This window comes from Variovorax sp. YR266 (genome assembly GCF_900107295.1).
Classification (GTDB): Bacteria; Pseudomonadota; Gammaproteobacteria; order Burkholderiales; family Burkholderiaceae_C; genus Variovorax.
Genome location: NZ_FNPM01000004.1, coordinates 55420 through 509461, shown reverse-complemented (window position 1 = coordinate 509461; position 454042 = coordinate 55420). Strand labels below are relative to the sequence as shown.

Sequence of the window (454042 nt, the reverse complement as noted above, 5' to 3'; positions counted from 1 at the left end):
TGACTTCGGTCTTCAATTCGTCCAGTCTTCTGCGGTCGGCATTTTTTTCGTTGAGCAGATTCAGTACGGAGGCCTTCAGCTCTTCCCGGCGTGGCGACAGGCCGAACAAATACTGGGTTCGGTCCGTCAGCTGGAAAAAGGACTCGACCTTCTTGTCCCAATTCATCCCGATGGAGGGAATGTTCAGGCTGTAGGCGACGATGTTTGCGTGCAGCCGGTGCGCCGCAATGCACGAGCAGGCGCTGATCAGCGCAACAAGATCGTCGGGGCGCTTCGGAACGACGAACGAGCAGCCCGGTGCGGCTGCCCGCGAAGAAGAAATCTCGGCAAGGATCTTGTTGTCCTCCGCCGCGCCGTTCGTGAAATACAGCACCCGCGCGCCTTCCGCCTGCAATGCTTCGGCCAGGCCCGAGAAGAATTCTGCGGACCCGCTGGTGCGCGTGTCGCCATATTCGGAATTCATCACCAGCGCATCGAGGCTGCTGACGCAGATTCCCACGTCCCACTTCTTGTCCGGGGAGAGCTCTTCCGAAAAGGCGCTCGCGCAAACCAGCGCGGGGTCGGGAACGACCTTGATCTCGCTGCGCGGGATGTCGAAGAACGCGTGCAGGTTGTTCGCCGAGTCCACATCGCGCGTCGCGTAGAAAACGGGGGCGGCGTTCCTGAGGAATTTCTTGACCAGAAATTTCCCCCAGAACGACCATTTGGCCGTGACGCCAACCGAGACCACCGCGACCTTCTTGCCGCGAAGCAACCTGCTCAGCAGAAACAGCTTGGCGGGAAAGTTCAGCGCCACGTCGCAGAACAGCTGGCCACCGCCGATGAGGACCAGATCCGCATCGTTGACCGCGACGCTCCATTGCCTGCGCCAGCCCAGGAGGTAGTTCTTGAGGCAATACGCGAAAACGATTGCCGATCGCAGCAGGGCCGGCATCTTCTGGAAGATTTCGAACGCGCCTCCGCCACGCAGATTCGATTCGTCGAACGCGACGCGGCCGGCGATGTCGAGGAACTCCACCTTCGCCTCCGGATATTTCATGCCGGCGATGTGAGCCAGCGACGCCGCGATGACCCCGTCACCCAGGTTGTCGCTGTACGGCACCGCACAAATCAGGATTTTTTTCATCTGGAGACTGCTTTGTTCTCGGAAACTTTGATGGCAATGAGGTAGAGCATTACGGAGGTCAAATGCCTGGTGAAGCTGCCGAGATCTGGTTCGAATATCAATTGCACAAGAATGTGCGCTATGAAGAGGCTGCCGAAAAACCTCGGCTCGAATCGATCCGGGTCGCGCTTGGATTTTCGCCGGGCTCTGTACAAAATGATCAGCATGGCTGCGATCATCAATTGCATGAACGCGTCGCTTGCAGTCTGAAAATAAAGAACCGGCGTGATCAGCACCGTCGCGGCATAGACGTAATTGACCAGGAATCCGGGGCCACTCGCGGGAGACGCAATATTGGTAAAAGCCGTTCTGTTGTCGCTGCCGATCTGTTCCGCGTAGGCATTCGATGTATCTCGCGGCGATTGAAGCGTCTGCAAAATGCTGGAAGGTGCCGCCATGATCGCTCCGACGACCACGATGGCGGCCAGAATGTGATATTTAAGAGGGCGCCGCCACAGGTAATAGACCATGAAAAACACACCGACAATCAGCAAATAATATTGCCGTACGAAGACCCCGTAGATTGCGTAAAGAAAAAGAAAGGCGCCGACGGTAAATACTTTCGACGTTCGAAAATAGATGGTCGAAACGGTGATGAACATGGTCATGATGAGCACGACCGTCTCCTTGGACGGCGCAAACATGTTCAGCATGATGCAAGGCGCAATCAGCAGCAGCCTGGCGAAAAAGTCGCCGGTCTTGCGAACGTCGTGGGTCGCGAAAAGCAAAAATATTATGCTCACGCCGCAGGTGAAAACATCCAGGTTGTCGACCCCGATAACGGCGAACAGCGCGGCGGTGACAGCGAACGAGTTGTCCATGTCGCCCGTGCCGCCGTAATTGAGAATCTCGATGATCTTTGCCGAGTCCACGCTCCATTTCTCGGGAAGCATTTCCCTGAAATACGCGTAGATGATCGTGTACACGAGCACGATCAGTATTCCGGCAATCGAGAATTGATTGAAGCGGCGCGTGCTTCTTCTTCTCACCGCCGGTCCCGGAATGGCGTGGCTCATCCGCATGTGGATTCCAATCCAATCATTTCGAAAGCGAAGGAAAATCTGTCCGGCCGGCCCGGCCGGAGCCGATCATCCGGGACCGATGAAATTCATCGGGACCCGTGACCGGCAGCAACCACCCAGATGGTTCTGAAGAAGATGTCCACGTCCTTCCCGACGGAAAGGGTCTCGACATACCTCACGTCCAACGCAACGCGTGCGTTGTAGGTCAGCTGATTGCGACCGCTGACCTGCCACAGGCCCGTGATCCCCGGGCGGACAGCGCAGTAGTGCGACCAGTTCTGGCCGTAGAGCTCCTTCTGCTCGAGCATGCAGGGGCGGGGGCCGATGAGGCTCATGTCGCCCGTCAGCACGTTCCAGAATTGCGGCAGTTCGTCCAGGCTGGTCTTGCGGATGAATTTGCCGAAACGCGTGATCCGTGGATCGTCGTCCAGCTTTTGGTATTCATCCCATTGGCGGCGTGCCTCCGGATTGCTTTTCAGATGTTCCTCGAGCACCTGGGCCGAGTTGGCGATCATCGAGCGGAACTTGTAGAACCTGAATATTCGCCCGTCTTTTCCGTAGCGCGACTGGTAATACAGGACCGGAGATCCGGAGCTGATCAGCACGAAGAGGCCGATCAGCACGAAGAGCCAGCCGAATGCCGCAAAAAAGAACAGCGCGGCGGCAATGTCTACCGACCTTTTCCCGATCCGCAGTACGGCCGGATGATGAATTCCGGTTTGCGAGCCGCCTCGGGACATTTCGCCGCTTGCGTCCGAAATATTCCAGCCTTGCGGTACCAGCGATTCTTCAGGGTGGAGATTTCCCATGGGATTTCCCCGCCCGGATTTGAAGCGCGACAAGATTTCTCGTCGAAATGATTTCATTTTTGACGCACCTTTCCTCACGCAGGCAAAAGCCTGCATGTCCTCTGTTATGGCCTTGGTTTTTTGGCCGAGACGACCCGCACAAATGCCTCGTAGGATCTGCAATGCAGAAACTATTGCGCGGCCAAATGACTCGATGAAGGCAATACGAATGGACTAATTGCCATTTGTAGTGCCTTATTACTCCGAATACTAATTGAGTATTTAATCAATGAGTCAGGGCAAAATCCCGGCTCATGATTTTGAATTTAACTCCAATTTTCACGGTCTAGGTGGAATCCCTGTTGGTATTGTATGTATATTGTAAATGCTTGTAAGCGCCATATTTGTAACTCCCGCTGCCAGCGTGGCGGCGGGTTAGATCAATAGCATTCAGAATTACGCCATTTACCGTGCGACCTGCATGCGCAAGTCTTCTGACGCTCTCATTCAATTCGCCGAGCTGGGTCTTTTCGGCGCGTGCAACGAGTAGCAAAGTGCTCGCAAGCGGGGCGACCGATGCGGTATCCGCGGCAACGAGAACCGGGGCCGTGTCGATGATGACGAGGTCGTATAGCGGAGATAACTTTTCCAGTACCTGGGCAAAGGAATCGCTCGTCAGCAGCTCGGCCGGATTGGGCGGAAGCACACCCGTGGTAATGATGTCCAGATTCGGCAGGGCCGACGGGCGAATCGCTTTCTCGAGGTCGAGCGTGCCGGCGATCAATTCGGACAGGCCGGAAGACCGCTGGATCGAGAGGAATTGATTCACGCGGCCCTTGCGCAAGTCCGCGTCGATCAGCAGAACCTTCTTGCCGGTTGCCGCGGTGATCGCCGCGAAGTTGACCGAGATGAAGGTCTTGCCCACGCCAGGCGTCGCGCCGGAGATGAGAAGGCGGTTGTTGGTCGCTTCCAGCATGGCGAACTGCAGCGCGGTGCGAAGGCTGCGCAGGCTTTCCACCGCGGGGTCTTCGGGGAACAGGTGCGCCAGGACATGCTTGCCGACGACCTTGTTCTCGATGTTCCTCTCGACCGTGCGCTGGGCGGCGCTCAGCGGAATGCTGCTGTAGACGTTCAGCCCGGTGTGGCTTTCGATTTCTCCCGGATTGCGGATGCCGCCGAAGAACGAGTTCCTTGCAATCGCGGCGCCGATGCCGGCAGCCAGCCCCAGGATCACAGCCAGCGCGATGACCAGGGGCCGCTTGGGCCACACCGGTTCTTCCGGAACGATGGCGTCGTCCAGCAGGCGCACGTTGCCCACCTTGCCTTCCTTGGCCAGCCGCATCTGCAGCGAGCTGTTGAGAAGCGATACGTACAGGTCGGTGTTCACCTTGATGTCGCGCTGCATGCGAACGGTGTTCTGCTGCAGCTCCGGCATCTTGCGGATGCGTGCATCGACGGTTGCGAGCGCGCTCTTCCATGCGGCGACCTGGGTGTCCAGCGTCTGGACGGCGGGATGCTCGCTCGTGAAGCGCGCCGTGAGCTCGCGCCGCTTCTGTTCGGCCTCGAGCAGCTTGGACTGCAGGTCGATGGTCTGGGTCAGCGCGTTCTTTGCCTCGTCGTCGAGACTGACCGTGCCGTTCTGGTTTCTGTAGCGGTTGTAGATGTCTTCGGACTGCTCCAGCTGCTTCTTGAACTGGGGCAGCGCGCCGTCCAGGAAGCCCAGCGTCTTCTCGGCCTCGGCCGCCTTGCGCTCCATGTTCTGGCGAACGTAGAGGCGACCGATTTCGTTGAGCAGCTGCGTCAGCTTTTCTGCGTCGCCGCTTCTCCAGCTGACATCGAGCACGCCCGACTGCTTGCCCTTTTCCACGACCTTCAGGTTGTCCTGCAGCGCCAGGAGCGTCAGCTGCGTCGAAGACCGCACGAGCTGGAACTGCGCGCCCGGCTTCGCGTTGATGCTGCTGACCAGCAGGCTCACGCTTCCGTTCGGAACGCCGGGAACGTTCGCCACCAGCAAGGTGCCGATGGAGCCCTTCATCGGCGTGTCGATGTCGGGGTTGCTCAGTTCGTACTGGCCATCGGCCCCGAGGGTCAGCGTGAACGGCTTTTCCTCGAAATCCGCGGGAACGTCGAACCTCGGAACGAGGATGCTCTCGGTGCCCGTCACGTAGCCCGAAAGCCCCATGAAGCCAGGGTCCGACAGCTCGGTGGCGCGGCGAGCGAGCCAGCTGCCCACGATGGGTGCATACCGCGGCCGCGCGCTGATGTAGAGCTTGGTGTTCTCCACGGCCTTGCCGAGGATGGCGCGCGAGCGAAGGATTTCGATCTCGCCCGCGGCCGGAGTCTTCACGCTCAGCAGCGAGGAGGCGGCATCGCCCAGGAAGCTGCCTGCGGAGTTGCCGGAGTCTTCCACCTGCACCGCGACGTTGGCTTCGTAGAGGGGCTTGCCGAGGAAGGCATAGGCCGCGCCCAGGAGCACGGTCACGGCAACGATGGCCGCGACGAGCCAGCGGTGGTCGATCAGGATGTCCAGGTACTCGGCCAGGTTGATGCCGTCGCCATCCTCTTCCAGCGCTTGCATCGGCATCGGCGCGGCTTGCGGGGGTGCGTTCATGTAGGTTGCTGCTCGGGTTTTGTGATTTTCAGAATGCGGTCGATCCATGTCCGGACGCCGGCATCGATCAGGGCCAGGGCGTGCTCGAACGCCGCCTCGTCTTTTCCATACGGGTCGGGCACGTCCTGCGCGACCGAGAACTCGGCAATGCGGAAGACCTTGCCGCGCACGAAGGGGTAGGTCGATTCGAGATGGCGGCGCTGCTCCCGGTCCATCACCAGGATCAGGTCGGCCTGCCGGCACAGCATCTGGCTCACCTGCTGCGCGACGTGGTCCGAGATGTCGATGCCGCGCTTTCGCATGAGCACCTGCGCCATCGGGTCGGCCGGCTTGCCGACGAGCGCGCCGGTGCCCGCGGAGAACACGCGCAGATGCGGCAATCCCGCGGCAAGCAGGCCTTCCGCCATCGGGCTTCGGCAGATGTTGCCGATGCAGACTGTCAGTACGGATCTCATCGGTGGTTCATGTAGACCTGGTCGCTGTAGTAGAGCGCCTGGGTCGCCGGCAGGATCAGGCTGGCCACCCGGCTCCAGGTGGCCAGCGGCACCGAGTCGATGTAGACCACGTCGCGCGGCTGCAGCGGAAAGCGCTCGGCCAGCGCCAGCGCGGCGGGGTTCTTCGCATTCAGGTGGAAGACCGACGGCGAGCCCTTCGTGTTGTTGGCGTTGTTGCGCACGACGTAGATCTGCCCCGTGTTCGCCGTGCCCAGGCTTGCGCTGCCGGCCTCGCCCAGCGCCTCGTTGAGGGTGAGCCTGCCGTTGTGCATGGTCAGCGCCGAGGGCTTGGCGACTTCGCCCATCACGAACACCTTGCTCTCGTCGCGGTTGCGCACCTGCACCACGTCGCCGTTCTGCAGCGGGATCTTGCTGGCGTTGCTGCCCAGGTCCTGCAGCTTGGGCAGGTCGATGAGCGTGGTCTTGTCGCCGCGTGTCAGCGTGATGAACGAACGGTCGCCGCTGGACGTGATGCCGCCGGCCCGGTTGAGCGCTTCGGACAGCGTCATCGGAACGTCGGTGAAGAGCTGCAGCCCCGGCGTGCGCACTTCGCCTTCCACGAATGCACGGCGGCTTCTGAAGGACTGGATGCGCACCGTCACCTGCGGGTCCTTGATGTAGCGCGCGATGCGCTTGGCGATCACGTCGGACGCCTCGATCTCGGTCAGGCCCTGCATCTGGACCCGGCCGATGTACGGAAAACTGATCTGCCCGTTGGCGCCGACGATGAAGCCCGGCGCCACGCTGATGCCCGTGGGGTCCGTCTGCTGGGAAATCACGGCGCCGGCGTTGGGCAGCAGCTCGGGGTGGTCGTAGACGATGACGCCCACGACGTCGCCCGGGCCGATCGTGTAGACCGGGGCTTCGCCGAACAGGGCCTTCACGTCGGGCGGAATCGCCGCCGGCTGCGCCTCGGCCATCGCGCGGATGAGGCTCGGCGAGATGGGGACGAGCGCCTCCTGCGGCGTGCCGTCGGCAGCAAGAGATGGCGCCGGACTCTGATCGGGCTCGTAAGCCACCACGGAGCCAAAGCCCGGTGCGCAGCCCTGAAGCATCAACGCGCCGGCCAAGGCGGCACTCCACCCCATCAGGTACAGGTAGCGTGTCAAATGGAACTCCATTGCGAACTTGGTTTTTTCAACAACTGCGATTCATATGCAAAGCCCGAGCCCGATTTGCGCCGGTAATTCTTTTTATTACCAAGACGCTTTTCCGGCTTGACCGGAGATTTATCGGGAGAGCAATGAAAAAGAAATTGTCGCTGCCTTCGCAGCAGCCCTATTTCGTGGAGTAGACGCAAAAGGCGTGTCCATTCGTGGTGCGACCACGCCGGGGGCAGGGTTATCCCTTGCTTCCCCTTCCGGAGGCCCTTTTTCATTGGGAAGCGAGGGGGCAAACGGCTGGTCAGGATGCCGTCAGCCGAAATGGAAAATGCAACTTATTAATTACCCCATTGATACGGGAAATCGTGGCTCTCGAACCACAGAGGCCACCCGCATAGGGTTTTTGACATTGCGTTCTACTTTGTAAGCAATTGTCAGCTGAGTAGGACGTAGCCGACAAATCGTGGGCTATGAGCTTCAGTTCGTCCAGTTTTAGCGTCGAGCAATGACGCGGGAGGGTACCTAGTCGGCCGCTGCCCAAGGTGAACTGGCGGTAGGATTTTTGAATTACTTTCGAATTCCTTGCCCTCCGCCGGGGCCAGGAGCACCAAGACCGTGCGAAATCTGCCCAGGAAATCGATGAATGATTTCAGGCTAATTGCCGATTCAATTCGGAGGAAATGCGATTTGCGACAGCCTGATTGACACTTTTGTAGTGTTTTTTATTTGCATCATTCGGGCGCCGAAGGATGTTTCAGATTTCAATCAATGAAACTGTGCCTGGCTCATCACGAGCCGGACAAATCAGAAAAAAGAATTCAGATCCGGCCGTGCCGACGCCGTGGCAGGTGAGACCGAAAAAACAAATTGCACCAATTCCCTGCCAAATTGAATGCGAATGTGTCAGGCGAAAAGGCTCAGGGCCTATTGCTCACGGTCGTCGCCGGGGTGACCGAGTTGGTTCTTGGCCGAGCGCACGCCCCGCAAGACAAGGTACAGAGCGCCGCCGCCAACCAGCAGAAAGCCGGCCACAGCCAGGCCGCCCATGCCGAAGGCCCACCACCAGAACAGGCCGCTGATGGGCAGCAGCACCAAGGCCACCAGAAGTTCGATGAAGATCAAGCGCATCTATCTGTCTCCCCCTTCGCTCAAGCACGCATATAGCCTTGTTGGTGTGTAAGAAATCGCTACGTGCATTCGAATGGCGAGAGGATAGCCCAAGAAGAAAAAAGGGTGTACAGGGTTCTGCAGACGCTGCATTTGCAGTCTGCGGACCGAACCTGTGCGCCGCCTGACCTTGGATCCCGGTGCGCTGCGCCGGCGCTCAGTAAAGCCCGAGTTGCCGCGTTCTCAGGCGTGCCAGCCCCAGCAGCGCATCGGTGAACGGCGTTGCCACCGCCGTCAGCTCGCCCAGTTCGCGCACCACCGTTACAAGCGCATCGAGCTCCACCGAACGCCCGGCTTCCACGTCCTGCAGCATCGAGGTCTTGAACGCCCCGAGCTTCATGGTGATGGCGTGCCGGTCTTCCGGGCTCTGCGTGATCTCGATGCCGATGCGCCGCCCGATCTCCTTGGCCTCCAGCATCACCGCCGAGATGAAGCCGCGCACGTAGTCGTCGCCCATGATCAGGTCGGTGGTGCAGCCGGTGAGCGCGCTGATCGGGTTCACCGTCATGTTGCCCCACAGCTTGAACCACACGTCCTTCTGGATCTGCGGCGACAGCGTGGTGTCGATGCCGGTGCTCTTCAGCAGCTCGACCAGCTTCTGCACGCGCGGCGTGGCCTCGCCCGAAGGCTCGCCAACGATCAGCCCGTTGCCGAAGTGATGCCGCACCACGCCCGGCCCGTCGAGCGAGCAGCTCGCGTGCACCACGCAGCCGATCACGTTGCGCGACGGAATGGCCTTGGCAATGGCACCGTCGGGGTCCACCGCCGCGAGCCGGTGGCCCGTGATCTCGCCGCCGAAGCCGCCTTCGAGGAACCACCACGGCACGCCGTTCATCGCGACCAGCACGATGGTGTCGGCGCCGATCAGCGGCCCGATGCGTTCGGCAACGGCGGCCAGGGCCGGCGCCTTCACGGCGATGACCACCAGGGCCTGCACGCCGAGCGCCTCGGGGTCGGCCACGGCGTTGACGGGCACGCGCGTGCGCACCTCTCCACCCGCGCTGCCGCGCATGAGCGACAGGCCGTCGCGCTGCAATGCCTCGAGCGTGGCGCCGCGTGCCACCACGTTCAGGCGCTGGCCCGCTTGCGCGAGGCCGACGCCGATCCATCCGCCGATCGCGCCGGCGCCGTAAATACAGATCTTCATGGGTTCAGTCGCTTCGGTTCAGTTGCGGTACGAGGGGTCGATGCGGTCCACCTGGCGGACGAGCGCATTGAACACATCCTGCCCGGCGCCATGCTCGGGGCTGAACTGCAGCGCGTCGCGCGTGCAGCGCTGCGCGATCTCCTCGCTCACCGGAATCGCCTGGCCCATCGAGAAGGTTGCCATCTGGATTTCGCAGGCGCGCTGCAGCGTCCACAAAATCGCAAAAGTCTGCGGCAGCGTCTGCCCCCAGGCCAGCAGGCCGTGGTTACGCAGGATCACCGCGTTGCGGTCGCCGATGCTCTTGAGCAGGCGCGGGCCTTCGTCGGCATGGATCGTGATGCCCTCGAAGTCGTGGTACGCCACCATGCCGTGCAGCTGGGCGGTATAGAAATTGGTCTGCTGCAGCCCGCCCTGCAGGCAGGCCACGGCCACGCCTGCGGTCGTGTGCGTATGCATCACACAGTGCGCGCCGGGCAGGCCGTCGTGAATGGCCGCGTGCACCGTGAAGCCGGCCGGGTTCACCGGGTAGGTCGAGCCGTCGAGCACCTTGCCGTGCAGGTCGATCTTCACCAGGTTGCTGGCCGTGACCTCGCTGTAGTGCAGGCCGAAGGGGTTGATGAGGAACTGCTTCTCGCCACCCGTCACGCTGTCGGGCAGCCGCACCGTGATGTGGTTGTAGATCATCTCGACCCAGCCCAGCATCGCGAACACGCGATAGCAGGCCGCAAGCTCTTCGCGCGCGGCGCGCTCGTCGGGGTGGATCGAGGGATGGACCAGCGCCGAGGGTGCTGGAGTGGCGAGTGTGTTCATGGCAGTTCCTTCATGTGTTTCAACCTTCCGCGGTGAAGCCGACTTCCTTGACGATCGGCGCCCACTTGGCGGTGTCTTTCTTGAGCAGTTCGGTCAGCTCGGCCGGCGTGGAAGACATCGCTTCCAGTCCGAAGGTGCCGAGGCCGTCGATCACGTCCTTCTGCGCCAGCGCGTTCTTCATGGCCGTGTTCAGCTTCGCCACCAGTTCGGGCGAGGCCTTGGCCGGCAGGAAGAAGGCGAACCATTCGCTGTGGGCCATGTCCTTGATGCCCTGCTCGCCGAAGGTCGGCACGTCTGGCGCGAAGCGGCTGCGCTTGGAGCCCGACACGCCCAGGATGCGCACCTTGCCCGACAGCAGATGCTGCGTGATGTCGCCGATGGGCCCCGACACCGCCGAGATGTTGCTGCCCAGCAGGTCGAGCATGGCCGGCTGCGTGCCGCGGTAGGCCGCGTGCTTCAGTTCGACGCCGCCCTTCTGGCCCAGCAGCGCACCGATGAAGTGCGGGGTGGAGCCGGCAGCGGGCGAGCCGAAGTTGGCGCCGGCCGGGTTGGCCTTGGCCCAGGCCAGGAACTCGGGCACGCTCTTCACGCTGGCCGGCACGGCCGGGCCCACGGCAAAGCCGAAGTCGAAGATGCAGGCCAGGCTCACCGGCGTGATGTCGACCATCGGGTCGTACGGCAGCTTCTTGTAGATGTGCGGGTAGATCGTGAGGATCGAGGTCGGCGTCTGCAGGATGGTGCTGCCGTCGGCCGGGCGGCTCTTCACGTAGCTCACGGCAATCTGGCCGCCCGCGCCGGTGCGGTTCTCGACCACCACGGTCTTCGCGTAGTCCGGGCTGAGCCTCGTCGCCAGGCGCCGGCAGGTGGTGTCCGACGTGCCGCCGGCCGCGAAGCCGGTGACGATGGTTGCGGTCTCGATGTTCATCGCTTGCGCGAAAACGTTCTGGCCAAGGCTGGCCATCAAGGCCGAGGCGCTGGTGGTCTGCAGGATCTGGCGGCGCGTGAAGCTCATGGTGTCTCTCTCCGGACGTTGGTTATGGAGGGTCAAGACTCGTCGCGCAGCCAGGTGACCGCGCCCGAGTGGGTCACGGCGCCCTGGTGGGCAGGGCGCACGGTGAGCGCGTATTTTTCCAGCAAGCCACCTCGGGCGACCCCCACGTTTACCTCACGTCCGGCGAGCCGCGCCGTGATTTCTTCAGCCGTGAGTTCGACCGTGATCGAGCGTGCGTCAGCCCGCGCGTCGATGGCGATCACGTCGCCGTCGCGCAGCGCCGCAATCGGGCCGCCGTCCGCGGCTTCAGGCCCCGCGTAGCCAATGCACAGGCCGCGCGTCGCGCCCGAGAAGCGCCCGTCGGTCAGCAGCGCCACCTTGTCGCCCATGCCCTGGCCGTAGAGCAGGGCGGTGATGCCCAGCATCTCGCGCATGCCGGGGCTGCCCCTGGGGCCTTCGTTGCGGATCACGATCACGTCGCCGGCCTCGTACAGCCGGTTCTGCACAGCGGTCTGCGCTTCTTCCTCGGAATTGAAGACGCGCGCCGGGCCGCGAAACACCAGGCCCTTGAGCCCCGCCGTCTTGAGCAGGGCGCCGTCGGGGCAGAGGTTGCCCTTGAGCACCGCCAGCCCGCCGTCGCGCGTGATCGGGTTGCCGGCCTCGCGCACCACGCGGCCGTCGGGCGCCAGCGCACCAGCCAGTTCCTCGGCCATCGTGCGGCCGGTGAAGGTGAGCGCGTCGCCATGCAGGAAGCCCTGCTCCAGCAGCGTGCGCAGGATGACGCCCGCGCCGCCGATGTAGAACACGTCGCGCGCCAGGTACTGGCCGCCCGGACGCAGGTCGGCGATGAGCGGCGTGCGCGCGAAAACCTCGGCCACGTCGTCGAGGTGGAACTTGATGCCCGCCTCGTGCGCAATCGCCGGCAGGTGCAGCGCCGCGTTGGTCGAGCCGCCAGTGGCCGACACCACGGCGCAGGCGTTTTCCAGCGCCTTGCGTGTGACGATGTCGCGCGGCAGCGGGTTGTCACCCATCACCGCCTTCATCAGCGTCTTTGCGGCGCGGCGCATCAGCGGCGCGCGTTCGCTGAACACGGCTGGCACCATGCTGGAGCCGATGGGCGCCAGGCCCAGCGCTTCCGACACCATGCCCATCGTGTTGGCCGTGAACTGCCCCGCGCAGGCGCCGGCCGTGGGCAGGCAGGCGCGGCTCATTGCGTCGAGTTCGTCGTGCGTGGCGGTGCCGGCCAGCACCTTGCCGATGGTCTCGTAGGTGTCGACCACGTTCAGGTCGCGGCCCCGTACTTCTGGATGTGGCCCCGGCATCTGGCCCGGCAATGCCGAGCCGCCGTGCACGAACACGCTCGGCACGTTGCAGCGGACCATGCCCATCATCAGCCCCGGCAGGTTCTTGTCGCACGCGCCGATGGCGAAGATGCCGTCCCACTGGTGGCCGCGCGTGGAGGCTTCCACGCTGTCGGCGATCAGCTCGCGCGAGATCAGCGAGAAGCGCATGCCCGAATGCGCCATCGTCAGCCCGTCGCTGATCGACACCACGGGGCATTCGTGCGGTGTGCCGCCGCCGGCGTAGATGCCGGTCTTGGCATGCTGCGCCTGGTCGCGCAGGTTGAGGTTGCACGGGCTCATCTCGCCGCCCGTATGGAACACGCCGATGTGCGGGCGCGCGATGTCCTCGTCGTCCTGGCCCAGCGCATGGAGAAAGCTGCGCGTGGTCGCGCGGATCGTGCCCTCGCGAATGGTGGCGGAGCGAAAGCGCTTGGTGGGGTCGGTGGGCGTGGTCATCAGGCTGGCGTTGGCTGCTGGCTGGATTGCGGACGGGTCAGAACATGCCGTTCTTGTTCGCGGCGGTCTCGGGCACGGGCTGCACCACGTCCCAGTGCTCGACGATCTTTCCGTTCTCCAGCTTGAAGATGTCGACGATGGCGCTGCCGCGCGTGCCGGGCTCGCGCACTGCGTTCACATGCAGGATCACGTAGTCGCCGTCGACGAAGCTGCGCTTGATCTCGCTCTTCGAGTTCGGAAACTTCTCGCGCAGGAACCCGATGAACTTGCGAAAGCCCTCGGGGCCGTCGGCCGCCGTGGGGTTGTGCTGCACGTAGCGGTTGCCCACGTACTGCAGGGCCGCGTCGGCATCCTTCTGGTTCAGGCCCTTCTCGTAGAAGGCGAGCACGGTCTGGCGGTTGGCTTCCTGCTGGGCGGTGGGGCCTTGCTTGCCGGCGCCCATGGGTGCACAGGCGGCGAGGAACAAGGTGGCTGTCGCGGCCATGGCCGCCAAAGTCATGCGTTGCATCAAGGGTGCTCCGGTGTGAAGGAAATCAGTAGCCGTTGGGCGAGGCCACGCCCGGTGCGGCCTTGTACTTTGCGAGCAGCTGCTTTGCCGCCGCCGCCAGCACGATGGTGTCCACGCCCACCGCCACGAACAGCGCGCCGGCCGCAAGCCACTTGCGCGCCTGCTCCTCGGTGGTCGACAGGATGCCCGGCGCCTTGCCGGCCTTGCGGATGCGCGCGATGGCGTCGGCGATCACGGCCTGCACCTCGGGGTGGTTGGGTTGGCCCACGAAGCCCATCGAGGCCGACAGGTCGGCCGGCCCGATGAATACGCCGTCCACGCCCGGCGTGGCCGCGATGGCGTCGAGGTTCTTCATCGCCTCCACCGTTTCGGCCTGCACCAGCAGGCAGGTCTGCGCGTTGGCTTCGTGCAGGTAGTTCGGGTAGGCCTGCCAGCGCGAGGCACGCGCCAGCGCGCTGCCCATGCCGCGGATGCCTTCGGGTGGGTAGCGCATGCCCTGCACCAGCCGCGCGGCCTGCTCGGCCGTGTCGACCATCGGCACCAGCAGCGTCTGCGCGCCGATGTCGAGGTACTGCTTGATCAGCGTGGTGTCGCCGACCGGAATGCGCACGATGGGGTGCGAGCGCTCCGACTCGGCCTGCGCAGACCACGCGCTGGAGATGCCCTGCAGTTGGGCGAGCACCGAGCGCACGTCGTTGGGTGCGTGCTCTCCGTCTACCAGCAGCCAGTCGTAGCCGGTGCCGGCGAGGATCTCGGCCACGTAGCCGTCGGCCAGTCCGACCCAGAGGCCGATCTGGGGCTTGCCCGCTTGAAGGGCCTGCTTGAAGGTATTGATGGGTGTTTGCATGGCGTCTTTCTTCTTTCAGACAAGGCGGAACGAAATGGCGCCGAGCGGGCCGTAGTCGGCGTGGAAGGTGTCGCCCGGCACGGCAGTGGTGGGCCGCGTGAACGAGCCGGCCAGCACCACTTCGCCGGCCTCCAGGCATTCTTCCCACGGCGCCAGCTTGTTCGCGAGCCAAGCCACGCCGGTGGCCGGATGGTTGAGCACGGCCGCGGCCACGCCCGATTCCTCGATCACGCCGTTCTTGTAGAGCAGCGCGCTCACCCAGCGCAGGTCCACTGCATCGGGCTTCACCGGCCGGCCGCCCATCACGATGCCGGCATTGGCCGCGTTGTCGGAGATGGTGTCGAACACCTTGCGCGGCGCCTTGGTGTGGCGGTCGAACTGCTCGATGCGCGCGTCGATGATCTCGATGGCGGGCACCACGTAGTCGGTGGCGGCCAGCACGTCGAAGATGGTCACGTTCGGCCCCTGCAGCTTCTTGCCGAGGATGAAGGCCAGCTCCACCTCGATGCGCGGCGCGATGAAGCGCTTGAACGGAATGTCGCCGCCCTGCTCGAAGAACATGTCGTCGAGTAGCGTGCCGTAGTCGGGCTCGTCGATCTGGCTGGACTGCTGCATGGCGCGCGAGGTGAGGCCGATCTTGTGGCCGCGCGCGACGCGCCCTTCGGCGATCTTGTTCCTTACCCATTCGCGCGAGATGGCGTAGCCGTCCTCGATGGTCATCTCTGGAAAGCGCTTGGAGAAGTGCTCGACCTGCACGCGCGACTTCTCGCTTTCGTGCAGTTCGGCGGCCAGTTGGGCGATGGTGGCTTGGGAGAGCATGGACTGGCTTCGTTCAGGTCTTGTTGAACAGGGGATGCAGGTTGCTGTGCTTGCCGTCGTACACCTGCCCCGGGCTTTCGTCGATCTGCAGCGTGATGCCGATGTGGCGCTTCTCGAAGATCGGCGCGAAATGCGCGCGCACGTCGGCCAACAGTTCGTCGCCGGCTTTCTTCTTCACCGCCTCCGAGCGCCCCGCGGCCATGCGGATGTTGAGGTACACGAAGGCGTAGTCGGCCTTGCCGTCGGCCACCGCGTAGTGCGCGGCAGGGTAGGCCAGCACGCGCGTGCCGCCGATGGGGAACACCGGCTTGTCGGCCTCGTCGCGCTGCTTCAGCATGGTGTCGGCCAGCGTGCGGCACAGCGCCGACATGTCGGTCTCGGTTTCGATGTTGGGCGTGTAGAGGATCACGAGATGGGGCATGGGTGCTCTCCGTTCATTCCACCGACATCGTCGCGGCAGTGCATGTCACCGCGAAGATCGGGATGGCCTTCATGTGAAGAATCTCGCCCTTGCCGCGCGCTGCCGCGGCCACGCTGATGAAGGTGCGGATCTCGAAGCCGCCCTGGCCCGCTTCGCGGTAGGTGGCCTCGTCGCCGTAGTCGTCCTGCGAGAGCAGGCCCTCGCGGTCGTTGGCGCACCAGCGCTTCATGAACTCGGCGTCCCACGCGGCATTGACCTTGCCCGAATCGGGCGTGGCGGGCCAGTGCGAGATGCCGCCCGTTCCCACCAGCGCGATGCGCTCGGGCGCCTTGTCGCAGGCGCGGCGCAGCGCCTCGCCGAAAGCCCAGGCGCGGTACAGCGGCGTGAGCGGCGGGCCCTGGCAGTTGATGTTGACGGGGATGACCTTGGTGTCGAACTCCGGCGTGAGGAAGTTCAGCGGCACCATGATGCCGTGGTCGAACTTCCACTCCTCCGCGTAGGCCACGTCCACCGTCTGCATCACCTCGCGGATCAGGCGCTGCGACAGCGCGGCATCGCCAGGGATCCTGTGCTTCTCGATGCCCAGCCACTTCGGGTCTTCGATCGGGCCCTCGTAGCTGTCGGCCATGCCGATCGCATAGGCCGGCATGTTGTTCATGAAGAAGTTCGCGAAGTGCTCGGCGGCGATCACGATCACCGCGTCGGGTTTCGTTGCACGCATCGCTTCGCCGAAGCGGTGGAACTGCGCGTGGAACTCGTCCTTCACCGCCGGGTCGGCGAGATGTGCGCGGCCGGTGATGCCGGGGGCGTGGCTGCACACGCCTGCGAATACGAGGCTCATACGCCTGCCACCTTCTCGTCGGTTCCGGTTGTCATGGCGTAGATGCCGGCGCGCACCGGGCCGTACTTGCGCACGCCTTCGCGCATGGCTTCGAGGTAGTCGGCCCATGGAATGCCGAGCAGCGGTGCGAAGTGCATCAGCAGCTGGCCATTGCAGCCGAGCACGTAGAGCTTGCCGATGTCGCCGGTGTCGATGGCCTCGCGCTCTTCATCGGTGAAGTCATAGGCGCTCAGCAAGGCCGCGCGCGTCTCGCCACCTTCGGCATAGCGCCGCTGCACTTCCTGCTCGCGATTCAGCGCGAACAAAAATTTCTGCATCGCATAGAGGCTCATCGTTCAGCCCTCCACCTGGATGTTGGCCCTGCGGATCACGTCGCCATACTTCGCAATCTCGCTCTGTATGAAAGCCGCAAAGCGCTCCGGCGTGCCCGACAGCGACGCGATGCCTCCCTTGTGGAAGGCCTCCGTCACCACCGGCCCCGCCAGCGCGCGGTTCACTTCGGCGTTCATGCGCTGCACCACGGCGTCGGGCGTGCCCGCGGGCGCCAGCAAGCCGTTCCACGAATTGGACTCGATGGACACACCCTGTTCCGCCAGTGTGGGTATGGCCGGTGCGTACTGCGAGCGCTGCGCCGTCGCCATGCCAAGCGCGACGAGCCTGCCGTTCTGGATGTGGCTGCGGAACTCGGGCCAGTTGCCGAACATCATCGTCACCTGTCCGCCGAGCAGGTCGGTCAGCGCCGGGCCCTGGCCCTTGTAGGGCACGTGCACGATGTCCAGGCCCATCTGCAGCTTGAGCATTTCGCCCGACAGATGGGCCGAGGTGCCGTTGCCGAAGGAGGCAAAGCTCAGCGTGCCGGGCTTCGCCTTGGCTGCGTTGCGCAAGTCGGCGAGCGTCTTCAGGTCGCTGGCCGGATGCGTGGCGAGCACGTGTTCCGACATGCCCATGAGAGCGACGGGGCGCAGGTCTTTCTGCGTGTCGTAGGGCAGCTTGCGGATCAGCGTCTGGTTGGCCGTGAAGCTGTTGGCCACGCAGACGAGGGTGTAGCCGTCGGGCGCGGCCTTGGCCGCTGCATCGACGCCGATCACCGTGCCTGCGCCGGGCTTGTTGTCGACGATGACGGGTTGGCCCAGCGTCTTCGACAGCTCGACGCCGACGAGGCGCGCCACGAAGTCGGTGGTGCCGCCGGGCGTGAAGGGCACGATCACGCGGATCGGCTTGTTGGGCCATGTGCCCTGTGCACGCGCCAGCAAGGGCAGGGCCGCGAATGCGGCCGCGCCTTGCAGCAGCGTGCGGCGGCGTGTGCTCACGCCACGCCCCAGTGCGGAATGTGATGCGAGCCCAGCGACACCGCCACGTTCTTCGGCTCGCAGAACACCTCGTAGCTCCAGGTGCCGCCTTCACGTCCCGTGCCCGAGGCCTTGGTGCCGCCGAAGGGCTGGCGCAGGTCCCGTACGTTCTGGCTGTTGACGAAGCACATGCCGGCTTCCACTGCGGCGGCCACGCGGTGCGCCTTGCCGATGTTCTCGGTCCACACGTAGCTGCTCAGGCCGTACTGGATGTCGTTGGCCAGGCGAATCGCATCTGCCTCGTCCTTGAACGGAATCAGGCAGGCCACGGGGCCGAAGATCTCGTCCTGCGCGATCTTCATGCGGTTGTCGACGTCGGCGAACACGGTGGGCACCACGTAGTTGCCCTTCTTCACGCGACCGGGCAAGTTGCTCGGCGCTTCGAGGCCGCCGCACAGCAGCGTCGCGCCTTCCTTCGGACCCAGCTCGATGTAGCTGCGCACCTTGGCCAGGTGGGCCTGCGAGATCATCGGGCCGACGATGGTCTTCTCGTCGAGCGGGTCGCCCACGGTGATGCGCTTGGCGCGCTCGGCGAACTTCGCCGCGAAGTCGGCGTAGATCGACTGCTGCACCAGGATGCGCGAACCGGCCGTGCAGCGTTCGCCGTTGTTGCTGAAGATCATGAACACGGCCGCGTCGAGCGCGCGGTCGAGGTCGGCGTCGTCGAAGATCACGAAGGGGCTCTTGCCGCCCAGTTCCATGCTGAACTTCTTCAGGCCCGCGCTCTTCACGATGCGGTTGCCCGTGGCGGTGGAGCCGGTGAACGAAATGGCACGCACGTCGGGGTGCGCCACCAGCGGTTCGCCCGCTTCCTTGCCATAGCCGTGCACCAGGTTCAGCACGCCGGGCGGAATGCCGGCTTCGAGCGCCAGCTCGCCCAGGCGCGCGGCCGTCAGCGGCGAGAGCTCGCTCATCTTCAGCACGGCCGTGTTGCCGAAGGCCAGGCAGGGCGCGACCTTCCACGTGGCCGTCATGAAGGGCACGTTCCACGGGCTGATGAGCGCGCACACGCCCACCGGATGGAACAGCGTGTAGTTCAGGTGCGTGGGCGTGGGGTAGGTGTGGCCGTCCACGCGCGTGCACATCTCGGCGAAGTAGTAGAAGTTGTCGGCCGCGCGTGGAATGAGCTGCTTGCCGGTCTGCGCGATCACCTGGCCGCAGTCGTTGGTTTCGGTCTGCGCGATCTCGGGCACGTGCTTGGCGATCAGGTCGCCGAGCTTGCGGATCAGCTTCGCGCGCTCGGGCGCGGGCATGCCGGCCCACTTCGGAAAGGCTTCCTTCGCGGCAGCCACGGCCGCATTCACTTCGGCTTCGCCGCCCGAGGCGACCTCGGCCAGTACTTCCTGCGTGGCGGGGTTGACGGTTTCGAAGTAGTCCGTGCCGGCCACGCTCTTGCCGGCGATCAGGTGATCGACTCTCATGCTTTTCCTTGAATGGTGTTCTGAAGCGCGCCGATGCGCTCGATCTCGGTGACGACGACGTCGCCCGGCTGGCAATCGACCACGCCGTCAGGTGTGCCGGTGAGGATCAGGTCGCCCGGCGACAGCGTCATGAAGCGGCTGAAGTACTCGATGAGGAAGGGCGCGTCGAAGATCATGTCGCGCGTGCTGCCTTGCTGCGTGACGGTGCCGTTGACGGTGGTGCGCAGCGCGAGCGCCATGGGGTCGGGCACGTCGGCGGCGTCGACGAACCACGGGCCCAGTGGCGTGCAGGTGTCGCGATTCTTCACGCGCAGGTTGGGGCGATACCAGTTCTCGAGGTAGTCGCGGATGGCATAGTCGTTGGCCACCGTGTAGCCGCCGATGAAGTCGTAGGCATCGTCGCGCTTCACGTTCTTCGCGGTCTTGCCGACGACGATGGCGAGCTCGCATTCGTAGTGCATGAACTTCACGTCGGCCGGGCGGTGCGTGTGCTGGCGGTGGCCGATGAGCGTGCTCTGGCCCTTGACGAACACCAGCGGTTCCTCGGGTGCCTTGAATTCGAGTTCCTTCGCGTGGTCGGCGTAGTTGAGGCCGAGCGCGAGGATGGTGCGGGGGCGTGCAGTTGGCGCGAGCGGGGGCAGCCAGGTGAGCTGGTCCTGCGGCACGATGCGGCCGTCGCCCAGGCGCACGGCAGCGTCTTGCTGGCCGTTGAATTCGTGGCTCGTGCCGGTGTGCTCGCGGCCTTCGAAGATGACGCGTGCGTGCTTCACGCGGCTTCCTTCACCAGCGTGTTGCTCAATGTCTCGAACCCCGGCGCGGAGATGTCGATGCGATCGCCGGCGCGGGCCAGCGGGCGGCCGTGACCGCAGCCGAGCATCAGCACGTCGCCGTGAGCGAGCGTCATGAAGTCGCCGACGTCGGCGAGCAACTGCTGCGCCGGCCGCACGAGCTGCGAGAAGTCGATGGACTGCTTCAGATCGCCGTTGATGCGCACCTCGACGCGGAAGCTCGCGGGGTCGGCAATCTCTTGCGCGTCGCGCAGCACGGGGCCGATGCCCAGGAAGCCGTCGACGCACTTGAACTTCACCGGTGGGCGGAAGAAGCTCGCATGCGGTATCGACAGGTCGTTCATCAGCACGAAGCCTTCGACGTCGCCCTCTGCGCCGATCACCATGCCGATGCTCGCGCCGATTTCCACCTCGGGCACCGCAGCCGGCACTGTGATGGCGCTGCCGTGCGGGCTCCAGGTGTTGGCCGTCTTCACATAGAGCACGGGTGCCTTCGGCGGCGCCTTGTAGGGCGCCTGCGTCATCTGCGGCGCGAGCGCGTCCACTTCGGCGCGGAAGTTCAGCAAGGTGCCGTACACCGTGCCTGTGGGCAGGAAATGGCTCATGGCGAGGGTTGCTCCAGTGCGATCAGTTCGTCGAGCAGCTCGTAGAGCTGCGTGAGCTTGGCCTTGCCGAGCGACTTCTCCATCCACTCGTAGTGCGACTCGATGCTGGTCGACAGCCGCTTCACGAGCTTCATGCCGTGCGGCGTGGCCTCGACCACGGTGCGGCGCTGGTCGGCCGGATCGCGGGCGCGGGTGATGAGGTTGTCGCGCTCCATGCGCGCGAGCACGCCGGTAAGGCTGGGGCCGAGGATGAAGGCCTCTCGCGCGACCCGGCCGGTATCGACCGCGCCGTGTTCGCCCAGCACGCGCAGCACGCGCCATTGCTGATCGGACAGCGCGTGCTCGCGCAGGCTGGGCCGGGTGTGGGCCATCACGGCTTCGCGGGCCTGCAGCAGCAGGCGCGGCAAATTGCGGTGCGTGAATGTCGTGCTCAAGGCTTGTCTCTTCCGAAATTACTTAACATGTTAAATGATTGGCCGTTTCTTTCCAAGGCACCGGGCATCAGGGTTTGTGCGGACACCTAAACTCGCCGCATGGCCAAGGACAAAACACTTTTCGTCTGCAGCGAATGCGGCGGCACCAGCCCCAAGTGGCTCGGCAAATGCCCGAGCTGCGGCGCCTGGAACACACTCATCGAGCAGGTCGCGGGCGCGGGCAACGGGCCAGCCAACAACCGTTTCGGCACGCAGTTCGCGTCACTCGCGGGCGCGTCGGAGCTCGCGACCCTTTCCGAAATCGAGGCGACCGACATCGCGCGTACCCCCACCGGCATCGACGAGCTCGATCGCGTGCTGGGCGGCGGCATCGTCTCGGGCGGCGTCACGCTGATCGGCGGCGACCCGGGCATCGGCAAGTCGACGCTGCTGCTGCAGGCGGTCGATGCGTTGCAGCGCGCGGGGCAGAACGCGCTGTACGTGACGGGCGAGGAAAGCGGCTCGCAGGTGGCGCTGCGCTCCAGGCGGCTCGGCCTCGATCACTCGCAGGTGCAGGTGCTGGCCGAGATCCAGCTCGAGAAAATCATCGCCACGCTCGACGCCACGCGCCCGGCCATCGCGGTGATCGACTCGATCCAGACGGTTTATTCAGACCAGCTCACCTCGGCCCCCGGCTCGGTGGCGCAGGTGCGCGAATGCGCGGCGCACCTCACGCGCTTTGCCAAGACCAGCGGCACGGCCGTGGTGCTGGTGGGGCATGTGACTAAAGAGGGCGCGCTTGCCGGCCCGCGCGTGCTCGAGCACATGGTCGACACGGTGCTGTACTTCGAGGGCGACACGCATTCGAGCTTTCGCCTCGTGCGCGCCATCAAGAACCGTTTTGGCGCAGTCAATGAGATCGGCGTGTTCGCCATGACCGAGCGCGGCCTGAAGGGCGTGACCAATCCGAGCGCGATCTTCCTGAGCCAGCACCCCGAGCCGGTGCCCGGCAGCGTGGTGCTGGTCACGCTCGAAGGCACGCGGCCGATGCTGGTGGAGATCCAGGCGCTGGTCGACAACGGCGGGCCCAGCCCGCGCCGCCTGTCGGTGGGCCTGGACCGCGACCGCCTCGCCATGCTGCTGGCCGTGTTGCACCGCCACGCGGGCGTGGCCTGCATGGACCAGGACGTGTTCGTCAACGCGGTGGGCGGCGTGCGCATCAGCGAACCTGCGGCCGACCTGGCCGTGATGCTCGCCATTACGTCGAGCCTGCGCGGCAAGCCGCTGCCCAAGGGCTTCATCGCTTTCGGCGAAGTGGGGCTGGCCGGCGAGGTGCGACCCGCGCCGCGCGGGCAGGAGCGTTTGCGTGAAGCGGCCAAGCTCGGTTTCAGCGTGGCCGTGGTGCCCAAGGCGAATGCGCCGCGCAAGGGTACGAAAGAGATCGAAGGTTTGACGATCCACGCCGTCGAACGCATCGAAGAGGCGATGGACGTGGTCCGCCGCCTCGATTGACCGTCGGGAAAAAATGCCCGGCGCGCCTGTGACGCGCCGGGCTACCCTCCCTATCCCCCGATGTGTGTCGTGAACGCCGGTCCGCTGCTGGGTACGCATTGGCCGCTGCCCAACGTGGCCGGGTTCATCGTGTACTGGCATCCCGGGTCGCCGCTGCGGCTGCCGGTGGCGTTCGCCATGCCGGTGCCTTGCGAGCCTGCGACCCGGGTTGCCTCTCCCTGAAACTGTTCGCGGCCGTCCATGCTGCTGATCGCCGTGCCGACGAGGGTGAGACGAACGAAGGTGACGGAACGCGGGATGGTCATACGCTTTTCGGTGGCCCGGGCTTGCTGTGCCCGTGAAGCGAAATGTGCCGCGTGGCGCTCGCGTGCCATGCGCTTTTCGAGGTGAGTACCGTCCAGCGCGCCCAGGGGTAGTCAGGGCCGCTACTTCGGCGCCCGCCCCGGGGCGGCGACAATGCGCGCCATGGATTTCAAGAAACTTCTGGTGCCCGTGGGTGCCATCCTTCTCCTGGGGCTGGCCTGGCGCAGCGGCGGTTGGGGCGGTGTTGCCCTGGCCGGCGGCGCGATCGTGATGTTCTTGCTGCTGCACTTCAACCGCGCGATGCAGGTGCTCAAGCGCGCGGCCGAACGGCCGGTGGGCTATGTGGCCAGCGCCGTGATGCTCAATGCCAAGCTCAAGCCGGGCGTGACGCTGATGCACGTGATCGCGATGACGCGCGCCCTCGGCGAGCTGCGCTCGCCCAAGGACGAGCAGCCCGAGCACTACCGCTGGACCGATGGCGGCGGCTCGTATGTCGATACCGTGTTCAACGGCGGCAAGCTGCAGAGCTGGACGATGACGCGGCCCGAAACGGCGCCCGAAGACGACAGCACGCAGACCCCCGCGGCCTGATCAGCCCGCGCCCGCCTTGCGCCTTGGCTGCCGCCAAGGCGGATTCGCTTTCGCATGGTGGCGCGCCTCCTTCACGAATTCGGTGCACACGTGCGTCATGAGGTCGGCCGAGCGGTAGACCAGGAACACGTCGAAGTCCGGCAGCGCATCGGTGATCGACAGCTTTTCCAGCAGGCCGGGCTGCAGCCGCAGCGGCCCCGCGCCGTGGAAGACGAAATCCGACCACATGCTGACCAGGTCGGTCTGCGTGGCCAGCTGCAGGCCCAGCAGGTTCGAGGCGCTGTGCACCATGCGCCTGGGCATCTCCAGGCCGTGCAGGCGCATCGTGCTCACCAGCGGGCTGCCGGCGTCGTCGACGGGGTCGAGCACCAGCCAGTCGGCGTCGAGCAGCGGCTGCAGCTTGCGCACGCGCCGCAGCGGATGGCCGGCGCGCACCGATAAATGCATCGCCACTGAGAAAAGCGGCTCCCACTGGAGGGCGCTGGTGCCCGGCCCGTTGCAGGTGGAGACCAATCCCAGGTCGAGCCGGCCCTCGCGCAGGCCTTCGAAGATCTGCTGCGGCCGCAGCTCGAAGCCGCGCATCGCCACGTTGGGAAAGCGCTGGCGGAACGAAGCCATCGCATCGGGCAGCGGCCCGCTCGATGCCACCGCGGTAAAGCCGATGTTGAGCTGCGCCTCGTCGTGCCCGCGGATCGCTTCGATGTCTTCGAGCGCATGCCGCAGTTCCTGCTCGACAAGGCTCGCGCGCTTGACCAGCGCCACGCCGTAGGGGGTGAGGCTCACGCCGCGCGTGGAACGCGACATCAGCGTCACGCCGAGTTCGCGCTCCAGTTCCGAAATGGTCTTCGACAGCGCGGGCTGCGTGGTGTGCAGGCTGCGCGACGCCTCATGGATGCTGCCGTGCTGTGCCACCGCCAGCAGAACGCGCAACTGTTGCAGCTTCATCGTGGTGCCGATCTCCCGAAATAAGGCGTCCTGAGGGTTGTCCCGATGGCTTCCGGTGCCTGTTTATGACGGGGATGCCGTTTGGTTATCAGCATGAAAATATGTGATTCTTTGCCGCAGCGCTTTGCCTGAATACTCCGCCGCCAGAGGCCGATCCGGCCCCCCGCAACCTGTTCGTGGAGTGACATTAGATGAGCGAAGCCGCATTGCCCGCAAGCCCGATCCGGGGCCCTTCACCAGCCGCCGCTACTGCCGTGCAAGGCAAGGGAAGGCAGAGCCAGTTCCGTTTGATCGCCGCCTGCTCGCTGGGCAATGCGCTGGAGATGTACGACTTCACCGTCTACAGCTTCTTCGCGCTGCTGATCGGCAAGCTGTTCTTCCCCTCCGACAGCCCGTACGGCTCGCTGCTGCTGGCCGTGGCCACCTTCGGCATCGGCTTCGTGATGCGGCCGCTGGGCGGCGTGATCATCGGCAACTACGCCGACCGCAAGGGCCGCAAGGCCGCGATGACGCTGACCATCGGCCTCATGGTGCTCGGCACGCTGTGCATCGCGTTCGCGCCCAGCTATGCGTCGGCCGGCGTGTTCGGCTCGCTGATGATCGTCGCGGGCCGGCTGCTGCAGGGCTTCTCGCTGGGCGGCGAGGTGGGTGCGGCCACCTCGATGCTGATGGAGGCCGGAGGCATCAAGGGCCGGGGCTTCCGCGTGAGCTGGCAGTTGGCGAGCCAGGGTGTGTCGGCGCTGCTGGGCGCGCTCACGGGCGCCGCGCTGTACGCCGCATTGCCGCAGGCGTCGCTCGAAAGCTGGGGCTGGCGCCTGCCGTTCCTGCTCGGCCTGCTGATCGCGCCGGTGGGCCTGTACATCCGCTCGCAACTGGAGGAAACGCACGTTGCCGAAAGCCACGAGTCCAGCCCCATCGGGCGGCTGATGCGCAACCACGGCGGCCTGGTGCTCAAGGGCATCCTCGCCACCACGGCGGGCACGGCGACGATGTACCTCGTGGTGTTCTTCATGCCCACCTACATGATCCGCGTGCTGCACATGCCGCCGTCGCTGTCGCTGCTGTCGGGCTGCGTCACGGGCATCACGCTGTTCGTGGTGTCGCTGGTGGCGGGGCGATTGGCTGACAGGCTGCCGAACCGCAAGCCGCTGGTGATCGGCTCGCTGCTGTTCAGCGTTGTCGCCGTCTACCCGGTGTTCTGGATCATCAGCCATTACCCGAGCGTGCCGCTGGTGCTGGCGCTGTCGGCACTGCTGACAGCGAGCGTGAACATCGGCACCACGCCGATGTTCCTGATGCTGCTCGAGATGCTGCCGGCCGGCGTGCGCGCCAGCGGCATCTCGGTGATTTACAGCGTGGGCGTGACGGTGTTCGGCGGCTCCTCGCAGTTCATCGTGACCTGGCTGCTCGCGAAGACGGACAACCCGATGTCGCCGGCCTTCTACATGATGGTCTGCGGCGTGCTGAGCCTGTGCGCGCTGCTGAGCCTGCGCGAACGCAAGGCCGATTGATCGAAGAACTTCACCGAGAGCGAACCCTTTCACATGACCCGCGAACTCAGCCCCCAGACCACGAAGCTCCTGTCGCGCCTGCTCCCCCAGGCCGACGTCGACACGAAGGCCTTCGTCGACATCCGCCGCCAGATCCACGCCAACCCGGAGCTCGGCTTCGAGGTGAGCGCCACCAGCGAACTCGTTGCGAACCTGCTGCGCAGCTGGGGCTACGAGGTGCACACCGGCATCGGCAAGACCGGCATCGTGGCGCAGCTCAAGCTCGGCAGCGGCACGCGCCGCCTCGGCATCCGCGCCGACATGGACGCGCTGCCCATCATCGAGGCCACCGGCCTGCCGTATGCGAGCCGAAACCCGGGCCGCATGCATGCCTGCGGGCACGACGGCCACACGGCGATTCTGCTGGCCGCGGCCAAGGCGCTGGCGACGGCGCGCAACTTCGACGGCACGCTGAACCTGATCTTCCAGCCCGATGAAGAAAACCTCTGCGGCGCGCGCGCGATGATCGCGGACGGCCTGTTCGAGCGCTTCCCCTGCGATGCGGTGTACGCGCTGCACAACGCGCCGGGCGTGCCGGTGGGCACCGTGCTGGCGGTCGAAGGCCCGGTCACGCTGTCGTCCGACGTGGCCGACGTCACGATCAAGGGCGTGGGTGGACACGGTGCCATGCCGCACCGCGCGCGCGATCCCGTCGCGGCAGCTGCGGCGGTGGTGACGGCGCTGCAGACCGTGGTGGCGCGCAACGTGGCGCCTGACGACACGGCGGTGGTGTCGGTCGGCTTCATCCGTGGCGGCGCCACGCACAACGTGATTCCGCAGTCGGTGTCGCTGGGGCTGAACGTGCGCGCGGCGCAGCCCGAGACGCGCGCGCTGGTCGAGCAGCGCATCCGCGAGATCGTGAGCCTCACCGCGCAGGCGCACGGCGTGGAGGCCGAGATCGACTACCGCCAGCTGGTGCCGCCGGTGGTCAACACCGCGGCCGAGACGCAGCTGATGGCGCAGGTCTGCACCGAGCTGGTGGGCGAGGAGAACGTCATCACGAAAGTGCCCCGGGGCTTCGCGGGCAGCGAGGACTTCGCGTGGATGCTCGATGCGTTGCCGGGCTGCTATCTGCTGCTCGGCAACGGGGAGGGCGAGTTCGGGGGCTGCATGGTGCACAACCCCGGGTATGACTTCAACGACCAGGTGCTGCCGCTTGGAGCCGCATGCTGGGTGCGGCTGGCGCAGACCTACCTGGTCGCCTGAGCCATTGCGGCCTTAGAACGGCGCGTCTTCTTCCTCGGGCGCATCGGCAGGCACGGTCGTCGTCGGTGCGGCTGCCACAGCGGGCTTCTGCGCTTCGTCGGGCAATGCCGCCGAGAACGCTGCCTCGCCGCCCAGAGCATCGAGCAGCGCCGGCACCAGCTGACCCAGCTCGCCCGTGGCAATCGCCACATCTGCGTCGAAGTTGTCTTCCTTCTTGCCGCCCGCGGCGCCGTCGCCCGTGCCTTCGAGGAAGGTGATCTTGCGGATCAGCATGCCGTGCGTCAGCTCGAAGGACACGCGGTCGTCCCACGTCAGCGCGAGCCGCGTCGGGCGCTTGCCGTCGGTGATGTGCTGCTTCACCTCGTCGATGTCCAGCGGGTGCTTGGCGTAGCGCACCACGGCCTTGGAGTCGTCGGAGGCCTTGAGCTCGCATTCGCGGTCGATGGTGAAGCCGGCCGGCGGCTCCTGCGTCAGCAGCCAGTTGGCCATGGCGGCTGCGGGCTCGATCTGCGTGTTGATGAGGGCCACGGCAAAGCCGTCGAGCGACTTCACGAGGCTGGTGACCACTTCGTCGGCGCGTGCGGCGTTGCCGCTGTTGATCACGAGGCGGTTCTCGGCCTTGTCGATCCACACCGCCACGCGTGCACTGCGCGTGAAGGCCATGGGCAGCAGCTCCAGGGTGATGTCTTCCTTGAGCTCCTTCTTTTCCTTCTTGCCGGGCTTGCGGCCGGTGGTGGCTTCGATCTGCGCGCAGCGCTCGTCGAGCTTGCGGCGCACCACGGAGCCGGGCACGGTCTTGCTCTCGATCATGTATTCGACCAGCCACTGGCCGTCGATGGATTCGACCAACGGGCCGTTGGCTTCGCCGCGGGGCTCGACCCAGCCGGCGGACTTTTCCTGCGAGGGGCCGCAGGGCTCGAAGCGCTGCTTGCCGAGCCCTTCTTCCGCCTCGGCCAGTGTTTGGGACCAGGCAGGTTCGATGCGATAGACGATGACGTTCTTGAATACGGACACGGAAACCCTTTTTCCACTGGTTTGCACAACCGGCCATTGTCGGGCACCCCGTTCCGGCCCCGGCCGTAAAATCGAAAGCTTTTGCGACTTCCCCCGTCGCACCCCACCCCCACACCGCTTCCCAAACAAAGGAATCAGGAAATGAGCTCGATCCCCCCCTCGCTGGACGACCGTGACGGCAAGATCTGGATGGACGGCGAACTCGTGGACTGGCGCGACGCCAAGATCCACGTGCTGAGCCACACGCTGCACTACGGTTGCGGCGCCTTCGAGGGCGTGCGCGCCTACAAGACGGCGGACGGCGGCACGTCGATCTTCCGCCTGGCAGAGCACACCGAGCGCCTGTTCAACAGCGCCAAGATCCTGCGCATGAAGATCCCGTTCACGCCCGAACAGCTCAACGAGGCCCAGAAACAGGTGGTGCGCGAGAACAAGCTCGAAAGCTGCTACCTGCGCCCGCTGATCTGGATCGGCTCCGAAAAGCTCGGCGTGAGCCCCAAGGGCAACAAGATCCACGCCATGGTCGCGGCCTGGTCCTGGGGCGCCTACCTGGGCGAAGAGGGCATGAAGCGCGGCATCCGCGTGAAAACCTCGAGCTACACCCGCCACCACGTCAACATCACGATGACGCAGGCCAAGACGGTGAGCAACTACACCAACTCGATCCTGGCCAACATGGAAGCGCTGGACGACGGCTACGACGAGGCGCTGCTGCTCGACGCGAGCGGCTTCGTGTCGGAAGGCGCGGGCGAGAACATCTTCGTGGTCAAGGGCGGCGTGGTGTACACGCCCGACCTTTCGGCCGGCGCGCTCAACGGCATCACGCGCAACACCATCCTGCACGTGTGCAAGGACCTGGGCCTGGAACTGGTGCAAAAGCGCATCACGCGCGACGAGGTCTACATCGCCGACGAGGCCTTCTTCACCGGCACCGCTGCTGAAGTGACGCCCATCCGCGAACTCGACCGCGTCGAGATCGGCAACCGCGGCGACGGCGGTGCCCGTGGCCCGATCACCGAGAAAATCCAGTCTGCCTTCTTCGACATCGTGAACGGCAAGAACCCCAAGTACGCCCACTGGCTCACGAAAGTCTGAGAGAACCCATGTCCACCAATGCAGTCGTCGAACTCCTGGCCAAGGAGCTCAACCATCAGGGCGGCGTTTTCTGCCCCAGCCCCAAGGCCGACATGAAGCTCTGGAACAGCCACCCGAAGGTGTACCTCGACGTGGCGCGCACCGGCGAGGCCAAGTGCCCGTATTGCGGCACGGTGTACCGGCTGAAGGCCGGCGAGACGGTGTCGGCGCGGCACTGAGCCGAGCCGACGCAACCGCCCCTTTACTGCAGTTCAGGCAGCAGCCTGGGGGGCGGTTTCTTTCTTGCGCCAACGCGACGGCAGCAGGTCGCGCCACGGATCCGGGTCTTGCTTCTCCTGCGCCAGCCGCAGGTAGACCATCGCGATGAACAGCAGTGCCAGGCCGATCTGCGCGTCGCGCATGGCCGAATTCACGCTCGACGCGATCAGCGCGATCAACGTAGCTGCCAGCGCATAACGGCCCGCCATATCGGGCCGTTTCCACGCCTGCCAGACGGCGGCGACCATGATGACCAGCAGGCTCAGCAAGGCCGGCAGCCCGCCCTGCGCGCCGACCCACAGGAAGTCGTTGTGCGGCATGTTCGAGTCGGCGAACAGCGCCGGGCCGCGCTTGTGCCACTGCTCGGTCCAGCCGCCGATGCCCCAGCCGGTGAGCGGCCGGTCGGCGATCATGAGGCCCGTGTCCTTGTACATGTAGTAGCGGATCACCCAGCTGCCCTTGAAGATGGCGCCGGCCTGCGCCTCTTCGATTTCCTGCACGCCGGTCTCGACCTTGTGCTGGAGCTGCGGCAACTGGTACAGCCCGGCCCCCAGCACCACGGCCCCCAGCACCAGCGCGCTCACCAGCATCTTCAGGTGATTGCGCCACTGGTGGATGCACACCACCGGAATCACCAGCAGCAACGCGAGCACCGAGGTACGCGAAGTCAGCGGCAGCGCCACCACCACGCCCAGCCCGAGCAGCAGCACGAAGGCCGGAATAGCACGCAGCGGCTTGTGCGCGGCGATCTGCGCAATGCCCCACACGGCGGCGGTGGACGCCACCACGCTGAACAGCAGCGCGTTGCTGATCGACTTGTTGCCCACCTCCATGACCACCGCGCGCAGCGGCGACCAGACCGGAAAGCCGATGGCGTAATAGGCCACGATCAGCAGGATATTCAGCGCCGCGATCAGCAGGAAGCCGCGCAGCGCCCATATCGCTTCTTCGCGCGTGAGCGCCATCGCCATCAATATCGTGAGGCCGATGCGCACCCCGTGGAACAGGTTGGAGCCGGTTTCGGGGTAGTGCCGCCCGAAGGCCAGCACGAGGAAGGTCCAGGCCAGGTACGCCACCACCGGCCACCACAGCGGGTTGGCGCGCAGCCGCGCGTAGCGCTCGCGCAAGCCGCCGGCCACCAGCATGGTGAGCAGCAGCAAGATGGCCGAAAGGTAGGTGACGCCGACCGGCATGAACACCACCAGCCCCCAGAACATGGCCGCGGGCCGAACGATGTGCGATCTCTGCATAGGGGCGGGATTTTAGGTTGGCATCTGGGAGCCAACCTGACCACGGCCCCGTGCGGGCGAGGGTGGCGCGGTCAGTGCCCGCGCGCTACGGCCGGCAACCGGATCACGAAGCTGGCGCCGCCGCCCGGGCGGTCTTCGCAGCGCACCGTGCCGCCGTGCCGTTCGGCGATCGACTTCACCAGCGCCAGCCCCAGGCCCACGCCGCCGTTGCGCTCGCTGGCGCCCGGCAGGCGGTAGAAGGGTTCGAAGATGCGTTCGCGCAGGGCCGTGGGCACGCCGGGGCCGCGGTCGTTGACGCGCACGGTGGCATAGCCGTTGGCGCTGCCCAGCTCCACCGCGATTTCGCCGGCGCCGTATCGGCGGGCGTTTTCCAGCAGGTTGCGGATCGCACGGCGCAGCAGGCGCGACACGCCCGGCACGGTGAGCGTGGCGTTGTCGGTGCCTTCGGCCAGGTCGAGCTCGGCGTTCACCTGCGAGCACTCTTCGGCCGCCAGGCCGGTCAGGTCCACGGCCTCGATGGTGCCCATGTCTGCCTCGCTGGCGTCGAGCCGGCTGGCCAGCAGGATTTCGTCGATGAGCTGGTCGAGCTCGCCGATGTTGCGCGAAATTTCCTCGCGAGCGGCCGGGCTCGGGCGCTCGCCCATCAGCTCCAGGCCCATGCGGATGCGTGTGAGCGGTGAACGCAGCTCGTGCGAGGCGTTGGCCAGCAGCGATTTGTGCGAGCGCACCAGTTGCTCGATGCGTTCTGCCGACGCGTTGAATCGTTTTGAGAGATCAGCCACTTCGTCCTGCCCTTCTTCGGTCACCCGCACCGAGAGATCGCCCTCGCCCCATCGCTGCACGCCGCGCTGCAGGGATTCCAGCCGCTGCGTGATGCGCCGCACGATCGGGTACACGCCCAATGCCACCGCCACGCCCACCAACGCGATCATCCAGCCCAGCCCGAAGGGCGTGCGCCACGGCGCGAAGCCGCCGGAGCCGGTGGGCCGCTCGCGTGGCGCCACGCGCAGCGTGATGGCCTTGCCGTCGCTGAGCGTCACGTCGAACTCCAGGCCCTGGCCCGGTACGCGCAGGGCGGTGCCCGCGCCGATCGGCTTGTCCTGTGCGTCCAGCACGACCACGTTGCGCGGCACCGGTGCCAGGCGCTCGCGCTCGGCCTCCGCCGCTTCGCGCACGATCCAGTTGGCCATCAGCGTGAGGATGACGACGCCGCCCACCACCGCGAGCCAGATGCGGACGTAGAGGTGGCGTGAGTAGAGGCTGCGCAGCATCGGCAGCCGCTCAGTCTTGCTGTTTCGCGAACACGTAGCCCACGCCGCGCACCGTGAGGATGCGCTTGGGGTTCTTCGCGTCGACTTCTATGGCCGCGCGGATGCGGCCCATGTGCACGTCGATGGAACGGTCGAAGGCTTCGAGTTCGCGGCCGCGCACGGCCTCCATGATCTGGTCGCGCGTGAGCACGCGGCCCGCGCGCTCGGCCATCGCCACCAGCAGGTCGAACTGGTAGGAGGTCAGGTCGGCCAGCGCGCCGGCCACCGACACGGTGCGTGCATTGCGGTCGATTTCCAGCGTGCCGAAGCGCATCACCGTGGAGGCTTCGGCCTCGGTGGCGTTCTCGCTGCGGCGGCGCAGCACGGCGCGGATGCGCGCCAGCAGCTCGCGCGGCTCGAAGGGCTTGGGCAGGTAGTCGTCGGCGCCGATTTCGAGGCCGATGATGCGGTCCATCGGGTCGCCCTTGGCCGTCAGCATCAGCACCGACACCTTCGACAGCGGGCCGGGCAGCGCGCGGATGCGGCGGCAGACTTCGAGCCCGTCGGTGTCGGGCAGCATCAGGTCGAGGATCACCAGGTCGGGCGCGTGCTGCTGCAGCTGCTCGAGCCCGGCGGCGCCGTCGCCGGCATGGTTGAACGCGAAGCCCGACTGCGTCAGGTATTCGCCCACCATCTGCGCCAGGCGGGCGTCGTCTTCGATCATCAGGAGTTGGGGGGTGCTCATGCGCTTCATGGTCGTCCACAGGGAGCAAGCAGGCTTGAACGCTCCGTAAAGTTGGGTAAACCTCGAATATCCCTGTCAACCGGCGATGCTGCGAAAAGCATAGCGCCGGGGGCAGGGGGCACGGTACTCAGCCCCGGCTGTGCGGCCTCAGCTGCAGCCGCAGCGACAGCGTGGGAGACAGCGGCAGGTCGATGGGGGCCGAACCGTTGCCATTGTCGATGTGCGCCAGCGATTCGAACAGCGGCAACGCCTGCGCCATGGGGTTGATTTCGGCGAGCGACTTCGCGGCCTCCGAGTGCGGCGGCGTGGCGTTGTCGTTGTTCTCGGTGCCGGCCAGCGACCAGTCGAGCGCCGCCACGGTCCGTTCGGTCGGTTCGCTGGCGATCACCAGCGCCAGCGCCAGCAGGCCGCGGCTGTCGGTCACGGAGGTCAGCGCACCCACCGTGGGTGCGTCGTAGCCCACCAGCAGCACCGGCTCCTGGTCGCAGGCGCATTGCACCGCAGCTTCGAGCAGGCCCGAGGCAAAGCTGTGCTCGTAGGCCGACACGGCGTTGCTGGCCGCCATGCAGCCGGTGCCGATGGTCCAGTAGCCCACGGCCGCGTTGTGCACCGAGTTGTGGAACTTGGTGGGCGACAGCATCTTCGGGTCGCTCGCGAGCGTGCTGCACATGTAGTCGTTGATCGACAGGTCGCCGTGCGCCGAGGTGAACACGCAGGGCACGTCGGCAGCGTTGCGGCCCGAGCCGGCCAGGGCGGCGGCCGCCACTTCGAGCGCCAGCGCCACGGTATCGGGCGCGCGGCGGCGCTCGGCCGGGGCCAGCACCTGTGGCGACGGGCGCTTGGCGGGCGGGTCGGCCAGCGTGCCTTCGCCGCGGAAAGCGGCGCGCGCGGCCTCCCAGCCGGGCAGCGTGGGTGTCCAGAAGGCGGGGCCTTCGATGTAGAGGGTCGGGGGCGTGGGGGCTTGGTTCATGTCGCTCATGCCGCCTTGCCGAACACCAGCGAGCAGTTGTTGCCGCCGAAGCCGAATGAATTGGTCAGCGCATAGCGCACCTCGCCGCGCGCCGGTTCGAGCCTGATCTGCGGGCCGAAGCCTTCGTCCAGCGTGTGGGTGTTGACGGTGCCCGGCATCACGCCGCGCTCGATGGCCAGCAGGCTGATGACGGCCTCGACGATGCCCGCCGCGCCCAGCGTGTGGCCCATGAAGCCCTTGGTCGAGCTGGCGTGCGTGCGCGCCGGGAAGCGGCGCGCCACCAGCGCGCCCTCGACCTCGTCGTTCTTCTGGCTCGCGGTGCCGTGCATGTTGATGTAGTCGATGGCCTCGGGCGCGAGGCCGGCGCGCGCCAGCGCCTCGTCGAGCGCGCGTTCGGCGCCCAGGCCCTCGGGGTGCGGCGTCGACATGTGGTGCGCGTCGCTGGCCTCGCCGTAGCCCAGCAGGTGCAGCGGCGCGGCGTCGGCGCCGGTCTGCACGCGCTCGACCAGCGCGAAGCCCGCGGCCTCGCCGAGGCTGATGCCCTTGCGTGTGGCGTCGAAGGGCCGGCACGGCTCGCTCGACACCAGTTCGAGCGAGTTGAAGCCGAACAGCACGCTGCCGCACAGCGTGTCGGCCCCGCCGACCACGGCCGCGTCGGCCAGGCCCAGGCGGATCAGCCGCTCGGCCGAGGCGAACACCTTGGCGCTCGACGAGCAGGCGGTGGAAATGGTTTCGCTCGGGCCGCTGATGCCCAGCACCTGCTGCGTGAACATGGCCAGCGAATGCGGCGTGTGCACTGCGGCACGGCGCTGGTTGGGTGGGAACATGCCCTGTTCGTCGAGCTGGGTGTAGGCCAGCTCGGTCTCGCCGATGCTGGCGGTCGAGGTGCCCAGGATCAGCGCGATGCGTGAGGCCCCGTACTTCTCGCGCGCGGCGGCCACGGCCTCGATGAAGCCGTCGGCATGCAGGCCCAGCCAGGCGAGCCGGTTGTTGCGGCAGTCCCAATGGGCGAGCGATTCGGGCAGGCGGATCTCCTCGAGCCCGTCGACGCGGCCGATCCAGGTGGGCAGAGGGGCGTCGCCGAAGTCATTGGCGCGCAGTCCGCTGCGCGACTGCGCGAGCGCGTCGGCCAGCACGTCCTTGCCGACACCGACGGCGGAGGTCGCCGTGTAGGCGCTGATTTGGAGAGGAGAAATTCGGGACGGCACGATCTTGTAGGGGCTTGCAGGCAGGCTCGCGGACGATGGGCGCGCAGGAAGAGGGCGCGAGGGGGAAAGGAGAATGAAAGAAACGAATGTATACCGGCACAGCCTACCAGTTGCGCGGCGCGCGCAGCGTCGGCTGTTTCCTATAGGGCCCAGGCCCTATTGACGGTCGGCGGGCCTTGTGATGGCCGTCATCCGCGAGGCCAGCGCCACCAGCACCAGCACCGGCACGCCCAAGAGCGCGGTGGCGACGAAGAAGGTGCTGTAGCCGTAGGCGTCGACGAAGACGCCCGAATAGCCGGCGATGAACTTCGGCAGCAGCAGCATCAGCGAGCTGAACAGGGCGTACTGCGTGGCCGAATAGCTGATGTTCGTGAGGCTCGACAGGTAGGCGATGAAGGCCGCCGAAGCGATGCCGCCGGCCAGGTTGTCGGCCGAGACCACGGCGATCAGCGCCGTCAGGTCGTGCCCGCGCGAGGCCAGCCAGGCAAACAGCAGGTTGCTGGCCGCGCTGAGCACCGCGCCCAGCATCAGCACCCGCATCACGCCCAGGCGCATCGACAGCACGCCGCCGACGAAGGCACCCACCAGCGTCATGATCACGCCGTAGATCTTGCTGACCGAGGCCACCTCGTCCTTGGTGAAGCCCATGTCCACGTAGAAGGGGTTGGCCATGATGCCCATCACCACGTCGCTGATGCGGTAGATGGCGATCAGCGAGAGGATCAGCACCGCCTGCCACTTGTAGCGGCGGATGAAGTCGGCGAAGGGCTCTACCAGCACGCTCTGCAGCCATTCGGCGGCATTCTTCGCCTTGGGCAGCACGCGCGGCACCGGTTCGGGCGACAGCAGCACCGTGATCACGCCCACCGCCATCGAGGCCGCCATCACCAGGTAAGCCGTCTTCCACGCCCCGTTCTGGTAGGCCGCCGCGCCCGTGACCGCGGCCGCCGGTGCCACCTCGGCCCAGGCCGCGACCCACAGCACGCCCGCGCCAGCCCAGATCATCGCGAGCCGGTAGCCGGTCTGGTAGGCGGCCGCCAGCGCGGCCTGCTTGCGCGTTTCGGCCGATTCGATGCGGAAGGCGTCGAGGGCGATGTCTTGGGTGGCCGAGCCGAAGGCCACCAGCAGCGCGCACCAGATCAGCGGCGTGAGGCCCAGCCGGGGGTCGTTCAACGCCATGCCGATCAGCCCGGCGATCACCACGCACTGCGCCAGCAGCAGCCAGCCGCGTCGGCGTCCCAGCAGCGTGGTCAGCGGCGGCAGGGGTAGCCGGTCGACCAGCGGCGCCCAGACCCATTTGAAGCCGTAGGCCAGGCCGACCCAGCTCAGGTAGCCGATGGTGGTGCGGTCGATGCCCGCTTCGCGCAGTCGGAAGCTCAGCGTGCCGAGCACCAGCAGCAGTGGGAGCCCGGCGGAGAAACCCAGCGCCAGCATGCGCAGGGTGGCGGGTTCCAGGTAGACCTTCAGCGCGTCGCGCCAGGGCGGTGAGGGGGTGGTGGGGGTTTCTGCGGGCGAGGCGGACATGAACCCCGGATTGTCCATGAGCGGAGGGGGACATCGGCCAGGGCCTTTGTCTTCATTTGTTCCTATGATCCGCCTCCTATGTGCACACGCTGCGATCGCCCTGTTTCCGCCATTTCTGCCGCTTCTGGGTGGAATCCCCGGCGGGCCTTTCTCCTGGCCGCCGCCGGCGCGGCCCTCGGTGCGCCGGCGCTGGCGCAGGTCGATGTCGGCAACGCCTCGGTGGCGCGCAACCTCGTACCGGCCGACAGGATCGAGGCTGCCGGCGTGTAGCAATACGGCCAGTTGCTCGAACAGGCGCGCGCCAAGAATGCGCTCGCGGGCGACAGCAACCCGCAACTGCAGCGCCTGCGCGCCATCGCCAAGCGCCTCATTCCTTTCGCCACGCCGTGGAACTCGCGCGCCCGCGACTGGAAATGGGAGGTCAACCTGATCGGCAGCAAGCAGATCAACGCCTTCTGCATGCCCGGCGGCAAGATCGCCTTCTTCACCGGCATCCTCGAACAGCTCAAGCTCACTGACGACGAGGTCGCGATGGTCATGGGCCACGAAATGGCCCACGCGCTGCGCGAGCATGCGCGCGCCCGCATGGCCAAGAGCGCGGGCACGGGCGCGGCGCTCTCCATCGGTGCGCAACTGCTCGGCTGGGGCCAGGTGGGCGACCTGGCGGCGCGCGCCGGCACGCAACTCCTCACGCTCAAGTTCAGCCGCAGCGACGAGACCGAGGCCGATCTCGTGGGGCTCGAACTCGCGGCGCGCGCGGGCTATGACCCGAAGGCTTCGGTGTCGCTGTGGAAGAAGATGGCCGCGGCGTCGAAGAACCAGGGCAGCCTGAACTTTCTCTCGACGCACCCGAGTGGGCCGGATCGCATCACGAAGCTTGAAGCGAACCTGCCGAAGGTCGAGCAGCTCTACCGCGACGCGAAGAAGAGCTGACCTGCATGACGCTCTTTCCCCTTGGGGAGAGGGCGGCGGTCTCTGGATAAGAGCCGCGCCTCATCGTCTGCACCTGCCCTCACCCCAACCCTCTCCCCGAGGGGAGGGGGAGCCAATCCCGACACGTTTCCGATCCGCGCCACACCGCGTTTCCGCTGGCACGCCGCTTGCATCTCAACTTGTACACATGTTTGGATGCCTAATGATGGTGCATGAAGAAAACGGAGAAAGCGGATCGCCCGCCGCCGCCTGGATCGCGAAATTCGCGGCCCCCGTGGCGGACGCAGCGGCTGGCAAGGCCCTGGGCTTTGCCCTGCCGCTCGCCGGACTGAGTTTCGCGGTCAAGGACAACATCGACGTCGCCGGCGCGCCCACCACGGCCGCCTGCCCGGCCTTCGACCGCCTCCCCACGGTCCACGCAGCCGTGGTGCAGCGCCTGCTCGAAGCCGGTGCATCCCTGGCTGGCAAGACCAACCTCGACCAGTTCGCCTGCGGCCTGAACGGCACGCGCTCGCCATACGGCGAGGTACCCAACGCCTTCGACGCGCGCTATGTCTCGGGCGGCTCCAGTTCGGGCTCGGCCTATGTGGTGGCGGCCGGCGAGGTCGACTTCGCGCTGGGCACCGACACCGCCGGCTCGGGTCGCGTGCCGGCCGGGCTCAACAACATCGTCGGACTCAAGCCTTCGCGCGGCCTGCTGAGCACCTTCGGCGTGGTGCCCGCGGCGCAGAGCGCCGACTGCGTCTCGATCTTCGCGCGCACCGTCGCCACCGCGGTCGACGTGCTGCTCGCCGCAGTCGGCCACGACGCGCGCGACCCGTACTCGCGCGACCTGACCCTGAGCCGCAAGCCGCTGCCCGCGCACTTTCGCTTCGGCGTACCCGACAAGCTGAGCTTCTTCGGCGACACCGCCGCCGAACGGGCGTTCAACGACGCGACCGCGCGCCTGCTGGCCATGGGCGGCTCACCAGTCACCATTTCCTACGCCCCGCTCGCCGAGGCCGCCGCGCTGCTCTATGAAAGCGCACTGGTCGCCGAACGCTACGCCGCGGTGCGCGAGTTCTTCGATGCGCACGGCGACGACGTGATCGAGCCCGTGCGCGGCATCCTTGCGAGTGGCCGCAACTACAGCGCCGCCGACGTGTTCGAGGCCCAGACGCGGTTGCGCGCCATTGCGCAGCAGGTCGAGCCGATGTGGCGCGACATCGACGTGCTGCTCGTGCCCACTGCGCCCACGCACTACACCCGCGAGCAGATGCGCGCCGACCCGGTGGTGCTCAACCGCAACCTCGGCGCGTACACCAACTTCGTCAACCTGCTCGACTACGCCGCGCTCTCCGTGCCCAGCAGCCTGCGCGCGGACGGCCTGCCCTTCGGCATCACGCTGATCGGCCCCTGCGGCAGCGACCTCGCGCTGGCCGACCTGGGCCAGCGTTACCACCACGCCACCGGGCTCGCGCAAGGCGCGACCGGCGTGCCGTTGCCCGAGCCGCGTGCCATTCCCGGCCTCGCCGCGCCGGACGCCGGCACCCTGCCCATCGCCGTGGTAGGTGCACATCTCTCGGGCATGCCGCTCAACAGCCAGCTCACCGAGCGTGGGGCGACGCTGCTGCGCGCCACCACCACCTCGCCCTTCTACCGCCTCTACGCGCTGCCGGGCACCGTGCCGCCCAAGCCCGGCCTGCAGCGTGTGGTCGAGGGCAATGAAGGTGCCGCCATCGCGCTCGAAGTGTGGGCCGTGCCCCTGGCACAGGTCGGCAGCTTTCTCGCCCTCATTCCACCGCCCCTGGGCCTCGGCAGCGTCGAACTGGCCGACGGCAGCTGGGTGAAAGGCTTCATCTGCGAGGGCCACGCGCTGGCCGGTGCGCAGGACGTGACCCTCCATGGCGGCTGGCGCGCATACGTCGCGAGCCGCGCCACCCCGAGTTCCAACTGATCAGGAGTTCCGATGAGCACCCAAGACAAACCTCCCGCATCGCGTCGCCGAAAGCTGCTGCAGGCCGGCGCCGCGGGCCTGGCCGTGCTGGCCGCGCCCGCCATCGTGCGTGCGCAGGGCGCCGCCAAGCTGCGCATCGGCTTCTGGCCCGTGGCCGCCGGCCTGCCGTTCTTCGCGGCGGTCGACAAGGGCTACTTCAAGGAAGCCGGCCTCGACGTCGAGCCGCTCAAGTTCGCCGGCGCGCAGCAGGTGATGGAAGGCATGCTCGCCGGCCGCTGCGACGGCAGCGCCAACGGCACCGGCTCGGCCAACCTCGCCATCGGCGAGATCGCTCAGCCGGGCCTCTTCAAGATCTTCTGCACCAACCCGAGCAACGCGAAATACGTGCTCGACGAATTCATCGTCGCCAAGGACAGTCCCATCAAGACCATGGCCGAGCTGGCCGGCAAGAAGGTCGCCTCGGGCCCCGGCATCCAGAACGTCACGCTGTGCAAGACCATGCTGGAGCGCGCGGGCGCCAAGGGCGCGACCGTGAGCGAACTGCCCATCGGCCAGCACGTGGCCGCACTGGTCGCGGGCCAGGTCGACGCCTGCTACACGCTGGAGCCCACCGGCACTGTCGGCCGCATGAACGGCACCACGCGCGTCATCGAGGCCGGCGTGGTCGCCAAGTACATCCTCGGCGACCCGATGGCGCCCTGGCACGGCGGGGCGGCCAGCCTCACCACCGAGTTCATCAAGAAGAACCCAGAGATCGCCAAGAAGTACATCGCCGCCTACGCGCGCGGCGTGGAGCTGGTGCGCACCAAGCCCGACGAGGCGCGCCAGTTCATGAAGGGCTACACCGCCATCGAAGGCAAGCTCACAGCCGAAGTGCCGCTCGCGTCGTACATGCTCTACAACGAGTTCAAGCCCAGCGACGTCGCGTACTTCCAGAAGTTCTACGACCTGTTCACCGACAAGGGCATCTTCGAGAAGAAGGTCGTGGTGGACACGCTCCTCTACAAGGCCTGACGACCATGGCCGAAGCAAGCTCGACCACGGCCGCGCCGTGGACCCCGCCGGCCAGCACGGCCACTGCCGCGCCCAAGCCGCCGCTGCGCGACCGCATGCTGCCCTTCATAGGCCCGGTGGTGCTGTTCATCGTGTGGGACCTGGTGGTGCGGCTCGGCTTCATCAAGCCGATATTGCTGCCCACGCCCGCCGACACCATCGCCGCGCTCATCACCGGCCTGGCCGGCGGCCCGCTGCTCACCGACTTCGCCATGACCGTGTGGCGCACCGTGCAGGCCTTCGTCATCGCGGCGGCCATCGGCGTGCCGCTGGGAGTGCTGCTCGGCAGCAACGAGAAGGCGTACCGCAGCGTGGAGTTCCTGATCGACTTCTTCCGCTCCACGCCGTCGTCCGCGCTCATTCCGCTGTTCCTGCTGATCTTCGGCGTGAGCGACGTCAACAAGGTAGCCATCGCGGCCTTCGGCGCGCTGCTCATCGTGGTGTTCAACAGCGCCTACGGCGTCATCAACGCACGCAAGCAGCGCGTGATGGCGGCGCGCGTCATGGGCGCCTCGCGCTGGCAGGTCTTCAAGGACGTGCTGATCTGGGAAAGCCTGCAGCCCAGCTTCGTCGGCCTGCGTTCGGCGGTGTCGATGGCGCTGGTGATCGTCATCGTGGCCGAGATGTTCATCGGCTCCGACACGGGGCTCGGTCACCGCATCATCGATGCGCAGCAGGTGCTCAACGTGAAGAGCATGTACGCGGCGATTCTTGCGGCCGGTGCGCTGGGCTATGCGCTGAACATCCTCTTCCTCATTGCCGAACGCCGCATCGTGCACTGGAGCGGAAGATGAAAGTCACGCAAGACATCGTCCTCAACGGCCCGGTGTACGCCGACGTGCCCAGGCCGGCCTTCAAGCCGGGCCCGGCAGGCACGCACATCACCATCCGCGGCCTCACCAAGTATTTCGCGGGCTGGCCGCTGTACGAGAACTTCGACCTCGACATTCCCAAGCACGCCATCGTCTCGGTGTTCGGGCCGAACGGCTGCGGCAAGTCCACGCTCATCAACATGATCGCGGGGCTCATTCCCATCGATTCGGGCGAGATCCTGTTCGACGGCAAGCAGCGCAAGGACACCAAGATCGGCTACGTGTTCCAGAACTACCGCGAGGCGATGTTCCCGTGGATGCGCACCATCGACAACATCGCCTACCCGCTGAAGCTCGAAGGGCGCAGCAAGGCCGAGGTCGACCGCCGCATGGAAGAGCTGGTGGCGTCCTTCGACGTGAAGTTCGACCTGAAGCGCTTTCCGTACGAACTCTCGGGCGGCCAGCAGCAGACCGCGTCGATCATGCGTGCGCTCGCGCCCAACCCCGAGGTGCTGTTTCTCGACGAGCCCTTCTCGGCGCTCGACTTCGAGATGACGCTGTTCATCCGCGAGAAGCTGCAGGAGGTGTTCATGCAGACCGGCACCACCATGCTGCTGGTGTCGCACGACCTCGAAGAGGCGGTGTACCTCGCCGACGAAGTGCTGCTGCTGACCAAGCGGCCCACCAAGGTCGCCGAGATACTGCGCTATGGCGACGCACGCCCGCGCACCGTCGAGACGCTGAGCACCGAGAGCTTCGTCGCCATGAAGAAGCTCAGCCTCGACATCTTCCAGCGGGAGGTTCGCCGGTGACTCCCGAGATCAATATCCCCGATGTGCTCGCTGAAGTGAGCGCTGTGTTCGCGCGCTACGAGGCGGCACTGGTCGGCAACGACCGCGCGGTGCTCGACGAGCTCTTCTGGAACAGCCCGCACACGCTGCGCTACGGCTTCTCCGAAAACCACTACGGCCACGCCGACATCAGCGCATTCCGCGCATCGCTGCCCCAGCAGAGCCCGCCGCGCGAACTGCTGCGCACCGTCATCACCACCTACGGCCGCGACTTCGCGACCGCCAACGTCGAGTTCCGCCGCGAAGGCAGCCGCCAGACCGGCCGCCAGAGCCAGACCTGGTTGCGCACGGCCGATGGCTGGCGCGTAGTCGCCGCCCACGTGAGCCTGCTCGGCTGACCCGCGGGCACATTCTTTGCACCCACCTCAAATCCAAGACCGGAGTACGTCATGACCAGCCAATTCAATCGCCGCGATTCCCTCAAGACCCTGGCCGCACTTGGCGCGGCAGGCAGCCTCGGAAGCTGGAGCGCCCTTGCCAGCGCACAGGCCAAGCCCAAGCCGCTCACCGTGGGCGTGATCTACGTCGGCGCACGCGACGACTACGGCTACAACCAGGCGCACGCCATGGCTGCCGCCGAGATCAAGAAGCTGCCCGGCATCAAGGTGGTCGAGGAAGAGAACGTACCCGAGACCGCCGCCGTGCAGAAGACCATGGCCGGCATGATTTCGCAGGACGGCGCCAAGCTGCTGTTTCCCACTTCGTTCGGCTACTTCGATCCGCACATCCTCGCGGTCGCGCCCAAGAACCCCGACGTGCGCTTCTCGCACTGCGGCGGCCTCTGGACTGAAGGCAAGCACCCGAAGAACGTCGGCAGCTTCTTCGGCTACATCGATGAGTGCCAGTTCCTGAACGGCGTGATTGCCGCGCACATGACGAAGAGCAACAAGATCGCCTTCGTCGCCGCCAAGCCCATTCCGCAGGTGCTGCGCAACATCAACGCCTTCACGCTCGGCGCGCGCTCGGTCAAGCCGAACATCACCTGCAGCGTGATCTTCACGGGCGACTGGTCGATGGCGGTGAAAGAAGCCGAAGCCACCAACAGCCTGGCCGACCAGGGCTGCGATGTGTTCACCATGCACGTCGACGGCCCCAAGGTGGTGGTCGAGACGGCAGCCAAGCGCGGCAAGATGGTCTGCGGCTACCACGCGAGCCAGGCCAAGCTGGCACCCAATGCATACCTCACCGGCGCCGAGTGGAACTGGCTCACTGCCTACAAGACCGCCATCGAAGCCGCGCAAACCGGCAAGCCGCATCCCAACTTCCTGCGCGGCGGTTTGAAGGAGGGCTACGTGAAGATGTCGGCCTACGGTCCCATGGTGCCGGACGCCGCGAAGAAGCAGGCCGACGACATCAAGGCGAAGATGATCGCGGGCACTTTCGACATCTTCAAGGACGGCATCAAGGACAACAAGGGTGCGGTCGTGGTGCCGGCCGGCAAGGTGCTCAAGCAGACCGACCTGGAACTCGAGAAGATGAACTACCTCGTCGAAGGCGTCGTCGGCCAGGTCTGAGCCGCGCGGCAACAAGCATCGCCATGCGCCACGCGCTCAAGGAATTCGCACTGCCGGTGTTCGCCATTGCGGCGGCACTGCTGGTGTTCGGCCTGCTGGTGGCCTTCGCGGGCGTCGATCCGGTGGAGGTCTGGGCCACGCTGTTCAAGGGCGCGTTCGGCGACTGGTTCTCGTGGCAGAACACGCTGCAGCGCGCTGCGCCGCTGATGCTCACCGCGCTGTGCGTGGCGCTGCCCGCGCGCGCGGGGCTCATCATCATCGGTGGCGAGGGCGCGCTGGTGTTGGGTGGGCTGGCCTGCGCAGCGCTGGCGCATGCGGTGCCGCTACCCGGCAATGTCATCGGCACGGTGATCGTGTGCATCGCAGGCGCCATCGCTGGTGCGGTGTGGATCGTTCTCGCGGGCTGGCTGCGGCAGTTTCGCGGCATCAACGAAACCATCAGCAGCCTGCTGCTGGCCTACATCGCCATCGGCATCTTCAAGCACCTGGTCGAAGGGCCGCTGCGCGACCCGGCGAGCCTGAACAAGCCTTCGACCTATGCATTGAACGACGGGATGCTGATAGGCGGCATCGGTGGTTCCGACGTGCACTGGGGCCTGGTGATCGGTGTCGTGGCCTGCCTGGGGCTCGGCTGGTGGCTGCGCGCCACGGCTTCGGGCTTCTCGGTGCGCGTGGTCGGTGGCAATCCGCGCACTGCGCAGCTTGTGGGGCTGCCGGCCACGCGGCTCATTCTTTCGGCCTGCGGCCTCGGCGGCGCGTGCGCGGGGCTGGCGGGTGCGGTCGAGGTGGCGGCGGTGCACACCAATGCCAACGCCTCGCTGATCGCGGGGTATGGCTACGCGGGCATCCTCGTGTCCTTCATCGCGCGGCACAACCCGGTGGCCATCGTGCCGGTGGCGATCCTGTTCGGCGGCTTCGGCGCGGCGGGCAGCTTGCTGCAGCGGCGACTCGGCCTGCCCGATGCGTCGGTGCTGGTGCTGCAGGGTATCGCCTTCGTGCTGATCCTCGCGAGCGAGGGCCTGCGCACGGTCAACTGGAAGAAGTTCGGCGACCGCATGCTGCCCGAGGCAAGGAGCTACACATGACGGCCGACCAATGGATCGCGCTGGTTGCCGGCATCGTCGGCGGCGCGCTGCGCGTCGGTGCTCCATTCCTTTTCGTGAGCCTGGGCGAATGCCTCACCGAGAAATCGGGGCGCATCAACCTCGGGCTCGAAGGCGTGCTGGTGCTGTCGGCCATGGCGGCCTTCGGCGGTGCCTACCTCACCGACTCCGCATGGCTCGGCGTGCTGATCGGCGCGGTGGCCGGTGCGGCGCTCGCGCTGCTGCACGGCCTGCTGTGCTCGCTCGACCGCGTGAACGACGTGGCGACCGGCATCGCTCTGATGCTGCTCGGCACGGGGCTCGCGTTCTATCTGGGCAAGCCGCTCATCCAGCCGCAGGCGCCGCAGATTCCCGCGATCCCGCTGGGCTTCTGGAGCGACAACACTGTCGTGCGCTCGGCGCTGCAGCTCAATGCGCTGGTGCCCATTGGCGTCGCGCTCGCAGTGCTGCTGTGGTGGGGCTTCGCGCGCACGCGTGCCGGGCTGCTGGTGCGCATGGCCGGTGACTCGGCGCAGGCCACGCGCGCGCTCGGCTACTCGGTCTCGGGCCTGCGCATCGCGGCGACCACGGCGGGCGGCTTCATCGCCGGGCTCGGCGGTGCGTCGCTCACGCTGTTCTACCCGGGCAGCTGGAACGAAGGCATCTCCAGCGGCCAGGGCCTGATTGCGGTGGCGCTCGTGATCTTCGCGCGCTGGAGCCCGCTGCGCTGCGTGGGTGCGGCGCTGCTCTTCGGCGGCGCGGGCGCCATTGGCCCGGCTCTGCAATCCATCGGCATCGGCTGGGGCTACCACCTCTTCAACACCGTGCCGTATGTGCTCACGCTGGTGATTCTGGTGTTCACCTGCAAGCCGGGTAGCGCGGCCGTCGGCAGCCCCGGCGAACTCTCGTCGACAAGGAGTTGAACGTCATGAGCGGTCTCGGAGGCCTCAACAAATCGGCGCATGGTGTCGTCGTCGGTCTGGTGCAGTTGCAGCTGCCGAGCGTGAAGACGCCGGCCGACCTCGCCGCGCAGGCGCAGCGCATCTGCGAGATGGTGGGCAAGGCCCGCCGCAACCAGTCGACCATGGACCTCGTGGTGTTCCCGGAGTACGCGCTGCACGGACTCTCGATGGACACCAACCCCGAGATCATGTGCACGCTCGACGGCCCCGAGGTAACGGCCTTCAAACAGGCCTGCATCGAACACCGCATCTGGGGCTGCTTCTCCATCATGGAAGCGAACCCCGGCGGCAATCCCTACAACAGTGGCCTGATCATCGACGACCACGGCGAGATCAGGCTCTACTACCGCAAGCTGCACCCGTGGGTGCCGGTCGAGCCGTGGGAGCCCGGCAACCTGGGCATTCCGGTGTGCGACGGACCCAACGGCAGCAAGCTGTCGCTCATCATCTGCCACGACGGCATGTTCCCCGAGATGGCGCGCGAGGCCGCATACAAGGGCGCAGACATCATCCTGCGTACGGCCGGCTACACCGCGCCCATCCGCCATGCGTGGAAGATCACCAACCAGTCCAACGCTTTCTGCAACCTCGCCTACACCGCGAGCGTGTGCCTGTGCGGCAGCGATGGCAGCTTCGACTCGATGGGCGAGGGCATGTTCTGCAACTTCGACGGCACGGTGCTGGTCGAGGGCGGCGGCCGCGTGGACGAGATCATCACCGCCGAACTGCGCCCCGACCTCGTGCGCGAGGCCCGCACCAGCTGGGGCGTGGAGAACAACATCTACCAGCTCTATCACCGAGGGTATGTCGCGGTGAAGGGCGGCGCACAGGACTGCCCCTACACCTACATGCACGACATGGCCGCCGGCACCTACAGGCTGCCGTGGAGCGCCGAGGTGAAGGTGACCGACGGCACGAGTTGCGGCTTCGCGCCGCCGCAGCGCAACTACGCAGGATGACGACCATGACCACCACCATCGCCAACACCACCGAACGCCACGTGGCCGCCGAGCCCTATGCCTGGCCCTACAACGGCGCGCTGCGGCCCGACAACACCGCGCTCATCGTCATCGACATGCAGACCGACTTCTGCGGCAAGGGCGGGTACGTCGACGTGATGGGCTACGACCTGTCGCTGGTGCAGGCGCCGATCAAGCCGATCGCGCGTACGCTGGCGGTGCTGCGGCCGCTGGGCTATCACATCATCCACACGCGCGAAGGGCATCGGCCCGACCTCGGCGACCTGCCGGCCAACAAGCGATGGCGGTCGCGGCAGATCGGTGCGAATGGCGTGGGCATCGGCGACGACGGGCCGTGCGGGCGCATCCTGGTGCGCGGCGAGCCGGGCTGGGAAATCATTCCCGAGCTTGCGCCGCTGCCGGGCGAGATCGTGATCGACAAGCCGGGCAAGGGGTCGTTCTACGCGACGGACCTCGAACTGATCCTGCGTACGCGTGGTATCGAGAACATTATCCTTGCGGGCATTACGACCGATGTTTGTGTGCACACCACGATGCGCGACGCGAACGATCGGGGCTTCGAGTGCCTGTTGTTGTCGGACTGCACGGCTGCGACGGACTACGGCAACCATCTCGCTGCGCTGAAGATGATCACCATGCAGGGCGGCGTGTTCGGGGCGCATGCCACCTCGCAGGCCTTGCTGGCGGTTGTATGACGCTGCTTTGTTCGGGGCACGATCACGCCGACGGGGTACCTTGCTCCGCGAATGTCCCCCGGCCTTCGGCCTCCTCCTTTATTTCGCTGCGCAAGGCACCCCATCGACGTGATCGGTCAGAGCGGTTGTTGATAGGCGGCACCCCGAACACGCACCGAAGGGATGGCAAACGAACATGAGCGCCACATCACCCCACGCCATCGGCGGCCTTCCCTCAGGCACTGGCGCACTCGCGCTCGACACCTACGAGCTCACCAAACGCTTCGGCGCCTTCACTGCCATGGACCGCGTGACGATGCGCGTCGAGCCCGGCACCGTGCATGCGCTGCTTGGCGAGAACGGCGCGGGCAAGAGCACGCTGGTGAAGTGCGTGGCGGGCTTCCAGCGTGCGGAGGAGGGCAGCATCCTGATCGACGGGCGCGAGCAGGACATCGCCAACCCCATCGTGGCGCGCGCGCTGGGCATCGGTATGGTCTACCAGCATTTCACGCTGGCGCCCGGCATGACGGTGGCGGAGAACCTGCTGCTCGCAGGCGGCAAGACGCCGGCGCTGATCGACTGGAAGACGAAGCGCGCGGAACTGAAAGACTTTCTTGCGACCACGCCGTTCAGCCTCGACCTGGACGTGCGCCCTTCGGAGCTCGCGGCCGGCGAGAAGCAGAAGCTCGAACTGCTCAAGCAGCTGTACCTGAAGCCGCGCCTGCTGATCCTGGACGAGCCCACCTCGGTGCTTACGCCACAGGAGGCCGACGAGGTGCTGGGTCATGTGCGCGAGTTCGCGCGCAGCGGGCTGTGCACGGTGCTCATCATCACGCACAAGTTCCGCGAGGTGATGGCGTATGCCGACAGCGTGACGGTGCTGCGGAGGGGCAAGGCGGTGCATCACTGCCGAGTTGTGGACACCAGCCCGGCGCAACTGGCGCAGGCCGTGATGGGCGGCGAGCAGGCAACGACATCGACGCCTGTCGCCAGGAAGCCCGTGCTTGCCAATGCGCCAGTTGCATTGAGGGTCGAAGGACTCAAGGCGCAAGGCGATCGCGGCACGCTCGCGCTGCATGACCTGAGCCTGTCCGTGCGCGCAGGAGAAATCCTCGGCGTGGCCGGTGTCTCTGGCAACGGGCAGCGCGAACTGGTCGAGGCGCTCGTCGGTCAGCGTCCGCGCCTTGCAGGCAAGGTCACGGTGATGGGGCAGCCCTACGGTGCGCACCGCGCCGAGAACCGCAAGCTCAAGGTCCGCAGCCTTCCCGAAGAGCCGCTGCGCAACGCCTGTGTCGGCGACCTCAGCGTCGCGGAAAACATGGCGCTGCGTGATTTCGATCAACCGCCTTTGTCGCGTGGCGGTGTGCTGAGCTTTCCGTATTGGCGCAGCAGGGCGCGCGAATGGATCGCGGAGTACGGCGTGAAGACGCAGGGCGAAGGCGCGCCGATCCGCAGCCTCTCCGGCGGGAACGTACAGCGCGCGGTGCTGGCACGGGAGCTGGCCGGCGACATCAACGTGCTGATCGCCGCGAACCCGGTGTTCGGCTTGGACTTCGCGGCCGTCGCCGAAATCCACTCACGCATCGTGCAGGTGCGCGAGAAGGGCGGGGCGGTGCTGCTGATCAGCGAAGACCTGGACGAACTGCTCGAACTGGCAGACCGCATCGTCGTGATGAGCGAAGGCCAGATCGTGTTCGAGACTCCGGCTGCCGGAGCCGAGCGGCATGTGATCGGAGCCCACATGGGCGGCGGTCATCACGAGCCGTTGAAGGCGGCGGCATGAGTGCTCTGTTTTCTTTCGAGATGCAGCGGTGCATCCACGGCGATGGGCGGTATGCCTCCGGTCGGCCGTTGAGGCACCGCCGAGCAGCGCAGCGACAGGCGGATCAGGGCTCGCCCTTGTTTGAGCGAAGCGAGTTTGGGCGAGACCCCGCCTGTCGTGAGCAGCGCAGGGAAGCCCGAAGGGCCGGTGACGTCGGCCGGTCGGAGGCATACCGCCCATCGCCGCACCCCCGCCAACGGAATCAGCGAGAACGAGCATGCGCATAAACGAAGCCAATCCCTTCCCCTACGAGTTCGACGTAGCAAAGACCGCGCTGGTCCTCATCGACATGCAGCGCGACTTCATCGAGCCCGGTGGCTTCGGCGAAACTTTGGGCAACGATGTCTCGCTGCTCGAAGCCATCGTCCCTGCAACGAAAGAAGCACTGCGGGCGTGGAGACAAGCCGGCGGCCTCGTAGTGCACACAAGGGAAGCGCACGCCGCCGACCTTTCCGACTGTCCTCCAGCCAAGCGCAACCGCGGCAACCCCACGCTGCGCATCGGCGACGAAGGCCCCATGGGCCGCATCCTTGTGGCTGGCGAGCCTGGCAACCAGATCATCGAAGCGCTCGCCCCCATCGACGGCGAGATCGTCATCGACAAGCCCGGCAAAGGCGCGTTCTATGCCACCGGCCTGCACGAACTGCTGCAGCAGCGGGGCATCACCCACCTGCTGTTCGGCGGCGTCACGACCGAGGTCTGCGTGCAGACCAGCATGCGCGAAGCCAACGACCGCGGCTACGACAGCCTGCTGCTCGAGGACTGCACCGAAAGCTATTTCCCGGCATTCAAGGCGGCGACGCTCGACATGGTCCGTGCACAGGGTGCCATCGTTGGCTGGACCGCGCCGAGCGCCGCACTGCTCGAGGCGTTGAACAGCAGCCCTTCTTCTTGACGCCGACGCCAGCGACTACCATTCCACACGTGTCTACCGTTCGAACCCGCCCCGAATCTCCCGTTACTGCCACCGATACGGCCGTTTTCCGCACGCGGGCCGACGAGGTCTACGCGCAGCTCAAGCGCGACGTGGCCGACTTCATCCTCGTGCCCGGAGACCGCTTTACCGAGAGCGAGATCAGCGACCGGCTCGGCGTGTCGCGCACGCCGGTGCGGCAGGCGCTGTTCCGGCTGCAGCAGGAAGGCTTCGTCGAAGTGCTGTTCCGCAGCGGCTGGCGCGTGCTGCCCTTCGACTTCGACCAGTTCGAGCAGCTCTACGACCTGCGCATGGTGCTGGAGACCACCGCCGTGCACCGGCTGTGCGAGACCGACCGCCACATCGATCGCGGCCTGCTCGACACGCTGGCCGGCATCTGGCTGGTGCCCGCGGCGCAGCGCAGCAGCGACATGGCGCAGGTGGCGCAGTGGGACGAGGCCTTTCATTGTTCGCTCGTGGCGGCCGCCGGCAACGCCGAGATGGCGCGCGTGCACGGCGACGTGACCGACCGCATTCGCATCATCCGCCGACTCGACTTCACCAAGCAGCCGCGCATCGACGCCACCTACGACGAGCACGCGAAGATCCTGAAGGCCGTGCGAGCCAATCGCGGCGACCAGGCCGCGATGCTGCTGCGCGCGCACATCGAGACCAGCCAGGCCGAGGTGCGCAAGATCACGCTGCATCAGGTGCATCTGGCGCGGCACGCGGGGAAGGCCTCGGCGCCGCGCTGAACTAGCCTGCTGCTGCCTCAGTCAGCGGTGATGTTGCCGCGCTTGACGACTGCGGCCCAGCGGTCCGCATCCTTCTTCATCAGCGTGCCGAATTCGGCCGGCGTCGAGCTTGCCGGCACCATGCCCTGCGACTCGAACGACTTCGCTACCTCGGGCTGCTTCAGCACTGCCGCGATCTCCTTGTTGAGTCGCGCCACCACGTCAGGCGGCGTGCCCTTGGGCGCGAGCACGCCGTACCACATGTCCACGTTGTCGGCGGTCACGCCGGCCTCGGCCAGCGTCGGCACGTCGGGCAGTTGCGGCAGGCGCTTGCCGCTGCCGGTGGCAATGGCCTTGAGCTTGCCCACCTGGATGTGCTGCAGCGCCACGTGCACCGGCAGGAACATGTAGTCGATGCGCCCGCCCAGCAGGTCGGTCACCGCGCCGGCCGTGCCCTTGTACGGCACATGCAGCATCTCGGTGCCCGTGCCCTGCATGAACAGCGCCATCGACAGGTGATGCGGCGTGCCGACGCCCGGCGTTGCATACGTCAGCTTGCCGGGGGCCGCCTTGGCAGCGCTCACCATCTGCGACACCGTCGTCGCCTTCTGCACGTTCGGGTTCGTCACCAGCAGCAGCGTGCCCCATGAGGTGAGCGACACAGGCGCGAAGTCGGCCACCGGGTCGTAGCTCAGCGAGCGGTAGAGGCTGCGGTTCATGACCAGCGTGTTGACCTGCACCATCAGCGTGTAGCCGTCAGGCTTGGCGCGCGCCACGCGTTCGCTGCCGATGTTGCCGCTGGCGCCGGCCACGTTCTCCACGATCACCGGCTGGCCCAGCAGGGCGGGCAGGCGGGCCGAGAGCTGGCGCGCCACCAGGTCGATGCCGGTGCCGGGCGTGTAGGGCACCACCAGCGTGATCGGCTGGTCGGGCCAGGCACAGGCAGCGGTGGCGCCCGTCGCGAGAAGCAGGGCGGCGAGGGTCTTCTTGGTTTTCTCGATCAGCGAACGCATAGTCGTGTCTCCGTGTTCTTTTCAGTGATGCTCAAAGGTAGGAGGCGCGCGCCTTCAGCGCCACCGGGTCGTAGCCGGCCACGCGCTTGTAGTTGTCCGAGATGGCCTGCAGCTCGGCGACGGGCACGACGTCTTCGATGTTCTGGAAGCGCTTGCCGCCCGAGCGCTCGAACACTTCGCGCAGGATCGCGTCGGGCGGGTTGCTGCGGTTGGTCAGCACCACGTTCGTGGTGGCCTTGACGCGCACGCGGTCGTAGTCCTCCAGCGCGGCGGTGCCTACGCCCAGGTCCTTCAGCGCACCGGCCAGGAAGCGCGCATCGATGATCGCCTGCCCGGCGCCATTGGAGCCGCGCGGCACCATGGGATGCGCCGCGTCGCCCAGCAGCGTGAGGCGGCCGTGCGTCCAGCGCGGCAGCGGGTCCTGGTCGACCATCGGGTACTCGAGGATGGTGTCCGACGCGAGGATCAGCGCGGGCACGTCGAGCCAGTCGAAGTGCCAGTCGGCAAACGCAGGCAGGAAGTCTTCGAGCCGGCCCGCGCGGCTCCAGTCGCGCAGGGCGGGCTGTGGCGCGTGGATCTCGGCGACCCAGTTCACGAGCTGATTGCCGTCGGCGTCGATGTCGTTGCGGATCGGGTAGATCACCATCTTGCCGACCGCGAGCCAGCCCGCGCGCACCATGCTGCCGCCCGAGAGAAAGGGCTTCCAGCGCGCGGTGCCGCGCCACATGTTCACGCCCGAATAGCGCGGTGCGCCTTCATCCGGGTACAGCTGCTTGCGCAGCGCCGAGTGGATGCCGTCGCAGCCGACCGCGATTGCGCCGCGCACCGAAGGCGCATCGGCAAAGTGCACGGTGACGCCCCCGGCGTCCTGTGTCACGCCCGTGCAGCGGCGGTTGCACACCACGCTGTCGGGGCCGAGGCGCTTCAGCGTCTCTTCGTACAGCACCGCCTGCAGGTCGCCGCGGTGAATGGAGAACTGGGGCCAGTCGTAGCCCGCGTGCTGGCCTGCAGCCTCGCGGAAGATCAGCTGGCCGTGCTCGGTGAAGAACACGGCCTCCTGCGTGCGCACGCCCACCTTGTCGAGGGCGTCCAGCAGCCCTAGTTCGGTGAGTTCGCGCACCGCGTGCGGCAGCAGGTTGATGCCTACGCCCAGCGGCTTCAGCTCGGGCACGGCCTCGTAAACGCGGCAGGGAATGCCGGCCTGGTGCAGGCTCAGCGCCAGGGTCAGGCCGCCGATGCCGGCGCCCAGGATGATGACTTCGTTGCTCATGGATGGTCGGTCGTTGCGTTCGGTTTTGTCTCGGGCCGCATTAGGAACGCAAGCTGGTCATTTGGGAAATTTAGATGTGATATGGATTTATCATGAATCCTTATGAACCTCTCGACCCGCCAGATGCGCGCATTCCTGCAGGTCGCGCGCATGGGCAACTTCACGCGCGCGGCCGAGCAGGCGCACATCACGCAGGCGGGGCTCAGCATCCTGATCCGCGAGATGGAAAAGCAGCTGGGCTGCCGGCTGTTCGACCGCACCACGCGCGTGGTGAGCCTCACGCCGGCAGGGCGGCGCCTGCTGCCAGTGGTTGAACGACTGGTGACCGACCTCGACGACGTGGCGGCCGAGCTGGGTGCCGAGGGCGACGCCGCGCGCCAGACGCTGCGCATTGCGGCCACGCCGCTGGTGTCCTCGCACCTGCTGCCGCGGGTGTTCACCACCTTCCGCGCCGCGCATCCGCAGGTGAGCCTGCGCCTGTTCGACGCCGACCTGCGCGACGTGGAGGCGATGGTGGCGGCCGGCGATGCCGATGTGGGCCTGGGCTTTTTCTTCAAGGCCGCGGCGGGGCTGGAGCGCACGCCGGTAGGGCGCTTTCACCTGATGCGGGTGGCGCCTTGCGATGGTGATGGCGAAGAGCCGCCTGCCATCGGCACCGCGCCATGGTCCGTATTGCGCAGCGCCGAACTCCTCGGCCTGCCGCCCGGCAACCCGATCCAGAAGGTGATCGACCAGCATCTGGCCACCATCGGCCGTGCCGACGCGCAGCGGCCCGCGTTCAACTTCTTCGGCACGCTGATCTCGATGGTGGAGGCCGGCTTTGGCACTGCCGTGATGCCGACCTTTGCGCTGGCCGCTTGCCGCCGGCACCGCGTGCGCACTGACGTGCTGACCAAGCCGAAGGTGGGGCTCGACTTCTTCCGCATCACCAAGCGCGGCGCGCACGAGACCGAGGCAATGCAAGCCTTCGTGGGTACGCTGGGGAAGGCGTTGCCTGCGCTGTCGCGCTAGCGGGCGTCCGCGGCCTGCGCCCCGGTGAGCCGCTTGCGCAGGAACTCCGCGAAGGCATAGGCGATCACCGGCAACTGCCGGCCGCGCAGGCTGGCCAGTACCAGTTCGCCACGCGGAAAGCCGCGGTCCTCGATGTCCCGCGCCACGATGTCGGGGGCTTCGGCCGCGGCGCCGATGGCCATCTGGAACGAGATCGAGCGCCCGTCGTAGAGGCAGCCGCGCAGGAACTCGAAGCTGTTGCTCTCCACCATGGCCCTTATCCGCGTGGAGCTGCGGGCGAGAAAGCGCTCCAGCATCTGGCGTCCGCCGGTGTCGCGGTTCGGCAGCACCACAGGGTAGTCGGCGCAATCGCTCAGGCGCAGGGTCTTGGACTTCGCCAGCGGATGGCGCTTGTGCATGATGGCCATGAGCTTCTGCTCGACCGCGCACACGCGCTCGATGTCGGACTCCGGCGCCAGGTTGAACACCAGCGCGAGGTCGCTCTCGAAGCTGCGCAGCGCGTCGGCGGCCTGCACGTGGTCGCCGATGCGCGCATCGAAAGCCACCAGCGGGTGCTCCGCAGCGAAGTCATTCACGGCCGCCGGCAGGAAGCGCGGCGCGAGCGCCTGGCTGGCGACCAGCCGGACGGCGCCTCGGCGCAGGCCCTGCAGGTCTTCTATTTCGGAGCGCACCCGCTCCAGCTCCGAAGAGCGGCCGCGGATGTAGCGCACGAACAGTTCGCCCGCGGCGGTCAGGCGCATGCCGCGCGGCAAACGCTCGAAGAGCGGTGTGCCCAGTTCGTCCTCCAGGTCCTGGATGCGGCGGTTGACGGCGGAGGGCGCGACATGGAGCCGCTCGGCCGCCTGGCGGATCGAGCCGGCCCGGGCGACCTCGTCTGCATAGCGCAGGAAGCGAAGGTGGTTCATGCCCGTGGCGATTGCACGAAGCGCGCCAGGAGTGCCGCTTTTACCGTTGCCGCAACGGCAACGGGCAGTACGTGAATCGGTATGGATTCGGAGCACCTTCTGGCACGGCGACTGCGTGCCGATCTCGCATGACACGCCGATCTGTACCCTCGCGCACCAATGCGGCGCAACCGCCCGTCCGTTTCGGTCCGGCGCCCCACAACGCCTGGACACTCGCCGGCGGCCGGGTCAGCCTCGTGCGCTCCCCGAAGCGGCCACGGCCCGTGCAGATGCCCGCCGAGCCGCAGCCGATCGAGTTCGACCTGGCGCGCAGCGCGCTCGTCGTGGTCGACATGCAGAACGACTTCTGCCATCCCGAGGGCTGGTTCGCGCAGAAGGGCATCGGCATTCGCGCGGCGCGCAAGCCCATTCCGACCATCGCGCGGCTCCTGCCGGCATGGCGCGCGGCTGGCGGCGGCGTGGTGTGGCTCAACTGGGGTATTCGCGCGGACCGCCTCAACCTGTCGCCCACGGTGCAATTCAAGGGCAAGCGCAGCGCAGACGGCGTGGGCTATGCGGAGCATTCGCCCATCGACCACGGCCCGTCGCTCGTGCAGGGCGAGTGGGGTGCGCAGGTGATCGACGAGCTGGCTGTAGCGCCCGGCGACATCACGGTGCACAAGCACCGCCTCAGCGGCTTCTGGGACAACGAGCTCGACAGCGTCCTGCGCCAGCAGGGCATCACGACGCTGCTGTTCGCGGGCATCAACACCGACCGCTGCGTGTTCTCGACGCTGCAGGACGCGAACTTCTTCGGCTACGACTGCGTGTTGCTGAAGGACGCGTGCGGCACCCCGTCGCCGGCCTACGTGACGCGCGGCATTCATTTCATCGTGCAGCAGCTGCACGGTTTCGTTGCAACCGCCGAGTCGCTGCTCGCTTCGATTTCCTCACTCTCCAAGAAACGCTAGGAGTCCTCCGCATGCCGCTGTCCTTCTTCGCCAACTCGCGCCTCGTGCGTTCGCTCGCTTCGCTGGGCGCTGCCGCCGGCCTGGCCCTGGCGGCCGTTTCCGCCGCCGCGCAGGTGCCCGTCAAGCTCGTGCTCAACTGGAAGTACGAAGGCCCGCAAGCCTGGTTCTTCGTCGCCCAGGACAAGGGCTACTTCAAGGCCGAGGGCCTCGACGTCGAGATCGACCAGGGCGAGGGCTCCGCGGCCTCGATCCCGAAGGTGGCGGCGGGCGCCTACCAGGCCGGCTTCGGCGATCTCAACGCACTGGTCGACCTGGCATCGAAACGCCCGGCCGATGCGCCGGTGGCGGTCTACATGCTCTACAACACGCCGCCCTTCACGCTGGTGGTGAAGGAGGGCAGCCCCATCAAGACGCCCAAGGACCTCGAAGGCAAGACCATCGGCGGCCCCGCCAACGACGGCGCGCTGAAGCTGTTCCCGGCCTTCGCCAGGATCGCGAAGGTCGATGCGTCGAAGGTAAGCATCACCAACATGGCGCCCAACCTGCGCGAGCAGATGCTCACGCGCGGGCAGATCGACGCCGCCTTCGGCTACGTCACCACCGTGAGCTTCAGCGCGAAGGCGATGGGGCTCGATCCGGCGAAGGACCTGCGCTTCATCCGCTACGGCGACCACGGCATGGACCTGTATTCGAACGCCGTGTTCTTCTCGCGCGTCTTCGCCCGGGACAACCCCAAGGCGGTGCAAGGCTTCGTGAAGGCGCTGAACCGCGCGGTGAAGGAAGTCATTGCCGACCCGGACATGGGCATTGACTACGTCATGAAGCGCGAGCCGCTGCTCAAGCGCGAGGTCGAGAAGGAAAAGCTGCTCGCCACGCTGCGCAACGACATGAGCCACCCGGAGGTGGCCCGCATCGGCCTGGGCGACGTGGACGACGCGCGATTGAAGAAATCCATCGACATCGTGGTGGACGCCAACCAGCTGCCGCGCACACCGGCGCCTGCCGAAGTGTTCGACCGCAGCTTCCTGCCCGCGCGCGCCGAGCGCCCCTCCAAGACTTTGAACTGAAAGCGAGAAACGACATGGAACTGCAACTGAGAGACAAGGTGGCGCTCATCACCGGCCCGGCCAAGGGCATGGGGCGCGCCGTGACGCTGGCCTTTGCACGGGAAGGCGCGAAGCTGGTGCTGGCCGGGCGCGACATCGGCGCCATCGAGCCTGTGGCCGAAGAGGCGCGCGCGCTCGGCGTCGATGCGGTCGTCGTGCCCTGCGACTTGACCGTGGGCGTGCAGACCGAGGCACTGGCCGCGCATGCGCTGGAGGCCTTCGGCCGCATCGACGTGCTGGTCAACGTGGCTGGCGGCTCGGGCCCGATCGGCAAGACCGGCTGGGAAACCACGAGCGAGGAATTCGACGAGATCGTGCAGCTCAACATGACAGGCTGCTTCAACACAATGCGCGCCGTGCTGCCCTCGATGATCGAGCGCAGGAGCGGCAAGGTGGTGAACGTCGGCGGCACCTTCGGCATGCGCGGACGCGCCGGCCGCCTGGCCTACTCGGCCTCGAAGTGGGGCCTGCGCGGCATCACCAAGAGCTTTGCGCTGGAGGCCGGCCCGTACGGCATCAACGTGAATTGCGTGGCGCCCGGCATGGTCGACGGGCCGCGCTTTCGCGAGAAGGTGTGCGCCAACATGGCCGACAAGCTCGGCATCACGCTGGAAGAAGCGATGACGCGGCACGCGGCCGACTATGCGCTGCGCCGTGTCTCCACCGATGCCGACGTTGCCAACGCCTGCCTCTTCATGGCGAGCGATGTGTCCCGACAGATCACCGGCGTCGACCTGCCCGTCGACGGCGGCTGGGCCATGCTCTGAGGAGACCGGCATGAAAGAAGTCGACCTCGTCATTCGCGGCGCGCGCGTCGTGTCCGCAGACCAGATCATCGAAGCCAGCGTGGCCATCGCAGGCGAGCACATCGTGGCCGTCGGCCATGACGACACCATGCCGCCGGCGTGCGAGGAGATGCGCGCCGACGGGCTGTTCCTGCTGCCGGGCGCCATCGACAGCCACGTGCATTTCCGCGACCCGGGCTACCCGAACAAGGAAACCTGGAAGACCGGCTCGGCCGCCGCCGCGATGGGCGGCGTGACCACCGTGTTCGAGATGCCCAACACCAATCCGGCGACGGGCACCGTCGAGGCCCTGCGCCTGAAGCAGAAGGCAGCCGAGTCGTCGTATTGCGACTTCGGCATCCACGGCCTGTTGGGCGACGATACGGTCGAGCGGCTCGAAGAACTTCTCGACGCCGGCGTCACCAGCTTCAAGGCCTTTGTCGGCAACACCTTCGGCAACCTGCCCGCGCCCACCGATGGTGCGTTGCTCGAGGGTTTCGAGAAGCTCGCCCCGTTGGGTATCCGCACCGTGGTGCATGCGGAGAACTCGTCAATCCTGCAGCGCCGCCAGCAGAAGATGAAGGCCGCCGGCCGCATCGACGCGATGGCGCACCTGGCCGCGCGCCCGGCGGTGGCCGAGATCGAAGCCATTGGCCGCGTGCTCACCTTGGCCGAGTGGACCGGCGCGCGCGTGCACATCGCGCACCACAGCGCGGCCGATTCGCTCTTCCTGCTGCGCGAAGCCAAGCGCCGCGGCGTCGACGTGACGGCCGAGAGCTGCCCGCAGTACCTGCTGCTGAACACCAGCCACATGCTGAAGCTCGGCGGCGTGATGCGGCTCAACCCGCCGATCCGCGAGGCGCGCCACAACCAGCCGCTGTGGGACGCGCTGCTCGACGGCACGCTCGACATGATCGCTACCGACCACGCGCCGCACACCCCCGAAGAGAAGACCCGCGAGAGCATCTGGGACTGCGACTGCGGTTTTCCAGGCGTGGAGACGCAGATGCCGCTGATGCTGACCGAGGTGAACCGCGAGCGCGCCACGCTGATGGACTACGTGCGCTGGAGCGCGGTAAACCCGGCCAGGGCCTGGGGCCTGTATGGCACCAAGGGCGTGATCGCGCCGGGTGCGCACGCCGACATCGCGATCGTCGACATGCAGCGCGCCGGCACGCTGTCGCAGAACCGGCTGCAGAGCATCAGCAAGATATCGCCGTGGAACGGCCGCGCGGTGAAGGGCTATCCGCTGCACACGCTGCTGCGCGGGCGCTTCGTGATGCGCGAAGGCAAGCTGGTGAGCGATGCGGTCGGCTGGGGGCGCACGGTGAAGGGTGTGCAGAAGATGCCCACTCCGAAGCCGCGCAACACCGAGCACTACAGCAGCGCGATCCTGCAGACGCCGGCCGGCGTGCCTGCGACGGCCGTGCCGGTGGGTGCGGTGGATTGGAGCGCCGCATGAACGCGGGCCGCGTGCAGCAGGTGCAGGTATGGCGCATTCCGTGCAGCGGGCCGGGCGACCTGAGCGGCGCCAGGGCGCTGATCGATGCGGGCGAGATCGTCGCGGCCGACATCGTGGCCGTGATGGGAAAGACCGAAGGCAACGGCTGCGTCAACGACTTCACGCGCGAGTACGCATCCAGTGCCTGGTGCCATCTGCTGGCGCCCGCGCTGGGTTGCACGCCCGACGCGGTGCATGCCCGCGTGGCGCTGGTGATGTCGGGCGGCACCGAGGGCGTGCTGTCGCCGCACTTCACGGTGTTCACGCGGCGCTGGGTGGCCGAAGCGCCGGCTGGCCTGGGCAAGCGCCTCGTGGTCGGCGTCGCGCACACGCGCGCCTTCCTGCCGGAGGAATTGGGCCGCACCGCACAGGTCGACGCCACGGCCGAAGCCGTGACCGAGGCCATGCGCGATGCGGGCATCGAGAGCGCGGACGACGTGCACTTCGTGCAGGTCAAGTGCCCGTTGCTTACCGCGGCCAAGGTCTCCGCCGCGCTGGCACGCGGCGCCGCACCCGTGACCCACGACAGCTATGAGTCGATGGGCTATTCGCGCGGCGCATCGGCGCTCGGTGTGGCGGTCGCGCTTGGCGAAGTCGCGCGCGAAGAGGTCTGCGATGCCAGCGTGATGAGCGATTGGCGGCTGTTCTCCGCGCGCGCATCGGCCTCGGCCGGCATCGAGCTGGAAGACAACGTCGTCATCGTGCTCGGCGAGGCGCAAGGCAGCGCGTCGGCGTTCCGCATCGCCCATGCGGTGATGCGCGATGCGATCGACGCCGCGAGCGTGCGCGCCTTGCTGCGCGATGCCTTCGGGCTCGACCCGGAGCGCGATGCGCAGGCCTTGTCGGCGCGGCTCGTGAACCTGCTCGCGAAGGCCGAGGCCAGCCCCGACGGCCGCGTGCGCGACACGCGCCACACCATGCTCAACGACTCCGACATTCACTCGACGCGCCATGCGCGTGCCGTGGTGGGCGGTGTGCTGGCCTCGGTGGCCGGCCATCCGGCGCTGTACGTGTCGGGCGGCGCCGAGCACCAGGGGCCCGCGGGCGGCGGCCCGGTGGCCGCGATCCTGCGGGTGGATGACACGGACTCCACATTTTCCTGAAGGACCTCATGGGCAACGCATTCATCCAACTGTCCGACGTGATGCTGCGCTATGGCGGCGGCACCATCGCGCTGGACCATACGACGCTGGACATCGAGAAGGGCGACTTCGTTGCCCTGGTGGGCCCGAGCGGCTGCGGCAAGTCGACCATCCTGAAGCTGGTGGCCGGCCTGCTGAGGCCGAGTGCGGGCGCGGTGATTGCCGGCGGGCGCGAGGTGGGCGCGGCCGGCACGCTGGCCCCGGCGGGTACGCATGCGTCGGCGGCGCCGCGCCTTCGCATCGGCCTCGCCTTCCAGAACCCGACCATGCTGCCGTGGCTCACGATCCGCGAGAACGTGATGATCCCGCTGAAGATCGTCGAGCCCTTCCGGCAGCACTACCGCAGCAAGAAGCGCGGCGAATACGCCGAGCGCGCCGATGCGCTGCTGGCGCAGGTGGGGCTCAAGGGCTTCGGCGACAAGCGGCCGTGGCAGCTGTCGGGCGGCATGCTGCAGCGCGCCTCGCTGTGCCGCGCGCTGGTGCACGAGCCCGAGCTGCTGCTGCTCGACGAGCCCTTCGGCGCGCTCGACCAGTTCACGCGCGAGGAGCTGTGGGACATCATGCAGACGCTGTGGATCGCCAAGCGCCCGACCGTGCTGCTGGTGACGCACGACCTGCGCGAGTCGGCCTACCTGGCCAACCGCATCTGCGTGATGAGCGCGCGGCCGGGGCGCATTCTCGAAACGCGCGACGTGGGCTTCGCGCGGCCGCGCACGCTGGAGAGCAGCTATGCGCCCGAGTTCGCGGCGCTGGTGCAGCAGCTGCGCATGCGCATCGCGCAGGCGCGCCGCGAAAGCGATGCGGTGCCAGTACCGATGCCGGTGCCGCCCGGGAATGTGCTCGAAGAGGTGGCCGCATGATCGCGCCGCTCGCACGGCAGCGCCTGCTTTCCGCGGGCGCGCTCGTCGGCTTCTTCGTGCTCTGGGAGGTGGTGTGCCTGGCCTTCGGCGTGTCCGACCTGATCCTGCCGCGCCCGAGCCAGATCGCGGCGGTGTTGATCCAGAAGATGCCGCTGCTGTGGCCGCACACCGTGCAGACGCTCTACACCACGCTCGCCGGCTTCGTGCTGGGCGTGGGAGCGGGCATCGTCATCGGCGTGATGATCGGCTCTTCGAAGCTGGCCTACGACGTGACCTATCCGCTGCTGGTGGGGTTCTCCAGCATTCCGAAGGTGGCGGTGGTGCCGCTGTTCGTGGTGTGGTTCGGCGCGGGCACGGTGCCGGCGATCCTGACCTCGATGGTGATCAGCATCTTTCCGGTGGTGGTCAACGTGGCCACCGGCCTCGCGAGCACCGAGCCCGAGCTGGAGGACGTGCTGCGCGTGCTCGGCGCGAGGAAGTGTGACATTCTCTGGAACGTGGGCCTGCCGCGTGCGCTGCCCTACCTGTTCGCCTCGCTCAAGATCGCGATCACGCTGGCCTTCGTGGGCACCGTGCTGAGCGAGACGGTCGCGTCCAACCAGGGCATCGGCACGGTGATGATGATCGCCAGCGGCAACTTCGATGTGCCGATGGTGTTCGCCGGGCTCTTCCTGCTTGCGGCGATGGGGGTGGCGCTGTATGCCGTCTCGTCGCTGGTCGAGCGGCGCATGACGGGCTGGGCCCAGCGCAAGACCGACATGGCAATGGCATGAACGACATGAGCGATCTCGTCCGTATCACCGCCGGCGGCCTGCGCTTCGTGGCGCAGACGCACCCCGACGCGCCGCTCACCGTCGCGGCTTTCCGCCGCCTGCTGCCTTACCGGCAGAAGCTCATTCACGTGCGCTGGAGCGGCGAAGGCTGCTGGGTGCCGCTGGGCGACTTCCAGCTGGGCGTGGGCTTCGAGAACCACACCAGCCATCCGTCGGTGGGCGACATCCTGTTCTACCCCGGCGGCTACAGCGAGACCGAGATCATCCTGGCCTACGGCGCCTGCAGCTTCGCCAGCAAGATGGGCACGCTTGCGGGCAACCACTTCCTCACCATCGTCGAAGGGCGGGAGCAGTTGCGCACGCTCGGCACCAGGGTGCTGTGGGAAGGCGCGCAGGACGTTCTCTTCGAAGCCATCTGATTCAACCCACGGGAGCCTCGCATGTCCTTTCCAGTATCCCGCCGCGCAGCGGTCGTCGCGGTGTCCGCCGCGTTGGGCGCATCGCTCACGGCGCTTCCGGTGCGCGAAGCACGCGCCCAGCAGCTCACACCCATCAAGTTCGTCCTCGACTGGAAGTTGCAGGGCATCCATGCCTGGTACTACCTCGCCGAAGACCGGGGCTACTTCGCCGCGGAAAAGCTCGCGGTGACGATCGACCAGGGCGACGGCTCGGCGGCGGCCGTGACCAAGGTGATGGCCGGGGCCTACGACGCGGGCTTCGGTGACGTGAATGCGGTCATCCAGAACGCGGCCGCCAAGCCCGGTGCCGCGCCCGTGATGGTCTACATGGTCTACAACCGCGCGCCGTTCGCGCTCATCGTGAAGGCGGGCAGCCCCATCAGGACCCTCAAGGACCTTGAGGGCCGCACGCTGGGCACGCCGGCCGGTGGTGCCGCGCAGCGCATGTTCCCACTGATGGCGGCCCGCAACGGCGTGGACGCGGGCAAGGTCAAGTGGACCAGCATGGCACCCAACCTGCAGGAGCAGATGCTGCTGAAGGACCACGTCGAGGGCTCGGCCGTGTTCTCGGTGACCAGCTACATGAACCTGGTGGCGCAGGGCGTGGACCCGGACAAGGACATCCGCTGGTTCCACTACGGAGACCACGGCGTCGACCTGTACGGCAACGGCGTGCTGGTGTCCCGCCAGTTGCTCAGGGACAAGCCGCAGGCCGTGGCCGGGCTGGTGCGTGCCGTCAACAAGGCGGTGCGCGACACCGTGGCCGACCCCGACGCGGCCATTGCCGCGTTGATGAAGCGTGAGCAGCTGCTCAACCAGGCGCTGGAGAAGCGGCGCCTGCTCTACACGCTTCGCACCGTGATGCTGACGCCCGAGGTTGGCACCGGCGGCATCGGTGACGTGAACGACGCGCGCATGACGCGTGCCATCGGGCAGGTGAAGGAAGCGTTCGAACTGGCGAATGCACCGACCGCAGGCGAGGTCTTCGACCGGCGCTTCCTGCCGCCGCTTGCGGAGCGCAAGATCGCTGCGCCCTGAACGCCCACCCGACTACGAAGGAAATGCCATGTCCGCTCGCATGCACGAAGGCCCGCTCGACTGCGCCTGGCTGCTGGCCGATCCCGGCGCGCAGCCTGCGCAGTCGGATGTGCGCATCGAGCTGGAGGACGGCTGCATCCGGTCGATCGCGCCGCTGGCGGAAGAGGCCGTCGCCGGCACGGGCACGCCGCGCCTGCTCGCGCTGCCGGCGCTGACCAACGCGCACGATCATGCGCGCACCTTCCGCAGCGCCACGCTGGGCGCCTTCGGCCAGCCGCTCGAAGGCTGGCTGCCGTTCCTGGGCGTGGTGCCGGGCATGGACCCGTACCTTTGCGCCGCGACCTCGTTCGCGCGTTCGGTGCGGCATGGCGTGGCGAACCTGATGGTCCACTACACGCGCGTGCAGGGCGGCATGGCCTATGTCGACGAGGCTAGGGCGGTGGCGCGCGCGGCGTGCGACGTCGGCGTGCGCATCGGCTTCGCCATTGCCATGCGCGACCGCCACGGCATTGCCTACTGCGACGACGCGAGCGTTCTGGCGGCGCTGCGCCCCGGCATCCGCCATGCAGTGGCCGAACGGCTGGCGGTGAAGCCGGTGGCGCCCGCGCAGCAGCTTGCGCTGGTCGACGAGGTCGCGCGCATGGTGGAAGAGGACGGCCATGGCGGCCACGCGACCGTCCAGTACGGCCCGACGGCGGTGCAGTGGTGCAGCACGCCGCTGCTCGAGGCAATTGCGCAGGCATCGGCCGACACGGGCCGGCCCGTTCACATGCACCTGCTCGAAACGCGCTATCAGCGCGACTGGGCCGATGCCAACCACCCCGGCGGCATCGTCCGTTTTCTCGACGACATCGGGCTGCTGGGCCCGCGCCTCACGCTCGCGCACTGCGCCTGGGCGCGGCCCGAGGAACTGGCGCTGATTGCCGAGCGCGGCGCGACGATCGCGGTCAACACCAGCTCCAACCTGGGGCTCAAGTCGGGCATTGCGCCGGTGCCTGAGATGCTGCGGCACGGATGCCGCGTGGCCATGGGCCTGGACGGCATGGCCTTCGACGAAGACGACGACGCGCTGCGCGAGATGCGGCTGGCGTACTCGCTGCACCGCGGCTGGGGCTACGACACCACGATGACGCGCGACCAGCTCTGGGCCTTTGCCGCGCGCAACGGTCCGCGCAGCGTGCGCGGCGGGCCGGCTGGCGGCGGCAGCATCGTGCCCGGCGCCGCGGCCGACTTGGTGTTGCTGGACTGGGATGCGCTCGACGACGACGCGCTCTTCGCCGAGACGGATCCGCTCGACCTGCTGTTGGCGCGCGGCAACGGCAGCCACATCGCCAAGGTGCTGGTCGGCGGGCGCGTGGTGGTCGATGCGGGCCGTGTGCAGGGCATCGACGAGCCCGCGCTGCGCGCCGAACTGCTGGCACGCATGCGCGGCGCACTGGCGGCGGATGCTGCTGGCGCCCTGTCGTGGCGCGGGATCGTCAAGGCGCTGGCCGAGGACCTCGGGCCGTTCTACCGGCGCGGGCGGATGGGTGGCTGCTGCGGCTAGGCCGCGCCTTACAGCTTGAAGTCGTAGTCCACCGTGATCGGCGCGTGATCGCTGAACTTCACGGTCTTGTAGATCTGCTCGGTACGCGCCAGCGCCGCGGTCTTCGGCGTGGCCAGGTGGTAGTCGAGCCGCCACCCCACGTTGTTCGCATAGGCCTGGCCGCGGTTGCTCCACCAGGTGTAGGCATCGCCGGTGGTGTCGGGCTTGAGCATGCGGTACACGTCGACCAGGCCGGCGCCCTCGGCACCGGCGTCGAGCAGCTTCGTCATCCAGGCGCGTTCTTCGGGCAGGAAGCCGCTGTTCTTCTGGTTGCCGCGCCAGTTCTTCAGGTCGATCTCCTTGTGGGCGATGTTGATGTCGCCGCACAGCACGAACTCGCGCTCCTTCTTCAGTGCCACCAGGTGCGGGAAGAAGCCTTTCAGGAAGCGGAACTTGGCCTCCTGCCGCTCCTCGCCCGAACTGCCGCTCGGGAAGTAGCAGCTGATGACCGAGAACTTGCGCTTGGGCGTGTCGAAGCGCAGTTCGAGGTAGCGGCCCTCGGCGTCGAACTCGGCGTCGCCCCAGCCCACCACGACCTGGCTTGGCTTGTGCTTGGTGTAGATGGCGGTGCCGGCGTAGCCTTTTTTCTCGGCGAAGTGGAAATGGCCCTTGAGGCCGGCCATTTCCTCGAACCGGCCTTCGATGTCGCTGGCCTGGACGCGGATCTCCTGCATGCAAATACAATCCGGCGCAAGTTCGGCCACCCAGTCGGCCACGCCTTTGGTAGCGGCCGAACGCAGGCCATTGAGATTGAGACTGGTCAGTTTGAACACAAGGAATTCCCGATGGCTGTAGATGGTGAGAAAAGCAGCGCGGTCGCACAGGACTTCGTCCAGTTTGCGTTGGATGCCGGCGTGCTGCGCTTTGGCGAATTCAAGACCAAGGCCGGTCGGATGAGCCCCTATTTCTTCAATTCGGGGCTCTTCGACGACGGCGGCAAGATCGCCCGGCTCGCCGGATTCTATGCAGACCGGCTGATCGAAAGCGGGCTCGAATTCGACATGATCTTCGGCCCCGCCTACAAGGGCATTCCGCTGGGCGCCACGGTGGCCGCCGAGCTTGCCCGGCGCGGGCGCAACTACCCCTTTGCCTACAACCGCAAGGAAGCCAAGGCGCACGGCGAAGGCGGCAACCTGGTGGGCGCGCCCCTGAAGGGCCGTGTGCTGATCGTCGACGACGTGATGTCGGCCGGCACCGCGGTGCGCGAGTCGATCGCGGCGATCCAGGCAGCGGGCGCCACGCCGCATGCAGTGGCCATCGCGCTCGACCGGCAGGAAAAGGCTACCGAGAACGGCGTCGACGTAAACCACAGCGCCGTGCAGTACGTGCGCAACCAGCTCGGCCTTTCGGTGATTGCCATCGCCACGCTGGACGACCTGCTGAGCTACCTCTCGGGCAACGCCGCTGCCGACCTGGGCGCGCACCGCGAGCGCGTGCTGGCCTACCGCACGCGCTACGGCGCCACCAGCTGAGGCAAGGGCGCCCATGCACGACGCACGCGACGATCACGGCAAGCCGATCCGCCTGCTGGCGTCGGCTTCTTTCTTCCTGGCGGTTTCTTCGTTCTGCGGCGCCTTGCAAGCGCAACCGCAGAAAGTGGAAGGCGCCTCCCCCGGCATCTACACCTGCACCGACGCCCGCGGCCGCACGCTGACGGCCGACCGGCCGATTGCCGAGTGCACCGACCGCGAGCAGCGCGAACTGAACCCGAGCGGCTCGGTGCGCCGCAAAGTCGAGCCCACCTACACCGCGCGCGAGCTGCAGGAGCGCGAAGACCGCGCCCGCGAAGCCGCCATCCAGACCGCGCGCCTGACCGACGAGCGGCGCCGCGAACGTGCGCTGCTGGTGCGCTACCCGAACCTCGCCACACACGACCGCGAGCGCAGCGAGGCGCTGGCGCAGATCGATGCGGTGACCCAGGCGGCGCGCAAGCGCATTGCCGAGCTGAGCGAAGACCGCAAGAAGATCGACGAGGAGATGGAGTTCTACAAGCAGGACACCAGCAAGGCGCCGGGCGCGGTGCGCCGCAAGCTCGAAGACAACACGCAGAGCGTGGCGGTGCAGAACCGCTTCATTGCGGAGCAGGAAGAAGAGAAGAAGCGGGTGAATGCGCGCTTCGACGAAGAGCGCACGCGTCTGAAGACGCTCTGGTCGCCGCAGAACGGCGGCAACCCCCGCTGATGAACCTGCCGGGGCCTTGCACCAAGGCCCCGGTTTCCTGCCATCAGCCCAGCTTGGCTTTCAGCAGCTCGGTGACCTGCGCCGGATTGGCCTTGCCGTCGCTGGCCTTCATGACCTGACCCACGAGGGCGTTGAGCGCCTTCTCCTTGCCGCCGCGGTATTCCTCGACGTTCTTGGCGTTCTTCGCGATCACTTCGTCGAGGATCTTGTCGAGCGCGCCGGTGTCGTTCATCGGCTTCAGGTCTTTGGCCTCGATGATCGCGTCGACATCGCTGCCCTCGCCGGTCCACAGGGCTTCGAACACCTGGCGCGCGGCGTTGTTCGGCAGCGTGCCGTCTGCGATGCGCTTCACCAGCTGGGCCAGTTGCTGTGCCTTCACCGGTGCGGCTTCGATGCCGATCTCGGCGGCGTTCAGGCGGCGCGCCATCTCGCCGGTGATCCAGTTGCTCGCGAGCTTGGGCGTGGCGCCCGCGTTCACGGCTTCGTCGAAGTAGGCGGCGAGCGCAGCGCTCTGCGTGAGCTGCGCCGCGTCGTATTCCGACAGGCCGTGGTCGCGCACGTAGCGCTCGGCCATCGCGCGGGGCAGCTCGGGCATGGTGGCTTTCACGCGCTCGATCCAGTCGGCGGCGATGACCAGCGGGGGCAGGTCGGGGTCAGGGAAGTAGCGGTAGTCGGCCGAGTCTTCCTTGGCACGCATCGCGCGCGTCTCGCCTGTGTCGGGGTCGAACAGCACGGTGGCCTGCTCGATCTCGCGGCCGTCCTCGATCTCTTCGATCTGCCAGCGGATTTCGTAGTCGATCGCCTGCTGCATGAACTTGAAGCTGTTCAGGTTCTTGATCTCGCGGCGCGTGCCGAGCTTGTCGCCGGGCTTGCGCACCGACACGTTGGCGTCGCAGCGGAAGCTGCCTTCCTGCATGTTGCCGTCGCAGATGCCGATCCACGTGACGATCTTGTGCAGCTCCTTCGCGTAGGCCACGGCCTCGGCGGTGGAGCGCATGTCGGGCTCGGTCACGATTTCAAGCAGCGGCGTGCCGGCGCGGTTCAGGTCGATGCCGCTCTGGCCGATGAAGTCCTCGTGCAGCGACTTGCCCGCGTCTTCTTCGAGGTGGGCGCGCACGAGGCGCACGGTCTTCTGTTCTTCGCCGAGGAAGAACGAAACCGAGCCGCCCTGGACGACCGGGATCTCGAACTGGCTGATCTGGTAGCCCTTGGGCAGGTCGGGGTAGAAGTAGTTCTTGCGCGCGAACACGCTGCGCGGCGCGATGTGCGAGCCCAGCGCGAAGCCGAGCTTGATGGCGCGCTCGACGGCGCCCTTGTTCATCACGGGCAGCGTGCCGGGCAGTGCCAGGTCGACCGCACAGGCCTGCGTGTTGGGCTCGGCGCCGAAGGCGGTGGAGGCGCGGCTGAAGATCTTGCTCGCGGTCGACAGCTGCGCGTGCGTCTCGAAGCCGATGATGACTTCATAGCCGCGCACCAGCGGGCCGGTCGGGCGGCCCTGTTGTTGTGCTTCGAATGTGTTCACGGTCTCGCTCATCTCAAAAGCCCTCCGGCGTGCGTGCGTGCCAGTCGGTGGCCTGCTGGAAGCGGTGCGCTGCGTTCAGCAGCTTCGCTTCGCCGAAGTAGTTGCCGATCAGCTGCAGGCCCACGGGCATGCCGCCGTCGAAGCCCGCGGGCACGCTCATGCCGGGCAGGCCGGCCAGCGAGGCGGGCAGCGTGAAGATGTCGGCGAGGTAGTCGGCCACGGGGTCGTCGCCGTGTTCGCCGAGCTTCCATGCGGTGGTGGGCGCAGCGGGGCCGGCGATCACGTCGCACTGCTTGAAGGCCTGCTGGAAGTCGTCGGCGATCATGCGGCGCACCTTCTGCGCCTGCAGGTAGTAGGCGTCGTAGTAGCCGTGCGAGAGCACGTAGGTGCCGATCATGATGCGGCGCTTGACTTCATCGCCGAAGCCTTCGGCGCGCGTGCGCTCGTACATGTCGGACAGGTCTTTGTACTGCTTGGCGCGGTGCCCGAACTTCACGCCGTCGAAGCGGCTCAGGTTGCTCGAGGCCTCGGCCGCGGCAATGATGTAGTACACGGGAATCGACAGCTCGGTGCGCGGCAGCGTCACCTCGACGCGCTTGGCGCCGAGCTTTTCGTACTGCGCGAGTGCGGCGTCGATGGCTGCGCGTACGCCGGGCGCCACGCCTTCGCCGAAGAACTCCTTCGGCACGCCGATGCGCAGGCCTTCGAGCGAGTCGTTCAGCGAGCGGCCGAAGTTCTCGGCGGGCTTGTCGAGCGAGGTCGAATCGCGGTCGAGGTCAGGGCCGCAGAAGGCCGACAGCAGCAGCGCGCAGTCTTCGGCCGAGCGGGCCATCGGGCCGGCCTGGTCGAGGCTCGACGCAAAGGCCACCATGCCGTAGCGCGAGGCGCGGCCGTAGGTGGGCTTGATGCCGGTCACGCCGCAGAACGACGCGGGCTGGCGGATCGAGCCGCCGGTGTCGGTGCCGGTGGCTGCGGGAGCCAGGCGTGCCGCGACTGCAGCCGCGCTGGCGCCGGATGAGCCGCCCGGAATGCGCTCGCGGTTCCAGGGGTTCTGCACGGGCACGGCCTTGTCGTGGCCCACGGCGGGCACGGCGATGTTCTCGTTGGCCGAGCCCATGGCGAACTCGTCGCAGCTCAGCTTGCCGAGCGTGACCGCCCCGGCTTCGGCCAGGCGCCTGACCACGGTGGCGTCGAAGGGCGAGCGGTAGCCCGCGAGCATCTTCGAGCCGGCGGTGGTGGCGAAATCGGCGGTGACGAAGATGTCCTTGTGCGCGATCGGCACGCCGGCCAGCGTCGGTGCGTTGCCGGTGGCAATCAGTGCGTCGGCGGCGCGGGCCTGGGCCAGCGTGACTTCTTCATTGACGTCGACGAAGGTGCCGAGCGACTCGTGCGCCTTCATGCGGCCGAGAAAAACCTGCGAGGCCTCGACGGCCGAGACCTTGCGCTCGGCCAGCGCCTTGGCCAGCGCGACCACGCTCATCTGGTGCAATTCACCGCTGCTCATTATTCGATCACCTTCGGCACGAGAAACAGGCCGGCTTCGACGGCCGGGGCGCTCTTCTGGTTGGCTTCGCGGTTATTGGGTTCGCTCACCACGTCGTCGCGCAGGCGCAGCGTGATGTCTTCGAGCGCGGCCACCGGATGGGCCAGCGGTTCGACGCCCGTGGTGTCCACGGAACGCATACGTTCGACTAAATCGAAAAAGCCGTTGATCTGGCTGAGCATGCGCTCGCTTTCATCGGAGGCAAGCTGCAGCCTCGCCAGAGAGGCAATGCGCTCGATATCGGAAGCGGAGAGTGACATAGGTCGGAACGGCCCAAAAAAGCGAAGGTAATCGCACGCCGAGGCGGGTGCTAATACAGGAATCAGAGGGGATTCGGGTATTATCCCGCCTTTGCCGCAACCCCCGCGAACGCGCCGGCTTTTGCGCCAAAAACGATCAATTCACCCCGTCAAACGACCCAAAAAATAGAGTGACGACCTGCCGATGCGCAGGCCGTACTCAGAGGAATTCCGCACATGTTTGGAGCTTTCCGTCGGTACTTTTCCACCGACCTTGCGATCGACCTCGGCACCGCCAACACCCTGATATTTGCCCGTAACAAGGGCATCGTGCTGGACGAACCCTCGGTTGTCGCCATTCGCCACGAAGGTGGCCCCCACGGCAAGAAGGTGATCCAGGCCGTCGGCCGCGAGGCCAAGGCCATGCTGGGCAAGGTGCCCGGCAACATCGAGGCGATCCGCCCGATGAAGGACGGCGTCATTGCCGACTTCGTGATCACCGAGCAGATGATCAAGCAGTTCATCAAGATGGTCCACCCGCGCACGCTGCTCACGCCGAGCCCGCGCATCATCATCTGCGTGCCCTGCGGCTCCACCCAGGTCGAGCGCCGCGCCATCAAGGACGCGGCCGAAGCAGCCGGCGCCACCTCCGTCTACCTCATCGAAGAACCCATGGCCGCGGCCATCGGCGCGGGCCTGCCCGTCAGCGAAGCCTCGGGCTCGATGGTGGTGGACATCGGCGGCGGCACCACCGAAGTGGGCGTCATCAGCCTGGGCGGCATGGTCTACAAGGGCTCGGTGCGCGTCGGCGGCGACCGCTTCGACGAAGCCATCATCAACTACATCCGCCGCAACTACGGCATGCTGATCGGCGAGCCGACGGCCGAAGTCATCAAGAAGAACATCGGCTCGGCCTTCCCGGGCTCCGAAGTCAAGGAAATGGAAGTCAAGGGCCGCAACCTTTCCGAAGGCGTGCCGCGCAGCTTCACCATCAGCAGCAACGAAGTGCTGGAAGCCCTGACCGATCCGCTCAACAACATCGTCTCGGCCGTGAAGAACGCGCTGGAACAGACGCCGCCCGAGCTGGGCGCCGACATCGCCGAGCGCGGCATGATGCTGACCGGCGGCGGCGCGCTGCTGCGCGACCTCGACCGCCTGCTGGCCGAGGAAACCGGCCTGCCGGTGCTGGTGGCCGAAGACCCGCTGACCTGCGTGGTGCGCGGCTGCGGCATTGCGCTGGAGCGCATGGACCGTCTCGGCAGCATCTTCACGAGCGAGTAAAAGGCGAAAGCCATCATCGGCCGGCCTCTGCTTGCGCAGGCCGGCTTTTTGTTATTTGATTCCGCACCACCGCCGGGTCTGAATTCATGCCTCTGGGCACGCTCGATCGCACAGCGCCACCCCTGTTCAACCAGGGGCAGTCGGCGCTCAGCAAGCTGATCTTCTTCGGCGCGCTGTCCCTGTTCCTCATGGTGGCCGATGCGCGCTTTCACATCGTGCAGCCGATCCGCGCGGCCATCGGCGCGGTGCTCTACCCGGTGCAATGGGTGGCGCTGAAGCCGGTGCAGGCCGTGCTGGGGGGCGGGCGCTACCTCGAAGACCTGAAGACCGCGCAGCGCAACGAGGAAGACGCCCGCAAGGCGCTGATGATGCAGGCCGAACGCGCCGCCCAGGCCGACACGCTGCTGCAGGACAACGCCCGCCTGCGCGAGCTGCTCGAACTGCGCCAGACCACGGCCACGCCGGGCCGCGCGGCCGAGGTGCTCTACGACGCGGCCGACCCCTACACCCGCAAGATCGTCATCGACCAGGGCCTGACCCAGGGCGTGGCGCCCGGCTCGCCGGTGATCGACGCGCGCGGCGTGCTCGGCCAGGTCACGCAGGTGCTGCCCTTCACGAGCGAGGTCACGCTGGTGATCGACCGCGATCTTTCCATTCCCGTGCAGAACACCCGCACCGGCGTGCGCAGCGTGGCCTTCGGCGACGCCTCGGCCCACGGCGGCGGACTGGAGCTGCGCTTCATGGCCGCCAATGCCGACCTGCAGGAGGGCGACCTGCTCTCCACCAGCGGCGTCGACGGCATCTACCCCGCCGGCCTGCCGGTGGCGAAGATCGAGCGCATCGAGCGGCGTGCCGACTCGGCCTTCGCCCGCATCTACTGCGTGCCGCTGGCCCATGTGACGGCTGCGCGCTATGTGCTGGTGCTCGAGCCCACCGGCACGCCGGCCGCGCCGCCGCCTGCCGCGCCCGCCGCCGCCCAGCGCAAGCGGCCTGAAGGCAAGCCCGGCGCGGGCAAGAACGAAAAGAAGCCTGCGGGAGCACGCCCATGATCAAGCGTCCAGGCCAGCAGCAGCTCCTGCTGCCCGTCAGCCCGCTCTTCATGTGGAGCAGCCTCGTGGTGGCGCTGCTCATCAACATGATCCCCATCGGCCGCGCGGTCTGGATGCCCGACCTGCTGGCGCTGGTGATCGTGTTCTGGGGCGTGCACCAGCCCGCGCGCGTGGGCATCGGCGCGGCCTTCGTGTTCGGCTTGTGCATGGACGTGCACCAGTCGTCGATGCTGGGCCAGCATGCGCTGTCCTACACCACGCTGGGCTTCTTCGCGATCACCATCCACCGGCGCCTGCTCTGGTATCCGGTGCTGTCGCAGGCGCTGCAGGTGCTGCCGCTCTTTGCGCTGTCGCAGCTGATCGAGGTCGTCACGCGGATGATCGGCGGCGGCGTGTTCCCGGGGTGGTCTGTGCTGATCTCGCCCGCCATCGAGGCTGCGCTGTGGCCGCTGGTCACGGCGTTGTTGCTCGCGCCCCAGCGCCGCACCCCGGAACCGGACGAGAACCGCCCCCTCTAAGCCCTGCCTGCCGCATTTGCCAAAAGCGACTGCACGCGCCTAAGCTCCCACCGCCATGACCGAAATCCGCAACGTCGCCGCCGACCTCGCGCGCTTCAAGCGCCGCGTGATCGTCATTGGCCTGGCGGTGCTCTTCGCGTTCAGCCTGCTGTGCGCGCGGCTGGTGTACCTGCAGGTCACGCGCCACGAAGACCTGGCCGAGCAGGCCGAGAGCAATCGCACGGCCGTGGTGCCGGTGGTGCCCAACCGGGGTCTGATCCTCGACCGCAACGGCATCGTGCTGGCCTCGAACTATTCGGCCTACACGCTGGAGATCACGCCCTCGAAGGTGAACGACGTCGAGGAAACCATCGACAGCCTGACCCAGGTGCTCGAAGTCTCGCCGCGCGACCGCCGCCGCTTCAAGCGCCTGCGCGAAGACTCGCGCAGCTTCGACTCCATTCCGATCCGCACCCGCCTGAGCGACGAAGAGGTGGCGCGCTTCGCGGCCCAGCGCTACCGCTTCCCGGGCGTGGAAATCAAGGCGCGCCTGTTCCGCAACTACCCGCAGGGCGAGCTGGCCTCGCACGTGCTCGGCTACATCGGCCGCATCAACCAGCGCGAGAAGACCGCGATGGAGGACTGGGACGAAGAAGACCAGGCCAACTACAAGGGCACCGACTACATCGGCAAGCTCGGCATCGAGCAGAGCTACGAGAAGACGCTGCACGGCCAGACCGGCGTCGAGCAGATGGAAACCTCCGCGGGCGGCCGCGCCGTGCGTCGCCTGGCCAGCCACCCGGCCACGCCCGGCAACACCGTGATGCTGTCGCTCGACATCAAGCTGCAGAAGCTGGTGGAAGACATGTACGGCGACCGGCGCGGCGCGCTGGTGGCCATCGACCCCAAGACCGGCGAGGTGCTGGCCTTCGTGAGCAAGCCCACCTTCGACCCCAACCTGTTCGTCGAAGGCATCGACAACGAAAGCTGGGCGGCGCTGACCGAGTCCCTCGACAAGCCGCTCCTGAACCGCGCCCTGCGCGGCACCTACCCGCCCGGCTCCACCTACAAGCCCTTCATGGCAATGGCGGCCTTGCAAACCGGCAAGCGCGGACCCAACGTGGTGGTGAACGACCCCGGCTATTTCAACTTCGGCGGCCACCGCTTCGGCAGCCCCGAAGGCAACCTGGGCGGCGTCGACATGCGCCGCTCGATCCAGCTGTCGAGCAACATCTACTACTACTCGCTGGCCAACGAGATGGGCGTGGACCTGATCCACGACTTCATGAAGCCATTGGGCTTCGGCCAGATCACCGGCATCGACCTGGGTGGCGAGGTGCGCGGCGTGCTGCCCAGCACCGAGTGGAAGCGCAACACCTACAAGCGTCCCGAGCAAAAGAAGTGGTACGCGGGCGAGACCATCTCGCTGGGCATCGGACAGGGCTACAACGCCTTCACGATGCTGCAGCTGGCACAGGCCACGGCCATCGTGGCCGACGGTGGCCTCAAGCACAAGCCGCACCTCGTGCTGGCCACGCGCAATACCGTCAGCGGGCAGGTGGTGCCGCTGCCACAGCCGCCGGCGGAAAACCTCGGCTTCTCGGCCGCCAACGTCGCGGTGGTCCGCGACGGCCTGACCAGCGTGGTCACTGCCGGCACGGCGCGCGGCGTGTTTGCGGGCGCAGCCTACCAGGCAGCCGGCAAGACGGGCACGGCGCAGGCGGTAACGCAGGCGCAGAACACCAAGTACAACGCGCGCGCCCTCGAAGAACACCAGCGCGACCACGCCCTTTTCATGGCCTTCGCGCCCGTGAACGACCCGAAGATCGCCGTGGCCGTGATCGTGGAAAACGCCGGCTGGGGCGCGGGCGCCGCGGCCCCCATCGCGCGCCGGGTGTTCGACTACTGGCTTGCGAACCAGTACCCGAGCGAGGCCGACCTGGCGGCCATCAAGACCGGCAAGGCGACCGCGCCGATCGGCAAGCCGCGCGTGGCAAGTGAAGTGGCGTGGCCGGCGCCCGTGGCGACGCCCACCACCGCGCCCTGATACCCCTTCAGACCACCGTTCCGCTGACTTCGCCGAGGCCGATGCGCACGGCGCCCGCGCGCTCGCAGTAACCGCGAATGATCAGCGTGTCCCCGTCTTCCAGGAACGTGCGCTTCTCGCCATTCGGCAGCGTGATCGGCTGCTTGCCGCCCAGCGTCAGTTCCATCATCGAGCCGGCCTCGTCGGGCTTCGGGCCCGACAGCGTGCCCGAGCCCAGCAGGTCGCCCGGCTGCAGGTTGCAGCCGTTCACCGTGTGATGAGCGATGAGCTGCGCGGCCGTCCAGTAGGCGGCCTCGGTGGTGTTGCCGCGCGTGAGCAGCGCCGGTGCAACGCCTTCGGCGCGCATCTTCGCGGTCTGCAGCAGCACTTCGAGCGTGATGTCGAGCGCGCCGCTCTCGCGGTTCGATGCCGAGTCGAGATACGGCAGCGGCTGCGGGTCTTCCGCGGGCCGCTCGAACTTCGCACGGAACGGCGCCAGCGCCTCCATCGTCACGATCCACGGCGACAGCGAGCTCGCGAAATTCTTCGAGAGGAAGGGGCCGAGCGGCTGGTACTCCCAGGCTTGCACGTCGCGCGCCGACCAGTCGTTGAGCAGCGTCACACCGAACAGGTGGTCTTCGGCTTCGCCGATGGCAATGGGTTCGCCCTGCGCGTTGCCGCGGCCTACCAGGAAGCCCAGCTCCAGCTCGTAATCGAGCCGCTTCGAGGGGCCGAAGCTCGGCTCGGTCGCATCCGGCGCCTTGGTCTGGCCCTGCGGGCGCTTGAAGCTCTGGCCGCTCACGACAATGGACGAAGCGCGGCCGTGATACCCGATGGGCACCCACTTGTAGTTGGGTAGCAGCGGCTGGTCGGGGCGGAACAGCTTGCCGACGGTGGTCGCGTGATGGATGCCCGTGTAGAAGTCGGTGTAGTCGCCGATGCGGCAGGGCACCGTCATCTCGGCCTTGGCCTGCGCCAGCAGCGCCTTCGACCACGCGGCCTGCTTGTCGCTGCCTTCGGCGAGGCCAGCGGAGATCGCAGCGCGCAGGGCCTGGCGGTCCTTGATGCTGGCGTTCATCAGCACGTTCATGTCGTCGGTGTCGACGAGGCCCGCTGCGCGCAGGTCGAGTACCTGGTCGCCGATGGCGACGCCGATGCGGAAAGCCTCGCTGCTGCCGGCCGTGCGGAAGCGGCCGAGGGGCAGGTTCTGGATCGGGAAGTCGGTGCCGGCTTCATTGGCCGAGGCGACCCAACTGCGCAGCTTCGGGTCATGGGTGGCGTTCAGTGCGGTCATGGATGTCTTTCTGTGAATCGGTTCAGTCTGCGGTCATGCCGGCCCTTTTGGCCACATCGCCCAGGCGCTTGTATTCGGTCTCGGTCAGCGTGGTCAGCTCCTGCGCGGTCGAGCCGCGCGGCGAGAAGCCGGCCTGCGCCAGCTTGGCCTTCACGTCAGGCATGGCAAGCGCTTCGACGAAGGCCTCGTTCAGCGCCTTGACGATCGGCGCCGGCAGCTTCGCCGGGCCGTACACGCCGAACCATGGCTCCAGCGCGTAGCCCTTGAGCCCGGCTTCGGCCATCGTCGGCACGTCGGGCAGCGAAGGCGAGCGCGTGGGGCCCGCCACTGCCAGCGCGCGCAGCTTGCCGGCCTGTATGTGCGGCAGCGAGGCCGGCAGGTTGTCGAACATCACGCCGATGTTGTTGCCCAGCATGTCGGTGATGGCCGGGCCGCTGCCCTTGTAGGCGACGTGCACGAGCTCGGTGCCGGTCATCTGCGCGAACATCACGCCGGCCAGGTTCATCGACGTGCCGGCACCCGCGGTGGCGTAGGGCAGGCCGGGGTTCTTCTTCGCGGCGGCAACGAGGTCGGGCACGGTCTTGATGGCCGAGGCCGCCGGCACTTCGAGCACGATGGTCGAGGTGCCCAGCAGGCTGATGGCCGTGAAATCCTTGCGTGGATCGAAGGCCATCGATTTGTAGATGTGCGGGTTCAGCGCGTTGGTCGAGATGGCGCCGAAGCCGATGGTGTAGCCGTCGGGCGCGGCCTTGGCCACCGCGTCCATGCCGATGTTGCCGCCCGCGCCGCCGCGGTTGTCGATCAGCACCGGCTGGCCCAGCTTCTCCGACACCTTCTGGCCCACGGTGCGCGCCACCAGGTCGGTGGTGCCGCCCGGCGTGTAGGGCACGATGAAGCGGATGGGCTTGGACGGAAAGTCGGCGGCCTGTGCGATGTGCACGAGGAAGGGCGCCGCCAGCAGCGCCACGGCCGCCGCCCGGCGGGTGAGGGTGAATGCGTTCTTCATGCCTTGAACTGGTCCTTCAGTCCCGCCCAGCAGTCCGCGTAGTCGGTGTCCAGCGCAGGGCTCTTCAGCGCGAAGTTCGTCGGAATGAAGCGGTAGCGGCTCTCGAACATGAAGGCCAGCGTGTTGTCCAGCTTGTGCGGCTTCAGGTCGGCGTGCGTGGCCTTGTCGAAGGCTTCCTCGTCGGGGCCGTGCGGCACCATGCAGTTGTGCAGGCTCGCGCCGCCGGGCTTGAAGCCGCCCGGCTTGGCGTCGTACTCGCCCAGCACCAGGCCCATGAACTCGCTCATGAGGTTGCGGTGGAACCATGGCGGGCGGAATGTGTTTTCCATCACCATCCAGCGCGGCGGGAAGATCACGAAGTCGCAATTGGCCGTGCCGGGCGTGTCGCTGGGCGAAGTCAGCACGGTGAAGATCGACGGATCGGGATGGTCGAAGCTGATCGAGCCGATCACCATGAAATGCGCCGTGTCGTACTTCACCGGCGACAGGTTGCCGTGCCAGGCGACCACGTTGAAGGGCGACTGCTTCATCGGCGCCTGCCAGAAGCGGCCACCGAATTTCTTGACGATTTCGTAGGCGCCTTCTTCCGATTCGAAAGCCGCCACGGGCGCCTGGAAGTCGCGCGCGTTGGCCAGGCCGTTCGAGCCGATCGGGCCGAGCTCGGGCAGGCGGAAGTGCGCGCCGTAGTTCTCGCACACGTAGCCGCGCGAGAGCCCGTCGGGCAACGCCACCTTGAAGGCCATGCCGCGCGGCAGCACCGCGATTTCGCCGGGCTTCACGTCGAGCACGCCCAGTTCGGTCGTGATGACGAGGCGGCCCTGCTGCGGCACCAGCAACATCTCGCCGTCGGCGTTGACGAAGGCGCGGCGCTCCATCGAGCGGCCCGCGAGATACATCAGCGAGCCGATGCCGACCTGCGACTCGGCATCGCCGTTGGCCGCGATGGTGCGCATGCCGTCGACGAAGTCGAGGTCGGCCGCGCCGTCCAGCGGCTGCGGATGCCAGCGCAGGGGCTCGGGCGGCAGGGGGATCTCGCGGTCGGCGCCGGTCGTCCAGTGCGCCTGCGCGTAGGGCTGGTAGCGGCCCGAGACCACCGAGGGCTGGCGACGGTACAGCCAGGTGCGGCGGTTCTCGTGGCGCGGCGCGGTGAAGGCGGTGCCGGAGATCAGTTCGGTGTACAGGTCGAAGGGCCCGCGCTGCGGGTTGTTGCGGCCCTGGGGCAGGGCGCCGGGCACCGCCTCGGAGGCGTATTCGTTGCCGAAGCCGCTCTGGTAGCGCCGTTCGGAGGCTGGGGTTGCTGGGGTCATGGGCTTCTCTTTCGAAAGTCGCAATGAGGAGGTCGGGATGCGTGCAGCCTAGCCGGCACGCGCCGCCTCGAAGGCTTCGCGCAGCACCGCGAGCGAGCCGACGTGGTTGGCCAGCACGAGCACGAGGCGCGCATTGAAGGCATGGCTTTCTTCGGTGGAAAGCCCTTGATGCGCCTCGATGAGCGCTTCGTAGAAGTCGTCGGGCGCTTCGAGGTTCGGTGCGGTGGTCAGGTGCTGTTGCTGCTGCATGGTGTTCACGCCTTTGCCAGTGCGCGGCCGATGGCTGCGCGGATGTTTGCCGCCGTGGGTCGCCTCCAGCGCGCGCAAACGTGCTGGTCGGGCCGCAGCAGGTAGACGGTGCCGGGCTGCGCGTCGTAGCGCTGGGTGGTGAGTGCGACGTCGGCGCCGCCGCCTTCCACGTGCACCACGTGCAGCGGAAAGTCGCTCGCCTTCAGCGCCTGCAGGCTCCGCTCGGCCGTCTCACCCTGGCCGAACACGAGTGCGGTGAACTGCGAGACATGGCACTCGCGCAGCAGCCAGCCGGTGCTGCCATCGGCGCGCACGACAGGCGCATCGGCCGCCGCGGCGCCCGGCACCATCACGCCGGCGAAGGCGTCGGCATCGGCCGTGTTGAGCGGCGAATCGCGCAGCACCGTGGCCACCGACAGCCGCCCGCTGTTGACCAGCGTGCGCGCAAAGGCGTGGCGCTTGGTCAGCTCCAGCACCGCGTCGCGGAAGAGGCGGCTCACCTCGCTCTTGGGCGTGATGAAGTCGGTGGCGCGTGTGGAATTGCGGATGTTCTCGTCGGCCGCGAACTCGCGCTCGCTGGCGTAGCTGTCGAGCAGCGCATCGGGCGCGTCGCCCCGCACCACCGCCGCGAGTTTCCATGCGAGGTTGTCCGCGTCCTGCACACCCGAGTTGGCGCCGCGCGCGCCGAAGGGCGACACGCCGTGCGCCGAGTCGCCCGCGAACAGCACGCGGCCGTGGCGGAAGTGCTCCATGCGCTGGCAGGCGAAGGTGTAGACGCTGGCCCAACCGATCTGGAACTGCACGCCTTCGAAGCCGATGCTGTCGAGCAGCGCACGCACGCGCGGCGTGATGTTCTCGGGCTTGCGTTCCTCCACCGGGTCGGCGTCCCAGCCGAGCTGGAAGTCCACGCGCCACATGCCGTCGGCCTGCTTGTGCAGCAGCACGCTCTGGCCGGGGTGGAACGAAGGGTCGAACCAGAAGCGCCGCTCGGTGGGCAGGTGTGCGTCCATCGTGATGTCGGCGATCAGGAAGCGGTCGCGAAACACGCGGCCTTTTGCTTCCTGGCCCAGCAGCTGGCGCAGGTTGGAGCGCGAGCCGTCGCAGGCGGCAACGTAGTCCGCGTGCAGCCGGTAGTCGCCCTCGGGCGTCTCCACGGTCAGCACCGCGCCGTCGTCGCGTTGCTCGATGCCCGTGACCTTGCTGTTCCAGCGCAGGTCGATCAGCGGCAGCGTGGCCGCGCGCTCGACGAGGTAGCCCTCGACGTAGTACTGCTGCAGGTTGATGAAGGCCGGGCGCTCGTGGCCGGGCTCGGGCAGCAGGTCGAAGCGGTAGACCTGCTCGTCGTGGAAGAACACCTTGCCGACGTTCCACGACACGCCCTTGTCGACCATGCGGTCGCCGCAGCCGAGGCGGTCGAAGATCTCCAGCGTGCGCTTGGCGAAGCAGATCGCGCGCGAACCGCTTGAGAGGGTGTTGTCGTTGTCGAGCAGCACCACGGGCACCTGCCGCAGCGCAAGGTCGATGGCCAGCGCGAGGCCGACCGGGCCGGCGCCGACGATCACCACCGGGTGGCGGGCGGGCGTGGCCGAGTCCTGGTCAGCGTGGCGGCGATAGTCGAAGCGCAGGCTCTGATAGTCGATCACGTGTTGTCTCCGTGTCTTCTTCTGTCGTCTCGCGCAATCAGCCTTCCAGTGCCTTCCACATCTCGATGTCGCGCTCGGCCGTCCACACGCGCGGGTCGGCATGGCCCGAGGCCTCGTCGTAGGCGCGGCTCACGTCGAAGGGCATGCAGTGGTCGAAGATCACCCACTGGCTGTACTTGGGCTTGAGCTTCTCGTAGGTGTCCTTGTAGACCGCGTTCAGGTCGCGCCCGGCCTTCACGCCCTCTTGCACGCTGGCGTACACGTCGGAGATGAAGTTGCGCGTGCCGGTCAGGCCCTCGGCCACTTCGGCCGGCGTGGTCAGCGCGGCGCCGCGGCCCGGTACCAGCGCGGCGGGCTTCAGGGCGGCGATGTTGTCCAGCGTCTGCGGCCAGTCCTTGAAGTAGGCGTCGCCGGCATACGGCGTGGCGCCGAACTCGACCAGGTCGCCCGACAGCAGCGTCTTCTCGCCCGGCAGCCAGACGACGGTGTCGCCCTTGGTGTGGCCGCGGCCAAGCTGGATCAGCTGCACTTCCAGCTTGCCGAGCCACAGCGTCATCTTGCCGGTGAAGGTCATGGTGGGCCAGGTCAGGCCGGGCGGCACCGTCTCGACGTTCTGGAACAGGCGCGGGAAGCGGCCGATTTCGCTGGCCTTGTCCTGCTCGCCGCGCTCGACGATCAGGTCGCGCGTGTCCTGGCTGGCCAGGATGTGTTCGGCACCGTAGCCCGCCGCGCCCAGCACGCGCACCGCGTGGTAGTGCGTGAGCACCACGTACTTGATGGGCTTGTCGGTCACTTCGCGGATGCGGCGCACCACGTCGGCCGCCATGGCGGGGGTGGCCTGGGTGTCGGCGACCAGCACGCAGTCGTCGCCGATGACGATGCCGGTGTTGGGGTCGCCCTCGGCGGTGTAGGCCCAGGCATGTTCGGAGATCTGGCTGAAGGTGATCTTCTTTTCTTCCATGTCGGCCTGGCTGGCGAATTTCTTGGCTTGGCTCATCGGTTGTCTCCGTCTGTGGGGTGGGGGTGGGTGAGTTTCGGGATTTGGAATTCGTCTAATCTGAACGAATTCGCGGTGAACGAATTTCCGCAGTGTAAGCCGCTGATCAGTTAATGTCTAATCCCTTCTTCATGAACGAACGACCAGAAGGCGAGGCCGGCCATGGCAGCCAGTGACACCGACCGCGCCCAGCGCGGCATCCAGAGCATCGAAGTCGGCGGCCAGCTGCTGCGCGCGCTGGTGCACCACGGCCGGCCCATGGCGCTGAAAGACCTGGCGCGGGAAGCCGACATGACGGCCGCCAAGGCGCACCCGTACATGGTCAGCTTCGGGCGCCTGGGCCTGATCGAGCAGGACCGCGCCAGCGGCCACTATCTGCTCGGCCCGCTCGCCTTGCAACTGGGGCTCATCAGCCTGCAGCAGGCCGACCCGGTGCACATCGCCACCCCGCTGATCGCCCAGCTGGCCCAGCAGACCGGGCACACCGTGGCGCTGGCCGTGTGGGGCGCGCGCGGCGCGACCATCGTGCGCACGGCCGAATCGCCCTCGCCGGTGCACGTGAACATGCGGCACGGCACGGTGTTCTCGCTGACCAACACGGCCTCGGGCCGTGTATTCGCAGCCTTCCTCGATGCCGACGCGGTGCGCCAGCTGCTCGAGGACGAGCGCCAGCGCCAGAAGCAGCGCAAAGGCACCGAGCCCGCTCCGGCCGCCGGCATGCCGCCGGTGCAGCCGCTGCCCTCGTGGAGCGACTTCGAGCGCCAACTGCAGGAAGTGCGCGCGCACGGCATCAGCCGCTCCGACGGCGAGGTCATCGAAGGCGTGAGCGCCATGGCGGCGCCCGTCTTCGACCACACTGGCGCCATCGTGTTGGCCGTGACCGCCATCGGCCCGGCCGGCATCTTCAATACCGCGTGGGACGGCGAGATTTCCCGCGCGCTCAAGGCCTGCGCGGACACCGTGTCGCAGCGCCTGGGCGCCACCGCCAACCCGCCTGCCGCGAATCCCCCCAGACCAGAGCGATGACGCCAGTCACACCAGACATCTCTTCTTCTCTTCGCGCAGCCATTGAGCTGCTGAACAATGCCCGGCGCATCGTCGTCTTCTCCGGCGCCGGCCTGTCGCGCGCCTCGGGCATCCCGACCTACCGCGACGCCGACGGCCTGTGGAAGAACCAGAACGCACTGCAGTTCTCGCATGCCGAAGACCTTCAGCGCGACCCTTCGGGCTTCACGAAATTCTGGGCGCAGCGCCTGTCGCTGATCGAGTCGGCGCAGCCCAACCCGGGCCACACTGCGCTGGCGCTGCTGCAAAGGCTGCGTCCCGCCACCCGGCTGGTCACGCAGAACGTCGACGGCTTGCTGACCCAGGCAGGCGGGCTAGACGTGCTCGAACTCCACGGCTCATTGCGCCGCTGGCGCTGCGACCGCTGTGGCAACCGCAGCGGCCCATGGCCTTTTCACCGCTGCCTGCGCTGCGGCTCGCACGCGCGGCCCGACGTGGTGATGTTCGGCGAGATGCTGAACGAAGGCGTGCTGCTCGATGCGCAGGTGGCCGCTCAGGAGTGCGATCTGTTCATGGTGGTCGGCAGCACGACCATCGTCTACCCGGCGGCCGAGCTGCCGCAGACCGCGCTGGCGCATGGCGCGCGGCTCATCGCGCTCAACCTGGAGCCGCTGCCGCACCTGGACGAGGCCGCGACCGTGGTGCTGCGCGGCGCCTCTGAAGACCTGCTGCCACAGCTGCTGGCAGCCTTGCCAGGCCTCAGGGGCTGAGGGCGATCAGCCCTTCTTGCCGCCCAGCAGCACCAGCGCTCCGCCCACCACGATCACGGCCACGCTGGCCCAGGTGGGGAAGTTGACAGTCTGCTTCTCCTTCATCGAGAACTCCAGCGGGCCGAGCTTGGCTTCGTGGGTTTCCTTGGTGAAGCTGAAGCTGCCGAGGCCCAGGGCGGCGATGCCGGCCACGATCAGCAGGATGCCGACGATGCGTGTTGCGTTCATGGGGTCGATCCTCCGTCCGTTGAATGGCTGCTATTGCCGGGGTTGCTGCGGCGTTTGCTGCTGCAACTGGTCCACCCATTGCACCACCTCGGCCATCGCGGCATCGCTGGCCGAGATCAGCGCCTTCACGCCGCCGGGGGCGTCGGCGCTGGAAGCAGGGCGGCGCACGGTGAAAGTGCGCTGGCCAAGCACGCGGTCACCGGCGGGCGCGCTGCGGACCAGCGTGGCGCGCAGGCGCACCAGGCCCACGCTGGCGCTGGCCGAATCGAAGTAGTGGCTGAACTCGTCGAGCGAGATGCGCAGCGTGTCGGGCGTCTCGCCCCGGCTGCGCGAGATGGTGGCGCTTTCTTCGGGGCCGAGCACGGTGCGGCGCTCCGACAGCGTGTCGCGCAGCCGTTGGCGCAGCAGCTGCGCGGGCGGCAGGCTCCAGCGCGACTGGCCGTAGGGGCGCAGCTCGTTGGCGTCGGCGTACCCCAGCCGGTAGAGGATCTGCGTGCCGTCCAGGCGGGAGTTGCTGTCGAACTCGGCGAGCGCCAGCGTGGGAAGGGTGGCCGCGGCAGGCGCAGCGGCAGCAGCAGGCGCCGTCAGGCCGGGGCCGAAGTCGTACAGCGTGGTGCGTGCGGGCTTGTCCGGCAGCGCACCGCAGCCTGCGACCAGCAGCGCGGCGCCGAGCGCGATGGCGGCCGGGTTCATCAAGGAGCGAATGGCGTTCTTCATGGTGGATGGTCCTCCCTGGATGCTGCTCAGGGCCGCGTCGCAGCGGGCGCGCTGAACCCCGGCTCGCCCGGGCCCGCGACTGCGCCGCCGTTGCCGAACAGCAGCGATTGCGGGTTGTCGTTGATGTTGTCCGCCGCGCGGCCCAGCCGGCGCACGGCGTGCGAGGTGTCGTCAGCCACGCGGTTCACACGCGGCAGCGTCGCCGCGTTGAACGAATCGACCGCCTGCGCCAGCGCCTTGGTGCCGTCGCTCAGCCGCTCGACCGGGCCGTCGGGCGCGTTCAGCCGGCCCACGGTGGTGTTGAAGTTGGTGGCTACGCGCGAGACGTCGCCGGCCGCCTTCTTCACCGAGGCCAGCGTGTCGGGCAGCTTCGTCAGTGCGGGGTTCAGTCCGGTCTTCACCGTGTTGTCGAGCGTCTTGAGCAGCGTGTTGGCGCTGGACGAGGCGGCCGCGATGTTCTCCAGCGCTTCGGCCGCGCGCTTCTGGTTGGGGTCGCTCAGCAGTTGGTTGGCGCGCTTCGTCACTTCCTCGACCTGGTTGATGATGGCCTCGCCGCGGTCCTGCAGCTGCGCCAGCATCGAGGGCTTGAGCGGAATGCGCGGCGGGTTGTCGTCGTCCGGCTTCAGCGACACCGTCGACTCGCCCTTGTCGTCCAGCGCGATGAAGGCCAGGCCGGTCACGCCCTGGTAGCTCAGCGTGGCAAAGCTGGAGGTGGTGAGCGGTACGCGCTCGTCGACCGTGATGCGCACGCGCACATTGCCTTTCACCTTGGGGTCGAAGTCGATCGACGCCACCTTGCCCACCGCGATGCCGCGGTAGCGCACCATGGCCTGCGGCTGCAGGCCGCTGACGGCGTCGCGTGTGGACAGCTCGTAGATGTTGCGCACGGTGTTGTCGCGCGTGAACCAGATCACCAGCCCGACGAGCGCGGCGATCAGGCCGAGCACGAAGGCGCCGGCGGCGAGGGCGTGGGCCTTGTTTTCCATGGTGGCTACCTACCTTTCAGCGACCCGCCTCGGCGGCGGGCTGCGACGGAGATTGTTCGGCGGGCTTGTCGTGCAGAGCCTCCAGGGCGCGCTGGCCGCGCCCGCCGAGAAAGTATTCGTGGATGAAGGGATGCGGGTACGCGATGACTTCGCGTGCCGCGCCGGTGACGATCACCTTCTGGTCGGCCAGCACCGCGATGCGGGTGCTCAGGTCGAACAGCGTGTCCAGGTCGTGCGTGACCATCACCACCGTGAGGCCCAGCTCGCGGTGCAGGCCGCGCAGCAGGTCGCAGAAACTGTCGGATGCCTCGGGGTCGAGGCCGGCCGTGGGCTCGTCGAGCAGCAGCAGCGGCGGGTCCATGATGAGCGCGCGCGCCAGCGCCACGCGCTTGATCATGCCGCCCGAGAGGTCTGATGGGCTCTTGTTCGCATGCTGCGGGCCCAGGCCCACCATCTGCAGCTTCACCAGCGCCGCGTGGCGGATCAGCTCGTCGGGCAGCAGCTTCAGCTCGCGCAGCGGAAAGGCGATGTTCTCCAGCACGCTGAACGCCGAGAACAACGCGCCGTGCTGGAACAGCATGCCCACGTTGGCCGCGCCCGATGCGCTGAGCTCGCCGGGCTCCTGGCCCAGCACCTCGACGTGGCCGCGCGTGGGTTTCTCGAGCCCGAGGATCTGGCGCAGCAGCACCGTCTTGCCGGTGCCCGAGCCGCCGACCAGCGACAGCACCTCGCCACGGTCGATGTGCAGCTGCAGGTCGCGGTGCACCACCTGCTCGCCGTCGGGGCTCTGGAACACCGTCCACAGGCCGCGGATGTCCACCACGGTGGTGTAGGTGTCGGAGCGTACGGGCATGCTCATGGTGTCAGGCCCTGAATCCGATGCCCTTGAAGAGCACTGCGAAGAGCGCGTCTACAAGGATCACCGCGGTGATCGACGTGACGACCGACTGCGTGGTGCCGCGCCCGAGGCTCTCGGTGTTGGGCTTGACCTTCATGCCGAAGTAGCAGCCGATCAGCGCAATCAGAATGCCGAACACCGCCGACTTGGCCAGCGCCAGCCAGAGGTTTGAAATCGGCACCGCGCGCGGCAGCGCCGAAAGAAAGTAGGCGGGCGAAATATTGAGCGCCGCATCGGCCGCCAGCATGCCGCCCGCGAGCGCCGCCATCGAAGTCCAGAGGCTGATCAGCGGCATTGCGATGGCCAGCGCCAGCACGCGCGGCATCACGAGGCGAAAGCCGTGCGGGATGCCCATCACGCGCATTGCGTCGAGTTCTTCCGTTACCCGCATCACGCCGATCTGCGCAGTGATGGCCGAGCCCGATCGCCCGGCGATCAGCACGGCTGCCAGCACCGGCCCCAGTTCGCGGATCAGCGAGAGCCCGAGGATGTTCACCACGAAAGTCTCGGCGCCGTACTGCCGCAATTGCTGCGAGATCAGGTAGGCCAGCACCACGCCGATCAGCAGCCCGACCAGCGCCGTGATGTGCAGCGCCGTGGCGCCGAACTGATACAGGTGCCCCGAGAAATCGCGCCACGGCCCGCGGTGCGGCGCGCGAATCAGCCGGCCCACGTCGAGCGCCAGCTGGCCGATCAGGCTCGTGAAGTCGCGCACCACGTACATCGCGCGCGGCCCGTTGTGCGAGAACGCGCGGATGCGGTCGCTCAGCGAGGGCGGGGGCTCGTCCGGCGTGGCGACGGTGTACTGCGCCACCTGGTCGAGCACGGCCTTGTGCTGCGGCAACATTTCGAGCGTGGCCGGCCACTGGTGGCGCCAGTGCTCCCACAGCAACTGCGCACCGATGTGGTCGAGCTGCCCGATGGGGCGCAGGTCCCAGGCGCGGTCGTCGGCGGGCGGGGCGGTTTCCAGGCTTTTGGCCAGCGCCTGCCAGGCCGGCTTGGACGACATCGCCAGCGTGGTCCAGCAGCCGCTGGCCACCGTCCACTGGCGGCCTTCCTGCTCCCGCTGCTCGACGCGAGGCCACGCGCTGTCGGCGGCGGAGGCGTCGGCAGTCGATGTGGCAGGGGACATAGGGCGGGTGAGCGGGAAAGTTAACAAAGGCGGGGGTGGAAGCGCGCATCGTAACCGGGTGCATCCTGTGTGAAGGTGCTCCAGACCCCTCGTTTGCGTAGGGCACAACGCCGTTTCTTCGGGTTTTCTTCAGGGCAGGTGCGATCACGCTGAAAAGCCCTCGGACAGGGCTTCACGTAACCACCCCACAAAGGCCGTCACAGCCTGCGGGACATGCGTGGCGTAGGGCCGTATTGCATACAGCCGCTCGCCGAAAGCACCCACCGAGCGCCACTGCGGCAGCACCTGTTGCAGCTTGCCCGACTGCAGCGCCGCCTGCGCGCTGAAATCGGGCACCAGCGCAATGCCCAGCCCGCTCAGGGCCGCATCGCGCAGCGCCTCGCTGTTGTTCGCGACCAGCGGCCCCGAGACCGGCACCGTGATGCGCGGCGCCGAGGCCTTTGCCTCGAAGTGCCAGGTCGGCGTTTCCTGCGCGCGCGGGTAGTGCAGGCAGTCGTGCTCCGCCAGCGCCTGCGGCTCGCGCGGCGTGCCGCGGCGGCGCAGGTAGGCGCGGCTGGCCACCAGCACCGAACGGGTTTCGCACAGCGTCCAGGCCACGTGCGTGTCGGGCGGCGCGGCCGTGTGGCGGATGGCCAGGTCGAAGCCCTCCATCGCCAGCGAGCTGAGTCGGTCCGACAGATCGAGCTCGAGGCGCACCTCCGGCTGCGCGCGCAGGAAGTCGGCCAGCCGCGGCACCAGCTGCTGGCGCGCGAAGGCCACCGGCGCCGTTACCCGCACCAACCCGCGCGGCACCCCCGCGAGATCGCGCACGCCCGCGAAGCTGTGGGCAATCTGCTCGAAGGGCCCGCGCATGTCTTCCACCAGCCGCTGGCCGGCCTCGGTGAGCCGCACGCTGCGCGTGGTGCGCTGCACCAATGGCGCGCCGGCCGCGCGCTCCAGTTCGGCAATGCGCTGGCTCATGGCTGCCTTGCTCACACCCAGGCGCAGCGCCGCCGCCGTGAAGCTGCCCTGCTGCGCCAGCACCGTGAGCCAGTGAAGGTGCGTCCAGAGCGACTCGATATTTTGGGGTTTCATGGTTCTATTGTTCGCTATTCTGAACAATAAGTTCAGTCTTCGTGACTAGGCGCGGAACAAGGTGCTGCCTAAACTGATTGCACTCCTCCGCCAGCAAAGCCTTCTCAAAGCCCTCCCCATGCCCACCTCCATCGACCACTTCATCGCCGGCAAGCCTGCCGCCAACACCTCCGGCCGCACGCAAGACGTGACCAACCCCGCCACCGGTGCCGTCACCGGCAAGGTCGGCCTGGCCGACACCGCGCAGGTCGCGGCCGCCGTCGCCGCCGCGCAGGCCGCCTTCCCGGCCTGGGCCGACACCCCGCCCATCCGCCGCGCGCGCGTCATGTTCAAGTTCCTGCAGCTGCTCAACGAGCACAAGGACGAGCTGGCCCACCTCATCACCGCCGAGCACGGCAAGGTCTTCACCGATGCGCAGGGCGAAGTCAGCCGCGGCATCGACATCGTCGAGTTCGCCTGCGGCATTCCGCAACTGCTCAAGGGCGACTTCACCGACCAGGTAAGCACCGGTATCGACAACTGGACGCTGCGCCAGCCGCTCGGCGTGGTTGCCGGCATCACGCCCTTCAACTTCCCGGTGATGGTGCCGATGTGGATGTTCCCGGTGGCCATTGCCGCGGGCAACACCTTCGTGCTCAAGCCCAGCCCGACCGACCCGAGCGCCTCGCTGCGCATGGCCGAACTGCTGACGGAAGCCGGCCTGCCCGACGGCGTGTTCAACGTCGTGCAGGGCGACAAGGCCGCCGTCGACGCGCTGCTCGAGCATCCGGACGTCAAGGCCATCAGCTTCGTCGGCTCCACGCCCATCGCCAACTACATCTACGAAACCGGCGCCCGTCACGGCAAGCGCGTGCAGGCCCTGGGCGGCGCGAAGAACCACATGGTGGTGCTGCCCGACGCAGACATCGACCAGACGGTCGACGCGCTGATCGGCGCGGGCTACGGCTCTGCCGGCGAGCGCTGCATGGCCATCAGCGTGGCGGTGTTGGTCGGCGACGTGGCCGACAAGATCATTCCCAAGCTCATCGAACGCACGAAGACGCTGAAGGTGCTCAACGGCACCAATCTCGCCGCCGAGATGGGCCCGATCGTCACGCGCGCCGCGCACGAGCGCATCACCGGCTACATCGACCTGGGCGAGAAGGAAGGCGCGAAGCTGCTGGTCGACGGCCGCAACTTCAATGGCAGCACCGCTGGCGAAGGCTGCGGCGACGGTTTCTGGATGGGCGGCACGCTGTTCGACAACGTCACGCCCGAGATGCGCATCTACAAGGAAGAAATCTTCGGTCCGGTGCTCAGCTGCGTGCGCGTGGCCAACTTCAAGGACGCAGTCGACCTCGTCAACGCGCATGAGTTCGGCAACGGCGTGAGCTGCTTCACCCGCGACGGCAACGTGGCGCGCGAATTCAGCCGCCGCATCCAGGTCGGCATGGTCGGCATCAACGTGCCGATCCCGGTGCCCATGGCCTGGCACGGCTTCGGCGGCTGGAAGCGCTCGCTGTTCGGCGACATGCATGCCTACGGCGAAGAGGGCGTGCGCTTCTATACCAAGCAGAAGTCGGTGATGCAGCGCTGGCCCGAGAGCATCGGCAAGGGCGCCGAGTTCGTGATGCCGACTGCCAAGTAAAAGCAGGCCCCCCGGCCACCGTCGCCGGGGTCTCTCCGATCCTTCGGGTTCTGAAACGTTTCTTCCGTAGAGTTCGCCATGACCGCCTAGAAACCCGGACGCATCCCGCGTCCAGCATCAGAAGACCAGAGAGGACCGAGGAGACATGGCTGCGAACAACAACACGAGGACTTTCCGAAACCCGGCTTCGGCCGGCGGCGCGCTCTGGCGGCTGCTGGCCCTGGCCGTGGCGCTCGTCGCGGCGCCGACGCTGCACGCTGCCGGCGTGCTCAGCGTGAGCCCGCAAGGCGAAGCGCGCGACGTGCGGCAGGTGTCGATCCGCTTCGACGCCGACATGGTGCCGCTGGGCCAGAGCGAAGGCGCCGAGCCCGCGAGCGTGCAGTGCTCGCCGCAGACGCCAGCAGGGCGCGCGCGCTGGATCGGTCCGCGCGCCTGGGCCTTCGAGTTCGAGAAAGATGTGCGTGGTGGGACGCGATGCAATGTCGTGTTCAAGGCTGGGCTCAAGACGCTGGCGGGCGAGGCGGTGACCACGCCGCCGGCCGCGAGCTTTGTGGCCGGCCCCCATGGTTTCTCTACTTCCTTTCCAGCCGAGGGCTCGCAGGTTGCGCCCGACCAGGTCTTCCTGCTGCGCCATTACGACCCCCAGCCCGTGGGTGATCCGCAGACGCTGGCGGCCGGCTTCACCTGCGAGCTGCGCGACGGCGACAAGGTGCAGAGCCAGCCGGCAGAGCTGGTCACCGGGGCCGCCCTGGCCTCGGCGCTGCGCGCAGCCCAGTCGGGTACCTATGCCTTGGCACTGCGCTGTGCGCAGCCGCTGCCCGAAGGCGTGCAATTGCGCTTGCGCCAGGCGCCCGTGGGCGGTGCCGAGCCGAAGCTCTTCAACTACACCACTCGTCCGCGCTTCACCGCGCGTGTCGAGTGCACGGTGCTCGACTACCCCCAGGGACAGAAGGCCTGCGACCCGCGACGGCCGGTCGAACTGACTTTCTCCGCCGGCATCGGCCTCATGAGGTCCGGCGGCATTCGCCTGACCGACGCGTCGGGCGCCGACCTGTCTTTCGATGCCGTCGACACATGGCGTCGTGACGAGGTTCGGCAGTTGCGCGTGATGCCGCCCAAGGGCAGCTTCGGCGAGGGAACCCGCTTCACTGCGCGCCTGCCCGAAGACTTCCGCGACGTGCTCGGCCGGCCGCTGGTCAACGCGTCGGAGTTTCCCAAGACAGTCGAATTCGCTCGCCTGCCGCCATATCTGGGTGTGGCCAACTCTCTCGCCGTCATGCCGTGGCAAGCCGGCAAGTCCGACGCAGTGGCGGCCTTTGCCGTGCGCCGCGTCGAGAAGTCGGTGCCGCTGCGGCAATGGCGGCTCGGCGGCGAGATGGGCGTGGGCATCGAGGCCTACGCCATCGAACTGCTGCAGAGCCAGCAGGCCGGCCAGTGGCCCACCGAAGAGCTGAACGCCAAGGCAGGGGCACCGCGTACATCGACGCTGGCCACGCAGGGCGATGCAATGGAATTCGTCGGCGTGCCGCTCGCCGCGCCCGGCTTGCACGTGGTGCGCGCCGACAGCGCCGCCTTCACGCAATACATCGACACACGCCCGCTTGGTCCGAACGAAACCCGGGATACCTCGCCACGCCAGCGCTATGCGGTGGTGCAGGCCACCAACCTCAACCCCGGCGCGAGCTTCGGCAATGCAGGTGCTTCGGTGATCTGGGTCACCGCGTTCGACAGCGCCAAGCCGGTGGCGGGCGCCGACGTGGCCGTGTACTCGTGCAACCGCGAACTGCTTTGGCGCGGCAAGACCGACGCGCAGGGCCTGGCCCGGCCGGACGAGGCCTTGCGTGGCAAGCTGGCGTGCAGCAACAACACCCGCGCCGTGACGCCACGCTACGGTGGCGGCGGCAACAACAGCCCTTGGGTGGTGGTGCGCGCCGGCGACGACATGGCGCTGATGCAGGTCTTCGCAGGGTGGAACGGCTTTCCCGTAGGCCGCGATGCGCAGAACTTTCGCGCCCACACCGTGCTCGACCGCACGCTGTTCAAGGCAGGCGAGACCGTCAGCATGCAGCACGTCGTGCGGCTGCTTGAAAGCCGCGGCTTCGCGCTGCCGCCGGCAGGCACGCTCGATATCGAGATCCGCTACAGCTGGAGCGACAAGGTGAGCACGTCCAGTGTGCCGCTCGGCCCCGACGGGAGCGCCACCAGCCAATGGACGATCCCGTTCGACGCCAAGCTCGGCAACTACACCGTGTTGGTGTTGCAGGGCGGCCGGCAGCTGGCCAGTGCGCAGTTCCAGGTCGAGGAGTTCCGCACGCCGGTGTTCGACAGCGAACTGCGCACCAAGGCGCTGTGGGAGCGCGACGCTCAACTCGCGGTGGTCGATGCGCGGCTGAGCTACTTCGCCGGCGGCGCCGCGGCCGGGCTGCCGGTGACCGTGCAGCAGGGCTGGGCGCGCCAGGTGCAAGGTCCGCAGCCCGGCTACGCGTTCTACGACGAAACGCTCGATGCCGTGCCTGCCATGCCGCCGTCCATTCCACCGCAGGCCACGAAGCTCGATGCCGCCGGCAGGACGCAACTGCGGCTCAAGACGCCATCGCTGGAACGGCCGATGCTGCTGCAGACCGAGCTGAAGTTCCAGGACCCCAACGGCGAAACCCAGACCGTCGGCGCCAGCACCATGCTGTGGCCCGACCGCATGAAGCTCGGCCTGCGCGTGCGGGCGAAAGACCGGGATCGGCCGCAGGCCATCGAAGGCATTGCACTCGACGACCAGAACCGGCCGGTGGCCGACGAACCCGTGAGCGTGCGTGTCAAGCCGGTGCAGCGGAACTGGAACAACGGACAGACGCGAATCACCGACCTCGGCCCCGAGGTGGATGTGTGCAGCACCCGCACCGACGCGCAAGGGCGGTGGGCCTGCGAGTGGCAGTTACCCGCTGCGGTGTCGGGCCAGCAGGTGCCCGAGCAATGGCTGTTCAGCGCGAGCGCCAGCAGCCTGAAGCACAGCCGCGCCGTCGTGCGCACCGACATGCTGCAGTACCGCTGGACACTGGGCTGGCAGGAGGCGCTGGCCCGTTCAGCGCTGCAGCTGGAGAACGGACCGGCCTTCGGCCCTGGCGAGACCGCCATCGTGATCGCGCGTCCCGAGCGTCTGCCGGCGAACCTGCTGCTCACCGTGGAACGCGAAGGTGTGATGGCAGCCAGCGTGCATGCGATCACCGCGATGGCGCAGCGCATCGAACTGCCGCTGACTGCGCAACATGCGCCCAACGTGCATCTGGCGGCGCGCTATGTGTATCCGCTGCAGGACGCAGGCAAGGACGCACCGCTGGCGAGCGTGCAGCGCGCGGAGGTGCCGGTGCGTCCCGATGCGTGGACGCTTTCCGTCGGTTTGCGTCCCGAGGCTGCAACGGCGCGGCCGCGTACGCAGCTGCCGATGGAGGTGGCGGTGCGCGATGTCGCCGGCCAGCCCGTGGGGGGCGCGCGCGTCACACTGGTCGCGGTGGACCAGGCCCTGCTGGCGCTCAAGCCCAATGGCACCTGGGCGCTGGCCCGGGCGATGTTCGCGGCGCGCGGCAACTCGGTCACCAGCACGGCGCTCGATGCCCGCCTGTTGCGCCGGGTCGAGCTCGGTCTGCAGCCGCAGCACCGGCCGGACGACGAGGCCGCGCGCGGCTTGTTCGGCGCCGTACCGGGCGCTCCGGCCCCGGTCGCGGCCGCCGCGATGCGCGCCTCGAAGCCGGACGCGCCGGACGAGCCGCCCCCGCGCACTGACCTCTCCTCGCTCATCCTCTGGCGCACCGACCTGCGCACCGACGCCCAAGGCATCGCCCGCGCCACCGTCCCGCTCAACGACGCACTCACCCAGTTCCGCATCGTCGCCATCGCCAGTGCGGGCGAGGCGCAGTTCGGCCAGGGCGAAACCACCATCACCAGCACGCAGCCGCTGCAGATCTTCAGCGGCCTGCCAGAGCTGCTGCGCGCGGACGATGCCATCGTGCAGAAGCTCAGCCTGCGCAACACGGGCGCGTCGCCGCTTGCCGTGGTGCTCAAGGCTGAGGCCGTCGTCGAGCCCAATGGCGAATGGTCCGGCGCACGCGATGTGGTGCCCGCCGATGCATTGGCCGCGCGCGGCCTGAAGATCGAGCGCCGCGTGCAGCTTGCGGCCGGCCAGACGCAGGAAGTGCTGTGGCCTGTGGCCGTGCCCGGTGGTGCCAGTACGCTGCGCTGGCGCATCAGCGCGCAGGGCGGCGAAGAGCGCGACGCGCTGGAGATCACGCAGCGCGTGGTGCCAGCACTGACCGCCACGGTGCGCCAGTCGACGCTGCTGTCGGTGGCCGACGCGGGCGCGGTGCCCGTCGTGCAACCGCGCGATGCCGTGCCGCTCACAGGCGGCGTGCGCGTGGCGCTGCAGTCCAGCCTCGTGGATGCGGCGCTGGCCGAATCCACGCGCTGGATGGCGCAGTACCCGTACAGCTGCCTCGAGCAGCAGAGCTCGCGCTACGTGTCGCTCGACGACCGCGCGAGCTGGGACAAGCTGATGGCCCAGCTGCCCAAGTACATCGACGGCAAGGGGCTGGCACGCTACTTCCCCGAATCCTCGCTGTCCGGCAGCGAGATGCTCACCGTGCAGCTGCTCGACCTCGCCCACGCCAAGAGCTGGCCTGTGCCCGAAGCCCCGCGCCGCCAGATGCTCGATGCGCTCGATGCCCTGCTTCAAGGCCGCCTGGCCGCGCAAGACTGGGCGCCGCGCAATTACCTGGAGCCGCAGCAGCTCGCCGCGCAGGCCACGCTGGTGGAGCATGGCCGCGCGAAGATCGTGGTCAAGCCCAAGGCGCTCGACGCGCTTTCGGCCCAGTCGCTGGTCGACTGGTCGCGCGCGCTCATGGCGATGCCCGCCGATGCCGAGCGCGATGCTGCGCTGAAGGAAGCCGGCGCGCAGCTGCGCAGCCGCTTCGACGTGCAGGGCACGCGCCTGCGCTGGCGCGATGAATCGTCGCTGCACTGGTGGTGGTTCATGTGGAGCGGCGACAGCACCGCCGCGCGCATGGCCCTGCTCGCGCAGCAATGGGCCGAGACCGACGCAAGCTGGAAGGCCGATGCGCCGCTCATCACGCAAGGGCTGGTCGGCCGCCAGAGCGCCGGCCGCTGGAGCACCACCACCGGCAATGCCTGGAGCACGGTCGCGCTGCGCCGCTTCCAGCAGCAGTTCGAAGCCGGCCCGGTCGATGGCGTGACGCGTGCCACGCTGGGCCGCGCCACGCGCGATGCGGCGTGGACCGATGCCAAGGCTCCGAGTGTGCTGCTGCCCTGGCCAGCCCAAGGCGCGCAAGGCACGCTGCAGCTGCGCCACGAAGGCAGCGGCAAGCCCTGGGCCACCATCAGCACGCTGGCAGCAGTGCGCAACACGCAGCCCGTCGCCAACGGCCTGGTGGTGCGCCGCAGCGTCACGCCGGTCGAGCAGAAGCGCAAGGGCCAGTGGTCGGTGGGCGACGTCTACCGCGTGCGGCTGGACCTCGAATCGACCGCCGAGCAGACCTGGGTGGTGGTGCGCGACGCCGTGCCCTCGGGCGCGAGCCAGCTCGGCCGCGGCCTGGGCCGCGAGAGCAATCTCGCGCAGCGCGGCGAGACCAGCGAGGGCTGGGCCTGGCCCAGCTACATCGAACGCGCCACCGACAGTTACCGTGCGTACTTCCGCTACGTGCCGCGCGGCAACTGGCGCGTGGAATACACCGTGCGGCTGAACAACGCGGGCGACTTCAAGCTGCCCCCGGCGCGCGTGGAGGCCATGTACGCGCCCGAAGTTTTCGGCGAGGGCACCGCCCAGACCATGACCGTGAAACCCTGAGAAAAAAGATGAGAGACAACGACAACACCTTCGACTACATCATCATCGGCGCGGGCACCGCCGGCTCGCTTATGGCGAACCGGCTCAGTGCCGACAAGAGCAAGCGCGTGCTGCTCATCGAAGCGGGCCGCAAGGACGACTACCACTGGATCCACATTCCGGTGGGCTACCTGTACTGCATCGGCAATCCGCGTACCGACTGGCTCTACAGCACCGAGCCCGACGCCGGCCTCAACGGCCGCGTGCTGCGCTACCCGCGCGGCAAGACGCTGGGTGGCTGCTCCAGCATCAACGGCATGATCTACATGCGCGGCCAGTCGCGCGACTATGAGCACTGGGCCGATCTCACCGGCGACGAAGGCTGGCGTTGGCAGAACGTGCTGCCGGCCTTCAAGAAGCACGAAGACTTCTACCTGGGCGCCGACGAAATGCATGGTGCCGGCGGCGAGTGGCGCATCGAGAAACAACGCCTGCGCTGGGACATCCTCGACGCCTTTGCCGAAGCCGCTTCGCAGGCCGGCGTGCCGCACACCGCCGACTTCAACCGCGGCAACAACGAAGGCGTGGGCTACTTCCAGGTCAACCAGAAGAACGGCTGGCGCTGGAACACCGCCAAGGCCTTCCTGCGCCCGACCTGCTATGGCAGGCCCAACTTCGAGCTCTGGACCGGCGCGCAGGTGTCGCGCCTGCTGTTCGAGACGCTGCCCGACGGCACGCGCCGCTGCACCGGCGCCGAGGTGTGGAACGGCAGCGAGATGACCACCGCGCACGCCACGCGCGAAGTGATCCTGAGCGCGGGCGCCATCGGCTCGCCGCAGATCCTGCAGCTCTCGGGCATCGGCCCGGCCGATCTGCTGCGCCAGCACGGCATCGACGTGGTGCTCGACGCGCCAGGTGTCGGCGCCAACCTGCAAGACCATCTGCAGATCCGCGCGGTCTACAAGATCGAGGGAGCGCCCACGCTCAACGTGATGGCTTCGTCGATGGTCGGCAAGGCGAAGATCGGCCTCGAATATCTGCTCAAGCGCAGTGGCCCGATGAGCATGGCGCCGTCGCAGCTCGGCGCCTTCACGCGCAGCTCGCCTGATCGCGAATGGCCCAATCTGCAGTACCATGTGCAGCCGCTGTCGCTCGACGCCTTCGGCGATCCGCTGCACAGCTTTCCGGCCTTCACCGCGAGCGTGTGCAACCTCAACCCCACGAGCCGGGGCTCGGTGCGCATCAAGAGCAAGCGATTCGAAGACGCGCCGGCCATCGCGCCCAACTACCTGAGTACCGACGAAGACCGCAAGGTGGCGGCCGATTCGCTGCGCGTCACGCGCCGAATCGCCGAGCAGCCTGCGCTCGCGAAGTACAAGCCGCAGGAGTGGAAGCCCGGCGTGCAGTACCAGACCGACGAAGACCTGGCGCGCCTGGCCGGCGACATCGCCACGACCATCTTTCATCCGGTGGGCACCACGAAGATGGGTGCCGGGAGCGACCCGATGGCCGTGCTCGATTCGCAACTGCGGGTGCGTGGGATTCAGGGCCTGCGCGTGGTGGATGCGGGCGCGATGCCGACCATCACCAGCGGCAACACCAACAGCCCTACGCTGATGATGGCGGAGAAGGCCGCCGGCTGGATTCTCGGCGGGGCCGGGGGCTAGCCTCGGCGGCCTGGCCCTTGCCCGCGAGGCGCGCCTTCGCGCCTTCGAGCATCAGGTCCACGCCGATCTCGAACAGCGCGTCGGGCCCGGCCCGGCGGTAGTGGGCGAATGCCTCGGCCAGCAGCGGACGCGAGGCCGCGGCGGCATCGAGCACCTGCTGGCGCATCTCCGCGTCGGGCGGCGCTGCCTGTTCTTCCAGCACGCAGCCCACGGTGTAGCGGCCCAGCGCGATCAGCAGCGTCATCGCCTGCGTCGCCGGCACGCCCAGGTTGACCACGGCTGCAAGCTGCGCTTCGACCATGTCGAGGTCGCCCGGGTCGGGCTCGGAGCCGGCATGCAGCCGCGCGCCGTCTCGCCGCGCCAGCAGCGCGCGGCGGAAGCTGTGCGCGTTCTCGCGCAGGAACCCGTCCCAGGTCTCGCCAGGCAACGGCAGCTTGCGCTCGTGGGCGCGGTGCAGGATCTCGCTGTTCATCGCGTCGAGCAGAGCCCGCTTGTTCTTGAAATGCCAGTACAGCGCGGGCTGCTGCACGCCGAGCCGCTCAGCCAGCAGCCGGGTGCTGAGCTTGTCCATGCCGACCTCGTCGAGCAGCGCGAGCGCTGCCTCGAGGATCACTTCGCGGTCCAGTTTCATGTCGATGTCGATGCCAGTTCGTGCGGGTACTTCACAGCCTGGAATTTATCGCTGATAATCCCTTATCAGTGATAAATTCCAACAGTTCTTCAACTTCTTTCGCGACGAACGGCCGCCACGCGCAGTTCGTGATCCTCGCGATCGTCACGCTCGACGCCATCGGCATCAGCCTGGTCATGCCGATCGTGCCGAGCCTGCTGCGCGAGGTCGGCCACACCGGCGACCTCGGCTGGCACTTCGGCGCCTTTCTCTCGCTTTATGCGCTGATGCAGTTCCTCTGTGCGCCCGTGCTCGGTGCACTGAGCGACCGCTTCGGCCGCCGGCCGGTGCTGCTGGCTTCTGTGCTGGGCGCGGCTGTCGACGCGCTCTTCATGGCCTTCGCGCCCTCGCTGTGGATGCTGTTCGTGGGCCGCGCGATCGCGGGCATGACGGGCGCGAGCACCGCCGTGGCCTCCGCCGCCATCGCCGACCTCACGCCCGAGCACCAGCGCGCGCGCTGGTTCGGCCGCATGGGCGCCTGCTTCGGCCTGGGCTTCATCGCCGGGCCGGCGATCGGCGGCGTGCTCGGCGACCACGGCGTGCGGCTGCCGTTCATCGCGGCCGCACTGCTCAATGGCGTGACCTTTCTCGTGGGTCTGCTGGTGTTGCGCGAGTCGCGCCCGCCGGCACTCGCGTCGCAGCCCTTCGACCGCGGCGTGCTGCATCCGCTCGCGCCGCTGCGCTGGGCCGAGAGCTTTCCCGCGCTGCTGCCCTTGCTCGGCGTGTTCCTGCTGCTCGTGCTCGTGGGCGAAGTCGCCGGCACGACCTGGGTGCTCTACGGCCAGGACCGCTACGCCTGGAACGGCACCATGGTCGGCCTCTCGCTCGCGGTCTTCGGCCTGCTCCATGCGCTGGTGCAGGGCTTCGTGGCGGGTCCGCTGGTCGAGCGCTGGGGCGAACGCGCAGCCATCGCCGTCGGCACCATCGCCGACGGCACGGGCTATGCGCTGATCGCCTTCGCCACGCAGGGCTGGATGGTGATCGCACTGCTGCCGCTGCTGTGCATGGGCGGCGTCTGCGCACCCGCGCTGCAGGCGACGCTTTCGGCGCGCGTGGGCGAGGCGCAGCAGGGGCGGCTGCAGGGCGTGCTCGCGAGCATCACCAGCCTGGCGGCGGTGTTCGGCCCGCTGCTCATCAGCCCGCTCTACTTCGCGTTCCGCACGCGCTTTCCGGGCATCGTGTGGCTTGCGGGGGCGTCGCTCTACCTGCTGTGCCTGCCGGTGCTGCTGCGCAGGACCGGGAAAGCCACTGCGCAGGGCTGACGAATCACTTCTCGATCGTCTTGTTCCAGCGGGCGTTCCACGCCGGGCGATTGGCGTTGATGCTTTCCCAGTCGATGGTGACGGCCGTCTTCATCCACTTGTTGATGTCCGCCACCTGCGCCGCGCCTTCGCCCACGGCCGGGGCCTTGGGGTTGGTCGGGATCTGCGCGCCGTACTGCAGCACGTTGGCCTGCGCCAACGGGCTCAGCAGGAACTCGGCGAGCTTCTGCGACAGCTCGGGCTCGCTGTTGTTGGCGATCACGCACTGGCCGACCATGAGCACCACCGCGCCTTCCTTGGGCGGCGCGTACTCGACCGGAATGCCCTTGGTCTTGAGTGCGGCCACGGCCGTGGGCGTCAGCGGGAAGATCGCCGCCTCGCCGGTCTGAACCATCTCAGAGAGCTTGGCCGAACTGGGGATGTACTCCAGCACGTTCGGGCCGACGGTGGTGGGCCACGCCTTGAAGCCCGGTTCCACGTTCTTGTCGTTGCCGCCCTGGATGCGGTTGAACATCAGGAAGCCGTGCAGCCCGAAGGTCGATGACGACATCGACTGGAACACCACCTTGCCCTTGTACTTGGGGTCGGCCAGGTCCATCCACGAGGTGGGCGCGGTCCAGCCCTTTTCCTTGAACATCTTGGCGTTGTAGGCAAGGCCCGTCATGCCCAGGCTCACGCCGCTGGCCATGTCGTCCTTGAAGCGCGCGGCCGGGTAGATCTCGCTGAGCGACTGGCTGGGCTTCTGCTTCTGGCACAGGCCCATGCCGATGGCGCGCACCATCACGCCGTCGTCCAGGAACATCACGTGCATCTGCGGCTTGTCCTTGTTGGCCTGCGCCTTCGCGAGGATGTCGGACGAGGTGCCGGGCACCACCACCACCTTGGCACCGTAGGCCTTCTCGAAGGCCGGGAAGACGTACTGCGTGTACGCCTTCTCCATGGTGCCGCCGTTCATGCCGATGTAGATGGTCTTGGTCTGCGCGCTGGCGCTGCCGGCGGCTGCGAGCAACGCGGCAAGGAGGAGAAAGCGGGGGGACTTGGCGATGCGGTACATGGCGATGCTCTCCAATCAGGTTCAGGTTCAGGTGGGGGAAACGGTAAGGGGTTGTTCGTCGAAGCGCTCGATGGCGAAGGCGTCGATGGGCGTTTCTGTGCGCCCGTCGCGAGCCAGCTCGGCCAGCACTTCGCCGGCGGCCGGGCCGATCTGGAAGCCAGCGCCCGAGAAGCCGAAGCCGTGGAACAGGCCGGGCGTGGTGCGGCTGGGCCCGAGCACCGGTTCGCGGTCGGGCAGGTAGCCTTCGGTGCCGCCCCAGGTGCGGATGATGTGCGCATGGCGCAGCACGGGCAACAGCTCCACGGCCTGCATCGCGAGCGTGGCGATGGCATCGCGCTCGGCGCGCGCGCGTTCGGCATCGAGCGTGATGCCCGTGCCGCCGCCGAGCACGAGATTGCCGCGCGCCACCTGCCGGCAGTAGATGCCGCCGCCTTCCACGCCAAGGCTCCATTGCATGAAGTGCGGCACCGGCTCGGTCACCGCCATCACGGGGCTGCGCGCGCGCAGCGGCGGCGTCTCGCCGAACTGGCTGGCGATGGCGCCGGCCCAGGCGCCCGCGCAGTTGAGCAGCACGGGCGCCTGCACCTCGAGCGCGTTGCCGCTGCGCACCATGAACATGGCTCCGTCATGCGCGACCTCGTCGACCTTGTGGCGCTCGAAGATCTGCGCGCCCGCGCGCTGCGCCGCGAGCGCGAAGGCCGGCGACACGAGGCGCGGATTGGCCTGCCCGTCTTCCGCGCACAGCGAGCCGCCCACAGCGCGCGCGCCGAGCCAGGGGCACTGCTCGCGCAGGCGCGCGCCGGAGATCAGCTCGAGGCCCAGGTCGAAGTCGCTGCTCAGCGCGCGGTAGCGTTCGAGCGAGGCCATGTCCGATTCGCTGCGCGCGATCTTGAAATGGCCCGAGCGGATGTATTCGCCGTCGGTGCCCAGCAGTTCGGGCAGTTGGCCCCAGATGCGGTGCGCGCGCTGCGTCAGCGGCAGCTGGCTCAATGACCGGCCCTGCCGGCGCACGCCGCCGAAGTTCACGCCGCTGGAGCGCGAGCCGCAAAGATCGCGCTCCAGCAGCACCACGCCCAGGCCCATGCGGCGCAAGGCCAGCGCGGCCGAAGAGCCGACGATGCCGCCGCCGACGATGGCGACGTCGGTCCGCAGCTTCTTGATCGTGCTCATGCGCCGGCTCCCTCGGCGGGCACGAGCATGATCGGAATCGGCTTGATCGGCGCCTGCCCGCGCAGCCTGCCGACCTGCTGCAGTGGCTGGCCCGTGGCATGCGCGAGGATCTCCGCCGCCGCCACGCCGCACATGCGCCCCTGGCAGCGGCCCATGCCGACGCGCGACAGCGCCTTCAGGCGGTTCATCTCGTCGGCGCCGTTGGTGGCGACAGTCTGGCGCAGCGTGCCGGCCGTGATGTTTTCGCAGCGGCAGATCACGAGGTCGTCGCTCGCGTGCGCGGCCCAGTCCTGCGGCACGGGGAAGGCGCGTTCGAGGCCCTGGCGGAATCCGGCGAGCTTGCCGAGCTTGCGTTCGAGTTCGGCGGCGCGTGCTGTGTCGACCGCTACGCCGCTGTCGGCCAGCAGCGCCAGTGCCGCGCGTTCGCCTGCCCACTCGGCCGCGTCCGCGCCCATGATGCCGGCGCCGTCGCCCGCGAGATACACGCCCTCGACGCTGGAGCGCCCGGCCGCATCGCGCACCGGCAGGTGGGCGCGGTGCATCGGCGCGTAGTCGAATCGGCAGCCGAGCAGGTCGGCGAGCTGCGTTTCGGAGCGCAGCGCGTAGCCGAAGCCGATGGCATCGCAGGCCAGTGTGCGTTCTTCGTTGCCGTCTTGCCATGCCACGCCGGTGACGCGGCCCTGCGCCTCGTCGCCGAGCACGCGCAGCGGCCGCACGCCGCTGTGCAGCGCCACGCCGTGGGCGCGCAGCCAGCCCACGTAGTACACGCCCTTCGCGAACACGGCGGGCTGCGTCAGCATCGCGGGCGTGGCGGCGATCTGGTCGGCCAGGCGCGCGGTGTCGAGCACCGCAGCCACTTCCACGCCGGCCTTCGCGTACTGGTACGCCACCAGATACAGCAGCGGCCCGGTGCCCATGAACACAACGCGGCGCCCGATGGCGCAGCCCTGGAACTTGAGCGCGACCTGCGCGCCGCCGAGCGTGTAGACGCCGGGCAGCGTCCAGCCCGGCACCGGCAGCACGCGGTCGGTGGCGCCGGTCGCAACGATGAGGTGGCTGTAGGGCACGCGACGGGTGCTGCACGTGGGGTTGTGCATCACGTCGAGCTTGTGGTCCTGTGCGTTCCACACGAGGCTGTCGGGGTGGTGGTCGATGCGGCCCCGCAGTGCGTCGAAGGCCGAGTGCACGGCATCGGCGCGCTTCGACTCGAAGCCGTAGAGCGTTCGCGCGGTGCGTTGCGAGAGGCTGGCGGGCGGACGGCGATAGATCTGCCCGCCGGCGCGCGACGCCTCGTCGATCACCACAGGCCGCAGGCCATGCGCCACCAGCGTCTGCGCCGCGCGCACGCCGGCCGGGCCGGCGCCGACGATCGCGGGGCGGATTTCGATTGCCGTCGTCATGCGCCACTCCTTCCCGTGACCAGCGCCATGCCGGGCGAGATGAAGGTCGAGCAGGCGCGCAGCCGTTCGCCTTCGCCGGTGGAGATCCAGCAGTCCTGGCAGGCGCCCATCATGCAGAAGCCCGCGCGCGGCAGGTTGCTGAATTCGTTGCGGCGCAGCTGGCCGCATTGCGTGAGCACGGCCGTGAGCACGGTGTCGCCGGCCAGCGCGCTGGCGGGTGCGCCGTCGAGGGTGAAGGGCACGGCATCGCGGCCGTTGGTCTCGGCCACGCGGTGCAGCAGTGCGCTCGAAGTTGTCGTTGTCGTCATTGCTTATCTGCGCCCCACCAGCACGCGGTCGAGTCCGTAGACACGGTCGAGCAGCACCATCGCGAAGGCCGTGATCGCCACCATCAGCGCCGACACCGCCGCCATCAGCGGATCGATCGACTCGGTCGCATACATGTACATGCGCACCGGCAGCGTCACCGTGCTCGGCGCGGTGACGAAGATCGACATCGTCACTTCGTCGAAGCTGTTGATGAACGACAGCATCCAGCCGCCCGTCACGCCCGGAAGGATCATCGGCAGCGTGATGCGGCGGAACACCGTGGCCTGGCTCGCGCCCAGCGACAGCGCAGCCTGCTCGGCACTGCGGTCGAAGCCCACCAGCGCCGCCACCACCAGCCGAAGCGTGTAGGGCGTGACGATGAGCGCGTGTGCCATCACCAGCCAGCCGAAGCTGCCCGTGCCGCCGACCAGCGCGAACAGCCGTAGCAGCGCCACGCCCAGCACCAGGTGCGGCACGATCAGCGGCGACAGGAACAGGCCGTTGAGGAAGTTGCGCCCCGGAAACTCATAGCGCGTGATCGCCATGCCGGCTGGCACCGCGAGCAGCGTCGCGATGGTGGCCGAGCTCAGCGCGAGCCACAGGCTGTTCCAGAACGACTGCATGAAGTCGGGGTGCGCGAACACTGCCTTGAACCAGCGCAGCGAGAAGTGCGTGGTCGGAATGGTCAACGTGTTCTCGGGCGTGAACGCCACGATGCACACCACCACCAGCGGCGCCAGCATGAAGACGATGACGAGCGCGTTGAACGCGAGGGCGATGGGGCCGTTCTTGTTCATCGCTTCAGCCCAGCGCTTTCTTGTAGCGGCCTTCGACGAGGCGGTTGTAGCTGAGCATCACGACGAGATTGGCCACCAGCAGAACCAGCGCTACGGCTGCGCCGAGCGGCCAGTTGAGCTCGCTGAGGTATTCGTCATAGACGATGGTCGCCACCATCTTGAGGCGCCGCCCGCCCAGCAGCCCCGGAATGGCGAACGAACTCGCGGCCAGGCCGAACACGATCAGGCTGCCCGAGAGAATGCCCGGCATCACCTGCGGCAGCACGATGCGCCGCAGCGTGGTGAAGGGCGTGGCGTTGAGCGAGAGCGCTGCGTTCTCGACACCCGGGTCGAGCTTCTGCAGTGATGTCCACACCGGGATCACCATGAAGGGCAGCATCACGTGCACCAGCGCGATGACCACGGCCGTGCTGGTGTAGAGGATCTTCACCGGGCCGATGCCGAGCAGGCCCAGCAGCCCGTTCACCGCGCCCTCGGGGCCCAGCAGCATGCTCCAGCCGAAGGCACGCACCACCACAGACACCAGCAGCGGCGCCAGCACCACCAGCAGCAGCACCGAGCGCCACGGGTTGCGCATGCGGCTCAGCACATAGGCCTCGGGCGCACCGACCAGCACGCAGATCAGCGTGACAAGGGCCGAGACCCAGAAGGTGCGCCAGAAGATGCCGAGGTAGTACGAGTCGGAGAACACCAGCGCGTAGTGCGCGAGCGTGAACTCGCCGGACTTGGGGCCGGTGGCCGGGTCGTACACGTTGAACGACAGCACAGCCGTGAGCGCGAGCGGCACCAGCAGCAGCGCTGTGAACAGCAGCAGCGCCGGGCCGGAGAGCCACCAGGGCGTGGCCTTGCTCTTCAATACGCTGCTCATGCCGCGACAGCCTTTTCTTCCGCTGGCAGCAGCCGCATGCAGTGCGCCGGCCAGTCGAGGCCCGTGCGGCTGCCTTCTTCGAGCGCTTCGCGCCCGTCGTTGGGGCTCAGCACCGTGAGATCACCGACGGACGTGGCCACGCGGTAGAGCCACTGGCTGCCGAGGAAGAAGCGCTCCTGCACTTCGCCGTCGAGGCGGCCTTGGCCCGGCGGCACCAGCTGCAGTTTTTCGGGCCGCACGCTCAGCAGCGCGGCGGCGTCGACGCTGAAACCCGTGTCGTCCACGTCGAGCGAGAGCGCACCGACCTCGACGCAGGTGCGCGTGGCGCCGCTGTTCGACACGCGGCAGTCCAGCAGGTTGGCCTTGCCCACGAAGGTGGAAATGAAGCGCGTGCTCGGGTGTTCGTACACGCGCTGCGGATGGTCGATCTGCGTGGCGCAGCCGCCTTCCATCACCACCACGCGGTCGCTGATCGACATGGCCTCGCTCTGGTCGTGCGTGACCATCACCGTGGTGGTGCCGACCTTTCGCTGGATCTGGCGTAGCTCGAACTGCATTTCCTCGCGCAGCTTGGCGTCGAGGTTGGACAGCGGCTCGTCAAGCAGCAGCACCGGCGGCTCGATCACCAGCGCGCGCGCAAGCGCCACGCGCTGGCGCTGGCCGCCCGACAGTTCACGCGGGTAGCGCGCGGCATGCGCTTCGAGGTGCACCAGCGCCAGTGCCTGCTTCACGCGCTCGATGCGCTCGGCCTTGGGCATCTTGCGCATCTCGAGGCCGAAGCTCACGTTGTCGGCCACCGTCATGTGCGGGAACAGGGCGTAGGTCTGGAACACGATGCCCAGCCCGCGCGTGTTGGCCTTGGCATGCGTGATGTCCTTGCCCGCGAGCTCGATGCGGCCGCTGCTCACGGCCTCGAAGCCCGCAATCATCTGCAGCGTGGTGGTCTTGCCGCAGCCCGAGGGGCCGAGCAGCGAGACGAACTCGCCCTTTTCCACAGTGAGGCTCATGGCCGACACCGCGCGGGTGGCGCCATAGAACTTGGTCACGTCGGTAAGCCGGAGGAATGACATGGAACGGGCCTTTCTTCGGGGCGAAAAGATGGCTTCAGGCACCTTGTTTCACCTTGGTGCGGGCCATGGACAGCTTGCTGCTCTTAATTCACTCTATTGCAACGATTGCGCCAGATCGCCTCGGGTATTCCATTAATCAGAATTTTTCTTCAATTTATTCCGATCAATGGAATATGATGGCCGCGATTGATACATCGGATTCCACAGGAGCAAGGTATGGAGACCTCTTCGGCGTCGCCGGCGGCCAGCGGCGGCGTGCCGCGCGTCTTTTCGGTGATCCGCGCGCTCGGCGCGGTGCAGGCCGAAGGCGGCCGCGTGACCCAGATCGCACGTTCCGTGGGCCTCACGCAGGCCACCACGCACCGTTTGCTGCAATCGCTCATGGCCGAAGGCATGGTCGAGCAGGACGAGCGCAGCAAGCTCTACCGGCTGAGCATCGACTTCTTCGCGTTGGCAGCGAGCGCTGGCAACCCGGGCGACCTGCGCTCCATTTGCCGGCCGGTGCTCTTGCGGTTGTGCGCGAGCCTGGGCGACAGCATCTTTCTATTGGCGCGCAGCGGCTTCGACGCGGTGTGCCTTGACCGCAGCGAAGGGCCGTTCCCGATTCGCTCGTTCACCGGCGACATCGGCGGGCGCATCGCGCTGGGCGTGGGGCAGGGCGCGCTGGCGATCCTGGCCTTCCTGCCCGAGGCCGAGCGTGAAGAGGTGATCCGCTTCAACCTCTCACGCGTGCGCGAGTACGGCGTGTACGACGAGGTGTACCTGCGCACCGAGATCGAGCGCGTGCGGCAGGCGGGCTATGCGGGGCGCAACACGGGCCTGCTCGAAGGCATGGCGGGCGTGGCCGTGCCGATCCTCGACCGCGAGGGGCGTGCCGTGGCGGCACTGAGCGTGGGCACGATTGCCGACCGGCTCAATGCAGACCGCATGCCGACGGTGGTCGAACTGCTCAAGCGCGAGGCCGCGGCCATCGGGCCGAAGATCAATCCGTTCGATGCGACGTTGAGGAGGCCGGCGCAGAGCTTGGCGGGGTCGCCGGCGAGCCAGAAGATTTCGTTGCCCGAGGCGCCCGGGCCGGGCTGAGCGATTCGCTTCAATCGCTTGCGGATGCGTATTCCATCTCGATCTTCAGGCCCGGAAATCGGGAGTGCAGATCGTGCAGGGCACGGCGCAATGCGTCTTCGCCGGGCCGGTTGTCCGGAAGTATTGACGGATCGAGCACGAAATGCAGCCGCGTTTCGTCGGCTTCCTGGGTGGCCGAAATCGGGGCCTCTTCCTGCGACTCTCCTTGCTCGAAGCGCAGCCGCAATTGCTTTCCACCGTCCCTGATCTCCGCCGTGAGTTCGCTGCAGACAGCGTTCAGTACCGCGATCCCAATCCGGCAGAACTCCGAACCCACCTCCAGATGATGTTTGCGCGAATGGCAGGCGGCATGGATCGTGAGAAATATCTGCGCCACCGTCCAGTTCGGATGCTGCGCGTCGGGCTCGAGAGGCATGCCGCTGTCGTAGCGCACGTCGATTTCCGCGCCGTCGATCTTCAGAAAAATCTGTGTGCATCGACCGTCGATCGCATCGTCGATGGCATGGCAGAGGGCCTGCAGGGCAAGCGTCGCAGCGACATCGCGATCATGGACATCGAAGTACATGCCGGTGCGGCGGCGCACCACTTCGGCCCCCGTCAGGATCACGATTTCTTGTTCGAATTCCGAGTGCATGCCTGATGTTGCCTGATTCGGCAGCGGCGGATCCATGTCCGCCCTTGCAATTTCGACTACGCCTTCAGTCGCCGAACAGGCCAGTTCGACTCTTCCGCCTGACACGACAATGCGCGCGAGGAGCCCCATCCATGAACAACCCCTCGATCCTCTACCCCGTATTCGCCCTCGCCGGCCTCACCGGCCTGGTGCTGCTGCTCATCCCCATCGTGCGCATCCGCGCCGTGCGGCGCCGCGAGGTCCGGGGCATCGATTTCAAGCTGGGCGAATCGGCGGCCGTGCCCGACGCCGTGCGCATCCCGAATCGCAACTACATGAACCTGCTGGAGCTGCCGGTGCTGTTCTATGTGGTGTGCCTGCTCTTCTATGTAGCGGTGCTGCCCACGCCCACGGCGATCTGGCTGGCCTGGGCGTACGTCGGCCTGCGCGCGCTGCACAGCGTGGTGCACCTGACCTACAACCATGTGATCCACCGGCTGGTGCTGTTCGCCGCGAGCAACGGCGTGCTGGTGGTGCTGTGGGTGATGGCGGCCACCTGGTTGGTGCGCTAGGCGCACATGAATCGTGCGAGTTCATTCCTGAAACGCATCAGGTCCTTCCATATTTTCACTAGGCAAGCGCGCGGGATTCGCAGATATTGACCGGGTCCTCCTTTCTCCTCCTTCCCGGAGCGCGTCCATGTCCGAAGCCAACACCTCCCCCTCCGTCGCCACCGAAGTCGAGCAGCTGCTGCAGCGCCTGGGCGTGCCCCCCGAGGCCCACACCGGCGGCGAGCTGACGGTGCGTTCGCCCGTCAGCGGCGAGGTGATTGCGCAGGTGCCGCAGACCTCGCCGGCCGAGGCCACCGCTGCCATCGGCCGTGCGCACGAGGCTTTCAAGGCCTGGCGCAACGTGCCGGCGCCGCGCCGCGGCGAGCTGGTGCGGCTGCTGGGCGAAGAACTGCGCGCCGCCAAGCGCGACCTGGGCCTGCTCGTCACGCTGGAGGCCGGCAAGGTCCCGTCCGAGGGAGCGGGCGAGGTGCAGGAAATGATCGACATCTGCGACTTCGCGGTCGGCCTCTCGCGCCAGCTCTACGGCCTCACGCTGGCCACCGAGCGCGCCGAGCACCGCATGATGGAAACCTGGCACCCGCTGGGTGTGTGCGGCGTGATCTCGGCCTTCAACTTTCCGGTGGCCGTATGGTCGTGGAACGCGGCGCTGGCGCTGGTGTGCGGCGACTCGGTGGTCTGGAAGCCGTCTGAAAAAACGCCGCTGACCGCGCTGGCCGTGCACGCCATCGCGCAGCGCGCCATCGAACGCTTCGGCGATGCGCCCGAAGGCCTGCTCGGCCTGCTGCTGGGCCAGCGCGACGTCGGCGAAGTGCTGGTCGACGACCACCGTGTGCCGATTCTCTCGGCCACCGGCTCGACCGCCATGGGCCGGCAAGTGGGGCCGAAGCTGGCCGCACGCTTTGCCCGCGCCATTCTCGAACTCGGCGGCAACAACGCTGCCATCGTCACGCCCTCGGCCGACCTCGACCTCGCACTGCGCGGCATCGCCTTCGCGGCCATGGGCACGGCCGGCCAGCGCTGCACCACGCTGCGTCGCCTGTTCGTGCACGAGAGCGTGTACGACCAGCTGGTGCCCAAGCTCGCCAAGGTCTACGGCAACGTGCAGGTGGGCGACCCGCGCGAGGCCGGCACGCTGGTCGGTCCGCTGATCGACCGCGCGGCCTTCGACGGCATGCAAAAGGCGCTCGGTGAATGCCGCGAGATCGGCGCCAAGGTGCACGGCGGCCAGCGCGTCGAAGGCATCGGCACGAAGGACGCGTACTACGTGCGCCCCGCACTGGTCGAGCTGAAGTCGCATGAGGGCCCCGTGTTGCGCGAGACCTTCGCGCCCATCCTGTACGTGGTGCGCTACAGCACGCTCGACGAAGCCATCGAGCTGCACAACGCAGTGGGCGCGGGCCTGTCGTCGTCGATCTTCACGCTGAACATGCGCGAGGCCGAGCGCTTCATGTCGAGCGCGGGTTCGGACTGCGGCATCGCCAACGTCAATATCGGTCCGAGCGGCGCGGAGATCGGCGGCGCCTTCGGCGGCGAGAAGGAAACAGGCGGCGGGCGCGAAGCCGGCTCCGACAGCTGGAAGGCGTACATGCGCCGTGCCACCAACACCATCAACTACTCCACCGCCTTGCCGCTCGCGCAAGGCGTGACCTTCGACATCGGCGACTGATCGCCTCCCGGTTCGTTCGAGCTTGCCGCGCAGCGCCTTGCTGCGGCGGCAGGTGGGCGGCCGCATGCATTCACCAAAAACCATAACCAGGAGACAGAGAACATGAGCATTCCCTTCAAGAGAATCGCGGCCGCCACGCTGCTTGCATTCGTATTCGGTGCCAGCGCGCAGACCCCGGCCACCGGCACCCTCGACAAGATCAAGACCAGCGGCAAGGTGGTGCTCGGCGTGCGCGAAGCCTCGCCGCCCATGGCCTACATGCTCGGCGCGGGCGACAAGTACGTGGGCTATCACGTCGAGCTGTGCGAGCGCGTGCTGAAGGACATCGCACCGCAGGCCAAGCTCGAATACATGGCCGTGACCGCGCAGAACACCATCCCGCTGGTGCAGAACGGCACGCTCGACATCGGCTGCGGCCCCACCACCAACAACACCGCGCGCCAGCAGCAAGTGGCCTTCGCACTCACCACCTATGTGAGCGAAGTGCGCATGGCCACCAAGGTCGATTCGGGCATCACCACGCTCGACCAGCTCGCGGGCCGCAACGTCTCGGCATCGACCGGCACCACTGCGGTGCAGCTGCTGCGCAAGCGCGAGCGCGCGCAGAACGTCTCGTACAACACCATGCTCGGCAAGGACCACCTCGAAAGCTTCCTGCTGATGGAGTCGGGCCGCGCCGATGCCTTCGTGCTCGACGACAACCTGCTGGCCGGGATCATCGCGAACTCGAAGAACCCCGCGGCCTATCGCATCGTGGGCGACGCGCTGGGCTCGGAGCCGATCGCGCTGCTGTTCCGCAAGGACGACCCGGCCTTCAAGACCGCGGTGGACGATTCGCTGCGCCGAATGATGAAGAGCGGCGACCTCGAGAAGATCTACACCAAGTGGTTCGTGGCCGCCATTCCGCCGAAGAACACGAGCCTGAACCTGCCGATGAGCGCGGCGCTGAAGCAGCTGATGCTCGAACCCAACGACAAGCCACTGGAGGCCTACGCCAAGTGACAGCAGATACCGTTGCCTCCCTCGCTTTTCAGCCGGCGCAGCGCGTGCGCGCCATCGGCGTCTCGGAGATCCTGCGCATCACCGACAACGCGAACGCGCTCAAGCGCGCGGGTCGTCCGGTGATCGTGCTGGGCGCGGGCGAGCCTGACTTCGACACGCCGCAGAACGTGCGCGAGGCTGCGGTGCGCGCCATAGGGCGCGGCGACACGCGCTACACGGTGCTCGACGGCAGCCCGGCGATGAAGGCGGCGGTGCAGCTCAAGTTCAAGCGCGACAACGCGCTCGACTTCGCCCTCGACGAAATCAGCGTGAGCGCAGGCGCCAAGCAGGTGATCTTCAACGCACTGATGGCCAGCCTGAACCCCGGCGACGAGGTGATCCTGCCCGCGCCGTACTGGACCTCGTACGCCGACATCGTGCAGATCTGCGGCGGCGTGCCGGTGCCGGTGGCGTGTACCGGGGAGAACGGTTTCCGGCTCGATGCCGCGCAGCTCGAAGCGGCCATCACACCGCGCACGCGCTGGCTGTTCATCAATTCGCCGTCGAACCCGACCGGCGCGGCCTACAGCGCAGCGCAGCTGAAGCCGCTGTGCGAGGTGCTTCTGCGCCATCCGCAAGTCTGGGTGCTGGCGGACGACATCTATGAACACATCCTCTACGACGGGCTGGCGTTTGCCACGCCGGTGGCCGTGGAGCCGCGCCTGCGCGAACGTACGCTGACCATCAACGGCGTGTCGAAGGCCTACGCGATGACCGGCTGGCGCGTGGGCTACGGCGCCGGGCCGCGCGCGCTGATCGCGGCCATGGCCGTGGTGCAGAGCCAGACGACCTCGTGTCCCTCGTCGATCAGCCAGGCCGCTGCCATCGAGGCGCTGACCGGGCCGCAGGGCATCGTGGCCGAGCGCTGCGCCGACTTCCAGGCGCGGCGCGACTTCGTGGTCGCCGCGCTGAACCGCGCGCCGGGGCTGCATTGCCGCGTGCCGGAAGGCGCGTTCTATACCTTCGCGAGCTGCGCCGGCGTGCTCGGCAAGCGCACCCGCGGCGGCGCGCTCTTGCAGACCGACAGCGACTTCTGCCGCTACCTGCTGCAGGATTTCGAGGTGGCGGTGGTGCCGGGCAGCGTGTTCGGGCTGGCGCCGTACTTCCGCATTTCGTATGCGACGTCGATGGCGCAGCTGGAAGAGGCGTGCGCGCGCATCATCGCTGCCTGCGCCGCGCTCGAATGACCTCCTTCATTTCATTGGAAACCGCATGACCTCACCCCGCACCGGCGGCCAGATCCTGGTCGACCAGCTCATCACCCACGGCGTCAAGCAGCTGTTCTGCGTGCCCGGCGAAAGCTTTCTCGCCGTGCTCGATGCGCTGCATGACGCATCCATCGACGTGACCGTGTGCCGCCAGGAAGGCGGCGCGACGATGATGGCCGAGGCGCAGGGCAAGCTCACCGGCAAGCCGGGCGTGTGCTTCGTCACGCGCGGACCGGGCGCCACCAACGCGGCGGCCGGCGTGCACATCGCGCACCAGGATTCGACGCCGCTGCTGCTGTTCGTCGGCCAGGTCGCGCGCGATGCGCTGGGCCGCGAAGCCTTCCAGGAGCTGGACTACGGCGCGGTGTTCGGCACCATGGCCAAGTGGGTGGTGCAGATCGACGATCCGGCGCGGGTGCCTGAGCTGGTGTCGCGTGCCTTCCATGTCGCAACCTCGGGCCGGCCTGGGCCGGTGGTGATCGCGCTGCCCGAAGACATGCTGACCGAGGCCGCGACGGTGGCCGACGCGCAGCCTTACGCGGTGACCGAAACCCATCCCGGTGCAGCGCAACTCGCAGAGCTGCAGCAGCGACTGTCGCAGGCGCAGCGCCCGGTGGTCATCCTGGGCGGCAGCCGCTGGTCGGAGAAGGCCGCGCAGCAGTTCGCGGATTTCGCGGCCGCGTTCTCGCTGCCCGTGTACTGCTCGTTCCGTCGCCAGATGCTGATGTCGGCCGAGCACCCCTGCTATGCGGGCGACCTGGGCCTTGGCGCCAATCCGCGCATGCTGGAGCGCATCCGCAACGCCGACCTCGTGCTGCTGGTCGGCGGGCGCTTGTCCGAAGTACCGTCGCAGGGCTACGAGCTGCTGGCGATTCCGCAGCCGAAGCAGGCGCTGGTGCATGTGCACGCCGACGCCGACGAGCTCGGCAAGCTCTATCGTCCGGCGCAGGGCATCCACGCCACGCCGCAGGCTTTCGCGGAAGCCGTGTCCACGCTGCGCCCCGCGCAAACGCCGGCCTGGCAGGCAGAAACGAAGACCGCCCGCGAAGACTTCCTGCGCTGGAGCGACCCGGCTCCCATCCGCATTCCCGGCCCGCTGCAGATGGGCGAGGTCATGCAGCACCTGCGCGAAGTGCTGCCGGCCGACACCATCTTCTGCAACGGTGCGGGCAACTTCGCCACCTGGGTGCACCGCTTCTGGCCGTTCCGCTCCTACGCGAGCCAGCTTGCGCCCACCAGCGGCTCGATGGGCTACGGCCTGCCGGCCGGCGTCGGCGCCAAGCGGCTGTGGCCGCAGCGCGAAGTGGTCGTGTTCGCGGGCGATGGCGACTTCATGATGCACGGCCAGGAATTCGCGACGGCCGTGCAGTACGGCCTGCCGATCATCGTGGTGCTGCTCGACAACGCCATGTACGGCACGATCCGCATGCACCAGGAAAAGCACTACCCCGGCCGCATCAGCGCCACGCAGTTGAAGAACCCGGACTTTCGCGGCTATGCCGAGGTGTTCGGCGGCCACGGCGAACGCGTGACCAGCACCGAAGAATTCGGCCCCGCGCTGGCGCGCGCGAGAGAGAGCGGCAAGCCGGCCATCCTGCATTGCCTGCTGGACCCGGAAGCGATCACCCCGGGAAGCACGCTGCAGTCGATTCGCAAGGCAGCGCTGGCTGCAAGCTGAGCACCCGGTGTCATTCGCACGCACCCCGAAAAGACTCAGCGCAACCCACCCACATAGCGAGGCGGCGGAGTAGGCGGCGTCCCATCGGGCTGCCGCGCCGCCAGCCGCGCAGCGCGAGCCAGCGGCTCCATCGCCTGCTCCAGCCGTGTCGCCAACTGGTAAAGCTCCTCGTCCTTGGTGTCAGCAGCGTGCGCGCGCGTCATGCGCACGATCTCGGCCGCGTACTCGGCATTGGTCGCCATCCACTCGGTGTCGGTCACGCGCCCATGCTTTCGCCGCAGCGCCACGTGAAGGCGGGCAGCAAGGGCGATGCGTTCGCTTTCGGACATGGATGGCATGGTTCCTCCGTCGGTGGGTCAACTACTCCCGAGATGTTCTCTGTGCTGTGCAAGATCGAGGCCCAGCACCTCGCTGTCGGCATCGACGCGCAACCCGACCATGATGTGCACCAGAAACAGCACCACCGCCGTCCCCGTTGCGCTGTAGATAGCCACGCTGCCGACGGCGATCGCCTGCGTCAGCACGTCCCCCGTGGCGCCCGAGATGCGCGCATCGGCGAACACGCCCGTCAGCAGCGCGCCCACGATGCCACCGATGCCGTGCACGCCGAACACGTCGAGTGAGTCGTCCGCGCCAAGCAGGTGCTTGAGCCCGGTGGCGCCCCAGTAGCAGGCCAGCCCCGCGATGGCGCCGATGGCCAGCGCGGACAGCGGCGTGACGAAGCCGGCTGCCGGCGTGATGGCCACCAGCCCCGCCACCAGGCCCGAGCACAGGCCCAGCAGCGAAGGCCTGCGCCGCACGATCCATTCGCCGAGCATCCAGCTCATGGCGCCGGCCGCCGCCGCGATGTGCGTCACCAGCATCGCCAGGCCCGCGCGCCCGTCGGCCGCCACCGCCGAGCCCGCATTGAAGCCGAACCAGCCTACCCACAGCAGGCCCGCGCCCGTCATCGTCATCGCCAGGCTGTAGGGCTCGAAGGCCTCGCGCCCGTAGCCCTTGCGCGGCCCGAGCGCATAGGCGCACACCAGCCCCGCGATGCCCGCGTTGACGTGCACCACCGAGCCGCCGGCGAAGTCGAGCGCTCCCATCTGCGCGAGCCAGCCGCCCGGCTCCCACACCCAGTGCGCGACAGGTGCGTACACCAGCACGCTCCAGAGCAGCGCGAACCACAGGATCGCCGAGAAGCGCATGCGCTCGACAAAAGCGCCAAGCACCAGTGCGGTGGTGATGATCGCGAAGGTCAGCTGGAACATCGCGTAGACCGACTCGGGCACGTTGGGCGCGACGTGGCTCACCGCCACCTGCCCGGCCTCCTTCAGGTACTCGAAGCCCGAGAACCAGAAGCGCCCGGTGCCGCCCAGCCAGGGCCAGCCCTCGGTAAAGGCCAGCGAATAGCCCACCGCGAACCAGGTCAGCGAGACCGCCGCGGCTATCGCCACCACCCCCGCCATGGTGGCCAGCACGTTCTTGCGGCGCACCATGCCCGCATAGAAGAGTGCGATGCCGGGCAGCGTCATCAGCAGCACCAGCGCGGTCGAAGTCATCATCCATGCGGTGTCTGCCGCGTTGATGGAGGCGTGCGGAGCCAGGGCCATGACCGTTTCTTCTTCTTGAAGTGATGGACCTTGGTGCTGCGTGCACAAGTCGTGCCACATCGTTAACTATCAGAAACACTTTGGTTCGCAAATCGGGCTTTCTCGGTAAGGCAAAGCGGGTAATTCCCAATGCACTGAGGCGGTGCGCACCCTAAAGTCTGCCCACTCGCGAACGGGCCCTGCTCGTGCTGCCGAGGGTCCGAGGAGACAATCCCCAAGCAACAATAAAAATGCTTCAAAGGCTCCGTACGAGATGCCGTGTTTGACTTTGAAAGGCGCCGCTGGTCGGCGCCTTTTTTATGCCTGCATGACTTGATACACCTGCATCTTCAGCTCCTTTTTTGATAGCGCCACGGGTGAGGTAGTCCTCCCCCTATGGAAATGCTGGTGGTAACGGGCGCCTCGCTGTTCGCCGTGTTTCCGGGCGCATCGCCGGCGACCCTGCCGGGCACCAACAAGAGCGCGTCTATTTGGGGCACCCCGAGCAAAGGCCCCAAATGAAAAAAGCCCCCGGAGCGGGGGCTTCTTGCAGGGACCGGAGCGCTCACTCCTCGACGAAGGCTTCCTCGCGCTTGGCCTTGATTGCGGGCAGCAGCACGATGCCCAGCAGCAGCGCAGCCGCCACCAACAGCCCCGCCGACAGCGGCCGGGTGACGAATACGCTCCACGCACCGCGCGACAGCAGCAGCGCGCGCCGCAGGTTCTCTTCCATCATCGGCCCGAGGATGAAGCCCAGCAGCAGCGGCGCAGGCTCCGTGCGCAGCTTGATGAACAGGTAGCCGATGAAGCCGAAGGCCGCCACCATCCACACGTCGAAGGTGTTGTTGTTGGTCGAGTACACGCCGATCGCGCAGAACAGCACGATGGCGGGGAACAGGAACTTGTAGGGCACCGTCAGCAGCTTGATCCACATGCCGATCAGCGGCAGGTTCAGGATGATCAGCATCGCGTTGCCGATCCACATCGAGGCGATCAGGCCCCAGAACAGCTCGGGGTTGCTGGTCATGACCTGCGGGCCGGGCTGGATGTTGTGGATCGTCATTGCGCCCACCATCAGCGCCATCACCGCGTTGGGCGGAATGCCCAGCGTCAGCAGCGGGATGAAGGAAGTTTGCGCACCGGCGTTGTTGGCCGACTCGGGCGATGCCACGCCGCGGATGTTGCCCTTGCCGAAGGGCACTTCGCCGGGGCGCATGCGGATCTTCTTCTCCAGCGCATACGAGGCGAACGAGGCCAGCAGCGCGCCGCCCCCAGGCAGGATGCCCAGTGCAGAACCCAGGGCCGTGCCGCGCAGCACCGCGGGCAGCATGCGCTTGAAGTCGTCCTTGGTGGGCCACAGGCCCTTGACCTTGTGCGTGAACACTTCGCGCTCGTCGTCGGGCTGCGAGAGGTTGCCGATGATTTCGCCGTAACCGAACACGCCCATGGCGATCACCACGAAGCCGATGCCGTCGGTGAGTTCGGGAATGTCGAAGCTGTAGCGCGCGACACCCGAGTTGACGTCGGTGCCCACGATGCCCAGCAGCAGGCCGAGCACGATCATCGCCACTGCCTTCAGCAGCGAGCCCGAAGCCAGCACCACGGCGCCGATCAGGCCCAGCGTCATCAGCGAGAAGTACTCGGCCGGACCGAACTTGAAAGCCAGCTCGGTCAGCGGCGGCGCGAAGGCGGCCAGGATCAGCGTGCCGACGCAACCCGCGAAGAACGAGCCGAGGCCGGCCGCGGCGAGCGCCGGGCCTGCGCGGCCCTGCCTTGCCATCTGGTAGCCGTCGATACAGGTGACCACCGAGGACGACTCCCCGGGCAGGTTAACCAGGATGGCGGTGGTCGAGCCGCCGTACTGCGCGCCGTAGTAGATGCCGGCCAGCATGATCAGCGCCGACACGGGCGGCAATGCGTACGTGGCGGGCAGCAGCATCGCGATGGTTGCGACCGGGCCGATGCCCGGGAGCACGCCGATCAGCGTGCCCAGGATGCAACCCAGCAGGCAGTACAGCAGGTTGGTGAAGGTGAAGGCAACGCCGAAACCGATGGAAAGGTTGTGGATCAGGTCCATGGTGTGCGCTCCTCAGCCCGAAATGAAAGTGGGCCAGACCTGGATCTGGAGCTTCAGTGCCCAGATGAAGGCCACGTAGCTGCCAGCCGCCAGGATGGTCGAGAGGATCAGCACGTCGCGCAGCTTGAAGTGCTCGCCCGCCATGCTCGAGATGATCGTGAGCGCGTAGATCGCGATGATCATCCCCATGGCCGGCAGCCCGATGCTGGGCAGGCCCCCCAGCAGCACGCCGAAGGCCAGGTTGGCGCCGAGCACGAAGGCCAGCGGCTTCCAGGCCCATTTGCCGATCGGGTGGCCGTCGGTGGTTTCGACCACCAGTGCCTGGAACATGATGACGGCCCCGAGGATGGCCAGCAGGATGCCCAGCATGAGCGGGAAGTAGCCCGGCCCCATGCGGGCGCCGTCGCCGATGGTGTAGGTGGTCGCGCCTATCGCAAAGGCGCCCCCCACGGTGGTGAACATGACTCCTGAAAAGAAGTCAGCCTGACTCTTGATGCGCATGTCGTCTCGCCCCTCTTGTATGGAAGGGTGAGGGTCGTTCTGCGGGCCTGACCGTTGGCTGACCTGCCCGGTACGGACAAATGCTTACCGCAGGGCTAGGGTTCTCCCTCGACGCTCCCTGCGCCACAGAGGGCCACAAACGAAAAAAGCTCCCGAAGGAGCTTTTCATTCAGAAGCCCGAAGGCTCTGGAGGGAAGGGCTTAGTAGCCGCCGCGACCACCGCCGCCGCCGCCGTAACCGCCGCCACCACCGCTGCGGCCACCGCCGCCGCCGCCGTAACCGCCGCCGCCGCCACCACCACCGTAGCCGCCACCACCACCGCCGCCGTAGCCGCCGCCACCACCGGTACGGGGGGGACGAGCTTCCATCGGACGGGCTTCATTCACCGTCAGGGCGCGGCCCTGCAGCGAGTGGCCGTTCATGGCTTCGATGGCTGCGAGTGCTTCAGCATCCGAACCCATTTCGACAAAGCCGAAGCCCTTCGAACGGCCGGTGTCACGTTCCATCATGACCTTGGCGCTGACGATTGCGCCGAACTCGCCAAAGGCTTGTTCCAGGTCGTTGTCACGCACGGAGTAGGCGAGGTTGCCTACGTAGAGTTTCTTGCCCATTGAGGGACTCCTAATTCAAACCAACAAGACAAAGCGATGGAGTCCCAGAATCACAACAAACAAAATGCGCTGTGGCGCGAAACTGACCGATCACCGAATTACGTGCACGGGAGACAAAGCTCACAGACACGTAGGCCGGATTATCCAGCCCTAATTGCAAAAAACGTGGCGAAATCGTGTGTTATTGAGAAACATCCCGGCGCGACGGGCGGTTTCGCAACGGTTTCAGCAGGTCCGAGAGCCCGTTGTGGTCTATTTCATGCATCAAATGGAGTAGCCGGCCTATTTCTCCCGAGGGAAAACCCTCGCGTGCAAACCACGTCAGGTAATTTCCGGGCAAATCGGCAATCAGCGTGCCTTTGTGCTTGCCAAAAGGCATTTCGAGCGTCACCAGCCGCTGCAGGTCTTCGGGTTTCATCGCGTGCTCAGCCTCCCGCCCGCTTGACCGTGTGGCCCTGCTTCACGAGTGCGGCGATCACCGTTTCGCGGTGGTCGCCTTGGATTTCGATCACGCCGTCCTTTACCGTGCCGCCCGAGCCGCAGGCCGTTTTCAGCTGCTTGCCGAGTGCCGTGAGCGCCGCCGCATCGAGCGCGACGCCCTTGACCACCGTCACGCCCTTGCCTTTGCGCCCCTTGGTCTCGTGCGATACACGCACAATGCCGTCGGTGGCCGGTACGCGCGCCTTGAGTTCCTTGCAGCGGCACTGGGCCACCGGCTCCCCGCAGTCGGGGCACATGCGCCCGCCCGCCTCGGTGGAGTACACCAGGGCGCTGCCGGACTGATTGCGCTGCTGTTTCATCGTCGACATTCGATTCGTCTCTTCTCTCTCTGTCTGCTTACATGCCATTCGACTCACTGGGCCTGATCCCCGCGCTCGTGCAGGCTGCCGCCCAAAGCGGCTACGCCGCGCCGACCGCCATCCAGGCCGCGGCCATCCCCGCGATTCTGCAAGGTCGCGACGTGCGGGGCTCGGCGCAGACCGGCTCCGGCAAGACCGCCGCATTTTCCCTGCCCCTGCTGCAGCGCCTGGGCGCTGAACGCGCGCAGGGCTCGTCGCGCCGCGTGCGTGCCCTGGTGCTCGTGCCCACCCGCGAACTCGCGGCCCAGGTCGGCGAAACCATGCGCAGCCTGGCGCAGCACCTGCCCGAGCGCCTGAAGATCGTCGTCGCATTCGGCGGCGTGTCGATCAACCCGCAGATGATGGGCCTGCGCGGCGGCGCCGACATCGTCGTTGCCACTCCCGGCCGTCTGCTCGACCTGGTCGAGCACAACGCGCTGAAGCTCGATGCCGTGTCGATGCTCGTGCTCGACGAGGCCGACCGCCTGTTCGACCTCGGCTTTGCCGAAGAACTCGGCCGCATCCTCGCGCTGCTGCCCAAGCAGCGCCAGAACCTGCTGTTCTCCGCCACCTTCCCGAGCGCCATCCAGGCATTGGCAGATGGCATGCTGCACGACCCGGCCGTCGTCGACGTGCAGGGCGAGCCCGGCACCGAGCCGAACATCGTGCAGCGCGTGATCGAGGTCGACGCCGCCCGTCGCACGCAGCTGCTGCGCCATCTGCTGAAGCAGCACGAGAACGAATGGGACCGCGTGCTTGTCTTCGTCGCCACGCAGCACGCGGCACAGATCGTGGCCGAGAAGCTCTACAAGAACGGCATCTACGCAGTGCCCTTCCACGGCGACATCGCGCAGGGCACGCGCACCGACATCCTTTCGCAGTTCAAGCAGAGCCGCTGGGACGTGGTGATCGCCACCGACCTCGCGGCGCGCGGCATCGACATCGCACAGCTGCCCGTGGTCATCAACTACGACCTGCCGCGCTCGCCGACCGACTACATCCACCGCATCGGCAGAACCGGCCGCGCGGGAGAGAGCGGCCTGGCGATCAGCTTCGTGAGCGCGTCGACCGAGGCGCACTTCCGGCTGATCGAAAAGCGCCAGGGGCTGAGCCTGCCGCGTGAGCGCGTCGAAGGCTTCGAGCCGACGGAAGTGGCGGTGCCGGTGGTCGATGCGTCGGGCACCGGGGGCATCAAGGGCAAGCGGCCGAGCAAGAAAGACAAGCTGCGTGCGGCTGCTGCGCTTGCCGCGTCCCGGGGGGATGCTCCCGAGAAGAACGACTGACCAGCGCCGATCAGTCGGGCGCGTAATCGACCTGGTGCCGCGCGACGCGAAGGTCGCCCAGCTCTTCGCGAATGCGCAGGTGCGCTGGATGCGTGGCGTAGCCGTCGAGCGAGGCCTGGCTGTCGAACTCGCTGTAGAGCACCACGTCGCAGGCATAACTTGCGCGGCTCGAATCAACGCCCACTTCGATGTGCAGCAGGCCCGGGATCTGGCCGCGCAGCGATTCGAACTTGTGCTTGAGCAGTTGGCGGGCCTGCGTCTTTTCTTCCGGCGTGTCGCCACGCAGGTCCCACATCACGATGTGCTTGAACATGCGCACGATGGTAAGCAGGCGCCTCGCGAAAGGCCATGCGTTGCAGGCCTTCGCGCGTGAAGAACAGTTTTCCGCTTCCGCGCGTTGCGTGCCGCTATGCGTGCTGCTTGCCGAGGAAGCTCGAGATCAGATCCATCGGCAACGGGAACACGATGGTCGTGTTCTTGTCGGCACCGATCACCGTGAGCGTTTCCAGGTAGCGCAGCTGAATGGCCTGCGGCTCCTGCGCCAGCACGCGCGCGGCCTGGAACAGTTTCTCGGAAGCCTGCAGTTCGCCCTCCGCGTGGATCACCTTGGCGCGCCGTTCGCGTTCCGCCTCGGCCTGCCGCGCGATGGCGCGCACCATCGATTCGGTGAGGTCGATCTGCTTGATCTCCACGTTCGACACCTTGATGCCCCATGAAGCCGTCTGCACGTCCAGCGACTCGCGCACGTCGAGGTTGAGCTTCTCGCGCTCGGCCAGCATGTCGTCGAGCTGGTGCTTGCCGAGCACCGAGCGCAGGGTGGTCTGGGCCAGCTGGCTGGTGGCGTTGAAGAAGTCCTTCACCTGGATGATGGCCTTCTCGGCATCGACGATGCGGAAGTAGACGACCGCGCTGACCTTCACCGACACGTTGTCGCGCGAGATCACGTCCTGCGTCGGCACTTCGAGCACCACGGTGCGCAGGTCGACGCGCACCACCTGCTGGATGGCCGGTATCACGAGCACCAGACCCGGCCCCGAAACCTTCGAGAAGCGCCCGAGGGTGAACACGATGCCGCGTTCGTACTCCCGGAAGATCCATACCGCTGAAAACAGCAGCACCGCCAGCAGAACAATGATGACGGCGCCGATGCCGGAGGTGAGAGAGAGCATGTCGGTCTCCTGCGACCCAGCGAAAGCGCTGGATGGTTGGACACCCGGCGCTTGGCGGCGTTCCGCCCCGGCCCAAAGAAAGGTGACTACCAGCCCATCTGCTTCGCTGCCAGTTCTTTCATGATCTCTTCGGCCCCGCCGCCGATCATCATCACCTTCACCTCGCGGTAGATGCGCTCGCTCACCGTGCCGCGCATGAAGCCCATGCCGCCGAGGATCTGCACCGCCTGGTCGGCGCAGAACTGCATGGTCTGCGTCGCGTGGTTCTTGAGCATGCAGATCTGCGCGACCCATTCGGGTGCGTTGAAGCGCCCGGCTGCTTCGAGCGTGTCGCCCTCGGCCGACACCGCCTCGATCCAGGCCTCGGTGGAGGCGATGCGCATCTGCATGTCGACCAGCTTGTGGCGCACCGCCTGGTGTTGGATGAGCGCAGCGCCGAAGGTCTTGCGCTCGCGCGCCCAGGCCAGCGCCTCGTCGAGGCAGGCTTGCGAGAAACCCAGCGTGCCCGCCGCGATGCCGATGCGTTCGCCGTTGAAGTTGCCCATGACCATGCGGAAGCCTTCGCCCTCGTTCCCGAGAAGGTAGCGCGCAGGCACGCGCACGTTGTCGAAGTGCAGCGTCGCGGTGTCGGAGCACAGCCAGCCCATCTTCGACAGGCGCGTGCGCGAAAGACCCGGCGTGTCGCCCGGCACCAGCAGCATCGAGATGCCGCCCGCGCCGCGCCCTTCGCCAGTGCGCACGGCCACGGTGATCCAGTCGGCGCGCATGCCCGAGGTGATGAAGGTCTTCTCGCCGTTGACTACGTAGTGGTCGCCGTCGCCGTCTGTTTCTCGCCTTGCAGTAGTGCGCAGCGCGGCCACGTCGGAGCCGCCACCGGGCTCGGTGATGGCAAGCGCTGCGATCTTCTCGCCGCGCAGCACCGGCGGCACGACCTCTTGGCGCACCGCGTCGCTTGCATGCAGCACCACGGGCGGCAGGCCGATGTTGTGCGAGAACAGGCTCGCAAGCACGCCGCCGCTCTTGCCATGGCGCGCGAGCGCGACCCATGCAGGCAGCTTGAGCGAATACGAGGCGGGCGTGCCGCCGAGTTCTTCCGGATAGCCCAGGCCCAGCAGGCCAAGTTCGGCGGCACGCGCGTAGAGCGCGCGCGGAAACTCACCCGCGTCGTCCCACGCCTGCACATGCGGCGCGATCTCGCTTTCGGCAAAGCGCCGCACCGTATCGGCGAGCGCGACTCGGTCGGCTTGCAGTTCGGCGTCCATGCCGTGTTCAACCGCGCGGCGGCCGCTTGGCGATGCCCATGGTCTTCGCAAGGATGCCGAGCATCACCTCGTCGGCGCCGCCGCCGATGGAGCCCAGCCGGCCGTCGCGGTACAGCCGCGACACGCGGTTTTCCAGCGTGAAGCCCATGCCGCCCCAGAACTGCAGGCAGGTATCGGACACCTGCCGCGTGAGGCGACCGGTCTTGAGCTTGGCCATCGATGCGAGTTCGAGCACGTCTTCGCCCTGCACATGCAGGTCGCAGGCGCGATACGTGAGCGCGCGCAGCGCCTCCACCTCGGTCTTCAGCTCGGCCAGCTTGAACTGCACCCACTGCTGGTCGGCCAGCGTGGCGCCGAACATCTGCCGCTGCTGCGCCCATTCGATGGTCTGCGCGATGCAGTCTTCCATCGGTTCGAGCGAGCTTGCAGCGGCCCACAGGCGCTCTTCCTGGAACTGCTGCATCTGGTAGACGAAGCCCTGGCCTTCCTCGCCGACGCGGTAGCGCTGCGGCACGCGCACGTTGTCGAAGTAGATGAGCCCGGTGTCGCTCGAATTCATGCCGATCTTGCGGATCTTCTTCGCCTTCTCGATGCCGGGGCTGTCCATCGGCACCATCACGAGCGACTTGTTGCGGTGCACGGGGCCGTCGCTGGTGTTGACCAGCATGCACATCCAGTCGGCCTGCAGGCTGTTGGTGATCCACATCTTCTGGCCGCTGATGAGGTAGTCGTCGCCGTCCTTGCGCGCATGGCTCTTCAGGCCCGCCACGTCGCTGCCCGCGCCGGGCTCGCTCACGCCGATGCAGCCGACCATGTCGCCGGCGATCGCGGGGGCCAGGAACTCGCGGCGCAGTTCGTCGCTGCCGAAGCGCGCGAGCGCCGGCGTGCACATGTCGGTCTGCACGCCAATCGCCATCGGCACGCCGCCGCAGCTGATGTGGCCCAGCGCCTCGGCCATCGCCATCGCGTACGAATAGTCGAGCCCGGCGCCGCCGAAGGCCTCGGGCTTGTTCAGGCCCAGCATGCCGAGATTGCCGAGCTTCTTGAACACCTCGTGCGCAGGGAAGATCTCGGCCGCCTCCCATTCGTCCACATGCGGGTTGATCTCGTCGTCGATGAAGCGCCGCAGCGTCTTCTGGATCTCGAGGTGTTCGTGGGTGTACTGCATGGTGTCTTGTCTCCGGTCGTTCGTTCTTTACTTGTCCTGGAACACGCGCGGCGTCTGCGCGAGATGGAAGCCATCGAAAGGCCGCACCGCCGCGCGCTGCTGCGTCTGCGCATCGGGAATCTCCATCGGCCAGCCCATGCGCACCTGCGGCCGTGCGCCGTCCACGCGCAGCACGCTGCCGCTGATGAAGCTGGCCGCGGGGCTCAGCAGGAAGGCAATGGCGGCGGAGGTTTCGGCCTCGTTGCCGAAGCGGCCCGCGGGCACGGTGTTGCGCATGGCGCGCAGCATGTCGCCGGCTTCGGGCGGGTAGTGGTCCATGCCGCTCGATGCGATGTAGCCCGGTGCCACCGCGTTCACGCGCACGCCGCTCACGGCCCATTCGGCGGCCGCCGTTTCGGTGAAGCTCACCATGCCGGCGCGCGCCGCGCCGCTGTGGCCCATATTGGGCATGGAGCCCCAGATGTCGGCCACGATATTGACGATGGCGCCGCCGTTGGCCTGCATGCTTTGCACATAGCACTCGCGCGCGACCAGGAAGCCGCCCGTGAGGTTGGTGTGGATCACCGCCTCCCAGCCCTTGGCCGAGATGGCGGCGAGCGGCGTGATGTATTGGCCGCCAGCGTTGTTGACGAGGCCGTCGATGCGGCCGTGCGCTGCGACGATGGCGGCGATGGCTGCGCGCACCGCTTCTTCCTGGCGGATGTCGAAGGCCTGCGTGCTGGCCTTGCCGCCGCTGGCTTCGATCTCGGCGCGCACCTTGTCGAGCTTCTCGGGCTTGCGGCCGACCAGCACCACCTGTGCGCCGAGCGCCGCGAGTTCGTGCGCTGTGCAGCGGCCAATGCCGGAGCCGCCGCCGGTGACGACGATGACCTGTCCGCCGAACAGGCCGGGTGCGAAGACTGAGCGGTAGCGGGAGGAGGGGGCGTTCATGCAAAAGACTTTCGGAAACTTGTCTTGAAGAGCGTCACGCGTCGGCGACCTGCGCGACTACATGCCGCGCGGCCACCTGCGCGCCCACCGCGACATGCAGTGCGACACGGCCGGAACGCGGCGCGCAGTGCACGTGCTCCATCTTCATCGCTTCGAGCGTGACGAGTGGCTGGCCAGCGGCGACCGCATCGCCTTCGGCCACCAGCAGGGCGATCACGCGGCCGTTCATGGATGCGCGCAGCAGGCCGTCGCCGGCGGTGCCGTCGGTGCGGGGCACCGCTACGTGCGTGAGGTTCTCCAGCTGGAACGACTGGCCGCGAAAGTGGAAATCCACGCGGTCGGGCTGCCGCACGACGAAGGCTTGTTCGGACAGACCACCGCACGAGAAGCGGAGGCTGCCGTTGCCGGGTAGAGCGAGCAAGGCGAGTTGCACAGGTGCTTTGTCGCCCAGTGCAATGTCGAACCGACCGGCGCCGCATGGCGTCACGCGGGCCGCGTGCACCGTGCCGTCGAGCGCGAAGCGCAGGGCGTTGGGCAGCGTGTGCGCGAGCGGCGAGGGCCAGCCGCGCTCGCCCAACTGGAGCAGCAGAGCGGCGAGCAATGCGGCGCGGGTGTCGTTCGCCGCGTCGGCGGCGAGCAGGGCGTCGAGGTGATCGCCGATGAAGGCGGTCGTAGCCGCACCGCTTGCGAATACGTCATGCGACAACACACGCTGCAGCAACTGCTGGTTGGTCGAGATGCCGAGCGTCACCGTGTCCTGCAGGCCCGCGATCAGCCGGTGCCGGGCTTCTTCTCGCGTGCGGCCATGCGCCACGAGCTTGGCGATCATCGAGTCGTAGAAGGGCGGCACGGCGGCGCCGTCACGCAAGGCGTGTTCGGTGCGCAACGCGGCAGAGGGCCGCCACGCCGCGAGCGTGCCGCTCTGCGGCATGAAGCCCTGCTGCGGATCTTCGGCGCACAGGCGTACTTCGATCGCGTGGCCGGTGATGCGCACGTCCTGCTGCGCGAGCGGCAAGGGCTCGCCGGCCGCGACGCGCAGTTGCAGCTCGACGAGGTCGAGACCCGTCACCGCTTCGGTCACCGGGTGCTCCACCTGCAGACGCGTGTTCATTTCCATGAACCAGTACTGGCCTTCGGCGTCGAGCAGGAATTCGAGCGTGCCCGCGCCTTCGTAGGCGATGGCTTTCGCCGCGGCGACGGCGGTTGTGCCCATGCGTTCGCGCAGTGCGTCGGACACCGCCGGCGAGGGCGCTTCCTCGACGACCTTCTGGTGCCGCCGCTGCACCGAACAGTCGCGCTCGCCAAGGTGGATGGCGTTGCCGTGCCGGTCGGCGAATACCTGGACCTCGACGTGGCGCGGCGCGACGATGGCGCGCTCCAGGATCACGGTGGCATCGCCGAACGCGTTGAGCGCTTCGGACTGCGCGCTATGCAGTTGTCCGGTGAAGTCGTCGGCCGATGTCACGAGCCGCATGCCGCGCCCGCCGCCGCCCGCAGTCGCTTTGATCATCACGGGCCAGCCTATGCGCGCCGCCTCGGCCGCCAGTTTCTCCGTGCCCTGGTCTTCGCCCTGGTAGCCCGGAATGCACGGCACGCCCGCCGCCTGCATCAACCGCTTGGCGCCGGCCTTGTCGCCCATCGCGCGAATGGCTTCCGGCGACGGTCCGATGAAGACCAGCCCCGCGTCTCGGCAGGCCTGTGCGAACGCTGCGTTTTCCGCGAGAAAGCCATAGCCCGGATGCACTGCATCCGCACCGCTGGTGCGCGCGGCCTCGATGATTGCGGCGATGTTCAGGTAGCTCTGCGCGGGCAGAGATTCGCCTATCCACACGGCCTGGTCGGCCTGCCGCACATGTTCGGCATCCGCGTCGGCGCTCGAATACACGGCCACCGTGCGGTAGCCCATTGCGCGCGCCGTGCGCATCACGCGCACCGCGATCTCGCCGCGGTTCGCGATCAGGATCTTGTGGAATGCACTGCTCATGGCCGCGCCACCGAAAACTGCATGGGTTGCGGCACGCGCGCATCGGCATCGCGGCACACGGAAAGAACTTCCGCCAGCACCGCACGCGTGTCGCGCGGGTCGATCACGCCGTCGTCGAGCAGCAGCGCGCTGGTGGTGAACACGCTCATCTGCCGATCGAAGCGCTCGACGATCTGGTGCTGCATCGCATCGATCTTCGCGTGGTCGACCGCACCCTTGCGTGCCATGCCCGCCTCCATGACGATGGCCATGGTCTTCGCCGCCTGCTCGCCGCCCATGACGGCTGTGCGCGCGTTGGGCCACGAGAAGCAGAAGCGAGGCGCGAAGCCCCGCCCGCACATGCCGTAGTTGCCCGCGCCATAAGAGGCGCCGCAGTGCAGCGTGATCTGCGGCACGCTGGCGTTGGTCACGGCCTGGATCATCTTCGCTCCGTGCTTGATGATGCCGGCCTCCTCGTGCGCCCGGCCCACCATGTAGCCCGTGATGTTCTGCAGGTAGACGATGGGCGTGCGCGTCTGGCAGCAGGCCTGGATGAAGTGCGTGGCCTTGGTCGCGCCGTCGGAATCGATAGGGCCGTTGTTGGTGACGATGCCCACGGCGTGGCCTTCGAGCCGGATGTGGCCGCAGACGGTGGCGCTGCCGTAGTGCTCGCTGAACTCCAGGAACTCGGAGCCGTCGGCGATGCGCGCGACGACTTCGCGCATGTCGACCGGCCGCCGTCCGTCGCTGGGCATGATGCCGAGCAGGTCTTCGGCGTCGTAGCGCGGCGGCATGAACTGGCGCGGCGCTTCGTTGCGCGCCCAGTCGATGCCGCCGAGGATCGAGCGCGCGATGCGGATGGCGTCGCGGTCGTCTTCGGCCAGGTAGTCGCCGAGGCCCGAGATGTGCGTGTGCATCACCGCGCCGCCCAGTTCTTCTTCGGTGGCGATCTCGCCGGTGGCGGCCTTCAGCAGCGGCGGCCCCGCGAGAAAGGCCCGTGTGCGGTCGCGCACCATCACGATGTAGTCGGACAGGCCCGTCTGGTAGGCGCCGCCCGCGGTCGAGGAGCCGTGCGTCACCGTCACCACCGGAAGCCCCGCGGCCGACAGCCGCGCGAGGTTGCGGAAGATGTTGCCGCCGCGCACGAAGTCCTGCACGCGGTAGTGCATGAGGTTGGCGCCGGCGCTTTCCACCAGCTGCACGTAGGGCAGCTTGTTTTCGAGCGCGATCTCCTGCACGCGCAGCTGCTTGTCGAGGCCCATGGGCTGCAGCGCGCCGGCGTCGATGCCCGAGTCGGAGGCGCTGACCATGCAGCGCACGCCCGACACCTGGCCGATGCCGGAGATCAACCCCCCGCCGGGCACGCTCTTGGCCAGGTCGGGGTTGTCCTGCCCCAGCCCCGCGAGCGAGGCCAGCGGCAGAAAAGGCGCGCCGGTGTCGAGCAGCAGCGCGATGCGCTCGCGCGGCAGCAGCTGCCCGCGCTTGGCAAAACGCTCTGCCGAGGCACCGGAGGCCGCGACGGCGCGGGCCTCGTGCGCGCGCACCTGGTCGAGCAGCGCGAGCATGCCGGTGCGGTTGGCCTGGAAGGTGTCGCTGGCCGCTTGCAGCCGGGATTCGATGACGGGCATGGGAAGAGTCTGTGCAGGTCGCTTGTTTTCGCTCTGCACAGACTCTAGGGGGCGGGCGCCGCGCCCGCTTGCGCCTACTAGCTGGTCGTCAGCCGGTCATCAGCTGGCGCGCGCGCGTGGCGCGGCAACGGGGGCATCGAGGCTGCTGCCCGTGACCACCCAGTAGATGAAAATCAGCACCGCGCCGGCCGTGCCGAACACCGTGAGACCCATGTAGCTGCCGCCGATGGCCAGCGCGTCGGCGGGCGCGGCTGCGATGCAGACCATGCTGGCCGCGCTCATGCCCACGTAGTGCATGGTGCAGACCGCTACCCCCATCACGGCAGCGGCCGCGACCTTGTGCGAGAACTTGCGCAGGTTGAACGCCAGCCACAGGGCCGCCGCGGCGGCGGTGACGGCGATGAGCACCGACAGCCCGACCACGGCCAGGTCGAAGTTCATCGAAGCGCGCATGCTCATCGCGAACATGCCCATGTAGTGCATCACGCAGACGCCGATGCCGGCCAGCAGGCTGCCGGCGAGCCAGCCCGATTTGCTGAACTTGCGCCGTCCACCGGCCATGTACAGCGCAATGCCGGAGATCAGGATGGCCGCCACCAGCGACACCACCGTGAGCGGCATGTTGTACGAGATGGCCACCGGCAGGCGGTACGCCAGCATACCGATGAAGTGCATCGACCAGATGCCGATGCCGCCCAGCGCCACCGCGGCGCAGGCCACGACGGCGAGGTTGGGCTTGCCGTCGGCGCCGACCATGCGGCCGGCGCAGATGAGGGCCACCAGCGAGCCCGCGAATGAGATCAGGAAGGAGAGCGCCACCATGCCCAGGGAGTACTCGGGCGACAGGAGTTGGCCTACGACGAGCGGAGTCATGCGATGTCCTTTCAAGTTCAGGAAAAGAGCGCCTCGCAGACCTCCCGACTACCGGATGCAATCGGGACGCCACAAGACGTCCCGCGCAGTCTGTAATATTTGTTTTTAAAAGTAAACTCCAATTTACACTTATTGTTACTCTACCTTACGGGGCGAATTCGATATATCGAATTGTTGCGATCGGCCGACATGTAGATCGTGCCGTCGCGTCCCACGGCGACGCCCGTGACCACGTAGGGCGGAGGCAGCCCGGGGCCGGGCGCGAGGCCGATCGGCAGGTTCTCGGCGACCGTGCGGCGCGTGCCGTCGGGGGCGATTTCCACCAGCCGCCGCGCCGCGCTCTCGGCCACGATGAAGCTGCCCCACGGCGTTTGCGCCACGCCTTCGGGCAGCGCCAGCCCGTCAGCCACGGTGCGCAACGGCGCGCTGGCGTCCAGCGGAATGCGCAGCAGCTTGCCGGCCGCCTCGGTCACGTAGAGCGCGCCGTCCTGGCCGACGATCATCTGCACCGGGCCGTTCAGGCCGCTAGCAAGCACTGACTTTTCAGTGAACTTCGGCCCGCTGGCGCGGGTGATGCTGCCGGTAGCTATTTCGGCGTAGATCACGCTGCCGTCGGGCATGGGAATGGCGTCGAACGGTGCCTTCAGGCCGTGGATGGTTTCTACGGTCTTCAGCGTCTGCCGGTCGACCAGCTGCACCGTGCCCGTGAACCACGAGCTCAGCGCAAAGAGTTTTGGCGACAGTCCAACTGCGAAGGGGTAGTCGAGTTCCGGCTCGCGCTGCATGCGGAACACGTCGCGCACCTCGCCCGTGCGCACGTCGACCTGGCGGAAGCCGAAGACGTCGGCCACCCACAGGTCGTCGCCGTCGATCTTCATGCCGGCCGGCACCGCCACCTTGCCGCTGGTGAGCGTGCGAAGTTCGCCGGTGGCGGGGTTGAAGGCCTGCACCTCGTTGTTGGCCATGTTCGACACATAGATCGTGCCGTCCGGCGCGATGACCAGGTTGTCGAGCGAGGCCCGCAGCTGCTTTGCGACCGTCTTGCGCCCGGTGGCGAGGTCTACTTTCACCAGCTCGCCGCTGCGCGCATCGACCACCCAGAGGTTGCCCTTGCCGTCGAGGTTGGCGGCGGCCGGGATCTTGAAGCCATCGGCGATCACGGTCATGTTGCCGTTCGCCGGGTCGATCTTCACGACCTGTCCCTTGAACCACAGCGGCCCGTAGAGCATGCCGTCGGGGCCGGCCTCGAAGCCGTTGAAGCCGCCCATGTCCTTCTTGATGAGCCGCGGCGGCTTCTGGCCTTCTCGGTCGATCTCCCACAGCGCGTCGCCCAGGAACACCTGCGAGGCGTAGAGCTTGCCGTTGCGGCGGTCGAAGTCGAGCGAGTTGAGGCCCGGCAGGTCCTTGGCCAGCACACGCAGCGGGGCGGTGTCGCTCTCGCGGTAGCGCAGCATGCCCATGAGGTAGTTGGTCCAGGCCAGTTCGCCCTTCGGACCCACGGCGATGTCGTCGGCCTGGCCCTCGGGCGCATCGATGAGCACCTTGGCCACGCCGGTGTTGCGGTCGACCTCCCACAGCGTGTTGCCGACGACCGAACCCGCGAGCAGCCGGCCCTTCGCGTCGATGGCCAGCCCGTGCACCCCCGAGAAGGATGAAGGGGCGACCAGCGCCTCAGGAGCACCCCACGATGCGGGCCGCGTGGCAGGCGATGGCGGCGCGACCGTGCTGCAGGCGCCGATCAGGGCGAGGGTGGCGGTCAGTGCGACCGCGCGAAGGCTGCTTCGACAGGGCATAGCGTTTTCTCCTCTTGTTGATGCGCGAAGCAGTCTAGGAGGCGAAAGGGGCCGCAAAGTCTCTCCGGAGACACTATGCGGACTTTCGTCCGCTGTGGATTACCCGAGCCCGTTCAGCCGCGCAGCAGCTGAGTGACCGTGTGGATCAGCAACCCCACCAGCCCGCCCACCAGCGTGCCGTTGATGCGGATGAACTGCAGGTCGCGCCCGATGTGGCGTTCCAGTTCGAGCGTCATCTCTTGCGCGTTCCACTCGCCGACGCGTTCCTCGATGTAGCGGCGGATGTCTTCGCGGTAGCGCTCGATGGCCAGCGGCGCGGCGGCCTCGATCTGCTCGTTGATCCAGCGGCGGATGGCTTCGTCGCCCTGCAGCCGCGTGCCCAGCGCGCCAGCCATCGAGGCGATGCGCTGGCGGATGGCCGAGTCGTCGCGGCCCAGGTCGTCGTGCAGCCACGCCAGCAGCTCGCCCCACAGCCCGTGCAGGTAGTCGCCGAGGGCGGGGTGCGCGATGAGCTCGGCGCGGATCTGCTCGCCGCGCTGCTGGAACTCGGGGTCGAGCTTCAGGCGCACCACGAAGTCGTCGACGAAGTGATCGAAGCGCTTGCGCATCGGATGGTCGGGCTCGGCCGCGAGCTCGCCGATGGTGCGCGCCACGGCCGCGACGATCTTGCGCGTGGCCAGCTTGGCCGCCACCTGGTCGAGGCCCACGTAGCGCAGCGTCTTGATCTCGCGCGCAATGGCCTCGGTGATGTGCGCCTGCACCTCGTCGCCTTCGAGCAGGCCGGCCACCTGCTGCAGCACGTCGTCGAGCAGGGCCTGGTGGCGCCCGCCGGCGGTGAGCGCATCGAGCGCCTGGCCGGTCAGGCGCGAGAGGTCAATTTTCTTGAGGCCGGCTGCGGCGGCACGCCCCATGAAGTCGCGCACCCGTTCGTCGTCGAAGGCCGAAAGCCCGTAGCGCGTGGCGGCCACGCCCCATTCGCCGAGCTTCTCGCCGCTGGCGGGGCGTGCCAGCCAGTCGGCGATGCGCCCGGCCGCATCGAACTGCCGCAGCTTGCCGAGCACCTGTTCGGTGCTCAGGAAGTTGTCGCAGATGAAGCCCGCGAGCTTGGCACCGATGCGGTCCTTGTTGCTCGGGATGATCGCGGTGTGCGGGATGGGCAGGCCCAGCGGATGGCGAAACAGCGCCACCACCGCGAACCAGTCGGCAATGGCGCCGACCATCGCGGCTTCGGCAAAGGCGGCCACGTAGCCCCAGGCCGGGTGCTGCGCATGAAGCGCGCTCGCCGCCGCGTAGAGCAACGCCGCGCCGCACAGCAGGCCGAGCGCGACACGCTTCATGCGCCCCAGCGCATCGCCGCTGCTTTCCGCCGGTTCAGCCAATGGCGGGCGTGGAAGCAAGGCGCTCCATGAACAGCTCGCAGCGCGCGAGTTGCTCGAGGCTCACGAATTCGTCGGGCTGGTGCGCCTGCTCGATGCTGCCGGGTCCGCACACCACGGTGGGGATGCCGGCGTTCTTGAACAGGCCCGCTTCGGTGCCGAAGGCCACCAGCGTGGTGCGTTCTTCGCCCGCCAGGCGCTGCGCCAGTTTGGTGATCGGGTTGTCGGCCGCGCCAAGGAAGCTCGGAATCTCGCAGATGGTCTCGAAGCTGAAGCCCGCGTCGGGCGCGACCTTCTTCATCGCCGGTTCGATGCTGCCCGCGTAGGCCACCACGTCGGCCTGCATGCGCTTGGCGTCGGCGGTCGGCAGGTCGCGGAATTCATAGCGGAACTCGGCGTCGCGCGGCACCACGTTGTCGGCGATGCCGCCGTGGAACTGGCCCACGCTCGCGGTGCTGAAAGGCACGTCGAAGCCCTCGTAGCGGGGCTCGTTGCGCTCGAAGTCTTCCGCCATGTCGCGCACCTTGCCGATCACTCGGGCCGCCATTTCGATGGCGTTGACCGACTTCGGCGTGAGCGAGGAATGCGCTTCCTTGCCGCGCACGCAGCACTTGTAGCGGTACACGCCCTTGTGCGCGATGGCGGGCACCATGCTGGTGGGCTCGCCCACGATGCAGGCGATAGGCTTGATGTTGGCGTCGCGCATGTCGGCGATCAGTTCCTTCACGCCGAAGCAGCCGATCTCTTCCTCGTAGCTGAAGGCGAAGTGCACCGCGAAAGGCGAGTCGCTCTCCAGGAAGCGATGGGCATTGGCCAGCGCGATGGCGATGAAGCTCTTCATGTCGGCCGAGCCGCGCCCGTAGAGGCGCTCGTTCTGCACCACGGCGGAGAGCGGGTCGACGCTCCAGTCCTGTCCGTCCCAGGGCACCGTATCGGTGTGTCCCGAGACGATCACGCCGGCTGGCTTGCCTTCGCCCAGCGTGGCGAACAGGTTCGCTTTGGTGCGTTCGGCGTTGTAGGTGATGCGGCTTTTGACGCCCAGGGCCGCGAGGTGGCTCTGCGCGAAGTCGATCAGTTCGAGGTTGCTGTTGGCGCTGACGGTGTTCATGCGCACCAGGGTCTGGGCCAGCAGCAGGCTTTGGGGGGAAAGCGTGTGGAGCATGCAACACATTCTCCCGGAAGTCGGCGCGGCGCGTGCGTGGATGTCGTAGCCGTCACGCGAAGCGGGTACGCTGCCCCTCTTCTTTTGGACGGAGAAACCAGCACCATGCGCACCCTTCAGATCGCCTTGACCGCCACCGCCGCCCTCTGCGTGGCCGCCTGCAGCACCACCGGACCTTCCAGCAACAAGCTGCTGACGCTCGACGGCAACCCGCCGCTGGTCATCGCCCACCGTGGTGCATCCGGCTACCTGCCGGAAGAAACGCTCGAAGCCTATGCGCGCGCCATCGAGCTAGGCGCCGACGTGATCGAGATGGACCTGATCTCCACCAAGGACGGCGTGCTCATCGCCCGCCACGACCCCAACCTCGCCATCAGCACCGACGTGGCCAAGCATCCCCGCTTCGCCTCGCGCAAGAAGACCATCAAGGTCGACGGGGAAACCCAGACCGGCTGGTTCAGCAACGACTTCACGCTGGCCGAGATCAAGACGCTGGGCGGCATCTCCACCGACGCCGAGCGTCCGCAGGAATTCAACGGCAAGTTCAAGATCGTCACGTTCCAGGAGATCATCGATTTCGCCAAGGCCAAGTCGAAGGAAACCGGCCGCACCATCGCCATCTACCCCGAGACCAAGAACCCGACCTACTTCCGCGACCTGGGCCTGCCCCTGGAAGACAAGGTCATCGCCGCCATCAACGCGGCCGGCTGGAACAGCAAGACCGCGCCCATCTACGTGCAGTCTTTCGAGCCGGGCAGCCTCAAGTACATGAAGAGCAAGGGCCTGAACACCAAGCTCATCCAGCTGATCGACGGCGACAGCGTCGACCTGAAGACCGGCGCCGTGACCTTCGCCGTGCCCAGCGACCGCCCCTACGACTGGACCAAGGCCGGCGACAAGCGCAACTTCGACGCCATGGTCACGCCCGCGGGCCTGGCCGAGATCAAGACCTACGCCGACGGCATCGGCCCATGGAAGCGCTACATCGTGAGCATCAAGGGCACCATCGGCGCCGACGGCAAGCCGGTGGACGTCAACAAGGACGGCAAGATCAACGACGCCGACGCCACCTCCACAGCGCCCACCTCGCTGATTGCCGATGCGCACAAGGCCGGCCTGTTCGTGCACCCATTCACCTTCCGCAACGAGTCGCGCCGCCTGGCGTCCGACTACAACAAGGACGGCAAGAACGAATACGGCGTGTACTACAAGCTCGGTGTGGACGGCGTGTTCACCGACTTCACCGACACCGCCCTGGCTGCGCGCGCCGACTACCTGAAGAGCATCGGCCGCTGAGCGGAGGCATCGTCCAGGCATGACGACCGACCTGTCGCCGCGCGACCTCGAACTGCTGCGCATGGCCATCCGCCTGTCGGATGAGTCGAAGGCGCGCGGGCGCCATCCCTTTGCCGCGCTGGTGGCGAACGAGCATGGCGAGGTCGTCGTCACTGCGGGCAACAACTCGATGCCGCCCGAGGGCGACCCCACGCAGCACGCCGAGCTGGCCGCCGCCGCGCAGGCCGCACGCCTGCTCACGCCCGAGCAGCTCGCGCGCTGCACGCTGTACACAAGCGCCGAGCCCTGCTGCATGTGCGCGGGCGCCATCTACTGGACGAACATCGGCCGCGTGGTCTACGCGCTTTCAGAGCATGCGCTGCTCGGCCTGACCGGCGACCACCCCGAAAACCCGACCTTTTCGCTCCCCTGCCGCGAGGTCTTTGCGCGCGGGCAGCGGCGCGTGGAGGTGGTGGGGCCGCTGCTCGAAGAGGAAGCCGCCGTGCCGCACGTCGGCTTCTGGACCGCCGGGCACTGAACCCCGAGTGCGCACGCGGGGTGCGCATTTTTGGTGGTGCCTCGAAACGCCAGAGTGGATAGACTGGCATTTTGAGACGTCCACGCCATGAAACTCATCGACTCGCTCGTCACGCAGGCGGCCGGCATCGCCGCCGTCCGACGTGACCTCCACGCCCACCCCGAACTCTGTTTCCAGGAAGTCCGCACCGCCGACGTGGTGGCAGGCAAGCTCACCGAATGGGGCATTCCCATTCACCGCGGCCTGGGCACCACAGGCGTGGTCGGCATCGTCAAGAATGGCTCCAGCAGCCGCGCAGTCGGCCTTCGCGCCGACATGGACGCGCTACCCGTCACCGAGCTCAACACCTTCGCCCACGCCAGCAAGCACCACGGCAAGATGCACGCCTGCGGCCACGACGGCCACACGGCCATGTTGCTCGCAGCCGCCCAGCACCTGGCGAAGAACCGCAACTTCGACGGCACCGTCTACCTGATCTTCCAGCCCGCGGAAGAGGGTGGCGGCGGCGCCCGCGAGATGATCAAGGAAGGGCTGTTCGAGCAGTTCCCCATGGATGCCGTGTTCGGCATGCACAACTGGCCCGGCATGAAAGCGGGCCAGTTCGCCGTGAGCCCCGGGCCGGTGATGGCCTCGGGCAACAAGTTCCACGTCAACGTGATCGGCAAGGGCGGCCACGCCGCGCTGCCGCATACGGGCATCGACCCGGTGCCTATCGCCTGCGAGATCGTGCAGGCCTTCCAGACCATCCTCACGCGCAAGATGAAGCCGACCGATTCGGCCGTGATCTCGGTCACCACCATCCATGCCGGCGAAACCAACAACGTGATTCCCGACAACTGCGAGCTGTCGGGCACGGTGCGCACTTTCTCGCTGGAGGTGCTCGACCTGATCGAGGCGAAGATGAAGCAGATCGCCGACCACATCTGCGCGGCGCACGACGCCACCTGCGACTTCCGCTTCGAGCGCTACTACCCGCCCACCATCAACACCGAGGCCGAAGCCGACTTCGCGCGCCGCGTGATGGGCGGCATCGTCGGCCCCGAGAACGTGCTGAAGCAGGAGGCCGCCATGACTTCCGAAGACTTCGCCTTCATGCTGCAGGCCAAGCCCGGCGCCTATGCCTTCATCGGCAACGGCGACGGCACGCACCGCGACGTGCACCACGGCGAAGGCCCGTGCACGCTGCACAACGCCAGCTACGACTTCAACGACGACCTCATCCCGCTGGGCGCCACCTGCTGGGTGCAGATCGCCGAGCAGTTCCTCAAGCCCGGCGGCGCAGCGACATGATCGGCATCGCAGAGGCCTTTTCGCCGCGCTACGCCCAGGCGCGCCAGAAGTTCCTGCAAGGCTGCGTGAGCGCCGGCCTCACGGTCGAGCCGCATGCGCATCCGCTCAAGGGGCGCGACGGCGAAGACCTGTCGATGGACGTCGCGCTGGACGGCGACGCGAATGCGCAGAACCTGCTGATCGTCAGCAGCGCCTGCCATGGCGCCGAGGGCCACTGCGGCAGCGGCGTGCAGGTGTTCGCGCTGCACGATGCCGAATGGCGCGAGAAGGCCAAGGCACAGGGCGTGGCGGTGCTGTACGTGCATGCGCTCAACCCGCACGGTTTTTCCTACGGCCGGCGCGTGACGCACGAGAACGTCGACCTGAACCGCAACTTCATCGACTTCTCGAAGCCGGTGCCGGTCAACGAGCCGTATGCCAAGCTGCACGACCTGCTGCTGCCCGCCACCTGGCCGCCCACGCCCGAGAACCAGGCGGCGGTGGACAAGTGGATCGCAAAGCACGGCGCCACTGCCTACCAGGCGGCCGTGACCAGCGGGCAATACCAGTTCGACGATGGCCTGTTCTTCGGCGGCAAGGCGCCGACCTGGAGCAACAAGACCATCCGCGGCGTGCTCAAGCGGCACGCGGGCAACGCGAAGCGCATTGCCTGGATCGACCTGCATACGGGGCTGGGCCCGAACGGTCTGGGCGAACGCATCTTTGCCTGCCGCGACGACAAGGTCGCCTATGCGCGCGCCAATGCGTGGTGGGGCACGCCCGCCGCGCCCGTCACCTCGATCTACGACGGCTCCTCGACTTCGGCGCTGCTGCGCGGGCTGATGTGGGACTCTGTGTACGAGGAGTGCCCGCAGGCGGAATACACCGGCATCGCGCTCGAATACGGCACGCTGCCGATCCTCGAAGTGACCGGCGCGCTGCGCGCCGACCACTGGCTGCACAAGCACCCCCAGGCGCCGGCCGACCTGGCCGACGGTATCCGTGCTCGGATGCTGGAAGCGTTCTATACGGACACCGATGCCTGGCGCGGGCAGATCGTCAGCCAGGCGCGGCAGGCGATGTTCCAGGCTGCTGACGGGCTCAGCGGCTGACCTGATCGGTCAGCACAAGCCCCTAAGTCCTGACCCGCCCATCCCCAGTCAGCATCGAAAGCTCGACGAACTTCGACGCCACGTGGTTCTTGGCAGAGAACGACACCTCGAACCCACCAAACTGCTGGCGGTCGATGCTTTCCAGCCCCGCGATCAGGCTCTCGCGCGTGGGCTTGCCCGGGGCCTTGCGCAGGCCCTCGGTCAGCACCTTGGCGGCCAGGTAGCCCTCCATGCTCGAAAAATTGGCACTCGCGCCGCCGCCGGCCTTGCGTACCGCCTCGGTGAACTCGCGCGCCAGCGCATTGGCCTGGTTGTAGGGCGAGGGCACCACCTGCGTCACCATCACGCCGGCCGCGTCCTTGCCCAGCTCGTCCGCCAGCGCCTGCGTGCCGACGAAGGACATGTTGAAGAAAGTGCCGCCGTAGCCCGCCTTGCGCGCCTCGCGGATGAAGGCCGCGCAGGCCTTGTATGCGCCCACCTGCACTACCGCGTCGGGCCGCGCCGCCACGATGGTCTTCACCGCCTGCGCTACGTCGGACGAGTTGCGCTCCACCGTGGCCAGCGCTACCGGCTTGAGCTGCTGCTCGCCGAGCGCCAGCGTCACGCCGTCGAGCCCGGCCTTGCCGTAGGCGTCGTTCTGATAGAAGACCGCGATCTTCTTCAGGCCCAGGTGGGTGAGCTGCTTCACCATCAGCGCCGTCTCGTCGTTGTACGAGGCGCGCAGGTGGAACACATTCTTCTGGAAGGGCTCGCGCAGCGACATCGCGCCGGTGAAGGGGGCCACGAACGGCACCTTGTCCTTCACCGCCAGCGGCAGCGCCGCCAGGCTGGTCGGCGTGCCGATGTAGCCGAAGAGCGCGAACACGTCTTCCGAGATCAGCTTCTGCGTGTTGGCCGCGCAACGGTCGGGCTCGTAGCCGTCGTCGAGGTTCTTGATGACCACGTCGCGGTGCCCCGATTGGGCGTTGTACTGGTCCAGGAACAGCTTGGCGCCCTGGTGAAACTGGATGCCCAGCTGCGCCGCCGGACCGGTGAACGCTGCCGACTGGCCCAGCACAAGCGGCGTGTCGCCCTGTGCCCGCGCGATGCCGAAACTCCCCAGCGTGGCGGCCGCGCCTGCGGCCAAAGAAAAATGACGTCGATTCAACATGATGAAAACCCACTCCCGCGCTCTGACTCGCGCACAAATTAGACTCGCCCGATGGCCCACGCACCGGATACCTTGCTCGAAGAAGCGCCTCCCCAGCCCGTAACGACCACCGTGCTGGGCGCCTGTCCCCACGACTGTCCGGACACCTGCGCGCTCGTTACCACCGTCAAGGACGGCGTGGCCGTCAAGCTGCAGGGCAATGCCGCCCATTCGCACACCGGTGGCGTGCTGTGCACCAAGGTGTCACGCTACATCGAACGCAACGACCATGCCGAACGGCTGGTGCAGCCCCTGAAACGTGTCGGCCCCAAGGGCAGCGGCCAGTTCGAGCCGGTGTCTTGGGAAGCCGCATTGGACGACATCGCCGCGCATCTTCGAGTATTACAGGGAAAACCCGAAGCTATTGTCCCCTATAGCTATGCGGGCACCATGGGGCTGGTTCAGGGCGAGTCGATGGACCGGCGCTTTTTTCACAAGCTGGGCGCCACCTTGCTGGACCGCACCATCTGCTCGATGGCCGGCGGCGAAGCCATGGTCTACACGCTGGGCGCCAAGGTCGGCATGCGCATCGAATTCTTCGCCGAGGCCAGGCTGATCCTGATCTGGGGCAGCAATTCCATCGCAAGCAACCTGCATTTCTGGCGCCACGCACAGGCCGCCAAGCGCGCCGGCGCGCGGCTGGTGTGCATCGATCCGCGCAAGACCGAAACCGCCGACAAGTGCGACGAGCACATCGCGTTGCTGCCCGGCACCGACGCCGCGCTGGCGCTGGCCCTGATGCACGAGCTGATCGTGCACGACTGGCTCGACCACGACTACATCGCCAGCCACACGCTGGGCTGGGAGCAGCTGCGCGAGCGCGCGTTGCAATGGCCGCCGTCGCGCGCGGCCGAAGTCTGCGGCATTCCCGAAGAACAGATCGTGTCGCTGGCCAGGGCCTACGGCACCACCAAGCCGGCTGCGATCCGACTGAACTACGGCATGCAGCGCGTGCGCGGCGGCGGCAACGCGGCCCGCGCCATCGCCTGCCTGCCGGCGCTGGTGGGCGCCTGGCGCAACCGCGCGGGCGGCCTGCTGCTGAGCAGCTCTGGCCACTACCCGGTCGACCGCGCCGCGCTGCAGCGCCCCGACCTGCTGGCCGGGCGCAAGCCGCGCACCATCAACATGAGCACCATCGGCGACGCGCTGCTGGACACCGCCAACCCGGTGGAGGCCATCGTGGTCTACAACAGCAACCCCGTGGCGGTGGCGCCCGAGTCGGCCAAGGTGGCGGCGGGCTTCGCGCGCGAAGATTTGTTCACCGTGGTGCTGGAGCAGTTCCGCACCGACACAGCCGACTACGCCGACTACCTGCTGCCCGCCACCACGCAGCTGGAGCACTGGGACATCCACTGCAGCTACGGCCACACCGACGTGCTGCTGAACCGCCCGGCCGTGGCGCCGCGCGGCGAGGCCCGCAGCAACGCCTGGGTGTTCCGCGAGCTGGCGCGCCGCATGGGCTTTGGCGAGCCCTGCTTCTCGGATTCCGACGAGACGCTGTGCCGCACCGCCTTTGCCGACAACGCCATCGACTTCCCCGAGCTGCTCGCGCAGGGCTTCACCAGCGTGAAGCTGCCCGAGGCGCCGTTTGCCGAAGGCAGCTTTCCCACGCCTTCGGGCCGCTGCGAATTCTTCAGCGCGCGCCTCGAAGCCATGGGCATCGGCGGCCTGCCTGACCACGTGCCCAACTGGGAGCCGGCCGGCAGTTCGACCGAATTTCCGCTGGCCATGATCTCGCCGCCGGCGCGCAATTTCCTCAACTCCACCTTCGTCAACGTGACAAGCCTGCGCGCCATCGAGGTCGAGCCGCTGCTCGAGATCCACGAGGCCGACGCCGCCGCGCGCGGCATCGAGGACGGCGCGATGGTGCGCGTGTTCAACAAGCGCGGCGAGCACCGCTGCCGCGCCGAGGTCTCGCGCCGCGCGCGGCAGGGCGTGGTGCACGGCATGGGCATCTGGTGGCGCAAGCTTGGCATGGATGGCACCAACGTCAACGAGCTGACCAGCCAGCGCCTGACCGACATCGGCCGCGGCCCCACGTTCTACGACTGCCTCGTCGAGGTCGAAAAGGCGTGAGGCCTCTCCCCGCGCTTGCGCTGGCCGGCGCGCTGTTGCTCACCGGCTGCGCCGACCTCGGCTACTACTGGCAATCCGCCAGCGGCCACATCGGCATCATGCGGGCCGCCAAGCCGGTGCCCGAGTGGCTGGCCGACCCGGCCGTGTCCGCGCCGCTGAAGGCCAAGCTCGAACTCACGCAGCGCATCCGCCGCTTCGCTTCCGCCGAACTCGGCCTACCCGACAACGCCAGCTACAAGTCGTACGCCGACCTGCACCGCCCCGCCGCCGTGTGGAACGTGGTGGCCGCGCCGCCGTACTCGCTCACGCTCAAGAGCTGGTGCTTCCCGGTGGCGGGCTGCGTGGGCTACCGCGGCTACTACAGCGAGGACGCGGCCAAGGCCGAAGCAGAGGCTCAGAAGAAGCAGGATCTGGAGGTGGCCGTGTACCCCGTGCCCGCGTACTCCACGCTGGGCTGGATGAACTGGGCCGGCGGCGACCCGCTGCTGTCCACCTTCATCGGCTACCCCGAGGGCGAGCTCGCGCGCATCGTGTTCCACGAACTGGCGCACCAGGTGCTCTACGTGGCCGGCGACACGGTGTTCAACGAGTCGTACGCCACGGCCGTCGAGCGCATTGGCGGGGCGATGTGGCTGCAGCGCGAAGCCGGCGAGCAGGCCCGCCGCGAGTACGCGCAGTTCGATGGGCAGCGCCAGGACTTCCGGGCGTTGGCGCTCAACACCCGCCGCGCGCTGACGCAGGTCTACGAATCGCCCGAAGCCAAGGCCAAGGACTGGGCCAAGGTCGAGGTCATGAAGCAGGCGGCCATGGCCGATTTCCGCGAGCGCTACGCGAAGCTGAAGGAGGGCTGGTCCGGCCCCCGCCGCAACGCCTACGACGCCTGGGTGGCGCGCGCCAACAACGCGGCCTTCGGCGCGCAGGGCGCCTACGACGATCTCGTGCCCAGCTTCGAGAAACTCTTCGAGCACGAAGGCCATGACTGGCCGCGCTTTTACACTGAGGTCCGGCGCATCGCCGCGCTGCCGACCACGGAAGAACGCCGCAGTGCCCTGCAGGCGGCGACCGGCATCATGCAAACCCATTCCAGCCCGGAACAAAAAAACGGAGATCACGGTGCCTGACATCCATATCGAACGCAACCACACGCTGGGCATCGCCGGGGCGCGCGTCGCCGCACGCCAGTGGATCAAGCAGGCCGAGCAGGAGTTCGGCCTCGAATGCGTCTACACCAAGGGCGAAGACCGCGACGTGGCAACCTTCACGCGCGCTGGCATCGACGGCACCGTCGAGGTCACGGCCAGCACCTTCACGCTCGACGCGACGCTGGGTTTCCTGTTCAGCAGCTTCAGCGAAATGATCGAGCAGAAGATCACGCGCAACCTCGACGCGTTGCTCGAATCCCCCCGGGGTGGCGGCACCCGTCTCGCCTGAGAGACTTCGGCTTCAGACGATGGTGTAGCCGCCGTCCACCGGCAGCGCCACGCCGCTCACCATCGACGCGCCATCGCTCAGCAGAAAGAGGATCGGCGCCACCACTTCCTCCACTTGCGCAAAGCGGCCCAGCGGAATGTTCCTGAGGGCGGCAGCGCTCTTGTCCGCGTCGGCCCAGGCCTGTTCGGCCATGGGCGTGAGCGTGACGGTCGGGTTCACGCTGTTCACGCGGATGCCGTGCGGCCCGAACTCCAGGCACAGCGAGCGCGTGATGGCGTCCATCGCGGCCTTCGAGGCGCAGTAGCAGAGGTGCGCGTCGAGTGCGACCAGCGAGGCCTGGCTCGACACGTTGACGATGCTGCCGCGTATGCCGGCCGCGATCATGGCCCTGCCGCAGCGTGAGGCCATGAGTGCTGCGGCACGTGCGTTGACTGCCATCACGGTGTCGAAGCTTTCGGCCTTCATTGCGACAGCGGATTCGAGCAGTGCGATACCGGCGCAGTTCACTACGAGGTCGAATGCTTGCAACGCGGTGAGCGCGCGCTCCAGGGCGGGTGCGTCGGCCACGTCGAGCGCGAGTGGCGTGCAGCCGGCTTCGGCGTGCAGAGTCTCCAGTGCCGCGGCGTTGCGTCCCACGGCTGTGACCTTTGCGCCGGACTGCGCGAGTCGCATCGCCACTGCGCGGCCGATGCCGCTGCTCGCGCCAGTCACCAGTGCGCGTTGGCCGGAGAAGTTGAAGGAGGTTGTCATGTCAGTTGCTTCAGTGTTCGTTCGGGGTGGGTGCGAATGACACCGGGTGCTCCCCTCCGCGAATGTCCCCCGGCCTGCGGCTTCCTCCTTTATTTCGCTCCAGATCGCATCGAGCAGTCATTTCAGCCGATGCATCGCATCACGCAACGCTGGATAAAGCGATTTGTAGATTTCGAAGCGCTCGCGATACACAGCCTGTGCCGCGGGTTCGGGCCGCGCCCGCTCCACCAGCGTGACCCAGCCGCGCTCGGCCGTCGCCGCATCGACCAGCCCCGCGCCCAATGCCGCGAGCATTGCCGCACCGAGCGCGGCCTCGACCTCTTGTTCGATGGTGAACACCGGGTAGCCCGTGATGTCCGCCACGATCTGCATCCACAGGTCCGAGTGCGCCGCGCCACCGACCACGATCAGCCGGTCGTCCAGCGGCTGCCCGCTCTGGCGTCCCGCCTCGATGTTGTGCTGCAGTGCGAAGCTCACGCCTTCGAGCACCGCGCGGTACAGGTGCGCCCGGCTGTGCGCGAGCGAGAGGCCAATGAAGGCGCCCTTGGCCTGCGCGTCCCAGATCGGGCTGCGCTCGCCCATGAGGTAGGGCAGGAACACGAGGCCTTCCGCACCGGGTGGCACGTCGACGGCCTTGCGCTCGATCAGTGCGTGCGCATCTTCGCCGGTGCGCGCCGCCTCTGCCACTTCGGCCTGGCAGAAGGCTTCGCGGAACCACGTGATGGCTGCACCCGCCGTGATCGCGCCGCCGAATACATAGCTGCGGTCCGCACCGCTGTACACGTGCGGCATCGTTATGAGTTTGTGCCGTGCATCGACCGTGGGGCTCACGAAGCCCCAGCACATGCTGGTGCCGATCATCGCCACGTGGTCGCCGCTGCCGGTGACACCCGCGCAGAAGGTGGCCACCGCTGCATCGACGCCGCCCGCCATCAGCGGCATGCCTTCGACAAGGCCGAGCTTCGCGGCCCATTCGGCGCTCAGGCCGCCGACCACCTCGCTCGACTCGACCAGGCGCGGCGGCATCATGCGCGACGGAATGCCGAGCATCTGCATCGCCTCTTCGGACCACTGCCGGCGCGCCGCGTCGTACACGCCGCCGATGTTGCCGGCGGAACTGTGATCGACGGCCAGCTCGCCCGTGAGCCGCCAATTGATATAGCTGTTGGGTGGCAGGAAATGGCGCGTCTTCGCCCACACATCGGGCAGGTGCTCGCGCACCCACAGGATCTTGGTGAAGCCGTAGTAGCTGTCGACGCCGTTGCCGGTGATGGCTTCGAGGCGTGGCACTTCCACGTTCGCGTTCACCCATGCGACCTCGGCGGTGGCGCGGCGGTCCATCCAGATCAGGCAAGGGTGCAGCGGCTGCATCTGCCCGTCGACCGGAATGCCCGCGCCGCCGTACAGGCTGCTCACGCACATCGCTGCGATGTCCGACGGCGCGACGCCGCTGCCGGCCACACAGGTGCGCACGCTCTCGCACACCGCGTCGAACCACACGGCGCAGTCCTGTTGAGCCCACAGCGGCTTCGGCGTCTCGGGCTGGTAGGCCACGCTCGCCTGCGCATGCACCTTGCCGTCGATGCCGACCAGCAGGCACTTGGTGCTCTGCGTGCCGATGTCGACGCCGATCACGTATTTCATGGTGTGTTGTCTCTCTCAGGATCGGGGCTGCGGCGTGAGCAGCACCTTGATGGAATCCAGCGAGTTTGCCAGCGCGAAGGCGCGCTCCCATTCGGTCAGCGGAAAGCCGTGCGTGACGATGCCCTGCGAGGTGACCAAGCCGCGCGCCAGCAGGTCGATGGCAACGGGGTAGCAGTAGGGCCCCAGGTGCGCACCGCGCACGTCGAGCTCCTTGCGGTCGCCGATGATCGACCAGTCGGCGCTCGTTTCCGAGCCGAACACGCTGAACTCGACGAAGCGGCCGAGCTTGCGGATCATGTCCAGCCCCTGCGTCACGCCGATGGGGGCGCCGGTGGTCTCGATGTACACGTCGCAGCCGTAGCCTTCGGTCCAGCCCTTGACGATGGCATCTGCGTTCTCGGTCTTGGGGTTGATGACGACGTCGGCGCCGTATTGCTTGGCGAGCGCCAGTCGTTCCGGCACGAGGTCGATCACGATGAGTTTCTTCGGCGTCTTCAGCGCCGCGACCTGCACCATCATCAGCCCCAGCGGGCCTGCGCCGGCGATGACCACCACGTCGTCGAGCTGTATGTCGCCGCGGTTCACCGTGTGGATCGCGCAGGACAGCGGCTCGATGATGGCCGCGTCTTCCAGCGAAATGCCGTCGGGGATCTTGTGCACGCGCGAGGTCGGCGGCAGGCGCATGTAGTCGGCCATGCCGCCATCGGCCACGATGCGCTGGAAGCCGAAGATGTTGTGCACTTCGCACATCCAGTACTTGCCTGAAGTGCAGAAGCGGCACTTGCCGCAGGGCACGATCTGCTCGGCGATCACGCGGTCGCCTTTCTCCACGCCGAAGTGCTCGCCCGCGCCTTCGCCGAGGGCTTCGACGTAGCCGAAGAATTCATGGCCGGGAATGACCGGCGCCTTGACCCATGAGGGCTGGCCGTCGCCGCCCCAGAACATCTTCGCGCCCGAGTGGCATTTGCAGTCGGAGGCGCAGATGCCGCAGGCGGCGATGGAGATCAGCAACTCGTTCGGGCCGATGGCCGGCATGTCGACGGTTTCGAGGCGATAGTCCTTGGGGCCATGGCAGACGACGGCCTGCATGGCGAGCTGGGCGATGGCGCCGGATGTGCCGGGTTGGAGCTTTTGATAAGACATGAGGTTGGGGGAGTGGGGGAATGTGTCTGTTGCGAAGTCAGCGCCTGGCTTCGCGGCTGATGAAGATGGCGAGCAGGACGATCCCGCCCTTGATGATCAATTGCAGGTACGGCGACACGCCGATCATGTTGAGGCCGTTGTTCAGCACGCCCAGCAGCAGCGCACCGACCAGCGTGCCGACGATGGCGCCGCGCCCGCCGGCAATCGATGTGCCGCCCATCACCACGGCTGCGATGGCGTCGAGCTCGAAGCCCACGCCCACGCCGGGCTGTCCGCTGGTCACGCGCGCTGCCTGCACGATGCCGGCGATGGCGGCGGTCAGCCCGCTCAGCGCATACACGAGCAGCTTGTAGCGCGACACGCGCACGCCCGAGAGTCGAGTGGCTTCCTCATTGCCGCCGATGGCATACACGTAGCGGCCGAACGGCGCCATGTTCAGCAGCACGTAGGCCACGAGGTAGGTCGCCAGCATGATGAGGATCGGTACCTTGATGCCGGCCAGCACGCCGCCGCCGAGAAAGGCGAAAGAATCGGGCAGCCCGTCGATGGGATAGCCGCCCGTGTAGATCAGCGCAATGCCGCGCGCAATGCCCATGGTGGCCAGCGTCACGATGATCGGCGGCATGCGCAGGTAGGCTACGCAGTAGCCGTTGAACAGGCCGATCACCACACCCACGGCCAGGCCGAGCGGCACCGCCAGCATCGGCGGCAGCCCGAACTGCACCATCATTCCCGAGGCCAGCGTGCCCGACAGCGCCACCACCGCACCCACCGAAAGATCGATGCCGCCGGTGAGGATCGCGGCCGTCATGCCCACCGCGATGATCGCGTTGATCGACGACTGCAGCGCGATATTCTGCAGGTTGCCCCAGGAGAGAAAGTTGTCGGTCGCGACGATCATGAAGACCGAGATCGCGACCAGGCCTACCAGTGGGAGGAAGGCTGTGGAGCGGCGCAGCTGGGTGAAGAAGCCGCCTGCAGGTGCCGGTGGTGTGGGGTGGGTTGCGGTTGCGTTCATTTCATGTGCTCCACTGGGTATTGCGCGAAGACGGGATGCCCTGTGCACAGTGGGCGCCGTCGGCGTGATCGCGCCTCGAACAAATCTCTGTCGCAGTCATTGAGCGCCTCCCGACGAAGTGGCGTAGCGCATGATGTCGCCCGAGTTGATGGAGTCGCCCTCCAAGGTGGCCACGATGGCCCCGCCCGAGAACACGGCAACACGGTCACACATGCCAACAATCTCGGGCAGCTCGCTCGAAATCATCACGATCGATTTGCCTTGCCGCGTGAGCTCGCGCATCAGGCCGTAGATCTCGGCCTTGGCACCTACGTCGATGCCGCGCGTGGGTTCGTCGAAGATCAGCACTTCAGAGGCGTGGCCGAGCCAGCGCGCGATCACCACCTTCTGCTGGTTGCCGCCTGACAGCGTGGCCACGCGCGTCTCGATGTTCGGCGCTTTCACACCGACGCGGCGCGAGAGTTCACCGGCCGCCTGCTTCTCCGACGCCTGGCTCACCAGCCCCGCGCTGCGGTGCCTGCCGAGGTTGTTCAGCGAGATGTTGAAGCGGATCGTGAAGTCGGTGATCAGCCCTTCGACCTTGCGGCTTTCGGGCAGCAGGCCGATGCCGTTTTCCAGCGCCTGCGTCGGGTCGTCCAGGCGCACGGGCTTGCCGTTGCGCAGCACTGTCTTGCGGTGCACGCGGTCGGCGCCCATCATGCCCAGCGCCAACTCGGTTCGGCCCGAACCGACCAGCCCCGCAAAGCCGAGGATCTCGCCTTCATGCAGATCGAAGGCGTTGATGGGGCCGCCCTTCGCTAGCTGGATGTGCGGCACTTCGAGCACCTTGCGCCCGCGCGGCGCGGGCACCGGCTTCGGCGGAAAGTTGTGTTCGATGCGGCGGCCCACCATCATTTCGACCAGCGCATCCACATCGGTCGCGCCCACCTCGGCATGTCCCGCATTGGCACCATCGCGCAGCACGCTGATGCGGTCACATACCTCGAAAATTTCGTCGAGGTGATGCGAGATGAAGATCATCGCCACGCCCTTGGCGCGCAGCTCCCGCATGATCTTGAACAGGTGCCCGGCCTCGTTCGGCGTGAGCGTGGCGGTCGGCTCGTCGAGCACCAGCAGGCGCGCCTTCAGCGACAGCGCCTTGCCGATTTCCACGAACTGCTGCTGCGCCACCGAGAGCCGGCAGATCGGCACGCCGAGATCGATCTGCACACCCAGTTCGTCGAACAGCGCCTGCGCAGAGCGCTTCATCGCCGCCTTGTCCATCAGCCCGAAACGGTTCTTCAGGTAGCGGCCGAGAAAGATGTTCTCCACCGCGTTCAGGTACGGGATGAGGCTGAACTCCTGGAAGATGATGCCGATGCCCGCCGCAATCGCATCGTTGTAGCCCGCGAACTTTCGCTCGCGGCCTTCGATGAAGATACGCCCCTCGTCGGCCTGGTAGATGCCGCCGAGGATCTTCATCAGCGTCGACTTGCCCGCGCCGTTCTCGCCGAGCAGCGCATGCACCTCGCCCTTGCGGATCGAGAGGTCGATGCCCGCGAGTGCCTTCACGCCCGGAAAGCTCTTCGAGACGCCTTCGAGCCTCAGCATTTCGGCGGTGTCGTTCATGGCCGTGCGCTGCTTCTGGCGTCGGTTACCAGGTGAAGGTCTTCGCGCCTTCGGCGTCGATCAGCTTCACGTCGACCGGCACTGCAGCGGGCACGTTGGCACCCCACTTCTTCGCCAACGCGATGCCGATGGCCAGGCGGATCTGGTCGCGCGGGTACTGCGCGGTGGTGGCGATGAACTTCGAGCCCGGCTTCTGCATGGCCTTGATGGCCTCGGGTGCGCCGTCCACGCTGGTGAGCTTCACGTCCTTGCCGCTGGCTTCGATGGCCGCGAGCGCGCCCATCGAGCCGCCGTCGTTCACGCTGAAAACGCCCTTCAGGTCCTTGTTGGCCTGCAGGATGTTCTCGGTCACGGTGAGCGCGGTGGCGCGTTCCTGCTTGCCGTTCTGCGTGCTCACCACCTTGATGCCGGGGTACTTGGCGAGTGCTTCGCGGCAGCCCTTCACGCGCTCCAGAATCGGCACCACGGGAATGCCGTCGAGGATGGCCACGTCGCCTTTCTCGCCGATGCTCTTTGCCAGGTATTCGCAGGCAAGGCGTCCGGCGTCGGTGTTCTTCGAGCCGACGAAGGAATCGACCGGGCCCTGCGCGTTGGCGTCCACCGCCACCACCACGAGGCCCGCCTTCTTGGCCGAGCGCACGGCCGACTGCACGCCGGTGGAGTCGGTCGGGTTCAGCAGCAGGATGTCGACCTTCTTCTGGATCATGTCTTCCACGTCGCCGATCTGCTTGGCCACGTCGTGCCGCGCGTCCGTGGTGACCACGGTCGCGCCGATGCTGGCAGCGGCCTCTTCGAGCGCCTGCTTCATCGTCACGAAGTAGGGGTTGTTGAGCTCCTGGAAGGTCATGCCGATGCGCAGCGGCTGCTTCGGGGCCTGCGCCTGCGCGGCGGATGCGCCGCAGACCAATGCGGCAGTAAGGGCGGTGGCTTTGAGGATGTTCTTCATGGTGGCTGTCTCCTTGGGTTTGTGACTGTCTAAAAACGCGGACAAAGGCTCGCCCCACGCGGTGCCCGAAGGGCCGCGTCGGTGACGACACGGGGAACACGCAAGCCCGGCTACGGCGGGTTGGCGGCACGCGAGGCCGCGGCCTGCATGCGATGGAAATTGCGGAACTTGGTCGGCGGCATGCGCTTGTGCAGCAGGAACTGCCGGTTGAAGTTCGACACGTTGTTGAAGCCCACGTCCATGCAGACGTCGAGCACCGGCTTCTCGCTGTTGGTGAGAAGCTCGCAGGCGCGGCTGATGCGCAGCCGGTTCACGTAGCGCACGAACGATTGGCCCGTGTGCTTGCGGAAGGATCGCGAAAACGCGCTCGGGCTCTGACCTACCAGCTCGGCCAGCATCGGCTCGCGCAGGTCGTCGCCGAGGTTGGCCGCGATGTGCGCCAGCACGTTGTTGATTGCGTGCGACATGAAAGCCTTGGGGTCGGGCTTGAACGCGGGGCTGGCCAGGCGCAGGCGGTCGTTGCCGTCGGCCAGCAGTTCGAGCAGCGACAGCAGCAGGATCACGCGGCGCAGGCCGCGCGCCTGCAGCAGCGATTCCATGATCGGCTTGGCCGCGGCGGCGGTCTCCACCGAGAACAGCAGGCCCGAGCCCGATTCGGCCAGCAGCGGCGCGATGCGCTCGAACTCGGGAAAGGTGCCGGCCATGTTCTGCATCAGCCCGGCCGGGAACTGGATCACGATGCCGCGCCGCTCGACGCTCTGGCCTGCGGGCACGTCGCTGATCCAGTTGTGCGGCAGGTCGGGGCCCATCAGCACGAGGTTGCCCGGCTCGAAATGGCCGACGTGGTCGCCCACGAAATACACGCCCTGGGTCTCGACGATCAGCTGGATCTCGTACTCGGGATGGAAGTGCCAGCGCACCGTGCGGTACGGGTAGCCGTGCGCCCAGCAGGTGAACGATTCGTCACCGCGGACTTCAACGATTTCCAGGTCGGGTTGCATGGGGCGGACTGTACGAACCGCTCCCGATGCCAACAACCAGAGATGGCGCCCGGAATCGATACTTTTTTGACTTCCGGGGAGGCCCGGATGGCCGATGCCGCGCCATGCATTGCGCCGCAGCAAACTCCTTTCTCCTCGGGGAGAGGAGGGGCGAGGGCAGTATTTGCTGCGCTGCGGAAAGCGCCGGATTCGCGGAGTCAAGAATTCATAGGTGTTTTCCCGCCCCGGCAGGCCCGGGCACACTCTGGCGTCATGACGACAACAAGCTCCTCCCCTCCGGCAGCGGGCCCGCTGGCCGGCCTCAAGGTCATCGAGCTCGGGCAGCTCATCGCCGGGCCTTTCGCCGCGCGCACGCTGGGTGACTTCGGCGCCGAGGTCATCAAGATCGAGCCGCCCGGCGCGGGCGATCCGCTGCGCACCTGGCGGCTGCTGAAGGACGGCACCTCCGTCTGGTGGCAGGTGCAGTCGCGCAACAAGCGCTCGCTGGCGCTGGACCTGCGCGAGCCCGAGGCGCAGGCCGTCGTGCGCAAGCTCGCGGCCGAGGCCGACGTGCTGATCGAGAACTTCCGCCCCGGCGCGATGGAAGGCTGGGGCCTCGGCCCCGACGAACTGCTGGCCGCCAACCCTGCGCTCGTGATGCTGCGCATCAGCGGCTACGGCCAGACCGGCCCGTACTGCGACCGCCCCGGCTTCGGCGTGGTGGCAGAGGCCATGGGCGGGCTGCGCCACCTCACTGGCGAGCCGGGGCGCGTGCCGGTGCGCGTGGGCGTGTCGATAGGCGACACGCTGGCCTCGCTGCACGGCGTGATCGGCGTGCTGATGGCAATGCAGCACCGCCACGCGACGGTGAGTGCGGAATATCCGAAGGGCAAGGGACAGGTGATCGACGTGGCGCTCTACGAGGCCGTCTTCAACTGCATGGAAAGCCTGCTGCCCGAGTACGGCGAATTCGGCGCGGTGCGCGAGGCGGCCGGCAGCGCGCTGCCAGGCATTGCGCCGACCAATGCGTACCGTTGCGCGGACGGCGGCTACGCGATCGTCGCGGGCAATGGCGACAGCATCTTTCGCCGGCTCATGGCGTGCATCGGCCGGCCCGACCTCGCGGCCGATCCTTCATTGGCCGGCAATACGGGCCGCGTGGCGCGGGTCGAAATGCTCGACGCCGCCATCGGCGACTGGACCGCGCAGCACACCGTCGACGAGGTGCTGGCCGCGCTCGACGCGGCGCATGTGCCGGGCGGGCGCATCTACACGATCGCCGACATCGCGGCCGACCCGCACTACGCCGCTCGCGGCATGCTGCAGCAGGTGCAGATGGCCGACGGCAGCGCGCTCGCAGTGCCCGGCTTCGTGCCCAAGATGTCGCTCACGCCGGCCAGCCACCGGCATAACGCACCGGCGCTGGGCGCGGACACCGATGCGGTGCTGAAGGAAATCGGCCTGAGCGCCGAGCAGATCGCCGCGCTGCACGAGCGCGGAATAGTGGGCTAGCCGATACGGGCCATTCATGGGCCTGAAATGGCCTCCGTGCGATAAACCGGGCAACAAGGAGAGTCCATGGCAGCAGCGAACAGGCGACAGGAAGCCCCGAAGCGAAACAGCAGCACCCCCGCGCGTGAAACCGAACGCGTCTACGGGACTGCGAAATGGGACTTGTCGAAATCGGACTGCGAGAAGGTGGAGCATCTGCTGGAGCAACTGCGTCTGCGCCGCGTGGCCGTGGAGCCCAAGTTCTCCGACGACGTCATCGTGTGGCCCTCCAGGAGCGCCGTGGCTGGCGGTGCAGAGATGGCGGCACTGAGCGCAATCAATCTCGGCAACGCGGCAGAGGCGCTCGGTCAAAGAGTGGAAGGTCGCGGCATTCCCCGGATGAAGCTCATCAAGCAGCTCGACGACGTGTCCGTGATGCAGGCCAACTCGTCCGCCCTGCTGGCGATGCGCCGCAACACGCCAGGGCTGCGGGTTGCACCTGCCGCATGGGCCTACCTCCAGTACATCCGGCCGCTGAGCGATGAATTGGATTCCAGCGCGATCCAGGTCGCGCCGGGGGCCAAGGTCAAGAGCTTCGAGTTGCATCTTGCGGACCCGCAGGGCAAGCCCGTGCCGGGCGTCCGGGTCAAGGCGCTCGTCGATTGGGACGGCGCGCATGTACCCGCGGTGACCGACAGCAAGGGAATCGCGAGCCTGGGAATTCCGGTGCTCTACCCGCGGGTGGAAATGATCCTGGTCGAGCCGGAACACACGCACTGGTCGGTCTTCATCAAGGGATTCGACCGGGTCGCGGCACCGAAGCGATTGAACGTGCAGGCCACGCCGCTGGTGCCCGACAGCTTCCAGCTGCTGGCGAACTACGCGCCATACGACCCTCAGGCCGGAGCGGGCGTGACGGTCGGCGTGATCGACAGCGGCGTCGGGCCGCATGCGGATATCGCCGTGGCGGGCGGCGGCTGTTTCGTCACTGGCGAGAATGCCGCGGATTTTCTCGACAACGGCATCGGGCACGGGACCCATGTCGCCGGCATCATCGCGGGCAAGAAAGCGGCCGCCACCGGCATCTATGGCCTTGCGCCGGCCTGCCGCCTGCTGGCCTACCGGGTCTGCCCGAAGACCGGCGAGCGTGGACGCGCGAAATCGACCGACATTGCCAGCGCGCTCGAACGCGCCATCAGTGACGGCTGCAACATCGTGAACATCAGCATGGGCAGCCTGGAGCCGATGCCGGAGATGCCGGACATCCTCCAGAAGGCGCGCGATGCCGGCGTTGTGGTGTTCGCGGCCACCGGCAACGACGGCCAGCCCCTGCTGCGCTACCCGGCCCGGTACAGCCACACACTGGCCGTCGGTGCGCTGGGGCGCGACGGGACATTTCCGGCCGATTGCCCCGAGAGCTTTCAGGAGAGCGAGATCCGCCGCAAGAAAGAGTTTGTCGCCGAGTTCTCGAACTACGGGCTTTCGACCGATTTCATCGGCCCCGGCGTGGCGGTGCTGTCGACGTTTCCGGGCGAAAAGTACGCAATGATGTCCGGCACCTCGATGGCCACGCCGTACTCCTCGGGCATGGCGGCCCGTCTGTTGTCAGGGAATTCGAAGCTGCTTAACATGCCTGACGGTCCTGAAAAGGCCGACGCCATCGTCAAGATGCTGTCTCAGACAGCGCAAAAGGTGGGTTGGCCAGCCGAATATGAAGGTTTTGGAGTTCTGAAGTGACAAGCGTCGTGTTGACCTACACAGGCAGCCCCGGCAAGAAATTGTCGGCGCAAGCACGGCTGCGCCGCAGCGTGCCGGGCGCGGTGCTCACGCCAAAGACGAGCACCCTGGTGGAAGCCCAGCTCGACGAGGAGCAGCTGGCGGCGCTCGAGCAGAACCCGGAATGGGCCGTGTCCCAGCCTAGCTTCGCGGAAATCCGCAAACCTGTCTTCAATCTGAAAAACGCACGCGCCAAGCTCGCGAAATAGCCGCAAGGCGCCCACGGCCGCTGGTGGTCATGGAGTTTTTTGGATAGGGAGCTTCATGTCCGATACAGACATCCAGGTCGTGAGCAATTCATGGGCCGGAATCCAGCGCGTCGCCGCAACGCCGAAGCCACCTGAGTTCTTCAGGGGCCGTGAAGGCTACGCACCAGAGTTCTTCGGGGACGCCAACCGAGTGGAACTGCCGTCGATGGGCGACGCCATCTCCATGGACGACATCGCAAAGCTCGAAGACGGCTCCTTCGAGCTCAAGTACCAGCACTTCAGCACGGTGCAATGCATTTCCCGGCGCGTGCCGCTTTACTCGGCGTGCAACATCGACGGGTCGAAGTCGAAGAACGTTCCGCGTCACGACACCTGGAACTACGATGGCCGCATCAAGAAGGAATACCAGATGCTGCGGGAGGCCTACGGCCCCGAGCAGGACAAGAAATTCTCCCGCGGCCACATGACGCGCAGGCAGGACCCGAACTGGGGCTCGCTGGCAACGGCGCAGCGGGCCAACATCGACACCTTCTTTGCCACCAACGCCTGCCCGCAATGGCAGCCTTTCAACGATGGGCTGTGGGGCGATCTAGAGGACTACATCCTCGGCAACGCCCAGGGCGACGACAAGCGCATCAGCGTCTTCACGGGCCCGATCCTCCGGTTGGACGACCCGGAGAGATTCGGCATCCAGATCCCGCGGGACTTCTGGAAGGTGGTTGCCTTCATCAGCGAGGCGACGGGCGAGCTGAGCGCCATCGCCTATCTGATGAGCCAAGGCACCTATCTCGATTCAGGAGTGGCGCGCGACCTCGAAGACTTCGACACATCGCAGCGTCCGCTCGCGTTCGTCGAAGCAGAGACCGGGCTCAAATTCGAAAGCCTCGAAGGGCGTGACGTGCTCGATGGCGTCGACATCGCGTTCGTCCAGCCCATCCGGCGCTACGCCGATACGAAGCTTCCGGCCTGACTGGCGCGAAGGCGCGGTCGATCAGCCGCGCAGGGATTCGATCAGGTCGATGTATTTCTGCTTGGCCTCGTCGGCGCTCGCACCCTTCTGGGCGGTCCACGCGTCCCACTTGGCGCGCGCGACGATGTCGCTGAAGCTGGGCTTCTTGGCGGTGTTGTCGCCCTCGGTGGCTTGCTTGAAGAGGCCGTAGATCTTCAGCAGCGTCGGGTTGTCGGGGCGCTCGGCGAGCAGCTTGGAGTTGGCCTGGGCGGCTTCGAATTGGGCGTTGAGATCAGACATGGCGGTCGAATTGAAGAAAAGCGGAAACCGTGCATCTTAAATTGCGCGGTACCCGGTGGTACCAGATTCAGTCCTTCAGCCCCGCCCGCGCCAGCTCCACATCGAGCCGCTCCCGCGCATCGGCCGGCTTCAGCCCCGCCGCTCTTTCATAGAGCCGCGTCGCCTCGCCCATGCGCGATTCGCCGTGCAGCATCAGCTGCGCGCGGGCGTATTCCATCATTCCGGCGGCCGAATGGGGGTGCAGTTCGAGGCCGCGTTCGAACAGCTCGAGCGAGGTCTCGGCACGCACGCCGTAGGTCATGCGGCCGACCAGCGCACCGACCTTGTCTATCACCTCGGCGTGGAACGAAGCCAGCGCGAGGTGCGCGTCCGCGTGCCGCGGCTGCAGCTCGATCACGCGCTCCAGCGCTCCCTTGAGCTTGCTGCCCAGTCCCTGCGCCAGCGCACGCGCCACGCTGATGCCCTGGCTGTAGCGGCCCAGTGCGTAGGACTGCCAGTAGAGCGCCTGGCAGTTCTCGGGCTCGGCAGCGGCCTGCGCGCTCGCGCGCTCGATCACCTGGCGGAACATCGCGAGCCGCACGGCCTCGCGCGGTTCGACGTAGTTGGCGTAGATCGCGGTCGCCTGGTTGGCCAGCGCCAGCCCTTCGGCGCCCTGCAGCAGGCCGATGGCGGCGGCGCGTTCGAATTCGCCGCTGTGGTACAGCGCCCAGCCTTCGGCGAGCGCAGAGCTTTCGGCCGGCAGCGGCAGCTCGTGGCCGGCATGCAGGCGCGGCCAGTGGAGCAGCACGCTGCGGGCATCGAAACGGGGCACGTCGACCCAGGGCAGGGGCGTCCAGGGGGCCGCGTCGGCGGTGGCAAGCGGGCTGGCAGGCATCAGCGAGAGCGGTTTGAAATCGGGGTGGGGCATGGTTGCTAGACCGCCATATCGACCGGGGAAGCCGCGGCGCCGGCGCTGCTGCCGGCACCGCTGTTGCTGGAATCTTCGCCGTTGTAGGCATTGCTGAGTGTCAGCAGATGCCGCCGTTGTTCCCGCCCGAGGTAGGGTGCGAGCAGGTGCAGGGTGTGATGGCCGCCGCGCATCAGCGCGCCCTGCGCATGCGCGGGCTCCAGCGCCTCGCGCGGGTTGCGCACGTATTCATAGCTGAGCCAGTAGGTCAGCACCACGACCATGCTCTGCGCGAGCGTGTCGACCTCGTGCGCGTCGATCTCGAGGTGGCCGGCGCGGCTCAGGCCGGCGATCAGCTGGCGGATGGCGCGTGCCTTGTTTTTCAGCACCAGCTGGAACTGGGTTTCCAGCCGCCGGTTCTTGCTGAGCAGGTCGTTGAGGTCGCGGTAGAGAAAGCGGTAGCGCCAGATCAGCTCGAACAGGCTGTGCATGAAGAACCACGCGTCCTCCACGTCGTGCACGCCTTCGCTCGCGTGCAGCAGTTCGTTGAGCTCGGTCTCGTAGGCTTCGTAGAGCTTGTTGATCAGCTCTTCCTTGGCCGGGTAGTGGTAGTACAGGTTGCCCGGACTGATGTTGAGTTCGCCCGCCACCAGGGTGGTCGAGACGTTCGGCTCCCCGAAGCGGTTGAACAGATCCAATGCGGCTTCGAGGATGCGTTGCGCCGTGCGGCGTGGCGCCTTCTTTGCCATGTCGGTGCCCCCGGTTGTCTCGTGGTCTCTTGGGGGCACTCTAGCGCATGTGCACCGCACCATGAACGGTGCGGGACATGTTTTGCCGCGCTGATTTTTTTGTGCAGTGCCGCAATACCGACCGGTCGGCAGACGGCTCGGGCTGGCTCAGCCGGCTTTGCTGCGGCGCAAGGTTTTCTTGGCGGCCGGCGCGGCCGTCTTGCGGGCCGCGGTCTTGCGGGGAGCGGCGGTGGCGCCCTGCGATTTCTTCAGCTGCGCTTCGAGCGCCTCGACGCGCGCCTGCAGCGCGGCCATGTCGGCGGCGCTGGGGATGCCGAGCTTTTCGAGGGCGCGCGCCACGCGCTCTTCAAAAATGTTCTCCAGCTTGCCCCACTGGCCCGCGGCCTTGGTGCCGAACTCGCTGGCGAAGCCGGCCATGCGTTGCTGGGCCTGGGACAGGGTTTCCTCGGCGGCCTGCTGGGTCTTCTTCTGCATGCCGGCGCCGTCCTTGACCAGCGCCTCGAAGGCCTTGCTGCCTTCCTGCTGCATCTTGGCGAAGGCGCCGAGCCCGGCAAGCCAGATCTGCTGGGCGGAATCCTTGATGCGGTCTGCGGCCTTGCCGTTGCTGTCGTCGTCCTGGGTAGCCATGCGAAGTTCCTTTGCAAACAATCGGCCGACTCTAGCCGTTCGACGTGCTTCCCATTAGAGCTTCGCGTCTATGAGGCCAAGCCTCCCCGGGAAGGCTCAGGGCGTTGCGCCCGCCGCGCGGCTCGCGTCGAGATGCGCCTTCGCGCGCTCGGCCAGGGCCATTTCACCGGGCGTGCCGGGCACATAGGCCTCGACCGGCAGCGGCCGCCCGTGCGAGTCGACCGAGACGAACACGATCAGGCATTCGGTGGTCTTTTCCATCGAGCCGCCCTTCATGTCGCCGCTGCGCACCTCGACCGAGATGTTCATGCTGGTGTTACCGGTGTAGGCCAGGCGAGCCTCCACCTCGACGAGGTCGCCGATCATGATCGGCCGGTGAAAGCGGATGCTGCCGATGAAGGCGGTGACGCAATACCGCTTGGCCCAGCTGGTCGCACAGGCGTAGCCGGCCTCGTCGATCCACTTCATGACCGTGCCGCCGTGGACCTTGCCGCCGAAGTTGACGGTGCTGGGCTCGGCGAGAAAACGCAGGGTGATCGAAGACATGGGGGCCGCCTTTTCGGATATGGCTATGGGGTGGGGAGCCGCGATTATGCGAGCGGGCGCACGCTTGCGGATGCCGCCCGTCGTCCGGGCATGCACGCTCAGTCAGTCGGCTGCTAGCTGCCGCTGAACAGCTGGGCCAGGGTGCGCCGCAGCCAGGCATTGCCCGGGTCGGCATGGAAGCGCTCGTGCCAGTGCTGCTTCACCGCATAGGCCGGCAGCGTGAAGGGCGGCTCCAGCAGCTTCACCGGCTCCTGCGTGGCCAGCACCTTGCCGAGGATGCGCGGCACCACCACGATCAGCTCGGTGTGCGCCACGATGCGCGCCACGCTCAGGAAGCTCGACAGCCGCACCACCACGTCGCGCTTCAGGCCCAGCCGCGCGATGGTCGTGTCGACGATGGCGTGCCCGGTGCCCGAGGTCGACACCACCGCATGCGCCTCCGCCTCGAAGCGCTTGCGCGTGAGCTTTGCGCCGATGCGCGGATGGTTCTGCGCCGCCAGGCAGACGAAGTTCTGCATGAACAGCGTCTGCTGGTAGAAGCCCGCGTCCAGCTGCGGCATGAAGCCCACGGCCAGGTCGACCTCGCCGTCCTGCAGGCGGCGCCCGCTGATGGTCGAGATGATCTCGGTCTCGATATGCACCCCCGGCGCCGCGCGCCGCAGGTGGTCGAGCAGGCCGGGCAGCAGCACCACCTCGCTGATGTCGGTCATGCAGATGCGAAAGCGCCGCTGCGCCTGCGCGGGCTCGAAGCTGCTGCGGTTGCCCTGGGCCTGTGCCAGCTGGGCCAGCGCCTCGCGCAGGTTCGGATAGATGCGCTCGGCATGCGGTGTGGGCTGCATGCCCTGGGCGGTGCGGGTGAACAGGCGGTCGTCGAAGTGCGCGCGCAGCTTGTTCAGCGCGGTGCTGGCCGCGGCCTGCGCCATGCCCAGCCGCTCGGCCGCCTTCGAGACGTTGCCGGTCTTGTAGACCTCGTCGAACACGGCGAGCCATTCGAGATCGAGCTTGGCCATCGGGGGCTCCTGCGTACGGTGAAAGGCACCATTATCGAAATTTCGAATTCCGTGTATTGGCTACCGGTCTTGAGGAAATAGTGGTGCGGCTCAACAATGCCGCCACGGAGACACCCACGTCATGAAACCCGCGCCTTCTAATGCGGCAGAACGCCGCGACTACTACGCCCGCATCCGCCCGCTGAATCTCACGCCGCTGTGGGAATCGCTGCACGCGCTGGTGCCGCGCGAACCGCAGACGCCCTGCGTGCCCGCGCTGTGGCGCTACGACGAGATCCGTCCGCTGCTGATGGAGTCGGCCGAGCTCATCACCGCCGAAGAGGCCGTGCGCCGCGTGCTGGTGCTCGAGAACCCGGCGCTGCCCGGCAACTCGTCGATCACGCAGTCGCTCTACGCGGGCCTGCAGCTCATCATGCCGGGCGAGGTGGCGCCTTCGCATCGCCACGTGCAGTCGGCGCTGCGCTTCATCGTCGACGGCAAGGGCGCCTACACCACGGTGGGCGGCGAACGCACCACCATGTACCCCGGCGACTTCATCATCACGCCCTCGTGGGCCTGGCACGACCATGGCAACGAAGGCATCGGCGGCACAGTGGAGCCCGTGGTGTGGCTCGACGGGCTCGACATTCCGATGCTGCGCTTCTTCGACGCCGGCTTTGCCGAGAACGACGACGCCAAGGTGCAGTACGTGTCGCGCCCCGAAGGCAACAGCCTCGCGCGCTTCGGCCACAACATGGTGCCGGTGCGGCACGACCACACATCGGCCACCTCGCCGATCTTCAACTACCCCTACGCACGCAGCCGCGAGGCGCTGGCGCAACTGCAGACGCAGGAAGCGCCCGACGCATGGCTGGGCCACAAGCTGCGCTACATCAACCCGCTGACGGGCGGCTCGCCGATGCCGACCATCTCGACCAACCTGCAACTGCTGCCAAAGGGCTTCGCGGGCAAGACGCACCGCGCGACCGATGGCGCGGTGTACAGCGTGGTCGAAGGCCACGGCACGGCCGAGATCGCCGGCCAGCGCTTCGAGTTCGGTCCACGCGACACCTTCGTGGTGCCTTCGTGGGCGCCGCTGCGGCTGTCGTCGCCGGGCGAAGACAGCGTGCTCTTCAGCTTTTCCGACCGCCCGGTGCAGCAGGCCATGGGCATCCTGCGCGAAGCCTTTCTAGAAGACGCCTGAAGCCCGGGCGACCCTTCTTTTCTTTTTTTGTTCGACCGTGTGCCGCCACGCGCGGCAGGAGCCTTCATGTCCTTCGTCTTCACGCCTCCTTCCATCGTCGGCCTGCCCATCGTGGGCTCCGACCAGCAGTTCCCCGTGCGCCGCGTCTACTGCGTCGGCCGCAACTACGCGGCCCATGCACGCGAGATGGGTTTCGACCCCGACCGCGAACCGCCTTTCTTCTTCTGCAAGCCGAACGACGACGCTTCCGTGGTGCCGGTGTTCGACGGCAAGGGCGCGTCCATTCCCTACCCGCCGCTCACGAGCAACTACCACTACGAAGCCGAGCTGGTGGTCGCCATCGGCAAGGGCGGCAAGGACATTCCGGTCGACCAGGCCGCAAGCCACATCCACAGCTACGCCGTGGGCCTGGACATGACCCGCCGAGACCTGCAGATGAAGATGCGCGAGCAGGGCCGCCCATGGGAAATCGGCAAGGCCTTCGACTTCTCCGCGCCCATCGCGCCGCTGCGCAGGCTGGCCGACGTGGGCGAGATCAACGCCGGCGCCATCGTGCTCGAAGTCGACGGCCAGGTGCGCCAGAGCAGCGACATCACGCACCTGATCTGGTCGGTGAACGAAGTCATCGCCAACCTGTCGACGCTGTTCACGCTGCAGCCCGGCGACCTGATCTTCACCGGCACGCCAGAAGGCGTGGGCGCGGTGAAGCCCGGCCAGACGATCAAGGTGAGCATCGACCGCCTGCCGTCGCTGACTGTGCAAATCGACTGATCTTCTTCACCGCACAGGCTCGCCATGACTCCATCGAAGAACCCTCCCACCGTGCTGCTGGTCGGCGGCGGCATCGGCGGCATGGCCGCGGCGCTGGCGCTCGCGCGCCTGGGTGTTTCCATCGACCTGCTCGAACAGAGCGCCACCATCGGCGAGATCGGCGCCGGCCTGCAGCTAGGGCCCAATGCCTTCGCCGCGCTCGACGCGCTGGGCGTGGGCGAGGCGGTGCGGCGGGGCTCGGTGTTCACCGACAGGCTGGTGATGATGGACGCGGTCGATTGCGGCGAAGTGGCCTCGGTGCCGGTCGGCGAAGCCTTCCGCGCGCGCTTCAGGAATCCCTATGCGGTGAGTCACCGTGCCGACCTTCATGGCGCGATCCACGAGGCGGTGAAGCAGCATCCGCTGATCCGCTTCCACACCTCGGCGCAGGTCGAGGCTATCGATATGGGCGGTCAGGGCGTCACTGCCGTCACGAGCGATGGCCGGCAGTTCAGGGCCGACGCCATCGTCGGCTGCGACGGCGTGAAGTCGGTGGTGCGCAGCAAACTCATCGGCGATGCGCCGCGCGTGTCGGGCCACGTGGTCTACCGCGCCGTGGTGCCTGCGGCCGACATGCCGGCCGACTTGCGCTGGAACGCGCCCGTGGTCTGGGCCGGCCCCAACTGCCATTTGGTGCACTACCCTCTGCGCCATGGCGAGCAATACAACCTGGTCGTCACATTCCACAGCCGCGAGCAGGAGGAGTGGGGCGTGACCGACGGCAGCAAGGAAGAAGTGCTCTCGTACTTCGAGGGCGTGCACGCGCGTCCGCGCCAGCTGCTAGACCGTCCGACCTCGTGGCGCCGCTGGAGCACGGCCGATCGCGATCCGGTCGAACGCTGGAGCGAGGGCCCGGCCACGCTGCTGGGCGATGCGGCGCATCCCATGATGCAGTACCTCGCGCAGGGCGCGTGCATGGCGCTCGAAGACGCGGTGACGCTCGGCGAGGCGGTGAAGGCCTGCGGCTTCGACATGACCGCCGCGTTCAAGCTCTATGAAGCTGCACGCATCGCCCGCACGGCGCGCGTGGTGCTGTCGGTGCGCGAGATGGGGCGGCTGTATCACGCCAAGGGCGTGGAGCGCCTTGTGCGCAACAGCCTGTGGGTCGGCCGCTCACCCGAGCGCTTCTACGATGCGGTCGAATGGCTGTACGCCTGGCGGCCCGAGCATTGCCTGGACGATGCGCCCGAGGCGCTGCGGCCATCTGCCGAAGCGGCCGCCATGGCCGCCGCGCTTTCGCTGCACTGACACCCGTTGCTTCCAACATTCATAACCATCGAGGCCCCAGGCCCAGGAGACAAGACATGAACTTTTCGCGCGCACTTCTGGCAGGCGTCCTCGCCCTGACGGCGGCGACAGGCGCCATGGCGCAAGCCGGCGACTTCCCCAACAAGCCCGTGACCCTCGTCACCCCCTTCGCGGCTGGCAGCGGCCCCGATGCGGTGCTGCGCCTGGTCTCCGACAAGCTCTCGCGCCTGTGGGGCCAGCGCGTGCTGATCGACAACAAGCCCGGTGGCGGCGGCTTCATCGCCATCGACCAGGCCCGCCGCGCCGCGCCCGACGGCTACACGCTGCTGCAGCTCGACAGCGAGCACATCGCCGCGCTGCCGCACCTGTACAAGTCGCGCAACTTCGTGACGCTGCAGCACTTCGATCCGGTGGCGTCGCTCTTTCGCACGCCCTTCTTCGTGGCCGTGGCCACCGACTCGAAGTGGAAGAACATGAGCGACCTGATCGCCGCCGCCAAGGCCAACCCCGACGGCATCGTCTACGGCTCGTGGGGCGTGGGCAGCCCGGGCCACCTGGGCGCGCAGCAGCTCGAGGCGCTCACCGGCATCCACATGCGTCATGCGCCGTACCGCGAGGTGTCGCAGCTGTTCTCCAACGTGGGGGCGGGCGAGGTGCCTTGGAGCTTCGCGAGCATTCCGTCGAGCCAGGGCATCTACAAGGCGGGCAAGCTGCGCTACCTGGCCATCGCGGCGCCCAAGCGCATTCCGCAGATGCCCGACGTGCCGACCATGGCCGAGGCCGGCGGCCCGGCTTCGCTGGAGGTGAATTCGTTCGTGTCGCTGCTCGCGCCCAAGGGTGTGCCGGCAGCCATCAAGGCGAAGATCAATGCCGACGTGGCCAAGGTCATCGCCGACCCCGAGATCCGCGCCCGCTTCGACACCTTCGCCTTCGAGCCGCTGGCCTGGTCGCCAGAGGAAATCAAGCGCAATGCCGAGGCCAAGTCGAAGGTGTACGGCGAGCTGGTGCGCAGGGGCAACATCAGCCTCGAATAGCGGGGGGCGTGGCTTGCCCGGTGTCTTGCTCGACAGTTAAGCTGGCCCTCTTTAGTTTTTGACAACTTTTTCACACTTCTTTTCATGCAAGCCACCAAGAGAGCTCTCCTGATTGCCTGCGGTCTGGCGGCCGCCGCCACCGCGCTGCCGCTGAGCGCCAATGCAGAGAACGCTGCCTGGCCGACCAAGCCGATCCGCCTGCTCGTGGGCTTCCCGGGCGGCTCCACGCCCGACATCGCGGCGCGCACCATCGCCGAGCCGCTGTCGAAGGCGCTGGGCCAGCCGATCGTGGTCGACAACAAGGCCGGCGCCTCGGGCAACATCGCGGCCGACCAGGTGGCCAAGGCCACCGACGACCACACGCTGGGCATCGTCATCAACGGCAACCTCACGTCGTCGAAGATGCTGTACGCCAGGCTGCCGTACGACCCGGTGAAAGACTTCACCTACCTGTCGCTGATCGCGACCGCGCCGCTGGTGCTGGTGGCGCAGAACAACCTGCCCTCCGGCACCGCCTTCTTCGACGAGGGCCGCAAGGCCGGCGACAAGTGGAACTACGGCTCGGTGGGCATCGGCTCGGTCGGGCACCTGGGCATGGAACTGCTCAAGACCCGCGTGCCCGGCTTCAAGCCCGAGCACGTGCCCTACCAGGGCAACCCGCAGGTCATTACCGCGATGCTGGGCGACCAGGTGCAGATGGGCCTGATCCCGCCGGGCGTGGCCATGCCGCAGATCAGGGCCGGCAAGCTCAAGGCCATCGGCCTCACGGGCGGCCGCAGCGCGCTGGTGCCCGAGATCCCGCCGCTGTCGGAAGCTGGCGTGAAGGACTTCAATCTCGAAGTGTGGGTGGCGCTGCTCGGCCCGGCCAACCTGTCGAAGGCGGCGCAGGCGCGCATCAGCCGCGAACTCGAAGTGGTCATGAAGAACCCGGACGTGCGCCGCAAGCTCTTCGAGCAAGGCTGGCAGGCCGTGGGCACCTCGCCGGACGGGATGCGCACGCGCGTCAACGAAGAGGCGGCGATCATGACCAAGATCATTTCCGCACGCGGAATCAAGCTCCAGTGATGACTACGTCTCCCACAACATTGCATGAACCGGCGCGCGAACTGCCGGTCTTCGGTGAATACGACGTGGTGGTGGTCGGCGGCGGCCCCGCCGGCATCGCTGCCGCCGTGAGCGCTGCACGCCACGGTGCCAACACGCTGCTGGTGGAGCGCTACGGCTTTCTCGGCGGCATGGGCACTGCCGGCGGCGTTACCAACTTCGCGGGCCTGTACGGCAAGCGCAAGGGCGAGATGACGCAGCTGGTGCACGGCGTGGTCGACGAGCTGATCGAGCGCATCGCCGGCCTCAACGGCATGAACCAGCCGCAGAACGGCATGGGCGGGCGCATCTGCGTGCGCTCGTACGACACCTCGGCCTACAAGCTGGCCGCCGACCAGTTGCTCGACGCCGCGGGCGTGAAGCTGCTGTTCCATGCGTACGCGGCCGCGGTGATCCGCGAGGGCAGCCGCATCGCGGCGCTGGTGGTCGAGACCAAGTCGGGCCGCCAGGCCATTCGCGCCAACGCCTTCATCGACGCCAGCGGCGACGCCGATGTGGCCGCCTTTGCCGGCGTGCCCTTCGAGGTGGGCGACGGACACGGCAGCGGGCTGTTCCCGACCACCATGTTCCGCATCGGCCAGGTCGACGCGCCGGCCGCGCTGGAGGCGGTGGGCGAGTTCAAGGCCATCAACGACTACATGGCGCGCACCGAACAGCAGAAGCCGGGCGTCTACAAGTTTCCGCGCGAAGGCGCCATCCTGCGGCCCAACAAGGACCCGCGCGAATGGCGCGCCAACGTCACGCAGATCCGCAACGCCCAGGGCCGCGCGATGAACGGTGTCGATGCGCGCGAGCTCACCGAGGGCGAGCTCGAAGGCCGCCGCCAGATCAGCGAGTACTTCAAGTTCCTGAAGGCCGAGGTGCCGGGCTTCGCGCAGTCGTCCATCGTGGAGATCGCGCCGCAAGTCGGCATCCGCGAGACGCGGCGCATCCAGGGGCTCTACGCGCTCGGGCGCGAAGACATCCTGGGCTCGGCGAAGTTCGACGACAACATCGGCCTGAATGCCTGGCCGATGGAAATGCACGCAGACGGCCGCATCGAGTGGGCCTTTCCGCGCGACGAAGCCAACGCCTACAACCACCTGCCGTGGCGCATGCTGGTGCCGCAGACGCTCGACAACCTGCTGGTGGCCGGCCGCTGCGCGTCGATGACGCACGAGGGCCAGTCGGCCGCGCGCGCGAGCGGCGGCTGCTTCGTCATGGGGCAGGCCGCGGGCACGGCGGCAGCGTCGCTGGGCAGTACGGCCTTCGCGAAGGTCGATGTGCCGGCCCTGCAGAAAAAGCTGGCCGCCGACGGCGCCGACCTCGACCGCTGAGAGCGGCGGCGCGCTAGAGTCCGGGGCAAGATGAACTCGACCCCCGGACGAAACGTGAACCTTCTTTCGTTGTCGATCACCGCGCGCCGCGGCTTCCTGGCTCTTTCATGCGCCGCGCTCGGCCTGATGCAGTGGGGCTGCGCCAGCATGCCCGAGGGCGAGCCCGTTCATGGCAAGGACGCGATGGTGAGCTTTCTCGCGAGCAAGGACGGCCGCAAGCTCGTCATTGCCGGCGAGAAGTACCACTACGTGTTCGACGGCGACCCGGGCGTGGCCACCATCCTGCGGTGGGAAGGGCGCACCAAGATCTCGCCCGCCCTGGTCGGCGAGTTGAAGGTGGCGCGCAACCAGAGCCTCGAAGGCCAGTACGTGCTGATGGCCTTCGACACCGACCTGACGCCTGACGACCAGGCCTTCCTGATCCAGACCGGCTTCGCGAAGACCGAAGTGAAATACGGCGACCGCACCGGGCCGGCGCTGCGCTACTTCGGCAGCGTGAAGGGCCGCCGCTACGAGGCCGGCGTGCTGAAGCAGGACGAGGCGGTCGACTTCTCCCGGACGCAGTACCTCAAGTACGTGGAGCAGGAAACGGCCAGCGGCCCCGCCGACAAGGCCGCGCCGACGCCGCTGGCCCGCGCCGCCGACGGCTCGCTGGTGCTGGGCGGGGCGCCGCTGTCGGTGGTGCAGGGCGGAACGGACTACAGCTGCCGGGCCCGCTTCATGGACATCTGCTTCTTCAGATAGCAGCCGCTGACCGGCCCGCGACAGCCCGCGGGCGCGGCCTTTGCTATGGTCCAAGGTTGCTTTCTGCCCTGTTTTGACAGCCTTCCCCCGATGACCACCGATTCCGCTACCGCCGCCCACCTCGTCAACGAACTCGTCGCGCTCATGCAGCTCGAGCCACTGGGCGGCGACCGCTTCCTGGCCCAGAGCGAGGACATCGGCACGCCCGCCGTGTTCGGCGGCCAGGTGCTGGGCCAGTCGCTGATGGCCGCGAGCCTCACGGTGGGCGCCGAGCGCCCGGTGCATTCGATGCACGCCTACTTCCTGCTGCCGGGCGAACATGCCCCCATCGAGTACAGCGTCGACCGCGTGCGCGACGGCCGCAGCTTCACCACCCGCCACGTGGTGGCGCGCCAGCAGGAGCGCATCATTTTCGAAATGTCGGCCTCGTTCCAGACCGTGGACGAGGGCGTTGAGCACCAGTTCGACATGCCCGAGGTGGCCGGCCCCGAAGGCCTCGTCAGCGAGCTCGACCAGCGCATCGCCCTCGGCGACCGCCTGCCAGAGCCCTGGCGCTCCAAGGCGATCCAGCCGCACGGCATCGAATATCGCCGCGTCGACCCTGAAGACCTGATGGCGCCGCTGCCGCGCCCGGCGGCGTCGCAAAGCGCCATCTGGATGCGCGCCATCGCGCCGTTGCCCGACGATCCGATGGTGCACCGCGCGCTGCTGGCCTATGCCTCCGACCACGGCCTGCTGCGCGCAGCGATGCTGCCGCACGGCCTGAGCTTCATGAGCGGCCAGGTGCGCCCCGCGAGCCTCGACCACGCGATGTGGTTCCACCGCGATTTCCGCATGGACGACTGGCTGCTGTACGTGCTCGATTCGCCCAGCGCGGGCGGCGCGCGCGGCCTGTGCCGCGGCAGCCTCTATGCGCGCGACGGCCGGCTCGTGGCTTCGGCCGCGCAGGAGGGCATGCTGCGCATCAGGAAGCCGGCGTAGTCACAACAGCGCAAGCCCGAAGCACAAGCTCTCATCACCATGAAAATCTTCTTCTCTCCCGCTTCCCCCTTCGTGCGCAAGTGCATGGTCGTGGCGCACGAGCTCGGCATTGCAGACCGCATCGAGAAGCTGCCCAGCACGGCCGGCCCGGTGAAGCGCGACGCCACCATCATTCCGAAGAACCCGCTCGGCCAGGTGCCGACCTTCATCACCGACGACGGCCAGGTGCTGTTCGACAGCCGCGTGATCTGCGAGTACCTGAACGCGACGCAGTCGGGCAAGCTGTTTCCGGCAGACGGCGCCGCGCGCTGGGCACGCCTGACCGAACTGGCGCTGGCCGACGGCATGACTGGCGCCGCATTGCTCGCTCGCTACGAGAGCGTGTTGCGCCCCGAGGCGCTGCGCTGGGCCGACTGGACCGATGGTCAACTGGCCAAGGTGCGTACCGGCCTCGAATGGCTCGAGACGGCTGCACCTTCATTTGGTGACCGTGTCGATATCGGCACCATCGCTTTTGGCTGCGCGTTGGGCTACATGGACTTCCGGTTTCCCGCAGTGGATTGGCGCGCTCAAGCGCCGAACAGCGCGAAGTGGTTCGAGGCGTTCAACCAGCGTGCGTCGATGCAGGCGACGTTGCCCACTGCCTGAGTTCCGTTCGATTCAGGGCGCGATCACGCCGACGGCGTGCTCCGCTTCGCGAATGTCCCCCGGCCTTCGGCCTCCTCCTTTATTTCGCTGCGCAGAGCACACCATCGACGTGATCGTTGGACGCGGCGGTTGATCGGCCAGCACGACAGTTGCGCCTTGAACGCGCAGTTTTTCGCGAAGGTGTCAGGAATGTGCCAGCGGATGGTGAGCCATGTCATGAGGCGTTGATAAAACGCGGGCTTTGGAATCACAACAAGGGAGCTTGAATGGCCAACGAAAATATGGCGATGAGTGCCAGTGGGCGCGCAGAACTTCGCCGCCGCGAGGATGTGCGTCTCCAGTACTACAACGACATGGCAAACAACTGTACGTTTGGAGTGGGTGCCCTCGCGCACCTTGGTCCTTGCACTGCCGAGGAACTGGTTCGTCCGGTAACGGCGGCGCAAGTCGATGCCCAGTTGGCGACCCGACTGCACACGGCGGAGGCCGGCGTGCGGCGGCACGTGAATCGCCAGGCACTCACACAAGCCCAGTTCGATGCGCTGGTGAGCTACACCTTCAATCTTGGTGTCGCTGGCGCCCGGTCAGTGCTCGATGCTGCGAATCGGGGTTCCAATGCAGACGTTGTGACGCACATGAACAGCAACGTCTTTGTCCGTCCCCGCGATGCTCGCGGCCGCCGTCTTCGCGCTGTTCGTTCACAGGGCCTGGCAAACCGCCGGCGCGAGGAAACATCCCCATTTCAGCCCACACGATGAAACGCGTATTCGTTACCCTGCTGGCCGTCTTCGCAGTCTCGGGAGCATCCGCAGCCTCTCCTGCGAGATACGAGCCTGGTTTTCAGGAGGTATTGACCGCCTTGGCGCAACGCTCCGGGATATCCGAGGACGAGTTGCGTGGCCTTCTGTCTCGCTGCGAGGTAAGTCAATCAGCAATGAATATTTGTGCGTATCGAGATGTCGTTGCGGCCGACTTGAAACTGAAGCACGCCGTAGCCAGCAAGGTGCAGCAGTTGCCGGCCTGCAAGGAGCGGCTCGAAGCCAGGATCGCCCGTTGGGAAGTCGCGCGAGACCAGGGATGCAAACGCAGCGCGGCGAAGGACTATGGCGGTGGTTCGCTTGAGCGGACGGCGGAGTCCATGTGCGCTCAGCACGAAATCGTTCGGATGACGAAACAGGTTGAACGTCAACGCACCTGCAAGCAGTAAGCCTTTGGGGTTCAGCACAAGCGCTGCGTCCACGTGCGAATGGCACCGGGTGCTCCCCGCAGCGAAATAAAGGAGGAGGCCGCAGGCCGGGGGACATTCGCGGAGGGGAGTACCCGGTGTCATTCGCACTCGCCCTGAACAACAGGACAAGAGCCTGAATGGCAAGAGCCCCGATTCCTTGGCTAAATGCAGGCTCCGCATGAACCAAGGAATCCCAGATGTCTTCTGAAGAACAGAAAAAAGTAGCCATCGTCACCGCAGGTGGCAGCGGCATGGGCGCCGCAGCAGCACGCAAGCTCGCAGACGACGGCTTTCGTGTAGCCATCCTCTCGTCGTCGGGCAAGGGCGAGGCACTGGCTGCCGAGCTGGGTGGCATCGGCGTGACCGGCTCGAACCAGTCGAACGACGACCTGAAGCGGCTCGTAGACAAGGTCGTTGCTCAGTGGGGCCGCGTCGACGTGCTGGTCAACAGCGCCGGCCACGGCCCTCGCGCGCCCATCCTCGACATCACCGACGAAGACTGGCACCGCGGCATGGACGTCTATCTGCTGAGTGCCGTGCGCCCCGCGCGCCTTGTTGCGCCGCTGATGGTGAAGCAGGGCGGCGGCTCCATCATCAACATTTCCACCTTCGCCGCCTTCGAGCCCGACCCGGTGTTCCCCACATCGGGCGTGTTCCGCGCGGGCCTCGCAGCCTTCACCAAACTCTTTGCCGACAAGTACGCAGCCGACAACGTGCGCATGAACAACGTGCTGCCGGGCTTCATCGACAGCCTGCCCGAGAAGGCCGAATTCCGTGGCCGCATTCCCATGGGCCGCTACGGCAAGAGCAGCGAGATAGCGGCCGTGATCGGTTTCCTCGCGTCGGAAGGCGCCGGCTACATCACCGGGCAGAACCTGCGCGTGGACGGCGGCATCACGCGCTCGGTGTGAAGCCCGGCGGCCGGCGACAGGCCGCTCTCTACAATCTCGCCCATGTGCCCGAGGATGCCCCGCTTTCCCATTCGCCGCCGGCAGTCGGGTTGCTCGCGGCCGACGCCTCCTTGACGCGAGCGCAGTGATGCGCGGCGGCTTCGGCCGACGCGACGCGCACGGGTCGCACGCCGGCCCTTGTCCTGCCATCTCCCGCACCGCCTTGCCGGTGGCATGCGGGCTGCTTTTCTTTTTCCATGTCTTCTTCCCACAGTCGCCTGCGCACCGAGTGGTGCCCCAGCATTCCCCGCGAGCTCATGGCTGGTGCCGTCGCCACCTTCGCTCTCATTCCCGAAGTCATCGCTTTCTCTTTTGTAGCCGGCGTCGATCCGGCGGTCGGCCTGTTCGCTTCCTTCGTCATCGGCATCGTCATAGCCTTCGCCGGCGGCCGGCCGGCCATGGTGTCGGCCGCGGCCGGCTCTGTGGCCCTGGTGGCCGCGCCGCTGGTGCATGCGCACGGCCTGCCGTACCTGCTGGCTGCCGGCGTGCTCGCCGGTGCAATGCAGATCGTGTTCGGCCTGCTGCGCCTGGGTGTGCTGATGCGCTTCGTCTCGTCGTCCGTGCGTACCGGCTTCGTCAACGCACTCGCCATCCTGATCTTCGCGGCGCAGATGCCGCATTTCATCGGTGCCAACACCGCGACCTGGGCCATGGTCGGGCTCGGGCTGGCCGTCATCTATTTGCTGCCGCGCATCACAACGATCGTGCCTTCGCCACTGGTGTGCATCGTGGTGGTGACGTTGGTGGGCTACTGGCTGGGGCTGCCGCTGAAGACGGTGGCCGACCTCGGGCAACTGCCCGGCGCGCTGCCGGCGTTCGCGCTGCCCGACGTGCCGCTGACGCTCGAGACTTTGCGCATCATCGCGCTGCCGGGGTTCGCCATCGCGATGGTCGGGCTGCTCGAGTCGATGATGACCGCCAGCGTGGTCGATGAGCTGACCGACACACCGAGCTCGAAGAACCGCGAGTGCAGCGGCCTCGGCGTGGCCAATGTCGCGGCCAGCTTCTTCGGCGGCATTGCGGGCTGCGGAATGATCGGCCAGACCGTGAGCAACGTGCGCTACGGCGGGCGCGGGCGGCTGTCCACGCTCTTCGCGGGCGCGTTCCTGCTGATCCTCATGGTGCTGCTCAAGCCCTGGGTGTCGCAGGTGCCTGTAGCGGCGCTGGTCGCGATCATGGTGATGGTGTCGGCCTCGACTTTCGACTGGGGCTCGCTGCGCACGCTGGTGCGGCATCCGCGCATGTCGAGCGCGGTGATGCTCGCCACGGTGGCCGTCACCGTGGCCACCGACAACCTTGCCGCGGGTGTGGCCACGGGCGTGATGCTCAGCGGCGTGTTCTTCACATTCAAGGTGGCGCGGCTGCTGCATGTCCATGCAGCGCAGGACGCCGACGGCGCGCGCGTCTACCGCGTCACCGGCCAGGTGTTCTTCGCTTCCGCCGACATGCTGGTCGACGCCTTCGACGTGCGCGAGATCGACGGTGCAGCGGTGCGCATCGACGTGTCGCAAGCACATTTCTGGGACGTGACCGCCGTGGCCGCGCTGAAGAAGGTGGTCGAGCGATTGCGCAAGCACGGCAGCGTGGTGGACGTGGCCGGCATGAACCAGGCCAGCCGCGACCTGGTGCTGCAGCTCGATACCGCGCCCGACTGAAAGGTCAAGCGGGCGCCGTGCCTTCCCGCGCGCTGCGGCTCGCGCACGCCACGGCACCGGTCAGCGCCTAGGCGATTTTCCCCATGAGCCGGATGACGCGTTGGACCTAGACTTTCCATCCAGGTCCCGCCGGATGTCCGATGGGCCGGAAAGGCTGCTCATGAAAATCTCCGCACAGGCGCTGGAGAAATCGCACCGCACCGTCCAGTCCTACGAAGGTTCTGCCCGCGAGTACAACGCGATCGTGGCCGAACACCCGCTGCAGCCCGAAATCGCGGACGCGATGCGGCGGATGATGCAGTTCGTGCCCGCCGGCGGCACCGTGCTCGAGATCGGCTCCGGTCCGGGGCGGGACGCCGACTTCATCGAGTCCCTGGGCGGGGTCGTCAGGCGCACCGATGCGGCACAGGCATTTCTCGATCTGCAGGCGGAGCGCGGCAAGAAGGGCGAACTGCTCGACGTCATCACGGATGCGCTGGGAGGGCCCTACAACGCCATCCTCGCGATGTGCGTGCTGATTCATGTCGATCGCGCGCAGATCGGCCCGATCTTGCGCAAGGTCTTCGACGCACTCGAGCCCGGCGGTGCCTTCCTGGTCTCCATGCGAGTCGGCGAAGGCGAGACGAATGGCGACTGTCACACTGTGTACTGGGCGAAAGACCTGTTCGCCGCGCAGCTTGAAGAGGCCGGCTTGCGCACGCATTGGGAGATGGAGCGCATCGGCCGCAACGAGGAAGCGTGGGTCTACTTCCTCGCGCTTCGGCCGCAATGAGACACAGCGCCGTGAACGCCGTGAAGCCGCGCGAACCAGGGGGCGAACGGAGGCCCTACACGCCCAGGTAGCGCGTCCACAGCGACCGGTCGGCGTCCAGCGCGGCCGAGTCGCCCTGCCACACTACGCGCCCGCGTTCGAGGATCACATGGCGGTTGGCCAGCGGCAGCAAACGCTGCACGTACTTGTCGACCACCAGGATCGCCTCGCCTTCGGCCTTGAGCGTGGCAATGCAGTGCCAGATCTCCTCGCGGATCACCGGGGCCAGCCCTTCGGTGGCTTCGTCGAGGATCAGCAGGCGCGGGTGCGTCGACAGCGCACGGGCGATGGCCAGCATCTGCTGCTCGCCGCCCGAGAGCTGGTTGCCCGCGTTGGCCTTGCGCTCCGACAGGCGAGGGAACAGGCCGTACAGCGCATCGAGCGTCCAGCGCGGCGCGCTGCCCGGACGCGGTCTTGCAAAGGCGCGCAGGTGCTCATCGACGCTGAGATTCGGGAACACATGCCGCCCCTCGGGCACGATGGCCACGCCGCGCCGCGCGATGGCGTCGGGCTTGTGACCGCCGATGGCCGCGCCGCCGAAGTGCACGCTGCCGCGCATCGGCGAGAGCGTGCCCGTCAGCACCTTGAGCAGCGTGCTCTTGCCCATGCCGTTGCGCCCGAGCAGCGCGAGCACTTCGCCGGGGCGGATGTCGAGGTCGATGCCGAACAGCACCTGGCTGGCGCCGTAGCCGGCTTCGATGGATTTCGCTTCGAGCAATGTGGATGCCGTACTCATGAATGGCCTTCTGCTTCCGTGCCGAGGTAGACGGCTTGCACGTCGGGATGGCCCCGCACTTCGTCGGCCGTGCCGCTCATCAGCACCTTGCCCTGCACCAGCACGGTGAGCCGGTTGGCCAGGCGGAACACCGCGTCCATGTCGTGCTCGATCAGCAGGATGGCCATCGATGCGCGCAGCGATTCGATCAGCTCCACCATGCGCGCCGATTCGTCCGGGCCCATGCCGGCCATCGGCTCGTCGAGCAGCAGCAGCTTGGGCTCGGCCGCGAGCGCCAGCGCCACGTCGAGCGCGCGCTGCGCGCCGTGCGGCAGCGTGCCCGCGATGCGCTCGCGTTCGCTGCCGAGGCCGACGCGGTCCGCAAGCGCCACTGCACGATCGACGAGGTCGCGTTCCTTCGCGCGCGGCGCCATGAAGCGCAGGCTGGTGCCCGCATGGGCCTGCGCTGCGAGCATCAGGTTGTCGTGCACGGTTTCTTTGGGGAACACGCGCGTCACCTGGAAGCAGCGCGACATGCCGGCGGCCACGCGCTGATGATCTTTCAGCTTCGTGATGTCGGCTTCGTCGAGCAGGATGCGGCCGGCATCGGCTTTCAGCAGGCCGGTGATCAGGTTCACCAGCGTGGTCTTGCCCGCCCCGTTCGGGCCGATCAGCGCATGCACTTCGCCGCGCTCCACGGTGAGGTTCACATGGTCGGTCGCCAGCAGTCCGCCGAAGCGCTTGACCAACCCTTCGATTCTGAAAAGGCTCATGGTGTCGTCTTACTCCCTCGCCCCTCCGGGGAGAGGATTGGGGTGAGGGGCAGGCGGCGCTTGTAGAGGGCGGCAAGCCCTTTGGGTGCCCATAACGCAACAGCGATCAGCAACAACCCCAGCGGCATATGCCAATGCTCCGTGTGCTGCTTCAACGCCTCTTCGAGCAACAGCCAGACAACAGCACCCACCGGCCCGCCCCAGCTGCGCCCCAGCCCGCCGATGACGACCATCACCAGCAGCGTGGCCGACTGCGTCCAGTGCATCGTCGCCGGACTCACGAATCCGTTGCCGCCCGCGAGCAGCGCACCGGCCAGCCCCGCGATGGCGCCTGCAATCGCGAACGCCACCAGCTGCAGCCGGAACACCGGATAGCCCAGCGCCCGCATGCGCGTCTCGTTGTCGCGGATGCCCATCAGCGCATGGCCGAAGCGCGATTGCGTCGCACGGTGCAGCCACCAGAGCGCGAGCGCCACGATTGCCAGCACCACCCAGTAGAAGTTGGCTTCATTGCCCAGGTCCAGCCCCGGCAGCAGCGTGGGTCGCGACATCAGCGTGTAGCCGTCGTCGCCGCCATAGCGGCGCAGCGACACCACCACGAAGTACAGCATCTGCGCGAAGGCCAGCGTGGTCATGATGAAGTACACGCCGCGCGTGCGCAGCGCCACCGTGCCGATCAGCGCCGCGACGAGGCCGGCCACGAGCGCGGCCAGCGGCCACATCACCCACGCCGACATCACGCCCGCGTCGCTGAGCGCGACCACCGTGTACGCCCCCACGCCGATGAAGCCCGCATGCCCCAGCGCCACCATGCCGCCGAAGCCGAGGATGAAGTTGAGGCTTGCCGCAGCCAGCGCCACGATGAGCACGCGCCGCACGAAGCCGATGTAGAACTCGAGCCCGAAAACGGGTGCGACCAGCGGAAACGCCGCGAGCAGCACGAAGAGCAGCCCGAGGCCGATGTAGCGTGAGGACTTCATGCGCGTGCCGAGAAAAGGCCCGAGGGCCGGAAGATGAGGACCACCACCATCAGCGCGTACATCGCGACTTCGGCGAACAGCGGCCCCAGGTCGGCTGCAGTAGCCGGCGGTAGCGTGGCACGCAGCAGCATCGGCACGAAGGCACGCCCCACGGTGTCGACCACGCCCACGAGCAGTGCAGCCACGAAGGCGCCGCGCACCGAACCGATGCCGCCGATCACCAGCACCACGAGCGCCGGAATCAGGATGGCCTCGCCCATGCCGACTTGCACCGCGACGATCGGGCCCATCAGCGCGCCCGCCAGCGCGGCCAGCGCCGCACCGAGCAGGAACACGCCGTTGAAGATGCGGCCCACGCGCACGCCCATCAGCTCGGCCATCGGCCGGTCGGAGGCGCCCGCGCGCACCCGCATGCCGATGCGCGTGTGGTTCACCAGCAGGTACAGCGCCAGCGCCACCAGCAGCCCGCCGACGAGGATCACGAGGCGATAGGCCGGGTAGGGCAGGCCGTCCATCAGTTCGACCGGCCCCGAGAGCGCGGCCGGCGTCGGCGCCATCACCGGCGACGGGCCCCAGGCCATCGTCACGATGTCGTCGGCGACCAGGATCACGCCGAAGGTGGCCAGCACCTGCGCGAGATGGTCGCGTGTGTAGAGGCGGCGCATCAGCAGCACTTCGAGCAGCAGCGCCACCACCACGGTGACCGCCACCGCGATGACGATGGCCGCCGCGAACGAACCGGTGCGCGTGTGCGCCTCGGCCGCCACGTATGCGCCGGCCATGAAGAGCGAGCCATGCGCGAGGTTCAGCACGTCCATGATGCCGAACACCAGCGTGAGCCCCGCAGCCAGCAGGAACAGCATCAGCCCGTAGCCGAGGCCGTTGAGCAGCTGCTCGAGAACAAGAATTCCACTCATAGGATCACAAGGATTGCTCGCGTTTTCATTCGAGGAACACCGAGGAACCGGCTTTGCCGGGCCTCAGGTGTTGCCCCCGGTAGGGGGAAGGAGAAGCGACACGAAGTGCGCGAAGCCTGGGGGCGAGCCTATTTCAGGGGGCACTTGTCTGCGTAGCTGTCGCCGTAGTTCGTGAGAACCGTGTTGATCAGCTTGTTCGTGACCTTGCCCTGCGCATCCTTGCCGATCACGCGCAGGTAGAAGTTCTCGATGGGAAAATGGTTGTTCGCGTACTTGAAGTTGCCGCGCGTCGATGCGTAGTTGGCCTTCTTCAGCGCGGCCACCACGGCTTCGCGGTTCTGCGCGTTGCCGCCGGACTGCTTCACGGCAGCGTCCATCGCGAGGATCGCGTCGTAGGCCTGCGCGGCGTACACCGACGGGTAGCGGCCGTTGTATTCCTTGCGGAACGCGGCCACGAAGGCCTTGTTGGCGGCGTTGTCGAGGTCGTGCGCCCAGTGCGAGGTGTTGAACAGGCCGAGCATCGGGTCACCCACGGCGCCGATCACGTCCTCGTCGGCCGAGAAGCCGCTGGTCACGAGCGTGATGTCCTTCGAAAGGCCCGCGCCCACGAACTGCTTGATGAAGTTGATGCCCATCGCGCCGGGCAGGAAGAAATAGATCGAGTCGGGCTTGGCCGCGCGCAACTGCGCGAGCTCGGCGGCGTAGTCGATCTGGCCCAGCTTGGTGTAGAGCTCGTCGGCCACCTGGCCTTTGAACTGGCGCTTGAAGCCGCCAAGGGCATCCTTGCCGGCCGGGTAGTTGGGGGCGATCAGCACGATCTTCTTGAAGGCGCGGTCTTGCGCGAACTTGCCGGCGGCCTCGTGGAACTGGTCGTTCTGGTAGGCGGTGCCGAAGAAGTAGGCATTGCACTGCGCGCCGGCGAACTGGCTCGGGCCGGCGTTGGCCGAGAGGTACGGCACCTTGGCGTTGAAGAGCGTGGGGCCCACGGCCAGCGCCACGTTGGAGCCGATGGGGCCGCTGAAGATGTCGATCTTGTCGCGCTGGATCATGCGGTCGACCAGCTGCTTGGCCTGGTCGGGGCTGCCGGTCATGTCGGCCTGCACGAATTCGACGTCCTGCCCGCCGAGCTTGCCGCCCAGCTGCTTGATGCCCAGCGCGAAGCCGTCGCGCGCCTCGGCGCCCAATGCCGCGAAGGGCCCCGAGATGTCGAGGGCCAGGCCCACCTTGACGGGTGCGGCAGCGGCCGACACCGCGGTACCGAGGACTGCGCCGCACAGCAGCAGCGAAAGCAGGGTGCGCGGCAGCGCGGGCGACTTCGGGGGCAGGTGGCTCATGGGTTCTCCGGCAGGGAAAGATGAAACAACGCACCGGTACCGCCCCATGCGGCACCGGCGACATCAAACCGTTGATAGCTAAATACTTTAACTGTAAACAATTCGGTGTCAACAGTGCTAGCACGAATGGTGCCAGTGCGCCGTCTCGTTCCTGCTCAGCCGAAGGGGTTGGCGGTGGCAAACCAGAGGCCGATGCCGGTGGCGATGATGAAGGCTCCGTCGGTCACGCCGGCCACCAGGAAGAACTTGGTCTGCAGCGTGTCGACCAGCTCGGGCTGGCGTGCGGTGCTTTCCAGGAACTTCTGGCCGACCAGCCCGATGCCGAGGCAGGAGCCGAGGGCCGCGACGCCGATCAGCAGGGCGACTGCGAGGGGAAGGATGTTGAAGCCGGTCATGGTGTTTTCTCCTGGTTGGTTGATTGATCGATTGATTCGATGGAGGTACTTTCCCAGAGAGGGTGCGCACGGTCCATGACGTGGGAGGTCATGGGATGCACGAAAAAAAGCCGGCCGCAAGAAGCGGCCGGCTTCCAGGGGAGCGTCAGAGCCTCAGGGCAACTGGGTCCAGTTCTGGTTGTTGCCGCCGTTGCAGGTCCACGTGATGAGCGCCGTGTCCTGCGTCGTCGAGCCGTTCGGCACATCGAGGCATGAACCCGATGCGCGGTTGCGAACCGTCCCGCCGACCAGGCTCCATTGCGTCGTGTCGCCGGCGGTGCACGCCAGCTGCACCACCGGCGCATTCGTCGTCGCGGTGCCGTTCTGCGCCAGGCACAGGCCGCTGTGCTCTGCCACGAACTGCACGTAGCCGCCCGTCAGGCTGTTCACCGTGAACTTCTCGTTGCCGGCGTTGCCGCACGGCCATTGCACTGCGGTCGTGCCGCTGGTGGTCGCCGCGCCCTTGATGTTCACGCACATCGTGGGGTTCAGGTCGGAGCGGATGCGCGCGACGACGGCCGGTGCGGTGTCGAGCGAGCGCACGTACTCGCGGATCGCCACCTGGTCGGCCCCCGGAAGGCTGTTGGCGTTGCCGTGGCCGCTTGTGAGCACGTCCTGCAGCGTGGCCGCCTGGCCGTTGTGGAAGAACGCCGTGGTGTTCCACGTGCCCGACAGCGTCGGCGTGTCGAAGCCCACGCCCGCCAGCGGCTGGTTCATGCCCTTGCCCGACGATGCCTGGATCGTGCCCACGTCGTGCCGCAGGCCGTCGCGGAAGGTGCCGCCCGAGTGGCAGGTCACACACTGCGCCGAGTTGAACAGCGTCTGGCCGCGCGTCGCATCCACGCTCAGGCTGCCGTCCGCGTTGCGCGCCGGGCTGCGCATGAACTTGCTCAGCGAGCCCAGGTAGGCCGCCAGGTCGTCGAGCTGCGCGTTCTTGCCGGCCTTGGGCGCGCCCAGCGGGTCGGAGGTGGCCGCGAAGTCCGCATTCGTCAGGAAGCCGGTGCCGCCGAACTCGTTGCGGATGTCGTTCTCGAAGTCCTGCACTTCGTCGAAGTTGGCCGTCCAGTGCAGCTTGCCGTGGCCTATGCCGCGCCGGCCCTGCAGGCTGATGGTGCGGCGCAGGCCCTCGCCGCGCTGGGTGAAGTCCCACACCATGCCGTCATCGCCGCCGTCCGCATGGCAGCTCGCGCAGGAGATGTAGTTGTCCTTGCTCATGCGCCGGTCGGAGGCGTTGTAGAACACCTGCTTGCCGCGCAGCGCCGCGGCCGCCATCGGCTCCTGCGCCACCGTCGACACGTTCTGCAGGAAGGTCGGGGCATTGGTCTCCGAACTCAGCACCGAGGCCACGTCGTGCACCGACACCGAGCGCGCCAGGAAGTTGTTGACGAACAGCCGCTTGCGCGCCGAGTCCAGGTACAGGCCGTGCGGCGCGCTGCTGGCGTTGATCTCACCGCGCACCGAGCGGCTGTACGGATCGACGATGGCGACGCGGTTGCCTTCCATCTGCGCAACGAACAGGTAGTCGCCCGACGCGGAGAACAGCGCGGCGCGCGCCGGTGCGCGGTCGTCGAAGTCGATCTGCTCGTCGAACTTCTCCGCAGCTGCCTGCAGGTCGACCTGCGACAGGATGGAGCGCACCGTCTGGTCGTGTACCAGGTTGTTTCCGTCCCTGAACTTGCCGCGCACGATGTTGTCCTTCTTCGAAGGCAGCACCGCCCGCTTGCCGTCCGGCGAGATCACGACCTGGCTCAGGTAGTTGGCCACGCCGCGCGCACGGCTCTCGGTGTCCACCGTGGTGGTGTCCACCGGCAGCGCGATGGTGGTCATGGCGCTCATGCTCTGCAGGTTCACCCTGTGCAGCTGGCCGCCCGTCATCTTCGACTTGAAGCGCGTGACGTAGGCCACCTGCGAGTCGGAGTTGACGGCAATGCCGCGCAGCGCGCCATCGAGCGCGACCGCACCGGTTGTGGCGCCGTTGCTCGGGTCGAAGCTCATCAGCACGGACTTGCTCTCCAGCGTCAGCAGGCCCTTCGCGCCATCGGGCGTGAAGGCCACGCCGTAGGGGCCGCTGCCGTAGGCGAGCGCCACGGTGGCGGAGATGGCGCCGTCTGCCGCGTTGAGCGCGACCAGCTTGTCCTCGCCCTGCACCGTGACCCAGATGCGTCCGTCGGGGCCGACTGCCAGCGTCTTCGGCTCATCGCCCACGCGGGTCTCCCAGAGCTTGGCCAGGGTCTGCGCGTTGATGGCGGCGACCGTGCCGCTGTCGGGGTTGACCGAATACACCGAGTTCGCGTCGCCTGCGATGTTGGTTGTGTGCGTGGGCGCCCGCGCCGTGGTCGGAACGATCACCGTGAGGTTGTAGGTGTAGAAGGTCTCGCGGCCGCTGCTGTCCTTCACCGTCAGCGTCACCGTGAAGTGGCCGGGGCGCGTGTAGGTGTAGGTGTAGTTCGGCTGGCTCGAATAGGCAGTCTGCGTGCCGTCGCCGAAGTTCCAGCGGAACTGCGCGCCGCTGCTGCCCAGCGTGGCCGGGTTGAACACCAGCTGGCCGTTGACGATCTTCGGTCCGCCGCCGATGCCGGGGTCGCCGATGATGGCCTGGCTGCGCAGCGTGCTCACCTCGCTGTCGTTGAGCACGCGGCCGTAGACGCGCACCTCCGCCAGCGTGCCCTTGAAGAGCGCCGCATTGCCCTGGATCTGGCCCAGCAGGTTGAACTTGTTCGACAGGCCCTTGTTGCCGGTGGGGCCGGTGGATGTGGTCTTCACGCCATCGACGTACACGGCCTGCGCACCCGAGGCCGCATCGCGCGTCATCACGACGTGGTGCCAGCTGCCGTCGTTCACCGCTGCGGTGGAGGTGGTACCCGCATCGTTGCCGATCGACAGCTTGATGCGCCCGCCGTTGTCGAGCCAGCCCCAGAACACGTCGTCCGCTCCGCCGGACTGGTCGCGCCCGAAGATGCCGGGCGCGGTCCACGAGTTGGGTCCGCCCGCCTGCGTGGTCTTCATGTAGAAGCTCAGCGAGGCGGTGCCGCCGAGCACGGTGGCCACGCTGTCGTTCTTCAGCGGCACACCGGTGGTGCGGTTCGCGAAGTTCATGCCGATGCTCTCGAACGCGTCGCCGCCGGCGGGCGTGCCGTTGTTGGCGCCGATCTGGTCGGAGAGGTTGCCCGCCAGCGTCCAGTAGTGCATCAGGTTGATGTCGGTCGCGTTGCCGGTGTTGAACGTCGACTTGTAGTCCGCGCCGATGGCGTTGCCCGCATAGTCCTTCACGCCGTTGGCCGGCAGGAACACTTCATAGCTGGTGCCGGGCGAGAGCGGCTGGTCGGGGTGGAAGTTGATGATGCCCAGCTGCACGCTGTAGGTACCGGCCAGCGTGTTGCCGCCGACAGGGCGCACGATGAAGGTGTTGGAGTTCACGCTCTCGGGCCGGATGTTGTCCGTCATGCCCAGGCCGATGCGCGATGTCAGCGCCTGCTGCTTCGCTCCGTTGGCGGGCGAGACCTGCTTGACCTCGGGCTTGGTGGTGTCGGGGTCCACCGAGTGCACGACGAAGCCGCTGCCCGAGCCATGGTCGTTGCCCACGAAGACGAGATTGCCGAACATCGCGACCTGGCCGTTGTCCGAATGCGTGAAGTTCGGGTCGTCCTCGCGCAGGATGCTGCCTCGGCCCACCTCCACGTGGTTGAGCGGATTGCTCACGTCGACCTTGTGGATGCGGGTTTGCGCGCCCTGGATGACGTAGTTGTCCTGCGTGGCGCAGTACAGCTGTTCGTCAATGACGAGCCGGTTGTCCTCGGCCACGAAGTGCGAGCGGTCGCTCAGGTCGTAGCTGTACATCTTGGCGCCGCTGTTGCGCGCGGAGGCATGCAGGTTCCTGCCGTCGAAGCAGGTCGCGTAGTAGAACGGCGTGGTGCCCACGATGGAATCGAGCACCTTGGGGTTGAGCGGATCGGAGATGTCCAGGCTCGCGAAGCCGCCGTTGCTTTCCATCGCGGTCAGCACCATGTGGTTGCCCATCGTGAAGATCGGGCCGATGCGGAAACCGCCGAGCTCGCCGGTGGGCACCGGGTTGGGCTTGCCGGCGCCGCGGTTCGCGATCACGGCGTTCGCGGGGTCCCCGGCATCGACGATGAAGATGCCCCGGCCCGCCGACGCCACGTACAGGTAGGGTGCCTGCCACCAGAGCTGCCAGGCCACGTTCTCGTAGTCGCCGCCATTGACGCCGGGCAGCGCCAGCTTCTTCACCTGCTTGATGTCGTTGACGTCGGTGAAGTCCCAGAACTCGACGCCGTTGATGCTGGGCAGCACCACGTACGTCTTGCCGCCGATCTTCGCGGTGCCGAAGGAGTGCGTTTCGCGGAACTCCTTGGTGCGGGCCTCGGGTTCGTAGATCTTCTTGACCAGCTGGATCTGGCGCGGGTTCGACACGTCGTACAGCAGGAAGCCGCCCGGGCCCAGGCCGCTGTCCGGCGCGAAGGAGGTGAGGAAGTAGCCGTTGACCATGATGCCCGCGTTCATGCCGTAGTCCTTGCGGCCCGGGTAGGTGGCGGGCACCTCGCGCGATTCGTAGGCGCTGCTGTGCGCCGGATCGAGCGGGTGCGCGGGGCTGGTGATCATCGACACCGGCTTGAACAGCTCGGCCGACGTGTAGGTGAGATTGCCCAGGCCCGGCCCCTGCAGCGGGAGCGGGTCGGCGACGGCCGCGGAGACCGCTGCCGCCATGTTGTTCAGGGTCGTCATCGGACTGACCCCGGTGATTGCCGCGTGCGTCAGCAGCGTGACGAACGGCAGCAGGAACGCCATCAAGTAATACCGGATTTTCATCGTTGCCTCCAGGTTGTTTGAAGTCCGCAGGGGAACCCTTTTTCTCGGCCAACTCGCTCCGTCTTTTTTCTTCTGGCAAAAGCTCGCGCGCAGGACGCACCCCGGCGGGCGACGCATGCGTCGCCCGCCGTACAGCCTTTGCTTCCTCTTCTTCCCTCTCTCGCTCTCTCCTTGATCGGGTGGCGTCAGCTCATCTCACGCCGCCCGATTCATAGATGTCCCACGCCTCCTTGGCGCTCGCGCCGCGGTGGATCATGGCCATCAGCGCATCGACCACCGCCGACGGATTGGCGTGCTGGTACACATTGCGTCCGTACACCATGCCGACGGCGCCTTCGTCCATCAGCACGCGCGAGCGCGCGAACACCTGCTGCAGGTCTTCGCGCCCGCCGCCGCGCACGAGCACGGGGCAGCGCGCGGCCTGTACCACGCGGTGGAAGTCGGCCGGGTCGCTGGTCGGGTCGGCCTTGACGATGTCGGCGCCCATCTCGCGCGCCAGGCGCACCAGCGTGACGATCTTCTCGGCGTCGCCGTCGACCATGTAGCGGCTGCCGGGCGTGGGCGACTGCATCACCAGCGGCTCGATCATCAGCGGCATGCCGTAGCGGTCGCAGTCGGCGCGCACGCGCGCGATGTTCTGCACGCACTGGCGGAACAGGTCGGGCTCGTCCGGCAGCATGAACAGGTTGACGACCACGCAGGCGGCGTCGCGCTGCACGGCCGGCAGCACCGGGTCATGCTCGTTCTGCAGCACGGCCCACATCACGCGGTGCGCGGTGGCGTTGTAGGGGTTGCCCATGTCGATGCGCTGCACGAGCGCGGGCTTGTCACGGCCGGGGCGGTCCTGCAGCAGGTCGGCCTGGCCGTAGTTGAGCTGGATCGCGTCGGGGCCGGCGGCGACCAGCTTGTCGATCACCGCCGGCATGTCTTCGAGCCCGTTGAGGAACGAGGGCTCGTTGCACACGCCGTGGTCGAGCGCGATGTCCAGGCAGCGCCCGTTGTTCAGCAGCCGGTTCAGGCGTGCGGTCTTGTCCTTCGACATACGAAAGAAATCCTTGCTTGTTTGGTTGTGGGACAGAAAAGGTGAGTCAGGCCAGCGCGAGCAGATGCCTGCTGGCCGCCGTGTCGATGAGCTGCAGCGCGTCGTCGCGCAGGTGCACCGAGCCGGCGCCCGCGTTCTCGATGGCCTGCTTGCTGACACGCGCGCCGCACAGCGCCACCGAGACGCTGCCGCGTGCCAACGTCCACGCGATCATCAGTTGGCCGAACGAGCATTCGAGCTGCTTGCGCAGCGGTTCGATCTCTTCGAAGAAGGCCTTGAGCTTTCCGCGGTTCCCGGCGCTGAAGCGCGGGTTGCTCGCGCGCTGGTCGTCGCCGTTGAACTTGCGCTCGGGGTCGATGGGGCCGGCGAGCAGGCCGAGCGCCAGAGACGAATAGCCCAGCACCGCCACGTTGTTCTCGCTGCACAGCGGCACCAGCGTCTGCTCGATCTCGCGGTCGATCAGGCTGTAGCGCTCCTGCGCCGCGTCGACCGGGCCATAGCGCAGGTACTCGGCGAGCGTCTCGGGGCTCACGTTGCTCACGCCGATGGCGCGGATCTTTCCCTGCTTCTTGAGTTCGAGCAGCGTGCTCATCGTCTCCTCGACCGGCGTGGTGCTGTCCTGCCAGTGCGTGATGTAGAGGTCGATGTAGTCGGTCTGCAGGCGCTTCAGGCTTTCTTCCGCCTCGTGGATGATCGACTCGCGTCCGAGGTAGCGGTACACCGGGTGGCCGTCTTCTTCAAAGAAGTGCGTTCCCTTTTGCGTGTGCCACACCAGCCCGCATTTGGTGGCGATCACGGCTTCGTGGCGGCGGCCTTTGAGCGCGGTGCCGACGATGCTCTCGGAGCGCCCGAGGCCGTAGGCCGGCGCGGTGTCGATCAGGTTCACGCCCGCGTCTAGCGAAGCCTGTATGGCCAGCACGGCGGCCGCGTTGTCGCCGCCGCCCCACATCCAACCGCCCATGGCCCAGGTGCCCAGGCCGATGGCCGAGCATTCGATGCCCGAGGGGCCGAGCGTGGTCTTCTTCATCGATGCGTTGTTCATCGCTTGGTCTTTCTCGTGTTCATGAGGTGGTCGATGGTCACGGCCGCGAGCAGGATGAGGCCCTTGATCACGTCCTGCCAGTAAGGCGACACGTCGAGCAGGATCAGCGAACTGGTCACCACCGACAGCAGCGCCAGGCCCAGCACCGCGCCCAGCACCGTGCCCGAGCCGCCCTTGAGGCTGGCGCCGCCGATCACCGCGGCGGCGATCACGTTGAGCTCCATGCCCATGCCGAAGGTGGGCGTGGCGGCGCCGAAGCGGGCCGTGTAGATCACGCCGGCCAGGCCGGCCGAGGCCGAGCACAGCACCGTGACCCAGAATTTCACGTTGCCCACGCGAATGCCCGAGTACAGCGCGGCCTTCTCGTTGCTGCCCGTGTAGAACACGCGGCGCAGCAGGGTGGAGCGGCGCAGCACGAAGTCGCTTGCCACCACGATCGCCAGGAAGATCAGGATCACGGCCGGAATGCCGAAGAGAGTGCCCTGGCCGATGAACTTGAACTCGGCCGGCAGCGAGAACAGCGACTGCGGCGTGCCCTGCGTGAGCGCCAGGCACAGGCCGCGCACGATCACCATGAAGGCCAGCGAGGCGATGAAGTGGTTCAGCCCGATGCGCGTGACGCAGCCGCCGATCATCGCGCCGATCAGCGCGCTCGCGCCGATGGCCACCAGCCCCGCCGTCCACGGGTCGAAGCCCATGAGGAAGAGCTTGCCCGTGACCACCATCGCGAAGCACACGACGGAGCCCACCGACAGGTCGATACCGCCGACGATCAGCAGGATCGTCATGCCCACCACCACGATGCCCTCGATGGAGAACGACAGCAGCATCGCGCGCACGTTGTCCCACGTGAGGAAGTAGGGCGACGCGAAGCTCATGCCCACGCACAGCGCCGCGATGATGAGCAGCAAGCCCATCTCGCGCATGCTGCCGAGTTTGCTGGCGGGTTTCACGGGGCCTCCTCCTCCAGTCTGTGGTCGCGGCTGGAGGCCTGGGGCGGCCCCCGCATCGAGTTGTGCCGGGTAGTTCATGCTGTCGTTTCCTCTTCGCAAAGTCCGGAGGCCAGCCGCAGCAGCGCCTCTTCCGTCATTTCGTTGTCTTGCACTTCACCGGCCAGCCGGCCGTCGCGTATCACCAGCGCGCGGTCGCACAGCCCGATGATCTCGGGCAGCTCCGAAGAGATCACGATCACGCCCACGCCCTGGTTGGCCAGCTCGCGCAGGATGTGATGGATCTCCGACTTGGCGCCCACGTCCACGCCGCGCGTGGGCTCGTCCATCAGCAGCACCGAGGGGTTGGTGGCCAGCAGCTTGGCGATGGCCACCTTCTGCTGGTTGCCGCCCGACAGGCTCGCCACGTCGATGTCGACCCCGTCGGATTTCAGCTTGAGCTTGGTGCCGAGCTCCACGGCCAGCCTGTGTTCGGCCGAGCGTTGAAGCAGGCCGAAGCGCGAACTGACGCGCTTGAGCGCCATCGATGCGATGTTCTGCGCAATGGGCAGGTCGAGGTACACACCGGCTGCCTTGCGGTCTTCGCTGAGGTAGGCGATGCCTTCGCGCAATGCGTCGCTGTACTTGCGGATCGTGAGCTGCTTGCCGCGCAGGCGCACGGTGCCGCGCCGCGCGGGGCGCAGGCCGCACACGGTTTCGGCGAGCTCGCTGCGGCCGGCCCCCATGAGGCCCGCTATGCCGAGGATCTCGCCGCGCTTCAGCGTGAAGGACACGCCGTGCACGCGTTCGCCGTCGGCGATGTCGCTCACTTCGAGCACGTGTTCATTCGATCTGCTGTCTTCCTGCTTCGGCGGGTAGTAGTTGCCCAGGTCGCGCCCGACCATGCGGCGCACCAGGTCGTCGGCGTTCAGCTCGGCGAGCGGGCCGCTGTGTACGTCGCGTCCGTCGCGCAACACGGTGACGCGGTCGCCGTGCGCAAAGATCTCGGCCATGCGGTGGCTGATGTAGATGATGCCGATGCCCTGCGCCTTGAGGTCGTGCAGCACCCTGAAGAGAGCGGCCGATTCGTTGTCGGTCAGCGCGGCCGTCGGTTCGTCGAGGATCAGCACCTTGCAGTTCAGCGTGAGCGCCTTGGCGATCTCGATGAGCTGCTGCGTGGAAATGCTCAGGTCCTTCACCAGCGCGGAAGGATCGATGTCCTGCCCCAGCCGCTGCAGCACCTTGGCGGCGCGCTCGTTGAGGCTCGCGTAGTTCATCCACGCTGTTTTGCCGGCGTTGATCTCCGGCATGAAGATGTTCTCGGCCACGGTGGCGTCGCCGCACAGGGCGATCTCCTGGTGCACCAGGCCGATGCCCAGGCGCATGGCGTGCGCCGGGCCGTCGATGACCACCTGCTGGCCGTCGAGCGAGATCGTGCCTTCGTCGGGCTGGTGGATGCCGTCGATGATGTTCATCAGCGTGGACTTGCCCGCGCCGTTCTCGCCGCAAAGGGCGTGGATCTCGCCGCGGTGCAGCGAGAAGTCCACGCCCGAGAGAGCACGCGAAGCGCCGAAGCGCTTGCTGATCCCCTTCAGTTCGAGCAATGCGCTCACTGCGTTCACTCGCCGATTCCCTTGGTGCCGCGGCGGGCGAGGTACTTGTCCCAGTAGAAGTCGTCGGCATTGGCCTTGCTGACCACCGCGAGCCCGTTGTCCAGGAAGGGCACGGCCATCGGGTTGGTGCCGTTGCGCTTGGCGTCGTTCATCGGGTCGATGAGTGTCGGGTTCTTCGCAAGGAACAGCATCATCATGCCCATGTAGCCCTGCATGCCCTGGTTCGGGTTGATGGCGCCGAACACGTCGCCCGACTTGATCATGTCGAGGATCTTGGCGTTCACGTCGCAGCACATCACCTTGATGTTCTTCTTGGTCTCGACCTTGGCCTGCGCCGCGCCGAGCGCCGAGTTGGCCTCGGGCATGAAGAGGGCACCCAGGTTCGGGTTGGCTTGCGCCAGGCTCAGCACCGCCTGGTAGGCCTTGTTCGGGTCCTGGTTGCTGGCGGCGCGGCCGACCAGCTTCATGCCCGGGTGCTTGGCCTTCATGCGGTTCACGAAGGCGGCGATGCGGCGGTCGTGGTTGTCCTGACCCGGGTTCTCCAGCACGGCGTATTCGCCCTTGCCGCCCAGCGATGCGGCGATGGCGTCGGCGGCCTGCGTGCCTTCGCGGTCGTTGTCGGACGTGATGAAAGAGGTGCGCTTGGAGTTCGGCGAATCGGCCGCGAAGGTGACGACCGGGATGCCCATCGCCGCCGCGCGATTGATGGGCTCGATGAACGGGTCGGGGTTCATCGGGTGCAGCAGGATGCCGGCGGGCTTGCGCGCCAGCTCCTGCTCGAACGATGCGAGCTGCTTGTTCACGTCGTACTCCGGCGTGCCGGTGTAGCGGGTGCGAACGCCCAGCGTGCGGCCGAGCTGCTTCATCATTTCGTAGACCGGAAACCAGTACTCGACCCCCGACACCATCACGTTCATCACGTAGACGTCGCTGGGGTTGCCGCGCAGTCCGCCGCCCGCGGCGGGTGCCGCGGCCTGCTGCTGCGCGAATGCGCTGGCGCCGGCCAGGCCGATGCCGGCTGCCGCGGCGGACTTCAGGAAATTACGCCTCATTTTTTGTCTCCTCACGTTGGGTGGGCTCAGCTTGCAATGCTGCTTTTCAGGGCAGCGCTTTGATCCTCTGCGTCACGACAGTTGTTATGACAGGCTAGAATGTACGCGCTGCCCGTTTGACGGGATAACTAGGGGAAACGCTACTGGCAACGCGCTTTTATTCCGCCGAAGCTGTTATGACATGAAGCCAAACATACTGATCGGCATCGACATGGGGTCGAGCAGCCTGAAAGCCCTGGCCCTCGAAGCCGGGAGCGGCCGCTCCATCGCCCTGTCCCGAATGCCACTGCCGCACGACCGGCTGCCTGGAGGGGGATGCGAAGTGGCCGCGACGGCGATCCGCGCGGCCCTGACCCACGTGCTGCGCGACGTCGCCCACCAGCTCGGCGCCCGCGTGGCCGAGGTCCGCGCCATCGGCTGCACGGGCCACGGCGCGGGGCTCTATGCGCTCGATGCGCGCAACGAACTCGTCGGCGGGCGGGCCGTGGCGTCGACCGACCAGCGCGCCGATGCGCGTGCACGTTCGCTCTCACTGGGCCATGGCGATACTCTGTTCGCGGATGTCGGCTGCAGGCCGTGGCCGGGGCAGCCCACCGTGATCGCGGCCGAGCTGCTGGGCACCGATGCCGTGCAGCGCGGGGCAGTGCGCCGGCTGCTGTTCGCGAAGGACTATCTCGGCTTTCTGCTGACAGGCGAGATCGCGACCGATGCCAGCGATGCAAGCACTGCCGGGTTGGTGTCGATCGCAACGGGCACGTGGTCGCAGGCGGCCTTCGATGCATCGGCCATCGCGGACCTCGGGCCGCACGTCTTCGGGCCGCTGGTGCCGAGCGGCGAGGTCGTCGGCAAGCTGCGGCCTTCTGAAGCCGCGCTGTGCGGCCTGCCCGCCGGCATCCCCGTGGCGATGGGCGCCATCGACCTGCTCGCCTCGATGACCGCGATCTGCGCGGAAGGGCGTGCCCGCGCGGTGTCGGTCTTCGGCACCTGGTGCGTGAACGCGGTGATCGGGCCGGTGATCGAGCCCAAGCCCGACGTTGCCGCCGTCGTGAACTTCGGCCGCGAGGACAAGCGGCTCTACATGGAGAACAGTCCGTCGTCGATGGCCAACATCGCATGGCTGGCTGGCGTGCTCGGGCTACCCGATTCGCGCGCTGTCGTCGACCTGGCGATGTCGGTGCCGCTGGGTGCGGGCGGCCTGCGCTTCCTGCCTTTCGTCAACGGCGGTGGCGGCGTGACGGCGGGCTTCGTCGGGCTCAAGAGCCACCACACGCGCGGCGACATGGCGCGCGCGGTGGTCGATTCGGTCGCCGCGCTGCACGCGCGGCACACCGCGCGCCTTGCAGCCTGCGGCCTGCCCGTGTCCGCATCGACCGTGCTCGGCGGCGGTGCGAGCGACACGCGCCTCGTGCGCCTGCTTGCCGGCTTCCTGGCTCATCCGGTCGAGCGCTGCGCCGACGACGAAACCGGCGCGCGCGGCGCAGCCATCTACGCTGCCATGTCGCAAGGCATCGACCACGCCGCGCAGGGCAGCGCCTTGCTCGCGCCCTGCGACACGGTCGAACCCGATGCCGCCGAGGCACGCGCCCATGCCGATTTCAACGCCGGCTTCAACGAACTGATCGACACCATGTCTCCTGTGTTTTCCCATCTGTCGGGAGCTGCGAAATGAGCGCCTGGCAACTGCCCTTCGTGCGTCCGGCTTCGCTGGCGGATCGTCATTTCTCGACAGTGATCGTCGGCGCCGGCATCAACGGCGTGGGCGTGTTTCGCGACCTGTGCCTGCAGCGCGTCGACTGCCTCATCGTCGACAAGGGCGACTTCAGCGCGGGTGCCAGCAGCGCGCCCTCGCGGATGATCCACGGCGGCCTGCGCTACCTGGAGAACGGCAGCTTCTCGCTGGTGGCCGAGGCCACGCGCGAGCGCAACCTGCTGCTGCGCAACGCGCCGCACCTGGTGCAGCCGCTGAAGACTGTGGTGCCGCTGTCGAGCTTCTTCGGCGGCCTCATGAGCAGCGCGCTCAAGTTCTTCGGCCGCACGCCGCCGCAACGCACGCGCGGCCTGCTGGCCGTGGCGGCGGGCCTGCGTCTTTACGACCTGCTGGGCCGCCGCCAGCGCGTGATGCCCAACCACCGCATCAGCCGCGTGCCGCAGAACGACCGCAGCCTGTTCCGCGCCGCGGTGCGCTGGACCGCCACCTTCTTCGATGCGTGGATCAGCCACCCCGAATGGTTGATCCTCGAACTCATCGGCGACGCCTGCCGCGACCAGCCGCGCTCGGCCGCCGCCAACTACTGCCGAGTGATGGGCTGCGCGGGCAACATCCTCACGCTGCGCGACGAGATCACCGGCGCGCTGGTGCGCGTGACGGCCGACACCGTGGTGAATGCCAGCGGTGCGTGGCTCGACCGAAGCACGGCCGTGCTCGGCGGCGCGGGCTCACGCGTGATGGGCACGAAGGGCTCGCACCTCGTGCTCGACCACCCCGCGCTGCGTGATGCGCTCGAAGGCCGCATGGCTTACTTCGAGGCGGTGGACGGGCGCGTGTGCATCGTCTATCCCTTTCTCGACCGCGTACTGGTGGGCTCCACCGACATTCCGGTGGACGACCCCGACCAGATCGGCACGGAGCCCGAAGAGGTCGACTACCTGCTCGACGTGCTGGCCGAGGTGTTCCCGAACCTCTCCTTCGGGCGCGGCGACGTGGTCTACACCTATGTCGGCGTGCGGCCGCTCGCACGCTCCGACGCCGACAAGCCGGGGCAGATCTCGCGTGACCACTCGGTGGTACTCGACCCGCCCAATGCGACGCGCGACATTCCCATCGTCGGCCTCGTCGGCGGCAAGTGGACGACCTTTCGCGCACTTGCTGAAGAAGCCACCAACGAAGTGCTGCAGCAGCTGGGCCGCCCGCGCACCGCATCGACCGAACTGCTGCCCATCGGCGGCGGTGCGGAGCTGCCTGCCGATGCACAGGCGACGGAGCGCTTCGTCGATCGCATGGTTGCCACCTCCGGCCTGGGCCGCACGCGCGCACAGGTGCTGCTGCGCCGCTACGGATCGAAGGCGCTGCCGCTGGCGCAGCGCCTCGGTGCCTCGGGCGACGTGCCGCTGCAGCACGCGCCCGACTACTCCGTCGCCGAACTCTCGTACCTTTGCCTCGAAACCGGCGTGGTCCATCTCGACGACCTCGTGATCCGCCGCACGCTGCTGGCGATTCGCGGGCTCGTCACCGATGCTGCGCTGGCCGAGATGGCTGGCATTGCAGCCGAAGCGCTCGGCTGGGACGCAGCGCAGGCACACCACGAACTGCAAGCCTGCTCCGCCGCCCTGCGCGAGCGCCACGGCGTGCGGCTTTCGCCGGTGGTGGCCGATGCGCCGCCGTCTTTCGATGCATCATTGATGACTCCTCAGGCCTTGGGCCAGCCCTCAACGTGAACTCTTCGACCGAAACTTCGACCGTGCTCGACCGCGACTCCGAGTCGCCCCTGTGGGCCCAGTTCCGCGATGCGCTTCGACTGCAGATCCTGCAGGGCGCGCTGCCCATCGGCGCCAAGCTGCCGTCCGAAGCCGAGCTCGGCGAGCAGTTCGGCATCTCGCGCATCGTGGTGCGCGAGGCGCTGGCCGACCTGGTGCGCAACAACCTCATCTACAAGATCAAGGGACGCGGTGCCTTCGTCTCGGCACGCGAGCGCGACGAGGATTTCGTCTCGACCGTGCTCGGCTTTTCCGACGAGATGGAGCGCAAGGGCCGCTCGGTTCGCACGCAGATCCTCACGCAGGAACTGCGCGCGCCCACCGAGCAGGAAGCCGCGTCACTTGGGTTGAGTGATGACACGCAGGTGGTCGCGCTGAAGCGCCTGCGCAGCGTGGACGGCGAGTTGCGCCTGCTGGTCGAAACCGTGGTGCCCGCCGACCTTGCGCCGGGCCTGCACCGCACGCGCCTGGACGACCGCTCGCTGTACGACGTGCTGCGCCGCCAGTACGGCCTGCGCCTGGTGCGCGCCGAACGCTGGATCGATGCGGTGCTGCCAGACGCCGAGACCTGCCAGCTGCTCAACCTGCCGCAGCCCGAGCCGCTGCTGCGCATCGAATCGATCGCCTACGGTGCCAATGGCCGGCCGCTGGAACACTACCGTGCGCTCCACCGCTGCAAGACCAGCCGCCTGCATGTGCAGACGACGACCTGAGGGCGATGACGAGAAGCGGCTACAGCAGCCGCTTCAGATACCGCCCCGTGTGGCTCGCCTCGTTCGCCGCGATGTCTTCCGGCGTGCCTTCGCCCACCACCATGCCGCCGCCGGCGCCGCCTTCAGGGCCCATGTCGATCAGCCAGTCGGCCGTCTTGATGACGTCGAGGTTGTGCTCGATCACGACGATGGTGTTGCCCGCGTCGCGCAGCTGGTGCAGCACCTTCAGCAGCAGCTCGATGTCTGCGAAGTGCAGGCCGGTGGTCGGCTCGTCGAGGATGTAGAGCGTGCGGCCGGTGTCGCGCTTGCTGAGCTCCAGCGCCAGCTTCACGCGCTGCGCCTCGCCGCCCGACAGCGTGGTGGCCGACTGGCCGAGCTTGATGTAGCTCAGGCCCACGTCGAGCAGCGTGCGCAGCTTGCGCTCGATGGTCGGCACGGCCTTCAGGAACTCGTGCGCGGTCTCGACCGTCATCTCGAGGATCTGCGCGATGTTCTTGCCCTTGTAGAGCACTTCGAGCGTCTCGCGGTTGTAGCGCTGGCCGTGGCAGACCTCGCAGGGCACGTACACGTCAGGCAGGAAGTGCATCTCGACCTTCACCACGCCGTCGCCCTGGCAGGCCTCGCAGCGCCCGCCCGCCACGTTGAAGCTGAAGCGGCCCGGGCCGTAGCCGCGCTCGCGCGCGGTGTTGGTCTCGGCCATCAGCTCGCGGATGGGCGTGAACAGGCCCGTGTAGGTGGCCGGGTTGCTGCGCGGCGTGCGGCCGATGGGGCTCTGGTCGACGTTGATGACCTTGTCGAAATACTCGATGCCCTCGACCGATTCGTGCGCAGCCGGTTCTTCGTGCGCGCGGTACAGCGTGCGCGCAACGGCGGTGTAGAGCGTGTCGTTCACCAGCGTCGACTTGCCCGAGCCCGAGACGCCCGTCACGCAGGTCAGCAGGCCGACCGGGAAGGCGACGCTCACGTTCTTCAGGTTGTTGCCGGTGGCGCCGACGACGCGAATTTCCTGCAGGTCGGTCTGCGTGGCCAGGTGAGCAGCCTCGCGTGCGGCGCGGCGTTCGGCCGCGGGGCTCGGCGGAAAGCGCGAGGCCTTCTTGCCTTCGTTGAATGCAGGCTTGCTCACCACGGGCAGCCATGCGGTGCGGTGCTTCGGCACTTCGATCTTGCGCGTGCCCGACAGGTACTGGCCGGTGAGCGAGTCGGGGTTGGATGAAACCTCGGCATACGTGCCCTGCGCCATCACGCGCCCGCCGTGCACGCCCGCGCCGGGGCCCATGTCGATCACGTGGTCGGCGGCGTGGATCATGTCCTCGTCGTGCTCGACCACGATCACGCTGTTGCCGATGTCGCGCAGATGCTTCAGCGTGCCGATGAGCCGGTCGTTGTCGCGCTGGTGCAGGCCGATGCTGGGCTCGTCGAGCACGTACATCACGCCTGTGAGGCCCGAGCCGATCTGCGACGCGAGCCGGATGCGCTGCGCCTCGCCGCCCGAGAGCGTCTCGGCGCTGCGGTCCAGGCTCAGGTAGTTCAGGCCCACGTCGTTCAGGAATTTCAGGCGCAGGCCGATCTCGCGCACCACCTTGTCGGCGATGTCGGCCTTGGCGCCGCGCAGCGTGAGCGTGTGGAACCAGGCGAGCGAATCGCGCAGCGTGAGGCGGCTGAGCTCGAAGATCGCCATGCGCGGCGGTTCGCCGCTGTCGGCCGGGCGGTTCGATTCGTCGACGAGGAACACGTTGCGCGCCTCGGGCCGCAGCCGCGAGCCACCGCAGTCGGGGCAGGGCTGCAGATTGCGAAAGCGCGCGAGGTCTTCGCGCACCATCACCGAATCGGTCTCGCGGTAGCGCCGCGCCATGTTCGGGATGATCCCCTCGAAGGGATGCTTCTTCGTGAGCTTCTTGCCCGCGAAGTTGCCCGATTCCATGGTGTAGTTGAACTTGATCTCCTCGGCGGCAGAGCCGTGCAGCAGCACCTGCTGCACCGAGGCCGGCAATGACTCGAAGGGCACGTCGACGTCGAACTTGTAGTGCTTCGCGACGCTCTCGATCATGCTGAAGTAGTAGCCGTTGCGGCGGTCCCAGCCCTTGATGGCGCCGCTGGCCAGCGACAGCGAAGGAAAGGCCACCACGCGCGCCGGATCGAACACCTCGCGGTGGCCGAGGCCGTCGCAGCTGGGGCAGGCGCCCACGGGCGAGTTGAACGAGAAGAGGCGCGGCTCCAGCTCCGACAGCGAGTAGTGGCAGATCGGGCAGGCGAACTTGGCGTTGAACAGGTGCTCTTTATCAGCCGCACCCTCGGCGCCCAGCTCGAGCGCAATGGCACGGCCTTCGGCCAGGCGCAGCGCGGCCTCGAAGCTCTCGGCCAGCCGCTGCTGCATATCGGCGCGCGCGCGCAGGCGATCGATGACCACGTCGATGTCGTGCTTCTCGGTCTTCTTGAGCTTGGGCAGGTCGTTGTATTCGTAGGTCTGCCCGTCCACGCGAAAGCGCACGTAGCCGGCCGCCTGCATCTCGGCGAAGAGTTCGAGGAACTCGCCCTTCTTCTCACGCGCCACGGGCGCCAGGATCATCAGGCGCGGCTCGCCGGGCAATGCCAGCGTGGCATCGACCATCTGCGAGACCGTCTGCGCTTGCAATGGCAGGTGGTGGTCGGGGCAGTAGGGCGTGCCGGCGCGGGCGTACAGCAGGCGCAGGTAGTCGTGGATCTCGGTCACCGTGCCCACGGTGGAGCGCGGGTTGTGGCTGGTGGCCTTCTGCTCGATGCTGATGGCGGGCGACAGGCCCTCGATCACGTCGACGTCGGGCTTGTCCATGAGCTGCAGGAACTGCCGCGCATAGGCCGACAGGCTCTCGACGTAGCGCCGCTGCCCTTCGGCATACAGCGTGTCGAAGGCCAGGCTCGACTTGCCCGAGCCCGACAGGCCGGTGATCACCACCAGCTTGTTGCGCGGGATGTCGAGATCGACGTTCTTCAGGTTGTGGGTGCGCGCGCCGCGGATGCTGATGCGCTGCTGTGCGAGCACTGCGCCGAGGTAGGTGGCGCGTTCGCGTTCCGCATCGCGTGCGCTTTCGGCGTCGGCTGCGGTGTCTTCAGTGGATATTGAATTCAAGGGGGCGATCGTCCGAGGGCAACCGGACATGATAGACCGCCGCGCATTTCATGGCGAGTGGCCGGGCTCTGCAGGCCTGGGCGGATGCACCGGCCCGGTGCTGCCCCCGCTGCCCGTGCTGCCCGTACTGCTTATGGCCCGGCCGACCATGTGCTCGGCCAGCGTGTCGTAGAGCGGGCGGCTGATCATCCGCGAGACCAGGCTGGCCAGCATGGCCGCGGCCATCAGGCTCAGCACCATCGAGTGGCCGTCGACCATCTCCATCACGATGATGAAGGCGGTGAGCGGCGCCTGCGTCACCGCCGCCAGGAAGCCGGCCATGCCCATGGCGATGAGCGCCGGCCCCTGGTCGCTGCTGGCCAGCCGGGCCACCGCGTCGCCGATGCCCGCGCCGATCGACAGCGACGGCGCGAAGATGCCGCCCGGCACGCCGCACCAGGCCGTGAGCCAGGTGGCGATGAACTTGAGCACGGTGTAGAGCGGCGTGAGCTCGTCGTGGCCCTGCAGCATCTGCTTGACCGCCTCGGAGCCCGCGCCGAAGGTGACGCCGCCCGTCGCCAGCCCGATGACGGCCACGGCCAGCCCGCCGCAGGCCGCGAACCGCACCGGAAAGCGCGCCCGCCAGCGGTTGAAGCGCCCCGCCGCGCCCGTGAGCGAGGCGATCAGCAGCCGCGCGAACAGCCCGCCGGCCGCGCCGCTCAGCAGGGTGACCAGCAGGCCGGGCCCGAGCACGTCCCAGCCCAGCCGGGGTACACGGATCACGCCGAAGTAGCTGGTATTGCCGAAGGCCGACACCGCCACCAGGCCCGCCAGCACGATGGCCGTGATGATCAGGCCGCTGGAGCGTGCCTCGAGCCGGCCCGACAGCTCCTCGATGGCGAAGACCACGCCCGCCAGCGGCGCATTGAAGGCTGCCGCGATGCCCGCTGCACCGCCGGCAACCAGCAGCGCCCGCCCATCGATGGTGGTGTTGGGCGAGAGCCAGCGGCGCGCATGCTGCATGACCCCCGCCGCCACCTGGACCGAAGGCCCCTCTCGCCCGATCGAAAGGCCGGCCGCGAAGCCTGCCGCGCCCAGCCCGATCTTGGCGACCGTGAGCCGCAGCGAGGCAAAAACGAAGCGCCGCTCTTCGGGCAGGGCCGGATTCAGGGCCGCCTTGATCTGCGGAATGCCCGAACCGCCCGCGCCGGGGAAGAAGCGCAATGTGAACCAGACGATGCCGGCCGTGAGCAGCGGTGTTGTCAGCAGCACCGCCCAGGGCCAGGCGGCGTAGAAGCGGTGGAATTCGCCAAAGACCCAGTCGCTGGCCAGCGTGAAGCCCACCACGAACAGCCCGGCCGCGATGGCGTAGCCCAGCACGATCGCCCGGTCGAGCCAGACGCGGCCGTTCGACAGCTCGGCGCGCAGATGCTCGAAAAAGTCTGGTTCGCGGTTCATCGGAGAGGCCCATTCTGGCACCTGGCGGGAGTGCGGCCGATCGCCTTGGGGCACAATCGAGGGTTCTTCTCAACCTCCTCCTTCATCTACTTATCAGGGGCAGTGCATATGGCATCGGTCAATAAAGTCATCGTCGTCGGCAATCTGGGGCGCGACCCCGAAATGCGTACCTTCCCGAGCGGCGACCAGGTCGCGAACGTAACAGTGGCCACCACCGATCGCTGGAAAGACAAGCAAAGCGGCGAAATGCGCGAAGCCACCGAGTGGCATCGCATCGTCTTCAACGGCCGCCTGGCCGAAATCGCCGGCCAGTACCTGCGCAAGGGCTCGCAGGTGTATGTCGAAGGAAGCCTGCGCACGCGCAAGTGGACCGACAAGGACGGCATCGAAAAGTACACCACCGAGATCCGCGCCGACCAGATGCAGATGCTCGGTAGCCGTCAGGGCCAGGGCGGCCCGTCGGGCGGTCCCGAGGACGACGGCGGCTACTCGCAGGGTGGCGGCGGTGGTTATTCGCAAGGCGGCAATGGCGGTGGTGGTGGCGGCGGCGGCGGCGGTTACGCCCCGCGCGCGCCGGCAGCCGCTCCGCGCGCTGCGGCGCCGGCTCCGCGCCAGGCACCGGCCAAGTCTTCGTCGGGCTTCGACGACATGGACGACGACATTCCGTTCTGATCCGGACCTTCGCAGGTTCACAAGCAAGAGCCGCTTCCCGAAAGGGAGCGGCTCTTTCTATTTGGGCAGGCCAGTCACGCGTGGCGCCGACCCGCGGGCATCAGCAACTGCTGCACGCCGACGTGCACTTCCATTTCGTGCATGTGCGTTTCGGCATCGACCATGTGCTCGGTCATCAGGCGGTGCACGGCGTCGGCATCCTCATCGCGGAAGGCCTGCAGCAGCCTGGTGTGAAAGCCCAGGTTGGCTTCGCCGAAGTGGCGGTGCTCCCACGCATTCTTGTAGACCATGAGGTCGCGCAGCAGGTCGTTGAGAAAGCGGCACATGAAGGCGAGCAGGGCGTTGGGACACTTGTCCGCCAGCAGGTTGTGAAACTCCAGCTCGGCGACGCGTTGTGCACGCAACTCGATGTCGTTGCGAGGCTCCTGCTCGCACAGGCGGATGGTCTGCTCGAGCAGGTCCAGTTGCTTCGCGTCGAGCCGGCCGACGACGCTGACCGCGAGTTCGGGCTCCAGGATCTTGCGCAGCTGGTAGATGTGATGCCCGTCCAGGTGGTGGAAGTGCAGGAAGTTTCTCAGCGGCTCTGATGCGTGATCCAGCGAGACCTGCTGGAGATAGGCGCCGCCGGCCGGGCCTGTGCGCGTCTTGATCAGGCCGCGCACTTCCAGTGCCTTCAATCCCTCCCGCATGGTGCTTTTCGAGACGCCGAAAAGCTCGACGAGCTCTTTCTCGTTCGGTAGCCGGTCGCCCGGCTGCTTGCGCTCCGTAACGATCCAGCGTTTCACGTCTTCGACGACGAGGTCCGAGAGCTTGGGGCGTTTTCTTGCGCGTTGACCAATGGGCATGCCCTGTTCCTTGGGGAGCTCCCGAGCGGAGCTGATCGCCCATGATAAATCGATGCAATTGAATGCAATTGAGTCAAAAACATGCGCAATAGGCCGGTGATCGGGCTTGTTCGGGCATCGAACTTGCTATGTAATGCTCCTATTTATATGTTTTATACGGATAAATAGTAGGCATATCGAAGAAGCTCAATTCCCAGCCCCACGTGACTCTCTCAAAGGAAAAATCATGAAATCAAGCGAACCTTTGCAAGCCCACTCGAGACTCTGGAACGACGACCTGGCGCCCACGCGGCCCGAGCAGCGCACCTGGCGCTGGTATCACTTCGCCGCGCTCTGGGTGGGCATGGTGATGTGCATTCCCGCCTACACCCTGGCCGCCGGTTTGATCGAGTCCGGCATGTCCTGGTCCGAGGCCGTCGGCACGGTCTTCCTGGGAAACTTCATCGTGCTGATCCCGATGCTGCTGATCGGGCATGCGGGCGTGAAGTACGGCATTCCCTACGCGGTGCTCGCGCGTGCCTCGTTCGGCACCCGGGGCGCCCGCATACCGGCGCTGCTGCGCGCGCTCGTGGCATGCGGCTGGTACGGTATCCAGACCTGGTTCGGCGGGATGATGATCTACACGCTGGTCGGCGTGCTGATCGGCCATCCGCTCGAAGGCGAGAAGATCGCCTGGCTGGGCATCAACTTCTTCCAGCTGGCGAGCTTCCTTGTCTTCTGGGCGCTCCAGTTCTATTTCGTCATTCACGGCATCGAATCGATCCGCAAGCTCGAGACGTACACGGCGCCGCTGAAGATCCTCATCTGCTTCGTGCTGCTGGCGTGGGCGCTCAACCGCGCCGGAGGCCTGGGCCCGATCCTGCAGCAGCCCTCGCAATTCGTCGAAGGCGGCAAGAAGGCGGGTCAGTTCGCAGCGGTCTTCTGGCCGTCGCTGACGGCCATGGTGGGCTTCTGGGCCACCCTTGCGCTGAACATTCCCGACTTCACGCGCTTCGCGAAATCGCAGCGCGACCAGATCGTCGGGCAGGCGGTCGGGTTGCCCGTTCCCATGGGGCTGCTCGCGGCCCTTGCGGTGGTCGTCACCTCCGCCACGGTCGTGATCTACGGCAAGGCGATCTGGGACCCGGTCGACCTGGCCAGCCGCATGACGGGCGCGGCCGTGCTCATCGCGCTGATCGTGCTGCTGGTCGATACCGTCAGCGTCAACCTGGCGGCCAACCTGGTGGGCCCGGCCTACGATTTCTCGGCGTTGAATCCGCGGGCCATCTCGTACCGCACGGGGGGCTACATCACGGCCGGTATCGCGGTCGCGATGATGCCGTGGAAGCTGCTCGAATCCACGCAGGGCTACATCTTCACGTGGCTGATCGGCTACTCCGCGCTGCTCGGGCCGATCGCCGGCATCCTGATTGCCGACTACTACATCGTCCGCCGCACGCAGCTGCAAGTGAACGACCTGTACAGCGATCATGGCGAGTACCGGTACAGGAACGGGTGGAACCTTGCTGCAATCGCAGCGTTCATCGCCGGTGTCCTGCCCAATCTCCCCGGGTTCCTCAATGCGGCGCTGCCGAGCGTCTTTCCGACCGTGCCCGAAGTCTTCAAGACGATCTACACCTACGCATGGTTCGCGGGCATCGCCATCTCGACCGTCGTGTACGTTGCGTCGATGCGGCTGCAGAAGCAGACGACGGTGCCGCAACAGACCAGGCCTTCGGAGGCTTGAGCATGACGAACGCGCTCTTGATCCGAGGCGGGATCGTCGTCAACGCCGACCGGGAGTTCACAGCCGACGTGCTGTGCGTCGAAGGGCAGATTGCCGCCATCGGCGCCGATGCCGCACGCCAGGCGCCGGCCGGCGCAGTGCAGCTGGACGCTTCCGGGCAGTACGTGCTGCCCGGCGGCATCGACCCTCACACGCACATGCAGCTGCCGTTCATGGGCACGGTCACGATGGACGATTTCTTCACCGGCACGGCCGCGGGCCTGGCCGGCGGGACCACGACCATCCTCGACTTCGTGATCCCCAACGCGCAGCAGTCCCTGATGGAAGCCTATGGCACCTGGAGGGAATGGGCGCGCAAGTCCGCCGCGGACTACGGCTTCCACGTCGCCATCACCTGGTGGGACGAGAGCGTGCACCGCGACATGGGCACCCTGGTGAATGAAGAAGGCGTGAGCAGCTTCAAGCACTTCATGGCCTACAAGAACGCCATCATGTGCGACGACGAGATCCTGGTGAAGAGCTTTCGCCGCGCACTCGAACTCGGTGCCATGCCCACGGTGCATGCCGAGAACGGCGAGCTTGTCTACTTTCTCCAGCAGGAGCTGGCCCGCAAGGGCGTAACCGGACCCGAGGGCCACCCGCGGTCGCGCCCGCCCGCGGTCGAGGCCGAGGCGGCCCAGCGGGCCATTGCCATCGCCGACGTGCTGGGCGTTCCCCTGTACGTCGTGCACGTGTCCTGCATGGAGGCCGCCGACGCAATTGCGCGCGCCCGCGCGGCCGGGCAACGGGTCTACGGCGAAGTCCTTGCAGGCCACCTGGTGGTCGAGGAGAGCGTCTATCGCGCGCCAGACTTTGCCAGCGCTGCCGCACACGTGATGAGCCCGCCATTCCGCTCGAAGGCGCACCAGGAGTTTCTGTGGCGCGGCCTCCAGTCGGGCAGCCTGCAGACCACCGCGACCGATCACTGCACCTTCTGCGCGACCCAGAAGGCCGCCGGAAAGGACGACTTCGCCAAGATACCGAACGGCTGCGGCGGCATCGAGGAACGCATGGCCGTGATCTGGGATGCCGGCGTCAACTCCGGTCGGCTGACGCCCAGCGAATTCGTCGCCGTCACATCGACCAATGCGGCCAGGCTCTTCAACCTGTATCCCCGCAAGGGCCTGATCGCCCAGGGGGCCGATGCCGACCTCGTGCTGTGGGACCCGCAGGCCTCCAAGACCCTTTCGGCGGCAACGCAGCACTCCAGGGGCGACTTCAACATCTTCGAAGGACGCACCGTGCGCGGCATTCCGACGCACACGGTCAGCCAGGGGCGCGTGGTGTATGCCAACGGTGACCTGCGCGCAGAGCGGGGCGCGGGCCGCTATCTGCCGCGCCCTGCATTTGGTGCCAATTTCCAGGCGCTCGACAAACGTGCAAAGCAGCAGTTCGCTCCAATGGCGGCGAAGCCTTGAGCAGGCTGTGCTCGAACCCCGGCGCTGCGCGCAAGCCATGGCCGGTGGGGACGCAGTGGAGCTGAGCGACCATGGGTTGAAGCTCTCCATCGATCGCCGCAAAGGCCGCGCAAGCTCGCTGGTCAGCCAGCTTGTGGACGGCATTGCCGAGGCGATCGGGCAGCGCAGGATTCTGTCCGGCGAGAAGCTGCCATCCGTGCGGCAGATGGCAATGCATCTGCAGCTCAGCACCTTCACCATTGCACAGGCGTACCAGCGGCTGGTGTCGCTCGGCATGATCGCGTCGCGCCCCGGCGCCGGATTCATCGTGGCGAGCCAGGTCACGATGGAGCCTGCACCGCAGCTGCGCGTGCCACCGTCCGGCCCCAACGATGCGTGGCTCCTGTCGGAGGTGTTCTCCGACCAGACGGCGTCCATCAAGGCCGGCTGCGGGTGGCTTCCATCGGGCTGGCTCGACGGCATCGAATTCGGCCGGGCCCTGCGATCGCTGAGCCGCACCATGAAGAGCCAGGTCGGCGGGTACGGCCAGCCCTTCGGCGATGCCAGCCTGCGGTCGCGCGTGGCCTTCGAGCTGGCGCGCTTCGGCGTGCCTGCCGACATCAACTCGGTGCTGATCACGCAGGGCGCCACGCAGGCCATCGACCTCGTCATCCGCTTTCTCCTCAAGCCAGGCGACGTCGTCGTGGTCGAGGACCCCTGCTATTGCAACCTGCTCGAACGGCTGAAGCTGGCGCGCGTGCAACTGCTGTTCGTGCCTCGCACGCCGGCCGGCCTGGACACCGACGTGCTGGAGGCCCTGGTGCAGAAGCACAAGCCCAAGGCCCTCTTCGTGAGCTCCGCGCTGCACAACCCCACGGGCACGTCGATCACCTTGCCGATGGCCTACAAGGTGCTCCAGATTGCGCAGCGCACGCAGATGCTCATCGTCGAGAACGACGTGAGCCGGGGGCTCGCTCCGCCCGACGCACCGATGCTGGCCGCCATGGCGGGCCTCGGGCCGGTCATCCACATCGGCGGATTCTCAAAGACCATTTCGCCGCTGCTGCGCGTGGGCTTCATCGCGGCCGATGCGGCCACCCTCGAAGCGCTGGTGCACCTGAAGATGGTCACGGGGCTCACTTCTTCCGCGGTCACGGAAAAGGCCGTTCACCAGATTCTTGTCGACAGCGCCTATCGCCAGCATCTCGAACGGCTGCGCCATCGCCTGGCGGATGTGCACACGCAGATCGAGCGAAAGCTCTGCGCTGCCGGCGTGGAACTGTTCCATCGCCCGCGCGGAGGCCTTTTTCTCTGGGGGCGCCTGCCGATCGATCCTGCCGAGGCCAGGGAAGTGACGGCACGCGCACTCAGGCAGGGCATCTGGCTCGCCCCGGGCATGTACTTCAGCGCATCGGACACCGCCAGCGCCTGGTTCCGTTTCAACGTGGCCTATTGCGACACGGACAGGTTCTGGCAGTTCCTGTCCGCGCTATGAGCGCGTTCTCATGAGAGGACCGCCTCGATCAGAAAAGGCCCCTTGCGCTTCAGCGCGCCGACGAAGACCTTGATGAACTCTTCCGCCGTGGAAGCACGCGCGGCTTCCACGCCCATGCCTTTTGCCAGCGAGACCCAATCGAGAATGGGATCGGTGAGGTCGAAGCTGCCGCGCGTCTGGTGTTCGGGGGGCTTCACGCCCATGCGCCGCATCTCGTCGATCAGCAGCGCGTACTTCCTGTTGGCCAGAACGATCGTGATCGCATCGAGGTTCTCGTGCGCCTGCGTCCACAGCCCCTGCAGCGTGTACATGCCGCTGCCGTCGGCTTGAAGCGTGATCACCTTTCTGTCGGGGCAGGCGATGGCAGCGCCCGTTGCGAGCGGAATCCCGATGCCGATCGAGCCGCCGGTAATCTGCAGCCAGTCGTGCGGTGCCGCGTCGTACGACTTGGCAAAAAGCTGCGTCACGGAAGACAGGGCCTCGTCGCAGACGATGGCGTTGTCCGGCAGCAGCCGGGCAATCAGCTCCGCGAGCGCTTCGTTCGTGAGTGGGCCTAGTGGAAGATGTGGCTGGTCGCGGCGTCTTGCGGGCGGGGGCTCGTCCAGGGCCAACCGGGCCGAAGCGAAGTATTCCGCGAGACCTTCGATGGCCGCAGCAACATCGCCCCCCGGTTCGCACAGCTCGATCACTTCGCAATCGTCGCGAAGCAGGCGGCTCGGCATGCCCGGATGCGCAAAGAATGCCACCGGCCGCTCGGCGCCGATCATGACGATCGCATCGAACTGCCCCAGCTGGGCCACGGCCAGGTCCGTCGCGTAGGCCACGCGCGGCACGGCGGGCCTTCCTGCCCCGCGTGCCATGCGCGCATTCGCAAAGGGGGCCAGCAGGCTGGCGCCGGTCTTGCTCGCGATCTCGGAAGCGAGCGCAAGGGTTTCCTGCCGCAGTGCGCGGCCACCGAGAAACAACGCCGTCTTCCGGTTGCTGCGCAGCAGGGCCACTGCCCGCTGTTCCTTCTCGCGATCGGGAGGCGGCGGTGAGTCTGCGAATCTTGTGAGACTCGGTGGCTGCACCGGGTCGGCATCGCCCCAGGTGACTTCCGCGGGCACGACCAGCGTGGCGACACCGGGCAGCGACCTGGCTGCCCGGCACGCGTCGGAAACGCTCGAGGCAATGTCATGCACGGAGCCGATGCGTCCGTACCAGTTCGACATCGGCCTGGCGAGGCTTTCGATGTCGGAGGTCAGCGGAGCGTTGAAGGGCAGGTGGTGCGTCGCATGGTCGCCGACGATGTTGACGATGGGAGTCCTGGCGCGCCTGGCGTTGTGAAGGTTCGCCAGCCCGTTGCCCAGGCCCGGGCCCAGGTGCAGCAGGGTCGCGGCGGGCTTGTCGGTCATGCGCCCATAGCCGTCGGCCGCGCCCGTGACCACGCCTTCGAAAAGGCCCAGCACGCAGCGCAGGTCCGCCCGGCGCTCCATGCCGGCCACGAGGTGGAGCTCGGAGGTTCCCGGGTTGGCAAAACACACCTCGACGCCCGAGGCGATCAAGGTTTCGCAAATGACATCGGAACCGTTCAATTCGTTCTCCTTTTTTCTTCAGCCCGTGCGGCGTTGCTGCGTGGGTGCTGCGGCGTCGATGTGCAGCGGGCAGCGGGTCAGCTTCTCGTCGTTGGTGTCCGTGAAGACGTACTGCTTCCACTCGAGGTCGCCCCGGTGGTAGGTGCCGACGACGTCCGGCGCCGGCTGCCCGTCGTACAGCTCCACCTGCCGGCGGATTCGCTGCCTCACCTTGTCGCCTTCCGGCGTGGGGCCGGCGAGCAGGTCGAAGCCCGCCCGCGGCTGCGTGACCATGGCCAGCGATCGACCGAGATTGCGGCTCTTGCGGTGCCGGTGCGCCGGCGCACTGACGTTGATGAAGAGCGGAACGCCCGCGAAGCACAGGCTCCAGAACGGCTGCTCGGGGTCGGTGGGGATCTCGGGCGGCCACGGTTCGGGATCGTTGTCGACCCAGTCCTGCATCACGTGCCAGGCGGTCTGGTGGTAGTGATCGAGCGCCCGCTCCTGTGCTTCGGGCTTGAACAGGATCACCAGCACGTTCATGGATTCCTCGATCCCCGTCATCACCGAGACCGTCTTCAGGTATTCGCGCAGCCCCTGGCGCACGCGAGCGAGTTCGAGCGGATCGGTGTCGGAGCCCGCGAAGACGAAATGCAACGTGTTCGTGCGGAACGCCGCGCGTGCGAAGTTGCATGGAAACTTGCTCGGCTCCCGCAGGTAGCCGCTGAAATCGTCCAGGCTCGCCTTGGCCCACGGGTAGGCGTTGTCGGCGCTGTCCACCCATTCGATGGCCTCCTGGTGGGTCAGCGTGACCTTGGGCGGAAGTACCGCGGGCGGCGCGGCCACCTCGGTGCACCAGGACGAATATTCCGGGTATCCGCCCGTCACCGTCGTCAGGTAGTGCGCCTGCAGCTGGCGGGTGATGGGCCCCACTTCGCCGTCGCCGATGGGCAGGCGATCGACGGAAGTCACGGGGAGTATCTCGAACAGGGTGCCGCACATCAGGACTTCATCGGAAATCAGCAATTCGGTGCGGTCGATTTCGCGCTCCACGACTTGCAGCCCCAATTTCTCCCTGGCCAGCACGATCAGTGTGTCGCGGGTCAGGCTTTCCAGGATATCGGCGAATGTCGGAGGCGTGATCAAGACGCCGTCCCTGATGATGAAAAGACACGCCGCCGGGCCTTCGGACACCTTGCCCCTGTTATTCAGGATGATTGCGATATCAAAACCGTTATCGCGCGCTTCATTTTGTGCAAGACGGCTGTTTTGGTAATTGGCTGCTACCTTGGCGCGCGGCGGTATGCAGTCGTCGGAAATCCGGCGCCAGGTGGAAATAGCAGCGGCAACGCCTTTTTCTATCTTCGGGGAGCGCGGCAGCGGAATTGCGGTAATGTGCGCGCCCGTGTCTTCGGTAGCGACCAGCGGCTCGCCGGGGCCGGAATATCTGAAATACGTCGACAGGTTGATTTGCGCGTGCGCCTGAAATTCGCAGCGGCTCAGCAGCTCGATCGTCGCCTGCCGGAGCGTTGGCGTATCGAAGCGCGACTTCATCCGCATGATCTTCATCGACTGCTCGAGCCGCTTCAGATGGTCGTCCAGGCGGAAGATGTACGATTTTTTCGTGGATTCGTCCCAATAAGCCCGAAGCCCTTCGAATATGTTTGCACCAAAAAATCCAGCCTGGGTGCGAACATGCAAAGTGCATTGCTCCCAATTGACAAATTCACCGTCCATCCACGCGATGCTGGGGTGCGGTGCTGGAAATATCGATCGACCGGAATTGCTGTCCATAAAATCTCCAGGATATGAAGAAAAGAAAATCCGAGGCGATAAACAGCCTTCGGCATCAGTTGGGCCAAAAAAGTCCCTGTCGGGATTGGTGATTTGTCGAATTAAATAAAAAGGATTAATTGTCCGGATTTGCTCTAAAAGAAGATTGAAGAATAAAAACAATTGAAGCCGAGCGGATCGTACGGTGCCTTGTCGAAGGCATTCCATTTACGGTTCAAATCGTTATAAATAACTGTATTGGCACCAAAGTGGGGGCTGTATTGGTGGCGCAATTCGGCCGTTGGCGCTGCCCGGGCTGCCGCCGATGGCGTGCCCGCAGTCAGGAATTCAGGGGGTGGAAGAGGCGGCCGGCTTGCGGCGCGCCTTTACTTGCTGTGGGGCTTCCCGCGCCCCGCCCAACGCGCGACCAGCAGCGTTTCGATGTCGTGCACGCGCCGCCCTGTCGCGCGCGCAATCGTCTCGCGGTAGGGCGGCATGTTGGTGCACTCGAGCACGATGTCCTCGACCGATGGCGACAGCTCCACGAGGCGGCATGCGGCATCGACCACATTCCGGCCGGCCTCTTCGAGGTCGAGCTGCGTTTCGTTGTGGAGGATGCGTCGATGGAATTCGCACCCCGGCTCCACGCCCTGCACGGGCGTCGCCTGCGGCACGCCGGCCATGGCCAGGATGGCGGGGCTCAGTGAAGCCGCATCGAAGGTCAGGACGCCCGGCCGCGCGAAGTCCTTGCACTGCAGCAGGCTCGAAGTGACGACGGGAACGGGCACCGCGTCGGCCAGCGTGTCCTGGTAGGCGGCCAGAAAGCCGCAGCTGGTCGTGATCATCCCCGCGCCCTTGTCGACCATCGCCCGCGCGGCATCGACGAAAGGCTGCAGCAGCGCAGGGTCGGCCTGCTTCACGATGCGCTCGGGCGAAGCGCCCGTGACCACATGGAACCGCACTGGAATGCCGTGCCGGCTGAAGGTCTCAGGGTTGCCGATGTCGCCCGGCGGCCGCGGAAAGCGCGTGTCGAGCATCAGCACGCCAAGGAAGGCACCGGCGTCGCGGGTCGTTGTCATCGTGGGGGCCTGCCGTCACTCCACTGTGCTGCGGCGATCGATCTTGCGGCTCAGCACGATCGAGGTCTGCGTCTGGTTGACGCCGTCAATCTGTCCCATCTGGTCGAGAAGGGTGTCGAGCTGTTCGGGGCTGCTGCACCGGAGCAGGACCATGTAGTCGAACTGGCCGCTCACGGCCCACACTTCTTCCACTTCGGGCAAACGCCCGAGCGCCTTGATGATCACGGGGGCGCTCTTCGCATTGACGCTGAGGCCGCAGAAGGCCCGCACCGCAGCCTGCTCCAGCCGCTGGCCGAGGCGCACCCCGTACCCCGAGACGATGCCATCGCGCTCCAGCCGCGCGATGCGTGCGACCACGGTGGTCCTGGCGACCTTGAGCTTGCGCGCGAGGTTGGCGGCGGGCTCGCGGGCGTTGGCTTGCAGCAGCGTCAACAGGTGACGGTCCAGGTCGTCGAGTCGTAGGTCCATGGCGGCCCTGCAGCGGAAATGAGTGGATTGTGCCGCCGCGTCGCGGCCGTCGTACGCTGAGATCTCGATGGCGGGGACCATCGCCCGCTTACGCCACGGCCGTGACGACGTTGCTGCTGCTGGCGGCTTCCGACGAAGCCTTGAAGCGCCCGAGGAAGGCGCGCGTCGATTCCTGCTGCGGGTTGTCGATCACCACGCCCGGCGGGCCGCATTCGGCGACGACGCCGTCGCGCATGAAGATCACCTGGTCGGCCACTTCGCGCGCAAAGCCGATCTCGTGCGTCACGAGGATCATCGTCATGCCTTCGCGGGCCAAGCCCTTGATGACGTTGAGCACTTCGCCGACCAGTTCCGGGTCGAGCGCGGAGGTCGCTTCGTCGAACAGCATCACCGTGGGCTTCATCGCCAGCGCACGCGCGATCGCAACGCGCTGCTTCTGTCCGCCCGACAGCTTGTCCGGGTAGTAGTCGGCCCGGTCGAGCAGGCCGACCTTCGCCAGCAGCGCGCGCGCCTCGGCCTCGGCCTGCGCCTTGGGCGTCTTCAGCACGGTGACCGGTCCTTCCATCACGTTGCGCAGCGCGGTCATGTGAGGGAAGAGGTTGAAGTGCTGGAACACCATGCCGGTCGAGGCCCGGAAGCGCGCAAGGCTGCGCTCGCTGGGCAGCGTGGTGCGCGCGCCGTCGAACTCGATGGTCTGCTCGCCGACCGTGATGCGCCCGGCGTTCGGTATCGACAGCAGGTTGATGCATCGCAGCAGCGTCGACTTGCCCGAGCCCGAGGGCCCGATCATCGCGACCACCTGGCCGCGTTCGATCTGCAGCGAGATGTCTTTCAGCACGACGTTCTGCCCGAAGGCCTTCTTCAGGTTGGCGATTTCGATCAGGGGGCTGGCCATGTCAAACCTCTTTCGGGCCGGAGCCGAATTCCATGCGCTTGGCCCAGATCGTGATGGGCAGCAGAACCGCGAAGTACGCGATCGCGATGAAGGTGTAGAGCTCCAGCGGCCGGTAGGTGTCGTGCGCGATGACCTGGCCCTGGTAGAGCAGGTCGGGAACGGCCAGCACCGACAGCAGCGAGGTGTTCTTCAGCTGCATGATCGACTGGTTCATCAGCGGCGGCACCATCTTCTTGAACGCCTGCGGAAGGATCACGCGCCGCAGCAATTGCAGCCGCGTCATGCCCAGCGCCTTGGCGGCTTCGGTCTGGCCGGCGTCGATCGAGATGATCCCGCCGCGCACGATCTCCGAATAGAAGGCCCCGCCGTAGAGCGACAGGCACAGCGTGGCGGCCACGACCGCCGACATCTCGAGCCCGGTCAGCACCGGCAGCGCGTAGTAGAACCACACGAGCTGCACCAGCACCGGCGTGCAGCGGAAGACTTCGATGTAGGCGCGCAGCGGCGCGGTGATGAGCGGGTTGCTCGACAGCCGGCCCAGGCCCGTCACCAGGCCGACGAACAGCCCCAGCACCACGCAGATCACCGTGAAGAGCAGGGTGTAGAGCAGGCCCGACACCAGCAGGCTGCGGTATTTCCAGAGCACGCCGAAGTCCCAGTCGTAGCTGCCTGCACCGCCTCCCAGGGCTCCGCCCGAGAAGTGCTTCAGGGCCGCCCAGGCGCCCGCCAGGGCCAGGACGATCAGCAGGGCCGTGCCGAGCTGGGAGCGGCTCTTCGGCTCGCTCGAAGATTCCACGCTGTCCATCGGGGCGTCCTCAGAACTTGATTTCGGGCGGGAAGGCACTGGCGGGCACGCCCGCGAGTTTCTCCATGTTCTTCAGGATGACGCTGCGGACTTCGCCCTTCGCGCGGACATCGGCCAGCCAGGCGTTGACGGCCTTCTGCATGCCGGTGTCGGTTTCCTTGCGCAGGCCGATGCTCACCGGCGCGGTGTAGACCGGCTGCGGGATGTACATGGTGCCGATGGAGCCGCGCTTGGCGAGCAGCGGCTGGGCCAGCAGGATCACCAGCACCTGGCAATCGGAGCGGCCGGCCTGCAGCGACATCGTGGCGGCGCCGGAGTTTTCCAGGCGCGAGACATCGGCCTTGGGCAGCACGCGCGTTGCCAGCTGGTCGTGGCTGGAGCCGACGTCCACCACGATCTTCATGTCGGGCGAGTTCAGCTGCTCCCAGGTCTTCTGCGGAATGCCCTTCTTGCACACCACCGTGTAGGTGTTGTCGAAGAGCGTGTCGGAGAAGCCCACCACTTCCTTGCGGGCCGGCGTGGGGGCCATGCCGAACATGGCGTCGATCTTGTTGGACTGCAGGTCGAGCACCGCGTTGCCCCACGTGGTCTCGACGTATTCGACCTTGGCGCCGAGCTTCTGCCCCAGGCTTTCCGCGAAGTCGGGGCCGAAGCCTTCCCACTTGCCGGTGGTGATGTCCTTGGCGAAATACGGAATGGCGCCTGCGACGGCGCCGACGCGCAATACCTTGGTGCGCTGCACCCGGGCCAGCGAGCTTTCTGCTGATTCCTGCGCAAAGGCCGAGCCCAGCGCGCAGACGGTTGTCACAGCCACGAGGGCACGGAAAAGGATTCGTTTGGTAAGCACGTTCACTCCAAGCAAGAAGCTCGCCATAAAAAGAAAAGGAAAGTATCGCTTCCCAGCCCGAGTCCGAGTCTAGAAGTGCGGACTGTCACAAGCAACGCGGCACATCGTCAGGACGACGGATTTCTCTCGTCATACCGTCAGAGTCTTCGGCGATATGCAGTCTGCCGCGTCGTTTCGACGGTTTAGGCCGGGCATGCGGCGCTTCGTTGCGCGCGGCGACTTCAGGCCTGGAAGTCATTGCCCCTGTGCCGACAGGCCAAGCTGACGAACGGCGTCGTCGTATCGACGAAGCGCGCAGCCCTTTCGCCGATCTGCTCTCTATCAACTGCCAGGACTCACTTTTACAGTTCTTTTACAGGGCAACGGTGCCCCGCAGGAGAAATGAAATGACCAAAGTGAAGATCGAGAAAGTCCTGGTTCTGGGTGCCGGCAAGGTCGGCAGCACCGTGGCCGACATGATTGCGGAATACCACCGCCTGCCCGTGACGCTGGCCGACGTGAGGCCGGGCCGCGGCGACGAAAACGACCCGCTGGTGCAGCGCATCGCGCTCGACGTGGAGAGCACCGAAGACCTGCGCACCACGTTGCGCGCGCACTCGGTGGTGATCAACTGCCTGCCGTTCTTCCTCGCGCAGCGCGTGGCCACCGAGGCTGCTGCATGCGGCGTGCATTACTTCGACCTGACAGAGGACGTGGCGGCAACCAAGGCCATCCGCGAGATCTCGAAGACGGCGACCTCGGTCCTCATGCCCCAGAGCGGCCTGGCGCCCGGCGTGATCGGCATGCTCGGCGGCTACCTCGCAAGCCGCTTCGACGAGCTCTACGACCTGCGCCTGCGGGTGGGCGCACTCACGCGCAATGCCACCAACAGCCTGCGCTACAACTTCACCTGGAGCATCGACGGCGTCATCAACGAGTACTGCAACCCGTGCGACGCCATCGTGAACGGCCAGCTGGTGTCGGTGCAGCCGATGGAAGGGCACGAGACCTTCACGCTCGATGCCGAAGCCTTCGAGGCCTTCAACACCTCAGGCGGCCTGGGCACGCTGTGCGAGACGCTCGAAGGCAAGGTCCGCAATCTCGACTACAAGACCATCCGCTATCCCGGCCATCGCGACGCGATGAACTTCCTGCTGCACGACCTGCGCCTGATCGAGCGGCGCGACCTGCTGCGCCAGGTGCTCGAGCATGCAGTGCCGCACAGCCGCGAAGACGTGGTGATCCTGTTTGCATCGGCCTCGGGCATGCGCAATGGCCGCTTCGAGCAGGAGACGCGCGTCGGGCGCGTGTTCGGAGCGCCGCTGCGCGGCAAGGACCGCACCGCCATCGAGCTGACCACGGCCGCCGGCGTCGTCGGCGTGTTCGAACTGCTGCGGCAGGGCCAGCTTCCCGCGCACGGTTTCGTCGGGCAGGAGCAGGCGCCGCTCGGGCAGTTCCTTGCGACCAAGGTCGGCCACTACTACCAGGGCCTGGGCGTGGCGTCGTTCGCTCCCGCGCCAAGGCCCAAGGGCGAGCCTGCGCACGCCTGATCGATCCGTCCATCTGCAGGCCGGGGACGTCGCGTACCAGGCCTGGCCCTCGCCGCCGACGAAAATCGAGGGAATGAACAAGAACACTGTTGCCATTCTGGGCGCCGGCATCGTCGGCGTGTCGTGCGCCCTCGAGCTTCAACGCAGAGGGCATGAGGTCACGCTGTTCGACCGCACTGCCCCGGGCCGCGAGACCTCGTATGGCAACGCCGGGGTGATCGCACGCAGCTCGCTGATGCCGTTCAATCATCCCGGGCTGTGGTCGGTACTGCCGAAGCTGTTGAAGAACACCGCGGCGAGCTTTCGCTACGACCCCGCGTTCCTTGCGATGAATCTTTCGTGGGCCGTGCGCTTTCTCGCCAGCGCGCGCGCCAGCGTGTTCCAGGAGACCACTACCGCGCTGGATGCGCTGATCAGGCTCTCGACGTCGGAACACCGGCGCCTGCTCGTCGAAGCAGGGGCGGCGCATCGCCTGCGCACCAACGGGTGGCTGTTTCTCTACCGCAGCGAAGAAGGCTTTGCCGGCAGCCGTCTTTCGCGCGAGACCTTCGATCGCTTCGGCGTCGCCACGCGCGTGCTGGATGCGAAAGAGCTCTCGGACCTCGAGCCTCATCTGAAGCCTCTCTTTCCGCGCGCGCTGTGGATCCAGGACACCGATTCAGTGGACAGCCCGGGCCGCGTCGTGGAGGCGTACGCCAGGCTTTTCGTCTCGCGCGGAGGGCAGATCAGGCAGGCGTCGATCAGCGGGATCGGCTACTCCGATTCAGCCGATGCCTGGCAGCTCCGCGAGGAGGGCGGCGCGGTGCACGAGGCGTCGAAGGTCGTGCTCGCACTGGGGCCGTGGACCCGGGAGTTCGCGAAGAAGTCGCTCGGCATTTCCGTGCCGATGGCGTTCGAGCGCGGCTATCACATGCACTACAGCGCGGTGGGCAACGCCTCGCTCGGACGACCCGTGTACGACACCGGCGGCGCCTATGTGCTGTCGCCCATGGAGCAGGGCCTGCGGCTTTCCACCGGCGTGCAGCTCGCGCAGCGCGATGCGCCGAAGAACCTCGTTCAACTCGAACTTGCGGAACGCGCGGCACGCGAAGCTTTCCCGCTGGACAGCCGCCTCGAACCGGAGGCCTGGATGGGAAGCCGGCCCACATTGCCGGACAGCCGGCCGATCGTCGGCGAATGCCCACAGCGTCCCGGCCTGTGGCTTGCATTCGGCCATCAGCACATCGGCTTCAACACCGGTCCGGGAACGGCCCGCCTGCTGGCATCGCTGATGCACGGCGAGCCTTGCGACATCGATCCGCTGCCGTTCGCGCCCGGCCGCCTTCTTCGATAGCCGACATTTCTGGCGCCGTCGCAAGCCGCCTGTGACATCAATGTCATGGGATTGCGCGATTCGCCAACGCAATCCAGGCCGAATGCATTCATCCGTGCTACCAATGGCACGCGTTTGCACGGCGCAAAGCGAATGGCATGCATGTTGCTGAATTAAATTTTTACAAAAATTCGGCAGATGGCAAATTCGTTGGACGACAAGAACGGCTTCTCCCTGGACCGCCGCGTATTTTTTCTTGGCACGGCAAGCGCCCTCGCATTGGGAACAACAGCTTGCGGCGGTGGGGGAGGCGGTGGTTTCTCGATGGCGGCGGGCTCTGGCGCCGCACAGCAGGGAACGGCCGCGGCGACGTCGGCCGATGCAGTGGCCGTTGCCGATGTCGTTGTCCCCGAATCGACGACTCCATCCGTGGAGGCGCGCAAGTTCGTCCACCCCGGCCTGCTGCACACCGAAGCCGACTTCGAGCGCATGCGCCAGAAGGTCAATGACAAGGCGCAACCCTGGCTCGACGGCTGGAACGCATTGACGGGCAATGGCCGCGCGCAGCTTGGTGCGAAGCCGCGCCCGCTGGCCACCGTGATCCGCGGCGGCGACGACTCCAACTTCGCGCAGATGTACATCGACATCGCGCGCGCCTATCAACTGGCCCTGCGCTGGAAGGTCTCGCAGGACACGCGCTATGCCGATCTGGCCGTGGTCTTCCTGAACGAATGGTCGTCCACGCTGACCACGCTCACCGGCAATGCGGACCGCTTCCTGGCCGCCGGCATCTACGGCTACCAGTTCGCCAATGCGGCCGAGATCATGCGCACCTACGAGGGCTGGGCGGCCGCCGATTTCGCGCGCTTCCAGAACATGATGCTCACCGTGTTCTATCCGCTGAACCACAGCTTCCTGACCAACCACAACGGCGCCCAGATCACCAACTACTGGGCCAACTGGGACCAGTGCACCCTGGCCGCGATGCTGGCCATCGGCGTGCTGTGCGACCGGCAGGACATCTACGACGAGGCGATGAGCTACTACAAGACCGGCCAGGGCAACGGGGCCGGCCTGGAGGCGGTCTACCAGGTGCATCCGGGCTACCTCGGCCAGTGGCAGGAGAGCGGGCGCGACCAGGGGCACTGCACCCTGGGCATCGGCCTGGCGGGCGCGTTCCACGAAATGGCGTGGAACCAGGGCGACGACACATACGGCTACGAGAACAACCGCTTTCTCGCCGGCGCCGAGTACGTGGCGAAGTCCAACCTGCGCGACAGCAACGGCGACTTCTACACCGTGCCCTTCTTCACCAACATCAACAAGCAGGGCACGCAGTCGGTGCTGTCGACTGCCGGCCAGGGGCACCGGCGCGGCATATGGGAAAGCGTGCACAACCACTACGCGAATCGCCTGGGCATCGCGACGCCCTACACCGCCCTGCAGGTCGCGCAGATGTACCCTGAGGGGGACGGTGGCAACGGCGACCAGTTGGGCTTCGGCACGCTGACCTTCACGCGCGATCCGCTCGCGGCACCGGGAAAGCCGAGCGGGCTCACGGCCCGGGTGCGCGGCACGCAGGTGGTGCTGTCATGGTGGGGCTGCCCCGACGCGCAGAGCTATTCGGTCAAGCGCGCGAGCACCGCGGGCGGGCCGTACGCCACCATCGCCCCGGACATCACCGACACGCTCACGTTCACGGACAGCAGCGTCGTTGCCGGAGAAGTCTGGTACTACGTGATCGTTGCGGTAACCGCGTCGGGAGAGAGCGCTGCCTCCAACGAAGAGAGGGCCGCGATCAAGGCCGAGCTGCTGATGCAGCTCAAGTTCGATGAAACGAGCGGCACCACAGCTGCCGACGCGACCGGCCGGTTCGGCGCCAGCGCATTGCAAGGCGGCGCGGCCTGGGTTGCCGGACGCGAAGGCAATGCAGTTGTGCTCGACGGCAAGGCCGGCAGCTATGTCGCCCTGCCTGCGGGCGTGGTGTCGAAAGACCTTGCCGACTTCAGCATCACCGCATGGTTGTACATCGACAGCCTCGCGACGTGGTCGCGGGTCTTCGACTTCGGCTCCGGCGAGCGCCGCTACATGATGCTGACCGCCCGCAGCAACAGCGGCACGCCGCGTTTCGCGATCTCCACCGTCCACGGCTACAACGAGCAGGTGATCGACGGATCGGCGGCGCTGCCGACCGGCAAGTGGGTGCACGTTGCGGTGACCGTGTCCGGCGCGCTCGGCACCTTGTACGTGGACGGCGTCGAGGCCGGCTCCAACGCGCAGATGAGCCTGGGGCCCTTCGACCTCGGCTCGACGACGCAGAACTGGCTGGGGCGTTCGCAGTTCTCCGGCGATTCGTATCTCAAGGGGCGCATCGACGACTTCCGCATCTACAGCGGCGCGCTGGGCAGCGCGGACGTGGCGGCGCTGGCCCAGTAGGCGATCCGGTAGCGTCTAGCCCAGCCCGCCCTGGCAGACATACTTGATGTGCATGTAGTCCTCCAGGCCATGCACCGAGCCTTCGCGGCCGTAGCCCGATTCCTTCACGCCGCCGAAGGGCGCGGCCTCGGCCGCCAGAGCGCCTTCGTTGATGCCGACAATGCCCGACTCCAGTGCATCGGCCACACGCGAGATGCGGCGCACGTCGGTCGAATAGAAGTACGCCGCGAGCCCGAAGGGCGTGTCGTTGGCGGCGGCAATCACTTCGGCCTCGGTCTCGAAGCGCATGACGGGCACCACGGGGCCGAAGGTTTCCTCGCAGCTGCATTCCATCGTTGAGTCGGCATTCACCAGCACGGTGGGCGCGTAGTAGTTGGGGCCGTCGCAGCGCGCATTGCGTAGCCGCTCGCCGCCGACCACGATGCGCGCGCCCCTGGAGACGGCGTCGCGCACATGGCGCTCGATCTTGTCGACCGCGCGCGCGTTGATCATCGGGCCGATCTGCGAGTCTGGCTCGGTAGCCGGGCCCACGCGCAGCGCACCGACCCGCGCGGCCAGTTTGTCGACGAATGCATCGTGCACCCGGGCCTGCACGAACACGCGGTTCGGGCACACGCAGGTCTGGCCGCCGTTGCGGAACTTGGAGGCCATCAGGCCTTCCACCGCGGCGTCGATGTCGGCGTCGTCGAACACGATGAAGGGCGCATTGCCGCCGAGCTCGAGCGAGAGCTTCTTCAGCGTGTCGGCCGAAGCCCGCGCCAGGTGCTTGCCCACAGGCGTCGAGCCGGTGAAGCTGATCTTGCGCACGCGCGCGTCGGCCAGCCACACGTCCACCACCTCGGGCGTGCGTTCGCGCGATGCGGTCACGATGTTGAGTACGCCGGCAGGCACGCCCGCTTCCTGCGCCAGCTTCACGAGGGCCAGCGAGGTCAGCGGCGTGTCTTCGGCCGGCTTGCACACCACCGTGCAGCCCGCCGCGAGGGCCGGCGCGATCTTGCGCGCGATCATGGCCGCCGGAAAATTCCACGGCGTGATCGCCGCGACCACGCCCACCGGCTCCCTCAATGCCAGCATGCGGCGGCCCGTTACCGGCGTGGGAATCACTTCGCCGTTGGCGCGCGTGGCCTCTTCGGCAAACCACTCGACGTAGCTGGCCGCGTAGGCGATCTCTCCGATCCCCTCGGCCAACGGCTTGCCCTGTTCGCGCGAGACCAGGCGGCCCAGGTCTTGCTGATGCGCCAGCATCAGGTCGTTCCAGCGCTTGAGGATCTGCGCGCGCTGCTTGGCAGGCACCGCACGCCATGCGGGGAAGGCCGCGTGCGCGGCATCGACGGCTGCGCGTGCGTCGGCGGCCGTGCCGTCGGGCACGCTCGCGAAGACGGCGTCGGTGGCGGGGTTGGTCACGTCGAGGCGGCGGGCGTCGCCGGCCTCGCGCCAATCGGCGCCGATGAGCTGGCGGCCGGGCATCAGGTCTTTGTGTTCGAGTTCGAGTGTCGTCATGGTCGAAAAGTCTTTCTTCAGGCCGCCGCGACGCGCTCTGCAATCGCGATGCCCACTTCGGTGGTGCTTGCCGAGCCGCCGAGGTCGCGCGTGCGCGGACCGTCGCGCAGCACCGCCTCTATCGCGCCCAGGATCGCGTCGTGCGCCGCGCGGCCCGCGCCTTGCCCCTGCGTGAGGAAGTCCAGCATCAGCGCGCCCGACCAGATCATTGCGATCGGGTTGGCGATGTTCTGGCCGTAGATGTCGGGCGCCGAGCCGTGCACCGGCTCGAACAGCGACGGAAACTTGCGCTCGGGGTTCAGGTTGGCCGACGGCGCAAGGCCGATGGTGCCGGTGGTCGCGGGCCCGAGGTCGGAGAGGATGTCGCCGAACAGGTTGCTCGCCACCACCACGTCGAAGCGCGTGGGCTGCAGCACGAAGCGCGCCGACAGGATGTCGATGTGCTGCTTGTCGACCGTCACGTCAGGAAAGTCGAGGCCCACCGCGTCGGCGCGTCCGTCCCACCAGGGCATGCTGATCGCGATGCCGTTGCTCTTGGTGGCCACCGTCAGGTGCTTGCGCTTGCGCGCTCGCGCGGTCTCGTAGGCGTACCGCAGCACGCGGTCGGCGCCGTGGCGCGAGAAGACCGATTCCTGGATCACGATTTCGCGCTCGGTGCCCTCGTACATCACGCCGCCGAGGGAGGTGTATTCGCCCTCGGTGTTCTCGCGCACCACGAGGTAGTCGATGTCGCCGGGCTTGCGGCCGGCCAGCGGGCAGGGCACGCCCTCGAACAGGCGCACCGGACGCAGGTTGATGTACTGGTCGAACTCGCGGCGGAACTTCAGCAGCGATCCCCAGAGCGAGACGTGGTCGGGCACGGTCGCGGGCCAACCGACGGCGCCGAAGAACAGTGCGTCGACGCCCTTGAGCTGTTCCTTCCAGTCGTCCGGCATCATCTGGCCGTGCGCTGCGTAGTAGTCGGCGCTGGCCCAGTCGATGGTGCGGCAGTCGAGCTCGAAGCCGAAGCGCTCCGCGGCGGCCTGCACCACGCGCAGGCCCTCGGGCATCACTTCCTTGCCGATGCCGTCGCCGGCAATCAGCGCGATGCGGAAGGTCGGTGTCATTTCGGTCTTTCTCATGATGTGAGGGCCGTGGCGCGGTCCACGTGATTCGCGCGGTCCATCTCGTCGAGCCAGCCCTGGCGCAACTCGGGGACCGAGCGCGCCAGCAGCTCGTAGTAGGGGTGGTGCGGGCCGCGGTCGTAGTCGGCGCGCGCCACCTGCGCGAGCTTGCGGCCGTGCTGCATCACGACGATTTCGTCGCACACGGCGCGCACCGTGTGCAGGTCGTGGCTGATGAAGAGGTAAGACACGCCGAGCTCGCGCCGCAGCTCCGCCATCAGGTCCAGCACCGCCGCGCCGACCACGGTGTCGAGCGCTGATGTGACTTCGTCGCACAGGATCAGGTCGGGGTCGGCCGCGAGCGCGCGCGCCAGGTTCACGCGCTGCTTCTGCCCGCCCGACAGCCCGCCCGGCAGGCGACCGGCCACGGTCTGGGGCAGCTTCACCAGATCCAGCAGTTCGCGGATGCGCCTCTGCAGCGGTTCGCCGCGCAGGCCTTTGTAGAACTCCAGCGGCCGCGCCAGGATGCGCTCGATGGTCTGCGATGGGTTCAGCGCCGTGTCGGCCATCTGGAACACGATCTGGATGCGGCGCAGTTCGTCGCGCTCGCGCTGCTGCAGCGTGGGCTTCAGTTCGCGGCCGTGGAACAGCACGCTGCCATGGCTGGGCTTCAGCAGGCCCGCCACCGCGCGCGCCAGCGTGGTCTTGCCCGAGCCCGATTCGCCGATCACGCCGATTGCCTGGCCGCGGTACAGCTTCAGGTCGATGTCCTGCAGGATCGGCTTGGCCGGGCGTCCCTGCGCATCCACCGGGCCGTAGCCGGCCGAGAGCTGGCGCACTTCGAGCAGCAGTTCGCGGCCATCGTCGGTTGCCCCGGCTGAAGCACGCGGCACCGGCCGCGCGGCGGCCAGCAGGCTCTTCGTGTATTCGTCGGCCGGCGCGGTGAGGATCCGCCCGGTCGCGTTCATCTCGCGCATGCGGCCGTTGCGCAGTACCAGGATGTGGTCGGCCATCTGCGCCACCACCGCCAGGTCGTGGCTCACGTACACCGCGGTGGCGCGGCGCTCGCGCACCACGCGGCGGAAGGCGCGCAGCACTTCGATCTGCGTGGTCACGTCGAGCGCGGTGGTCGGCTCGTCGAGGATCACGAGGTCGGGGTCGCCGATCAGCGCCATCGCCGCCATCAGCCGCTGCAGCTGGCCGCCCGACACCTGGTGCGGATAGCGCGTGCCGATGCTTTCCGGATCGGGCAGCGCCAGTTCGCGAAACAGCTGCACCGCTTTCGCCTCGGCTTCGGCCCGCTTGCACAGGCCGTGGATCACGGTCGGCTCGACCACCTGGTCCATGATCGTGCGCGAAGGGTTGAAGGAGGCCGCCGCGCTCTGCGCGATGTAGGCCACGGTGCGCCCGCGCAGCGCACGCTGTGCGCGGGCATCGAGCGCCAGCACGTCGGTGTCGCCGATCTGCACCCTGCCTGCCGAGATGCGGCAGCCGTGGCGTGCATAGCCCATCAGCGCCAGCGCAGTGGTGGTCTTGCCGGAGCCCGACTCGCCGATCAGCGCCAGCACCTCGCCGGGCTGCACGGAGAAGCTCAGGTTGTCGACCAGCGTGCTGGCGCCAGCGCAGATGCTGAGGCCCTGGACTGTGAGTGGTGCTCCCATCAGCGTGTTCCTTTTTCTCGCGCGGCGCCGCCGGGCAGGTTGTCGATGACGAGGTTGACCGCGATGGTCAGGCTCGCGATGGCCAGCGCCGGCACGATCACCGAGGCGCCGCCCATGGCCAGCGCGCCGATGTTCTCGCGCACCAGCGATCCCCAGTCGGCGGCCGGCGGCTGTATGCCCAGGCCGAGGAAGCTCAGGCTCGCCAGCAGCAGCACGGTGTAGACGAAGCGCAGGCCCAGGTCGGCCAGCATCGGGCCGACGATGTTGGGCAGGATCTCGCGCAGCATGATGTAGAGCGTGCCTTCGCCGCGCGTGCGCGCCACGGTCACGTAGTCGAGCGCGTTGATGTTCACGGCCAGCGAGCGCGCGATGCGGTAGGCGCCGGGCACGTAGATGATGGCCGCGGTCAAGACCAGCATTGGCACCGAGGAGCCGAAGCCCGCCACCATGATGAGCGCGAACATCTTGCTCGGGATTGCCGTGAGGGTGTCGAGGCAGCGGCTGAGCGTTGCGTCGATCCAGCGGCCGCTGGCTGCTGCCAGCAGCGCCAGCACGGTGCCGGTGCCGCTGGCCACGAGCGTGGCGAGCAGCGCGACGCCGACCGTGTAGCGCGCTCCTTCGATCACGCGCGCCAGCATGTCGCGGCCGAGGTAGTCGGTGCCGAGCCAATGCGCCGCGCCGATCGGCATGAAGACGTTCGAGGTGCCGGTGGATGCCGTGCTGTACGACAGCAGCCAGGGGCCGAACACCGCCGCGAGCATCCAGAAGAGCAGCACCGCGAGGCCGAGCAGGCCGGAGACGCCGAAGCCTGCGAGCCAGTGCAACCGGCCGCGCTTCGGCTCGGGCGGCGGCGCGGCCGCGATGGAGGCCATGGCGTTCACAGCCGGAGAAGAGGAGGGGGAGGTGGACGATTCCATGCTTGCTGCCTCTTCTTCAGCGGTGCCGCAGCCGCGGGTTGGCGACGATGCCGCAGATGTCGGCAGCGGTCACCAGGATCAGGTAGGCGCAGCAGAAGATCATGGCGCAGGTCTGCACCAGCGGCATGTCGCGTTGCGAGACGCCATCGACCATCAGCTTGGCGATGCCCGGGTAGTTGAAGATGGTCTCGACGATGATCACGCCGCCGAGCAGGTACGACAGGCTGAGCGCCACCGCATTGGCGATCGGGCCTACCGCGTTGGGCAGCGCGTGCGCCAGCACCATGCGCATGGGCGAGGCGCCTTTGAGCCGCACCATCTCGATGTAGGGCGCCTCGAGCTGGTCGATGACGGCGGCGCGCGTCATGCGCATCATCTGCGCGACGATCACGCAGCACAGCACCAGCACCGGCATCGCGAAGGCCTGCAGCATCTGGCCCAGCGAATCGATGTCGCTGACGAAGGAAAGCGCCGGCAGCCAGCGCAGCTTGACCGCGAACACCAGCACCGCCAGCGTCGCGACCAGGAATTCCGGCACCGACACCACCGCCACCGCCGAGGTCGAGGCCAGGCGATCGAACCAGGAGCCGCGCCACACCGCCGAGGCGATGCCCAGCGCCAGCGCGATCGGCACCGAGAACAGTGCCGTGACAGCAGCCAGCAGCAGCGAGTTGGGCAGGCGGCTGGCAACCAGCTCCGACACCGGCATCTGCGTGGTGGCCGAGCGGCCGAGATCGCCCTTCGCGATGCCGAGCAGCCACTGCGCATAGCGCTTGGGCGCGGGTACGTCCAGGCCCATCTGCGCGCGCAGCGCGGCCAATGCTTCCGGCGTGGCGTCCTGGCCGAGCTGCTCCTGGGCTGCGTCGCCGGGCAGCACCGCGGTGATCGAGAACACGATCACCGACACCGCCAGCAGCGACAGCAGCGCCAGCGCTATGCGCTGGCCGAGCAGCTTGAGGATCTGTCGGTTCATGTCCGCGGGCTCATGCTTCGAGCCATACGCTCTCGGCAAAGTTGTAGCCCATGAGGCCGCCGAGCGGAATCGGCGACAGCCCCTTGAGCTTGGAAGTGTGGCCGTCGATGCTCGCCAGGAAAAGCGGAATGCCGATGCCGGCGTCCTGGTGGATCATGGTCTGCATGTCGGCGTACATCTGCTTGCGTTTGGCCAGGTCGGTCTCGGCGCGCGAGGCGAGCAGCAGCTGGTCGAACTTCTCGCTCTTCCAGCGCGATTCGTTCCAGGCCGCGCCCGACTGGAAGAACTGCGTGAGCAGCACGTCGGCGCTCGGGCGCGGGTTGACGTTGCCGAAGCCCACCTGGCTGTTGAGCCAGTGGTTCGACCAGTAGCCGTCGGCCGGCATGCGCTTGATGTCGAGCTCCAGGCCGGCGCGTTGCGCAGTCTGCTGCAGCATCAGCGCGATCTCCACCGAGTAGAGCGCCGCGGGCGACGCCACCACCGGCACCTTGCCCGTGACGCCAGCCTTCTGCAGGTGGAACTTCGCCTTGTCCAGGTCGAAGGGGCGCTGCGGCAGGCCGCCGAAGTAGAAGCGGTTGGTCGGGTCGATCGGCTGGTCGTTGGCGACCACTGCGTAGTCGAGCGCGATGGTCTTCTTCATCTGCTCGCGGTCGAACAGGTGCTTCATGCCGAGCACGAAGTCCGGGTTGGCGCCGGGGCCCGCGTCCTTGCGCATCACCAGGTCGGAGTACTGGCCCGACTGGGTCACGAAGATGCCGAAGCCGGGCGTGCCCTTCACGCGTTCCACCGAGCGCGGGTTGACCGAGCCCACCAGGTCCATGCCGCCCGACAGCAGCGCGTTGACGCGTGCGCTCTCGTCGCCGATGCCGACGAACTCGATCTCGTCGAGGTACGGCTTGCCGGGTTTCCAGTAGGCCTCGTTGCGCACCACCAGCGAGCGGATGCCGGGCTTGAACTCCTTGAGCTTGTAGGGGCCGGTGCCGATGCCGGTGTTGAAGTCGGTGGTGCCGTCCTTGACGATGTGGAAGTGGAAGGTGCCCAGGATCACCGGCAGGTCGGCGTTGGGCGCGCTCAGCACCACCGTCACTTCGTTCGGGCCCGTGGCCTTCACGCTCTCGATCTGGTCGGCGAGCACCTTGGCCTTGGAGGCCGCGGCCGGGTCTTTGTGGCGCATCACCGAGAAGACAACGTCGGCGGGCGAGAGCGCCTTGCCGTCGTGGAACAGCACGCCCTTGCGCAGCGTGAACACCCAGGTCTTGGCATCCTTGGTGGTGAACGATTCGGCCAGCGCGGGCTGCGGCGTCAGGCTGCCGTCGAGCGTCGTCAGGCCGTTGTAGATCATGTTGCAGCGCGAGTAGTCGGTCTGGTTCGACTGCTTGGCCGGATCGAGCGTGTCGGTCGCGGCAGCGGTGGCCCCCGCCACCCGGATGCGCCCGCCGCGCCGCGGCGTCTGCGCATGGGCCGACACCGCCATGCCCGCCAGGCTGCCGGCCAGCGTGGCCTGCATGCCGCCGGCCATCAGCATCGTCAGGATGTCGCGCCGAGAGGCGCCGCGTCGCAGCGATGCCATCACGCGAAGGCTTTCGTCTGGGCCGACGAGGTTTTCGAAGCTCTTGTTGCTGCTGTCGCTCATGGTGGGTGCTCCTGAGGGGCCGTGGGGTGGAAGAAATCGGAAACGAACGAAAGAGATGACTGCAAGCCCTCAGGCCAGCCTGTCCTTGAGCCGGTAATAGACGCCCACCGCCGGCAGGAACCACGGCGGGCCGAAGTGGCCGGGAATGGCGGGCCACTCGCGGCCCTGCCAGGGGTTGGCGCCCGCATTGCCGCCCATCACGGCGGCCATGCGTTCGCCCATGTGCACCGACATCTGCGTGCCGTGGCCGCTGTAGCCCATGGCGTAGTAGAGGCCGTCGCGTTCGCCGGCATGCGGCAGGCGGTCTTGTGTCATGTCGACCAGTCCGCCCCAGCAATAGTCGAGCCGCACCGCGCCGAGCTGCGGAAATGTCTCGGCCAGCCCCGCGCGCAGGATGTCGCCGCTCGCGGCATCCGACTGCGGGCTGGAGACCGCGAAGCGTGCCCGTCCGCCGAACACCAGCCGGTGGTCGGCCGTGAGCCTGAAGTAGTGGTGGATGTTCGCGATGGTCGTATACGTGCGCCGCGCCGCGAGCAATGCCTGCGCACGCTCGGCGCCCAGCGGCTCGGTGACGACGATGAAGCTGCCGATCGGCACGATGCGCCGGCGCAGCCAGCCGAAGCTGCCGTAGCCGCCATGGCGCGTCGCGCCCGTGGCCAGCAGCACCTGCTGCGCCGTGACCACGCCGCGCCCGGTGTGCAGCCGGTGCGCATGGCCCTGGCCGATGCGCTCGATGCGGCTGACCTCGGTGGAGGTGTGAATCTGTGCGCCGTTGCGCTGCGCGGCCGTTGCCAGTCCGTGTGCGAAGCGACCCATATGCATCTGGCCGCTGCGCTTGTAGAGCAGGCCGCCGTGGAAGCGATCGCTCTGCACCTCGGCGCGCACGCGCGCCGCGTCGAGCAGTTCGACGTCGCAGTCTACGCCGTCGTCGACCAGGCGTCGGGCGCTGTGTTCGAGCGCGGCCATCTGGTTCGCCCGCGTGGCGAGCTTGAGCTTGCCGTGGCGCATGAAGTCGCAGTCGATGGCCTCGTCGCGCACCAGCCGCGCCACCGTATCGACCGCCGCGTCGTACGCGTGATACCAGCCGCGCGCGCGCTCGACGCCGACCTTGGCCGCCACATCGGCGTAGTCGACGGCCAGCCCGTTGTTGACGTGCCCGCCGTTGCGCCCCGACGCTTCGGCCGCCACGCGCTCACCGGCCTCCAGCACCGCGACGCGGGCACCACGCCGGGCCAGTGCCAGCGCCGCCGACAGGCCGGTGAAGCCGCCGCCGACGATGGCTACATCGACCTGCGCCGGCAACTCATGTGCCTCGGGGGCGAAGGCTGGCGCCGAATCGGTCCAGTAGGAGTCGAGCTTCATGGCGTGGGGCTGGTGCTGCAAGAAAGAAAGATCAGAGACCGACGACGCCGGGCAGGCCGCCGATGTCCTGGATCTCCGTGTAGCGGTACGCCGGGTTGCCCGGCCCATGGCCACGATTCACGAACACCTTGTTGACGATGCCCAGGTCGTCCGCCGACATCAGGTCGTAGCGCAGGCTGGACGACACGTGCAGCACGTCTTCCGGGTTACAGCCGAGCGAATCGAGCATGTATTCGAAGGCCGTCAGGCGCGGCTTGTAGGCCTGGGCCTGCTGCGCGGTGTAGACGCGGTGGAAGGGCGCGCCGAGCATCGCGACGTTCTTCTGGATCTGGTCGTCCGATGCGTTCGACAGAATCACCAGCGGGATTTCCTTCGCGACCTTGGCCAGGCCGGCGGCCACGTCGGCGTGCGGGCCCCAGGTGGGCACCGCGTCGTAGATCTTCTGCGCGTCCAGGTCGAAGTACTGGATCTTCCACTTGCGGCACAGGCGCCGCACCGCGTTCTTCAGCACCACCTCGTAGGGCTGCCAGGCGCCCAGCACCTCATCGAAGCGGTAGGCCGCGAAGTCGGCGATGAACTGCTCCATGTGCTCGGCCGGAATGCGATCGGCAAAGAGCTCATGCGACATCTCTTTCATGCGGAAGCGCGTCAGCGTTCCGTAGCAGTCGAAGGTCACGTACTTGGGCTTGAAGGTCATGGTCTCGAATCCTTGGGTTCATTCAAACCGGTCGCCGGCCGGGTCGGGTCGCTTGCCTTGGATGGCAATTGCGACAAGCTCATTACGAATTGATTGCAGCACGCAGCCGCTCCGGAGTTGTAGGGAAAAACGTTGCCCGCCGCGACAAAGCTGCGGTTTGAAGGGGGCGTGGCGGCATGCCATGCGGTCTGCCCTCCATGCGTGCGGCGGCGCACCTCAGTGCGTCGCGGCGAAGTCGATGAGCACGCTTTTGAAGCGCAGGTTGGCCTCGACCGCCTGGCGCCCCAGGTCCTTGCCGATGCCCGATTGGTGATAACCCCCGGTGGGAATCACGAAGTCGGCGCTGCGGCCGTAGCGGTTGATCCAGACCGTGCCGGCACTGATGCCGCGCATCGCCCGCAGCGCGCGGCCGATGTCGACGGTGTGCACGCCGCTGGCCAGCCCGTAGTGCTCGTGCGCGGCAAGCGCCAGGCCTTCTTCTTCGTCGGCGAAGGTCTGCACCGTGAGCACCGGTCCGAAGATCTCTTCGCGCACGGCGGGGTTGGCGCCGTCAACGCCCTCGATCAGCGTGGGCTGGAAGTAGGCGCCGCCCGGCCCGCCGTCGAACAGGCCGCCGCCGCAGCGCACGGTGGCCCCGGCGTCGCGCGCGCGATCGACGATCTCCAGGATGCGGCCGGCCTGCGGCGTCGAGATGATGGGCGGCAGCGTGGCCGTGTCGTCCCAGGTCGCACCCGGGCGCATCGCCGCGAAGCGCGCCGCGATGCGCTCCACCAGCGCCTCGGCAATGCCGCGCTGCACGATCAGCCGCGACCCAGCCACGCATACCTGCCCCGCGTTGCCGGTGATGGCGCCGGCGATCATGCCGGCCAGGCGGTCGATGTCGGGCGCATCGTCGAACACCAGCTGCGGGCTCTTGCCGCCGAGCTCCAGCGTTACCGGCTTGGGGCCGGTCATGGCGCAGGCGGCCATGATGGCGGCGCCGGTGCGGGTGGAGCCGGTGAAGGTCATCTTCGATATCAGCGGGTGCCGCGAGAGCGCGTCTCCAGTGATGCGGCCATCACCCTGCACGACGTTGAAGAGCCCGGGCGGCACGCCGGCCTCGATGGCCAGCTCGGCCAGCCGCAGCGCCGACCAGGGCGTGAGCTCCGATGGCTTGAGCACCACCGCATTGCCGGCCGCGAGAGCCGCGCCGACCTTCCACGACACCATGACCAGCGGAAAATTCCACGGCGTGATCGCACCGATGACGCCGTAGGGCTCGGCCACCACCATGCCAAGGTGGTCGTGGCGTGTTGCCGCGACTTCGCCGCCGAGCTTGTCCGCGTACTCGGCGAAGAAGCGCAGGCCCTCGGCCGTGAATGGAACGTCCCACGCGATGGCGTCGCGCACCGGCCGCGTGGAACACACGGCTTCCAGCGGGCCGAGATTTGCCGCATCGGCCTCGATCAGTTCAGCCCAGCGGCGCATCACGCGAGCGCGTTCACGCGGTGCACGGCGTGCCCAGTCGCTGTGGCGCCAGGCATTCCATGCGTCGCGCACGGCGGCGTCCACCGTGTCGGCGTCGGCCAGTGGAAGCTCGGCATGCGCCTGCGCATCGGAGGGCCTGTGCACCACGATACGGCCGGCGTCGGGCACGAGGCGCCCACCGATGAAATGGCCCGAAGGCACGTGGATCTGTCGCGGGTCGAAGGCTTGCATGGGCGTAGGTTGCGAGAACACCGCAAGGGCGGCGATCGATCCTAGGCAGGTTGGCACAGCATTTGTATGCGTACGCAGGCACCGCACCGCAGCGAATTGCAAAACCCGGGCACGTTGCAGCCGAAGCTTGCAAGTTGCAGTGAGCGTCGATTTCGGTCTGGCACCGTGCGCCGATGTCGTCCAAGATGGAAGGAACATCCTCTCCGCTACCGAGACCTTTCAATGCCCGATCAGACCCCGAATGCACCCACCGGAGACGGCGTGGTGCTGAGACCGATGACGCCTGCCGACCTGCCGTTCGCGCAGGCGCTGACCGACCTGTTGCGCTGGCCGCATCGGCTGGCGGACTGGGCGCAGGTGTTCGCGCATGCCGAAGGCATCGTGGCCGAGCGCGACGGCGAGATCGTCGGCTGTGCCCTGCGCTGGCTCTGGGGCGAACGCCACGCCACCCTCGGCCTCGTGGTCGTGACGCCAGCCTGCCAGGGCCGGCGCATCGGACACCGTTTAATGAGCGCGCTGCTCGACGGCCTGGAAGACCGCACGGTGCTGCTGCATGCCACCGCCGAAGGTCGCGGCCTCTACGAGCGGCTGGGGTTCGTGCGCACCGGCGAATTGCGGCAGCACCAGGGCATCGCGCAGTCGGCGCCGCTGGTGGCCTTGCAGCCAGGCTGGCGTCTGCGGCCTGCCGGTGTTCACGAGGCAGCAGCGCTGCAGGCCCTCGACGCGGCGGCGCGTGGCATGCCGCGCGATGCATTGATTGCCGACCTGCTGTCCACCGCCGATGCCTGCGTGGTGCTCGACCATGACAACGAACCGCGCGGCTTTGCGATGCTGCGTCGCTTCGGGCGCGGGCATTCGATCGGGCCGGTGGTTGCGCCTGATGTCGATGGCGCGAAGGCGTTGATCGCGCATCTGGCCAGTGTGAATGCCGGGCACTTCACGCGCATCGACATCGATTTCGACAGTGGGCTGTCTGAGTGCCTGGAGAGCATCGGGCTGCTGCGTGTGGATGCGCCTACGACGATGGTGCGTGGTGCGCCGCTTGTCACTCCGGCGGGTGGTCCTTCGCTCTTTGCCATCGTGACTCAGGCTGTTGGCTAGGAATGAACGCTTGCTTTTCGGGGTGCGATCACGCCGACGGGAGTACCCGGTGTCATTCGCACGCACCCTGAACGTGTTCCCAGCCGAGTCCCAGTCAATCATGAAAACTACCTTCCTCTACAAATCCGACCCGGCAAGAGGCCGCCTGTGGGCCGAAGTGTTCAGCCGCCGCTCACCAGACATCGACTTCCGCATCTGGCCCGACATCGGCGATCCCGCGCAGGTGCGTTTCCTCGCAGCCTGGGAGCCGCCGGAAGATCTGGCAACGCGCTTTCCCAATCTGGAAGTGCTGTTTTCTTCCGGCGCGGGCGTCGACCAGTTCGACTTCGCAGCGCTTCCGGCCTCGTTGCCAATCGTGCGCATGGTGGAGCCCGGCATCGTGCGCGGCATGGTCGAGTACGTGACGCATGCTGTGCTTGGCCTGCATCGCGACATGCCGCAATACCGGCGCCAGCAGCAGGAGGGCCTGTGGAAGCCGCTGCCTGTGCGGCCCGCTGGTGAACGGCGCATCGGCGTGCTCGGGCTGGGCTCGCTCGGGCAGGCCGTGCTGGCGCAGCTTGTTGCGCTGGGCTTCGACTGCGCAGGATGGAGCCGTTCGCGGCACGAGGTCGACGGCGTGCAATGCCATGCCGGCGCCGATGAGCTGCCGGCCTTTCTGGCGCGCACCGACATCCTCGTGTGCCTGCTGCCTCTGACCGATTCGACACGCGGCTTTCTCGATGCGCGGCTGTTTTCGTTGCTGCCCACGGGCGCCGGGCTGGTGCATGTGGGGCGCGGGCCGCAGCTTGTGGATGCCGACCTGCTGGCCGCGCTCGCAAGCGGGCAGATCGGCGATGCGGTGCTCGACGTGACCGACCCCGAGCCGCTGCCGCTGGAGCACGCCTTCTGGCGCCATCCGCGCATCCAGCTCACGCCGCACATCGCGAGCATGACGCAGCCGCTGAGCGCGGCGGAAGTGGTGCTCGACAACCTCGAGCGCTTCGAAGCTGGCGAGCCGATGGTCGGCCTGGTCGACCGCGCGCGTGGGTATTGAAGACGGGAAGAAGGAAGACCGACCGCACGATCTGCTGCCTGCCACGCACACAACCGCAGCCTGCTTTGTGCGGCACCCCCAAAGCAGCACCACCTCGTGCGGTGCGCCGCCTAAGCTGAGGGCATCGAAAGCTCCTTCGCTCTCGCTCCCTCCAACACCGCCATGACGCACCCCACCGCATTGCCCCACCAAGCCGCGCTCGACGCAATCGACCGCGCGCATCTGATCCACCCCGTCTCGCCCTGGCGCGTGCATGAGCAGCGCGGCCCCACCGTGCTGTCTTCAGGCCGTGGCGCATGGCTGACCGACGGCAACGGCCACGAACTGCTCGACGCCTTTGCGGGCCTGTGGTGCGTGAACGTGGGCTACGGGCAAGAGAGCGTGGTGCAGGCCGCCACCGAGCAGATGCGCAAGCTGCCGTACGCAACCGGCTACTTCCACTTCAGCAGCGAGCCGGCCATCCGCCTTGCTGAAAAACTGGTGCAGATCACGCCCGCCTCGCTGACCCGCGTGTACCTCACGCTGGGTGGCTCCGAGGCGGTCGATGCCGCCGTGCGCTTCATCGTGCAGTACTACAACGCGACCGGCCGGCCGTCGAAGAAGCAGTTCATTTCGCTGGAGCGCGGCTACCACGGCTCGTCGTCCACCGGCGCTGGCCTCACGGCGCTGCCGGCCTTTCATCGCGGCTTCGACCTGCCGCTGCCCACGCAGCACTACATTGCGTCGCCTTACGCCTATCGCCATGCCGAAGGCGCCGACCCGCAGGCGCTGATCGCCTCGTCGGTCGCGGCCTTGCGCGCCAAGGTGGCCGAGCTGGGCGCGGACAACGTGGCTGCCTTCTTCTGCGAACCGATCCAGGGCTCGGGCGGCGTCATCGTGCCGCCCCAGGGCTGGCTGAAGGCCATGCGCGAGGCCGCGCGCGAGCTCGACATCCTCTTCGTCGTGGACGAAGTCATCACCGGCTTCGGCCGCACCGGTCCCATGTTCGCCTGCGAGGCCGAAGGCGTGGAGCCCGACCTGATGACCATGGCCAAGGGCCTCACGGCCGGCTACGTGCCGATGGGCGCGACCATGATGTCGGAGAAGGTCTACGCCGGGATCGCCGACGGCGCGCCCGAGGGCGCCTCCATCGGCCACGGTGCGACCTATTCGGCGCACCCGGTCGGCGCCGCTGTTGCGCTCGAAGTGCTGCGGCTCTACGAGGAAGGCGGCATCCTTGCCAACGGCCAGCGCGGCGCGGCGCACTTTGCCGCCGGGCTCGATGCGCTGCTCGCGCATCCGCTGGTGGGCGATTCGCGCCACCGCGGCCTGCTGGGCGCGCTGGAGCTGGTGAGCGACAAGGCCAGCAAGCGCCGTTTCGATGCGGCGCTGGGGCTGTCCGACCGCATCTTCGCCGCCGGCTACCGCAACGGGCTGGTGTTCCGCTCATTCGGCGACCACATCCTCGGCTTTGCGCCTGCGCTCACCTTCACCGAGGACGAGTTTGCGCAGATGTTCACGCGGCTGAAGAAGACGCTCGACGAAGTGCTGGAAGCACCTGACGTCCGCGCCGCGATGGCGGCCTGAGCGAACAGGCACGCAAAGCCCGCAAGACCGGCGGCCAACGACGCAGAATCGGGCTTTCTCTCGTTATCAGGCACCGCCATGTCAGAAGCTTTCAAGATCGACCGACTCGACCTTCGCATCCTGGCCCAGTTGCAGAAGAACGGGCGCATGACCAACGTCGACCTGGCGGATGCGGTGGGGCTCTCGCCCAGCCCCTGCCTCATTCGCGTGAAGCGGCTGGAACAGGCCGGCTACATCGCCGGCTATGGCGCGCACCTTCGGCTCGAAAAACTCGGCGACACGCTCACCGTGTTCACCGAGGTCACGCTGTCGGACCACCACCGCGAGGACTTCGTGCGCTTCGAGGCTGCGATCCGCGAGGTCGACGAGGTGCTCGAATGCCACCTGGTCAGCGGCGGCTACGACTACCTGTTGCGCTTTCTCACCCGCGGCGTGAATCACTACCAGGAAGTGATCGAAGGGCTGCTCGAACGCAACATCGGCATCGCGAAGTACTTCAGCTACATCGTCATCAAGTCGCCGTTCATCAAGACGCACTGTCCGATCGAACGGCTTTTTCCTCACGAGCGCTGACCGGCGCCTTCGACCGTCCATGCCCGAACCCAAGCCTCGCTTCCAGCCGCCAGCCCGCTTCGTGCGGCTCGCGGAAACCGACCGGCCCGCGCTGACCCTGCACATCGACGGCGAAGCCCGCACCGCGCTGGCGGGCGACACGCTGCTGGTGGCGCTGCTGAGCAACGGACGACGCGTGCGCGACAGCGAGTTCGGCGACGGGCCGCGCGCCGGCTTCTGCCTGATGGGCGCCTGCCAGGACTGCTGGGTGTGGACACCGGCCGGCGAGCGCCTGCGCGCCTGCTCGACGCCGGTGGAAGAGGGCATGTCGGTGCTCACGCGCCCGCCGGCGGACCACTGGTTGCCGACACCGGACCTGCAGCAGTCGCTGGCTCGCCATGCGCCGGAGGGAGGGGCATGAGCGGGGCGCCTCCTTCTTTTCCTTCTGCTTCGCCACGCATCGTCGTGGTCGGCACCGGCCCCGCCGGCGTGCGCGCCGCGCAGGCGCTGGTGCGCGCCGGCGTGCGGCCCATCGTCGTCGATGAAAGCCGGCGCGACGGCGGCCAGATCTACCGCCGCCAGCCCGAGGGCTTCAAGCGGCCCTATGCCAAGCTTTACGGCACCGAGGCCGAAAAAGCGCAGGCGCTGCACAGCGACTTCGACGCGCTGCGCGACCATGTCGACTACCGCGGCGACACGCTGGCCTGGAACGTGAGCGAAGGCGCGCTGCACGTCGTGCATGCCGGCGAGCCGCAGACGCTGCCCTTCGATGCCTTGCTGGTGTGCAGCGGCGCGACCGATCGCCTGATGCCGGTGGTGGGCTGGCACCGCGCCGGTTGCTACAGCCTTGGCGCTTCGCAGATCGCGCTGAAGGCGCAGGCCTGCGCCATAGGTTCGCGCGTCGTCTTCATGGGCAGCGGCCCGCTGCTGTACCTCGTGGCCTCGCAGTACGTGCAGGCCGGCGCGCAGGTGGCGGCGGTGCTCGACACCGCACCGGCCGCCAAGCCCTGGGGCGCCGTGGCCGGTTTGCTTGCAAGACCGCGGTTGGCACTGCGCGGGCTCGCGCTGATTCGCGGCCTGCGCCGCGCGGGCGTGCCGGTGCTGCAGGGCGTGGAGCCGCTGCGCATCGACGGCGACGACAGCCTGGGCGTGCAGGCCGTGGCCGTGCGCGATGCCCAGGGGCGCGAGCAGCGCTTCGAGTGCGATGCCGTGGGCCTCGGCTGGCACCTGCGCGCCGAAACGCAGCTGGCCGACATTGCGCGCTGCGACTTCGAATTCGAGCCGCTGAGCCGGCAGTGGCTGCCGCGCATCGACGCCGATGGCCGCAGCAGCACCAAGGGCGTGTACCTGGCGGGCGACGGCGTTCGCATCCTCGGGGCCGATGGCGCGGAGGCCGCGGGCCGGCTTGCAGCGCTCGCCGCGCTGGCCGATCTCGGCCATGCACCGGGCCGTGCGCTCTACGACGCCGAGTCCGCCGCGTTGCGTCGCACGCTGGCGCAGATGAATCGCTTCCGCGAAGGCCTGGCGCGTGCCTTTCCATGGCCGCATGCACAGGCTGCGGCACTGCCCGACGACGCGGTCGTGTGCCGCTGCGAGGCGGTGACGGCAGGCGAACTGCGCCGCTGCGTCAACGAGATGGACAGCCATGAAGTCAACCGCGCCAAGGCCTTCAGCCGCGTCGGCATGGGGCGCTGCCAGGGCCGCTTCTGCGGCCACGCCTCGGCCGAGATCGTGGCGCAGGCCAGCGGCGTGCCGGTGCAACTGGTGGGGCGCCTGCGCTCGCAAGCACCCGTCAAGCCGCTGATGATGAACACGCGCGAGGTGCAGGCATGAGCGATACGACGACCACCACAGACGTGCTGGTGCTCGGCGGCGGCCTGATGGGCACCACCGCCGCCTTCTTCCTGCGCCGCCAGCATGGCCTGTCGGTCACGCTGCTCGAACGCGAGCTCGTGGGCCGCCAGGCCAGCGGCACCAACTTCGGCAATGTGCGCAGGCAGGGCCGCGCGCTGGCGCAGATGCCGCTGGCCAATCGCGCGCGCGCCGTCTGGGGCCGCGTGAAGGAACTGCTGGGCGAAGACCTGGAGTTCGTGCCCTACGGCCACCTGCGCGTCTGCTACACCGAGCAACAGGCCGCGGTGCTGGAGCAGCACGCGAAAGACGTGAAGCCGCTCGGCCTCGATCTCGAACTGTTCAATGCGGAGCATCTGCGCCGGCGCTGGGGCATCTTCGCGCCCGGCATCGTGAGCGGATCGCTGTCGCCGAACGACGGCCACGCCAACCCGCGCCTGGCCGGCCCGGCCTTCGCACGCGCCGCGCGGCGCGCGGGCGCGAACATCGTCGAGCAGGCCGAGGTGATGCAGGTCGAGCGCGATGGCGCGGGCTTCGTCGCCCACACGGCGGACGGCCGGCGCTTTCGCGCGGCGCAGCTCTTCGTGGCCTGCGGCGCGTGGTCGAACCGCATGGCCGAACAGTTCGGCGAAGCCGTGCCGATGGATGCGCGCGGGCCGCAGATGGGCGTGACGGAGCCGCTGCCCTACGCCATCGGGCCGTCGATCGGCATCTCTTCGCCCATCGAATACGAAGGGCTGTACTTCCGGCAGATCGCGCGCGGCAACATCGTCTTCGGCGGGGGGCTCAAGGGGCCGGCGCATGCGCAGCACATCCGCGCCTACGTGAAGCCCGACAACGTGCTGCGCCAGTTGCGCGAGCTACGCCGCTTCGTGCCGGCCTTCGAGCACGTGCAACTGATCCGCGTGTGGAGCGGCATCGAGGGCTACACCGCCGACTGGCAACCCGTGATGGGCCCGAGCGCCCGCGTGCCGGGCCTGCACTATGCCTTCGGCTTCAATGGCGAGGGCTTTGCGATCAGCCCGGGAGTGGGCGAGACGATGGCCGAGCTGATCGCCACTGGCCAGACGTCGACGCCAATCGAGAGCTTCTCGATCGGCCGGTTCGCTCAAGAGCAGACGAAGCAGGCGGCCTGAGGCCGCTGCTGCCCGCTACTGCGCCATCACGACGAAGACTTTGCGCAGGGTCTCGTGCACATGCCACTCTCCGGTGGTGTTCGCCGGAAAGAACAGCGTGTCGCCCGCGCGAATCTCCAGCGCGGCGCCATCGGTCGGCGTGAAGGTGCAGGCACCGGCGAGGATGTGCATGACCTCGGCGTTGGCCAGCTGGCGCTCGAAGCGGCCGGGCTCGCATTCCCAGATGCCGCTCTTGTTGTCACCTGCGCCGGCGAGCTCGACGTCGATGCCGCTCAGCCGGCAGGGCGGCTGACTCAGGGGGCGTGCTGGCGTGCCCTGGTCTTGCAGGCCGCCGATGGTGGCCGACTGGCGAAGGATGGTGATGCCCATGGTGCTCAACGTCCGGCCTCGACCGCATCGGCCAGCTCGGCCAGCGTGTGGAAGTGGTAGTCGGGCACGGTGTGCTTCGACTCGATGGTGCCGCCCGAACCCTTTTGTGCATGCCGACGCTCGATCCAGCAGGTGGTGATGCCCAGCTGCTTGGAGATGCCGATGTCGTGGTACTGGCTTTGCGCCACGTGCAGGTTGTCGGCCTGCTTGTAGCCCCAGGCGCCTTCGAAGCGGCCGCGGGCATAGGCGAAGTAGCGCGCGTCGGGCTTCTCGCACAGCGCGTCGTCGCAGCTCAGCAGCATGTCGAAGGGCGAGCCCAGGGTCTTGTCGAAATGCGCCAGTGCCCAGGCCTGGGCATTGGTCATCGTCACCAGCTTGAAGCGCTTGCCGAGCCGCTTCAGCGCCTCCACCGAATCGGGGAACGCCGGCCATTGCGCGACCGAGTCGCGCAGGCCCTGCGCGATGGCGTCGGTGTCGGGCAAGCCAAGTGCCGGCGCGACGGCGTGCCAGCAGCGCTCCAGGTCGTCGGGGTACCAGCCGGCGTTGCCGTCGGCGCGCGCGCGCCGGTAGGCGGCGAGGAAGTCGTCGTCGCTCACGTCGGCATCGGGCGCCGCGCTGCGCAGGTAGGCGAGCATGCCGCCCTCGAAATCGATCAGCGTGCCGACGACGTCGAAGGTGAGGACCTTGAAATCTTGCAGGGACATGGAAATGCTCCAAGGATGAAGAAGAGGACTTCATCGAGCATAGGTGCGCACCCTGCGGGCGCGGGCCCGAACTTGGGCCGCGTCACGGCACAGGATGCGGTTGTCGGCGCCGCGGTGGCATCTTCTTGCGCGGCGGCGCTCAGTTCTCGCCGACGTGGCCCTTGTGCTGCGGCAGGTCGTCCGTGATCGTGAACCACGGCGCCTTGGAGCCGACGAAGATGTGCGCGGTCGGGCGAATCTCTGGCGCATCGACCAGTGTGCCCAGGGTGACGTGCACGAACTGGCCGTCGCGCACCACCGAATAGAGCAGCGAGCCGCACTTTGCGCAGTGAATGTCGCCCGCGTCCTTCTTGCCGTAGATCATCACTGCGTCTTCGCCCTGCGTGATGGCGAGCTTGCCGCGCTCGATGCCCGCGAAGGGCTTGAAGGCCGAGCCGGTCGCGCGCCGGCAGTCCGAGCAGTGGCAGTTCAGGGCGTAGGCGAATTCATCCGCCACCTTGTAGTGGACGGCGCCGCAGAGGCATTTGCCGGCGAGCATGCGGCCGCTGAAGAAGCTGCCTCAGCCCGCCAGGCCCACGAACACGTTCTGCACGTCGTCGTTCGCGTCGATGGCCGCCAGGAAGGTTTCGACTTCTTCCAGGTCTGTCGCGCTCAGGCTCGCCGGATCGACCGGGTTCTTGGGCTTGTAGCCCAGCTTGGCCGACAGCACGGTGAAGCCCTGGGCCGGCAGCGCGCGGCTCACGAGGTCGAGGTCGGTGGGGTCGGTCAGGAAGACCGCGGGGTGGCCTTCGCTGGCTGGTTCGAAGTCTTGGGCGCCGGCTTCGATGGCGGCCACTTCGGGGTCGGCGTCGGGTTTGGCGGGTTCGGCTTCGATCATGCCGACGTGGTCGAAGTCCCACGACACCGAGCCCGAGGTGCCCAGCTGGCCCTTGCGGAACAGCACGCGCATTTCAGGCGCGGTGCGGTTCACGTTGTCGGTCAGGCACTCGACCATCACCGGCACGCGGTGCGGCGCGAAGCCTTCGTACATCACGTGCTCGAAATGCACGGCCTCGCCAGTGAGGCCCGCGCCTTTCTTGATGGCGCGGTCGAGCGTGTCCTTGGGCATCGAGGCCTTGCGCGCCTGCTCCACGACCAGCCGAAGACGCGAGTTGGAGGCCGGATCGGCGCCGTTGCGCGCGGCCATCATGATTTCCTTGGCGAGCTTGCTGAATAGCCGGCCCTTGGCATTGGCCGCCAGATCCTTGTGTTTCGCTTTCCATTGGGCGCCCATGTCTGTTTCCTTGAATGTGTGTTGTGCGTGCGGCCGTGCCTGGCAGGCTCCTGGCTCTTTGCAGAAAGAAGGGCTGGATGACCGGATCGGGGCGACTACTGTAGCCTTCTTCCCATGACTGCTGCACACGAAAACCAGTACCCCACGCCGTTCGAGTCCGGCAACGGCAACCAGACCACCACCTGGGCCGAATGCATCGCCTTCTACGAGCGGCTGGCCGGACAATTTCCCGGCGTGCTGCGCTGGGGCGGGATCGGCGTGTCGGACACCGGTGTTCCCCTTCACGCCGGCGTGGTCACTGCCGACGGCGTGTTCGATCGCGACACGCTCAGGCAGCAGCGCCGCCCGGTGTTCTTCAACAACAACGGCATCCACCCCGGCGAGCCCGAGGGCATCGACGCCTGCATGGCGCTGGTGCGCGATTTCTGCACGCAGCCCGGGCGGTTGGCGGCGCTGGGCGACACGGTGTTTTTGTTCATTCCCGTCTACAACGTGGACGGCTGTATCAACCGGCAGAACACCTCGCGCGTGAACCAGCTCGGGCCCGAATCTTTCGGCTTCCGCGGCAACGGCCGGCACCTGGACCTGAACCGCGACTTCATCAAGTGCGACAGCCTGGCCGCGCAGGTGTTCAATCGCTTCTTCACCGCGTGGGACCCGGATGTGATGGTCGACACCCACACCTCCAACGGCGCGGACTACAGCTACACCATGACGCTGATCCCGACCCAGCCCGACAAGCTGGGCGGCGGGCTCGGGCAGTTCCTGCGCGAAAGCATGCTGCCTGCGATCTACGGCGATATGGCGCAACGCGGCTGGCCCACCTGCCCGTACATGAACCTGCTGGCCGAGACGCCCGACGACGGCATCGAGGACTTCCTCGACCTGCCGCGCTTTTCCACCGGCTATGCGGCGCTGCACTACACCATCGGCTTCATGCCCGAGACCCACATGCTCAAGCCCTTTGCCGACCGCGTGGCTTCCATGCGGACGCTGGTCGATGTGGTGCTGGAATTCACCGTCGCGCATGCGGCGCAGATTCAGAATCTGCGCCGCGACGCCAAGGCTGCTGCAGCGCAGCAGGCGCGCTGGCCGCTGACATGGCGCAACGACCGCAGCCGGCCGGCGAGCCTTCGCTTCAAGGGCTATCGCGCGGTTCGCACGCCGAGCCGGCTCGGGAACTACGAGCGCCTGGCCTACGACCGCAGCCAACCCTGGGAGAAAGACATCGTGCACTTCGACCGCTGCGTGGAAGACTTGGCGGTCGCGGCGCCCAAGGCCTACCTGGTGCCCCAGGCCTGGCGCGAAGTGATCGAGCGCCTGCAATGGAACGGCGTCGAGCTGCGGCGCCTGGAAGCGGACCAGTTGTTCGATGCGGCCCGGGTGTACCGCGTGCAGAGCGTGACCTCGCGCGCGAGCGCCTACGAAGGCCACATGTTCCATGACCAGCTGGTGCTCGCCACGCACACCGAGCGCTTCCAGGCGCGCGTGGGCGACGTGCTGGTGCCACTGGACCAACCCAACGCCCGCTACGCGGTCGAAACGCTGGAGCCCGAAGCCCACGACAGCTTCTTCCGCTGGGGCTTCTTTAATAGCGTGCTGGAGAAGAAGGAGAACTTCTCGGCCTATGTCTTCGAGGACACCGCGCTGCGCATGCTGGAGGACGAGCCCGCGCTGAAGCGCCAGTTCGAGCAATGGAAGGCGGACCACCCCGAGAAGCTGTCTGACCAGCAGGCTGTGCTGGGCTTTCTCTTTGCGCACGGCCGGCGCCATGCGGAGCCGGGGTGGCGGCGCTATCCGGTGGTCGGGCTGATGTAGGCAGGTCGCGGCCCGGACAGCAGTTTTTTCCAAGTCCCGGCGGCGCATTGCGTCTAGGCTGCGGTCATCCTTCAACTCCTTTGGAACGACCAGACATGCGATCCAGCGACGCGCAACAGAAGACAGATGCCTTTCACCGGCTGCACGCCGGCCCTGATCCATTGGTTCTCGTGAATGCATGGGACGCCGCCAGCGCCCGCATCGTCGAGCGCGCCGGTGCGATGGCCATCGGCACCACCAGCGCAGGCATGGCCTGGTCGCTTGGCTACGCGGACGGCGAGCGCATGCCCGTTGACGAGCTGATCGCAGCCTGCGAGCGCATCTGCCGCGTGACGGGAGTGCCGGTGAGCGTGGACATCGAACAGGGTTACGGCGACAGCACGCAGGCGGTGGGCGACGTGGCAAGCGCGCTGATCGGCATGGGCGCGGCCGGCATCAACATCGAGGACGGCACAAGGCCGGGCACGCGCGAGCTGGCGGCGCCCGAGGTGATGTGCGAGCGCATTGCCGCCATCCGCAAGCTCGATGCGCGCTTTTTCATCAACGCGCGCACCGACGTCTACTTCGTGCCCTGGAACGACCCGGTGGCTCGATTCGAAGAGGCGCTGCGCCGCGCACAGCTTTATGCGGCGGCGGGTGCGGACGGCATCTTCGTGCCTGGCATGTCCAGCCTCGAAGAAATCGAGCGGCTGTCTGGCGCGCTGAGCCTGCCCGTGAACGTGTACGCGGGCTATGCCGGCGCACCCTCGGCCGATGGCCTGGCACGCGCCGGTGCGCGGCGCATCAGCCTGGGCTGCGGGCCGCTGCAGTCGGCGCTGGGGCTTGTGGACCGCATCGCCAAGGAGGCCTTCGAGCATGGCCGCTTCGGCACGATGGGCGAGGGCATGCTGTCGGTTGGCGAGATCAACGGGCTTTTTGCCGCCACTGCCTGAGCCTCGCGTCTGCGGGGCGCGTTCGGGTACAGTGGGCGCCCCTTGCCGCAGCCGACCCCGCCCGAAACCAGTTCCCCGCACAGCATCCGCCTCGAGGCGGTGACGCTGGTGCGCGGCAACCAGCATGTCTTCGAGGGGCTGACGCTCAGCCTGCAGGAGACGCGCATCGGCCTTATCGGCGACAACGGAGCCGGCAAGAGCAGCCTGTTCCGCCTCATCAGCGGGCTCGACCAGCCGCAGCAGGGGCGCGTGGTCGTGCATGGCTGCGACACGCAGGCCGACCGCAGGCAGCTGTCGAAGCACGTGGGGCTGATGTTCCAGAACCCCGACGACCAGATCATCTTTCCGACCGTGGCCGAGGAACTGGCCTTCAGCCTCACGGCGCGCGGTGAAACACGGCAGGCGGCGCGGCAGCAGGCGCGCGATTTTCTTGCGCGACGCGGGCTCGAAGCCTGGGCCGGGCGCGCCGTGGGCGAGCTGAGCCAGGGGCAGCGCCAGCAGGTGTGCCTGCTGGCCTTGCAGATCAGCGAGCCCGCCACGCTGCTGCTCGACGAGCCCTTTGCCAGCCTCGACCTGCTGAGCCAGGCGCGATTGGCCGCGCAGCTCGAGGCGAGCGACCACCAGATCCTCGTGTCCACGCACCTGCTCGAACACGTCTACGACTTCGAACGCGTGCTGTGGCTCGAACAGGGCAAGGTGCGCGCCGACGGGCCGGGCCGCGAAGTCTGCGAGGCCTATGCCGAGAACGTGCGCGAGCGCGCTGCGGCAGAGCGGGGTCGCCATGCGTAGCCTCTATTCGGAGCAGCCGACGTGGATGCATGCGATGGCGGCGTGGGTCAAGCTCGCGGTGCTGTCGGTGTGCGGCACGCTGCTGGTGCTGGTCGAGCGGCCGGTGCATCTGGCCGTTGCCTGCGCGGTGGTGCTGCTGATCTTCGTCTCGCTCGGGCCGCCTGCGTGGCGCCGGGTGCGCATGCTGGTCGGCGTGGCGATCGCTGGCGGGCTGATCGTCGGCTTCCACTGGGCGATGGGCACGACCCCGCTCGGCGTGGCCAGCGCATTGCGCCTTGCCAGCGCGGCCACGCTTGCGCTGATGCTCACGCTGACCACGCGCTTCGAAGACCTGCTGGCGGTGCTCGAAGCGGTGCTGCATCCGCTGCAGCGCCTTGGCGTGCCGACCGAGCGGATCGCACTGGGCCTTGGCCTGATGCTGCGCTTCGCCGAAAATTTCTATGTGCAGTGGCAGCGCCTCGACGACGCCTACCGCGCGCGTTCAGGCCACGGCGGCGGCCTGCGGCTGCTGGCGCCGCTGACCATCCGCACGCTGCAGACGGCGGAGCGCGTGGCCGATGCGCTCGCAGCGCGGCTCGGGCGCTGAGCTTCCTTCCTTTTTCTCGATTGCGATTGCCATGACCACCACTTCAGGCTCCCTCACTTCGTCCCGTTCCCTGTCGTACATCGCGCTGTTCGCAGCGCTGATGGCGGTGTTCGGCCTGATCCCGAAGATCGACCTGCCGTTCGGCGTGCCGATCACGTTGCAGTCGCTGGGCGTGATGCTGGCGGGCTGCCTGCTCGGGCCGCGCCGCGGCTTCCTGGCGATTTCGCTGTTCCTGCTCGCGGTGGCACTGGGCCTGCCGCTGCTGCCCGGCGGCCGCGGCGGCCTGAGCGTGTTCGTGGCGCCCGCCGGGGGCTTCCTGTTTGGCTGGATGTTCGGGGCCTTCGCCTGCGGCTTGCTGATGCGCCTTGCCGTGCGTCGCATGGCCGGGGGCACGGGCGTGGGGCTGCTGGTTGCGGCTTTTGTGTCGTCGGTGGTCGGCGGGATCGTCGTGGTCTACGGCTTCGGCATCGTCGGGCTTTCGTTGATCGCCCACATGTCGCTGCCGCAGGCCGCGCTGGCCATGCTGGTGTTCATTCCCGGCGACCTGATCAAGTGCGGCATCTGCGCGATGCTTGTGCAGACGGTGATGCGCGGCATGCCGGGCTGGCGGCTCGACCGCGACTGAGCTACTTGCCGCGCCGCCTGAACACGGTGGCCGAGAGGTAGTCCTTGCGCGGGCCGTGGACCGTGTGGCGGATGGTGAAGGAGCCGTCCGCCAGAAAGCGGTAGCTGCTGTCGTAGGTGTCGGGCGTGCACAGGTGCGTGGCCGAACCGGCGAGCGCATCGCCGTCGCGCATGATGCCGATGGCGTGGAACAGGCGCGGCGGGGTTTCGGCAAAGTGCACCACGAAGCCGCCCGGGGCGCGTTCGAAGAGGTATTCGCGGTGGCCGTCGAATTCCTTGCCGTCGGCAAGGCGGATCCGGCCCTCTTCGCGGTACTTCAGCATCCCTGTCTCGAGCGGCGTGAGCATGGCTGTGCCGGTCATGGAGGCCTGGCCCTCGATGGTTCGTTCCAGGTCCCATGCACCCACCAGCCTGTCGAAGACAGTGTCCGCAGTGCCCCAGGGGGGCGGGGGTGGAAAGGCAGGGGCCGGCGCGCTCATGCAAAGACTCTACGACAAGCCTTGATCTCCCTTTAGAGCAGCTGATTGTTTCCACTTCGTGAACGCCGTGGTTCTTTTCTCTAAGGGTTTTTACTTAGACAACGGCGCACAATTCATCTCACAGACCGGCCCCAAAGCCGATCTGGGTGAACAGGGCCCCGAGCGAGGTGGCCGCCCCCGGAGGGACGGTGACCCACCCAAGACCGGTTCGAAATCATCCAAAGAACTGAAACGAATTGAAGGACATCCAAATGACCGCCTCTAAGCTCCTCTCCGCTATCTCCATCGCCCTGCTGGCCGCTGCCGGTGCCGCACACGCTGAAACGTATGAAGGCGTGCACCAAGTGACCTCGGCCGCCAGCCGCGCCGACGTTGCCGGCCAGGCCGTGGTTGCAGCCCATAGCGCCAACCCCTATGCCACCGGCGCCGACGCAGGCCCCGCTCGCGTGATCGTCTCGACGACCAGCCGTGCCGCCGTTCGCGCCGATGCAGTTGCCGCTGCACACAGCGCTGACCCGTATGCCGAAGGCGCTGCCGCTGGTGTCGCACCGGTCGTGGCAAGCACGGTCGACCGCGCCGCGGTGCGTGCCGCAGCCCGCGCTGCCGCTCGCGGTGACGCACTGCCGCTGTAATCACTCCCCCGACAGGGGCTGAGACAAAAGGCCGGGCCATGCGATGCATGGCCCGGCCTTTTTGCGTCTGGCTTGCTGCGCCTGGTCAGCGCGCGGGCAGCGGCCGCAGCGCGGCGATGAGGAAAGGCGCGTTGTCGTCGTCGGTCGGGTCGTGCAGTTCGACGAACCATTGCGCGGCGTCGCCGTATCCGGAGCCTGCGCTGAGTTCGCAGGCATAGAGCAGCCGCCCTGCCCGCGCATCCTCCCGGGACGCGATGGCTTCATCGCAGCACTCATCGATCAGCGACCCCGTGCCATCGGGCGCACCGACGAAGGACCGCCGCATCAGCCGCATGACGATGCGTTCCGGCGCCACTGTGCGTTCGCCTTCCCGCGCAACGGGCACCGTCGCGCGCAGCCGCAGTTCGAACGGCTCGCCGACGCGAAAGCCTTCCCCGCGCTCCAGCGATATGCCTTCAAGCGCCACGCGCACCCGGCGGCGCTCGCGCAGCCTCGTGACGACGAGCAGCACCGTCGACACCGAGAAGACCCCGAAGAACGGCAGCCCCACCGCCAGCCAGAGCCATTGCCAGCCACCGGCCAGTGCCCAGGTCATCGCCCGCAAGCCGAAGACCGCCATGAACACCAGCACCGCGAGCGCGGCCAGCCACGCAGCCCAGTCGGCGGCCGACTTCGGCGCGCGCTCCGTGGCCTGCGGCGCGCGCGAGGTCCATTCGGTGGGCAGCCTTTCGTCGTCCGGCTGGGCGATCGGGTCGATGGATGAATGGCGCTGCAGCATGAAGAGCCGCCGAGCATAGCCAGTCGCGCAGCAAGCAGGCAGCACCACGCCGGTGCGGCCCCCGGCCATGTGGCGGAGCCGCCTTCGCCAAAAGGCGCATTGCCTTGCTACGGCGCATCCTTCATGATTGCGCGGCGCGGAAGGGGTGGCCGCAAGACTTCATGCTTTCGCATTAGTGCGTCATCGTGGTGCGGCCGGGTGAAAATACGAGCACGCTTCCGTCAGGAAAAAAGAAAGCATGATCCCGTTGCAGCCGAGGCGGCAACCCAACACGCATGGCCCTTACTCTCGACCCCGAAGACACGCGCGGACGCATCCACGACCTGGTGTGGAGCGGCTTCTATCCCGACGCCGATGTTGAATGGCTGATCACCGACGAGTACCTCGATCCCGATGAGATCACCGCCGAAGACCGGGCCTGGGTCAAGGCCGAGGCCGCAAGTGCATGCGCCGCCAAGCGCGCGGCCGAGGCCGGGTGGCCCGCGCAGACCGAATACGACCGGCTCGAAGCCGTGTTCGCGCAGCTGCGCAGCGAGAAGATCATTGCGCTGCACCGCGCAGGCAACACGCTCGCCGATGGCCACGACGACGTGCGCGAGCAATGGCGCGCCGCGGGCCGCATGGACTCGGGCATTCGCGGCTGCTGCTTCTATCACGCGCAAGACCTCGATGCGGCGGTGCGCACCGGCCGCCTGCACCTGGCCTTCAGCGGCGGCATGATCCCCGAGATCGAGCAGCGCGAAGCCAACACCGTGGTGGTGGGCCACCGCATCGCCGAGCTGCTGCGTGCGGCCGGCTTCGGCGTGCAATGGAGCGGCAACATCGACCAGCGCATCGAAGCCGACCTCGGCCAATGGCGCAAGCGCGGCCCCTCCGCGTGAGCGTGCAACAGGCCTGGCAGCCGCCGCGCCGCATCGACGCGATCGATTTCTGGCTGCGCTCGCGGCTGCTGGCCACGGCCCATGCGTTGCGCGAGACGCTACGACCTTCGGCCCGGCGCTGGCACGGCGGCGACAGCGCACTGGCCGACGCGCCGGTGCTCGCGCAATACCGCACTCCCTTGTGGTCCGACGGCCGCGCCGAAGAATTTCCGCTCGTGGCCGGCAAGGTGCAGAACCTGCGCGTGGCGCGCCGTGCCTTCGATGCCATCGAGGTGCCGGCAGGCGAAGTGCTGAGCTTCTGGCGCCAGCTGGGGCGGCCGGGCGCATGGCGCGGCTTCGTGCAGGGCCGCGAGCTGCGCGGCGGTTGCGTGGTGCCGACGCTGGCCGGCGGGCTCTGCCAGCTGTCGAACGCGCTCGCCACCGTGGCGGTGCGCGCGGGCTTCGAGCTGGTCGAGCGCCACGGGCACACGGCGCGCATCGAACAGGCCGGCGCGGCCGACGGTGACGCGGTCGATGCGACGGTGTTCTGGAACTACGTCGATCTCAAGCTGCGCGCCAAGCATGCGTGGCGGCTCGAAGTGGAATTGACCGATAGCGAACTGGTGCTGCGCATCCGCGCGCGTTCTCCGCTGGCGGCACTGGCTGCTCCTGTGGCGCTGCGCCGAACGAATGACGCAGGCGCGGCATTGCCATTGGCGCGCGGTTGCCTGAGTTGCGAACAGACCTCCTGCTTTCGCCATCGTCCCCAGGTCGACGTCGGCCCCGAGGGCCGCGTGGCGGTGCTGGTCGATGGCTGGACGCCGGAGTTCGCCCGCTACCTGCGAGAGGAACATCCACACGCGCAGCGCCTGCAGCCGGCGCCGCTGCGGCTTGCGTTCTGGCGTCTGCCCGCGACCGGCTGGCACCGTGAGACAGCAGTGCCCGCGCAGACACTGTGGGCCGTGAGCCTGCGCCGCGCGCTGTGGCAGCGGCTCTGGGCGCGGCATGCAGGCCGGCGGCAGGCGAGCCTGATCGACGGCCAGCGCTGGCTTGCGCGCGCCCTGGCAAGCCGCCTGACGCCGGAGCACACGGAGCTGGTGGTCGAGCAGGCACTGCTGCCGCACCTGCAGCGCATCGGTGCGCTCGACGGGCGCCGCGTCACCGTGCTGGCCAGCGCGTTGCCGATGGCCGAAATCGAACATCGGCTCGATGCCGCGTCCCGGCACTGGCCCGGTGACGGAACGCTGCGCGACTTTCGCGCCGATCCGTCGCTGGTGCGCACCGAGACGCTGGCGCTTGCCCGTGCGAAGGCCGTGGTCACGCCGCATGCAGATGTCGCCCGGCAGCTCGCCAAGCTGGCACCGCAAGCAGCATTGACGCAGCTCGACTGGATGCTGCCCCCGGTCAAGGCTGCTGCTTTCATCGAACGCAGGGGGCCGCCGCTCGTCGTGTTCGCCGCGAGCGCACTGGCACGCAAGGGTGCGCGCGAACTTGCCGCGGCGCTGCAAGGCTGGCCGTACCGGCTGCGTGTGCTGGGCTCGCCTTCGGATGACGCGCAGCTCTGGCGCGGCATCGCGCACATCGAACACATGAACTGGCAAGGCGACTGGTTGGCCGGCGCCAGCGTCGTCGTGCTGCCCGCGCACGTCGAGCACGCACCGCGCGCGGTGCTGCGCGCCGTGGCGGCCGGCGTGCCCGTGGTGGCATCGACCGCATGCGGCCTCGCAGGCTCGACCGGCGTGCGCGAGGTAGCACCGGGCGACGTCGAGGCCCTGCGCGCCGCATTGCAGGCTGCTTGCATCCCCTGAACGGAGAGGACAGATGGCATCGATCGAACAGGCCCGCGCGGCGCTGGCTTCCCATGGCGCGCTGGCGCCGCAATCCGCCGCCGAGCATTGGCGCGGAGAGATCCCTCTGCCGGCCGCCATCGAGACCTTCTACGCACAGGTCGGCCCGCTCGGCGAGTGGATCAACGACCGCGTGGGCCATGCGGGCCTCACGGTGCCGACCGCTGGCAACCCCTTCAGCATTCCGACGCTCGCGCGCCTGTGGGAGCTGCAGGCCGGCTACCGCTGGCACGGCATCACCGGCGAGCGCATTGCCGACTGGCCCGATCACTGGCTGGTGGTGGCCGACCAGGGCGCGGACCCCTTCATCTTCGACCTGAACACAGGCGCGATACAGTTCGCCCGGCATGGCGAGGGTGTGTGGAAAGACGATGCACCGATCTTTGCCGACATCCTCGAGATGGCCACGTGCCTCGGCACTATCGGCCAAGTGTGGGACGAGGCGGGCGAGGACATCTTCATGGACGACGATTCCGTCAACCCGGTGCACCGCGCGCGCCTGATCGAGCGGCTCACGCCGCTGATTGGCGCCAGCGAGGCCGGCGACATCGCGGACCTGTTCGACTGGTAGTCAGCTGGCGCGCCGCAGGAAAAACAATACGGGAGCAGCACTTCAATGACCATCGACCTCCAGACGCTCAAGTGCGGCGAATGCGGCAGCAGCGTGCTCAAGCGCACCGGCCTCAACGAATACACCTGCGACCACTGCGGCTCGGTCACGCTGGTGGAAGACAACGTGTCCGACCGGCTGGAGCGCGTGCTCAACCAGGTGAAGAACGAAGCCGGCCGCCGGCTCGCGGCTGAAGAGGCGCTGAGGCAGAAGCTGATGCTGCGCAAGGTCGGCATAGCCATAGCCATCCTGCTGGGCGTGGTGCTGGTGTTTCGCGTGGTCGGGTTGTTTCTCTTCGATTCCCGCGACGCCGCATCCGGTGCACCGCGGTCCGTAGTGGCCGCTGCGGTCGACCGCACCATTCCCGTCGATGGCCTGAAGCTCAACGAGCCGCGCCAGGTGCTGGTGGGCAGCGGCAGTTCGGCCATGCCCAAGCTGCTGGTGGTGGCGCGCAACGAAACCGGCAAGTCGCTGTCGCGCGCGGGCATTCGTGCCACGTACTACGACGGCGACAGCAAGCTCGACGAGCGCAGCGAGATGCTGCCGGTGTCCGTGCTGGAGCCCGGCGAAAGTGCGCCCGTGTTGATCGACATGCCCAGCGGCAAGAACGTCACTCGGCAGGAGCTGCGCGTGCAGAAGCTGGCCGAGCCCTACAGCGCGGTGCAGGGGCCGCGCATGGCCTTCTCGCGCGTGCGGCTCATCCAGCAGGGCGAGCGCGTGCGGCTGGTGGGCCGCATCGCCAACGACCGCAAGGACGCCACGGTGCTCGGCGGCTTCGAGGTGCTGGTCACGCTGTACGACGACGCGGGGCAGGTGATCGGCTTCGGCCACGGCTACGGGCAGGCCAACGAGATCCAGCCGGGCACGCGGACTTCGATGGACGTGAGCATCGCGCGCTTCGGCCGCGCGACGGCCATCGCGGCATGGGACTACCGCATCGGCTACAGCACGGTCGAGTCGTCGGGCACGCGCACGCCGGTGCTGAACGCCGACCGCGTGATCCGCACGGTGGGCGGCCCCGAGTCCTTCAACCCCGAGCTGCGCCTGGGCACCGACGACCTGCTGGCCGGCGACAGCGAGCGCTTCGACGACAAGCAACTCGAACTGCTGCCGCTGGTGGACGGGCGCAACAACATCCAGCAGCGGCTGTTCCTGGGCGAGCTGGTGAACCGCAGCACCGATGCAGTGGTGCTCGCGCCGGGCGGCGTGATCTCGCGCTTCAGCGGCAGCAAGGCGCATGGCACTACGAACATCACGGGGCTGGCGTATCTCTATCCGGGCGAGCGCTTTCCGATCTTCCTCGAGCCCGAGGACATGGAGCGCATCACCGCGACTCGCATCGAATGGAAGCCGATGCGCCGCGCGGCATTGCCGGGTCCGCGCAAGCCGCTGGAGGTGAAGGTGACGGGCACCAAGGCCGAGACCGGCAGCGTGCTGCTCAACTTCAGCCAGCGCTTCACCTACAAGAGCGTGGAAGTCACGGGCAGCGTGAAGAACCCGGGCACGGGCATCGTCGGCAAGGTACGGCTGTGGGTCAGCCTGCGCGACCGTAACGGGCAGCTCACGGGCTTCAAGCTGGTGGAAAACCTGCCGGCCATCGCGCCGGGCGAGAGCGTGCCGTTCCAGGTGAACGTGGAGCAGAACGGCCGCGACTTCGCGAGCGTGACGACGCTATACCAAACCGAATAGCCCCTCGGGCGACGGCGTTGGGCGGTTCGCGCCATGATCGCGCCCATGATTCCGTTATCGATCCTCGACCTTTCCCCGATCACCGAGGGCAGCGACGCCGCGCAGTCGTTCCGCAACTCGCTCTCGCTGGCGCAGCATGGCGAGAAGCTGGGCTACACGCGCTACTGGCTGGCCGAGCACCACGGCATGCCGGGCATTGCGAGCGCGGCCACTGCCGTGCTGCTGTCGCACGTGGGAGCGGGCACGTCCACCATCCGCATCGGCGCCGGTGGCGTGATGCTGCCGAACCATTCGCCGCTGGTGATTGCCGAGCAGTTCGGCACGCTGGAATCGCTGTACCCGGGGCGCATCGATCTCGGCCTGGGGCGTGCGCCCGGCTCCGACCAGCGCACCGCGCGGGCCTTGCGGCGCAACCTCGAATCGGACGCGGACCAGTTTCCGCAGGACGTGATCGAGCTGATGGACTTCATGTCGAAGACGCCGCAGCAGCCCGTGCGGGCCGTGCCCGGCGCGGGGCTCGAAGTGCCGGTGTGGATCCTCGGCTCCAGCACCTTCGGCGCGCAGCTCGCGGCGCACCTGGGGCTGCCCTACGCCTTTGCCTCGCACTTCGCGCCGCAGCAGATCATGCAGGCCATCCAGATCTATCGCGAGACCTTCAAGCCGTCGGCACAGCTGCAGAAGCCGTATGTGATGCTGGGCTTCAATGTGTTCGCGGCCGACACCGATGAAGAGGCCGAGTTCCGCGCCACCTCGTGGCAGCAGGCCTTCGTGAACCTGCGCAGCGGCCGGCCGGGGCGCCTGCCGCCGCCGGTGGAAAACTATCGTCAGAAGGTCGGGCCCGCGGAGAACGCGCTGCTCGACTCGGTGCTGTCGTGCTCCGCGGTGGGGTCGGTCGAGACGGTGAAGAAGGGCGTGGAAGCGTTCGTCGCGCGCACCGGTGCCGACGAACTCATGATCACCTCGCAGGTGTTCGACCACGCTGCCCGGCTGCGCTCGTACGAGCTGCTGGCCGGTGCGTTCGGGCAGAAGTAGGCGTCACGCCCGCTTGCGGGCTTCCTCGTCCACGAGGTCCTTCTTCGAGAGCTTGCCCACGGCGGTCTTGGGCAGCTCCGCGCGAATTTCGAGCGCGCCGATCATCTCGTGCTTGCCGAGGCGGTCCTTCAGGAAGGCCTTGAGCGCATCGAGCGTCAGTTCGCCCGCGCCTTCCTTCAGCTTCACGAAGGCCTTGGGCGACTGGCCGCGGTATTCGTCGGGAATGCCGATCACGCACACCTCTGCCACGGCGGGATGCTCGTACACCGCTTCTTCCAGCACGCGCGGATAGACGTTGTAGCCGCCGCACAGCAGCATGTCCTTGGTGCGGTCGACGATGTAGAAATAGCCGTCGGCGTCCATCTTCGCGACGTCGCCGCTGCGGAAGTAGCCGTCGGACGTCATCGACTCGGCGGTTGCCTTCGGGTTGTTCCAGTAGCCCTTCATCACGTTCGGGCCCTTGATGCACAGCTCGCCAGGCTCGCCGAACGCGGTGACGTCCTTCGCTGGATCGTCAAGGCTCACGAGCTTGATGCGCACCTGCGGCAGCGGCATGCCGCACGAGCCCGCTTTGCGCACGCCGCGTGCGGGCGTGAAGGTGCCCACGGGCGAGGTCTCGGTCATGCCCCAGCCTTCGTTGAGGTGGCAGCCGGTGAGCTCGAAGAAGCGCTGCTCCACCTCCACCGGCAGCGGCGCGCCGCCAGAGCCGCAGAACTTGAGCGAGCGCAGGTCCATCTCCTTGGCCTTGGGGTGCGCGAGGATCGCGGTGTACATCGTCGGCACGCCGGGGAACACGCTGATCTTGCTGGCTGCGAGTTCGTTCATCACCGCGTCGACATCGAAGCGCGTGTGCAGCACCAGCGCCGCGCCCAGGCGCACGCCGAGCAGCATCGCGGCGCTGAGCGCGAAGATGTGAAAGAGCGGCAGCACGACCAGGAAGCGTTCTGCCCCTTCGGCCAGGATGGGCGGATCGCCCTTGGTCGACTCGTAGTACTGCGCCGACGCCGACGTGAGGTTGGCGTGCGTGAGCATCGCGCCCTTGGGCAGGCCGGTGGTGCCGCCGGTGTACTGCAACACCACGATTTCTTCGGCGAGGTCGCCAATCGGGTGGGTCTCGTGCGTGCCTTCGCTTTTCAGCAGCTCGGTGAAGCGCACATGCCGGTCGTCGGTGGGCACGGGCGCGATCTGGCCGGCGCCCTGCAGCTGGGCCTGCACCTTGCCGCCCATCGCGCCGTAGTCGCCGAGGCTGCCGACCACGAGCTTTTGCAGGCGCGAGTTGTCGAGCAGGCGCGCCATCTGCGGGTACAGGTTGACGAGGTCCAGCGTGATGAGGATGTCGGTGCGGCTGTCCTCGATCTTGTGGGCCAGCACGCGCTCGGCGTCGAGCGGCGAGTAGTTCACCACCGTGCCGCCGGCCTTCAGCACGGCGAAGAAGGCGATCGGGTAGTGAGGCGTGTTGGGCAGGTAGAGGCCGACGTGCACGCCGGGATTCACGCCCAGGTCTTGCAGGCCCTTGGCGGCACGGTCGACTGCGGCGCCGAGCTGGCGGTAGGTGATGGCCTGGCCCATGAACTCGACGGCGGAGTGGTCGGGCCAGCGCTCGACGGCCTCGTCGAGCATCTGCTGCACCGGCTTCACGGGCAGTTCGGCGTCCCAGCGCATGCCGGGTGGGTAGGCGCGTGTCCAGGGGGTGTTGTCGCCGGAAAGGGCGGCGGGGGAGGGGGTGGCCATGCGTCTTGTCTCCGCTGTGCTTTGCGGCACTTTAGCGCCGGCCTTTCGCATCGTGGGGCGGTAGCTGACAAGCCGGCGACAGGGGTTTTCCCGATTTCCCACACACGGGAAGCCCCTACCGCCGGGCTGGGACAATGGCGGGCTTATGGCAAAGCAACGGATCGTGGTGGGACTGAGCGGCGGAGTGGACTCCGCGGTCACGGCGCACCTGCTCAAGCAGCAGGGGCACGAGGTGGTCGGCATCTTCATGAAGAACTGGGAAGACGACGACGACAGCGAATACTGCTCGTCGAACATCGACTTCGTGGACGCCGCCAGCGTGGCCGACGTGCTGGGCATCGAGATCGAGCACGTCAACTTCGCGGCCGACTACAAGGACCGCGTGTTCGCCGAGTTCCTGCGCGAATACAAGGCCGGCCGCACGCCGAACCCCGACGTGCTGTGCAACGCCGAGATCAAGTTCAAGGCTTTTCTCGACCACGCCATGCGGCTGGGCGCTGAGAAGATCGCTACCGGGCACTACGCGCGCGTGCGCCTGAACGAGGCCACCGGCAAGCACGAGCTGCTGAAGGGGCTCGATCCCTCGAAAGACCAGAGCTACTTCCTGCACCGCCTGAACCAGGCGCAGCTGTCGAAGACGCTGTTCCCGGTGGGCGAGCTGCACAAGACCGAGGTGCGCCGCATCGCCGAGGAAATCGGCCTGCCCAACGCGAAGAAGAAGGACTCGACCGGCATCTGCTTCATCGGCGAGCGGCCGTTCCGCGATTTCCTCAACCGCTACATCTCCAAGGAGCCGGGCCCGATCAAGGACGACCGCGGCCGCAAGCTGGGCGAGCACCAGGGGCTGAGCTTCTACACGCTGGGGCAGCGGCAGGGGCTGGGCATTGGTGGTGTGAAGGAGAAGGGCGCGCAGCGCGGCTCTGGCGACCACTCGCCGTGGTTCGTGGCGCGCAAGGACGTCGAGAAGAACACGCTGTGGGTGGTGCAGGGGCACGACCATCCGTGGCTGTTGTCGTCGGTGCTGAAGGCGGACGATGCGAGCTGGGTCTCCGGCGAGGCGCCGGTGCCGGGCGGCTACGGCTCGAAGGCGCGCTACCGGCAGGCCGATGCGGCTTGCGAGATGGATGCTGGTGATGCCGCTGCGTTCGGCTTGCGCTTCGGTGAGCCGCAGTGGGCTGTGACGCCGGGGCAGTCGGCCGTGCTCTATGACGGCGAACGCTGCCTTGGCGGCGGCGTCATCGTCTGATTCAGGGCGACGACCGCACCGATTCGTCGACGTGGATCAGGTCCAGCGGGTGGCGTTTGCCGGCCAGATGGTCTTCGATGCACTGCAGCAGCAGCGGGCTGCGATGCCGCGCCACGCTGGCGCGGATTTCGTCCGCCGTCATCCAGATGGTGCGCACGATGCCTTCGTCGAGCGGTCGGCCTTCTTCGAATGCACCCAGGATGCCTGTGAAGGCGAAGCGCATATAGGTGGTGTCTTCGCCGCGCTCGGCCAGCGGCCGGGAACGCGCCATATAGACGCCGATGAGCGCTGTTGGCGTGAAATGGTGGGCGGTTTCTTCGAGGGTTTCGCGCGCACAGCCCTCGGCCGGGGATTCGCCGGGGTCCAGGTGGCCTGCGGGTGTGTTGAGCCGCAGGCCGTCGCTGGTCTGCTCCTCGACCAGCAGGAAGCGCCCGTCGCGCTCGATTACCGCAGCCACGGTGACGTTGGGTTTCCAGCGCGGGCCTGCCATGGGATTTACCGTGTTTTGGGCGCTCATTTCAGCACGTAGCCGCTGAAGCGCCAGACGCGGTCGCTGTCGAGGTGAAAGCTCACGAGTTCGCGCAGCGTGCCGTCAGGCTTGTTCGCGAAGCGGGTCTCGTATTCGACGCTGACGTACTGGCCGGCCGTCTCGCTGTCCGCGTCGGCCACGACCTGGCGATTGACTGCCACCCAGGTGCGCATCTGCGGTGCGCCGATCGGGGCGCGGCTTCTGGCGACCTGGCCGGTGAAGTCGGCGCGCGTCACGCGCTTGCGGGTGGCCGGGGTGGCGCCGTCCCACAGTTCGCCGGCCTTGCCCTGGTCGATCATCTGGATCGCCAGCATGCCGCCGCGCACCATGTCGCTGGCCTCGACCTCCTGCGCAGCGGCCGGGCTGAACCAGCTCCAGAACAACGTGGCGGCGAGCAGCAACCGGATCATCGAATTCATTCGTCTCATTCCTTGTGGCGCAAGCACATGACGGCGGGGTGCCGTTGGAGACTGTAGCGTGCCGGAGATTCCCGACTCAGCGCGCGCTGATGCTGGACAGGGCATCGGCTTCGATTGTTTCCAGCCGGTAGCCCAGGCCGTAGATGGCCAGCAGCAGGAAGCCGTTTGCGGGGCGCAGGTCGAGCTTGGTTCGCAGGCGCGAGACATGGGTGTCGAGCGAGCGCGACAGCGCCTCGATGCCAAGGCCCCAGACGGCCTCGTGCAGGTGCTCCCGCGAAAGCAGTCGCCCGACGTTCTGGAACAGGAACAGCGCGAGCTCGTACTCCCGGTTCTTCAGCTCGACCTGCACGCCGCGAACCTTCAGAACGCGCGAGGGCGGATAGAAGTGGTAAGGGCCGAAGACCAGTTCCATCTCGTGCTGGGCCGGGTAGGACCGGCGCAGCAGCGCGTTAACACGCGCTTCGAGTTCGCCGGCACGGGTGGGCTTGACCATGAAGTCGTCCGCGCCCGCGTTGAGGCCTTCGACCATGTCCGCCTCGTCACGCTTGTCGGTCACGAAAAGAATGGGAAGCCGGCTGTTGAGTTCGTGACGGATGGACCTCACCACGTCCGGGCCCTCCATATCGGACAGGTTCCAGTCGAGTATCAGCAGGTCGAAGGTCTGCCGGCGCATTGCCTGCAACAGCGCTTTTCCTTCCGTGTAGGGATGGCACTCGTGCTCGAGTGCCGCCATGGTTCGATTGATTCGCTTGAATTGATCTACACCGTCATTGAGTACCGCGATTCGCATTCCATCCCCCTTCTTCCTCCCCTTCGTCAGTCTCTGTGAACTGGCGATTGGGCTGAAGTGTATCTATCTGCGACTAACGTAAAGTTTTTGAATTGCAACTAATGCACGCAAATCGAGGTTTTCAGTTCACTTGTTAACGAAGTTAACGGCAGTTGAATACAAATCGAGATCCTGAGTGGAAGGCGTTATGGGTGGCCATCGACAACTTCTCGCTGGACAAACCGCCTGGAGTTCGGCCGGCGCGAGGTTGGACACGTGCCGCGGTCTTCGCGAGGCGGCTATCGAATACCCGAATTTGCTATCAATTGAATAGCGATGCCGACAGCATTCATCGGCACTTTGGGGTCAAAACCACAGAGCGTTTTGGCGACGGCGGGCGGCTGTAATCTTGCTGTAAGCTCTGCCCGCATTCCCTGTGCCCCCTTGCTCTGAGGAGATCTCTATGCTGATAGGCGTGCCCGCCGAGACACTGGCTGGCGAAACCCGCGTGGCTGTTACACCTGAGACGGTGAAAAAACTGGTCGCCTCAGGGCACTCCATACGGGTGCAGTCGGGGGCCGGCGTTGCAGCCAGCGTCACCGATGCCGCGTACCAGGCCGCAGGCGCCGAGATCACCGACCAGGCCGGGGCCTTCTCCGCCGACATGGTGCTCAAGGTGCGCACGCCCACCGATGCCGAAACCGCGCTGCTGAAGTCCGGCGCCGTGGTCATCGGCATGCTCAATCCCTTCGACGCGGCCGGCCTGCAGCGCCTGGCGGCTGCAGGCGTCGTCGGCTTCGCGCTCGAAGCCGCACCGCGTACCACCCGCGCCCAGAGCATGGACGTGCTCTCGTCGCAGGCCAACATCGCCGGCTACAAGGCCGTGATGATCGCGGCCGACAAGTACCAGCGCTTCTTCCCGATGCTCATGACGGCGGCCGGCACGGTGAAGGCCGCGCGCGTCGTCATCCTCGGCGTGGGCGTGGCGGGCCTGCAGGCCATTGCCACGGCCAAGCGCCTGGGCGCTGTCATCGAGGCATCCGACGTGCGCCCCAGCGTCAAGGAGCAGATCGAATCGCTCGGCGGCAAGTTCATCGAAGTCTCGTACGACACCGACGAAGAAAAAGAAGCCGCGGTCGGCGTCGGCGGCTATGCCAAGCCGATGCCTCCAAGCTGGCTCGCGCGCCAGCAGGTCGAAGTCGCCAAGCGCGTGGCGCTGGCCGACGTCGTCATCAGCACTGCCCTCATTCCGGGCCGTGCCGCGCCAACCCTCATCACCGAGGACATGGTCAAGTCGATGAAGCCGGGTTCCGTCATCGTCGACATCGCCGCAGGCAAGGGCGCGGGCGGCGTGGGCGGCAACTGCCCGCTGTCGGAAGCCGACAGGACGGTGGTGAAGCACGGCGTAACCATCGTCGGCGAAACCAACCTCGCTGCGCTCGTGGCGGCCGATGCCTCGGCGCTCTACGCGCGCAACGTGCTCGACTTTCTCAAGCTCATCGTCACCAAGGAGGGCGCGCTGAAGATCGACCTCGAGGACGACATCGTCGCCGCCTGCCGCGTCACGCAAGACGGCCAGGTCACGAAGAAATAACGCCCGCCGAGGAGAAGAACATGGACATCGTTTCGCACACAGTCATCAACCTGATCATCTTCGTGCTGGCCATCTACGTCGGCTACCACGTCGTGTGGACCGTCACGCCAGCGCTGCACACGCCGCTGATGGCAGTGACCAACGCCATCTCGGCCATCGTGATCGTGGGCGCCATGCTGGCGGCCGCACTCACCGACACGCCGCTGGGCAAGACCATGGGCGTGCTGGCCGTGGCGCTGGCCGCGGTGAACGTCTTCGGCGGCTTCCTCGTCACGCGGCGGATGCTGGAGATGTTCAAGAAGAAAGAAAAGAAGGCCGTCGCACCGAAGGCTGAAGAGGGAGCCGCCAAGTGAGCATGAACCTCGTCACGCTGCTGTACCTCGTTGCCAGCATCTGCTTCATCCAGGCCCTCAAGGGCCTGAGCCATCCCACCACCTCGATCCGCGGCAACATCTTCGGCATGACCGGCATGGCGATCGCCGTGCTGACCACCGGCGCGCTGATCTACAAGCTCGCCAGCGGCAACCTCAACGGGCTGAGCTACGTGCTGGTCGCGCTGGTGCTCGGCGGCGGCCTTGGCGCCTACATGGCCAACAAGGTCGAGATGACCAAGATGCCCGAGCTGGTCGCCTTCATGCACAGCATGATCGGCCTGGCCGCGGTGTTCATCGCGGTCGCCGCAGTGGCCGAGCCGCATGCCTTCGGCATCGCGATCAAGGGCGACCCGATTCCGAGCGGCAACCGGCTCGAGCTGTTCCTGGGCGCGGCCATCGGCGCCGTTACTTTCAGCGGCTCGGTCATCGCCTTCGGCAAGCTCTCGGGCAAGTACAAGTTCCGCCTGTTCCAGGGCGCGCCGGTGCAGTTCGCGGGCCAGCACATGCTGAACCTCGTGCTGGGCCTGGCCACCATCGGCCTGGGCCTGGTGTTCGTCTTCACCGAAAGCTGGCCGGCCTTCTTCGCGATGCTGGCGCTGGCCTTCGTGATGGGCGTGCTCATCATCATCCCGATCGGCGGCGCCGACATGCCGGTGGTGGTGTCGATGCTCAACAGCTACTCGGGCTGGGCGGCCGCGGGCATCGGCTTCAGCCTGAACAACGCGATGCTGATCGTGGCCGGTTCGCTGGTGGGCTCTTCGGGTGCGATCCTGAGCTACATCATGTGCAAGGCCATGAACCGCTCGTTCTTCAACGTGATCCTGGGCGGCTTCGGCGGCGAGGCGGCCACGGCCGGCGGTGCGGCCAAGGAGCAGCGCCCGGTGAAGACCGGCAGCGCCGACGACGCGGCCTTCGTGCTTGGCAATGCCGAGACGGTGGTGATCGTGCCGGGCTACGGCCTTGCAGTCGCACGCGCGCAGCATGCGGTGAAGGAACTTGCGGCCAAGCTCACCGAGAAGGGCATCACCGTGAAGTACGCGATCCACCCGGTGGCGGGCCGCATGCCCGGCCACATGAACGTGCTGCTGGCGGAGGCCGAAGTGCCCTACGACCAGGTGTTCGAGATGGAAGACATCAACGGCGAGTTCGGCCAGGCCGACGTGGCGATCATCCTGGGCGCCAACGACGTGGTGAACCCCGCCGCGCACACCAAGGGCAGCCCGATCTACGGCATGCCGATCCTGGAGGCCTACAAGGCCAAGACCGTCATCGTGAACAAGCGCTCCATGGCCGCCGGTTATGCCGGGCTGGACAACGAGCTCTTCTACATGGACAAGACCATGATGGTCTTTGGCGATGCTAAAAAAGTAGTGGAAGATATGGGCAAGGCCATCGAATAGGCCGAAGGTCCCTGCCCGCACGGCGGGCGAGTTCTTCGCGGCGCCACTTCGAGCGCCGTTTTCGTTTTCAACAAGTCCGACTTCCCGGAGGAGACAAATCCAATGACCGATCGTCCCTGGCTCAGCAGCTACCCGCAGGGTGTGCCCGCCGATATCGATGCCTCGCAGTACCCCTCGCTGGTCGCGCTCATGGAAGAGAGCTTCACGAAGTACGCAGACCGCACGGCCTACAGCTTCATGGGCAAGGACATCAGCTACGCGGAGACCGACAGGCAGAGCAAGGCCTTCGCGGGCTACCTGCAGGGCCTGGGCCTAGCCAAGGGCGACCGCGTGGCGGTCATGATGCCCAACTGCCCGCAGTACCCGATCTCGGTTGCGGGCATCCTGCGCGCCGGGCTGATCCTGGTCAACGTGAACCCGCTGTACACGCCGCGCGAACTCGAGCACCAGCTCAAGGACTCCGGCGCGAAGGCGATCATCATCATGGAGAACTTCGGCACCACGCTGCAGCAATGCATCGGGGCCACGCCGGTCAAGCACATCGTGCTCGCTTCCATGGGCGACCGCCTCGGTTTCCTGAAGGGCGCGCTCGTCAACTACGTGGTGCGCAACGTCAAGAAGATGGTGCCCCAGTTCAACCTGCCGGGCGCGGTGCGCTTCAACGACGCGCTCGACAAGGGCGCGAGCGCATCGCTGAAGCCCGTGGCCATCGGCCCCGACGACGTGGCGGTGCTGCAGTACACCGGCGGCACCACCGGCGTGTCGAAGGGCGCGGTGCTGCTGCATCGCAACGTGATCGCCAACGTGCTGCAGTCCGAGGCCTGGAACGAGCCGGTCATGAACAAGGTGCCGGCCAACGAGCAGCCCACCAGCGTGTGCGCGCTGCCGCTGTATCACATCTTCGCGTTCACGGTCGGCATGATGCTGAACATGCGCACGGGCGGCAAGCTGATCCTGATTCCGAATCCGCGCGACATTCCCGGCGTGCTGAAGGAACTGTCGAAGCACACCATCCACAGCTTCCCGGCCGTCAACACGCTGTTCAACGGGCTGGCGAACCACCCCGACTTCAACACCGTCAACTGGAAGAACCTCAAGGTCTCGGTCGGCGGCGGCATGGCGGTGCAGGCTGCGGTCGCGAAGCTCTGGCTCGAGAAAACCGGCTGCCCGATCTGCGAAGGCTACGGCCTGTCGGAAACCTCGCCGTCAACCACCTGCAACCCGACCAACAGCACCGCCTACACCGGCACCATCGGCCTGCCGCTGCCGAGCACCTGGCTCAAGCTGCTCGACGACGACGGCAACGAAGTGCCGACCGGCGAGCGCGGCGAGATCGCCATCAAGGGCCCGCAGGTGATGGCCGGCTACTGGCAGCGCCCCGACGAGACCGCCAAGGTCATGACGCCCGACGGCTACTTCAAGAGCGGCGACATCGGCGTGGTCGACGAGCGCGGCTACTTCAAGGTGGTCGACCGCAAGAAGGACATGATCCTGGTGTCGGGCTTCAACGTGTACCCGAACGAGATCGAAGACGTGGTTGCACTGATTCCGGGCGTGCTCGAATGCGCGGCGGTCGGCGTGTCCGACGACAAGACCGGCGAGGCCGTGAAGCTCGTGATCGTGAAGAAAGACCCTTCGCTCACCGAGGCGCAGGTGCGCGAATACTGCAGAGCAAACCTTACGGGTTACAAGCAGCCGCGAATCGTAGAGTTTCGTAGCGACATGCCGAAGACGCCGGTCGGCAAGATCCTTCGCCGCGAGCTGCGCGACGCCAAGAAGTAAGCGCTGAAGTAAGGGTTCGGCCCGGGTAGGGCCACGGCATCGATCTTGCATATTCGCGGGTCGATGTTTCGATTCCTACTGACCCGTGTGAGCCTGCTGGTGCCGACCTTCATCGGCATGACACTGCTCGCCTTCTTCCTCATCCGGCTCGTGCCGGGCGACCCCATTGAAACCATGGCCGGCGAGCGCGGGATCGACCCCGCGCGCCATGCCGAACTGCGCACCGCCTACGGCTTCGACAAGCCGGTGATCGTGCAGTACGGCATCTACATCGGCCGCGTGCTGCACGGCGACCTCGGCAAGTCGCTGATCACGCAGGACACGGTGATGAGCGAGTTCCTCGCGCTCTTTCCGGCCACTGTCGAGCTTGCGGTCTGCGCCATTCTTTTCGCGCTGCTGCTGGGGTTGCCGGCCGGCATTCTCGCGGCGGTGCGGCGCAATTCCATCTTCGACCACGGCGTGATGGCCACATCGCTCACCGGCTATTCGATGCCGATCTTCTGGTGGGGACTGCTGCTCATCCTGTTCTTCTCGGTACAGCTCGGATGGACGCCCGTGTCGGGGCGCATCGCGGTGCAGTACTACATCGAGCCCGACACCGGCTTCCTGCTGATCGACTCGCTGCGTGCCGGCGACGTCGATGCCTTCTGGTCGGCGCTGCATCACCTCATCTTGCCGGCCATCGTGCTCGGCACGGTGCCGCTTGCGGTCATTGCGCGCATGACGCGCTCGGCCATGCTCGAAGTGCTGGGAGAGGACTACATCCGCACCGCGCGCGCCAAGGGCCTGTCGCGCTTTCGCGTGGTGGGGCTGCATGCGCTGCGCAATGCGTTGATCCCGGTCGTGACCGTCATCGGGCTGCAGGTGGGCGTGCTCTTCACGGGCGCGATCCTCACCGAGACCATCTTCTCCTGGCCCGGCGTCGGAAAGTGGCTCATCGAGGCCATCGGCCGGCGCGACTATCCGGTGCTGCAGGGCGGCATGCTGCTGTTCGGCGGCATCGTGATGCTGGTCAACCTGCTCGTCGACGTGGCTTACGGCGTCATCAATCCCCGCATCCGGCGCTGAGCTCATGGCCTCGACACAAACCATTTCCACCGGTGCGAAAAGCACCGCCCCTCCCGGCCCGTGGCGCGAGTTCTGGACGGCGTTCTCGGCCAACCGCGGCGCGGTCATCGGGCTCGCCACCATCGTCTTCCTGCTGCTGGTTGCGCTGTTCGCGCCGTGGATCGCACCGCACGCGCCGAACGAAACCAACAGCGCCGTCTTCCTGCAGCCGCCGGCGTGGCAGCAGGGCGGCTCCGTCAGCTACCTACTGGGTACCGACGCGATCGGGCGCGACATTCTTTCGCGGCTGATGTACGGCGCGCGGCTGTCGCTGTCGATCGGCGTCGCGGTGGTGGCGCTGTCGGTGGTCGTGGGCGTGGTGCTCGGGCTGATCGCGGGCTTCTTCCGCGGCGTGCTCGAGATCGCGATCATGCGGCTGATGGACATCGTGCTCACGCTGCCGAGCCTGCTGCTGGCCATCGTGATCGTCGCGATCCTCGGGCCGGGGCTGGTCAACGCGATGCTCGCGGTGGCCATCGTGGTGCTGCCGCACTATGTGCGCATCACGCGCGCCGCCGTCATCGCCGAGGTCTCGCGCGACTACGTGACCGCCGCGCGCGTGAGCGGCGCCGGCACGCTGCGCCTGATGTTCAGCGAGGTGCTGCCCAACTGCGCCGCACCGCTGATCGTGCAGGCCTCGCTCGGCATCTCGACTGCCATCCTCGATGCGGCGGCGCTCGGCTTCCTCGGGCTCGGCGCGCAGCCGCCCTCACCCGAGTGGGGAACCATGCTGGCCGATGCGCGGGAGTTCGTGCTGCGCGCGTGGTGGGTCGTTACCTTCCCGGGCATGGCGATCCTCGCGGCGGTGCTGGCTTTCAATCTTCTGGGCGACGGTCTGCGTGATGCACTCGACCCGAAGCTCAAGCGCTGAAGCAAAGGAAAGAACAGATGCCTTTGCTTGAAATCAAAGATCTGCACGTCGAGTTCCCCACGCAGGGCGGCGTGCTGCATGCGGTCGACGGCGTGAGTCTCACGCTCGAAGAAGGCGAGGTGCTCGGCATCGTCGGCGAATCGGGCTCGGGCAAGAGCGTCACGATGATGGCGCTGATGGGCCTTGTCGGCTTTCCGGGCCGCGTGCGCGCGGACCACATGCGCTTTGCGGGCAAGGAACTGCTCGGCATTTCCGACAAGGCACGCCGCGCGCTGGTCGGCAAGGAGGTCGCGATGATCTTCCAGGAGCCGACCACCAGCCTCAACCCCTGCTTCACCATCGGCTTCCAGCTGATGGAGACGCTGCGACTGCACCTGAAGCTCGACAAGCGCGAGGCGAAGAAGCGCGCGACCGAGCTGCTCGAGCAGGTGGGCATCCCGGCCGCGTCGTCGCGCCTGGGCAGCTATCCGCACCAGCTATCGGGCGGCATGAACCAGCGCGTGATGATCGCCATGGCCATTGCCTGCAACCCGCGCCTGCTGATCGCCGACGAGCCGACCACCGCGCTCGACGTGACCATCCAGGCGCAGATTCTCGACCTGCTGCGCGACCTGCAGAAAGAGCGCGGCATGGCGCTGGTGCTCATCACGCACAACATGGGCGTGGTCAGCGAAATGGCGCAGCGCATTGCCGTGATGTACGCGGGGCAGGTGATGGAGCACCAGCGCGTCGACCGGCTCTTCGCGTCACCGCAGCATCCGTACACCGAGGCGCTGCTTGCGGCGCTGCCCGAGCGCGCCGCGCCCGAGGGACGGCTCGCCACCATCAGCGGCGTGGTGCCGGGCGTGCACGACCGGCCCGCGGGCTGCCTGTTCGCGCCGCGTTGCAGCTACGTGACCGAGCGTGCCTGCCAGGTGCGGCCCGCGCTGCGCGAGTGGCAGAGCGCCGAGGTGCGCTGCCACTTTCCGCTCGGCGAGCCGGAGCGCAAGGCGGCCATAGAGAGCGATCCGCCGAAGCAGCAAGCGGCCGAGGTGCTGTCATGAGCGAGAGCACATCGACTGAAGTGGTTGTCGAGGCGAACAACCTCCAGCGCACCTACGACATCCGCCGCGGTCTGTTCCGCGCGCCGTCGCATCTGCGCGCGGTGGGCGACATCTCGTTCCGCATCGAGCGCGGGCGCACGCTGGCCGTGGTCGGCGAATCGGGCTGCGGCAAGTCGACCCTGGCGCGCATGGTCGCGCTGATCGAGAAGCCCACGGCAGGCCAGCTCACGCTGGTCGGCGCCGACGCGGTGAATCCGCCGCCAGAGCGCAAGCGCGAGCTGCGCCAGGCTGTGCAGCTGGTGTTCCAGAACCCCTACGGCTCGCTCAATCCGCGCAAGAAGATCTCGACGGTGCTCGAAGATCCGCTGGCCATCAACACCACCATGGGCAAGTCGGAGCGCGCCGCCAAGGCCCGCGACATGCTCGCGCGCGTGGGCCTGCGGCCCGAGTACGCCAACCGCTATCCGCACATGTTCTCGGGCGGCCAGCGCCAGCGCATCGCCATTGCGCGCGCGCTGATGCTGAGCCCGCGCCTGCTTGTGGCCGACGAGCCGGTGTCGGCGCTCGACGTGTCGATCCAGGCGCAGGTGCTGAACCTGCTGGCCGACCTGCAGGCCGAGCTCGGCCTGGCGTACCTCTTCATCTCGCACGACCTCGGCGTGGTGCGGCACATCGCGCACGACGTGCTCGTGATGTACCTCGGGCACGCGGTGGAGCAGGGCCCCAAGTCGCGCATCTTCGCGCGGCCGCTGCATCCGTACACGCAGGCGCTGCTGGCCTCGACACCGGGCCTCAGCAGCCAGCGCATCGTGCTCAAGGGCGAGCTGCCGTCGCCGCTGAATCCGCCTTCGGGCTGCGTGTTCAGCACGCGCTGCCCGCACGTGGCGCCGCGCTGCCACGAAGAGCGGCCGCTGCTGCGCATGCTCGACGAGCGGCTGGTGGCTTGCCACTTCTCCGAGAAGTTTCTCGACGGTGCGCCGCTCGTGCGCGCCGATGTTCCCTCCGCCGCCATCGCGATGGCGACGAACCCTTAACGTTCGCTTTTTCAACCGTGTCTCAAGGAGTCCACATGAAGACCCAGCCCACCGTTTCGCGCCGCTCACGAAGCCTGGCGCTCCTGGCACCGACAGCGCTTGCGGCCCTTACCCTGGCCTGTGGCGCAGTGTCTGCCAAGACGCTGGTGTATTGCTCGGAAGGCAGCCCCGAGAACTTCTATCCGGGGATGAACACCACCGGCACCTCGTTCGACGTGACCACGCAGGTCTACAACACCATCGTCGAGTTCGAGCGCGGCGGCACCAAGGTCGTGCCGGGTCTGGCCGAGAAGTGGGACATCTCCGCCGACGGCACGGTCTACACCTTCCACCTGCGCAAGGGCGTGAAGTGGCACACCACGAGCAAGAGCTTCAAGCCCACGCGCGACTTCAACGCCGACGACTTCATCTTCATGCTCGAGCGCCAGTGGAAGGAGAGCGATCCCTTCTTCAAGGTCACGAGCCAGAACCACTCCTACTTCAACGACATGGGCATGCCCAAGCTGCTGAAGACGGTGGACCGCATCGACGACTACACGGTGAAGATCGTTCTCAACCAGCCCGAGGCGCCGTTCCTCGCGAACCTGGCCATGCAGTACGCGGGCATCCAGTCGAAGGAATACGCCATTGCCATGCTGAAGGCCGGCACGCCCGAGAAGGTCGACCAGGACCCGATCGGCACCGGCCCCTTCTACCTCGTGCAGTACCAGAAGGACGCGATCATCCGCTTCAAGGCCTTCCCGCAGTACTGGGGCGGCAAGGCGAAGATCGACGACCTCGTGTTCGCCATCACGCCCGATGCCTCGGTGCGCTGGGCCAAGCTGCAAAAGGGCGAATGCCACGTCATGCCCTACCCGAACCCGGCCGACCTCGACGCGATCCGCAAGGACCCGAACGTGCAGCTGTTGGAGCAGCCCGGCCTGAACGTCGGCTATCTCTCGTACAACACCACGAAGAAGCCTTTCGACGACGTGCGCGTGCGCAAGGCCATCAACATGGCCATCAACAAGAAGGCGATCATCGACGGCGTGTACCTCTCGACCGGCGTGGCCGCGAAGAACCCGATCCCGCCGACCATGTGGTCCTACAACGATGCCGTGAAGGACGACCCGTACGATCCCGAAGCCGCCAAGAAGCTGCTGGCGCAGGCCGGCTTCCCCGACGGCTTCTCGACCGACCTGTGGGCCATGCCGGTGCAGCGCCCGTACAACCCGAACGCCAAGCGCATTGCCGAGCTGATGCAGGCAGACCTCGCCAAGATCAACGTCAAGGCCGAGATCAAGAGCTTCGAGTGGGGCGAGTACCGCAAGCGCCTGCAGGCTGGCGAGCACCAGATGGGCATGCTGGGCTGGACCGGCGACAACGGCGACCCGGACAACTTCATGTACACGCTGCTGGGCTGCGCCTCGGCCAAGTCGGCCAGCGGCAGCAACATTTCGAAGTTCTGCTACCAGCCGTATGAAGACCTCGTGGTGAAGGCCAAGAGCACGACCAAGCAGGCCGACCGCGACGCGCTCTACAAGAAGGCCCAGCTGATCTTCAAGGAGCAGGCGCCGTGGTTCACGATTGCGCATGCGGTGCAGCTGAAGCCGGTGCGCAAGGAAGTGGTCGACTTCAAGCTCAGCCCCTTCGGCCGCCACACCTTCTACGGCGTGGACATCAAGTAACAGGTGGCCGCGCCCATCGCCATCGTCGCGGCAATGCACGAGGAGCTGAGTGCGCTCCTCGCGCAGATGCCCGACGAGCAGCGCGTGCGCATCGCCGGGCGCGACTTCTGGGTCGGCCATCTGCATGGCCAGCCTGTGGTCGCGGTGCTGTCGCGCATCGGCAAGGTCGCGGCAGCGGTGACGGCCACGATGCTGCTCGAGCGATTTGCCGTCGGGGCCATCGTCTTCACCGGTGTCGCGGGCGGACTCGCGCCGGGCGTGAATGTCGGCGACGTGGTCGTTGCCACGCAGTTGCTGCAGCACGACCTCGATGCCTCGCCCATCTTTCCGAAATACGAAGTGCCCTTGCTGGGCCTTTCGCGCTTCACGGCCGATGCGGCGATCAGCGACGCATTGGCGGGTGTGGCCGAAGTGACGCTGCGTGATCCGGTGGCTCTGGTGGGGCAAGAGGCTGTCGACGAGTTCGGCCTCCAGTCGCCGAAGGTGCATCGCGGCCTGCTGGTGAGTGGAGATCGCTTCGTCTCGACCTCCGCCGAAAGCGAAGCGCTGCGCCTCAGCTTGCCCGACGCGCTCGCGGTCGAGATGGAAGGCGCCGCGGTGGCGCAGGTGTGCCACGACTACGGCGTGCCATTCGCGGCCATGCGGACGATCTCGGATCGCGCGGACGATGAGGCGCATGGCGACTTCGCACGGTTCGTGGCCGAGGTCGCGAGCCGCTACAGCCTCGCGCTCGTGAACGCGTGGCTGGCCGGTCGGGACGCGAAAAGGGCCTGAGCTAAGGCGTGGCCCGCCGCCAATGCGGAAGGTCGCGAAGCAGGGGCGGGATCGACAGCACCAGCAGCAGGGCGGCCAGCGGCACGACGCAGACGAACCCCACGTGCTTGAAGCCGAGCGCGCCCACCGTTCCCCCAAGCACGAACATGCCGACCAGCCCGCCGCAGCGGCGCAACCTGCTGCGGTCGTGGCGCACCGGCAGGGGTGTCGACGGCATGCGCCGGTTCCAGTAGAGCATCTTGCCCAGCTCGATCCCCATGTCGGTGATGTTGCCGGTCATGTGGGTGGTGCGCGTGCTGCCGCCCGAGGTCTTCGACGCCACGGCGTTCTGCAGGCCCATGATGAACGACAGCAGCAGCACCGTGAGCGGCACCGCGAACGGCGTTGGCCAGGTCAGCGTGATGGCTCCCGCGAGTCCGAACGGAAACATCAGCGCGGCTTCCAGCAGCAGAGGCAGCGCATAGACGCCGTGCAGCCGGTGCTGCCGCGCCCAGTTCACAAGCACCGCGCATACCGCGGCGCCGCTCAGGAACGCCAGGATCGCGCCCAGCGCGTTCAGCAGCAGCGTGGCGTTGCCCAGCACCATGCCGTCCGCGAGCTGCGACGCGAAGCCGGTCATGTGCGAGGTGTACATGTGCAGCACAAGGAATCCGCCCGCGTTGACGGCCCCGGCATTGAAGGCCAGCAGCAGGCCGAGCGCGGTGTTGGTAGACGGCGCTCGATGGCGGTTGGTGAGGAAACGAAGTCTGCGCACGGTGGTCTCCCGGGGCGTCGTCGGTCGGCCCCGCAAGCGCTCAGTGTCGCACCCAGCGCCAGTCCGCGATCTCGGGCATGTCCTGCCCGTGCCGGGTGATGTAGGCCCGGTGCTCTAGCAGCCGGTCGCGCAGGTGCTGCTGCACGTGGCCCGCCGTGTCGCGGATGCGGGGCACGCGATCGATGGCGTCGGCCGCGAGGTGGAAGCGGTCGAGCCGGTTCAGCACCGTCATGTCGAAGGGCGTGGTGGTCGTGCCTTCTTCCAGGTAGCCGTGCACATGAAAGTTGCCGTGATTGCGCCGCTTGTAGGTCAGCCGGTGGACCAGGGCGGGATAGCCGTGGAAGGCGAAGATCACCGGTGCGTCGGTGCTGAAGATCGAGTCGAAGACCGCATCGGGCAGGCCGTGCGGATGCCCCGAGGGTGATTCGAGCGCCATCAGGTCGACCACGTTCACCACCCGCACCTTGAGGTCCGGCAGCAGCGTCCGCAGGAGGTCCACCGCCGCCATGGTCTCCAGCGTGGGCACGTCGCCGGCGCAGGCCATCACCACGTCGGGCGCCACGCCGTTGTCGTTGCTGGCCCAGTCCCAGATGCCCAGGCCCACGCTGCAGTGGCGCTCGGCCGCGGCGATGTCGAGCCACTGCGCCTCGGGCTGCTTGCCCGCCACGATCACGTTGACGTAGTTGCGGCTGCGCAGGCAATGGTCCGTCACCGACAGCAGCGTGTTGGCGTCGGGCGGCAGGTAGACCCGCACGACCTCGGCCTTCTTGTTGACGACGTGGTCGATGAAGCCCGGGTCCTGGTGGCTGAAGCCGTTGTGGTCCTGGCGCCAGACATGGCTGGTCAGCAGGTAGTTCAGCGACGCGACGGGGCGCCGCCAGGGGATGTTTCGCGTCACCTTCAGCCACTTCGCATGCTGGTTGAACATGGAGTCGACGATGTGGATGAAAGCCTCGTAGCACGAGAAGAAACCGTGCCGTCCGGTCAGCAGGTAGCCTTCGAGCCAGCCTTGGCAGAGGTGTTCGCTGAGCACTTCCATCACGCGGCCGTCGGGTGCCACGTGGTCGTCGCCCGGCAGGATCTCGGCGCTCGACATGCGGTCGGTCGCCTCGAAGACCGCGCCCAGGCGGTTCGACGTGGTCTCGTCCGGGCCCATGATCCGGAAGTTGCGCTCGCCGGCGTTGAGCCGCATCACGTCGCGCAGGAACTCGCCGGTGACGCGCGTGGCCTCGGCGTCGACGGCGCCTGGCTTCGGCACCGCCACGGCGTAGTCGCGGAAGTCGGGCAGCTTGAGGTTCTTGAGCAGCAGGCCACCGTTGGTGTGCGGGTTCGCGCTCATGCGGCGCGTGCCTCGAGGCGCGAGGGCGGCGATGTCGGCGCGCAGGGCGCCGTCGGCATCGAACAGTTCTTCGGGGCGATAGCTCTGCATCCATTCCTGCAGCAGCGCGATGTGGGCCGGCTTCTCGGCGAAGCCGGTCAGCGGCACCTGGTGCGCGCGCTGCGTGCCTTCGATGCGCACGCCGTCCACCGTCTTCGGCCCGGTCCAGCCCTTGGGCGAGCGCAGCACGATCATCGGCCAGCGATGCCGCTGTCCGAAGCCGTCCGAGCGCGCCTCCACCTGGATTGCACGGATCGCATCGAGCGAAGCGTCGAGTGCGTCGGCCATCAGGCCGTGCATCAGCGCGGGGTCGTGGCCCGACACGAAGCGCGGTTCGTAGCCGTGGCCGCGCATCAGCTGCGTGAGCTGCTCGTCGCCGATTCGCGCGAGCACGGTGGGGCCGGCGATCTTGTAGCCGTTGAGATGCAGGATCGGCAGCACCGCGCCGTCGCGCGCGGGGTTGAGGAACTTGTTGGAATGCCAGCTGGCCGCGAGCGCGCCGGTTTCGGCCTCGCCGTCGCCGATGACGCAGCAGGCCAGCAGCTCGGGGTTGTCGAACACCGCGCCGTACGCATGCAGCAGCGAATAGCCGAGTTCGCCGCCCTCATGGATCGACCCCGGCGTTTCCGGCGACACATGGCTCGGGATGCCGCCCGGAAACGAGAACTGCGTGAACAGCCGCTTCAGGCCTTCGGTGTCGCGCGAGATGTGCGGGTAGACCTCGGTGTAGGTGCCCTCGAGGTAGGTGCTGGCCACCACGCCCGGCCCGCCGTGGCCGGGGCCGGCGATGAAGATGGCATCGAGGTCGCGCGCGTTGATGGCGCGGTTCATGTGGGCGTAGATGAAGTTGAGCCCCGGCGTGGTTCCCCAGTGCCCGAGCAGGCGCGGCTTGATGTGCTCGAGGGCCAGCGGCTCCCGCAGCAGCGGGTTGCCCATCAGGTAGATCTGTCCCGCGGACAGGTAGTTGGCGGCGCGCCACCAGGCGTCGAGCAGCGCGAAGCGCGCGGGGATGGCAGGGGAAGGGGAATGTGGCATGGGGACGGCTCCGATGGACCGAAGCGGCGCCGGCCATCGAACCATCATGCGGCGCGCATGCGCACCGCCCTGTCAGGAAAGCGCCCGTGAGGCTGCGCGCGCCGGCGCGCCCCGCTCAGGCTACTTGAGCCAGCCGCGCCGGCGGAAGTACCACATCGGCACCAGCGCGCTGGCCGCCATCAGCACGATGGCATACGGATAGCCCATGGCCCAGTCGAGCTCCGGCATGAACTTGAAGTTCATGCCGTAGATGCTCGCGATCAGCGTGGGCGGCAGCAGCGCGACGCTGGCCACCGAGAAGATCTTGATGGTCTTGTTCTGGTTGATGTTGATGAAACCGACGGTCGCATCCATCAGGAAGTTGATCTTGTCGAAGAGGAAGGCCGTGTGGTTGTCCAGCGATTCGATGTCGCGCAGGATCTGCCGGGCTTCCTCGAACTGCTCGGCGTTGAGCATCTTGCTGCGCATCATGAAGCTGACCGCGCGGCGCGTGTCCATCACGTTGCGGCGGATGCGGCCGTTCAAGTCTTCCTGCCGCGCGATGGCGCCGAGCACTTCGCCGGCCAGCTCGTCGCTGACATTGCCCGAGAGCACCTTCTTGCCGGCCACTTCGAGCTCGTCGTAGATGTTCTCCAGCGTGTCGGCCGAGTATTCGGCGTCGGCGTCGAAGAGCTTGAGCATCACTTCCTTGGCGTCTTCGATCAGCCCCGGTGCGCGGCGCGCACGCATGCGCAGCAGGCGGAACACGGGCACGTCTTCGTCGTGGATCGAGAACAGCACGCCGCGGCTGCGCAGGTCGGTGTTGTGCTGGTTGAGGATGAAGGCCACGCGCACGGTGCGCGGGTCTTCGTCGTCGTCGATCAAGAAGTCGGAGCGGATGTGCAGCTCGCCGTTGTCTTCTTCGTAGAAGCGGGCCGACTCCTCGATGTCCTCGTCCATCGCGTCTTCGGGAATGGACAGGCCGTAGTACTGCTTGATCCAGCGCTTTTCTTCGAGCGTGGGCGACTCGAGGTCGACCCAGATCGGCTGGAACTTGGAGAGCTCTTCGAGCGCCTCGATTTCTTCCTGAACGAGGCGGCCGTTGGCGAGCGTGAAGATGTTGAGCATTGGCTCACTCCCGGGAATGACTGAACGATGGGCGAGGGAGGGGCGCTTTCAATTCCCGGGCCCGACGTGCGCTAAGAAAAACGCGTCAGTGAAAGGGAGTTGAAAGCTGCCGAGACGGGGCGGTTTCCATTGGGAAGAATCTCCGGTTGCAGCGAGGCGCGATTATGTCACCGGCCACATGGCAGCACGGTGGCTGGACTGGACGGGCATACAGTAAAGTCGTGCCCATGCAGACCGCTGCGCTCCCCGTTTTTTCCGCTGCCGCGAAGACCCAGGCCGAGCGCCTGGCCGCCGCGTTGGCCACGCTCAACGACGCGCAGCGCGCGGCGGTCGAACATGGGGTGGGAGCAGCCATTGCCGAGCGTGACGAGCGGCCGTTGCTCGTCATTGCCGGCGCCGGTTCGGGCAAGACCAGCACGCTGGCGCACCGTGTCGCACACCTCATTGCCGGCGGTGTCGATCCGCAGCGCCTGCTGCTGCTGACCTTCTCGCGCCGTGCCGCGCAGGAGATGGAGCGCCGCGCAGGCCAGGTGCTGGCACGCGTGCTCGGCCTGAAGTCCGAAGCCCCGCCCGCGCTGCCGTGGGCCGGCACCTTCCACGGCATCGGCGCGCGGCTGCTGCGCGAGTACGCGCCGCAGATCGGGCTCGACGAGAACTTCACCATCCACGACCGCGGCGATGCCGAAGACCTGATGGGGCTGGTGCGTCACGAGCAGGGCCTGTCTTCTACCGTCAATCGTTTTCCGCGCAAGGGCACCTGCCTGTCGATCTACTCGCGCTGCGTGAACACGCGCGCGCCGCTGGCCGATGTGCTGAAGGAGGCCTTTCCCTGGTGCGGTGAATGGGAGGCCGAACTGAAGAAGCTGTTCGGCGCCTACGTAGAGGCCAAGCAGCGGCAGAACGTGCTCGACTACGACGACCTGCTGCTCTACTGGGCCGAGATGGCCGCCGAACCCGCGCTGGCTGCGCACATCGGCGAGCGCTTCGACCACGTGCTGGTCGACGAGTACCAGGACACCAACCTGCTGCAGGCTTCGATCCTGCTCGCGATCAAGCCCGACGGGCGCGGTGTGACAGTGGTGGGCGATGACGCGCAGTCGATCTATTCCTTTCGCGGCGCGACGGTGCGCAACATCCTCGACTTTCCGTCGCAGTTCACGCAGGCCGCGCGCGTGGTCACGCTGGAGCGCAACTACCGTTCGACGCAGCCGATCCTCGATGTCTCGAACCGCGTGATCGCGCATGCGGCCGAGCGGCATGCCAAGACGCTGTGGACCGACAAGCCCTCGGCCGGCAAGCCGCTGCTCGTGGTCGTGCCCGACGAAGCGGGGCAGGCGCGCTGGGTGGCCGACAAGGTGCTGGCGCACCGCGAGGGCGGGCTCGCGCTGAAGTCGCAGGCGGTGCTGTTTCGCACTTCGACGCACAGCGCGACACTCGAACTCGAACTGGCGCGGCGCAACATCCCGTTCGTGAAGTTCGGCGGGCTCAAGTTTCTCGAGGCCTCGCACGTGAAGGACCTGCTCGCGGTGCTGCGCTTTGCGCAGAACCCGCGCGGGCGCATGGCGGGCTTTCGCGTGACGCAGCTGATCCCGGGCATCGGCCCTGTCACGGGCGCGCGCCTGCTCGATGCAATGGACCAGGCGGCCGACCCCGCCGCAGCGGTGCGCGACTTCGTGCCGCCTTCCGCGGCACGCGCGCAGTGGGCCGACTTTGCCGAGGCCTACGCCGCCTTGCGCGCACCCGCGCTGAAGTGGCCGGCCGATGTCGAGCTGGCAATGGACTGGTATCTGCCGCACCTTGAGCGGCTGTACGAAGACACCTCCGGCGTGCGGCGCGCAGACGTGGAGCAACTGGCGCGACTCGCGGCCGGATATGCCTCGCGCGAACGCTTCCTCACCGAACTCACGCTCGACCCGCCCGAAGCCACCAGTGACCGTCCGGGCCCGCCGTTGCTCGACGAGGACTACCTGATCCTCTCGACCATCCATTCGGCCAAGGGGCAGGAGTGGAATTCGGTGCACGTGCTCAACGTGGTCGACGGCTGCCTGCCGGCCGACGTGGCGCAGAGCGCGCACGAGCTGGAAGAAGAGCGCCGGCTGCTGTACGTGGCAATGACCCGGGCGCGCGACCACCTGCACCTGCTGATACCGCAGCGCTTCCACATCACGCAGCAGGCGGCGCGCGGCGACCGGCACTTGTATGCCAACCGTACGCGCTTCATCGCCGATGCCGATCTCGAAGGCTTCGAGCAGCAGACCTGGCCGCCTCCGCCGGTGCGCCCGCCGGCCGTGCCGCCGCCGAGCGCGGTGATCGACCTGCGCAACCGGATGCGCGCGGCCTGGCGCTGAATCGCTGAGCGGGCTGCTGGCCCTTCCGGTGGCAGGGTCACACGTGGACCGGGGCTGAAACATTTGTTCTCGAAGCGCTGCATCGCCTGCCCCGCGAGCGCCAGCTGCTATTGATTCGCTAGCGTGTGAAAAGCTGCGCACGAAGCCGCAAAACCCCGGGCAACTCAGGTATTGCAATACCGTGACAGCTTGGGCATAGTGAATCGACCCACCCCTCTTTCCTCTTCTTCCCTTCCCTCCGTTCCCCCTCTCAAAACTCCCGTTTTTCGCCGACCACGCTGCATTCCGTAGCGCGGTCATTTCCCCAACCGTCAATTCCAGGAGGTCATTCATGAATTTGACGATCAGCGGTCATCACCTCGACGTCACCCCTGCCTTGCGCACCTACGTCACGAGCAAGCTGGACCGGATCACCCGACATTTCGACCAGGTTGTCGATGTGAAGGTGATCCTCACGGTGGAAAAGCAGAAGGAAAAGGAACGCCGCCAAAGGGCGGAGTGCAACATTCACGTCAAGGGCAATGACATGTTCGCGGAGTCGAGCCACGCTGATCTCTACGCTGCGGTCGATGAACTGGTCGACAAGCTCGACCGCCAAGTGGTGCGCCACAAGGATCGCCTGCAGGACCACCATCACGCGGCGCCCAAGCGCGTGATGTAAGAGCCCCCGGCTCGCATCAAGGCCGCCTTCGGGCGGCTTTTTGTTTTCCGACTGTTGCGGTAGGGCTTTGGCAAGCCCCCAGAGGGAAGCACGAGGCCTCAGGACAACATGTAGACAGAAAGTAAATAGGGGGACTGGGGGTTTTTACCAAGCGGGTGCATAATCGCCCCCGCTCTGCACCCACCATGAATCGCCTCGCGTCCATCCTGCCGCCCGCTCAAGTGCTTGTGAGCGTTGACGCTACTAGCAAGAAACGTGCTTTCGAAGAAGCCGGCCTGCTGTTCGAAAGCCTTCACGGTCTGGGCCGTGCCCTCATCACCGACAGCCTGTTTGCCCGCGAGCGCCTCGGCTCCACCGGTTTGGGCCACGGCGTTGCCATTCCGCATGGCCGCATCAAGGGCCTCAAGGCGCCGATGGCCGCGGTGTTCCAGCTGGCCAACCCCATCGGCTTCGACGCACCCGACGAGCAACCCGTCGCGCTGCTGATCTTCCTGCTGGTGCCCGAAGCGGCCACGCAGAAGCACCTCGAAATCCTCTCTGAAATCGCCGAACTGCTGAGCGACGCCAGCCTGCGCGAACAGATCAAGTCCAGCACCGACGCTTCTGCATTGCACGGCCTCATTGCCGGCTGGCAGTCGACCCAAGTCGCCTGAACGCATGTGTCGGCGCGTGCGGCTGCTGATAAGCTGCGCGGCACTTCTTCCCGTCACTCATCCAATGCCGGCGCCGGGCGCCGTCTCCTGAACGCATGAAGCCGACCGTCATCAGCGCCGATGCCATGTTCGAGGAGTTCCGCGGTTCGCTCCGCTGGGAATGGCTCGCGGGGCTCGGTGCTTCAGAGCGCCAGTTCGACCCCGAAGTCATCAGCCGCGCCCAGTCGGCGGCCGACCTTGTTGGCTATCTCAACTACATCCACCCGTACCGCGTGCAGATCCTCGGCGCCCGTGAGGTGGCCTACCTGACGCGCGGCAGCGAGGAAGACTGCGCGCGGCGCATCGCCCGCATCGTCACGCTGGAGCCACCGATGCTGGTGCTGGCCGACGGCCAGGCTGCGCCCGACGAGCTGCTGTCGATCTGCGAGCGCGCCCAGTTGCCGCTGTTCGCCACGCGCGAGTCGTCGGCCTTCGTGATCGACCTGCTGCGCGCCTACCTGTCCAAGCACTTTGCCGAGCGCACCTCGATGCACGGCGTGTTCATGGACATCCTGGGCATGGGCGTGATGATCACGGGCGAGTCGGGCCTGGGCAAGAGCGAGCTGGGACTGGAGCTGATCTCGCGCGGCAATGGCCTTGTGGCCGACGATGCGGTCGACCTGTTCCGCATCAACCAGAACACCATCGAAGGCCGCTGCCCCGACCTGCTGCTGAACCTGCTCGAAGTGCGCGGCATCGGCCTGCTGGACATCCGCGCGATCTTCGGCGAGACGGCGGTGCGCCGGAAGATGCGGCTGAAGCTCATCGTGCACCTCGTGCGGCGCGACAGCTTCGAGCGCGACTACGAGCGCATGCCCTCGGCGCCGCTCACGCAGGACGTGCTGGGCATCCCGGTGCGCAAGGTCATCATCCAGGTGGTGGCGGGGCGCAATATCGCCGTGCTGGTGGAAGCGGCGGTGCGCAATTCGATCCTGCAGCTGCGCGGCATCGACACGTACGCCGACTTCGTGGCGCGCCACCACAAGGCGATGGAAAACTCCCGCGACGGGGACTGAAAACGAGGGAGACGGATCAGCGCTTCTTTGCGCAGTCTCCGCACAGGCCGTAGAGCGACATGGCGTGGTCCTGCAGGATCCAGCCCTTGTCCTTGGCGATCATCTGCTGGCGGCGTTCGATCTCGGCGTCGTAGAACTCCTCGACCTTGCCGCAGGAGGTGCAGATCAGGTGATCGTGGTGCGTGCCTTCGTTCAGCTCGTATACGGCCTTGCCGCTTTCGAAGTGGCTGCGCTCGAGGATGCCGGCCTGCTCGAACTGCGTCAGCACCCGGTAGACGGTGGCCAGGCCGATGTCGGAATGTTCGTTCAGCAGCACGCGAAACACGTCTTCCGCCGTCATGTGCCGTTGGCTGCCGGTCTGGAAGATCTCGAGGATCTTCAGGCGCGGTAGAGTGGCCTTGAGGCCGGTGTTCTTCAGTTCGTCGATGTTGGCCATGTTGGTTCCTGCGCCCTGGGGCTGCGGCAAAAAGGCCCCGAAAAAGGCCAGCCGCTACAATGGCCGATCATATCGCTACCCCCTTTTTCCTCCCATGCCTGCCATTCTCCAACGCCGTCCCTGGCTGCTGGTTGCTGCCGTTGCCGCAACGCTCTGCCTTGGTGCCTGCAGCGGTTTCAGCGATCGCACGCGTGGCGCGCTGGCCGCTGTTACACCTTACAAAGTCGAAGTGGTGCAGGGCAATTTCGTGTCGAAGGAACAGGTCGCGGCGCTCAAGCCGGGCATGTCGCGCCAGCAGGTGCGTGAAATCCTCGGCACCTCGCTGCTGAACGACGTATTCCACGCCAACCGCTGGGACTACGTGTTCACGATCCGCCGCCAGGGCGTCGACCCGCAGGAACGCCACCTGACCGTGTTCTTCAATGGCGAGCTCTTGGACCGCTTCGAGGGCGACGAAATGCCCAGCGAAGAAGAATTCGTCGCCACGCTCGACACCCGCAAGAAATCGGGCAAGGTGCCGACGCTCGAGGCCTCGGAAGACGAGCTCAAGAAATTCGCACCCGCCAAGGACGATAAAAAAGCCGACGCCGCCGCAGGCACGTCGGCCTCCCTGCCGCCGCTGCCGGCCGCCTACCCCCCGCTCGAAGCCGCGCGCTGAGCGCAGCACAAGCAACAGCGGGCGGCGCCCGCCGAGTCAGGCGGCGTCCGTCCCGTGTCCATGCATGCCATTGGCCGTTTCGAAATTTCGAAGACTGAATCCGCGTGACTGAATCCACCTCCACTCCTTCCAGTTCCACCGCTGCGCCGCGCCGTGTCGCCGTCGCCGGGGCGTCGGGCCGCATGGGCCACATGCTGATCGAGGCCGTGCGCAACGCGCCCGACCTGCGCCTGGCCGGCGCACTCGACATCGCGGGCAGCCCGGCCCTCGGCACCGATGCCGGCGCCTTCCTGGGCTTCGACAGCGGTGTGTCCATCGTGTCCGACCTGCGCACTGGCCTGAAGGACGCGCAGGTGCTCATCGACTTCACCCGCCCCGAAGGCACGCTCGCGCACCTCGCGGTCTGCCGCGAACTTGGCGTGCAGGCCGTCATCGGCACCACCGGCTTCAGCGACGAGCAGAAGGCCGAGATCGCCGAGATTGCGAAAGACATCGCGATCATGATGGCGCCCAACATGAGCGTGGGCGTCAACGTCACCTTCAAGCTGCTCGAAATGGCGGCCAAGGCCATGTCGACGGGCTACGACATCGAAATCATCGAGGCGCACCATCGCCACAAGGTCGACGCGCCCTCGGGCACCGCGCTCAAGATGGGCGAAGTGATTGCCGATGCGCTGGGCCGCGACCTCAAGGACTGCGCCGTGTACGCCCGCGAAGGCATCACCGGCGAGCGCGACCCTTCCACCATCGGCTTCTCGGCCATCCGCGGCGGCGACATCGTGGGCGACCACACCGTGCTGTTCGCGGGCACCGGCGAGCGCATCGAGATCACCCACAAGTCGTCGAGCCGCACCACCTACGCCCAGGGCAGCCTGCGCGCGGTGCGCTTCCTGGCCGAACAGCGCGCCGGCTTGTTCGACATGTACGACGTGCTGGGCTTGCGCTAACCAAAAGGACCGCCGATGAGCGTGCTCGATCTGCTGACCCATGGCGACGGCGTCAGCCGTTCGGTGGCGGCGCTGCTGCTGGCGATGTCGATCGCGAGCTGGGTCATCATTCTCTGGAAGGCGTGGCTGCTGCGCGGCGGCACGCGCGACGTGCTGCGCAGCATCGCGGCGTTCTGGCAGTCGTCCACGCTGGTCGACGCCGAGCAGAAGCTCAAGGCCTTCGACCGCGCGACGCTCGTGTCGCCTGCAGTGTCGGCCATCAAGAGCGTGGCCGCCGGTGCGCCGGCCGGCACGCTGGGCGCCACGGTCGATCGCAACCAGCGGCTCACGCGCGTGCTGCGCGACGCCCTGCACGGCGTGCTGCGCCGGCTGCAGGCGGGGCAGATCCTGCTCGCCACGGTCGGCGCCACGGCGCCCTTCGTCGGATTGCTGGGCACGGTCTGGGGCATCTACGGCGCGTTGACGGGCATTGCCGGCCAGACCGGCGGCTTCACTATCGACAAGGTGGCCGGACCGGTCGGCGAGGCGCTCATCATGACGGCCTTCGGCCTGGCCGTGGCTATTCCGGCCGTGCTGGCCTACAACGTCTTCGGCCGCGTCATCGGCCGCATCGAGGCCGAGCTCGAAGGCTTCGCGCACGACCTGCTGGGCAGCTTCGGCACCCCGCCGGAGCCCGCTGCGCCGCCGCCCGCGCGGCCAATGCCGGTCTGAGCACTCAGCACCATGGCCTTCGGTCGCACTTCACTGGGTAGCAGCGCCGGCGGCGGTGGACGTGCCATGGGAGCGGGCGCGCAGCGGCCGCTGTCCGACATCAACGTCACGCCGCTGGTCGACGTGATGCTGGTGCTGCTGGTGATCTTCATCATCACCGCGCCGCTGATGGCCAGCTCGATCAAGCTCGACCTGCCGCAGACCGACGCCGGCCAGCCCAACGACGCGCCCAAGTTCGTGAGCCTGTCCGTCGATGCCTCGGGCAAGGTCTTCCTGAACGACCAGGCCGTGACCGACGAAGAACTGGCCACCCGCCTCGAAAAGGCCGCTGCCGACAACAAGGACACCGAAGTGCAACTGCGCGCCGACCAGACCGTGCCTTACGGCAAGGTGGTCGCGCTGATGGGCATCGCGAACAAGGCCGGGCTGAGCCGCATCGGCTTTGTGACCGAGGCTGAGCCGCCGAAGAAGCCCGGAAGCTAGGCTAGCCCAGCACCACGGGCTTGGTGTGCCAGATTTCATGCGCGTACTGCGCAATCGTGCGGTCCGACGAGAACGCACCCATACCCGCCACGTTGAGAATCGCCATCCGCGTCCACGCATCCGAGTCGCGGTACAGCGCATCGACTTCGGCCTGCTTGGCCACGTAGCTCGCGTAGTCGGCCAGCAGCAAATAGTGGTCGCCCCAGTTCACCAGTGCGTCGTAGATGCCCTGGTAGCGCGCCGGTTCGCCTGCTGAAAACGCGCCGTCGCGGATCGCGTCGAGCACGCGCTTGAGCTCGGCGTTCTCTTCGTAGATTTCGCGCGGCTGGTAGCCCCGTGCGCGGATGTCGGCCACTTCGGGCGTGGTGTTGCCGAAGATGAAGATGTTCTCCGGCCCCACGTTCTCGCGCATTTCCACATTCGCGCCGTCCAGCGTGCCGATGGTGAGCGCGCCGTTGAGCGCGAACTTCATGTTCCCGGTGCCCGAGGCCTCGGTGCCCGCCGTGGAAATCTGCTCCGACAGGTCGGCCGCCGGCATGATGATCTCGGCCAGGCTCACGCTGTAGTTCGGCAGGAACACCACCTTCAGCAGCTTGCCCACGCGCGCGTCGGCGTTGATGGTGCTCGCCACGTCGTTGATGAGCCGGATGACGAGCTTGGCCATCGCATACGCCGAAGCCGCCTTGCCCGCGAACACCACCACGCGCGGCACGATATCGATCGGTCCACCCGCCGCCTGCGCGTCGAGGATGCGGTGGTAGCGCGCCACCACGTGCAGCACGTTGAGCAGTTGCCGCTTGTATTCGTGGATGCGCTTGACCTGCACGTCGAACATCGCGTCGGTATCGATGTCGAGCTTCAGGTGCTGCTCGACCCAGTTGGCCAGCCGCAGCTTGTTCTCGCGCTTGGCATGGCGGAATGCACGTACGAAGGCCGGTTGCGCGGCCATGGGCTTGAGCGCCTCGAGTTGCGACAGGTCGCGCCGCCAGCCCTTGCCGATGCGCTGATCGAGCAGCGCCGCCAGCGGCGGGTTGGCCTGCGCCAGCCAGCGGCGCGGCGTGACGCCGTTGGTCTTGTTGTTGAAGCGCTCGGGAAAGATCTTCGCGAAATCCGAGAAGATCGACTGCTTCATCAGCTCCGAGTGCAGCCCCGACACGCCGTTGATCGAGTGGCTGGCCAGCACCGCCACGTAGGCCATGCGCACGCGCCGCTCGCCGGCCTCGTCGACCAGCGACAGCCTGCGCATCAGCTCCACGTCGTTGCCGACCTTCTGCGTCACGGTGGCGAGAAATTTCGCGTTGATGTCGTAGATGATCTGCAGGTGCCGCGGCAGGATGCGCCCCAGCATCTCGACCGGCCAGGTCTCCAGTGCCTCGTGCATCAGCGTGTGATTGGTATAGCTGAACACTTTCTGCGTGTGCGCCCAGGCCACGTCCCATGCGAGGCAGTGTTCGTCGAGCAAGAGGCGCATGAGCTCGGGCACCGCCAGCACGGGGTGCGTGTCGTTCAGGTGGATGCTGACTTTTTCGGACAGCTGGTCGAAGGTCTTGTGGTTGCGCAGGTAGCGGCGCAGCAGGTCTTGCACGCTGGCGCTGCAGAAAAAATACTCCTGGTGCAGCCGCAGCTCGCGGCCCGAGGGCGTGGAGTCGTCGGGGTAGAGCACGCGCGAGACGTTCTCCGACTGGTTCTTGCTCTCGACCGCGCCCATGTAGTTGCCGCGATTGAAGGCCGAGAGGTCGATTTCCTCGGTGGCGCGCGCCGACCACAGCCGCAGCGTGTTGGTGGCCTGCGTGCCGTAGCCCGGGATGATGGTGTCGTAGGCCACGGCCAGCACGTCGTGCGTGTCGACCCAGTCGGCCGCGCCGTAGGGGGCGTTGGTGCCCTCGCGCTTTTGCACGTGGCCGCCGAAGCGCACGCGATAGTTCACTTCGGGCCGCTGGAATTCCCACGGGTTGCCGCGCGTGAGCCAGTAGTCGGGCGTCTCGACCTGTTGGCCGTCGACGATGCGCTGGCGGAACATGCCGTATTCGTAGCGGATGCCGTAGCCCATGCCCGGCACGCCGAGCGTGGCCATCGAGTCGAGAAAGCAGGCTGCGAGCCGGCCTAGGCCGCCGTTGCCCAGCGCAGCGTCGGGCTCGCGCTCGGCCAGTGCGTCCATGTCGACGCCGAAGTCGGCCAGCGCCTCGCGCACCGTGTCGTAGAGGTCCACGGCCAGCAGCGCATTGGTGAAGGTGCGCCCGATGAGGAATTCCATCGACAGGTAGTAGACGCGCTTGAGGTCCTGCGCGTAGTTGGCGCGCGTGGTCATCATCCAGCGCTCGACCAGCTGGTCGCGCACCGCCTGCGAGGTGGCGTTGAGCCAGTCGTCCTGGCTGGCGGCGACCGGGTCCTTGCCGACCGCGTAGATCAGCTTGTTGGCCACCGCGCGCTTGAAGGCCGCGACGTCGCGGTCGGGGTGGTCATAGGCGAAGTCTTTGATCGTCATGGGCGCCCTTGTTGCGTGGAAGTTGTTGTGGTGGTCAGGCACGCGGGTGTTCGAGCGCCTGCCGGTAGACATCGATGTACTGCGCGGCCGCAGTGGCCCAGTCGGCCGGCCGCCGCATGGCGTTGCCGCGTACGCGCCGCCAGTCGGGCGCACGCTCGTAAAGCGCGAAGGCGCGGCGCACGGCGCGCTCGTAGTCGGCGACCTCGAAGCTGTCGAACACGAAGCCGGTGGCCTCGCCGCTGGCCATGTCTTCGAGCGAGCTGTCGACCACCGTATCGGCCAGCCCGCCGACGCGGCGCACCAACGGCAGGCTGCCGTACTTGAGGCCGTACATCTGCGTGAGGCCGCAGGGCTCGAAGAGCGAGGGCACCAGCGTCACGTCGCCCGCGCCGAACATCTGGTGCGCCAGCGTCTCGTTGTAGCCGATGGTGACGCCGACCGATTGCGGCGTGGCAGCCGCGCGCTGCCGGAAGGCTTCCTCCAGCCAGGTCTCGCCGCTGCCCAGCAGCGCCAGCTGGCCGCCCTGGGCGAGCAGCGCATCGAGCCCGCCCAGCACCAGGTGCAGGCCCTTCTGCTCGGTGAGCCGGCTCACCAGGATGAAGAGCGGCGCATCCGGCCGCTCGGCCAGCCCCAGCTGATGCTGCAGCACTGACTTGCAGCGCGCCTTGCCGGCCATGTGGCGGCCTTCGGGCGTGTGATAGCCCTGCATCAGCGCGGCGTCGGTCGCCGGGTTCCAGACCTTGTCGTCGACCGCGTTGAGGATGCCGCTGAGCACCCCGCTGCGCTGGCGCAGCAGGCCGTCGAGTCCGCAGCCCTGCTCGGGCGTCTGGATTTCGAGCGCGTAGGTCGGGCTGACCGTGGTGAGCCGGTCGGCGAAATACAGGCCGCCCTTCATGAACGAGACCTGGCCGTGGTATTCGAGCCCGTTCATCTGGAACGCAGCGCCGGGCAAGCCGAGCTCGGTGAAGTTCCAGGGCGCGAAGATGCCCTGGTAGGCCAGGTTGTGCACGGTGAAGACGCTGCCTACGTGCGGGCCGCCGGCCTGCCGCGCGAAGTGCAGGTAGGCCGGCGCGAGCGCGGCGTGCCAGTCGTGCGCGTGCACCACCTCCGGCCGCCACTGCGGATCGAGCCCTTGCGCCAGTTGCGCCGCGGCCCAGCCGAGCAAGGCGAACCGGCGGTGGTTGTCGCCGTAGGGCTGGCGCGAGGTGTCTTCGTAAGGATTGCCGGGCCGGCCGTAGAGCGCGGGTGCGTCGATCACGTAGGCCGGGATGCCGGGCGCCCCGTCGATGTCGATGTGCCCCAGGCGCAGCCCGAAGCGCTCGCCCCAGGGCGCGTTGAAACCGTCCACGGGCGCCAGGTCGCGCACGCCCGCCACGATGGCCGGAAAGCCCGGCAGCAGCACGCGCGCGTCCTCGCCTTCGGCCATGAGCGCCAAGGGCAGGGCTCCGGCGATGTCCGCCAGGCCGCCAGTCTTGAGGAGGGGAAAGAGTTCGGCGCTGACCTGGAGGATTCGCATCGTGGGGCGTTGTGGCCTCAGGCGGCCAGTCGTTTGAGCATCTCGCGTGTCACGAGCACCACGCCGTTCTCGGTACGCTCGAAGCGGGCGGCGTCGGCCGCGGCATCTTCGCCGATCACCATGTCGTCGGGTATGACGCAGGCGCGGTCGATCACCACCCGGTTGAGCCGGGCGCCGCGGCCGACTTCCACGTCGGGCAGCAGCACGGCCTCGTTGATCTCGCAGAAGGAATGGATGCGCACGCCGGAGAACAGCACCGAGCTGCTGACCTTGGAGCCCGAGACGATGCAGCCGCCCGAGACGATGGTGTTGACCGTCATGCCGTGCTGGCCGTGCCGGTCGAGCACGAACTTGGCCGGTGGCAGCTGCCGCTGGTAGGTCCAGATGGGCCAGTCCGTGTCATAGATGTCGAGCTCCGGGGTGATGGAGGCCAGATCGAGGTTGGCTGCCCAGAATGCATCAATCGTGCCCACGTCGCGCCAGTAGGCCTTGGCGTCGGGTCCGCGCGAGGCCCGCGTGACGCACGACATGCCGAAAGGATGGGCCAGCGCGCGGCCCTGGGCCACGGCGCGGGGAATGATGTCCTTGCCGAAATCGTGGCTCGAATCGGGGTTGACGCTGTCTTCTTCGAGCAGCTGGTAGAGGTACTCGGAGTCGAACACGTAGATGCCCATGCTCGCCAGCGCCACGTCGGGGTGGCCGGGCATGGCGGGCGGATCGGCGGGCTTTTCCAGGAAGGCCGTGATCTGGCGGCCGTCGTCGATGGCCATCACGCCGAAGGCCGTGGCTTCCATGCGCGGCACCTCGATGCAGCCGACCGTGCAGCCCAAGCCGTGCTCGGCGTGGTCCTTCACCATGATCGAGTAGTCCATCTTGTAGATGTGGTCGCCGGCAAGTACCACCACGTAGTCGTGCTTGGTCGAGCGGGTCTGGATGATGTCGAGGTTCTGGAACACCGCATCGGCCGTGCCGCGGTACCAGTGCTCGTCGCCCACGCGCTGCTGCGCGGGCAGCACGTCGACCATCTCGTTGAGCTCGGCGCGCAAGAAGCTCCAGCCGCGCTGCAGGTGGCGCATGAGCGAGTGCGACTTGTACTGCGTGACCACCGCCATGCGCCGGATGCCCGAGTTCAGGCAGTTGGACAGCGCGAAATCGATGATGCGGAACTTGCCGCCGAAGTACACGGCCGGCTTGGCGCGCCGGTCGGTCAGCTGCTTGAGGCGGGAGCCGCGCCCGCCGGCCAGCACCAGGGCGATGGTGCGGCGTACCAGTTGATGGGCCTGCAGCTCCTGCTGCGGGTGCGCTTGCGGTGTGAGGTTGTCCATCCTGTGTCTCCGTTCGTTCGTCTATTCGCTTGTTGGAATTCGTCGTCAGAGTTTCTGCATCGAGACTAGCACCGCGCCGTGCGCCTGGCTCCTACGTTCTTGCAATCCCGATGCTTGAAAAAGGAACTTGTGCCGTGTCGCCGAGCGGTTGGCCCACCTCGCCCGGGTCGTGCCCGGGGTCGGTGGAAAGGCTCAGGCGCCACGTGCCCGCGGGCAGCGTGAAGGACACGGCCTGCGGGCCTGCGTTCACCATCACCAGCCACGCGCTGCTGTTGTCGTCGGTGCCATCGCCGAAGAGGATTGCAAGGGCCGTGCCCGTGCTGTTCCAGTCGGCGGGCGTCATCGGTTCGCCGTCGGGGCGCAGCCAGCGAATGCCGGGTGGAGTGCCCTGCGGCGCTTCGGCCGGCCACCAGCGGGTGCTGCGCAGGGCCGGGGCCTCGCGGCGCAAGGCGGCCAGGCGCGCCACGAAGGCGCTCATGCGGGCGGCGTCGCTGCCGGGGGCGGACGCGCCGATCCATGCGAGCCAGGTGGTTTCGTTGTCCTGGCAGTAGGCGTTGTTGTTGCCCTGCTGGCTGTGGCCGAGCTCGTCGCCGGCCAGCAGCATGGGCGTGCCCTGGGACAGCATCAGCGTGGCGAGCAGCGCGCGCTGCAGGCGACTGCGCAAGGCCAGCACGGCGGGGTCGTCGCTCGGGCCCTCGACGCCGCAGTTGTTGCTCATGTTGTGGCCGTGGCCGTCGCGGTTGTCCTCGCCGTTGGCGAGGTTGTGGCGCTCGTTGTAGCTCACGAGGTCGCGCAGCGTGAAGCCGTCGTGCGCGGTGACGAAGTTGACGCTCGCGGTCGGTGCGCGGCCGTTGTGCGCAAACTGGGTGCTGGAGGCTGTGAAGCGATGGGCGAAGTCGCCGAGGCTGGCCTTGTCGTCGTGGTCCTGCCGCAGCCAGAAGCCGCGCTGCGTGTCGCGGTAGCGGTCGTTCCATTCGAGCCAGCCGGGCGGGAACTCGCCCAGGCGATAGCCGCCCGGGCCGATGTCCCATGGCTCGGCAATGAGCAGCGTGCGCGAGAGCACCGGGTCCTGGGCGATGGCGGCGAAGAAGGGCGCGCGCGCATCGAACCCCCGTTGTGCATCGCGCCCGAGCACCGGGGCGAGATCGAAGCGGAAGCCGTCCACGCCCATCTCGCAGGCCCAGAAGCGCAGGCTGTCCATCACCAGCTGCAGCACGCGCGGCTCGCCGAGGTTGAGGCAGTTGCCGCAACCGGTCCAGTTCTCGTAGAGGGCGCGGTCGTCGGCGCGCAGGTGGTAGTAAAGGGCGTTGTCGATGCCGCGCAGCGAGAGCGTGGGGCCGAGCTCGTCGGTTTCGGCGCTGTGGTTGTAGACGACGTCGATCACCAGTTCCATGCCGCGCGCGTGGATGGCTTCGGCCATGGCGCGGAATTCGTCGGCGGGGGTGGTGCCGGGGCGGCCGCTCCAGTAGCGGGCTTCGGGGGCGAACCAGCCGATGGTGGTGTAGCCCCAGTAGTTGCTCAGGCCCATGTGCTGCAGGCGCTGCTCGTCTGCTCGGTGCTGGACGGGCATGAGGCTCAGGGTTGTGATGCCCAGGGCCTGGAGGTGGTCGAGTACGGCGGGTTCCGCCAGGCCGGCGTAGGTACCTCTCAGGGCTGCGGGGACGGCGGGGTGGAGCTTTGTCTGGCCTTTTACGTGCAGTTCGTAGAGGACTCGGTCGCCTGCTGCGATGCGAGCGTGGCCGGGAGTGGCTGGTGCCGGACCTGATGCAGCTACCCGGGCCTTGAGGGCGACTGCGGCGTTGTCTCGGGTGTCTCTTTTGTCTGGGTTCGCTGGGTCGTGGCCCAGGAAGATGTCGCTGCCGTCGTAGTTGCCCACGATCTCTTTGGCGTAGGGATCGAGCAGGAGCTTGGCTGGGTTGAAGCGGGTTCCCTCTTGAGGGGACCAGGGGCCGTGGACTCGGTAGCCGTAGACCAGGCCTGGAGATGCGCTGGGGAGGTGGCCGTGCCAGATGCCGTCTGTTTGTGCTGGCAGTTTCAGGCGTTGTTGTTCGTTTTTGCCTGTGGTGTCGAAGATGCAGAGTTCTACTGCTTCTGCTGTCGGGGCTGCCAGGGCGAAGTTCACGCCTTGTGGTGAAGGTGTTGCGCCCAAGGGGAAGGGGGTGCCTGGGCTCAGCATTTGGCTGGCCTTTGGGTGGGTTTGCTTTCCGAGGCCGGGACTCGCCCCGGCGGGCGACCTACTTTTCTTTGCTTCGCCAAAGAAAAGTAGGCAAAAGAAAGGCGACCCCACTGTCTGCGACCCCTTCGCTTTGCGAAGGGGCAACCTGCGGTGCTCGCGTTTCGCGGGGTCTCGCCCAAACTCGCTTCGCTCAGACAAGGGCGAGCCCTGATCCGCGAAACGCTGCGCTCCTCGGCGCAGCCAGAGGGGAGGGGAAACGGAACGGGCCTTTGCTTCGCTCGGCTTGGTATTGGCTGTTGGATGTTCGGGGGCCGAGCGCAGCGAAGGCCTGCTGGGTTCCCCGATCCCTTCTGGCTGCGCCGAGGAGCGCAGACGTAGGAGGGATCAGGGCCGCAGCTGTTTGAGCGAAGCGAGTTCTGCGGCCCCCCTCCGGAGTCGAGCACCGCAGGTTGCCCGCAGCGAAGCGGAGGGACGCAGACAGTAGGGTCGCCTTTCTTTTGCCTACTTTTCTTTGGCGAAGCAAAGAAAAGTAGGTCGGCCGCCGGGCCGAGACCCGGCCCCGGGAAGCAAACCAAGTCACAAGCTTTCAAGCCAACACCCACATCACAGTAGCCAGCGGAGGCACGCTGATCGAGATCGAATCCGCCTTCCCATGCCAAGCAACAGGAGCGCTTTCGACAACCCCATTGCCAACCCCACTCCCCCCATAAACCGCCCCATCCGTATTGATGATCTCCCGGTAGGAACCCGAAGCAGGAACCCCCAACCGATACCCATGCCGAGGCACAGGCGTGAAGTTGCAAACAGCCACAACAAACGCCCCATCCCGCCCCCGCCGCACGAACGCAAACACCGACTGATCCGCATCGTCATGCACGATCCACTCGAACCCCGCCCCGTCATGGTCAAGCTCATGCAACGCAGGAAAGTGCCGATACACGTTGTTCAAGTCGCGCACCAGCCGCCGCACTCCTTGGTGAGAGGCATGCTCCAGCAGATGCCAGTCCAGGCCGCGGTCCGCATTCCACTCCGCGTACTGCGCGAACTCCCCGCCCATGAACAACAACTTCTTGCCGGGATACGCCCAGAGGTACCCGTACAGGTTGCGCAGGCCAGCAAACCTCTGCCACTCGTCCCCGGGCATGCGCCCGATCAGCGATCCCTTGCCGTGCACCACCTCGTCATGCGACAGCGGCAGCACGAAGTTCTCGCTGTGCGCGTACATCAGCCCGAAGGTGATCTGCTGGTGATGGTGCTTGCGATAGACCGGGTCTGTGCCCGCATACGACAGCGTGTCGTTCATCCAGCCCATGTTCCACTTGTAGTGAAACCCCAGCCCGCCGTCTTCCGGCGGACGGGTCACGCCGGGGAAGCTCGTCGACTCCTCGGCCAGCGTCACCGCCCCAGGCCGCTCAATACCCACCACGCGGTTCATGCGCCGCAGGAAGTCGATGGCCTCCAGGTTCTCGCGTCCGCCAAGCACGTTCGGCACCCACTCGCCGGCCTTGCGGCTGTAGTCGCGGTACAGCATCGATGCCACCGCATCCACGCGCAGGCCGTCCACGCCGTAGCGCTCCAGCCAGTACAGCGCATTGCCGACCAGGTAGTTGCGCACCTCCGTGCGGGCGTAGTTGAAGATCAGCGTCTGCCAGTCGTTGTGGAAGCCCTCGCGCGGGTCGGCGTACTCATACAGCGCCGTGCCGTCGAAGCGGCCGAGGCCGTGCGAGTCGGTCGGGAAGTGCGCGGGCACCCAGTCGAGGATCACGCCCAGCCCGGCCGCATGCGCGGCCTCCACGAAATGCCGGAAGTCGCCCGGCGTGCCGAAGCGCGAGGTCGGCGCGTACAGGCCGATCGGCTGGTAGCCCCATGAGCCATCGAAGGGGTGCTCGGTGATCGGCAGCAGCTCGATGTGCGTGAAGCCCAGGTCGCGCACATAGGGCACCAGCGTGTCGGCCAGGTCGCGGTAGTCCAGCCATTCGTGACCGTTCTTGCGGCGCCATGAGCCCAGGTGCACTTCATAGATGCTGATTGGCGCGTGGCGCTCGTTTGCGGCGGCACGGCCTTCGGGCATCTTCACCGGCGCGGGCAGGGGCTGCACCACGCAGGCCGTGTCGGGCCGCAGCTGCGACGAGAACGCGAAGGGGTCGGCCTTGCGCAGCACCTCGCCCTGCGCCGACAGGATCTCGAACTCGTAGCTGTCGCCGACGGTCACGTGCGGCGCGAAGATCTCCCACACGCCGCACTCGCGGCGCAGCCGCATCATGTGGCGCCGGCCGTCCCAGTTGTTGAAGTTGCCGACCACCGACACGCGCCGCGCATTCGGCGCCCAGACCGCGAAGGCCACGCCCTTCACGCCGTCCATCTCGCGGATGTGCGCGCCCAGCCGCTCCCACGGCCGCAGGTGCGTGCCTTCGGCCAGCAGCCAAACATCGGTTTCGCCGAGCACGAACGGAAAGCGATACGGGTCTTCCAGCCGCGAGGTGTGCGCCTCCCAGTCGACCTGGAACGAGTAGCCCATGCGGGCTTCGGCTGCCGGAACCAGCCCGCTGAACAGGTCCGAGCCTTCGTGCCGCGCGAGGATGGCCAGCGGCCAGCCGGTGCGCGAATGCACCACGGCCACGCGCTGCGCGCCGGGTAGCAGCGCGCGCACTTCCAGGCCCTCGGGCCTCTCGTGCGGGCCCAGCACGGCAAACGGATCGCCGTGCTCCGCGCGCATCAGCGCATGGACTTCGGACTCGGGCAGCGGCTTCAAGGGCATGGTGGTCAGCTTCGTCCTTCAACGGCGGGTGTGCCGAAGAAGACGCCGTACGGCGCCAGCGTCAGCATGCGCTTTTCATCCACGGTCTGCATGACGGCGGTGTGCTCAAGCGGCTGTCCGACGAGAGGCATCAGCCCGTCGGGCAGCGGCATCGATACCGGCTCGCTCCCTAAGTTGAAGACCGCCCGCAGCGAGAGTTTTCCGTCGCGCCGCTCGAAGTGCAGCAGTGGCTCGGGTGCGTCGATGAAGCGGATGCCACCGGTGCGCAGCAGCGGTTGCGTGCGCCGCCAATGCAGCAGCGTGCGGCTGAAGGCCAGCATCGACCCAGGGTCCGCGGCCTGTCGTTCGACGGCCAGCGGCAGGTGGGCGCCGTACACCGGCAGCCAGGGCGCGCCGGTGGTGAAGCCGCCATTCGGCGCCTCGGCGGTCCATGGCATCGGTGTGCGGCAGCCGTCACGGCCCTTGAACTCGGGCCAGAAAGCGCGGCCGTACGGGTCTTGCAGCAGTTCGAACGGCACTTCGGCCTCGGGCAGGCCCAGTTCCTCGCCCTGGTAGATGCTCGCGCTGCCGCGCAGCGCCAGCAGCAGCGTCAGCCAGAGCCGGTCGCGGCACGTGTCGGGTGCGCCGCCGTCGCTCCAGCGCGTGGCGACGCGCGGCACGTCGTGGTTCGACATCGCCCAGCAGCCCCAGCCGTTCGTGGGTTCGAGCGCCTCGTCAAGGGCCTCGACCTGGTGGCGCAGGTGCTTGGGACTGTGGTCGGCCGTCAGCAGGCTGAAGCTGTAGGCCTGGTGCAGTCGCTTGCCGCGATCGGTGTATTGCGCCATGACGGGCGGCGCGTTCTCGTCGCCGACCTCGCCCAGCGCCACCGCGCCGTAGCCGTCGAGCAGCCGGCGCAGGCTTTCGAGGAACGCCAGGTTCTCGTGCTGGCTCTTGTCATACAGATGCTGCTGCATCGCATAGGGGTTGTCGGCGCGCACCGTGCTGACTTCGCCTATCGAGGCCAGCGAGGCCGGCGGGTTGTCGCGCAGCTGCGCGTCGTGAAACTGGTGGTTGCAGGCGTCGAAGCGAAAGCCGTCCACGCCGCGCTCGCACCAGAAGCGCACCTCGCCCAGCAGCGCCTCCTGCACTTCGGGGCAATGGAAGTTGAGGTCGGGCTGCTCCGCCAGGAAGCTGTGCAGGTAGTACTGCCGCCGGCGCGAATCCCACTGCCAGGCCGAGCCGCCGAACACCGACAGCCAGTTGGTGGGCGGCGTGCCGTCGGGCTTGGGGTCGGCCCACACGTACCAGTCGGCCTTGGGGTTGTCGCGGCTCGAGCGGCTCTCGGCGAACCAGGCGTGCTGGTCGGACGTGTGCGACAACACCTGGTCGATGACGAGCTTCAGGCCCAGTTCGTGCATCCGCGCCAGCATGGCGTCGAAGTCGGCCAGCGTGCCGAACATGGGGTCTACGGCGCGGTAGTCGGCCACGTCGTAGCCGAAGTCCTTCATCGGCGAACGGAAGAAAGGAGAAACCCAGATGGCGTCGACGCCGAGGCTGGCCACGTGCTCGAGCCGGGACGTGATGCCCGGCAGGTCGCCGATGCCGTCGCCGTCGCTGTCCATGAAGCTGCGCGGGTAGATCTGGTAGATCACCGCACCGCGCCACCATTCGCTGCTGTCGGTATTGCTGCCCATGCCGGTCCCTGTGGTCTGAAATCATTGTGGCATGCGAAATTCGGGCCAGTGATACGCAGGTGCGGGGCGGCGGTGCATGGCGCGAAGACCCGTGAAGCTTTCTACACTGGGCGCCGCTCCCGCTTTTCAAAATGACGACATCAGATTCCGCCTCTTCTTCCCTCGCCGCGCTCGAAGCGCGGCTTGCCCAGGACCTCGAATACCTCGGCTGGCCCGGGCGCAACTGGATGCCTGTGCGGCAGGCTGGCGGTGAACCGATGCTCGACGTGGCCGTCATCGGCGGCGGGCAGGCCGGCCTGGCTGCCTCGGTCGCGCTGGCGCAATTGGGCATTCGCGCGGTGGTGTTCGACCGCTCGCCCGCGGGCAGCGAAGGCCCCTGGGCGACCACGGCGCGCATGGAGACGCTGCGCTCGCCCAAGGAGCTCACCGGTCCCGCGCTGGGCCTGCCGTCGCTCACCTTCCGGGCGTGGTTCGAGGCCCAGTTCGGGCTGGAGGCCTGGACGGCGATGGACAAGATCCCGCGCCTGCAGTGGATGGACTATCTGGTCTGGTACCGCCGCGTGATGGGCGTGGACGTACGCAACGACACGGCCGTGACCGGCATTCATCCGCTGACCGATGCCACCGGCGTGCGCCTCGATCTGCGCACGCCGCAAGGCGAACGCAGCGTGCTGGCGCGCCGGGTCGTCCTCGCCACCGGGCGAGACGGCCTCGGCGGGCCGGCCATTCCCGCTTTCGTCAACGCGCTGCCGCGCTCGAAATGGGCGCACTCCTCCGACGAGATGGACTACGGCCGGCTCAAGGGCCTGCGCGTGGGCGTGGTCGGCGCGGGCTCTTCGGCCATGGACAGTGCAGGCACCGCGCTGGAGGCAGGCGCGCACAGCGTCGAACTGCTGATCCGCCGGCCCGACCTGCCGCGAGTCAACAAGGGCAAGGGCGCGGGCGTGCCGGGGCTCACGCAGGGCCACTACGACCTGCCCGACGAACTCAAGTGGCGCATCCGCCACTACATCAACGTGGCGAACGTGCCGCCGCCGCACGGCAGCACGCTGCGGGTGTCGGGGCACACCAATGCCTTCTTCAACTTCGGCTGCCCGATCCTGGCCATCGAGCCGAAGGGCGATTCGATGCGCGTGTCGACGCCGAAGGGCGACTTCGAATTCGACTTCCTCATCGTCTCGACCGGCTTCAAGGTCGACTGGCCCAACCGCCCCGAGTTCGACGGCATCGCCGCCCAGGTGCGCACCTGGAAAGACCGCTTCGTACCCGCTCCCGGCGACGAAGACCAGGAACTGGCCGACTCGCCCGACCTCGGGCCGGTCTTCGAATTCCAGGAGCGCGTGCCGGGCGAATGCCCGGGGCTTGGGCGCATCCACTGCTTCTGCTACCCGGCGGCGCTGTCGCACGGCACGGTGTCGGGCGACATCCCGGCCATCAGCGACGGCGCCAAGCGGCTGGCGAGCGGCATCGCCAGCCTGTTCTACCGCGAAGACTTCGACCACCACTACGCCAACCTCGAGGCCTACGCCGAGCCGGAACTCTTCGGTGACGAATGGACGCCCGCGCTGCCGCCTCAGGAAAGAAACTGAACCATGACAACCAGCACTCCCACTTCCGATGTGATCGATGCCGCCGTCCCGCTGGCGCCAGACCACCCCACCTGGGCGCTGCGGCGCCAGCGCGACAAGGTCGTCGCCGCCACGCAGGGCAGCTACGACGCGATGTTTTCCCCGGCCGTCGAAGGCCTGTCGGTGAGCGAGCGGCTGCTGGTGGCGCTGCATGCCTGCCGCGTGTCGAAGGCGGACAGCCTTGCCGCGCATTACCGCGACCGGCTGGCGGCCGAAGGCGCGGACAGTGCCGTGACCGCGGCGGTGGACGCCGGCAAGCCCGTGGCCGATGCGCGCCTGCACGCCGTGCTGGCCTTCACCGGCAAGCTGATCGAACGCCCCATCGAGGGCGACAAGGCGGCTGTGCAGTCGCTGGTCGACAGCGGTCTGTCGACGCCCGCCATCGTGGCGATGAGCCAGCTGATCGCCTTCCTGTCGTACCAGATCCGCGTCGCCGCGGGGCTGAAGGCGCTGGCAGCGGTGGAGGTGGCGGCATGACGGCCCCGATCCGCATCAAGGGCTTCACCAACGAGGTGCTGAAGTGGAAGCCGTGGCTCGACACGGTGAACGTCGACACCGCCACGCCGGCGCAACTGGCGGCGCTGGACGAGATGAGCCCGCAGGCGCGCACGTCGCCGTATTTTCTGGTGCTGGCGCATCAGCCCGAGATACTGCTGCAGCGCTCGATTGCCTTCAACGCGATCATGTTCGCGCCGGGCGGCATGCCGCGCGCCGAGCGCGAGCTGGGTGCCACGGTGGAGTCGCGCGTCAATGGTTGCGTTTACTGCGCCTCGGTGCATGCGCAGCGCTTCGAGCAGCTGGCCAAGCGCAACGACGTGATCTCGCAGGTGTTCGAGGAGCCGGCGGGCGCGGGCACCACGGCACGCGAGAAGGCCATCGTCGAGTTTTCGATCCGTCTTGGCGCGGAACCCGACAAGGTCTCGGCCGACGACGTGCGCGGGTTGAAGGAGGTCGGGCTGACCGAGCTGGAAATACTCGACCTGATCCATTCGGTCGCCATCTTCGCCTGGGCCAACCGGCTGATGCTCAACCTCGGGGAGCCGGTGTTCCCCGAAGCAGACGGTTCATAGGCGCGCGAGCAGCCCGGCGACGGTTTCGCTCGCCAGGCCCAGCGGTTCGAGCAGGTCGTTTTCGCGGCGGAAGTCGACGCCGTTGACCAGCGAGGCCGCATCCACGATGGTGCGCGTCGCGGGTGTCGGCACGCCGGCGATGGCGCCCAGCGCCTCGACGAACGCCAGGCCGTAGGGCATGTCCTCGGTCACGTAGCGGGTGTCGACCTGCGTGGGGCCGGGCGGGCCGCCGCGCTTGGCGTGCAGCTCGGCGGCGATGTCTGCGAGCTTTTCAGACGTGGTGCCGAAGGAGCGCGCGAAATGCGCCTCGATGGGGCCGAGCTCGATGCCGAAGGCTGCCGCCACGGCGCGGCGTTCCTGGTCAAGTGCCTCGATCGCGCGCGACACGCCGGGCGTCATGCAGTGGTACTGCGGCCAGTTCTCGGCGCGCTCGATGCGGGTCCAGTTGAAGACCGCGAGCGGGCCGTGCGACTGCGGATTGACGTTGGCCAGGGCGCTGGCAAGGGCGCCGTCCTGCGCGGAGAAGCCGTCGCCGAAGAGGGCGGTGCACAGCGCGACGGCTTCGCCGACTTTTGAGCCGGGCAGGGCGGAGACGCCGACGGCCTTGCGTCGCGTCATCACCCTGACCTGCGTGCCCGATTCGCGGCGCGCGGTCAGTACGGTCGTGCCGAAGCTGGCGACGGTGATCTGCCTGCCCGCGCGGCGGGCTGCTTCATGGAGATAGAGCGACGACAGCGAGGCCATCGAGCTGACGATCACGGTCTGGCCGTCGCGCAGGCAGGGGAGCAGAGCGTCCATCACGCGCTTGTGGCCGTTGACCGGCAGGGCCAGCAGCAGTACGTCCGAGGCCGCGCACAGCCCGGCCGCATCGTCGGCAACCTCGACGGTCACTGAAAAAGACTGGATGCCGCTGGCCTCCAGTGCCTGCGTGCGCAAGGCTTCTGCGCCCTGGCCACCCGGCGACCACACGGTGACGCCGTGGCCCGCCTGCCGCAGCCAAGCCGCGCTGGCCAGCGCGATTGCCCCGGTGCCCGCGATGCCGACGCGGTACTTCTTGCCCGAAAACTCAGTCAACCTTGATCCCGCCCTGCTTGATCACCTTCGCCCAGCGCTGGCTGTCTTCCGTCACGACCTTGCCCAAGGCAGCCGGGCCGCCACAGGTGTTCACCGCGCCCAACTGGGCGAAGCGCTGTTTGGTCTCCGGCAGGTTGCACACCTCGAGCAGCGCCGCCGACAGCTTCTCGACGCTCGCCGCCGGCATGCGCGCCGGCGCCATCACGCCGACCCAGACCGGCACTTCCATTCCAGGCAGGCCGGTGGCCTCGCCGATGGTGGGGGCCGAACCCATGCTGGGAAGGGAAACCCGGGAGAAGGTGCCGAGCACGCGCGCCTTGCCGCTGGCGACCATGGGTTCGATCGAGGCCACGCTGGTAACGATGGTCGCCACCTGCCCGCCCAGCAGGTCCGTCATGGCGGGCGCGGCGCCCCGGTAGGGCACGTGCAGCAGGTTCGTGCCGCTCGCCTGCGCCAGCAGTGCCCCGGTCAGGTGCGACACGGTGCCGTTGCCGGTCGAGGCATAGGTCACCTGGCCCGGCTTGGCCTTGGCATCGCGCAGCACGTCGGCCACCGTCTTGTAGGGGCTCTCGGTGCGCACGGACAGCGTCATCGGCGTGTCGGCCACCAGGGCCACCGGCACCAGCTCGTGCACCGGGTCGTAGGGGAGCTTGGGCTGCAGGTGGGGGGCGATCGTGATCGCACCGCCAGTGGCCAGCAGCACCGTGGCCCCGTCGGTTGCCTTGGCCACCGCGTCGGCGGCCACGATGCCGCCAGCGCCGGCCTTGTTGTCGATGATGACGGGCTGGCCCAGCTTGTCGGTGAGCTTGGCGCCCAGGTAGCGCGCGATCACGTCCTGCGCGCCGCCGGTGGCGAAGGGCACGACGATGCGCAGGGGCTTGTCGTTCTGCTGGGCCCACAGGGGCGTGGCGGCGAGGCCGACGGCGGCGGCCGCTAGGCCCAGGGCGAGGTGTTTCAGGCGCAGTTTCATGGTGTTCCAGGCGGTGCGAAAAACCTGTCGGACGGCAGGCGTTACCCGCGCAACACGCAGGTTACGTGCCCCGAGTCTAGAGTCTGCCGGCCGGGGCTTTCGCCCGGGCGCGATAATCCCGCGTTCCCGGCCGCTCCGAGCCGGGCTCTTGCCGAACCGCCATGAATCCCAGCTACAAACCCAGCGACGTCGAGTCCGCTGCCCAGGCGCAATGGAGCGCCGCCGATGCCTACCGCGTCACCGAGGACACGAGCCGCAAGAAGTACTACGCCTGCTCGATGCTGCCGTACCCCAGCGGCAAGCTGCACATGGGCCATGTGCGCAACTACACGATCAACGACATGCTCACGCGCCACCTGCGCATGAGCGGCTACAACGTGCTGATGCCCATGGGCTGGGACGCCTTCGGCCTGCCGGCCGAGAACGCAGCGCTGAAGAACGGCGTGCCGCCGGCCAAGTGGACCTACGAGAACATCGCCTACATGAAGGGCCAGCTCCAGGCCATGGGCCTGGCCATCGACTGGAGCCGCGAGATCGCCACCTGCGATCCGAGCTACTACAAGTGGAACCAGTGGCTGTTCCTGAAGATGCTCGAAAAGGGCATTGCCTACCGCAAGACCCAGGTCGTCAACTGGGACCCGGTCGACCAGACCGTGCTGGCCAACGAGCAGGTGATCGACGGCAAGGGCTGGCGCACCGGCGCGACGGTCGAGCGCCGCGAGATCCCGGGCTACTACCTGAAGATCAGCGACTACGCCGAGGAACTGCTCGAACACACCCAGCACAAGCTGCCGGGCTGGCCCGAGCGCGTCAAGCTGATGCAGGAAAACTGGATCGGCAAGAGCGAGGGCCTGCGCTTCGCCTTCACGCATGACATCAAGGACGCGAGCGGCAAGCTGATCCAGGACGGACGCATGTACGTGTTCACCACGCGCGCCGACACCATCATGGGCGTGACCTTCTGCGCCGTGGCGCCCGAGCATCCGCTGGCCGCGCATGCCGCCACGCTCGACCCCAAGGTCGCGGCCTTCATCGAGGAGTGCAAGAGCGGCGGCACCACCGAGGCCGAACTCGCCACGCAAGAGAAGAAGGGCGTGCCCACCGGCCTGACCGTCAAGCACCCGATCACCGAGGAGCAGGTGCCCGTGTGGGTCGGCAACTACGTGCTGATCGGCTACGGCGACGGCGCCGTGATGGGCGTGCCCGCGCACGACGAGCGCGACTTCGCCTTCGCCAACAAGTACGGCATCGAGATCATCCAGGTGGTGCTGGTCGACGACGAGCCGCACTTCGACTATCACAAGTGGCAGGACTGGTACGCCGACAAGCAGCGCGGCGTGACCATCAACTCCGACAACTTCAGCGGCATGTCGTACAAGGAGGCCGTGGCCGCCGTGGCGCATGCGCTGGGCCAGAAGGACCTGGGCGAGCTGCAGACCACCTGGCGCCTGCGCGACTGGGGCGTGAGCCGCCAGCGCTACTGGGGCACGCCGATCCCGATCATCCATTGCGACGAACACGGCGCAGTGCCGGTGCCCGAGAAAGACCTGCCCGTGGTGCTGCCCACCGACTGCGTGCCGGACGGCTCGGGCAACCCGCTGCACAAGCACGAAGGCTTCCACGCCGGCGTGGTCTGCCCCGTCTGCGGCAAGCCCGCGCGGCGCGAGACCGACACGATGGACACCTTCGTCGATTCGTCGTGGTACTTCATGCGCTACTGCGACCCGAAGAACGAAGAGGCGATGGTGGCCGGCGGCGCCGACTACTGGATGCCGATGGACCAGTACATCGGCGGCATCGAGCACGCGATTCTTCACCTGCTGTACGCGCGCTTCTGGACCAAGGTGATGCGCGACCTCGGCCTCGTGAAGGCCGACGAGCCCTTCAGCAAGCTGCTCACCCAGGGCATGGTGCTCAACCATATCTTCTACAAGCGCAACGAAAAGGGCGGCAAGGACTACTTCCCGCCCAGCGAAGTCGCGACGGTGCTCGATGCGCAGGGCCGCATCACCGGCGGCACCACCGCCGACGGCACGAAGGTCGAGTACGGCGGCGTCGGCAAGATGGGCAAGAGCGAACGCAACGGCGTCGACCCGCAGGACCTGATCGAGAAATACGGCGCCGACACCGCGCGCCTGTACACGATGTTCACCGCGCCGCCCGAAGCCACGCTCGAGTGGAACGACGCGGCCGTCGAAGGCAGCTACCGCTTCCTGCGCCGGGTGTGGAATTTCGGCGTGGCGCAGGCGGACGTGGCGCCGGTGGCTGTCAGCGGCCAGACCTTCGGCAAGAATGCCCAGGCGCTGCGCCGCGAGGTGCACACCGTGCTGCGCCAGATCGACTACGACTACCAGCGCATGCAATACAACACGGTGGTGTCGGGCGCGATGAAGCTGCTCAACGCGCTGGAAGGCTTCAAGCCCGACGGCAGCGCGGGCGACGCGGCCGCGATGCGCGAGGGCTTCGGCATCCTGCTGCGCTGCCTCTACCCGGCCACGCCGCACATCGCCCAGCAGCTGTGGAACGAACTCGGCTACGACAAGGACCTGGGCGGCCTGCTCGACGCGCCCTGGCCCGCGGTCGACGTCGGTGCGCTGGTGCAGGACGAGATCGAACTCATGCTGCAGGTCAACGGCAAGCTGCGCGGCAAGCTCAGCGTGCCGGCCGGCGCATCGAAGGACGAGATCGAGAAGCTCGCGCTTGCCTGCGACGATTTCGTCAACTTCGCCGAAGGCGCGCCGCCCAAGCGCGTGATCGTGGTTCCCGGCCGTCTGGTCAACGTGGTCCTTTGAACGACTCAAGCATGAACACTCGCAATGTCTCGCTGCCGCGCCGCGGCTTTCTTCTCGGATTGACGGCGGCGGGCGCTTCGCTCGGCCTGGCCGGTTGCGGCTTCGAGCTGCGCAAGGCGCCTGTCTTCGCGTTCAAGACGCTGCAGGTGTCGGGCAACTCGGCCATGATCAACCAGATCCGGCGCGAGCTGCGGGCGACCGGCACCGTGACGGTGGTGACGCCCGACACGTCCACCGCCGGTGGTTCGTCTCCGGCGCCGGCCGCCGACGTGGTGCTGGAGATCCTGAGCGAGGACCGCAACCGCATCGTGATCTCGACCAACTCGGCCGGCCTGGTGCGCGAGCTGCAGCTTCAGTTGAAGGTGCGCTTCCGCCTGCGCACGCCGGGCGGTAAAGACCTGCTGCCGGCCACCGACGTCTCGCAGACGCGCGACCTGAGCTTCAACGAAACCAACGCGCTGGCCAAGGAAGGCGAAGCCGACCTGCTGTTCCGCGACATGCAGTCGGACATCGCGCAGCAGCTGATGCGCCGCCTGGCGGCCGTCAAGGAACTCTGAGCCTGCGCGCTCCGGCCATTCCATTTCCATGCAACTTGCCAGCGCCCAGCTCGGAGCCCACCTGCAGAAGGGCCTGAAGCCGCTCTACACGATCCACGGCGACGAGCCGCTGCTCGCGCAGGAAGCGGCCGACGCCATCCGCACCGCCGCGCGCGCGCAGGGTTACACCGAGCGCAGCTCTTACACCGTGGCCGGCGCGCACTTCGACTGGAGCGCGGTGCTCGCGGCCGGGGGCTCGCTCTCGCTGTTCGCAGACAAGCAGATCGTCGAGATCCGCATCCCCTCGGGCAAGCCCGGCAAGGACGGCAGCGCGGCCCTTCAGCAGATGGCCGAGTCCGCGCCCGGTAACGACAGCACGCTCACGCTGGTGATGCTGCCGCGGCTGGACAAGGCCACGCGCACCGGCGCCTGGTTCTCGGCGCTGGAGAACAACGGCGCGAGCATCCAGGTCGACCCGATCGAGCGCAGCGCGCTGCCGCAATGGATCGCGCAGCGCCTGGGCCAGCAGGGCCAGCGCGTGATGCCCGGCGACGAAGGCCAGCGCACGCTGCAGTTCTTTGCCGATCGCGTGGAGGGCAACCTGCTCGCCGCGCACCAGGAAATCCAGAAGCTCGCGCTGCTGCATCCGGCCGGCGAGCTGAGCTGGGAGCAGGTCGAAGGTGCGGTCAACAACGTGGCGCGCTACGACGTGTTCAAGCTGTCCGAAGCCGTGCTGGCCGGCAATCCGCAGCGCGTGGCGCGCATGCTCGATGGCCTGCAGGCCGAGGGCGAGGCCGAGGTGCTGGTGCACTACACGATTGCCGAAGATATCCGCGCGCTCAAGCGCGTGAAGGACGCCATGGCCTCGGGACGCCCGCTGCCGATGGCGCTGCGCGAGAACCGCATCTGGGGCCCGCGCGAGCGCGCCTTCGAGCGTGTGCTGCCGCGGCTGGACGACCGCATGCTGACCCGGCTGCTGCGTGCGGCGCATGTGGTGGACGGCATCGTGAAGGGGCTGAAGCAGCCCGACTGGCCCGCCAGCGGCTGGCAGGCCCTGCAGCGGCTGGCGCTGATGCTGTGCCGCGCCTGCAGCAGCGCGGCGACCGCTCCGCGACGCGCCTGATCCGCCTGGGCGCGATGGCTCCAGCCATCAAAAGGCCCGTGTAAGCCGGGTCACAGGTCGGCGTGGGAAAATGCGTACATGAATGCGTTCAACGTCAGCGAGCACATGCAGACCCTGGGTCTGCAAGCCAAAGCCGCTGCATTCCTCATGGCCCGTGCGGATGCAGCTACCAAAAACATAGCATTGAAGGCGCTGGCCCGGCGTCTGCGCGAAGCCGGCCCGGTGCTGGCGGTCGCCAATCAGAAGGACCTGGAACGCGCCACCGCCGCCGGCCTCTCGGCGCCGATGGTCGATCGCCTCAAGCTCACGCCCAAGGTCATCGAGACCGTGGCCATCGGCTGCGAGCAGCTCGCCGGCATGGCCGACGTCATCGGCGAAATCATCGGCATGAAGCAGCAGCCCAGCGGCATCCGCGTGGGCCAGATGCGCGTGCCGATCGGTGTCTTCGGCATGATCTACGAGAGCCGGCCCAACGTGACCATCGAGGCCGCGAGTCTTGCCATCAAGAGCGGCAACGCGGCCATCCTGCGCGGCGGCTCGGAAGCCATCGAGTCGAACAAGGCGCTGGCGCTGCTGGTGTCGGAGGCACTGGCCGAAGCCGGCCTGCCGGTCGAAGCGGTGCAGCTGGTGCAGACCACCGACCGCGAGGCCGTCGGCCAGCTCATCGCCATGCCCGAGTTCGTCGACGTGATCATTCCGCGCGGCGGCAAGGGGCTGATCGAGCGCATCAGCCGCGACGCCAAGGTGCCGGTCATCAAGCACCTGGACGGCAACTGCCACGTCTACGTGGACGACACGGCCGAGTTCGACATGGCGCTGCGCATCGTCGACAACGCCAAGACCCAGAAGTACAGCCCCTGCAACGCCGCCGAAGGCCTGCTGGTGTCGGCTTCCGTGGCCGACGACTTCCTGCCCGAGATCGCCGCCATCTTCGCGGCCAAGGGTGTGGAAATGCGCTGCGACCCGGTGGCTGCCGCCATCCTGCGCGCCGACGAGGCGCTCGATCCGAAGGCCCGGGTGGTCGATGCGGTCGAGACCGACTGGTCCGAGGAATACCTGGCCGCCGTCATCAGCATCAAGGTGGTGGCCGGCGTGGACGAGGCCATCGCGCACATCAACCGCTATTCGAGCCATCACACCGATGCCATCGTCACGCGCGACCATGTCCACGCACAGCGCTTCCTGCGCGAGGTCGATTCGGCCAGCGTGATGGTCAATGCGAGCACACGCTTCGCGGATGGCTTCGAGTTCGGGCTGGGCGCCGAAATCGGCATCAGCACCGACAAGTTCCACGCCCGCGGTCCGGTGGGCATCGAAGGACTGACCTCGCTCAAGTACGTGGTGCTGGGGCAGGGCGAAGTCCGGACCTGATCCGATGCGCCCGCGTGCGGTCTTGTCATTGGGGCGGCCATCCCCAAATCCTACAATTCCGCTCTACCTTTAAGCACAAAACCAACAAGGCCGCCGCATGGTTCCGCATCTCGTCACCGCCCTGACCGGCCCGATCAACGAACTGGAGCAGCGGGTGCTCGACTCGATGCCCGCCATCGAGCGCTGGTTCCGGCTCGAGTGGATGGAGCACACGCCGCCGTTCTACAGCGCCGTCGATATCCGCAACGCCGGCTTCAAGCTGGCCCCGGTCGACACCAACCTCTTTCCGGGCGGCTGGAACAATCTCACCAAGGAGATGCTGCCGCTGGCGGTGCAGGCTGCTCAGGCGGCCATCGAGAAGATCTGTCCGGAAGCGCGCAACCTGCTCGTCATTCCGGAAAATCACTCCAAAAATACCTTTTATCTCGCCAACGTCGCGCAACTGGTGCGCATCTTCCACATGGCGGGGCTCAACGTGCGCATCGGGTCGATCGACCCGGCCATCAAGTCGCCCAAGAAGATCGAACTGCCGAACGGCGAGACCGTGACGCTCGAGCCGGTGGTGCGCAGCAAGCGCCGACTGGGGCTGAAGAACTTCGATCCGTGCACAATTTTGCTCAACAACGAGCTTTCTGCGGGAACGCCCGGCATCCTCGAAGATTTGCATGAGCAGTACCTGCTGCCGCCGCTGCACGCAGGCTGGTCGGTGCGCCGCAAGAGCAACCACCTGCACAGCTACGAGGAGCTGTCCAAGCGCCTCGGCAAGCTGCTGGGCATCGACCCGTGGCTCATCAACCCGATCTATGCGCGTGCCGAAGGCGTGGACGTGGCCGAGGGCCGCGGCATCGACGTGCTGACCAGCCATGTGGATGCGGTGCTGACCAAGGTGCGCCGCAAGTACAAGGAATACGGCATCAACGAGAAGCCGTTCGTGGTCGTCAAGGGCGGCCACAGCGGCAGCGGCAGTCCGGGCGTGGTGACGGTGCGCGATGCCAAGGACGTCGAGGCGCTGATCGGCAAGCCGCGCGGCACCGCCAGCAGCGCCCCGGCCGGCAAGACCGGCGCCGGCCGCGAGCTGCGCGAGCCCACCGAGCTGATCGTCCAGGAAGGCGTGCTCACCAACGAGCGCGTGCACAACGGCGTGGCCGAGCCGGTGGTCTACATGATGGATCGCTACGTTGTCGGCGGTTTCTACCGCGTGCATGCCGAGCGCGCCGCCGACGAAAACCTCAAGCTGCCGGGCGCGAGCTTCGTGCCGCTGGCTTTTTCTGAAAGTGCGCACTTGCCACAGCCCGGCGCCAAGCCTGGCGCCAGCGCGCCCAACCGCTTCTACATGTATGGCGTGGTCGGCCGGCTGGCCATGGTGGCCGCCAGCTACGAGATGGAAGCGACCGATCCGGACGCCGAAATCTACGAATGATTGCCGGGGGCGGCTTGTGGCGGCTTGCGCCGACCACAAGCAACGGCAAAATAGCGGCCCCACAGCAACGGAAACAAAAGGGCGGGAGGGTGACGCAGGTGGACTAAAGTTCACACTTTCCTCGCCCCGGCGTGTCTGACGCGTCGATTCCAGCAGCCTGCCCTTTTCCCATCGACTTCGTGTCAGCCCCCAAAAATCTCTCAGCCGGCCTCATCGTCGGCGCCATCGGCGTCGTCTATGGCGACATCGGCACCAGCGTGCTGTATGCCGTCAAGGAAGTGTTCGGCCACGGCCACGTGCCGTTCACCGTCGAGAACGTCTACGGCATCCTCTCGATGTTCTTCTGGACGCTCACCGTCATCGTCTCCATCAAGTACGTCGTGCTCGTGCTGCGCGCGGACAACGAAGGCGAGGGCGGCCTCGTCGCCATGCTGGCGCTGGCCTCCCGCGCGGTGGCCGACAAGCCCAGGCTGCGCCACCTGCTGCTGGTGGTCGGCATCTTCGGCACTTCGCTCTTCTATGGCGACGGGGTCATCACCCCGGCCATCTCGGTGCTCTCGGCGGTCGAGGGCCTGGAAGTGGTGTCGCCGCACTTCACGCACTACGTGATCCCGCTCACGCTGGTCGTGCTGTTCTGCCTCTTCGTGGTGCAGAAGCGCGGCACGGCGGGCATCGGCAAGTTCTTCGGGCCGATCACGCTCGTGTGGTTCCTGGCGATTGCCGTGCTTGGCGTGTCGCAGATCCTGCACCACCCCGAGATCCTGAAGGCGCTGAATCCGTTCTATGCGCTGAAGTTCATGTGGGACAACCCGGGCACCAGCTTCATCCTGCTGGGCGCCACCGTGCTGTGCGTGACCGGCGCCGAGGCGCTGTACGCCGACCTGGGCCACTTCGGCAAGAGCCCGATCCGCATTGCGTGGTTCTCGGTCGTGATGCCGGCGCTGACGCTCAACTACTTCGGCCAGGGCGCGCTGCTGCTGGAGAACCCCGAGGCGGTGAAGAACCCGTTCTTCATGATGGCGCCCGAATGGGCGCTCATTCCGCTGGTGCTGCTGGCCACGGCGGCCACGGTGATCGCGTCGCAGGCCCTCATCACGGGCGCCTTCAGCGTCACGCGCCAGGTCATCCAGCTGGGCTACCTGCCGCGCCTGAACATCGAGCACACCAGCGTGCGCACGGCGGGCCAGATCTACATTCCGCTGGTCAACTGGGGCCTGTTCGTGGCCATCGTTCTGGCGGTGGTCATGTTCCGCTCGTCGAGCAGCCTGGCCGCGGCCTACGGCATTGCCGTGACCACTGACATGCTGATCACCACGGTGCTGACCTTCTTCGTGATCCGCTACGCGTGGAAGCTTCCGCTGGCGCTGTGCATCGCATCGACAGCGGTCTTCTTCGTGGTCGACTTCCTGTTCTTCGCGTCGAACCTGCTCAAGCTGTTCGAGGGCGGCTGGTTCCCGCTGCTGATCGGAGGCTTCGTCTTCACGCTGATGATGACGTGGAAGGAAGGGCGCCGCCTGATGGGCGAGGCGCAGCACGCCGACGCGATCGACCTGAAGTCCTTTCTCGGCTCGGTGTTCGTGAGCCCGCCGGCGCGTGTCGACGGCACGGCGGTGTTCCTCACGGCCGAGCCAGGCACCGTGCCGAATGCGTTGCTGCACAACCTGAAGCACAACAAGGTGCTGCACGAGCAGAACATGTTCGTCACCGTGCGCAACCACGAGGTGCCGTGGATTCCGATGGACAAGCGCATCGAGATCGAGGCGCTCGGCCACCACTGCTGGCAGATCATCGTGCACTACGGCTTCAAGAACGACATCGACCTGCCGCGCGCGCTCGAAAACGCGCGCATGCGCGGCTGCCAGCTGGAGCCGATGACGACCAGCTACTTCCTGTCGCGCGACGTCGTGATTCCGACGCTCGGCAGCGGCATGGCGCCGTGGCGCGAGAAGCTGTTCGCGCAGATGCACCACAACGCGAGCGGGGCGGCGGCGTTCCTGGGGCTGCCGAACAACGCGGTGGTGGAACTGGGGTCGAAGATCGAGATCTGAGGCTCAAGCAGGGCGCCTCAGTCGAATTCTCCTGGGCGCTCCTTCGCGAGCCCTCCCACGTGCGAGGCGATCGCGCCCGGCGTGGTGAACCAGATGTCGCCCCGGTCGCGCGCCTGCACCAGGTGCGTGAGCGCGGTGCGCAGGTGCCGCAGCCGATAGGGCTGGCCCACGATGTACGGGTGCAGCGCCAGGCCCATCACCAGCGGCTGCGTGCGCGACTGTTCGAGCATCTCCTCGAAGTTGTCGATCACCATCGCGCTGAAATCCTTCGCGTCCATCAGGCGGCCGACGATCATCGGGATGTCGTTGAGCTCCTGCGGATACGGCACCGACCACAGCGAGCCGCCGCCGCGTGTGCGCATGCGCAGCGGCTGGTCGTCGTGGCACCAGTTGAGCGTGTAGCTGTAGCCGGTCTCGGCCAGCAGGTCGGGCGTGACGGCGCTTTCCGAGATCCATGGCGAGAGCCAGCCGGCGGGTGCCTGCCCGCTCTCGCGCACCATGCGTTCGCGGCAGCGCTGCAGCAGCGCGCGTTCGTGCACTTCGTCGAGCGCGCCCTGGCGTTCGGCATTGCTGTGGCCGTGGCCGATCAGCTCGTCGCCGCGCGCCACCAGCGCCTGGACCAGCTCGGGGCAGTGGTCGTACAGCGCGGTGTTGACGAGCGCGCCGGTGGGCAGCGCGAGCGCGTCGAACAGCTCCAGGCAGCGCCACGCGCCGACGCGGTTGCCGTACTCGCGCCAGCCGTGGTTGAGCACGTCGGGTTGCGGCGAGGCCGGGCCGATGCATGCGCCCAGCCCGTCGCCGAAGGTGAAGTGTTCGACATTGAAGCCGATGTACACCGCCAGCCGCGCGCCGTTCGGCCACACGTAGTCGGGCCGCCGCGTGATGGGCCGGTAGTCGAAGCGGTCGTGTGTGGGAAGCCGGTCGGGCCAGCGCGTCGTCATGCCTGGGGCCTCATCACAGCACGGCGAGGCCAGCGCGCACCAGCAGCCATTCGGCGCTGTCGTTCCACACGTCCATCTGCACGATCAGGCCGTGGCGCACCACGTAGCGGTCGACATAGCGATTGCCTTCGAAGGCCGTGCCGTCGGGCCACGCGCCGTAGAGCGTGCCGAGGCTGTAGACCACCGTTTCCTCGGGCGTGCCGCCGGCCACCGTTTCGGTGCGCTCGATCTTCTTCTTGACCCACGCATAGCGCTTCGCGTTGAAGGCGGAGGTGTCGCCGGGCGCCTGCATCGGGCGGTTGCCGGTGAAGCGGATGCGGATGTCGGGTGCGGTGAAGCGGGAGGCCGACTGCGGGTCGGGAATCATCACCAGGCGAAGGAACTCGTCGACCACGGCGGCGGGGTCGAGCGCGGGGTTGCTCTGCTGCGAAACGGATGCGTCCACGGGGTTCTCCAATCTTGCTGGGCCATGGCGGTGCACGGCGGGATGTCGCGACTGGGTTCGTGCAATTCCCGTGCCTGATGGTTGACATTATGGAATTCAGATTGTTGACAATCTGGTGCTGCCGGCCTCCCGGCACAATCGCCCGATGCGATTCCCCAAGCTCGGCCGGACGCATGAAGAAAAGGCCCCGCCCGGCAAGGACATCGCCGCTTCCGGCAACATCGCGCCCGATATCCCGGTGGCAGCCGCCGCTCCCGGCACCGCAAGAAAGAACGCCTGATGAAAAACATCCTCTTCGTCGCCGATCCGCTTGATCATTTCAAGATCTACAAGGACACGACCTTCTCGATGATGCGCGAGGCCCAGCGCCGCGGCCACCGCATCGCGGCCTGCCTGCCGCAGGACATTCAGTGGAAGTCGGGCGGCGTGGTCACGGCAACGGTGCAACAGATCACGCTGACCGGCGACCCGAAAGATTGGTACAGCGTCGACATCACCGAGGCCAAGGCGCTGAAGGACTTCGACGCCGTGCTGATGCGCAAGGACCCGCCCTTCGACGCCGAGTACATCTACGCCACGCACCTGCTGGAGCAGGCCGAGCGCGAGGGCGCGCAGGTGGTGAACAAGCCGCGCGCGCTGCGCGACCACCCCGAGAAGCTCGCGATCATGGAGTTTCCGCAGTTCACCACGCCCACGCTGGTAACGCGCAGCTCGCAGGCCGTACGCGACTTCCATGCCGAGCACGGCGACATCATCCTGAAGCCGCTCGACGGCATGGGCGGCATGGGCATCTTCCGCGTGCGGCAAGACGCGCTGAACCTCGGCTCCATCGTCGAGACGCTCAACAAGGACGGCGCCGAGACGATCATGGTGCAGCGCTTCGTGCCCGAGATCGTGCAGGGCGACAAGCGCATCCTGATCATCGCGGGCGAGCCGGCGCCCTTCGTGCTGGCGCGCATTCCGCAGGGCACCGAGGTGCGCGGCAACCTGGCTGCGGGCGGCAAGGGCGTGGCGCAACCGCTGACCGCGCGCAACCGCGAGATCGCCGAGACCGTGGGCCGTGCGCTCGCGCCGCGCGGGCTGCTGCTGATCGGGCTCGACGTGATCGGCGACTCGGTGACCGAGATCAACGTGACCAGCCCGACGTGCTTTCAGGAGATCACCGAACAGACCGGCTTCGACGTGCCGGCGATGTTCATCGATGCGCTGGAAGAGACCCTGCGCAAGCAGGGCCGCTGACGCAGCAGGTCAGAAGTCGATGGTGCCGCTCACCGCGAAGGTGCGCGGCGCGCCCAGCACCAGGTAGTTGCTGCCCTGCGTGCCGCCCACCGAGGCCCAGTACGACTTGTTGAACAGGTTGTCGATGCGTGCGCGCAGCGTGAGCGCGCGGCCGTTGCCGAGGTCGACCAGGTAGCGCGCGCCGATATCGAAGCGCGTCCACGACGGCACCGACTGCGTGTTGGTGGCGTTGGCGTACTGCTTCGAGGTGTACAGCACGCGTGCGTTCAGCGACAGGTTGCGCAGGCCGGGCACGTCCCATTCGGCGCCGAGGTTGGCCTGCTGCTTGGCCACGCCGATGGCGGTGAGACCGTCGGTCGCGCCGCCTTGCGTGTTCTTCTGCTTGGCGTCGAGCAGCGTCAGGCCACCGAGCAAGCGCAGGCCCTTGGTGGGCTGGCCGAACACCGAGAACTCCAGGCCCTGGTTGCGCTGCTTGCCGTACAGGCCGTAGGTCTGGCCCGAGTAGTAGTACGTCGGCTGATCCGTGGTGAAGAACGCGGCGCTGGCGCCGAGCGTGCCGCCGTCGTACTTGACGCCGACTTCCTTCTGCTTGGCCTGGTAGGGCGCGAAGATTTCGCCAGCGTTGGTGACGGGACGGTTGTTCACCGTGGTGCCTGCGACGTTGCCCTTGACGAGGCCTTCGATGTAGTTGGCGTAGGCCGAGACAGTCGGCGTGATCTTGAACACGACGCCGGCCACCGGCGTGGTCTTGCTCTTGTCGTAGGTGCTCGTCTGCTTGAGCGTGGTGTAGGAGAAGCTGGTCTGCTCGATGGTCTGGCGACGCGCGCCGAGGGTGACGAGCAGGCGGTCGTCCATGAAGGACATGGTGTCGGCGATGGCCACGCTCGAGGTGTCGATCTTGTCGGTCAGGCGTGGGTCTTCCAGCGTATTGCCGGTGAAGGCGTTGGCGACCGGGTATGCCGTTGCGTACGGTGCGTAGATGTTGTTGCGGATGGTGCCGCGCGAGATCGTGTACGCGTTGTCGCGGTCGTTGCTGTACTTGGCGACCGAGGCCACCACCGTGTGTTTCACCGGGCCGGTCGCGAAGTTGCCGCGCACGCCGAGCTCGGCGGTGCCGATGCGGTCCTTGCGGGTGTTGCTGAAGCGAGTGTTGCTGGTGTTGCCGAACGAGTCGGTGAGCGTGGGGTTCGACAGCACGTTGTCTTCGTCGCTGCGGCGCACGCCGCCGGCGGCCCAGGCCGTGATGTTGTCGGTGATATCGACTTCGCCGCGGAAGGTGGCGAACTTGTCCTTTTCCTTCGAGTAGGTCCAGGGCTGGGCGAAGTTGCTGCGGGCGTCTGGCGCGCGGGGGATCGGCAGCGTGGACGAGGGCGTCAGGCTCGGGCGGCCGTCTTTCAGGTCGTAGTCCTGGTAGCCGAAGTCGGCCGACAGGCGCACGTTGCGGTTGTGCCAGTCGAGGCCGACGCCGAAGGCGCTGAGCTGCTGGCTTTCGTTCTTCACGCCGGTGCCGCCTTCGCGGCGCACAGCGTTCACGCGAATGCCCAGGCTGTCGTCGGGACCGAATCGGCGGGCCAGGTCAAGATTGACGAAGCCCTGGCCACCGGTCTGCACGCCGAAGCCGACGCGGGTGAGCGGCTCGTTGGGCGCGCGCTTGGGCAGCAGGTTGATTGCGCCGCCGATGCCGCTACCGCCGGGCGCGGCGCCGTTCAGGAAGGTGTTGGCGCCGCGGAAGACTTCCACGCGCTCGAAGAACTCAGAAGCGATGTACTGGCGCGGCAGCATGCCGTAGAGGCCGTTGTACGAGACGTCGTCCGAGTAGACGGGGAAGCCGCGCACCACGTACAGCTCCTGGAAGTTGCCGAAGCCGCGCGCCTGGCGCACCGACGGATCGTTCAGCAGCACGTCGGCCACGCTCTTGGCCTGCTGGTCCTGGATCAGTTCGTTGGTGTAGTTGGTGCTGGAAAACGGCGTGCTCATCATGTCCTGGTTGCCCAGGATGCCGACCCGCCCGCCGCGCGCCACCTGGCCGCCCGCATAGGGCTTGGTCAGGCCTTCGGCCGATGCATCGGCGCTGGCTTCCACGGTCACCGTGGAGAGCGTGCCGCTGGCCGCTGCCGCAGCCGGCTCGGCAGTGGTGGTTTGGGCCAGGGCGGCCACGGTGTTGAGCGCGAGCAGCGACGCGACCACGGTCGGCCGGAGGAAGAAGCGGGGAGCGGGCATGGACGATCCAGATAAGATGCAAATGAGAACGGTTATTGTTCACTCGATTGCATCCACCTGTTGATACTTTCTTGCAATGTTGCAAAAAAATGTCAGTCGAAAGACTTCACATCTGCGTCAGAACCCGGATCGCTGCCCGTCCACGAACACATGCAGCTCGCCCGGCGCGAAGGGTGTCCAGGTCTCGTTGGTGGTCAGCGGCGCGGTGACGACCACGGCCACGCGATCATTGGGCGTGGTGTGTTGCGCGAAGTCGATTTCCACGTCTTCGTCCGACAGTTGCGCGGTCACGAAGGGGTGGCGGCGCTCCACGTACCAAAGGTTGGTCGAGGCATGGGCCCACAGCGCCTGTCCGTTGGACAGCATGAAGTTGAAGGTGCCGTGGCTCGCGAGCTGTGGCGCCAGCTCGCGCAGCGTGAGCGTCAGCTCTTCGATGCTCGGCACGCCCGCATGCGACTTGGCCAGCTCCTGCATGATCCAGCAGAAGGCGTGTTCGCTGTCGGTGTTGCCCACCGGATGAAAGTTGCCGTGCAGCCGCGGGCGGAATTCCTTCAGATCGCCGTTGTGGGCGAACACCCAATAGCGCCCCCACAGTTCGCGCACGAACGGGTGGCAGTTCTGCAGGTTGACCTCGCCCTGAGTCGCCTTGCGGATGTGCGCCACGACGTTGCGGCTCTGGATGGGATAGCGCCGGATCAGCTCAGCCACTGGCGATTCGCTCGCCGGCTGGTGGTCGACGAAATGGCGCAGCCCGCGGTCCTCGAAGAACGCGATGCCCCAGCCGTCGGCGTGGTGGTCGGTGCGGCCGCCGCGTTGCGCGAACCCCGTGAAGCTGAAGGTCACGTCGGTCGGCGTGTTGCAGTTCATTCCTAGCAATTGGCACATGGCGCTATTAGAGCGCGAGTGCCGGCCGGCCGTGCGGCGGATCCGCTCGCCGCTCAGCGCACGAAGCGGCCCTCGGGCGTGACGCGCACCATTTCGATGAAGCGCGAGCCGGTGGTGTTGCCGGTCGAGAAATCGATGTCCATGCCGGCCAGGCGGAACTTGAGCGCGCGCAGCGTCGCATGCAGGCGGGCGCGCGTCAGGTCGCGGCCGGTGCGCTTGAGTGCCTCGATCATCACCAGCCCGTTCAGGTAGCCCTCGAAGCTGCCGTAACCCACCGGTACCTGTGCCCGCTCCGCCAGCCGGCGATAGTCGCGCGTCACCGTCTCCACCTCGCCCCAGGGATAGGGCATGACTTGCGAGATCGCGAGGCCGCCCGCCTGCAGGGCCACCACCTTGGCCGTGACTTCGCCCGGCACGATCGACATGCCGTAGAACATCGGCTTGCTGCCGGCGGCGTAGGTGGCCTTGATCACCTCGCCGGCCACGGTGCCGGCCAGGTACATCAGGATGGCCTGCGACTGGCTGTCGGCCAGCGCCTTGCCGGCGGCGGCGGCGTCGGAGCCGTCGCCCTTGGCGACCACCTTGGCCGTCGGCACCAGCTTGTGGGGGACCATGGCCGCCTCGATCAGCTTGACCGCCTCGGCGCCGCCGGGGTTGTCGAGGTGGGCGATCGCGATCTTGTTCACACCGATGGTCGCCAGGTGCTCGACCAGGGCCTGCGCTTCACGGGCGTTGCTGGCGCGCACGAAGTAAGCCGATCCCGCGACGCGTTCGCGCGCGCTGTCGCCCACGCCGTAGCCGCCCACGCTGGGCGCGCCGCTCTGCTGCAGCAGCTTGGCCGCGGCGGCCGTGGTGCCCGAGCCCACGCAGCCGAAGAAGGCGAACACGCGATGGTCGTTCAGCAGCTTGGTGTAGTTCTCTACCGCCTTGTCGGCCTTCAGCTCGTCGTCCAGCGCCACCATCTTGATCTTGCGCCCGTTCACGCCGCCCTGTTCGTTGACGGCATCGAACGCCAGCGCGGCACCGTTGTGCACGACCTTGATCTGCGATCCGAGCGGCCCGCTCAGCACGGCCGAACTGCCGAGCACGATTTCACTGTCGCTCACCCCCGTTTCGGCGGCTTGCGCGGAAGAGAGCTGAGCGAGCCCGGCGGCCGCCACGGCCGTCGAGGCGATAAAACTTCTGCGTTGCATGTAAGACCCATCCCAACTGATTTAACAAATTCTCACAATTAGAGACGATGGGTTCTTTCGTACTACTTGGTGCTTACCCTGACTGTGGCGGGCGGCGCAATTGCCACGCTGCGCAGATGGCCAGCGCGCAAAGGCCGGCGAGCATCGCGAAGACCTCGTCGAAGGCCGCGAGCCGCGCCGGGCTGGTCATCGGGTTGGCGAGCGAATCGCCGTGCGCCGCGAGACGCCACTCCAGCACGATCGCGCACAGGCTCACGCCGGCCGCGCCGCCCAGCATGCGCACGAAGTTGATGGCGCTCGCGCCCTGCGGGATCAGCGGCTTGGCCAGCGGCCGCATCGAGCCCAGGTTGAGCGAAGGCAGGATGAAGCCCAGCCCGATGCGCCCGATGATCGCGAAGGCCACCAGCAGCCACAGCGCGCTGTCGAGCCGCAGCACCATCATCAGCGCGAACGAGGCCGCCAGCAGCACGAGCCCGATCGTCACCAGCACCCAGGTCGGATGCTTGTCGGCCAGCCGGCCCACGCCGGCGATGGTCAGCGCCAGCACGATGCCCGCCGGCAGCAGGATGGTGCCCACGTGCGATGCGGAAAGATGCAGCCCCACCTGCATGTACACCGGCAGCAGGTAGGTCGAGCCGAACAGCGCCGTGCCGTAGATGAAGGCGACCACGCTGCCCATCGCGAACTGCCGGTACTGGAAGAGCGCGAGGTTCATCAGCGGCGTGCCGCCCGAGGCCGCAAGTCGCCGTTGCCACCAAACGAAGATGCCGAACGCCAGCAGCGCACCGGCCAGCAGCAGGCCCGCCTGCAGCGGTGAATCGCCGCGCAGCGCGACCAGCCCGTTCAGCAGGCACAGCGTGCCAACCGTGCCCAGCGCCAGCCCGCGCGCGTCGAGCCCGCTGCCGCGTACCGCGGCCACGCCGCCGGGCGCAGTCTTGGGTACGAACTTGTAGGCCAGCCAGAGCGAGGCCAGGCAGAACGGCACCACCATGAAGAAGATCGAGCGCCAGCCGAACAGGTCGACCAGCACTCCGCCGATGCTCGGCCCGATGGCCGGCGCCAGCACCACGCCCATGCCGAAGATGCCGCTCGCACGCCCCTGCTCGTGCGGCTCGAAGGCGCGCAGGATGATGATGGCCGGAATGGGCTGCACGACCCCCGCCGCCAGCCCTTCGGCCACGCGCGCGAACAGCACCAAGGAGAAGTCGTTGGCCACGCCGCCCACGATGCCGCCCACCAGCAGCAACAGCATCGTGCCCACGTACGTGCGCCGGTAGCCGTAGCGCGACAGCAGCCACGGCGTGGTGAGCATCGACACCGTCATCGCCACCATGAAGCCCGAACTCACCCACTGCGCGCGCTCCTGCCCGAGCGAGAAGTGATGGCTCATGCCCGGAATCGCAACGCTGACGATGGTCGAGGACATGATCGACGCCATCGTCCCCACCATGACCGACAGCAGCAGGTACCAGCGGTAGCGTTCGCCATAGCGCTCGCGCAGCGAGCCGATGGAAGGCGGGGCCGGCGCGATCGCGGCTTCGGAAGTCTGTGGGGAGGTCATGGGGCGGCGGAATGTCTCGGGGTCCGTCGTCCTACAAGCATATCGGTCTTTGCACGGCCGGGACTGCGCGGGGCGGCCGCACAATGCATCCGCTGTCCCCTCCGCGTCAAGAAGATCAAGACAAGAACATGGACTCTTCACCCGACGAACAAGCCAATGCCCAGCAGGCTGCCATCGAGCCCGAAGGCGCGCCTACGCTTGCGGCCGAACTGGCCTCGCCGACCGTCAGCCGCGCCTATCGCTGCCAGTGCGGCCGCCCCGTCTTCCTGCGCAACAGCGAATGCCTGGCCTGCCACACCCCGCTGGGCTACGTGATCGACCGGCTCGGCGTCATGCCGCTCGCACCGGCCGTGGGCGAGGGCGCGCAGCCCGACACCTTCACCGTGTTCGGCGATCCGCACGGCAACACCTACCGCCGCTGTGCGAACCTCATGACGCCGGCCGCCTGCAGCTGGATGGTGCCCGCCGCGCGCGACGGCGAACAACTGCCTCCCGATACCCAGGGCCTTGCGCCGGGCTACTGCCTGGCCTGCAGCGTCACGCGCACCATCCCCGATCTCTCGGTGGAGAGCAACGGAGAACTCTGGCGCAAGCTCGAAACCGCCAAGCGCCGGCTCATCTCGCAGCTGCTCGCGCTCGGCCTGCCCGTGGTGAGCCGCCATGCCGACCCGGTGCACGGGCTGACCTTCGACTTCCTCAGCAACATGCCGGGCGGCCCGCACGTGATGACCGGCCACCAGCACGGCGTGATCACCCTCAACGCCGAGGAGGCCGAAGACGCCGTGCGCGAGCGCATCCGCGCCGAGATGCGCGAGCCCTACCGGACGCTGCTCGGCCACTTCCGCCACGAGATCGGCCACTACTACTGGGACCTGCTGGTGCTGCCCACGCCGTGGATCGACGACTTCCGCGCGCTCTTCGGCGACGATCGCGCCGACTACGCCGCCGCGCTGCAGACGCACTACGAGCAGGGTCCGCCGCCCGACTGGGCCGACCGCTTCGTGAGCAGCTACGCGAGCACCCATCCGTGGGAAGACTGGGCCGAGACCTGGGCCCACTACCTGCACATGGCCGACACAGCAGACACGGCGATGAGCTTCGGCGTCGACGCGACCAACGTCGAGCTCACGAGCGACCTGTTCACCCTCGACGACCTGTGGCAGCCGGAAGATCCCGATGCCGGCAAGTTCCTGGACTTCATCAACGGCTGGGTGCTGCTCACCAATGTGCTCAACGAGCTGTCGCGCAGCATGGGCCAGCCCGATTACTACCCCTTCGTGCTGCCGCGCGCGGCGGTGGGAAAGCTGCAGTTCATTCACCGCGTGATCACGCAGCAGCGGCCGGGTGATGCGCCGACGATGGTGGTGGCTGGCGATGTGGCCGACCCTGCACCCGAGCAGGTGCAATCACAGACGCAATCGCAAAGCTCCGGTCAGCCCTGAGGCGGCGACTCGCCCGTCGCGCAGCGCATGCAGATGCACGCCAGCCCGCGCATGTCTTCCGGCAGGTTCGTGAGCGGCGCCCTGCTGAAGTCGACCTGCATGCACCAGCAGGGTGGCTGCGTTTGCCCCGTCTCTCGTTCGATCTCCATCGCGCAGCGGTTCGGCTCGCCGCACAGCGGACAGCGCGTGGCGTCGATCAGGCCCGGGACTGCCGCCAGAGTGGTCATGCGATCTCGAAGACCGGCAGCTTCTTCGGCACGGCCACGTTCTGCAGCGTCACGTACACCGGCAGCCCGCCGCTGTAGGCCGGGTAGTCCTCGCCCTCGATCAGCGGCAGCAGGTAGCGACGGCACTTCTCGGTAATGCCGTAGCCGTCGTCCGAAATGAAATCGCGCGGCATCGGCTTCTCGACGTTGGCGACGGATTCGAGCGGCGCGCTGCCGATGCGATAGGCATACGGCACGTCGGACGTGCGCTCGATGGTCGGCATCACCGCGTTGCGGCCTTCCAGCGCCAGTTCCACCGCGCGCTGGCCCAGCTCGTAGGCCTGCTTCACGTCGGTCGCCGAGGCGATGTGGCGCGCCGCGCGCTGAAGGTAGTCGGCCACGGCCCAGTGGAACTTGTGGCCCAGCGCTTCCTTGACCATCTGCGCCACCACCGGCGCGGCTCCGCCGAGTTGCGCATGGCCGAAGGCGTCGCGCGTGCCCTGCTCCGCGAGGAAGGTGCCGTCGGGGTGATGGCAGCCTTCGGACACCACCACCGAGCAGTAGCCGTGCTGCTTCACCAGTTCATCGACACGTGCGATGAAGCGTGCCTTGTCGAATTCGATCTCCGGGAACAGCACCACCACCGGAATGCCCTGGTCCGCCGCCAGGCCGCCCGCCGCGGCGATCCAGCCCGCATGCCGGCCCATCACTTCGAGCACGAACACCTTGGTCGACGTGGCTGCCATCGAGCGCACATCGAACGAAGCCTCGATGGTCGACACCGCCACGTACTTCGCGACCGAGCCGAAGCCCGGGCAGCAATCGGTCAGCGGCAGGTCGTTGTCGATGGTCTTGGGTACGTGGATGGCCTGCAGCGCATAGCCCATCGACTGCGACAGCTGGCTCACCTTGAAGCAGGTGTCGGCCGAATCGCCGCCGCCGTTGTAGAAGAAGTAGCCGATGCCGTGCGCCTTGAACACCTCGATCAGCCGCTCGTACTCGCGCCGATTCTTCTCCAGTGACTTGAGCTTGTAGCGGCACGAGCCGAAGGCGCCCGAAGGTGTGCTGCGCAGCGCCGCGATTGCCTCGGCCGATTCGGCGCCGGTGTCGATCAGCTCTTCGGTCAGCGCGCCGATGATGCCGTTGCGCCCGGCGTAGAGCTTGCCGATGCGGTCCGGGTTCCGGCGCGCCGTTTCGATCACGCCGCAGGCCGACGCGTTGATGACCGAGGTGACGCCGCCCGACTGGGCGTAGAAGGCGTTGAGGATGGGCATGCGCGGGATTCTCCCGCAGCCCTAAGGCAGGCGCCAGTGCCGGCGTGTCAGGATGTCAGCGGCTCTCGAAGACGGGCGGCCGCTTCTGCAGGAAAGCACTCACGCCTTCGCGGAAGCTGGGGCGGTCGATCAGCTCGCGCTGGCGCTCGCTCTCGTAGTGCAGCTGCTCCTTCAGCGTGTGGTGCTCGGAGGCCTCGAAGGCTTCGCGCGCTTCGAGCACGGCATGCGCCGGCAGGCGGGCGAGGCGCTGCGCGATGCCCTTGGCTTCTTCCAGCAACTGCTCGTCGTCCACGCAGGCCCAGATCAGCCCCCACTGCACGGCACGCCCCGCGCCCACGCGCTCGTCGAGCAGGGCCATGCCCATTGCACGTGCCCGGCCGGCGCGGCGCGGAATGGCCCACGTGCAGCCGAGGTCGGGCACGATGCCGAGCTTCGGCAAAAAGGGCAGGTAGAAGTAGGCGCTGCGTGCCGCGATGGTCACGTCGGCTGCCAGCGCCAGGCCCACGCCGGCACCGGCCGCAGGGCCATTGACTGCGGCAACTACCGGCACCGGCAAGCTGCGCAGCGTTTCGATCAGCGGGTTGCTGAGTTCCTGCATCCACTCGGCAGTCTGTGTGCCCAGTGACTTGTCTTTGTCGCCCGGCGCCATCGCGCTCAGGTCGGCGCCCACGCAGAAGGCCTTGCCGGCGCCCGTGAGGATCACGGCGCGCACCGAGCGGTCGTCGCGTATGCGTTCCAGCGCATCACGCAGTTCGACCTGCAGGCCGTGCGCGATCGGGTTGAGCTTGGCGGGCAGGTTCAGCGTCAGCGTTGCGATGCCGTCGGCCTGTTCCTGGAGGATGAAGGGTTGTGTCGGTGCGTCGGAGCTCATGGGCATCGATGGTTCGGCGCCCATGGTGCCCGGTCAAGCCGGGGACAACCCGTGGGGCAGAAGTCGCCAAGGCGACCATGCGCGCGAACGTGCGGGCAGCGGCATCGCGGCCGGCTGTGCGTCAGACACCGTGATGCACGACGGCTCCAGCGCCGACACCAGCACGCGCCGGTGGTCGGTGCTCTCGAAGCGGTCGCCGGGCTCCAGCACGATGTCGCGCGTATCGCGGTCGAGCGTGACCCACACCGAGCCGCTGCGGCACTCGATGCCCACGCCCGCGCCGTCGGGCACGGTGAAGACGGAACGTTTCGGCAGGTTGACGTGGAAGCGGGAGGTGTTGGAAGAAGAGGTGCTCATGGCAAGCTCCATTGCATTCGTGATACGAATGAATATAGTGAGCCGACCTCCCCTTTGCACACGGTCATTCGGAACTCGTTGCATGCATCCAGAGAATGCGAAAACCCCAGGCGCCATGAGCGGCGAGCTGCCGCCGCTCGAACTTCTGCGCAGTTTCGAGGCGGCCGCGCGCCGACTGAGCTTCACGCTGGCGGCTGGCGAACTGCACCTGACGCAATCGGCCGTCAGCCGGCAGATCCAGCAGCTCGAAGCCAGCCTCGGCGTGCTGCTGTTCGAGCGCCGCCACCGCGCGTTGGCGCTCACCGAGGCCGGCGGCGTGCTGCAGCGAGCCGTTACCGACAGCCTGGAGCGGCTGCGCGACGCCACGGCGCGCGTGCGTGCGAGTTCGGCGCCGCGCCAGGTGGCGATCACCACCACGCCGGGTTTTGCATCGATCTGGCTCATTCCCAAACTGGCTCGCTTCACCGGCAGCCATCCGCAGGTCGACGTGCGCGTGTCGGCCACGCTCGACGTGCTCGACCTGGAAAGCAGCCGCATCGACCTGGCCGTGCGCTTCGCGCCCATCGGCCGCGGCATCGGACCGGCGCTGTTCGAGGAGTCCGTCATCCCGCTGTGTTCGCCGCAGCTTGCCGCATCGCTGCGCCAGCTCTCGGACTTTTCGAAGCTCACGCTGCTGACCGTGGAATACCCCGACCACAGCGAAGCCCCGACCGCCGACTGGGAGCCTTGGCTCAAGGTGATGGGGCTGGAAGACCTGCGCATGAAGAGCACGCTGCGCTTCACGCAGTACGCCGATGCCGTGGGCGCCGCGGTGGCGGGGCAGGGCGTGGTGATCGGCCGGCTGCCGTTGCTGAGCGAACTGGTGCGCGATGGCCGGCTCGTGGCGCCGCTCGGCGAAGGCGCCGCATCGCACCGCGGCTATTTCATCGAGATGTCGAGGCGCGCCGCGGGTAACCGCGACGCGCAGGACTTCGCGCAGTGGCTGCGCGACGAAGCCGAGGCCGCGCAGCGAAGCTGACCGACGATCAACCCGGCAGCAGCACCTTGTTGACGACGTGGATCACGCCGTTCGACTGGTAGACGTTGGCGATCGTCACCATCGCCGTGCCGCCCTTGGCGTCGGTCACCATCACGTTGCTGCCGCTCATCGTCGCGGTCAGCGTGCCGCCGCTCGCGGTCTTCAGCGTGGCCTTGCCGCCGCCTGCGTTGATGGCGCTCATGAGCGCCGGGCCGTCCATCCTGCCGGGCACCACGTGGTAGGTCAGCACCTTGGTCAGCGTGGGCTTGTTCTCGGGCTTGAGCAGCGTGTCGACAGTGCCGGCCGGCAGCGCGGAGAAGGCCGCGTTGGTCGGTGCGAACACGGTGAACGGGCCGGGGCTCTTCAGCGTGCCGACCAGGTCCGCGGCCTTCACTGCGGCCACCAGCGTTGTGTGGTCCTTCGAATTCACGGCGTTGTCGACGATGTCCTTCGTCGGGTACATCGCGGCGCCGCCGACCATCGGGTTCGTCGACGACATGCCGCCGCTGCTGCCGCCCATGCCGCCCGCGCAAGCGCCGAGCAGGACCGAAACGCCGACTGCAATCATGAGTTTTTTCATTGAAGGCTCCTGAAAAGAATGGTTCTTGAAGTTCTCTGCGGAAACCGCCGGCAGCTCGGAGGCGCGATGCGCTTGAGTCGAATACGGCGCGGCCGCGCAACTGGATTCACGCGTCGGCTTTGCGCCACAACCGCGCGTGCGGCGCTTGCGCATCACGAGCGCGCTCGACAGAATCCGCCCTTCGTTTTTCAGCAACAGTTTCTTTTCACCGCGCCTGGCGACGACCAACCTCCCGGGCGACAAACCAATTCAATGAACCGTTTCCTGAACACCTGACCCGCACACCGACCGCCCCGGCCGGACGTGCATCCACGCATCCGCCGAGGCCCATCGACAAAGGCCCCGCGCAGCCATTCGCCGGGGCTTTTTTGTTTTTTGGAGTGTGTGCACATGAGTGCTCAACGAAAGGCCCGCGACGACGACAAGCGTCTGGGCCGGTTCTATTTTTCGGTGCCGACTGCGGCACCTCGCAATCCAGTGGTGGCCGCGATGGCGCGCGGCGAATCGAGCCAAGGCGCGGGACGTCACCTGCGTACGCACCGCGCGGAGCGGCGTGCGCAGAAGGTGGCGCTGCAGAAGGCTGCGCGCAGCCTGGGCGGGAGGGGCGACGATGCGTGAAGACATGGACAAGGTCATCGTCGAGCGGCCGCGAGGCGGCTGGCGCGTGCAGGGAGATGGGCGCAAGTGGCGCAACAGCAAGGACCGTGGTTCGCACCTGGGCATGAAGCGCGGCCATGCCCACCCGAAGTGGCTCAGCGAAAACCTCGCGCCGCTCAAGCGCTGGTTGCACAAGCAGATACACCGGCCGTGGGACAAGGTGTACGCCGAACTCTGTAGCGGCATTGACCGCCGCAGCACGGTGCAGGCGCACATCTTCGAGCACATCGACGGCTTCGTGGAGCGCAGGGCCGAACTGCGCGACGGCCAGGTGTGGGTGCCTGCCGAGCGGTGGCGGAGCCGCCTTCGCACGCTACTGAGTAAAGCGGCACATGTGGAACTCTTCGTGCATCCGGTCACCGGCATCCTGCTGCCCAACCGGCGCTTGCATGAAGCGCGCAAGGCGCAGAAGCTGGCTTATCGCGCCGCGTGGAGCAGGCCGCCGGCCGGCAGGGCGCCTGTCTTTCATGTGATCGACGAGGTCACGCAATGGCACCGCATCGATGGCTGCTGGTTCGAGGTCACGCTCGCGCCGCTGCCCGAGTTGCGGCGGACGATGCTCGATGTGACGTACTACGACGTGTTGCGCCGCTGCCCGGTCACGCGGCGCGGCGGTTGCGAAAAGCCGGCCTTCGGCTCAGCCGATCATCGGGAGATGTATGGGCGCGATCATGTGTACGCCTCCGCCATGCGCAGACTCAGCCAATGGGAGGTGCGAAAGCGTTTTGGCTGATCGCCGGCCGCGTGCTGATGCTGGCGATCAAGCGCTAGCCAGCTCGCGCCGGCGCCCGCGGCAGCACGAGGAACGCAATCGTGCCCGCGGCCAGCATGCCCGCCACCGTGAGGAACACCGCGCGGTACGGCTCGACCTCATGCGCCACAGCCCACGATGCGGCCACGCCGGTCGTCCACTGCATCAGCGAGACGCCGAGGAACATGGCCATGTTCATCAGCGCCATCGCGCGCCCCGTCATGGCCGCCGGGTAAGCGTTCTTGGTGTACGCGTACTGCAGCACGCTGTAGCCGGACAGCAGGCCATAGACGATCGGCAGGCCGATGTCCACCATGCGCGAATGCGTGAGCGCCATCGCGCCGAACATCAGCGCACCGGCGAACGCGCATCCCATCATCCAGCGCGTGCGCCGCGCGCCGCCCGGGTCCATGCGGCCGAACAGCATCGGGCTGATCATGCCGGCGACGGTCATCACCAGTGCGACGTTGCCGCTGGCCACCAGCGAGAGGCCGTGGCGGTCGTGCAGCACCGGGCCGAGCCACAGGCCTCGCAGCGTGATGAATGCCGCGTACGACACGCAGGCGAAGCACACCAGCCCCAACGTATGGGGCATCGCGAACAGAGGCACCAGTTCGCGCACGGCCTTGCGCAGCGACTGGCGCTCGGCTGGCACGGGCTGCGGGTTCGCGAGTGCAGCTGGCTCGCGCACGCGCCAGAAGATGACCAGCCACGAGAGTACCGCGAATGCGGCCAGCACCGCGTAGCCGGCGCGCCAGGACGCAGCCTCGATCAGCAAGGCCAGCGGCGTGCCGGTGAACAGGATGCCCATGCCGGCCATGCTCATCACCAGCCCCGACATCGCGGTGAAGCGCGAGGCATCGAAATGCCGCGCGATGAACACCGTGCAGGCCAGGAACGCCGGCGCGCAACCGACGCCGATCAGCGCCTGCCCGAGCAGCAGTGCGTGGAAGTTCGGCGCCACCGCGCACAGCGCTGCGCCAGCGACGGCCAGGGGAAAGGCTGTCAGCACCGTGCGGCGCACGCCGAAGATGTCGATCGACACGCCCATCGCGAGCTGCATGATCCCGAAGGCGAAGTGGAAGGTGCCCGCCCACATGCCGAGTTGCTGGGGCGTCAGGCCGAAGTAGCCACTGAGGGGCGTGGCCATCATGGCGCCGACCGTACGGAAGGCCTGGCTCAGTGCGAAAGCCGAGGCCAGTGCCACGAGCATGGCAGCCGCCGAAGTCGACCAGCGCGGCGGGGGCGGCGATACCGCGTTCGTGTTCATCGAAAGGGAAGGATCGGGAAGGAGGGAGAGCGACGAATGCTAATGGCACGCCGCCCCTCATGCAGAACGGCGCCCGAGGGCGCCGTTCTTTTCATGCTTCAAGCCCGGCAGGGTGCAGGGCCTGGGTGGATCAGGCTTCGCCCTTCACCTTCAAGCGCCACGCATGCAGCAGCGGCTCGGTATACCCGCTCGGCTGCTCGATGCCCTTGAACACCAGGTCCTGCGCCGCCTTGTAGGCCGACGAGGTCGTGAAGTTGCCGGCCATCGGCTGGTACAGCGGGTCGCCCGCGTTCTGCTCGTCGACCACCTTGGCCATGCGCTGGAAGGTCTCGTCGACCTGCGCCTTGGTCACCACGCCGTGCAGCAGCCAGTTGGCGATGTGCTGGCTGGAGATGCGCAGCGTCGCGCGGTCTTCCATCAGGCCGACGTTGTGGATGTCGGGCACCTTGGAGCAGCCCACGCCCTGGTCGATCCAGCGCACCACGTAGCCGAGGATGCCCTGCACGTTGTTGTCGATTTCCTGCTGGCGCTCTTCGGCAGTCCACTTGGCGTCGGCCGCGATCGGCACCTGCAGCAGCGCGTTGAGGATGTTGTCGCGCTCGCCGTCGGCGTCGATCTTTTCCAGCTCCTGCTGCACCGCGGTCACGCTGACCTGGTGGTAGTGCAGCGCATGGAGCGTGGCGGCGGTGGGCGAGGGCACCCAGGCGGTGTTGGCGCCGGCCTTTGGGTGGCCGATCTTCTGTTCGAGCATGGCGGCCATCAGGTCGGGCATGGCCCACATGCCCTTGCCGATCTGCGCCTTGCCGCGCAGGCCGCACGAGAGACCGACCAGCACGTTGTTCTTTTCGTAGGCGCCGATCCACGCGCTGGACTTCATGTCGCCCTTGCGGATCATCGGGCCGCCCTGCATGGCGGTGTGCATTTCGTCGCCGGTGCGGTCGAGGAAGCCGGTGTTGATGAAGGCCACGCGCGCGGCGGCCTCGGCGATGCAGGCCTTCAGGTTCACGCTGGTGCGGCGCTCCTCGTCCATGATGCCGAGCTTCACGGTGTTGGCGGGCAGGCCGAGCAGCTGCTCGACGCGGCCGAACAGCTCGCTCGCGAAGGCCACTTCGGCCGGACCGTGCATCTTCGGCTTGACGATGTAGATGCTGCCGGTGCGCGAGTTGCCCTTGCGCTTCAGGTCGATGGTGGCGATGGTGGTGGTCACCACGGCATCGAGGATGCCTTCGGGGATTTCCTTGCCGCCGGCATACAGCACGGCGGGGTTGGTCATCAGGTGGCCCACATTGCGCAGGAACATCAGCGAGCGGCCGTGCAGCTTGACGGGCTTGCCGTCGGCGCCCGTGTATTCGCGGTCGGGGTTCAGGCCGCGCGTGAAGGTCTTGCCGCCCTTGGCGACTTCTTCCGTCAGCGTGCCTTCGACGATGCCGAGCCAATTCGAATACGCGACCACCTTGTCGGCCGCATCGACCACGGCCACCGAGTCTTCGAGGTCGAGGATGGTCGAGAGCGCCGCTTCGAGCACCAGGTCGCTCACGCCGGCCGCGTCGCTCTTGCCGATGGGCGTGCTGCGGTCGATGCGAATGTCGAGGTGAATGCCGTTGTGCTTCAGCAGCACCGACGACGGCGCGGCGGCATCGCCCTGGTAGCCGATGAACTGCGACGCATCGGCCAGGCCGGTGCTGCTGCTTTGCAGTGTGACGACGAGCTTGCCGTCCTTCACGCTGTAGCCGGTGGCCATCTTGTGCGAGCCGTTTTCCAGCGGCGCGGCCTGGTCGAGCACGTTGCGCGCGAACTCGATGACCTTGGCGCCGCGCACGGGGTTGTAGCCCTTGCCCTTTTCGGCGCCGCCGGCTTCGGAGATGGCATCGGTGCCGTAGAGCGCGTCGTACAGCGAGCCCCAGCGTGCGTTGGCGGCGTTGAGCGCGTAGCGCGCGTTCAGGATGGGCACCACCAGCTGCGGGCCGGCCTGCAGCGCGAGTTCGGAGTCGACGTTGGCCGTGGTGGCCTTCGTGCCCTTGGGCTGCGGCAGCAGGTAGCCGATCTTCTCGAGGAAGGCGCGATACGCCGGCATGTCGGCGATCGGGCCGGGGTTCTTCTTGTGCCAGGCGTCGAGTTCGCTCTGCAGTCGGTCACGCTCGGCGAGCAGGGCGATGTTCTTCGGCGCGAGGTCGCTGACGATGGCGTCGAAGCCCTTCCAGAAGACGTCGCTGGCCACGCCGCTGGCGGGCAGGACCTTGTCTTCGATGAAGCGGTGGAGCTCGGTCGCGACCTGGAGTCCGTGGGCGGTGGTGCGGGCGGTCATGGGGGTTTCTCCTTGAGAAAAATGCAATCCTGGGTCGAACTTTATTCGATACTTTGCTGGCGAGTAAGAGCCGGAAGCGGGATTTATCCGTGACAAAAATGAAGGTAATCGCTGGCGAGCGGCCTGGGGCGCAAAGGGTAGGCACTGATAAGAACGCCGCAGGCGAGGGATATATTTAACTTCTTAAATAAATCCCGACCCGTTTCCATGATCCTCCTGGCCTCCAACGAAAACCCCCTCGGCATGCCCGAATCGGCCCGCCGCGCGGCCGCCGCCGCGCTCGTAGGCGCTGGCAACTACCCCGACAGCAACGGCACCGCGCTGAAGAACGCGCTGGCCGCGCGGCTCGACGTGCCGGCCGACTGGCTCACGCTGGGCAGCGGATCGAGCGAAATCCTCCATCTCGCGGCGCAGGTCAGCCTGAAGCCCGGCGAGGGCGTCGTCTATTCGCAGTACGGCTTCGTCGTCTACGCGCAGGCCACGGCGCAGGCCCATGCGCACGCAACTGTCGTGCCCTCGCTCAACTTCGGCCACGACCTGGGCGCCATGCGCGCTGCCATCGGCGACGACACGAAGCTGGTGTTCGTGGCCAACCCGAACAACCCGACCGGCACTTTCATCGATGCTGCGCCGCTGCTGGCCTTTCTGCAATCGGTGCCCGCGCACGTGACGGTGCTGCTCGACGAGGCCTACACCGAGTACCTGTCGCCTGCGCAGCGCTACGACAGCATCGAGTGGGTGCGACGCCTGCCCAACCTGGTCGTGGCGCGCACTTTCTCCAAGGCCTTCGGCCTGGCCGGGCTGCGCATCGGATACGGCGTGTCGCAGCCGGCGCTCACGGCGCGCATGAACGCGCACCGCCCGCGCTTCAACGTGACGACACCGGCGCAGGCCGCGGCGGTGGCCGCGCTGGGCGATGCGGACTTCCTCGCGCGCACTTATGAGCTCAACACGGCCGGGCGCGACCAGCTCGCTGCGGGCTTCAAGGAACTGGGCCTCGAGTACGTTCCCTCGTCGGGCAATTTCCTGATGGTGCAGGTCGGCGACGCGCAGGCCGTGCATACGCGCCTGCTGGCGGCCGGCATCGAGGTTTCGCTGCTCGGCAACTACGGCCTGCCGCAGTGGCTGCGCATCAGCATCGGCCTGCCCGAGCAGAACCGCGCGGTGCTGGCCGCGCTGCGCTGAGCAGGGCGGCACTCCTTTTTCAACAACGCCCCGAGGAGACAAGACCATGAAACGCCGTCAGTTCGCAGCGCAGTCCGCTGCCGCCTTTGCCGTCGCGGCCGCTGCGCCGCTGGTGTTCGCGCAGCAAGACCGCACGGTGCGGATCCTGGTCGGCTTTCCGCCGGGCGGCTCGGCGGACGTGGTGGCGCGGGTGCTCGCCGAGAAGATGCGCGTGTCGCTCGGGCAGAACGTCATCATCGACAACAAGCCCGGTGCGGCCGGCCGGCTCGCGCTGGGCGAACTCAGGCGCGCGGCACCGGACGGCACCACGCTGGTGTTCTCGCCGAGCGGCGCGATGGTGATCCATCCGTGGCTCTACTCGAACCTCGGCTACGACCCGGCGAAGGACTTCACGCCGATCGCGCTCGGCAGCACCTTCGACTTCGCGGTGACGGCCGGGCCCGGCGCGCCCGCCGGCGACCTGAAGACGGTGCTGGCGTGGATGAAGGCCAACCCGGCCAAGGCCAACTACGCCACCTCGGGCGCGGGCACGGTGCCGCACTTTGCCGGACAACTGATCGCCCAGGCGGCTGGCGTGCCGATGACGCACGTGGCCTACCGCGGTGGCGCGCCGGCTGCACAAGACCTGATCGGCGGCCAGGTGCCGCTGATGGTCGACACGGCCTCGGAAACCATCGAGCACCACCGCGCCGGCAAGGTCCGCATCCTCGCGGTGACGGGCGAGCAGCGCAGCCGCGCGCTGCCCGACGTGCCGACGCTGAAGGAGTCGGGCATCAACGTGACGGCCGATGCGTTCTTCGGCCTCTATGGCCCGCCGGGGATGTCGCCCGAAGTGGTCGCACGGATCGACAAGGCCGTGGCCGATGCGCTGCGCATGCCAGACGTGCAGGAGAAGATCTATTCGCTGGGGCTGGTGCCTGCGCATGCCGGGCCGGCCGAGTTGGCAGCCATCCAGGCAGCGCACTTGAAGCGCTGGGAAATGCCGATCAAGAACTCGGGCTTCAAGGCCGAGTCCTGATTCGCCGCCCGCTCAGACCTGTCCGCCGAGCTCCCGCGCTGCAGCCTGCACTGGCTCGATGTAGCGCTCGTCGTAGCGGTGCGTGGGCATCGTCAGCGTGACGGCCGCGGCAAGGCTGCCGTCCGCATGGAACACCGGCGCCGAGATGCCCGCCAGCTCGGCCGTGCGGTCGCCCACCAGCGCGCAGTAGCCCTGCGCGCGAATGCTGTCGTACAGCTTGCGTTCTTTCGCGCCACGCGGCTGTTCGGCCTCCGGGCCGAAGGCGATCAGCACGCGCGCACCCGCGCCCCGGTCGTTGGGCAGCAGGTCGCCAACGCGCACGTGGTCTCGCACCACGTGCGATGAATCGACCCGGAACTGGCACAGGCGCACCCAGCTGTCGCCCTGGTCCTGTCGCACGTGGTACGCCGCGCTTTCGCCCGTTGTTGCAGCGAGCGAGCGCAGCACCGGCAGGACGATGCGGTCGAGCGACTGCGACGCCGCGTACAGCCCGTGCAGCCGCGCGATCTCCATGCCCAGCGCATAGCGCCCGTCGTCCTGCCGGCGGATGAGCCGCGCATGTTCGAGCGAGGCCAGCAGTCGCAGCACGGTGCTCTTGTAGAGCTGCGTGCGCTCGGCGAACTGCGCGAGCGACAGCGCCTCGTCGCCCGCCTGAAAGGCCGAGAGCAGGCTCAGCGCGCGGTCGACCGCCGCCGCGCCGCCGGGGGCGGCATTGAGGTCGGACACGGATTCGGTCTGGGCTTTGCGGGGCATGAGGAGGAGGGAGGGAATGGGTCGGCTTGACAGTCGGGTGGATCGACGGTCTAATTCTGTTTAACGGAATATAATTCTGTAAGATAGAAAAGTCAAGCGATTCCACGATTCCATCGAAGGAGACAAGTCCGATGACACCCACCGACGTCCTCATCAGCGAGGTCGGCCCGCGCGACGGCCTTCAGTCGGTCAAGGCCACGATGCCCACGGCCGACAAGCTGCGCTGGATCGACGCGCTCTACGCCGCCGGCATCCGCGAGATCGAGGTCGCGTCCTTCGTGCCCGCGAAGCTGCTGCCGCAGATGGCCGACGCCGCCGAGGTGGTGCGCCACGCCGTCACGCTGCCCGGCCTCACCGTGATGGCACTGGTGCCCAATCGCAAGGGCGCGCAGGCCGCGCTCGAGGCCGGCGTGCACAAGCTCACGATGCCGGTGTCGGCCAGCGTGGCGCACTCGCTGGCCAACGTGCGCAAGACACCGACCGAAATGGTCGAGGAGGTGCGCGCCATTTCCGATCTGCGCCGCGCCATTGCGCCGCATGTGAAGCTCGAAGCCGGCATCTCCACCGCCTTCGGCTGCACGCTGCAGGGCCTGGTGCCCGAAGACGACGTGATCCGCCTGGCCGCGCAATGCATCGAGGCCGGCGCCGACGAATCGGGCCTGTCCGACACTGTGGGCTACGCCAACCCCGCGCAGGTGCGCCGCCTCTTCAAGCGGCTGCGCGCGGAGATCGGCAGGCACGCCGGTGCGGCCCACATGCACAACACGCGCGGACTTGGCATCGCCAACTGCCTCGCGGCTTGGGACGAGGGCGTGCGTACCTTCGACGCATCGCTCGGCGGTCTCGGCGGCTGCCCTTATGCGCCGGGCGCCTCGGGCAATGCCGTCACCGAAGACCTTGTGTTCATGTTCGAGGCCATGGGCGTGCGCACCGGCATCGACATCCAGAAACTCATCGCGGCGCGCGCGCCGCTCATGGCCGGCCTGCCGGGCGAGCCGGTCTACGGCATGACGCCGGAAGCCGGATTGCCCAAGGGCTTCGTCCAGGAACACACCGCACAACATGTCTGAAGCCAATCCTCTTCCTTATGCCGGCGTCCGCGTCGTCGAGTTCACCCACATGGTCATGGGTCCGACCTGCGGCCTGCTGCTGGCCGACCTCGGCGCCGAGGTCATCAAGGTCGAGCCCATCGAGGGCGACAACACGCGCCGCCTGCTCGGCTCGGGCTCGGGCTTCTTCCCGACCTTCAACCGCAACAAGAAGAGCATCGCGCTCGACCTGAAGAAGCCCGAGGGCGTGGAGGCCGCGCTGCGCCTCGTCGCCACCGCCGACGTCGTCAGCGAGAACTTCAAGCCCGGCACCATGAAGAAGCTTGGGCTCGACTACGACACGCTCAGCAAGCTCAACCCGCGCCTCGTCTACGTGAGCCACAAGGGCTTCTTGCCCGGCCCGTACGACCACCGCACCGCGCTCGACGAAGTGGTGCAGATGATGGGCGGCCTCGCCTACATGACGGGCCGCTCGGGCGACCCGCTGCGCGCGGGCACCAGCGTGAACGACATCATGGGCGGCATGTTCGGCGCCATCGGCGCAATGGCCGCGCTGCGCCAGCGCGACCTCACCGGCAAGGGCTGCGAAGTGCAGTCCGCGCTGTTCGAGAACAACGTGTTCCTGGTCGCGCAGCACATGATGCAGTTCGCCGCCACCGGCAAGGCGGCCGACCCGATGCCCAGCCGCATCTCGGCCTGGGCTGTGTACGACGTGTTCACCGTGAAGGACGGCGAGCAGATCTTCCTGGCGGCCGTGAGCGACAAGCAGTGGGCCATCTTCTGCAAGGCCTTCGGCCTGGAGGACATGCTGGCCGACCCGCGCCTGAAGACCAACAACGACCGCGTGCTGGCGCGCGAATGGATGATGCCCATCCTGCGCTCGCACCTGGCGAACCACAGCGCGGCCGAGCTCAGCGCGGTGTTCGAGCAGAACGAGCTGCCCTTCGCGCCCATCACCAAGCCGCAGGAGCTGTTCGACGACCCGCACCTGAACGCCACCGGCGGCCTTGCGCCGGTGCGCATGAACGACGGCAGCACGGCCAAGGTGCCGCTGATGCCGTTCACGCTGGGAGGCGAACGGCCCGGCATCCGGCTGCAGCCGCCGCACGTCGGCGAGCACAGCCGCGAGCTGCTGAAAGAAGTGGGCTACAGCGACGAAGAAATCGCCGCGCTCGAAACACAACACATCACCCTCGGAGACTGACCCCATGTTTTTCATCACACGGCGTGCCTTGCTGGCGTGCGCCGCGGCCGCCGCATGCCTGAACGCCGCTCCCGCTCTTGCCGACACGGCCTGGCCCGACAAGCCCGTGCGTCTCGTCGTGCCCTACACGCCCGGCGGCGCCACCGACATCGTGGCGCGCCTCATCGCGCAGAAGCTCGTCGACGACACCAAGTGGACCTTCATCGTCGACAACCGTGCGGGCGGCAACGGCAACATCGGCATGGACGTGGTCGCCAAGTCCAAACCCGACGGCTACACCATCGGCCTGGGCCAGACCGCCAACCTCGCGATCAACCCGACGCTGTTCCCCAAGATGCCCTACGACGCGCTGAAGGACCTGGTGCCGGTGTCGGTCGTGGCCTCGCAGCCCGTGGTGCTGGTGGTGCGCGCGGACGCGCCGTACAAGTCGCTGGCCGATCTGGTCGCGGCCGCCAAGGCCAAGCCCGGCGAGATCAAGCAGGCGCTTGCCGGCACCGGCACGCTGGGCCACATGGCCGGCGAGGTGCTCGCGAAGCGCGCTGGCTTCCAGGTGCTCAACGTGCCGTACAAGGGCGCCGCGCCGGCCATCACCGACCTGCTCGGCGGCCAGACCGACTACATGTTCGCCACGCCGCAGGGCGCTCTCGCCATGGTGAAGGGCGGCAAGCTGCGCGCGCTGGCCGTCACCTCGGCCAAGCGCCTGCCGGTGATGCCCGAGGTGCCGACCGTGGGCGAGAGCTACAAGGGCTTCGAGGCGGTGGACTGGAAGGCGCTCGTCGTACCGGCCGGCACGCCCGCCGACATCGTGAAAAAGCTCAATGCCGCCGTCGACAAGGCGCTGGCCAAGCCCGCGACCATCTCGCAGCTGCTGGCCGAAGGCAGCACGCCTGTGGGCGGCAGTCCGGAGCAGGCGGCGCAGTACGTCAAGTCGGAGCATGCGCGCTGGGGCGCGGCGGTGCGCGAGGCGGGCGTGCGGCCCGAATAGGCGCCCTCCAGCTAACCAGCAAACCGGCGGGCGATATAGTTTCCGCCCCATGGACCGCCTCAAGCAGCTCGAATCCTTCGTCTCGGTCGCGACCCGCGGCGGTCTCACGGCCGCGGCCAAGGCGGAGGGCGTGGCGCCCGCGATCATGGGGCGCCGGCTCGATGCGCTGGAAGAGCGCCTGGGCGTCAAGCTGTTGGTGCGCACCACGCGGCGCATCACGCTCACGCACGAGGGCAGCGCATTTCTCGAAGACTGCCAGCGCCTGCTGACGGAATTCGCCAACGCAGAAGCCAGCGTGAGCGCCGGCGGCATCAAGGCCAGCGGCCATCTGCGCGTGACGGCACCGGCCGGCTTCGGCCGCCGCCACGTCGCGCCGCTGGTGCCGCGCTTTCATGCGCTGCATCCGGAAGTGACGATCTCGCTGAACCTCAGCGACCGCGTGGTCGACGTCACCGGCGAGAGCTTCGATTGCGCGGTGCGCGTGGGCGACCTGCCCGATTCATCGCTCGTGAGCGTGCGGCTCGCCGACAACCGCCGCCGCTGCGTTGCCACGCCCGAGTTCGTGCGCCGCCACGGCATGCCCAAGCACCCGGGCGAGCTCTCGCGCTTTGCCTGCCTCACGCTGTCGAGCGATGCCTCGCAGACGCGCGGCTGGGCCTTTCGCATCGTCAACGAGGAAGGCACCCAGGAGCTGATCCACCTGCGCCCCAGCGGCCCGCTCGATTGCTCCGACGGGCAGGTGCTGCACGACTGGTGCCTGGCCGGCCACGGCATTGCCTGGCGCAGCACCTGGGAGGTCGAAGCCGAGATCGATGCCGGCCTGCTCGTGCCCCTGCTCGACGAATTCGCCGCGCCGCCCAACGGCATCTACGCGGTGTTCGCGGGCGCCAAGCACCTGCCGCTGCGGGTGCGACTGTGGCTTGATTTCCTCAAGGAGCAATACGGCAACCCGGAATTCTGGGGTGGAAGGGCCTGAGGCGCATCAGCGGCGTCACAATCTGTTTGCATTTGCAACCCCACTCGGAAGAAAGCCATCGATGACGCTCGAAGCCATCCTCGCGTACCTGCACTTGCTTGCCATCCTCACGATGGTTGTCTTCATTTCCAGCGAAGCGGCGCTATGCCGCGTGCAGTGGCTCAACGCCGCAGTGGTCGAGCGGCTGGCCAAGGTCGACATGGTCTACGGCATTGCCGCCATCGCGGTGCTCGCCACGGGCATCGCGCGCACCTGGTGGGGCGTGAAGGGCACGGCCTGGTACTGGACCAACCCGCTGCTGCACGTGAAGCTGGGGCTCTTCATCATCGTGGGCGTGCTCTCGATCTTCCCGACGCTCACCTACTTCCGCTGGCGCAAGACGCTGCGCGCCACCGGCAAGCTGCCGGCCGAGGCCGACATCAAGAAAACGCGCAAGCTGGTGATGGTGCAGGCGCACCTGATCGCACTGATTCCGCTGGTGGCGGTGTTCCTGGCCCGCGGCTTCGGCAAGTAAGCCCGGCATGGGACACCCCGGCATCCAGCTTCTGTTTGCCGGCACCATCTTCAGCAGCGCGTTCCTGCTGTTCCTGGTCCAGCCACTGGTCGCAAAGCAGATTCTTCCGTGGTTCGGCGGCTCGGCCGCGGTGTGGTCGATCTGCATGGTGTTCTTCCAGGTGGTGCTGCTCGCGGGGTACGCGTATTCCGACTGGGTCACGCGCCATCTGCGCATGCGGGCGCAGGCCGTGCTGCATGTGGCGTTGCTGCTCGCGAGCCTGGCGTTTCTTCCGATCGTGGTGAGCGCCAACTGGAAGCCGACGGGCGCCGAAGACCCGGCCTGGCGGATCCTGGGGCTGCTGTTCGGCACTATCGGCCTGCCGTATTTCCTGCTCTCGACCACCGGGCCGCTGGTGCAGTCATGGGTGGCGCGCACGCCGTGGGGAGCGCAGGTGTACCGCTATTTCTCGCTGTCGAACCTGGCCTCGCTGCTGTCGCTGCTGAGCTATCCCGTGCTGATCGAGCCGCGCAGCACGCTGCTGCAGCAGGCGCACGGATGGTCGTGGGGCTACGCCGCCTTCGTGGTGCTGTGTGCCGGCACGACGCTGTACATGGCGCGGCGATTGACGGCCGAGGTAGTGCCGCAGCAGTCATCGCCGGGCCAAGCCGCCCAGGTTGTCGTGGAGGACAAGCCGCCGCGCGTCGCCGACTACCTGCTGTGGCTCGCGCTGCCGGCGCTGGCGTCGTGGCTGCTGCTGGCCGTGACGAACCACATCACCCAGAACGTTGCCGCGGTGCCATTCCTTTGGGTGCTGCCGCTGTCGCTGTATCTGCTGACTTTCGTCCTGTGCTTCGAGAGCGACCGCTGGTACAGGCGCGGCGTGTTCCTGCCGTTGGCGGCCGTCATGCTGCTGCTGTGCGCCTTCGGCCTGCAGCACCACATCGGCGCCGAGGTCCGCATTGCGCTGCCGCTGTATGTGTCGGGGCTGTTCGTGCTGTGCATGTTCCTGCACGGCGAAACCGCGAAGCTGCGGCCGGGGCCGCGCTACCTCACGCGCTTCTATCTGATGATGTCGCTCGGCGGGGCGCTGGGCGGGGTGACGGTCGGGCTGGTCGCGCCGCATGTGCTGGTGGCGTACTACGAGCTGGGGCTCGGCCTGATGCTGACCGCGCTGGCGGCGGCGGCCGTGCTGCGCCAGCGGGTGTGGCTGCGGGTCTGCTGCGTGGTGCTGGCCGCCTGCTGCACGCTCTTCCTGCTGCTGCAGGTCGGCAGCGACCGGTCGGGCGCGCGCAGCCTGCAGCGCAATTTCTATGGGGCGCTGCTGGTCTACGACACGACGGGCGATCCTCCGTCCGACAACGTGCGCCAGCTGGCGCATGGGTCGATCAAGCACGGCTCGCAGTTCCTGGACCCGGAGCGCCGGCACGAGCCCACCACCTACTACGGCGAAACCTCCGGCATCGGCCGCGCGATCGACTCTGCGCCGGCCGGGCCGCGTCGCGTGGGCCTGATCGGGCTGGGTGCCGGCACGCTCGCGACCTATGGCCGCAGCGGCGACGTCTACCGCTTCTACGAGATCAATCCGCAGGTGTTCGCGCTGGCGGACAAGGAGTTCAGTTTCCTGCGCGACAGCGAAGCGCGCATCGAGCGCGTGCTCGGCGATGCCCGGCTGGCGCTGGAGCGAGAGCCGGCGCAGGGTTTCGACGTGCTCGCGGTCGACGCCTTTTCAGGGGATTCGGTGCCGGTGCACCTTCTCACGGCCGAGGCGATGGACGTGTACCTGCGGCACATGAAGCCCGACGGCGTGATCGCCTTTCACGTGACCAACCGGTTCCTGGCGCTCGCTCCCGTGATCGCCAAAGTGGCCGAGGCCCGGGGACTGCACGCGGTGCTGGTGCACGACGAAGCCGAGCAGTCCGACTGGCTGCACCGTACCGACTGGGTGCTGGTCGCGCGCGATCCGCAGGTGCTGGCGCGCGAGCTGATACGGGAGGCCGCGACGCCGATCGCCACGAAGCCGGGCCAGCGGCCCTGGACCGACGACTTCAACAACCTGCTGGGCGTGCTGAAGTAGCGTGGTGCATTGGCGCGGCCATGAAAAAGGCCCGCACGTGGCGGGCCTCTTTTCACAATTGTTAGCGCAGCGTGGCTTCAGGCCTTGGCGTCTTTCTCGCACTTCTTCATGAAGCTGTTCTTGGCGGCGCCGGCCAGTGCCTTGCCGTTCTTGTCGACGGCCTTGGCGGCGCAGGCGGGAGCAGCTGCAGCCTTGGTGTCCTTCTCGCACTTCTTGATGGAGCTGGCCTTGGCCGCGCCAGCGAGGGCCTTGCCATTCTTGTCCACAGCCTTGGATTCGCAGCTTGCACCGGCGGCGGCAGCGGGTGCAGCAGCGGCGGCGGGGGCTGGTGCCGGGGTGGCGGCCTTGTCTTGAGCCTGTGCGGCGCCGAAGGAAAGACAGGCGCCGAGTGCGAGCAGGGAAAGGAGCTTCTTCATGGTGATGTGTCCTTGCAAGGTTGGGTTGTGACAGGAGCCCCGCCTCGGGGCCGACCATCCTAACGGGCCAAGCCAACAATCGGATGACCATCGTCAACTGCACCCGGGTTTGCCCCCGGTAAAATTCCCGGATGCTATTGGTCAAACAGGAGCTGCTCGCGGCGCTCGCGAACACGCTCGAATCCTTCTCGCCCGGCGCTGGCTCCAAAGCCGCGTTCGAGTCGCCCAAGGTGGCTGCGCATGGCGATTTCGCCAGCACGGCCGCCATGCAGCTCGCCAAACCGCTGGGGCGCAAGCCCCGCGAGCTGGCCGAGCAACTGAGCGCTGCGCTGCTCGCCACCCCCGCTTTCGGCCAATGGGTCGAGGCCATCGAGATCGCCGGGCCCGGCTTTCTCAACATCCGCCTGAAGACGACGGCCAAGCAGCAGATCGTGCGCGAGGTGCTGTCGGCCGGGAATACTTTCGGGCAACAGCCCGCCACCGGCGAAAAGGTGCTGGTCGAGTTCGTCTCGGCCAACCCGACCGGCCCGCTGCACGTCGGCCACGGCCGCCAGGCGGCACTGGGCGACGCCATCTGCAACCTGCGCGCCTCGCAGGGCGAAAGCGTCTGGCGCGAGTACTACTACAACGACGCCGGCGTGCAGATCCAGACGCTGGCCACCAGCACGCAGCTGCGCGCCCGCGGCTTCAAGCCCGGCGACGCCGAATGGCCCAGCGGCGAGAAGGCCCCTGCCTACAACGGCGACTACATCGCCGACATCGCCGAAGACTTCAAGGCGAAGAAGACCGTCAAGTCGGAAGACCGCGAAGTCACCGCCAGCGGAAACATCGACGATATCGACGCGATCCGCGAGTTCGCCGTGGCCTATCTGCGCCGCGAGCAAGACCTCGACCTGCAGGCCTTCCGCGTTCATTTCGACCAGTACTACCTGGAGTCCAGCCTCTACACCAGCGGCCGCGTCGAAGCTGCCGTGCAGAAGCTCGTGGCCGCCGGCAAGACCTACGAACAAGACGGCGCGCTGTGGCTGAAGTCGACCGACTACGGCGACGACAAGGACCGCGTGATGAAGAAGCAGGACGGCACGTACACGTACTTCGTGCCCGACGTCGCGTATCACATCGCCAAGTGGGAGCGCGGCTTCCACAAGGTCATCAACATCCAGGGCACCGACCACCACGGCACCATCGCGCGCGTGCGCGCCGGCCTGCAGGCGGCCGGCGAAGGCATTCCCGAGGGCTACCCCGACTACGTGCTGCACACCATGGTGCGCGTCATGAAGGGCGGCGAAGAGGTCAAGATCAGCAAGCGCGCCGGCAGCTACGTCACGCTGCGCGACCTGATCGAGTGGACCAGCACCGATGCCATCCGCTTCTTCCTGCTCAGCCGCAAGCCCGACACCGAATACACCTTCGACGTCGACCTCGCGGTGACGAAAAACAACGACAACCCGGTTTATTACGTGCAGTACGCGCATGCGCGCATCTGCTCGGTGCTGGCCGGCTGGGGCGGCGACGCCGCCACGCTGAAGGACGTCGACCTGTCGCCGCTCGAAAGCCCGGCCGCCCAGGCGCTGATGCTGCTGCTGGCCAAGTACCCGGCCATGCTGACGGCTGCGTCGAAGGACTTCGCCCCGCACGACGTCACGTTCTACCTGCGCGAGCTGGCCGCCAGCTACCACAGCTACTACGACGCCGAGCGCATCCTGGTCGACGACGAAAAGGTCAAGCTGGCCCGCCTGGCGCTGGTCGCCGCGACCGCGCAGGTGCTGCACAATGGCCTCGCGATTCTCGGCGTCAGTGCGCCGAGCAAGATGTGAACCTCCTCACCATGAAGAAGACAACCAGACAACGCGGCAACATCGTCATCGGCCTGATCATCGGGCTGGTGCTCGGCCTGGGCGTCGCGCTGGGCATCGCGGTCTATGTGACCAAGGTGCCGATCCCGTTCGTGACCAAGACGCAGCGCGGCGGCGCCGAGCAGGACGAGGCCGAAGCCCGCAAGAACCGCGACTGGGACCCGAACGCGCCGCTGGCCGGCAAGGCAGGCGCTGCCAAGCCGGCGCCCGCACCTACCGGCCCGGTCAACCCCGTCACCGGCGAGCCGGCCACCACCGCCGTGGCCCCTGCCACCGCCCCGCCCACGACCGCACCGCCGGTGCCCGTGGTGGTGGCGCCCAAGCCGCCGCGCCCTGCGCCGGTGCCGGCCGAAGCCAATGCCCTGCCGCCGTCGAACGATCCGCTGGGCGACCTGGCCCGGGCGCGCTCGGGCGGCGGCGCCAGCTCCGGCAGCACGACCACCGCGTCGGCCGCACCGAGCAGCAACAGCAATGCCGGCAGCAGCAGTTCGGGCCCCGATCCGTTCATGTACTTCGTGCAGGCCGGCGCCTTCCGCACCACCGACGACGCCGAGGCGCAGCGCGCCAAGCTGTCGCTGATGGGCGTCGAGGCCAAGGTCACCGAGCGCGAGCAGGCGGGCCGCACCGTCTACCGCGTGCGCGCGGGCCCCTTCAACAAGAAGGACGACGCCGACCGCCTCAAGGAGCGGCTCGACGGCGGCGGCATGGATTCGGCGCTGGTTCGCGTGCAGCGCTGACCCGGCAGCCGACACAAATAGCCCCTAAGCTTCGCCGCGCGGCGTTTGCCGCCACCATCCACTGCCTCGGGCGCGCCGGATGAGGGGGAACTCCCCGCCGCGCGCCGGCTCAGTCTGCCGTAACAACTGGAGAGCTCTTTCAATGAAACGTCGTGACTTTTCGCTGGCCGCCACTTCGCTCGGGCTGCTGTCCCTGGCTGCCAACCCGGCCCACGCCCAGGCGCGCGCGCCCAAGGCCGGCACCGAATACCTGGTGCTCGACAAGCGCGTGCCGGTCGACGCGCCCACGGGCAAGATCGAGGTGGTCGAGTTCTTCTCGTACAACTGCCCGCATTGCAACGACTTCGAGCCGGCGCTGGAAGCCTGGATCAAGACGGTGCCCAAGGAAGTCGCCTTCCGCCGCATCCCCGTGCCTTTCGTGGGCAACGACGTCGAAGCCAAGCAGCGCCTGTACTACGCGCTCGAGGCGATGGGCAAGGTCGACGAATATCAGCCGAAGGTGTTCAACGCGATCCACGCGCAGCGCCAGAACGTGAACGGCGACGCCAACATCATTGCCTGGGCCGCCGCGAACGGCCTGGACGGCGCCAAGTTCAAGGAAGTCTTCACCTCCTTCGGCGTGGCCAGCAAGGCCAAGCGCGCCTCGCAAATGACCGACGCCTACAAGGTGGCTGGCGTGCCGGCAATGGCCGTGGCCGGCCGCTGGTATGTGGATGGCGAAACCGCCGGCAACATGACCAAAGTGCTTCAGGTCGTGAACTATCTGATCGGCGAAGCGAAGAAGGGCTGACCCCCCAGGATCGCGGTCCGGCGGAGCCGGTTCCGCGGTGTTCCTGGAGGAATTCCCGAGAGAAATCCAGGAAGAAAGTCAAGCCCGCATCGGCGGGCTTTTTCATCTGTGCGTGCGGGGCTGACGCAATCAGCCGCATACAATGCCGAGCAAGTTTCGTGCCTCTATGACATTGCACTCTCACCCCACCACTCCCTTCTTCCGTCGCATCGGCCGCCTGGCCGCCGGCGCGCTGTTGCTGGCCGGCCTTGCCTCGGGCGCACTGGCCGAAACCGCCGACCGCACCAAGCCGATGAACATCGAGTCGGACTCGATGCGCTACGACGACCTGAAGCAGACCAGCGTGTTCACCGGTAACGTGCTCGTTACGAAGGGCACGATCATCATCCGCGGCGCACGCATGGATGTACGCCAGGACCCCGAGGGCTACCAGTACGGCGTGGTCACGGCGGCACCGGGCAAGCGGGCCTACTACAAGCAGAAACGCAATGCGCCCGACGAGTGGATCGAGGGCGAGTCGGAAGTCATCGAGTACGACAGCCGCGCCGACAACGTCAAGTTCATCCGCAATGCCACCATGCGCCGCCTGCTCGGCGCTACGCCGAACGACGAGAGCCAGGGCGCGCTGATCGTCTACGACCAGAGCAACGACACCTACACGGTCAACGGTTCCACCGTGCCGCCGAACACCGCCGTCAACGCGTCCACCCCGGGCGGGCGCGTCAAGACCATCCTGACCCCCAAGGCCGCCACCGCACCGGCAGCCGGTGCCTCGGCCCCGGCCGGCGCGAAGGCGCCGCCGCCGGCGCCCACGCCCGCACCCGGCAAGGGCCTGCGCCAGAGCACCACGCTCAGTGACCAGGGAGAAACCCGCAAGTGATCGAAACCGCAGGAACGCAGGACGCCAACGGCGCACCGGGCAGCCGCCTGATCGCGCGCGGCCTGAAGAAGAGCTACGGCAGCCGCACGGTCGTGAAAGACGTCTCGCTCGACGTGCAGAAGGGCGAAGTCGTCGGGTTGCTCGGGCCGAACGGCGCGGGCAAGACCACCTCGTTCTACATGATCGTGGGGCTGGTGCGTGCCGACGCGGGCGACATCAGCATCGACGGCGAGCCCATCGCCCACATGCCGATCCACCGCCGCGCCCGCATGGGCCTGAGCTACCTGCCGCAGGAAGCCTCGATCTTCCGCAAGCTCACGGTCGAGGAAAACGTGCGCGCCGTGCTCGAGCTCCAGAGCGAGCCCGACGAGAACGGCAAGATGGCGCCGCTGTCGAAGCAGCACATGGACGAGCGCCTGGCCGAGCTGCTGGCCGACCTGCGCGTCGACCACCTGCGCGATTCGCCCGCGCTCGCGCTGTCGGGCGGCGAGCGCCGCCGCGTCGAAATTGCGCGTGCGCTGGCTACGCAGCCGCGCTTCATCCTGCTGGACGAGCCCTTCGCCGGCATCGACCCGATCGCGGTGATCGAAATCCAGCGGATCATCAGCTTCCTGAAAGAGCGCGGCATCGGCGTGCTCATCACCGACCACAACGTGCGTGAAACGCTGGGCATCTGCGATCACGCTTTCATCATCAGCGACGGGCATGTGCTGGCACAAGGCACACCCTCGGAGATCGTCGACAACGCCGAAGTACGCAGGGTGTACTTGGGCGAACACTTCCGCATGTAAGGGCGGGAGCGGTTCCCATGAAGCAAGGGCTATCCCTTCGCGTCTCGCAGCATCTGGCGTTGACGCCACAGCTGCAGCAGTCGATCAGGCTGCTTCAACTCTCCACGCTCGAACTGAGCCAGGAGGTGGAGCAGATGCTCGACGAGAACCCGTTCCTCGAGCGCACGGCTGAAGAAGCGGCGCGCGAGGAATTCGGGCTCGACACGGCCGATGCCCCGGTGCCGCGCGACGACGGCGGCGATAGCGGCGACGGCGAAAGCGACTTCGCTTCGCCCGCCGCCAGCGCGTCCACTGCTTCCACCGAAACCAGCACCACCACCACGGCCGACACCGACGGCCCCGCTGCCGAAATCACCGAGCGCGAGCCCGACTGGGAAGGCGACGGCACCGTCGACATGGCGCCCGACGACAGCGAATGGGGCAGCGATGCGCCCGCGCGCCAGAACAACCTCGGCGACGACGAACGTGCCGACGCCACCGAACTCGCGCGCAGCCAGGAGTCGCTGCAGTCCTTCCTGCACCGCCAGGCGCTGAGCCTGCGCCTGAACGAGAACGACAGCGCCGCGCTGCGCTTTCTCATCGAATCGCTCAACGACGACGGCTACCTGGAAGACTCGCTGCCCGCACTGGCCTCGGGCCTGGCCGGCGACGACAACGACCAGTTCGACGACCTCGTGCATCACTTTCAGGTGGCGCTCGGCCTGCTGCAGAGCCTGGAACCCGCCGGCGTCGGCGCGCGCGACCTCGGCGAATGCCTGGGCATCCAGCTGCGCGCCCTGGCCCGCGAGGACGAGACCGACGAGGAAGAGCTGGTCCGCAAGACCGCCATTGCCATCTGCAAGCAGCCAATGGAGCTGCTCGCGCGCCGCGACTTCAAGCGCCTGGCCACGCTCACCCGCAGCAACGAGGAGCTGGTGCGCTCGGCGCTGCAGATCATCGCGCGGCTCGAGCCCAAGCCGGGCCGGCGCTTCGTCGACGTCGAGCGCAACATCGTCATTCCCGACGTGATCGTCACCAAGACGGGCCGCGGCACCAATGTGAAGTTCCGCGTCATGCTGAACCCCGAGGTGATGCCGCGCCTGCGCGTGCACGACATCTATGCCGGCGCACTCAAGTCGCACAAGGGCGAAGGCAGCCAGGCGTTGTCGCAGCGGCTGCAGGAGGCGCGCTGGTTCATCAAGAACATCCAGCAGCGCTTCGACACCATCCTGCGCGTGAGCAACGCCATCGTCGAGCGGCAGAAGAGCTACTTCGTGCACGGCGAACTCGCGATGCGCCCGCTGGTGCTGCGCGAGATCGCCGACGAGCTGGGCCTGCACGAATCGACCATCTCGCGCGTGACCACCGCCAAGTACATGGCCACGCCCTTCGGCACGGTCGAGCTCAAGTACTTCTTCGGCTCGGCGCTGGGCACCGAGACCGGCGGCAATGCGTCGAGCACCGCGGTGCGCGCGCTGATCAAGCAGTTCGTCAGCTCCGAGAGCATCAAGAAGCCGCTGTCGGACAGCCAGATCTCCGAGATGCTGAAAGAGCAGGGCATCGAGTGCGCGCGCCGCACCGTGGCCAAGTACCGCGAGGCGCTGCGCATCGCGCCCGCCAACCTGCGCAAGGCCCTGTAGAAAGCCACCGATGACCCGTCGCCTGCCGTCGCTTTCGCGTTGTGGGCATTGGGTTTTCGTCATGGCTGCGGTCTTGCTGTTCGCAGGCTGCGCCACATTGCCCGACGAGGCGCCGCGCCCGCCCACCAAGGCCATGGCCGTGTCAGCCGACACCGCGCTCGGCAAGATCGCGCTGGCCTCCCAGCCCGACCCCGACCTGAGCGGCTTTCGCCTCATGCCCGGCGGCGACTTCGCCTTCGACACCCGTATCCAGCTGGCCCGCCGCGCGCAGCGCACGCTCGACGTGCAGTACTACCAGATCGAGAACGACGAGACCGGCCGCTACCTGATGCGCACCCTGCGCGACGCCGCCCAGCGCGGCGTGCGCGTGCGGCTGCTGATGGACGACCTCTACACCTCCGGCGAAGACGAGCTGCTGCTCGGCCTGGCCGCCACGCCCAACGTGGAGCTGCGCCTGTTCAACCCGTTCCCGGCCGGGCGCGGCAGCCTGCTGAAGCGCTTCAGCGCGTCGCTTTTCGACTTCAGCCGCGTCAACCGCCGCATGCACAACAAGCTGTTCATTGCCGACGGCGCGATGGCGGTGGCGGGCGGGCGCAACATCGGCAACCAGTATTTCAGGCGCACGGCGGGGGAGAACTTCCTCGACCTCGACACCTTCGTCACCGGCGCGCTGATCCCGCGGCTGGGCAGCCTGTTCGACCAGTACTGGAACAGCATCTACGTGCGGCCGATCCAGTCGGTGGTGAGCAGCGACCTGTCGCGCGAGGAGCTGCAGAAGCGCTTCGACGTCGCCACCGGCCCCGACACCACGCCACCGCCGCCGCCGCCCGCGCCCAACGACCTGCTTGGCTACAGCCCGATGGCGGAAGACCTGAACGCCGGCAAGCTCGGACTGATCTGGGCCACCGCAGAGGCCTACGCCGATTCGCCCGAGCGCGTGATCGGCAAGACCGTCTCATACGGCGGCGTGCCGCTGCTGGACGTCGACAGCGTGCGCTACAACGTGGTCGAGCAGATGCGCCGTGCGCGCTCCGAGGTGACCATCGTCTCGCCCTACCTCATTCCGGGCGCCTCGGGGCTGGAGGTGATGCGCGAGATCCGCGGCCGCAACGTGAAGATCAGCGTCGTCACCAATTCGCTGGCCGCCACCGACGAGCCGCTGGTGCACACCGCCTACCGCCGCTACCGGCCCGACATGCTCAAGCTCGGCGCCGACCTCTACGAACTGAGCTCCACGCGCACCCGGCGCAGCGTGCGGCTCGGCCTGTTCGGCACCTCGGTGGGCAGGCTGCATGCCAAGTCGGCGGTGATCGACCGGCGCATTCTTTTCGTCGGCTCGATGAATTTCGATCCGCGCTCGGAGACGCACAACACCGAGATCGGTCTCTTCATCCGCAGCCCCGAGATGGCGCAACAGGCGCTCAAGCTCATCGACGTGCTCAAGCAGCAGGGCGCCTACCGGCTGCGCTTTGCCGAGGGCAGCAACGAGTCGCGCATCGAATGGGTCAGCGACGACGCCGGCAAGCTCACCGTGCTGAGCGAGGAGCCCGACTCCGGCTTCTGGGACCGGACCATGCTCGAATTGCTGGCGCCGCTGACGCCGGAGAGCCTGTTGTAGCGTCGGCTCAGTTGCCGCGCACGGCCGACCAGATCAGCCGCAGGCCCAGCAGCCCCATCACGCCGCCGGCGGCCCGGTCGATCCAGACCTTGTAGCGCAGGTAGGCCGAGCGCGGCGCTGCCGAGGAAAGCGCCAGCGCCACGATGGCGTACCAGCCCGTCTCGATGCAGAAGATGACCGCCGGCACCGCCAGTGCGAGCACCAGCGGCACCTCGCGCGGCAGGAAGGCCGCGAAGATGCTGGCGTAGACCACGGCAGTCTTCGGGTTGCTGACCTGCGTGGCCAGGCCCAGCAGGAAGGTGCGGCCGCTACGGCCCTGCTGGCGCGGCGACCCGTCCGTCTCCTGCGCCGCCACGGCCAGCGGCTGCCGCGCGCCGCTCCAGATGCGAAAGCCCAGGTAGACGAGGTAGGCGCCTCCCAGGCCCTTGATGGCCACGTACAGCGCCGGCACGGCCAGGAACGCCGCCTGCAGCCCGGCCAGCGCGGCAATCGCGAAGACCAGCCCGCCGGCACCCATGCCCAGCGCTGCGGCCAGTCCGTCGGTGCGCGAGGTCACGGCGGTGCGGGCCACCATCACGAAGCTGGGGCCAGGGCTCATCGCGCCCACAGTCATGGCGCCGGCGATACCGAGCAGCGAAAGGGTGGTGTCCATCATGGCCTTGCCTTCTCCGGTGTCACTGCACGTTGACCGCTTCGACCTGCACCAGCAGCTTCACCTTGTTCTCGAAGCCGAAGTTCAGCCCCCAGGTGATGCCCCAGTCGCTGCGCTCCACGGTCGTCTCGAAGTCGCCGCCGCACACCTGGCGGTTGATCAGCGGGCTCAGGTAGCAGTTGAAGCGCACGGCCTTCAGCGTCACCGGCCTGGTCTGGCCCATCAGCGTGAGCGTGCCCGGCACGTCGACCACCTTGCCGCCGCTGAAGTCGATGCGGTCGGCCACGAAGCGGCCGGTCGGAAACTCGGCCACGTTGAAGAAGTCCTTGCTTTGCACGTGGCGGTTGAGCAGGTCGACGCCGGTGTTGATGGAGCTGATGTCCATCGTGATGTCGACCTTGCCGCTGGCGCCGGTACCGTCGATCTGCACGGAGCCGTCCTTGGTGCTGAAGCGGCCCCGGTTGGTGGTGGTGCCGTAGTGGCCCATTTCGTACATCACGAAGGTGTGCGTCGGGTCGACCACGTAGTTGGCGTTTTTCACCGGCCCGCCCGCGGGCTTGGCGGCCACGGCTGGCGCGGTGTATTCGGGCCCTTGTGGTTGCTGCTGTGCCGTGGCGCCGGTGAACGCGGCGGCCGACAGGGCCGCGGCGAGAAGGAGCTTTTTCATGGCGTTGGTTGTGTGGGTCATGAAAGAGAAAAGTGAGTGAGGGGAGGGCAGGCCCATTCGGCCGTTCACAGCGGCCCGAGGCCTGTGAGCGTGAACTTGAAGCGCACCTGCACCTCGTTGCCGACCATCGAGGTGTCGGTCCATTCGCCGTCGCCCACCTTGTAGTCGAGCCGCTGGATCGTAAAGCTTCCAGTGGCCACCGCGTAGTTGCCGCCGGCCGCCGCGATGCTGACGGGCACCGTCACGTACTTGGCCGTGCCCTTGATGGTGAGCTTGCCCGCCATCTCGAACTTGCCGTCGCCCAGCGCCTTGATGGCGCTCGACTGGAAGCTCGCCTGCGGGAAATGCGTGGCGTCGAACCACGGCTGCTTGGGCAGCTCGGCGTCGCTCATCGGAACGCCGAAGCCGGCGCTGGCCGTGTCGATCTGCAGCGCGACGCTGCCGCCCTCGGGCTTCTTCGGATCGAAGGCGACGTGTGCGTCGAACTTCTTGAATGTGCCTTCGACCGGCACGCCCATCTGCTTGGTGACGAACACGATCTGGCTCTTGTCGGCAACGAGCTTCGCGGCCGCGGGCTCGGCGCCGGCCGGCAGCGCCATCGCGAAGGCCAGTGCCGCGAGCGACGGCAAGAGGCGGAAAAACAGTCGCTTCATCATCGAGCAGATTCCTTGCGTGGCCCGGGCCACATGCGTTTCAGAAGACCGTCGCGGTCGATCCAGTGGTGCTTGAGCACCGCCACCACGTGCAGCAGCGTGACGCCCGCCAGCACGAAGGCGCAGTTGCGGTGCAACGGCTGCAGCACCGCCTCGGCGAAGTCGTGGTCGACCGGCACGAAGTCGGGCAGCGGCAGCACGCCGAACCACGCGACCGGCATGCCCATGGTCGAGCTGTAAGCCCAGCCGGACAGCGGCACCGCGAAGAACAGCAGGTACATCAGCGTGTGGCTGATGCGGTAGCTGGCCAGCTGCAGCCGCGTCATGCCCGGCGGGAGCGCCGGCGGACGGTGCCCCAGCCGCCACAGCAGCCGCAGCGCCGAGAGCGCGAGGATCGTGATGCCCGCCCATTTGTGCCAGCTGTAGACCTTCAGCCGCAGCGGCGAGAACGGCAGGCCTGTCATGTAGAGCCCGACGCCGAACGAACCGACGATCAGGGCCGCGAGCAGCCAGTGCAGCGCGATCGCGAGCGGGTCGTAGCGCGGGTCGGCGGCGAGGGGAGGGGGGGATGTGTCGGTGGACATCGAAGGCAGGGCTGGCGGCCTGTGCGCGGAGCATATATCGGAAGCCATGACAGCACAGCAGGGCCCGTGCCAGCCCGGTGGCCTCGGTCAGCCCCGCAGCTGCTGCGCCTTCAGCAGCACGCCGCGCAGTTCGTCCGGCTGCACCGGCTTGCGCAGCGCATGCCAGCCGCGCTCGGCGGCGAGCCGCTGGGTGGCTTCGTTGATGTCGGCCGAAATCAGCGCGATCGCCAATGAGGGCTTCTGCCGCTGCAGCTTCTCGGCCAGCGCGATGCCATCGAGCGCACCCGGCAGGCGGATGTCGCACAGCGCCGCGTCGAGCGCGCGCAGGTCGGCCAGCGCCAGCGCCTCGGCGGCGCTGGCATAGACGCGCGGCTCCACTTCCCATTGCAGCAGCAGGGCCGAGAGGCTGTCGGCCACCACCGTGTTGTCTTCCACCACCAGCACGGCGAGCCCGGGGCGCAACGGCGTGCGCGCCGCCTCGTCGCCATCGTTCTGCGCCACGGCAGCGGGGCGCGTCGCCACCACCGCGCCTTCCGGCGCTGCAGGCAGTTCGAAGCTGAACACCGACCCTCGCCCGGGCGCCGAGCGCAGCGACACCGCAATGCCGAGATGCGCCGCCAGCCGCCGCACGATCGCCAGGCCCAGCCCATGGCCGCGCTGCAGGTTGCGCTCGACGTTGCCGATCTGCTCGAAGTCGTTGAACACGCGCTGCTGCGCGTCGGCCGCGATGCCGATGCCGCTGTCGCGCACCTCCACGCGCCAGGCCCTGCCGGCGCCTCGCCGCCGCGCCCGCACCGCCAGCAGCACGCGCCCGCGCGGTGTGAACTTGACGGCGTTGTCGACCAGGTTGGCGAGCACGCGGCGCAGCGACACCGTGTCGCTCCAGGCGATTGCGTCGCGCGGGCAGCGCACCAGCACCCGGCCGTCGCCCGCCTGCCGCGCCAGTTCCTGCAGCAGCGGTGCCAGCGGCACTGCCGCCGGGCGCAGCGGATCGACCGCGGCCTCGATGCGGCCGATTTCCAGCAGCTGGTTGGTCAGCCCCTCCAGCGCCTGCTGCGCCCGCGCCAGCGAGCCCACCGTGTGCTGCACCGCCTCCATGTCCGCGCCGTTGTTCAGCTGCTGGCGCAGCACCTCGGCCTGCAGGCCGATGGCCATCACCGGCTGGCGCAGGTCGTGGTTGGCGGCCGAGAAGAAGCGCAGACGCTCGGCCTGCGCATGCTCGGAGGCGCGCAGGCCGGCCAGTGCCTGTTCGCGCAGGGTGCGTTCGTTGAGCCGCAGGCCGATGTTCTCTTCGAGCTGGCGCGAGCGCTCGGCCACCAGCTTCCACATCATCGCGATCAGGCCGATGCCGATGACCGCCACGGCCATCATCACCGGCGCGCCCATCCATAGGCCGGTAACGATGATCGGCGCCAGCAGCAGCGTGATGGCGAGCTGCGTGGCCGGCGTGTAGAACGACACCGAGAAGGCCGACGACAGCGTCATGCCCATCAGGATCAGGCCCAGCAGCAGTTGCAGGTCGGCGCTCGCGGGGTTGAACAGCAGCACCCCGGCCAGCCCGTGCGCCAGCTCCCAGATGGCCGTGCGCAGCGTGTGCGTGCGCTGCGCCTCGCGCAGCGTTTCGGGCGCGAAGGGCTCTGGCAGGCGCTGCGGGAAGAAGCCGCGCATTACCGTCACCCCCGTGACCAGCGCGATCCAGACCAGCGCGCGCGTCAGCGAGTACTGCCAGGCGAAGAGCGCCGCCACGCCGCAGTTCAGCAGGTACTGCACCAGCAGCACCGGACCGATGGGCCGGACCGACAGCCGCAGCACCTCGCACTGGATCGCGAAGCGGTCGTCGCTGCTGTCGCTGGCGGCGGCCGGCGCGGTCGGTGATGCGGGGGTGGGGGTCATCGGCGAATCGACTATATAGAGAAGGTGCGTGACGCGGCGACAATGGAGTCCCCTAGTCGGGTTCCCCGATGGCCTAATTTCCGTGAACGATCTCTCCTTTTTCCTGCCTTGCGCCGCCGGCGTCGAGGAATTCCTCGCCCAGGAGGTGCACGCCCTGACCGGCCGCGTCGGCCAGGACCTGCTCACGCTGCGCGGCGGCGTGCGCGTGCGCGCCGACTGGCGCGACGCCTTGAAGCTCAACCTGCACTGCCGGCTCGCGCAGCGCGTGCTGGTCGAACTGGCCCACGCGCCCTACCGCAGCGAGAACGACCTGTACGCCATTGCCAACGGCGTGGCCTGGGAGATCTGGTTCACCCCGAAGCAGACCTTCAAGATCGAGACCACCGCCCAGCACAGCCCGCTGCAGAGCCTGAATTTCGCCACCCTGCGCATCAAGGACGCCATTGCCGACCGCTTCCGCGCCAAGGCCAACGGCGTGCGCCCGAGCATCGAGACCCAGTGGCCCGACTGCCGCGTGTTCGCCCACCTGACCACCGACACCTGCACGCTTTACATCGACACCTCGGGCGAGCCGCTGTTCAAGCGCGGCTGGCGCCAGGACAAGGGCGACGCCCCGCTGAAGGAAACCCTGGCCGCCGCCATGCTGGCCGCCAGCGGCTGGTGGAATCCCGAAACGGGCGAAGTGTCGACCCAGCCGCTGTACGACCCCTGCTGCGGCAGCGGCACTATTGCCATCGAGGCGGCGCAGATCGCGCGCGGCATCGCGGCCGGGTCGCTGCGGCGCTTCGGCTTCGAGAAGCTGCTGCCGTTCCAGGCGCACGTGTGGACCGCCATCAGGCAGGAGGCCGAGACGACCGTGCGCGAGGGCGGCGTGGCGATCTTCGGCTCTGACGTGTCGCACCGCATGGTCGACTTTGCCGAACGCAACGCCGAGCGCGCCGGTGTGGCGCAGGCCATCGAGTTCCGCGGCGGCGACGCGCTGCAGCGCATGCCGCCGGCCGAGGGCGGCGTGATCATGCTCAACCCGCCGTACGGCGAGCGCATCGAGGTGGGCGGCGTGGCCGGCACGGGGCGCTCGGGTGCGCGCGAATCGGCGCAGACCGAAGCAGGCGAAGGGGGCGACGGCGGCGAATTCTTCCCGCAGCTCGCCACCCACTGGAAGAAGAACTACGCCGGCTGGACCGCCTGGGTGCTCACGCCCGACCTGAAGCTGCCCAAGCAGATGCGCCTGAAGGAATCGCGCCGCGTGCCGATGTGGAACGGCCCTATCGAATGCCGCCTGTTCCGCTTCGACATGGTTGCGGGCTCAGCGCGGAAGTAGCTCGCCTTCGGGCTTCGGCTGCTGTTCTTTGGCTTCCTTGGGGCGAACCGCACAGGCCGCGTTGATCGTTCGCGTGACGAGGTCGCGCGCGCCGGCCAGGGTCACGGTGCGCACGTCGCTCTCCTCGAAATGCCTTACCGCGACCGGCTCGCCGACGAAATCCGGATGGCCAAAGTAGGTAGCGCTCACGTAGCGCGCGCTGCGGGCCTCGCAATCGACCTTGGCCCGGGCCTGGAAAGAGCGGAACCTGATGCCGTCGCGGCCCGTGCGGTCTTCAGGCAGGCTCATGCGCAGGCTCACGAGGCGGTTCGAGCCGTCCACCTCGACGGTGGTCGGCTCGACCTGCACGTAGCTGCTGGTGGCGTCGCCGGGCGTGCCCGACAGCGTGAACCACTCGGCCCGGACACCCACGGAGGCGAGCAGGACGAGGCAGAGCAGCGGGAGACGTTTCATGAAAGAGGGCGGATGCTGTGATGAGGCAGGGCGCGCAAGCGCCCGGGAGCATTGTCGTCGGCCGAACCGACTCGGGCCTGACGCCGGCCCCGCATGGTGCAACATCGGCGATATCCCCCGCACATTCCATGACGTTGACAGAACCCTCCGCCCCCGTCGTCATCGACACCAACATCGCGCTCGACCTGCTGGTCTTCGAAGATCCGGCCTGGGAGCCGCTGACTGCGCGGCTGGCCGCGGGAGAACTGCGCTGGCTGGTTACGGCCGCCATGCGCATGGAGCTCGAACGCGTGCTGGGCTATCCGCTGATTGCAAGGCGCATGGCGCAGCGCGAACTGCAGGTGCCGGCGGTGCTGGCAGATTTCGACGCGCGGGTGCAGATGGTCGAGGGCATTCCGCCGCGCGCACCTTGCGTGTGCAGCGATCCTGATGACCAGGTGTTCATCGACCTGGCTGTGGCGCATCGGGCGCTGCTGCTGAGCAAGGATCGGGCGGTGCTGTCGATGAAGAAGAGGCTGGCGCTGCGTGGGGTGGCGGTGCAGGCGACGTTCGCGGCCTAGCTGCCTCAATGGTTCGGGTGTCGGGTATCAATTGACAACCTTCTAGTCATCGATCCTTGTCAGGACGCTGTTAGATTTTTCAGCAAGGCAAGGATGGTTGCGGCGAATAGGCATTGCAGTCCCTTGCTTTTTTTGCGGCACCGACGCCACCCCTTCAGCCTTTGCTATGACTGGAAACCATGCAACCATCTTTTGCGACTCTTTGGCCGAATCACCCCAATATCAAGGGCGACGATGACCTGCTGGACAAAGATACCTACAAGGACCAATGCGCGATCAACGTAGGGGAGACAAGGTGACCACATCGACCTCTGGAATGGGTCGCGGATGACAGAACTCATGTCATATTTCCGTGTGCAGTGGCATCTCTCTTGGGAGGGGATCATCACTGACATGCGTCTAGCGCAAGCTATTTGGTTTTGGCAGGTTTCATGAAAATCCTACTTCGCCTCATCTGCATTGTGCTGGGGGGGCTGGCGCTCAGTTTTGTTGTGGCAAAGTGCGTGCTCGTGCCCATTGGCCAGTGGTACGAAATGAACAAAGCGCAAAGCGAGAGCGATCTAACTCAAGCCTTTGTAATCGCCCTTGCGGTGCAGGCAATTTGCGCCATCGTGGGTGGTTGGTTGGGCGACTGGGCATTCCGCAAATGGCGGCAGAAGCGACTCGATCGCCAATAACTCGCGCAACGACTGTCGCTAATTCGGGAGAGGCGCCAGATACCACCGCCCCAGCAACCGCGCCACCGCCCGCACCCGCTGCGTATCGCGCCCCCACCGCCGGCTCGCCGGCAGCTTCTGCGCCCACTTCATGCGCCGCGCTGCGTTCGCGATGCGCTCGCGCACCTCTTCGTTCACGCCGGACAGCGCCGCATGCCAGTGCTGCCCGGCAGCCTGCGGCGCGGCGGCTTCCAGCATCATGGCCGTCGAATGCAGATAGCTCAGCCAGTCGCGCGCCTGGCATTCGGCCAGCGTCATGACCTCGGCCGGGTCGTCCTCGAAATCGATGTAGCCGATCACGCCGTCAGGGCACTGCACGAGGTTGCGGTCGAAGGCCTGGCTCAGGTGCTGGCCGCGCACGTGCACGGCGGCGATTGCTGTCAGGCCCTCGCGCCAAACAGCCAGCAGCGCCGCGGGGCCCGCTGCGGCGGCCTGGTCGAGCCGCTCCTGCAGCACGACCGTCGCGCGGCCGCTTTCGCCCAGGTCGGAGATCAGCAGGCCATCGGCCTGTTGTGCCAGCACCACCGGCACGCGCAGGCCGGCGGCCGCGAGCTGTTTCAGCCGACGCGCCTCGGTGGCGATGGCCGCTTCGCCGCCCGGGTTGGGCACCGGCTTGATGATGTCCAGCCGCGCCATGCGCGCGACCGCCGCCATCACGCGGTAGCCCCACTTGCCGTGCCGGGGGCCGGCCTTCTTGAGCCACACGCGTTCGCTGCCGAAGCGGTGGCTGGCCACGTTCTTCTTCTGCTGGGGCAGGGTGGTGCGCAGGAACTCCGCGTAGTCGCTGGGCGCTGGCGGGTTCGGGGAAAGCGCGTCGAGGGGCGCGGGCGCCGAAGCTGCGCCCTTGCGCGTTTGCAGGCGCGCGTTGGCGCCTCGTCTCAAAGGATTCATCAGGTCGATACCTCCGCACTCCGTGCTGCGGTACGAGCTTGCTTGGGGCGGCCCGGCGCTGCACTCATGCGGCCATTGCAAAGCCCGTCACAAGCCCTTGCGGGCCCTGTGTGACGGGCTGGAAACTCTCAGCACTGGCCAGCGGCCAGTAGGTACGGAAAACATTGTGCTGCTCGTCGAGCGGGCCGAGCAGGGCGCCCGGCTGCACCTGCATCACCAGGTTGCTCAACAGGCGCACTTCGGTGTCGGAAATGCGGCGCACGATGTGGTGCGCGGTGATCTGCTGCGGATGGTCGAGGCCCGCGGCCTGCACCAGCTCCTGCAGCGCATGCAGCGTGCTGCGGTGGAAGTTGCGTACGCGGTCGGCCTTGGTGGGCACCACCAGCGCCTGCTGGCGCAGCGGGTCCTGCGTGGTCACGCCCGTGGGGCAATGGCCGGTGTGGCAGCTCTGCGCCTGGATGCAGCCCAGCGCCATCATGAAGCCGCGCGCGGCGTTGCACCAGTCGGCGCCCAGCGCCATCATGCGGGCCACGTCGAAGGCGGTGATCACCTTGGCGGCGCAGCCGATCTTGATGCGGTGGCGCAGGTTCACGCCGATCAGCGTGTTGTGCACCAGCAGCAGGCCTTCCTGCAGCGGCGCGCCCACGTGGTCGCTGAACTCGACCGGCGCCGCGCCGGTGCCGCCCTCGGCACCGTCGACCACGATGAAGTCGGGCGTGATGCCGGTGGCCTGCATCGCCTTGACGATGCCGAACCATTCCCACGGATGGCCCAGGCAGAACTTGAAGCCGGTCGGCTTGCCGCCCGACAGCTCGCGCAGCTTCGCGACGAAATGCATCATCTCGGTCGGCGTGGAGAACGCGCTGTGCGACGAGGGCGAGATGCAGTCCACACCCACCGGCACGCCGCGCGCCGCCGCGATCTCGGGCGTGACCTTGGGGGCCGGCAGCACGCCGCCGTGCCCGGGCTTGGCGCCCTGGCTCAGCTTGATCTCGATCATCTTCACCTGCGGGTCGCGTGCGTTGGCAGTGAAGCGTTCTTCGTTGAAGGTGCCGTCGTCGTTGCGGCAGCCGAAGTAGCCCGAGCCGATTTCCCAGATCAGGTCGCCGCCGTGCACCCGGTGATGCTGCGAGATCGAGCCCTCGCCGGTGTCGTGCGCAAAACCGCCCATCTTCGCGCCCTTGTTGAGCGCGAGGATGGCGTTGGCCGACAGCGCGCCGAAGCTCATGGCCGAGATGTTGAATACGCTCGCGCTGTAGGGCTGCGTGCAGACCTGCGCCGGGTTGGCGCCCACCGGCTGCGGCGTGCCGCCGATCACGATGCGGAAATCGTGGTTCTCGAGCTTCGTCGGCTGCATCGAGTGGTTGATCCACTCGTAGCCCGCGATGGTCACGTTCAGCTGCGTGCCGAAGGGCCGGTTGTCGGGGTCGCCCTTGGCGCGCTGGTACACCAGCGAGCGCTGGGCACGCGAGAAGGGTGCGGCTTCCGAGTCGCTCTCGATGAAGTACTGCCGCATTTCTGGCCGGATGAACTCCAGCAGAAAGCGCAAATGGCCGATGACCGGGTAGTTGCGCAGGATGGCGTGGCGGGCCTGCCGCAGGTCGTGCACGCCGGTACCTGTAAGTACCGCAAAAACGGCCACGCCGATCCAGGCCAGCCACAGGTGCGGCGACACCAGCACGAACGCGAGGCAGGCCGCCAGACCGACCACGCACAGGGCGAAGGCGCTGTAGCGCGTCGGAAACGGAATAATCGTGGGCATAGAAATAGTCTCGACCGGAGCCTGCTGCATCATAGAGGGCTGCCCCGAACTTGCCATGACGACCATTCCCGACCCCATTTCGCCCCCAGAGGCCACCTCCGCAGCCCAGTCCCCCCTCGGCCCCGACGATTTCGACGCACTCGACCAGGCGCTCGACGCCATGCGCGAGCACGACGAGGAAATCCCCCAATGGGAGTTCTGCGAGGGCTTCATGGCCGCGCTGATCTGCACCCGCCGGCCCATCATGCCGTCCGAATACTGGCCCGTGCTGCTGGGCGACAGCTTCTCGTCCGCGCAGCACATGGAGTTCGTCTGGAACTGGAAGCGCCGCTGGGTCGAGATCGAAGAGGGCCTCGATGCCCCCGTCGAAACCCTCGACGACGAACGCAGCTGGCAACCCGAGGTGCTCGACACCCGCGGCGCCATCGCCTCGCTGCCCGAGGAAGAACGTGCCGAAGTGGCCGGCGAAGCGATTCCCTCATTCGCGCAGGTCTGGGCGCTGGGCTTCATGTACGCGGTCGAGAACTGGCCCGAAGACTGGGCCACGCCGCGCGACAAAGATGCTGCGCGCATGCTCGACGACGCACTCGACAACATCGTCGCCCTCACCGAGGACGACAACGCCAAGCCCACGCTGTCGATGTACAGCGACGACGCCCCGCCCAGCGTGAGCCAGCAGCGGCTGGACGACTTCGGCGCTGCCATCTGGGCCGTGTACGACCTGCGCCAGCTCTGGAAGAGCCTGGGCCCGAAGGCCGAGACCATCCGCAAGGAAGCTGCTCCCGGCCGCAACGACCCGTGTCCCTGCGGCAGCGGAAAAAAATACAAGAAGTGCCACGGTGCCACCTAGCAGTGGCACTGGCAGTGCACCCCTGACGCCGCGCGCGGCCTGGGTGATGGTCCTGGCGCTGTGCGCCGGGGTCGCGCTGAGCCAGGCATTCCGCACGGTCGGCGCCATCATGGCGAGCCCGCTGCAGGCCGACTTTCATCTCTCCGCCCAGGCCCTCGGGATCTTCTCGGGGGCTTTTCACTTTGCGTTCGGCGCCATGCAGCTGTTCATGGGCATCGGCATCGACCTGCATGGCGTGCGCCGCACGGTGCTGGTGGCCTTTCCTGTCGCCATCGCAGGGGCGTTGCTGTCGGCGGTGTCGTCCAGCTACCTCGTGCTGGTAGCGGGCCAGGCGCTGATCGGCGTGGGTTGCGCGCCAGCCTTCCTGGTGTGCACGGTGTTCATCGCGCGGCACTTTCCGGCGGCGCGCTTCGCCACCGTGTCGGGCATGGTGCTGGCCGTCGGCGGCCTCGGCATGCTGGCCACTGGCACACCGCTGGCGTGGCTGGTGCAGGCCTATTCATGGCGCGCGGGCTTCCTGGTGCTGGCCGTGGCGGCTGCGCTGGCATGGCTCGCAATCTGGTACTGGGTGCACGAGCCCGCCTCGGCCGTGCCGCAGGTCAAGGAGTCGATCCCCGAGGCGATCCGCCAGTTCGGCGCGCTGTTCGCCATGCCGCACACGCTGGGCATCATGGTGCTGGGGGCGGTCACCTACGCCGCCTTCATCTCGCTGCGCGGCCTGTGGCTCGGCCCGCTGATGATGGAGCGCCACGGCTATTCGCTGGTGCAGAGCGGCAACGTCGCGCTGGCGGTGTCGGTGATCTCGCTGTTCGGCGCGCCGCTCTTCGGCCGGCTCGACCGCGACGGCGCCGGGCGACGCCGCTGGATCGTGATCTGCGCGCTCGGCTATGCGGGGCTCTTCGCGCTCATCGCGGTGTTGCACTCGGCCTGGCTCGACATCGCCGGCATGGTGCTGATCGGCGTGCTCTCCGGCTTCATCGTCTGGCAATACGCCGACGTGCGCGGCGCCTATCCGGCCACGCTCACCGGCCGCGCGATGGCCGTGTTCACGATGGCGATGTTCCTCGGCGTGGCGCTCATGCAGTGGGGCACGGGCGTCGCCGCTTCGGTGGCGTCGGCGCATGGCGGCGACCCGCTGACGGCCGTGCTGGCCACCATCGCCGCGCTGCTGGTGCTGGGCATCGCGGCCTTCGCGTGGCTGCCCGCGCCGAAGGCCGATTCCGTCAGATCTTGAAGGCGCGCTGGATGTCCGGCCGCACCAGGTCGGCGTACTCGCGATGCTTGCGGATGTAGCCCGCGATGAACTGGCACACCGGAATCACATGCAGCCCCTTGGCGCGCGCCTCGTCGAGCACGTGCCTCGCGATGCCCGAGCCCACGCCCTTGCCCTCGTGTTCCGGCAGCACCTCGGTGTGCGTGAACATGATCGCGTCGGTCAGCAGGTTGTACTCGGCATAGGCCGCGAGCTTGGCATCCAGCGTGGCCTCGTAGCGGTGCTGGGCTTCGTTGTTGGAAAAGGTGAGGGCGGTGTTGTTGCTCATGGCTGGCGTGCAAGAAAAGTGGCGAGGTTGGCTGCGGCGGTGGCGCGCACCTTGTTGTGCAGCATGGGTGTCCAGCCGAGCAGCAGGCCCGGCGTGCCGAGCGCCTGGCGCGACCAGGTCCAGAACGGAAAGCTGTCGCGGTGCGTCGCGATCAGCCCTTCGGGCGTGAAGGTGAAGCGCGCGTCGATGCTGTTGTCGACGAGGCGGCCAGTGGCGCTGAAGCGGTAGTGCGCGTCCCAGTGGGCGCTGCCGGTGTTGTCGTCGGCCTTCACGTCGCGCCAGGTCAGGCGCCACACGTCGGCGCCCTTGGCTTTCGTGGCCGTGGCCAGCATGCGCCACATGCCGCCCACTTCGCGCCGCCCACGCAGCGAAAAAGCCTCGTCGTCGAACACCGCGTCGCTTGCGTAGCAGGCTTCCATGGTGGCGGCGTCTAGCTTGGCGAACGCGCTGTAGAAGCGCTCGATGGTCTGGGCATTGGTGGCTGCGGTCATGAGGCCTTCGGGTTGGTGGGCGGGGGTCACAGCACCTGGGGAATGGTGCGGGCGAGGAAATCATAGACCGAGCGGATGCGCCGGTCGGTGCGCACTTCGCGGTGCACCGCCAGCCATACGGGCAGCACCGGCAGCTTGATCGAAGGCAGCACGCGCACCACTTCGCCGTCGGTGTGGGCCAATGACTCGCTCACGAAGCCGATGCCCATGCCCTGGCGCAGCGCTTCCCAGTACACGCTGACGTCGTCGGTGCGAAAGCAGAAGTCCTCGCGCTTCAGGGGCGCGCCGAGCTGGGCGGAGCTGCGCAGGATGCTGTCGTCGCGGTCGTAGCCCAGCAGGTCGTGTTTGAGCAGGTCGGTGATCTGGCGCGGCGTGCCGCGGCGGCGCAGGTAGTCACGCTGGGCGAAGGTGCCGAGCGCGAACCGGCCCACGCGCCGGGCGATCACCGAGCCGGTCTCGGGCGGGCTCATGCGCAGCGCGATGTCGGCCTCGCGCCGCAGCAGGTTGCTGACTTCGTTGGTTGCCACCAGCTCGACCTGTATCTCGGGCAGCTCGCGCCGCATCTGGGCCAGCAGCGCCGGCAGCAGGTGCCGCGCCGTGGCCTGGCTCGCCGAGATGCGCACCGTGCCGGCCAGCGCGGTGTTGGCGCCCGACACGCTGCGCGACAGCGCGAGCGCGCCGCTTTCCATGCTGCGCGCGGCCTGCGCGAGCCGCGTGGCCATTTCGGTCGGCCGCAGGCCCCGGCCGGTGCGCTCGAACAGCACCACGCCCAGCTGCGCTTCGAGTTCGGCGATGTGGCGGCCCAGCGTCGGCTGGCTCGCGCCCACGGCGCGCGCCGCTCCCAGCAGGCTGCCATGGTCGAGCGCGGCCAGAAACGCGCGCACCAGCCGCCAGTCGAAGCCCAGTTCCTTGTCGGGTCTCATCGGTATTCAGTTTTGAATAGCAGTTATCGAAGCTTGACGCATTGTGAACTGCGGGCGCGCTTTCGATAATCCGCGCAATGGATGAGCGAAGAAACTTTGTCCGGCTGCTGGGAGGCGGCGTTGTCGTAGCGGCGGGTGCGGCCGCGCTGGCAGCCTGGTGGCTGAACTCCGACATGCCGGCGGCCGCGCTGGAGGTATGGAACGGCCCCGGCAACGAGCCCGACGTGCGCAAGCGCGCCGTCGCCTATGCCGTCACGGCCCCCACCGCGTACAACTGCCAGCCCTGGCTGGTCGACCTGCGCGAGCCCGACGCCATCGTGGTCTATTGCGACCGCGAGCGCGTGCAGCCCGAGTCCGATCCCTTCGGCCGGCAGGTCGTCATCGGCCACGGCGCTTTCATCGAGCTGCTGGTGATGGCGCTCGCGCAGCAGGGCGTGCAGGCCAGCGTGCAGCTATGGCCGCAGGGCGAGCTGATCGGCGAGCCGCGGCACTGGCCGCACATTCCGGTGGCACGGCTGCGGCTGGCGGACGGCGGCGTGCCCGATCCGCTGTTCGCGCAGGTGCTGCGGCGGCGCACGCCCAAGCAGCGCTTCGACCTCACGCGGCCGGTGTCGGCCGACATATTGCAGGGCCTCACCTCGGTGGTGCCGGTGGGCGGCATGGTGAGCTCATCCGGCACGGTCGAGATGGCGCGCGTGCTGCCCTTGCGCAGGCTCTGCGCCGCGGCCGCGCGCGTGGAGCTCGCCACGCCCGGCACCGCGATGGAAAACCTGCAGCTGCTGCGCATCGGCCCGCAGGAGATCCTCGAACACCGCGACGGCTTCTCGGTCAACGATCCGGCGCTGCGCATCGCCGTTGCGCTGGGGCAGTTCAGCCGCAGCACGCCCGCGCCCGAAGACAGCCCTTCGTTCCGCCAGACCCTGCAGATGTTCGAGGACCAGGCCCAAACCGCGATGGGCTTCGTCTGGCTCAGCACGCGCGGCAACAGCCGCACCGAGCAGATTGCGGCGGGCCGCGCCCACGTGCGCCAGCAGCTGCGCGCCACCGACCTGGGCCTGGGCATGCACCCGATGAGCCAGCCGCTCGAAGAGTTCGCGGAGATGGCGCCGTGCCGTGCGGTCGCGCACGACCTGCTGCTGGGCACCGCGCGGCCGGGCGACAGGCACAGCCCGACGGTGCAGATGATGTGCCGCCTCGGCTACCCGATGGCGCCGGTGCCCGCCGCGCCGCGCCGGCCGCTCGGCGACTTCATGACGGCCTGAAGGCCTGAAGGCCGGAGCCTGCCCGCGCGTTCAGCGCGAGAGCAGCTCGACCAGCGTCTTCAGCGCGTGATGCACCGTCGCCGCGCGCACCGTGGCGCGGTCGCCGTCGAAGCGGCGGCGCTCGGTGCGCACAGCGCCATCGACCGACCAGCCGAACCACACCGTGCCCACCGGCTTGTCGGGCGTGCCGCCGGTCGGGCCCGCCACGCCGGTCACGGCCAGCGCCACGCGCGACGGCGGCGAATGCGCGATCGCGCCCGTGGCCATGGCGCGTGCCACCGGCTCGCTGACCGCGCCGTTCGCCGCGATCACCGTTGCGTCCACGCCCAGCAGCTCGGTCTTGGCTTCGTTGGAATACGTGATGAAGCCGCGCTCGAACCACACGCTCGACCCTGCCAGCTCGGTGCAGGCCGCGCCGATCAGCCCGCCCGTGCAGCTTTCGGCGGTGGCCAGCATCCAGCCTTTTTTCTGCAGCAGGCCGGCCAGGGCCACGACCAGTTCGGGCGTGTCCTGGTCGGCGAGCGCCGTTGTAGAGGAAGAGTCCATCGGGTTCACCATGCGCGCCAGAGTGCAATGACCAGCAGCGTGCAGAACGCCGCCACCAGGTCGTCGAGGATGATGCCGAAGCCCGCGCGCCACCAGCGCACCTGCACCGCATCGCGCTGCTTGAACAGCGCGTCGGCCCAGCCCACCGGGCCGGGCTTGGCGGCATCGAAATAACGGAACAGCGCAAAGGCGATGGCCTGTGCGAAGAGGCCGGCCGGCGTTACCAGCCAGAGCACGATCCAGAAGGCGATCACTTCGTCCCACACCACGGCGCCGGGGTCGGCCACGTTCATGTTGCGCGCGGCCACGGTGCAGGCCCACCAGCCGATGGGCAGCGAGGCCGCGATGATCCAGCCGATGGTCGCCGGGGTGAACCAAAGCTGCATCACCGCGAAAGCCACCCAGGCCCACAGCGTGCCCACGGTGCCGGGCGCGAAGGGCGACAGGCCCGAGCCGAAGCCCAGCGCGATGAAATGCGCGGGGTGCGACAGCAGAAAGCGCAGCGTGGCGCGGCGCATCGGGGGTTGGGGCATGGCGCCGGTGGTCGTGGTGGACAAGGAAGAAGGAGGGGAAGAAGCGGCGTGCATCGGGGCAGAAGTGTCGCGCATCTGCGCCGGCACCGGCTCGGTGCGGGTTTATTTATCAAAGCAATAGCTTGTTTAATTGGCGCAGGCCGCCTAGTATCCGGGCTCCTTTCCAAGCTTCGTCTTCGCGCCATGTCTTCCTCTTCCGCCGCCCTGCGTCCTCCGCCTGCCACCGCCGCCTGGAGCGAATTGTTCAGCGGCCGCAATGGCTGGCGCGCGCTGGCCCTGACAGGCGGCGTCGCGCTGCATGCCGTCAACGTGCACATCGTGACCACCGTGCTGCCGTCGGTGGTGCGCGAGATCGGCGGGCTCGACTGGTACGCCTGGAGCACCACGCTCTTCGTGGTCGGCTCGATCCTCGGCGCCACGCTGTCGGTGCGGCTGCTCGCGGTGCTCGGCCCGCGCGGCGCGTGCCTGGCGGCGCTGGCGGTGTTCAGCGCCGGCTCGGTCGGCTGCGCGCTCGCGCCGGCCATGCCGTGGATGCTCGCGGGCCGCACGGTGCAGGGGCTGGGCGGCGGGCTGCTCGCGGCGCTGAGCTACGGGCTGATCCAGCTGGTGTTCGAGCAGCGGCTGTGGCCGCGCGCGGTGGCGCTGGTGTCTGGCATGTGGGGCGTTGCCACGCTGTGCGGGCCGGCCGTGGGCGGCCTGTTCGCGCAGGCCGGGCATTGGCGCTGGGCCTTCTGGTTCCTGCTGCCAGTGGCGGCGGCGCAGGCGCTGCTGGTGCTCGTGCAATTGCGACCCTCGATGGGCGTGAAGCACGCGCGGCCCGAGGTTCCACCGCGCGTGCCGGGGATGCAGATCGGCCTGCTCGCGCTGTCGGTACTGGTGATTGCGGCCAGCGGCCTGTGGCCCGAGCTGCTCTGGCAGGCCGTCGGCGTGGCACTGGGGCTGGCCATCGGCTTCGCGGCCACGCGCATCGACAGTCGCGCCACCGTGCGCGTGCTGCCGAGCGGCGCCTATTCGATGAGCGCGCCGCTGGGCGCCATCTACGCGAGCGTGGCGCTGCTGCTGATCGGCAGCACCACCGAAATCTTCGTGCCGTACTTTTTGCAGTTGCTGCACGGCCACTCGCCGCTGGCAGCGGGCTATCTCACCGCCGCGATGGCGGGCGGCTGGAGCGCGGGCTCGCTGCTGTCCTCGGGCCGCAGCGGCACGGGGGCCGACCGCATGCTGCGCGCCGGCCCGGTGATCTGCACGCTGGGGCTGGCGGCGCTGGCGTGGCTGCTGCCGTCGCCGGGGTTCTTCGCCCACGGCTTCGAGACCTTGCTGATCGCCGTCGCACTGGCGGCCGTGGGGCTCGGCGTAGGCATCGGCTGGCCGCACCTCATCACGCGCGTGATGTCGCTGGCCCCCAAGGGCGAGGAAGGCCTGGCCTCGGCCTCGATCACCACCGTGCAGCTCTATGGCATGGCCGTTGGCGCGGCCGTGGCGGGACTGGTGGCGAATGCGGCGGGCCTCACCGTGCCGGGCGGCCTCGAAGGCGCGCGCTCGGCGGCCGTGTGGCTGTTCGCGAGCTTCGCGCTCGCGCCGGCCTTGGCAGTGTGGCTTGCGTACCGCGCCGTCGCACGGCGCGGCTGGTGAGCGGGCCAGCCTTAGAAGAAGAGAAGGCTTAGGCCACCACGCCTTCCCAGGCCAGCGCCCGCCGGCGCGCCCGCACCCGCAGGCCTTCACCGCGCAGCAGGCCCACCAGGTCGTAGACCTCGGCCGGCAGGTGCGCGCCGCGCCAGGCCACGTGCTGGTCGGGCCGGCACAGCACGAGGCGGTGCGTGTAGGCCTTGGGCACGTCCTCGGTCTCGATGTCCAGCACCGTGAGCGGCATGCTGTAGGCGGCCGCGGCCCGTTCGAGCGGCCGCACGTCCGCGCTGCGGTCGAAGCGCAGCATCGTGTAGCCGGGGCCGAAGGCGTCGTAGACCGAGCGGCCGTCCGAAAGCCAGAAGTGCGGCGCGCGGCAGCCCGGCACGGTGGACGGCGTGAACTCGCCCATCGAATAGGGCGGCGCCATGTGCTCGCCGTCCGCAATGATGATCGGCGAACCGCTGTAGAAGTAGCCGAAGTTGAGGCCGCCGCAGCAGAACTGCTGCACGTTCAGCTCGTAGGCCTCGCGTCCGATGTCGGCGCGCAACGCATCGCCGGCGGGGCCGGGCTCCTCGATGTTCGGCGGCACGGCGCGGCGCGCGCGGATCATCTTCTGCGCATGGTCCATCGCGAAGTTCGACACCTGCTCGGTGATCGGCTGGCGCTCTGCCTCGTAGGCGTCGAGGATGGCCTCGTCGCCCCAGCCCTGCACCACCGCGCCCAGCAGCCACGAGAGGTTGAGCGCGTCGGCAATGCCCGCGTTCATGCCGTAGCCCGCATAGGGCACCCACAGGTGTGCAGCGTCGCCAGCGATGAAAACGCGGCCCTCGCGGAAGCGATTGGCCACGAGGCGGCGGCCGATCCAGTCTTCCTTGCTGATGATCTCGTACTTGAAGTCGGGGCCCACGCCGAGGATTTCGCGCAGCGACTTGTCACGGTCGACCGAATCGAACTCGGGCTCCTCGGAATTCAGGTGGTTGTGCACCAGCCAGGTCTCGTGCCCGTCGATGGCGAACATGGTGCCGCAGCGGCGTGGGTTCATTGCGTAATACGACCACGCCGGCTTGCCCGGAATCAGCGCGCGCAGCTGCGGCGCGCGGATGAAGGTCGACTGCACGCGCTGGATCACGGCCGTGCCTTCGAGCCTTGCGCCGATCTGCTTGCGCACGGTAGAGGCGCCGCCGTCGCAGCCCACCATGTAGCGGCATCGGATGCTGCGCGTCACGCCGCTGTCCATGTCGGTGGCGATGGCGGTCACGCCTTCATCGTCTTGCGTGAAACCTGCGAATTGCGTGCGGTTCAGGAGCGTCACGCCCGGCAGCGCGGCCGTGTGCTTCAGCAGGATGGGCTCCAGGTAAATCTGGTTGATGCGATGCGGCGGCTCGGGCGTGGGCCACCACGCGTCGGGGCCTTCGGTCTGGGTGTAGCGATCGCGGCGGCACGGAATCGGAATGCGCGTGAGTTCGGTGCCCGTCACGCTGGTGCGGAACACCACGTCGTTCGGGTAGTCGGCGGGCAGCCCCGCGTCGCGCAGCTTCTGCGCCACGCCCAGGCGGCGGAACTGCTCCATGGTGCGCGATGCCACGTGGTTGCACTTCACGTTCGGCGGCTCGGCGAAACGCCGCGTCTCGCAGATGACGACCGAGACGCCGCGCGAGGCGAGGTCCATGGCCAGCGTAAGGCCCACGGGGCCGGCGCCGACGATCATCACGTCGGCCTGCAGTGCTGCTGCGGTGTGGTGGTCGGTCATGTTCGCAAGAGGGCGGAAGGGAGCGTGCCGTCAGTCGAGCCGGATGTGGGCGGTCTGGATCACCTTCGCCCACTTCTTCGTCTCGGATTGGATGTAGGCCTCGAAGGCTTCGGTCGAGCTCGGCGCGGGCTCCGCGCCGAGGTTGCGCATCGCGGCCTTGATCTGCTCGTCGCCGAGCGCGGCGTTGATCTCGGCGTTGAGCCGCGCAACGATGGGTGCGGGCGTACCCGCGGGCGCCACCACGCCGAACCAGCCCGTGGAGTCGTAGCCGGGCAGGCCGGCCTCGGCCACCGAGGGCACTTCGGGCAGCATCGGCACGCGCTGTGCGCTGGTCACCGCGAAGGCGATCAGCTTGCCCGCGCGGATCTGCTGCAGCGAAGCCTGCAGGTCGACCAGCGCGAGCTGGATCTGTCCCGCCATGGTGTCGAGCGCCGCGGGGCCCGAGCCGCGGTAGGGCACTTCAACCAGCTTCACGTCGGCCATCTGCGCGAACAGCGCCGCCGACAGGTGCATGGCCGTGCCGTTGCCGCCATGACCGATCGACAGCGTGCCCGGCTTCGCCTTCGCCAGCGCGATCAGCTCGCGCTGCGTGCGCGCCGGAAGGGAAGGGTGTCCCACGATCACGAAGGGCGTGGCCGCGACCATGCCCACGGGTTTGAAGTCCTTCACCGGGTCGAAGGGCATCTGTGCGTACAGGCTCGCGTTGGCCGTCAGCGCACCGGCCGCGCCCAGCCCCAGCGTGTAGCCGTCGGCCGGTGTCTTGGCCACCAGCGCGAGCCCCACGTTGCCGCCGGCGCCGGGCCGGTTGTCGACCACCAAGGGCTGGCCCAGTTTCTCGTTGAGCCTCGGCACCATCAGGCGCACCACCGCATCGGCACTGCCGCCCGGCGGAAAGGTCACGACCATGCGGATGGGCCTGTTCGGGAAATCGCCGACGGTCGAAGATGGCGATGGCGCAGGGGCCTGCGCAAAAGCCGAGCCGCCGGTCAATGCCGCGCCGACTGCGCCAAGCATGAGCTGCCTGCGAAGCACGCTCTTCCCGTCGGCAAGAGGTACTGCCATCGAGGCTCCTTGAATGTGATGTGTCTTTTCAACGATTGAACGATGACAGCATTCATTCGTAAATCAAGATATTTCTAATGAAATATCATCTTTTCTGATGAATACGAACTTCAGTCCTACGATCCGCCAGCTGCGTGCATTCCTCGCGGTCTACCAGCTGAAAAAGCTCAGCGCGGCGGCTCAGCGGCTGTTCGTTACGCAGTCGGCGGTGAGCATGCTGATCCGCCAGCTCGAGGACGGACTGGACACGCGCCTGTTCGACCGCACCACGCGTTCGCTCAAGGCCACGGCGGCGGCCGAGCAGATGATGGTCACGGTCGAGCGCATCCTGCGCGACGTCGATTCGCTCTCGGCCGACTTCCGCGAACTGGCCACGCTCGAGCGCGGCCGCGTCACGCTGGCCATCACGCCCACGCTCTCGGCCTTTCTTCTGCCCGATGCCATGCGCGCGTTCAACGAGCAGCATCCCGGCGTGCGCGTGCTGGTGAACGACTGCGCGCCCGACCAGTTCATCTCGCGCATCCTCGGCGAGCACGTCGATTTCGGCATCGGCACGCCCGAGCGGCCCGGCGCCGAGGTCGAGGTGCAGCGGCTCATGCGCGACCACCTTGCGCTGGTGTGCCGGGAAGACCACCCGCTGGCCAAGGCGCGCGTGGTGCGCTGGACCGACCTGGCGCGCCATCCCGTCATCACCGTGCGCCCGGGCTACGGCGTGCGCCCGCTCATCGACGGCACCGCGGCCGATGCGGGCGTGGCGCTTGACGTGGTGAACGAGGTTTCGTTCCTCTCCACCGCCATCTGGATGACGGCCGCCGGCATGGGCGCGTCGATCATGCCCTCGGCCTTCGCGCGCGCGGAGGCCAATCCGTCTCTGGTGATCAAGATACTGAGTTCGCCGCGCGTGGCGCGCGACATCTCCATCGTCACCAAGCGCGGCCACTCGCTCTCGGCCGCGGCGCGCGCCTTCATAGAGGCCCTGAAGCGCTCCCTATAATTTTTGAATCCACAACACACGGGAGGGCTGGTCCCCATGAGAACTTTCATTCAACGTCTCGGGGCCCTGTCGCTCCTGGTGGCCTTCAGCTTCGCGCTGGTGGCCTGTGGCAACAAGGAGGCCGAGCAGCGCAAGGCCTTCACCACCTTCCTGCAGACCCGCGTGCTCGACAAGCCCGGCCTGCGCGTGCCGGTGCCGAACGAGGAAGAGAAAGCCTCGTTCGGCGACTACGCGAAGCACTACGCCGTGATCACCGACTTCAACGAAGGCATGAACAAGTCGGTGAGCCAGCCCATGACGCAGATCATGGCCAAGGGCGCGCTGCGTTCCATTGCCGACCTGCCGGCGCGCCGCGACGACCTCAAGGCCGCGAAGGATGGACTGACCGCCCTGCGCACCGCGCTCGACCAGCAGACCGCCAAGGCCGATGCCGCGCATGCGCAGCTCAAGCAGCCCGACGACCTGAAGCAGGTCTACGACAAGGCCTTCGACAAGACCGTGACTGCGCCGTCCACCACCTTCAAGGAAGTGTTCCCCGCGCTCGACACCGTGTTCAACAGCGCGCTGGCCATCGGCGACTTCATGGAGAAGAACAAGTCGAAGATCCAGGTCGCAGGCTCTTCGGTCACCGTGACCGACCCGGCGGTGCAGGCGGAGCTCAACAAGATGCTGCAGCAGCTCAACGGTCAATCGGCAGCCATCAACGCTGCACAGCAGAAGATGCAGGCGATGGTGCGCGGCTCCTGACCGGAGCAGCGCAGCAACAACAAGAGCTCAGACGAAGTGGTCGAACGAGCCGAAGCGCTGTGACACCGGCGCGCCGGTTGCATCGACGATGCGCAGCCCGGCATCGGCCTCGATGCGGCCGATGCGCGTGACGCGTGTGGCGCTGTTCAGGCCGGCTTGCGTGACCGCGTCGCGCGCAGAGGCGGGCGCGGTGAAGACCAGCTCGTAGTCGTCGCCGCCCGAGAGTGCGCAGGTACGCAAAAGCTCGGTGCGCAGGACTGGCGCCTCGGCAGCGATCAGGGCCGTGGCCGCATCGGCATCGAGCGTGGCGCCCACGCCGCTCGAACCGAGGATGTGGCCCAGGTCGCCGATCAACCCATCGCTCACATCCACCGCCGATGAGGCGATGCCGCGCAAGGCCTGCCCCAGCGCCACGCGCGGCGTGGGCTGCTCCATGCGCATGCGCGTCGATTCGAAAGCCTCGGCCGACAGCGCGACCGTGCCGCGAAACACCTCGAGCGCCAGCCGCGCATCGCCCAGCGTGCCGCTCACCCAGATATCGTCGCCCGCGCGCGCGCCCGAACGCAGCAACGCCGCGCCGGCCGGCACTTCGCCGAACACCGTGATGCAGATGTTGAGCGGGCCGCGCGTGGTGTCGCCACCCACCAGCTCGCAGCCGTGCGCGTCGGCCAGCGCGAACAGACCGCGCGAGAAGCCCTCGAGCCAGGGCTCGTCGACACCCGGCAGCGCAAGCGCGAGCGTGAAGGCCAGCGGCTTCGCACCGCAGGCCGCCAGGTCGCTGAGGTTCACCGCCAGCGCCTTGTGGCCCAGCCGCGCCGGATCGACGGTGGAAAGAAAGTGCCGGCCCTCGACCAGCATGTCGGAGGACACGGCGAGCTGCATGCCCGCAGCGGGCGCAAGCAGCGCGCAGTCGTCGCCCACGCCCAGCGGGGAGCGCGTGGCGGGGCGCTTGAAGTAGCGCGTGATCAGGTCGAATTCACCCATGGGGGGTGAGCATAAGGGCTGAGGCCGTGCTCAGGCCTGCCCGCGGAAGCGCAGCGACGCCTGCCGCACCACTTCGGCCAGCAGCCGCTCTTTCCCCTGCTTCTCGCGCAGCCAGCGCGCGTCGTTGCGGTTGGCTTCCAGGCTGGTGCGCAGCTCGCCCAGCGCCTGCGTGGCGTTGAGCGCCTCGCTGTGCCATTCGAGCTGGGTCATCGTCATCAGGATGTGGTCGCGCAGCGGCATGTGCTGGCCGGTGGCCGGGTCCACGTACACCGCGTCCAGCCCGAAGCGGCAGGCCTGGAAGCGGTTGTAGGTGTAGACGAGGTAGTCGTCTTCCGTCGGCTCGAAGGGCTGCTCCTGCAGGAACCACGCTGCCAGCGACTGTACGTAGCCCGCGAGCGCGGCGGCGCGCTCGACGGTGAGCGGTGTGTCGAACACGCGGATCTCGATGGTGCCGAACTCGGGCTTGGGGCGGATGTCCCAGTAGAAGTCTTTCATGCTGCGCACGACGCCGGTGCGGGTCATGCGCTCGAAGTACGCCTCGAACTCCTTCCAGCTCAGCGTGAAGGGCGCGCGGCCCGACAGCGGAAACGCGAACACCGAGTTCAGCCGCGCCGAGTCGAACTGCGTGTCCTGCCCCTGCACGAAGGGCGAGGATGCCGACAGCGCGATGAAGTGCGGGATGTAGCGCGACATGCGGTGCAGCATCAGCAGCGCAGCATCGGCGTCGGGGCAGCCGATGTGCACGTGCTGGCCGAAGATGGTGAACTGCTTGCTCAGGTAGCCGTACAGCTCCGACAGTTCGCGAAAGCGCGGTTTGTCATAGATGCGCCGCTCGTGCCACTGCTGGAACGCATGTGTGCCGCCGCCCACCACCGCGATGTTGAGCTTGTCGGCATTGCGGATCAGCGCTTCGCGAATGGGCGACAGCTGCGTGATCACGTCCTGCGCCGAGTGGCAGATGTCGGTCGAGATCTCGATCATGCTCGACGTCATCTCGGGCACCACGCTGCCGGGCAGCGGGGTCTGCGCCATCAGGCGCAGCATGTCCTCGGCGTACGGGGCCAGGTCGTAGTCGTGCGTGTTCACGAGCTGCAGCTCCAGCTCCACGCCGAGCGACAGCGCTTCCGACTTGTTGAAGGGTTCGAGCTTGACCGCGCGGCTCTCCGGGTCCGAAGGCAGTGGCGCCGAGCGGACGTCGTCGCTGTCCGGGTCGATAGGCGTGTTGTTGTGGTTGTTGGTTGCGGTGCTCATCGCTGCGTGTCCTCCGTGATGCTGAACGCCTGGGGCATCCAGGGCACCGAGCTTTCGCCCACCGCGTGGATGGCCACCGTGGCGAGCATCGCGCCCACCACCTCCATCAACAGGATCGAGGGCAGGGCCACCTGCGTGATCATCGTGCCCAGCAGCGGCGATGCAGTGGCGAAATTGGAGGCAATGAGCAGCGCAATCGACGACAGCGGCGACATCGCACAGCCGACCCAGAAGGCCTGCTTCCAGCTCGCGCCGCTGCCCGGGTTGGCAATGGCCACGCCCGAAATCTTGGCCAGCAGGCGCACGCCGATCACGGCCAGCACCACGCTGGCCACGGGTAATGTCCAGTCGGCCTGCGCCGCCACGATCGACACCAGCACGAACATCAGCATGGTCAGCAGCGAAGCCGCTGTGCCCAACTGCCGCTGCCAGGCCCAGGGCTTGGGGTTGAGCGTCTTCAGCAGCACGCCGCCGATCAGCGCGGCCAGCGGCGCCGAGCCGCCGATGTGCGCGGTGAGCGCGGCGCCCGCCGCGATGATCGCCAGCAGCAGGATCGACGTGTTCTCGCTCGACGGGCTCATCACCCGCAGGGCCGAGCGCAGCGCCAGCGCCATGATCCCGCCGACCACGAACGAAAGGCCCAGCACCACCGCCACCGGATACAGCTTCTGCAGCATCGTCTGCGGCGCGCGCTCGATCAGCCCGGCCTGCGCATAGCCCAGCGCCAGTGCGTAGAAGGTGTTGAGCGTGGCCAGCGTCATCGCGCGTTCGGTCACGGGGCCGGCGGCGCGCGTGTCGATGATCACGCGGCTCAGCACCGCCGGTGAGGCGACGATGGCCATCAGCGCGATCGGGTTGGCCACCGGCTCGGGCAGGCCCAGCAGCGTGAGCACCCAGTACACGCCGAAGTAGGTCAGCGTGGCTTCGAGCAGGCTCTGCACCAGCACCATCGGGTTATGGCGGAACCAGCGCAGCGGCAGCCGCCCGCCGGCCTCGAACAGCACCACGGCCACGCCGAGTTCGAGCAGAAAGAGGCTGATGCCGCGCAGCGGCCAGATCGCGCCTTCGAAGCCGGCGAAGCCCACCACCGCGCCCACCAGCGAATAGCCGATGACCTTGGGAAACCCAAGATAGCGTTGCACCAGGTGGCCGGAAGCCGCCGCCGCCGCCAGCAGCAGCGACCACAGCACGGTGGGCAGGCCCGCCGAGGGGCGCACCCATTCGGACCAGAAGCCCAGCAGATCGTTGAGGAAGCTCGTCAAATTCATCCAGGCAGGAAAAAGCTCACCGGCCGGCTGCGCCAGCGGGCCCAGATCGCGCTGCGAATGCGGGCGCGGTCACCGAGGCTCACGCTGTGCGCGCGCAGCGCCAGGCGGAAAGCGAAGTAGAAACTCACGCTCACATTGAGCGCGCCAATGACCGGGATCGCCGCTACCGCCCACCACAGCGCGGGCTGCTGCAGCACCCCGAGGCCGGTGGATGCCGCGGCTGCGGCGATCTGTCCGGCCGAGAGTGTCACGTGCCGCACATCAAGGCCAAGCCCGAAGAAACCCGCGAACGCGGGCAGCAGCCCGAGCATGAGTCCCAGCGAGATGTTGGAGGCGAAGCCTGAGATGTGTGTGCGCATGAAATCGGCCCAGCGGCGGGCCCGTGCGGCGCCGAGAAAAGCGCCGATGCGGGGGTTGTAACGCATGGCGGAGTCCATGCGATGCAGGACAAAGGCGTTTTCTGTCCATCCGGCGACGATGCTGGCCGAAAACAGCAGGATGCCGGTGATTGCCGCGTAAAGCGCGGTCGGCCCCGCCAGCGAAAGCGATTTCAGCGTGGCTGCGGCATGCGCGGCGTCGAGCAACGGTCGTTCCAGCGCCAGCTGGGCCAGCAGCGCGATGCTCACCACCGCCGGCACCACGACCAGCACATTGCCCAGCACCGCCGCCACCTGCGAGCGCACGAGGTTCGCGACCTCGTCGACGAAATCGTTCACCGCGCCGTCCGAATCGATGTCGCGCAGCCGCGCCGCCATGGCCGGCGCCGTCATCGCGGGCTGCTTGGTGGCCAGCGTCAGGTGCAGCAGCTGGATCGCGACGAAGCTGGCCGCATACATCAGCCCCGCGCCCAGCCCGCTCCAGAAGGCCGACAGGCCCAGCGCGTAGATGCCGAACTTCAGCAGCACTGTGATGGCCGTGAGGGCGCCTCCGCCCGCGGCCTTCTTCACCATCTGCAGGTAGCTGGCGCGGTCGCGGGTGATGTAGTGCTCGCCGGTCTCGGCGCTGCGCTCGGTCACCTTGGCGGCCAGCATCGATGAGTTCGAAGCGATCAGCGCGCGGATGCTGTTGCGCTCGCCGCCCGCCAGCACCAGCCGCCCGACCAGCCGCGCCACGCTGGGCGCGGGGTTGGGCGCCATCAGGCAGTCGAGCAGCTCGCGGATGCGCAACACCCGCTCGCGCAACTGGCGCAGCCGGAACACCAGGCCGACCGAGATGCCGTTGTCTTCCAGGTGCGTGTAGACCGAGGCGGCGCCGGCCCGGCAGGCGTCGAGCCGGTCGCGGAAGGCCAAGAAGGCAGCCTGCAGCGCCTCCTCGTCGCGGGGCTCGCCGGGCCGGTCGAACATCTGCTCGCGCAGTTCGTCGAGGTCGGCCATCAGCGAATGAAAAGGGCGCCCCTGGCCCAGCACCTCGGTGCTCATGCGCAGGCGCAGCTCCGGCGAGAAACCGGCCGCCACCACCTGGCTGCTGCAGTAGGTGACGGCATCCATCACCGTGTGGCGCCAGCGCGGCGCGCCGTCGTCGTCCAGCGCCGCATCGGCCAGCAGCGCGCCGATGCGGGCCAGCTGCGTTTCGTCGAGCAGAGCGATCCAGCCCGCGTCGAACACGCCGGGCAGCACCATGCGGAACAGGTCCGACGCGTCGGTGGTCTCGGGCGTGCCGGGCAGGATCTTGCGGCGCAGCCGCTCGCCCAGCTCGCTGGCGAAGGCTGTGCGCGGGGCGAAGCCGTAGTCGGCCAGCAGCGTGGTCAGGTCGACCGCCTGCGTGAACACGCGCCACCAGGCGCGCAGCCGCTCGCGCAATTCGGGCCGCGCCTCGATGGCGTCGAGCAGCAGCTGCACGCGGCCGATTGCCGCCTGGGGCGAGGCGCGGTCGCCGCGCAGCCAGTCGAAGATATTGATGAGCCAGATGTGGCGCTGTGCCACGTCGGCTGTCGGGTCGAGGCCGGCAAGCAGCCCCTGCAAGTCGCGCGATGCGGCAGCCATGGAACGATCTCGTCAAGCGCCGGGGAACGCCGCGGAACCGGCTTTGCCGGGCCGCAGGTGTTGCCCCCGGCGAGGGGGGTGGCGAAGCGACACGAAGTGCGCGAAGCCTGGGGGAGTACCTAGTGAAGCACGCGGGAGACGGGGGCTCCGCCCACATCCGCTTCGAGCACGAACATCGGAATCGGCACGTCGAAGCGCTCGCCTTCTTCCGTCACCACGAAATAGCTGCCATGCATCGTCCCGCTGGGCGCCTGCAGGCGGCAGCCGCTCGTGTAGCGGAAGGATTCGCCGGGCGCCAGCAGCGGCTGCTGGCCGATCACGCCGAGGCCCTTGACCTCCTGCGCATGGCCCGAGGCATCGTTGATGAGCCAGTGGCGGGCGATCAGCTGGGCAGCCACCGTCCCCGTGTTGGTGACGGTGACCGTGTACGAGAAGGTGTAGATGTTGTCCTTGGCCGACGACTGTTCGGCCAGGTAGCGCGGTTCGACTTGCACGCTGAAGGGGCTGTGTGACATGGGCGCGATGGTAACTGCAGGCCTTTTCCCCATGTCCGCCTGGCGATGTCAGATCGTGTTGCCCTTCGGCGTGCTCTCGGGTGCCGCGGCTGGAACGGTCTGGAACAGCAGGTCGCGCAGCGCCGCGGTGGCGGCCGTGTCCGGGTCCCGGTCCGAGGTGCCGACCAGCACGATGCGCCAGACCTGGGTGCCGCTCTTCAGCAGCGTGGCGTCCACGTGCCGCGAGGCGTCCGCGGTCATCGCACCCTTCATCTGCAGGCCCAGGCGGCCCTTGACGTTGATGGGGCGCGCGCGTGCGTCCAGCTCCATCGACGGGCGCACCGCCATCGCCCAGATCCGCTGGTACTCGTCCAGGCTCACCTGCTCCATGCCACCTTCCACGGCGAAGACCGCGACCACGGTGTCCGAGAAGAAGGTGTGAACCACGTCGCCGGTGGTGTTGGACTGCTCCCGGTATTGCCACCCGCGGGGGATGCTCGCGCGCAGCTTCGTGACGGGGTTCGTCCACTCGAAGCCGGCGTAGAAGCGCATGCTTCTTTGCGCCTCGCGCTGGTTGATGAAGACCACGCCGGCCACGAGGCCCGCCAGTGCGGTCACGGCCAGGCCCGTGCGCAACACGCCGGTTCCGGCCGCCTGCACCAGGTAGCGCTTTGCGTCGTAGGTGGCGGGGCGGCCCTCCTTCACCTCGAAGAACTGGCGGCCCATGGTGAACAGCGTGACGAAGGGAATGCCCAGGCCGAGGCCGGACAGGTACATCCACGCCACGCGCCCCAGGTACTGCAGGAAGGTTGGCCGCCCGCCGTCGCGCAGCCTGACCCGCACGCCGAACAGCAGCTTGCCCAGCGTCGTGCCGAACAGGCCGAAGACGATGGCTTCGAAGACCAGCGCCACGGGCAGGAAGATGATCCCGAGCGTCGGCGTGGACGACGGGTTTTCCATCCACAGGCCGAAGGCCGGCCAGATGCGGCCCACCACCGCGGCCATGAAGAAGCCGGCGGGCAGGCACATCGTCCAGACGTCGAAGAGACGGGCGAAAAAGCGGCGCCACGGGCCGGCCGCCGGCAGGCCGGGGTCACGCCTTTGCGGTGCTGGTGCCTCCAGGGGGCCGTCGGACAGCCACGGCTCCGGGTCGGGGCGCGCGGACTGCGGCGCAGGCCTCGGGTGGTCCGGGGCTGGTTGGTCGTCGGGCAAAGGCGGCGCCTCGCGCACTGCGGCGGGCCCGAAGTCCGGCAGCAGCACGGGCTCCATGCGCATGCCGGGCAGCATCAGTTCCTCGACCTGGTGCAGGGGCTTCCAGGCCAGCCGCCCCGGGCGCCAGACCAGCGTCTGCGCGTCGATGACGCCCGTGCGAATGCGTTCATGGATCTGCGCGACCGACAACGGACCCTGCCTGTCTTCGCCCCGTGCGTACCACCAGCCCTCGTCCATGGAAGCTCCCCCGTCTTGTAGTGCCGCCCTCTGCGGGCCACACAAATGTATCGGGAAGTACTCCTTGCTCCAAGGACAGGCGGGCGGGGCTGAAGCGACAATCGGGGGCATGAGCACCCCGTTTCGCATCGCGCCCTCCATCCTGTCCGCCGACTTCGCGCACCTCGGCAAAGAACTGACCGACGTGATTGCGGCCGGCGCCGACTGGATCCATTTCGACGTGATGGACAACCACTACGTGCCGAACCTGACCTTCGGCCCGATGATCTGCCAGGCACTCAAGCCCTACGCCAAGACCGCCGACGGCACCCCGGTGCCCGTCGACGTGCACCTGATGATCCAGCCGGTCGACGCTCTGGCGGCCTCTTTCGCGCAAGCGGGCGCCGACTACATCAGCTTCCACCCCGATGCCTCGCCCCACACGCACCGCAGCATCCAGGCCATCAAGGCCGCTGGCTGCAAGGCCGGGCTGGTGTTCAACCCGGGGCTGGGCCTGGAGGCGCTCGACTGGGCCATCGACGACATCGACCTGATCCTGATCATGAGCGTGAACCCCGGCTTCGGCGGCCAGAGCTTCATCGACTCGGCCCTGCGCAAGATCGAACTCGCGCGCAAGCGCATCGAGCAGAGCGGACGCGACATCCGCCTCGAGGTGGACGGCGGCATCAAGGCCGACAACATCGCGCGCGTGGCCTCGGCCGGCGCCGACACCTTCGTGGCGGGCAGCGCCATCTTCAACGCCAAGGACTACGGCGCCGTCATCACCGACATGCGCAAGCAGCTGGCGGGCGTCGTCAGCGCTTGATCTTCCCGCTCTTGTAGACGCGGTTGGCCTCCAGCCCGCGGTCGGTATCGACCAAACCGCGCTCCACGTCTTCATGGGCCTGGCGGCCCACCTCGGTCGGACGGCCGTCCGGCGTCTGCTGGCTGTCGGACGACTGGTCGTGCTCGTGCGGCAGGCGCGGCGCCGATTCGCCGCCTTGCTCCACCTTCGTCTTGCCGCCGCCGGCATCCTTTTGAGGATCGGCCGGCGCGGTCTTGCTCTTGCTGCTCTTGCTCATGCGGGGCTCCTTCAATGAAGAACGAGCCTGTGTCGCGATTGCCGCCGGGGCGGTAGGACATGCAAGGCAGCCCCTGTAGGCGGGCGTGGGCCGCCATGTTGCTATGAAATAAGTAGCGCCTTTGCGCGCAGGAAAGGGGCTCCGCAATAATCCCCGGATGTCCTCCGATCCCTCAGATCCATTTGCCGGCATTGCCACCGACAGCCTGCGCATCCACGCTTTCGCCTCGCTGAACCCCGGTCCCCGTTTGCTCGTGATGGGCGGCGTGCATGGCGACGAAGTCTCCGGCACCCTGGGCATCGAGCGCATCCTGGGCGAGTTCGAGGCTGGCACCCTGCAATTGCAGCGCGGCGAGCTGACCCTGGTGCCCGTCGCCAATCCGCTCGCACGGCGCCGCCTGCAGCGCGAGGGCGAGCGCAACCTCAACCGCCTGTTCCGCCCGACCGAGGCACCGGCCGACTACGAAGCCCGCGTGACCAACGTGCTGGCGCCGCTGATCGCGCGCCACGAAGTGCTGCTCGACCTGCATTCCTTCCAGAGCGAGGGCGAGGCCTTTGCCATGATCGGCCCGCGCGACAACACCGGCACGCTGGAGCCCTTCGCCCGTTCGTATGAAGAGGGCCAGCTTGCGCTGCACATCGGCACGCCCATCGTGGTGGAGGGCTGGCTCGACATCTACGCAGCCGGCCTCGCGCAGCGCGCGGGTGGCACGCCCGCAGACGAGGCTGCGCTTGACTTCGGCCGCGGCACCAACGAATACATCCGCAGCCGCGGCGGCTACGGCGTCACGCTCGAATGCGGCCAGCACCTGGACCCGCAGGCACCCGAGGTGGCGTGGCACGCCATCCGACGCACGCTTGCGCTGCTGGGCATGGCGGCGCTGCCCGAAGGGCTGTCGGGTGCGCCGGTGCAGCCTCCCAAGCTGCTGCGCCTGGCCAGCGTGACCGACCGCCTGCACGAGGAAGACAGCTTCGTGCGCGACTGGGCCACCTTCGACGAAGTGCAGCGCGGCGAGCCCATCGGCATGCGTCACGACGGCACGCTGTTGAGCGCGCCCGAAGACGGCTTCATCGTGTTTCCCAACGCGATGGCGCTGCCCGGTGCCGAGTGGTTCTATTTCGCGCGCCCGAGCGAGCGCCGGCTCGGGCCGGTGGCCGGCGCGGCCTGACGAAGCCTGACGCCGCGCTCCTACATCGCCCGCACATGGGCGGCGCACATTCCAAGGCTGAAGGAGTGTGCCCATGCCAGTCTCGAAAAAAGCCCCCGCGCCGCGCGTCCTCTGGAAGGGCGCCATCAGCTTCGGCCTCGTCCACATCCCGGTGGCGCTCTATTCGGCCACCACCGACCACGGCATCGACTTCGACTGGCTCGACAAGCGGACCATGGACCCGGTCGGCTACAAGCGCATCAACAAGAAGACCGGCAAGGAGATCGCGCGCGAGCAGATCGTGAAGGGCGTCGAATACGAGGACGGCGAGTACGTGGTGATCAGCGACAAGGAAATCGCGGCCGCCTACCCCAAGACCACGCAGACCATCGAGATCGAGACCTTCGTGCCGGCCAACGGCATTCCCTTCGTGTACCTGGAGCGGCCCTACTACGTGGCGCCCATCAACCGCGGCGCCAAGGTGTACGCGCTGTTGCGCGAAACCCTGCAGCGCAGCGAGCGCGTGGGCGTGGCGCGTGTCGTCATCCAGACCAAGCAGCACCTCGCCGTGCTGGTGCCCGTCGGCCCCGGCCTCGTGCTGAACCTGCTGCGCTGGGGCGCCGACATCCGCCCGTGGACCGACCTGCCATTGCCCTCCGAAGATGCGAAGAAGGCAGGCCTGAGCGAGCGCGAGCTCAAGATGGCGAAGCAACTGGTCGAGGACATGAGCGCCGACTGGGACCCGAACGAATTCAAGGACGAGTTCAAGGACGAGATCCTTCGGTTGATCGACAAGAAGGTGAAGGCCGGCCAGACCGAGACCGTGACGCAGCCCGAGCCTGAAGAAGAGCAGTCCACCGAAGGCCGCGGCGCCAAGATCATCGACCTGACCGAGTTGCTGCAGCGCAGCCTGCGCGGCAAGGCGAAGGCTGCCGGCGAAGAAGAAGCTCCCCCACCCAAGGCCGCGGCGAAGAAGCGCAAGCCCGCCGCCAAGACAGCAGCGCGCAAGGCCCCGGTCCGACATCGCCGCGCCGCCTGACGCCGGCCTGCCGCCATGGGTACCACCGCATCGACCGCGCGCAAGGCGCTGGCGCGCTACCACGGCAAGCGCGATTTCACTCGCACGCCCGAACCCAAGGCCGGCGGCAGGAATGGCAAGGGCGTGCTGTCCTTCGTCATCCAGAAGCACCACGCGAGCCATCTGCACTACGACTTCAGGCTCGAACTAGACGGCACGCTCAAGAGCTGGGCCGTGCCTAAAGGGCCGTGCCTCGACCCGACCGTGAAGCGCATGGCCGTGCACGTCGAAGACCATCCGATCTCTTACGCCGGCTTCGAGGGCACGATCCCGCCGAAGCAGTACGGCGCGGGCACCGTCATCGTCTGGGACCGCGGCGACTGGCTGCCCGACGGCGATGCGCGCAAGGCGCTCGCGGCCGGCAAGCTCAAGTTCGAGCTGCGCGGCGAGAAGCTGCACGGCCACTGGACGCTGGTGCGCATGCACGGCAAGGGCGACGAGAAGCACGAGCCCTGGTTGCTCATCAAGGAGCGCGACGGCGATGCGCGTGCGCTCGACGACTACGACGTGCTCGAAGAACAACCGGCCAGCGTGATCACCGGGCGCGACGTGGACGAGGTGGACCAGCCGCCGAAGAAAGTCGCAACGAAGAAGGCGCCCGCAAAGAAAGCCGCACTTCCCGCCACCTTCCAGCCCCAGCTCGCCACTCTCGCGGCTTCGCCACCGCCGTCTCCCAACGACTGGCTCTACGAACTCAAGTTCGACGGCTACCGCCTGCTCGCGCGCATCGACAAGGGCAAGGCCCGCTGCTTCACCCGCAACGGCCATGACTGGACCGCGAAGCTGCCTGCGCTCGCCAAGGCCCTCGCGAAGCTGCCTACCGACTCGGCCTGGCTCGACGGCGAGATCACCGTCGACGGCGAAAACGGCGCACCCGACTTCCAGGCGCTGCAGAACGCCTTCGACAGCGGTGCGACATCGTCCATCGTCTACTGGCTGTTCGACGCGCCTTTTCTCGATGGCGAAGACTTGCGCGACCTGCCGGTCGAGGAGCGCCGCGCACGGCTCGCACAGCTGCTCGGCAAGAAGCCGCCCGCGCTGCTGCGCCTGAGCGAAACCTTCGACGCCTCGCCGCGCGACTTGCTCGCGTCGTCGGCGCGCATCGGCTTCGAGGGCATCGTCGGCAAGCGCAAGGGCTCGCCGTATGTGTCGCGCCGCTCGCCCGACTGGATCAAGCTCAAGAACCAGCAGCGCCAGGAATTCGTGATCGGCGGCTACACCACGCCCAAGGGCACGCGCTCGGGCTTCGGCTCATTGCTGCTCGGCGTGCACGACGAGGCCACCGGGCGCCTGCGCTACTGCGGCAACGTCGGCACGGGCTTCGACGCCGACCGCCTCGCCGACATCAAGGCGAAGCTGGACAGGCTGGCCACCGAAGACTGCCCGTTCACGCCCACGCCGCGCGGCATCAAGGCGCAGTGGGTCAAGCCATCACTCGTGGCTGAAATTTCATTCGGCGAATGGACGCGCGAAGACCGCGTGCGCCAGGCCGTCTTTCGAGGCCTGCGCGCCGACAAGCCCGCGCGCGACATCCGCCGCGAGCGGCCGGAGGAAGGAAAGAGAAAGAGCACCCCCATGTCCCAGAAGATCACCCACGCCGACCGCGTGATCGACAAGCACAGCGGCATCACCAAGGGCGAGCTCGCGGCCTACTACGACGGCGTGGCCAAGCTCATGCTGTCGCACCTGCGCGGCCGGCCGGTGTCGCTGGTGCGCGCGCCCGAGGGCGTGGGCGGCGAGCTGTTCTTCCAGAAGCACGTGCAGAACCGCGAGATTCCCGGCGTGCGCCTGCTCGATCCCGCGCTCGACCCGGGCCACGAACCGCTGCTGCAGATCGACACGAAGCAGGGCCTGCTCGGCGCCGCGCAGATGAACGTCATCGAGCTGCACACCTGGAACGCCACCTCGCGCGCCATCGGCAAGCCCGACCGCATGACCTTCGACCTCGACCCCGGCGAAGGCGTGGCATGGCCGCAGATACAGGAAGCCGCGATGCTGGTGCGCACGCTGCTAGACGAGCTGAGCCTGCCCTCGTTCCTGAAGACCAGCGGCGGCAAGGGGCTGCACGTGGTCGTGCCGATACGGCGCCAGTACGACTGGGATGCCGTCAAGGGCTTCTCGCAGGCCGTGGTGGCGCATCTCGCGCAGACCATACCGGCGCGCTTCGTCGCCAAGAGCGGGCCGCGCAACCGCGTGGGCAAGGTCTTCGTCGACTACCTGCGCAATGGCTTCGGCGCGACCACCGTCAGCGCGTGGTCGGCGCGTTCGCGCCCGGGGCTGGGCGTGTCGGTGCCGCTTGCGTGGGAAGAGTTGCCCGAGCTCACAAGTGCTTCGCAGTGGACCGTCGCCAATGCGGCGCAGCGCTTCGAAACCGGCAACAAGCCCTGGGCCGCGATGGAGCGCAACCGCAAGGGGCTTGCTGCGGCGATGAAGCTGCTCGGCTACAAGCTGGAGTGATGCCCGCCGCCAGTCGAGAGTTGCGCGCGAAACTGCGAACCAGCCTCATCGAGGCCGTGCCAGCGTCGCCGCGAGCTCCCACAACGAACCCATCTGCCCCGAATGAAAGAGCAAAGGCGGCGTGTCGGTCCGCGAGAAGCGATCGACCCGGCCGAGGATGATCGTGTGATCGCCTTCCTGGTGGCGTGAATAGGTCGAGCACTCGAAGGTTGCCACGCTCTCGACAAGCCTTGGGCATTCGTTGGGTCCAACTTCGAATGCTCCGGCGTAGCGCTCGAACTTGTCCGCCGCGGGCTTGGCGAAATGCCAGGCCAGGTCGCGCTGCTCTGCGGTCAGCACGCTGAGGTTGAACGGCCGCGCCGCAAGGAATGCGTCGGCGCTGCGCGTGTCGTCGCGGATGCTCCACAGGATCAAGGGTGGATCCAGCGACACCGAGGCGAACGAGTTGATCGTCATGCCCTCGCGCTTGCCTTCAGGTGTCGTGGTCGTCACGAGGCACACCCCCGTGGGAAAGGCGCCAAGCGCCTGTCGCAGCTGGCGGGCATCGACCGTGTCGGCCGCGTCGCCCGTGATGAGAGCCCAGGAGTACATGGCCGATACCCCGATCAGTACTGGCCCTTCGGCTCGAGGCCGAGCAGGTATTGCCCCACCATCGAAGAAACTGCATCCCAGTTGAGGCTGATGTGGCGCGAGATGGCGTTCGTGTCCCGCCACATGCGCTGGATCGGCTGGTCGAGTGCCAGGCCTGCGCCTCCTACGCTGGCGAACACGGCTTCCACGGCATCGCGCGAGAGACGTGCGGCGAAGGCGTGGTCGCGCCGGTTGCGAATCCGTTGCTGGATGCTGATGACATGGCCATCGGCTGCCATCTGCTCTACCTGCGCGGTGTCGCGATAAAGGAGAAGCCGCGCTGCATCGACGCTCGCCGACGCTTCAGCCAGGCGAGACTGCACCGGGAAGAACTCGCTCAGCCTGCTTCCGCCTCCCGCAACAGCCCCTCGCGTGACGCGCGAGCCGGCCAGCCCGATCAGTTCGTCCACCGCGCCTTGGGCCGTGCCGATGATCGGCGACACGAGGCATACCGGCACCGCCGACAGAAAGGGGATGCGGTAGATCGGGTTCGTGTTGACGGCGGCGCCGGGAGGGTTGTTGGAGGAAGCCTGCGCAAACGTCAGCTTGCGGTGCCCCGGAATGAATGTCGGCTTGTCGATGACGATCGCCTTGGATCCCGTTCCGGCCTGGCCCGCCACGTGCCAGTTGTCCTCGATCGACCAATCCGATCGGGGTGCGAGCAGAAAGCCGGCCGTTGGCGCAGCGCCCTTTTCTTCCGGCGGAAACTGAACGCCCAGCAGTGCCCACTGGGAGTTGTCCACGTTGGACGCGAAAAGCCATTTGCCATGCACGAGGTAGCCGCCGTCGACCTTCTCGGCCATCGTCGCCGGTGCATACGAGCCGCACACGATTGCGCCGGGGTCCTCGCGCCAGACGTCGTCCTGCGCCTGCTCGGGGAAGGTCGCGACCAGCCATTGATGGATGGCGCCCAGCGAGCAGCCCCACGCCGACGAGGTGCAGCCTCGTGCCAGTTCGCTGACCACGTCGATGAAGGCGGTGAAGCCGTACTCGAACCCGCCGTAGCGCGCCGGCTGCATCAGCTTGAAGAAGCCCGCGTCATGGAACGCACGCGTCGTCTCTTCCGAAACGCGGCGATCCTGTTCGGTGCGTTGAGCCCGGGCGCGCAGCATCGGCACCAATTCGCTTGCGGATGCAACTATTTTTTCGATCGAAGGGGCGCCCATCACAGGCGACTTTCGGCCTGGTGCAGGGATGTCGACGTGATTGAGTTGAGCGAGCGGGTTCGTTGCGGCATCAGTCATGGGTGTCTGTCTCCAAAGGATGTGTGGCTCTGCGATCAGAGGGCTCAATTGAAGCGGATAACATTTGCAAATGCAATCAATATTGGCTCGGGGTTTACGCTATATCGGTGATGTTTTTCGCTTGTAAGATGGCCCATGACCAAGAGAAAGCCGGCAGTGACCACCCCCGTAAAGCAGCGCAAGACAAGCCCCGAAGCGCTCCCGGAATTGATTGCAGAAGCAGATAAATCTGTGAATCACGATCTGGAACGGGCAATCCCTTACTTGCTTGCACGTGCGGGAACCCGAATGGGCCAGTCGTTCAGCAGGGAGCTCAAGCAGTTCAACCTTTCGCTGACCGAGTGGCGGATCTGCGTCGCGCTGCACCATCAGCCACATCAGCGCCTCTCCGACCTGGCGTTGCACACATCGACCGAGCCTTCCACGCTCTCGCGAACTGTCGACGGCCTGCTTCAACGCGGTGTGGTGGTGCGCGATCGATCCGACGAGGATGCGCGGGCCCTTGCGCTCGCACTGACCGAGGCAGGGCGCGACCTCGCGTTGCGGATCATTCCGCTGGCCCAGTTGTACGAGCGGGTGTCGCTGTCAGGACTGAGCTTCGCGCAGGCCGAGTCGCTTCGGGACATGCTCCGGATGGTCTACGACAACCTGGCCGTGCTGGACAACGAATGACGGCTCGATAAACGGCCGGAGACGACGCGGTGAACATCAACTCCATTGATCTGAATCTCTTCCTGGTCTTTCAGGCGATCTACGCCACGCGCAGCGTGACGCTCGCGGGTGATCGGCTCGGCATGACGCAGTCGGCGGTGAGCAACGCCCTCAAGCGCATGCGCGAGCGTTTCAGCGACACGCTGTTCGTGCGCTCGGCGGATGGGATGGTCCCCACGCCCGTCGCCGAACGCCTCATCGCCCCGATCGAGGAGGGAATCGCCTGCCTGGTGCAGGCGGTCGATCAAGGCAGAACCTTCGATGCGCAGACATCGGGCCGCACGTTCAGGATTGCCGTCAACGACATCGGGCAACTGGTCATGATGCCCGAGCTGCTCATGGTCGCTCGCGCTGCTGCACCCGGGGTTCGCTTCGAAACAGTGGACGTCTCCATGGCCGACGCCCGGCAGCGGATGCTCCATGGACAAATCGACATAGCGCTCGGCAGCTGGGAGCCGATGGGGCCGTCGTTCTACCAGCAGCGACTGTTCGACGAATCATTCGTCGTGCTGATGTCGAAGACTTCGCCGTTGGGCACACCCGCAAGCATCGAACTCGACGACTACCTCGCGGCGGAACACATTGCGTACCGGCCTCAGGGAACGACCGACTCGCAATTGCAGCAGACCCTGGATCGGGCGGGTGCGCTCGATCGCCGGCGGGTCGTCCTTACGGCCGCCCACTCGCTGGGCCTGTCGTCGATCGTCGCCGCATCGGGCCTGCTGCTGACTGCGCCGGCCCGTCTCGCCAGGGCGATGGTGGCTTCACGCGCGGATCTGCATATCGTCGATGCGCCGTTCGAGGTCACGCCATTCGAAATACGGCAGCAGTGGCACGAGCGATTTCATCAGGACAGCGGAAATCGCTGGCTGCGCGAACTGATATTCGGCCTCTTCCATGAGCGATCACGCCGCGATCCGCAGGTGTAGACGTCGTACGGTGCGCCTGGATCGGCCTGCCGTCGCGGTGCCGGAAATGGCGTTGACAGACCCTAGTCGTTCCTGGAGTCGTTCAACACGAAGTCGTATTCGAGCGTGTAGAAGGGAACGTCCATGCAGGTGCCATCCGGCGCGACGCCCGGCTCATTGCGCTTCCACTCGGCGATGAGCGAGCTGCGCACGCCGAATACCGCGTCGGTGTCGAGATAGCGACCTTCTGCGCGAAACACATGGGTGATGAGCGTCTCGTACCCCGGCGCCCGGATCATGAAGTGCAGGTGTGCCGGACGCCACGGGTGGCGGCCGAGCTCTTCCAGCAGTTGCCCCACCGGGCCGTCGTGAGGAATCGGATAAGGAACGGCCACGACAGATCTGAACCGGTAGCTGCCGTCCCCGAGGCTGCTCAGATGGCCTCGACCTTGCGCATGCTCCAGCTCCGGACGCTGAACGTCGTACCAGCCTTCGTCGTCGGACTGCCAGACGTCGATGCGCGCATCTGCAATCGGCTCGCCGTCGATCCCGCGGACCGTTCCGCCAACGAAGCAGGGTTCACCGCTCGCGCCATTGGCGATGTCGTCGCCGTTCCTGTACGCCGGCGAGTCGGGTACGTAGAAGGGACCGAAGACCGTCGCCTCGGTGCATCCGGCAGGGCGCCGGTTGCACTGTGCGGTGACGAGCGTCGAAAGCCCCAGCACATCGGACAGCAGGATGAACTCCTGCCTCTTGTCGTCGGTGATGCTTCCGGCGCGCGTGAGGAAGTCGATGCCATGGGACCACTCGGCTTCGGTGAGCTGCACCTCGCGTGCGAAGTCGTGAAGGTGGCGCACCAGGCTGTCCATCACGGTCTTCAGGCGCGCATTGGAAGTTGCACCGTGCGCTTTCCGGACTGCGCTGGTGATGGTCCATTCGTCGATGTCGATCATTAGGTCCCGTGCCTGCCCGGGTGAATCAGGACTGCTTCAGCTTGAACAGCGACAGCGCGTTCGTCCGGCCGATCTTCGTCCGATCGGCCTCGCTGATGCTCGCGTCGTTGAACCAGTTCGAAGCGTGATCCACGTTCTCGAAAGGCCAGTCGGTCGAGAACAGGATCCGGTCCGACCCGATTTCCAGCATCGCATCGATCAGCGTCTGGGTGCGGAAGTTGCCGGAGGTCGTGAGATAGAAGTTTTCCTGGAAGTATTCGCACAGCTTGCGCTTGGCCGGATAGCCCTTGGGCGCCTTGACCCAGGCATTGCGGTGGTCGACTCTCCACATGTTGTAGGGCAGGCCTTCGCCCAGATGGCCGAGGATGATCTTGAGACGGGGATGGCGATCGAAGAGGCCGCTGGCCATGAGGCGCAGGGCGTGGACGGCGGTTTCCTGTGCAAAGGCCCACGTAGGGCCGAGCAGCCACGGGTGGCCTTCGTAGATCTGCGCTCCGCTCGCGAGCGGGTTGCGCGGATGCAGGTAGAACGGCGCGTCGAGCCGCTGCGCCGCCTCCCAGAAAGGGGCGTACTGCGGCGCGTCATAGTAGGTGGCGTTGTCGGTCGTGCCGATCTGCGAGAAGCCGTTGACCAGGGCGCCGCGGAAACCCAGCTCGGTCATGCACCGCTCGAGTTCCTGGGTGGCCCTTTCGGGGTCCTGCATGGGCAGGGCTGCGAACGCCTGGAAGCGGTCGGGCCGTCGCGCCACCTGCTCCGCCAGAAAATCGTTCGCGCGGATCGCGAGCTCGCAGGCTTTCTTCGGATCGGGCACCGCCTGCACGGCAGGTGCATTCAGCGAGAGGATCATCATTTCCATGCCGTGCTCATCCATCTGGCGCAAGCGCCCTTCGTGAATGTCTAGGAGGCGGCTGCTGAGCTCCCGCCAGTAGTCTCCCGGCACGAAGCCGGCTGAATCCTGAAGCGTCTCGGAAATCGCAAAGTGTTCCTCGAGGCCGATCTTGCCTTGCATGACCATCTCCTTTGTGCGCGCGGGCTCTGCCGTTGCTTGGGTTCCTGGCAGCGCCACGTTGGCGTTCGCCTGGCTGCTGAATCTATGCAGGCGCCGGGATGTGGTCCAACGAATATCGGTGATAGCGCGCATTCGCCAGGCGCATGAAAGAGCGGGCAGGGCACCGCGACAGTCCGATCCATGGGTAGACCCTCCCCAGAATTTCCAGGATTGATAGGGAACATCCGAAAAATGCGTTGGACCCACCACTGCGAGGCGACCATCATTCAGCCCGTCGCGGAACAACCCTCGCCGTGAGATCTATTCAGTCGGAGACAAGAGCCATGCGCCAAATCGATCTTCACAAGCTGGCCGACGATGCCCGCTTCAACCGCTTTCACGGGCGCGTGCTTTTCTGGTGCGCACTGATCATTGTGTTCGACGGCTACGACCTGTCGGTCGTCGGCATTGCGCTGCCTTCGATCATGGCGAAGATGGGCGTCGATGCGACCAACGCCGGATTCATGGTGAGCTCGGCGCTCTTCGGAATGATGTTCGGGGCCATCTTCCTCGGCACCATTGCCGACAAGATAGGCCGTCGCTGGGCGATCGCCATCTGCATTGGCCTGTTCAGCGTTTTCACGGCTGCAGCCGGCCTCGCCGACGACCCTTTCACCTTCGGTGCAATGCGCTTCCTTGCCGGGCTCGGCATCGGAGGCGTGATGCCGAACGTGGTCGCGCAGATGACCGAGTACTCACCCAGGAAGATTCGCGCGACCCTGGTCACCCTGATGTTCAGTGGCTACGCAGTTGGCGGAATCATTGCAGCGCTTCTGGGCAAGGGGCTCATCGAAACCTACGGCTGGCAATCGGTGTTTTTCGCGGCGGGCCTGCCGGTCCTCCTGATTCCCGTCATCCTGAAGTCGGTTCCGGAATCGATGCCATTCCTGCTCGCCAAGGGCCGCAGCGACGAGCTGAAGGAAATAGCCTCCAGGCTCGATCCCGGCTATCGGCCGCAGGCGACGGACCGATTCGTCGTGCCGGCGCAAGACAAGGCCGACAGCGCGCCGATCAGGCACCTTTTTCGTGAAGGCCGCGGCTTCAGCACCGTGATGTTCTGGATTGCGTTCTTCATGTGCCTGTTCATGGTTTTCGCGCTGAGTTCGTGGCTGACTAAGCTCATGGCCAGCGCCGGCTACAGCCTGGGCTCGGCGCTGACGTTCGTGCTGGTGCTGAACGCGGGAGCCATGGTTGGCGCAATCGGCGGCGGCTGGCTCGCCGACAGGTTCCACATCAAGTACGTGCTCGCGGCAATGTATGCGCTTGCCGCGGTCTCGCTGACGCTGCTCGGGTTCAAGATGCCGACGCCTGCGTTGTTCGTCCTTGTCGGACTGGCTGGTGCTTCGACGATCGGCACGCAGATCGTCGCCAACGCCTATACCGGGCAGTTCTATCCGATGGCGTTCCGCTCTACCGGTCTCGGGTGGGCATTGGGTGTGGGCCGCAGCGGTGCGATCCTCGCGCCGATCCTGATCGGTGTGCTTGTCGGCATGAGCCTGCCGCTGCACCAGAACTTCATTGCGATCGCCATTCCGGCTGTCATCGGCATGATTGCCGTGCTGTTCATCAATCACGATCGGTCTGCGTCGATGCAGCACGCCAACGCGAGTTCCGAATTGAACCAGGCTCCCGCGAGCATGCCGGCAGTGCGTGGAAGTTGAGCTTGCCAGGCCAGCCGTCCACAGGCGCGCGATCCGGTTGGTGCTGTTCGGGTGTGCGTCAGCCTGCGTCCACCAGCTCCCAGTGATTCGCCAGGTGCATGAGATGAGCGCGCGTGTACTCGGATTTGCCCAGTGCGCCGTAGGCGAAGTGCGGTGCGAGTACCCCGCTGTGTCGTTCGAAACGATTCAATGCGTCCATCAGGTGCTCCACCGCAGCGTTCAACGGCTGGCCTGAAGCGATCGTGGGCGCGCCGGGTATCGGCTCTTCCAATCCATGGCTCATCTTGCCGCGCGCCGAGAACACTGCAAATGCCATGGCGCCCAACGAGGCGCGAAACCAGGCAGGCTTCAGCTGTGGAAAGCCATCCAGGGAATATTCGATGCTTTGAGCCGCGTGGTGCAGCACATGGGCGAGATCCCAGCCTGAGCGGGTATGCAGCGGTGCCTCGCGAAGGCGCTCGAGCGTGCGCATGGTGTGAGAAAGGTCGGTATTCATGTGGAGCCGGATGCTATGCATCGGGTCGCACCGAGACTGTCAAATTTTTGACGATCTCTGATTTCGGTTTCCCGCGCCACGGTTTGCAGAGTCCGGCCTGGCCCCGATCGATTCGGTGCTGCACGCGCCGCAGGTTGATGCTCACTGCAGCACTTCCTCGGTAGTCACCTCGAACCGCTGCAGCGTGTTCGCGCCGAACACCATCGTGATCGGCACGTCCGCCGCGTCGCGCCCGCGCGCGATCACCACGCGGCCGATGCGCGGCGTGTTGTGCCGCGCGTCGAAGGTGTGCCAGCGGTTGCCCAGGTACACCTCGAACCACGCGCTGAAGTCCATCGGAAAGCGCACCGGCGGAATGCCGATGTCGCCGAGGTAGCCCGTGACGTAGCGCGCCGGTATGTTCATGCAGCGGCACAGCGTGATCGCAAGGTGCGCGAAGTCGCGGCACACGCCCGTGCGCTCGCGAAAACCCTCCAAAGCGGTGCGCGTGGCCCGTGCATTCTGGTAGTCGAAGCGCAGATGCCGGTGCACGAAGTCGCAGATTGCCTGCACGCGCGACCAGCCCGGCGCCACGTTCGAGAAGTTGGCCCAGGCGAACTGCAGCAATTCGCCGTCGACCTCGCAATAGCGGCTCGGCAGCACGAAAGGCAGCGTCTCCACCGGCAGGTCGGCCGCCGCATGCTCGCTGGCGCTGAAGTCCACCGGGTCGGGCCAGCCCGTGTCGAACACCACCGCGTGGTTGCGCAAACGCACGCTGCTCACCCCTACGGGCACGTGCACGCGCGCGCAGCTGTTGCCGAAGCTGTCCTGGTAGTGGTCGGTGGCCATCGGCGGGCTGAGGGTGATGTTCTCGCCGCCTTGCAGGTCCTGGGCACGCGACGGGTGCACCTGCAGCATGTAGATCACCGCCGTGGGGGCGGTGACGCCGAGTTCGATGTCGAAGCCGATCCTGATCTGCATGGGGTTCTTTCTTCCCTGAGGGGATCCGGGCGGTGCGGCCGGTGCGCGAGGCAGTGCGATGAAAGACAAGCACGATCAGTGCCGTCCCGTGGGCCCATGCTATGCGACGAATCTTTCAGGCTCCACGGCCAGTACCCGCGAAGCAGCGTAGGCGGGTGCGATGCGTTGTCGGTGCGCTCCTACCTTGCACGCACTCTTTCTCCCACAGACGGGGGAGGGCGGCCACTACGGGTCGCGCGCGGTGCGAAACATAACCTTGCAATTCGCTTGCATCCCTGGAGGGACCTATGGAGCTTTCATCGTTTTTCGACACGCTCGCCAGCACCTGGGGCGACGAAATCCTCGTGTGGGCCGTTGCCGCCGTGGCAGGCTGCATATGCCTCGTCGCCGTGGTCAACGTGCTCGACATGTTCCTCGACAGCAACAACGAAACAGGCTGAGTGCCCACCCCATGAAAGATTCCAGCAGATCCACGATGACGCCACAGAACAAGGCCGCTGCGGGCCGCCGCGCCAGCGCCACCAAGGCGAGCGACGGCAGCAACGCCAAGCAGCAGCAACTCGAAGGCTTCACCGTCGAGCATCCGACGACCCTCACCACCAACCAGGGTCTGCAGATACCGGACAACCACAACTCGCTGAAAGCGGGTGTGCGCGGCCCCACGCTGCTGGAAGACTTCATCCTGCGCGAGAAGATCACGCACTTCGACCACGAGCGCATTCCCGAGCGCGCCGTGCACGCGCGCGGCTCGGCGGCGCACGGCTACTTCCAGGTCTACAAGTCGATGTCGCAGTTCACCTGCGCCGACTTTCTCCAGGACCCGGACCAGAAGACGCCCGTTTTCGTGCGTTTCTCGACCGTGGCCGGCTCGCGCGGATCCGCCGATACGGTGCGCGACGTGCGCGGCTTCGCCGTCAAGTTCTACACCCGCGAGGGCAACTACGACCTCGTGGGCAACAACATTCCGGTGTTCTTCATCCAGGACGCGATGAAGTTCCCCGACCTCATCCATGCCGTGAAGCCCGAGCCGCACCACGAGATGCCGCAGGCCGCGAGCGCGCACGACACTTTCTGGGACTTCGCTTCGCTCATGCCCGAGAGTACCCACATGCTGATGTGGGCCATGAGCGACCGCGCCATTCCGCGCAGCCTGCGCATGATGGAAGGCTTCGGCGTTCATACCTTCCGCTTCGTCAACAGCCGCGGCGAGAGCCACTTCGTGAAGTTCCACTGGAAGCCCAGGCTCGGCATTCATGGCCTGGCATGGGACGAGGCGCAGAAGATCGCGGGTAAAGACGCCGACTTTCATCGCCGCGACCTGTGGGAAGCCATCGAGAACGGCGACTTCCCCGAATGGGAGCTCGGCGTACAGATGATTCCGCAGGACAAGGAACACTCGCTCGGCTTCGACCTGCTCGACCCCACCAAGCTGATTCCCGAAGAGATGGTGCCCGTGCAGAAGATCGGCAAGCTGGTGCTCAACCGCAACCCCGACAACTTCTTTGCCGAGACCGAGCAGGTAGCCTTCCATCCGGGACACGTGGTGCCCGGCATCGACTTCAGCAACGACCCGCTGCTCCAGGGCCGCCTCTTCTCGTACACCGACACGCAGATCTCGCGGCTGGGCGGCGCCAACTTCCACGAGCTGCCGATCAACAAGGGCGTGTGCCCGTTCCACAACTTCCAGCGCGACGGCATGCACAGGCAGACCATCGCGCGCGGCCAGGTGGCCTACGAGCCCAACACGCTGGGCAGCGGCACGGAGTTTCGCGTGGACGGCGGCCAGCACGGCTTCCAGTCTTTCCCCGAAGAGATCGATCCACCCAAGGTGCGCCGCCGCAGCCCGTCGTTCGACGACCACTTCACGCAGGCGCGCCTGTTCTTCAACAGCCAGAGTGCGGTCGAGAAGGAACACATCATCGCGGCCTTCCGCTTCGAGCTGTCGAAGCTCGAAGTGCCCGCCATCCGCCAGCGCATGGTCGACAACCTCGCGCACGTGGACGAGAAGCTCGCGCGCCGCGTGGCCGAGCCGCTTGGCATCGGCGAGCCCGATGCCAAGGCGGCAGCAGGCCGCGCGGGCTTTCGTGACCACCGCATCGAGTTGCCCATCGACGAATCGCCCGCGCTCAGCATGGCCGACACCGGAGACGGTTCGATCCGCACGCGCAAGATCGCGATCCTCGTGGCCGACGGTGTCGACTCGGCTTCGCTGAAGCCGATACGCGATGCGCTCGAACAGGCTGGCGCGCAATGCAAGGTCGTCGGGCCGCGTCTGGGCACCGTGGCCAGCGCGTCGAAGCGGCAGATCGAAGTCGACATGACGTTCGCGAACACGCCGTCGGTGATGTTCGATGCGGTGCTGGTGCCAGCCGGCGGCGAAAGCGTCGCTGCATTGGCGGGCATTGGCGATGCGGTGCACTTCGTGCTGGAGGCCTACAAGCACTGCAAGGCGATCTGCACCGTGGGCGAGGGCGTGCAGCTGCTCTCGACGCTGGGCATTGCCGCCGACTCCGATGCTCCAGCAGGCGTGATCGTGGCCGCCACGCCGGTCACCAACCTGGGCGATGCGACTGCCGCAACGCAGATCGCGCATGACTTCATCGCCGCCATCGCGAAGCATCGCCATTGGGATCGCGTGAACATCGACGCGGTACCGGCCTAGCAAGCTTTTGACGTACCTGTCTGCAGGCCGCAATGCGGCCTGCAGCGCGTGGCGCGTCGCGCCGACGCAAGCAATCAAGCAGGCAATCACCCATGACGAGTCCGGGTTTCTCGGGGGCTACACACATGGTCCATATAAACGCGCGCTGTCTGCTCGCTGTTCCCCCTTCATTCAAAGAAACCCACATGACTCATCCCGCACTGAGGCCGACCTGGCAGTTCAAAGCTCTGGCACTGACACTGGTCCTTGCGCTGACCGCCTGCGGCGGCGGTGGTGGCGGGACCTCCTTCCCGCTGATCCCCGGGCCTTCTGCGGGCACCACGCAGCCGAACACGCCGCCGTCGACAGACACGCCGCCGCCGGTTGCGGAGCAGCCACCGCCCACATGTACCGCCGCCGTTCCGGCCAATGCGCCGGTCACGGCCATCTCATCCGTTCAAGGTACGGGCGACACGAGTCCTCTGGCAACGCAACCCGTGACCGTGCGTGGCGTGGTCGTCGGTGACTTCCAGAACACCGGCACCACGACCGTGAAGTTGAATGGATTCTTCATGCAGCAGCTCGTGCCCGATGCCGATCCGCTGACCTCGGAAGGCGTCTTTGTCTATGCACCGAACAACGCCACCCGTGTGGCCGTTGGCGATTTCGTTCAGGTCTCCGGCGTGGTGACCGAGTTCGGCCAGACCGCGGGCGCCGGGGCAAAGCCCGACAGCCTCACGCAGATTGCGGGCACGACAGCGGACCCACTGGCCATCAGCGTCTGCGCTTCCGGCATTGCAATCAGCCCGACACAGATCACGCTGCCGGTGGCCAACGAATCAACGCTGGAGCGCTACGAAGGCATGCTGGTCGAAATTGCGCAGCCCCTGGCCGTGACGGAACTGTTCGAGCTGGGCCGCTATGGCCAGATGGTGCTGGCACTGAACGGACGGCAGTTCAACGCCACCAACGGCAACGCGGCGGTAATCCATGCGCAGAACCTGCTTTCGCGCATCGTGCTGGACGACGGCTCCTCGCGCCAGAACCCGAACCCCATTCCGTACCTGAGCGCAGCAGGCACCGACGGCACCCGACGCATCGGCGATACGACGCAGAAAGTCACCGGCATCCTGAGCCACAACTTTGCGGCCTATCGCATCCAGCCAACGGTGGCGCCCGTGTTCGCGCAGGCCAATCCGCGCTCGCCGACCGCACCGGTGGTCAGCGGCCCGCTCAAGGTAGCCAGCTTCAACGTGCTCAACTACTTCACCACGTTCGTGAACGGAGAAACCTCATCGGGCCAGACCGGCCAGGGTTGCTCGTTCGGCACCGGTCCCGCATCCGCGGCCAACTGCCGCGGCGCGAACAACCTGAACGAGTTCCAGCGGCAGCGGGCCAAGATCGTGGCCGCCATCGCAGGCCTCGATGCCGACGTGGTGGGCCTGATGGAAATCCAGAACTCCGACGTGGCAACGAACGACCTGCTGGCGGCCCTCAACGCCAAGGTCGGCCCGAACACCTATGCCGCCGTCAACAGCGGCGTGTTCGGCACGGATGCCATCAAGGTGGACATCCTGTACAAGCCCGCGAAAGTCCAGCGCGTGGGCAACGCCGTTCTTCCGACGGGCACGGACCTGGCCGACTACACCGCTGCAAGCGGACGCCCGCCACTGGCCCAGCGATTCAGCGCCGTGGGCAACAACGGCGGCTTCTGGTTCGTGGTCAACCACCTGAAGAGCAAGGGCAGCTGCCCGACCACAGGCGACATCGACCAGGGGCAGGGCTGCTTCAACCTGGCGCGTACCCAGCAGGCGAACGCACTGAACAGCTTCGTCGCCAAGCTCAAGGCCATGGACGAGGACGAGACCGACGTACTGATGATGGGCGACTTCAACAGCTACCTGCTGGAAGACCCGACCAAGGTGCTCGAAGCCGCCGGCAACGAAAGCCTGCTCAAGCGCATGCCCGCCGACAACCGGTACACCTATGTCTTCGGCGGCGAAACCGGCGCACTCGACCATGCCTATGCATCGTCTTCGCTGGGCTCGCAGGTCAGCGGCGTGAGCGTGTGGCACATCAACGCCGACGAGCCCACTGCGCTGGACTACAACACCGACTTCACGACCGACGACCGCTATGCGCCCACGCCCTTCCGGGCATCGGACCACGACCCTGTGCTTGTCGGCCTGACCCTGGCGGCCGATGCCGCGGTGACGCAACCCATCGTCAGTGCGTCGGTCCCGACGGCCGCAAAGGTCGGGGAAGCCTACAGCGTGAACATCTTCGAAGCCACGCCCGGCGGCGCGACCACGCTGACTTCTCTTGCAGTCGATTGGGGAGACGGCAGCGCCGCCACGACAGCGCCTGGCACCGGCACGGTGACGCATACCTACGCGGCCGCGGGCACCTACAACGTGGTGACCACGCTGACCAACTCCGCCGGCCAGACCGCAACGCAATCGGGTAGCGTGAACGTGAGCGCGGTGGTCGTGGTAGTACCTCCCGGAGCGCCGGATCTGTTCTTCAGCGAATACGTGGAAGGCACGGCGAGCAACAAGGCGATCGAGATCTACAACCCGACCGCATCGGCGGTGGACCTGAGCCTGTATACCGTCAGGCTGTATTCCAACGGCACGGCCACGCCGCCAACCAGCTCCCAGGTGCTTTCCGGCTCCCTGCCTGCTGGTGGTGTTCTGGTGCTGGCGAACGCCAGTGCGACGGCTGCCTTCAAGCCCGCAGGCACGCTCACCAGCGGCGTAGTCAACTTCAATGGCGACGATGCACTGACGCTGGAAAAATCGGGCGTGGTCATCGATCGCTTCGGTCAAGTCGGCTTTGACCCTGGAACCGAATGGACCGTCGGCGGAGTCGGCACGCTGAACCGGACCCTGCGCCGCAAGCCCGACATCAAGGCGGGGGATCGCAACCCGGGCCTCGCTTTCGATCCGTCGGTGCAATGGATCGGTTTGCCGGAGGACACCTCCGACGGCCTGGGCGCGCACACGGTAAATTGACCTGGCGCAAGCACCCTCTTAGTCCTTTAGCGCTAGACCGTATTGAGAATAGGCGCGGCAGGAGGCCGCTCCTAGACTTTCCCCCCGAGGCCTGAACGGCGCGCACTCCCGCGGCGTCGAACATCCGCAGCAGCGGATGCATGGGCCGCACGCAGGGGGTTCAATGGCGTGGTTTTCAAGATGGGGATGGGAGCGCCCTGCACGTCATCGTGCGGGCTTCGCAGGTGCGCTCGGTCTGGCTGGCATTCTTTTCCTGGGCTACGGCTCTTTGGCATCGGCGCAGCAGGCGACGAGCGCCGAAGCCGCGGCCAGCAAGATGGAGCAGGCCCGACTGGCCGACACCGACACCTTGCTGGCATTGACCAGCGAAGGCGCTGTTCTCTATGGGCAGGACGCGGTCAAGCTCTCGGGCTACCAGTACTGCAGTCAGGCCGTTGCGCTGGCCGAGGCCGGCGAGTTTCGCCAGAGCGTGCGCGCCGCGAGCAAGGCGCTGCACCTGGCCAACGCCACCAACGACCCGAACCTGATGGCCATGGCCAATCGCGACCTGGCCATCGTCTACAGCTACTCGGGCCAGCTCGAAAAAGCCGAAGAGTTCGCACGCGAAGCGCTCAGGCACCAGGCGCGCGACCCCAAGCTGGTGGTCGGCCCCGTGCAGAAGGTGATCGGCGACGTGCGCACGCGCCGCGGCGATTTCTCCGGCGCGGTTCTCAGCTATGACGAAGCTCTGGCCAACAGCTCGCAGCGCTATGCGCCGCTGGTGCAGGCCTCGCTGGTCAATGCGCTGATCGAATCGGGCGACCCCGCACGGGCACGCGAAGTGCTCGGCACCATGGCGCCGCCGAAGGACGCACCGCTCACCGCTCAGCTCGACCGCACCCGCGCCCGCCTGCTGCTGGCCGAGAACAAGCCGGCCGAGGCGCGCGACATGTACCGCGCGCTCACGGCGCGCCAGGTCGGCGCGGACACCGAGTACTACCGCCTCTGGGCCTGGGACGGCGTGGCGCGCAGCGAACTCGCGCTGGGCCAGAAGCAGGCCGCGGCCGAGGCCGTGGGCCGCGCGCTGGGCGACGTCGACAAGGTGCGCGCCAAGTTCCGCAGCGAAGAATTCAAGATGGGCCTGTTCTCGGACCTGCAGACGGTGTTCGAGCGTGGCGTGGCCATCTACAGCGATGCGGGCGATGCGCGGGCCGCATTCGAGGTGAGCGAGCACAGCCGCTCGCGCGCGCTGCTCGACGCGGTGCGCGGCCGCGCGAAGATCAACGAGCAAGCCGCCAACACCGTCGACCTTGCCACGCTGCAACGCACGCTGGCGCCCGACGAACGCGTGGTGCAGTTCCACTCGCTGCCCGACCGGCTCGTGGTGTGGGTCGTGAGCTCCGGCAACATCACCGAGAAGACGGTGACGGTGAAGCGCGACGAGCTCAACGAGCTGGTCGAGACTTTTCGCAACTCCATCGTGCGCGGCCGCCGCACCGCCATCACCAACGCCGACAAGCTGGGCGCCGCGCTGCTCGGGCCGCTCGGCCTGGCACCGGGGCAGCGGCTGATCGTGGTGCCGCACGGGCCTTTGCACTACCTGCCGTTCCAGGCGCTGCGGCTCGATGGCCGCTACGTCATCGAGACGCATCCGGTGGCGGTGGCTCCGTCGATCAGCATCGCGGTGCAGCTCGCTCAGCGCACGCCGCGCGTGAACGCATCGCTCACGGCCTTCGGCAATCCGCGCATCGAGGACAAGTACGACCTGCCCGGCGCCGAGACCGAAGTGAAGCAGCTCGCGCAGCTGTTCCCGCGCAACACCGTGTACATGGGCGCGGCCGCCACCAAGACGCAGTTCCGCGACGTGGCCTCGCGCTCGCCGCTGATGCATGTGGCGGCGCATGCCGAGGCGGACGCGGTCGATCCGCTGTACTCGCGCATCCTGCTGGCCAACGAAGGCGGGAAGCAGAATTTTCTGGAGGCGCACGAGATCCTCGAGCTGCCGATGGACGGCACCGCGCTGGTCACGCTGTCGGCCTGCGAATCGGGACTGGGGCGCATCGCGCAGGGCGATGAGGTGCTGGGCTTCACGCGCTCGTTTCTCTCGGCTGGAAGCTCCAGCCTGATCGCCTCGCTGTGGCCGGTGTCTGACGACGCGACCGCGGTGCTCATGAGCACGCTCTACGGCGAGCTGGCCAAGGGCCGCGACATCCAGAAGGCCATGCAGGCCGGGCAACTCGCTGTATTGAAGGACCCAAAGATGTCCCATCCCTTCTTCTGGGCGCCGTTCAATTTGATCGGTAACTGGCGCCTGACGGTGGGGAGCTGAGCCATGCGCAATGCCATGAACAGAAACCGCCCCCTTGCTCTTGATCCGCGCAGCGCACTGCGTCCCGTTGCCTGGGCCGCCGGCGCGCTGGTGTCGGCCATGTTCTTCATGGCTGCCGATCGCGCGCATGCCCAGGAGCAGGCGCAGGCCGAACCGCAAGCCACGTCGGCCAACGATGCCGGCGACAGCACCGAACTGCTGCCCACCAAGGACCCCTGCGGCACTTGCGACCGTCCGCTGGCACAAGCAACGGGCGCCGTCGCACCGCAGAGCCTTCCGGCACCGCCGCGCCCAACAGGCTCGACATTCAAGCTCAACGACCTGCGGCTCAACGGCGTCAAAGCGTTGACCAACGAAGAGCTGCAGACCATCACCGGCCCCTACATCGGCCGCGACGTCACGCTCACCGACCTCGAAGAGCTGGCGAAGGCCATCACCGCCCGCTACAAGGAACGAGGCTACTTCCTCGCACAGGCCGTGGTGCCCGTGCAGACCGTGCGGGACGGCATCGTCGAGATCAGCGTCATCGAAGGCCGCCTCGGCAAGGTCGACGTGGTGGTTGCGCCCGACGCGCCCATTGCCGAGTCGCGCGTGCGCGGCTTCCTCGCGCCACTGCAGCCCGGCGAGGCCGTGAGCGCGCCGGCTTATGAACGCGCGATGCTGCTGCTGTCGGACCAGCCCGGCGTCAAGGTGTCCTCGGGACTGCAGGAAGGAGCGCAGGCCGGCACCACCGACCTGTCGGTCGAAGTGGCGGCCGCGCCGCGCTGGGCCTTCACGGCAGAGGCCGACAACCACGGCACCAAGGAATCGGGCCGCTACCGCGTGGGCGGCACGGCGCGCTGGCTCAGCCCCTTCGGCATCGGCGACAACCTCGACATGCGCGTGATGGTGTCCGACAGCAACGCGCTGCAATACGGCCGCATTGCCTACGAGGCGCCCATCGGCACCAGCGGGCTTCGCGCGGGCGTTGGCCTGTCGCGGGTGAGCTACGAGCTTGGCGGCCAGTTCGTCGACCTCGATGCGCGCGGCCGTGCCAACGTGCTCGACTTTTCGCTGAACTATCCGCTGATCAGACAGCGCCAGCAGAACCTGTTCCTGCGCCTGGGCGTCGACGTGAAAGACCTTACCGACGAACTGCGCGCGGCCGACTTCAGCTCGAAGAAGCGAGTCAACGGCCTGAGCCTGGGCTGGACCTGGGAGCGCCGCGACGAACTGCTGGGCGGCGGCTACTGGGCCAGTTCGGGCACGCTGTACCACGGCAACCTCTCGATCCGCGATCCGGAAAGCCGCGACTTCGATCGCAGCATCACGGGGCACAACACCGAAGGCGGCTTCACCAAGCTGAGCTTCCAGCTCTCGCGCCTGCAGGCCATCGTGCCGCGCCACTCGCTGTACCTGTCGCTGGGTGGCCAGTGGGCCAGCAAGAACCTCGACGCCTCGGAAAAACTCGCGCTCGGCGGCGCACGCGCGGTGCGTGCCTATCCCTCGGGCGAACTGCTGGTGGACCAGGGCGTGATCGGCACGGTCGAATGGCGCTGGTCGCTCAACGAAGAGCTCACGCCCTTCCTCTTCTACGACGCCGCGCACGGAAAGATCGTGCGCAACCCGACGCCCTACGACGGCATCAACAGCCACAGCCTGCGAGGCTACGGCGTGGGCCTGAGCTGGTCGCGGCCGGGCAATTTCTCGATCAACGCCACGCTCGCCTGGCGCGCCGGCACGCCGCCTGCGCAGACCGACGGCGGTGGCCGCAACCCGAGGCTGTACGTGCAGCTCATCAAGGCGTTCTGACCATGAAGCAACGCAATCGATTTCCACAGCGGCTTCAACTGCGGCCCATCGCGCTGTCGCTGATCTGTGCGGGCGCGGCCCCGGCCATGGCGCAGGTGTTGCCCACCGGCTTCACGCCCATTGCCGGCGGCGTCACGATGACGCAGAGCGGCAACGTGATGAGCATCACCCAGCCGTCCCTGCGCGGTATCGCCAGCTGGCAGACCTTCTCCATCGGCGCGACCAACACAGTCAACATCGCGCAGCCGAGCACGCGTGCAGTGCTGCTCAACCGCGTGGTGGGTGACGGCGGCACCATCCAGGCGTCGCGCATCGACGGCACGCTGAAGACTTCGCTGATCGGCAGCCCGAACCTGCCCGGCGGCAGCGTGTTCCTCATCAACCCGAGCGGCATCGTGTTCGGCAAGGGCTCGTCGGTCAACGTGGGCGGGCTGGTCGCGTCCACGCTGGACATCGCCAACAGCAACTTCATGCCCGCGGGCTCGGAGAACAAGGCCTTCGACAAGAGCGAGCAGCTTGTCTTCGTCGGTCCCTCGGGCAGCATCGCGCAGGTGAGGGTGGAGGGCGGCGCGTCGATCACCGCATCGCCGGGCGGTACCGTGGCGCTGGTCGGCGGCTCGGTGCGCAACGACGGCGAGATCAACGTCGCGCGCGGTTCGGTGGGCCTGGTGTCGGCCAGCAAGCTCACGATGAACCTCGACTTCGACGGCGACGGGCTCACGACCTTCAAGGTGCCGCTGGACGGGCAGACCACCTTCAAGCTCGCGGACCTGCAGGCCGCTGACGAGAGCAAGTCGACGACCGCGCAGCTCATGAACACCAGCAACATCACGGCCAATGGCGGTCGCGTGGTGCTGATGGCGGCCGCGGCGGATGTCGATGCACGCCAGCTCGTGGTGAGCCAGACCGGCGTGATCCGGGCTCTCTCGCTGTCCACGCGCAACGGCGAGATCGTGCTCGACGGCGGCCAGTCGCCGGCGCGCTCGAACGAGATGCTGCTCGGCGGCACCCTCGACGTGACAGGCACCGAGGCGGGCGTGGCCGGCGGCTCGATCACTGCGAGCGCCGACTACGTGCGCATGTCTGGCCTGACCGCCGATGCAAGCGGCAGCAAGGGCGGGCAGATCCAGGTAACGGGCAACAGCGCAGTGAGCATGTCGCCCGATTCGGTGCTGCGCGCGAACGCAACCGGTGCCAACGGGCAAGGCGGCACGGTAGACCTGAGCGCCGACTACACGCACGTCTCCGGCCAGATCCAGGCGCGCGGTGCGGGCAGCGGCGCGGGCGGCACCATCACCACGACGGCGCGGCAGGTCGAGGTGACCGAGCTGGCGCAGATCGATGCGGCGGGCGGTGCGAGCGGCGCCAACGGGACCTGGGTGGTCGAGTCGAAGGGCACGCTCAATGTGGACAACACTGTGCCGCCCTACGACCCGTCGGACTACGCGCAGAACACGGCCGACACGCGCATCAGCACGACAGCCATCGGCAACACGCTGGGCCGCTCGACCGACGTGACGCTGCGCACCGGCTCCAACGATGGCGAGTCGCACGACGTGCGATTCCAGGACAACGCGAGCATCGTCAAGTCGCAGGGGCGCGACGCGCGGCTCACGGTCGATTCGCTGCGCGACATCCAGATGTCCAGCGGCTCGTCGATCCGCTCGGAAAGCGGCGCGCTGCACGTGGACTTCAACGCCAATTCGGCCAGTGGCACCGACGGCGGCGTGATCGAGCTCAACAACGCGAGCATCGTCACCAACGGCGGCAACATCCGCTTCTACGGGCAGAGCGACGCGGCCAACGGCTATGCGGTCGGCGGCATCGCGCCCACCGATGGCGGACCGAATATCGGCCGCGCGGGCATCTCGCTGTTCGACAGCACGCTGAACACCTGCGCGATGGCCTCGGGCGCCTGCGGCGGCAGCGGCTCGATCGTGCTGCGCGGGCAGGGCTCCAGCAGCTCGGCCGGCGACCCGAACTACTACGTGAGCGCTGACGGCGTGCAAGTCTCGGGCAGCAGCCTGACCACCGGCGCGGGCAACATCGCGATCACCGGCGCGGGCGGCATCGGCGCGGGTGGCGTGCTGCTGGACGGCACCGAGAGCAACGACACAGTGCTGCGCACCGGCACAGGCGATGTGAACATCACCGGCAGCTCGCGCAGCTGGACGGCCACGGATCCCGTCGCGGTGTACGGCAGCACTGTGGACTTCGTCGACAGTTCCTTCCCTGACGTGACCACGGGCAACATCGGCGGCATCTCGATGCGCGGCGCGATCATCGATGCCGGCGGGCGCGTGGCCATCGACGGCACCGGCAGCGACATGCAGGGCCTGACGGCGAACAGCGCCTTCCTGACCTCGGCATCGGCCGCCAACGGCGGCGCCGGCGTGAGCTACGGCGCGGGCAACGGCGTTTCCATCCTCGGGGGCAGCATCACGGCCGGCAAGGGGCGCGACGTGTCGATCTCGGGCACGGCTGGCGGCAAGGGCTTCGACGTGGCGAACGGCGCCGCGACCGTCGGCAACGACGCATCGGCGGTGGTGCTCGGAATGGAAGCCGGCGGCACCGTGCGCGCCGAGGGCGGGCGCATTGCCATCGACGGCCGCGGCGGCGACGTGCGCGTGGGGCGCGTGAACCTGCGCGACCTGGAGTCGGGCACCACCATCCTGCCGGTGCTCGACGTCTCGAGCAGCACCGGCGCGGGCGGCACCGTCAGCCTCAACGGGCGCAACGTGCTGGTGACCGACGCGTTCGACAACGTGACCACCATCGACGCGGGCGGCGCGGGCCAGTCCGGCACCATCGACGTGCGCGCCACCGGCACCATCGCCATCAGCGATCAGGCCAGCCTGCGCGCCGACGCGAAGTCGGCCACGGGCAACGGCGGCACGGTGAACGTGATCGCGGGCGACACGCTGCGCGGCTACGGCAGCCTGTCGGCGCGCGGCGGCAGTGCCGGCGGCAACGGCGGCAACATCGAGACCTCGGCGCCGCACTTCGACCTGACCGGTGTGCGCGTGGGCGCCTCGGCGCCTGTAGGCACGGCCGGCACGTGGACTATCGACCCCTACAACGTCATCATCGCCCATGGCACGGCCAGCGGCAGCCTGACGGGCGACCCCTTCGCGCCGATGGCGAATTCGACAGTGCAGGATGGCGATATCAATGCCGCGCTCGACAAGGGCACCAGCGTGACCATCACCACCGGCACCGGCGGTGTGGCGACCGACGGCAACATCAGCTTCGACACGCTGGCGGCGATCCAGCGCACGACCGGCGGTGCGCCCCTGACCTTCCAGCTCGACGCCGCGCACAACATCAGCGGATCGGGCAACAGCAACACCATCCAGTCGGCCGACGGCGCACTCAACGTGGTGTTCAACGCGGGCGTGGGCGGGCAGGGCGGAACGATCAGCTTCAACGGCGCGATCAATACCAACGGCGGCAATGTGACGATGAACGCCGATGCCGGTGCGAACAGCAACTCGGCGCTGTCGCTCAACGGTACGAAGATCGACACGCGCACCATCGCGGGCGGCGACGGCGGGCCGAGCGGTTTCGTGCAACTGAGCGGCAGGCGTACCCTGCCGACCACCGTCTTCAGCACGGTGCCCACGGTCGACCTCACGGGCGTGACCATCCAGAGCAGCACCGGCGATGTCTCGATCACCGGCGTCGGCCAGCATGGCGATGGCGTGCGCATCCAGAACGGCACGGCGGCAAGCCAGATACTGACCACCAGCGGCGACATCGACATCGTGGGTATCGGCGCCAGCTACAACTACAGTCTTTCTCCGTTGTCCGTGCAAAGCGTGGACATCACCGGCGCGACGGTGGTCCGCAGCGTAGACGGCAACATCGGCATTCGCGGCCTTGTGACGCCTGGTCCGCTGGATGCGCCTTCGGGCGGCGTGCTGGTGGCTGGTACAGCGCTGGTCACTACGCTCGGCGTGGGCAACGTCGACATCGCGGGCGAGTCGCAGGCCAACGGCACTGGCGTCACCATCGCCGCAGGCGCGCAGGTGAACGGCAACAACAACGTGGTGCTGCGAGCCAGCAACAACGGCACCGTCGATGCCCTGGTCGTGGGCGGAACCGTGCGCGCGGGCAATGTGCTCAACCTGCGCCCCGGAGGCGTGGACGCGACAGGCAACGCGGTCGATCGCACGGCCAACCCGATCACGCTCGGCGGCACGGCGGCCACCGGCTTTGCGGTGTCGGCCGACGAGTTCACGCGGCTCGACGCGCCCACCATCGTCGCCGGCAGCAATGCCCATGCGGCAGACATCAACGTCGTCGGGCCGCTCGGCGTGCCCAATGCGCTCACGTTGCAGAACGGCGGTGGCGGCAACATCCAGCTCGGCGGCGCGCTCACGGCGTCGAAGGTCGGGCTGATCTCGGGCGGCAACATCACGCAGACAGCCGCTGCGCCAATCACTGCCGGCACGCTGCTGGCACGCTCCACCGGCGGCAGCGTGCTGCTCGACCAGGCGGCGAACAACGTGAGCGCCGACACCGTGGGCGGCGGCGCGGCCGGCGCCTTCCGGTATGTCGATGTCGACACCGTGAAGCTGGGCTCGGTGAGCGTCACCGGCTACGACGCCGCCGGCAATGCGCCGCAGGTCGTGTCGGCCACCTCGATGGCGGCCGACACGGTGTTCGTGCGCACGCTGAGCGGCGACCTGCTGCTGGGCGCCAACGTGAGCAGCACGAGCGGCACCGATCTCGTGGCGGCCTCGCGCTTCCAGAACACCGGCGGCTACACGATCGGCGGCGCGCCGTGGCGCGTGTGGGCCGACACCTGGGTGGGCGAGACGCGCGGCGGCCTGGCGGGTTCGGGGCTGTACCCCAACCTGTACCACTGCGCGTATTCGGGCCTGTGCGCGGTGAGCATTCCCGCGGGCGCCAACCACTTCATCTACGCGCAGCAGCCGGTGGCGACGGTGATCGTCGCCAACGCGAGCCGGCCCTTCGGCTATCCGAACCCGCTGTTCAGCTACGGCATCGGCGGGCTCATTCTGGGCGACACGGGCGCGGGCTTCGCCGGCTTCCTGTTCTCGCCGGCGCTGCAGGCCAGCCCGCAGGGCGCGTACCCGATCAATGGCACCTTCACCTCGGCCGAGGGCTATGCGGTCAACGTGGTGCCGGGCACCCTGTTCGTCGGCGGGCTGCCCAACCTGCCGCGCCCCGACGTGCTGCGCGACCTGCCCGCCACCTGGGTGTACGACCGCAACATCGGCCCGCCGCCGATCTGCTTTGCCACCGGGCCGCTGGAAGGCGACCGCGCCACGCAGGGCAGCGACGTGCTGGCGCGCGAATGGTCGCGCGTGCGCTCGCGGCCCAACCTGTCGAGTTGCGTGGACACCGAGAAGCGCAACGGCTGCGCGGACTTCTGATCCGCGCCCGGTTCAGGCGACGCCGCGTGCGCGGCGGTTGGACATCACGACGTTGTCCTTCGGGATGACCTGGCCTTCGCGCATCGCGGAGATCCACGCGTCGGTCGAAGTCACCGCAGCGAAGTTGCTGTGGAAGACAACGCTGAAGACGCGATGGATTTCTTCCGCCGTGACCTTGCCAGCCGCGTTCTCGTACGGCAGCGCGCCGCTGGCGTCGGCCAGGAATTCCACGTTCAGCCCACGGTGCATGGCCTCGAACACGGTGGAAGCGTCGCAGTTCTGCGTCATGTAGCCGGCCACGCTCAGCGTGTCGATCTCGTGGCGCGCGAGCCAGTCGGCGAAGTCGGTGCCGGTGAAAACGCTCGGAAAGCTCTTGGTGACGAGGTGGTCGTGCGGCCGCTTCGCGATCTCGGGGTGCAGCTGGCCGTTGTGCGTGTCGGCCTGGAACACCGGTGCGCCCTTGGGCGCATGGTGGCGCACCACGATCACCGGCGTGCCGGCGGCGCGTGCCGCGTCCATGGCCTTCGTCACGTTGGGCAGCGTGTCTTCGATGGGTGGGTATTCGATCGGCAGGCCGCCGCCTTCGAAGTATTCGTTCTGCACGTCGATCACGACGAGGGCGCGGCGTGGGGCGTTGGCGGTGTTGTTGCTCATGAAATGCTCCTTCTCTCTGGTTGTTCGGATGGCCTGATTCTTCGCCTTTGCACCGTTTCGCGACAGTGGCCCGAAAGCCATTCATCGATAAGATCGGGCCATGCGCAACCAGGCCATCGAAACCATCGCCGTCGTCGCCTTCGACGGTATCAGCCCCTTTCACCTGTCCGTGCCCTGCATGGTCTTCGGCGAAGACCGCACGGATACCGGCGCGCCGCGCTTTCGCATGCGGGTGTGCGCGCCGGAGCCCGGAGCGCTGCAGACCAACGCGGGCTTCACGCTCGTGGTGCCGCATGGGCTCGAGGCGATCCGCCGGGCGCAGATCGTGGTGGTGCCTTCATGGCGCGACGACGGCAGCGCGGCGCCGCCCGAGCTGATCCGCGCGCTGCAGGCCGCGCACCGGCGCGGCGCCACCGTGGTCGGCCTGTGCCTGGGCGCCTTCGTGCTGGCCGAGGCGGGGCTGCTCGACGGCCGGCCCGCCACCACACACTGGAAGCTGGCGCCGGCCTTCGCCAAGCAATATCCGAAGGTGCAGCTGCAGCCCGAGGTGCTGTACGTGGACGACGGCAGCGTGCTCACTTCCGCCGGCACGGCCGCGGGCATCGACTGCTGCCTGCACCTGCTGCGCGTGCGCTACGGCGCCGAGACGGCCAACCGCGCCGCGCGGCGCATGGTGGTCGCGCCGCACCGGCAGGGCGGGCAGGCGCAGTACATCGAGCAGCCCGTGCCCGCAACAGCCGAGCGCGACCGCCTCGCGCCGCTGCTGGAGTGGCTAGGTGGCCACCTCGACACGCCGCACGAGCTCGACGACCTCGCGCGGCGCGCGCTCATGAGCCGGCGCAACTTCACGCGGCGCTTTCGCGAATCCACCGGCACCACGGTCGGCCAGTGGGTGCAGAACCAGCGCCTTGCGCTGGCGCAGCGGCTGCTGGAGACCACCGACCATCCGGTCGAGCGCGTGGCGACCGGCGCCGGCTTCGGCTCGGCGGTGTCGCTGCGCAAGCATTTCATGTCGGCGTTCAAGGTATCGCCCACTGCGTATCGCCGGCAGTTCTCACGGGCGTAGAAAGCGCCGGGGTCAGGCGATGTGCACATGCCGCCGCGTGGTCAGCAGCGCCCGCAGCTTCGCTGGCGCAACCGGCTTCGTCAGCAGCATCACCCCGCCATGTCGCAGCCGCTGCAGCACCTCGGGCCCGGTGGCGCCCGACACCAGCACCGCCAGCGCGTCGGGCTGCAGGCGCTTGGCGGCGTCGATCACGTCCACGCCGTCGCCTTCGCCCGCCAGTTGCAGGTCGCACAGCACAGCGTCGTAGTGGAGGTCGCCGGTGCCCAGCCGCGCGATGGCCTCGGGGCCGTTGGTCACGCATTCGACCTGGCAGCCCCATTGCTCCAGTAGCGCGCGGCTGCCGTCGAGGATGGCGGGGTCGTCGTCCACCACCAGGCAGCGCAGGCCGGCCAGGGGCGCGACGGCGAGCGGCGGCGGCTCGGGTGGCGTGATGTCCGCCAGGCGCGCCTCGGGCAGCGTGAAGCTGAAAGTGCTGCCTGCCTGCAGCGCCGATCGCACGGTGATGCGGGTTCCCAGCAGCGCAGCGATGCGCGCGCAGATGGCCAGCCCCAGCCCGAAGCCGCGGCGCCGGTCGCGCTCGGTGTTGGCCACCTGGTAGAACTCTTCGAAGATGCGGCCCTGGTGGATCGGCGCGATGCCCACGCCGTTGTCGCGCACCTCGATACGCACGCCGGCCGGGCTGCGCCGTGCGGCCACCAGCACGGTGCCGCCCTCGGGCGCATGGCGCAGCGCGTTGGTCACGAGGTTGCCGACGATGCGCCGCAGCATTGCCGCGTCGGTGCGCACGGCCAGGCCGCGGTCGCTCCAGCGCAGCCGCACGCGGGCCTCGACGGCGGTGGCGGCGTGCTGGGCATCGAGCTGGTCGAACAGCGCGGCGAGCGGTACCTTGGCGATCGCAGGCGTCAGCACCTGCGCATCGAGCCGCGAGATCTCGAGCAGGTCGTCGAGCAGCACGCCCATGAACTCGGTGCTCTCCTGCAGCCGCAGCACGGCCGGGCGCTGCGTGGGCGAGGCACCGGGCAGCAGGCCGTCGATGAACAGGCCCATGGCATGCAGCGGCTGGCGCAGGTCGTGGCTCGCTGCCGCCAGGAAGCGCGCACGCGACAGCGCGGCCTGCTCGGCCTCGGCCATGCGCTGCAATGCGACGGCGGTGGCCTCGCGCACGCGCTCTTCACTGACCTGTCGGTTGCGCTGCAGTCGCTCGGCCAGCCGGTCGATGTCGTGCGCGAGCACCGCGAGTTCGTGCGTGCCGCGCGTGCCGCCCTCGACCACGTCGCAGCGCACCTCGAAATGCCCCGACTCCAGCGCCGCCACCGTGCGCGACACGCGCCGCAGCGGCCGCGCCACCGTGCGTGCCATGTGGCGCACCGAGGCCCATGCCGCCACCAGCGCCACCAGCGCAATGCCGATGCCCGCGAAGAGCGAGCGGCTGCGTTCGCGCGTGTAGGCGGTGGTGTCGCGGAAGGTCTGCACGAGGCCGATGGGCGTGTCGCCCGCAGCGGTGGAGCCGGCCGGCGCGAAGGCGCTGGCGCGCGAGGCCTCGCGCAGCGTGACCGGCGAGGTGAACATGCGCAGCTGCGCCAGCGACGGTGTCTTGGGCCCGGCCGTGACGTACACGCCCGCGCTGTTGCTGATCTCCACGCGCGTCACCTGGCCGCCGCGCAGCGCGGCATTGGCCACGTTCTGCAGCGCCGGCAGGTCGCCCGCGTAGAGGCTCAGATCGGACATGGCCGCCACCTGCCGTGCCACGGCCTGGCCTTCGGCGTCGAAGGCGGCTTCGAGGGTCTGCAGCCGGTTGTGCGTGAACCAGCCGGTGAGCGCCAGCGCCACCGCCGCGCACGGCACCACGCCAAGACGGAACAGATCGCGCTGCAGGTTGCCGCGCACGACCAGCGTGTGGGGCGACTGGGGCGGCGGCGTGGGCATGGGCGCGGGCGCGCCGGCCCCGTTTGTTCCCGGCGGGCCTTGAGAGGGCGGTGCGGTGCTCATCGCGGGGCTGCGAGCCGGTCGGTCAGTTCCCGTTCTTCCGGCATGCGCAGGCCGAGTCCGCGTGCCACGGTGGCGTTGACGCGCACGGTGGCGGGCGTTGCCGCTTCCACCAGCGGCGCATTGCTGTTGCTGCTGCCCGTGCCCGCGCTCGCCACTTTCTGGCCGAGCAGCCGGGCCTGCTGCGCGAGTTGCGATGGCGTCGAGACCGCCGCGGCCAGGCCGCCCGAGCGCACCAGCCCTTCGCTTGCGCCGAACACCGGCAGGCCCGCGCTCGCGCCGGCGCGCAGCACCGAGAGCGTGGCCGCCTGGCTGTCGCCGATCAGGTCGGGCAGCACCATCAGCGCGTCGCTCAGCGGCACCACCTGGCGCAGGGCGTTGGCGAGCGACTTGGCGTCGGGCGCGTATTCCACGCGCAGGTCCCAGGGCGGGTTCGCGCCTTGCGCGGCGCGCTGCAGTTCGCGCACCAGCGGCTCCGACTCGGGCGTGGCGACCACGCCGATGCGGTGCTTCTGCGGCAGCACGGCGGTGATCAGCGCGAGCTGGTCGGCCATGGCCGGGTCGCGCAGCAGCACGCCCACGCGCCGGTCGCCGCGCCGCAGGGCAGGGCTGCTGGCCTTCAGGGTTTCGTATTCGAGCCGGCTCAGCATTGCCAGCACCAGCGGCTCCTGGCCCGGCCGCTCGACGGCGGCGCGCGCGGCGGCGGGGCCTACGGCCATGGTGAGCGGCGCGTCGGAAGCGGTGCGCAGGCTGCGCGTGCGCACGCCGGCGTTCGCGGCGCGCTCGGTGTCCGTTGCCTCCGCGGGCGGTTGCGGATCGGCGCCGCCGGGAGTGAGCCGTACCAGCTCGAACTTGCCGCCGGGCTCCTGGTCCGCGCGCAGCTGCTGCACGAACTCGGAAGACGCCGCGGCATCGTCGCCCATCAGCACCGTGAGGCTGGCGGCCGAGGCCGGAGCAGCGAACAAGACAGACGAGACAGCAGCACCGGCCCACACGAAGCCCACGGCCAGCACGGCGCGGCGCAACCTTCCGCAGAAGGGCGAGAGAAAGGAATTCACGGCAACAAACATGGACTGCTTCCGCAGCGAGGGGCGATAGTCCAATGTAAGGACGGACCCGGCTTGGCGCGATAAGGCGGAGGGCTTATGTCCGTGTCGGCGAGGGCCTGCTCGTGTGACGGATGTCACGCGGTGGCAGCCGCACGGCCTATGTCCGATGGACTACCTACGCACCTACCGCGAGGGCTGCGACGGCCCTTTGCGTCTGGATGGCCTGGCGCAGCACGCGCGGCGACACCGGCTTGTAGAGCACCGTGATGCCTGCGCTCGCCACTTCGCGCAGGCGGTCGGGCTTGGTCTCGCCGGTGACGAGCAGGCGCGCGGTGCCGACTCCGATGCCGCGCGGATGGCGCTCCAGCGCAGCGATCACGTCGAGCCCGTTGTCGCCGCCTTGCAGCAGCAGGTCGCTGATGACCACATCGGGCGGCTGCTCCCAGGTGTCGGCCAGCGCCAGCGCCTCGGCGCGGGTCTGTGCGGGCAGCACCTCGGCGCCCCAGTTGGAGAGCACCACCGTCAGGCCTTCGAGGATGGTGCGCTCGTCGTCGATCACGAGGATGCGCACGTTGGCCAGGCTTTCTTCTTCCTCGACGGCGGCAACGGCCTGCGACCCCGCCGCCGGCGGCAGTGCGGCCGGGGCCGAGCGCACCAGCACCCGCACGCAGGTGCCCTTGTGCAGCTTCGAGCTCAGCTCTACGCGCGTGTTGAGCAGCTCGGCCAGGCGCTGCACCGTGGCCAGGCCCAGCCCCATGCCGCGCGCGCCGCGCGCCGCCTGGCGGCCGGTGGGCTCCACCTGGTAGAACTCCTCGAACACCCGCGCCTGGTGCTGCGCGGCAATGCCCACGCCGGTGTCGACCACGTCGATGCGCACGCCCCTGCCGCGCCGCCGCGCACCGATCAGCACGCCGCCCTCGATGGTGTGGCGCAGCGAGTTCGACACCAGGTTGTTCAGGATGCGCGACAGCATCACGTAGTCGCAGCGCACCCACATGTCGGTCTTGCGCACCACCAGCCGCAGGCACTGCTGCTCGGCCACCGGGCGGAAGTTGCGGCTGATTTCATCGAACAGCCGGTCGAGCGGAAAGTCGATCCACTGCGGCTGCAGCACGCCCGCGTCGAGCTGCGACAGGTTCAGCAGCTCCGAGAACAAGCGGTCGAGCGAATCGACGCACTCGCGGATGTGGCCGATGCGCTGCAGCTTCACCGGGTCGTGCTCGCCGTTGGCCAGCCCGTCGGAGAAAAGCGTGAGCGCATGCAGCGGCTGGCGCAGGTCGTGGCTGGCGGCGGCCAGCAGGCGGGTCTTGGCCTGGCTGGCCACTTCGAGCTGCTGGTTCTTGCGGGCCAGCTCGGCCGTGGCCTCGTTGATGCGGCTTTGCAGCAGCCGGTGGCTTTCCGCGAGCGCGCGCGCGGCCTGGTTGAAGCCGTGCTGCAGGTGGCGCACTTCGGAGGTGCCCTCGATGGCCACGCTTGCGTCCTCGCCCGCGCCGAGCCGGTCGACCGCCTTGCCGAGCGCGCGGATCGGCTCGCTGATGCGCCGCGCCGCCCACCAGCCCGCCAGGCTCACGCCGAAGAGGCTGATCGCCAGCACCAGCCCCACGTTGAACCAGACCGAGCGCCGCGCGCTTTCCACCGCGGCCAGACTCATCTCGACCATCACCTGGCCGTTGTGGCGGCCGTCGTCGCCCACGATGGGCACCACCACCTGCAGGCCGTCGGCGCGGGCGCGGTCGACGGTTTCGGAGTTGGCGACGATCTCGCCGTCTTCCGTCCAGATCTGCACCTGCTGCACGTTGGGCTGGTAGGTGCCCGACTGGGCGGTGCGCGCCAGCGCGCGGCGGTCCATGCGCGCCAATGGCGCCTGCGCCACCGTGGCCACCTGCAGGGCCACCGTTTGCGCATTGGCGCGCATCAGCTCCGTGAGGTTGCCCAGGTGTTGCCGCGTCAGCACGGTGATGGCCGCCACCGTGGCCAGCGCCGCCGGCACCAGCGCCAGCAGGATCAGCTGCTGGGCAAAGGTCAGGCGGGCCAGGCCGCGCAGGACGCGGAAGTTCCAGTTCATGGGGGCATCGGACGCATGGGCGCCGAGCTTAGGAGGCCGGTCCGGAACCGGGAAGACAGGAAAAACATCACAAAAATTGCTTGCAATTGATATTTAATGGCGTCCGCGCTGCCCATGTTAGACCCGCCGATGCGCAACGGCCCTATCTCTTTAGGACCACAAATGCAGGCTTCCATGCGCCGATTCGTCGATTTTTCCGGTGTCCTCCGAGCGGCGGCACTGGCCTTGCTCACGGGCTTTCCGCTGTGGGCCGCGGCCCAGGCCGCCCCTGCGCCGGACGCGCCGATCCGCTTCGGCATCCTGCCGCTTGGAGGCGCCTTCGAGTCGCGCAGCGACTGGGACCCGCTGCTGGCCGAGCTGAGCCGCGCCATCAACCGCCCGGTGAGCGTGCTGTCGGTCAACTCGTACGAGGCGCTGGAGCATGCTATCCAGCGCGACGAGGTCGACATGGCCTTCCTCTCGGGAAAGATGGCGCTCGACGCCGTGACCCAGCGCCGCATGAAGGTGGTGGCGCAGGTGGTGCGGCACGACGGCCTGCCCGGCTACCGCGCGCTGCTGCTGTCGCGCAAGGCGCCGCCCTTCAACTCGCTGAAGAACATGCTCGACCAGCCCGAGCGCTGGCGGCTGGCGCGCGGAGAGAAGCAGTCGGTGTCAGGCTTCATCGTGCCCCAGCTGCAGCTCTTCCTGCCGAACCACATCGCGATGGAGACGCGCTTTCGCAGCGAGATCGTGGGCACCCACCAGGCCAACGCACTGGCCGTGGCTAATAGCGAAGCCGACGTGGCCACCAACAACACGGCCGACTTCGAGCGCTTCAAGCTGCGCTTTCCGGCCGAGACCGAGCGGCTGCAGGTGCTGTGGGAGTCGGACCTGATCCCGCACGCGCAGATCGTGGTGCGCCGCGAATACACGCCCGAGCTGCGCAAGCGCGTGCAGGCCTTCCTGACCGGCTACGGCCGCGCCAAGGGGCCGCGCGGCGATGCCGAGCGCGTGGTGCTCAAGTCGCTGCACGACCTGGCCGGCTTCGTGGCCGCCGACAACAGCTCGCTGCAGCCCGCGGCCAAGCTGGCCTACCAGCTCGCCAAACAGAACGCCATGACCGCGCAATGGGTGAACGACGCCGCGCGCGAAGCCCGCCTGCAGCGCATCGAGAGCGGCTATGCAGAACAGGTCGGCGTGCTCAAGGACGTGACGCCGTGATGAAGCCTTGGCGCGTGGCTGCCGTGCTGGTGCTGGCCTTCGCCGCCATGCTGGCCGGGCCGCTGCCGGCCATGGCGCAGGGCGCCGCCGCATCATCCGAGAAGACGACCGAAAAGACGGCAGAGAAGGCCGCGCCGGTGCCGATCAGGATGATCCGCTTCGGCGTGCTGCCGCTGGGCGGCACCGTCGAGTCGCGCGCTCTGTGGACCCCGCTCATGGCCGACATGAGCCGCAGCCTCGGCATTCCGGTGAGCGCCTATTCGGTGCCCACCTACGAAGAGCTCGACCGCGCCATCGGCCGCGACGAGATCGACATGGCCTTCCTCTCGGCCAAGATGGCGCTCGACGCCGTGATGCAGCGGCGCATGAAGGTGGTGGCGCAGATCGCGCGGCACCCCAGCGTGCCCGAGCACCGCGCCGTGCTGCTGGTGCGCAAGGCCGGGCCGCTCAACACCCTCGAAGCCGTGCTGGCCCAGCCGGAGAAATGGCGGCTCGCGCGCGGCGACAGCCGTTCGGTCACCGGCTTCATCGTGCCGCAGAGCCAGCTCTTCCTGCCGAACAACATCGAGATGGAGACACGCTTTCGCAGCGAATTCGTCGGCACCCACCAGGCCACCGCACTGGCCGTGGCCAACGGCGACGCCGACGTGGCCACCAACAACACCACCGACCTGGAGCGCTTTCGCCAGCAGTTCCCGGTGGAGGCCGAGCGGCTGCAGGTGGTCTGGCAATCGGAGCCGCCGCCTGGCGCGCCGATGGTGGTGCGGCGCGACTTCCCGCCCGAGTTCCAGGCGCGGCTGCAGAACTTCCTGACCGGCTACGGCAAGGGCAAGGGTCCGCGCGCGGACGCCGAGCGCGAAGTGCTCAAGACCCTGCGCGCGGCCTACGGCTACGTTGCGGCCGACGACAGCGCGCTGCTGCCGGAGGCGCGGCTGGAGCACCAGTTGGGCAAGCAGCGCGCCATGGCCGCCTCGTGGGTCAACGACGCGGCGCGCGAACAGCGGCTGCAGCGCATCGAGAAGACATATGCGGAGCAGGTCGAGATCCTGCGCGCGGCTCCGGCGCGCTGAACGCCCGGTTCGACTCTCAACCTAGTCCCTTCGCCGTAGCTCCAAATCCCCCTGCCTAGGCCATTAGCTAGGCCTTAAGGCGGATTTGCCTCCCGTCCCCCGCGCCGGAAACTTCGTGTTTCTTTCAGGCACCCTTGCCGTTGACGGAGTGCGGATGAGTTGGCGAACAAAAGTGGTCTGGAGCGAGGGGATGCTGTTGCAGCCTCAGCACCTGCAGCAGAGCGAGCGTCATGCCGATCATGCGAGGCATGTGCTCCTGCGTTCGACCACCCCCTACGCCTGGGGCTTTGCCGAGCTGGAGATCGACCCGGCCGCGCTCACGCTGGGCAAGCTGGCGCTGGTGCGGGCGGTCGGCGTCTTCGGCGACGGCACGGTCTTCGACATGCCGGCGGTCGACCCGCTGCCCGAGCCCATCGACATTCCTTCTTCCATGCGCGACGAGGCCGTGGTGCTCGCGCTGCCGCTGCGCCGCGCCGGTGCGCGCGAGGCCGACGCCGAGGAATATGAAGAGCTGGTGCGCCACCGCGTGCTCGAATCCGAAGTGCCTGATTCGAACACCGCCGGCGAGCGCACGGCGATGCTGCAGCTGGGCCAGCTCCACACGCGCCTGATGCGCGCCGGCGAAGCCACCGACGCCTGGACCACCATCGGCGTCGCCCGCGTGGTCGAGCGCCGCGTCGACAACCAGGTGCAGCTCGACCGCGCCATGCTGCCGCCGCTGCTGGACGTGGCCGGCCATGCCGTCATCCGTGCCTGGCTCGACGAACTGCTGGGCCTGCTGCGCCAGCGCGGCGAAGCGCTGGCGGGCCGCATGACGCAGGGCGGCACCGGCGGCGTGGCCGAGATCGCAGACTTCATGCTGCTGCAGGCCGTGAACCGCAACGAAGCCATCTTTGCGCACCTGGCAAAGAGCGCGATGCTGCACCCGCAGCATTTCTTCGAGCATGCGCTGGGGCTGGCCGGCGACCTTTCGAGCTTTCGCGATTCGCGCCGCGTCGCGCGCTTCGGCCCCTACATCCACGACGACCTTGCACTGAGCTTCCGCCCGGTGATGGACGACCTGCGCCGCAGCCTCTCGATGGTGTTCGAGCAATCGGCCATCCGCATCGAACTGCACGACCGCAAGCACGGCGTGCGCGTGGCGATGGTGACGGACGTGGAACTGCAGCGCAAGGCGACCTTCGTGCTCGCGGTGAATGCGAACATGCCCAGCGAAGCGCTGCGCGCGCGCTTCCCCACGCAAGTGAAGATCGGCCCGGTCGAGCGCATCCGCGACCTCGTCAACCTCGCGCTGCCGGGGGTCACGCTCACGCCGATGCCGGTCGCGCCGCGGCAGATTCCCTTCCACACCGGCGCCAACTACTTCGAACTCGAAACGCGCAACAGCGACCTGTGGCGCCAGCTCGAGCAATCCGGCGGCATCGCGATGCACATCGCCGGAGATTTCCCGGGCTTGGACCTCGCGTTCTGGGCCATTCGTTCCTAGCCACACCGGGCTGACGGAAACGGAACACCATCATGAGCACACCTCCCGACCCCTTCGCCGCCTTCGAGTCGGAACGCACGGTCATCAAGCCCAAGCCGCGCACGCCCGGCGGCACGCCGCCTGCGCCGGCACCGGCGCCTTTCTTCGGTGGTGCCGATCCCACGCCGGCCGCCGACGTCGGCGAGCTCGGCCTGCTCAACCCGCTGGTGTCCGCCGCCGGCAAGCTGCTGGTGTTGATCGGCAAGCTGCGCAACCTTGCGCAGCCGCCCAATGTGCCGGCGCTGCGCGCTTCCACCGCCGACGCCGTCAACCAGTTCGATGCCAATGCGCGCCGCGCCGGCGTCAGCAATGAATCTGTGCTCGCCGCGCGCTACGTGCTGTGCACGGCGCTCGACGAAGCCGTGGCCAACACGCCGTGGGGCGTGCAGGCCGGCTGGAACAAGCAGAGCCTGCTGGTGCAGTTCCACAACGAAACCTGGGGCGGCGAAAAAGTCTTCCAGCTGCTTGCCAAGCTCGCGCAGGACGTGCCCACGCACCGCCAGCTTCTGGAGCTGATCTACAGCGTGCTCGCGCTCGGCTTCGAAGGCCGCTACCGCGTGGTCGACAACGGCCGCGCGCAGCTCGACTCGGTGCGCCAGCGCCTCGCGGACCTGATCGCGAAGGACCGCCCGGCCGTCGAGCCCGAGCTTTCGCCGCACTGGCGCGGGCAGGGCGCGGGCACGGTGCGGCTGCGCGAGTCGCTGCCGCTGTGGGTGTTCGCGGCCGGCTTCGCGCTGTTGCTGGCGCTGGCGTGGTTCGGCCTGCGGCTCACGCTCAACTACCGCTCCGACACCACCTACGCCGCGGTGTCGAGCCTGCGCGCGCCCAACATCCAGATCGCGCCGCCCGCCCTGCCGGCGAAGACGCCGCGCCTCGCACGCTTTCTCGAACCCGAGATCAAGCAGGGACTGGTCACGGTGACCGACGAGGCCGACCGCAGCGTGGTGCGCCTGCGCGGCGATTCCTTCTTCGGCTCCGGCAGCGCCGAGCCGATGGCGCAGTCGCTGCCCGTGCTGCGCCGCATCGGCCAGGCGCTGGCCGAGGTGAAGGGCGAGGTGCTGATCACCGGCCACTCAGACAACCAGCCGATCCGCTCGCTGCGCTATCCCTCCAACTGGCACCTCTCGGCCGCGCGCGCCGATGCGGTGAAGGGCGCGCTGACAACGCTGGTCGACCCGGCGCGCATGCGCTCCGACGGCAAGGCAGACGCCGAACCGGTGGCCGCCAACGACACGCCTGCCAATCGAGCGAAGAACCGCCGCGTCGACATCGTGCTGCTGACCGAACCCGACCGGCTCGCTGCTGCCACACCGGCTGCTCCCGTACCAGGAGCGACGAAATGATCAAGAAAATCTTCGGCTTCCTGTTCAGCCCGCTGCTGCTGACACTGCTCGCGCTGATCGTCGTCGCGCTGCTGATCTGGTGGATCGGCCCGCTGGTGAAGATCGGCTCGCTCGCGCCGCTCGAAAGCGAAATGACGCGCGCCATCGTCATCGGCGTCATCGTGCTCATCGTGGTGCTGCGCGCGCTGTACCGCCGCTGGCGCGCGCGCCGTGCGAGCCAGCATTTGACCGACGGCCTCATGAAGGCGCCGGCCGCGAAGACCGATGCGCCGGTCAACGGCGAGCAGAAGATCCTCGACACGCGCTTCAGCGAAGCCGTTGCCACGCTCAAGCAGATGCGCCTGCACGCCGCCGGCAAGAAGCCCGGCTTGCGCGACTGGATGTCGATCTCGGGCGGCAGCTACCTGTACGACCTGCCGTGGTATGTCTTCATCGGCGCACCGGGCGCGGGCAAGACCACGGCGCTGGTCAACTCGGGCCTGAGCTTTCCGCTGGCCGAGAAGTTCGGCCCCGGCGCCATTCGCGGCGTGGGCGGTACGCGCAACTGCGACTGGTGGTTCACCGACGAGGCCGTGCTCATCGACACCGCCGGGCGCTACACCACGCAGGACAGCCACCAATCGGAAGACAAGAGCGCATGGGAAGGCTTCCTGGGCCTGCTGAAGAAGGCGCGCCCGCGCCGTCCGCTGAACGGCGTGTTCCTTACTGTCAGCGTGGCCGACCTGCTGAGCCAGGGCCCCGAGGCGCGCACGCAGCTTGCGGCCTCGATTCGTGCGCGCCTGCTCGAACTCGACAGCAAGCTCACCACGCGCCTGCCGGTGTATGTGCTCGTCACCAAGAGCGACCTGCTGTACGGCTTCACCGACTACTTCGACGACCTCGGCAAGGAGCAGCGCGCGCAGGTCTTGGGCTTCACGCTGCCGGCCAACGAGAACGTGCAGCTGGAAGAGAAGGGCCTTTCCACGGCCTTCAATCGCGAGTTCGCGCTGCTGCACAACCGCGTGAACGACGGCCTCATCGCGCGCATGCAGCGCGAGACCGACGGCACGCGCCGCGCCGCCATCTTCGGTTTTCCGGCGCAGTTCGGCTCCATCGGCTCGCTGCTGTCCGACCTGCTCGAACAAGTGTTCACCGGCTCGCGCTTTGCGCAGCCGCCGTGGGTGCGCGGCGTGTACTTCACCAGCGGCACGCAGGAGGGCAGCCCGATCGACCGCGTGATGGGCAGCCTCGCGCGCAGCTTCGGCATCGAGCGCGCGATGCTCGCGCCGCAGAAGTCGAGCGGGCGCAGCTACTTCCTCACCTCGCTGCTGCGCGAAGTGGTGTTCCCCGAGCAGCGCCTCGCCGGCGCCGACGTGAAGCTGGAGCGCCGCCGCCACACGCTGCGCGTGATCGGCGTGACGGCGATGACGCTGGTCACCGTGGGCCTGCTCGCGGCCTGGGGCTACAGCACGCTGCAGAACATGAACTACCTGAAGTCGGTCGAGGCCCGCGTCGAGCCCGCCAGGCAGAACCTCGCGGCGCTGCCCGCGCGCGTGCAGAACCTGGTCGAGGTCGCGCCCGTGCTGCAGAGCCTGCGCGACATCTGGAAGACGCCCGACAACCACCAGGGCGACGAGCCGCTGTCGATGACGCTGGGCCTCTACCAGGGCGACAAGCTCGACGCCGCCGCCATGCTCACGCACCAGCGCGCGCTTAACGACGCCTTCCTGCCGCAGATCGCCAAGCGGATCGAAGACCAGCTGCGCACCGCGCAGAAGGACAACCTCGAGTACACGTACGAAGCGCTCAAGAGCTACCTGATGCTCTACCAGCCCGAGCACTTCGATGCCGAGGCGCTCAAGGCCTGGATCACGCTCGACTGGGCCCGCAACCTCGACCGCGGCATTCCCGAAGACCAGCGCAAGGCGCTCGAAGACCAGCTCGACGTGCTCATCGCCCAAGGCCCGCCGCGCTCGCCGCTCAAGATGGACGAGAACCTGGTGCGCAGCGTGCGCGCCGTGCTCGCGAGCTACCCGCTGGAACAGCGCGTGTTCAGCCGCTTGAAGCGCCAGCGCGCCACCAAGGACATTCCGGCCTTCAGCGTGGCCACTGCCACCGGCCCCTCGGGCCCGCTGGTGTTCGAGCGCATCAGCGGCAAGCCGCTGACCGATGGCGTGCCGGGCATGTTCACCTACGACGGCTATCACAAGCGCTTCCAGAACGAAGTGACCGTGCTCACCGGCCTGCTCGCCAACGAAGACCCGTGGGTGCTGGGGCAAGACCGCAACGCAGCCGACCGCCTGCGCGACGTGGCCGCGCTCGGCGCGCTGACCGATCGCGTGCGCCGCCTGTATCTGGAGGAATACGTCAAGCAGTGGGAAGCACTGCTCGCCGACGTGCGACTGATCCGCGCCACCGGGCTGGAGAAGAACATCGAGACCGCGCGCATTCTTTCGGGCGTCGATTCCCCGCTCGCGAACTTCCTGCGCGCGGTGGTCAAGCAGACCACGCTGATCCCGGCGGCCGACGCCAACAAGGACGTCGTCAGCAAGGCGACCGAAACGGTGCGCAACACGCGCAAGGGCCTGGAAGACCTGTTCGGCAGCGACCCCGGCCGGCAGGTGGCCCCGGGCAAGCGCATCGAGAGCATCGTGGACGACCGCTTCGAGTCGCTGCGCCGCCTCGTCACCGCCGGCGGCCCCAACCAGCCTGCGCCCATCGACGACGCGCTGAAGCTCTTCAACGAGGTCTACGTGTACCTCAACGCCGTCGACACGGCCGTGAAGGGCCGCACCTCGCCGCCGCCCGGCGACGTGGCCGGCAAGCTCAAGTCAGATGCGGGCCGCCTGCCAGAGCCGGTGCGCTCGATGGTCGAGAACCTCAGCCAGTCGGGCGCCGCGCAGGCGCAGACGGCGGAGCGCGGCAACCTGAGCCAGGACCTGCGCCCCGTGGCCGAGTTCTGCGCGCGCGCCATCGCGGGCCGCTACCCCTTCGTGAGCACAAGCAAGCGCGACGTGCTGCCGGAAGACTTCGGCCAGATGTTCGGCCCCGGCGGATTGATGGACGACTTCTTCCAGAAGCGCCTGGCTGCGCTGGTCGACACCAGCACCAAGCCGTGGCGCTACAAGCCCGTGGCCGAACGCGGCGCCATCACCACGCAGGCGCTCGCGCAGTTCGAGCGGGCCGCGCGCATCAAGGACATCTTCTTCCGCGGCGGCGGCCGTGGGCCATCGATGCGACTGGACTTCAAGCCGGTGGAGATGGATGCGGGCATCACCCAGTTCATCCTCGACGTCGACGGCCAGCTCGTGAAGTACGCGCACGGGCCTGTGGTGCCGATGGCCGTGCAGTGGCCGGGGCCGAAGGGCAGCAACCAGGTGCGCATCCAGGTCAGCCCGCCTTCGACCACTGGCAGCTCGGGTGCCGCTCTGGATGGGCCGTGGGCGCTGTTCCGTGCGCTCGACGACGGGCAGCTCGAGGCCGGCGATGCGCCTGAGAAGTTCTTCATCACCTTCCAGATCGGAGCCCGGAAGACGCGCTTCGAAGTGACGACGAACAGCGTGCAGCATCCGATCCGGTTGCGTGAGCTGCGGGAGTTTTCTTGTCCGGAGGGGCTGTGAACGAGGCTGCATCTTCTTCTTCACCGCTGCTCTTTGCCTCGACCGCGTTGCCGGGGTGGTTCGGCAAGCTGCCGGGCATGGGGGATTTTGCGCATCGGCGGCTGCCTGAGGCGTTTCGTGCCGTGTGGGATCAATGGCTGCAGCGGGGCATGGCCCGGCTGCGGGATCGGCATGCGGATTGGACCGAGCGATACCTCGAAGCGCCTATCTGGTGCTTTGCGCTGGGGCGGCAGGTGGCGGGGGAGCAGGCGTGGATCGGGGTGCTGATGCCTTCTGTCGATGGGGTGGGGCGGTACTTTCCGTTTGCCCTGGCTATGGAGCTCGATCGGTCCGTTTCCGGGCAACTGCAGGGGGAGGCGCTGGCTATGGCGTTGCAGTGGTGGGCTCATGCTACGCAGGCTGCGTTGGAAGGGCTTGATGGGGATCTGGATGCGCTGCGGTTTGATGCGGTGTTGCATCGGCTGTTTGTTGATGGCGCTTCTGCTGACGGACGTGAGAGTAGTGTCGATTCGCTGGAATTGCCGCTGGCGGGGGCGTCGCTTTGGCTGAGTGATCCTGCTGCTGAGCATGGGGTTCGGATGCTCTGTACTGGGTTGCCTCGGGATGAGCAGTTTGAAGCCCTGTTTTTTGGATTTGCGGAGGAGGGGTGATGAAGGCCCCTCTTTGTTTTGTCTTCCGAGGCCGGGTCTCGCCCCGGCGGGCGACTTACTTTCTTTTGCTTCGCCAAAAGAAAGTAAGCAAAGAAAAGGCGACCCTACTGTCTGCGTCCCTTCGCTTCGCTACGGGCAACCTGCGGTGCTCGACTCCGGAGGGGGTCCGCAGAACTCGCTTCGCTCAAACAGCTGCGGCCCTGATCCCTCCTACGTCTGCGCTCCTCGGCGCAGCCAGAAGGGATTGGGGAACCAACTGGCCATCGCTGCGCTCGGCTCGGTACGACTGCAGGCGCTGCGCGCCTGCAGTCGCTTGGAGGCCAAGCGAAGCAAAGGCCCGTGTTGCCTCCACCCCCCTCTGGCTGCGCCGAGGAGCGCAGCGTTTCGCGGATCAGGGCTCGCCCTTGTCTGAGCGAAGCGAGTTTGGGCGAGACCCCGCGAAACGCGAGCACCGCAGGTTGCCCCGTAGCGCAGCGAAGGGGTCGCAGACAGTGGGGTCGCCTTTCTTTTGCCTACGTTTCTTTGGCGAAGCAAAGAAAAGTAGGTCGGCCGCCGGGCCGAGACCCGGCCTCGGGAAGCAAACACTCAACAAAGGAGCCAGTCAATGACCGACTCCAACGACGACCGCACCCGCGTAGTCCCCAAGCCAGGTCAGCCGACAACAACAACCGGCGACACGGCCGCGACCGTAATCACCGCAGGCGCTACCCCAGTCACCAGCCCCGCCACGGGAAGCACAGACGCCGGCCTGCTCCCAGTAGGCAGCCGCCTGGCCGAATTCGAAGTCACAAGAGTCATAGGCCAAGGCGGCTTCGGCGTCGTCTACGAGGCGTGGGACCACACGCTGGAACGCGTAGTAGCAATCAAGGAATACCTCCCCACGTCACTGTCGACAAGACAGAACGACGGCACAGTAGTCCCCCTGTCAGAACGCCACAGAGAAACCTTCGACCTCGGCATGCGCAGCTTCATCAACGAAGCCCGCCTGCTCGCCCAGTTCGACCACCCGTCGCTCCTGAAGGTCTACCGCTTCTGGCAAGAAAAAGGCACCACCTACATGGTCATGCCTTTCTACAGAGGCGACACGCTGAGAGAGGCCCTGGTAGCCATCCCCGCAGGCGTAGACGAGTCCTGGCTGATCCGCATCATGGACGGCGTCACGCAGGCGCTAGCGGTGATGCACAACGCCAACTGCTACCACCGCGACATCGCCCCCGACAACATCATCCTGCTCGAAGGCTCGGGCCGCCCGGTGGTGCTCGACTTCGGCGCCGCGCGCCGTGTGATCACCGACAAGACCCAGGCGATCACCGTCATCCTCAAGCCTGGCTACGCCCCCATCGAGCAGTACGCCGAGATGCCCGACATGTCGCAGGGCGCGTGGACCGATGTGTATGCGCTCGCGGCCGTGATGCACGTGGCGGTGTGCGGTCGCGCGCCGCCGCCTTCGGTGGCGCGGCTGCTGTCCGACAGCTATGTGCCGCTTGCGGGCAACGAGATCCTGCGGCAGCGCTACAGCCTGCGGCTGCTGGAGGCGATCGACGCGGGCCTCGGCGTGCGGCCCGAGCAGCGGCCGCAGTCGATGGCCGAGCTGCGAGCCGCGCTCGATCTCGAAGTGGGGCACAGCATCGCGCCGACGCCGCGCACGCAGCCGCCTTCGGGTGCGCGCAGCGGCAACAGCAACGCCGACGCTGCGACAGTCATCGCGAGCGGAAAGAGCAAGGCAGGTGGCAAGGCACCGGCGCCCGCGCCCGCTCCCACCGGCGGCGGGGGCAAGAGCAACAAGACCGTCGCCGCACTCGTATCGGTCGCCGTGCTTGCAGCCGCGGCCGGTGGCGGCTGGTGGTGGTTCCAGGGCCGCACCGGCGGCAACACGAACGCCGATGACAAGAAGGTCGTCACCACCACGCCGGCCCCGCCACCCGATACAAAGATCGCAGAGGCTCCTCCAGCACCGCCGCCACCACCACCGCCCCCTCCGGCCCCGCGCACGCCCGCCGAATCGCTGCAATCTCTCGCAACCGGCGCCGCGCCCGGCTTCGAGGTGACGGCCACGCCGAAGAAGGCCGAAGTCGCCATCGGCAAGGACCGCCTTGCCTTCGAGGTGCGCAGCAAGCGCGAAGGTTTTGTCTACGTGTTCCTGCTGTCCAGCGGCGGTGAGATGTTCCTGCTGTTCCCGAACCTGCTCGACAAGTACAACAAGATCACCGCGGGCGGTTCGCTTTCTCTGCCGCGCGCCTCGTGGCCGATGGACGCGGGCGGCCCGGCCGGCACCGACCAGTTCGCGGTGCTCGTGAGCGAGCACGAGCGCGACTTCAGCGCCGCCGGCGTGCAGAACGACGGCGTGTTCCCGGTGTTCCCGCTGCCGGTGCTGGCCGCGCTCGAAGCCACGCGCGGTACCGGCCCCTCGCCGTTGCTGGGCAAACCCGTGTGCGCACCCGGCGCCCCGTGCAACGACGTCTATGGCGTCGGGAATTTCAAAATCGTCGAGAAGTAATCGTCTGTAGAGCGTTGGCCCCTCGGGTCGCCACTTTCCGGACAAGGAGACTTTCATGACCACCTCGCAAGCACTGCAGCAGCAACGACAACAGCAGCTGCAACAGCGCCTCAACTACGTGCTCCAGTGGGCCGCTACTGCAGCCGTTGTTGCCGTCATCGCCTCGCTGGCGGGCTGCACCGCGCCGCCACCGGCCACCACGGGCACCGGCGCGGCCACGACCGACACCGCCGGCACGAGCAGCAGCGCCTCGCGCCCACCGCCGACCGGCGCCAGCGTGGCCGGCCAGGCGCGCACCTTCTCGACCCAGCTCGCCACCTACACCTCGGTGGGCTTCGACTCGGTGCCGGGCTGGTCACGCGACGACTTCTCCGAAAGCTGGCCCGCCTTTCTCGGCAGCTGCAAGGTGCTGACCGGGCGCGGCGCCGAATGGAAAGAGGTGTGCGACCGCGCGCTCAAGGTCGACGGCAAGAACAACAACGCCATCCGGGGCTTCTTCGAGGGCGAGTTCTCGGCCTACCAGATTCGCGACGACGATCGCAAGCCCGACGGCGTGGTCACCGGCTACTTCGAGCCCGAGATCGCGGGCGCCCGCCAGTACGGCGCGCCTTTCATCTACCCCGTGTACGGCCAGCCCGACGACATGCTGTTCGCCGATGCGCGCAAGCTGCCCGCCGGCAACGGCACGGTGGCGGCTCGCGTGGAAGGGCGCAACGTGGTGGTGCAGACCGGCCTCAGCACGCGCGACATGGGCGCGCCGGGCCTCTTTGCGCTCGACCTCTCGGCCATCTCGCGCGACACGCTCGACCGCAAGGTGCGCCTGCGGGTCGAGGGCAAGCAGCTGCTGCCGTACTACACGCGCGAAGAAATCGAGACCAAGGGCGCGCCCAACGCCAAGGTGCTGGCCTTCGTGAGCAGCGCCACCGCGCTGTACGAAATGCAGATCCAGGGCTCGGGGCGCATCAAGCTGGCCAACGGCGACATCGTGCGCGTCGCCTACGCCGAGCAGAACGGACAGCCCTTCCGCCCGACGCTGGCGCAGGCCGCCAACGGCAAGCCGCGCAGCCCGGTGAAGGTGCGCGGCTCGTCCATCGAGCTGCAGCTGGACGACGGCGATGACGACGATGTCGGCGCGGTCGACAGCGGCACCATCCGCACGCGCGGCTTCACGCTCGCGCGGCCGGTTGCCAGTGGCCCGGTCGTGGTGCCGGGGCGGCGCGCGGCCGGCGCGGTGTCGGGCTCGGGCATCAAGGACCCGAGCTATGTGTTCTTCAAGGAATCGACCTCGCCCGTAGGCGGCCCGGTGGGCGCCTTCGGCGTGCCGCTGTCGGCGGGGCGCTCGATTGCGGTCGATCCGCGCAGCACGCCGCTGGGCTACCCGGTGTTCGTGTCGACGCGCACGCCCGGCAGCGGCGCGCCGATGCAGCGCCTGACGATCGCGCAGGACACCGGCGGTGCCATCCGCGGCGCGGTGCGGGCCGACTATTTCTTCGGCAACGGCCAGCAGGCCGCGACCAACGCGCGCCGCATGAAGGAGCGTGGCCAGCTGTGGATCTTGCTGCCGCGCGGCCTTGCCGTTGCGCAGGCCGCGGTGTCGTCGGCCATCCGCACGCGCGGCGGGCCGGTGGGCGCGAACCTGCCGCAGTGCCTGGTGCCTTCGGAGGGCAGCTGCGTCGACGACTGATCGATCGGGCGCCTTGACTCCTCATGCAGGAAACCCTTTCGTCCGCGGAAAGCAGTGAGCTCGTCCGCCTCTGGCGGCGCAGGCAGACGCTGTCCCCGAACGACATGGGCGCCATGTACCGCATCGTGGGCGATGCGCTGGTGGCTTGCAATCCGCCAGAGCTGCAGGTGCTGGGCGAGGGCCGGCAGGAGCTGGTGGCGCAGTTCATCTATGTGAAGGTGTTGCGGCTCGATGCCGACCCGGACGAAGCCGACGAGCGCGCGAGCCACAGCGCGCCTTCCACCGCCTTTGCCCTGTGCGCTTACTTCCGCCGCTATCTCATCGACTGCACGCGCGCCAGCTCCTTCCGCCGCAAGCTCTCCATCGGCGACCAGATCACCGAGGCGCAGCTCGAAGACGAGATCGGTGCGGGCGAAGACCTCGACGGCTGCCTGGCCGAGCACGGTCTGAGTGCGCAGGCCGTGCAACTGGCCGCGCGCGCCTTCATCGCCGAACTGCCCGAGCCCGAGCGCCTGCTGCTGTGCGAGGGCTTCGGCAAGGAGGCCGAGGGCGGGCTGTCGGGCATCGCCTCGCGCCACGCCATTGCTTCCTATCACTACCGCGCGGGCCGGCTCGGCCTCGTGCACAAGCGCGAGGGGTTGACCGCGGACTACGCCAAAACCCGGATCGGCGGCTGGCTCCAGCAGACGCTGGGCATCGCCATCGAGCCCGACAACATGGCCGCGATCCTGCAGGTTTTCAAAATCCTCGGTGCTGAAGCGTCTTATGCCTGAAGACATAGCCATTCAGGAACAGACGCCATGACCCACGACCTCTGGCCCCCGCTCAGCGTGATCCGCCACGCGTTGGAAACCGGCGCGGCCGTGCCCGACGATGCGCCGGACAGCGCACCCGGCACGGCCACCGTGGCCATGCCGGGCACGTCCCCTCCAACGGGCGCAGCACCGGCCCCGGCGGCTGCCGCATCCGACCTGCTGCTGCCTCTTGTCGAATTGGCCCGGCGCCGCGAGGCTGTCGCCCAGCGCGCCTTTCCGGCCCGCTGGGCGCCGGGCCGCCTTGTCAGCGTGGTGCACGAAGGGCGGCTGCTCGGCGTGCTGCTCGACCGCTGCATCCAGGGCGATCTCTGGCAGGGCTGGATGGCCGCCGGCGAGGCCGACTGGGCATCTGCCTTCGACGTGCTGCTGGAGCCTGACGACGAGCCCTTCGAGCCGATGTTCGGCGTGATCCAGGCCTGGAACGTGCTCACGCTGGCACCTACTCCGCAGCTTTGCGCGCGCGTGCTCGGCGAGGTTTCGGCCACGCGGCTCGCCGCGATCCGCGCGGTGCACGACGAGTGGGCCGCGCACGCATCGCTCGCCATTGCGCCGGAGCCCGGGCGCATCGCGTTGCGCGGCGTGGGCGGTGTGTTCTCGGTGCTGTCGGGCACGCCGCTCGGGCCTCAGGACCCGCGTGCCGATTACCAGGAGCTGTACCGCGACGTGGGCTTGCAGCTGGGGAAGGCGCTGACGCGGCCGCAGGGCGACGAGGCTTCTTCTTCTCCCGCTCCATCGCCTGCACGGCCGCAGCCCCGTCCCGAAGGCGGCTGGTGGGGCAGCATCCGCCGCTGGTTCGGCGCGGAAGGCTGGACGCGCCCGGCCTTCGCGGTGCTGGCGCTGTTCGTGGTGATCCAGAACGTCGGGCTGCTCGGCGGCCGCGGTGCTCCCGAGGACGACGAGGTGCGCTTCCGCGACGTGCCAGCCGTACCCGCGCCGGCGCGCGCCGACCTGGTGGTGCGCTGGAAAGCCGGCGTGCGCATGGACGAGGCCGACCGGCTGCTGCAATCGATATCGGCCGACGTGGTGGGCGGGCCGGGCGATCCGGGTGGCAATGGCGTATGGCGGCTGCGGGTGCCGGAGCCAGTGGATGCGCTGGCGGTGCTCGCGGCTTCGCCGCTGGTCGAGTCAGCCGGGCCGGCTGGGGAGCAGCGGCCATGACACGCGCCGCGGCCCTCGGGCATGCCGCCCGTCTGCACCTTCACCTGCGGCCCAAGGGGAAGGGCGTCACGCAATTGCGCTTTCTCCAGGTGCTGCTCGTGCTGTGGCTGCTCGCCTGCTGCACCTTGGCCTTCGCCACCCAGCGCGCGCTGCTCGTCGGTGTCTCCGAACTCGTCAACCAGCCGCAGGCACTGTGGCTGCAAGCGCCGCGCAACGACGTGATGCTGATGCGCGACGCACTGCTCAGGCAGGGCTTCGCGGCGCCCGACATCGCAGTGCTCGCCGACGGCGTGAGCGGCGCCGCGCTGCCCGAATCGCAAGCCATCCACGACGCGCTGGCCAGGCTGCTCGCGCAGTCGAAGAGCGGCGACTTCGTGCTGCTGTACTTCTCCGGCCACGGCACCCGCCTGCGCGACATCGCCAAGCGCTACCAGGAGCCCGATGGGCTGTCGGAGAACTTTCTCGCGCGCGACGTGCGCGGCACGCTCGGGAGCGACAACGTGCTCACCGGCGACCTGCGCGACGTCGACTTCGACGCGTGGATCCAGTCCTTCCTCGCGAAGAACGTGTTCGTCGCCTCGGTGTTCGACACCTGCTCGGCCAACTCCATGACGCGCGGCACGGCCGATGCACCCGCCACAGCCGAAGGCCCGCCCGATGACGAAGTGCGCTGGCGCGGCCTGCGCGTGACGCAATTGACCGGCGGGGCACCACCCGCGCGACCGCAGACGCCACCCGTGCCGACCGAAGCCGTGCCCCGCGCCCGCTACGTCGCCTTCTTCGCGTCCGAAAGCCACCAGATCACGCCCGAGCTGCGCTTGCCCCGCAAGGGGCGCAATGCCCGGCCGCAGGGCCTGCTGACCTGGGCCGTGGTCGAGGCGCTGTCGCGCAAGCCCGCCACCTGGCGCGACCTGTTCGACGGCGTGCTCGCGCAGTACCCGCCGGTCATCGACGAACTCGCGCAGCGCTTTCCTACGCGCGAGCTGCCGTCTCCGGTGGCCGAAGGCAACCTCGATGCGCCGCTGTTCGCCAACAGCGGCGCGCCCGCATCCACGCGTCCCGTATGGCGCGCGCAACGCAGCGGCGACAGCCTGGCCATCAAGGCCGGGTTGCTCGACGGCCTCGCGCAGCAGCAGGAGCTGCGCGTGCTCGCCACGCTCGAAGACGGCGCCGTGCGCAGCGCGCCTGCCACCGTGTCGCAGATCAAGCTCGGCGGCGCGTGGCTGGCCGTGCCTACGGCGCTGAAGGATGTGTCGGGCGCTGCGTTCTGGAGCGTCACGCCGATGAGTGAACCGGCCGCCACCGCCTTGCGCGTGCGCGCCGACAAGCCGCTGCCCGCCGGCCTCAGCCTCGACTACCCGGCTGCGATCCGCCCCACCGACGATGCGGCCACCGCCGACGTGCGCTGGACCGACCTCGGCCCCTCGGGCCAGCGCCTCGAGCTGCTCTCGCCGCTGTTCGGCGCCACTGTCTCCACCGTGGTGCTGCCCGACACCGCCGCGCTGCGCCGCCGCCTGCAGGTACTGGCGCAGCTCAAGTGGCTCGCGCAGCTGCAGGCCTACGGCAAGGATGGCCAGCTCGACGGCTTCGATGCCGCGCTCGAAGTGTGGAGCGCTGACCGCATGCTGCGCAGCACGCCCATCGTTCAAGTTCAGGCCCAAGCGGCGAACGCGCTGCCCTCGCCGCGCGCCGGCGAGCGCCTGCGCCTGAACGTGCGCAACACCAGCGGCCGTTCGCTCGATCTCGTCATCGCCGGCATCGACGCGCGCGGCAACCTGCAGTCGGTCTACCCCGACGAGCTCGTCGGCGAAACCAACCGCTTCAAGCGCGGCACGCCCGATCAGCCCTCGGTCAAGCGCTTCGACCTGCCGTGGCTCGATGCTGCCGGCGACGCGCGCCTGCTGGTCATGGCCGTGCCCGCCACGCCCTACAGCGCGCCGCGCCTGTTCGGCGTGGCCTATGCGCAGGCCGATGTGTCGGAAGTGCGCGTGCGCGGCGGCCAGCCGCCGGCGGAGAGCGGCGAGCGGCAGGTGTTCGCGGCCCTGCTGCGCAGGAGCAGCGGCGCAGCGGACGGCGGAGCCCGGCCATGACGGCGCGGCCCGAGATCACGGTTTCCTTTTCCTGTTTCGATTTCCGGAGGTGATATGGCATTTCTAGACGACGGCTCCTGGAGCCCTGAAGACGCCCAGCGGTTCTACGAACTGATCGGCACCGGCTCGGCCGAAACCGACCTGGTCATGCTGATCGAGAACAAGGGTGCGCCAGTCGAAGGCGAGCTCGACCGCCCCTTCGACGACGGCAAGGCGCGCATGAACATCGGCGGCTACTACTGGTCGGTGCAGGTGCCCGAGTCTTCCAGCCAGAACCAGGTCGTGCCCAACAACCTGATCGTTGCGCGCCGCAGCGACGCGGCCACCGCCACCATCGCCAGCCTGCTGCGCGCGCAGGAAAAAGACCTGAAGGTCGTCATCAGCGCCTTCAAGTCGGGCGGCGACGAGCGCTCGCCCGATGCGCAGTCGACCTTCGAGCTGGTGCTGGAGAACGCGCGCATCTGCCGGCTGGTGCTCAACTCCGGCGGTCACTGGGGCGTGCCCTCGGAGCTGATCTCCATCAGCTACCGCACGGTGAAGGTCAAGTCGGCACCGCAGAAGACCACCGGCTTGCGCGGCGCGGTGCGTGAATGCCAGTTCACCCGCGCCTGAGCCTCATCACCCCACCCAGGAGCCGCACACCATGACGACCGCCGCCGAATTCCTCAAGGCCGCCGATCCGGCCGCCGCCCTCAAGGCCCTGAGCGACGACGTGCGCGCCAAGCCTTCCGACAGCAAGCACCGCGTGTTCATGGCGCAGCTGCTGTGCGTGCTCGGGCAGTGGGAGCGCGCGCTCAACCAGCTCACCGTCGCGGCCGAGCTCGACGCGCTGGCCGTGCCCATGAAACAGGTCTACGGCGAGGCCGTGCGCTGCGAGGGCCTGCGCGCCGAAGTGTTCGCCGGCACGCGCACGCCCATGATCTTCGGCCAGCCCGACCAATGGCTGGCGCTGCTCATCGAGTCGCTGCTGCGCCAGGGCCGCGGCGAGAGCGAACTGGCCGAGGACCTGCGCCAGCGCGCCTTCGACGGCGCGCCCGCCATCAGCGGCACCATCGACGGCGCGCCCTTCGAATGGCTGGCCGATGCCGACATGCGCCTGGGCCCGGTGCTCGAAGCCTTCGTCAACGGCAAGTACTACTGGATTCCGTATGCGCGGCTCGCGCACATCAAGATCGATCCGCCCGAAGACCTGCGCGACTGCGTGTGGATGCCCGCGCACCTGCAGTTCGAGAACGGCGGTGAAACCCTTGCGCTGATTCCCACGCGCTACGAGGGCACAGAGAAGGTGGAAGACGGCGAGCTGCGTCTGGCGCGCAAGACCGAGTGGCGCGAGCTGCGCCCCGAAGTCTGGGCCGGCTACGGCCAGCGCGTGCTCGGCAGCGACGCGGGCGAGTACGCGCTGATGGACGTGCGCGAGATCCTGTTCACGCAGGCCAGCGAAAGCGCTGCAGAGGCCGGAGAGGCCGAGGGCAGCGTCGATGGCTGAGCTCACCGCGCAGGAGCGGCTGCAGCCCTCGCTGCTCGATCGCCTCGTCGACAACGCGCCCGACGAAAAGCGCGAGGGCGACGAGAAGCGCACGCTGACCAAGCAGGCGCTGCGCCAGGCCGTGCTGCGAGACCTCGGCTGGCTGTTCAACGCCACCGGCTACGGCCTCTCGATGGACGACAAGCAATACCCGAATGCGGCGCGCTCGGTCATCAACTACGGATTGCCTATGCTGTCTGGCCAGTTCACCTCGTCGGTGCAGCGTGTCAGCATGGAACAGGCTTTGAAGAACGCAATCCTGCAGTTCGAGCCGCGCATTTTGTCCCGCACACTCGAAGTGGAACTCGTCATGGAAGGCCCGGCACTGGACTCCCACAACAGCATCGGCCTGCAGATACGCGGCATGCTGTGGGCACAGCCCGTGCCGCTGGAGTTTCTGATGCGAAGCCGCGTTGACCTGGAAGAAGGACGCATCGAGATAGTGGACATGGCGCAAAACCCAAGGTGAGTCCCGCATGGACCCTCGGCTGCTGAGCCTGTACGAACAGGAGCTGCGCTACTTCCGCGAAAGCGCTTCCGAGTTCGCGCGGGCATTTCCAAAGATTGCGCATCGACTTGGCATCGAGGGCCAGGAAGTGGCCGACCCGTATGTGGAGCGGCTCATCGAGGCCACGGCGTTTCTTTCGGCACGGGTGGGCCTGAAGCTCGACGCCGAGTACCCGCGCTTCACGGGCCATTTGCTCGACATCATCTATCCGCACTTTCTTTCGCCCACGCCGGCGATGGTGGTCGTGTCTTTCGTGCCCGACCCCGACGACGCGAACCTTGCGACCGGCCCCACGTTGCCGCGCGGCAGCGGACTGCGCGCACGGCAGGCGGTGGGGCAGAACACGCATTGCGAATTCCGCACGGCCAATGCGCTGCGCATCTGGCCCATCGAAGTGCAGCGCGCGCAGTACTTCACCTACGCGCCCGACCTGCCGCTGAACACGCACCCGCAATCGCGCGCCATCCGCGGCGGCTTGCGCATTGCGCTGCATGCCACGGCTGGCCTGAACTTCAGCCAGATCGCACTCGACGATCTGGTGTTGCACTTCGGCGGTGCCGAAGACGTGGCCTGGCAACTGCACGAATGCGCGCTGGGCCAGCCCATCGGCGTGCTGGTGCGGCCGCTCGCGCCCAGCGGCGCACTGCAAGGCGTGGCGCAGAGCCTGCCCGCCAGCGCCATCGGCGCGGTCGGCTTCGAGGAAGACGAAGCGCTGCTGCCCACCACCGCCACCGGCTTCTCGGGCTTTCGGCTGTTGCAGGAGTACTTCGCGTTTCCGCAGCGCTTCCAGTTCGTGCGCATCGGCGGGCTCCAGGCGCTGCTCGCGGCCATGCCGGTGACCGACGTCGAAATCGTGCTGCTGTTCTCGCGCGGCGACGCAGCACTCGAAAAGCTGGTGAGCGCCGACAACGTGCAGCTGCACTGCGTGCCCGCCGTCAACCTGTTCAGCAAGCGGCTCGACCGCGTGCCCATGACCGAGGGCGTGAGCCAGTTCCACCTGGTGCCCGATCGCACGCGCCCGCAGGACTTCGAGGTGCACACCATTACCGAAGTCATCGGCCACGGCGCGCCCGGTGCCGATGCGGTTGCGGCCGAGCAACCTTTCAGGCCTTTCTATTCGGCCTTTCACGGCAGCCGCAACAGCCACCCGGCCTACTTCACGACCACGCGCGAGCCGCGCATGCTGTCGGTGCGACAGCGCACCGAGGGCAACCGCAGCAGCCACATCGGCTCCGAGGTCTACATGCAGATCGTCGATCCGCAGCAGGCGCCGTATGCGGCCACGCTGCGGCAGCTGGCGGTGACGGCGCTGTGCACCAACCGCGACCTGCCGCTCTTGATGCCGCTGGGCCGCGAGAACGACTTCGACTGCGTCGATTCATTTCCCGTGCAGCGCGTGCGCATGGTGCGCGGGCCGTCGCGGCCGGTGTCGCCGGTGGTGAGCCAGGGGCTGGGGTGGCGCGTGGTCGATCACCTTGCGCTGAACTACCTGTCGCTTTCCGACAGCACGCCGGAGCAGGGCGCGGCCGCGCTGCGCGAAACGCTGATGCTCTATGCCGTGCATGCCGACGAGATGCGCCAGGGCCAGGTGCGCGGCCTGCTGTCGGTGAAGTGCAAGCCTGTTGCGCGCCGACTGCCGCTGAAGGGCCCGATCGCTTTCGGGCGCGGGCTCGAAGTGACGCTCGAAGTCGACAAGGACGCCTTTCACGGCCACAGCGCCTTCCTGTTCGGGGCCGTGCTGGCGCGCTTCCTGTCGCGCCATGTGGAGGTGAACCATTTCGTCGAGACCGTGCTGCGCATCGCGGGCAAGGGCGAGACCATGCGCTGGAGGCCGCTGTGCGGGACGCGACAGATTCTGTGAGCACCCGAGTCGACAACGCGCTGCGCGGGTGGTCCGCGGAGCCGTGGTCGTTCGATTACTTCGCGGTGATGCGCCGGCTGGAGTCCGTCGCGAAGACCACGCCGCGCTGGGGCCGCGCGCTGCTGCCGAGCGCCGAGCCGGTGCGCGTGGGGCAGGAGCCATCGCTCTCGTTCGCACCCGCGAGCTTCAGCCGCTTCGAGCCCGCCACAGCCTATTCGCCGCCGCGCCTGCGCCAGCACTTCTTCAGCTACATCGGCCCCAATGGTCCGCTGCCGGTGCACCTGAGCGACTTCATCCGCGAGCGCAGCCTGAACCACGGCGACCCGACGTGGCTGGCCTTTCTCGACAGTTTTTCGCACCGCTTCTCGCTGCACTTCTATCGCGCGTGGGCGCAGTCGCGGCCGGCCGTGGCGCTCGACCGGCCGGGCGAAGACCGCTTCCGCCTGCAGGTCGGTGCGCTGGTCGGCATCGGTACGCCGGGCCGCGTGGACCGCGACGAGATCCATGACGACGCGCGCCTGCATTTCTCGGGCTGGCTCGCGCGCCGCGTGCATAACGTGGAAAGCGTGGAGTCGGTGCTGTGCAGCTACTTCGGCGTGCCCGTGAAGCTGGAGCGCTGGGTCGGCCACTGGATGAGCCTGCCGGTGGCAGAGCTCACGCGGCTGGGGCAAGGCGAGAGCTCGCGCTCCATGGGCATGGGCGCCATGCTCGGCACCCGCGCCTGGGACCGCCAGCACCGCGTGCGCCTGCACCTGGGCCCGCTCACGCTGGAGCAGTACCGGATGTTCCTTCCCATCGGCAATGCGCGCCCCGTGCTGCAGCGCTGGATGCAGCAACTGCTCGGCGACGAGCTCGAGTGGGACGCCGAGCTGGTGCTCGAGAAGGCGCAGGTTCCTCTCACGCGCCTTGGCGACGCGAAGGGCAATGCACCGCGCCTGGGCTGGGTGTCGTGGCTCGGGCAGCGCAAGCGTTCGCGCGATGCGGCGGACGTGCGCATCGGCAACCAGTCTTTCAACAAACCCATCTTCATTCGTTCAGAAGAGATACGGAGTCCCTCATGAGTGAAATCAGCCGCACCGCCCTTTTCGGCAAACTCAACTCGCTGGCCTACAAGGCCATCGAAGGCGCCACCGTGTTCTGCAAGATGCGGGGCAATCCGTACGTGGAGCTGGAGCACTGGTTCGCCCAGCTGCTGCAGGCGCAGGACTCCGACCTGCACCGCGTGATCCAGCACTACGGGCTCGACGTGTCGGTCATCGCGAAAGACATGACCACCGCGCTCGACCGCCTGCCGCGCGGCGCCACCGCCATCAGCGACTTTTCTCCGCACATCGAGAACGCCATCGAGCGCGCGTGGACCTATGCCACCCTGCAGTTCGGCGAGGCGCAGGTGCGCACCGGCTACATCCTGGTGGGCATGCTGAAGACGCAGAGCCTGCGCAACCCGCTGTTCGGCTTGTCGAAGCAGTTCGAGAAGGTCAAGGTCGAAGACCTGGCCGACAACTTCGCAAAAATCTGCGACGCCTCGCCCGAATCGCAGATGCGCGCGCAGGACGGCACCGGCATGGGCAGCGGCGCGCCGGGTGAAGACTCGGGCGCGATGGCGCCGGCCGCCATGGGCAAGGGCGACGCGCTGAAGAAGTTCGCGGTCGATCTCACCGAGAAGGCCAAGAAGGGCGAGATGGACCCGGTCACGGGCCGCGACGAAGAGATCCGCCAGATCGTCGACATCCTCATGCGCCGCCGCCAGAACAATCCGCTGCTCACCGGCGAGGCCGGCGTCGGCAAGACGGCCGTGGTCGAAGGCTTTGCGCAGCGCCTCGCGCGCGGCGACGTGCCACCGCAGCTGAAAGACGTGAAGCTGCTCACGCTCGACATCGGCCTGCTGCAGGCCGGCGCGAGCATGAAGGGCGAATTCGAGCAGCGCCTGCGCCAGGTGATCGACGAGGTGCAGAGCTCGCCCACGCCCATCATCCTGTTCATCGACGAGATCCACACGCTGGTGGGTGCGGGCGGTGCGGCAGGAACGGGCGACGCGGCCAACCTGCTGAAGCCGGCGTTGGCGCGCGGCAACCTGCGCACCATCGGCGCCACCACGTGGGCCGAGTACAAGAAGTACATCGAGAAAGACCCGGCGCTCACCCGTCGCTTCCAGGTGGTGCAGGTGCCGGAGCCCGACGAGACCAAGGCGATCCTGATGCTGCGTGGCGTGGCCAGCGTGCTGGAGAAGCACCACCGCGTGCAACTGCTCGACGAGGCCATCGAGGCGGCCGTGAAGCTGTCGCACCGCTACATTCCCGCTCGCCAATTGCCCGACAAGGCCGTGAGCCTGCTCGACACGGCCTGCGCGCGCGTGGCCGTGTCGCAGCACGCGACGCCGCCCGAGGTGGAAGACTGCATGCGCCGCATCGAAGGGCTCACGGTCGAGCAGGAAATCATCGGCCGCGAAGAAGCCATCGGCATCGACGTGACCAAGCGCGCAGCACAGGTCACCGCGCTGCTGGCCGAATCGAAGGTGCAGCTCGATGCGCTCAATGCGCGCTGGCAGGAAGAAAAGGGGCTGGTCGACCGGCTGCTCGAATTGCGCAGCAAGCTGCGCGCGGGCAACAAGCCGGTGGATACGCCTGCTGCTGCCACCGATGCGGCACCAGCCGCCGCCGAGCCCGCGCACGACCGAGCCACGCTGCTCGCCGAGCTGCACGAGCTGCAGGCCAAGATCCACGCGGTGCAGGGCGAGTCGCCGCTCATCCTGCCTTCGGTCGACGAGCAGGCCGTGGCCTCGGTGGTCGCCGACTGGACCGGCATTCCCGTCGGCCGCATGGTGAAGAACGAAGTGGAGGCGGTGCTCAAGCTCGCCGACACGCTCAACCAGCGCGTCATCGGCCAGAAGCACGGGCTGGAAATGATCGCGCGCCGCATCCAGACATCGCGCGCGCGGCTCGACAACCCGCAGAAGCCGATCGGCGTGTTCATGCTCTGCGGCACCTCCGGCGTGGGTAAGACCGAGACCGCGCTGGCCCTGGCCGAGGCGCTGTACGGCGGTGAGCAGAACATCATCACCATCAACATGAGCGAGTTCCAGGAGGCGCACACCGTCTCCACGCTCAAGGGCGCGCCTCCGGGCTACGTGGGCTATGGAGAAGGCGGCATCCTGACCGAGGCCGTGCGCCGCCGCCCCTACAGCGTGGTGCTGCTCGACGAAGTGGAGAAGGCCCACCCCGACGTGCACGAGATCTTCTTCCAGGTGTTCGACAAGGGCTGGATGGAAGACGGCGAGGGCCGCATGATCGATTTCAAGAACACGATCATCCTGCTGACCACCAACGCCGGCAGCGAGCTGGTGATGAGCATGTGCCGCGACCCTGACTTGCTGCCCGACTCCAACGCGTTGGCCGATGCGCTGAAGGCGCCGCTGATGAAGGTGTTCCCGCCCGCGCTGCTGGGCCGCATCGTCACCATTCCCTATTACCCGCTGTCGCCCGAGATGATGAAGAAGATCGTGCGGCTGCAGCTCGGGCGCATCAAGAAGCGTGTCGAGACCAATCACGGCGTGCCCTTCGAGTACAGCGAAGCGGTGGTCGAGCAGGTGGTCGCGCGGTGCCAGGACCCGGAGTCGGGTGGGCGCGTGATCGACGCGATCCTTACCAACACCGTGCTGCCTACGATTTCTGTCGAGTATCTGCAGCGTCTGGCCTCTGGTGGGGAGATCCGCCGTGTTGCGCTAGACGTGAAGGATGCGGACTTCACTTACGCGTTCGACTGAGATGAAAGCCTGGTCTTCAGTTTTGACTGTGCTTTGTTCGGGGCGCGCTCACGCCGACGGGGTACCTTGCTCCGCGAATGTCCCCCGGCCTGCGGCCTCCTCCTTTATTTCGCTGCGCAAGGCACCCCATCGACGTGATCGTTGTTCGCATCGGTGGTTGATCGGCCGGCACCACAGCCGCGCCCATGTGCGAATGGCATCGGGTGCTCCCCGCAGCGAAATAAAGGAGGAGCCGAAGGCGGGGGACATTCGCGGAGGGGAGTACCCGGTGTCATTCGCACGCACCCCGAATGTCTTCCTGACTGACTGACACGCCACCACCATCAAGAGAAAAAAATGGCCGACCACGAGTTCCGCATAGAAAGCGATTCACCCGCGAAGGACGACCTGATGTTCTGGCGCATCGTCGGCCACGAGGCGCTTGCGCGTCCGTCGGCCTACGAGCTTACGGTGATCTCGCAGAACAAGGCCATCGAGGCCAAGGACATCCTCGGGCATGCCTTCGACGTGGTCATCGAGTTCCAGGATGCCGACGGCGGCACGCACGAGCGCCACTGCCAGGGCCATGCCGTGCGCTTCGTGCGCGCCGGCCACATGGGACGACACTACGAATATCGCATCACCCTGCGCTCGTGGTTCTGGCTGCTCACCAAGCGCGCCAACTCCCGCATCCTGCAAGAAAAGAAAGTTCTCGAAGTGCTCGATGCCGTGTTCGAAGACAGCCCCATCAAGCGCTTCAAGAAAACCAAGGCCGACAATGTCGTAGGCACCCACAACCCGCGCCGCTACTGCGTGCAGCACCAGGAAAGCGACTACCAGTTTCTCTCGCGCCTGCTCGAGGACGAAGGCATCTACTACTGGTTCGACGCGCACGACGCCCCCGGAACCATGCATCTTTCGGACGCCAGCGACATGGCGCACGACAAGCTGCCCGCCGCCGACACCCTGCGCCACATGGCCACCAACGCCGCCGAGCCGCGCTTCAACGAAATCTCGCGCTGGGTCAGCGGGCGCCAGTTCGACACCGGCAAGCATGCATCTCGCGACAGCGACTTCAAGGCCATCAAGAAAAAGCTGGGCGCCGACATCGACGCCTCGGACGACCACGAGCTGGCCAACCTGGAGCTGTTCGAGTTTCCGGGCGGCTACTTCACCGGCGACGAAGCCGAGACCCGCGCCAAGCTGCGCGGCGACGAACTCAACGCGCGCCGCGACCGCCACTGGGCCGTGACGCCGTGGCCCGACGTCACCGCCGGGCGCGGCTTCAAGTACGAGGGCGACCCCGACGGCACGCGCAACGGCGACTACGTCATTGCTGCCTGCACCTTCGTCGCCAGCCACCGAGGCTACGAGGGCGTGAGCGCCAGCGCCGCGGCGCGGCCCGTGCACAACGCGCTGGCCGACGTGCTGCGCGACGACGCGGTGAACGCCGACACGCTGCCGGTGCTCGAAGAGCTCATCGCCGCCACGCCCGCGCTGGCCGCCGCGCAGACCGGCAACAGCATCTTCCTGCTCACCGTGATGCCGGCCGATCGCCTGTTCCGCGCGCCGCGCCTCACGCCGCGCGTGACCATGCCCGGCCCGCAGACCGCCATCGTCGTCGGCCCCAAGGGCGACGAGCTGCACGTGGACGACCACGGCCGCGTGAAGGTGCACTTTCACTGGGACCGCTACGACGAGAGCAACGAGAAGTCGACCTGCTGGGTGCGCGTGTCGCAGCCCTGGGGCGGAAAGGGCTGGGGCGGCTACTTCATTCCGCGCATCGGGCAGGAGGTGATCGTCGACTTTCTCAACGGCGACCCCGACCGGCCGATCATCGTCGGGCGCGTCTACAACGACGAGCAGCCCATCCCGTACAAGTCGCCCACGCAGAGCGGCTTCAAGACCCGCTCCACGCCCGGCGGCGGTCCTGCGAACTACAACGAGATCATGTTCGAGGACAAGAAGGGCGAGGAGAACATCAACATCCACGCCGAGCTCGACATGAGCCGCAGCGTGGAGCGCGACGACTCCACCACCGTCGACCGCGACCAGACCATCACCGTCAAGCGCGACCAGACCAGCCTGGTAGACCGCGACCGCAAGAGCACCGTCACGCGCAACGACACCAACATGGTGGTGGTCGACCAGAAGAACACCGTCAAGGGCAAGCAGAACAACCAGGTGGTTGGCACTCGCACCACCTTCGTCGACAGCGACGACAAGACCATGGTCACGGGCACCAGCCTGAGCGACGTGACAGGCGCGCGCACCGACACCTCGCGCGCCGGGGAAACCCGCAACGTCACCGGCAACCAGACCATCACCGTCAGCGGCAACGTCACCTACAAGGCCGCGAAGATGAGCTTCGAGGCCGCCCACATCGACTGGCTGGTGACGGGCTCCAACTCCAAGTACATCACCGTGCCCAGCGGCCCGTTGGGGCTGATGGCCGACAAGATCAAGCTGATAAGCAACACCAAGATCGAGATGATGGCGGTGGGCGACATCAACGCCACCTCCATCGGCTCGAACACCACGGTGCTGGGCTCCAACTCGAGCGGCTATATCGGCACCAACAGCGAAGCCAACATGGGCGTGACCCGCTCGACCTTCATCGGCATGAGCATCGAGAACGCGCTGGCGTTGGCCATGGCCAACGTGCTGGGCGTGAACATCGAGAACACGGCGGGCGTGAAGCTGACCAACTGCGCGGCGCCCGACATCGCAGCGGTGGCGATGGATGTCAAGCAATCGGCGCTGCACACCTTCACGCCGGGCGCCGGTGGCGCGGGCGCCGGGGCGGCCGCGGTGGCCGGCGGCCTGGCCGCCGTGGCAGGCGCCGCCTCGGCCTATGTCGACATCGGCGCCACGCTCAAGCAGTACGCCGATGCGGCCGAAGCCCTGGGCAAGGCCGCCGACGACGCGCATGCCGAAGGCCTGCACAGCCTGGAAGACCGGCTTCGGTCGCTGGCGGGCAAGGCCAGCAACCGGCGCTTCGACGCCATCCTCGGCCTGGTGCCGATCATGGGGCTGGGGTTGCCGATCGCGGAGGTCTTTACCAGTGACCCCAGCGGCACCGCCGATCTCGGCAAGGTCAACAACGCCGTCGAGCCCGACGGCTCGGCCCGGCCGCCCGCAGAGCGCGAGCCCGAAGACGACTAGCCGGGGCGCCGAATGCAAGTCCTCAAGCCTCAGGCGCTCGGCCTCTCGACGCGGCCCATCGAGTTCCGCAAGCGGTTCGGACTCAGCGTCAGTGCGTACCTGCACCTGCCGTTCGCGCAGGGCGAGCGCGGCACGCTGTGGGCCGAGCAGTCGATGTGGTCCTTTCTTGCGAAGGAAATGGCGCAGCCGCTGATCGACGAAGGCGTCGCCAAGCTCACGCCCGAGTTCCTGGTGCACGGCAAGGCCTTCGCGCCGGCCGACCGACCCGATGCCTGCGCGGTGCGCGCGCGCTTCGGCGCGTGCGAGAAGACGTTGCTCGTCTTCGGCGAGCGGCACTGGGAGGGTACGCGCGCCACCGCGCCGCAGTCCTTCGAGTCGCTGCCGCTCGACTGGGCTGCCGCATACGGCGGCGCCGATTTCGCGCAGAACCCGCAAGGCCGGGGCCGGCAGGCGCGTGACGGCGTCCTGTGGCTGCCGAACACCGAGTTGCCGCAAGACCGCCTGCTGCGGCCCGACCAGGCCATTGCGCCGGCCGGCTTCGGCGCGCTCGACCTGATGCATCCGCAGCGCGCGCAGTACCGCGGCACCTACGACGCCGACTACCTGAAGCTGCATGCGCCGGGCTTTGCGCCCGACACCGACTGGCGCTACTTCAACCTCGCGCCTCCCGACCAGTGGATGGCCGCGCCTCTCGTCGGCGACGAGCCCTTCGCCTTCGACAACATGCACCCGCAAAAGCCGCGCATCGAAGGCCGCCTGCCGGGCCTGCGCGCGCGCGTGTTCGTCGGCTACAGGATTGCCGGCAGCAGCGAGCCCAAGGTGCGCGAGGTGCCGCTGCGGCTGACCACCGTGTGGTTCTTCCCGCATGCGGAGCGCTGCATCGCGATCTTCCAGGGGCTGGCCGAGGTCGGTACCGACGACGGCTCCGACGTGGCCAGCCTGATGGGCGCGGTAGAGCGCACCGGCGAGCCGCGCAGCGACGCGCATTACCTTGAGGCCGCCGCGAAGCGCGCAGACCCGAAGATGGGCCCCGTCTACGCCATCATCGACAGCGACCTGCTGCCCGAAGGCATCAGCACGCTCGACCCCGACGTGGAAGCCGCCAAGGCGCCGTTCGGCATGGACGGCTTGCAGGGCGAGGCGCAGTACCGCCGGGCCGAGATGGACGTCGAGTTCGCGCGCGACAAGGCCGTGGAAATGGGCAAGGACCCCGACGCGCTCGGCATCAGGATGCCGCCGCGCGAGAACGTGCCGGTGGGCGATGAGCTGCCCCCGTACCTCGAGAAGAAGATGAAGGAGGCCAACGCGCAGGGCTGGGCCGCCGTCGAAGACGCCTTGACCGTGCTCGAGAAGGCGCTGGAAGCGGCGGAGCAGAACCGCATCGACCTCGCCAAGGTGCAGCACCGCGGGCCGCCGCTCTACAACGCCGAGAAGCATCTGGCCGAGATGCAGGCGCAGGCGGCGGGCAGCACCCGCAAGGTCGACCTGACGCCGATGTTCCCCAAGCTCTGCGAACTCGAGGAAGTGCAGCGCAAGGGCTACCTGCAGTCCGCGCATGTGCAGCCGCCGGCCTTTGCGATGCCGGCCGATGCGGCAGCGGTATTGCGTGCGGAGATGACGCGCGCCATCGCGGCCGGCATCAAGCTGTTTTCGCGCGCCGACTTCACGGGCGCCGACTTTTCTGGCCTCGACCTGCGCGAGGTGAACTTCGAAGGCGCATGGCTGGAGAGCACCAACTTCAGCAATGCCAATCTCTCGGGCGCCACTTTCGCGGGGGCGGTGCTCGCGCATGCGAACCTCGAAGGCGCCATTGCCATCGGTGCCAGCTTTCGCGAGGCCAACCTTGGCAAGGCGCGGCTCGCGCGCGCCGTGTTCGACGGCTGCGATTTCTCGCAGGCCATGCTCATGCACTGCGCCTTCGGCGGCACGCAGATGCGGCGCGCCAACTTCACGAAGGCCCAACTGTTCGAAACCACCTGGGGCGAGGCGGACTGGACGGGTGCATTGCTCGCGGGCCAGGTCTTTCACAGGCTCGACCTGAAGGGCATGCGCTGGCCCGAGGCCGACCTGTCGGCCTGCAACTTCATCGAATGCGACCTCACGGGCGTGGACATGCACGACGCCACGCTCACAGCCGCCACCTTCGTCACCTGCAAGCTCGACGCCGCCCGGCTCATGGGCGCGAAGTGCGCCGGCGCCGTGGCCGTGAAGGGCACCAGCCTCGCCGATGCCGAAATGGGCCTGGCCGACCTGCGCAACTTCAACTTCGGCGCTTCGGACCTGCGCGGTGCGAAGCTGGTGCGTTCCGTGCTCGACGGCGCCAACCTCTGCGATGCGCGGCTCGACGGGGCCGACCTGCGGCTGGCCAGCGCCAAGGGCGCGCTGATGCGCAAAGCCATCTGCACCGGAGCGCTGCTGTCGGGCGTGAACTTCAGCGACGCGGTGTTCCAGTCGGCCGACCTGCGCGGTGCCGACCTGCGGCGCAGCAACCTCTTCGGTGCCGACCTCAGCCGCGTGCGGCTCGACGGATCGACCAGCTTCGACGGCGCGTTGCTCCAGCGTGCGCGCACGTGGCCCAGGCTCACTCCTGAACAGCAGGCTGCAGCATGACACCGCAACTGCTCGCCATTGCCGTTGGCGTCGGAGAGACGCTGGAAGGCCTCGACCTGCGCAAGGGCCAGTTCGCGAAACTGCCGCTGGGCGGCGGCGTGTTCTCCAAGGTCAACTTCGCCGAAGCCGACCTGCGCGCAGCAGACCTGCGCGAGACCGTGTTCGACCAGTGCGACCTGCGCGGCGCGCTCGTCTCGGGCGCTAACCTTCGCAAGGCTGTGTTCAATCGCTGCCTGCTCGACCACGTCGATCTGCGCGAGGCCAACCTGCACGGTGCGGTGTTCACCGAATGCGACCTGACGCACGCGCAGCTGGCCGGCACCGTGCTCACCATGGCCACCGTCGCGAAGTGCCGGCTCGACCATGCGGTGCTGCGCGGCGCGCAGCTCGACTCGGCGGTGTTCAGCCAGTCGGTGCTGCTGGACGTGTGCGCCGACGACACCAGATGGCACTACACCACGGTGAACGAGTGCGACCTGTCGCACCTCACGTGGACCGGGGCGCGCATGCTGCGCAACGTGTTCTTCAAGACCTCGCTGAAAGGCATGTCGTTCGCGGGGCTGGAGCTGGAGGGTTGCCAGTTCTCGTCCACCGACCTGGGTGGCGCGGACTTCAGCGGCATCGTGCTGCGGCAGTGCAACTTCCAGGGCGCGCGGCTCGATGGAGCGAAGTTCGCCAAGGCGGTGGCGCCCTCGTCGATCTTCTGCGAGGCGGGCGGCACGGGGTGCGACTTCTCCGGCGCGAAGCTGAGGCAGGCGCTGTTCACCGGGGCCGTGCTGCCGCAGGCCAACTTCTCGGGCTGCGACCTGTACCAGACGCACTTCGCGGGAGCGAAGCTGCGCGGCGCCAACTTCACGGGCGCCGAACTCACCTATTCCGATTTCCGCCATGCCGACCTGGGCACCGCCGACCTGCGCCACGCCACGCTGATGCGCACCGTGCTGCATGGCGCCAATACGGAAGACGCGCAGATGACCGACCGAGCACGCGCCATCGAGAGCGACCCGGAGCTGGAGAAATCCGAGCGCTGGCAGCCGCTGGTCGCATGACGCCACATCGCAGCCACACCACATCGAAGCCAAGCAACGGAGGAAAAACACCATGAAGACAAGCAGCCTGAAACCAGCGCCCGCCCAGGCCATCACCGGCCAGTGGTGCGTCGGCGTGCTCGGCCTCGACGAGGTCGGGGCGCTCGTCGTCGACAGTGGCGGCCTGCGGCTTCGCACGCGGCGCGCGGCGAGCTGCCTGCTCGAACCTGCCGCTGGCGACAGCGTTGCCTGCCTGCGCATCGCGCCCGACGAGGTCTGGGTCATGGCCGTGCTGCAGCGCGAGGAGGGCACCGCCAACGTCGTCAGCTGCGAAGGCAACAACATGCGCATTGCCGTGGAGGGCGGCCGGCTCGAACTCGCGGCCGAAGAGCTCGACGTGGCCACCCAGCGCACGCGCCTGGCCACCGACACCGCAGACGTCGTCGGTCGCCAGCTCACCGTGGTGGGCACCGGCATCAAGCTGGTCGGCTCGGTGCTGTCCTCGGTGATGGACCGCGTGCAGCATTTCAGCAAGCACTACCTGCGCACCACCGACGGCATCGACCGCGTGGCGGCCACGCATCTGGAGTGCGAGGCGAAGCAACTGCTGCGGCTCGAAGGCGAGCACACGCTGGTGAACGGCCGCGAGCTCATCAAGGCGCGCGGCGCGCAGATCCACTTCGGCTGAAGCGAAAAGGGAGAACAGGAAATGTTCGCCAACTGCCAGCTGATGGGCACCGACATGGGCTTTCCCGATGTCTGCATCACGCCCGCTGCGCCGTCGCCCATTCCGGTGCCGTATCCGAACATCGCGATGGGGCCGATGGCGATTCCGAACTGCCCCACGATCCTCATCATGGGCGGGCCGGCGCACAACCTCGGCACCACCATTCCCATGACCAACGGCGACAACCCGGGCGTGATGCTGGGCGTGGCCTCGGGCACGGTGATGGGGCCGAGCCGCCATCTCACCGGCGCCTTCACGGTGCTGTGGATGGGCATGCCCGCGTCGCGGCTTACCAGCACGTCGCTGCAGAACAGCACCAATTGCCCCGGTGTGCGCACGGTGCCGAGCCAGCCGCTGGTGCTGTTGCTGGCGCCGTAGGCGGAGGTAGCCGCGCGGCCGCGCGGCCGCACGGCGGTGCGGCTCGCGAGGGAGGGGAACGCAAAAAAAGGGACGGGAAGCATGGCCGATCACAAGTTCAGCATCCAGGGCGATTCGCCCGTAGTCGACAAGCTCATGTTCTGGCGCATCGTGGGCCACGAGGTGCTGGCGCGCCCCTCGGCCTACGAACTCACTGTGCTGACCGACAACGAAAGCATCGATGCCGCGGACATACTGGGCCGCTCCTTCGACGTCGTGATCGAATTCGCCGATGCCGATGGCGATACTCACAAGCGGCACTGCCAGGGGCATGCCGTGCGCTTCACGCGCGTGGCGCAGAGCGGGCGCTTCCTCGAATACCGCATCAGCCTGCGCTCGTGGTTCTGGCTGCTGAGCAAGCGCGTCAACGCACGCATCCTGCAGAACAAGCCGGTGCTGGGCGTGATCGATGCCGTGCTCGACGACAGCCCCATCGGCAGCCTCAAGAAGCTCAAGGCGGGCGGCGTGGTCGGCCCCCATGAGCCCCACGTGTACTGCGTGCAATACCGGGAGAGCGACTACCAGTTTCTTTCGCGCCTTCTGGAAGAAGAGGGCATCTACTACTGGTTCGACGCGCACGACGCGCCCGGCACCCTGTACCTGTCGGACAGCAGCACGCTGGCACACGAGAAACTGCCCGTTGCCGACACGCTGAACCATGCAGAGCGCGGTGCGTCGGAAGGGCGCTTCAACGAGATCACGCGCTGGATAAGCTCGCGCCAATTCGAATCGGGCAAGTTCGCGTCACGCGATCGCGACTTCAAGGTCATCAGCAAGCAGCTGCGCGCCGACAAGGGCGATCCCGACACGCACGAGCTGTCGGACCTGGAAGTGTTCGAGTTCCCGGGCGGCTATCAGTCGGGCGACGACACCGACAACCTCGCGCAGCTGCGGCTCGACGAGCTGATCGGCCGGCGGCAGCGCCATTGGGCATTGACCAGCTGGCCCGACGTGACGGCCGGGCGCAGCTTCGCGTTCAAGGGCGATCCCGACGGCAAGCGCGACGGTGACTACCTGATCGCGGCCTGCACATTCGTCGCGAGCCATCCCGGCTACGAGGGCGCGAACTTTCCCGAGAGCCGGCGTTCGATCGACGTCGTGCTGCACGACGCGCTGGCCGACGACCCCGTCAACACCGGGCTGGGCGAACTGGTGGGCGACCTGATCGCGGAGACGCCGGCGCTGAGCACCGGCCAGCGCGCGAGCAGCAGTTTTTTGCTCACGGTGATTCCGCTGAACACGCCCTGGCGCCCGCCGCGCCTGACGCCGCGCGTCACCATGCCCGGCCCGCAGAGTGCCATCGTCACGGGCCGCAGCGGTGAGCAGATCTGGACCGAGGAGCACGGCCGCGTGAAGGTGCAGTTCCACTGGGACCGCTACGGCAAGAACGACGAGAACAGCTCATGCTGGGTGCGCGTGTCGCACCCCTGGGCCGGCAAGAGCTGGGGCGCGATCAGCATCCCGCGCATCGGCCAGGAAGTGATCGTCGATTTTCTGGATGGCGACCCCGACCAGCCCATCATCGTCGGCCGCTTCTACAACGGCGAATCGATGGCGCCCTTCGGCCTGCCGGCCGGCGCCGTGGTGAGCGGCATCAAGTCGAACACGCACAAGGGCAAGGGCTACAACGAACTGTCGATGGACGACACCGCCGGCAAGGAGAAGGTGACCATCCACGGCCAGTACGACATGAACACCACGGTCGAGAACAACCAGACGACCACAGTGCACAACAGCCGCACCGACACCATCGACGTGGACGACTCGGAGAGCGTGGGCAACAACCAGAAGCAGCACGTGGGCGTCGACCAGACCGTGTCGATCGGCTCCAACCGCAGCGAGACGGTGGGCGGCACCGAGACCATCGTCATCACCGGCCATCGCACCGAGACCGTCAACGGCGGCGAGACCGTGACCGTCAACGGCGGGCGCAGTCATACCGTGAATGGCATGCAGACCACCACCATTTCTGTGGCCGAGGCGCACACCGTGGGCGCGGGCCGCATGCACAGCGTTGGCGCGGGCGAGGCCATCAACGTGGGCGGCGTGCAGACCGTGAGCGTTGGCGGCGCGCAGATGGTCAGTGTGGGCGGCGTGCAAAAGGTGAGCGTGGGCGCGCTGCAGTCGATCTCCGTGGGCGGTCCGCACAAGCTGTCGGCCGCGGTGATCTCGGAGACATCGAAGGGGCCGATCAAGATCAAGGCGGGCGCGATCTGCATGGTCGAGGCGCCCACCATCATGCTCAAGGCGGGCGGCAGCAAGATCGTCATGAACGCCAGCGGCATCACCATCAAGGGCGCCAAGATCACCATCAAGGCCGACGGCAGCGCGTCGTTCAAGGCCGGTGGCTCGATCAAGATCAAGGGCTCCAACCTGGGGGAGGACTGAGCCGTGGAAGACCACACCGATCTCCAGAGCGCGCGCAGCGTGCTGCACAGCGTGGCCGCCTGGTCGAAGTTGTCGGGCCAGGGCGTGGCGGTGGCCGCCTTTGCCGGCTTCGATGCCGAGGGGCGCTTCCTGGTCACGCTGGGCGATGGCATGACGCCGGTGCAGGCGCTCTCGACAGTGGGCCTGGCGCCTGGTGATGCAGGCGCGGCGATCGTCGTGGCCTTCGAGCAGGGCGAGGTGCGGCACCCGGTCATCGTCGGACGCGTGCAGCCGCTGCGCACCGAGGCGCCACCGGCACTCGATGCGCGCGTGGATGGCGAGCGCGTCGTGCTGCAGGGGCGCGAGCGCATCGAGCTGCGCTGCGGCGAGGCCAGCATCGTCCTCACGCGTGCGGGCAAGGTGCTGATCAACGGCAACTATGTGCTCACGCGCTCGCGCGGTGCGAATCGCGTCAAGGGTGCCTACGTGGGCATCAACTGACGAACGAGAAACACGCCATGTGGCAACTCGAAAACCGCACACCCTATGCCGCCGAACGCACCTGGGTGCGCGACCGCGACGGAGCGGAGATCTGGCTCGTGGCGGTGAAGTGCAGCTTCGATATTTCGCCCGATGGCGAGACGAGCGTTGCCCCCGAACAACCACCGGTCGCGCAGGCGCCCGTCTTCGTCGACGAGGCCGCGCCGCAGCCCAGCCTGCTCTACGAGATGGACCTGGTTCGCACCAAGCTGACGACCGACGTGCTGTTGATCGGCAATGCGCATGCGCCCGGTGGAGTGCCCGTGACGCAGCTCGACGTGGGCCTGCGCGTCGGCCCGATCGCCAAGCGGTTGCGCGTGACCGGCGACCGCGTGTGGCTCGGCGGCGCACCATCGGAGCCCGAGCCTTTCAGCACCATGCCGCTGGTGTGGGAGCGCGCATATGGCGGCGTCGATCCGTGGACGCGCGATGCGCCGTTGCCGCAGTTCGACGTGCGCAATCCGGTGGGCACGGGCTTTGTGATGGAGGCTGCGCATGCGGAAGGTGTGCGACTGCCGAATATTGAATATCCGGATCAATGTGTGCGGGCATGGAGCGACCGGCCGGAGCCTGCGGGGTTCGGGCCGCTGTGCAATCACTGGCAGCCGCGCGCGAGGTTTGCGGGGACGTATGACGAAGCGTGGCAGCGGGATCGGTTGCCGCTGCTGCCGGTGGATTTCGATGACCGGCACTATCAGTGCGCGCCTGTGGATCAGCAGGCGCCGCAGTTTCTCATCGGTGGAGAGCCGGTGGTGCTGATCCATCTCTGGCCACAAGCCGGACAGCTGCGTTTCGAACTGCCGCGAGTGATTCTTGGCCTCGAGACATTCTTCATCGACGGCGACCGTGTGCCGCACGAGCGGCCGAGGTTGCACACGGTGATCGTCGAGCCCGATCACTCGCGTGTCTCGCTGGTGTGGCACAGCGCGCTGCCTTGTCATCCCAAGGTGCACAAGCTGCTGCGAACTCGCATCGTCGAGAAGCGCCTCGTGCGTCTGGGCGAGCAGCTCGACGAAACCGGAGTGTCGGCATGACCGCTGCCGTCTTGCAGATTGCCGGTCTCGGTGCGTGCACGCCCATAGGCCGCAACGCGTGGTCGAGTGCCGCCGCGGCGCGCGCCGGTGTTTGCGGCTTCGGCGAGCATCCGTTCTTGATCGATTCGGCGGGTGAACCGATGCGTGTGGCCCGCGCGCCGTGGATAGGTGCGGACGTCGACGCGCAGCAGCGCTGCGCCGCCCTGCTGCTGCCGGCCATCGAGGAAGCCATGCGACCACTCGTAGCTGCCGGCGCCGCGGTGCATTGCCGGCTCGGTCTGGCCCTGGCCCTGCCACCTCCGCGCGCTGGACGGCCGGCGGACCTGCGGGATGCGTTGCTGGCACATGTCACACAGCGGCACCAAGAGCTCTTCAATGCATCGCGGGTCTTCGAGATCGGCCATGCGGGTGGACATCTGGCGCTCGACGCGGCGGCGCGTGGTTGTGCCGGTGCCTCGATCGACGCGTGTCTGGTCTGCGGTGTCGATACTTACCTCGCACCGGAAACGCTCGAATGGGTCGAGGCCAGCGACCAGCTTCATGGCGGCGGCGTGCTCAACAACCCCTGGGGATTCATTCCCGGCGAGGCAGCGGGCGCCGTATTGGTCGCCTCGCACGAGTTCACGGCGCGAGCCGGCTTGACTTCGCTCGCGACGCTCGACGAGCCCGGCCTGGGTCTGGAGACGCGGCTCATCAAGAGCGGGGAGGTCTGCATCGGCGACGGACTCACGCAGGCCTTTCGCCAGGCCCTGAAATCGCTGGACCAGAACGACCTGGTACATAACGTCTTCTGCGACATGAACGGCGAGACCTATCGCGCCGACGAGTACGGGTTTACCGTGCTGCGGACGAAGGAGCACTTTCGCAATGCCACCGATTTCGTGGCGCCGGCCGATTGCTGGGGCGACGTGGGAGCTGCCGGAATGCCGCTGCACATTGCCCTTGCAGTCATCTCCCATCTCAAGCACTACGGCAAGGGGCCGGTGTCGATGGTGTGGGCCAGTTCCGAGTCCGGCGAGCGTGGCGCCGTACTGGTACGCGGCATCGAGCCGCGCGATGGCTGAGGCCCGCCATGCCCGTCACGATCCGGGTCAATGGCACTGTGGGCTCGCTCGTCCACAAGATGAGTAGCGGGATCACCACCGCGACCATTCCGGACGTCTGCAAGACGCCGAGTCCAGGTGGCCCAGTGCCCGTGCCCTATCCGAACATCGCGCAATCCATCACGTTGACCAACGGGACAACCACCGTCAAGGGGGACAAGGTGATGGCGGCGAACAAGGGCTCGAAGTTCGCGCTCTCCAACGGCGACAACGCCGGTGTGGCCGGTGGCGTGAAGTCGAGCACCTTCATGAAGGAGGCCACCTGGATCCTCTATTCGTTCGACGTGAAGATGGACGGCAAGAACGCCGCACGCTTCATGGACAAGATGTTCCACAACTCGGAGAACGCGGCCAATCTTGCTGGCATTCTCCAGTCGGTAGTCAAGGATCTCGGACTCGACGCCGACGAGGAGGCGATGGCGAACAAGCTCTGCGAAGAGTTCTGCAAAGACCTCGCGAAAGGCCATGTGAAGGGGCCGCGTGGTGGTTGGAGCCGGGATCCTTCATCGAGCGGCAACTGGTCTTACGAACTGGAATCTCGCCTGAGCAATCCGTTATCGTCGGCCGCGCGCGCGATCCAGAAGCTCGGCGGCCTGATCACCCAGCAATTCACGCGCTCCTACGGCCTGCTGATTCCCGATGTGGTGTTGTCGCTCGGCACGGATGCGGCGGGTGTGCCGATCGTGAAGCGCTGTTTCGATTTCAAGTTTCCCGGAGATCGTTGGCGCAAGACGCAGAAGCTGCGGCAGCAGAAGCTGGCCAACGGCAACAAGCCGGTGAAGATCAACGCCAAGAACTGCGATTGCTGAGAAAAGGAGCACCCCATGAGCGAAGCGACTGACAAGCTGGTTTTTTCCGGCGGCGATGGAATCTACCTGCGGCTCGTGACTGACATCACGCTGTATTGGCGCGGGTCGATGTTCGATCACGCGCAAGGCATCCAGAACTTCTATGCGAAGGCACTCGGCGTGATCGGCAGCTACCTGAAGTTCTACCGAACCGAATCGATGGAGGGCTCCAGGCCACTCAAGGCCGACTCTCTGCAGCTACTGCCCGACTGGTTCCTCAAGCGCAAGGGAAAGGGTAAAGGCATCTATATGCTGAGCCTTGAAGGCGGCAACGACAAGGACGAGCCCTCGGAGCATGGCTTCTACTTGCTGGCCGATCAAGAAGAGGAAACGCGGGTGGGCGCGGTACGGCTCATTCTTCCATCCTGGTTCATGGACACAGGGTATGAAAGCGTCGCGAACCTGCTGGCCGAGCTGGTCGCGGGCTTCGATTTCGACTCGGGGCACGCAGGTTTCGCGGTCAACTGGGACCCGGAGGGAGAGTACGAGAACGAGGCTGCGAGCCAGATGCTGATGCTCGCAAAGAAGTACCCGGGCATCGATCTGAACTACATGGACTCGACCATCATCGCCCTGCAGCAATCCGATGCGCCCGCCCTCAAGTGCGTGAACTGGCTCACGCTCGTTGGGGCCGGGCTTCAGCAGCGGCTGCCCGCGCTGGAAGAGTTGCGCGAGGAACTGGGGCGCGCCTGCCCGGTGCATGAGCTGCCGAGCTGCTGGGTGATCCAGGCCGGCCCGGCACCGGCCCTGGGCTATCCGGACAGGGACGAAATGAAGCCCTATCACCGCGTCGGCTCGTCGTTGGCGTCGGTGCGTCTGCAGCGGCACCCAGCGATCTTTGCCGAGTCGGATCCGGGCTATGGAACGGACGAATGGTTGGCGCGATTCGACTGACACGCGGAGGTGCGCGATGAATGATCCCGACACTTCGTCGCCTACCCTGAGCGATGTCCTGGTCGAACACACCGACGAAGCCTCCTTCCTCTGGCTTCAGCGCGCCAGCGCAGTCCACGCCCCCAACTACTCGCCCCAGCAATTCGCCGACCTCGACGAGCGCCTCGCGGCCCACATCGACGGCCTGCGCGTTGCCGGCGAAGAAGGCTGGCAGCATGCACTGGCGATTACCGACAACGAAGGTCCCGAAGACTTCTTCGTCGCCGCCGTGCTCGCCATCGAGGCGGTCGATGGCCGCTTCGATGATCTGGTCGAGCGCGCCAAGGACCTGCCCGAGGTCGTGCCCGGCCTGATCTCCGCGCTGGGCTGGGTCGAGCCGAAGTATCTTGGCGGTCGCGTCAGGGCCTTGCTCGAGGACGCCTCGCCATTGCGGCAGAAGCTCGGCGTGGCAGCCTGCGCGCTGCATCGGCGCGACGTGGGCCCGCTGCTCGGGCAGCTGCTTGCGGGCGCTCCAGACAGCGTCCGCATCCGCGCGCTGCGTGCAGCCGGCGAGCTGGGCCGTGCCGACCTGTTGCCGCAGGCCCAATCGCTGCTCGGCGAGGCCAAGCCCGAGCTGCGCTTCTGGGCCGCGTGGGCGGCGGTGCTGCTCGGCGACCGGGCGCAGGCGCTGGACGTGCTTGCGGCCTTTGCACTGAAGAGCGGGCCGCGCCAGCCCCGCGCGTTCCAGCTTGCACTGCAGGCGATGGAGCTGGCACCGGGCCACGCGCTGCTGCTCGACAGCGCCGCGCTGCCCGAGGCGCAGCGTCTGCGCATCATCGGCTCGGGCTTCATCGGCGACGCGCGCTATGTGCCGTGGCTCATCGAGCAGATGGCGCAGCCGGCCACGGCACGCATCGCGGCCGAGGCCTTCGTCACCATCACGGGCGTGGACTTCAACCTCGCGCAGATGGAGGTTCCGCCGCCCGACGGCTTCGAGGACGGGCCGACCGACGACCCCGACGACGACAACGTCGAGCTGCCCGAGGACATCGCCTTGCCCTGGCCCGACATCGACAAGATCCGTGCGTGGTGGCAGCAGAATGGTGCACGCTTTGCCCCAGGTGTGCGGCTCTTCATGGGGCAACCGGTCTCGCCCGACAGCTGTACGGGTGTGCTGCGTGAGGGCTTCCAGCGTCAGCGCGTGGCAGCGGCGCTGCATCTGGCGCTGCTCGACGCGCGCGCACCGCTGTTCGCAACCAGCGCGCCGGCATGGCGGCAGCAGCGCTGGCTTGGCGACGGCATACCTCTTTAGGCGAGATTGCCAACATGCCCCACGGAATGAATACTCCTTGCGAGTTTGTTCGGGCGCATTCAGGCACAGAGCCTTCGGGGGCCGATTCATGATCCATATCGCTGTCATCACCCGGCAAGGCGCTCCGGCGGGGCAGGCCATTGCCGCGGACTTCGGACCCAATGGCGGAACCATCGGCCGGGCCGACACCAACACGCTGGTGCTGGACGACCCGGACCGCACCGTCTCGCGCGTGCATGCGCAGGTGCTGTGCCGTGACGGTCAGTACTTCGTCATCGATCGGGGCAGCAACCCGATGCAGTGCAACGGCGTGTCGCTGGGCTCGGGCAAGGAGGCCGCGCTGACCGATGGCGCGCGGCTGGTGGTGGGCAGCTTCGAGCTCACGGTGCGCGTGACGGCCGCCGCGCCGCCGTCGCTGGCCATCCCGAACACGGTGCTTGGAGGGGCTGCCATGGCCGCGCCAGCCGCACCTTCGAGCGACGACCCCTTTGCCGACCTGCTGGCGGGCCTCGCGCCGCCGGCCGCACCAGCGGCAGCGCCCGCCCCAACCCCTGCCACGGCACTGCCTGATTCGCTGCTGTTCCCCGACCCGATGGAAAGCGGCTCGCGCAACGTGCAAGCCGCGCAGATCGATCCTTTCGCGAACCTGCTGGGGCCCACGCCGTCGTCGACGCCGGCGGCCGGCCTTGGCGCGCTCGACGATTTCTCCGACCTCGGCGCGCCGCCCGCGCATGGCAAGGCCGCGGGCATCGACGAGCTGTTCGGCGGCATGGGCAATAGTGGCGGCGGCATCGGCGGCGATCCGCTCGCGCTGTCGCCGCTGGCCGATCCGCTGCTGCAGCCCAATACCGCTTCCGAAGCCGATCCGCTGGCCGCGCTGCAGCACGCGGCGCCGCGTACGCCCACGCCGCGCTCCGACCATCTGCCGATCGACCAGTTCGGCTTCACGCCGCCGAAGGCCATCGAGCCGCCACCACCTCCTCCGCCGCCTGCACCGCCTCCGGTAGCTGCGCCGGCGCCCGTGCAAGCGCTGGCGCAGTTCGACGACATCACCGGCCAGCCGATACGCATCAGCGGGCCGGAGAATTCCGGCAGGCCCACCGAGTCGCTGCCGCCGCCCATCGACATCGCGCCTGCGCCACCAGCCAGGCGCGCGGCAACGCCGCCATCCGAGCGCATCGCCACCGACGACGAGCTGCTCGCCGCTTTCCTGCGCGGCCTGGCCAGCACGCACCAGCCGCCCGAGATGCTCACGCCGGGCCTGATGGAGCGCATCGGCTCGATGCTGCGCAGCGCCACCGAGGGCACGCTGCAGCTGCTGCTCACGCGCCAGGAGTTCAAGCGCGAGGTGCGCGCCGAGGTCACGATGATCGCGGCGCAGGCCAACAACCCGCTGAAGTTCTCGCCCACGGTCGAGGTGGCGCTGGCCCATCTGCTGGGGCCCGGCGTGCGTGGCTTCATGCCGCCCGAGGCCGCGATGCGCGATGCCTTCAACGACCTGCGCGCGCATCAATTCGGCGTGATGGTGGGCATGCGCGCGGCGCTGGCCCACGTCATCGGGCGCTTCGAGCCGGCGGAGCTGGAGAAGAAGATTAGTGCCAAGTCGGCGCTCGACGCGCTCTTCAGCGCCAACCGCAAGGCCAAGCTCTGGGACCAGTTCGTGTCGCTCTATGGCGGCATCGCGAGCGAGGCGGAGGACGACTTCCACAGCCTCTTCGGCAAGGCCTTCCTCGAGGCCTACGAAGAGCAGATGGCACGCCTGAAGTCCGACGCCTGAAAAGAATCAAAACAACCCCAGCACCCGCGAGGCACCCCGCTTGGAAATCGAAATCGTCACGCTCTCCCGGCAGGGAGGCCGCACCTACAACGAGGACGTGCACGGCCATTGGCACGACGAGCGCTATGTCGCCTGCCTGGTGGCCGATGGCGCGGGCGGCCACGGCGGGGGCGACGTGGCGGCGGCCACCGCGCGCGGCAGCATGCTCGGTGGCTTCTCGGCCGCGCCGGGGCTCGACGAGGCCACGCTGCGCCGGCTGGTGGAGCAGGCCAACCTCGACGTGGTGGCGCGCCAGGCCGAGGGCGGCAAGCTCGCGGGCATGCGCTCGACCATTGTGTTCGCGGCCATCGACCTCGAAAGCCAGGCTCTGGCGTGGGTGCACAGCGGGGACAGCCGGGCCTACCTGTTCCGTGGCGGCGCCATCGTGGCACGCACCACCGATCACAGCCTGGTACAGCAGATGGTGGCCGGCGGCATGCTCGACGAAGAGGGCGCGCGGCTGCATCCGCAGCGCAACATGCTGCTGTCGGCGCTGGGCTCGGTCGAGGAGGCGCCCGACATCGCGGTGTCGGACCGCATGCGCCTCTTGCCCGGCGACGTGCTGCTGCTGTGCAGCGACGGCGTGTGGGAGCCGCTGGGCGACGAGTGCCTGATAGACACGCTGCATGCCTCCCGCACACCCAGCCAGTGGACCGAGCTGATCGACGCGCAGGTCAAGGCGAATGCCAAGCCGGGGTACGACAACTACACGGCGCTCACGCTGTGGGTGATCGAGGACGACGAGGACGATGCGACGCGGTTGATGCCCGAGAATGCCGCATCGACGGACACCTGAGCCCCTAAAGAAAAACGCCCGTCCATCGGACGGGCGCCAGGCTGGCGGTCGCTGGGGCCGCTCAGCTGTACTTCTTGGCCGTCTTCTTGACCTTCTTCAACGCGCTGCGCAGCAACAGGGGCATGTCTTCCCGGTTCGGCAGGTTGGTGTAGTTGTCGATGCCCTGCTCCTTGCAGCAGTTGGCACAGCCGTTGTTGAGCAGGTCGAGCGCGTAGCGTGTCTTGCTGATCGTGCTGGACGCACCGGGCTCCCGGAACGGATCGAAGATGCCGTCCGGCAGGACCTTGTGTCCGAGCGCTATCAGCTGCGTCTGGAAGTGCGTGATGTGCTTCTGCGTGATCTGCCCGTAGTAGCCGTCCACGACGATCACCTCTGTCTGGCCGGGAGGCGGGTCCAGATCGTGGTTGAAGCCGAGCAGCTCGTAGTAGAAGATCTTGAACAGCGCCTGCACGAGCATCACGTCTTCACGTGTGTTGGAGCCGATCCGTCCGACCGACCAGTCGGTGTTGTAGGCCGTGAGCAGCGCGCCGCTGCTGCCGATGAGTGGGGTGCTGAATGCCATTGCATTGCTCCGGTGCGGTGAGGACGCATGGAAACCGCACCGGGCACTGGCGCGCCCGATGCCGTGCCCGGCGGTCCGTCGCCCGTCAGCGGGTCTCGGTGGTCGCCACGTTCCAGCCGAACTTGACTTCGCCGCCGCCGGCGCCCTTGTCGTCCTGGGCCTTGTAGGCGAACTCGATGTCCTTGAACGAGCACATCACCTGTTCGTACACGTCGCCGCCCTGCGC

399 protein-coding genes and 2 pseudogenes (2 of these 401 running past the window's edge) are annotated in these 454042 nt (G+C 67.4%); 207 read left to right on the top strand and 194 right to left on the bottom strand.

Translation table 11 applies throughout. The annotated features are described in order from the left end of the window. The 22 genes from BLW48_RS14245 to hpaR all read right to left on the bottom strand — a co-directional run. A protein-coding gene (locus BLW48_RS14245) for a polysaccharide pyruvyl transferase family protein (protein ID WP_093175594.1) crosses the window boundary here: on the bottom strand, nucleotides 1–1126 show its 5' portion. The gene continues 26 nt to the left of window position 1, outside the view; the window shows 1126 of its 1152 coding nt (coding positions 1–1126); the start codon lies at nucleotides 1124–1126; the stop codon falls past the left edge of the window. After that, a complete protein-coding gene (locus BLW48_RS14240) occupies nucleotides 1123–2181 on the bottom strand; it encodes a hypothetical protein (protein ID WP_256330775.1) in 1059 nt (352 codons plus the stop codon). The genes BLW48_RS14245 and BLW48_RS14240 overlap by 4 nt, the downstream gene beginning before the upstream one ends. A gap of 92 nt (nucleotides 2182–2273) precedes the next feature. Then, nucleotides 2274–3053 (bottom strand): sugar transferase, encoded by a 780-nt coding sequence (locus BLW48_RS14235; protein WP_256216746.1) that lies wholly within the window; start codon nucleotides 3051–3053, stop codon nucleotides 2274–2276. A 268-nt stretch (nucleotides 3054–3321) separates the two neighbouring features. Beyond that, nucleotides 3322–5586 (bottom strand): polysaccharide biosynthesis tyrosine autokinase, encoded by a 2265-nt coding sequence (locus BLW48_RS14230; RefSeq protein WP_093053297.1) that lies wholly within the window; start codon nucleotides 5584–5586, stop codon nucleotides 3322–3324. Then, nucleotides 5583–6041 carry a low molecular weight protein-tyrosine-phosphatase gene (locus BLW48_RS14225; RefSeq protein WP_093175592.1) on the bottom strand — a complete coding sequence of 153 codons (459 nt, stop codon included), beginning with the start codon at nucleotides 6039–6041 and terminating at the stop codon, nucleotides 5583–5585. The genes BLW48_RS14230 and BLW48_RS14225 overlap by 4 nt, the downstream gene beginning before the upstream one ends. Next, a complete protein-coding gene (locus tag BLW48_RS14220) occupies nucleotides 6038–7201 on the bottom strand; it encodes a polysaccharide biosynthesis/export family protein (RefSeq protein WP_093053301.1) in 1164 nt (387 codons plus the stop codon). The genes BLW48_RS14225 and BLW48_RS14220 overlap by 4 nt, the downstream gene beginning before the upstream one ends. A gap of 906 nt (nucleotides 7202–8107) precedes the next feature. Further along, the gene (locus BLW48_RS14215) at nucleotides 8108–8311 is read right to left on the bottom strand and encodes a hypothetical protein (RefSeq protein ID WP_176928761.1); all 204 of its coding nucleotides are present in this window, start codon (nucleotides 8309–8311) and stop codon (nucleotides 8108–8110) included. A gap of 196 nt (nucleotides 8312–8507) precedes the next feature. After that, nucleotides 8508–9497 (bottom strand): 2-dehydropantoate 2-reductase, encoded by a 990-nt coding sequence (locus BLW48_RS14210; RefSeq protein WP_093175589.1) that lies wholly within the window; start codon nucleotides 9495–9497, stop codon nucleotides 8508–8510. 18 nt (nucleotides 9498–9515) lie between these two features. Beyond that, nucleotides 9516–10307, bottom strand: coding sequence for a class II aldolase/adducin family protein (locus BLW48_RS14205; RefSeq protein WP_093175586.1), 792 nt, complete (start codon nucleotides 10305–10307; stop codon nucleotides 9516–9518). 19 nt (nucleotides 10308–10326) lie between these two features. Further along, nucleotides 10327–11319 (bottom strand): Bug family tripartite tricarboxylate transporter substrate binding protein, encoded by a 993-nt coding sequence (locus BLW48_RS14200; protein ID WP_093175584.1) that lies wholly within the window; start codon nucleotides 11317–11319, stop codon nucleotides 10327–10329. A 32-nt stretch (nucleotides 11320–11351) separates the two neighbouring features. Next, entirely contained in the window at nucleotides 11352–13097 is a 1746-nt protein-coding gene (ilvD, locus tag BLW48_RS14195; RefSeq protein WP_093175581.1) for a dihydroxy-acid dehydratase, read from the bottom strand. A gap of 37 nt (nucleotides 13098–13134) precedes the next feature. Further along, nucleotides 13135–13605: a nuclear transport factor 2 family protein gene (locus tag BLW48_RS14190; RefSeq protein ID WP_093175579.1), complete on the bottom strand. Its 471-nt coding sequence runs from the start codon at nucleotides 13603–13605 to the stop codon at nucleotides 13135–13137. A 25-nt stretch (nucleotides 13606–13630) separates the two neighbouring features. Continuing rightward, nucleotides 13631–14452 carry a 4-hydroxy-2-oxoheptanedioate aldolase gene (gene hpaI, locus BLW48_RS14185; RefSeq protein ID WP_093175575.1) on the bottom strand — a complete coding sequence of 274 codons (822 nt, stop codon included), beginning with the start codon at nucleotides 14450–14452 and terminating at the stop codon, nucleotides 13631–13633. A gap of 15 nt (nucleotides 14453–14467) precedes the next feature. Beyond that, nucleotides 14468–15271 (bottom strand): 2-oxo-hept-4-ene-1,7-dioate hydratase, encoded by an 804-nt coding sequence (hpaH, locus tag BLW48_RS14180; protein ID WP_093175574.1) that lies wholly within the window; start codon nucleotides 15269–15271, stop codon nucleotides 14468–14470. A gap of 13 nt (nucleotides 15272–15284) precedes the next feature. After that, nucleotides 15285–15692 (bottom strand): 5-carboxymethyl-2-hydroxymuconate Delta-isomerase, encoded by a 408-nt coding sequence (locus tag BLW48_RS14175; RefSeq protein ID WP_093053323.1) that lies wholly within the window; start codon nucleotides 15690–15692, stop codon nucleotides 15285–15287. A 13-nt stretch (nucleotides 15693–15705) separates the two neighbouring features. Beyond that, a complete protein-coding gene (locus tag BLW48_RS14170; RefSeq protein ID WP_093175571.1) occupies nucleotides 15706–16533 on the bottom strand; it encodes a DODA-type extradiol aromatic ring-opening family dioxygenase in 828 nt (275 codons plus the stop codon). Continuing rightward, on the bottom strand, nucleotides 16530–16865 hold the full coding sequence (locus tag BLW48_RS14165) for an aromatic ring-opening dioxygenase subunit LigA (protein ID WP_093175568.1): 336 nt from the start codon (nucleotides 16863–16865) through the stop codon (nucleotides 16530–16532). The genes BLW48_RS14170 and BLW48_RS14165 overlap by 4 nt, the downstream gene beginning before the upstream one ends. Before the next feature lie 3 nt (nucleotides 16866–16868). Then, a complete protein-coding gene (locus tag BLW48_RS14160; protein ID WP_093175565.1) occupies nucleotides 16869–17843 on the bottom strand; it encodes a tripartite tricarboxylate transporter substrate binding protein in 975 nt (324 codons plus the stop codon). Further along, nucleotides 17840–19303, bottom strand: a complete 1464-nt coding sequence (hpaE, locus tag BLW48_RS14155; RefSeq protein ID WP_093175562.1) for a 5-carboxymethyl-2-hydroxymuconate semialdehyde dehydrogenase — start codon at nucleotides 19301–19303, stop codon at nucleotides 17840–17842. Before hpaE ends, BLW48_RS14160 begins: the two co-directional genes overlap by 4 nt. Beyond that, nucleotides 19300–20073 (bottom strand): fumarylacetoacetate hydrolase family protein, encoded by a 774-nt coding sequence (locus tag BLW48_RS14150; protein ID WP_093175559.1) that lies wholly within the window; start codon nucleotides 20071–20073, stop codon nucleotides 19300–19302. Before BLW48_RS14150 ends, hpaE begins: the two co-directional genes overlap by 4 nt. Next, the gene (locus BLW48_RS14145; protein WP_093175556.1) at nucleotides 20070–20696 is read right to left on the bottom strand and encodes a fumarylacetoacetate hydrolase family protein; all 627 of its coding nucleotides are present in this window, start codon (nucleotides 20694–20696) and stop codon (nucleotides 20070–20072) included. The genes BLW48_RS14150 and BLW48_RS14145 overlap by 4 nt, the downstream gene beginning before the upstream one ends. After that, on the bottom strand, nucleotides 20693–21130 hold the full coding sequence (hpaR, locus tag BLW48_RS14140) for a homoprotocatechuate degradation operon regulator HpaR (RefSeq protein WP_093175553.1): 438 nt from the start codon (nucleotides 21128–21130) through the stop codon (nucleotides 20693–20695). Before hpaR ends, BLW48_RS14145 begins: the two co-directional genes overlap by 4 nt. 99 nt (nucleotides 21131–21229) lie before the next feature. Between hpaR and radA the strand changes: the two genes are divergently transcribed. Next, nucleotides 21230–22621 carry a DNA repair protein RadA gene (radA, locus tag BLW48_RS14135; protein ID WP_093076715.1) on the top strand — a complete coding sequence of 464 codons (1392 nt, stop codon included), beginning with the start codon at nucleotides 21230–21232 and terminating at the stop codon, nucleotides 22619–22621. Between the two features lie 50 nt (nucleotides 22622–22671). On the opposite strand, the gene BLW48_RS14130 is transcribed toward radA, so the two are convergent. Next, nucleotides 22672–22995, bottom strand: coding sequence for a hypothetical protein (locus tag BLW48_RS14130; RefSeq protein WP_256216748.1), 324 nt, complete (start codon nucleotides 22993–22995; stop codon nucleotides 22672–22674). 82 nt (nucleotides 22996–23077) lie between these two features. On the opposite strand from BLW48_RS14130, the gene BLW48_RS14125 reads away from it, so the two are divergent. Beyond that, the gene (locus tag BLW48_RS14125; protein ID WP_093053349.1) at nucleotides 23078–23515 is read left to right on the top strand and encodes a glycerate kinase; all 438 of its coding nucleotides are present in this window, start codon (nucleotides 23078–23080) and stop codon (nucleotides 23513–23515) included. Here BLW48_RS14125 and BLW48_RS14120 read toward each other — a convergent pair whose 3' ends face one another. Next, on the bottom strand, nucleotides 23516–24460 hold the full coding sequence (locus tag BLW48_RS14120) for a LysR family transcriptional regulator (protein ID WP_093175550.1): 945 nt from the start codon (nucleotides 24458–24460) through the stop codon (nucleotides 23516–23518). Nucleotides 24461–24651: 191 nt separating this feature from the next. Here BLW48_RS14120 and BLW48_RS14115 point away from each other — a divergent pair, with 191 nt between their 5' ends. Both BLW48_RS14115 and BLW48_RS14110 read left to right on the top strand, forming a co-directional pair. Next, nucleotides 24652–25971: an MFS transporter gene (locus tag BLW48_RS14115; RefSeq protein WP_093053355.1), complete on the top strand. Its 1320-nt coding sequence runs from the start codon at nucleotides 24652–24654 to the stop codon at nucleotides 25969–25971. Nucleotides 25972–26004: 33 nt separating this feature from the next. Then, nucleotides 26005–27216 carry a M20 aminoacylase family protein gene (locus BLW48_RS14110; protein WP_093175548.1) on the top strand — a complete coding sequence of 404 codons (1212 nt, stop codon included), beginning with the start codon at nucleotides 26005–26007 and terminating at the stop codon, nucleotides 27214–27216. A gap of 12 nt (nucleotides 27217–27228) precedes the next feature. Here the strand turns inward: BLW48_RS14110 and BLW48_RS14105 are convergent, their stop codons facing one another. Further along, entirely contained in the window at nucleotides 27229–28230 is a 1002-nt protein-coding gene (locus BLW48_RS14105) for a recombination-associated protein RdgC (RefSeq protein ID WP_093053361.1), read from the bottom strand. 141 nt (nucleotides 28231–28371) lie between these two features. Between BLW48_RS14105 and BLW48_RS14100 the strand changes: the two genes are divergently transcribed. Together BLW48_RS14100 and BLW48_RS14095 are read left to right on the top strand one after the other, a co-directional pair. After that, complete coding sequence (locus BLW48_RS14100; RefSeq protein WP_093053364.1) at nucleotides 28372–29325, top strand: branched-chain amino acid transaminase; 954 nt, start codon at nucleotides 28372–28374, stop codon at nucleotides 29323–29325. Between the two features lie 8 nt (nucleotides 29326–29333). Beyond that, the gene (locus BLW48_RS14095) at nucleotides 29334–29543 is read left to right on the top strand and encodes a zinc-finger domain-containing protein (protein ID WP_081270012.1); all 210 of its coding nucleotides are present in this window, start codon (nucleotides 29334–29336) and stop codon (nucleotides 29541–29543) included. A gap of 33 nt (nucleotides 29544–29576) precedes the next feature. Here the strand turns inward: BLW48_RS14095 and BLW48_RS14090 are convergent, their stop codons facing one another. The 6 genes from BLW48_RS14090 to BLW48_RS14065 form a co-directional block, all read right to left on the bottom strand. Beyond that, nucleotides 29577–30833: an O-antigen ligase family protein gene (locus tag BLW48_RS14090; protein ID WP_093053366.1), complete on the bottom strand. Its 1257-nt coding sequence runs from the start codon at nucleotides 30831–30833 to the stop codon at nucleotides 29577–29579. 71 nt (nucleotides 30834–30904) lie between these two features. Next, complete coding sequence (locus tag BLW48_RS14085; protein WP_093053369.1) at nucleotides 30905–32104, bottom strand: ATP-binding protein; 1200 nt, start codon at nucleotides 32102–32104, stop codon at nucleotides 30905–30907. A gap of 10 nt (nucleotides 32105–32114) precedes the next feature. Beyond that, entirely contained in the window at nucleotides 32115–32837 is a 723-nt protein-coding gene (locus BLW48_RS14080; protein WP_093053372.1) for a response regulator transcription factor, read from the bottom strand. 118 nt (nucleotides 32838–32955) lie between these two features. After that, the gene (locus BLW48_RS14075; RefSeq protein ID WP_256330774.1) at nucleotides 32956–33798 is read right to left on the bottom strand and encodes a beta-ketoacyl synthase chain length factor; all 843 of its coding nucleotides are present in this window, start codon (nucleotides 33796–33798) and stop codon (nucleotides 32956–32958) included. 5 nt (nucleotides 33799–33803) lie between these two features. Continuing rightward, nucleotides 33804–35006, bottom strand: coding sequence for a beta-ketoacyl-[acyl-carrier-protein] synthase family protein (locus BLW48_RS14070; protein WP_093053378.1), 1203 nt, complete (start codon nucleotides 35004–35006; stop codon nucleotides 33804–33806). A 156-nt stretch (nucleotides 35007–35162) separates the two neighbouring features. Beyond that, nucleotides 35163–36548: an AmpG family muropeptide MFS transporter gene (locus BLW48_RS14065; RefSeq protein WP_093076729.1), complete on the bottom strand. Its 1386-nt coding sequence runs from the start codon at nucleotides 36546–36548 to the stop codon at nucleotides 35163–35165. A gap of 60 nt (nucleotides 36549–36608) precedes the next feature. Between BLW48_RS14065 and BLW48_RS14060 the strand changes: the two are divergent. The 14 genes and pseudogenes from BLW48_RS14060 to BLW48_RS13995 all read left to right on the top strand — a co-directional run bounded on the left by BLW48_RS14060 (nucleotide 36609) and on the right by BLW48_RS13995 (nucleotide 50817). Beyond that, nucleotides 36609–37463, top strand: a pseudogene (locus BLW48_RS14060) (M48 family metallopeptidase). Between the two features lie 202 nt (nucleotides 37464–37665). Next, complete coding sequence (gene atzF / locus BLW48_RS14055; protein WP_093175542.1) at nucleotides 37666–39399, top strand: allophanate hydrolase; 1734 nt, start codon at nucleotides 37666–37668, stop codon at nucleotides 39397–39399. Between the two features lie 12 nt (nucleotides 39400–39411). Further along, nucleotides 39412–40413, top strand: coding sequence for an ABC transporter substrate-binding protein (locus tag BLW48_RS14050; RefSeq protein ID WP_093053390.1), 1002 nt, complete (start codon nucleotides 39412–39414; stop codon nucleotides 40411–40413). A 5-nt stretch (nucleotides 40414–40418) separates the two neighbouring features. After that, entirely contained in the window at nucleotides 40419–41246 is an 828-nt protein-coding gene (locus tag BLW48_RS14045) for an ABC transporter permease (protein WP_093053393.1), read from the top strand. Then, nucleotides 41243–42076: an ABC transporter ATP-binding protein gene (locus tag BLW48_RS14040; RefSeq protein WP_093175540.1), complete on the top strand. Its 834-nt coding sequence runs from the start codon at nucleotides 41243–41245 to the stop codon at nucleotides 42074–42076. The genes BLW48_RS14045 and BLW48_RS14040 overlap by 4 nt, the downstream gene beginning before the upstream one ends. Next, a complete protein-coding gene (hpxZ, locus tag BLW48_RS14035) occupies nucleotides 42073–42453 on the top strand; it encodes an oxalurate catabolism protein HpxZ (protein ID WP_093175537.1) in 381 nt (126 codons plus the stop codon). The genes BLW48_RS14040 and hpxZ overlap by 4 nt, the downstream gene beginning before the upstream one ends. A gap of 51 nt (nucleotides 42454–42504) precedes the next feature. Next, a complete protein-coding gene (locus BLW48_RS14030) occupies nucleotides 42505–43629 on the top strand; it encodes a BMP family ABC transporter substrate-binding protein (RefSeq protein WP_093076738.1) in 1125 nt (374 codons plus the stop codon). A 23-nt stretch (nucleotides 43630–43652) separates the two neighbouring features. Further along, nucleotides 43653–44714, top strand: coding sequence for an ABC transporter permease (locus tag BLW48_RS14025; protein WP_093076739.1), 1062 nt, complete (start codon nucleotides 43653–43655; stop codon nucleotides 44712–44714). Then, the gene (locus tag BLW48_RS14020) at nucleotides 44711–45634 is read left to right on the top strand and encodes an ABC transporter permease (protein WP_093053407.1); all 924 of its coding nucleotides are present in this window, start codon (nucleotides 44711–44713) and stop codon (nucleotides 45632–45634) included. Before BLW48_RS14025 ends, BLW48_RS14020 begins: the two co-directional genes overlap by 4 nt. 5 nt (nucleotides 45635–45639) lie before the next feature. Next, nucleotides 45640–46632, top strand: coding sequence for a formamidase (locus BLW48_RS14015; protein WP_093175535.1), 993 nt, complete (start codon nucleotides 45640–45642; stop codon nucleotides 46630–46632). Between the two features lie 5 nt (nucleotides 46633–46637). Continuing rightward, complete coding sequence (locus tag BLW48_RS14010; RefSeq protein WP_093054229.1) at nucleotides 46638–47348, top strand: biuret amidohydrolase; 711 nt, start codon at nucleotides 46638–46640, stop codon at nucleotides 47346–47348. A gap of 175 nt (nucleotides 47349–47523) precedes the next feature. Beyond that, nucleotides 47524–49110: an ABC transporter ATP-binding protein gene (locus BLW48_RS14005; RefSeq protein ID WP_093175532.1), complete on the top strand. Its 1587-nt coding sequence runs from the start codon at nucleotides 47524–47526 to the stop codon at nucleotides 49108–49110. Between the two features lie 256 nt (nucleotides 49111–49366). Next, nucleotides 49367–50044 (top strand): cysteine hydrolase family protein, encoded by a 678-nt coding sequence (locus tag BLW48_RS14000; RefSeq protein WP_093175530.1) that lies wholly within the window; start codon nucleotides 49367–49369, stop codon nucleotides 50042–50044. Nucleotides 50045–50073: 29 nt separating this feature from the next. Continuing rightward, the gene (locus tag BLW48_RS13995; RefSeq protein WP_176928762.1) at nucleotides 50074–50817 is read left to right on the top strand and encodes a GntR family transcriptional regulator; all 744 of its coding nucleotides are present in this window, start codon (nucleotides 50074–50076) and stop codon (nucleotides 50815–50817) included. A gap of 17 nt (nucleotides 50818–50834) precedes the next feature. Here BLW48_RS13995 and BLW48_RS13990 read toward each other — a convergent pair whose 3' ends face one another. Together BLW48_RS13990 and BLW48_RS13985 are read right to left on the bottom strand one after the other, a co-directional pair. Then, complete coding sequence (locus BLW48_RS13990; protein WP_093175527.1) at nucleotides 50835–51809, bottom strand: tripartite tricarboxylate transporter substrate binding protein; 975 nt, start codon at nucleotides 51807–51809, stop codon at nucleotides 50835–50837. 31 nt (nucleotides 51810–51840) lie between these two features. Next, nucleotides 51841–53079 (bottom strand): flavin-dependent oxidoreductase, encoded by a 1239-nt coding sequence (locus BLW48_RS13985; RefSeq protein WP_093175525.1) that lies wholly within the window; start codon nucleotides 53077–53079, stop codon nucleotides 51841–51843. Nucleotides 53080–53181: 102 nt separating this feature from the next. Between BLW48_RS13985 and BLW48_RS13980 the strand changes: the two genes are divergently transcribed. Continuing rightward, nucleotides 53182–54090: a LysR family transcriptional regulator gene (locus BLW48_RS13980; protein WP_093175523.1), complete on the top strand. Its 909-nt coding sequence runs from the start codon at nucleotides 53182–53184 to the stop codon at nucleotides 54088–54090. Here the strand turns inward: BLW48_RS13980 and BLW48_RS13975 are convergent. After that, nucleotides 54087–54995 carry a LysR family transcriptional regulator gene (locus tag BLW48_RS13975; RefSeq protein ID WP_093175520.1) on the bottom strand — a complete coding sequence of 303 codons (909 nt, stop codon included), beginning with the start codon at nucleotides 54993–54995 and terminating at the stop codon, nucleotides 54087–54089. The two genes, BLW48_RS13980 and BLW48_RS13975, sit on opposite strands and share 4 nt — an antisense overlap. A 128-nt stretch (nucleotides 54996–55123) precedes the next feature. Here BLW48_RS13975 and BLW48_RS13970 point away from each other — a divergent pair, with 128 nt between their 5' ends. Genes BLW48_RS13970 through BLW48_RS13925 form a run of 10 tightly spaced genes read left to right on the top strand, consistent with a single transcriptional unit; the run spans nucleotide 55124 to nucleotide 65154 of the window. Further along, nucleotides 55124–55945 carry a cysteine hydrolase family protein gene (locus tag BLW48_RS13970; protein ID WP_093175518.1) on the top strand — a complete coding sequence of 274 codons (822 nt, stop codon included), beginning with the start codon at nucleotides 55124–55126 and terminating at the stop codon, nucleotides 55943–55945. A gap of 11 nt (nucleotides 55946–55956) precedes the next feature. Then, entirely contained in the window at nucleotides 55957–57012 is a 1056-nt protein-coding gene (locus BLW48_RS13965; protein ID WP_093053504.1) for an ABC transporter substrate-binding protein, read from the top strand. A gap of 14 nt (nucleotides 57013–57026) precedes the next feature. Next, nucleotides 57027–57818: an SDR family NAD(P)-dependent oxidoreductase gene (locus BLW48_RS13960; protein ID WP_093175515.1), complete on the top strand. Its 792-nt coding sequence runs from the start codon at nucleotides 57027–57029 to the stop codon at nucleotides 57816–57818. 10 nt (nucleotides 57819–57828) lie between these two features. After that, nucleotides 57829–59298, top strand: a complete 1470-nt coding sequence (locus BLW48_RS13955; protein ID WP_093175513.1) for a dihydroorotase — start codon at nucleotides 57829–57831, stop codon at nucleotides 59296–59298. Further along, nucleotides 59295–60440 carry a cyanuric acid amidohydrolase gene (locus tag BLW48_RS13950; protein WP_093175683.1) on the top strand — a complete coding sequence of 382 codons (1146 nt, stop codon included), beginning with the start codon at nucleotides 59295–59297 and terminating at the stop codon, nucleotides 60438–60440. Before BLW48_RS13955 ends, BLW48_RS13950 begins: the two co-directional genes overlap by 4 nt. 8 nt (nucleotides 60441–60448) lie before the next feature. Next, entirely contained in the window at nucleotides 60449–61339 is an 891-nt protein-coding gene (locus BLW48_RS13945) for an ABC transporter ATP-binding protein (protein ID WP_093175509.1), read from the top strand. Beyond that, on the top strand, nucleotides 61336–62112 hold the full coding sequence (locus tag BLW48_RS13940) for an ABC transporter permease (RefSeq protein WP_093175507.1): 777 nt from the start codon (nucleotides 61336–61338) through the stop codon (nucleotides 62110–62112). The genes BLW48_RS13945 and BLW48_RS13940 overlap by 4 nt, the downstream gene beginning before the upstream one ends. A gap of 5 nt (nucleotides 62113–62117) precedes the next feature. Beyond that, entirely contained in the window at nucleotides 62118–62531 is a 414-nt protein-coding gene (locus BLW48_RS13935) for a DUF3830 family protein (protein ID WP_093054233.1), read from the top strand. A 21-nt stretch (nucleotides 62532–62552) separates the two neighbouring features. Further along, a complete protein-coding gene (locus BLW48_RS13930; protein ID WP_093175504.1) occupies nucleotides 62553–63608 on the top strand; it encodes an ABC transporter substrate-binding protein in 1056 nt (351 codons plus the stop codon). A gap of 28 nt (nucleotides 63609–63636) precedes the next feature. After that, nucleotides 63637–65154, top strand: a complete 1518-nt coding sequence (locus tag BLW48_RS13925; RefSeq protein WP_256330773.1) for an amidohydrolase family protein — start codon at nucleotides 63637–63639, stop codon at nucleotides 65152–65154. An 8-nt stretch (nucleotides 65155–65162) separates the two neighbouring features. On the opposite strand, the gene BLW48_RS13920 is transcribed toward BLW48_RS13925, so the two are convergent. Continuing rightward, nucleotides 65163–65966 carry an exodeoxyribonuclease III gene (locus BLW48_RS13920; protein WP_093053526.1) on the bottom strand — a complete coding sequence of 268 codons (804 nt, stop codon included), beginning with the start codon at nucleotides 65964–65966 and terminating at the stop codon, nucleotides 65163–65165. Nucleotides 65967–65978: 12 nt separating this feature from the next. Between BLW48_RS13920 and pyrE the strand changes: the two genes are divergently transcribed. After that, nucleotides 65979–66665 (top strand): orotate phosphoribosyltransferase, encoded by a 687-nt coding sequence (gene pyrE / locus BLW48_RS13915; protein ID WP_093053529.1) that lies wholly within the window; start codon nucleotides 65979–65981, stop codon nucleotides 66663–66665. A 13-nt stretch (nucleotides 66666–66678) separates the two neighbouring features. Beyond that, nucleotides 66679–67374 carry a DUF4124 domain-containing protein gene (locus BLW48_RS13910; RefSeq protein WP_176928763.1) on the top strand — a complete coding sequence of 232 codons (696 nt, stop codon included), beginning with the start codon at nucleotides 66679–66681 and terminating at the stop codon, nucleotides 67372–67374. Nucleotides 67375–67417: 43 nt separating this feature from the next. On the opposite strand, the gene gatB is transcribed toward BLW48_RS13910, so the two are convergent. The 3 genes from gatB to gatC are packed head-to-tail and all read right to left on the bottom strand — an operon-like array spanning nucleotide 67418 to nucleotide 70699. After that, on the bottom strand, nucleotides 67418–68908 hold the full coding sequence (gatB, locus tag BLW48_RS13905) for an Asp-tRNA(Asn)/Glu-tRNA(Gln) amidotransferase subunit GatB (protein ID WP_093175499.1): 1491 nt from the start codon (nucleotides 68906–68908) through the stop codon (nucleotides 67418–67420). A 1-nt stretch (nucleotide 68909) separates the two neighbouring features. After that, a complete protein-coding gene (gene gatA, locus BLW48_RS13900; protein ID WP_093175497.1) occupies nucleotides 68910–70400 on the bottom strand; it encodes an Asp-tRNA(Asn)/Glu-tRNA(Gln) amidotransferase subunit GatA in 1491 nt (496 codons plus the stop codon). Continuing rightward, nucleotides 70400–70699, bottom strand: a complete 300-nt coding sequence (gatC, locus tag BLW48_RS13895) for an Asp-tRNA(Asn)/Glu-tRNA(Gln) amidotransferase subunit GatC (RefSeq protein ID WP_093053537.1) — start codon at nucleotides 70697–70699, stop codon at nucleotides 70400–70402. Before gatC ends, gatA begins: the two co-directional genes overlap by 1 nt. A gap of 216 nt (nucleotides 70700–70915) precedes the next feature. Between gatC and BLW48_RS13890 the strand changes: the two genes are divergently transcribed. The 4 genes from BLW48_RS13890 to mrdA all read left to right on the top strand — a co-directional run bounded on the left by BLW48_RS13890 (nucleotide 70916) and on the right by mrdA (nucleotide 75552). Beyond that, a complete protein-coding gene (locus tag BLW48_RS13890; RefSeq protein WP_007833435.1) occupies nucleotides 70916–71959 on the top strand; it encodes a rod shape-determining protein in 1044 nt (347 codons plus the stop codon). Between the two features lie 86 nt (nucleotides 71960–72045). Beyond that, nucleotides 72046–73008, top strand: a complete 963-nt coding sequence (mreC, locus tag BLW48_RS13885; protein WP_093053541.1) for a rod shape-determining protein MreC — start codon at nucleotides 72046–72048, stop codon at nucleotides 73006–73008. Beyond that, nucleotides 73005–73526 (top strand): rod shape-determining protein MreD, encoded by a 522-nt coding sequence (gene mreD / locus BLW48_RS13880; protein WP_093076761.1) that lies wholly within the window; start codon nucleotides 73005–73007, stop codon nucleotides 73524–73526. The genes mreC and mreD overlap by 4 nt, the downstream gene beginning before the upstream one ends. A gap of 55 nt (nucleotides 73527–73581) precedes the next feature. Further along, complete coding sequence (gene mrdA, locus BLW48_RS13875; protein ID WP_093175494.1) at nucleotides 73582–75552, top strand: penicillin-binding protein 2; 1971 nt, start codon at nucleotides 73582–73584, stop codon at nucleotides 75550–75552. Between the two features lie 7 nt (nucleotides 75553–75559). On the opposite strand, the gene fahA is transcribed toward mrdA, so the two are convergent. The 6 genes from fahA to BLW48_RS13845 are packed head-to-tail and all read right to left on the bottom strand — an operon-like array spanning nucleotide 75560 to nucleotide 82027. Then, nucleotides 75560–76825, bottom strand: coding sequence for a fumarylacetoacetase (gene fahA, locus BLW48_RS13870; protein ID WP_093175492.1), 1266 nt, complete (start codon nucleotides 76823–76825; stop codon nucleotides 75560–75562). Nucleotides 76826–76847: 22 nt separating this feature from the next. Continuing rightward, nucleotides 76848–77831, bottom strand: a complete 984-nt coding sequence (locus BLW48_RS13865; RefSeq protein WP_093175488.1) for a Bug family tripartite tricarboxylate transporter substrate binding protein — start codon at nucleotides 77829–77831, stop codon at nucleotides 76848–76850. Next, a complete protein-coding gene (hmgA, locus tag BLW48_RS13860) occupies nucleotides 77828–79138 on the bottom strand; it encodes a homogentisate 1,2-dioxygenase (RefSeq protein WP_093175486.1) in 1311 nt (436 codons plus the stop codon). Before hmgA ends, BLW48_RS13865 begins: the two co-directional genes overlap by 4 nt. 48 nt (nucleotides 79139–79186) lie before the next feature. Continuing rightward, the gene (locus tag BLW48_RS13855; RefSeq protein WP_093054237.1) at nucleotides 79187–79387 is read right to left on the bottom strand and encodes a DUF2783 domain-containing protein; all 201 of its coding nucleotides are present in this window, start codon (nucleotides 79385–79387) and stop codon (nucleotides 79187–79189) included. 5 nt (nucleotides 79388–79392) lie between these two features. Further along, the gene (locus BLW48_RS13850) at nucleotides 79393–81030 is read right to left on the bottom strand and encodes an FAD-dependent oxidoreductase (RefSeq protein WP_093175483.1); all 1638 of its coding nucleotides are present in this window, start codon (nucleotides 81028–81030) and stop codon (nucleotides 79393–79395) included. Nucleotides 81031–81067: 37 nt separating this feature from the next. Further along, nucleotides 81068–82027: an MBL fold metallo-hydrolase gene (locus tag BLW48_RS13845; protein WP_093053563.1), complete on the bottom strand. Its 960-nt coding sequence runs from the start codon at nucleotides 82025–82027 to the stop codon at nucleotides 81068–81070. Between the two features lie 162 nt (nucleotides 82028–82189). Here BLW48_RS13845 and BLW48_RS13840 point away from each other — a divergent pair, with 162 nt between their 5' ends. Continuing rightward, complete coding sequence (locus tag BLW48_RS13840) at nucleotides 82190–83053, top strand: IclR family transcriptional regulator (RefSeq protein ID WP_093175480.1); 864 nt, start codon at nucleotides 82190–82192, stop codon at nucleotides 83051–83053. Beyond that, nucleotides 83050–83802, top strand: coding sequence for an SIR2 family NAD-dependent protein deacylase (locus BLW48_RS13835; RefSeq protein WP_093053570.1), 753 nt, complete (start codon nucleotides 83050–83052; stop codon nucleotides 83800–83802). The genes BLW48_RS13840 and BLW48_RS13835 overlap by 4 nt, the downstream gene beginning before the upstream one ends. Nucleotides 83803–83808: 6 nt before the next feature. Here BLW48_RS13835 and BLW48_RS13830 read toward each other — a convergent pair whose 3' ends face one another. From BLW48_RS13830 to BLW48_RS13805, 6 genes are all read right to left on the bottom strand, one after another. Next, nucleotides 83809–84030 (bottom strand): hypothetical protein, encoded by a 222-nt coding sequence (locus BLW48_RS13830; RefSeq protein WP_093053572.1) that lies wholly within the window; start codon nucleotides 84028–84030, stop codon nucleotides 83809–83811. Between the two features lie 30 nt (nucleotides 84031–84060). After that, complete coding sequence (locus tag BLW48_RS13825; RefSeq protein ID WP_093053575.1) at nucleotides 84061–84747, bottom strand: ABC-type transport auxiliary lipoprotein family protein; 687 nt, start codon at nucleotides 84745–84747, stop codon at nucleotides 84061–84063. 26 nt (nucleotides 84748–84773) lie between these two features. Continuing rightward, nucleotides 84774–85733 (bottom strand): MlaD family protein, encoded by a 960-nt coding sequence (locus BLW48_RS13820; protein WP_093053578.1) that lies wholly within the window; start codon nucleotides 85731–85733, stop codon nucleotides 84774–84776. 16 nt (nucleotides 85734–85749) lie between these two features. Beyond that, the gene (locus BLW48_RS13815) at nucleotides 85750–86592 is read right to left on the bottom strand and encodes an ABC transporter ATP-binding protein (RefSeq protein WP_093053581.1); all 843 of its coding nucleotides are present in this window, start codon (nucleotides 86590–86592) and stop codon (nucleotides 85750–85752) included. 4 nt (nucleotides 86593–86596) lie between these two features. Further along, the gene (locus BLW48_RS13810) at nucleotides 86597–87763 is read right to left on the bottom strand and encodes an MlaE family ABC transporter permease (protein ID WP_093053583.1); all 1167 of its coding nucleotides are present in this window, start codon (nucleotides 87761–87763) and stop codon (nucleotides 86597–86599) included. A gap of 144 nt (nucleotides 87764–87907) precedes the next feature. Next, complete coding sequence (locus BLW48_RS13805; RefSeq protein ID WP_093076771.1) at nucleotides 87908–88837, bottom strand: LysR family transcriptional regulator; 930 nt, start codon at nucleotides 88835–88837, stop codon at nucleotides 87908–87910. Nucleotides 88838–88955: 118 nt separating this feature from the next. On the opposite strand from BLW48_RS13805, the gene BLW48_RS13800 reads away from it, so the two are divergent. The 3 genes from BLW48_RS13800 (at nucleotide 88956) to BLW48_RS13790 (ending at nucleotide 97958) form a co-directional block, all read left to right on the top strand. Next, nucleotides 88956–90464, top strand: coding sequence for a CoA-acylating methylmalonate-semialdehyde dehydrogenase (locus BLW48_RS13800; protein WP_093076773.1), 1509 nt, complete (start codon nucleotides 88956–88958; stop codon nucleotides 90462–90464). Nucleotides 90465–90609: 145 nt separating this feature from the next. After that, nucleotides 90610–96312, top strand: coding sequence for an alpha-2-macroglobulin family protein (locus BLW48_RS13795; protein WP_093175478.1), 5703 nt, complete (start codon nucleotides 90610–90612; stop codon nucleotides 96310–96312). A gap of 8 nt (nucleotides 96313–96320) precedes the next feature. Beyond that, nucleotides 96321–97958, top strand: coding sequence for a GMC family oxidoreductase (locus tag BLW48_RS13790; RefSeq protein WP_093053593.1), 1638 nt, complete (start codon nucleotides 96321–96323; stop codon nucleotides 97956–97958). Here BLW48_RS13790 and tetR read toward each other — a convergent pair. After that, nucleotides 97900–98589 carry a tetracycline resistance transcriptional repressor TetR gene (tetR, locus tag BLW48_RS13785; protein WP_093175475.1) on the bottom strand — a complete coding sequence of 230 codons (690 nt, stop codon included), beginning with the start codon at nucleotides 98587–98589 and terminating at the stop codon, nucleotides 97900–97902. The genes BLW48_RS13790 and tetR overlap by 59 nt on opposite strands. A 71-nt stretch (nucleotides 98590–98660) precedes the next feature. Between tetR and tet the strand changes: the two genes are divergently transcribed. Next, the gene (gene tet / locus BLW48_RS13780; RefSeq protein WP_177142337.1) at nucleotides 98661–99890 is read left to right on the top strand and encodes a Tet(A)/Tet(B)/Tet(C) family tetracycline efflux MFS transporter; all 1230 of its coding nucleotides are present in this window, start codon (nucleotides 98661–98663) and stop codon (nucleotides 99888–99890) included. A 4-nt stretch (nucleotides 99891–99894) separates the two neighbouring features. Here tet and BLW48_RS13775 read toward each other — a convergent pair whose 3' ends face one another. The 7 genes from BLW48_RS13775 to BLW48_RS13745 are packed head-to-tail and all read right to left on the bottom strand — an operon-like array spanning nucleotide 99895 to nucleotide 106558. Further along, entirely contained in the window at nucleotides 99895–100944 is a 1050-nt protein-coding gene (locus BLW48_RS13775; protein ID WP_093175678.1) for an ABC transporter substrate-binding protein, read from the bottom strand. A 27-nt stretch (nucleotides 100945–100971) separates the two neighbouring features. Continuing rightward, entirely contained in the window at nucleotides 100972–102114 is a 1143-nt protein-coding gene (locus BLW48_RS13770; protein WP_093175473.1) for an NAD(P)/FAD-dependent oxidoreductase, read from the bottom strand. Then, on the bottom strand, nucleotides 102111–103514 hold the full coding sequence (locus tag BLW48_RS13765) for an NAD(P)/FAD-dependent oxidoreductase (RefSeq protein ID WP_093175470.1): 1404 nt from the start codon (nucleotides 103512–103514) through the stop codon (nucleotides 102111–102113). The genes BLW48_RS13770 and BLW48_RS13765 overlap by 4 nt, the downstream gene beginning before the upstream one ends. Continuing rightward, the gene (locus tag BLW48_RS13760; RefSeq protein ID WP_093175468.1) at nucleotides 103511–103822 is read right to left on the bottom strand and encodes a (2Fe-2S)-binding protein; all 312 of its coding nucleotides are present in this window, start codon (nucleotides 103820–103822) and stop codon (nucleotides 103511–103513) included. The genes BLW48_RS13765 and BLW48_RS13760 overlap by 4 nt, the downstream gene beginning before the upstream one ends. A 3-nt stretch (nucleotides 103823–103825) precedes the next feature. Next, the gene (locus tag BLW48_RS13755; protein ID WP_093053612.1) at nucleotides 103826–104620 is read right to left on the bottom strand and encodes an ABC transporter permease; all 795 of its coding nucleotides are present in this window, start codon (nucleotides 104618–104620) and stop codon (nucleotides 103826–103828) included. 4 nt (nucleotides 104621–104624) lie between these two features. Beyond that, nucleotides 104625–105488: an ABC transporter permease gene (locus tag BLW48_RS13750; protein WP_093053615.1), complete on the bottom strand. Its 864-nt coding sequence runs from the start codon at nucleotides 105486–105488 to the stop codon at nucleotides 104625–104627. Then, nucleotides 105485–106558 (bottom strand): ABC transporter ATP-binding protein, encoded by a 1074-nt coding sequence (locus BLW48_RS13745; RefSeq protein ID WP_093076787.1) that lies wholly within the window; start codon nucleotides 106556–106558, stop codon nucleotides 105485–105487. Before BLW48_RS13745 ends, BLW48_RS13750 begins: the two co-directional genes overlap by 4 nt. Nucleotides 106559–106774: 216 nt before the next feature. Between BLW48_RS13745 and BLW48_RS13740 the strand changes: the two genes are divergently transcribed. Continuing rightward, the gene (locus tag BLW48_RS13740; RefSeq protein ID WP_093053620.1) at nucleotides 106775–107641 is read left to right on the top strand and encodes an IclR family transcriptional regulator; all 867 of its coding nucleotides are present in this window, start codon (nucleotides 106775–106777) and stop codon (nucleotides 107639–107641) included. Between the two features lie 10 nt (nucleotides 107642–107651). On the opposite strand, the gene BLW48_RS13735 is transcribed toward BLW48_RS13740, so the two are convergent. After that, complete coding sequence (locus BLW48_RS13735; protein WP_143047746.1) at nucleotides 107652–108311, bottom strand: DNA topoisomerase IV subunit B family protein; 660 nt, start codon at nucleotides 108309–108311, stop codon at nucleotides 107652–107654. 95 nt (nucleotides 108312–108406) lie between these two features. On the opposite strand from BLW48_RS13735, the gene BLW48_RS13730 reads away from it, so the two are divergent. The 5 genes from BLW48_RS13730 (at nucleotide 108407) to BLW48_RS13710 (ending at nucleotide 114419) form a co-directional block, all read left to right on the top strand. Next, nucleotides 108407–108826 carry an MAPEG family protein gene (locus BLW48_RS13730; protein WP_093175462.1) on the top strand — a complete coding sequence of 140 codons (420 nt, stop codon included), beginning with the start codon at nucleotides 108407–108409 and terminating at the stop codon, nucleotides 108824–108826. A 127-nt stretch (nucleotides 108827–108953) separates the two neighbouring features. Further along, the gene (locus BLW48_RS13725; RefSeq protein ID WP_093053629.1) at nucleotides 108954–110492 is read left to right on the top strand and encodes an L-piperidine-6-carboxylate dehydrogenase; all 1539 of its coding nucleotides are present in this window, start codon (nucleotides 108954–108956) and stop codon (nucleotides 110490–110492) included. Nucleotides 110493–110594: 102 nt separating this feature from the next. Beyond that, nucleotides 110595–111494 (top strand): amino acid ABC transporter substrate-binding protein, encoded by a 900-nt coding sequence (locus tag BLW48_RS13720; RefSeq protein WP_093175460.1) that lies wholly within the window; start codon nucleotides 110595–110597, stop codon nucleotides 111492–111494. Further along, nucleotides 111491–112720, top strand: a complete 1230-nt coding sequence (locus tag BLW48_RS13715) for a pyridoxal phosphate-dependent aminotransferase (RefSeq protein ID WP_093175457.1) — start codon at nucleotides 111491–111493, stop codon at nucleotides 112718–112720. The genes BLW48_RS13720 and BLW48_RS13715 overlap by 4 nt, the downstream gene beginning before the upstream one ends. A gap of 25 nt (nucleotides 112721–112745) precedes the next feature. Continuing rightward, a complete protein-coding gene (locus BLW48_RS13710) occupies nucleotides 112746–114419 on the top strand; it encodes a thiamine pyrophosphate-binding protein (RefSeq protein ID WP_093175455.1) in 1674 nt (557 codons plus the stop codon). Nucleotides 114420–114454: 35 nt separating this feature from the next. Here the strand turns inward: BLW48_RS13710 and BLW48_RS13705 are convergent, their stop codons facing one another. Beyond that, entirely contained in the window at nucleotides 114455–114757 is a 303-nt protein-coding gene (locus tag BLW48_RS13705; protein ID WP_093053641.1) for a hypothetical protein, read from the bottom strand. An 18-nt stretch (nucleotides 114758–114775) separates the two neighbouring features. Next, complete coding sequence (locus BLW48_RS13700) at nucleotides 114776–116014, bottom strand: ammonium transporter (protein ID WP_093053644.1); 1239 nt, start codon at nucleotides 116012–116014, stop codon at nucleotides 114776–114778. A 375-nt stretch (nucleotides 116015–116389) separates the two neighbouring features. Here BLW48_RS13700 and BLW48_RS36065 point away from each other — a divergent pair. Continuing rightward, nucleotides 116390–116494, top strand: a pseudogene (locus BLW48_RS36065) (sulfite exporter TauE/SafE family protein); the annotation flags it as partial. A 64-nt stretch (nucleotides 116495–116558) separates the two neighbouring features. On the opposite strand, the gene BLW48_RS13695 reads toward BLW48_RS36065, so the two are convergent. The 5 genes from BLW48_RS13695 to BLW48_RS13675 all read right to left on the bottom strand — a co-directional run bounded on the left by BLW48_RS13695 (nucleotide 116559) and on the right by BLW48_RS13675 (nucleotide 119982). Next, nucleotides 116559–118070: a tripartite tricarboxylate transporter permease gene (locus BLW48_RS13695; protein WP_093053647.1), complete on the bottom strand. Its 1512-nt coding sequence runs from the start codon at nucleotides 118068–118070 to the stop codon at nucleotides 116559–116561. Between the two features lie 12 nt (nucleotides 118071–118082). Further along, nucleotides 118083–118571, bottom strand: coding sequence for a tripartite tricarboxylate transporter TctB family protein (locus tag BLW48_RS13690; RefSeq protein WP_093175452.1), 489 nt, complete (start codon nucleotides 118569–118571; stop codon nucleotides 118083–118085). 200 nt (nucleotides 118572–118771) lie between these two features. Continuing rightward, nucleotides 118772–119182 carry an RNA recognition motif domain-containing protein gene (locus tag BLW48_RS13685; RefSeq protein WP_093053653.1) on the bottom strand — a complete coding sequence of 137 codons (411 nt, stop codon included), beginning with the start codon at nucleotides 119180–119182 and terminating at the stop codon, nucleotides 118772–118774. 181 nt (nucleotides 119183–119363) lie between these two features. After that, nucleotides 119364–119600 (bottom strand): DUF3820 family protein, encoded by a 237-nt coding sequence (locus BLW48_RS13680; RefSeq protein WP_093053658.1) that lies wholly within the window; start codon nucleotides 119598–119600, stop codon nucleotides 119364–119366. A gap of 7 nt (nucleotides 119601–119607) precedes the next feature. After that, nucleotides 119608–119982 carry a translation initiation factor Sui1 gene (locus tag BLW48_RS13675; protein WP_371127361.1) on the bottom strand — a complete coding sequence of 125 codons (375 nt, stop codon included), beginning with the start codon at nucleotides 119980–119982 and terminating at the stop codon, nucleotides 119608–119610. 41 nt (nucleotides 119983–120023) lie between these two features. Here BLW48_RS13675 and BLW48_RS13670 point away from each other — a divergent pair, with 41 nt between their 5' ends. Continuing rightward, the gene (locus BLW48_RS13670) at nucleotides 120024–121304 is read left to right on the top strand and encodes a DEAD/DEAH box helicase (RefSeq protein WP_093175450.1); all 1281 of its coding nucleotides are present in this window, start codon (nucleotides 120024–120026) and stop codon (nucleotides 121302–121304) included. 10 nt (nucleotides 121305–121314) lie between these two features. Here BLW48_RS13670 and BLW48_RS13665 read toward each other — a convergent pair whose 3' ends face one another. From BLW48_RS13665 to argE, 11 genes are all read right to left on the bottom strand, one after another. Beyond that, nucleotides 121315–121617, bottom strand: a complete 303-nt coding sequence (locus BLW48_RS13665; protein ID WP_093175448.1) for a Dabb family protein — start codon at nucleotides 121615–121617, stop codon at nucleotides 121315–121317. Nucleotides 121618–121711: 94 nt separating this feature from the next. Beyond that, nucleotides 121712–122473 (bottom strand): slipin family protein, encoded by a 762-nt coding sequence (locus BLW48_RS13660; RefSeq protein ID WP_093054241.1) that lies wholly within the window; start codon nucleotides 122471–122473, stop codon nucleotides 121712–121714. A gap of 86 nt (nucleotides 122474–122559) precedes the next feature. Further along, nucleotides 122560–123735: an acyl-CoA dehydrogenase family protein gene (locus BLW48_RS13655; RefSeq protein WP_093175446.1), complete on the bottom strand. Its 1176-nt coding sequence runs from the start codon at nucleotides 123733–123735 to the stop codon at nucleotides 122560–122562. A 7-nt stretch (nucleotides 123736–123742) separates the two neighbouring features. Then, nucleotides 123743–124903: an acyl-CoA dehydrogenase family protein gene (locus BLW48_RS13650; protein ID WP_093175443.1), complete on the bottom strand. Its 1161-nt coding sequence runs from the start codon at nucleotides 124901–124903 to the stop codon at nucleotides 123743–123745. A 27-nt stretch (nucleotides 124904–124930) separates the two neighbouring features. Next, nucleotides 124931–125833 (bottom strand): SDR family oxidoreductase, encoded by a 903-nt coding sequence (locus tag BLW48_RS13645; RefSeq protein WP_093175441.1) that lies wholly within the window; start codon nucleotides 125831–125833, stop codon nucleotides 124931–124933. 34 nt (nucleotides 125834–125867) lie between these two features. After that, nucleotides 125868–127817 (bottom strand): acetyl/propionyl/methylcrotonyl-CoA carboxylase subunit alpha, encoded by a 1950-nt coding sequence (locus tag BLW48_RS13640; RefSeq protein WP_093175438.1) that lies wholly within the window; start codon nucleotides 127815–127817, stop codon nucleotides 125868–125870. Continuing rightward, on the bottom strand, nucleotides 127814–129424 hold the full coding sequence (locus BLW48_RS13635; protein WP_093175436.1) for an acyl-CoA carboxylase subunit beta: 1611 nt from the start codon (nucleotides 129422–129424) through the stop codon (nucleotides 127814–127816). Before BLW48_RS13635 ends, BLW48_RS13640 begins: the two co-directional genes overlap by 4 nt. A gap of 99 nt (nucleotides 129425–129523) precedes the next feature. Further along, nucleotides 129524–130297, bottom strand: coding sequence for an MHYT domain-containing protein (locus BLW48_RS13630; RefSeq protein ID WP_093053681.1), 774 nt, complete (start codon nucleotides 130295–130297; stop codon nucleotides 129524–129526). Nucleotides 130298–130437: 140 nt separating this feature from the next. Then, a complete protein-coding gene (locus tag BLW48_RS13625) occupies nucleotides 130438–132090 on the bottom strand; it encodes an outer membrane protein assembly factor BamB family protein (RefSeq protein WP_093175433.1) in 1653 nt (550 codons plus the stop codon). Nucleotides 132091–132203: 113 nt separating this feature from the next. Further along, a complete protein-coding gene (locus BLW48_RS13620; RefSeq protein ID WP_256330772.1) occupies nucleotides 132204–133469 on the bottom strand; it encodes a DUF445 domain-containing protein in 1266 nt (421 codons plus the stop codon). Further along, the gene (gene argE, locus BLW48_RS13615; protein ID WP_093053687.1) at nucleotides 133462–134628 is read right to left on the bottom strand and encodes an acetylornithine deacetylase; all 1167 of its coding nucleotides are present in this window, start codon (nucleotides 134626–134628) and stop codon (nucleotides 133462–133464) included. The genes BLW48_RS13620 and argE overlap by 8 nt, the downstream gene beginning before the upstream one ends. Before the next feature lie 105 nt (nucleotides 134629–134733). Between argE and BLW48_RS13610 the strand changes: the two genes are divergently transcribed. From BLW48_RS13610 to BLW48_RS13595, 4 genes are all read left to right on the top strand, one after another. Further along, nucleotides 134734–135924: a glycerophosphodiester phosphodiesterase gene (locus BLW48_RS13610; protein WP_093175430.1), complete on the top strand. Its 1191-nt coding sequence runs from the start codon at nucleotides 134734–134736 to the stop codon at nucleotides 135922–135924. Nucleotides 135925–135943: 19 nt separating this feature from the next. After that, the gene (locus tag BLW48_RS13605; protein WP_093175428.1) at nucleotides 135944–136441 is read left to right on the top strand and encodes a nucleoside deaminase; all 498 of its coding nucleotides are present in this window, start codon (nucleotides 135944–135946) and stop codon (nucleotides 136439–136441) included. An 87-nt stretch (nucleotides 136442–136528) separates the two neighbouring features. Continuing rightward, nucleotides 136529–137731, top strand: coding sequence for a M20 aminoacylase family protein (locus BLW48_RS13600; protein ID WP_093053693.1), 1203 nt, complete (start codon nucleotides 136529–136531; stop codon nucleotides 137729–137731). Further along, entirely contained in the window at nucleotides 137728–138822 is a 1095-nt protein-coding gene (locus BLW48_RS13595) for a M14 family metallopeptidase (protein ID WP_093175426.1), read from the top strand. Before BLW48_RS13600 ends, BLW48_RS13595 begins: the two co-directional genes overlap by 4 nt. A 22-nt stretch (nucleotides 138823–138844) precedes the next feature. On the opposite strand, the gene BLW48_RS13590 is transcribed toward BLW48_RS13595, so the two are convergent. After that, nucleotides 138845–139972 (bottom strand): ABC transporter substrate-binding protein, encoded by a 1128-nt coding sequence (locus BLW48_RS13590; protein WP_093053698.1) that lies wholly within the window; start codon nucleotides 139970–139972, stop codon nucleotides 138845–138847. A gap of 51 nt (nucleotides 139973–140023) precedes the next feature. Between BLW48_RS13590 and BLW48_RS13585 the strand changes: the two genes are divergently transcribed. The 3 genes from BLW48_RS13585 to BLW48_RS13575 are packed head-to-tail and all read left to right on the top strand — an operon-like array spanning nucleotide 140024 to nucleotide 143518. Then, a complete protein-coding gene (locus BLW48_RS13585; protein WP_093175423.1) occupies nucleotides 140024–142087 on the top strand; it encodes a molybdopterin-containing oxidoreductase family protein in 2064 nt (687 codons plus the stop codon). Next, nucleotides 142084–143208: an aminopeptidase gene (locus BLW48_RS13580; RefSeq protein ID WP_093053704.1), complete on the top strand. Its 1125-nt coding sequence runs from the start codon at nucleotides 142084–142086 to the stop codon at nucleotides 143206–143208. The genes BLW48_RS13585 and BLW48_RS13580 overlap by 4 nt, the downstream gene beginning before the upstream one ends. Beyond that, complete coding sequence (locus BLW48_RS13575; protein ID WP_093053707.1) at nucleotides 143201–143518, top strand: polyhydroxyalkanoic acid system family protein; 318 nt, start codon at nucleotides 143201–143203, stop codon at nucleotides 143516–143518. The genes BLW48_RS13580 and BLW48_RS13575 overlap by 8 nt, the downstream gene beginning before the upstream one ends. Nucleotides 143519–143530: 12 nt before the next feature. On the opposite strand, the gene BLW48_RS13570 is transcribed toward BLW48_RS13575, so the two are convergent. The 7 genes from BLW48_RS13570 to BLW48_RS13540 all read right to left on the bottom strand — a co-directional run bounded on the left by BLW48_RS13570 (nucleotide 143531) and on the right by BLW48_RS13540 (nucleotide 151628). Continuing rightward, nucleotides 143531–144268, bottom strand: coding sequence for an SDR family oxidoreductase (locus BLW48_RS13570; protein WP_093175421.1), 738 nt, complete (start codon nucleotides 144266–144268; stop codon nucleotides 143531–143533). A 117-nt stretch (nucleotides 144269–144385) separates the two neighbouring features. Beyond that, nucleotides 144386–145912, bottom strand: a complete 1527-nt coding sequence (locus BLW48_RS13565) for an FGGY-family carbohydrate kinase (RefSeq protein ID WP_093175418.1) — start codon at nucleotides 145910–145912, stop codon at nucleotides 144386–144388. A 15-nt stretch (nucleotides 145913–145927) separates the two neighbouring features. Then, complete coding sequence (locus BLW48_RS13560) at nucleotides 145928–147055, bottom strand: alcohol dehydrogenase catalytic domain-containing protein (RefSeq protein ID WP_093175415.1); 1128 nt, start codon at nucleotides 147053–147055, stop codon at nucleotides 145928–145930. A gap of 37 nt (nucleotides 147056–147092) precedes the next feature. After that, nucleotides 147093–148073 (bottom strand): ABC transporter permease, encoded by a 981-nt coding sequence (locus BLW48_RS13555; protein WP_093175413.1) that lies wholly within the window; start codon nucleotides 148071–148073, stop codon nucleotides 147093–147095. A 96-nt stretch (nucleotides 148074–148169) separates the two neighbouring features. Further along, complete coding sequence (locus tag BLW48_RS13550) at nucleotides 148170–149681, bottom strand: sugar ABC transporter ATP-binding protein (protein WP_093175410.1); 1512 nt, start codon at nucleotides 149679–149681, stop codon at nucleotides 148170–148172. Nucleotides 149682–149706: 25 nt separating this feature from the next. After that, on the bottom strand, nucleotides 149707–150627 hold the full coding sequence (locus tag BLW48_RS13545) for an ABC transporter substrate-binding protein (RefSeq protein WP_093053723.1): 921 nt from the start codon (nucleotides 150625–150627) through the stop codon (nucleotides 149707–149709). A gap of 110 nt (nucleotides 150628–150737) precedes the next feature. Further along, complete coding sequence (locus BLW48_RS13540) at nucleotides 150738–151628, bottom strand: helix-turn-helix domain-containing protein (protein ID WP_093175408.1); 891 nt, start codon at nucleotides 151626–151628, stop codon at nucleotides 150738–150740. A 252-nt stretch (nucleotides 151629–151880) separates the two neighbouring features. Between BLW48_RS13540 and BLW48_RS13535 the strand changes: the two genes are divergently transcribed. The 4 genes from BLW48_RS13535 (at nucleotide 151881) to BLW48_RS13520 (ending at nucleotide 156053) form a co-directional block, all read left to right on the top strand. Next, nucleotides 151881–153119 carry a CaiB/BaiF CoA transferase family protein gene (locus tag BLW48_RS13535; RefSeq protein WP_093175405.1) on the top strand — a complete coding sequence of 413 codons (1239 nt, stop codon included), beginning with the start codon at nucleotides 151881–151883 and terminating at the stop codon, nucleotides 153117–153119. Between the two features lie 66 nt (nucleotides 153120–153185). Next, entirely contained in the window at nucleotides 153186–154835 is a 1650-nt protein-coding gene (locus BLW48_RS13530; RefSeq protein ID WP_093175403.1) for a S8 family peptidase, read from the top strand. Then, nucleotides 154832–155083, top strand: coding sequence for a hypothetical protein (locus BLW48_RS13525; RefSeq protein WP_097200545.1), 252 nt, complete (start codon nucleotides 154832–154834; stop codon nucleotides 155081–155083). Before BLW48_RS13530 ends, BLW48_RS13525 begins: the two co-directional genes overlap by 4 nt. Before the next feature lie 55 nt (nucleotides 155084–155138). Then, nucleotides 155139–156053, top strand: coding sequence for a DNA/RNA non-specific endonuclease (locus tag BLW48_RS13520; RefSeq protein ID WP_093053738.1), 915 nt, complete (start codon nucleotides 155139–155141; stop codon nucleotides 156051–156053). A gap of 21 nt (nucleotides 156054–156074) precedes the next feature. Here the strand turns inward: BLW48_RS13520 and BLW48_RS13515 are convergent, their stop codons facing one another. From BLW48_RS13515 to BLW48_RS13490, 6 genes are all read right to left on the bottom strand, one after another. Further along, nucleotides 156075–156332, bottom strand: coding sequence for an acyl-CoA-binding protein (locus BLW48_RS13515; RefSeq protein WP_007835415.1), 258 nt, complete (start codon nucleotides 156330–156332; stop codon nucleotides 156075–156077). Nucleotides 156333–156399: 67 nt separating this feature from the next. After that, a complete protein-coding gene (locus BLW48_RS13510; RefSeq protein WP_093175400.1) occupies nucleotides 156400–157239 on the bottom strand; it encodes a tetratricopeptide repeat protein in 840 nt (279 codons plus the stop codon). Between the two features lie 5 nt (nucleotides 157240–157244). Further along, entirely contained in the window at nucleotides 157245–157967 is a 723-nt protein-coding gene (locus BLW48_RS13505) for a TetR/AcrR family transcriptional regulator (RefSeq protein WP_093053744.1), read from the bottom strand. A 147-nt stretch (nucleotides 157968–158114) separates the two neighbouring features. Next, a complete protein-coding gene (locus BLW48_RS13500; RefSeq protein ID WP_093175397.1) occupies nucleotides 158115–158594 on the bottom strand; it encodes a phasin family protein in 480 nt (159 codons plus the stop codon). A 96-nt stretch (nucleotides 158595–158690) separates the two neighbouring features. Beyond that, entirely contained in the window at nucleotides 158691–159140 is a 450-nt protein-coding gene (locus tag BLW48_RS13495; protein WP_093053749.1) for an acyl-CoA thioesterase, read from the bottom strand. A gap of 113 nt (nucleotides 159141–159253) precedes the next feature. Continuing rightward, nucleotides 159254–160150, bottom strand: coding sequence for a LysR family transcriptional regulator (locus BLW48_RS13490; RefSeq protein WP_093175395.1), 897 nt, complete (start codon nucleotides 160148–160150; stop codon nucleotides 159254–159256). Nucleotides 160151–160271: 121 nt separating this feature from the next. On the opposite strand from BLW48_RS13490, the gene gtdA reads away from it, so the two are divergent. The 9 genes from gtdA (at nucleotide 160272) to BLW48_RS13445 (ending at nucleotide 169218) form a co-directional block, all read left to right on the top strand. After that, nucleotides 160272–161333, top strand: a complete 1062-nt coding sequence (gtdA, locus tag BLW48_RS13485; protein ID WP_093175392.1) for a gentisate 1,2-dioxygenase — start codon at nucleotides 160272–160274, stop codon at nucleotides 161331–161333. 66 nt (nucleotides 161334–161399) lie between these two features. Then, a complete protein-coding gene (locus BLW48_RS13480) occupies nucleotides 161400–162104 on the top strand; it encodes a fumarylacetoacetate hydrolase family protein (protein WP_093175390.1) in 705 nt (234 codons plus the stop codon). Between the two features lie 24 nt (nucleotides 162105–162128). Beyond that, nucleotides 162129–163391 carry a 3-hydroxybenzoate 6-monooxygenase gene (locus tag BLW48_RS13475; RefSeq protein WP_093175387.1) on the top strand — a complete coding sequence of 421 codons (1263 nt, stop codon included), beginning with the start codon at nucleotides 162129–162131 and terminating at the stop codon, nucleotides 163389–163391. Between the two features lie 56 nt (nucleotides 163392–163447). Further along, complete coding sequence (locus BLW48_RS13470) at nucleotides 163448–164425, top strand: Bug family tripartite tricarboxylate transporter substrate binding protein (protein ID WP_093175385.1); 978 nt, start codon at nucleotides 163448–163450, stop codon at nucleotides 164423–164425. A gap of 84 nt (nucleotides 164426–164509) precedes the next feature. Continuing rightward, a complete protein-coding gene (locus BLW48_RS13465) occupies nucleotides 164510–165490 on the top strand; it encodes a Bug family tripartite tricarboxylate transporter substrate binding protein (protein WP_093053766.1) in 981 nt (326 codons plus the stop codon). After that, nucleotides 165490–166845, top strand: a complete 1356-nt coding sequence (locus BLW48_RS13460; RefSeq protein WP_093175382.1) for an FAD-dependent oxidoreductase — start codon at nucleotides 165490–165492, stop codon at nucleotides 166843–166845. The genes BLW48_RS13465 and BLW48_RS13460 overlap by 1 nt, the downstream gene beginning before the upstream one ends. 54 nt (nucleotides 166846–166899) lie before the next feature. Beyond that, nucleotides 166900–167589, top strand: a complete 690-nt coding sequence (locus tag BLW48_RS13455; protein WP_093175379.1) for a hypothetical protein — start codon at nucleotides 166900–166902, stop codon at nucleotides 167587–167589. A 90-nt stretch (nucleotides 167590–167679) separates the two neighbouring features. Further along, on the top strand, nucleotides 167680–168570 hold the full coding sequence (locus tag BLW48_RS13450; RefSeq protein ID WP_093175377.1) for an acyl-CoA thioesterase: 891 nt from the start codon (nucleotides 167680–167682) through the stop codon (nucleotides 168568–168570). A gap of 39 nt (nucleotides 168571–168609) precedes the next feature. Continuing rightward, a complete protein-coding gene (locus BLW48_RS13445) occupies nucleotides 168610–169218 on the top strand; it encodes a glutathione S-transferase (RefSeq protein ID WP_093175374.1) in 609 nt (202 codons plus the stop codon). Between the two features lie 23 nt (nucleotides 169219–169241). Here the strand turns inward: BLW48_RS13445 and BLW48_RS34990 are convergent, their stop codons facing one another. Further along, the gene (locus tag BLW48_RS34990) at nucleotides 169242–169436 is read right to left on the bottom strand and encodes a hypothetical protein (protein WP_143047745.1); all 195 of its coding nucleotides are present in this window, start codon (nucleotides 169434–169436) and stop codon (nucleotides 169242–169244) included. A gap of 48 nt (nucleotides 169437–169484) precedes the next feature. Here BLW48_RS34990 and BLW48_RS13440 point away from each other — a divergent pair, with 48 nt between their 5' ends. The 5 genes from BLW48_RS13440 to BLW48_RS13420 all read left to right on the top strand — a co-directional run bounded on the left by BLW48_RS13440 (nucleotide 169485) and on the right by BLW48_RS13420 (nucleotide 173823). After that, nucleotides 169485–169976 carry a glycoside hydrolase family protein gene (locus tag BLW48_RS13440; RefSeq protein WP_093175371.1) on the top strand — a complete coding sequence of 164 codons (492 nt, stop codon included), beginning with the start codon at nucleotides 169485–169487 and terminating at the stop codon, nucleotides 169974–169976. Then, nucleotides 169973–170425: a lysozyme inhibitor LprI family protein gene (locus tag BLW48_RS13435; RefSeq protein ID WP_143047744.1), complete on the top strand. Its 453-nt coding sequence runs from the start codon at nucleotides 169973–169975 to the stop codon at nucleotides 170423–170425. Before BLW48_RS13440 ends, BLW48_RS13435 begins: the two co-directional genes overlap by 4 nt. Before the next feature lie 218 nt (nucleotides 170426–170643). Next, the gene (locus BLW48_RS13430; RefSeq protein ID WP_093076848.1) at nucleotides 170644–171357 is read left to right on the top strand and encodes an SDR family oxidoreductase; all 714 of its coding nucleotides are present in this window, start codon (nucleotides 170644–170646) and stop codon (nucleotides 171355–171357) included. 236 nt (nucleotides 171358–171593) lie between these two features. Beyond that, nucleotides 171594–173051 (top strand): SulP family inorganic anion transporter, encoded by a 1458-nt coding sequence (locus BLW48_RS13425; RefSeq protein WP_093175369.1) that lies wholly within the window; start codon nucleotides 171594–171596, stop codon nucleotides 173049–173051. A 160-nt stretch (nucleotides 173052–173211) separates the two neighbouring features. Beyond that, nucleotides 173212–173823, top strand: a complete 612-nt coding sequence (locus BLW48_RS13420; RefSeq protein ID WP_093175366.1) for a methyltransferase domain-containing protein — start codon at nucleotides 173212–173214, stop codon at nucleotides 173821–173823. 55 nt (nucleotides 173824–173878) lie between these two features. Here BLW48_RS13420 and BLW48_RS13415 read toward each other — a convergent pair whose 3' ends face one another. From BLW48_RS13415 to BLW48_RS13360, 12 genes are all read right to left on the bottom strand, one after another. Then, a complete protein-coding gene (locus BLW48_RS13415) occupies nucleotides 173879–174598 on the bottom strand; it encodes an ABC transporter ATP-binding protein (RefSeq protein WP_093076852.1) in 720 nt (239 codons plus the stop codon). Beyond that, nucleotides 174595–175350 (bottom strand): ABC transporter ATP-binding protein, encoded by a 756-nt coding sequence (locus BLW48_RS13410; protein WP_093053796.1) that lies wholly within the window; start codon nucleotides 175348–175350, stop codon nucleotides 174595–174597. The genes BLW48_RS13415 and BLW48_RS13410 overlap by 4 nt, the downstream gene beginning before the upstream one ends. Further along, nucleotides 175347–176330 carry a branched-chain amino acid ABC transporter permease gene (locus BLW48_RS13405; protein ID WP_093175364.1) on the bottom strand — a complete coding sequence of 328 codons (984 nt, stop codon included), beginning with the start codon at nucleotides 176328–176330 and terminating at the stop codon, nucleotides 175347–175349. Before BLW48_RS13405 ends, BLW48_RS13410 begins: the two co-directional genes overlap by 4 nt. Then, the gene (locus tag BLW48_RS13400; protein WP_093175361.1) at nucleotides 176327–177247 is read right to left on the bottom strand and encodes a branched-chain amino acid ABC transporter permease; all 921 of its coding nucleotides are present in this window, start codon (nucleotides 177245–177247) and stop codon (nucleotides 176327–176329) included. The genes BLW48_RS13405 and BLW48_RS13400 overlap by 4 nt, the downstream gene beginning before the upstream one ends. A gap of 128 nt (nucleotides 177248–177375) precedes the next feature. Beyond that, nucleotides 177376–178581: an ABC transporter substrate-binding protein gene (locus BLW48_RS13395; protein WP_093175359.1), complete on the bottom strand. Its 1206-nt coding sequence runs from the start codon at nucleotides 178579–178581 to the stop codon at nucleotides 177376–177378. A gap of 155 nt (nucleotides 178582–178736) precedes the next feature. Next, a complete protein-coding gene (atpE, locus tag BLW48_RS13390) occupies nucleotides 178737–178976 on the bottom strand; it encodes a F0F1 ATP synthase subunit C (protein WP_012745530.1) in 240 nt (79 codons plus the stop codon). A gap of 153 nt (nucleotides 178977–179129) precedes the next feature. Further along, on the bottom strand, nucleotides 179130–183839 hold the full coding sequence (locus BLW48_RS13385; RefSeq protein ID WP_093175357.1) for an Ig-like domain-containing protein: 4710 nt from the start codon (nucleotides 183837–183839) through the stop codon (nucleotides 179130–179132). A gap of 190 nt (nucleotides 183840–184029) precedes the next feature. Next, complete coding sequence (locus BLW48_RS13380; protein WP_093076858.1) at nucleotides 184030–184881, bottom strand: class I fructose-bisphosphate aldolase; 852 nt, start codon at nucleotides 184879–184881, stop codon at nucleotides 184030–184032. A gap of 46 nt (nucleotides 184882–184927) precedes the next feature. Beyond that, a complete protein-coding gene (locus tag BLW48_RS13375; RefSeq protein WP_093077166.1) occupies nucleotides 184928–185908 on the bottom strand; it encodes an aldo/keto reductase in 981 nt (326 codons plus the stop codon). 11 nt (nucleotides 185909–185919) lie between these two features. Then, complete coding sequence (locus BLW48_RS13370) at nucleotides 185920–186954, bottom strand: ABC transporter permease (protein ID WP_093053814.1); 1035 nt, start codon at nucleotides 186952–186954, stop codon at nucleotides 185920–185922. Further along, a complete protein-coding gene (locus BLW48_RS13365; RefSeq protein WP_093175354.1) occupies nucleotides 186951–188474 on the bottom strand; it encodes a sugar ABC transporter ATP-binding protein in 1524 nt (507 codons plus the stop codon). The genes BLW48_RS13370 and BLW48_RS13365 overlap by 4 nt, the downstream gene beginning before the upstream one ends. Next, the gene (locus BLW48_RS13360; protein WP_093076861.1) at nucleotides 188471–189517 is read right to left on the bottom strand and encodes a substrate-binding domain-containing protein; all 1047 of its coding nucleotides are present in this window, start codon (nucleotides 189515–189517) and stop codon (nucleotides 188471–188473) included. The genes BLW48_RS13365 and BLW48_RS13360 overlap by 4 nt, the downstream gene beginning before the upstream one ends. 181 nt (nucleotides 189518–189698) lie before the next feature. Between BLW48_RS13360 and BLW48_RS13355 the strand changes: the two genes are divergently transcribed. Genes BLW48_RS13355 through BLW48_RS13345 form a run of 3 tightly spaced genes read left to right on the top strand, consistent with a single transcriptional unit; the run spans nucleotide 189699 to nucleotide 193704 of the window. Beyond that, entirely contained in the window at nucleotides 189699–191186 is a 1488-nt protein-coding gene (locus tag BLW48_RS13355) for an FGGY family carbohydrate kinase (protein WP_093175352.1), read from the top strand. After that, a complete protein-coding gene (locus BLW48_RS13350; protein ID WP_093076864.1) occupies nucleotides 191183–192952 on the top strand; it encodes a glycerol-3-phosphate dehydrogenase/oxidase in 1770 nt (589 codons plus the stop codon). The genes BLW48_RS13355 and BLW48_RS13350 overlap by 4 nt, the downstream gene beginning before the upstream one ends. Then, nucleotides 192949–193704: a GntR family transcriptional regulator gene (locus tag BLW48_RS13345; RefSeq protein WP_093053825.1), complete on the top strand. Its 756-nt coding sequence runs from the start codon at nucleotides 192949–192951 to the stop codon at nucleotides 193702–193704. The genes BLW48_RS13350 and BLW48_RS13345 overlap by 4 nt, the downstream gene beginning before the upstream one ends. Before the next feature lie 19 nt (nucleotides 193705–193723). Here the strand turns inward: BLW48_RS13345 and uvrA are convergent, their stop codons facing one another. Both uvrA and BLW48_RS13335 read right to left on the bottom strand, forming a co-directional pair. Next, nucleotides 193724–196840 carry an excinuclease ABC subunit UvrA gene (gene uvrA / locus BLW48_RS13340; RefSeq protein WP_093175350.1) on the bottom strand — a complete coding sequence of 1039 codons (3117 nt, stop codon included), beginning with the start codon at nucleotides 196838–196840 and terminating at the stop codon, nucleotides 193724–193726. Between the two features lie 18 nt (nucleotides 196841–196858). Further along, complete coding sequence (locus tag BLW48_RS13335) at nucleotides 196859–198247, bottom strand: chloride channel protein (RefSeq protein ID WP_256330771.1); 1389 nt, start codon at nucleotides 198245–198247, stop codon at nucleotides 196859–196861. A 108-nt stretch (nucleotides 198248–198355) separates the two neighbouring features. Between BLW48_RS13335 and ssb the strand changes: the two genes are divergently transcribed. After that, complete coding sequence (gene ssb / locus BLW48_RS13330) at nucleotides 198356–198919, top strand: single-stranded DNA-binding protein (protein WP_093175347.1); 564 nt, start codon at nucleotides 198356–198358, stop codon at nucleotides 198917–198919. 74 nt (nucleotides 198920–198993) lie between these two features. On the opposite strand, the gene BLW48_RS13325 is transcribed toward ssb, so the two are convergent. Then, entirely contained in the window at nucleotides 198994–199764 is a 771-nt protein-coding gene (locus BLW48_RS13325) for a FadR/GntR family transcriptional regulator (protein ID WP_093175345.1), read from the bottom strand. A 226-nt stretch (nucleotides 199765–199990) separates the two neighbouring features. On the opposite strand from BLW48_RS13325, the gene BLW48_RS13320 reads away from it, so the two are divergent. The 3 genes from BLW48_RS13320 to BLW48_RS13310 are packed head-to-tail and all read left to right on the top strand — an operon-like array spanning nucleotide 199991 to nucleotide 204421. Beyond that, a complete protein-coding gene (locus BLW48_RS13320; RefSeq protein WP_093175342.1) occupies nucleotides 199991–201490 on the top strand; it encodes an NCS1 family nucleobase:cation symporter-1 in 1500 nt (499 codons plus the stop codon). A gap of 2 nt (nucleotides 201491–201492) precedes the next feature. After that, nucleotides 201493–202947 carry a dihydropyrimidinase gene (gene hydA, locus BLW48_RS13315; protein ID WP_093175340.1) on the top strand — a complete coding sequence of 485 codons (1455 nt, stop codon included), beginning with the start codon at nucleotides 201493–201495 and terminating at the stop codon, nucleotides 202945–202947. A gap of 7 nt (nucleotides 202948–202954) precedes the next feature. Continuing rightward, entirely contained in the window at nucleotides 202955–204421 is a 1467-nt protein-coding gene (locus tag BLW48_RS13310) for an aminotransferase-like domain-containing protein (RefSeq protein WP_256330770.1), read from the top strand. Nucleotides 204422–204429: 8 nt separating this feature from the next. Here the strand turns inward: BLW48_RS13310 and BLW48_RS13305 are convergent, their stop codons facing one another. From BLW48_RS13305 to BLW48_RS13275, 7 genes are all read right to left on the bottom strand, one after another. After that, entirely contained in the window at nucleotides 204430–205995 is a 1566-nt protein-coding gene (locus BLW48_RS13305) for an acetolactate synthase large subunit (RefSeq protein WP_093175338.1), read from the bottom strand. 18 nt (nucleotides 205996–206013) lie between these two features. Beyond that, nucleotides 206014–207768 carry a branched-chain amino acid transaminase gene (locus BLW48_RS13300; RefSeq protein ID WP_177142332.1) on the bottom strand — a complete coding sequence of 585 codons (1755 nt, stop codon included), beginning with the start codon at nucleotides 207766–207768 and terminating at the stop codon, nucleotides 206014–206016. A gap of 365 nt (nucleotides 207769–208133) precedes the next feature. Further along, complete coding sequence (locus BLW48_RS13295; RefSeq protein ID WP_093175333.1) at nucleotides 208134–208826, bottom strand: aspartate/glutamate racemase family protein; 693 nt, start codon at nucleotides 208824–208826, stop codon at nucleotides 208134–208136. 15 nt (nucleotides 208827–208841) lie between these two features. Then, nucleotides 208842–209294, bottom strand: coding sequence for an Lrp/AsnC family transcriptional regulator (locus BLW48_RS13290; protein ID WP_093053860.1), 453 nt, complete (start codon nucleotides 209292–209294; stop codon nucleotides 208842–208844). 88 nt (nucleotides 209295–209382) lie between these two features. Continuing rightward, nucleotides 209383–210189, bottom strand: coding sequence for an amino acid ABC transporter ATP-binding protein (locus tag BLW48_RS13285; protein ID WP_093175330.1), 807 nt, complete (start codon nucleotides 210187–210189; stop codon nucleotides 209383–209385). Between the two features lies 1 nt (nucleotide 210190). After that, nucleotides 210191–210994 (bottom strand): amino acid ABC transporter permease, encoded by an 804-nt coding sequence (locus BLW48_RS13280; RefSeq protein ID WP_093053866.1) that lies wholly within the window; start codon nucleotides 210992–210994, stop codon nucleotides 210191–210193. Between the two features lie 10 nt (nucleotides 210995–211004). Continuing rightward, complete coding sequence (locus tag BLW48_RS13275; RefSeq protein WP_256216757.1) at nucleotides 211005–211808, bottom strand: transporter substrate-binding domain-containing protein; 804 nt, start codon at nucleotides 211806–211808, stop codon at nucleotides 211005–211007. 419 nt (nucleotides 211809–212227) lie between these two features. On the opposite strand from BLW48_RS13275, the gene BLW48_RS13270 reads away from it, so the two are divergent. From BLW48_RS13270 to BLW48_RS13260, 3 genes are all read left to right on the top strand, one after another. Then, entirely contained in the window at nucleotides 212228–213370 is a 1143-nt protein-coding gene (locus BLW48_RS13270; protein WP_093175327.1) for a saccharopine dehydrogenase family protein, read from the top strand. A 73-nt stretch (nucleotides 213371–213443) separates the two neighbouring features. After that, the gene (locus tag BLW48_RS13265) at nucleotides 213444–214703 is read left to right on the top strand and encodes an NAD(P)/FAD-dependent oxidoreductase (protein WP_093175324.1); all 1260 of its coding nucleotides are present in this window, start codon (nucleotides 213444–213446) and stop codon (nucleotides 214701–214703) included. A 177-nt stretch (nucleotides 214704–214880) separates the two neighbouring features. Beyond that, nucleotides 214881–217118: a LamG-like jellyroll fold domain-containing protein gene (locus BLW48_RS13260; protein ID WP_093175321.1), complete on the top strand. Its 2238-nt coding sequence runs from the start codon at nucleotides 214881–214883 to the stop codon at nucleotides 217116–217118. A 15-nt stretch (nucleotides 217119–217133) separates the two neighbouring features. Here BLW48_RS13260 and BLW48_RS13255 read toward each other — a convergent pair whose 3' ends face one another. The 9 genes from BLW48_RS13255 to BLW48_RS13215 all read right to left on the bottom strand — a co-directional run bounded on the left by BLW48_RS13255 (nucleotide 217134) and on the right by BLW48_RS13215 (nucleotide 228662). Next, nucleotides 217134–218618 carry an NAD-dependent succinate-semialdehyde dehydrogenase gene (locus BLW48_RS13255; protein ID WP_093175319.1) on the bottom strand — a complete coding sequence of 495 codons (1485 nt, stop codon included), beginning with the start codon at nucleotides 218616–218618 and terminating at the stop codon, nucleotides 217134–217136. Nucleotides 218619–218635: 17 nt separating this feature from the next. Beyond that, on the bottom strand, nucleotides 218636–219724 hold the full coding sequence (locus BLW48_RS13250; RefSeq protein WP_093076886.1) for a tartrate dehydrogenase: 1089 nt from the start codon (nucleotides 219722–219724) through the stop codon (nucleotides 218636–218638). A gap of 11 nt (nucleotides 219725–219735) precedes the next feature. Next, a complete protein-coding gene (locus BLW48_RS13245; RefSeq protein WP_093175316.1) occupies nucleotides 219736–221382 on the bottom strand; it encodes an ABC transporter ATP-binding protein in 1647 nt (548 codons plus the stop codon). Continuing rightward, a complete protein-coding gene (locus tag BLW48_RS13240; RefSeq protein WP_093175314.1) occupies nucleotides 221382–222299 on the bottom strand; it encodes an ABC transporter permease in 918 nt (305 codons plus the stop codon). The genes BLW48_RS13245 and BLW48_RS13240 overlap by 1 nt, the downstream gene beginning before the upstream one ends. 16 nt (nucleotides 222300–222315) lie before the next feature. Next, a complete protein-coding gene (locus tag BLW48_RS13235; protein ID WP_093053887.1) occupies nucleotides 222316–223272 on the bottom strand; it encodes an ABC transporter permease in 957 nt (318 codons plus the stop codon). Between the two features lie 10 nt (nucleotides 223273–223282). Beyond that, a complete protein-coding gene (locus tag BLW48_RS13230; RefSeq protein ID WP_093076890.1) occupies nucleotides 223283–224905 on the bottom strand; it encodes an ABC transporter substrate-binding protein in 1623 nt (540 codons plus the stop codon). 69 nt (nucleotides 224906–224974) lie between these two features. Then, on the bottom strand, nucleotides 224975–226267 hold the full coding sequence (locus BLW48_RS13225) for an NAD(P)/FAD-dependent oxidoreductase (protein WP_093175311.1): 1293 nt from the start codon (nucleotides 226265–226267) through the stop codon (nucleotides 224975–224977). Nucleotides 226268–226298: 31 nt separating this feature from the next. Continuing rightward, entirely contained in the window at nucleotides 226299–226964 is a 666-nt protein-coding gene (locus tag BLW48_RS13220) for a haloacid dehalogenase type II (RefSeq protein ID WP_093053896.1), read from the bottom strand. Between the two features lie 216 nt (nucleotides 226965–227180). Continuing rightward, on the bottom strand, nucleotides 227181–228662 hold the full coding sequence (locus tag BLW48_RS13215; protein WP_093175308.1) for an aldehyde dehydrogenase family protein: 1482 nt from the start codon (nucleotides 228660–228662) through the stop codon (nucleotides 227181–227183). A gap of 222 nt (nucleotides 228663–228884) precedes the next feature. On the opposite strand from BLW48_RS13215, the gene BLW48_RS13210 reads away from it, so the two are divergent. From BLW48_RS13210 to BLW48_RS13180, 7 genes are all read left to right on the top strand, one after another. Then, entirely contained in the window at nucleotides 228885–229763 is an 879-nt protein-coding gene (locus BLW48_RS13210; protein ID WP_093053902.1) for a GNAT family N-acetyltransferase, read from the top strand. A gap of 100 nt (nucleotides 229764–229863) precedes the next feature. Beyond that, nucleotides 229864–230796, top strand: a complete 933-nt coding sequence (locus BLW48_RS13205) for a 2-hydroxyacid dehydrogenase (RefSeq protein WP_093175306.1) — start codon at nucleotides 229864–229866, stop codon at nucleotides 230794–230796. A gap of 162 nt (nucleotides 230797–230958) precedes the next feature. Beyond that, a complete protein-coding gene (locus BLW48_RS13200) occupies nucleotides 230959–232362 on the top strand; it encodes an aspartate aminotransferase family protein (RefSeq protein ID WP_093175304.1) in 1404 nt (467 codons plus the stop codon). A 78-nt stretch (nucleotides 232363–232440) separates the two neighbouring features. Beyond that, nucleotides 232441–232935: an Lrp/AsnC family transcriptional regulator gene (locus tag BLW48_RS13195; RefSeq protein WP_007828485.1), complete on the top strand. Its 495-nt coding sequence runs from the start codon at nucleotides 232441–232443 to the stop codon at nucleotides 232933–232935. A gap of 19 nt (nucleotides 232936–232954) precedes the next feature. Then, on the top strand, nucleotides 232955–233335 hold the full coding sequence (locus BLW48_RS13190) for a (2Fe-2S)-binding protein (RefSeq protein ID WP_093053910.1): 381 nt from the start codon (nucleotides 232955–232957) through the stop codon (nucleotides 233333–233335). Beyond that, on the top strand, nucleotides 233332–234747 hold the full coding sequence (locus BLW48_RS13185; protein WP_093175301.1) for an FAD/NAD(P)-dependent oxidoreductase: 1416 nt from the start codon (nucleotides 233332–233334) through the stop codon (nucleotides 234745–234747). The genes BLW48_RS13190 and BLW48_RS13185 overlap by 4 nt, the downstream gene beginning before the upstream one ends. Beyond that, on the top strand, nucleotides 234744–235901 hold the full coding sequence (locus BLW48_RS13180) for an NAD(P)/FAD-dependent oxidoreductase (RefSeq protein ID WP_093175299.1): 1158 nt from the start codon (nucleotides 234744–234746) through the stop codon (nucleotides 235899–235901). Before BLW48_RS13185 ends, BLW48_RS13180 begins: the two co-directional genes overlap by 4 nt. Nucleotides 235902–235916: 15 nt before the next feature. Here the strand turns inward: BLW48_RS13180 and BLW48_RS13175 are convergent, their stop codons facing one another. The 4 genes from BLW48_RS13175 to BLW48_RS13160 all read right to left on the bottom strand — a co-directional run bounded on the left by BLW48_RS13175 (nucleotide 235917) and on the right by BLW48_RS13160 (nucleotide 238247). Continuing rightward, the gene (locus BLW48_RS13175; protein WP_093175296.1) at nucleotides 235917–236270 is read right to left on the bottom strand and encodes a cupin domain-containing protein; all 354 of its coding nucleotides are present in this window, start codon (nucleotides 236268–236270) and stop codon (nucleotides 235917–235919) included. Nucleotides 236271–236275: 5 nt separating this feature from the next. Continuing rightward, nucleotides 236276–236974, bottom strand: a complete 699-nt coding sequence (locus tag BLW48_RS13170; RefSeq protein ID WP_093076906.1) for an HAD-IA family hydrolase — start codon at nucleotides 236972–236974, stop codon at nucleotides 236276–236278. A gap of 139 nt (nucleotides 236975–237113) precedes the next feature. After that, nucleotides 237114–237512 carry a GFA family protein gene (locus BLW48_RS13165; RefSeq protein ID WP_093175293.1) on the bottom strand — a complete coding sequence of 133 codons (399 nt, stop codon included), beginning with the start codon at nucleotides 237510–237512 and terminating at the stop codon, nucleotides 237114–237116. A 21-nt stretch (nucleotides 237513–237533) separates the two neighbouring features. Continuing rightward, on the bottom strand, nucleotides 237534–238247 hold the full coding sequence (locus tag BLW48_RS13160) for a YebC/PmpR family DNA-binding transcriptional regulator (protein ID WP_093053924.1): 714 nt from the start codon (nucleotides 238245–238247) through the stop codon (nucleotides 237534–237536). A gap of 114 nt (nucleotides 238248–238361) precedes the next feature. Here BLW48_RS13160 and BLW48_RS13155 point away from each other — a divergent pair, with 114 nt between their 5' ends. From BLW48_RS13155 to BLW48_RS13135, 5 genes are all read left to right on the top strand, one after another. Then, on the top strand, nucleotides 238362–240065 hold the full coding sequence (locus BLW48_RS13155; RefSeq protein WP_093175291.1) for a M14 family zinc carboxypeptidase: 1704 nt from the start codon (nucleotides 238362–238364) through the stop codon (nucleotides 240063–240065). A 95-nt stretch (nucleotides 240066–240160) separates the two neighbouring features. Continuing rightward, the gene (locus BLW48_RS13150) at nucleotides 240161–240997 is read left to right on the top strand and encodes an isocitrate lyase/PEP mutase family protein (protein ID WP_093175288.1); all 837 of its coding nucleotides are present in this window, start codon (nucleotides 240161–240163) and stop codon (nucleotides 240995–240997) included. 42 nt (nucleotides 240998–241039) lie between these two features. Then, complete coding sequence (locus BLW48_RS13145; RefSeq protein WP_093175286.1) at nucleotides 241040–241786, top strand: energy-coupling factor ABC transporter ATP-binding protein; 747 nt, start codon at nucleotides 241040–241042, stop codon at nucleotides 241784–241786. Next, the gene (locus BLW48_RS13140) at nucleotides 241779–242372 is read left to right on the top strand and encodes an energy-coupling factor transporter transmembrane component T family protein (RefSeq protein WP_093175283.1); all 594 of its coding nucleotides are present in this window, start codon (nucleotides 241779–241781) and stop codon (nucleotides 242370–242372) included. The genes BLW48_RS13145 and BLW48_RS13140 overlap by 8 nt, the downstream gene beginning before the upstream one ends. Nucleotides 242373–242403: 31 nt before the next feature. Beyond that, on the top strand, nucleotides 242404–242997 hold the full coding sequence (locus BLW48_RS13135; RefSeq protein ID WP_093175666.1) for a biotin transporter BioY: 594 nt from the start codon (nucleotides 242404–242406) through the stop codon (nucleotides 242995–242997). Between the two features lies 1 nt (nucleotide 242998). On the opposite strand, the gene BLW48_RS13130 is transcribed toward BLW48_RS13135, so the two are convergent. Beyond that, complete coding sequence (locus tag BLW48_RS13130; protein WP_093175280.1) at nucleotides 242999–243475, bottom strand: DUF6314 family protein; 477 nt, start codon at nucleotides 243473–243475, stop codon at nucleotides 242999–243001. Nucleotides 243476–243726: 251 nt separating this feature from the next. On the opposite strand from BLW48_RS13130, the gene BLW48_RS13125 reads away from it, so the two are divergent. Next, entirely contained in the window at nucleotides 243727–244107 is a 381-nt protein-coding gene (locus tag BLW48_RS13125; RefSeq protein ID WP_093053935.1) for a helicase SNF2, read from the top strand. Nucleotides 244108–244192: 85 nt separating this feature from the next. Here the strand turns inward: BLW48_RS13125 and BLW48_RS13120 are convergent, their stop codons facing one another. After that, the gene (locus tag BLW48_RS13120) at nucleotides 244193–244885 is read right to left on the bottom strand and encodes a hypothetical protein (RefSeq protein WP_177142331.1); all 693 of its coding nucleotides are present in this window, start codon (nucleotides 244883–244885) and stop codon (nucleotides 244193–244195) included. Nucleotides 244886–245160: 275 nt separating this feature from the next. Between BLW48_RS13120 and BLW48_RS13115 the strand changes: the two genes are divergently transcribed. Genes BLW48_RS13115 through BLW48_RS13095 form a run of 5 tightly spaced genes read left to right on the top strand, consistent with a single transcriptional unit; the run spans nucleotide 245161 to nucleotide 250923 of the window. Then, nucleotides 245161–245766 (top strand): DUF6891 domain-containing protein, encoded by a 606-nt coding sequence (locus tag BLW48_RS13115; RefSeq protein ID WP_093053937.1) that lies wholly within the window; start codon nucleotides 245161–245163, stop codon nucleotides 245764–245766. Continuing rightward, the gene (locus tag BLW48_RS13110) at nucleotides 245763–247553 is read left to right on the top strand and encodes a VanW family protein (RefSeq protein ID WP_256330769.1); all 1791 of its coding nucleotides are present in this window, start codon (nucleotides 245763–245765) and stop codon (nucleotides 247551–247553) included. The genes BLW48_RS13115 and BLW48_RS13110 overlap by 4 nt, the downstream gene beginning before the upstream one ends. 13 nt (nucleotides 247554–247566) lie before the next feature. After that, nucleotides 247567–248163: a hypothetical protein gene (locus BLW48_RS13105; protein ID WP_093175276.1), complete on the top strand. Its 597-nt coding sequence runs from the start codon at nucleotides 247567–247569 to the stop codon at nucleotides 248161–248163. 45 nt (nucleotides 248164–248208) lie between these two features. Then, nucleotides 248209–249891, top strand: a complete 1683-nt coding sequence (locus BLW48_RS13100) for an FxLYD domain-containing protein (RefSeq protein ID WP_093175273.1) — start codon at nucleotides 248209–248211, stop codon at nucleotides 249889–249891. 45 nt (nucleotides 249892–249936) lie between these two features. Continuing rightward, the gene (locus BLW48_RS13095; protein WP_093175661.1) at nucleotides 249937–250923 is read left to right on the top strand and encodes an LLM class flavin-dependent oxidoreductase; all 987 of its coding nucleotides are present in this window, start codon (nucleotides 249937–249939) and stop codon (nucleotides 250921–250923) included. A gap of 3 nt (nucleotides 250924–250926) precedes the next feature. Here the strand turns inward: BLW48_RS13095 and BLW48_RS13090 are convergent, their stop codons facing one another. After that, nucleotides 250927–252654, bottom strand: coding sequence for a long-chain-fatty-acid--CoA ligase (locus BLW48_RS13090; protein WP_093175271.1), 1728 nt, complete (start codon nucleotides 252652–252654; stop codon nucleotides 250927–250929). 145 nt (nucleotides 252655–252799) lie between these two features. Here BLW48_RS13090 and mnmA point away from each other — a divergent pair, with 145 nt between their 5' ends. After that, on the top strand, nucleotides 252800–253900 hold the full coding sequence (mnmA, locus tag BLW48_RS13085) for a tRNA 2-thiouridine(34) synthase MnmA (RefSeq protein WP_093076927.1): 1101 nt from the start codon (nucleotides 252800–252802) through the stop codon (nucleotides 253898–253900). A gap of 1 nt (nucleotide 253901) precedes the next feature. Here the strand turns inward: mnmA and BLW48_RS13080 are convergent, their stop codons facing one another. The 3 genes from BLW48_RS13080 to BLW48_RS13070 form a co-directional block, all read right to left on the bottom strand. Next, nucleotides 253902–254390 carry an NUDIX hydrolase gene (locus BLW48_RS13080; protein ID WP_093175268.1) on the bottom strand — a complete coding sequence of 163 codons (489 nt, stop codon included), beginning with the start codon at nucleotides 254388–254390 and terminating at the stop codon, nucleotides 253902–253904. Nucleotides 254391–254413: 23 nt separating this feature from the next. Further along, nucleotides 254414–254848, bottom strand: coding sequence for a DUF4019 domain-containing protein (locus BLW48_RS13075; protein ID WP_093175266.1), 435 nt, complete (start codon nucleotides 254846–254848; stop codon nucleotides 254414–254416). Between the two features lie 76 nt (nucleotides 254849–254924). Further along, nucleotides 254925–255638 (bottom strand): response regulator transcription factor, encoded by a 714-nt coding sequence (locus BLW48_RS13070; RefSeq protein WP_093053953.1) that lies wholly within the window; start codon nucleotides 255636–255638, stop codon nucleotides 254925–254927. 442 nt (nucleotides 255639–256080) lie between these two features. On the opposite strand from BLW48_RS13070, the gene BLW48_RS13065 reads away from it, so the two are divergent. From BLW48_RS13065 to BLW48_RS13020, 10 genes are all read left to right on the top strand, one after another. Continuing rightward, entirely contained in the window at nucleotides 256081–257211 is a 1131-nt protein-coding gene (locus BLW48_RS13065; RefSeq protein ID WP_093076932.1) for a Re/Si-specific NAD(P)(+) transhydrogenase subunit alpha, read from the top strand. A 20-nt stretch (nucleotides 257212–257231) separates the two neighbouring features. Then, nucleotides 257232–257564: an NAD(P) transhydrogenase subunit alpha part 2 gene (locus BLW48_RS13060; RefSeq protein ID WP_093053957.1), complete on the top strand. Its 333-nt coding sequence runs from the start codon at nucleotides 257232–257234 to the stop codon at nucleotides 257562–257564. Next, nucleotides 257561–258985 (top strand): NAD(P)(+) transhydrogenase (Re/Si-specific) subunit beta, encoded by a 1425-nt coding sequence (locus BLW48_RS13055; protein ID WP_093053959.1) that lies wholly within the window; start codon nucleotides 257561–257563, stop codon nucleotides 258983–258985. The genes BLW48_RS13060 and BLW48_RS13055 overlap by 4 nt, the downstream gene beginning before the upstream one ends. 102 nt (nucleotides 258986–259087) lie before the next feature. Next, nucleotides 259088–260767 (top strand): long-chain-fatty-acid--CoA ligase, encoded by a 1680-nt coding sequence (locus BLW48_RS13050; protein ID WP_093053961.1) that lies wholly within the window; start codon nucleotides 259088–259090, stop codon nucleotides 260765–260767. Between the two features lie 63 nt (nucleotides 260768–260830). Then, nucleotides 260831–261835, top strand: a complete 1005-nt coding sequence (locus BLW48_RS13045) for an ABC transporter permease subunit (protein ID WP_093175263.1) — start codon at nucleotides 260831–260833, stop codon at nucleotides 261833–261835. Between the two features lie 4 nt (nucleotides 261836–261839). Then, nucleotides 261840–262745 (top strand): ABC transporter permease subunit, encoded by a 906-nt coding sequence (locus BLW48_RS13040; RefSeq protein WP_093053965.1) that lies wholly within the window; start codon nucleotides 261840–261842, stop codon nucleotides 262743–262745. Between the two features lie 17 nt (nucleotides 262746–262762). Then, entirely contained in the window at nucleotides 262763–263788 is a 1026-nt protein-coding gene (locus tag BLW48_RS13035) for an ABC transporter ATP-binding protein (RefSeq protein ID WP_093175261.1), read from the top strand. Beyond that, the gene (locus BLW48_RS13030; protein ID WP_093053969.1) at nucleotides 263785–264822 is read left to right on the top strand and encodes a dipeptide ABC transporter ATP-binding protein; all 1038 of its coding nucleotides are present in this window, start codon (nucleotides 263785–263787) and stop codon (nucleotides 264820–264822) included. Before BLW48_RS13035 ends, BLW48_RS13030 begins: the two co-directional genes overlap by 4 nt. A 35-nt stretch (nucleotides 264823–264857) precedes the next feature. Further along, on the top strand, nucleotides 264858–266489 hold the full coding sequence (locus BLW48_RS13025; RefSeq protein ID WP_093076939.1) for an ABC transporter substrate-binding protein: 1632 nt from the start codon (nucleotides 264858–264860) through the stop codon (nucleotides 266487–266489). 3 nt (nucleotides 266490–266492) lie between these two features. Then, complete coding sequence (locus BLW48_RS13020) at nucleotides 266493–267263, top strand: 5'-methylthioadenosine/adenosylhomocysteine nucleosidase (protein ID WP_093175258.1); 771 nt, start codon at nucleotides 266493–266495, stop codon at nucleotides 267261–267263. Between the two features lies 1 nt (nucleotide 267264). Here BLW48_RS13020 and BLW48_RS13015 read toward each other — a convergent pair whose 3' ends face one another. The 3 genes from BLW48_RS13015 to corA form a co-directional block, all read right to left on the bottom strand. Further along, nucleotides 267265–268017 (bottom strand): YoaK family protein, encoded by a 753-nt coding sequence (locus BLW48_RS13015; protein ID WP_093076942.1) that lies wholly within the window; start codon nucleotides 268015–268017, stop codon nucleotides 267265–267267. A 40-nt stretch (nucleotides 268018–268057) separates the two neighbouring features. Then, nucleotides 268058–270430, bottom strand: a complete 2373-nt coding sequence (locus tag BLW48_RS13010; RefSeq protein WP_093175256.1) for a phosphoketolase family protein — start codon at nucleotides 270428–270430, stop codon at nucleotides 268058–268060. Between the two features lie 120 nt (nucleotides 270431–270550). Next, the gene (gene corA, locus BLW48_RS13005) at nucleotides 270551–271537 is read right to left on the bottom strand and encodes a magnesium/cobalt transporter CorA (protein WP_093053979.1); all 987 of its coding nucleotides are present in this window, start codon (nucleotides 271535–271537) and stop codon (nucleotides 270551–270553) included. Between the two features lie 227 nt (nucleotides 271538–271764). Here corA and BLW48_RS13000 point away from each other — a divergent pair, with 227 nt between their 5' ends. The 4 genes from BLW48_RS13000 (at nucleotide 271765) to hprK (ending at nucleotide 276254) form a co-directional block, all read left to right on the top strand. Next, entirely contained in the window at nucleotides 271765–273885 is a 2121-nt protein-coding gene (locus BLW48_RS13000; protein ID WP_093175253.1) for an ATP-dependent helicase, read from the top strand. Nucleotides 273886–274216: 331 nt separating this feature from the next. Then, entirely contained in the window at nucleotides 274217–274546 is a 330-nt protein-coding gene (hpf, locus tag BLW48_RS12995) for a ribosome hibernation-promoting factor, HPF/YfiA family (RefSeq protein WP_056515121.1), read from the top strand. A gap of 185 nt (nucleotides 274547–274731) precedes the next feature. Next, complete coding sequence (locus BLW48_RS12990) at nucleotides 274732–275199, top strand: PTS sugar transporter subunit IIA (protein WP_093053983.1); 468 nt, start codon at nucleotides 274732–274734, stop codon at nucleotides 275197–275199. Nucleotides 275200–275294: 95 nt separating this feature from the next. Further along, nucleotides 275295–276254: an HPr(Ser) kinase/phosphatase gene (gene hprK, locus BLW48_RS12985; RefSeq protein WP_093053985.1), complete on the top strand. Its 960-nt coding sequence runs from the start codon at nucleotides 275295–275297 to the stop codon at nucleotides 276252–276254. 16 nt (nucleotides 276255–276270) lie between these two features. On the opposite strand, the gene fur is transcribed toward hprK, so the two are convergent. Beyond that, the gene (gene fur, locus BLW48_RS12980; protein WP_019655576.1) at nucleotides 276271–276690 is read right to left on the bottom strand and encodes a ferric iron uptake transcriptional regulator; all 420 of its coding nucleotides are present in this window, start codon (nucleotides 276688–276690) and stop codon (nucleotides 276271–276273) included. Between the two features lie 94 nt (nucleotides 276691–276784). Here fur and BLW48_RS12975 point away from each other — a divergent pair, with 94 nt between their 5' ends. From BLW48_RS12975 to BLW48_RS12960, 4 genes are all read left to right on the top strand, one after another. Then, nucleotides 276785–277348 carry an outer membrane protein assembly factor BamE gene (locus BLW48_RS12975; RefSeq protein ID WP_093053987.1) on the top strand — a complete coding sequence of 188 codons (564 nt, stop codon included), beginning with the start codon at nucleotides 276785–276787 and terminating at the stop codon, nucleotides 277346–277348. A 104-nt stretch (nucleotides 277349–277452) separates the two neighbouring features. After that, nucleotides 277453–278295, top strand: coding sequence for a 4-hydroxy-tetrahydrodipicolinate reductase (dapB, locus tag BLW48_RS12970; RefSeq protein ID WP_093175250.1), 843 nt, complete (start codon nucleotides 277453–277455; stop codon nucleotides 278293–278295). Between the two features lie 15 nt (nucleotides 278296–278310). Further along, on the top strand, nucleotides 278311–279006 hold the full coding sequence (locus tag BLW48_RS12965; RefSeq protein WP_093175248.1) for a MotA/TolQ/ExbB proton channel family protein: 696 nt from the start codon (nucleotides 278311–278313) through the stop codon (nucleotides 279004–279006). Between the two features lie 12 nt (nucleotides 279007–279018). After that, a complete protein-coding gene (locus tag BLW48_RS12960; protein ID WP_093053993.1) occupies nucleotides 279019–279489 on the top strand; it encodes an ExbD/TolR family protein in 471 nt (156 codons plus the stop codon). A 1-nt stretch (nucleotide 279490) separates the two neighbouring features. Here the strand turns inward: BLW48_RS12960 and BLW48_RS12955 are convergent, their stop codons facing one another. The 6 genes from BLW48_RS12955 to BLW48_RS12925 all read right to left on the bottom strand — a co-directional run bounded on the left by BLW48_RS12955 (nucleotide 279491) and on the right by BLW48_RS12925 (nucleotide 291422). Beyond that, nucleotides 279491–281974, bottom strand: coding sequence for a glycogen/starch/alpha-glucan phosphorylase (locus tag BLW48_RS12955; protein ID WP_093175245.1), 2484 nt, complete (start codon nucleotides 281972–281974; stop codon nucleotides 279491–279493). A gap of 34 nt (nucleotides 281975–282008) precedes the next feature. Then, on the bottom strand, nucleotides 282009–283490 hold the full coding sequence (glgA, locus tag BLW48_RS12950) for a glycogen synthase GlgA (protein WP_093175243.1): 1482 nt from the start codon (nucleotides 283488–283490) through the stop codon (nucleotides 282009–282011). Nucleotides 283491–283507: 17 nt separating this feature from the next. Next, complete coding sequence (gene glgC / locus BLW48_RS12945) at nucleotides 283508–284815, bottom strand: glucose-1-phosphate adenylyltransferase (RefSeq protein WP_093053999.1); 1308 nt, start codon at nucleotides 284813–284815, stop codon at nucleotides 283508–283510. A 91-nt stretch (nucleotides 284816–284906) separates the two neighbouring features. Further along, nucleotides 284907–286991 carry a glycogen debranching protein GlgX gene (gene glgX / locus BLW48_RS12940; RefSeq protein WP_093175240.1) on the bottom strand — a complete coding sequence of 695 codons (2085 nt, stop codon included), beginning with the start codon at nucleotides 286989–286991 and terminating at the stop codon, nucleotides 284907–284909. A gap of 586 nt (nucleotides 286992–287577) precedes the next feature. Next, nucleotides 287578–289749 carry a 1,4-alpha-glucan branching protein GlgB gene (gene glgB / locus BLW48_RS12930; RefSeq protein ID WP_093175238.1) on the bottom strand — a complete coding sequence of 724 codons (2172 nt, stop codon included), beginning with the start codon at nucleotides 289747–289749 and terminating at the stop codon, nucleotides 287578–287580. A 5-nt stretch (nucleotides 289750–289754) separates the two neighbouring features. Further along, nucleotides 289755–291422: an alpha-glucosidase gene (locus tag BLW48_RS12925; protein ID WP_093175235.1), complete on the bottom strand. Its 1668-nt coding sequence runs from the start codon at nucleotides 291420–291422 to the stop codon at nucleotides 289755–289757. A 131-nt stretch (nucleotides 291423–291553) separates the two neighbouring features. Between BLW48_RS12925 and BLW48_RS12920 the strand changes: the two genes are divergently transcribed. From BLW48_RS12920 to BLW48_RS12910, 3 genes are read left to right on the top strand one after another with little or no spacing between them, the layout of a single operon-like run. Further along, nucleotides 291554–293011, top strand: coding sequence for an NAD(P)-binding domain-containing protein (locus tag BLW48_RS12920; protein WP_093175232.1), 1458 nt, complete (start codon nucleotides 291554–291556; stop codon nucleotides 293009–293011). A gap of 3 nt (nucleotides 293012–293014) precedes the next feature. Beyond that, nucleotides 293015–293527, top strand: coding sequence for a CMD domain-containing protein (locus tag BLW48_RS12915; RefSeq protein ID WP_093175230.1), 513 nt, complete (start codon nucleotides 293015–293017; stop codon nucleotides 293525–293527). Further along, nucleotides 293524–294120, top strand: a complete 597-nt coding sequence (locus BLW48_RS12910; RefSeq protein ID WP_093054010.1) for a peroxidase-related enzyme — start codon at nucleotides 293524–293526, stop codon at nucleotides 294118–294120. Before BLW48_RS12915 ends, BLW48_RS12910 begins: the two co-directional genes overlap by 4 nt. Here BLW48_RS12910 and BLW48_RS12905 read toward each other — a convergent pair. Together BLW48_RS12905 and BLW48_RS12900 are read right to left on the bottom strand one after the other, a co-directional pair. After that, nucleotides 294115–295194: an NAD/NADP octopine/nopaline dehydrogenase family protein gene (locus BLW48_RS12905; RefSeq protein ID WP_093175227.1), complete on the bottom strand. Its 1080-nt coding sequence runs from the start codon at nucleotides 295192–295194 to the stop codon at nucleotides 294115–294117. The two genes, BLW48_RS12910 and BLW48_RS12905, sit on opposite strands and share 6 nt — an antisense overlap. Further along, nucleotides 295187–296164: a Bug family tripartite tricarboxylate transporter substrate binding protein gene (locus tag BLW48_RS12900; RefSeq protein WP_093175225.1), complete on the bottom strand. Its 978-nt coding sequence runs from the start codon at nucleotides 296162–296164 to the stop codon at nucleotides 295187–295189. Before BLW48_RS12900 ends, BLW48_RS12905 begins: the two co-directional genes overlap by 8 nt. A gap of 161 nt (nucleotides 296165–296325) precedes the next feature. Here BLW48_RS12900 and leuS point away from each other — a divergent pair, with 161 nt between their 5' ends. The 6 genes from leuS (at nucleotide 296326) to BLW48_RS12870 (ending at nucleotide 305454) form a co-directional block, all read left to right on the top strand. Next, the gene (leuS, locus tag BLW48_RS12895) at nucleotides 296326–298956 is read left to right on the top strand and encodes a leucine--tRNA ligase (protein WP_093175222.1); all 2631 of its coding nucleotides are present in this window, start codon (nucleotides 296326–296328) and stop codon (nucleotides 298954–298956) included. A gap of 11 nt (nucleotides 298957–298967) precedes the next feature. Beyond that, nucleotides 298968–299513 (top strand): LPS-assembly lipoprotein LptE, encoded by a 546-nt coding sequence (lptE, locus tag BLW48_RS12890; RefSeq protein ID WP_093175220.1) that lies wholly within the window; start codon nucleotides 298968–298970, stop codon nucleotides 299511–299513. A 28-nt stretch (nucleotides 299514–299541) separates the two neighbouring features. Beyond that, nucleotides 299542–300615, top strand: a complete 1074-nt coding sequence (gene holA, locus BLW48_RS12885; protein WP_093054020.1) for a DNA polymerase III subunit delta — start codon at nucleotides 299542–299544, stop codon at nucleotides 300613–300615. Between the two features lie 78 nt (nucleotides 300616–300693). Then, complete coding sequence (locus BLW48_RS12880) at nucleotides 300694–301986, top strand: glutamate-5-semialdehyde dehydrogenase (RefSeq protein ID WP_093175217.1); 1293 nt, start codon at nucleotides 300694–300696, stop codon at nucleotides 301984–301986. Nucleotides 301987–302083: 97 nt separating this feature from the next. Further along, nucleotides 302084–303406, top strand: a complete 1323-nt coding sequence (gene gshA / locus BLW48_RS12875; protein WP_093054024.1) for a glutamate--cysteine ligase — start codon at nucleotides 302084–302086, stop codon at nucleotides 303404–303406. A 179-nt stretch (nucleotides 303407–303585) separates the two neighbouring features. Next, on the top strand, nucleotides 303586–305454 hold the full coding sequence (locus BLW48_RS12870) for a potassium transporter Kup (protein WP_093175213.1): 1869 nt from the start codon (nucleotides 303586–303588) through the stop codon (nucleotides 305452–305454). A 17-nt stretch (nucleotides 305455–305471) separates the two neighbouring features. Here the strand turns inward: BLW48_RS12870 and BLW48_RS12865 are convergent, their stop codons facing one another. Both BLW48_RS12865 and BLW48_RS12860 read right to left on the bottom strand, forming a co-directional pair. Then, a complete protein-coding gene (locus tag BLW48_RS12865; protein ID WP_093175211.1) occupies nucleotides 305472–306395 on the bottom strand; it encodes a polysaccharide deacetylase family protein in 924 nt (307 codons plus the stop codon). Nucleotides 306396–306408: 13 nt separating this feature from the next. Next, nucleotides 306409–306840, bottom strand: coding sequence for a hypothetical protein (locus BLW48_RS12860; protein ID WP_093175659.1), 432 nt, complete (start codon nucleotides 306838–306840; stop codon nucleotides 306409–306411). Between the two features lie 145 nt (nucleotides 306841–306985). Here BLW48_RS12860 and BLW48_RS35820 point away from each other — a divergent pair, with 145 nt between their 5' ends. Together BLW48_RS35820 and gshB are read left to right on the top strand one after the other, a co-directional pair. Next, nucleotides 306986–307120: a hypothetical protein gene (locus BLW48_RS35820; protein ID WP_256216760.1), complete on the top strand. Its 135-nt coding sequence runs from the start codon at nucleotides 306986–306988 to the stop codon at nucleotides 307118–307120. Beyond that, complete coding sequence (gshB, locus tag BLW48_RS12855; protein ID WP_093076974.1) at nucleotides 307120–308079, top strand: glutathione synthase; 960 nt, start codon at nucleotides 307120–307122, stop codon at nucleotides 308077–308079. Before BLW48_RS35820 ends, gshB begins: the two co-directional genes overlap by 1 nt. Nucleotides 308080–308088: 9 nt before the next feature. Here gshB and BLW48_RS12850 read toward each other — a convergent pair whose 3' ends face one another. The 4 genes from BLW48_RS12850 to BLW48_RS12835 all read right to left on the bottom strand — a co-directional run bounded on the left by BLW48_RS12850 (nucleotide 308089) and on the right by BLW48_RS12835 (nucleotide 313938). After that, complete coding sequence (locus BLW48_RS12850) at nucleotides 308089–310299, bottom strand: TonB-dependent receptor (protein ID WP_093175208.1); 2211 nt, start codon at nucleotides 310297–310299, stop codon at nucleotides 308089–308091. A gap of 117 nt (nucleotides 310300–310416) precedes the next feature. After that, nucleotides 310417–311184, bottom strand: a complete 768-nt coding sequence (locus tag BLW48_RS12845; RefSeq protein WP_093054034.1) for a class II glutamine amidotransferase — start codon at nucleotides 311182–311184, stop codon at nucleotides 310417–310419. A gap of 53 nt (nucleotides 311185–311237) precedes the next feature. Further along, the gene (locus tag BLW48_RS12840; protein WP_093175206.1) at nucleotides 311238–312377 is read right to left on the bottom strand and encodes an ABC transporter substrate-binding protein; all 1140 of its coding nucleotides are present in this window, start codon (nucleotides 312375–312377) and stop codon (nucleotides 311238–311240) included. A 73-nt stretch (nucleotides 312378–312450) separates the two neighbouring features. Beyond that, nucleotides 312451–313938, bottom strand: a complete 1488-nt coding sequence (locus tag BLW48_RS12835) for a DHA2 family efflux MFS transporter permease subunit (RefSeq protein WP_093175202.1) — start codon at nucleotides 313936–313938, stop codon at nucleotides 312451–312453. Between the two features lie 128 nt (nucleotides 313939–314066). Between BLW48_RS12835 and BLW48_RS12830 the strand changes: the two genes are divergently transcribed. Then, the gene (locus tag BLW48_RS12830) at nucleotides 314067–315380 is read left to right on the top strand and encodes a zinc-binding metallopeptidase family protein (RefSeq protein ID WP_093175199.1); all 1314 of its coding nucleotides are present in this window, start codon (nucleotides 314067–314069) and stop codon (nucleotides 315378–315380) included. Here BLW48_RS12830 and BLW48_RS12825 read toward each other — a convergent pair. The 4 genes from BLW48_RS12825 to BLW48_RS12810 are packed head-to-tail and all read right to left on the bottom strand — an operon-like array spanning nucleotide 315371 to nucleotide 318088. Further along, the gene (locus BLW48_RS12825; RefSeq protein ID WP_093054040.1) at nucleotides 315371–315607 is read right to left on the bottom strand and encodes a cysteine-rich CWC family protein; all 237 of its coding nucleotides are present in this window, start codon (nucleotides 315605–315607) and stop codon (nucleotides 315371–315373) included. The genes BLW48_RS12830 and BLW48_RS12825 overlap by 10 nt on opposite strands. Then, on the bottom strand, nucleotides 315604–316860 hold the full coding sequence (locus BLW48_RS12820; RefSeq protein ID WP_093175197.1) for a 6-phosphofructokinase: 1257 nt from the start codon (nucleotides 316858–316860) through the stop codon (nucleotides 315604–315606). Before BLW48_RS12820 ends, BLW48_RS12825 begins: the two co-directional genes overlap by 4 nt. A 55-nt stretch (nucleotides 316861–316915) precedes the next feature. Then, entirely contained in the window at nucleotides 316916–317731 is an 816-nt protein-coding gene (locus BLW48_RS12815) for an enoyl-CoA hydratase-related protein (protein ID WP_093175656.1), read from the bottom strand. Between the two features lie 33 nt (nucleotides 317732–317764). Continuing rightward, a complete protein-coding gene (locus tag BLW48_RS12810; protein ID WP_093054270.1) occupies nucleotides 317765–318088 on the bottom strand; it encodes a DUF2917 domain-containing protein in 324 nt (107 codons plus the stop codon). A gap of 82 nt (nucleotides 318089–318170) precedes the next feature. On the opposite strand from BLW48_RS12810, the gene BLW48_RS12805 reads away from it, so the two are divergent. Next, the gene (locus tag BLW48_RS12805; RefSeq protein ID WP_093175194.1) at nucleotides 318171–319106 is read left to right on the top strand and encodes a LysR substrate-binding domain-containing protein; all 936 of its coding nucleotides are present in this window, start codon (nucleotides 318171–318173) and stop codon (nucleotides 319104–319106) included. Between the two features lie 7 nt (nucleotides 319107–319113). Here the strand turns inward: BLW48_RS12805 and BLW48_RS12800 are convergent, their stop codons facing one another. Further along, the gene (locus BLW48_RS12800) at nucleotides 319114–319686 is read right to left on the bottom strand and encodes a fasciclin domain-containing protein (RefSeq protein ID WP_093054272.1); all 573 of its coding nucleotides are present in this window, start codon (nucleotides 319684–319686) and stop codon (nucleotides 319114–319116) included. 390 nt (nucleotides 319687–320076) lie between these two features. Between BLW48_RS12800 and BLW48_RS12795 the strand changes: the two genes are divergently transcribed. Together BLW48_RS12795 and BLW48_RS12790 are read left to right on the top strand one after the other, a co-directional pair. After that, nucleotides 320077–320304 carry a hypothetical protein gene (locus tag BLW48_RS12795; protein WP_093076983.1) on the top strand — a complete coding sequence of 76 codons (228 nt, stop codon included), beginning with the start codon at nucleotides 320077–320079 and terminating at the stop codon, nucleotides 320302–320304. Next, nucleotides 320297–321076: a hypothetical protein gene (locus BLW48_RS12790; protein WP_093175192.1), complete on the top strand. Its 780-nt coding sequence runs from the start codon at nucleotides 320297–320299 to the stop codon at nucleotides 321074–321076. Before BLW48_RS12795 ends, BLW48_RS12790 begins: the two co-directional genes overlap by 8 nt. Nucleotides 321077–321110: 34 nt before the next feature. Here the strand turns inward: BLW48_RS12790 and BLW48_RS12785 are convergent, their stop codons facing one another. Both BLW48_RS12785 and BLW48_RS12780 read right to left on the bottom strand, forming a co-directional pair. Further along, nucleotides 321111–322364, bottom strand: a complete 1254-nt coding sequence (locus BLW48_RS12785; protein ID WP_093175189.1) for an MFS transporter — start codon at nucleotides 322362–322364, stop codon at nucleotides 321111–321113. Between the two features lie 130 nt (nucleotides 322365–322494). After that, complete coding sequence (locus tag BLW48_RS12780) at nucleotides 322495–324669, bottom strand: malate synthase G (protein ID WP_093175187.1); 2175 nt, start codon at nucleotides 324667–324669, stop codon at nucleotides 322495–322497. Between the two features lie 207 nt (nucleotides 324670–324876). Here BLW48_RS12780 and hisC point away from each other — a divergent pair, with 207 nt between their 5' ends. Continuing rightward, the gene (gene hisC, locus BLW48_RS12775) at nucleotides 324877–325854 is read left to right on the top strand and encodes a histidinol-phosphate transaminase (protein ID WP_093175184.1); all 978 of its coding nucleotides are present in this window, start codon (nucleotides 324877–324879) and stop codon (nucleotides 325852–325854) included. 46 nt (nucleotides 325855–325900) lie between these two features. Then, nucleotides 325901–326872 carry a Bug family tripartite tricarboxylate transporter substrate binding protein gene (locus tag BLW48_RS12770; RefSeq protein WP_093175181.1) on the top strand — a complete coding sequence of 324 codons (972 nt, stop codon included), beginning with the start codon at nucleotides 325901–325903 and terminating at the stop codon, nucleotides 326870–326872. Nucleotides 326873–326884: 12 nt separating this feature from the next. On the opposite strand, the gene BLW48_RS12765 is transcribed toward BLW48_RS12770, so the two are convergent. After that, nucleotides 326885–327625: an IclR family transcriptional regulator gene (locus BLW48_RS12765; RefSeq protein WP_093175179.1), complete on the bottom strand. Its 741-nt coding sequence runs from the start codon at nucleotides 327623–327625 to the stop codon at nucleotides 326885–326887. A gap of 131 nt (nucleotides 327626–327756) precedes the next feature. Between BLW48_RS12765 and BLW48_RS12760 the strand changes: the two genes are divergently transcribed. The 6 genes from BLW48_RS12760 to BLW48_RS12735 all read left to right on the top strand — a co-directional run bounded on the left by BLW48_RS12760 (nucleotide 327757) and on the right by BLW48_RS12735 (nucleotide 334409). Next, nucleotides 327757–328695, top strand: coding sequence for a hydroxymethylglutaryl-CoA lyase (locus BLW48_RS12760; RefSeq protein ID WP_093175176.1), 939 nt, complete (start codon nucleotides 327757–327759; stop codon nucleotides 328693–328695). Further along, the gene (locus tag BLW48_RS12755; RefSeq protein ID WP_093054088.1) at nucleotides 328688–329878 is read left to right on the top strand and encodes a CaiB/BaiF CoA transferase family protein; all 1191 of its coding nucleotides are present in this window, start codon (nucleotides 328688–328690) and stop codon (nucleotides 329876–329878) included. Before BLW48_RS12760 ends, BLW48_RS12755 begins: the two co-directional genes overlap by 8 nt. A 4-nt stretch (nucleotides 329879–329882) precedes the next feature. Beyond that, nucleotides 329883–330863: a Bug family tripartite tricarboxylate transporter substrate binding protein gene (locus BLW48_RS12750; RefSeq protein WP_093175174.1), complete on the top strand. Its 981-nt coding sequence runs from the start codon at nucleotides 329883–329885 to the stop codon at nucleotides 330861–330863. Between the two features lie 49 nt (nucleotides 330864–330912). Then, entirely contained in the window at nucleotides 330913–331839 is a 927-nt protein-coding gene (locus BLW48_RS12745) for a LysR family transcriptional regulator (RefSeq protein WP_093054092.1), read from the top strand. A 61-nt stretch (nucleotides 331840–331900) separates the two neighbouring features. Beyond that, nucleotides 331901–332353, top strand: coding sequence for a DUF2214 family protein (locus BLW48_RS12740; RefSeq protein WP_093054094.1), 453 nt, complete (start codon nucleotides 331901–331903; stop codon nucleotides 332351–332353). 7 nt (nucleotides 332354–332360) lie between these two features. After that, the gene (locus BLW48_RS12735) at nucleotides 332361–334409 is read left to right on the top strand and encodes a spermidine synthase (protein WP_093175171.1); all 2049 of its coding nucleotides are present in this window, start codon (nucleotides 332361–332363) and stop codon (nucleotides 334407–334409) included. A gap of 77 nt (nucleotides 334410–334486) precedes the next feature. Here BLW48_RS12735 and BLW48_RS12730 read toward each other — a convergent pair whose 3' ends face one another. Further along, complete coding sequence (locus BLW48_RS12730; RefSeq protein ID WP_093077002.1) at nucleotides 334487–334825, bottom strand: hypothetical protein; 339 nt, start codon at nucleotides 334823–334825, stop codon at nucleotides 334487–334489. Between the two features lie 131 nt (nucleotides 334826–334956). Here BLW48_RS12730 and argS point away from each other — a divergent pair, with 131 nt between their 5' ends. From argS to BLW48_RS12695, 7 genes are all read left to right on the top strand, one after another. Beyond that, entirely contained in the window at nucleotides 334957–336642 is a 1686-nt protein-coding gene (argS, locus tag BLW48_RS12725) for an arginine--tRNA ligase (protein WP_093175169.1), read from the top strand. An 11-nt stretch (nucleotides 336643–336653) separates the two neighbouring features. Beyond that, a complete protein-coding gene (locus tag BLW48_RS12720) occupies nucleotides 336654–337418 on the top strand; it encodes an SPOR domain-containing protein (protein ID WP_093175654.1) in 765 nt (254 codons plus the stop codon). Nucleotides 337419–337560: 142 nt separating this feature from the next. Next, a complete protein-coding gene (locus tag BLW48_RS12715; RefSeq protein ID WP_093175166.1) occupies nucleotides 337561–338208 on the top strand; it encodes a thiol:disulfide interchange protein DsbA/DsbL in 648 nt (215 codons plus the stop codon). Nucleotides 338209–338374: 166 nt separating this feature from the next. Next, nucleotides 338375–339088: a lipopolysaccharide transport periplasmic protein LptA gene (gene lptA, locus BLW48_RS12710; RefSeq protein ID WP_093175164.1), complete on the top strand. Its 714-nt coding sequence runs from the start codon at nucleotides 338375–338377 to the stop codon at nucleotides 339086–339088. After that, entirely contained in the window at nucleotides 339085–339879 is a 795-nt protein-coding gene (gene lptB / locus BLW48_RS12705) for an LPS export ABC transporter ATP-binding protein (RefSeq protein ID WP_093054106.1), read from the top strand. Before lptA ends, lptB begins: the two co-directional genes overlap by 4 nt. A 17-nt stretch (nucleotides 339880–339896) precedes the next feature. Further along, nucleotides 339897–341498, top strand: a complete 1602-nt coding sequence (rpoN, locus tag BLW48_RS12700; protein ID WP_093077007.1) for an RNA polymerase factor sigma-54 — start codon at nucleotides 339897–339899, stop codon at nucleotides 341496–341498. 10 nt (nucleotides 341499–341508) lie between these two features. Continuing rightward, nucleotides 341509–343116 carry a phospholipase D family protein gene (locus tag BLW48_RS12695; protein WP_093175161.1) on the top strand — a complete coding sequence of 536 codons (1608 nt, stop codon included), beginning with the start codon at nucleotides 341509–341511 and terminating at the stop codon, nucleotides 343114–343116. A gap of 7 nt (nucleotides 343117–343123) precedes the next feature. On the opposite strand, the gene BLW48_RS12690 is transcribed toward BLW48_RS12695, so the two are convergent. The 5 genes from BLW48_RS12690 to BLW48_RS12670 form a co-directional block, all read right to left on the bottom strand. Next, nucleotides 343124–343771: a LysE family translocator gene (locus BLW48_RS12690; protein WP_093175159.1), complete on the bottom strand. Its 648-nt coding sequence runs from the start codon at nucleotides 343769–343771 to the stop codon at nucleotides 343124–343126. Between the two features lie 19 nt (nucleotides 343772–343790). Beyond that, complete coding sequence (locus BLW48_RS12685) at nucleotides 343791–344435, bottom strand: YceI family protein (protein ID WP_093175156.1); 645 nt, start codon at nucleotides 344433–344435, stop codon at nucleotides 343791–343793. 65 nt (nucleotides 344436–344500) lie between these two features. Next, the gene (locus BLW48_RS12680; RefSeq protein WP_093175651.1) at nucleotides 344501–345088 is read right to left on the bottom strand and encodes a YceI family protein; all 588 of its coding nucleotides are present in this window, start codon (nucleotides 345086–345088) and stop codon (nucleotides 344501–344503) included. After that, nucleotides 345088–345672, bottom strand: a complete 585-nt coding sequence (locus BLW48_RS12675; protein WP_093175154.1) for a cytochrome b — start codon at nucleotides 345670–345672, stop codon at nucleotides 345088–345090. The genes BLW48_RS12680 and BLW48_RS12675 overlap by 1 nt, the downstream gene beginning before the upstream one ends. A gap of 87 nt (nucleotides 345673–345759) precedes the next feature. Then, nucleotides 345760–347565, bottom strand: coding sequence for an ATP-binding response regulator (locus BLW48_RS12670; protein ID WP_093175151.1), 1806 nt, complete (start codon nucleotides 347563–347565; stop codon nucleotides 345760–345762). An 82-nt stretch (nucleotides 347566–347647) separates the two neighbouring features. Here BLW48_RS12670 and BLW48_RS12665 point away from each other — a divergent pair, with 82 nt between their 5' ends. Further along, nucleotides 347648–348886 (top strand): THUMP domain-containing class I SAM-dependent RNA methyltransferase, encoded by a 1239-nt coding sequence (locus BLW48_RS12665; protein WP_093077016.1) that lies wholly within the window; start codon nucleotides 347648–347650, stop codon nucleotides 348884–348886. On the opposite strand, the gene BLW48_RS12660 is transcribed toward BLW48_RS12665, so the two are convergent. Next, a complete protein-coding gene (locus tag BLW48_RS12660) occupies nucleotides 348872–349339 on the bottom strand; it encodes a surface-adhesin E family protein (protein ID WP_093175149.1) in 468 nt (155 codons plus the stop codon). The genes BLW48_RS12665 and BLW48_RS12660 overlap by 15 nt on opposite strands. Before the next feature lie 128 nt (nucleotides 349340–349467). Here BLW48_RS12660 and BLW48_RS12655 point away from each other — a divergent pair, with 128 nt between their 5' ends. Both BLW48_RS12655 and BLW48_RS12645 read left to right on the top strand, forming a co-directional pair. Further along, entirely contained in the window at nucleotides 349468–349899 is a 432-nt protein-coding gene (locus BLW48_RS12655) for a putative toxin-antitoxin system toxin component, PIN family (protein ID WP_093175146.1), read from the top strand. A gap of 431 nt (nucleotides 349900–350330) precedes the next feature. Next, nucleotides 350331–350576: a hypothetical protein gene (locus BLW48_RS12645; RefSeq protein WP_093054125.1), complete on the top strand. Its 246-nt coding sequence runs from the start codon at nucleotides 350331–350333 to the stop codon at nucleotides 350574–350576. Between the two features lie 18 nt (nucleotides 350577–350594). Here BLW48_RS12645 and BLW48_RS12640 read toward each other — a convergent pair whose 3' ends face one another. Continuing rightward, complete coding sequence (locus tag BLW48_RS12640; protein ID WP_093054128.1) at nucleotides 350595–351506, bottom strand: BUD32 family EKC/KEOPS complex subunit; 912 nt, start codon at nucleotides 351504–351506, stop codon at nucleotides 350595–350597. A 64-nt stretch (nucleotides 351507–351570) separates the two neighbouring features. Then, nucleotides 351571–353268, bottom strand: a complete 1698-nt coding sequence (locus tag BLW48_RS12635) for an FMN-binding glutamate synthase family protein (RefSeq protein ID WP_093175143.1) — start codon at nucleotides 353266–353268, stop codon at nucleotides 351571–351573. Nucleotides 353269–353323: 55 nt separating this feature from the next. On the opposite strand from BLW48_RS12635, the gene BLW48_RS12630 reads away from it, so the two are divergent. Continuing rightward, nucleotides 353324–354118 carry a YecA/YgfB family protein gene (locus tag BLW48_RS12630; protein ID WP_093054132.1) on the top strand — a complete coding sequence of 265 codons (795 nt, stop codon included), beginning with the start codon at nucleotides 353324–353326 and terminating at the stop codon, nucleotides 354116–354118. Between the two features lie 46 nt (nucleotides 354119–354164). Beyond that, on the top strand, nucleotides 354165–355352 hold the full coding sequence (locus tag BLW48_RS12625; RefSeq protein ID WP_093054134.1) for an MFS transporter: 1188 nt from the start codon (nucleotides 354165–354167) through the stop codon (nucleotides 355350–355352). Here the strand turns inward: BLW48_RS12625 and BLW48_RS12620 are convergent. From BLW48_RS12620 to BLW48_RS12610, 3 genes are read right to left on the bottom strand one after another with little or no spacing between them, the layout of a single operon-like run. Further along, nucleotides 355342–355659 carry a GNAT family N-acetyltransferase gene (locus BLW48_RS12620; RefSeq protein WP_093054135.1) on the bottom strand — a complete coding sequence of 106 codons (318 nt, stop codon included), beginning with the start codon at nucleotides 355657–355659 and terminating at the stop codon, nucleotides 355342–355344. The genes BLW48_RS12625 and BLW48_RS12620 overlap by 11 nt on opposite strands. Continuing rightward, on the bottom strand, nucleotides 355656–356150 hold the full coding sequence (locus BLW48_RS12615; protein ID WP_093175141.1) for a nuclear transport factor 2 family protein: 495 nt from the start codon (nucleotides 356148–356150) through the stop codon (nucleotides 355656–355658). The genes BLW48_RS12620 and BLW48_RS12615 overlap by 4 nt, the downstream gene beginning before the upstream one ends. A 26-nt stretch (nucleotides 356151–356176) precedes the next feature. Next, entirely contained in the window at nucleotides 356177–357073 is an 897-nt protein-coding gene (locus tag BLW48_RS12610) for a LysR family transcriptional regulator (RefSeq protein ID WP_093175138.1), read from the bottom strand. Nucleotides 357074–357150: 77 nt separating this feature from the next. Here BLW48_RS12610 and BLW48_RS12605 point away from each other — a divergent pair, with 77 nt between their 5' ends. Continuing rightward, entirely contained in the window at nucleotides 357151–358335 is a 1185-nt protein-coding gene (locus tag BLW48_RS12605) for an Acg family FMN-binding oxidoreductase (RefSeq protein WP_256330766.1), read from the top strand. 30 nt (nucleotides 358336–358365) lie between these two features. On the opposite strand, the gene BLW48_RS12600 is transcribed toward BLW48_RS12605, so the two are convergent. Continuing rightward, on the bottom strand, nucleotides 358366–358893 hold the full coding sequence (locus BLW48_RS12600; protein WP_093175133.1) for a CinA family protein: 528 nt from the start codon (nucleotides 358891–358893) through the stop codon (nucleotides 358366–358368). Then, entirely contained in the window at nucleotides 358887–359414 is a 528-nt protein-coding gene (locus tag BLW48_RS12595; RefSeq protein ID WP_093054280.1) for a phosphatidylglycerophosphatase A family protein, read from the bottom strand. The genes BLW48_RS12600 and BLW48_RS12595 overlap by 7 nt, the downstream gene beginning before the upstream one ends. A gap of 183 nt (nucleotides 359415–359597) precedes the next feature. Here BLW48_RS12595 and BLW48_RS12590 point away from each other — a divergent pair, with 183 nt between their 5' ends. Then, complete coding sequence (locus BLW48_RS12590; protein WP_093175131.1) at nucleotides 359598–361046, top strand: MFS transporter; 1449 nt, start codon at nucleotides 359598–359600, stop codon at nucleotides 361044–361046. A gap of 28 nt (nucleotides 361047–361074) precedes the next feature. On the opposite strand, the gene BLW48_RS12585 is transcribed toward BLW48_RS12590, so the two are convergent. Both BLW48_RS12585 and BLW48_RS12580 read right to left on the bottom strand, forming a co-directional pair. Further along, nucleotides 361075–362790, bottom strand: coding sequence for an FAD-dependent oxidoreductase (locus tag BLW48_RS12585; RefSeq protein ID WP_093175128.1), 1716 nt, complete (start codon nucleotides 362788–362790; stop codon nucleotides 361075–361077). 30 nt (nucleotides 362791–362820) lie between these two features. Continuing rightward, nucleotides 362821–363852 carry a Bug family tripartite tricarboxylate transporter substrate binding protein gene (locus BLW48_RS12580; protein ID WP_093175126.1) on the bottom strand — a complete coding sequence of 344 codons (1032 nt, stop codon included), beginning with the start codon at nucleotides 363850–363852 and terminating at the stop codon, nucleotides 362821–362823. Nucleotides 363853–363949: 97 nt separating this feature from the next. Here BLW48_RS12580 and BLW48_RS12575 point away from each other — a divergent pair, with 97 nt between their 5' ends. Beyond that, nucleotides 363950–364846 (top strand): LysR family transcriptional regulator, encoded by an 897-nt coding sequence (locus BLW48_RS12575; protein ID WP_093054151.1) that lies wholly within the window; start codon nucleotides 363950–363952, stop codon nucleotides 364844–364846. A 36-nt stretch (nucleotides 364847–364882) separates the two neighbouring features. Beyond that, complete coding sequence (locus BLW48_RS12570; protein WP_093077034.1) at nucleotides 364883–365593, top strand: DUF3053 domain-containing protein; 711 nt, start codon at nucleotides 364883–364885, stop codon at nucleotides 365591–365593. Nucleotides 365594–365620: 27 nt separating this feature from the next. On the opposite strand, the gene thiL is transcribed toward BLW48_RS12570, so the two are convergent. From thiL to BLW48_RS12540, 6 genes are all read right to left on the bottom strand, one after another. After that, nucleotides 365621–366577 (bottom strand): thiamine-phosphate kinase, encoded by a 957-nt coding sequence (thiL, locus tag BLW48_RS12565; protein WP_093175123.1) that lies wholly within the window; start codon nucleotides 366575–366577, stop codon nucleotides 365621–365623. A gap of 30 nt (nucleotides 366578–366607) precedes the next feature. After that, on the bottom strand, nucleotides 366608–367828 hold the full coding sequence (locus BLW48_RS12560) for a YbdK family carboxylate-amine ligase (protein ID WP_093175121.1): 1221 nt from the start codon (nucleotides 367826–367828) through the stop codon (nucleotides 366608–366610). Then, nucleotides 367825–369096 (bottom strand): cation:proton antiporter, encoded by a 1272-nt coding sequence (locus BLW48_RS12555; RefSeq protein WP_093077040.1) that lies wholly within the window; start codon nucleotides 369094–369096, stop codon nucleotides 367825–367827. Before BLW48_RS12555 ends, BLW48_RS12560 begins: the two co-directional genes overlap by 4 nt. Next, nucleotides 369093–371078: a site-specific recombinase gene (locus tag BLW48_RS12550; protein WP_093175118.1), complete on the bottom strand. Its 1986-nt coding sequence runs from the start codon at nucleotides 371076–371078 to the stop codon at nucleotides 369093–369095. Before BLW48_RS12550 ends, BLW48_RS12555 begins: the two co-directional genes overlap by 4 nt. 119 nt (nucleotides 371079–371197) lie before the next feature. Beyond that, complete coding sequence (apaG, locus tag BLW48_RS12545) at nucleotides 371198–371593, bottom strand: Co2+/Mg2+ efflux protein ApaG (protein ID WP_093054165.1); 396 nt, start codon at nucleotides 371591–371593, stop codon at nucleotides 371198–371200. Between the two features lie 48 nt (nucleotides 371594–371641). Next, nucleotides 371642–373021, bottom strand: coding sequence for an RDD family protein (locus BLW48_RS12540; RefSeq protein WP_177142330.1), 1380 nt, complete (start codon nucleotides 373019–373021; stop codon nucleotides 371642–371644). Between the two features lie 109 nt (nucleotides 373022–373130). Here BLW48_RS12540 and rpe point away from each other — a divergent pair, with 109 nt between their 5' ends. Further along, a complete protein-coding gene (rpe, locus tag BLW48_RS12535; RefSeq protein ID WP_093054169.1) occupies nucleotides 373131–373826 on the top strand; it encodes a ribulose-phosphate 3-epimerase in 696 nt (231 codons plus the stop codon). Here the strand turns inward: rpe and BLW48_RS12530 are convergent. Then, the gene (locus BLW48_RS12530) at nucleotides 373816–374082 is read right to left on the bottom strand and encodes a hypothetical protein (RefSeq protein ID WP_093077045.1); all 267 of its coding nucleotides are present in this window, start codon (nucleotides 374080–374082) and stop codon (nucleotides 373816–373818) included. The genes rpe and BLW48_RS12530 overlap by 11 nt on opposite strands. Before the next feature lie 157 nt (nucleotides 374083–374239). On the opposite strand from BLW48_RS12530, the gene BLW48_RS12525 reads away from it, so the two are divergent. The 3 genes from BLW48_RS12525 to ligD all read left to right on the top strand — a co-directional run bounded on the left by BLW48_RS12525 (nucleotide 374240) and on the right by ligD (nucleotide 378764). After that, entirely contained in the window at nucleotides 374240–375250 is a 1011-nt protein-coding gene (locus BLW48_RS12525; RefSeq protein WP_093175113.1) for a succinylglutamate desuccinylase/aspartoacylase family protein, read from the top strand. A 73-nt stretch (nucleotides 375251–375323) separates the two neighbouring features. Further along, nucleotides 375324–376268 (top strand): non-homologous end joining protein Ku, encoded by a 945-nt coding sequence (locus tag BLW48_RS12520; protein ID WP_093175111.1) that lies wholly within the window; start codon nucleotides 375324–375326, stop codon nucleotides 376266–376268. 15 nt (nucleotides 376269–376283) lie between these two features. Beyond that, a complete protein-coding gene (ligD, locus tag BLW48_RS12515) occupies nucleotides 376284–378764 on the top strand; it encodes a DNA ligase D (RefSeq protein ID WP_093175110.1) in 2481 nt (826 codons plus the stop codon). A 45-nt stretch (nucleotides 378765–378809) separates the two neighbouring features. Here the strand turns inward: ligD and BLW48_RS12510 are convergent, their stop codons facing one another. Continuing rightward, complete coding sequence (locus BLW48_RS12510) at nucleotides 378810–379355, bottom strand: flavin reductase family protein (protein WP_093054179.1); 546 nt, start codon at nucleotides 379353–379355, stop codon at nucleotides 378810–378812. A gap of 14 nt (nucleotides 379356–379369) precedes the next feature. Then, nucleotides 379370–380638 carry an acyl-CoA dehydrogenase family protein gene (locus tag BLW48_RS12505; protein ID WP_093175107.1) on the bottom strand — a complete coding sequence of 423 codons (1269 nt, stop codon included), beginning with the start codon at nucleotides 380636–380638 and terminating at the stop codon, nucleotides 379370–379372. Nucleotides 380639–380773: 135 nt separating this feature from the next. Between BLW48_RS12505 and BLW48_RS12500 the strand changes: the two genes are divergently transcribed. Further along, nucleotides 380774–381310, top strand: a complete 537-nt coding sequence (locus BLW48_RS12500; protein ID WP_093175103.1) for a MarR family winged helix-turn-helix transcriptional regulator — start codon at nucleotides 380774–380776, stop codon at nucleotides 381308–381310. Nucleotides 381311–381339: 29 nt separating this feature from the next. Then, nucleotides 381340–382278: a LysR family transcriptional regulator gene (locus tag BLW48_RS12495; protein WP_093175101.1), complete on the top strand. Its 939-nt coding sequence runs from the start codon at nucleotides 381340–381342 to the stop codon at nucleotides 382276–382278. 62 nt (nucleotides 382279–382340) lie between these two features. Here BLW48_RS12495 and BLW48_RS12490 read toward each other — a convergent pair whose 3' ends face one another. Both BLW48_RS12490 and BLW48_RS12485 read right to left on the bottom strand, forming a co-directional pair. Beyond that, on the bottom strand, nucleotides 382341–383210 hold the full coding sequence (locus BLW48_RS12490) for an intradiol ring-cleavage dioxygenase (protein ID WP_093175098.1): 870 nt from the start codon (nucleotides 383208–383210) through the stop codon (nucleotides 382341–382343). Between the two features lie 25 nt (nucleotides 383211–383235). Further along, complete coding sequence (locus tag BLW48_RS12485; RefSeq protein ID WP_093175095.1) at nucleotides 383236–384219, bottom strand: amidohydrolase family protein; 984 nt, start codon at nucleotides 384217–384219, stop codon at nucleotides 383236–383238. Between the two features lie 323 nt (nucleotides 384220–384542). Between BLW48_RS12485 and BLW48_RS12480 the strand changes: the two genes are divergently transcribed. Beyond that, nucleotides 384543–385919: an MFS transporter gene (locus BLW48_RS12480; protein WP_093175093.1), complete on the top strand. Its 1377-nt coding sequence runs from the start codon at nucleotides 384543–384545 to the stop codon at nucleotides 385917–385919. 58 nt (nucleotides 385920–385977) lie between these two features. Here the strand turns inward: BLW48_RS12480 and BLW48_RS12475 are convergent, their stop codons facing one another. Then, nucleotides 385978–386415 carry a DUF1569 domain-containing protein gene (locus BLW48_RS12475; RefSeq protein ID WP_177142329.1) on the bottom strand — a complete coding sequence of 146 codons (438 nt, stop codon included), beginning with the start codon at nucleotides 386413–386415 and terminating at the stop codon, nucleotides 385978–385980. A 141-nt stretch (nucleotides 386416–386556) separates the two neighbouring features. Then, nucleotides 386557–387375 carry a transglutaminase-like domain-containing protein gene (locus BLW48_RS12470; RefSeq protein ID WP_093077051.1) on the bottom strand — a complete coding sequence of 273 codons (819 nt, stop codon included), beginning with the start codon at nucleotides 387373–387375 and terminating at the stop codon, nucleotides 386557–386559. A gap of 287 nt (nucleotides 387376–387662) precedes the next feature. Here BLW48_RS12470 and BLW48_RS35405 point away from each other — a divergent pair, with 287 nt between their 5' ends. From BLW48_RS35405 to BLW48_RS12445, 6 genes are all read left to right on the top strand, one after another. Beyond that, entirely contained in the window at nucleotides 387663–387815 is a 153-nt protein-coding gene (locus BLW48_RS35405; protein ID WP_176928769.1) for a hypothetical protein, read from the top strand. A gap of 35 nt (nucleotides 387816–387850) precedes the next feature. After that, a complete protein-coding gene (gene katE, locus BLW48_RS12465; protein ID WP_256330764.1) occupies nucleotides 387851–390037 on the top strand; it encodes a catalase HPII in 2187 nt (728 codons plus the stop codon). 185 nt (nucleotides 390038–390222) lie between these two features. Continuing rightward, nucleotides 390223–393030 carry an ExeM/NucH family extracellular endonuclease gene (locus BLW48_RS12460; protein WP_177142328.1) on the top strand — a complete coding sequence of 936 codons (2808 nt, stop codon included), beginning with the start codon at nucleotides 390223–390225 and terminating at the stop codon, nucleotides 393028–393030. Nucleotides 393031–393193: 163 nt separating this feature from the next. Continuing rightward, entirely contained in the window at nucleotides 393194–395338 is a 2145-nt protein-coding gene (locus BLW48_RS12455) for a CHAT domain-containing protein (protein WP_093175083.1), read from the top strand. Nucleotides 395339–395353: 15 nt separating this feature from the next. Further along, the gene (locus tag BLW48_RS12450) at nucleotides 395354–397129 is read left to right on the top strand and encodes a ShlB/FhaC/HecB family hemolysin secretion/activation protein (RefSeq protein ID WP_256330763.1); all 1776 of its coding nucleotides are present in this window, start codon (nucleotides 395354–395356) and stop codon (nucleotides 397127–397129) included. A 2-nt stretch (nucleotides 397130–397131) separates the two neighbouring features. Further along, nucleotides 397132–402531, top strand: coding sequence for a two-partner secretion domain-containing protein (locus tag BLW48_RS12445; RefSeq protein ID WP_093175078.1), 5400 nt, complete (start codon nucleotides 397132–397134; stop codon nucleotides 402529–402531). 12 nt (nucleotides 402532–402543) lie between these two features. Here BLW48_RS12445 and BLW48_RS12440 read toward each other — a convergent pair whose 3' ends face one another. Then, nucleotides 402544–403185 (bottom strand): cysteine hydrolase family protein, encoded by a 642-nt coding sequence (locus tag BLW48_RS12440; RefSeq protein ID WP_093175075.1) that lies wholly within the window; start codon nucleotides 403183–403185, stop codon nucleotides 402544–402546. Between the two features lie 100 nt (nucleotides 403186–403285). Here BLW48_RS12440 and BLW48_RS12435 point away from each other — a divergent pair, with 100 nt between their 5' ends. Continuing rightward, nucleotides 403286–404251 carry a GlxA family transcriptional regulator gene (locus tag BLW48_RS12435; RefSeq protein WP_093175073.1) on the top strand — a complete coding sequence of 322 codons (966 nt, stop codon included), beginning with the start codon at nucleotides 403286–403288 and terminating at the stop codon, nucleotides 404249–404251. Nucleotides 404252–404263: 12 nt separating this feature from the next. Here BLW48_RS12435 and BLW48_RS12430 read toward each other — a convergent pair whose 3' ends face one another. From BLW48_RS12430 to BLW48_RS12420, 3 genes are all read right to left on the bottom strand, one after another. Then, nucleotides 404264–406240 (bottom strand): hybrid sensor histidine kinase/response regulator, encoded by a 1977-nt coding sequence (locus BLW48_RS12430; RefSeq protein ID WP_093054207.1) that lies wholly within the window; start codon nucleotides 406238–406240, stop codon nucleotides 404264–404266. Next, a complete protein-coding gene (locus tag BLW48_RS12425) occupies nucleotides 406237–407307 on the bottom strand; it encodes an ABC transporter substrate binding protein (protein ID WP_093054209.1) in 1071 nt (356 codons plus the stop codon). The genes BLW48_RS12430 and BLW48_RS12425 overlap by 4 nt, the downstream gene beginning before the upstream one ends. A gap of 154 nt (nucleotides 407308–407461) precedes the next feature. Continuing rightward, nucleotides 407462–409351 (bottom strand): ATP-binding response regulator, encoded by a 1890-nt coding sequence (locus BLW48_RS12420; protein ID WP_093175070.1) that lies wholly within the window; start codon nucleotides 409349–409351, stop codon nucleotides 407462–407464. A gap of 162 nt (nucleotides 409352–409513) precedes the next feature. Between BLW48_RS12420 and phnD (BLW48_RS12415) the strand changes: the two genes are divergently transcribed. The 31 genes from phnD (BLW48_RS12415) to BLW48_RS12260 all read left to right on the top strand — a co-directional run bounded on the left by phnD (BLW48_RS12415) (nucleotide 409514) and on the right by BLW48_RS12260 (nucleotide 453254). Further along, on the top strand, nucleotides 409514–410551 hold the full coding sequence (gene phnD, locus BLW48_RS12415; RefSeq protein ID WP_093077063.1) for a phosphate/phosphite/phosphonate ABC transporter substrate-binding protein: 1038 nt from the start codon (nucleotides 409514–409516) through the stop codon (nucleotides 410549–410551). Next, on the top strand, nucleotides 410551–411621 hold the full coding sequence (gene phnD / locus BLW48_RS12410) for a phosphate/phosphite/phosphonate ABC transporter substrate-binding protein (RefSeq protein ID WP_093175068.1): 1071 nt from the start codon (nucleotides 410551–410553) through the stop codon (nucleotides 411619–411621). Before phnD (BLW48_RS12415) ends, phnD (BLW48_RS12410) begins: the two co-directional genes overlap by 1 nt. A 154-nt stretch (nucleotides 411622–411775) precedes the next feature. After that, on the top strand, nucleotides 411776–413107 hold the full coding sequence (gene tssK, locus BLW48_RS12405; protein ID WP_093077066.1) for a type VI secretion system baseplate subunit TssK: 1332 nt from the start codon (nucleotides 411776–411778) through the stop codon (nucleotides 413105–413107). A 32-nt stretch (nucleotides 413108–413139) separates the two neighbouring features. Next, nucleotides 413140–414489, top strand: a complete 1350-nt coding sequence (locus BLW48_RS12400; RefSeq protein ID WP_093077067.1) for a DotU family type VI secretion system protein — start codon at nucleotides 413140–413142, stop codon at nucleotides 414487–414489. Then, nucleotides 414486–418088, top strand: a complete 3603-nt coding sequence (gene tssM, locus BLW48_RS12395; RefSeq protein ID WP_093175065.1) for a type VI secretion system membrane subunit TssM — start codon at nucleotides 414486–414488, stop codon at nucleotides 418086–418088. Before BLW48_RS12400 ends, tssM begins: the two co-directional genes overlap by 4 nt. Next, on the top strand, nucleotides 418085–418738 hold the full coding sequence (gene tagF, locus BLW48_RS12390; RefSeq protein WP_093077070.1) for a type VI secretion system-associated protein TagF: 654 nt from the start codon (nucleotides 418085–418087) through the stop codon (nucleotides 418736–418738). The genes tssM and tagF overlap by 4 nt, the downstream gene beginning before the upstream one ends. Before the next feature lie 604 nt (nucleotides 418739–419342). Continuing rightward, the gene (locus BLW48_RS12380) at nucleotides 419343–421235 is read left to right on the top strand and encodes a serine/threonine-protein kinase (protein WP_093077072.1); all 1893 of its coding nucleotides are present in this window, start codon (nucleotides 419343–419345) and stop codon (nucleotides 421233–421235) included. Between the two features lie 55 nt (nucleotides 421236–421290). Beyond that, nucleotides 421291–422919, top strand: a complete 1629-nt coding sequence (locus tag BLW48_RS12375) for a murein transglycosylase A (protein WP_177142327.1) — start codon at nucleotides 421291–421293, stop codon at nucleotides 422917–422919. Between the two features lie 23 nt (nucleotides 422920–422942). Beyond that, on the top strand, nucleotides 422943–423692 hold the full coding sequence (locus BLW48_RS12370; RefSeq protein ID WP_093077075.1) for a hypothetical protein: 750 nt from the start codon (nucleotides 422943–422945) through the stop codon (nucleotides 423690–423692). Nucleotides 423693–423719: 27 nt separating this feature from the next. Then, a complete protein-coding gene (locus BLW48_RS12365; protein WP_093175063.1) occupies nucleotides 423720–424892 on the top strand; it encodes a hypothetical protein in 1173 nt (390 codons plus the stop codon). Next, nucleotides 424889–426982, top strand: a complete 2094-nt coding sequence (locus BLW48_RS12360) for a caspase family protein (protein ID WP_256330762.1) — start codon at nucleotides 424889–424891, stop codon at nucleotides 426980–426982. The genes BLW48_RS12365 and BLW48_RS12360 overlap by 4 nt, the downstream gene beginning before the upstream one ends. Nucleotides 426983–427036: 54 nt before the next feature. Continuing rightward, the gene (locus BLW48_RS12355) at nucleotides 427037–427594 is read left to right on the top strand and encodes a type VI secretion system tube protein Hcp (protein WP_093058742.1); all 558 of its coding nucleotides are present in this window, start codon (nucleotides 427037–427039) and stop codon (nucleotides 427592–427594) included. 31 nt (nucleotides 427595–427625) lie between these two features. After that, entirely contained in the window at nucleotides 427626–428468 is an 843-nt protein-coding gene (locus tag BLW48_RS12350; RefSeq protein ID WP_093077078.1) for a type VI secretion system accessory protein TagJ, read from the top strand. Continuing rightward, nucleotides 428461–428976, top strand: a complete 516-nt coding sequence (tssE, locus tag BLW48_RS12345; RefSeq protein WP_093058744.1) for a type VI secretion system baseplate subunit TssE — start codon at nucleotides 428461–428463, stop codon at nucleotides 428974–428976. The genes BLW48_RS12350 and tssE overlap by 8 nt, the downstream gene beginning before the upstream one ends. 7 nt (nucleotides 428977–428983) lie before the next feature. Continuing rightward, the gene (tssF, locus tag BLW48_RS12340) at nucleotides 428984–430876 is read left to right on the top strand and encodes a type VI secretion system baseplate subunit TssF (protein WP_093175060.1); all 1893 of its coding nucleotides are present in this window, start codon (nucleotides 428984–428986) and stop codon (nucleotides 430874–430876) included. Continuing rightward, nucleotides 430873–431937, top strand: coding sequence for a type VI secretion system baseplate subunit TssG (gene tssG, locus BLW48_RS12335; RefSeq protein ID WP_256216773.1), 1065 nt, complete (start codon nucleotides 430873–430875; stop codon nucleotides 431935–431937). Before tssF ends, tssG begins: the two co-directional genes overlap by 4 nt. Then, nucleotides 431934–434639 carry a type VI secretion system ATPase TssH gene (gene tssH / locus BLW48_RS12330; protein ID WP_093175057.1) on the top strand — a complete coding sequence of 902 codons (2706 nt, stop codon included), beginning with the start codon at nucleotides 431934–431936 and terminating at the stop codon, nucleotides 434637–434639. The genes tssG and tssH overlap by 4 nt, the downstream gene beginning before the upstream one ends. A 336-nt stretch (nucleotides 434640–434975) precedes the next feature. After that, the gene (locus tag BLW48_RS12325; protein WP_093077082.1) at nucleotides 434976–437783 is read left to right on the top strand and encodes a type VI secretion system Vgr family protein; all 2808 of its coding nucleotides are present in this window, start codon (nucleotides 434976–434978) and stop codon (nucleotides 437781–437783) included. A gap of 12 nt (nucleotides 437784–437795) precedes the next feature. Continuing rightward, the gene (locus BLW48_RS12320) at nucleotides 437796–440393 is read left to right on the top strand and encodes a DUF2169 family type VI secretion system accessory protein (protein ID WP_093175055.1); all 2598 of its coding nucleotides are present in this window, start codon (nucleotides 437796–437798) and stop codon (nucleotides 440391–440393) included. Next, nucleotides 440390–441442 carry a pentapeptide repeat-containing protein gene (locus tag BLW48_RS12315; RefSeq protein WP_093175052.1) on the top strand — a complete coding sequence of 351 codons (1053 nt, stop codon included), beginning with the start codon at nucleotides 440390–440392 and terminating at the stop codon, nucleotides 441440–441442. The genes BLW48_RS12320 and BLW48_RS12315 overlap by 4 nt, the downstream gene beginning before the upstream one ends. A gap of 52 nt (nucleotides 441443–441494) precedes the next feature. Beyond that, nucleotides 441495–442109 (top strand): DUF3540 domain-containing protein, encoded by a 615-nt coding sequence (locus tag BLW48_RS12310; protein ID WP_093175049.1) that lies wholly within the window; start codon nucleotides 441495–441497, stop codon nucleotides 442107–442109. A 21-nt stretch (nucleotides 442110–442130) separates the two neighbouring features. Beyond that, the gene (locus BLW48_RS12305) at nucleotides 442131–442526 is read left to right on the top strand and encodes a DUF4150 domain-containing protein (RefSeq protein ID WP_093058752.1); all 396 of its coding nucleotides are present in this window, start codon (nucleotides 442131–442133) and stop codon (nucleotides 442524–442526) included. An 81-nt stretch (nucleotides 442527–442607) separates the two neighbouring features. Next, on the top strand, nucleotides 442608–444953 hold the full coding sequence (locus tag BLW48_RS12300) for a type VI secretion system Vgr family protein (RefSeq protein WP_093175046.1): 2346 nt from the start codon (nucleotides 442608–442610) through the stop codon (nucleotides 444951–444953). 3 nt (nucleotides 444954–444956) lie between these two features. After that, nucleotides 444957–445433, top strand: coding sequence for a DUF6484 domain-containing protein (locus tag BLW48_RS12295; RefSeq protein WP_093077089.1), 477 nt, complete (start codon nucleotides 444957–444959; stop codon nucleotides 445431–445433). A gap of 17 nt (nucleotides 445434–445450) precedes the next feature. Beyond that, entirely contained in the window at nucleotides 445451–446506 is a 1056-nt protein-coding gene (locus BLW48_RS12290) for a DUF2169 family type VI secretion system accessory protein (RefSeq protein WP_093175043.1), read from the top strand. After that, entirely contained in the window at nucleotides 446503–447570 is a 1068-nt protein-coding gene (locus BLW48_RS12285) for a hypothetical protein (protein ID WP_093175041.1), read from the top strand. The genes BLW48_RS12290 and BLW48_RS12285 overlap by 4 nt, the downstream gene beginning before the upstream one ends. An 8-nt stretch (nucleotides 447571–447578) precedes the next feature. Beyond that, entirely contained in the window at nucleotides 447579–448418 is an 840-nt protein-coding gene (locus BLW48_RS12280) for a DUF4150 domain-containing protein (RefSeq protein WP_093058757.1), read from the top strand. Nucleotides 448419–448433: 15 nt separating this feature from the next. Next, on the top strand, nucleotides 448434–449351 hold the full coding sequence (locus BLW48_RS12275) for a type VI immunity family protein (protein ID WP_093058758.1): 918 nt from the start codon (nucleotides 448434–448436) through the stop codon (nucleotides 449349–449351). A gap of 16 nt (nucleotides 449352–449367) precedes the next feature. Continuing rightward, nucleotides 449368–450642 carry a TIGR02270 family protein gene (locus BLW48_RS12270; RefSeq protein ID WP_093175038.1) on the top strand — a complete coding sequence of 425 codons (1275 nt, stop codon included), beginning with the start codon at nucleotides 449368–449370 and terminating at the stop codon, nucleotides 450640–450642. An 88-nt stretch (nucleotides 450643–450730) separates the two neighbouring features. Then, nucleotides 450731–452419, top strand: coding sequence for a type VI secretion system-associated FHA domain protein TagH (gene tagH / locus BLW48_RS12265; protein WP_093175035.1), 1689 nt, complete (start codon nucleotides 450731–450733; stop codon nucleotides 452417–452419). A gap of 40 nt (nucleotides 452420–452459) precedes the next feature. After that, nucleotides 452460–453254: a PP2C family protein-serine/threonine phosphatase gene (locus BLW48_RS12260; RefSeq protein ID WP_093058761.1), complete on the top strand. Its 795-nt coding sequence runs from the start codon at nucleotides 452460–452462 to the stop codon at nucleotides 453252–453254. 61 nt (nucleotides 453255–453315) lie between these two features. Here BLW48_RS12260 and BLW48_RS12255 read toward each other — a convergent pair whose 3' ends face one another. Both BLW48_RS12255 and BLW48_RS12250 read right to left on the bottom strand, forming a co-directional pair. Beyond that, entirely contained in the window at nucleotides 453316–453816 is a 501-nt protein-coding gene (locus tag BLW48_RS12255; protein ID WP_093175033.1) for a peptidoglycan-binding domain-containing protein, read from the bottom strand. Between the two features lie 85 nt (nucleotides 453817–453901). Then, nucleotides 453902–454042 carry the final stretch of an Hcp family type VI secretion system effector gene (locus BLW48_RS12250; protein ID WP_093058763.1) on the bottom strand. 339 nt of this gene lie beyond the right edge of the window, so only the last 141 of its 480 coding nucleotides appear in the window; its start codon lies off the right edge, out of view; its stop codon occupies nucleotides 453902–453904.

What these genes read in the sequence shown, in the direction of transcription:
- BLW48_RS13610 (WP_093175430.1), top strand. Translation starts at nt 134,734, where the DNA reads ATGCGCACCCTTCAGATCGCCTTGACCGCCACCGCCGCCCTCTGCGTG.
- BLW48_RS12320 (WP_093175055.1), top strand. Translation starts at nt 437,796, where the DNA reads ATGCAAGTCCTCAAGCCTCAGGCGCTCGGCCTCTCGACGCGGCCCATC.
- BLW48_RS13815 (WP_093053581.1), bottom strand. Translation starts at nt 86,592, where the DNA reads ATGAGCATGCCCGTACGCTCCGACACCTACACCACCGTGGTGGACATC.
- BLW48_RS13755 (WP_093053612.1), bottom strand. Translation starts at nt 104,620, where the DNA reads ATGAACAAGAACGGCCCCATCGCCCTCGCGTTCAACGCGCTCGTCATC.
- BLW48_RS13290 (WP_093053860.1), bottom strand. Translation starts at nt 209,294, where the DNA reads ATGGACCTACGACTCGACGACCTGGACCGTCACCTGTTGACGCTGCTG.
- BLW48_RS12530 (WP_093077045.1), bottom strand. Translation starts at nt 374,082, where the DNA reads ATGAGCAAGAGCAGCAAGAGCAAGACCGCGCCGGCCGATCCTCAAAAG.
- argE (WP_093053687.1), bottom strand. Translation starts at nt 134,628, where the DNA reads ATGCTCCACACGCTTTCCCCCCAAAGCCTGCTGCTGGCCCAGACCCTG.
- BLW48_RS13745 (WP_093076787.1), bottom strand. Translation starts at nt 106,558, where the DNA reads ATGTCATTCCTCCGGCTTACCGACGTGACCAAGTTCTATGGCGCCACC.
- hpaI (WP_093175575.1), bottom strand. Translation starts at nt 14,452, where the DNA reads ATGCAAACACCCATCAATACCTTCAAGCAGGCCCTTCAAGCGGGCAAG.
- katE (WP_256330764.1), top strand. Translation starts at nt 387,851, where the DNA reads ATGACGCCACAGAACAAGGCCGCTGCGGGCCGCCGCGCCAGCGCCACC.
- BLW48_RS13350 (WP_093076864.1), top strand. Translation starts at nt 191,183, where the DNA reads ATGAGCGCCTGGCAACTGCCCTTCGTGCGTCCGGCTTCGCTGGCGGAT.
- BLW48_RS12975 (WP_093053987.1), top strand. Translation starts at nt 276,785, where the DNA reads ATGCCTGCCATTCTCCAACGCCGTCCCTGGCTGCTGGTTGCTGCCGTT.
- BLW48_RS13170 (WP_093076906.1), bottom strand. Translation starts at nt 236,974, where the DNA reads ATGTCCCTGCAAGATTTCAAGGTCCTCACCTTCGACGTCGTCGGCACG.
- BLW48_RS12820 (WP_093175197.1), bottom strand. Translation starts at nt 316,860, where the DNA reads ATGCCCATCCTCAACGCCTTCTACGCCCAGTCGGGCGGCGTCACCTCG.
- BLW48_RS12645 (WP_093054125.1), top strand. Translation starts at nt 350,331, where the DNA reads ATGAAAATCCTACTTCGCCTCATCTGCATTGTGCTGGGGGGGCTGGCG.
- BLW48_RS12835 (WP_093175202.1), bottom strand. Translation starts at nt 313,938, where the DNA reads ATGACCTCCCCACAGACTTCCGAAGCCGCGATCGCGCCGGCCCCGCCT.
- BLW48_RS13825 (WP_093053575.1), bottom strand. Translation starts at nt 84,747, where the DNA reads ATGAAGAACGCCATTCGCTCCTTGATGAACCCGGCCGCCATCGCGCTC.
- apaG (WP_093054165.1), bottom strand. Translation starts at nt 371,593, where the DNA reads ATGTCACACAGCCCCTTCAGCGTGCAAGTCGAACCGCGCTACCTGGCC.
- BLW48_RS13095 (WP_093175661.1), top strand. Translation starts at nt 249,937, where the DNA reads ATGATTCCGTTATCGATCCTCGACCTTTCCCCGATCACCGAGGGCAGC.
- BLW48_RS13190 (WP_093053910.1), top strand. Translation starts at nt 232,955, where the DNA reads ATGCCCGAACCCAAGCCTCGCTTCCAGCCGCCAGCCCGCTTCGTGCGG.
- BLW48_RS12520 (WP_093175111.1), top strand. Translation starts at nt 375,324, where the DNA reads ATGCCAGTCTCGAAAAAAGCCCCCGCGCCGCGCGTCCTCTGGAAGGGC.
- BLW48_RS12900 (WP_093175225.1), bottom strand. Translation starts at nt 296,164, where the DNA reads ATGAAACTGCGCCTGAAACACCTCGCCCTGGGCCTAGCGGCCGCCGCC.
- BLW48_RS13115 (WP_093053937.1), top strand. Translation starts at nt 245,161, where the DNA reads ATGGCCCTTACTCTCGACCCCGAAGACACGCGCGGACGCATCCACGAC.
- BLW48_RS12605 (WP_256330766.1), top strand. Translation starts at nt 357,151, where the DNA reads ATGGATGAGCGAAGAAACTTTGTCCGGCTGCTGGGAGGCGGCGTTGTC.
- BLW48_RS13235 (WP_093053887.1), bottom strand. Translation starts at nt 223,272, where the DNA reads ATGAACCGACAGATCCTCAAGCTGCTCGGCCAGCGCATAGCGCTGGCG.
- BLW48_RS12470 (WP_093077051.1), bottom strand. Translation starts at nt 387,375, where the DNA reads ATGCAGATCAGGATCGGCTTCGACATCGAACTCGGCGTCACCGCCCCC.
- BLW48_RS13440 (WP_093175371.1), top strand. Translation starts at nt 169,485, where the DNA reads ATGGCCAACGAAAATATGGCGATGAGTGCCAGTGGGCGCGCAGAACTT.
- BLW48_RS13220 (WP_093053896.1), bottom strand. Translation starts at nt 226,964, where the DNA reads ATGACCTTCAAGCCCAAGTACGTGACCTTCGACTGCTACGGAACGCTG.
- BLW48_RS13655 (WP_093175446.1), bottom strand. Translation starts at nt 123,735, where the DNA reads ATGGACGCCGAACTGCAAGCCGACCGAGTCGCGCTCGCCGATACGGTG.
- BLW48_RS12955 (WP_093175245.1), bottom strand. Translation starts at nt 281,974, where the DNA reads ATGACGATCAAAGACTTCGCCTATGACCACCCCGACCGCGACGTCGCG.
- BLW48_RS14130 (WP_256216748.1), bottom strand. Translation starts at nt 22,995, where the DNA reads ATGGCACGCGAGCGCCACGCGGCACATTTCGCTTCACGGGCACAGCAA.
- BLW48_RS12625 (WP_093054134.1), top strand. Translation starts at nt 354,165, where the DNA reads ATGGTCCTGGCGCTGTGCGCCGGGGTCGCGCTGAGCCAGGCATTCCGC.
- gatB (WP_093175499.1), bottom strand. Translation starts at nt 68,908, where the DNA reads ATGAGCGAGACCGTGAACACATTCGAAGCACAACAACAGGGCCGCCCG.
- hmgA (WP_093175486.1), bottom strand. Translation starts at nt 79,138, where the DNA reads ATGACCCCAGCAACCCCAGCCTCCGAACGGCGCTACCAGAGCGGCTTC.
- BLW48_RS13645 (WP_093175441.1), bottom strand. Translation starts at nt 125,833, where the DNA reads ATGAACGCCCCCTCCTCCCGCTACCGCTCAGTCTTCGCACCCGGCCTG.
- BLW48_RS12505 (WP_093175107.1), bottom strand. Translation starts at nt 380,638, where the DNA reads ATGACTGATGCCGCAACGAACCCGCTCGCTCAACTCAATCACGTCGAC.
- BLW48_RS13240 (WP_093175314.1), bottom strand. Translation starts at nt 222,299, where the DNA reads ATGGAATCGTCCACCTCCCCCTCCTCTTCTCCGGCTGTGAACGCCATG.
- BLW48_RS12580 (WP_093175126.1), bottom strand. Translation starts at nt 363,852, where the DNA reads ATGGCAGTACCTCTTGCCGACGGGAAGAGCGTGCTTCGCAGGCAGCTC.
- BLW48_RS13945 (WP_093175509.1), top strand. Translation starts at nt 60,449, where the DNA reads ATGGGCAACGCATTCATCCAACTGTCCGACGTGATGCTGCGCTATGGC.
- BLW48_RS13560 (WP_093175415.1), bottom strand. Translation starts at nt 147,055, where the DNA reads ATGTCTTATCAAAAGCTCCAACCCGGCACATCCGGCGCCATCGCCCAG.
- BLW48_RS13120 (WP_177142331.1), bottom strand. Translation starts at nt 244,885, where the DNA reads ATGCTGCAGCGCCATTCATCCATCGACCCGATCGCCCAGCCGGACGAC.
- BLW48_RS13060 (WP_093053957.1), top strand. Translation starts at nt 257,232, where the DNA reads ATGGACATCGTTTCGCACACAGTCATCAACCTGATCATCTTCGTGCTG.
- BLW48_RS12880 (WP_093175217.1), top strand. Translation starts at nt 300,694, where the DNA reads ATGAATGCGTTCAACGTCAGCGAGCACATGCAGACCCTGGGTCTGCAA.
- BLW48_RS13960 (WP_093175515.1), top strand. Translation starts at nt 57,027, where the DNA reads ATGGAACTGCAACTGAGAGACAAGGTGGCGCTCATCACCGGCCCGGCC.
- BLW48_RS13555 (WP_093175413.1), bottom strand. Translation starts at nt 148,073, where the DNA reads ATGAACGCAACCGCAACCCACCCCACACCACCGGCACCTGCAGGCGGC.
- BLW48_RS14210 (WP_093175589.1), bottom strand. Translation starts at nt 9,497, where the DNA reads ATGAAGATCTGTATTTACGGCGCCGGCGCGATCGGCGGATGGATCGGC.
- BLW48_RS13030 (WP_093053969.1), top strand. Translation starts at nt 263,785, where the DNA reads ATGAGCGAGAGCACATCGACTGAAGTGGTTGTCGAGGCGAACAACCTC.
- BLW48_RS12435 (WP_093175073.1), top strand. Translation starts at nt 403,286, where the DNA reads ATGCGCAACCAGGCCATCGAAACCATCGCCGTCGTCGCCTTCGACGGT.
- BLW48_RS13990 (WP_093175527.1), bottom strand. Translation starts at nt 51,809, where the DNA reads ATGCGTTCGCTGATCGAGAAAACCAAGAAGACCCTCGCCGCCCTGCTT.
- hydA (WP_093175340.1), top strand. Translation starts at nt 201,493, where the DNA reads ATGACGAACGCGCTCTTGATCCGAGGCGGGATCGTCGTCAACGCCGAC.
- BLW48_RS13840 (WP_093175480.1), top strand. Translation starts at nt 82,190, where the DNA reads ATGGCAGCCAGTGACACCGACCGCGCCCAGCGCGGCATCCAGAGCATC.
- BLW48_RS13690 (WP_093175452.1), bottom strand. Translation starts at nt 118,571, where the DNA reads ATGCGCATCAAGAGTCAGGCTGACTTCTTTTCAGGAGTCATGTTCACC.
- BLW48_RS12770 (WP_093175181.1), top strand. Translation starts at nt 325,901, where the DNA reads ATGAAACGCCGTCAGTTCGCAGCGCAGTCCGCTGCCGCCTTTGCCGTC.
- tssK (WP_093077066.1), top strand. Translation starts at nt 411,776, where the DNA reads ATGAGTTGGCGAACAAAAGTGGTCTGGAGCGAGGGGATGCTGTTGCAG.
- BLW48_RS13545 (WP_093053723.1), bottom strand. Translation starts at nt 150,627, where the DNA reads ATGAAGAACATCCTCAAAGCCACCGCCCTTACTGCCGCATTGGTCTGC.
- BLW48_RS12920 (WP_093175232.1), top strand. Translation starts at nt 291,554, where the DNA reads ATGACGACATCAGATTCCGCCTCTTCTTCCCTCGCCGCGCTCGAAGCG.
- BLW48_RS13735 (WP_143047746.1), bottom strand. Translation starts at nt 108,311, where the DNA reads ATGGATCCGCCGCTGCCGAATCAGGCAACATCAGGCATGCACTCGGAA.
- BLW48_RS14120 (WP_093175550.1), bottom strand. Translation starts at nt 24,460, where the DNA reads ATGAAGCTGCAACAGTTGCGCGTTCTGCTGGCGGTGGCACAGCACGGC.
- BLW48_RS14200 (WP_093175584.1), bottom strand. Translation starts at nt 11,319, where the DNA reads ATGAGCTTCACGCGCCGCCAGATCCTGCAGACCACCAGCGCCTCGGCC.
- hpf (WP_056515121.1), top strand. Translation starts at nt 274,217, where the DNA reads ATGAATTTGACGATCAGCGGTCATCACCTCGACGTCACCCCTGCCTTG.
- BLW48_RS12280 (WP_093058757.1), top strand. Translation starts at nt 447,579, where the DNA reads ATGCCCGTCACGATCCGGGTCAATGGCACTGTGGGCTCGCTCGTCCAC.
- BLW48_RS12615 (WP_093175141.1), bottom strand. Translation starts at nt 356,150, where the DNA reads ATGACCGCAGCCACCAATGCCCAGACCATCGAGCGCTTCTACAGCGCG.
- BLW48_RS14005 (WP_093175532.1), top strand. Translation starts at nt 47,524, where the DNA reads ATGAGCGCCACATCACCCCACGCCATCGGCGGCCTTCCCTCAGGCACT.
- BLW48_RS13635 (WP_093175436.1), bottom strand. Translation starts at nt 129,424, where the DNA reads ATGCCCGTCATCGAATCCCGGCTGCAAGCGGCCAGCGACACCTTCCAG.
- BLW48_RS13260 (WP_093175321.1), top strand. Translation starts at nt 214,881, where the DNA reads ATGGCAAATTCGTTGGACGACAAGAACGGCTTCTCCCTGGACCGCCGC.
- BLW48_RS13660 (WP_093054241.1), bottom strand. Translation starts at nt 122,473, where the DNA reads ATGCTCTCTCTCACCTCCGGCATCGGCGCCGTCATCATTGTTCTGCTG.
- BLW48_RS13980 (WP_093175523.1), top strand. Translation starts at nt 53,182, where the DNA reads ATGAACCTCTCGACCCGCCAGATGCGCGCATTCCTGCAGGTCGCGCGC.
- BLW48_RS13175 (WP_093175296.1), bottom strand. Translation starts at nt 236,270, where the DNA reads ATGGGCATCACCATCCTTCGCCAGTCGGCCACCATCGGCGGCCTGCAA.
- BLW48_RS12715 (WP_093175166.1), top strand. Translation starts at nt 337,561, where the DNA reads ATGAAACGTCGTGACTTTTCGCTGGCCGCCACTTCGCTCGGGCTGCTG.
- BLW48_RS12350 (WP_093077078.1), top strand. Translation starts at nt 427,626, where the DNA reads ATGACGACCGCCGCCGAATTCCTCAAGGCCGCCGATCCGGCCGCCGCC.
- BLW48_RS13470 (WP_093175385.1), top strand. Translation starts at nt 163,448, where the DNA reads ATGAACTTTTCGCGCGCACTTCTGGCAGGCGTCCTCGCCCTGACGGCG.
- BLW48_RS14045 (WP_093053393.1), top strand. Translation starts at nt 40,419, where the DNA reads ATGGCCGAAGCAAGCTCGACCACGGCCGCGCCGTGGACCCCGCCGGCC.
- tssE (WP_093058744.1), top strand. Translation starts at nt 428,461, where the DNA reads ATGGCTGAGCTCACCGCGCAGGAGCGGCTGCAGCCCTCGCTGCTCGAT.
- BLW48_RS12485 (WP_093175095.1), bottom strand. Translation starts at nt 384,219, where the DNA reads ATGCAAGGCAAGATCGGCCTCGAGGAACACTTTGCGATTTCCGAGACG.
- BLW48_RS13935 (WP_093054233.1), top strand. Translation starts at nt 62,118, where the DNA reads ATGAGCGATCTCGTCCGTATCACCGCCGGCGGCCTGCGCTTCGTGGCG.
- BLW48_RS13855 (WP_093054237.1), bottom strand. Translation starts at nt 79,387, where the DNA reads ATGCAGCAGCAACAGCACCTGACCACCGCACCGAACCTCGAAGCGCCC.
- BLW48_RS12740 (WP_093054094.1), top strand. Translation starts at nt 331,901, where the DNA reads ATGACGCTCGAAGCCATCCTCGCGTACCTGCACTTGCTTGCCATCCTC.
- BLW48_RS13010 (WP_093175256.1), bottom strand. Translation starts at nt 270,430, where the DNA reads ATGCCACATTCCCCTTCCCCTGCCATCCCCGCGCGCTTCGCGCTGCTC.
- ilvD (WP_093175581.1), bottom strand. Translation starts at nt 13,097, where the DNA reads ATGACCACGCCCACCGACCCCACCAAGCGCTTTCGCTCCGCCACCATT.
- BLW48_RS12525 (WP_093175113.1), top strand. Translation starts at nt 374,240, where the DNA reads ATGTCCTCCGATCCCTCAGATCCATTTGCCGGCATTGCCACCGACAGC.
- BLW48_RS13100 (WP_093175273.1), top strand. Translation starts at nt 248,209, where the DNA reads ATGACCATCGACCTCCAGACGCTCAAGTGCGGCGAATGCGGCAGCAGC.
- BLW48_RS12850 (WP_093175208.1), bottom strand. Translation starts at nt 310,299, where the DNA reads ATGCCCGCTCCCCGCTTCTTCCTCCGGCCGACCGTGGTCGCGTCGCTG.
- BLW48_RS13695 (WP_093053647.1), bottom strand. Translation starts at nt 118,070, where the DNA reads ATGGACCTGATCCACAACCTTTCCATCGGTTTCGGCGTTGCCTTCACC.
- BLW48_RS13050 (WP_093053961.1), top strand. Translation starts at nt 259,088, where the DNA reads ATGACCGATCGTCCCTGGCTCAGCAGCTACCCGCAGGGTGTGCCCGCC.
- BLW48_RS12765 (WP_093175179.1), bottom strand. Translation starts at nt 327,625, where the DNA reads ATGCCCCGCAAAGCCCAGACCGAATCCGTGTCCGACCTCAATGCCGCC.
- phnD (WP_093175068.1), top strand. Translation starts at nt 410,551, where the DNA reads ATGAAGCCTTGGCGCGTGGCTGCCGTGCTGGTGCTGGCCTTCGCCGCC.
- BLW48_RS14115 (WP_093053355.1), top strand. Translation starts at nt 24,652, where the DNA reads ATGAGCGAAGCCGCATTGCCCGCAAGCCCGATCCGGGGCCCTTCACCA.
- BLW48_RS13650 (WP_093175443.1), bottom strand. Translation starts at nt 124,903, where the DNA reads ATGCAGTACACCCACGAACACCTCGAGATCCAGAAGACGCTGCGGCGC.
- BLW48_RS12460 (WP_177142328.1), top strand. Translation starts at nt 390,223, where the DNA reads ATGACTCATCCCGCACTGAGGCCGACCTGGCAGTTCAAAGCTCTGGCA.
- BLW48_RS13405 (WP_093175364.1), bottom strand. Translation starts at nt 176,330, where the DNA reads ATGAAGTCCTCACGCTACATCGGCCTCGGGCTGCTCTTCGTGCTGCTC.
- BLW48_RS12305 (WP_093058752.1), top strand. Translation starts at nt 442,131, where the DNA reads ATGTTCGCCAACTGCCAGCTGATGGGCACCGACATGGGCTTTCCCGAT.
- BLW48_RS12450 (WP_256330763.1), top strand. Translation starts at nt 395,354, where the DNA reads ATGAACAGAAACCGCCCCCTTGCTCTTGATCCGCGCAGCGCACTGCGT.
- atpE (WP_012745530.1), bottom strand. Translation starts at nt 178,976, where the DNA reads ATGACCGGCTTCAACATCCTTCCCCTCGCAGTCGCCCTGCTGATCGGC.
- BLW48_RS13360 (WP_093076861.1), bottom strand. Translation starts at nt 189,517, where the DNA reads ATGAGGCGTAATTTCCTGAAGTCCGCCGCGGCAGCCGGCATCGGCCTG.
- BLW48_RS12445 (WP_093175078.1), top strand. Translation starts at nt 397,132, where the DNA reads ATGAAGCAACGCAATCGATTTCCACAGCGGCTTCAACTGCGGCCCATC.
- BLW48_RS13760 (WP_093175468.1), bottom strand. Translation starts at nt 103,822, where the DNA reads ATGACGACAACGACAACTTCGAGCGCACTGCTGCACCGCGTGGCCGAG.
- BLW48_RS14190 (WP_093175579.1), bottom strand. Translation starts at nt 13,605, where the DNA reads ATGCAACGCATGACTTTGGCGGCCATGGCCGCGACAGCCACCTTGTTC.
- argS (WP_093175169.1), top strand. Translation starts at nt 334,957, where the DNA reads ATGCTATTGGTCAAACAGGAGCTGCTCGCGGCGCTCGCGAACACGCTC.
- BLW48_RS13705 (WP_093053641.1), bottom strand. Translation starts at nt 114,757, where the DNA reads ATGCCATCCATGTCCGAAAGCGAACGCATCGCCCTTGCTGCCCGCCTT.
- gatA (WP_093175497.1), bottom strand. Translation starts at nt 70,400, where the DNA reads ATGAGCAGCGGTGAATTGCACCAGATGAGCGTGGTCGCGCTGGCCAAG.
- BLW48_RS13790 (WP_093053593.1), top strand. Translation starts at nt 96,321, where the DNA reads ATGAGAGACAACGACAACACCTTCGACTACATCATCATCGGCGCGGGC.
- BLW48_RS13595 (WP_093175426.1), top strand. Translation starts at nt 137,728, where the DNA reads ATGATCGGCATCGCAGAGGCCTTTTCGCCGCGCTACGCCCAGGCGCGC.
- BLW48_RS14165 (WP_093175568.1), bottom strand. Translation starts at nt 16,865, where the DNA reads ATGAGCCTCTATGCGATGCAGAAATTTTTGTTCGCGCTGAATCGCGAG.
- BLW48_RS12670 (WP_093175151.1), bottom strand. Translation starts at nt 347,565, where the DNA reads ATGACCCCCACCCCCGCATCACCGACCGCGCCGGCCGCCGCCAGCGAC.
- BLW48_RS13950 (WP_093175683.1), top strand. Translation starts at nt 59,295, where the DNA reads ATGAACGCGGGCCGCGTGCAGCAGGTGCAGGTATGGCGCATTCCGTGC.
- BLW48_RS13540 (WP_093175408.1), bottom strand. Translation starts at nt 151,628, where the DNA reads ATGCAACCCGACCTGGAAATCGTTGAAGTCCGCGGTGACGAATCGTTC.
- BLW48_RS13180 (WP_093175299.1), top strand. Translation starts at nt 234,744, where the DNA reads ATGAGCGATACGACGACCACCACAGACGTGCTGGTGCTCGGCGGCGGC.
- BLW48_RS13710 (WP_093175455.1), top strand. Translation starts at nt 112,746, where the DNA reads ATGACCTCACCCCGCACCGGCGGCCAGATCCTGGTCGACCAGCTCATC.
- BLW48_RS13300 (WP_177142332.1), bottom strand. Translation starts at nt 207,768, where the DNA reads ATGGACAGCAATTCCGGTCGATCGATATTTCCAGCACCGCACCCCAGC.
- BLW48_RS13065 (WP_093076932.1), top strand. Translation starts at nt 256,081, where the DNA reads ATGCTGATAGGCGTGCCCGCCGAGACACTGGCTGGCGAAACCCGCGTG.
- BLW48_RS12730 (WP_093077002.1), bottom strand. Translation starts at nt 334,825, where the DNA reads ATGAAGAAGCTCCTTTCCCTGCTCGCACTCGGCGCCTGTCTTTCCTTC.
- BLW48_RS13495 (WP_093053749.1), bottom strand. Translation starts at nt 159,140, where the DNA reads ATGTCTTCGATCACCCTGCGTTTTCTCGCCGAGCCCAGCACCGTCAAC.
- mreC (WP_093053541.1), top strand. Translation starts at nt 72,046, where the DNA reads ATGCCTCTGGGCACGCTCGATCGCACAGCGCCACCCCTGTTCAACCAG.
- BLW48_RS13940 (WP_093175507.1), top strand. Translation starts at nt 61,336, where the DNA reads ATGATCGCGCCGCTCGCACGGCAGCGCCTGCTTTCCGCGGGCGCGCTC.
- BLW48_RS14175 (WP_093053323.1), bottom strand. Translation starts at nt 15,692, where the DNA reads ATGCCCCATCTCGTGATCCTCTACACGCCCAACATCGAAACCGAGACC.
- BLW48_RS13845 (WP_093053563.1), bottom strand. Translation starts at nt 82,027, where the DNA reads ATGAGCCAAGCCAAGAAATTCGCCAGCCAGGCCGACATGGAAGAAAAG.
- BLW48_RS14110 (WP_093175548.1), top strand. Translation starts at nt 26,005, where the DNA reads ATGACCCGCGAACTCAGCCCCCAGACCACGAAGCTCCTGTCGCGCCTG.
- holA (WP_093054020.1), top strand. Translation starts at nt 299,542, where the DNA reads ATGCAACTTGCCAGCGCCCAGCTCGGAGCCCACCTGCAGAAGGGCCTG.
- BLW48_RS12720 (WP_093175654.1), top strand. Translation starts at nt 336,654, where the DNA reads ATGAAGAAGACAACCAGACAACGCGGCAACATCGTCATCGGCCTGATC.
- BLW48_RS13230 (WP_093076890.1), bottom strand. Translation starts at nt 224,905, where the DNA reads ATGAGCGACAGCAGCAACAAGAGCTTCGAAAACCTCGTCGGCCCAGAC.
- BLW48_RS13500 (WP_093175397.1), bottom strand. Translation starts at nt 158,594, where the DNA reads ATGGCTACCCAGGACGACGACAGCAACGGCAAGGCCGCAGACCGCATC.
- BLW48_RS12585 (WP_093175128.1), bottom strand. Translation starts at nt 362,790, where the DNA reads ATGACCGACCACCACACCGCAGCAGCACTGCAGGCCGACGTGATGATC.
- BLW48_RS13475 (WP_093175387.1), top strand. Translation starts at nt 162,129, where the DNA reads ATGACTCCATCGAAGAACCCTCCCACCGTGCTGCTGGTCGGCGGCGGC.
- BLW48_RS13245 (WP_093175316.1), bottom strand. Translation starts at nt 221,382, where the DNA reads ATGGGAGCACCACTCACAGTCCAGGGCCTCAGCATCTGCGCTGGCGCC.
- BLW48_RS14090 (WP_093053366.1), bottom strand. Translation starts at nt 30,833, where the DNA reads ATGCAGAGATCGCACATCGTTCGGCCCGCGGCCATGTTCTGGGGGCTG.
- BLW48_RS12420 (WP_093175070.1), bottom strand. Translation starts at nt 409,351, where the DNA reads ATGAACTGGAACTTCCGCGTCCTGCGCGGCCTGGCCCGCCTGACCTTT.
- BLW48_RS12300 (WP_093175046.1), top strand. Translation starts at nt 442,608, where the DNA reads ATGGCCGATCACAAGTTCAGCATCCAGGGCGATTCGCCCGTAGTCGAC.
- BLW48_RS13730 (WP_093175462.1), top strand. Translation starts at nt 108,407, where the DNA reads ATGAACAACCCCTCGATCCTCTACCCCGTATTCGCCCTCGCCGGCCTC.
- BLW48_RS13140 (WP_093175283.1), top strand. Translation starts at nt 241,779, where the DNA reads ATGCGTAGCCTCTATTCGGAGCAGCCGACGTGGATGCATGCGATGGCG.
- BLW48_RS13415 (WP_093076852.1), bottom strand. Translation starts at nt 174,598, where the DNA reads ATGAGTACGGCATCCACATTGCTCGAAGCGAAATCCATCGAAGCCGGC.
- mnmA (WP_093076927.1), top strand. Translation starts at nt 252,800, where the DNA reads ATGGCAAAGCAACGGATCGTGGTGGGACTGAGCGGCGGAGTGGACTCC.
- BLW48_RS13630 (WP_093053681.1), bottom strand. Translation starts at nt 130,297, where the DNA reads ATGACTCCGCTCGTCGTAGGCCAACTCCTGTCGCCCGAGTACTCCCTG.
- BLW48_RS14030 (WP_093076738.1), top strand. Translation starts at nt 42,505, where the DNA reads ATGACCAGCCAATTCAATCGCCGCGATTCCCTCAAGACCCTGGCCGCA.
- fahA (WP_093175492.1), bottom strand. Translation starts at nt 76,825, where the DNA reads ATGACCGCACTGAACGCCACCCATGACCCGAAGCTGCGCAGTTGGGTC.
- BLW48_RS13510 (WP_093175400.1), bottom strand. Translation starts at nt 157,239, where the DNA reads ATGCCCCACCCCGATTTCAAACCGCTCTCGCTGATGCCTGCCAGCCCG.
- BLW48_RS14020 (WP_093053407.1), top strand. Translation starts at nt 44,711, where the DNA reads ATGACGGCCGACCAATGGATCGCGCTGGTTGCCGGCATCGTCGGCGGC.
- BLW48_RS13375 (WP_093077166.1), bottom strand. Translation starts at nt 185,908, where the DNA reads ATGAAGAAGACCACGCTCGGCCCCTCGGGCATCGAATGCTCGGCCATC.
- BLW48_RS13795 (WP_093175478.1), top strand. Translation starts at nt 90,610, where the DNA reads ATGGCTGCGAACAACAACACGAGGACTTTCCGAAACCCGGCTTCGGCC.
- BLW48_RS13680 (WP_093053658.1), bottom strand. Translation starts at nt 119,600, where the DNA reads ATGAAACCCGAAGACCTGCAGCGGCTGGTGACGCTCGAAATGCCTTTT.
- BLW48_RS13685 (WP_093053653.1), bottom strand. Translation starts at nt 119,182, where the DNA reads ATGGGCAAGAAACTCTACGTAGGCAACCTCGCCTACTCCGTGCGTGAC.
- BLW48_RS35405 (WP_176928769.1), top strand. Translation starts at nt 387,663, where the DNA reads ATGGAGCTTTCATCGTTTTTCGACACGCTCGCCAGCACCTGGGGCGAC.
- BLW48_RS12255 (WP_093175033.1), bottom strand. Translation starts at nt 453,816, where the DNA reads ATGGCATTCAGCACCCCACTCATCGGCAGCAGCGGCGCGCTGCTCACG.
- tssH (WP_093175057.1), top strand. Translation starts at nt 431,934, where the DNA reads ATGAGTGAAATCAGCCGCACCGCCCTTTTCGGCAAACTCAACTCGCTG.
- BLW48_RS12825 (WP_093054040.1), bottom strand. Translation starts at nt 315,607, where the DNA reads ATGACCACTCTGGCGGCAGTCCCGGGCCTGATCGACGCCACGCGCTGT.
- hprK (WP_093053985.1), top strand. Translation starts at nt 275,295, where the DNA reads ATGAAGCCGACCGTCATCAGCGCCGATGCCATGTTCGAGGAGTTCCGC.
- BLW48_RS13195 (WP_007828485.1), top strand. Translation starts at nt 232,441, where the DNA reads ATGTCAGAAGCTTTCAAGATCGACCGACTCGACCTTCGCATCCTGGCC.
- tssM (WP_093175065.1), top strand. Translation starts at nt 414,486, where the DNA reads ATGATCAAGAAAATCTTCGGCTTCCTGTTCAGCCCGCTGCTGCTGACA.
- BLW48_RS12425 (WP_093054209.1), bottom strand. Translation starts at nt 407,307, where the DNA reads ATGTTTGTTGCCGTGAATTCCTTTCTCTCGCCCTTCTGCGGAAGGTTG.
- BLW48_RS12840 (WP_093175206.1), bottom strand. Translation starts at nt 312,377, where the DNA reads ATGCAACGCAGAAGTTTTATCGCCTCGACGGCCGTGGCGGCCGCCGGG.
- BLW48_RS12810 (WP_093054270.1), bottom strand. Translation starts at nt 318,088, where the DNA reads ATGAGCACCTCTTCTTCCAACACCTCCCGCTTCCACGTCAACCTGCCG.
- BLW48_RS13725 (WP_093053629.1), top strand. Translation starts at nt 108,954, where the DNA reads ATGTCCGAAGCCAACACCTCCCCCTCCGTCGCCACCGAAGTCGAGCAG.
- BLW48_RS12630 (WP_093054132.1), top strand. Translation starts at nt 353,324, where the DNA reads ATGACGACCATTCCCGACCCCATTTCGCCCCCAGAGGCCACCTCCGCA.
- BLW48_RS13640 (WP_093175438.1), bottom strand. Translation starts at nt 127,817, where the DNA reads ATGAGCAGTGCATTCCACAAGATCCTGATCGCGAACCGCGGCGAGATC.
- BLW48_RS13200 (WP_093175304.1), top strand. Translation starts at nt 230,959, where the DNA reads ATGACGCACCCCACCGCATTGCCCCACCAAGCCGCGCTCGACGCAATC.
- BLW48_RS14025 (WP_093076739.1), top strand. Translation starts at nt 43,653, where the DNA reads ATGCGCCACGCGCTCAAGGAATTCGCACTGCCGGTGTTCGCCATTGCG.
- BLW48_RS13975 (WP_093175520.1), bottom strand. Translation starts at nt 54,995, where the DNA reads ATGAACCACCTTCGCTTCCTGCGCTATGCAGACGAGGTCGCCCGGGCC.
- BLW48_RS13550 (WP_093175410.1), bottom strand. Translation starts at nt 149,681, where the DNA reads ATGAACGACACCGCCGAAATGCTGAGGCTCGAAGGCGTCTCGAAGAGC.
- BLW48_RS13070 (WP_093053953.1), bottom strand. Translation starts at nt 255,638, where the DNA reads ATGCGAATCGCGGTACTCAATGACGGTGTAGATCAATTCAAGCGAATC.
- BLW48_RS35820 (WP_256216760.1), top strand. Translation starts at nt 306,986, where the DNA reads ATGCGATTCCCCAAGCTCGGCCGGACGCATGAAGAAAAGGCCCCGCCC.
- glgC (WP_093053999.1), bottom strand. Translation starts at nt 284,815, where the DNA reads ATGGACAACCTCACACCGCAAGCGCACCCGCAGCAGGAGCTGCAGGCC.
- BLW48_RS12380 (WP_093077072.1), top strand. Translation starts at nt 419,343, where the DNA reads ATGACCGACTCCAACGACGACCGCACCCGCGTAGTCCCCAAGCCAGGT.
- BLW48_RS13320 (WP_093175342.1), top strand. Translation starts at nt 199,991, where the DNA reads ATGAAATCAAGCGAACCTTTGCAAGCCCACTCGAGACTCTGGAACGAC.
- BLW48_RS12475 (WP_177142329.1), bottom strand. Translation starts at nt 386,415, where the DNA reads ATGAATACCGACCTTTCTCACACCATGCGCACGCTCGAGCGCCTTCGC.
- BLW48_RS12455 (WP_093175083.1), top strand. Translation starts at nt 393,194, where the DNA reads ATGGCGTGGTTTTCAAGATGGGGATGGGAGCGCCCTGCACGTCATCGT.
- BLW48_RS13910 (WP_176928763.1), top strand. Translation starts at nt 66,679, where the DNA reads ATGCACGACGCACGCGACGATCACGGCAAGCCGATCCGCCTGCTGGCG.
- BLW48_RS12655 (WP_093175146.1), top strand. Translation starts at nt 349,468, where the DNA reads ATGACGTTGACAGAACCCTCCGCCCCCGTCGTCATCGACACCAACATC.
- BLW48_RS12990 (WP_093053983.1), top strand. Translation starts at nt 274,732, where the DNA reads ATGAATCGCCTCGCGTCCATCCTGCCGCCCGCTCAAGTGCTTGTGAGC.
- BLW48_RS13890 (WP_007833435.1), top strand. Translation starts at nt 70,916, where the DNA reads ATGTTTGGAGCTTTCCGTCGGTACTTTTCCACCGACCTTGCGATCGAC.
- BLW48_RS13450 (WP_093175377.1), top strand. Translation starts at nt 167,680, where the DNA reads ATGACCACCGATTCCGCTACCGCCGCCCACCTCGTCAACGAACTCGTC.
- BLW48_RS12845 (WP_093054034.1), bottom strand. Translation starts at nt 311,184, where the DNA reads ATGTGCCAATTGCTAGGAATGAACTGCAACACGCCGACCGACGTGACC.
- BLW48_RS13035 (WP_093175261.1), top strand. Translation starts at nt 262,763, where the DNA reads ATGCCTTTGCTTGAAATCAAAGATCTGCACGTCGAGTTCCCCACGCAG.
- BLW48_RS13045 (WP_093175263.1), top strand. Translation starts at nt 260,831, where the DNA reads ATGTTTCGATTCCTACTGACCCGTGTGAGCCTGCTGGTGCCGACCTTC.
- BLW48_RS12490 (WP_093175098.1), bottom strand. Translation starts at nt 383,210, where the DNA reads ATGATCGACATCGACGAATGGACCATCACCAGCGCAGTCCGGAAAGCG.
- gshB (WP_093076974.1), top strand. Translation starts at nt 307,120, where the DNA reads ATGAAAAACATCCTCTTCGTCGCCGATCCGCTTGATCATTTCAAGATC.
- BLW48_RS12600 (WP_093175133.1), bottom strand. Translation starts at nt 358,893, where the DNA reads ATGGTGAACCCGATGGACTCTTCCTCTACAACGGCGCTCGCCGACCAG.
- tetR (WP_093175475.1), bottom strand. Translation starts at nt 98,589, where the DNA reads ATGAAACTGGACCGCGAAGTGATCCTCGAGGCAGCGCTCGCGCTGCTC.
- BLW48_RS13155 (WP_093175291.1), top strand. Translation starts at nt 238,362, where the DNA reads ATGACTGCTGCACACGAAAACCAGTACCCCACGCCGTTCGAGTCCGGC.
- BLW48_RS12660 (WP_093175149.1), bottom strand. Translation starts at nt 349,339, where the DNA reads ATGAAACGTCTCCCGCTGCTCTGCCTCGTCCTGCTCGCCTCCGTGGGT.
- BLW48_RS12800 (WP_093054272.1), bottom strand. Translation starts at nt 319,686, where the DNA reads ATGAAAAAACTCATGATTGCAGTCGGCGTTTCGGTCCTGCTCGGCGCT.
- mreD (WP_093076761.1), top strand. Translation starts at nt 73,005, where the DNA reads ATGATCAAGCGTCCAGGCCAGCAGCAGCTCCTGCTGCCCGTCAGCCCG.
- BLW48_RS12735 (WP_093175171.1), top strand. Translation starts at nt 332,361, where the DNA reads ATGGGACACCCCGGCATCCAGCTTCTGTTTGCCGGCACCATCTTCAGC.
- BLW48_RS14040 (WP_093175540.1), top strand. Translation starts at nt 41,243, where the DNA reads ATGAAAGTCACGCAAGACATCGTCCTCAACGGCCCGGTGTACGCCGAC.
- BLW48_RS12270 (WP_093175038.1), top strand. Translation starts at nt 449,368, where the DNA reads ATGAATGATCCCGACACTTCGTCGCCTACCCTGAGCGATGTCCTGGTC.
- BLW48_RS12675 (WP_093175154.1), bottom strand. Translation starts at nt 345,672, where the DNA reads ATGTCCACCGACACATCCCCCCCTCCCCTCGCCGCCGACCCGCGCTAC.
- BLW48_RS13740 (WP_093053620.1), top strand. Translation starts at nt 106,775, where the DNA reads ATGGAGACCTCTTCGGCGTCGCCGGCGGCCAGCGGCGGCGTGCCGCGC.
- BLW48_RS13185 (WP_093175301.1), top strand. Translation starts at nt 233,332, where the DNA reads ATGAGCGGGGCGCCTCCTTCTTTTCCTTCTGCTTCGCCACGCATCGTC.
- BLW48_RS13090 (WP_093175271.1), bottom strand. Translation starts at nt 252,654, where the DNA reads ATGGCCACCCCCTCCCCCGCCGCCCTTTCCGGCGACAACACCCCCTGG.
- uvrA (WP_093175350.1), bottom strand. Translation starts at nt 196,840, where the DNA reads ATGTCCGGTTGCCCTCGGACGATCGCCCCCTTGAATTCAATATCCACT.
- BLW48_RS12285 (WP_093175041.1), top strand. Translation starts at nt 446,503, where the DNA reads ATGACCGCTGCCGTCTTGCAGATTGCCGGTCTCGGTGCGTGCACGCCC.
- BLW48_RS13215 (WP_093175308.1), bottom strand. Translation starts at nt 228,662, where the DNA reads ATGCAAGCCTTCGACCCGCGACAGATCCACGTGCCTTCGGGCCATTTC.
- BLW48_RS13105 (WP_093175276.1), top strand. Translation starts at nt 247,567, where the DNA reads ATGGCATCGATCGAACAGGCCCGCGCGGCGCTGGCTTCCCATGGCGCG.
- BLW48_RS13335 (WP_256330771.1), bottom strand. Translation starts at nt 198,247, where the DNA reads ATGAACCGCGAACCAGACTTTTTCGAGCATCTGCGCGCCGAGCTGTCG.
- BLW48_RS12510 (WP_093054179.1), bottom strand. Translation starts at nt 379,355, where the DNA reads ATGTACTCCTGGGCTCTCATCACGGGCGACGCGGCCGACACGGTCGAT.
- BLW48_RS13000 (WP_093175253.1), top strand. Translation starts at nt 271,765, where the DNA reads ATGCAGACCGCTGCGCTCCCCGTTTTTTCCGCTGCCGCGAAGACCCAG.
- BLW48_RS12760 (WP_093175176.1), top strand. Translation starts at nt 327,757, where the DNA reads ATGACACCCACCGACGTCCTCATCAGCGAGGTCGGCCCGCGCGACGGC.
- fur (WP_019655576.1), bottom strand. Translation starts at nt 276,690, where the DNA reads ATGGCCAACATCGACGAACTGAAGAACACCGGCCTCAAGGCCACTCTA.
- BLW48_RS13255 (WP_093175319.1), bottom strand. Translation starts at nt 218,618, where the DNA reads ATGACGACACTCGAACTCGAACACAAAGACCTGATGCCCGGCCGCCAG.
- BLW48_RS14075 (WP_256330774.1), bottom strand. Translation starts at nt 33,798, where the DNA reads ATGAACCAAGCCCCCACGCCCCCGACCCTCTACATCGAAGGCCCCGCC.
- BLW48_RS13830 (WP_093053572.1), bottom strand. Translation starts at nt 84,030, where the DNA reads ATGAACGCAACACGCATCGTCGGCATCCTGCTGATCGTGGCCGGCATC.
- ssb (WP_093175347.1), top strand. Translation starts at nt 198,356, where the DNA reads ATGGCATCGGTCAATAAAGTCATCGTCGTCGGCAATCTGGGGCGCGAC.
- BLW48_RS14205 (WP_093175586.1), bottom strand. Translation starts at nt 10,307, where the DNA reads ATGAACACACTCGCCACTCCAGCACCCTCGGCGCTGGTCCATCCCTCG.
- BLW48_RS13770 (WP_093175473.1), bottom strand. Translation starts at nt 102,114, where the DNA reads ATGAGCACGATCAAGAAGCTGCGGACCGACGTCGCCATCGTCGGCGGC.
- BLW48_RS13370 (WP_093053814.1), bottom strand. Translation starts at nt 186,954, where the DNA reads ATGAACTACCCGGCACAACTCGATGCGGGGGCCGCCCCAGGCCTCCAG.
- BLW48_RS14100 (WP_093053364.1), top strand. Translation starts at nt 28,372, where the DNA reads ATGAGCTCGATCCCCCCCTCGCTGGACGACCGTGACGGCAAGATCTGG.
- BLW48_RS12325 (WP_093077082.1), top strand. Translation starts at nt 434,976, where the DNA reads ATGGCCGACCACGAGTTCCGCATAGAAAGCGATTCACCCGCGAAGGAC.
- BLW48_RS13265 (WP_093175324.1), top strand. Translation starts at nt 213,444, where the DNA reads ATGAACAAGAACACTGTTGCCATTCTGGGCGCCGGCATCGTCGGCGTG.
- BLW48_RS12365 (WP_093175063.1), top strand. Translation starts at nt 423,720, where the DNA reads ATGACCCACGACCTCTGGCCCCCGCTCAGCGTGATCCGCCACGCGTTG.
- BLW48_RS14065 (WP_093076729.1), bottom strand. Translation starts at nt 36,548, where the DNA reads ATGGACAATCCGGGGTTCATGTCCGCCTCGCCCGCAGAAACCCCCACC.
- corA (WP_093053979.1), bottom strand. Translation starts at nt 271,537, where the DNA reads ATGCTCAACATCTTCACGCTCGCCAACGGCCGCCTCGTTCAGGAAGAA.
- BLW48_RS12785 (WP_093175189.1), bottom strand. Translation starts at nt 322,364, where the DNA reads ATGAACACGAACGCGGTATCGCCGCCCCCGCCGCGCTGGTCGACTTCG.
- BLW48_RS13675 (WP_371127361.1), bottom strand. Translation starts at nt 119,982, where the DNA reads ATGAAACAGCAGCGCAATCAGTCCGGCAGCGCCCTGGTGTACTCCACC.
- hpaH (WP_093175574.1), bottom strand. Translation starts at nt 15,271, where the DNA reads ATGCTCTCCCAAGCCACCATCGCCCAACTGGCCGCCGAACTGCACGAA.
- BLW48_RS12430 (WP_093054207.1), bottom strand. Translation starts at nt 406,240, where the DNA reads ATGAGCACCGCACCGCCCTCTCAAGGCCCGCCGGGAACAAACGGGGCC.
- radA (WP_093076715.1), top strand. Translation starts at nt 21,230, where the DNA reads ATGGCCAAGGACAAAACACTTTTCGTCTGCAGCGAATGCGGCGGCACC.
- hpaE (WP_093175562.1), bottom strand. Translation starts at nt 19,303, where the DNA reads ATGAGAGTCGATCACCTGATCGCCGGCAAGAGCGTGGCCGGCACGGAC.
- BLW48_RS13820 (WP_093053578.1), bottom strand. Translation starts at nt 85,733, where the DNA reads ATGGAAAACAAGGCCCACGCCCTCGCCGCCGGCGCCTTCGTGCTCGGC.
- BLW48_RS12960 (WP_093053993.1), top strand. Translation starts at nt 279,019, where the DNA reads ATGGCCTTCGGTCGCACTTCACTGGGTAGCAGCGCCGGCGGCGGTGGA.
- BLW48_RS12570 (WP_093077034.1), top strand. Translation starts at nt 364,883, where the DNA reads ATGAGAACTTTCATTCAACGTCTCGGGGCCCTGTCGCTCCTGGTGGCC.
- BLW48_RS12635 (WP_093175143.1), bottom strand. Translation starts at nt 353,268, where the DNA reads ATGCCCACGATTATTCCGTTTCCGACGCGCTACAGCGCCTTCGCCCTG.
- BLW48_RS13520 (WP_093053738.1), top strand. Translation starts at nt 155,139, where the DNA reads ATGTCCGATACAGACATCCAGGTCGTGAGCAATTCATGGGCCGGAATC.
- BLW48_RS13970 (WP_093175518.1), top strand. Translation starts at nt 55,124, where the DNA reads ATGACACGCCGATCTGTACCCTCGCGCACCAATGCGGCGCAACCGCCC.
- BLW48_RS12315 (WP_093175052.1), top strand. Translation starts at nt 440,390, where the DNA reads ATGACACCGCAACTGCTCGCCATTGCCGTTGGCGTCGGAGAGACGCTG.
- BLW48_RS13125 (WP_093053935.1), top strand. Translation starts at nt 243,727, where the DNA reads ATGACCGCCTCTAAGCTCCTCTCCGCTATCTCCATCGCCCTGCTGGCC.
- BLW48_RS13750 (WP_093053615.1), bottom strand. Translation starts at nt 105,488, where the DNA reads ATGAGCAGCGTATTGAAGAGCAAGGCCACGCCCTGGTGGCTCTCCGGC.
- BLW48_RS13325 (WP_093175345.1), bottom strand. Translation starts at nt 199,764, where the DNA reads ATGCCCATTGGTCAACGCGCAAGAAAACGCCCCAAGCTCTCGGACCTC.
- BLW48_RS13665 (WP_093175448.1), bottom strand. Translation starts at nt 121,617, where the DNA reads ATGTTCAAGCACATCGTGATGTGGGACCTGCGTGGCGACACGCCGGAA.
- BLW48_RS13835 (WP_093053570.1), top strand. Translation starts at nt 83,050, where the DNA reads ATGACGCCAGTCACACCAGACATCTCTTCTTCTCTTCGCGCAGCCATT.
- BLW48_RS13435 (WP_143047744.1), top strand. Translation starts at nt 169,973, where the DNA reads ATGAAACGCGTATTCGTTACCCTGCTGGCCGTCTTCGCAGTCTCGGGA.
- BLW48_RS34990 (WP_143047745.1), bottom strand. Translation starts at nt 169,436, where the DNA reads ATGACATGGCTCACCATCCGCTGGCACATTCCTGACACCTTCGCGAAA.
- BLW48_RS13380 (WP_093076858.1), bottom strand. Translation starts at nt 184,881, where the DNA reads ATGTCGAAGGACAAGACCGCACGCCTGAACCGGCTGCTGAACAACGGG.
- atzF (WP_093175542.1), top strand. Translation starts at nt 37,666, where the DNA reads ATGATGGTGCATGAAGAAAACGGAGAAAGCGGATCGCCCGCCGCCGCC.
- BLW48_RS13625 (WP_093175433.1), bottom strand. Translation starts at nt 132,090, where the DNA reads ATGCCCTGTCGAAGCAGCCTTCGCGCGGTCGCACTGACCGCCACCCTC.
- BLW48_RS13040 (WP_093053965.1), top strand. Translation starts at nt 261,840, where the DNA reads ATGGCCTCGACACAAACCATTTCCACCGGTGCGAAAAGCACCGCCCCT.
- BLW48_RS14080 (WP_093053372.1), bottom strand. Translation starts at nt 32,837, where the DNA reads ATGAAGCGCATGAGCACCCCCCAACTCCTGATGATCGAAGACGACGCC.
- BLW48_RS12915 (WP_093175230.1), top strand. Translation starts at nt 293,015, where the DNA reads ATGACAACCAGCACTCCCACTTCCGATGTGATCGATGCCGCCGTCCCG.
- BLW48_RS12500 (WP_093175103.1), top strand. Translation starts at nt 380,774, where the DNA reads ATGACCAAGAGAAAGCCGGCAGTGACCACCCCCGTAAAGCAGCGCAAG.
- pyrE (WP_093053529.1), top strand. Translation starts at nt 65,979, where the DNA reads ATGGCTGTAGATGGTGAGAAAAGCAGCGCGGTCGCACAGGACTTCGTC.
- gtdA (WP_093175392.1), top strand. Translation starts at nt 160,272, where the DNA reads ATGAAACCCGCGCCTTCTAATGCGGCAGAACGCCGCGACTACTACGCC.
- BLW48_RS13505 (WP_093053744.1), bottom strand. Translation starts at nt 157,967, where the DNA reads ATGGCAAAGAAGGCGCCACGCCGCACGGCGCAACGCATCCTCGAAGCC.
- BLW48_RS13410 (WP_093053796.1), bottom strand. Translation starts at nt 175,350, where the DNA reads ATGAGCCTTTTCAGAATCGAAGGGTTGGTCAAGCGCTTCGGCGGACTG.
- BLW48_RS14170 (WP_093175571.1), bottom strand. Translation starts at nt 16,533, where the DNA reads ATGAGCCTCGTATTCGCAGGCGTGTGCAGCCACGCCCCCGGCATCACC.
- BLW48_RS13150 (WP_093175288.1), top strand. Translation starts at nt 240,161, where the DNA reads ATGCGATCCAGCGACGCGCAACAGAAGACAGATGCCTTTCACCGGCTG.
- BLW48_RS12620 (WP_093054135.1), bottom strand. Translation starts at nt 355,659, where the DNA reads ATGAGCAACAACACCGCCCTCACCTTTTCCAACAACGAAGCCCAGCAC.
- BLW48_RS12790 (WP_093175192.1), top strand. Translation starts at nt 320,297, where the DNA reads ATGCGTGAAGACATGGACAAGGTCATCGTCGAGCGGCCGCGAGGCGGC.
- BLW48_RS13600 (WP_093053693.1), top strand. Translation starts at nt 136,529, where the DNA reads ATGAAACTCATCGACTCGCTCGTCACGCAGGCGGCCGGCATCGCCGCC.
- leuS (WP_093175222.1), top strand. Translation starts at nt 296,326, where the DNA reads ATGAATCCCAGCTACAAACCCAGCGACGTCGAGTCCGCTGCCCAGGCG.
- BLW48_RS14235 (WP_256216746.1), bottom strand. Translation starts at nt 3,053, where the DNA reads ATGAAATCATTTCGACGAGAAATCTTGTCGCGCTTCAAATCCGGGCGG.
- BLW48_RS13930 (WP_093175504.1), top strand. Translation starts at nt 62,553, where the DNA reads ATGTCCTTTCCAGTATCCCGCCGCGCAGCGGTCGTCGCGGTGTCCGCC.
- BLW48_RS13385 (WP_093175357.1), bottom strand. Translation starts at nt 183,839, where the DNA reads ATGAAAATCCGGTATTACTTGATGGCGTTCCTGCTGCCGTTCGTCACG.
- BLW48_RS13270 (WP_093175327.1), top strand. Translation starts at nt 212,228, where the DNA reads ATGACCAAAGTGAAGATCGAGAAAGTCCTGGTTCTGGGTGCCGGCAAG.
- BLW48_RS13295 (WP_093175333.1), bottom strand. Translation starts at nt 208,826, where the DNA reads ATGACAACGACCCGCGACGCCGGTGCCTTCCTTGGCGTGCTGATGCTC.
- rpe (WP_093054169.1), top strand. Translation starts at nt 373,131, where the DNA reads ATGAGCACCCCGTTTCGCATCGCGCCCTCCATCCTGTCCGCCGACTTC.
- BLW48_RS13130 (WP_093175280.1), bottom strand. Translation starts at nt 243,475, where the DNA reads ATGAGCGCGCCGGCCCCTGCCTTTCCACCCCCGCCCCCCTGGGGCACT.
- BLW48_RS14125 (WP_093053349.1), top strand. Translation starts at nt 23,078, where the DNA reads ATGCGCGCCATGGATTTCAAGAAACTTCTGGTGCCCGTGGGTGCCATC.
- BLW48_RS12610 (WP_093175138.1), bottom strand. Translation starts at nt 357,073, where the DNA reads ATGAGACCCGACAAGGAACTGGGCTTCGACTGGCGGCTGGTGCGCGCG.
- BLW48_RS13670 (WP_093175450.1), top strand. Translation starts at nt 120,024, where the DNA reads ATGCCATTCGACTCACTGGGCCTGATCCCCGCGCTCGTGCAGGCTGCC.
- BLW48_RS13165 (WP_093175293.1), bottom strand. Translation starts at nt 237,512, where the DNA reads ATGCTCGCCGGCAAATGCCTCTGCGGCGCCGTCCACTACAAGGTGGCG.
- BLW48_RS13395 (WP_093175359.1), bottom strand. Translation starts at nt 178,581, where the DNA reads ATGAGCCACCTGCCCCCGAAGTCGCCCGCGCTGCCGCGCACCCTGCTT.
- BLW48_RS14050 (WP_093053390.1), top strand. Translation starts at nt 39,412, where the DNA reads ATGAGCACCCAAGACAAACCTCCCGCATCGCGTCGCCGAAAGCTGCTG.
- lptE (WP_093175220.1), top strand. Translation starts at nt 298,968, where the DNA reads ATGAACACTCGCAATGTCTCGCTGCCGCGCCGCGGCTTTCTTCTCGGA.
- BLW48_RS14010 (WP_093054229.1), top strand. Translation starts at nt 46,638, where the DNA reads ATGACCACCACCATCGCCAACACCACCGAACGCCACGTGGCCGCCGAG.
- ligD (WP_093175110.1), top strand. Translation starts at nt 376,284, where the DNA reads ATGGGTACCACCGCATCGACCGCGCGCAAGGCGCTGGCGCGCTACCAC.
- BLW48_RS13280 (WP_093053866.1), bottom strand. Translation starts at nt 210,994, where the DNA reads ATGGACAGCGTGGAATCTTCGAGCGAGCCGAAGAGCCGCTCCCAGCTC.
- BLW48_RS13570 (WP_093175421.1), bottom strand. Translation starts at nt 144,268, where the DNA reads ATGACAACCTCCTTCAACTTCTCCGGCCAACGCGCACTGGTGACTGGC.
- BLW48_RS12750 (WP_093175174.1), top strand. Translation starts at nt 329,883, where the DNA reads ATGTTTTTCATCACACGGCGTGCCTTGCTGGCGTGCGCCGCGGCCGCC.
- BLW48_RS13210 (WP_093053902.1), top strand. Translation starts at nt 228,885, where the DNA reads ATGCCCGATCAGACCCCGAATGCACCCACCGGAGACGGCGTGGTGCTG.
- BLW48_RS12965 (WP_093175248.1), top strand. Translation starts at nt 278,311, where the DNA reads ATGAGCGTGCTCGATCTGCTGACCCATGGCGACGGCGTCAGCCGTTCG.
- BLW48_RS13445 (WP_093175374.1), top strand. Translation starts at nt 168,610, where the DNA reads ATGAAAATCTTCTTCTCTCCCGCTTCCCCCTTCGTGCGCAAGTGCATG.
- BLW48_RS12575 (WP_093054151.1), top strand. Translation starts at nt 363,950, where the DNA reads ATGAATACGAACTTCAGTCCTACGATCCGCCAGCTGCGTGCATTCCTC.
- BLW48_RS12370 (WP_093077075.1), top strand. Translation starts at nt 422,943, where the DNA reads ATGCAGGAAACCCTTTCGTCCGCGGAAAGCAGTGAGCTCGTCCGCCTC.
- BLW48_RS13605 (WP_093175428.1), top strand. Translation starts at nt 135,944, where the DNA reads ATGACGACCGACCTGTCGCCGCGCGACCTCGAACTGCTGCGCATGGCC.
- BLW48_RS12560 (WP_093175121.1), bottom strand. Translation starts at nt 367,828, where the DNA reads ATGAGCACCGCAACCAACAACCACAACAACACGCCTATCGACCCGGAC.
- tssF (WP_093175060.1), top strand. Translation starts at nt 428,984, where the DNA reads ATGGACCCTCGGCTGCTGAGCCTGTACGAACAGGAGCTGCGCTACTTC.
- BLW48_RS13430 (WP_093076848.1), top strand. Translation starts at nt 170,644, where the DNA reads ATGTCTTCTGAAGAACAGAAAAAAGTAGCCATCGTCACCGCAGGTGGC.
- lptA (WP_093175164.1), top strand. Translation starts at nt 338,375, where the DNA reads ATGACATTGCACTCTCACCCCACCACTCCCTTCTTCCGTCGCATCGGC.
- BLW48_RS12830 (WP_093175199.1), top strand. Translation starts at nt 314,067, where the DNA reads ATGGACTCTTCACCCGACGAACAAGCCAATGCCCAGCAGGCTGCCATC.
- BLW48_RS13400 (WP_093175361.1), bottom strand. Translation starts at nt 177,247, where the DNA reads ATGAGTGGAATTCTTGTTCTCGAGCAGCTGCTCAACGGCCTCGGCTAC.
- BLW48_RS13775 (WP_093175678.1), bottom strand. Translation starts at nt 100,944, where the DNA reads ATGTACCGCATCGCCAAGTCCCCCCGCTTTCTCCTCCTTGCCGCGTTG.
- BLW48_RS14230 (WP_093053297.1), bottom strand. Translation starts at nt 5,586, where the DNA reads ATGAACGCACCCCCGCAAGCCGCGCCGATGCCGATGCAAGCGCTGGAA.
- BLW48_RS14240 (WP_256330775.1), bottom strand. Translation starts at nt 2,181, where the DNA reads ATGAGCCACGCCATTCCGGGACCGGCGGTGAGAAGAAGAAGCACGCGC.
- BLW48_RS12555 (WP_093077040.1), bottom strand. Translation starts at nt 369,096, where the DNA reads ATGAATTTGACGAGCTTCCTCAACGATCTGCTGGGCTTCTGGTCCGAA.
- BLW48_RS13565 (WP_093175418.1), bottom strand. Translation starts at nt 145,912, where the DNA reads ATGAAATACGTGATCGGCGTCGACATCGGCACGCAGAGCACCAAGTGC.
- BLW48_RS12695 (WP_093175161.1), top strand. Translation starts at nt 341,509, where the DNA reads ATGACCCGTCGCCTGCCGTCGCTTTCGCGTTGTGGGCATTGGGTTTTC.
- BLW48_RS13425 (WP_093175369.1), top strand. Translation starts at nt 171,594, where the DNA reads ATGTCTTCTTCCCACAGTCGCCTGCGCACCGAGTGGTGCCCCAGCATT.
- BLW48_RS13135 (WP_093175666.1), top strand. Translation starts at nt 242,404, where the DNA reads ATGACCACCACTTCAGGCTCCCTCACTTCGTCCCGTTCCCTGTCGTAC.
- BLW48_RS13590 (WP_093053698.1), bottom strand. Translation starts at nt 139,972, where the DNA reads ATGTTGAATCGACGTCATTTTTCTTTGGCCGCAGGCGCGGCCGCCACG.
- BLW48_RS13925 (WP_256330773.1), top strand. Translation starts at nt 63,637, where the DNA reads ATGTCCGCTCGCATGCACGAAGGCCCGCTCGACTGCGCCTGGCTGCTG.
- thiL (WP_093175123.1), bottom strand. Translation starts at nt 366,577, where the DNA reads ATGGGTGAATTCGACCTGATCACGCGCTACTTCAAGCGCCCCGCCACG.
- BLW48_RS12925 (WP_093175235.1), bottom strand. Translation starts at nt 291,422, where the DNA reads ATGGGCAGCAATACCGACAGCAGCGAATGGTGGCGCGGTGCGGTGATC.
- BLW48_RS12680 (WP_093175651.1), bottom strand. Translation starts at nt 345,088, where the DNA reads ATGAAGCGACTGTTTTTCCGCCTCTTGCCGTCGCTCGCGGCACTGGCC.
- BLW48_RS13720 (WP_093175460.1), top strand. Translation starts at nt 110,595, where the DNA reads ATGAGCATTCCCTTCAAGAGAATCGCGGCCGCCACGCTGCTTGCATTC.
- glgB (WP_093175238.1), bottom strand. Translation starts at nt 289,749, where the DNA reads ATGCCCTTGAAGCCGCTGCCCGAGTCCGAAGTCCATGCGCTGATGCGC.
- BLW48_RS12640 (WP_093054128.1), bottom strand. Translation starts at nt 351,506, where the DNA reads ATGAATCCTTTGAGACGAGGCGCCAACGCGCGCCTGCAAACGCGCAAG.
- BLW48_RS13285 (WP_093175330.1), bottom strand. Translation starts at nt 210,189, where the DNA reads ATGGCCAGCCCCCTGATCGAAATCGCCAACCTGAAGAAGGCCTTCGGG.
- BLW48_RS13075 (WP_093175266.1), bottom strand. Translation starts at nt 254,848, where the DNA reads ATGAATTCGATGATCCGGTTGCTGCTCGCCGCCACGTTGTTCTGGAGC.
- BLW48_RS13865 (WP_093175488.1), bottom strand. Translation starts at nt 77,831, where the DNA reads ATGAAGAACGCATTCACCCTCACCCGCCGGGCGGCGGCCGTGGCGCTG.
- BLW48_RS13805 (WP_093076771.1), bottom strand. Translation starts at nt 88,837, where the DNA reads ATGAAACCCCAAAATATCGAGTCGCTCTGGACGCACCTTCACTGGCTC.
- BLW48_RS13025 (WP_093076939.1), top strand. Translation starts at nt 264,858, where the DNA reads ATGAAGACCCAGCCCACCGTTTCGCGCCGCTCACGAAGCCTGGCGCTC.
- gatC (WP_093053537.1), bottom strand. Translation starts at nt 70,699, where the DNA reads ATGTCACTCTCCGCTTCCGATATCGAGCGCATTGCCTCTCTGGCGAGG.
- hisC (WP_093175184.1), top strand. Translation starts at nt 324,877, where the DNA reads ATGATCCTCCTGGCCTCCAACGAAAACCCCCTCGGCATGCCCGAATCG.
- glgX (WP_093175240.1), bottom strand. Translation starts at nt 286,991, where the DNA reads ATGCTGAGCCCAGGCACCCCCTTCCCCTTGGGCGCAACACCTTCACCA.
- BLW48_RS13080 (WP_093175268.1), bottom strand. Translation starts at nt 254,390, where the DNA reads ATGGCAGGCCCGCGCTGGAAACCCAACGTCACCGTGGCTGCGGTAATC.
- BLW48_RS14145 (WP_093175556.1), bottom strand. Translation starts at nt 20,696, where the DNA reads ATGAGCCATTTCCTGCCCACAGGCACGGTGTACGGCACCTTGCTGAAC.
- BLW48_RS12815 (WP_093175656.1), bottom strand. Translation starts at nt 317,731, where the DNA reads ATGAGCTCCGACGCACCGACACAACCCTTCATCCTCCAGGAACAGGCC.
- BLW48_RS13465 (WP_093053766.1), top strand. Translation starts at nt 164,510, where the DNA reads ATGCAAGCCACCAAGAGAGCTCTCCTGATTGCCTGCGGTCTGGCGGCC.
- BLW48_RS14095 (WP_081270012.1), top strand. Translation starts at nt 29,334, where the DNA reads ATGTCCACCAATGCAGTCGTCGAACTCCTGGCCAAGGAGCTCAACCAT.
- BLW48_RS12780 (WP_093175187.1), bottom strand. Translation starts at nt 324,669, where the DNA reads ATGACCGCCCGCACCACCGCCCACGGACTCCAGGTCGCGACCGAGCTC.
- BLW48_RS12355 (WP_093058742.1), top strand. Translation starts at nt 427,037, where the DNA reads ATGGCATTTCTAGACGACGGCTCCTGGAGCCCTGAAGACGCCCAGCGG.
- BLW48_RS12550 (WP_093175118.1), bottom strand. Translation starts at nt 371,078, where the DNA reads ATGGCTGCCGCATCGCGCGACTTGCAGGGGCTGCTTGCCGGCCTCGAC.
- glgA (WP_093175243.1), bottom strand. Translation starts at nt 283,490, where the DNA reads ATGCGAATCCTCCAGGTCAGCGCCGAACTCTTTCCCCTCCTCAAGACT.
- mrdA (WP_093175494.1), top strand. Translation starts at nt 73,582, where the DNA reads ATGACCGAAATCCGCAACGTCGCCGCCGACCTCGCGCGCTTCAAGCGC.
- BLW48_RS14225 (WP_093175592.1), bottom strand. Translation starts at nt 6,041, where the DNA reads ATGAGATCCGTACTGACAGTCTGCATCGGCAACATCTGCCGAAGCCCG.
- BLW48_RS13480 (WP_093175390.1), top strand. Translation starts at nt 161,400, where the DNA reads ATGTCCTTCGTCTTCACGCCTCCTTCCATCGTCGGCCTGCCCATCGTG.
- BLW48_RS12360 (WP_256330762.1), top strand. Translation starts at nt 424,889, where the DNA reads ATGACACGCGCCGCGGCCCTCGGGCATGCCGCCCGTCTGCACCTTCAC.
- BLW48_RS14220 (WP_093053301.1), bottom strand. Translation starts at nt 7,201, where the DNA reads ATGGAGTTCCATTTGACACGCTACCTGTACCTGATGGGGTGGAGTGCC.
- BLW48_RS13955 (WP_093175513.1), top strand. Translation starts at nt 57,829, where the DNA reads ATGAAAGAAGTCGACCTCGTCATTCGCGGCGCGCGCGTCGTGTCCGCA.
- BLW48_RS14015 (WP_093175535.1), top strand. Translation starts at nt 45,640, where the DNA reads ATGAGCGGTCTCGGAGGCCTCAACAAATCGGCGCATGGTGTCGTCGTC.
- BLW48_RS12755 (WP_093054088.1), top strand. Translation starts at nt 328,688, where the DNA reads ATGTCTGAAGCCAATCCTCTTCCTTATGCCGGCGTCCGCGTCGTCGAG.
- BLW48_RS13225 (WP_093175311.1), bottom strand. Translation starts at nt 226,267, where the DNA reads ATGAAGCTCGACTCCTACTGGACCGATTCGGCGCCAGCCTTCGCCCCC.
- BLW48_RS12275 (WP_093058758.1), top strand. Translation starts at nt 448,434, where the DNA reads ATGAGCGAAGCGACTGACAAGCTGGTTTTTTCCGGCGGCGATGGAATC.
- BLW48_RS13765 (WP_093175470.1), bottom strand. Translation starts at nt 103,514, where the DNA reads ATGACGACGGCAATCGAAATCCGCCCCGCGATCGTCGGCGCCGGCCCG.
- BLW48_RS14215 (WP_176928761.1), bottom strand. Translation starts at nt 8,311, where the DNA reads ATGCGCTTGATCTTCATCGAACTTCTGGTGGCCTTGGTGCTGCTGCCC.
- gshA (WP_093054024.1), top strand. Translation starts at nt 302,084, where the DNA reads ATGGTTCCGCATCTCGTCACCGCCCTGACCGGCCCGATCAACGAACTG.
- BLW48_RS12690 (WP_093175159.1), bottom strand. Translation starts at nt 343,771, where the DNA reads ATGATGGACACCACCCTTTCGCTGCTCGGTATCGCCGGCGCCATGACT.
- BLW48_RS13800 (WP_093076773.1), top strand. Translation starts at nt 88,956, where the DNA reads ATGCCCACCTCCATCGACCACTTCATCGCCGGCAAGCCTGCCGCCAAC.
- BLW48_RS13250 (WP_093076886.1), bottom strand. Translation starts at nt 219,724, where the DNA reads ATGACACCGACCTTCCGCATCGCGCTGATTGCCGGCGACGGCATCGGC.
- BLW48_RS13355 (WP_093175352.1), top strand. Translation starts at nt 189,699, where the DNA reads ATGAAGCCAAACATACTGATCGGCATCGACATGGGGTCGAGCAGCCTG.
- BLW48_RS12865 (WP_093175211.1), bottom strand. Translation starts at nt 306,395, where the DNA reads ATGACGACGCGCTGGCCCGACCGGCTTCCCACACACGACCGCTTCGAC.
- BLW48_RS12375 (WP_177142327.1), top strand. Translation starts at nt 421,291, where the DNA reads ATGACCACCTCGCAAGCACTGCAGCAGCAACGACAACAGCAGCTGCAA.
- BLW48_RS13985 (WP_093175525.1), bottom strand. Translation starts at nt 53,079, where the DNA reads ATGAGCAACGAAGTCATCATCCTGGGCGCCGGCATCGGCGGCCTGACC.
- BLW48_RS13160 (WP_093053924.1), bottom strand. Translation starts at nt 238,247, where the DNA reads ATGGGCGCCCAATGGAAAGCGAAACACAAGGATCTGGCGGCCAATGCC.
- BLW48_RS12590 (WP_093175131.1), top strand. Translation starts at nt 359,598, where the DNA reads ATGTCTTCCTCTTCCGCCGCCCTGCGTCCTCCGCCTGCCACCGCCGCC.
- BLW48_RS12795 (WP_093076983.1), top strand. Translation starts at nt 320,077, where the DNA reads ATGAGTGCTCAACGAAAGGCCCGCGACGACGACAAGCGTCTGGGCCGG.
- BLW48_RS12310 (WP_093175049.1), top strand. Translation starts at nt 441,495, where the DNA reads ATGAAGACAAGCAGCCTGAAACCAGCGCCCGCCCAGGCCATCACCGGC.
- BLW48_RS12400 (WP_093077067.1), top strand. Translation starts at nt 413,140, where the DNA reads ATGAGCACACCTCCCGACCCCTTCGCCGCCTTCGAGTCGGAACGCACG.
- BLW48_RS13515 (WP_007835415.1), bottom strand. Translation starts at nt 156,332, where the DNA reads ATGTCTGATCTCAACGCCCAATTCGAAGCCGCCCAGGCCAACTCCAAG.
- rpoN (WP_093077007.1), top strand. Translation starts at nt 339,897, where the DNA reads ATGAAGCAAGGGCTATCCCTTCGCGTCTCGCAGCATCTGGCGTTGACG.
- BLW48_RS13490 (WP_093175395.1), bottom strand. Translation starts at nt 160,150, where the DNA reads ATGGCCAAGCTCGATCTCGAATGGCTCGCCGTGTTCGACGAGGTCTAC.
- BLW48_RS12290 (WP_093175043.1), top strand. Translation starts at nt 445,451, where the DNA reads ATGTGGCAACTCGAAAACCGCACACCCTATGCCGCCGAACGCACCTGG.
- BLW48_RS14085 (WP_093053369.1), bottom strand. Translation starts at nt 32,104, where the DNA reads ATGCTGCGCAGCCTCTACTCACGCCACCTCTACGTCCGCATCTGGCTC.
- BLW48_RS13205 (WP_093175306.1), top strand. Translation starts at nt 229,864, where the DNA reads ATGAAAACTACCTTCCTCTACAAATCCGACCCGGCAAGAGGCCGCCTG.
- BLW48_RS13810 (WP_093053583.1), bottom strand. Translation starts at nt 87,763, where the DNA reads ATGTCCCCTGCCACATCGACTGCCGACGCCTCCGCCGCCGACAGCGCG.
- BLW48_RS12685 (WP_093175156.1), bottom strand. Translation starts at nt 344,435, where the DNA reads ATGAAAAAGCTCCTTCTCGCCGCGGCCCTGTCGGCCGCCGCGTTCACC.
- BLW48_RS12745 (WP_093054092.1), top strand. Translation starts at nt 330,913, where the DNA reads ATGGACCGCCTCAAGCAGCTCGAATCCTTCGTCTCGGTCGCGACCCGC.
- BLW48_RS13530 (WP_093175403.1), top strand. Translation starts at nt 153,186, where the DNA reads ATGGCAGCAGCGAACAGGCGACAGGAAGCCCCGAAGCGAAACAGCAGC.
- BLW48_RS13700 (WP_093053644.1), bottom strand. Translation starts at nt 116,014, where the DNA reads ATGGCCCTGGCTCCGCACGCCTCCATCAACGCGGCAGACACCGCATGG.
- BLW48_RS12540 (WP_177142330.1), bottom strand. Translation starts at nt 373,021, where the DNA reads ATGGACGAGGGCTGGTGGTACGCACGGGGCGAAGACAGGCAGGGTCCG.
- BLW48_RS12480 (WP_093175093.1), top strand. Translation starts at nt 384,543, where the DNA reads ATGCGCCAAATCGATCTTCACAAGCTGGCCGACGATGCCCGCTTCAAC.
- BLW48_RS13965 (WP_093053504.1), top strand. Translation starts at nt 55,957, where the DNA reads ATGCCGCTGTCCTTCTTCGCCAACTCGCGCCTCGTGCGTTCGCTCGCT.
- BLW48_RS13585 (WP_093175423.1), top strand. Translation starts at nt 140,024, where the DNA reads ATGGCCCACGCACCGGATACCTTGCTCGAAGAAGCGCCTCCCCAGCCC.
- tagH (WP_093175035.1), top strand. Translation starts at nt 450,731, where the DNA reads ATGATCCATATCGCTGTCATCACCCGGCAAGGCGCTCCGGCGGGGCAG.
- BLW48_RS12440 (WP_093175075.1), bottom strand. Translation starts at nt 403,185, where the DNA reads ATGAGCAACAACACCGCCAACGCCCCACGCCGCGCCCTCGTCGTGATC.
- phnD (WP_093077063.1), top strand. Translation starts at nt 409,514, where the DNA reads ATGCAGGCTTCCATGCGCCGATTCGTCGATTTTTCCGGTGTCCTCCGA.
- BLW48_RS14000 (WP_093175530.1), top strand. Translation starts at nt 49,367, where the DNA reads ATGCGCATAAACGAAGCCAATCCCTTCCCCTACGAGTTCGACGTAGCA.
- BLW48_RS13535 (WP_093175405.1), top strand. Translation starts at nt 151,881, where the DNA reads ATGACGACAACAAGCTCCTCCCCTCCGGCAGCGGGCCCGCTGGCCGGC.
- BLW48_RS13420 (WP_093175366.1), top strand. Translation starts at nt 173,212, where the DNA reads ATGAAAATCTCCGCACAGGCGCTGGAGAAATCGCACCGCACCGTCCAG.
- BLW48_RS12910 (WP_093054010.1), top strand. Translation starts at nt 293,524, where the DNA reads ATGACGGCCCCGATCCGCATCAAGGGCTTCACCAACGAGGTGCTGAAG.
- BLW48_RS12805 (WP_093175194.1), top strand. Translation starts at nt 318,171, where the DNA reads ATGCATCCAGAGAATGCGAAAACCCCAGGCGCCATGAGCGGCGAGCTG.
- BLW48_RS13460 (WP_093175382.1), top strand. Translation starts at nt 165,490, where the DNA reads ATGACTACGTCTCCCACAACATTGCATGAACCGGCGCGCGAACTGCCG.
- BLW48_RS12595 (WP_093054280.1), bottom strand. Translation starts at nt 359,414, where the DNA reads ATGCCCCAACCCCCGATGCGCCGCGCCACGCTGCGCTTTCTGCTGTCG.